424 protein-coding genes, 11 tRNA genes, 1 other RNA gene, 3 pseudogenes and 2 riboswitches (1 of these 441 running past the window's edge) are annotated in these 449057 nt (G+C 69.8%); of the genes and pseudogenes, 187 read left to right on the top strand and 252 right to left on the bottom strand.

The features are described 5' to 3' along the window. From glgX to AC4D2E_RS13715, 6 genes are all read right to left on the bottom strand, one after another. Nucleotides 1-844 carry the beginning of a glycogen debranching protein GlgX gene (gene glgX / locus AC4D2E_RS13740; protein WP_490952958.1) on the bottom strand. 1259 nt of this gene lie to the left of the window's left edge, so 844 of the gene's 2103 nt are visible here — the first part of the coding sequence; its start codon is at nt 842-844; its stop codon lies off the left edge, out of view. A gap of 6 nt (nt 845-850) precedes the next feature. After that, nucleotides 851-1834 (bottom strand): 23S rRNA (guanosine(2251)-2'-O)-methyltransferase RlmB, encoded by a 984-nt coding sequence (gene rlmB / locus AC4D2E_RS13735; protein WP_104166864.1) that lies wholly within the window; start codon nt 1832-1834, stop codon nt 851-853. A 122-nt stretch (nt 1835-1956) separates the two neighbouring features. Further along, nucleotides 1957-3417: a cysteine--tRNA ligase gene (gene cysS / locus AC4D2E_RS13730; RefSeq protein ID WP_490952957.1), complete on the bottom strand. Its 1461-nt coding sequence runs from the start codon at nt 3415-3417 to the stop codon at nt 1957-1959. Nucleotides 3418-3443: 26 nt separating this feature from the next. Next, complete coding sequence (gene ispF / locus AC4D2E_RS13725) at nt 3444-3989, bottom strand: 2-C-methyl-D-erythritol 2,4-cyclodiphosphate synthase (protein WP_104166868.1); 546 nt, start codon at nt 3987-3989, stop codon at nt 3444-3446. After that, nucleotides 3976-4869, bottom strand: a complete 894-nt coding sequence (locus tag AC4D2E_RS13720) for an IspD/TarI family cytidylyltransferase (protein WP_490952970.1) — start codon at nt 4867-4869, stop codon at nt 3976-3978. The genes ispF and AC4D2E_RS13720 overlap by 14 nt, the downstream gene beginning before the upstream one ends. A 79-nt stretch (nt 4870-4948) precedes the next feature. Then, nucleotides 4949-5431 carry a CarD family transcriptional regulator gene (locus tag AC4D2E_RS13715; RefSeq protein ID WP_043443336.1) on the bottom strand — a complete coding sequence of 161 codons (483 nt, stop codon included), beginning with the start codon at nt 5429-5431 and terminating at the stop codon, nt 4949-4951. Nucleotides 5432-5687: 256 nt separating this feature from the next. Here AC4D2E_RS13715 and AC4D2E_RS13710 point away from each other — a divergent pair, with 256 nt between their 5' ends. After that, on the top strand, nt 5688-6236 hold the full coding sequence (locus tag AC4D2E_RS13710; protein WP_490952956.1) for a hypothetical protein: 549 nt from the start codon (nt 5688-5690) through the stop codon (nt 6234-6236). A 120-nt stretch (nt 6237-6356) separates the two neighbouring features. Here the strand turns inward: AC4D2E_RS13710 and AC4D2E_RS13705 are convergent, their stop codons facing one another. Together AC4D2E_RS13705 and AC4D2E_RS13700 are read right to left on the bottom strand one after the other, a co-directional pair. Further along, complete coding sequence (locus AC4D2E_RS13705; RefSeq protein WP_104166874.1) at nt 6357-7037, bottom strand: response regulator transcription factor; 681 nt, start codon at nt 7035-7037, stop codon at nt 6357-6359. Then, complete coding sequence (locus AC4D2E_RS13700) at nt 7034-8287, bottom strand: sensor histidine kinase (RefSeq protein WP_490952955.1); 1254 nt, start codon at nt 8285-8287, stop codon at nt 7034-7036. The genes AC4D2E_RS13705 and AC4D2E_RS13700 overlap by 4 nt, the downstream gene beginning before the upstream one ends. A 170-nt stretch (nt 8288-8457) precedes the next feature. On the opposite strand from AC4D2E_RS13700, the gene phoU reads away from it, so the two are divergent. Continuing rightward, nucleotides 8458-9117, top strand: a complete 660-nt coding sequence (gene phoU, locus AC4D2E_RS13695) for a phosphate signaling complex protein PhoU (protein ID WP_490911116.1) — start codon at nt 8458-8460, stop codon at nt 9115-9117. An 82-nt stretch (nt 9118-9199) separates the two neighbouring features. Here the strand turns inward: phoU and AC4D2E_RS13690 are convergent, their stop codons facing one another. Then, nucleotides 9200-9946, bottom strand: coding sequence for a phosphoglyceromutase (locus tag AC4D2E_RS13690; protein WP_490911117.1), 747 nt, complete (start codon nt 9944-9946; stop codon nt 9200-9202). Between the two features lie 170 nt (nt 9947-10116). Between AC4D2E_RS13690 and AC4D2E_RS13685 the strand changes: the two genes are divergently transcribed. Continuing rightward, nucleotides 10117-10917 carry a class I SAM-dependent methyltransferase gene (locus AC4D2E_RS13685; RefSeq protein ID WP_490911118.1) on the top strand — a complete coding sequence of 267 codons (801 nt, stop codon included), beginning with the start codon at nt 10117-10119 and terminating at the stop codon, nt 10915-10917. Nucleotides 10918-10923: 6 nt separating this feature from the next. Here the strand turns inward: AC4D2E_RS13685 and AC4D2E_RS13680 are convergent, their stop codons facing one another. From AC4D2E_RS13680 to AC4D2E_RS13670, 3 genes are all read right to left on the bottom strand, one after another. Continuing rightward, on the bottom strand, nt 10924-11253 hold the full coding sequence (locus tag AC4D2E_RS13680; RefSeq protein ID WP_490911119.1) for a DUF2516 family protein: 330 nt from the start codon (nt 11251-11253) through the stop codon (nt 10924-10926). 364 nt (nt 11254-11617) lie between these two features. Then, a complete protein-coding gene (locus AC4D2E_RS13675) occupies nt 11618-12859 on the bottom strand; it encodes a trans-sulfuration enzyme family protein (protein ID WP_490911120.1) in 1242 nt (413 codons plus the stop codon). Between the two features lie 99 nt (nt 12860-12958). After that, the gene (locus AC4D2E_RS13670; protein ID WP_490952954.1) at nt 12959-14737 is read right to left on the bottom strand and encodes a DUF222 domain-containing protein; all 1779 of its coding nucleotides are present in this window, start codon (nt 14735-14737) and stop codon (nt 12959-12961) included. Between the two features lie 148 nt (nt 14738-14885). On the opposite strand from AC4D2E_RS13670, the gene tmk reads away from it, so the two are divergent. The 3 genes from tmk to AC4D2E_RS13655 are packed head-to-tail and all read left to right on the top strand — an operon-like array spanning nt 14886 to nt 18336. Continuing rightward, the gene (gene tmk / locus AC4D2E_RS13665; protein WP_490952953.1) at nt 14886-15533 is read left to right on the top strand and encodes a dTMP kinase; all 648 of its coding nucleotides are present in this window, start codon (nt 14886-14888) and stop codon (nt 15531-15533) included. Then, a complete protein-coding gene (locus tag AC4D2E_RS13660; protein ID WP_490952952.1) occupies nt 15530-16723 on the top strand; it encodes a DNA polymerase III subunit delta' in 1194 nt (397 codons plus the stop codon). Before tmk ends, AC4D2E_RS13660 begins: the two co-directional genes overlap by 4 nt. Continuing rightward, complete coding sequence (locus tag AC4D2E_RS13655) at nt 16720-18336, top strand: alpha/beta hydrolase (RefSeq protein WP_490952951.1); 1617 nt, start codon at nt 16720-16722, stop codon at nt 18334-18336. Before AC4D2E_RS13660 ends, AC4D2E_RS13655 begins: the two co-directional genes overlap by 4 nt. Nucleotides 18337-18340: 4 nt before the next feature. Here the strand turns inward: AC4D2E_RS13655 and AC4D2E_RS13650 are convergent, their stop codons facing one another. Further along, nucleotides 18341-19150 (bottom strand): HAD-IA family hydrolase, encoded by an 810-nt coding sequence (locus tag AC4D2E_RS13650; RefSeq protein ID WP_490952950.1) that lies wholly within the window; start codon nt 19148-19150, stop codon nt 18341-18343. Between the two features lie 217 nt (nt 19151-19367). Between AC4D2E_RS13650 and AC4D2E_RS13645 the strand changes: the two genes are divergently transcribed. Continuing rightward, nucleotides 19368-19443: transfer RNA gene (locus AC4D2E_RS13645), tRNA-Thr, on the top strand. A 277-nt stretch (nt 19444-19720) separates the two neighbouring features. On the opposite strand, the gene csrA is transcribed toward AC4D2E_RS13645, so the two are convergent. From csrA to AC4D2E_RS13495, 30 genes are all read right to left on the bottom strand, one after another. Then, on the bottom strand, nt 19721-19996 hold the full coding sequence (csrA, locus tag AC4D2E_RS13640) for a carbon storage regulator CsrA (RefSeq protein WP_104166898.1): 276 nt from the start codon (nt 19994-19996) through the stop codon (nt 19721-19723). A 4-nt stretch (nt 19997-20000) separates the two neighbouring features. Beyond that, complete coding sequence (locus tag AC4D2E_RS13635) at nt 20001-21407, bottom strand: hypothetical protein (RefSeq protein WP_490952949.1); 1407 nt, start codon at nt 21405-21407, stop codon at nt 20001-20003. Next, complete coding sequence (locus AC4D2E_RS13630; protein ID WP_104166902.1) at nt 21382-23430, bottom strand: flagellar biosynthesis protein FlhA; 2049 nt, start codon at nt 23428-23430, stop codon at nt 21382-21384. The genes AC4D2E_RS13635 and AC4D2E_RS13630 overlap by 26 nt, the downstream gene beginning before the upstream one ends. Before the next feature lie 3 nt (nt 23431-23433). Beyond that, complete coding sequence (locus AC4D2E_RS13625) at nt 23434-24534, bottom strand: EscU/YscU/HrcU family type III secretion system export apparatus switch protein (protein ID WP_104166904.1); 1101 nt, start codon at nt 24532-24534, stop codon at nt 23434-23436. 2 nt (nt 24535-24536) lie between these two features. Continuing rightward, entirely contained in the window at nt 24537-25295 is a 759-nt protein-coding gene (gene fliR, locus AC4D2E_RS13620) for a flagellar biosynthetic protein FliR (protein ID WP_104166906.1), read from the bottom strand. 1 nt (nt 25296) lies between these two features. Next, a complete protein-coding gene (fliQ, locus tag AC4D2E_RS13615) occupies nt 25297-25572 on the bottom strand; it encodes a flagellar biosynthesis protein FliQ (protein ID WP_104166908.1) in 276 nt (91 codons plus the stop codon). Nucleotide 25573: 1 nt separating this feature from the next. Beyond that, the gene (gene fliP, locus AC4D2E_RS13610; protein WP_490952969.1) at nt 25574-26398 is read right to left on the bottom strand and encodes a flagellar type III secretion system pore protein FliP; all 825 of its coding nucleotides are present in this window, start codon (nt 26396-26398) and stop codon (nt 25574-25576) included. Nucleotides 26399-26541: 143 nt separating this feature from the next. Further along, nucleotides 26542-27084, bottom strand: coding sequence for a FliO/MopB family protein (locus AC4D2E_RS13605; RefSeq protein ID WP_490952948.1), 543 nt, complete (start codon nt 27082-27084; stop codon nt 26542-26544). After that, nucleotides 27084-27788: a flagellar motor switch protein FliN gene (fliN, locus tag AC4D2E_RS13600; RefSeq protein WP_104166912.1), complete on the bottom strand. Its 705-nt coding sequence runs from the start codon at nt 27786-27788 to the stop codon at nt 27084-27086. Before fliN ends, AC4D2E_RS13605 begins: the two co-directional genes overlap by 1 nt. After that, nucleotides 27785-28696, bottom strand: coding sequence for a flagellar motor switch protein FliM (locus AC4D2E_RS13595; RefSeq protein ID WP_490911129.1), 912 nt, complete (start codon nt 28694-28696; stop codon nt 27785-27787). Before AC4D2E_RS13595 ends, fliN begins: the two co-directional genes overlap by 4 nt. Before the next feature lie 40 nt (nt 28697-28736). Next, the gene (locus AC4D2E_RS13590; protein ID WP_490952947.1) at nt 28737-29714 is read right to left on the bottom strand and encodes a flagellar motor protein MotB; all 978 of its coding nucleotides are present in this window, start codon (nt 29712-29714) and stop codon (nt 28737-28739) included. Next, on the bottom strand, nt 29711-30541 hold the full coding sequence (locus AC4D2E_RS13585) for a motility protein A (protein ID WP_490952946.1): 831 nt from the start codon (nt 30539-30541) through the stop codon (nt 29711-29713). Before AC4D2E_RS13585 ends, AC4D2E_RS13590 begins: the two co-directional genes overlap by 4 nt. Continuing rightward, nucleotides 30541-30906, bottom strand: coding sequence for a flagellar FlbD family protein (locus AC4D2E_RS13580; protein WP_104166919.1), 366 nt, complete (start codon nt 30904-30906; stop codon nt 30541-30543). Before AC4D2E_RS13580 ends, AC4D2E_RS13585 begins: the two co-directional genes overlap by 1 nt. A gap of 229 nt (nt 30907-31135) precedes the next feature. Next, a complete protein-coding gene (locus AC4D2E_RS13575) occupies nt 31136-32332 on the bottom strand; it encodes an MFS transporter (RefSeq protein ID WP_490911611.1) in 1197 nt (398 codons plus the stop codon). 253 nt (nt 32333-32585) lie between these two features. Next, nucleotides 32586-33434 carry a flagellar hook-basal body complex protein gene (locus tag AC4D2E_RS13570; RefSeq protein WP_104166923.1) on the bottom strand — a complete coding sequence of 283 codons (849 nt, stop codon included), beginning with the start codon at nt 33432-33434 and terminating at the stop codon, nt 32586-32588. Between the two features lie 51 nt (nt 33435-33485). Next, a complete protein-coding gene (locus AC4D2E_RS13565; RefSeq protein WP_104166925.1) occupies nt 33486-33926 on the bottom strand; it encodes a flagellar hook assembly protein FlgD in 441 nt (146 codons plus the stop codon). Nucleotides 33927-33940: 14 nt separating this feature from the next. Next, nucleotides 33941-34606 (bottom strand): flagellar hook-length control protein FliK, encoded by a 666-nt coding sequence (locus AC4D2E_RS13560; RefSeq protein ID WP_490952945.1) that lies wholly within the window; start codon nt 34604-34606, stop codon nt 33941-33943. Nucleotides 34607-35667: 1061 nt separating this feature from the next. Continuing rightward, complete coding sequence (locus AC4D2E_RS13555; RefSeq protein WP_490952944.1) at nt 35668-36456, bottom strand: C40 family peptidase; 789 nt, start codon at nt 36454-36456, stop codon at nt 35668-35670. Next, on the bottom strand, nt 36453-36887 hold the full coding sequence (locus AC4D2E_RS13550) for a flagellar FliJ family protein (protein ID WP_490952943.1): 435 nt from the start codon (nt 36885-36887) through the stop codon (nt 36453-36455). Before AC4D2E_RS13550 ends, AC4D2E_RS13555 begins: the two co-directional genes overlap by 4 nt. After that, on the bottom strand, nt 36887-38215 hold the full coding sequence (locus tag AC4D2E_RS13545) for a FliI/YscN family ATPase (protein ID WP_490911138.1): 1329 nt from the start codon (nt 38213-38215) through the stop codon (nt 36887-36889). The genes AC4D2E_RS13550 and AC4D2E_RS13545 overlap by 1 nt, the downstream gene beginning before the upstream one ends. After that, on the bottom strand, nt 38212-38817 hold the full coding sequence (locus AC4D2E_RS13540) for a FliH/SctL family protein (protein WP_490952942.1): 606 nt from the start codon (nt 38815-38817) through the stop codon (nt 38212-38214). Before AC4D2E_RS13540 ends, AC4D2E_RS13545 begins: the two co-directional genes overlap by 4 nt. Continuing rightward, complete coding sequence (fliG, locus tag AC4D2E_RS13535) at nt 38807-39829, bottom strand: flagellar motor switch protein FliG (RefSeq protein ID WP_104166937.1); 1023 nt, start codon at nt 39827-39829, stop codon at nt 38807-38809. The genes AC4D2E_RS13540 and fliG overlap by 11 nt, the downstream gene beginning before the upstream one ends. Continuing rightward, entirely contained in the window at nt 39826-41466 is a 1641-nt protein-coding gene (fliF, locus tag AC4D2E_RS13530) for a flagellar basal-body MS-ring/collar protein FliF (protein WP_490952941.1), read from the bottom strand. The genes fliG and fliF overlap by 4 nt, the downstream gene beginning before the upstream one ends. Then, entirely contained in the window at nt 41466-41768 is a 303-nt protein-coding gene (fliE, locus tag AC4D2E_RS13525; RefSeq protein ID WP_490911142.1) for a flagellar hook-basal body complex protein FliE, read from the bottom strand. The genes fliF and fliE overlap by 1 nt, the downstream gene beginning before the upstream one ends. Beyond that, entirely contained in the window at nt 41768-42160 is a 393-nt protein-coding gene (locus tag AC4D2E_RS13520; RefSeq protein WP_490911144.1) for a flagellar basal body rod protein FlgC, read from the bottom strand. Before AC4D2E_RS13520 ends, fliE begins: the two co-directional genes overlap by 1 nt. Further along, a complete protein-coding gene (locus tag AC4D2E_RS13515) occupies nt 42160-42501 on the bottom strand; it encodes a flagellar basal body rod protein FlgB (RefSeq protein ID WP_104166945.1) in 342 nt (113 codons plus the stop codon). The genes AC4D2E_RS13520 and AC4D2E_RS13515 overlap by 1 nt, the downstream gene beginning before the upstream one ends. Before the next feature lie 123 nt (nt 42502-42624). Further along, entirely contained in the window at nt 42625-42969 is a 345-nt protein-coding gene (locus AC4D2E_RS13510; protein WP_490911146.1) for a hypothetical protein, read from the bottom strand. 13 nt (nt 42970-42982) lie between these two features. Then, on the bottom strand, nt 42983-43438 hold the full coding sequence (gene fliS / locus AC4D2E_RS13505) for a flagellar export chaperone FliS (protein ID WP_490952940.1): 456 nt from the start codon (nt 43436-43438) through the stop codon (nt 42983-42985). Nucleotides 43439-43447: 9 nt separating this feature from the next. Then, the gene (fliD, locus tag AC4D2E_RS13500; protein WP_490952939.1) at nt 43448-44824 is read right to left on the bottom strand and encodes a flagellar filament capping protein FliD; all 1377 of its coding nucleotides are present in this window, start codon (nt 44822-44824) and stop codon (nt 43448-43450) included. A 157-nt stretch (nt 44825-44981) separates the two neighbouring features. Continuing rightward, a complete protein-coding gene (locus AC4D2E_RS13495; RefSeq protein WP_490952938.1) occupies nt 44982-45818 on the bottom strand; it encodes a flagellin N-terminal helical domain-containing protein in 837 nt (278 codons plus the stop codon). 269 nt (nt 45819-46087) lie between these two features. Here AC4D2E_RS13495 and AC4D2E_RS13490 point away from each other — a divergent pair, with 269 nt between their 5' ends. From AC4D2E_RS13490 to AC4D2E_RS13470, 5 genes are all read left to right on the top strand, one after another. Next, nucleotides 46088-48346, top strand: a complete 2259-nt coding sequence (locus tag AC4D2E_RS13490; RefSeq protein ID WP_490952937.1) for a putative bifunctional diguanylate cyclase/phosphodiesterase — start codon at nt 46088-46090, stop codon at nt 48344-48346. Between the two features lie 116 nt (nt 48347-48462). After that, the gene (locus AC4D2E_RS13485; RefSeq protein ID WP_490911152.1) at nt 48463-48960 is read left to right on the top strand and encodes a flagellar protein FlgN; all 498 of its coding nucleotides are present in this window, start codon (nt 48463-48465) and stop codon (nt 48958-48960) included. A 7-nt stretch (nt 48961-48967) separates the two neighbouring features. Further along, the gene (gene flgK, locus AC4D2E_RS13480) at nt 48968-50353 is read left to right on the top strand and encodes a flagellar hook-associated protein FlgK (protein WP_490952936.1); all 1386 of its coding nucleotides are present in this window, start codon (nt 48968-48970) and stop codon (nt 50351-50353) included. 12 nt (nt 50354-50365) lie between these two features. Continuing rightward, a complete protein-coding gene (gene flgL, locus AC4D2E_RS13475; protein ID WP_490952935.1) occupies nt 50366-51241 on the top strand; it encodes a flagellar hook-associated protein FlgL in 876 nt (291 codons plus the stop codon). Beyond that, a complete protein-coding gene (locus tag AC4D2E_RS13470) occupies nt 51238-51609 on the top strand; it encodes a flagellar assembly protein FliW (protein WP_490952934.1) in 372 nt (123 codons plus the stop codon). Before flgL ends, AC4D2E_RS13470 begins: the two co-directional genes overlap by 4 nt. Nucleotides 51610-51744: 135 nt before the next feature. Here AC4D2E_RS13470 and AC4D2E_RS13465 read toward each other — a convergent pair whose 3' ends face one another. Further along, nucleotides 51745-52584: an aldo/keto reductase gene (locus AC4D2E_RS13465; protein ID WP_490952933.1), complete on the bottom strand. Its 840-nt coding sequence runs from the start codon at nt 52582-52584 to the stop codon at nt 51745-51747. 120 nt (nt 52585-52704) lie between these two features. Between AC4D2E_RS13465 and AC4D2E_RS13460 the strand changes: the two genes are divergently transcribed. Further along, nucleotides 52705-54372 (top strand): hypothetical protein, encoded by a 1668-nt coding sequence (locus AC4D2E_RS13460; protein ID WP_490952932.1) that lies wholly within the window; start codon nt 52705-52707, stop codon nt 54370-54372. Here AC4D2E_RS13460 and AC4D2E_RS13455 read toward each other — a convergent pair. Genes AC4D2E_RS13455 through AC4D2E_RS13440 form a run of 4 tightly spaced genes read right to left on the bottom strand, consistent with a single transcriptional unit; the run spans nt 54366 to nt 57434 of the window. Further along, nucleotides 54366-54821, bottom strand: a complete 456-nt coding sequence (locus tag AC4D2E_RS13455; RefSeq protein ID WP_104166968.1) for a hypothetical protein — start codon at nt 54819-54821, stop codon at nt 54366-54368. The genes AC4D2E_RS13460 and AC4D2E_RS13455 overlap by 7 nt on opposite strands. Before the next feature lie 7 nt (nt 54822-54828). Further along, on the bottom strand, nt 54829-55440 hold the full coding sequence (locus tag AC4D2E_RS13450; RefSeq protein ID WP_490952931.1) for a bacterial proteasome activator family protein: 612 nt from the start codon (nt 55438-55440) through the stop codon (nt 54829-54831). A gap of 36 nt (nt 55441-55476) precedes the next feature. Beyond that, nucleotides 55477-56079, bottom strand: a complete 603-nt coding sequence (locus tag AC4D2E_RS13445) for a response regulator transcription factor (protein ID WP_490911161.1) — start codon at nt 56077-56079, stop codon at nt 55477-55479. After that, the gene (locus AC4D2E_RS13440) at nt 56076-57434 is read right to left on the bottom strand and encodes a sensor histidine kinase (RefSeq protein ID WP_490952930.1); all 1359 of its coding nucleotides are present in this window, start codon (nt 57432-57434) and stop codon (nt 56076-56078) included. Before AC4D2E_RS13440 ends, AC4D2E_RS13445 begins: the two co-directional genes overlap by 4 nt. A 113-nt stretch (nt 57435-57547) precedes the next feature. Between AC4D2E_RS13440 and AC4D2E_RS13435 the strand changes: the two genes are divergently transcribed. Both AC4D2E_RS13435 and AC4D2E_RS13430 read left to right on the top strand, forming a co-directional pair. Continuing rightward, a complete protein-coding gene (locus AC4D2E_RS13435; protein WP_490911164.1) occupies nt 57548-58555 on the top strand; it encodes an ABC transporter ATP-binding protein in 1008 nt (335 codons plus the stop codon). A gap of 32 nt (nt 58556-58587) precedes the next feature. Then, the gene (locus AC4D2E_RS13430) at nt 58588-59361 is read left to right on the top strand and encodes a hypothetical protein (RefSeq protein ID WP_104166978.1); all 774 of its coding nucleotides are present in this window, start codon (nt 58588-58590) and stop codon (nt 59359-59361) included. A 68-nt stretch (nt 59362-59429) separates the two neighbouring features. On the opposite strand, the gene AC4D2E_RS13425 is transcribed toward AC4D2E_RS13430, so the two are convergent. From AC4D2E_RS13425 to AC4D2E_RS13415, 3 genes are all read right to left on the bottom strand, one after another. Next, the gene (locus tag AC4D2E_RS13425) at nt 59430-59639 is read right to left on the bottom strand and encodes a YbdD/YjiX family protein (protein ID WP_104166980.1); all 210 of its coding nucleotides are present in this window, start codon (nt 59637-59639) and stop codon (nt 59430-59432) included. Beyond that, on the bottom strand, nt 59639-61915 hold the full coding sequence (locus AC4D2E_RS13420) for a carbon starvation CstA family protein (protein ID WP_104166982.1): 2277 nt from the start codon (nt 61913-61915) through the stop codon (nt 59639-59641). Before AC4D2E_RS13420 ends, AC4D2E_RS13425 begins: the two co-directional genes overlap by 1 nt. 196 nt (nt 61916-62111) lie before the next feature. Beyond that, nucleotides 62112-63089 carry an NAD(P)H-quinone oxidoreductase gene (locus AC4D2E_RS13415; RefSeq protein WP_490952929.1) on the bottom strand — a complete coding sequence of 326 codons (978 nt, stop codon included), beginning with the start codon at nt 63087-63089 and terminating at the stop codon, nt 62112-62114. Nucleotides 63090-63152: 63 nt separating this feature from the next. Between AC4D2E_RS13415 and AC4D2E_RS13410 the strand changes: the two genes are divergently transcribed. Continuing rightward, nucleotides 63153-63240: transfer RNA gene (locus AC4D2E_RS13410), tRNA-Ser, on the top strand. A 107-nt stretch (nt 63241-63347) separates the two neighbouring features. Here AC4D2E_RS13410 and AC4D2E_RS13405 read toward each other — a convergent pair. Further along, nucleotides 63348-64781, bottom strand: a complete 1434-nt coding sequence (locus AC4D2E_RS13405; RefSeq protein ID WP_490952928.1) for a DUF2252 domain-containing protein — start codon at nt 64779-64781, stop codon at nt 63348-63350. Nucleotides 64782-65084: 303 nt separating this feature from the next. Between AC4D2E_RS13405 and AC4D2E_RS13400 the strand changes: the two genes are divergently transcribed. From AC4D2E_RS13400 to AC4D2E_RS13390, 3 genes are all read left to right on the top strand, one after another. Further along, nucleotides 65085-66680 (top strand): MFS transporter, encoded by a 1596-nt coding sequence (locus AC4D2E_RS13400; protein WP_490952927.1) that lies wholly within the window; start codon nt 65085-65087, stop codon nt 66678-66680. A 130-nt stretch (nt 66681-66810) separates the two neighbouring features. Beyond that, entirely contained in the window at nt 66811-67383 is a 573-nt protein-coding gene (locus AC4D2E_RS13395) for a septum formation family protein (RefSeq protein ID WP_490952926.1), read from the top strand. Between the two features lie 220 nt (nt 67384-67603). Further along, nucleotides 67604-72196 (top strand): ExeM/NucH family extracellular endonuclease, encoded by a 4593-nt coding sequence (locus AC4D2E_RS13390; protein ID WP_490952925.1) that lies wholly within the window; start codon nt 67604-67606, stop codon nt 72194-72196. A 145-nt stretch (nt 72197-72341) separates the two neighbouring features. Here the strand turns inward: AC4D2E_RS13390 and AC4D2E_RS13385 are convergent, their stop codons facing one another. Beyond that, on the bottom strand, nt 72342-74405 hold the full coding sequence (locus AC4D2E_RS13385; protein ID WP_490952924.1) for an FAD/NAD(P)-binding protein: 2064 nt from the start codon (nt 74403-74405) through the stop codon (nt 72342-72344). A gap of 89 nt (nt 74406-74494) precedes the next feature. Here AC4D2E_RS13385 and AC4D2E_RS13380 point away from each other — a divergent pair, with 89 nt between their 5' ends. The 3 genes from AC4D2E_RS13380 to AC4D2E_RS13370 all read left to right on the top strand — a co-directional run bounded on the left by AC4D2E_RS13380 (nt 74495) and on the right by AC4D2E_RS13370 (nt 77418). Next, nucleotides 74495-76582: a prolyl oligopeptidase family serine peptidase gene (locus AC4D2E_RS13380; protein WP_490952923.1), complete on the top strand. Its 2088-nt coding sequence runs from the start codon at nt 74495-74497 to the stop codon at nt 76580-76582. A gap of 106 nt (nt 76583-76688) precedes the next feature. After that, a tRNA-Ser gene (locus AC4D2E_RS13375) sits at nt 76689-76776 on the top strand. A gap of 129 nt (nt 76777-76905) precedes the next feature. Further along, nucleotides 76906-77418 (top strand): helix-turn-helix domain-containing protein, encoded by a 513-nt coding sequence (locus AC4D2E_RS13370; RefSeq protein WP_490911174.1) that lies wholly within the window; start codon nt 76906-76908, stop codon nt 77416-77418. Between the two features lie 42 nt (nt 77419-77460). Here AC4D2E_RS13370 and AC4D2E_RS13365 read toward each other — a convergent pair whose 3' ends face one another. Together AC4D2E_RS13365 and AC4D2E_RS13360 are read right to left on the bottom strand one after the other, a co-directional pair. Next, entirely contained in the window at nt 77461-78525 is a 1065-nt protein-coding gene (locus AC4D2E_RS13365) for a hypothetical protein (RefSeq protein ID WP_490952922.1), read from the bottom strand. Between the two features lie 288 nt (nt 78526-78813). After that, complete coding sequence (locus AC4D2E_RS13360; RefSeq protein WP_490952921.1) at nt 78814-80928, bottom strand: RecQ family ATP-dependent DNA helicase; 2115 nt, start codon at nt 80926-80928, stop codon at nt 78814-78816. A gap of 48 nt (nt 80929-80976) precedes the next feature. Between AC4D2E_RS13360 and AC4D2E_RS13355 the strand changes: the two genes are divergently transcribed. Then, a complete protein-coding gene (locus tag AC4D2E_RS13355; RefSeq protein WP_104166996.1) occupies nt 80977-82428 on the top strand; it encodes a phosphomannomutase/phosphoglucomutase in 1452 nt (483 codons plus the stop codon). 105 nt (nt 82429-82533) lie between these two features. On the opposite strand, the gene AC4D2E_RS13350 is transcribed toward AC4D2E_RS13355, so the two are convergent. Further along, complete coding sequence (locus AC4D2E_RS13350; protein ID WP_490952920.1) at nt 82534-84375, bottom strand: phosphoenolpyruvate carboxykinase (GTP); 1842 nt, start codon at nt 84373-84375, stop codon at nt 82534-82536. A 290-nt stretch (nt 84376-84665) separates the two neighbouring features. Between AC4D2E_RS13350 and AC4D2E_RS13345 the strand changes: the two genes are divergently transcribed. Further along, nucleotides 84666-84741 (top strand) — tRNA-Arg (locus tag AC4D2E_RS13345). A 91-nt stretch (nt 84742-84832) separates the two neighbouring features. Then, a complete protein-coding gene (locus tag AC4D2E_RS13340) occupies nt 84833-86251 on the top strand; it encodes a dihydrolipoyl dehydrogenase family protein (RefSeq protein ID WP_490952919.1) in 1419 nt (472 codons plus the stop codon). A gap of 13 nt (nt 86252-86264) precedes the next feature. On the opposite strand, the gene AC4D2E_RS13335 is transcribed toward AC4D2E_RS13340, so the two are convergent. The 3 genes from AC4D2E_RS13335 to upp all read right to left on the bottom strand — a co-directional run bounded on the left by AC4D2E_RS13335 (nt 86265) and on the right by upp (nt 88736). Beyond that, complete coding sequence (locus tag AC4D2E_RS13335) at nt 86265-86798, bottom strand: SixA phosphatase family protein (RefSeq protein WP_181033593.1); 534 nt, start codon at nt 86796-86798, stop codon at nt 86265-86267. A 37-nt stretch (nt 86799-86835) separates the two neighbouring features. Beyond that, nucleotides 86836-87648 carry a winged helix-turn-helix domain-containing protein gene (locus AC4D2E_RS13330; RefSeq protein WP_104167004.1) on the bottom strand — a complete coding sequence of 271 codons (813 nt, stop codon included), beginning with the start codon at nt 87646-87648 and terminating at the stop codon, nt 86836-86838. Nucleotides 87649-88100: 452 nt separating this feature from the next. Then, entirely contained in the window at nt 88101-88736 is a 636-nt protein-coding gene (upp, locus tag AC4D2E_RS13325; RefSeq protein ID WP_104167006.1) for a uracil phosphoribosyltransferase, read from the bottom strand. Between the two features lie 23 nt (nt 88737-88759). Between upp and tadA the strand changes: the two genes are divergently transcribed. From tadA to AC4D2E_RS13305, 4 genes are all read left to right on the top strand, one after another. Beyond that, nucleotides 88760-89254 carry a tRNA adenosine(34) deaminase TadA gene (gene tadA, locus AC4D2E_RS13320; protein WP_490952918.1) on the top strand — a complete coding sequence of 165 codons (495 nt, stop codon included), beginning with the start codon at nt 88760-88762 and terminating at the stop codon, nt 89252-89254. A 61-nt stretch (nt 89255-89315) separates the two neighbouring features. Next, nucleotides 89316-89804: a pyridoxamine 5'-phosphate oxidase family protein gene (locus tag AC4D2E_RS13315; protein WP_490911185.1), complete on the top strand. Its 489-nt coding sequence runs from the start codon at nt 89316-89318 to the stop codon at nt 89802-89804. 59 nt (nt 89805-89863) lie between these two features. Then, a tRNA-Ser gene (locus tag AC4D2E_RS13310) sits at nt 89864-89953 on the top strand. Between the two features lie 2163 nt (nt 89954-92116). Continuing rightward, complete coding sequence (locus AC4D2E_RS13305) at nt 92117-92569, top strand: hypothetical protein (RefSeq protein ID WP_490952917.1); 453 nt, start codon at nt 92117-92119, stop codon at nt 92567-92569. Between the two features lie 242 nt (nt 92570-92811). Here the strand turns inward: AC4D2E_RS13305 and AC4D2E_RS13300 are convergent, their stop codons facing one another. Continuing rightward, entirely contained in the window at nt 92812-93513 is a 702-nt protein-coding gene (locus AC4D2E_RS13300) for a hypothetical protein (RefSeq protein WP_490952916.1), read from the bottom strand. 231 nt (nt 93514-93744) lie between these two features. Further along, the gene (locus AC4D2E_RS13295; protein WP_490952915.1) at nt 93745-94164 is read right to left on the bottom strand and encodes a GNAT family N-acetyltransferase; all 420 of its coding nucleotides are present in this window, start codon (nt 94162-94164) and stop codon (nt 93745-93747) included. Between the two features lie 541 nt (nt 94165-94705). Here AC4D2E_RS13295 and AC4D2E_RS13290 point away from each other — a divergent pair. Beyond that, nucleotides 94706-95287 carry a hypothetical protein gene (locus AC4D2E_RS13290; RefSeq protein WP_490952914.1) on the top strand — a complete coding sequence of 194 codons (582 nt, stop codon included), beginning with the start codon at nt 94706-94708 and terminating at the stop codon, nt 95285-95287. Between the two features lie 76 nt (nt 95288-95363). Here the strand turns inward: AC4D2E_RS13290 and AC4D2E_RS13285 are convergent, their stop codons facing one another. Continuing rightward, nucleotides 95364-95633 carry a hypothetical protein gene (locus tag AC4D2E_RS13285; RefSeq protein ID WP_490952913.1) on the bottom strand — a complete coding sequence of 90 codons (270 nt, stop codon included), beginning with the start codon at nt 95631-95633 and terminating at the stop codon, nt 95364-95366. Nucleotides 95634-95750: 117 nt separating this feature from the next. Between AC4D2E_RS13285 and AC4D2E_RS13280 the strand changes: the two genes are divergently transcribed. From AC4D2E_RS13280 to AC4D2E_RS13265, 4 genes are all read left to right on the top strand, one after another. Further along, nucleotides 95751-96158: a RidA family protein gene (locus tag AC4D2E_RS13280; RefSeq protein ID WP_490952912.1), complete on the top strand. Its 408-nt coding sequence runs from the start codon at nt 95751-95753 to the stop codon at nt 96156-96158. 451 nt (nt 96159-96609) lie between these two features. Next, nucleotides 96610-97296 (top strand): DNA/RNA non-specific endonuclease, encoded by a 687-nt coding sequence (locus AC4D2E_RS13275; RefSeq protein WP_490952911.1) that lies wholly within the window; start codon nt 96610-96612, stop codon nt 97294-97296. Further along, complete coding sequence (locus AC4D2E_RS13270) at nt 97200-97553, top strand: DNA/RNA non-specific endonuclease (protein WP_490952910.1); 354 nt, start codon at nt 97200-97202, stop codon at nt 97551-97553. The genes AC4D2E_RS13275 and AC4D2E_RS13270 overlap by 97 nt, the downstream gene beginning before the upstream one ends. A 110-nt stretch (nt 97554-97663) precedes the next feature. After that, nucleotides 97664-98401: a flavodoxin family protein gene (locus AC4D2E_RS13265; protein WP_490952968.1), complete on the top strand. Its 738-nt coding sequence runs from the start codon at nt 97664-97666 to the stop codon at nt 98399-98401. A gap of 541 nt (nt 98402-98942) precedes the next feature. Here the strand turns inward: AC4D2E_RS13265 and glsA are convergent. The 3 genes from glsA to AC4D2E_RS13250 form a co-directional block, all read right to left on the bottom strand. Continuing rightward, complete coding sequence (gene glsA / locus AC4D2E_RS13260; RefSeq protein WP_490952909.1) at nt 98943-99911, bottom strand: glutaminase A; 969 nt, start codon at nt 99909-99911, stop codon at nt 98943-98945. 474 nt (nt 99912-100385) lie between these two features. Next, nucleotides 100386-101030: a response regulator gene (locus AC4D2E_RS13255; protein WP_490952908.1), complete on the bottom strand. Its 645-nt coding sequence runs from the start codon at nt 101028-101030 to the stop codon at nt 100386-100388. Between the two features lie 314 nt (nt 101031-101344). Then, the gene (locus AC4D2E_RS13250) at nt 101345-101569 is read right to left on the bottom strand and encodes a YegP family protein (RefSeq protein WP_490952907.1); all 225 of its coding nucleotides are present in this window, start codon (nt 101567-101569) and stop codon (nt 101345-101347) included. 317 nt (nt 101570-101886) lie between these two features. On the opposite strand from AC4D2E_RS13250, the gene AC4D2E_RS13245 reads away from it, so the two are divergent. Continuing rightward, nucleotides 101887-102195, top strand: coding sequence for an ANTAR domain-containing protein (locus AC4D2E_RS13245; protein WP_490952906.1), 309 nt, complete (start codon nt 101887-101889; stop codon nt 102193-102195). Between the two features lie 117 nt (nt 102196-102312). On the opposite strand, the gene AC4D2E_RS13240 is transcribed toward AC4D2E_RS13245, so the two are convergent. Continuing rightward, nucleotides 102313-103248, bottom strand: a complete 936-nt coding sequence (locus tag AC4D2E_RS13240; protein ID WP_490952905.1) for a tyrosine-type recombinase/integrase — start codon at nt 103246-103248, stop codon at nt 102313-102315. Nucleotides 103249-103470: 222 nt separating this feature from the next. On the opposite strand from AC4D2E_RS13240, the gene AC4D2E_RS13235 reads away from it, so the two are divergent. Beyond that, complete coding sequence (locus AC4D2E_RS13235; RefSeq protein ID WP_490952904.1) at nt 103471-103968, top strand: NYN domain-containing protein; 498 nt, start codon at nt 103471-103473, stop codon at nt 103966-103968. 26 nt (nt 103969-103994) lie between these two features. Further along, nucleotides 103995-104642, top strand: coding sequence for a nucleoside/nucleotide kinase family protein (locus AC4D2E_RS13230; protein ID WP_490952903.1), 648 nt, complete (start codon nt 103995-103997; stop codon nt 104640-104642). A 61-nt stretch (nt 104643-104703) separates the two neighbouring features. Here the strand turns inward: AC4D2E_RS13230 and AC4D2E_RS13225 are convergent, their stop codons facing one another. From AC4D2E_RS13225 to AC4D2E_RS13205, 5 genes are all read right to left on the bottom strand, one after another. Further along, a complete protein-coding gene (locus AC4D2E_RS13225; protein WP_490952902.1) occupies nt 104704-105588 on the bottom strand; it encodes a GNAT family N-acetyltransferase in 885 nt (294 codons plus the stop codon). A 40-nt stretch (nt 105589-105628) separates the two neighbouring features. Then, on the bottom strand, nt 105629-106192 hold the full coding sequence (locus AC4D2E_RS13220) for a hypothetical protein (protein ID WP_490952901.1): 564 nt from the start codon (nt 106190-106192) through the stop codon (nt 105629-105631). A gap of 224 nt (nt 106193-106416) precedes the next feature. Then, complete coding sequence (locus AC4D2E_RS13215; RefSeq protein WP_490952900.1) at nt 106417-107214, bottom strand: hypothetical protein; 798 nt, start codon at nt 107212-107214, stop codon at nt 106417-106419. A gap of 15 nt (nt 107215-107229) precedes the next feature. After that, complete coding sequence (locus AC4D2E_RS13210; protein WP_490952899.1) at nt 107230-112986, bottom strand: DUF6531 domain-containing protein; 5757 nt, start codon at nt 112984-112986, stop codon at nt 107230-107232. 285 nt (nt 112987-113271) lie between these two features. Next, complete coding sequence (locus tag AC4D2E_RS13205) at nt 113272-113553, bottom strand: pyrophosphorylase (protein ID WP_104167018.1); 282 nt, start codon at nt 113551-113553, stop codon at nt 113272-113274. 217 nt (nt 113554-113770) lie between these two features. Between AC4D2E_RS13205 and AC4D2E_RS13200 the strand changes: the two genes are divergently transcribed. The 4 genes from AC4D2E_RS13200 to AC4D2E_RS13185 all read left to right on the top strand — a co-directional run bounded on the left by AC4D2E_RS13200 (nt 113771) and on the right by AC4D2E_RS13185 (nt 124662). Continuing rightward, nucleotides 113771-116896 (top strand): hypothetical protein, encoded by a 3126-nt coding sequence (locus AC4D2E_RS13200; RefSeq protein ID WP_490952898.1) that lies wholly within the window; start codon nt 113771-113773, stop codon nt 116894-116896. Beyond that, nucleotides 116893-118242, top strand: coding sequence for a hypothetical protein (locus AC4D2E_RS13195; protein ID WP_490952897.1), 1350 nt, complete (start codon nt 116893-116895; stop codon nt 118240-118242). The genes AC4D2E_RS13200 and AC4D2E_RS13195 overlap by 4 nt, the downstream gene beginning before the upstream one ends. Before the next feature lie 58 nt (nt 118243-118300). Continuing rightward, entirely contained in the window at nt 118301-122596 is a 4296-nt protein-coding gene (locus AC4D2E_RS13190) for a type VII secretion EssC family protein (RefSeq protein ID WP_490952896.1), read from the top strand. Between the two features lie 83 nt (nt 122597-122679). Beyond that, nucleotides 122680-124662, top strand: a complete 1983-nt coding sequence (locus tag AC4D2E_RS13185; protein ID WP_490952895.1) for a serine/threonine-protein kinase — start codon at nt 122680-122682, stop codon at nt 124660-124662. A gap of 58 nt (nt 124663-124720) precedes the next feature. Here the strand turns inward: AC4D2E_RS13185 and AC4D2E_RS13180 are convergent, their stop codons facing one another. Then, the gene (locus AC4D2E_RS13180; protein WP_490952894.1) at nt 124721-125488 is read right to left on the bottom strand and encodes a type 1 glutamine amidotransferase domain-containing protein; all 768 of its coding nucleotides are present in this window, start codon (nt 125486-125488) and stop codon (nt 124721-124723) included. A 77-nt stretch (nt 125489-125565) separates the two neighbouring features. On the opposite strand from AC4D2E_RS13180, the gene AC4D2E_RS13175 reads away from it, so the two are divergent. The 7 genes from AC4D2E_RS13175 (at nt 125566) to AC4D2E_RS13145 (ending at nt 135814) form a co-directional block, all read left to right on the top strand. Next, on the top strand, nt 125566-126021 hold the full coding sequence (locus AC4D2E_RS13175; RefSeq protein WP_181033594.1) for a 23S rRNA (pseudouridine(1915)-N(3))-methyltransferase RlmH: 456 nt from the start codon (nt 125566-125568) through the stop codon (nt 126019-126021). Between the two features lie 75 nt (nt 126022-126096). Next, the gene (locus AC4D2E_RS13170) at nt 126097-126843 is read left to right on the top strand and encodes a DUF4232 domain-containing protein (RefSeq protein ID WP_490952893.1); all 747 of its coding nucleotides are present in this window, start codon (nt 126097-126099) and stop codon (nt 126841-126843) included. A gap of 59 nt (nt 126844-126902) precedes the next feature. Beyond that, nucleotides 126903-131900 carry an Lhr family helicase gene (locus AC4D2E_RS13165; RefSeq protein WP_490952892.1) on the top strand — a complete coding sequence of 1666 codons (4998 nt, stop codon included), beginning with the start codon at nt 126903-126905 and terminating at the stop codon, nt 131898-131900. Beyond that, a complete protein-coding gene (locus AC4D2E_RS13160; protein WP_490952891.1) occupies nt 131893-132711 on the top strand; it encodes an Fpg/Nei family DNA glycosylase in 819 nt (272 codons plus the stop codon). The genes AC4D2E_RS13165 and AC4D2E_RS13160 overlap by 8 nt, the downstream gene beginning before the upstream one ends. Before the next feature lie 39 nt (nt 132712-132750). Beyond that, nucleotides 132751-133659: an RluA family pseudouridine synthase gene (locus AC4D2E_RS13155; RefSeq protein WP_490952890.1), complete on the top strand. Its 909-nt coding sequence runs from the start codon at nt 132751-132753 to the stop codon at nt 133657-133659. Nucleotides 133660-133824: 165 nt separating this feature from the next. Beyond that, complete coding sequence (locus AC4D2E_RS13150; RefSeq protein ID WP_258069811.1) at nt 133825-134460, top strand: DedA family protein; 636 nt, start codon at nt 133825-133827, stop codon at nt 134458-134460. Then, nucleotides 134423-135814: a TspO/MBR family protein gene (locus tag AC4D2E_RS13145; protein WP_490952889.1), complete on the top strand. Its 1392-nt coding sequence runs from the start codon at nt 134423-134425 to the stop codon at nt 135812-135814. The genes AC4D2E_RS13150 and AC4D2E_RS13145 overlap by 38 nt, the downstream gene beginning before the upstream one ends. 39 nt (nt 135815-135853) lie before the next feature. Here the strand turns inward: AC4D2E_RS13145 and ppc are convergent, their stop codons facing one another. The 3 genes from ppc to AC4D2E_RS13130 form a co-directional block, all read right to left on the bottom strand. After that, nucleotides 135854-138679, bottom strand: a complete 2826-nt coding sequence (gene ppc / locus AC4D2E_RS13140) for a phosphoenolpyruvate carboxylase (protein ID WP_490952888.1) — start codon at nt 138677-138679, stop codon at nt 135854-135856. 170 nt (nt 138680-138849) lie between these two features. Then, nucleotides 138850-139203, bottom strand: coding sequence for a DUF202 domain-containing protein (locus AC4D2E_RS13135; protein WP_490952887.1), 354 nt, complete (start codon nt 139201-139203; stop codon nt 138850-138852). A 2-nt stretch (nt 139204-139205) separates the two neighbouring features. Then, nucleotides 139206-139592 carry a YidH family protein gene (locus AC4D2E_RS13130; RefSeq protein WP_258069912.1) on the bottom strand — a complete coding sequence of 129 codons (387 nt, stop codon included), beginning with the start codon at nt 139590-139592 and terminating at the stop codon, nt 139206-139208. Nucleotides 139593-139815: 223 nt separating this feature from the next. On the opposite strand from AC4D2E_RS13130, the gene AC4D2E_RS13125 reads away from it, so the two are divergent. Next, the gene (locus AC4D2E_RS13125; RefSeq protein WP_490952886.1) at nt 139816-141006 is read left to right on the top strand and encodes an ATP-grasp domain-containing protein; all 1191 of its coding nucleotides are present in this window, start codon (nt 139816-139818) and stop codon (nt 141004-141006) included. Between the two features lie 16 nt (nt 141007-141022). On the opposite strand, the gene murJ is transcribed toward AC4D2E_RS13125, so the two are convergent. The 3 genes from murJ to AC4D2E_RS13110 form a co-directional block, all read right to left on the bottom strand. After that, entirely contained in the window at nt 141023-142540 is a 1518-nt protein-coding gene (gene murJ / locus AC4D2E_RS13120) for a murein biosynthesis integral membrane protein MurJ (RefSeq protein ID WP_490952885.1), read from the bottom strand. A gap of 128 nt (nt 142541-142668) precedes the next feature. Beyond that, on the bottom strand, nt 142669-143829 hold the full coding sequence (locus AC4D2E_RS13115) for an acyl-CoA dehydrogenase family protein (protein ID WP_490952967.1): 1161 nt from the start codon (nt 143827-143829) through the stop codon (nt 142669-142671). Nucleotides 143830-143871: 42 nt separating this feature from the next. Beyond that, nucleotides 143872-144657: an SDR family NAD(P)-dependent oxidoreductase gene (locus tag AC4D2E_RS13110; protein ID WP_490952884.1), complete on the bottom strand. Its 786-nt coding sequence runs from the start codon at nt 144655-144657 to the stop codon at nt 143872-143874. A 145-nt stretch (nt 144658-144802) separates the two neighbouring features. On the opposite strand from AC4D2E_RS13110, the gene AC4D2E_RS13105 reads away from it, so the two are divergent. Both AC4D2E_RS13105 and AC4D2E_RS13100 read left to right on the top strand, forming a co-directional pair. Continuing rightward, nucleotides 144803-145828 carry a glycoside hydrolase family 76 protein gene (locus tag AC4D2E_RS13105; protein ID WP_490952883.1) on the top strand — a complete coding sequence of 342 codons (1026 nt, stop codon included), beginning with the start codon at nt 144803-144805 and terminating at the stop codon, nt 145826-145828. A gap of 12 nt (nt 145829-145840) precedes the next feature. Next, nucleotides 145841-147073: a saccharopine dehydrogenase family protein gene (locus tag AC4D2E_RS13100; protein WP_490952882.1), complete on the top strand. Its 1233-nt coding sequence runs from the start codon at nt 145841-145843 to the stop codon at nt 147071-147073. A gap of 6 nt (nt 147074-147079) precedes the next feature. On the opposite strand, the gene AC4D2E_RS13095 is transcribed toward AC4D2E_RS13100, so the two are convergent. After that, on the bottom strand, nt 147080-147682 hold the full coding sequence (locus AC4D2E_RS13095) for a YdeI/OmpD-associated family protein (protein WP_490911219.1): 603 nt from the start codon (nt 147680-147682) through the stop codon (nt 147080-147082). A 91-nt stretch (nt 147683-147773) separates the two neighbouring features. On the opposite strand from AC4D2E_RS13095, the gene AC4D2E_RS13090 reads away from it, so the two are divergent. Beyond that, nucleotides 147774-148487 (top strand): VOC family protein, encoded by a 714-nt coding sequence (locus AC4D2E_RS13090; protein WP_490952881.1) that lies wholly within the window; start codon nt 147774-147776, stop codon nt 148485-148487. 56 nt (nt 148488-148543) lie between these two features. Here AC4D2E_RS13090 and AC4D2E_RS13085 read toward each other — a convergent pair whose 3' ends face one another. The 3 genes and pseudogenes from AC4D2E_RS13085 to AC4D2E_RS13075 form a co-directional block, all read right to left on the bottom strand. Beyond that, nucleotides 148544-149335 (bottom strand): SGNH/GDSL hydrolase family protein, encoded by a 792-nt coding sequence (locus AC4D2E_RS13085; RefSeq protein ID WP_490952966.1) that lies wholly within the window; start codon nt 149333-149335, stop codon nt 148544-148546. Nucleotides 149336-149341: 6 nt separating this feature from the next. After that, nucleotides 149342-149395 (bottom strand): annotated as a pseudogene (locus AC4D2E_RS13080) (hypothetical protein); the annotation flags it as partial. A gap of 128 nt (nt 149396-149523) precedes the next feature. Continuing rightward, nucleotides 149524-150462, bottom strand: a pseudogene (locus AC4D2E_RS13075) (LGFP repeat-containing protein); the annotation flags it as partial. 317 nt (nt 150463-150779) lie between these two features. Between AC4D2E_RS13075 and AC4D2E_RS13070 the strand changes: the two are divergent. From AC4D2E_RS13070 to tgt, 3 genes are all read left to right on the top strand, one after another. Further along, complete coding sequence (locus AC4D2E_RS13070; protein WP_104167058.1) at nt 150780-151319, top strand: NUDIX hydrolase family protein; 540 nt, start codon at nt 150780-150782, stop codon at nt 151317-151319. A gap of 117 nt (nt 151320-151436) precedes the next feature. Continuing rightward, entirely contained in the window at nt 151437-152291 is an 855-nt protein-coding gene (locus tag AC4D2E_RS13065; RefSeq protein WP_490952880.1) for a DUF6707 family protein, read from the top strand. 39 nt (nt 152292-152330) lie between these two features. Next, nucleotides 152331-153593, top strand: coding sequence for a tRNA guanosine(34) transglycosylase Tgt (gene tgt, locus AC4D2E_RS13060; RefSeq protein WP_490952879.1), 1263 nt, complete (start codon nt 152331-152333; stop codon nt 153591-153593). Nucleotides 153594-153644: 51 nt separating this feature from the next. On the opposite strand, the gene AC4D2E_RS13055 is transcribed toward tgt, so the two are convergent. Continuing rightward, on the bottom strand, nt 153645-154181 hold the full coding sequence (locus AC4D2E_RS13055; protein ID WP_490952878.1) for a hypothetical protein: 537 nt from the start codon (nt 154179-154181) through the stop codon (nt 153645-153647). Nucleotides 154182-154259: 78 nt separating this feature from the next. Here AC4D2E_RS13055 and AC4D2E_RS13050 point away from each other — a divergent pair. The 7 genes and pseudogenes from AC4D2E_RS13050 to AC4D2E_RS13020 all read left to right on the top strand — a co-directional run. Beyond that, nucleotides 154260-155612, top strand: a pseudogene (locus AC4D2E_RS13050) (LGFP repeat-containing protein); the annotation flags it as partial. A gap of 3 nt (nt 155613-155615) precedes the next feature. Next, entirely contained in the window at nt 155616-156377 is a 762-nt protein-coding gene (locus AC4D2E_RS13045; RefSeq protein ID WP_490952965.1) for a L,D-transpeptidase family protein, read from the top strand. Nucleotides 156378-156551: 174 nt separating this feature from the next. Then, a complete protein-coding gene (locus AC4D2E_RS13040) occupies nt 156552-157217 on the top strand; it encodes a TetR/AcrR family transcriptional regulator (protein WP_490952877.1) in 666 nt (221 codons plus the stop codon). Continuing rightward, complete coding sequence (locus AC4D2E_RS13035) at nt 157214-157660, top strand: hypothetical protein (RefSeq protein WP_490952876.1); 447 nt, start codon at nt 157214-157216, stop codon at nt 157658-157660. The genes AC4D2E_RS13040 and AC4D2E_RS13035 overlap by 4 nt, the downstream gene beginning before the upstream one ends. Nucleotides 157661-157668: 8 nt before the next feature. Next, complete coding sequence (locus AC4D2E_RS13030; RefSeq protein ID WP_490952875.1) at nt 157669-158163, top strand: DUF1731 domain-containing protein; 495 nt, start codon at nt 157669-157671, stop codon at nt 158161-158163. A gap of 4 nt (nt 158164-158167) precedes the next feature. After that, entirely contained in the window at nt 158168-158995 is an 828-nt protein-coding gene (thiD, locus tag AC4D2E_RS13025) for a bifunctional hydroxymethylpyrimidine kinase/phosphomethylpyrimidine kinase (protein WP_490952874.1), read from the top strand. A gap of 10 nt (nt 158996-159005) precedes the next feature. Continuing rightward, a complete protein-coding gene (locus AC4D2E_RS13020; RefSeq protein ID WP_490952873.1) occupies nt 159006-159581 on the top strand; it encodes a DUF6328 family protein in 576 nt (191 codons plus the stop codon). A 34-nt stretch (nt 159582-159615) separates the two neighbouring features. Here the strand turns inward: AC4D2E_RS13020 and AC4D2E_RS13015 are convergent, their stop codons facing one another. After that, nucleotides 159616-161109 (bottom strand): helix-turn-helix domain-containing protein, encoded by a 1494-nt coding sequence (locus AC4D2E_RS13015; protein WP_490952872.1) that lies wholly within the window; start codon nt 161107-161109, stop codon nt 159616-159618. A gap of 124 nt (nt 161110-161233) precedes the next feature. On the opposite strand from AC4D2E_RS13015, the gene aceA reads away from it, so the two are divergent. Both aceA and aceB read left to right on the top strand, forming a co-directional pair. Beyond that, on the top strand, nt 161234-162568 hold the full coding sequence (gene aceA, locus AC4D2E_RS13010) for an isocitrate lyase (protein ID WP_490911241.1): 1335 nt from the start codon (nt 161234-161236) through the stop codon (nt 162566-162568). A gap of 42 nt (nt 162569-162610) precedes the next feature. Next, nucleotides 162611-164239: a malate synthase A gene (gene aceB / locus AC4D2E_RS13005; protein ID WP_490952871.1), complete on the top strand. Its 1629-nt coding sequence runs from the start codon at nt 162611-162613 to the stop codon at nt 164237-164239. 61 nt (nt 164240-164300) lie between these two features. Here aceB and AC4D2E_RS13000 read toward each other — a convergent pair whose 3' ends face one another. From AC4D2E_RS13000 to AC4D2E_RS12990, 3 genes are all read right to left on the bottom strand, one after another. Beyond that, nucleotides 164301-164975 carry a LytR C-terminal domain-containing protein gene (locus AC4D2E_RS13000; protein ID WP_181033596.1) on the bottom strand — a complete coding sequence of 225 codons (675 nt, stop codon included), beginning with the start codon at nt 164973-164975 and terminating at the stop codon, nt 164301-164303. Continuing rightward, nucleotides 164968-165267 (bottom strand): type II toxin-antitoxin system VapB family antitoxin, encoded by a 300-nt coding sequence (locus tag AC4D2E_RS12995; protein ID WP_104167080.1) that lies wholly within the window; start codon nt 165265-165267, stop codon nt 164968-164970. The genes AC4D2E_RS13000 and AC4D2E_RS12995 overlap by 8 nt, the downstream gene beginning before the upstream one ends. 74 nt (nt 165268-165341) lie before the next feature. Further along, nucleotides 165342-166268 (bottom strand): ribokinase, encoded by a 927-nt coding sequence (locus AC4D2E_RS12990; RefSeq protein ID WP_490911246.1) that lies wholly within the window; start codon nt 166266-166268, stop codon nt 165342-165344. Nucleotides 166269-166356: 88 nt separating this feature from the next. Here AC4D2E_RS12990 and AC4D2E_RS12985 point away from each other — a divergent pair, with 88 nt between their 5' ends. Continuing rightward, the gene (locus AC4D2E_RS12985) at nt 166357-167277 is read left to right on the top strand and encodes a Cof-type HAD-IIB family hydrolase (RefSeq protein WP_258069817.1); all 921 of its coding nucleotides are present in this window, start codon (nt 166357-166359) and stop codon (nt 167275-167277) included. A gap of 31 nt (nt 167278-167308) precedes the next feature. Here the strand turns inward: AC4D2E_RS12985 and AC4D2E_RS12980 are convergent, their stop codons facing one another. Then, a complete protein-coding gene (locus AC4D2E_RS12980) occupies nt 167309-167812 on the bottom strand; it encodes a glutathione peroxidase (RefSeq protein WP_104167094.1) in 504 nt (167 codons plus the stop codon). A gap of 154 nt (nt 167813-167966) precedes the next feature. Between AC4D2E_RS12980 and AC4D2E_RS12975 the strand changes: the two genes are divergently transcribed. Together AC4D2E_RS12975 and AC4D2E_RS12970 are read left to right on the top strand one after the other, a co-directional pair. Continuing rightward, nucleotides 167967-168869 (top strand): oxygenase MpaB family protein, encoded by a 903-nt coding sequence (locus tag AC4D2E_RS12975; RefSeq protein ID WP_490911248.1) that lies wholly within the window; start codon nt 167967-167969, stop codon nt 168867-168869. A 66-nt stretch (nt 168870-168935) separates the two neighbouring features. Further along, complete coding sequence (locus tag AC4D2E_RS12970) at nt 168936-170183, top strand: glycosyltransferase (RefSeq protein WP_490952870.1); 1248 nt, start codon at nt 168936-168938, stop codon at nt 170181-170183. A 139-nt stretch (nt 170184-170322) separates the two neighbouring features. On the opposite strand, the gene AC4D2E_RS12965 is transcribed toward AC4D2E_RS12970, so the two are convergent. Beyond that, nucleotides 170323-170407, bottom strand: a tRNA-Ser gene (locus AC4D2E_RS12965). A 136-nt stretch (nt 170408-170543) separates the two neighbouring features. Here AC4D2E_RS12965 and ffs point away from each other — a divergent pair. The 4 genes from ffs to recR all read left to right on the top strand — a co-directional run bounded on the left by ffs (nt 170544) and on the right by recR (nt 176346). Next, nucleotides 170544-170639: signal recognition particle sRNA small type (ffs, locus tag AC4D2E_RS12960), an RNA gene on the top strand. Between the two features lie 39 nt (nt 170640-170678). Beyond that, nucleotides 170679-171632 (top strand): tRNA glutamyl-Q(34) synthetase GluQRS, encoded by a 954-nt coding sequence (gluQRS, locus tag AC4D2E_RS12955; RefSeq protein ID WP_490952869.1) that lies wholly within the window; start codon nt 170679-170681, stop codon nt 171630-171632. Beyond that, nucleotides 171629-175555 carry a DNA polymerase III subunit gamma and tau gene (locus tag AC4D2E_RS12950; RefSeq protein ID WP_490952868.1) on the top strand — a complete coding sequence of 1309 codons (3927 nt, stop codon included), beginning with the start codon at nt 171629-171631 and terminating at the stop codon, nt 175553-175555. Before gluQRS ends, AC4D2E_RS12950 begins: the two co-directional genes overlap by 4 nt. Before the next feature lie 194 nt (nt 175556-175749). Then, nucleotides 175750-176346 carry a recombination mediator RecR gene (gene recR, locus AC4D2E_RS12945; RefSeq protein ID WP_104167104.1) on the top strand — a complete coding sequence of 199 codons (597 nt, stop codon included), beginning with the start codon at nt 175750-175752 and terminating at the stop codon, nt 176344-176346. 24 nt (nt 176347-176370) lie between these two features. Here the strand turns inward: recR and AC4D2E_RS12940 are convergent, their stop codons facing one another. Beyond that, nucleotides 176371-177510 (bottom strand): ABC transporter permease, encoded by a 1140-nt coding sequence (locus AC4D2E_RS12940; protein ID WP_490911256.1) that lies wholly within the window; start codon nt 177508-177510, stop codon nt 176371-176373. After that, nucleotides 177507-178439 (bottom strand): ABC transporter ATP-binding protein, encoded by a 933-nt coding sequence (locus AC4D2E_RS12935; protein ID WP_104167108.1) that lies wholly within the window; start codon nt 178437-178439, stop codon nt 177507-177509. The genes AC4D2E_RS12940 and AC4D2E_RS12935 overlap by 4 nt, the downstream gene beginning before the upstream one ends. Nucleotides 178440-178671: 232 nt before the next feature. On the opposite strand from AC4D2E_RS12935, the gene AC4D2E_RS12930 reads away from it, so the two are divergent. Next, nucleotides 178672-179961, top strand: coding sequence for an aspartate kinase (locus AC4D2E_RS12930; protein ID WP_104167110.1), 1290 nt, complete (start codon nt 178672-178674; stop codon nt 179959-179961). A gap of 188 nt (nt 179962-180149) precedes the next feature. Here the strand turns inward: AC4D2E_RS12930 and AC4D2E_RS12925 are convergent, their stop codons facing one another. Further along, entirely contained in the window at nt 180150-183215 is a 3066-nt protein-coding gene (locus AC4D2E_RS12925) for a S8 family peptidase (protein WP_490952867.1), read from the bottom strand. Nucleotides 183216-183434: 219 nt separating this feature from the next. On the opposite strand from AC4D2E_RS12925, the gene AC4D2E_RS12920 reads away from it, so the two are divergent. Further along, complete coding sequence (locus AC4D2E_RS12920; RefSeq protein WP_490952866.1) at nt 183435-184319, top strand: 3-methyladenine DNA glycosylase; 885 nt, start codon at nt 183435-183437, stop codon at nt 184317-184319. 84 nt (nt 184320-184403) lie between these two features. Then, a complete protein-coding gene (locus tag AC4D2E_RS12915; RefSeq protein ID WP_490952865.1) occupies nt 184404-185030 on the top strand; it encodes an SSI family serine proteinase inhibitor in 627 nt (208 codons plus the stop codon). A 49-nt stretch (nt 185031-185079) separates the two neighbouring features. On the opposite strand, the gene AC4D2E_RS12910 is transcribed toward AC4D2E_RS12915, so the two are convergent. Beyond that, nucleotides 185080-185574, bottom strand: a complete 495-nt coding sequence (locus tag AC4D2E_RS12910; protein ID WP_104167118.1) for a hypothetical protein — start codon at nt 185572-185574, stop codon at nt 185080-185082. Nucleotides 185575-185787: 213 nt separating this feature from the next. On the opposite strand from AC4D2E_RS12910, the gene purS reads away from it, so the two are divergent. Genes purS through purL form a run of 3 tightly spaced genes read left to right on the top strand, consistent with a single transcriptional unit; the run spans nt 185788 to nt 189131 of the window. Next, nucleotides 185788-186048 (top strand): phosphoribosylformylglycinamidine synthase subunit PurS, encoded by a 261-nt coding sequence (purS, locus tag AC4D2E_RS12905; RefSeq protein WP_490952864.1) that lies wholly within the window; start codon nt 185788-185790, stop codon nt 186046-186048. After that, nucleotides 186045-186830 (top strand): phosphoribosylformylglycinamidine synthase subunit PurQ, encoded by a 786-nt coding sequence (purQ, locus tag AC4D2E_RS12900; protein WP_490952863.1) that lies wholly within the window; start codon nt 186045-186047, stop codon nt 186828-186830. The genes purS and purQ overlap by 4 nt, the downstream gene beginning before the upstream one ends. Then, on the top strand, nt 186831-189131 hold the full coding sequence (purL, locus tag AC4D2E_RS12895) for a phosphoribosylformylglycinamidine synthase subunit PurL (protein WP_490911267.1): 2301 nt from the start codon (nt 186831-186833) through the stop codon (nt 189129-189131). 84 nt (nt 189132-189215) lie between these two features. On the opposite strand, the gene AC4D2E_RS12890 is transcribed toward purL, so the two are convergent. The 4 genes from AC4D2E_RS12890 to AC4D2E_RS12875 form a co-directional block, all read right to left on the bottom strand. Then, a complete protein-coding gene (locus AC4D2E_RS12890; protein ID WP_490952862.1) occupies nt 189216-189947 on the bottom strand; it encodes a class F sortase in 732 nt (243 codons plus the stop codon). A 96-nt stretch (nt 189948-190043) separates the two neighbouring features. After that, nucleotides 190044-190973 (bottom strand): hypothetical protein, encoded by a 930-nt coding sequence (locus AC4D2E_RS12885; RefSeq protein ID WP_490952861.1) that lies wholly within the window; start codon nt 190971-190973, stop codon nt 190044-190046. Between the two features lie 340 nt (nt 190974-191313). Further along, complete coding sequence (locus AC4D2E_RS12880; protein ID WP_490952860.1) at nt 191314-192717, bottom strand: acetamidase/formamidase family protein; 1404 nt, start codon at nt 192715-192717, stop codon at nt 191314-191316. 144 nt (nt 192718-192861) lie between these two features. Next, on the bottom strand, nt 192862-193425 hold the full coding sequence (locus AC4D2E_RS12875) for a DUF1990 domain-containing protein (protein ID WP_104167130.1): 564 nt from the start codon (nt 193423-193425) through the stop codon (nt 192862-192864). A gap of 113 nt (nt 193426-193538) precedes the next feature. Here AC4D2E_RS12875 and AC4D2E_RS12870 point away from each other — a divergent pair, with 113 nt between their 5' ends. Next, on the top strand, nt 193539-194453 hold the full coding sequence (locus tag AC4D2E_RS12870) for a DUF1206 domain-containing protein (RefSeq protein ID WP_490952859.1): 915 nt from the start codon (nt 193539-193541) through the stop codon (nt 194451-194453). Here the strand turns inward: AC4D2E_RS12870 and AC4D2E_RS12865 are convergent. Further along, a complete protein-coding gene (locus AC4D2E_RS12865) occupies nt 194408-194872 on the bottom strand; it encodes a CoA-binding protein (protein ID WP_490952858.1) in 465 nt (154 codons plus the stop codon). The genes AC4D2E_RS12870 and AC4D2E_RS12865 overlap by 46 nt on opposite strands. 257 nt (nt 194873-195129) lie before the next feature. Between AC4D2E_RS12865 and AC4D2E_RS12860 the strand changes: the two genes are divergently transcribed. The 4 genes from AC4D2E_RS12860 (at nt 195130) to acs (ending at nt 199892) form a co-directional block, all read left to right on the top strand. Beyond that, nucleotides 195130-195945, top strand: a complete 816-nt coding sequence (locus tag AC4D2E_RS12860) for an ABC transporter ATP-binding protein (RefSeq protein WP_490952857.1) — start codon at nt 195130-195132, stop codon at nt 195943-195945. 88 nt (nt 195946-196033) lie between these two features. Beyond that, nucleotides 196034-197071, top strand: coding sequence for an aliphatic sulfonate ABC transporter substrate-binding protein (locus tag AC4D2E_RS12855; protein WP_490911277.1), 1038 nt, complete (start codon nt 196034-196036; stop codon nt 197069-197071). Next, nucleotides 197068-197940 carry an ABC transporter permease gene (locus AC4D2E_RS12850; protein WP_490952856.1) on the top strand — a complete coding sequence of 291 codons (873 nt, stop codon included), beginning with the start codon at nt 197068-197070 and terminating at the stop codon, nt 197938-197940. The genes AC4D2E_RS12855 and AC4D2E_RS12850 overlap by 4 nt, the downstream gene beginning before the upstream one ends. A 5-nt stretch (nt 197941-197945) precedes the next feature. Next, nucleotides 197946-199892 carry an acetate--CoA ligase gene (gene acs / locus AC4D2E_RS12845; RefSeq protein WP_490952855.1) on the top strand — a complete coding sequence of 649 codons (1947 nt, stop codon included), beginning with the start codon at nt 197946-197948 and terminating at the stop codon, nt 199890-199892. Between the two features lie 89 nt (nt 199893-199981). Here the strand turns inward: acs and AC4D2E_RS12840 are convergent, their stop codons facing one another. Together AC4D2E_RS12840 and AC4D2E_RS12835 are read right to left on the bottom strand one after the other, a co-directional pair. Then, nucleotides 199982-200905, bottom strand: coding sequence for a C40 family peptidase (locus AC4D2E_RS12840; RefSeq protein WP_490952854.1), 924 nt, complete (start codon nt 200903-200905; stop codon nt 199982-199984). Nucleotides 200906-200910: 5 nt separating this feature from the next. Beyond that, nucleotides 200911-201091, bottom strand: a riboswitch (cyclic di-AMP (ydaO/yuaA leader). A gap of 120 nt (nt 201092-201211) precedes the next feature. Further along, complete coding sequence (locus AC4D2E_RS12835; protein ID WP_104167141.1) at nt 201212-201442, bottom strand: hypothetical protein; 231 nt, start codon at nt 201440-201442, stop codon at nt 201212-201214. An 84-nt stretch (nt 201443-201526) separates the two neighbouring features. After that, nucleotides 201527-201630, top strand: a riboswitch (SAM riboswitch). A 91-nt stretch (nt 201631-201721) separates the two neighbouring features. Here AC4D2E_RS12835 and AC4D2E_RS12830 point away from each other — a divergent pair. Together AC4D2E_RS12830 and AC4D2E_RS12825 are read left to right on the top strand one after the other, a co-directional pair. After that, entirely contained in the window at nt 201722-203101 is a 1380-nt protein-coding gene (locus AC4D2E_RS12830; protein ID WP_104167143.1) for an O-acetylhomoserine aminocarboxypropyltransferase/cysteine synthase family protein, read from the top strand. Then, nucleotides 203098-203610, top strand: a complete 513-nt coding sequence (locus AC4D2E_RS12825) for a CoA-binding protein (RefSeq protein ID WP_104167145.1) — start codon at nt 203098-203100, stop codon at nt 203608-203610. The genes AC4D2E_RS12830 and AC4D2E_RS12825 overlap by 4 nt, the downstream gene beginning before the upstream one ends. Here AC4D2E_RS12825 and AC4D2E_RS12820 read toward each other — a convergent pair. From AC4D2E_RS12820 to AC4D2E_RS12775, 10 genes are all read right to left on the bottom strand, one after another. Continuing rightward, nucleotides 203607-204851, bottom strand: a complete 1245-nt coding sequence (locus tag AC4D2E_RS12820; protein WP_490952853.1) for a hypothetical protein — start codon at nt 204849-204851, stop codon at nt 203607-203609. The genes AC4D2E_RS12825 and AC4D2E_RS12820 overlap by 4 nt on opposite strands. Next, on the bottom strand, nt 204848-205402 hold the full coding sequence (locus tag AC4D2E_RS12815; protein ID WP_104167149.1) for an RNA polymerase sigma factor: 555 nt from the start codon (nt 205400-205402) through the stop codon (nt 204848-204850). The genes AC4D2E_RS12820 and AC4D2E_RS12815 overlap by 4 nt, the downstream gene beginning before the upstream one ends. Nucleotides 205403-205615: 213 nt before the next feature. Next, nucleotides 205616-206851: a multiple monosaccharide ABC transporter permease gene (mmsB, locus tag AC4D2E_RS12810; protein WP_104167151.1), complete on the bottom strand. Its 1236-nt coding sequence runs from the start codon at nt 206849-206851 to the stop codon at nt 205616-205618. Between the two features lie 4 nt (nt 206852-206855). Beyond that, entirely contained in the window at nt 206856-208385 is a 1530-nt protein-coding gene (gene mmsA / locus AC4D2E_RS12805; protein ID WP_104167153.1) for a multiple monosaccharide ABC transporter ATP-binding protein, read from the bottom strand. Between the two features lie 110 nt (nt 208386-208495). Then, a complete protein-coding gene (gene chvE, locus AC4D2E_RS12800) occupies nt 208496-209617 on the bottom strand; it encodes a multiple monosaccharide ABC transporter substrate-binding protein (protein ID WP_104167155.1) in 1122 nt (373 codons plus the stop codon). Between the two features lie 57 nt (nt 209618-209674). Further along, nucleotides 209675-211189 carry an L-arabinose isomerase gene (araA, locus tag AC4D2E_RS12795; protein ID WP_490952852.1) on the bottom strand — a complete coding sequence of 505 codons (1515 nt, stop codon included), beginning with the start codon at nt 211187-211189 and terminating at the stop codon, nt 209675-209677. Next, on the bottom strand, nt 211186-211899 hold the full coding sequence (locus AC4D2E_RS12790) for an L-ribulose-5-phosphate 4-epimerase (protein WP_490952851.1): 714 nt from the start codon (nt 211897-211899) through the stop codon (nt 211186-211188). The genes araA and AC4D2E_RS12790 overlap by 4 nt, the downstream gene beginning before the upstream one ends. Continuing rightward, the gene (gene araB / locus AC4D2E_RS12785) at nt 211896-213614 is read right to left on the bottom strand and encodes a ribulokinase (protein ID WP_490952850.1); all 1719 of its coding nucleotides are present in this window, start codon (nt 213612-213614) and stop codon (nt 211896-211898) included. The genes AC4D2E_RS12790 and araB overlap by 4 nt, the downstream gene beginning before the upstream one ends. A gap of 163 nt (nt 213615-213777) precedes the next feature. Further along, nucleotides 213778-214875, bottom strand: coding sequence for a LacI family DNA-binding transcriptional regulator (locus tag AC4D2E_RS12780; protein WP_490952849.1), 1098 nt, complete (start codon nt 214873-214875; stop codon nt 213778-213780). Continuing rightward, nucleotides 214859-215665 (bottom strand): carbon-nitrogen hydrolase family protein, encoded by an 807-nt coding sequence (locus tag AC4D2E_RS12775; RefSeq protein ID WP_490911289.1) that lies wholly within the window; start codon nt 215663-215665, stop codon nt 214859-214861. Before AC4D2E_RS12775 ends, AC4D2E_RS12780 begins: the two co-directional genes overlap by 17 nt. A gap of 79 nt (nt 215666-215744) precedes the next feature. Between AC4D2E_RS12775 and AC4D2E_RS12770 the strand changes: the two genes are divergently transcribed. Both AC4D2E_RS12770 and AC4D2E_RS12765 read left to right on the top strand, forming a co-directional pair. Beyond that, a complete protein-coding gene (locus tag AC4D2E_RS12770) occupies nt 215745-216251 on the top strand; it encodes a DUF427 domain-containing protein (protein WP_490911290.1) in 507 nt (168 codons plus the stop codon). Between the two features lie 94 nt (nt 216252-216345). Further along, nucleotides 216346-217131, top strand: coding sequence for a SurA N-terminal domain-containing protein (locus AC4D2E_RS12765; RefSeq protein WP_490911291.1), 786 nt, complete (start codon nt 216346-216348; stop codon nt 217129-217131). Nucleotides 217132-217208: 77 nt separating this feature from the next. Here AC4D2E_RS12765 and AC4D2E_RS12760 read toward each other — a convergent pair whose 3' ends face one another. Next, on the bottom strand, nt 217209-218495 hold the full coding sequence (locus AC4D2E_RS12760) for an adenylosuccinate synthase (protein WP_104167169.1): 1287 nt from the start codon (nt 218493-218495) through the stop codon (nt 217209-217211). A gap of 258 nt (nt 218496-218753) precedes the next feature. Here AC4D2E_RS12760 and AC4D2E_RS12755 point away from each other — a divergent pair, with 258 nt between their 5' ends. Continuing rightward, entirely contained in the window at nt 218754-219356 is a 603-nt protein-coding gene (locus AC4D2E_RS12755) for a hypothetical protein (RefSeq protein ID WP_490952848.1), read from the top strand. A 10-nt stretch (nt 219357-219366) separates the two neighbouring features. Here AC4D2E_RS12755 and AC4D2E_RS12750 read toward each other — a convergent pair whose 3' ends face one another. From AC4D2E_RS12750 to AC4D2E_RS12730, 5 genes are all read right to left on the bottom strand, one after another. After that, on the bottom strand, nt 219367-220191 hold the full coding sequence (locus AC4D2E_RS12750; protein WP_490952847.1) for an oxygenase MpaB family protein: 825 nt from the start codon (nt 220189-220191) through the stop codon (nt 219367-219369). Between the two features lie 79 nt (nt 220192-220270). Next, nucleotides 220271-220480, bottom strand: a complete 210-nt coding sequence (locus AC4D2E_RS12745; protein ID WP_104168159.1) for a helix-turn-helix domain-containing protein — start codon at nt 220478-220480, stop codon at nt 220271-220273. 197 nt (nt 220481-220677) lie between these two features. After that, nucleotides 220678-221097: a DUF3151 domain-containing protein gene (locus AC4D2E_RS12740; RefSeq protein WP_490911294.1), complete on the bottom strand. Its 420-nt coding sequence runs from the start codon at nt 221095-221097 to the stop codon at nt 220678-220680. A gap of 4 nt (nt 221098-221101) precedes the next feature. Continuing rightward, nucleotides 221102-222121, bottom strand: a complete 1020-nt coding sequence (gene fbaA, locus AC4D2E_RS12735) for a class II fructose-bisphosphate aldolase (RefSeq protein ID WP_104167175.1) — start codon at nt 222119-222121, stop codon at nt 221102-221104. Between the two features lie 103 nt (nt 222122-222224). Further along, nucleotides 222225-222884 (bottom strand): TrmH family RNA methyltransferase, encoded by a 660-nt coding sequence (locus tag AC4D2E_RS12730; protein ID WP_490952964.1) that lies wholly within the window; start codon nt 222882-222884, stop codon nt 222225-222227. 87 nt (nt 222885-222971) lie between these two features. Between AC4D2E_RS12730 and AC4D2E_RS12725 the strand changes: the two genes are divergently transcribed. After that, nucleotides 222972-223751: an HAD-IIA family hydrolase gene (locus AC4D2E_RS12725; protein WP_104167177.1), complete on the top strand. Its 780-nt coding sequence runs from the start codon at nt 222972-222974 to the stop codon at nt 223749-223751. Between the two features lie 7 nt (nt 223752-223758). On the opposite strand, the gene AC4D2E_RS12720 is transcribed toward AC4D2E_RS12725, so the two are convergent. The 5 genes from AC4D2E_RS12720 to AC4D2E_RS12700 all read right to left on the bottom strand — a co-directional run bounded on the left by AC4D2E_RS12720 (nt 223759) and on the right by AC4D2E_RS12700 (nt 229279). Next, the gene (locus tag AC4D2E_RS12720) at nt 223759-224787 is read right to left on the bottom strand and encodes a thioesterase domain-containing protein (RefSeq protein WP_490952846.1); all 1029 of its coding nucleotides are present in this window, start codon (nt 224785-224787) and stop codon (nt 223759-223761) included. Nucleotides 224788-224798: 11 nt separating this feature from the next. After that, a complete protein-coding gene (pyrE, locus tag AC4D2E_RS12715; protein WP_104167179.1) occupies nt 224799-225371 on the bottom strand; it encodes an orotate phosphoribosyltransferase in 573 nt (190 codons plus the stop codon). A 66-nt stretch (nt 225372-225437) separates the two neighbouring features. Further along, entirely contained in the window at nt 225438-226646 is a 1209-nt protein-coding gene (locus AC4D2E_RS12710; protein ID WP_490911298.1) for an ROK family protein, read from the bottom strand. A gap of 54 nt (nt 226647-226700) precedes the next feature. Continuing rightward, the gene (locus tag AC4D2E_RS12705; protein ID WP_104167183.1) at nt 226701-227762 is read right to left on the bottom strand and encodes an ABC transporter permease; all 1062 of its coding nucleotides are present in this window, start codon (nt 227760-227762) and stop codon (nt 226701-226703) included. Then, nucleotides 227759-229279 (bottom strand): sugar ABC transporter ATP-binding protein, encoded by a 1521-nt coding sequence (locus AC4D2E_RS12700; protein WP_490952845.1) that lies wholly within the window; start codon nt 229277-229279, stop codon nt 227759-227761. Before AC4D2E_RS12700 ends, AC4D2E_RS12705 begins: the two co-directional genes overlap by 4 nt. Nucleotides 229280-229431: 152 nt before the next feature. On the opposite strand from AC4D2E_RS12700, the gene AC4D2E_RS12695 reads away from it, so the two are divergent. The 6 genes from AC4D2E_RS12695 (at nt 229432) to AC4D2E_RS12670 (ending at nt 235471) form a co-directional block, all read left to right on the top strand. Further along, nucleotides 229432-230475 carry a substrate-binding domain-containing protein gene (locus AC4D2E_RS12695; protein WP_490952844.1) on the top strand — a complete coding sequence of 348 codons (1044 nt, stop codon included), beginning with the start codon at nt 229432-229434 and terminating at the stop codon, nt 230473-230475. Nucleotides 230476-230560: 85 nt separating this feature from the next. Further along, nucleotides 230561-231733 carry a Gfo/Idh/MocA family protein gene (locus AC4D2E_RS12690; protein WP_490952843.1) on the top strand — a complete coding sequence of 391 codons (1173 nt, stop codon included), beginning with the start codon at nt 230561-230563 and terminating at the stop codon, nt 231731-231733. 86 nt (nt 231734-231819) lie between these two features. Next, the gene (locus AC4D2E_RS12685; RefSeq protein WP_490952842.1) at nt 231820-232818 is read left to right on the top strand and encodes a sugar phosphate isomerase/epimerase family protein; all 999 of its coding nucleotides are present in this window, start codon (nt 231820-231822) and stop codon (nt 232816-232818) included. Nucleotides 232819-232965: 147 nt separating this feature from the next. After that, nucleotides 232966-233790, top strand: a complete 825-nt coding sequence (nadE, locus tag AC4D2E_RS12680; protein ID WP_490911306.1) for an NAD(+) synthase — start codon at nt 232966-232968, stop codon at nt 233788-233790. A 26-nt stretch (nt 233791-233816) separates the two neighbouring features. Then, complete coding sequence (locus AC4D2E_RS12675) at nt 233817-234626, top strand: exodeoxyribonuclease III (RefSeq protein ID WP_104167193.1); 810 nt, start codon at nt 233817-233819, stop codon at nt 234624-234626. Between the two features lie 5 nt (nt 234627-234631). Next, nucleotides 234632-235471: a DUF8083 family protein gene (locus AC4D2E_RS12670; protein ID WP_104167195.1), complete on the top strand. Its 840-nt coding sequence runs from the start codon at nt 234632-234634 to the stop codon at nt 235469-235471. Between the two features lie 48 nt (nt 235472-235519). Here the strand turns inward: AC4D2E_RS12670 and AC4D2E_RS12665 are convergent, their stop codons facing one another. From AC4D2E_RS12665 to AC4D2E_RS12605, 13 genes are all read right to left on the bottom strand, one after another. Further along, nucleotides 235520-236530, bottom strand: coding sequence for a LacI family DNA-binding transcriptional regulator (locus tag AC4D2E_RS12665; protein ID WP_490952841.1), 1011 nt, complete (start codon nt 236528-236530; stop codon nt 235520-235522). A 3-nt stretch (nt 236531-236533) separates the two neighbouring features. Further along, nucleotides 236534-237496: a carbohydrate ABC transporter permease gene (locus AC4D2E_RS12660; protein WP_490911309.1), complete on the bottom strand. Its 963-nt coding sequence runs from the start codon at nt 237494-237496 to the stop codon at nt 236534-236536. After that, nucleotides 237493-238458, bottom strand: coding sequence for a carbohydrate ABC transporter permease (locus AC4D2E_RS12655; protein ID WP_258069822.1), 966 nt, complete (start codon nt 238456-238458; stop codon nt 237493-237495). The genes AC4D2E_RS12660 and AC4D2E_RS12655 overlap by 4 nt, the downstream gene beginning before the upstream one ends. Before the next feature lie 132 nt (nt 238459-238590). Next, on the bottom strand, nt 238591-239943 hold the full coding sequence (locus tag AC4D2E_RS12650) for an ABC transporter substrate-binding protein (protein ID WP_490952840.1): 1353 nt from the start codon (nt 239941-239943) through the stop codon (nt 238591-238593). A 180-nt stretch (nt 239944-240123) separates the two neighbouring features. Continuing rightward, on the bottom strand, nt 240124-240774 hold the full coding sequence (locus AC4D2E_RS12645; RefSeq protein ID WP_490952839.1) for a hypothetical protein: 651 nt from the start codon (nt 240772-240774) through the stop codon (nt 240124-240126). Further along, the gene (locus AC4D2E_RS12640) at nt 240771-241373 is read right to left on the bottom strand and encodes a DUF6286 domain-containing protein (protein ID WP_104167203.1); all 603 of its coding nucleotides are present in this window, start codon (nt 241371-241373) and stop codon (nt 240771-240773) included. Before AC4D2E_RS12640 ends, AC4D2E_RS12645 begins: the two co-directional genes overlap by 4 nt. Further along, entirely contained in the window at nt 241370-241798 is a 429-nt protein-coding gene (locus tag AC4D2E_RS12635) for a hypothetical protein (RefSeq protein ID WP_490952838.1), read from the bottom strand. Before AC4D2E_RS12635 ends, AC4D2E_RS12640 begins: the two co-directional genes overlap by 4 nt. Continuing rightward, complete coding sequence (locus AC4D2E_RS12630; RefSeq protein WP_104167205.1) at nt 241795-241986, bottom strand: DUF2273 domain-containing protein; 192 nt, start codon at nt 241984-241986, stop codon at nt 241795-241797. The genes AC4D2E_RS12635 and AC4D2E_RS12630 overlap by 4 nt, the downstream gene beginning before the upstream one ends. 7 nt (nt 241987-241993) lie before the next feature. Beyond that, the gene (locus AC4D2E_RS12625) at nt 241994-242452 is read right to left on the bottom strand and encodes an Asp23/Gls24 family envelope stress response protein (protein ID WP_104167207.1); all 459 of its coding nucleotides are present in this window, start codon (nt 242450-242452) and stop codon (nt 241994-241996) included. 69 nt (nt 242453-242521) lie between these two features. After that, nucleotides 242522-242965, bottom strand: a complete 444-nt coding sequence (locus AC4D2E_RS12620) for a hypothetical protein (RefSeq protein WP_490952837.1) — start codon at nt 242963-242965, stop codon at nt 242522-242524. Between the two features lie 258 nt (nt 242966-243223). After that, nucleotides 243224-243296, bottom strand: a tRNA-Phe gene (locus AC4D2E_RS12615). 71 nt (nt 243297-243367) lie between these two features. After that, nucleotides 243368-243441, bottom strand: a tRNA-Asp gene (locus AC4D2E_RS12610). A gap of 88 nt (nt 243442-243529) precedes the next feature. Then, nucleotides 243530-243602, bottom strand: a tRNA-Glu gene (locus tag AC4D2E_RS12605). Between the two features lie 146 nt (nt 243603-243748). Here AC4D2E_RS12605 and AC4D2E_RS12600 point away from each other — a divergent pair. Continuing rightward, nucleotides 243749-244120, top strand: coding sequence for a metallopeptidase family protein (locus AC4D2E_RS12600; protein WP_306738501.1), 372 nt, complete (start codon nt 243749-243751; stop codon nt 244118-244120). A 23-nt stretch (nt 244121-244143) separates the two neighbouring features. Here AC4D2E_RS12600 and AC4D2E_RS12595 read toward each other — a convergent pair whose 3' ends face one another. Further along, the gene (locus tag AC4D2E_RS12595) at nt 244144-245154 is read right to left on the bottom strand and encodes a universal stress protein (RefSeq protein WP_490952836.1); all 1011 of its coding nucleotides are present in this window, start codon (nt 245152-245154) and stop codon (nt 244144-244146) included. Between the two features lie 253 nt (nt 245155-245407). Here AC4D2E_RS12595 and AC4D2E_RS12590 point away from each other — a divergent pair, with 253 nt between their 5' ends. Further along, nucleotides 245408-246058 (top strand): FAD-dependent monooxygenase, encoded by a 651-nt coding sequence (locus tag AC4D2E_RS12590; RefSeq protein WP_258069823.1) that lies wholly within the window; start codon nt 245408-245410, stop codon nt 246056-246058. A gap of 46 nt (nt 246059-246104) precedes the next feature. Here AC4D2E_RS12590 and AC4D2E_RS12585 read toward each other — a convergent pair whose 3' ends face one another. Continuing rightward, nucleotides 246105-246728 carry a copper resistance CopC family protein gene (locus AC4D2E_RS12585; RefSeq protein ID WP_490911314.1) on the bottom strand — a complete coding sequence of 208 codons (624 nt, stop codon included), beginning with the start codon at nt 246726-246728 and terminating at the stop codon, nt 246105-246107. A gap of 133 nt (nt 246729-246861) precedes the next feature. On the opposite strand from AC4D2E_RS12585, the gene AC4D2E_RS12580 reads away from it, so the two are divergent. After that, nucleotides 246862-248313, top strand: a complete 1452-nt coding sequence (locus tag AC4D2E_RS12580) for an NCS2 family permease (protein WP_490911316.1) — start codon at nt 246862-246864, stop codon at nt 248311-248313. 51 nt (nt 248314-248364) lie between these two features. Here the strand turns inward: AC4D2E_RS12580 and AC4D2E_RS12575 are convergent, their stop codons facing one another. Continuing rightward, on the bottom strand, nt 248365-249150 hold the full coding sequence (locus AC4D2E_RS12575) for a 3-hydroxybutyrate dehydrogenase (RefSeq protein ID WP_490952835.1): 786 nt from the start codon (nt 249148-249150) through the stop codon (nt 248365-248367). Continuing rightward, the gene (locus AC4D2E_RS12570; RefSeq protein ID WP_104167219.1) at nt 249147-250553 is read right to left on the bottom strand and encodes an MFS transporter; all 1407 of its coding nucleotides are present in this window, start codon (nt 250551-250553) and stop codon (nt 249147-249149) included. Before AC4D2E_RS12570 ends, AC4D2E_RS12575 begins: the two co-directional genes overlap by 4 nt. Nucleotides 250554-250685: 132 nt before the next feature. Between AC4D2E_RS12570 and AC4D2E_RS12565 the strand changes: the two genes are divergently transcribed. Then, complete coding sequence (locus AC4D2E_RS12565) at nt 250686-251576, top strand: LysR family transcriptional regulator (protein WP_490952834.1); 891 nt, start codon at nt 250686-250688, stop codon at nt 251574-251576. A gap of 34 nt (nt 251577-251610) precedes the next feature. Here AC4D2E_RS12565 and AC4D2E_RS12560 read toward each other — a convergent pair whose 3' ends face one another. The 3 genes from AC4D2E_RS12560 to AC4D2E_RS12550 are packed head-to-tail and all read right to left on the bottom strand — an operon-like array spanning nt 251611 to nt 253362. After that, nucleotides 251611-252423, bottom strand: coding sequence for a spermidine synthase (locus tag AC4D2E_RS12560; RefSeq protein WP_490952833.1), 813 nt, complete (start codon nt 252421-252423; stop codon nt 251611-251613). Nucleotides 252424-252437: 14 nt separating this feature from the next. Continuing rightward, complete coding sequence (locus AC4D2E_RS12555) at nt 252438-252974, bottom strand: GNAT family N-acetyltransferase (protein WP_490952832.1); 537 nt, start codon at nt 252972-252974, stop codon at nt 252438-252440. Nucleotides 252975-253020: 46 nt separating this feature from the next. Continuing rightward, on the bottom strand, nt 253021-253362 hold the full coding sequence (locus tag AC4D2E_RS12550) for a thiamine-binding protein (RefSeq protein WP_490911323.1): 342 nt from the start codon (nt 253360-253362) through the stop codon (nt 253021-253023). Between the two features lie 245 nt (nt 253363-253607). Between AC4D2E_RS12550 and AC4D2E_RS12545 the strand changes: the two genes are divergently transcribed. The 5 genes from AC4D2E_RS12545 (at nt 253608) to AC4D2E_RS12525 (ending at nt 259364) form a co-directional block, all read left to right on the top strand. After that, nucleotides 253608-253883 carry a hypothetical protein gene (locus tag AC4D2E_RS12545; RefSeq protein WP_490952831.1) on the top strand — a complete coding sequence of 92 codons (276 nt, stop codon included), beginning with the start codon at nt 253608-253610 and terminating at the stop codon, nt 253881-253883. A gap of 175 nt (nt 253884-254058) precedes the next feature. Beyond that, nucleotides 254059-255282, top strand: a complete 1224-nt coding sequence (locus AC4D2E_RS12540; RefSeq protein WP_490952830.1) for an MFS transporter — start codon at nt 254059-254061, stop codon at nt 255280-255282. 326 nt (nt 255283-255608) lie between these two features. Next, entirely contained in the window at nt 255609-257234 is a 1626-nt protein-coding gene (locus AC4D2E_RS12535) for a BCCT family transporter (RefSeq protein ID WP_490952829.1), read from the top strand. A 52-nt stretch (nt 257235-257286) separates the two neighbouring features. Then, the gene (locus AC4D2E_RS12530) at nt 257287-258330 is read left to right on the top strand and encodes a zinc-dependent alcohol dehydrogenase family protein (RefSeq protein WP_490952828.1); all 1044 of its coding nucleotides are present in this window, start codon (nt 257287-257289) and stop codon (nt 258328-258330) included. 47 nt (nt 258331-258377) lie between these two features. Beyond that, complete coding sequence (locus AC4D2E_RS12525; RefSeq protein ID WP_490952827.1) at nt 258378-259364, top strand: acyl-CoA thioesterase; 987 nt, start codon at nt 258378-258380, stop codon at nt 259362-259364. A 50-nt stretch (nt 259365-259414) separates the two neighbouring features. Here the strand turns inward: AC4D2E_RS12525 and AC4D2E_RS12520 are convergent, their stop codons facing one another. Next, a complete protein-coding gene (locus AC4D2E_RS12520; protein WP_490952826.1) occupies nt 259415-259729 on the bottom strand; it encodes an MmcQ/YjbR family DNA-binding protein in 315 nt (104 codons plus the stop codon). 204 nt (nt 259730-259933) lie between these two features. Between AC4D2E_RS12520 and AC4D2E_RS12515 the strand changes: the two genes are divergently transcribed. Beyond that, the gene (locus AC4D2E_RS12515; RefSeq protein WP_490952825.1) at nt 259934-260713 is read left to right on the top strand and encodes a hypothetical protein; all 780 of its coding nucleotides are present in this window, start codon (nt 259934-259936) and stop codon (nt 260711-260713) included. 89 nt (nt 260714-260802) lie between these two features. Beyond that, a complete protein-coding gene (locus AC4D2E_RS12510; protein ID WP_490952824.1) occupies nt 260803-261441 on the top strand; it encodes a nucleoside/nucleotide kinase family protein in 639 nt (212 codons plus the stop codon). Between the two features lie 10 nt (nt 261442-261451). Here the strand turns inward: AC4D2E_RS12510 and AC4D2E_RS12505 are convergent, their stop codons facing one another. Together AC4D2E_RS12505 and AC4D2E_RS12500 are read right to left on the bottom strand one after the other, a co-directional pair. Next, complete coding sequence (locus AC4D2E_RS12505) at nt 261452-262204, bottom strand: ThuA domain-containing protein (protein WP_490952823.1); 753 nt, start codon at nt 262202-262204, stop codon at nt 261452-261454. Beyond that, complete coding sequence (locus tag AC4D2E_RS12500; RefSeq protein ID WP_490911334.1) at nt 262204-263289, bottom strand: Gfo/Idh/MocA family protein; 1086 nt, start codon at nt 263287-263289, stop codon at nt 262204-262206. The genes AC4D2E_RS12505 and AC4D2E_RS12500 overlap by 1 nt, the downstream gene beginning before the upstream one ends. A gap of 157 nt (nt 263290-263446) precedes the next feature. Here AC4D2E_RS12500 and soxR point away from each other — a divergent pair, with 157 nt between their 5' ends. The 4 genes from soxR to AC4D2E_RS12480 all read left to right on the top strand — a co-directional run bounded on the left by soxR (nt 263447) and on the right by AC4D2E_RS12480 (nt 265918). Further along, nucleotides 263447-263899: a redox-sensitive transcriptional activator SoxR gene (soxR, locus tag AC4D2E_RS12495; RefSeq protein WP_490952822.1), complete on the top strand. Its 453-nt coding sequence runs from the start codon at nt 263447-263449 to the stop codon at nt 263897-263899. Between the two features lie 34 nt (nt 263900-263933). Then, entirely contained in the window at nt 263934-264458 is a 525-nt protein-coding gene (locus AC4D2E_RS12490; RefSeq protein WP_104167253.1) for a flavin reductase family protein, read from the top strand. 99 nt (nt 264459-264557) lie between these two features. After that, nucleotides 264558-265022, top strand: coding sequence for a GtrA family protein (locus AC4D2E_RS12485; RefSeq protein ID WP_490952821.1), 465 nt, complete (start codon nt 264558-264560; stop codon nt 265020-265022). A gap of 140 nt (nt 265023-265162) precedes the next feature. Beyond that, a complete protein-coding gene (locus AC4D2E_RS12480; RefSeq protein ID WP_490952820.1) occupies nt 265163-265918 on the top strand; it encodes a hypothetical protein in 756 nt (251 codons plus the stop codon). Between the two features lie 163 nt (nt 265919-266081). Here AC4D2E_RS12480 and AC4D2E_RS12475 read toward each other — a convergent pair whose 3' ends face one another. The 4 genes from AC4D2E_RS12475 to AC4D2E_RS12460 form a co-directional block, all read right to left on the bottom strand. Next, nucleotides 266082-267911 (bottom strand): immune inhibitor A domain-containing protein, encoded by a 1830-nt coding sequence (locus AC4D2E_RS12475; RefSeq protein WP_490952819.1) that lies wholly within the window; start codon nt 267909-267911, stop codon nt 266082-266084. Between the two features lie 218 nt (nt 267912-268129). Next, entirely contained in the window at nt 268130-269263 is a 1134-nt protein-coding gene (locus AC4D2E_RS12470; RefSeq protein WP_490952818.1) for an aminotransferase class V-fold PLP-dependent enzyme, read from the bottom strand. Between the two features lie 89 nt (nt 269264-269352). Then, nucleotides 269353-270336 carry a PRC and DUF2382 domain-containing protein gene (locus AC4D2E_RS12465; RefSeq protein WP_490952817.1) on the bottom strand — a complete coding sequence of 328 codons (984 nt, stop codon included), beginning with the start codon at nt 270334-270336 and terminating at the stop codon, nt 269353-269355. A gap of 109 nt (nt 270337-270445) precedes the next feature. Beyond that, nucleotides 270446-271450 (bottom strand): MsnO8 family LLM class oxidoreductase, encoded by a 1005-nt coding sequence (locus tag AC4D2E_RS12460; RefSeq protein WP_490952816.1) that lies wholly within the window; start codon nt 271448-271450, stop codon nt 270446-270448. A 142-nt stretch (nt 271451-271592) separates the two neighbouring features. Here AC4D2E_RS12460 and AC4D2E_RS12455 point away from each other — a divergent pair, with 142 nt between their 5' ends. Then, nucleotides 271593-272438, top strand: a complete 846-nt coding sequence (locus tag AC4D2E_RS12455; protein WP_490952815.1) for a metal-dependent hydrolase — start codon at nt 271593-271595, stop codon at nt 272436-272438. A gap of 72 nt (nt 272439-272510) precedes the next feature. Continuing rightward, nucleotides 272511-272681, top strand: coding sequence for a hypothetical protein (locus AC4D2E_RS12450; protein ID WP_181033602.1), 171 nt, complete (start codon nt 272511-272513; stop codon nt 272679-272681). Between the two features lie 71 nt (nt 272682-272752). Here AC4D2E_RS12450 and AC4D2E_RS12445 read toward each other — a convergent pair whose 3' ends face one another. Next, the gene (locus AC4D2E_RS12445; protein WP_490952814.1) at nt 272753-273019 is read right to left on the bottom strand and encodes a hypothetical protein; all 267 of its coding nucleotides are present in this window, start codon (nt 273017-273019) and stop codon (nt 272753-272755) included. Between the two features lie 135 nt (nt 273020-273154). Here AC4D2E_RS12445 and AC4D2E_RS12440 point away from each other — a divergent pair, with 135 nt between their 5' ends. The 3 genes from AC4D2E_RS12440 (at nt 273155) to AC4D2E_RS12430 (ending at nt 275440) form a co-directional block, all read left to right on the top strand. Then, on the top strand, nt 273155-274618 hold the full coding sequence (locus tag AC4D2E_RS12440) for a protein adenylyltransferase SelO (protein WP_490911349.1): 1464 nt from the start codon (nt 273155-273157) through the stop codon (nt 274616-274618). 106 nt (nt 274619-274724) lie between these two features. Further along, complete coding sequence (locus AC4D2E_RS12435; RefSeq protein WP_490952813.1) at nt 274725-275027, top strand: hypothetical protein; 303 nt, start codon at nt 274725-274727, stop codon at nt 275025-275027. Between the two features lie 161 nt (nt 275028-275188). Next, complete coding sequence (locus AC4D2E_RS12430) at nt 275189-275440, top strand: hypothetical protein (protein ID WP_490911351.1); 252 nt, start codon at nt 275189-275191, stop codon at nt 275438-275440. Between the two features lie 222 nt (nt 275441-275662). Here AC4D2E_RS12430 and AC4D2E_RS12425 read toward each other — a convergent pair whose 3' ends face one another. Beyond that, nucleotides 275663-278095: a glycosyltransferase family 2 protein gene (locus AC4D2E_RS12425; RefSeq protein WP_490952812.1), complete on the bottom strand. Its 2433-nt coding sequence runs from the start codon at nt 278093-278095 to the stop codon at nt 275663-275665. Nucleotides 278096-278337: 242 nt separating this feature from the next. Between AC4D2E_RS12425 and AC4D2E_RS12420 the strand changes: the two genes are divergently transcribed. Then, nucleotides 278338-279858 carry a chitinase gene (locus AC4D2E_RS12420; protein ID WP_490952811.1) on the top strand — a complete coding sequence of 507 codons (1521 nt, stop codon included), beginning with the start codon at nt 278338-278340 and terminating at the stop codon, nt 279856-279858. Between the two features lie 57 nt (nt 279859-279915). Further along, complete coding sequence (locus AC4D2E_RS12415) at nt 279916-280380, top strand: GyrI-like domain-containing protein (RefSeq protein ID WP_490952810.1); 465 nt, start codon at nt 279916-279918, stop codon at nt 280378-280380. A gap of 26 nt (nt 280381-280406) precedes the next feature. Here the strand turns inward: AC4D2E_RS12415 and AC4D2E_RS12410 are convergent, their stop codons facing one another. Continuing rightward, nucleotides 280407-281210, bottom strand: a complete 804-nt coding sequence (locus AC4D2E_RS12410; protein ID WP_490952809.1) for a CPBP family intramembrane glutamic endopeptidase — start codon at nt 281208-281210, stop codon at nt 280407-280409. A 174-nt stretch (nt 281211-281384) separates the two neighbouring features. On the opposite strand from AC4D2E_RS12410, the gene AC4D2E_RS12405 reads away from it, so the two are divergent. From AC4D2E_RS12405 to AC4D2E_RS12390, 4 genes are all read left to right on the top strand, one after another. Further along, on the top strand, nt 281385-282653 hold the full coding sequence (locus AC4D2E_RS12405; RefSeq protein WP_490952808.1) for an LssY C-terminal domain-containing protein: 1269 nt from the start codon (nt 281385-281387) through the stop codon (nt 282651-282653). 186 nt (nt 282654-282839) lie between these two features. Further along, nucleotides 282840-283262 (top strand): hypothetical protein, encoded by a 423-nt coding sequence (locus tag AC4D2E_RS12400; protein WP_490952807.1) that lies wholly within the window; start codon nt 282840-282842, stop codon nt 283260-283262. A gap of 17 nt (nt 283263-283279) precedes the next feature. Further along, nucleotides 283280-284434 carry a glutamate--cysteine ligase gene (locus AC4D2E_RS12395; protein WP_490952806.1) on the top strand — a complete coding sequence of 385 codons (1155 nt, stop codon included), beginning with the start codon at nt 283280-283282 and terminating at the stop codon, nt 284432-284434. 66 nt (nt 284435-284500) lie between these two features. Then, nucleotides 284501-285718, top strand: coding sequence for a cation:proton antiporter domain-containing protein (locus AC4D2E_RS12390; protein ID WP_490952805.1), 1218 nt, complete (start codon nt 284501-284503; stop codon nt 285716-285718). A 28-nt stretch (nt 285719-285746) separates the two neighbouring features. Here AC4D2E_RS12390 and AC4D2E_RS12385 read toward each other — a convergent pair whose 3' ends face one another. From AC4D2E_RS12385 to AC4D2E_RS12345, 9 genes are all read right to left on the bottom strand, one after another. Next, nucleotides 285747-286631: an NAD-dependent epimerase/dehydratase family protein gene (locus AC4D2E_RS12385; protein ID WP_104167287.1), complete on the bottom strand. Its 885-nt coding sequence runs from the start codon at nt 286629-286631 to the stop codon at nt 285747-285749. A gap of 68 nt (nt 286632-286699) precedes the next feature. Beyond that, nucleotides 286700-287530 carry an oxidoreductase gene (locus tag AC4D2E_RS12380; RefSeq protein WP_104167289.1) on the bottom strand — a complete coding sequence of 277 codons (831 nt, stop codon included), beginning with the start codon at nt 287528-287530 and terminating at the stop codon, nt 286700-286702. 186 nt (nt 287531-287716) lie between these two features. Beyond that, entirely contained in the window at nt 287717-288850 is a 1134-nt protein-coding gene (locus AC4D2E_RS12375) for a Gfo/Idh/MocA family protein (protein ID WP_490952804.1), read from the bottom strand. Beyond that, nucleotides 288835-289530 (bottom strand): ThuA domain-containing protein, encoded by a 696-nt coding sequence (locus AC4D2E_RS12370; RefSeq protein WP_104167293.1) that lies wholly within the window; start codon nt 289528-289530, stop codon nt 288835-288837. The genes AC4D2E_RS12375 and AC4D2E_RS12370 overlap by 16 nt, the downstream gene beginning before the upstream one ends. Further along, nucleotides 289527-290600, bottom strand: coding sequence for a sugar phosphate isomerase/epimerase family protein (locus AC4D2E_RS12365; protein ID WP_490952803.1), 1074 nt, complete (start codon nt 290598-290600; stop codon nt 289527-289529). Before AC4D2E_RS12365 ends, AC4D2E_RS12370 begins: the two co-directional genes overlap by 4 nt. Continuing rightward, complete coding sequence (locus tag AC4D2E_RS12360) at nt 290593-291774, bottom strand: Gfo/Idh/MocA family protein (protein ID WP_490952802.1); 1182 nt, start codon at nt 291772-291774, stop codon at nt 290593-290595. The genes AC4D2E_RS12365 and AC4D2E_RS12360 overlap by 8 nt, the downstream gene beginning before the upstream one ends. Nucleotides 291775-291791: 17 nt before the next feature. Beyond that, nucleotides 291792-292682 (bottom strand): carbohydrate ABC transporter permease, encoded by an 891-nt coding sequence (locus AC4D2E_RS12355; RefSeq protein WP_104167299.1) that lies wholly within the window; start codon nt 292680-292682, stop codon nt 291792-291794. Nucleotides 292683-292685: 3 nt separating this feature from the next. Then, nucleotides 292686-293573: a carbohydrate ABC transporter permease gene (locus AC4D2E_RS12350; protein WP_104168172.1), complete on the bottom strand. Its 888-nt coding sequence runs from the start codon at nt 293571-293573 to the stop codon at nt 292686-292688. 26 nt (nt 293574-293599) lie between these two features. Beyond that, entirely contained in the window at nt 293600-294919 is a 1320-nt protein-coding gene (locus AC4D2E_RS12345; RefSeq protein WP_490952801.1) for an extracellular solute-binding protein, read from the bottom strand. A 278-nt stretch (nt 294920-295197) separates the two neighbouring features. On the opposite strand from AC4D2E_RS12345, the gene AC4D2E_RS12340 reads away from it, so the two are divergent. After that, nucleotides 295198-296229 (top strand): LacI family DNA-binding transcriptional regulator, encoded by a 1032-nt coding sequence (locus tag AC4D2E_RS12340; RefSeq protein ID WP_490952800.1) that lies wholly within the window; start codon nt 295198-295200, stop codon nt 296227-296229. Between the two features lie 26 nt (nt 296230-296255). Here AC4D2E_RS12340 and AC4D2E_RS12335 read toward each other — a convergent pair whose 3' ends face one another. Beyond that, the gene (locus AC4D2E_RS12335) at nt 296256-297197 is read right to left on the bottom strand and encodes a sugar phosphate isomerase/epimerase family protein (protein WP_104167305.1); all 942 of its coding nucleotides are present in this window, start codon (nt 297195-297197) and stop codon (nt 296256-296258) included. A gap of 85 nt (nt 297198-297282) precedes the next feature. Further along, nucleotides 297283-298707, bottom strand: coding sequence for a GntP family permease (locus AC4D2E_RS12330; protein ID WP_490952799.1), 1425 nt, complete (start codon nt 298705-298707; stop codon nt 297283-297285). Between the two features lie 231 nt (nt 298708-298938). Between AC4D2E_RS12330 and AC4D2E_RS12325 the strand changes: the two genes are divergently transcribed. The 5 genes from AC4D2E_RS12325 to AC4D2E_RS12305 all read left to right on the top strand — a co-directional run bounded on the left by AC4D2E_RS12325 (nt 298939) and on the right by AC4D2E_RS12305 (nt 303875). After that, nucleotides 298939-299652, top strand: coding sequence for a GntR family transcriptional regulator (locus AC4D2E_RS12325; RefSeq protein WP_490952798.1), 714 nt, complete (start codon nt 298939-298941; stop codon nt 299650-299652). A gap of 160 nt (nt 299653-299812) precedes the next feature. Then, complete coding sequence (locus AC4D2E_RS12320) at nt 299813-300778, top strand: 3-hydroxyacyl-CoA dehydrogenase family protein (protein WP_104168174.1); 966 nt, start codon at nt 299813-299815, stop codon at nt 300776-300778. Between the two features lie 94 nt (nt 300779-300872). Further along, the gene (locus tag AC4D2E_RS12315; RefSeq protein WP_490952797.1) at nt 300873-302615 is read left to right on the top strand and encodes a dihydroxyacetone kinase family protein; all 1743 of its coding nucleotides are present in this window, start codon (nt 300873-300875) and stop codon (nt 302613-302615) included. After that, entirely contained in the window at nt 302612-303361 is a 750-nt protein-coding gene (locus AC4D2E_RS12310) for a triose-phosphate isomerase (RefSeq protein ID WP_490911385.1), read from the top strand. The genes AC4D2E_RS12315 and AC4D2E_RS12310 overlap by 4 nt, the downstream gene beginning before the upstream one ends. A gap of 52 nt (nt 303362-303413) precedes the next feature. Continuing rightward, complete coding sequence (locus AC4D2E_RS12305; RefSeq protein WP_104167313.1) at nt 303414-303875, top strand: ribose-5-phosphate isomerase; 462 nt, start codon at nt 303414-303416, stop codon at nt 303873-303875. 77 nt (nt 303876-303952) lie between these two features. Here AC4D2E_RS12305 and AC4D2E_RS12300 read toward each other — a convergent pair whose 3' ends face one another. After that, nucleotides 303953-305035 carry a TerC family protein gene (locus AC4D2E_RS12300; RefSeq protein ID WP_104167315.1) on the bottom strand — a complete coding sequence of 361 codons (1083 nt, stop codon included), beginning with the start codon at nt 305033-305035 and terminating at the stop codon, nt 303953-303955. Between the two features lie 225 nt (nt 305036-305260). Between AC4D2E_RS12300 and AC4D2E_RS12295 the strand changes: the two genes are divergently transcribed. The 4 genes from AC4D2E_RS12295 (at nt 305261) to AC4D2E_RS12280 (ending at nt 307722) form a co-directional block, all read left to right on the top strand. Then, nucleotides 305261-305968 (top strand): histidine phosphatase family protein, encoded by a 708-nt coding sequence (locus tag AC4D2E_RS12295; RefSeq protein WP_490911389.1) that lies wholly within the window; start codon nt 305261-305263, stop codon nt 305966-305968. Nucleotides 305969-305977: 9 nt separating this feature from the next. Beyond that, nucleotides 305978-306523: a DUF3090 domain-containing protein gene (locus AC4D2E_RS12290; protein WP_104167319.1), complete on the top strand. Its 546-nt coding sequence runs from the start codon at nt 305978-305980 to the stop codon at nt 306521-306523. Beyond that, on the top strand, nt 306523-307290 hold the full coding sequence (locus AC4D2E_RS12285; RefSeq protein WP_490952796.1) for an SCO1664 family protein: 768 nt from the start codon (nt 306523-306525) through the stop codon (nt 307288-307290). Before AC4D2E_RS12290 ends, AC4D2E_RS12285 begins: the two co-directional genes overlap by 1 nt. Nucleotides 307291-307386: 96 nt before the next feature. Continuing rightward, nucleotides 307387-307722 (top strand): GYD domain-containing protein, encoded by a 336-nt coding sequence (locus tag AC4D2E_RS12280; RefSeq protein WP_490911394.1) that lies wholly within the window; start codon nt 307387-307389, stop codon nt 307720-307722. Between the two features lie 357 nt (nt 307723-308079). Here the strand turns inward: AC4D2E_RS12280 and AC4D2E_RS12275 are convergent, their stop codons facing one another. Further along, nucleotides 308080-309480 carry an AI-2E family transporter gene (locus tag AC4D2E_RS12275; protein WP_490911395.1) on the bottom strand — a complete coding sequence of 467 codons (1401 nt, stop codon included), beginning with the start codon at nt 309478-309480 and terminating at the stop codon, nt 308080-308082. A 257-nt stretch (nt 309481-309737) separates the two neighbouring features. Between AC4D2E_RS12275 and AC4D2E_RS12270 the strand changes: the two genes are divergently transcribed. The 3 genes from AC4D2E_RS12270 (at nt 309738) to AC4D2E_RS12260 (ending at nt 312816) form a co-directional block, all read left to right on the top strand. Further along, a complete protein-coding gene (locus AC4D2E_RS12270; protein ID WP_104167326.1) occupies nt 309738-309914 on the top strand; it encodes a CsbD family protein in 177 nt (58 codons plus the stop codon). Nucleotides 309915-310342: 428 nt separating this feature from the next. Further along, the gene (locus AC4D2E_RS12265) at nt 310343-311803 is read left to right on the top strand and encodes a hemolysin family protein (RefSeq protein ID WP_490911398.1); all 1461 of its coding nucleotides are present in this window, start codon (nt 310343-310345) and stop codon (nt 311801-311803) included. Next, complete coding sequence (locus AC4D2E_RS12260; protein ID WP_490911400.1) at nt 311800-312816, top strand: CNNM domain-containing protein; 1017 nt, start codon at nt 311800-311802, stop codon at nt 312814-312816. Before AC4D2E_RS12265 ends, AC4D2E_RS12260 begins: the two co-directional genes overlap by 4 nt. 84 nt (nt 312817-312900) lie before the next feature. Here AC4D2E_RS12260 and AC4D2E_RS12255 read toward each other — a convergent pair whose 3' ends face one another. The 3 genes from AC4D2E_RS12255 to AC4D2E_RS12245 form a co-directional block, all read right to left on the bottom strand. After that, nucleotides 312901-313395: an SRPBCC family protein gene (locus AC4D2E_RS12255; RefSeq protein WP_490911402.1), complete on the bottom strand. Its 495-nt coding sequence runs from the start codon at nt 313393-313395 to the stop codon at nt 312901-312903. A 136-nt stretch (nt 313396-313531) separates the two neighbouring features. Continuing rightward, the gene (locus tag AC4D2E_RS12250) at nt 313532-313687 is read right to left on the bottom strand and encodes a hypothetical protein (protein ID WP_490952795.1); all 156 of its coding nucleotides are present in this window, start codon (nt 313685-313687) and stop codon (nt 313532-313534) included. A gap of 144 nt (nt 313688-313831) precedes the next feature. Next, nucleotides 313832-314179, bottom strand: coding sequence for a cytoplasmic protein (locus tag AC4D2E_RS12245; protein WP_490952794.1), 348 nt, complete (start codon nt 314177-314179; stop codon nt 313832-313834). Nucleotides 314180-314257: 78 nt separating this feature from the next. Here AC4D2E_RS12245 and AC4D2E_RS12240 point away from each other — a divergent pair, with 78 nt between their 5' ends. The 6 genes from AC4D2E_RS12240 (at nt 314258) to AC4D2E_RS12215 (ending at nt 320000) form a co-directional block, all read left to right on the top strand. Further along, nucleotides 314258-315097 carry a sigma factor gene (locus AC4D2E_RS12240; RefSeq protein WP_490952793.1) on the top strand — a complete coding sequence of 280 codons (840 nt, stop codon included), beginning with the start codon at nt 314258-314260 and terminating at the stop codon, nt 315095-315097. Between the two features lie 94 nt (nt 315098-315191). Then, nucleotides 315192-315428 carry a hypothetical protein gene (locus AC4D2E_RS12235; RefSeq protein WP_490911410.1) on the top strand — a complete coding sequence of 79 codons (237 nt, stop codon included), beginning with the start codon at nt 315192-315194 and terminating at the stop codon, nt 315426-315428. Nucleotides 315429-315558: 130 nt separating this feature from the next. After that, nucleotides 315559-316392 (top strand): ABC transporter ATP-binding protein, encoded by an 834-nt coding sequence (locus AC4D2E_RS12230; protein ID WP_490911412.1) that lies wholly within the window; start codon nt 315559-315561, stop codon nt 316390-316392. A 46-nt stretch (nt 316393-316438) separates the two neighbouring features. Continuing rightward, nucleotides 316439-317431 (top strand): ABC transporter substrate-binding protein, encoded by a 993-nt coding sequence (locus AC4D2E_RS12225; RefSeq protein ID WP_490952792.1) that lies wholly within the window; start codon nt 316439-316441, stop codon nt 317429-317431. A 5-nt stretch (nt 317432-317436) separates the two neighbouring features. Then, nucleotides 317437-319530 (top strand): iron ABC transporter permease, encoded by a 2094-nt coding sequence (locus tag AC4D2E_RS12220; protein ID WP_490952791.1) that lies wholly within the window; start codon nt 317437-317439, stop codon nt 319528-319530. Between the two features lie 71 nt (nt 319531-319601). Further along, nucleotides 319602-320000, top strand: coding sequence for a VOC family protein (locus AC4D2E_RS12215; protein ID WP_490952790.1), 399 nt, complete (start codon nt 319602-319604; stop codon nt 319998-320000). An 80-nt stretch (nt 320001-320080) separates the two neighbouring features. Here AC4D2E_RS12215 and AC4D2E_RS12210 read toward each other — a convergent pair whose 3' ends face one another. Next, nucleotides 320081-320974 (bottom strand): YsnF/AvaK domain-containing protein, encoded by an 894-nt coding sequence (locus AC4D2E_RS12210; RefSeq protein ID WP_490911420.1) that lies wholly within the window; start codon nt 320972-320974, stop codon nt 320081-320083. Nucleotides 320975-321109: 135 nt separating this feature from the next. On the opposite strand from AC4D2E_RS12210, the gene AC4D2E_RS12205 reads away from it, so the two are divergent. Next, on the top strand, nt 321110-322321 hold the full coding sequence (locus AC4D2E_RS12205; protein ID WP_490952789.1) for a low temperature requirement protein A: 1212 nt from the start codon (nt 321110-321112) through the stop codon (nt 322319-322321). A gap of 15 nt (nt 322322-322336) precedes the next feature. On the opposite strand, the gene AC4D2E_RS12200 is transcribed toward AC4D2E_RS12205, so the two are convergent. After that, a complete protein-coding gene (locus AC4D2E_RS12200; protein ID WP_490911426.1) occupies nt 322337-322504 on the bottom strand; it encodes a hypothetical protein in 168 nt (55 codons plus the stop codon). A gap of 81 nt (nt 322505-322585) precedes the next feature. On the opposite strand from AC4D2E_RS12200, the gene AC4D2E_RS12195 reads away from it, so the two are divergent. After that, the gene (locus AC4D2E_RS12195; protein ID WP_490952788.1) at nt 322586-323605 is read left to right on the top strand and encodes a GlxA family transcriptional regulator; all 1020 of its coding nucleotides are present in this window, start codon (nt 322586-322588) and stop codon (nt 323603-323605) included. Here the strand turns inward: AC4D2E_RS12195 and AC4D2E_RS12190 are convergent. From AC4D2E_RS12190 to AC4D2E_RS12175, 4 genes are all read right to left on the bottom strand, one after another. Next, nucleotides 323595-324488: an AEC family transporter gene (locus AC4D2E_RS12190; protein WP_490952787.1), complete on the bottom strand. Its 894-nt coding sequence runs from the start codon at nt 324486-324488 to the stop codon at nt 323595-323597. The two genes, AC4D2E_RS12195 and AC4D2E_RS12190, sit on opposite strands and share 11 nt — an antisense overlap. A gap of 46 nt (nt 324489-324534) precedes the next feature. Beyond that, nucleotides 324535-325176: an alpha/beta hydrolase gene (locus tag AC4D2E_RS12185; RefSeq protein WP_490952786.1), complete on the bottom strand. Its 642-nt coding sequence runs from the start codon at nt 325174-325176 to the stop codon at nt 324535-324537. Between the two features lie 113 nt (nt 325177-325289). Continuing rightward, on the bottom strand, nt 325290-325595 hold the full coding sequence (locus tag AC4D2E_RS12180; protein ID WP_043442948.1) for a DUF4193 domain-containing protein: 306 nt from the start codon (nt 325593-325595) through the stop codon (nt 325290-325292). Between the two features lie 99 nt (nt 325596-325694). Beyond that, nucleotides 325695-326294 carry an SOUL family heme-binding protein gene (locus AC4D2E_RS12175; protein WP_490952785.1) on the bottom strand — a complete coding sequence of 200 codons (600 nt, stop codon included), beginning with the start codon at nt 326292-326294 and terminating at the stop codon, nt 325695-325697. 84 nt (nt 326295-326378) lie between these two features. Here AC4D2E_RS12175 and AC4D2E_RS12170 point away from each other — a divergent pair, with 84 nt between their 5' ends. Then, a complete protein-coding gene (locus AC4D2E_RS12170; protein WP_490952784.1) occupies nt 326379-326522 on the top strand; it encodes a hypothetical protein in 144 nt (47 codons plus the stop codon). After that, entirely contained in the window at nt 326519-327388 is an 870-nt protein-coding gene (locus AC4D2E_RS12165) for a DNA-3-methyladenine glycosylase family protein (protein WP_490952783.1), read from the top strand. Before AC4D2E_RS12170 ends, AC4D2E_RS12165 begins: the two co-directional genes overlap by 4 nt. Here the strand turns inward: AC4D2E_RS12165 and AC4D2E_RS12160 are convergent. Further along, nucleotides 327385-328593 (bottom strand): PucR family transcriptional regulator, encoded by a 1209-nt coding sequence (locus AC4D2E_RS12160; protein ID WP_104167360.1) that lies wholly within the window; start codon nt 328591-328593, stop codon nt 327385-327387. The genes AC4D2E_RS12165 and AC4D2E_RS12160 overlap by 4 nt on opposite strands. Nucleotides 328594-328691: 98 nt before the next feature. Between AC4D2E_RS12160 and AC4D2E_RS12155 the strand changes: the two genes are divergently transcribed. After that, nucleotides 328692-329804: a ferredoxin reductase gene (locus AC4D2E_RS12155; RefSeq protein WP_490911436.1), complete on the top strand. Its 1113-nt coding sequence runs from the start codon at nt 328692-328694 to the stop codon at nt 329802-329804. A 20-nt stretch (nt 329805-329824) separates the two neighbouring features. Then, nucleotides 329825-330970, top strand: coding sequence for a fatty acid desaturase family protein (locus tag AC4D2E_RS12150; protein WP_104167363.1), 1146 nt, complete (start codon nt 329825-329827; stop codon nt 330968-330970). Nucleotides 330971-331043: 73 nt separating this feature from the next. Here the strand turns inward: AC4D2E_RS12150 and AC4D2E_RS12145 are convergent, their stop codons facing one another. Both AC4D2E_RS12145 and AC4D2E_RS12140 read right to left on the bottom strand, forming a co-directional pair. Then, on the bottom strand, nt 331044-331544 hold the full coding sequence (locus AC4D2E_RS12145; RefSeq protein WP_490911437.1) for an SRPBCC family protein: 501 nt from the start codon (nt 331542-331544) through the stop codon (nt 331044-331046). A 12-nt stretch (nt 331545-331556) separates the two neighbouring features. Continuing rightward, entirely contained in the window at nt 331557-331901 is a 345-nt protein-coding gene (locus AC4D2E_RS12140) for an ArsR/SmtB family transcription factor (RefSeq protein ID WP_104167367.1), read from the bottom strand. A 116-nt stretch (nt 331902-332017) separates the two neighbouring features. Here AC4D2E_RS12140 and pta point away from each other — a divergent pair, with 116 nt between their 5' ends. From pta to AC4D2E_RS12125, 3 genes are all read left to right on the top strand, one after another. Further along, the gene (gene pta / locus AC4D2E_RS12135; RefSeq protein ID WP_104167369.1) at nt 332018-334099 is read left to right on the top strand and encodes a phosphate acetyltransferase; all 2082 of its coding nucleotides are present in this window, start codon (nt 332018-332020) and stop codon (nt 334097-334099) included. A 66-nt stretch (nt 334100-334165) separates the two neighbouring features. Next, nucleotides 334166-335281: an acetate/propionate family kinase gene (locus tag AC4D2E_RS12130; RefSeq protein ID WP_490952782.1), complete on the top strand. Its 1116-nt coding sequence runs from the start codon at nt 334166-334168 to the stop codon at nt 335279-335281. Nucleotides 335282-335312: 31 nt separating this feature from the next. After that, nucleotides 335313-335651, top strand: a complete 339-nt coding sequence (locus AC4D2E_RS12125; RefSeq protein WP_490952781.1) for a YnfA family protein — start codon at nt 335313-335315, stop codon at nt 335649-335651. Nucleotides 335652-335744: 93 nt separating this feature from the next. Here AC4D2E_RS12125 and AC4D2E_RS12120 read toward each other — a convergent pair whose 3' ends face one another. Both AC4D2E_RS12120 and AC4D2E_RS12115 read right to left on the bottom strand, forming a co-directional pair. Continuing rightward, on the bottom strand, nt 335745-336056 hold the full coding sequence (locus tag AC4D2E_RS12120) for an AzlD domain-containing protein (RefSeq protein WP_104167375.1): 312 nt from the start codon (nt 336054-336056) through the stop codon (nt 335745-335747). Next, on the bottom strand, nt 336053-336781 hold the full coding sequence (locus AC4D2E_RS12115) for an AzlC family ABC transporter permease (protein ID WP_104167376.1): 729 nt from the start codon (nt 336779-336781) through the stop codon (nt 336053-336055). The genes AC4D2E_RS12120 and AC4D2E_RS12115 overlap by 4 nt, the downstream gene beginning before the upstream one ends. Nucleotides 336782-336880: 99 nt before the next feature. Between AC4D2E_RS12115 and AC4D2E_RS12110 the strand changes: the two genes are divergently transcribed. Next, nucleotides 336881-338071, top strand: coding sequence for a zinc-dependent alcohol dehydrogenase (locus AC4D2E_RS12110; RefSeq protein ID WP_104167378.1), 1191 nt, complete (start codon nt 336881-336883; stop codon nt 338069-338071). 60 nt (nt 338072-338131) lie between these two features. Here AC4D2E_RS12110 and AC4D2E_RS12105 read toward each other — a convergent pair whose 3' ends face one another. Continuing rightward, nucleotides 338132-339970 (bottom strand): glycoside hydrolase family 15 protein, encoded by a 1839-nt coding sequence (locus AC4D2E_RS12105; RefSeq protein ID WP_490952780.1) that lies wholly within the window; start codon nt 339968-339970, stop codon nt 338132-338134. Between the two features lie 19 nt (nt 339971-339989). Next, the gene (locus AC4D2E_RS12100) at nt 339990-340856 is read right to left on the bottom strand and encodes a glycerophosphodiester phosphodiesterase (protein WP_490952779.1); all 867 of its coding nucleotides are present in this window, start codon (nt 340854-340856) and stop codon (nt 339990-339992) included. Nucleotides 340857-340985: 129 nt separating this feature from the next. Here AC4D2E_RS12100 and AC4D2E_RS12095 point away from each other — a divergent pair, with 129 nt between their 5' ends. Continuing rightward, nucleotides 340986-342233, top strand: a complete 1248-nt coding sequence (locus AC4D2E_RS12095; RefSeq protein WP_104167384.1) for a DUF445 domain-containing protein — start codon at nt 340986-340988, stop codon at nt 342231-342233. Here AC4D2E_RS12095 and AC4D2E_RS12090 read toward each other — a convergent pair. Both AC4D2E_RS12090 and AC4D2E_RS12085 read right to left on the bottom strand, forming a co-directional pair. Continuing rightward, nucleotides 342230-343015 (bottom strand): hypothetical protein, encoded by a 786-nt coding sequence (locus tag AC4D2E_RS12090; RefSeq protein ID WP_104167385.1) that lies wholly within the window; start codon nt 343013-343015, stop codon nt 342230-342232. The genes AC4D2E_RS12095 and AC4D2E_RS12090 overlap by 4 nt on opposite strands. Nucleotides 343016-343203: 188 nt before the next feature. Beyond that, a complete protein-coding gene (locus AC4D2E_RS12085; protein WP_459278455.1) occupies nt 343204-343473 on the bottom strand; it encodes a GlsB/YeaQ/YmgE family stress response membrane protein in 270 nt (89 codons plus the stop codon). Between the two features lie 339 nt (nt 343474-343812). Between AC4D2E_RS12085 and AC4D2E_RS12080 the strand changes: the two genes are divergently transcribed. From AC4D2E_RS12080 to AC4D2E_RS12060, 5 genes are all read left to right on the top strand, one after another. Beyond that, nucleotides 343813-344070, top strand: coding sequence for a DUF6458 family protein (locus tag AC4D2E_RS12080; protein ID WP_104167389.1), 258 nt, complete (start codon nt 343813-343815; stop codon nt 344068-344070). Nucleotides 344071-344268: 198 nt separating this feature from the next. Further along, on the top strand, nt 344269-345036 hold the full coding sequence (locus AC4D2E_RS12075; protein ID WP_104167391.1) for a DeoR/GlpR family DNA-binding transcription regulator: 768 nt from the start codon (nt 344269-344271) through the stop codon (nt 345034-345036). After that, nucleotides 345033-346052: a 1-phosphofructokinase family hexose kinase gene (locus AC4D2E_RS12070; protein ID WP_490952778.1), complete on the top strand. Its 1020-nt coding sequence runs from the start codon at nt 345033-345035 to the stop codon at nt 346050-346052. Before AC4D2E_RS12075 ends, AC4D2E_RS12070 begins: the two co-directional genes overlap by 4 nt. Beyond that, on the top strand, nt 346052-348145 hold the full coding sequence (locus AC4D2E_RS12065) for a PTS fructose transporter subunit IIABC (RefSeq protein WP_490952777.1): 2094 nt from the start codon (nt 346052-346054) through the stop codon (nt 348143-348145). The genes AC4D2E_RS12070 and AC4D2E_RS12065 overlap by 1 nt, the downstream gene beginning before the upstream one ends. 52 nt (nt 348146-348197) lie before the next feature. Continuing rightward, on the top strand, nt 348198-348476 hold the full coding sequence (locus AC4D2E_RS12060; RefSeq protein WP_104167397.1) for an HPr family phosphocarrier protein: 279 nt from the start codon (nt 348198-348200) through the stop codon (nt 348474-348476). 267 nt (nt 348477-348743) lie between these two features. On the opposite strand, the gene AC4D2E_RS12055 is transcribed toward AC4D2E_RS12060, so the two are convergent. The 6 genes from AC4D2E_RS12055 to AC4D2E_RS12030 all read right to left on the bottom strand — a co-directional run bounded on the left by AC4D2E_RS12055 (nt 348744) and on the right by AC4D2E_RS12030 (nt 353144). Further along, nucleotides 348744-349457 (bottom strand): hypothetical protein, encoded by a 714-nt coding sequence (locus AC4D2E_RS12055; protein ID WP_146067424.1) that lies wholly within the window; start codon nt 349455-349457, stop codon nt 348744-348746. A 5-nt stretch (nt 349458-349462) separates the two neighbouring features. After that, complete coding sequence (locus AC4D2E_RS12050) at nt 349463-350200, bottom strand: hypothetical protein (protein WP_490952776.1); 738 nt, start codon at nt 350198-350200, stop codon at nt 349463-349465. Between the two features lie 148 nt (nt 350201-350348). Then, entirely contained in the window at nt 350349-350582 is a 234-nt protein-coding gene (locus AC4D2E_RS12045) for a hypothetical protein (protein WP_104167401.1), read from the bottom strand. A gap of 246 nt (nt 350583-350828) precedes the next feature. Then, nucleotides 350829-352100, bottom strand: a complete 1272-nt coding sequence (locus AC4D2E_RS12040; RefSeq protein WP_490952775.1) for an endonuclease/exonuclease/phosphatase family protein — start codon at nt 352098-352100, stop codon at nt 350829-350831. Between the two features lie 123 nt (nt 352101-352223). Further along, nucleotides 352224-352844, bottom strand: a complete 621-nt coding sequence (locus AC4D2E_RS12035; protein ID WP_104167405.1) for a hypothetical protein — start codon at nt 352842-352844, stop codon at nt 352224-352226. Nucleotides 352845-353067: 223 nt separating this feature from the next. After that, a tRNA-Lys gene (locus AC4D2E_RS12030) sits at nt 353068-353144 on the bottom strand. A 141-nt stretch (nt 353145-353285) separates the two neighbouring features. Between AC4D2E_RS12030 and AC4D2E_RS12025 the strand changes: the two genes are divergently transcribed. From AC4D2E_RS12025 to AC4D2E_RS12015, 3 genes are all read left to right on the top strand, one after another. Continuing rightward, nucleotides 353286-353933, top strand: coding sequence for a hypothetical protein (locus AC4D2E_RS12025; RefSeq protein ID WP_104167407.1), 648 nt, complete (start codon nt 353286-353288; stop codon nt 353931-353933). A 214-nt stretch (nt 353934-354147) separates the two neighbouring features. Next, nucleotides 354148-354765, top strand: a complete 618-nt coding sequence (locus tag AC4D2E_RS12020) for a DUF47 domain-containing protein (RefSeq protein WP_104167409.1) — start codon at nt 354148-354150, stop codon at nt 354763-354765. Next, entirely contained in the window at nt 354766-355776 is a 1011-nt protein-coding gene (locus AC4D2E_RS12015) for an inorganic phosphate transporter (RefSeq protein ID WP_490952774.1), read from the top strand. A 152-nt stretch (nt 355777-355928) separates the two neighbouring features. On the opposite strand, the gene pstB is transcribed toward AC4D2E_RS12015, so the two are convergent. From pstB to pstS (AC4D2E_RS11995), 4 genes are all read right to left on the bottom strand, one after another. Further along, nucleotides 355929-356708 carry a phosphate ABC transporter ATP-binding protein PstB gene (pstB, locus tag AC4D2E_RS12010; RefSeq protein WP_104167413.1) on the bottom strand — a complete coding sequence of 260 codons (780 nt, stop codon included), beginning with the start codon at nt 356706-356708 and terminating at the stop codon, nt 355929-355931. Between the two features lie 78 nt (nt 356709-356786). After that, nucleotides 356787-357890, bottom strand: coding sequence for a phosphate ABC transporter permease PstA (pstA, locus tag AC4D2E_RS12005; protein WP_490952773.1), 1104 nt, complete (start codon nt 357888-357890; stop codon nt 356787-356789). A gap of 1 nt (nt 357891) precedes the next feature. Beyond that, nucleotides 357892-358824, bottom strand: coding sequence for a phosphate ABC transporter permease subunit PstC (gene pstC, locus AC4D2E_RS12000; RefSeq protein ID WP_490911457.1), 933 nt, complete (start codon nt 358822-358824; stop codon nt 357892-357894). A 156-nt stretch (nt 358825-358980) separates the two neighbouring features. After that, the gene (gene pstS, locus AC4D2E_RS11995) at nt 358981-360102 is read right to left on the bottom strand and encodes a phosphate ABC transporter substrate-binding protein PstS (RefSeq protein WP_490911460.1); all 1122 of its coding nucleotides are present in this window, start codon (nt 360100-360102) and stop codon (nt 358981-358983) included. 222 nt (nt 360103-360324) lie between these two features. Between pstS (AC4D2E_RS11995) and AC4D2E_RS11990 the strand changes: the two genes are divergently transcribed. From AC4D2E_RS11990 to disA, 3 genes are all read left to right on the top strand, one after another. Next, nucleotides 360325-361452: an FUSC family protein gene (locus AC4D2E_RS11990; protein WP_104167421.1), complete on the top strand. Its 1128-nt coding sequence runs from the start codon at nt 360325-360327 to the stop codon at nt 361450-361452. Between the two features lie 49 nt (nt 361453-361501). After that, nucleotides 361502-362887: a DNA repair protein RadA gene (gene radA / locus AC4D2E_RS11985; protein ID WP_104167423.1), complete on the top strand. Its 1386-nt coding sequence runs from the start codon at nt 361502-361504 to the stop codon at nt 362885-362887. A gap of 205 nt (nt 362888-363092) precedes the next feature. Further along, nucleotides 363093-364169, top strand: a complete 1077-nt coding sequence (gene disA / locus AC4D2E_RS11980) for a DNA integrity scanning diadenylate cyclase DisA (RefSeq protein WP_104167425.1) — start codon at nt 363093-363095, stop codon at nt 364167-364169. A gap of 35 nt (nt 364170-364204) precedes the next feature. Here the strand turns inward: disA and AC4D2E_RS11975 are convergent, their stop codons facing one another. Then, nucleotides 364205-364918, bottom strand: coding sequence for a hypothetical protein (locus AC4D2E_RS11975; protein WP_490952772.1), 714 nt, complete (start codon nt 364916-364918; stop codon nt 364205-364207). 82 nt (nt 364919-365000) lie between these two features. On the opposite strand from AC4D2E_RS11975, the gene AC4D2E_RS11970 reads away from it, so the two are divergent. Next, complete coding sequence (locus AC4D2E_RS11970) at nt 365001-366017, top strand: HhH-GPD family protein (protein WP_490911463.1); 1017 nt, start codon at nt 365001-365003, stop codon at nt 366015-366017. A gap of 70 nt (nt 366018-366087) precedes the next feature. Here AC4D2E_RS11970 and dhaM read toward each other — a convergent pair whose 3' ends face one another. The 25 genes from dhaM to dacB form a co-directional block, all read right to left on the bottom strand. Continuing rightward, on the bottom strand, nt 366088-366846 hold the full coding sequence (gene dhaM / locus AC4D2E_RS11965; protein ID WP_490952771.1) for a dihydroxyacetone kinase phosphoryl donor subunit DhaM: 759 nt from the start codon (nt 366844-366846) through the stop codon (nt 366088-366090). Then, the gene (gene dhaL, locus AC4D2E_RS11960; protein WP_490952770.1) at nt 366843-367493 is read right to left on the bottom strand and encodes a dihydroxyacetone kinase subunit DhaL; all 651 of its coding nucleotides are present in this window, start codon (nt 367491-367493) and stop codon (nt 366843-366845) included. The genes dhaM and dhaL overlap by 4 nt, the downstream gene beginning before the upstream one ends. Nucleotides 367494-367495: 2 nt before the next feature. Further along, nucleotides 367496-368497: a dihydroxyacetone kinase subunit DhaK gene (gene dhaK / locus AC4D2E_RS11955; RefSeq protein WP_490952769.1), complete on the bottom strand. Its 1002-nt coding sequence runs from the start codon at nt 368495-368497 to the stop codon at nt 367496-367498. A 194-nt stretch (nt 368498-368691) separates the two neighbouring features. Continuing rightward, the gene (locus AC4D2E_RS11950; protein WP_104121868.1) at nt 368692-368868 is read right to left on the bottom strand and encodes a CsbD family protein; all 177 of its coding nucleotides are present in this window, start codon (nt 368866-368868) and stop codon (nt 368692-368694) included. A 129-nt stretch (nt 368869-368997) separates the two neighbouring features. Next, nucleotides 368998-369507 carry an amino-acid N-acetyltransferase gene (locus tag AC4D2E_RS11945; RefSeq protein WP_490911471.1) on the bottom strand — a complete coding sequence of 170 codons (510 nt, stop codon included), beginning with the start codon at nt 369505-369507 and terminating at the stop codon, nt 368998-369000. An 84-nt stretch (nt 369508-369591) separates the two neighbouring features. Next, nucleotides 369592-370479 (bottom strand): bacteriorhodopsin-like, encoded by an 888-nt coding sequence (locus AC4D2E_RS11940; protein ID WP_490952768.1) that lies wholly within the window; start codon nt 370477-370479, stop codon nt 369592-369594. A 195-nt stretch (nt 370480-370674) separates the two neighbouring features. After that, nucleotides 370675-372693: a S9 family peptidase gene (locus tag AC4D2E_RS11935; protein ID WP_490952767.1), complete on the bottom strand. Its 2019-nt coding sequence runs from the start codon at nt 372691-372693 to the stop codon at nt 370675-370677. A gap of 161 nt (nt 372694-372854) precedes the next feature. Continuing rightward, complete coding sequence (locus AC4D2E_RS11930) at nt 372855-375362, bottom strand: ATP-dependent Clp protease ATP-binding subunit (RefSeq protein WP_104167443.1); 2508 nt, start codon at nt 375360-375362, stop codon at nt 372855-372857. A gap of 124 nt (nt 375363-375486) precedes the next feature. Then, on the bottom strand, nt 375487-375825 hold the full coding sequence (locus AC4D2E_RS11925; protein ID WP_490952766.1) for a histone-like nucleoid-structuring protein Lsr2: 339 nt from the start codon (nt 375823-375825) through the stop codon (nt 375487-375489). Between the two features lie 92 nt (nt 375826-375917). Further along, entirely contained in the window at nt 375918-376106 is a 189-nt protein-coding gene (locus tag AC4D2E_RS11920; protein ID WP_104167447.1) for a hypothetical protein, read from the bottom strand. A gap of 2 nt (nt 376107-376108) precedes the next feature. Continuing rightward, nucleotides 376109-377611 carry a lysine--tRNA ligase gene (gene lysS, locus AC4D2E_RS11915; protein ID WP_490911479.1) on the bottom strand — a complete coding sequence of 501 codons (1503 nt, stop codon included), beginning with the start codon at nt 377609-377611 and terminating at the stop codon, nt 376109-376111. A 48-nt stretch (nt 377612-377659) separates the two neighbouring features. After that, on the bottom strand, nt 377660-378586 hold the full coding sequence (gene panC, locus AC4D2E_RS11910) for a pantoate--beta-alanine ligase (RefSeq protein WP_258069835.1): 927 nt from the start codon (nt 378584-378586) through the stop codon (nt 377660-377662). Nucleotides 378587-378648: 62 nt separating this feature from the next. Then, the gene (locus tag AC4D2E_RS11905; RefSeq protein ID WP_490952765.1) at nt 378649-379611 is read right to left on the bottom strand and encodes a Rossmann-like and DUF2520 domain-containing protein; all 963 of its coding nucleotides are present in this window, start codon (nt 379609-379611) and stop codon (nt 378649-378651) included. Then, nucleotides 379598-381235 carry a PH domain-containing protein gene (locus AC4D2E_RS11900; protein WP_490952764.1) on the bottom strand — a complete coding sequence of 546 codons (1638 nt, stop codon included), beginning with the start codon at nt 381233-381235 and terminating at the stop codon, nt 379598-379600. Before AC4D2E_RS11900 ends, AC4D2E_RS11905 begins: the two co-directional genes overlap by 14 nt. After that, nucleotides 381232-381747 (bottom strand): PH domain-containing protein, encoded by a 516-nt coding sequence (locus AC4D2E_RS11895; RefSeq protein ID WP_104167453.1) that lies wholly within the window; start codon nt 381745-381747, stop codon nt 381232-381234. Before AC4D2E_RS11895 ends, AC4D2E_RS11900 begins: the two co-directional genes overlap by 4 nt. Beyond that, nucleotides 381740-382231, bottom strand: coding sequence for a DUF3180 domain-containing protein (locus AC4D2E_RS11890; RefSeq protein WP_490911486.1), 492 nt, complete (start codon nt 382229-382231; stop codon nt 381740-381742). The genes AC4D2E_RS11895 and AC4D2E_RS11890 overlap by 8 nt, the downstream gene beginning before the upstream one ends. Before the next feature lie 6 nt (nt 382232-382237). Further along, the gene (gene folK, locus AC4D2E_RS11885) at nt 382238-382732 is read right to left on the bottom strand and encodes a 2-amino-4-hydroxy-6-hydroxymethyldihydropteridine diphosphokinase (RefSeq protein WP_104167457.1); all 495 of its coding nucleotides are present in this window, start codon (nt 382730-382732) and stop codon (nt 382238-382240) included. After that, a complete protein-coding gene (gene folB, locus AC4D2E_RS11880; protein ID WP_490952763.1) occupies nt 382729-383136 on the bottom strand; it encodes a dihydroneopterin aldolase in 408 nt (135 codons plus the stop codon). Before folB ends, folK begins: the two co-directional genes overlap by 4 nt. Continuing rightward, nucleotides 383133-384041 (bottom strand): dihydropteroate synthase, encoded by a 909-nt coding sequence (gene folP, locus AC4D2E_RS11875; RefSeq protein WP_104167461.1) that lies wholly within the window; start codon nt 384039-384041, stop codon nt 383133-383135. The genes folB and folP overlap by 4 nt, the downstream gene beginning before the upstream one ends. Before the next feature lie 10 nt (nt 384042-384051). Continuing rightward, nucleotides 384052-384669 carry a GTP cyclohydrolase I FolE gene (gene folE / locus AC4D2E_RS11870; protein WP_052274024.1) on the bottom strand — a complete coding sequence of 206 codons (618 nt, stop codon included), beginning with the start codon at nt 384667-384669 and terminating at the stop codon, nt 384052-384054. A 76-nt stretch (nt 384670-384745) separates the two neighbouring features. Then, nucleotides 384746-386815 (bottom strand): ATP-dependent zinc metalloprotease FtsH, encoded by a 2070-nt coding sequence (ftsH, locus tag AC4D2E_RS11865; RefSeq protein WP_104167463.1) that lies wholly within the window; start codon nt 386813-386815, stop codon nt 384746-384748. A 178-nt stretch (nt 386816-386993) separates the two neighbouring features. Beyond that, nucleotides 386994-387545, bottom strand: coding sequence for a hypoxanthine phosphoribosyltransferase (gene hpt / locus AC4D2E_RS11860; protein WP_104167465.1), 552 nt, complete (start codon nt 387543-387545; stop codon nt 386994-386996). 3 nt (nt 387546-387548) lie between these two features. Further along, nucleotides 387549-388676, bottom strand: a complete 1128-nt coding sequence (gene tilS / locus AC4D2E_RS11855; protein WP_490952762.1) for a tRNA lysidine(34) synthetase TilS — start codon at nt 388674-388676, stop codon at nt 387549-387551. Then, nucleotides 388669-389826 (bottom strand): zinc-dependent metalloprotease, encoded by a 1158-nt coding sequence (locus AC4D2E_RS11850; protein WP_490911488.1) that lies wholly within the window; start codon nt 389824-389826, stop codon nt 388669-388671. The genes tilS and AC4D2E_RS11850 overlap by 8 nt, the downstream gene beginning before the upstream one ends. Nucleotides 389827-389900: 74 nt before the next feature. Beyond that, nucleotides 389901-391334, bottom strand: a complete 1434-nt coding sequence (gene dacB, locus AC4D2E_RS11845) for a D-alanyl-D-alanine carboxypeptidase/D-alanyl-D-alanine endopeptidase (RefSeq protein WP_490952761.1) — start codon at nt 391332-391334, stop codon at nt 389901-389903. A gap of 171 nt (nt 391335-391505) precedes the next feature. Here dacB and AC4D2E_RS11840 point away from each other — a divergent pair, with 171 nt between their 5' ends. Continuing rightward, nucleotides 391506-392072: an inorganic diphosphatase gene (locus AC4D2E_RS11840; protein WP_104167473.1), complete on the top strand. Its 567-nt coding sequence runs from the start codon at nt 391506-391508 to the stop codon at nt 392070-392072. A gap of 136 nt (nt 392073-392208) precedes the next feature. Then, nucleotides 392209-392838, top strand: coding sequence for a hypothetical protein (locus AC4D2E_RS11835; protein WP_490952760.1), 630 nt, complete (start codon nt 392209-392211; stop codon nt 392836-392838). A gap of 44 nt (nt 392839-392882) precedes the next feature. On the opposite strand, the gene AC4D2E_RS11830 is transcribed toward AC4D2E_RS11835, so the two are convergent. Together AC4D2E_RS11830 and serS are read right to left on the bottom strand one after the other, a co-directional pair. Then, entirely contained in the window at nt 392883-393719 is an 837-nt protein-coding gene (locus tag AC4D2E_RS11830) for an HAD family hydrolase (RefSeq protein ID WP_490952759.1), read from the bottom strand. Nucleotides 393720-393753: 34 nt separating this feature from the next. Then, the gene (gene serS, locus AC4D2E_RS11825) at nt 393754-395043 is read right to left on the bottom strand and encodes a serine--tRNA ligase (protein ID WP_490952758.1); all 1290 of its coding nucleotides are present in this window, start codon (nt 395041-395043) and stop codon (nt 393754-393756) included. 67 nt (nt 395044-395110) lie between these two features. Here serS and AC4D2E_RS11820 point away from each other — a divergent pair, with 67 nt between their 5' ends. Further along, entirely contained in the window at nt 395111-396259 is a 1149-nt protein-coding gene (locus AC4D2E_RS11820; protein ID WP_490952757.1) for a diacylglycerol/lipid kinase family protein, read from the top strand. On the opposite strand, the gene AC4D2E_RS11815 is transcribed toward AC4D2E_RS11820, so the two are convergent. From AC4D2E_RS11815 to AC4D2E_RS11800, 4 genes are all read right to left on the bottom strand, one after another. Continuing rightward, entirely contained in the window at nt 396256-396588 is a 333-nt protein-coding gene (locus tag AC4D2E_RS11815; protein WP_146067425.1) for a hypothetical protein, read from the bottom strand. The genes AC4D2E_RS11820 and AC4D2E_RS11815 overlap by 4 nt on opposite strands. Nucleotides 396589-396675: 87 nt before the next feature. Next, nucleotides 396676-397650, bottom strand: coding sequence for a DNA topoisomerase IB (locus AC4D2E_RS11810; protein WP_490952756.1), 975 nt, complete (start codon nt 397648-397650; stop codon nt 396676-396678). 44 nt (nt 397651-397694) lie between these two features. Further along, on the bottom strand, nt 397695-398675 hold the full coding sequence (pheA, locus tag AC4D2E_RS11805; protein ID WP_490952755.1) for a prephenate dehydratase: 981 nt from the start codon (nt 398673-398675) through the stop codon (nt 397695-397697). Continuing rightward, nucleotides 398672-398998, bottom strand: a complete 327-nt coding sequence (locus AC4D2E_RS11800; protein WP_490911496.1) for a rhodanese-like domain-containing protein — start codon at nt 398996-398998, stop codon at nt 398672-398674. Before AC4D2E_RS11800 ends, pheA begins: the two co-directional genes overlap by 4 nt. A gap of 83 nt (nt 398999-399081) precedes the next feature. Here AC4D2E_RS11800 and AC4D2E_RS11795 point away from each other — a divergent pair, with 83 nt between their 5' ends. The 3 genes from AC4D2E_RS11795 (at nt 399082) to AC4D2E_RS11785 (ending at nt 403666) form a co-directional block, all read left to right on the top strand. Then, nucleotides 399082-400476, top strand: coding sequence for an amidase (locus tag AC4D2E_RS11795; protein ID WP_490952754.1), 1395 nt, complete (start codon nt 399082-399084; stop codon nt 400474-400476). 46 nt (nt 400477-400522) lie between these two features. After that, nucleotides 400523-401986, top strand: coding sequence for a peptide MFS transporter (locus tag AC4D2E_RS11790; RefSeq protein ID WP_490952753.1), 1464 nt, complete (start codon nt 400523-400525; stop codon nt 401984-401986). A 156-nt stretch (nt 401987-402142) separates the two neighbouring features. After that, nucleotides 402143-403666: a long-chain-fatty-acid--CoA ligase gene (locus AC4D2E_RS11785; protein ID WP_490952752.1), complete on the top strand. Its 1524-nt coding sequence runs from the start codon at nt 402143-402145 to the stop codon at nt 403664-403666. Here the strand turns inward: AC4D2E_RS11785 and AC4D2E_RS11780 are convergent. Next, on the bottom strand, nt 403663-404856 hold the full coding sequence (locus AC4D2E_RS11780; protein WP_490952751.1) for a glycerate kinase: 1194 nt from the start codon (nt 404854-404856) through the stop codon (nt 403663-403665). The genes AC4D2E_RS11785 and AC4D2E_RS11780 overlap by 4 nt on opposite strands. Nucleotides 404857-404898: 42 nt before the next feature. Then, entirely contained in the window at nt 404899-405066 is a 168-nt protein-coding gene (locus tag AC4D2E_RS11775) for a hypothetical protein (protein WP_490952750.1), read from the bottom strand. A 158-nt stretch (nt 405067-405224) separates the two neighbouring features. Between AC4D2E_RS11775 and pgm the strand changes: the two genes are divergently transcribed. Further along, complete coding sequence (gene pgm / locus AC4D2E_RS11770; protein WP_490952749.1) at nt 405225-406856, top strand: phosphoglucomutase (alpha-D-glucose-1,6-bisphosphate-dependent); 1632 nt, start codon at nt 405225-405227, stop codon at nt 406854-406856. An 8-nt stretch (nt 406857-406864) separates the two neighbouring features. On the opposite strand, the gene AC4D2E_RS11765 is transcribed toward pgm, so the two are convergent. Then, nucleotides 406865-408253, bottom strand: coding sequence for an aldehyde dehydrogenase family protein (locus AC4D2E_RS11765; RefSeq protein ID WP_490911504.1), 1389 nt, complete (start codon nt 408251-408253; stop codon nt 406865-406867). Next, entirely contained in the window at nt 408250-409101 is an 852-nt protein-coding gene (locus AC4D2E_RS11760) for an SDR family NAD(P)-dependent oxidoreductase (RefSeq protein ID WP_490911505.1), read from the bottom strand. Before AC4D2E_RS11760 ends, AC4D2E_RS11765 begins: the two co-directional genes overlap by 4 nt. 96 nt (nt 409102-409197) lie before the next feature. Between AC4D2E_RS11760 and AC4D2E_RS11755 the strand changes: the two genes are divergently transcribed. Beyond that, the gene (locus AC4D2E_RS11755; protein WP_490952748.1) at nt 409198-410526 is read left to right on the top strand and encodes a uracil-xanthine permease family protein; all 1329 of its coding nucleotides are present in this window, start codon (nt 409198-409200) and stop codon (nt 410524-410526) included. Nucleotides 410527-410582: 56 nt separating this feature from the next. After that, the gene (locus tag AC4D2E_RS11750; protein ID WP_490952747.1) at nt 410583-411584 is read left to right on the top strand and encodes a phosphotransferase family protein; all 1002 of its coding nucleotides are present in this window, start codon (nt 410583-410585) and stop codon (nt 411582-411584) included. Between the two features lie 120 nt (nt 411585-411704). On the opposite strand, the gene AC4D2E_RS11745 is transcribed toward AC4D2E_RS11750, so the two are convergent. The 5 genes from AC4D2E_RS11745 to AC4D2E_RS11725 form a co-directional block, all read right to left on the bottom strand. After that, nucleotides 411705-412535, bottom strand: coding sequence for a glycerophosphodiester phosphodiesterase family protein (locus tag AC4D2E_RS11745; protein WP_490952746.1), 831 nt, complete (start codon nt 412533-412535; stop codon nt 411705-411707). After that, complete coding sequence (locus AC4D2E_RS11740; RefSeq protein ID WP_104168182.1) at nt 412513-413322, bottom strand: HAD family hydrolase; 810 nt, start codon at nt 413320-413322, stop codon at nt 412513-412515. Before AC4D2E_RS11740 ends, AC4D2E_RS11745 begins: the two co-directional genes overlap by 23 nt. Nucleotides 413323-413399: 77 nt before the next feature. After that, entirely contained in the window at nt 413400-413927 is a 528-nt protein-coding gene (locus AC4D2E_RS11735; RefSeq protein WP_490952745.1) for a YbhB/YbcL family Raf kinase inhibitor-like protein, read from the bottom strand. A gap of 31 nt (nt 413928-413958) precedes the next feature. After that, a complete protein-coding gene (locus tag AC4D2E_RS11730; protein ID WP_490952744.1) occupies nt 413959-414882 on the bottom strand; it encodes a carbohydrate kinase family protein in 924 nt (307 codons plus the stop codon). 51 nt (nt 414883-414933) lie between these two features. Continuing rightward, nucleotides 414934-415416, bottom strand: coding sequence for a PGPGW domain-containing protein (locus tag AC4D2E_RS11725; protein WP_104167493.1), 483 nt, complete (start codon nt 415414-415416; stop codon nt 414934-414936). Between the two features lie 158 nt (nt 415417-415574). On the opposite strand from AC4D2E_RS11725, the gene AC4D2E_RS11720 reads away from it, so the two are divergent. From AC4D2E_RS11720 to AC4D2E_RS11710, 3 genes are read left to right on the top strand one after another with little or no spacing between them, the layout of a single operon-like run. Next, nucleotides 415575-416564 (top strand): ring-cleaving dioxygenase, encoded by a 990-nt coding sequence (locus AC4D2E_RS11720; RefSeq protein ID WP_490952743.1) that lies wholly within the window; start codon nt 415575-415577, stop codon nt 416562-416564. Next, nucleotides 416561-417202: an alpha/beta hydrolase gene (locus AC4D2E_RS11715; RefSeq protein WP_490952742.1), complete on the top strand. Its 642-nt coding sequence runs from the start codon at nt 416561-416563 to the stop codon at nt 417200-417202. Before AC4D2E_RS11720 ends, AC4D2E_RS11715 begins: the two co-directional genes overlap by 4 nt. After that, on the top strand, nt 417195-417986 hold the full coding sequence (locus AC4D2E_RS11710; RefSeq protein WP_490952741.1) for an isocitrate lyase/PEP mutase family protein: 792 nt from the start codon (nt 417195-417197) through the stop codon (nt 417984-417986). Before AC4D2E_RS11715 ends, AC4D2E_RS11710 begins: the two co-directional genes overlap by 8 nt. Nucleotides 417987-418000: 14 nt before the next feature. On the opposite strand, the gene AC4D2E_RS11705 is transcribed toward AC4D2E_RS11710, so the two are convergent. Continuing rightward, nucleotides 418001-418807 carry an alpha/beta hydrolase gene (locus AC4D2E_RS11705; RefSeq protein ID WP_490952963.1) on the bottom strand — a complete coding sequence of 269 codons (807 nt, stop codon included), beginning with the start codon at nt 418805-418807 and terminating at the stop codon, nt 418001-418003. Nucleotides 418808-418964: 157 nt separating this feature from the next. Here AC4D2E_RS11705 and AC4D2E_RS11700 point away from each other — a divergent pair, with 157 nt between their 5' ends. Next, a complete protein-coding gene (locus AC4D2E_RS11700) occupies nt 418965-420074 on the top strand; it encodes a GTP pyrophosphokinase (protein WP_490911520.1) in 1110 nt (369 codons plus the stop codon). A 44-nt stretch (nt 420075-420118) separates the two neighbouring features. Here AC4D2E_RS11700 and AC4D2E_RS11695 read toward each other — a convergent pair whose 3' ends face one another. From AC4D2E_RS11695 to AC4D2E_RS11685, 3 genes are read right to left on the bottom strand one after another with little or no spacing between them, the layout of a single operon-like run. After that, entirely contained in the window at nt 420119-421660 is a 1542-nt protein-coding gene (locus AC4D2E_RS11695; protein WP_490952740.1) for a carboxyl transferase domain-containing protein, read from the bottom strand. Next, nucleotides 421627-422853, bottom strand: coding sequence for a CaiB/BaiF CoA transferase family protein (locus AC4D2E_RS11690; RefSeq protein ID WP_490952739.1), 1227 nt, complete (start codon nt 422851-422853; stop codon nt 421627-421629). The genes AC4D2E_RS11695 and AC4D2E_RS11690 overlap by 34 nt, the downstream gene beginning before the upstream one ends. Nucleotides 422854-422902: 49 nt before the next feature. Further along, entirely contained in the window at nt 422903-424267 is a 1365-nt protein-coding gene (locus tag AC4D2E_RS11685) for an SLC13 family permease (protein WP_490952738.1), read from the bottom strand. A 143-nt stretch (nt 424268-424410) separates the two neighbouring features. On the opposite strand from AC4D2E_RS11685, the gene AC4D2E_RS11680 reads away from it, so the two are divergent. Continuing rightward, nucleotides 424411-425112 (top strand): FadR/GntR family transcriptional regulator, encoded by a 702-nt coding sequence (locus AC4D2E_RS11680; RefSeq protein WP_104167501.1) that lies wholly within the window; start codon nt 424411-424413, stop codon nt 425110-425112. A gap of 77 nt (nt 425113-425189) precedes the next feature. Here the strand turns inward: AC4D2E_RS11680 and AC4D2E_RS11675 are convergent, their stop codons facing one another. The 4 genes from AC4D2E_RS11675 to AC4D2E_RS11660 form a co-directional block, all read right to left on the bottom strand. Then, nucleotides 425190-425654: an SRPBCC family protein gene (locus AC4D2E_RS11675; protein WP_104167502.1), complete on the bottom strand. Its 465-nt coding sequence runs from the start codon at nt 425652-425654 to the stop codon at nt 425190-425192. 34 nt (nt 425655-425688) lie between these two features. Further along, a complete protein-coding gene (locus tag AC4D2E_RS11670) occupies nt 425689-428073 on the bottom strand; it encodes a phosphoketolase family protein (protein ID WP_490952737.1) in 2385 nt (794 codons plus the stop codon). Nucleotides 428074-428113: 40 nt separating this feature from the next. Beyond that, entirely contained in the window at nt 428114-430603 is a 2490-nt protein-coding gene (locus tag AC4D2E_RS11665; protein WP_490952736.1) for an ATP-dependent DNA ligase, read from the bottom strand. A gap of 88 nt (nt 430604-430691) precedes the next feature. Beyond that, nucleotides 430692-431186: an SRPBCC domain-containing protein gene (locus AC4D2E_RS11660; protein ID WP_490952735.1), complete on the bottom strand. Its 495-nt coding sequence runs from the start codon at nt 431184-431186 to the stop codon at nt 430692-430694. A 69-nt stretch (nt 431187-431255) separates the two neighbouring features. Between AC4D2E_RS11660 and ku the strand changes: the two genes are divergently transcribed. Together ku and AC4D2E_RS11650 are read left to right on the top strand one after the other, a co-directional pair. Next, on the top strand, nt 431256-432095 hold the full coding sequence (gene ku / locus AC4D2E_RS11655; RefSeq protein ID WP_104167506.1) for a non-homologous end joining protein Ku: 840 nt from the start codon (nt 431256-431258) through the stop codon (nt 432093-432095). Further along, complete coding sequence (locus AC4D2E_RS11650; RefSeq protein WP_104167507.1) at nt 432095-432349, top strand: hypothetical protein; 255 nt, start codon at nt 432095-432097, stop codon at nt 432347-432349. The genes ku and AC4D2E_RS11650 overlap by 1 nt, the downstream gene beginning before the upstream one ends. A gap of 1 nt (nt 432350) precedes the next feature. On the opposite strand, the gene nhaA is transcribed toward AC4D2E_RS11650, so the two are convergent. The 5 genes from nhaA to AC4D2E_RS11625 form a co-directional block, all read right to left on the bottom strand. Beyond that, a complete protein-coding gene (nhaA, locus tag AC4D2E_RS11645; protein WP_490952734.1) occupies nt 432351-433769 on the bottom strand; it encodes a Na+/H+ antiporter NhaA in 1419 nt (472 codons plus the stop codon). A gap of 131 nt (nt 433770-433900) precedes the next feature. Continuing rightward, the gene (locus tag AC4D2E_RS11640; RefSeq protein WP_490952733.1) at nt 433901-434599 is read right to left on the bottom strand and encodes a potassium channel family protein; all 699 of its coding nucleotides are present in this window, start codon (nt 434597-434599) and stop codon (nt 433901-433903) included. Further along, complete coding sequence (locus AC4D2E_RS11635; protein WP_490952732.1) at nt 434592-436076, bottom strand: TrkH family potassium uptake protein; 1485 nt, start codon at nt 436074-436076, stop codon at nt 434592-434594. The genes AC4D2E_RS11640 and AC4D2E_RS11635 overlap by 8 nt, the downstream gene beginning before the upstream one ends. Before the next feature lie 101 nt (nt 436077-436177). Beyond that, complete coding sequence (locus AC4D2E_RS11630; protein WP_490952731.1) at nt 436178-436849, bottom strand: haloacid dehalogenase type II; 672 nt, start codon at nt 436847-436849, stop codon at nt 436178-436180. Then, nucleotides 436849-437100, bottom strand: a complete 252-nt coding sequence (locus AC4D2E_RS11625) for a DUF2630 family protein (protein WP_104167510.1) — start codon at nt 437098-437100, stop codon at nt 436849-436851. The genes AC4D2E_RS11630 and AC4D2E_RS11625 overlap by 1 nt, the downstream gene beginning before the upstream one ends. Nucleotides 437101-437294: 194 nt before the next feature. On the opposite strand from AC4D2E_RS11625, the gene AC4D2E_RS11620 reads away from it, so the two are divergent. From AC4D2E_RS11620 to pstS (AC4D2E_RS11600), 5 genes are all read left to right on the top strand, one after another. Then, nucleotides 437295-437368: transfer RNA gene (locus AC4D2E_RS11620), tRNA-Val, on the top strand. A 218-nt stretch (nt 437369-437586) separates the two neighbouring features. After that, nucleotides 437587-438042, top strand: a complete 456-nt coding sequence (locus AC4D2E_RS11615; RefSeq protein ID WP_490952962.1) for an Hsp20/alpha crystallin family protein — start codon at nt 437587-437589, stop codon at nt 438040-438042. A gap of 102 nt (nt 438043-438144) precedes the next feature. Further along, nucleotides 438145-438942, top strand: coding sequence for an SDR family oxidoreductase (locus AC4D2E_RS11610; RefSeq protein ID WP_490952730.1), 798 nt, complete (start codon nt 438145-438147; stop codon nt 438940-438942). 102 nt (nt 438943-439044) lie between these two features. Further along, nucleotides 439045-439263, top strand: a complete 219-nt coding sequence (locus AC4D2E_RS11605; protein WP_490952729.1) for a hypothetical protein — start codon at nt 439045-439047, stop codon at nt 439261-439263. Nucleotides 439264-439341: 78 nt separating this feature from the next. Continuing rightward, nucleotides 439342-440451 carry a phosphate ABC transporter substrate-binding protein PstS gene (pstS, locus tag AC4D2E_RS11600; RefSeq protein ID WP_490952728.1) on the top strand — a complete coding sequence of 370 codons (1110 nt, stop codon included), beginning with the start codon at nt 439342-439344 and terminating at the stop codon, nt 440449-440451. A 53-nt stretch (nt 440452-440504) separates the two neighbouring features. Here the strand turns inward: pstS (AC4D2E_RS11600) and AC4D2E_RS11595 are convergent, their stop codons facing one another. Continuing rightward, nucleotides 440505-441044, bottom strand: a complete 540-nt coding sequence (locus AC4D2E_RS11595; RefSeq protein ID WP_490952961.1) for an SRPBCC family protein — start codon at nt 441042-441044, stop codon at nt 440505-440507. Between the two features lie 216 nt (nt 441045-441260). Between AC4D2E_RS11595 and AC4D2E_RS11590 the strand changes: the two genes are divergently transcribed. Beyond that, entirely contained in the window at nt 441261-441755 is a 495-nt protein-coding gene (locus AC4D2E_RS11590) for a Dps family protein (RefSeq protein WP_490952727.1), read from the top strand. 992 nt (nt 441756-442747) lie between these two features. Here the strand turns inward: AC4D2E_RS11590 and AC4D2E_RS11585 are convergent. Continuing rightward, nucleotides 442748-443524 (bottom strand): GAF domain-containing protein, encoded by a 777-nt coding sequence (locus AC4D2E_RS11585; RefSeq protein WP_490952726.1) that lies wholly within the window; start codon nt 443522-443524, stop codon nt 442748-442750. A 323-nt stretch (nt 443525-443847) separates the two neighbouring features. Between AC4D2E_RS11585 and AC4D2E_RS11580 the strand changes: the two genes are divergently transcribed. Continuing rightward, nucleotides 443848-444594, top strand: coding sequence for a GAF and ANTAR domain-containing protein (locus AC4D2E_RS11580; RefSeq protein ID WP_490952725.1), 747 nt, complete (start codon nt 443848-443850; stop codon nt 444592-444594). A 98-nt stretch (nt 444595-444692) separates the two neighbouring features. After that, nucleotides 444693-445400: a class I SAM-dependent methyltransferase gene (locus AC4D2E_RS11575; RefSeq protein WP_490952724.1), complete on the top strand. Its 708-nt coding sequence runs from the start codon at nt 444693-444695 to the stop codon at nt 445398-445400. 60 nt (nt 445401-445460) lie between these two features. Here the strand turns inward: AC4D2E_RS11575 and AC4D2E_RS11570 are convergent, their stop codons facing one another. Then, on the bottom strand, nt 445461-445934 hold the full coding sequence (locus AC4D2E_RS11570; RefSeq protein ID WP_490952723.1) for a hypothetical protein: 474 nt from the start codon (nt 445932-445934) through the stop codon (nt 445461-445463). Nucleotides 445935-446074: 140 nt separating this feature from the next. On the opposite strand from AC4D2E_RS11570, the gene AC4D2E_RS11565 reads away from it, so the two are divergent. Beyond that, on the top strand, nt 446075-446731 hold the full coding sequence (locus AC4D2E_RS11565; RefSeq protein ID WP_490952722.1) for a hypothetical protein: 657 nt from the start codon (nt 446075-446077) through the stop codon (nt 446729-446731). Between the two features lie 45 nt (nt 446732-446776). On the opposite strand, the gene AC4D2E_RS11560 is transcribed toward AC4D2E_RS11565, so the two are convergent. The 3 genes from AC4D2E_RS11560 to AC4D2E_RS11550 all read right to left on the bottom strand — a co-directional run bounded on the left by AC4D2E_RS11560 (nt 446777) and on the right by AC4D2E_RS11550 (nt 448806). Continuing rightward, the gene (locus AC4D2E_RS11560; protein WP_490952721.1) at nt 446777-447451 is read right to left on the bottom strand and encodes a hypothetical protein; all 675 of its coding nucleotides are present in this window, start codon (nt 447449-447451) and stop codon (nt 446777-446779) included. A 599-nt stretch (nt 447452-448050) separates the two neighbouring features. Continuing rightward, complete coding sequence (locus AC4D2E_RS11555; protein WP_490952720.1) at nt 448051-448464, bottom strand: VOC family protein; 414 nt, start codon at nt 448462-448464, stop codon at nt 448051-448053. Between the two features lie 105 nt (nt 448465-448569). Next, on the bottom strand, nt 448570-448806 hold the full coding sequence (locus AC4D2E_RS11550; RefSeq protein ID WP_490952719.1) for a hypothetical protein: 237 nt from the start codon (nt 448804-448806) through the stop codon (nt 448570-448572). Nucleotides 448807-449057 lie beyond the last annotated feature (251 nt).

The raw sequence follows: 449057 nt of genomic DNA, 5'->3' as shown, positions 1-449057 counted from the left end.
AGCAGAGGGCCGGCCGATGCTGCTCACCCTCCGCCGTGTGGTTGTACACGACGTCGAGGATCACCTCGAGTCCGGCCTCGTGGAGCGCGCGGACCATGCCCTTGAACTCGTCGAGCACCGCGGCGGGGCCCGCGGCCCGTGCGGCCGCCGTCGCGTAGTCGGTGTGCGCCGAGAAGAACCCGAGGGTGTTGTACCCCCAGTAGTTGCTGAGGCCCAGCGGCTCGAGGTGCGGCTCGTCGAGGTGGAAGTGGATGGGCAGGAGCTCGACGGCGGTCACCCCGAGGTCGCGGAGATACCCGACCATGGCCGGATGCCCCAGCCCCGCGTACGTGCCCCGCAGCTCCTCGGGGATGTCCGGGTGGAGCTTCGTGAGCCCTTTGACGTGGGCTTCGTAGATGACGGTGTCCCGCCACGGGGTCTGGGGCCGTTCGCTCGTTCCCCAGTCGAAGGCGTGCTCGAGGAACACGGAGTAGTAGGAGCGCGACGTCGGCTCGTCCACCCCGGGCGGTGTGTCGACGACCTCGATCGCACGGGAGTAGGGATCGAGGAGCAGCTGCGCCTCGCCGACCGCACCCGGCAGCTCCTTGCCCGTGGGCCAGAAGGCGTAGAGCGAGCCCGGGGACACCGGGCCCACGACGCCGTGGTGGACGCCGCCGTCGAGCCCGACCAGCGTCTCCGACGTCCAGGACCCGTCAGCGCGGCGCCAGTGCACGTCGATGGACGGGATGGCCGGCGCCCATACCGCGGCGTTGGCATGCGCGTCCCGACCCCAGGCTCCGGCGATGGCCTGGAGTCCGAGCGGGAACTCGCGCGACGGATGGGGCGACGGCGCGGGATTCACCATCGACGGTCAGGCGGAGCGCTGGCGGGAGACCTCGTACAGCGTGATCCCCACCGCCATCGAGGCATTGAGCGATTCCATGGCGGAGTCGATCGGGATGGACACGATCTGGTCGCAGTTCTCACGTACCAGGCGGGAGAGGCCCTTGCCCTCCGAACCGACGACGATGCAGATGGGGTCACGGCCGAGGGACAGCTCCGGGAGGGAGACATCGCCGTCGCCGTCGAGCCCGAGGACGAAGATGCCCTTGGACTTGAGGGACTTCAACGCCGAGTTCAGGTTGCCGACGCGCGCCACGGGGACGCGTACGGCGGCGCCGGCGCTGGTCTTCCAGGCGGACGCCGTCACGCCGACCGCGCGTCGCTCGGGAACGATCACGCCGTGGCTGCTGAAGGCCGACGCCGAACGGATGATGGCGCCGAGGTTGCGGGGGTCCGTGATGCCGTCCAGGGCGACGAAGAGCGGCGCGTTGCCGATGTGCCCGCGCCGGAAACGCTCGATGGTCTCGTCGACGAGGTCGAGCGCGTCCGCATACTCGTAGGGCGGGATCTGCAGCATGAGGCCCTGGTGCACGGCGCCGTCGGTCATGCGGTCCAGCTCGGGCTTGCCGGTCTCCATGACGGGGATGCCGCGCTCGGCCGCCATCTTCAGGGACTCGCGGACGCGGTCGTCCATCTCGACACGGATGGCGACGTGCAGGGCCTTGGCCGGGATGCCCGCGCGAAGCGCCTCGACGACGGAGTTGCGGCCGGTGACGACCTCTTCGGCGGCCTTGCCCTTCGTGCGGCCGGTGCCGGCACTCTTGCCGCCGGCCCGCTTCGCCGCCGAACGTTCGGCCAGCTCCTTGTTCTTGAACGACTTGTGGTACGGGCGGTCCTCCGCCTTGGGAGTGGGGCCCTTGCCCTCGAGCGACTTGCGTCCGTGGCCGCCGGTGCCGATGGTGGGGCCCTTTTTCGTTTTGCGAACCGCGCCTGGACGTCCGTGACTGGCCATGGAAGAACACCTTTATATAGAAGAAGAATCGACTCCAGTTTACGCGGAGCGCGTCGACTGCCTCAGCACGCCTCGTCCCGGCGCCATCCGGGCGTCGACCGGCGCTGTCGGGGAGCCCCCGGTCAGTCCCCCGACAGCGACCAGGTGGCGCCGTCGGCGGAGTCCTCGAGCGTGATCCCAGCAGCTGCCAGGGTGTCGCGGATGCCGTCCGCCCTCGCCCAGTCCCGGGCACTGCGGGCGGCGCTGCGTTCGTCGATGCGGTCGACGACGAGAGCGTCGAGAGCCGCGGCTGCCGCCGTGTCCCCCGCCGTGACGGGGGCTCCGGCGTCGTCGAGCCCGAGCACACGGGTCATGGCGACGACGGCGGCGAGGGCGGCGCGCACGGCGTCGTCGTCACCCTCGGCGAGGCTGGTGTTGCCGGAGCGCACCGTGGTGTGGAGCACGGCGAGGGCCTGGGGGACGTTGAGGTCGTCGTCCATCGCGTCCGCGAAGGCCGCGGGGAGGTCGGCCGAGGAGAGTGCGTCACGGTCCGGGGCGCCGACGCGCGCGGACGCCTTCGAGATGAAGCCGTCGATGCGGGCCACGGCGGCTGCCGCCTCCTGCAGCGAGGTCTCCCGGTAGTCGAGCACCGAGCGGTAGTGTGCCTGGCCGAGGTAGTAGCGCACCACGCGGGGACCGGCGGCATCGATCATCTCCTGCGGGCTCACGGTGTTGCCGATCGACTTCGACATCTTCTCGCCGCCGTAGGTGACCATCCCGTTGTGCATCCAGAAGCGGGCGAAGGCGTGCCCCGCGGCCTGGGACTGGGCCATCTCGTTCTCGTGGTGCGGGAAGCGCAGGTCGAGTCCGCCGCCATGGATGTCGAACTCCGTGCCGAGGTACTTGGTCACCATGCTCGAGCATTCGAGATGCCAGCCGGGCCGGCCTGCACCCCATGGGCTCGACCACGACGCCGTCGGCGGGTCGGATTCCTTGGACCCCTTCCAGAGCGCGAAGTCGCGCGGATCCTTCTTGCCCCGGGGATCGGCGTCGGGGGCGGCCTGCATGTCGTCGATGTCCTGCCGCGTCAGGCTGCCGTAGGCGGGCCAGGAGCGGACGTCGAAGTAGACGTCACCGGAGCCGTCCGGTGCCGGGTAGGCGTGGCCGCGGTCGATGAGGAGCTGGATGAGGGCGTGCATCTCCGGGACGTGGCCCGTGGCCCGCGGCTCGTAGGTGGGGGGCCGGACGCCGAGAGCCGCATACGCCCGGTGGAACTCCTGCTCGAAGCGGAACGCGAGCGCCCACCACGGTTCCTCCGGCACCAGGGACGGGTCCTCGTCCGTCGCCCCGGGGCGGAAGGAGTCCTGGGACCGGGCGAGGATCTTGTCGTCGATGTCCGTGACGTTCCGGACCACGGTGACGCGCAGTCCCCGCGCCTCGAGCCAGCGCGTGAGCTGGTCGAAGGCGATGGCGGAGCGCACGTGCCCCACGTGGGGCATGCCCTGCACGGTGGCACCGCAGTAGTAGAGACTCGCCCTGCCCGGTTCGACGGGTTCGAAGGGGCGCACCTCGGCGCGGGCGGTGTCATAGAATCGCAGGCTCACCGGTCCAGATTACCCGCCGACGGGCTTCACTCTTGCGGAGCGGGAGGAGCCGCCCGGGCAGCGGACCGGACGACGACGGCGGTGGCGATGGCCGCGACGCCCTCCCCCCTGCCGGTGAGGCCGAGGCCGTCGGTGGTGGTCGCCGAGATGCTCACGGGTGCCTGCGCGGCGTCGGACAGCACGGCCTCGGCCTCGGCCCGGCGCGGTCCGAACTTCGGGCGGTTGCCGATCAGTTGCACCGCGATGTTGCCGATATCGAACCCCGCCGCGCGCACGATCCCCGCGGCGGCCGAGAGGAGGGTATGGCCCGAGGCGCCGGCGTACTCGGGGCGGTCCGTACCGAAGTGCGTCCCGAGATCGCCGACTCCGGCCGCCGAGAACAGGGCATCGGCTGCCGCGTGGGCCACCACGTCGCCGTCGGAATGTCCCGACAGTCCGCGCTCCCCCTCCCACAGCAGGCCTGCCAGCCAGAGCGGGGCGGCCGGCGTGCCGCCCGCGGGCTCGGCTGCGAAGGCGTGGACGTCGACGCCGATCCCGGTGCGGGGAAGGTGGAGGTGCTCACTCAGGTACACGGCTGCTCCTGCTGGTGGGGATGGCGCCCGGGGCCGGGTCGCTCGGGCCCCGGTCGGACCGCTGGGCGCTGCCGGCAGCCCTCTGTGCGAGGACTGCTTCGGCGATGACGAGATCGAGCGGGGTCGTGACCTTGAACGCCAGGGGGTCCCCCTCGACCACCCGTACCGCGTGGCCGAGTGCCTCCATGAGCATGGCGTCGTCCGTGATGCCGGGGCGCGCTGCGGCGTCGCCGGCATGGGCCGCCCGGAGAGCACCGGCGTCGAAGCCCTGGGGGGTCTGCACGGCCCGCAGTGCCGCGCGATCGGGTGTTGCCGTGACGAGGTCGCCGTCGACGACCTTGACGGTGTCGACCACCGGCAGGACCGGGATGACCGCCGTCGCACCCTCCGCGACGGCGGTGGCGACCCGCCGGAAGACGGCAGGAGGTGTGAGCGCCCGCGCGGCGTCGTGGACCAGCACGACGCCGACCGTCGGCGGCAGGGCGTCGAGCCCGGCACGCACGGACGCCGTCCGCGTGGATCCCCCCACCACTGCCGAGACGACGACCGGGGGATGCGTCAGTACGGCGCCCCCTGTGCTCCCGGCCGGATCCGGACTGTCCGTCGCCGCGCCGGAGGCGGTGTCGGCCGTGCGGGACGCTGCGCTGCGGGCGGCTGCCTCCGCGACGACGGCAGCCAGGACGTCGTCGCCCTCGGGAAGCACCACGACGACGGCGGTCGCAACGCCTGCCAGGAGCACGGCGTCCACCGCGTGGTCCAGGAGGGTGCGTCCGCCACAGAGGACGCGGGCCTTCGGGATGCCGTGGCCGAGGCGTTGTCCGGAGCCGGCGGCGACGATGACGACGCCGACCTCGGCCGGGGTGCGGTGCTGGGGATTCATCTCGGACACTCCGTCACCCTATGACAGCGCAACAAAAAAGAGGGACCCGGAGGTCCCTCTTTCGTGGTCGGCCCATCTCCTAGGAGGCGAGGACCTCGTCGAGAACGCTTGCGGCCTTCTCCTCGTCGGTCTTCTCGGCCAGTGCGAGCTCGGAGATCAGGATCTGCCGCGCCTTGGCGAGCATCCTCTTCTCGCCGGCCGACAGGCCGCGGTCGTGGTCGCGGCGCCAGAGGTCACGTACCACCTCGGCGACCTTGATGACATCGCCGGAGGCGAGCTTCTCGAGGTTCGCCTTGTAACGGCGTGACCAGTTGGTCGGCTCTTCGGTGAACTCGGCCCGCAGGACGTCGAACACATGCTCGAGGCCCTCCTTGCCCACCACGTCGCGAACCCCTACGAGGTCGACGTTCTCTGCTGGTACTTCAATCGTCAGATCGCCCTGGGCCACCTTGAGCTTGAGATACATCTTCTCTTCGCCCTTGACGACACGCATCTTGATCTCCTCGATCTTCGCTGCGCCGTGATGCGGGTAAACAACTGTTTCGCCGACCTCAAAAACCATGTGGACTTTCCCCTTTCCCGGGAATCAGTTTATCACGGCAACGACACGCCGATGAGCGCGTTTTCGCAGGTCAGGGGCTCGAATCAAGCGGAAGTGTCTATCATTCGCCTCTTGACGGACCGGGCATTAAGTGATCCGGGGCTCCTGCGCAGCCGAAACCGACACCACGATCGGACGGCGTTGCCGATAGTCTGTCCTGTAGGTCCCCTCCGGATTCCGTCCCTGTCCCACCTGTTCAACCCCAGGAGTTTGTGCTGTGAATTTCGCACCGAAGAACCGAGTGCAGCGGTCCGTGGCTGCCGGCGCCGTGCTGGTGATGCTGGGTGTCTCCGGCTGCACCTTCACCACCGAGCAGTCCACGACGACCCAGTACGCCGCCTCGGATGGCATCGTGAAGGATTTCGGACCCGTCCTGCTGCGCAACCTCCTGATCGTGGGCAGCGAGGACGAGGCCGCGGGGCGGATCGTCGGTACCGTGTTCAACACGACAGACCAGCCCGTGGACCTGTCCATCCGGGCAGATGGCATCGAAACCACCATCACCGTCGAGGGGGACGGGGAGTTCAGGTTCGAGGACGAGACCGAGGACGACGCCACGCTCGAAGGGCTGGAGAACAACCCCGGCTCGCTGGTCGACGTCGACTTCGAGGTCGACGGCGAAGAGGCCACCTTCCAGGTGCCCGTACTGGACGGGACCCTCGAGGAATACCGCGACTTCGTACCCGGCGGCTTCACGCCCCGGCCGAGTGAACCCGCGGCGACCGAGGAAGCAGCCGAGGGCGAGGAAGCAGCCGGGGGCGAGTAGCCCGCAGCACCGTGACTGCCCGCACCCGATCGATCGGGTGCGGGCAGTGCCATGTCGGCAGGCACTCACGCCTTTCGGCCGGCACCGGGGTCCAGGATCATCCTGGTCCGGGGGCCGGACTCAGGGCTCGAACTTGTAGCCGAGCCCCCGCACGGTGATGAGGTAGCGGGGATTCGAGGGATCGGGCTCCACCTTGCCACGCAGCCGCTTCACGTGGACGTCGAGGGTCTTGGTGTCCCCCACGTAGTCGGACCCCCAGACCCGATCGATCAGCTGGCCGCGGGTCAGCACCCTGCCCGAATTACGGAGCAGCATCTCGAGCAGCTCGAACTCCTTCAGCGGAAGTGCCACCTGGTCGCCGTCGACACTCACGACGTGCCGTTCGATGTCCATGCGGACCGGACCGGCCTGGATGGTGTTCGAGATCAGTTCCTCGGGTTCGCCCTGACGCCGAAGCACTGCTCGGATACGGGCCACGAGTTCACGGGAGGAGTAGGGCTTGGTGACGTAGTCGTCAGCCCCGAGCTCCAGTCCCACCACCTTGTCGATCTCGGCGTCCTTCGCGGTCAGCATGATGACCGGGACGCTGGAGCGCTGGCGGAGCTGCCGGCAGACCTCGGTACCGGGCAGTCCCGGCAGCTGGAGATCGAGCAGCACGAGGTCGGCGCCTGAGCGGTCGAACTCGGTGAGGGCGTCGAGGCCGTTGTCCACGACGGACACCTCGTACCCTTCCTTGCCGAGGAGATAGGACAGCGGGTCGCTGAACGACTCCTCGTCCTCAACGATCAGAATTCGGCTCAAGCCTTGACTCCCTGCTCATGGGCAGCACTGCTGCCCTTCTTTCCTGGCTTCCGCTCGACCGACGGGACGGCACCGTTGCCGACGTCGCCCGGGGCAGATTCGTCCGCTGCGGCGTCGTCGTCCACGGCGCCCTCCATCTCGGGCAACCGGACCGTGAAGGTACTGCCCTGTCCGGGCTGCGACCACACGGTGACCTCGCCGCCGTGATTGGACACCACATGCTTGACGATGCTGAGACCGAGGCCTGTGCCGCCGGTCTGGCGGGACCGGGCGGCGTCGATGCGGTAGAAGCGCTCGAAGATGCGTTCCTGTTCCTCGGGCGTGATGCCCGGGCCCTGGTCCGTGACCGACACCTGCACGAGGCCGTCACGGGACCGGAGTCCCACGCCCACCCGCGTCCCCTCGGGCGAATAGCGGATGGCGTTGTCGATGAGGTTGCGGAAGGCCGTCATGAGCAGGTCGCGGTCACCGTGTACGGGGGTGGAGACCGATCCGCCGACCACCATGTCGATCTGCTTGCTCTCGGCGGGAAGCTTGTTGCGGTCCACGGCTTCGGCGACGACGGAGTTGATGTCCACCGGCTTGCCGCGGCGGACGACGTCGGCCCCCTGGAGACGGGAGAGCTCGATGATGTCCTGCACCAGCGCGGACAGCCGACTGGATTCCTTGTGCATGCGCTGGGCGAAGCGTCGGACGGCCACCTCGTCCTCGGCGGCGTCGTCGATCGCCTCGGCGAGGAGGGAGATCGCACCCACGGGCGTCTTGAGTTCGTGGGAGACGTTCGCGACGAAGTCGTTGCGGATCTCCTCGGTGCGGGTGATCTCGGTGCGGTCGTCCGCCAGGATCAGGATGTACTCGGCGCCGAGGGCCGCTACACGGACCTGGACCACGATCGTCCCCTGGCCGAGGGGGCCACGCGGCAGTTCGAGTTGCTGCTGCTCGATCACGCCGTCGCGCCGCACGCGGGCCGTGAGCTCGAGGAGCTCGGAGTGCACCACGGTATGTCCCCTGACGAGGCCGAAGGCGTAGGCCGCGGGACTGGCGCGGACGACGCCGTCGATCGCGTCCACGATCACGTACGCCCTGCCGATGATGGAGAGGACCTCCGCGGCGCCGTCGGGCAGGGAGGGCTCGTCCTCGTAGTGGAGTCGGAGCCGTTGTACCTCGCTCGCGCGGAACGCCGCCATACCGGTCACGCCGAGGGCCAGGCCTACCAGCCCGGCCATGAGCGTCAGGAGAAGGGGGTCCACGGACCTAGCTTATGCGCTGGTATTTCGGGTCCGCCCCATCCGGTGGCGTTGGGCGAGGGGTTCAACTAACGTTCACACAATGCGGAGAAACAGTTCACCGCTGGCTGGAAGGGTCGTCGGCAGAACTGTGGGAACGGTTCGATTCGAAACTTCCAGGGAAGGACGCCTACGTGCGTAAGGTTTTTCAGGCCGAGCTTCATCAGATCGGCGAGGAGCTCATCGAGATCTCCCAACTGGTGACCGAGGCCATTCAGAAGGCCAACAGTGCTTTCCAGGGCGCCGACACCGAGCTTGCACAGGAAGTGATCGCGGCCGATGCGCGCATCGATTTCCTGCAGAACTCCCTCGACGAGCGGGCCATCGACATCCTCGCACTTCAAGGCCCGGTGGCGTCCGATCTCCGCATGATCGTGGGTGCGCTGCGCATGAGCGCGTCGCTGGAGCGGATGGGTGACCTCGCCCGTCACGTGGCCCAGCTCGCCCGTCTGCGTTTCCCCGCGAACGTGATCCCGGAAGGTATTCGCGGGACCTTCGACGAACTCGCCGAACTCGACGTGCAGATCGCAATGAAGGTCAAGGAGCTCCTCGAGACGCGCAACCTCGATCTGACCAACGAGATCAGTGCCGCCAATGCCCGTGTCAACGAGCTGCACGCCAGCGTCTTCAAGGCTGTCGCGGCCGACGACTGGTCCGAGAGCGCACCGACGACGGTGGACGTCACCCTCGCCAGCCGGTACTACGAGCGTTTCGCGGACCACGGCGTCTCGGTGGCCCGGAAGGTCACCTACCTCGTCACGGGAGAATGGCATCCTACCGCTCCGCTGAACTGACTCCTCCCCGGTACTGACACGACGACGGCGGCCCCGCAAGGGCCGCCGTCGTCGTGTTCGTGCGTGCGTCGAGGCGCTGGCGCTAGTGCTTGCCCTGGTTCGCGACGGCCTCGATCGCGGCGGCCGCGGCGTCGGCGTCGAGGTAGGTGCCGCCTGCCTTGACGGGCTTGAGGTCCTCGTCGAGCTCGTACACGAGGGGGATGCCCGTGGGGATGTTCAGCGAGGCGATGTCCTTGTCACTGATGCCGTCGAGGTGCTTGACGAGGGCCCGGAGCGAGTTGCCGTGGGCGGCGATGAGCACGGTCCTGCCGGCCTTGATGTCCACCGTGATGTCCGATTCCCAGTACGGCAGGAAGCGCTCGAGGACGTCCTTCAGGCATTCGGTGCGCGGCACGGCGTCGCCGAGATCGGTGTAGCGGGGGTCGGCGGCCTGCGAGTACTCGCTGGCGTCGTCGAGCGGCGGCGGCGGCGTGTCGTAGGACCGGCGCCATTCCATGAACTGCTGCTCGCCGTACTCCGCGAGGGTCTGGGCCTTGTCCTTGCCCTGCAGCGCTCCGTAGTGGCGTTCGTTGAGCCGCCAGTTCCTCTTGACGTCGATCCAGCTGCGGTCAGCGGCCTCGAGGGCGAGGTTGGCGGTGATGATGGCGCGCTTCTGCCGGGACGTGTACACGATGTCGGGAAGGATGCCGGCTTCGGTCAGGAGGTGGCCGCCGCGTGTTGCTTCCTCGCGTCCCTTCTCCGTGAGGGCGACATCCACCCAGCCGGTGAAGAGGTTCTTCTCGTTCCATTCGCTCTGGCCATGGCGCAGCAGGATCAGTGTGTAGGTCATGGGTCCTAGTCTGCCGCATCGTGTTGCGGCGGTCATGCTGCAGCGTCGTGTGACGATCGGGGGTGCAGACCCCGGGACGGTGCAGGGCGCTCTGCATGAATCCGGGGGAACGCGCACGGGCCCGGGGCTCCCGGCACGGCGGCACTCCTCCTGTGCCCTAGTGTTGATGGGTGCCTTCGCGTCTCCGTCCCCCCAAGCCCCTGGGGACCATCACCCGCGGCACCACCAACCCCAACCGGCTTCGCCGCGTCGATCGCTGGCTCGCCGGATCCCATGGCTCCCGGCTGCGCCGGACTGCCGACCCGCTCGTGGTCGACCTCGGCTACGGCGCCGCTCCCGTCACTGCCGTCGAGCTGTTCACCCGCCTTCGGTCCGTACGCGACGACGTCGAGGTGGTCGGCATCGAGATAGACCCGGCGCGCGTGGCGAGCGCCGAACCCCTCGCGCGCCCCGGCCTCAGCTTCCGACAGGGAGGCTTCGAGTTGCCGCTCGCCGGCCGGCGTCCCGTCGTCGTCCGTGCATTCAATGTGCTGCGGCAGTACGGCGAGGACCAGTACGGGGCCTACTGGGACGAGGTCCGAGGACGCCTGGCTCCCGATGGTCTGCTCATCGACGGGACGTGCGACGAGATAGGGCGCCGCTCCACCTGGGCGGCCATCGGGCCGTCGGGACCGGAGTCGCTGAGCATCTCCCTGCGGTTCGGTGCGTTTACGCTCCCGTCCGATGTCGCGGAAAGGCTGCCGAAGGCGCTGATCCACCGGAACGTGGAGGGCGAGCGGGTGCACGGATACCTGCAGGCGCTCGACCGGTCATGGCTCGACGCCGCGTCCCTCGCATCCTTCGGGAACCAGCAGCGGTGGATGGCGATGTGCGCAGCGATGAGGGCAGCGGGCTGGCCGCTGCGGGACGGGCCCTCGCGATGGCGTCTGGGCGAGGTCACCGTAGCCTGGGACGCGGTCGCTCCGGGGTAGGAACGGCTACCAGGGACCGTACGGGCCCTGATTGCCGCCGCGACCCGAGGTCTGGCTGACGGCCGGCTTGACGTCGGCGAGGTACACACAGGCCGCGATGATGGCGACCAGCTGGAAGAGGTTGAAGCCGCTCCCGCCACCGAGCACGGACAACAGGCCGACGACGACGGCGCCACCCGTGAGTGCCAGCCAGAACCCCTTGGTCCGCTTGAACGCGGCTTCGAAGGCGGTGCCGGGACGCCGCACGCAGTCCGAGAGGGCCCACATTTCGATGCCGAGGGCCACGACGCCCAGGGCGAGGTACAGGTAGGACTGGATTGCAAATACGAGGGCCACGGAATCAGCTTAGCTGGCTTGCCTCGGACGCGGTGCGGATGACACCGCAGCCGGGACTTCCACGTCGGATGCGGCGAGCCTGCGCCCCGCCGTCGTGCCCCCTGTCGCATCCGTCTGCACGTCCGTCGCCCTGTTCGTCCTCACGTCCACCGCCCTGTCTCTCGTAACGTCGGCCGTCAGGTCGGTGTGCACGTCCGCCGCCACATACGCCGTCACCTCCGCCGCCCTGTCGGCCGGCGCGCCTGCCGGCCCGTCTGCCGGCCCGTCTGCCGTCACGTCCGCCGGCGTGCCCGCCGCCCCTTCGCGCGGCTGCCGTTCCGTCCGCTGGCACGCCCGCCGTCTAGTCCGTCATCCAGTCCGTCATCTAGTCCGTCATCCAGTCCGTCAGCGTGCCCGTCTTGCCCGCCGTCGCGCTTGCAAGCTGATCGCCCGACGCCTGCCGGAGGGCCTGATCGAGGTCCGCCCACAAATCCTCGGGGTTCTCGATACCCACGGACAGGCGGACGAGTGCTTCGGGGACGGTCTTCGGCTCGGCAGGCTGTCGCCGACGACGTTCGATGAGTGACTCGACGCCGCCCAGCGAGGTCGCCGGAAGCCAGAGGCGCACGGCCGCGACGAGGGCATCCGCCGTCGCGACGTCGTCGAGCTCGATACTGACGATCCCGCCGAAACCTTTGAACTGGCGGGCCGCACGCTCGTGCCCGGGATCGGCGGGAAGGCCCGGATATCGCACGCGGCGGACGACAGGATGGTCCCCGAGGAGGTGCGCGAGGAAGGCCGCGGTGGCCTGACTCCGCTCCATGCGCAGTGCGAGAGTGCGCAGTCCGCGCAGTGCGAGCCAGACCTCGAAGGGCCCGGCGACAGCACCATGCAGGGTACGGTGCGCCAACAGTCGCTCACGGAGTGCCGAGTCGGAGGTGACCAGCGCGCCGAGGACGACGTCGGAATGCCCGGCCAGCCACTTCGTGACGGAGTGCAGCACGACGTCGACGCCGGACTCGAGGGGGCGGTGGACGATCGGCGTGTTGAACGTGTTGTCTGCGACGACGATCGCGCCGGTCGCATGGGCTGCGTCGGTCAGTACCGCCAGGTCGGCGACCTCGAGCATCGGATTGGTGGGACTCTCCAGCCACAGCATCACCTGACCTTCATCGAACCGCGCGGCGAGCGCGTCAAGCTCCGCGAGGACACCCGCCGTGTCGGCGACGTCGACGGTGTGCAGTTCGAACCTGCCCTGTGCTGCGAGATCGGCGGCGAGACTGATCGACCCGGCATAGGCATGCCGTGGCATCACCACCGCTCCCCCGGTCGGGACGAGGGACAAAGCGGCCGCTGCCGCACCGAGGCCGGAGCTGAAGACGAGGGCCGGGAGGCCTGCTGCCTCGAGTGCACCGAGCGCTTCCTCGAACGGATCCCAGGTGGGGTTGGAGCCACGGGCGTAGATACGGTCGCCCGGGACGGGGGCGCGCGTCTCGTGGTAGGTCGTCGAGAGCACGATCGGCACGTTGACCGGGGCATCGTGCTCGCGTGGGGGTCTGCCTGCCGCGACGGTGAGGGTGTCCGGGGCGAGCCCGGTGTGCGGCAGATCCTCGCGAGATGTCGTCATGGGGTCAGCGTAAATGGGGAGAGCGCGTGCCTGAAAAAGAGGGAGGTCACAATCGCCGGCCCCGTGCGGCCCCCCACCCGCCCGCCTGGATGACCGGCGTCACGGCGTCCCGCCAAGTGTGAGCTCGCGGTGCCGGTTCCGCCGCGGAGTGCGATCGGGGTCGATGTAGGGCGGTGGCGTGAACCAGGGGATGCCGTGCTTCATCTGGATACTCCAGTTGCCCCGCTCGACGAGCCGGTGGTGGAAGGAACACAGGAGGCATCCATTGGAGACGTCGGTTCTTCCGCCCTCGGCCCACGGTGCGATGTGGTGTGCCTCCGACCAGACGGCCGGGACAGTGCAACCGGGGAAGGCGCACCCCCTGTCCCTGGCGACCAGTGCTCGCCGCTGGGCCACGCCGAAGAACCTTCGGGCACGACCGACGTCGAGGACCTCCCCGTGCCCTCCCAGCACGACCGGGATGATGTCCGCGTCGCACGCGATCTTGCGAACGATCCGCGCGGTGACAGGACCACCGAAGACGCTGTAGCCACCTTCGGGATGCGTTCGTGAAGCGCCTGAGGGGTCGCTGAAGCCTGCGGGTCCCGTGTCGCGCTTCGGACGACCGTCCTGCGCCGACTGCCGGTCCTGCCAGGAGCGCACGACCCGCCCGAAGTCCCCACCCGACCCGTCCGGCCTGAAGTCCCCACCCGACCCGTCGTCCGATGAATCGACCGCACGCCCGTACGAGCCTCGTGCTCGCCGCCGGACCACTCCGCGGCTACGCAGGTCCTCGGTGAGAGCCCGGTAGTCGATGGTGACCATCACCTGCGGTCGATGGCCGCCGGTGGCAGGAAGTGTGTCCGTGGCGAGGGCGACCTGGCAGGCACCGACCAACCCGTCGAGGTGGCGTTGGGGCCGGGTCCGACGTTCCCACTTCGACGCGGAGTCGGCCGGCAGCGGGTCGTTCGACATCGCCCCACCTGGCACCGACGGCACCGGCCCCGCGGGAGCGCCGATGCCGTCGGTGCCACTGCCGTCAGGGTCGGGAACGCCGGCGCAGTCGTTCCCGGCTTCCGCCCGGGGCTCGCCCCCTCCTGGGCCACCGCGGTCCCGCGCGGTGCGCGGGTTGGTGGCGGTGTTCATGACGGTGAGGAGGTACTCGAACTGTTCGTCGTCCGCCGCGATCTCGAGCCGGTGCAGTCCGCGTCGCCTGCCCCGCAGGAACACGCCCTGCTGTGCCTTCAACAGCTCCTCGGTGGGCTCGGCCCCGTCAGGATCGAGGACGGATTCCCATCGTCGGATGACCACGTTCAACAGATCGGCATCCGATTCCGCGGCCTGTGCGGCCAGGTCCTCCTCCATGGCCTGCAGTTGCAGGGTCGAGGCACAGGGCCGGACGCGTTCCACCGCATCACTGATACGGGTTGCGGCGTAGGAACTGATCACACCGGCCCTGAACCCGTCCCCGACGGATTCGAGCATGGCAGGGCAAGGCTCACCGGTGGCCGTTCGTCGTGGAAGCACCGACTTCCCGAGGCGGATCCGCCGTTGCGCCTCCTGCCGCGTGATACCCAGGCGGGCACGGAGATATTCGGCAGTGTCCCTGAACTCGTGGCTGTCGCCAGGAACGGCCAGAGGACCGCTCCAGCCCAGGCCCTGCCGGGTCTCCCCGACCCTCGCGATCTCCTGCTGATCCGCCGCTGCCGCCCCCACCACCTGCAGGTACTCGACCAACCGGGCAAGGTGCTCCACAGCCCCCAGTGCCGCAGCAAGATCGGCCGTCGAGGCCAGACCGGCTTCGACCTCGAACTGCTCGGCGATATGTGCCAGGTGGGACTGCACCCCGCCGACGGCCTGCGCCGTCGTCGATTGCGCCTCTGCTACTGCTGTCGCCATGGGACAAGCGTATTAGTACGGAGATTCGAATAATCGGGAGTCGCTCCGTATGTGGACAACTCTCGCGAATCATCCCTGGGAAGGCACACGAAGCACGCAACGCCGATCGTGTGACCTCGATGTCACGGGCACTCGGTAGGCTGGGCGCGTGACCTTTCCCCTCCCGCACGGGCTTCCCGGGCTCTTCATCGCGCTCGAAGGCGGCGACGGCGCGGGCAAGTCCACGCAGGCCGCACTGCTCTGCGCGGCCGTCGAATCCGGTGGGCGCACCGTGATCCGCACACGTGAACCCGGGGGCACTGCCATCGGGGAGAAGCTGCGCTCCCTCGTCCTCGACCACGGCCACGGCCAGATCGACGCGCGCACCGAAGCCCTCATGTTCGCGGCCTCGCGGGCAGCCCACGTCCAGCAGGTGATCGTGCCCGCACTGGAACGCGGCGACGTCGTCGTCTGCGACCGTTTCATCGACTCCTCGGTCGCCTACCAGGGTGCCGGGCGCGGACTGGGTGCGCAGGCCGTCCTAGACGTGAACCTCTGGGCCACCGACGGGCTCCGCCCGGACCTCACCGTCCTGCTCGACGTCGAGCCCTCCGAAGGGCGGAGCCGCCGCACCACCGGCGCGGCCGCCGAGGACCGCCTCGAGTCGGAACCCGACGACTTCCACGCCCGGATCCGCGCCGCCTTCCTGGACCTCGCCCGCGCGGAACCCGAACGGTACCTCGTCCTGGCCGCGTCGGGGACGCCCGAGGACCTTCACCGCTCCATCCTCGGAGCCCTCCCCCGGGTCTCGGCATGAGCGCCGTGACGCACAGCCTCCCCGCATCCGGAGTGTGGGCGGACCTCCGCGGGCAGGAACAGGTGGTCGAGCAACTGCGCCGTGCCGCGGAATCCGGTTCACCGACGCACGCCTGGCTCTTCACCGGCCCGCCCGGCTCCGGCCGGTCCAATGCCGCCCGCGCTTTCGCCGCCGCCCTGCTCTGCGAGCGCGAGAATCTCGCCGAGCGTGGTTGCGGCACATGCAAGGCCTGCCACACCGTCCTCTCCGGGGCACACGCCGATCTGACCAACGTCACCACCGAGAAGGTGACCATCAGCATCGACGAGGCACGTGAACTGGTCCGCAAGGCACAGGACAAACCGTCTACCGGGCGCTGGCGGATCATCATCGTCGAGGACGCCGACCGCATGCAGGAGCGCAGCACCAACGTGCTGCTCAAGGCCATCGAGGAACCGCCGCCGCGGACCATCTGGCTGCTGTGCGCTCCGAGTCCCGGCGACGTGCTCGTCACCATCCGCTCCCGGTGCCGGTCCGTCGGCCTCCGCCTACCCCCCGTGCAGGACGTCGCCGATCTGCTCGTCTCCCGCGACGGGATCGATCCCGCGACGGCGGAAGCGGCCGCCCGCGCCGCCCAGAGCCACATCGGCATCGCGAAGAGGCTCGCCACGGACGACGGCGCCCGCGAGCGCCGCAACCAGATCGTCCGGCTCCCGCTGACACTGCGCTCGGTGGCCGGTGCCATGCGTGCTGCCGCGGACCTGGTGAAGCTCGCCGAGGCGGAGGCCCAGAGTTCCTTCGAGCAGCGCGACGCCGAGGAGAGGACAGCACTGCTCACCACCCTCGGCGCTCCCGAGACGGGCGTCCTGCCGCCGTCGATGCGCGCACAGGTCAAGCGGTTGGAGGACGATCAGACGCGACGGGCCAAGCGTTCCAAGAACGACTACTTCGACCGCGCGCTGACGGATCTCATCTCCTTCTACAGGGATGTGCTGATGCTCCAGGTCTCCAGCGGGCAGATGCTCGTCAACGAGCCCCTGCGGCCCGAACTCGAGGAGTTCGCCCGCCGGGAGAGCCCCGAAGACACCCTCCTCCGGCTCGAGTCCATCAACGAAGTGCGTTCCCGGCTCGTGAGCACCAACGTGTCGCCGCTGCTCGCGATCGAAGCGATGACGGTGAGCCTCCTGTCCCGGAAGGACCTCGACCGATGACCAGCGGACCGCTCCACCTCCCCGGCCGCGGCCCCCGCAGCATCCTCGACAGCAGCTCCCGTAGCCCTCTCGGCCGCGCCGCCGCGCTCCTCGCCGCATCCACCGCCGTCGTGCTGGGGCTTTCCGGATGCATGCTGCTGGCACCCGACGACGGGCCCGCCCCGCCTGCGGGCGGGCTCGAGACCGCCGACCCCGCGGCGATCGGCGATGTGGACGAGGGCCTCCGGACCTTCTACACGCAGGACGTGCGGTGGGAGAGCTGTGAGGGATCGTTCTCGTGCGCGACGATCGAGGTGCCCCTGGACTACACCGACCCAGGGCGGGACAGCATCGAGATCGCGGCGATCCGCGCCGATGCCTCGGGTGAGGCGCAGGGGACGATCCTCATCAACCCGGGCGGACCGGGCGGCTCGGGCTTCAACATCGTGAAGGACTCCCTCGACTACGTCACGAGCGACCGCCTACGGGAGGACTACGACGTCGTGGGCTTCGACCCCCGGGGGGTGAACAGGTCCAGCGCCGTGGAGTGCTACACCGACGCCGAGCAGGACGAGGCGCGGCAGGAGACCTACCCGGCCGAGGCCTCCCCCGATGAGCTCCTCGACCTCATGACGGCGGACGCGGAGGAGTTCGCGGACCTGTGCGCCGAACGCACGGGTGAACTGCTGGGCTTCGTGGACACCGAATCCGCCGCACGGGACATGGACATCCTGCGTGCCCTCGTGAGCGACGAGAAACTGAACTTCCTGGGCTTCTCCTACGGGTCGCAGCTCGGAGCGACCTACGCGGAACTGTTCCCGGAGCGGGCCGGGCGCCTCGTCCTCGACGGCGCGATCGACCCGTCGCTGAGCAGCGAGAACATCACCCTCGGCCAGGCCCGCGGCTTCGAGAACGCCCTGCGCGCCTACGTCGCCGACTGCCAGCAGGGCCCGGAGTGCCCCTACACCGGGACGGTGGACGACGGTATCCGGCAGATCCAGGACCTGTTCGCCGCTGTCGAGCGCGAACCGATGACGGCGGAGGACGGCCGCCTCGTGCCGATCTCCACCTTCGTCCAAGGCTTCATCCTGCCCCTGTACGACAACGGCAACTGGCCCACGCTCACCCAGGCCGTCTCCGACGCCCTCGACGGCGATGCGTCCACCATGCTCTACCTCGCGGATCTCGCCGCCGAACGTGGGCCGGACGGCACCTATGCAGGCAACTCGACCGCGGCGTTCCTCTCCGTCAACTGCCTCGACTACCCGATGACGAGCGATCCCCTCCAGATGCGCACCGACGAGAACGAACTCGTCTCGGCATCACCGACCTTCGGCCGGTTCCTCGCGTTCGGCGGCGTCACCTGCGCCCCCTGGAAGTACCCGCCGGCCCTCGGCCCCGCGCCTGTGGAGGCTGCCGGCGCCGATCCGATCGTCGTCATCGGCACCACCGGCGATCCGGCGACGCCGTACGAGTGGTCGACGGCACTGGCGGACCAGCTGGAGTCCGGCGTCCATGTGACGTGGGAAGGCGAGGGCCATACCGCGTACGGCCGCTCCAACGACTGCATCCTGGACCTGGTCGATGATTTCTTCATCGACGGGACGGTCCCGGAGGACGGCGTCCGCTGCTGAGGAGTCAGTTCCGCTGCGTGACGCCGAGGCCGTCCGGCGAGCCCGGCAGGTCGATGGATCGAGAAGCGGCCGCGGACGCATGGCGCGGCGCATCGCCGGCGGGAACACCGAGCGGCGCGGCGACGGCGGGCCCTGCCGCAAGCCATCGGGGCAGGTGGCACATGGAGGGCAGCACGACGTCGGCGCCCGCGAGCCGCAGCTCGGCCTCGGGGTGGGCGCCGGTCAGGACTCCGACGACGGCGCCCGCCCCCGCGCGCCGTCCCGCGACGACGTCCGACGTCGTGTCCCCCGCGACCAGCACGGAGCGCACGTCCTCGATGTCGAGCGCGAGGACCGCGGTGAGGATGATGTCGGGGTAGGGGCGGCCGCGTCCCGCGTCCGAGGGGCACAGGCTGAGATCCGCCAGCCCCATCCAGCCGAGGGACTCCAGGATCATGTTCTGGGTGTGCCGGCCGAACCCGGTGGCGAGGCAGATCCTGAGCCCGGCATTCCGCAGCTCCAGGATCGCTTCCTCGGCGCCGGGGATGGGCTCCACTCCGTGGCGTGCCAGCAGGTCGTCGTACGCCGTCTCGAAGGTCCGGTTGACCTGGGCCGCGACGGCGACGTCGGGAAACAGGCGCCGGAAGACGAGCTCCTTCGACGTCCCCATCTCCTGACGGGCGTACGCCGTCATCCGGTCGAAAGCGCGGGTGCCTTCCTGCACCCCGTGCGAGGTGAGGGTACGCGTCAGCGCTTCGTCCTGCAGTCGGCCCTCGTCCACGGTGGTTCCGGCCATGTCGATGACGGCGAGCGAGAACGAACGGTCCTGTGTCATGCGGCATCCCCCTTGGTGGCCGCCCCGCTCCGATGCGGGACAAGTCTGCTGGCCACACTCTCCGAGGGTGCTGACGCGTCACCGTCCGCAAGGCTGACGGCGCGTGAACTGTTGGCGAACTCCCGGGCAGGGACACCATTTTGACCGCGGGCCGACCCCTCCTATAAAGTTGTGCCTTGTGGATCGGCCCGGACGATGTTCCCGGTCAGGAAGCATTGCCTCCTTAGCTCAGTCGGTAGAGCGTCTCACTCGTAATGAGAAGGTCGCCAGTTCGACTCTGGCAGGAGGCTCCACGATCGCCCTGGTTGGTCCGCAACCGGGGCTTTTTCGTGTCCGGATACTTCTCCGCCTCCAGGGACGGCGAGCGCCGGGAACCATCGGTGCGGCGAGTGCCGGGAACCATCGGTGCGGTGAGCGCCGAGCGCACGCGTTACCGGGCCGGCCGACCCCGGCAGGCCTCGGCCCGGTGGCGTCGGACCGCAAGCGGCGGAGGTTCCGCGGCGACATCGGCCGGGTCGCCGTGGGTCCGCGGCATGGTGGAGGCGTGGGTCGGGCTCCTGGCAGCCCCCGTCAGGGATTCGGCTGGTCGGCGCCCGCGTCGTCGGCGGAGACCTTCGCCCCGGACTGCAGCAGGGCTTTCAAAGCATCGGCGCCGTCGGCCCCGGCCGACGCGGCCGCCAGGTTCGCCTCGGTGACCGCGCGGAGCACTTCCTCGCGCTGGATCTTGACGCCCCGAGGAGCGTCGATGCCGATGCGCACACCATCACCGCGGGAATCGAGCACGGTGATGACGATGTCGTCGCCGATCAGGATCTGCTCGCCGACCTTTCGCGTTAGTACAAGCACCGTGTCACTCTATCCCGGCCGGCTCCGCACGACGTCGACCGCCGCCCGGCCTGCGCGGCCCGGCAGGTGCAGAGGCCGAGGCCGGTGCAGAGGCCGAGACAGGTGGAGCCTCCCCTGCGGGGTGCCCCTCCAGCCATCCGATGGGGAGACCGAGCGCCTGCACGGTCTCCGGTGTCGCCGTGCCTGCCGACCCGACGACGGCGAGCCCCGCCGGAGCGAGCCCGGCACGCTCCATGCTGCGTCGTAACGCCCCGACCCACGCCGCGGTGTCCGCCTCCTTGCGCCCGGCGTCGACGGCGAGCCATACCTGGTCGGGCCTCAGCGCGAGCAGGGCGCGACCGTCCGCCACGGGATCCTCCGAGGACAGCGCGACGAAAACGGCGTGGCCGCCGTCGACCCCCGCCGCACGAGCGGCATTCGCCTCCCGGCTGTCATCGACGGATCGGGCCTCAGGACGTACCCAGTGCGGCGGTCCCGAGACCGCGACGGCCGTGGGCGCTCCCCTGCCCAGGACGGTGGCCATCGAGGAGGCAACCCCCCACGCTGTGGCGGGCGCTCCGATGACGACGACGAGATCGCCGGGTGCACGCAGCACCGAGGGCGCGGGCGGCGCGGCGGCGGGCGCACGGAGGACCTGGCCACGGACGTCGGGCAGATCGGTCGGGTCGCCTGCACCCTCCCGGAGGAACGCGGCTCCGGACTCGGATCCGGACCCGGGCCGGGACGGATCGGCGTCCGGCTTCTCGGCCACCACGTCCGGGTCCACGGCGAACGACCGCCGAGGTTCAGCGGTTCCAGTCCCGGAGGATCCTCCGGGAGGGTGCTCGGCCACCGCATCCGGCCCCACGGCGAACGACCGCCGCGACCCGGCCGCCCCGGCCCCGGAGGTGACCGGCGCGACCGGCGTCGAGGAGGATACCGGCGTTACCGGCGCGGGGTTCGTCGCGAACGTCAGCTCGTCCATGAGTGCCGCGAAGAGACCGGAATCCGTGGAGACCGCAGCCGGAAGCGAGTTGCCGCGCTCCTGGGTCCCGCCGCGGTCGGCGTCGGGCCCTCCCGCGATACGGACCTCGTCGAGTTCGGCCTGCTGGAGGAGAGCATCGAGGCCTGAGGGGGCCACGGCCGCGCTCCGGCGTCCGCGAGGCCGGCCGCTGGAGGCATCGCCCCGCCGCACGGCACCGGCACCACCGGAGGAACCGTCGCCCACGCCCTCGCGAGAACCACCGTCGCCGTCGGGCTCCGGCACCTCGACCACGATCTCGTAGTGCTTCCGCGCGAGGACGCCGCGGATCCCACCGACCGTCACGAGTTCCGCGGACACGATGAGGGCGCGCGGACCGTACAGCCCTGCGACCTTCGCCTTCAGCTCCTCGAGGGAGGGACCCTCAAGATGAAATAACTGCGGTGCCACGGACCACTCCTACTGTCTCGATCGCGACGTTGGCGCTCGTGACCTCCTGATAGGACAACACCGGCAGGTTCGCCGCCTGCGGTCCGACGAGCCGCCTGAGGGCCGGCCGCAGCGCAGGAGCACACACGAGCACGGCGGAGTTCCCGGCTGTCTCGATGTCGGCGACCGTCGAGCGGACGGAGGAGAGCACGGCGTCGGTCCGCGCAGGATCGAGCATGATCTGTGTGCCCTGATCGGACGGCCGGAGCCCCTCGAGCATCGACTGCTCGAGCAGGGGGTCGATCATGATCACCCGCAGCAGCGTGCCGTCGAGGTACTGCTGGGTGACCGCCGGCCCGAGGGCCAGCCGCGCCGCCTCGATGAGGCCCTCGGGCTCGGACGACGATTTGGCCTTGAGCGTCAGCGCCTCGTAGATGCGGGCGAGGTCGTTGATCGGCACCTGCTCGGACAGGAGTCCCTGCAGGACGCGCTGGACCTCGGCCAGGGACAGCAGCCCGGGGACGAGCTCCTCGACGGCCGATGGGTTCACCTGGCGGACGCCGTCGGTCAGCACCCGGACATCCTCGCGGGACAGCAGGCGCGCGGCGTTCGCGGTGATGACCGAGGACAGGTGCGTCACGAGCACGGATACGCGGTCGATCACCGTGGCGCCGGCCAGCTCCGCGTTGTGCCGGAGCTCGGCGGGCACCCACTTCCCGGCGAGTCCGAAGACCGGCTCGACGACGGCGGTGCCCGGCAGGTGCGCGAGGTGGTCGCCGAGAGCCAGGACCTTGCCGCGCGGAGCTTCACCACGCCCCGCCTCGACACCGGCGATCTTGATGACGTACGTGGCCGGAGGCAGCTCCACGCTGTCCCGCGTGCGCACCGGAGGCACCACGACGCCGAGTTCGAGGGCGATCTTGCGCCGTAGGGCGCGGACACGGCCGAGGAGGTCGTCCGGCGCCCCGGTGACGACGTCCACCAGGTCGGGCGCGAGCAGCACCTCCAGGGAGTGGACGCGCATCTGCTCCAGCAGGTCGTCGGTGTTGTCCGTCGACGGCCGGGCCGCCTCGGCCTCGAGCGCGGCGGCGGCCGTCCGGGCGTCGGCCTCGGACTTCCTGATGCTCTGCGCGATGACGATCAGGCCCGCGCCCACCACGATGAAGGGCAGCTTCGGCATCCCCGGGATCAGCGCCATGACGACCGCCGCCGCACCCGCGATGCGCAGGGCGTTCTGCGACTGGCCGAGCTGCTGGGCCGCGGTGGAACCCATGTCCGCCTCGGCGTTGGAGCGCGTGACGATCATGCCGGTGGACACGGCCATGAGCAGCGCAGGGATCTGGGTCACGAGGCCGTCGCCGATGGTGAGCAGGCCGTAGGTGGTGAGCGCCTCGGAGACGGGCAGGCCGTCCTGCAGCATCCCGATCGCGATGCCGCCAACGAGGTTGATGATGATGATGATGATGCCGGCGATCGCATCACCCTTCACGAACTTGGACGCACCGTCCATGGCCCCGTAGAAGTCGGCCTCCGCAGAGACCTCGGCGCGCCGCTCGCGGGCCTGCGTGTCCGTGATCAGCCCGGCGTTGAGATCGGCGTCGATGGCCATCTGCTTGCCCGGCATCGCATCGAGGGTGAAGCGGGCTCCCACCTCGGCCACGCGCTCGGCGCCCTTGGTGACCACCACGAACTGGATGACCACGAGGATGAGGAAGACCACGGCTCCGATGATGATCGATCCGCCGACCGCGACGTGCCCGAACGCGGCGATGACCTCCCCGGCGTAGCCTTCCCCGAGGACGAGACGGGTGGAGGCGACGTTGAGGCCCAGGCGGAACAGCGTGGCCACGAGCAGCAGGGACGGGAACACCGAGAAGTCCAGCGGCTTGCGGATGAACATGGTGTTGAGCAGGATCACCAGTGCGAGCAGGATGTTCACGATGATCAGCAGGTCCAGCAGTACCGAGGGCACGGGCACCACGAGGAGCAGGATGATGCCGACGACCCCGACGGGCACGAGGAACTTGGGGGCGGATGAGCGCATGGTCTAGAGGCCTCCGGCGGTTGCGGGTCGGACGGGCAGGGTGTGGACGCCGCGCGCGGCTCCCCTGGTCTTCAGGGACATGACGAACGCGAGGATGCGGGCCACCTGGTCGTAGTTCTCGAAGGGGATCTCCTGGCCGAGCTCGCACGCGGCGTGCAGCGCTCGGGCGAGCGGGATGTCGGAGACCATCGGGACGTTCTCCTTCTCCGCTTCCTCGCGGATTCTCGCGGCGATCACCCCGGCACCCTTCGCGACGACGCGCGGCGCGGAGCGTCCGGGTTCGTACTTCAGGGCGACGGCGACGTGCGTGGGGTTGACGAGGACGACGTCGGCCCCGCCCACGGCGGCGATCATGCGGTTCCTGCTCATGGCGAGCTGGCGTGAGCGCCGCTGGGACTTGATGAGGGGGTCGCCGTCGGAGTTCTTGTTCTCGTCCTTGACCTCCTTCTTGGTCATGCGGGTCTTCTTGCGGTTGCGGCGCTGCACCACCAGGACGTCCATCGCCGCGAGGGCGAGGCCTGCGACGACGGCGGCCTGCAGGAGTGCCGCCGTCCCCTCCCCCGCGGTGTTCAGGAGGGCAGCCACCGACAGCCCGCCGGCCGCCATGAGCACGGGCATCAGGTTCTGCACGACGACGACGAGCACCAGGCCGACCACGCCGGTCTTCAGGAGCGCCTTCGCGCCCTGCCAGAGGGCCTGCCCGCCCAGGATCCGCTTGAGGCCGGTGACCACGTTGAACTGCTCGAACTTGCCGGAGAACTTCTTGACGTGGATCCCGCCCTGCAGGGCCGCGGTCCCGAGGACGGCGACCAGCAGCACACCGAGGAAGGGGCCGAGGGTCCCGGCGAGCGAGGCGCCGCCGTCGGCCAGGGCGTCCAGGGCGGCCGCGGGGTCGGGGCTCGCAATGGTGTCGGTCACGCGGACGAGCTGCTCGGTGGCGGCGTCGGCCGATCGGGAGAGGAGGGAGGGCAGCATGAGGGCGGCCGCCCCGACGCCGATCCACGCCGTGAAGTCCTCGGACTTGGACAGCTGGCCCTTCGAGCGGACGTCCTTCATCCGCTTGTCGGTGGCCTGCTCGGTCTTCTCCCCGGAGTCCTCCGCCATCGTCAGCCCACCCCCATCAGGAGTTCGGCGGCGGTGTCCGCGAGGGTCGAGACCACCCGCGGGAGCGCGATGAACACCACGCCGCCGAGGCTGAGCGTGATGAAGATCTTGAGCGGGAAGCCCAGCGCGAACGCATTGAGCGCGGGGGCCACACGCGTGAGGAGCCCCAGGCCGACGTCGGCCAGGAAGAGGACGACGATGAGCGGCCCGGCGATCTGCACCGCGGCCAGGAACATCCCTGTCACGGCGCCGGTGAGTGCCTCCGCGGGCTCCGCGAGGTCCAGCCCGCCGCCGAGTGGCAGGGCGTCGAAGGTGCGCACGAGCCCGCCGATGATGAGCTGGTAGCCGTCCGAGGTGAAGAGCAGCGTCAGGGCGGTCAGCTGGAACAGGCGCGCGAACTGGGCGCCGTTGACCATGGACTGCGGGTCGAAGCCCTGGGCCAGCGAGAAGCCGCCGAAGAGGTCGATGAGGCTGCCGGCGGACTGGACCGCGGAGAACACGACCAGGACGAGGAAGCCGAGTGCGGCACCGACCACGAGTTCGAGGACCAGTGCGCCGATGTACTGGCCGGTCCCGCCGGTCTCGTACCCGGCCTCGACCGTCGGGGACACCGCGAGGGCGAGCCCGACGGCGAGCATCGCCTTCACGCGTGCGGGGATGCCCTTGTAGGAGAAGGGCGGCGCGATCACGAGGAACGCGACGATCCGCACACCCGCGAGCATGATCGCTTCGATGCGGGACTGGTCCAGGACGATCTCCATGTCAGCCGCCCCCGAGGAGCCCGGGGATGCGCTCGAACATCTCGTGCGTGAAGGAGATCATCTCGGAGATCATCCAGTGGCCGCAGACGAGCAGGGCCAGGCACACGGCGGCGGCCTTCGGGACGAAGGAGAGCGTGACCTCCTGGATCTGGGTGATGGACTGCAGCAGCGAGATCGCGAACCCGACCACGAGGGCCGTCAGGAGGACGGGCGCGGACAGCTTCGCGGCGACCCAGATCCCGGCGAGACCGATGTCGAGGACGGCGTTGGTATCCACGTCAACCGCCCTGGTAGCTGTTGATGAGGGCCGTGATGATGAGGCCCCACCCGTCCACGAGGACGAACAGCAGGATCTTGAAGGGCAGCGAGATCATGACCGGCGGCAGCATCATCATGCCCATGGACATCAGGGCCGCGGAGACCACGAGGTCGATCACGAGGAACGGCACGAAGATCACGAAGCCGATGATGAACGCGGCCCGCAGCTCGGAGATCATGAAGGCGGGGATCAGGGTGGTCAGCGGGACGCTCGCGGCGTCCTCGGGATTCGGTTGCCCGGCGGCCCGCGTCATGAGCGCCAGGTCCTCCTCGCGGGTGTGGGCCAGCATGAAGGTCTGGAGCGGTCCGGAGCCGTCCGTGAGTGCCTCCGTGAACGTCGTCGAGCCATCGAGGTAGGGCTGGACGGCGAGACTGTTGATCTCGGTGAGGACCGGCGCCATGATGAACAGCGACAGGAACAGGGCGAGCCCCGCGAGCACCTGGTTGGGCGGGATGGACGGCAGGGACAGGGCGTTCCGGGTCATGGCGAGCACCACGAAGATCTTCGTGAAGGACGTCATCATCAGCAGCAGGGCCGGCGCCACCGACAGCAGGGTGATGCCGATGAGGGTCAGGACCGCGGAGCTCGGTGCACCGTTGACGCCGTTGATCTCGACCGAGAGCCCGTCGTCGCTGCCCGGCGCCACAGGGGCGGTGGGGTCCGCGGGTGCGGACGGCGCCGTGGGTTCGGGGACACCCGGGTCCAGTTCGCCCGCATGGCCGGCGGCGGCACCGAGGAGGACGACGACGACGGCGAGCACGAGGGCCGCAAGCGCCGTGAGCACCGTCGGGAACGGCGCGCGGAAGGACCGGGCGGGGAAGCACCGGGCGGAGCGTGCACCCGCGTCAGAGCGCACGGCCACGCCCGGAGCGGGGTGAGGTACGCCGGCGAAGCGTGCCGGGCTGACCGACGGCAGGAACGCCGTCGTCACCCGACCCGTCCCTGGCGCAGGAAGGCTGCGGTCTGCTTCCAGGTGGCCGGCGCGAGGATCGAGCCGTGCAGTGGTGCCGTGGGGCGCACGGGCTCGACCGCCCGGGCAGCCCGGGCCGCACGGCGTGTGGCGGGCACCGGATCGTTCCCGGTCGCGGCGAGGCGCGGCGATGCGGCGAAGTCCGCGTCGGGTGCCGGGCCGGAGGAAGGATCCGCTCCGGAGTCTCCGGACGGGACCGCACGGGGCGGCAGGGCGACGGCGTCGGCCGCGGGAACGGCCTGCAGCGTCCGCGGGGCCGCAGCGGAGTGCAGTACCGACACCGCCTGCTCGGTGACGCCCAGGTAGAACCGGGTGCCCTCGGCGTCGACCACCACGAGGGAGGCCTTCGCGCCGAGGCCCTGGCGGGCGACGACGGACACGAGGCCCGCACCGGCCCGTGTGCCGTTGAGCTTCGAGACCTTGCGGTGCAGCACGAAGAGCAGCGCGAGGACGACGCCGAGGGACAGCAGCACCCGCAGCGCGAGGACCACGACGTCCACTAGAGGGCGCCGTCGGTGACGTCGAGGATCTGCGTGATGCGGACCGCGTAGTCCTGGTCGACCACCACGACCTCGCCGTGCGCGACGAGCCGGCCGTTGAGCAGGACGTCGGCAGGAGCACCGGCGGAGCGGTCGAGCTCGATGACGGCACCGGGTTCGAGGTCCAGGACGTCCCGGACGGACATGCGGGTGCGGCCGATCTCGACCGTCATGGCCATCTCCACGTTGCTGATGCGCCCGAGGTTGGCTGCGCCGGCGGACGCGGAGGAGCGGCGGGGGGCGGCGCCGGGTCGCGCGCCGCGCAGGCGCAGGGCGAACCATCCCACGGTGCCGGCGGGCCCGGCGAGCCGGAACACGGAGGTCTCGGCGTCGCGGAACAGCGGCAGGGCGTCCTGCACGGCGGGGGCGCCGAGCACGCCGTCGCCGAGGGACGAGGAGGCGGCCTCGAGCGCCGGCACGAGCACATCGGCTGGGGAGACGAGGGGTGACGACGTGCCGGCGGCCGCGGCCAGGGGCTGGGTGTCGATCAGGACGACGGCGAGGTCGGCGGAGGCCGCGCCCACGAAGGACGCGACGACGGCGGTCGACGCGCTGGCGGACGGCACCTCGGAGGCGTTGCAGGTCTGGGCCGTGAGCGGCCCGGGAAGGGGCAGACGCGCGGCGAGGGATGCGGCGGCGTCGAACTCGGCGGTGGTGGTGTTCATGGTGCGGGGTTCTCCTCGGTGGTCACTACTACGCAGGCAAGACGGGATCCGTTCTGGCCCAGGGCGGCCTCGCCGAGTCGCTGCCCGTTGACGGCGAGCTCGAAGGGCCGGTGCTGCGGATGCGGCAGCTTCAGGACGTCCCCGACGGCCAGGTCGAGGATGCGTGAGGGCAGGACGGGCAGCGCCGCGAGCTGTACGGCGACGTCGACGGGCACGTGCGCGACCTGCTGTTCGATCAGCTCGCGGGCGTCCTCGCCGGTCGCGGTCGGGTTCGTGTCCCCGAGCTGTGCGAGCAGGAGCTGCGCGGGGATGGCGACCGTCGCGGGGCAGGACCGCTCGCCGACGCGGATCTCGAAGGTGCCCACGATCATGAGCTCCGTGGTCGAGGCCGCCTGGGCGAACTGCGAGTTGTACTGGAGGGAGTCGATCCCGAGCTGGTGCGTCAGCACGGACCCGAGCGAGTAGTGGAGCCCCTCGAGGGCGTCGTCCATGAGCCGCCGGATCAGGGCCTGCTCGATCTGCGTGAACTTCCGTTCGCCCGGAGGCACCGTCCCGTGGCCGCCGAGCATGGAGTCCACCCAGAACAGGCCCGCGGAGGCGGGGAACTGGATCACGGCCTTGCTCGTATGGTCCGGGATGGTGCACAGGACCATCGCCGTGGTGGCGGGCAGCGACGCCGCATACTCGTTGTAGGTCTGCATGAGGACCTGCTCGCTCGTCACCTGCGAGATCACGCGGACCTTCGCGGTGAGCTGCGTGCCCCACTGGCGCGCGAAGGTCTCGAACGCGAGTTCGAGTACTCGAGAGTGCTCGCGGGCGAGCGTGGTGGGCCGGCGGAAGTCATAGACATCCACCGCCCTTGCGGGTGCCGAGGGCACGCCAAAGGAGAGTTGTTCCTGGACCGTCACGCCAACGACTATCGGACGAGGTCGGCCGGTCGTTAGCGGTTCAGGTGCCGCCGGTGATTCCCGGGATGAGAGCGCGCACGCTCTCGGGTTCGTCGGAGTGCACCACGATGTCCACGCGGCGGTTCAGTTCGAGCTCCGCCTCGGTGGTGCCGGGCGCCAGCGGCCGCGATTCGCCGTAGCCGATGGCCACCAGGCGGGGCGCGGGGACTCCGCCGGAGTCGATGAGGTTCCGCACCACGTTGACGGCCCGTTCGGTGGACAGTTCCCAGTCGAGCGGCCGCGGCACGGAGTCGGGCAGGCGCGCGGTGTGTCCCTCGACGCCCACCTCGTTGGGGATGGTCGCCAGGATCGGTCCCACGCTCTCGAGCACGCGCTGCGTCTGTTCGGTCAGCTGTGCGCTGTCCGGGAGGAAGAAGGTCTCGGAACCGACGAGTCGGATGGTGAGGCCACGCTCGTCGATCACGTAGCGGACGGCCGTCTCGAGGTCCCGCTCGCGCAGCCCGGCGTCGATCCGCTCCTGCAGTGCCCGGAGGTTCTCCACTTCCGCCGTCGCGCGCTCGCGGTCCGTCGTCGGCTCCGCAGCGTCCCCGCCGGCCGATGGTGAGGGCGACGGCGTCGGTGCGGTGGTCTCGGACGCTCCGCCGGCCGATGGCGACGGCGACGGCGTCGGGACGGCGACGTCCGCGGCGCCGGGTTCGTCCTTCGGTGTCTCCGGGGCGACGTCCGCGAGTGCGGCTCCCCCGGTGAAGGACTCCCCCTCGGCGTTGACGTTCTCCGCGGCGACGACGGTTCCCTCCGCCGTGTCCACGGTTGCGGTCTCGACCGTGCCGAAGCCCGTGGCGAGCGAGGCACGCAGCTGTTCGAACTTCTGCTGGTCCACACTGGACATCGCGTACAGGACGATGAACATGCACATCAGCACGGTGACCATGTCCATGTAGGACGCCATCCAGCGCTCGTCCGGATGTTCCTCGCCGTGCTCCTCGCTGCGCCGGCGGCGGTGCGGGCGTCTGCTCACGCCGCGGCCTTGCCCTGCGCGGCCGGCCCGTCGGCGGCGCCCTTCGCGCCCTTGCCGCGGTCCTTGCCACCCTTGCCCTGCGCATGCTGCGGCACCATGGCCTTCAACCGCTCGCCGAGCAGGCGGGGTTGGCTGCCGGCCTGCACCGCGAGGACTCCCTCCATCAGGAGCGTCATGCGCGCCGTCTCCATCTCACCCAGGCGCTTGATGCGGGTGCCGATGGGCAGCCACAGGAAGTTCGCCGAGAGCAGCCCCCAGAGCGTCGCGACGAAGGCGGCGGCGATCATGGGCCCCAGCTTGTCGGGGCTGGAGAGGTTCTCGAGCACGTGGGTCAGCGAGACGACGGTCCCGATGATGCCCACCGTCGGGGCGTAGCCGCCGAGGCTCGCGAAGAACTTCGAGGCCGTGCGGTGCGTCTGGGAGGCGGAGTCGATCTCGTCCTCGAGGATCTCGCGCAGCTCCTCTCCATCCGTCCCGTCCGCGATGTTCTGGAGAGCCCCGCGCAGGAAAGGGTCCCCTACGGTGTTGGCTTCCTCCTCGAGCGCGAGCAGACCCTCGCTGCGGGCCTTCTCCGCGAGGACCACCACGCTGTCGATCGTCTCCTGCGGCGGGACGGTCTTGCCCATCATGGCCGGCGGGACGGCCTTCACCGCGACCAGGAAGTCCTTGAAGGTGCCGCCGGCGATCCCGATGGCGATCGTGGCGCCGAACACGAGGATCATGGGCGCCGGCAGCAGGAGCGCCTCGACGCTCGCGTGCTCCAGGGTGATCATCGCGTACAGCGCGCCGAAGGCGACGAGGATACCGATGATTGTTGCGGGATCCATTACGTGGTCCTTGGTCTGAACTGGACGGGCTGGCCGGCACCCTCGGTGCCGGCCGACCCGCTCTGGCTGGTGTCGGTGGGGGCCGCGGTATCCGCATTTCGGACGAGGCCGAGCGGACGCTGGGCTGCCTGGTCCCTGCCCTCGGACGGGTCACCGAACGGGTCGCCGGGCATGAACCGCGCCAGCGAGATGATGCGCGCGCGGTACGCGGCGATGAGTTCGATCACCTCGATGAGGGACTCCGTGACGATGTACTTCGCGCCGTCGACCATCACGAGCGTGGTGTCCGGATTCTCGTGGATGCGCTCGATGAGGTCAGGGTTCACCGCGAACTGGCTCTCGTTGAGCCGGGTCACCACGATCATCGGACATCCTGGGGTCGGGACACCCCGGCGGGGTCTCTTCCTCCCACTGTCGGCACGGGCACCGGCTTCGTAAGGGCGGGCACCCCGCGGACGCCATGGTGGACCAGCGCGGGGTGGGAGACGAGCTTCTTCTCCCGGGTGTCGGGTCACCAGGCCGACACTGCGGTCCCCGGAGGCACGCCGGCACCGGGGAGTCGTGTCGCGGAGCAGCCGCCCGGCGGGCCGCCGATCAGGCGGGCGGGTGCTCGGGTGTGCGGGTGCGCGAAGCGGTGAGGACACCGATGGTGGCGAGTACGGCCATCACCAGAGCCATCTCCGGGTAGCCGCCGAGCACTGACGCGAGCGCGGGGCCCGCGGCGGGAGCCAGCGCTCCGACCACGGTCACCGGCGCCGCGAAGACGCCCTGCAGGGCGCCGAAATTCCGTGTTCCCCACCGGTCCGATACGGAAGTGGCCAGCAGGAGCGTGTTGCAGCCGCGCACCATCCCGGCGATCACCACCACGATGACGAGCAGTCCTGGTGGGCCCGGTATCAGCGCCAGGGCCCACACCGATGCGGCTCCGACGGCGGTGAGCACCACGGTCCGAGCCACGGCTGACGTGTTCGACGGCAGCGCCGAGTACACGATCCGGCCGATGACCTGCCCTACCCCGATCAGGCCGAAGGCCACTGCCGCACTCTGGTAACTCACGCCGCGCTCCAGGAACAGGGCTACCAGATTGAAGGTGACCGCGTAGAGGGCGAGCGTCGAGAGGGCCATGGTGGCCTGGAGCAGACGGAACGGCCGGCTTCGGGACACCATACGAGTGTCCTGCGGCGGCCCTGCCCCGGCAGGTGGAGCGGCAGTGGAAGACCAGTGGGCGTTGAGGAAGAACCAGTGCAGCGGGATCGTCACGACGGCCAGGATCCCCGCCAGGACGAGGTAGGCGGTGCGCCATCCCAGCCCGTCGATCAACGCCGCAGTGACAGGCGCGAAGATCGTCGACGCGAACCCCGCCACCAGGGTCAGAGCCGTCAGGGCCCGCACCCTGGACGGCCCGAACCAGCGGGTGATGACGACGAACGCCGGCTGGTAGAACACCGCAGCCTGCGCGAATCCCGCGACGATCCACGCGGCAGCGAACACCGGGAAGTTCGGGGCCAGACCCACCAGCACCAGCGCCACGACGCCTATGACACTTCCGATACTCATCAGAAGCCGTGGCCCCGTCCGGTCCAGCGCACGCCCTACCCGCACACCGGCGAACGCGGAGACGATCAGTCCAGCCGAGAACGCGGCCGTCATCGCCGGCACGGACCAGCCGGTGTCCTTGCTAATCGGGACGAGGGCCACCGGCAGCGAGTAGTAGAGCAGGCCCCAGCTCGTGGTCTGCGCGACACACAGCGCCGCCAGACCCCCACGCGGCCGATCCCGCTCGACACCCATCACCAGATAACCCTAAAGTCACCCGCGACCTCTTCTTGCTCATCCATTGCCCGTGGGACTGCTGCTGCCCGCCACGCCCAAGCCCCCGGCGCACGCTCCCCTCTACTGCAGCAGGCAGAGTCGGCGCTCACTCCAGGCCGACTCGGCCTGCTGCAATCATGCGACCTCTGGTGGAGGCAGCGTCCCCTGCAGCCTTAGACGGCAGCCCTTCGGGACCATCGGTGAGCCGGGGACGGCATGGAGTTCCGGATCATTACCTCTTGAGGTTCGTGAGCTCCTGAAGCACTTCGTCCGACGTCGTGATGATGCGCGCGTTCGCCTGGAAACCGCGCTGCGCCACGATGAGATTCGTGAACTCCTGGGAGAGGTCCACGTTGGACATCTCGAGCGATCCCGCGTCGAGCGATCCGAGGCCGTTGCTGTCGGCGGTGCCGATCTCCGCCGCACCCGAGTTCGCCGTCGCGCGGTAGGAGGAGCCGCCCGCCTTCTCCAGGCCCGCGGGGTTCGTGAAACCGGCAAGCGCCACGCGTCCGAGGGGCTGGCGGGAGCCGTCGCTGAACGCACCTATCAGGGTGCCGTCAGGGCCCACGGTGAAGGACTCGAGGGTACCGGCCGCGGAGACCTCGCCCTTCCGGGGCATCCGCAGATCGCTGACCGGGCCACCCTCCTGAAGGACGCCGTTGACAGCGGGCCATCCCTGGACGATGGAGCCGTCCGGCGTGACGAGCCTGCCGTCCGCGTCGGGAGTGAAGGCACCGGCACGGGTGTAGAGCGTCTCCGCGCCGTTGCGGGTGATGAAGAAGCCGTCGCCGGAGATCATCATGTCCGTGGCGCGGCCAGTTGCCTGGGTGGAGCCCTGCGAGAAGTTGGTGATGATGCCGGCCACCTGCGCGCCGAGGCCCACCTGGGCGGGGTTGGTGCCACCGAGGGCTTCCTGCGGAGCACCGGCCCCCTGCGTCAGCTGGGACAGCGTGTCCTGGAACTGGGTGGCGGAGGCCTTGTAGCCCGTGGTGTTGACGTTGGCGATGTTGTTGCCGGTGACATCGAGCATGGTCTGGTGGGAGCGGAGCCCCGAGATGCCGGAGTAGAGCGAGCGAAGCATGATGGTGCCTTTCGAAAGCGGAGCGGGCGGATCAGGAAGTGGGGTGCGGGATCAGGAAACGGGTGCGGGCGACGGCGCAGGGAGCACGCCCACGCCGGAGACGAGGTCGAGGGCGATGCTCTTGCCGCCGATCGTGACGGTGGGGACGGGACCGCTGTAGGAGACGGCCGTTGCCAGGCCGCGGGCCTCGACGCCGTCCGCCCCGGTGTAGGAGACCTCGTTGCCGATCAGCGCGGCCGCCGAGGAGCGCATCTGGAGGTGGAAGTTCTCCTCGCTGACGCCGGTCATCTGCGTGATCTTCTCCATCATGGCCAGCTGCGTGGTCTGCGCGATCATCTCGTTGGTGTCCATGGGAGCGCTGGGGTCCTGGTTGCGGAGTTGGCTGACGAGCAGGGACATGAACACCTCGGAGTCCATGGTCTGCTTCCGGGTTCCGGTGGCCGGGGCCTCGGTGGGGGCGAAGGTCGCGGACGCGACGGGGTCGATGGGCATGGTGTCCTTCCGGGTCAGGCGAACAGATCGAGGGTGGAGGAGCCCGCGGCGGGGCTCGGGGTCCAGGGGGTGCCCTGCACCGGGCGGTGGATCGCTGTGGCGGCATGGCCGGACGGCTCGTCGCGCCGCTCGTCCCTGCGGTCCTCGGGCGTGCCGGTCCCGAGATCGAGCGATGCGGACAGGCCCGACGACGACGCCTCGCGCCGCAGGTCCGGCATGGCCTGCTTGAGGGCCTCGCGCCCGACGTCCGTGGAGGAGAAGAACTCGAGCCGCGTGCCATCCGGGGCGAAGCTGGCGCGGATGGTGATGGGTCCGAGATCGTCGGGTGCGACGGTGACGGTGATGGTGCTCGTCCCGCCCGGAGCGTCGGCCGCGGACCGGGCGAGCGCGAACGCGTGGCCGCCCAGTTGCTGCGGCAGGGGTACCGTGGCCGGTCGGACCGGAGCCGCTGCTGCCGCATCACCGGCTCCGACGACGGCGGCCCCGGACACCGGCGGCAAGGGCACGGGCAGTTCGGCGCGTCCGGGTGCCGGCTGCGGGGCCGCCCCGGCCTGCTCGGTGATCCCGTCGGCGGCCGTTCCGTCACCGGCCTGGGTCGGCGTGCCGGAATCGGTGGTGTCCTGCATGCCGGCCACCGCTGCGGGGGCGGTCGCCTCAGGTATGGGGTCGGATGCAGGCACGACGCCGTCCGCCGGAACGGTAGAAGCAGTAGGAGCAGTAGGAGCAGCTGCGACGCCTGGGCCGGTTGGAGCAGGTGCGACGCCCGTACCAGTTGGAGCAGGTGCGGCGCCCGTACCGGCGGAACCCGCCGTGGCACGAGAAGCCGACGACGACGCCGGGACGGTGTCTGTGGCTGTGCCTGCGTCTGTGCCTGCGTCTGCGTCTGTATCTGCCGATGGCGCTCCGCTGTCCGTGCCCGACGTCGCCGCACCGGAAACGGCTGTTGCCCGCGGCGTCCCCGTTCCCGCGTCCATGACCGGCCTCGCCTCGCTGTTCTCCTCCGTCGGCACCGCGCCGGGGACCGTTCCCGGAATCGCCCGTGCAGGGGATACCGGGCCACCGGGTACGCCGGCATCACCGCTGGACGACGCTGCGGCTCCGGGGACGGTGGGGCCGGTGGTTGCCTCGACGGCAGGGGGGACCACGGGCCCCGGCGATGTCTGCGTGGCCGGTCCGCCCCCGTGCCCGGGCGCCGGGGCGGACCCTGCCGAGGCAGTGGTGACGCTCGACGTCATGGCTTCCGTGGATCCGGCACCTGAAACCACTGCTGCAATGACAGTGTCGGTTCCCTCCGCAGCGGAGGCTGCCGGCATCACCCGCGAGCCGGCGTCCGGGCCGTGGGGACGGCTCGTGGGAGGCACCGGGGGACGGACACCACCTGGGGCGTCGCGATCCGGGCGATTCGCTTCGGCATGCGCGGTCGGGCGAGCTCGGCTCACGGCCGGGCCCGAGCCGGGTCCGGCTGCCGTGCCCGCTACAGGACCCGAGACACTGCCAGGAACAGGGCCGGAGGTACGGCCGACACCCGGGGTGGCGGTGCGATCCGTCGCACGACCCGCGACGCCGCCCGCGACATCGCCACCACGGCCGATCCCGCGCTCGCCCGGGCGCTCCCCCGCATGCCTCCGGTACAGCTCGCCGAAGGACGACGCCGAGTGCGTGTCCCGGGCACCGGCACCCGGGCGCGACGGATCCGCTGCCGCGCGCGGAACGGCTGCCACGGGAAGCCCCTGCACGGGGGTCATCGCGCCATGCTCGCGAGGAAGGCCGCCTGGGCCGCGTAGGCCGGCTCGGCAGACTCCGGAGTTGCGGCAGCGCCGACCACCGGGGCCGCCACGGACGCGGCTCCGGCGGGAGCCGTCGGCAGGAGGCGGCGGATGGTGGTGATGTTCGCGTCGGTCTCCCACATGTCCCGGACCGCGACGGTCTTGCCGGGCTGCGGGGCGTCGATCGCCTTGCCTCCCCCGAGGTACATGGACACGTGGCCGCCCTCGAGGCTGAACAGCAGGTCGCCGGGCTGGGCCTCCGCGAGCGACGGGACGTGGGTCCCGGCGTTCATCTGGTCCCAGGTCACGCGCGGGATCTGGATGCCGATATCCGCGTATGCGCGCTGCACGAAGCCCGAACAGTCGAGGCCGGACGCGGGGTCGGTGCCTCCCCACACGTACGGGACGCCCTCGTAGGACCGCGCGGCCTCGATGAGCCGGGCCGCGTCCGCCGAGGCCGGAACGGGTACAGGTGCGGTGCCTGCTCCGGCGACGGGCGCCGGGGAACCGACAGCGGGTGCGACGGCGGGCGCCGGGTCGACGGCCTCGGCGGCTGCAGCACCACCGGAAGCACCGGAGACACCCGCGAGTGCGTCGGCGAACAGGTCCGCGGTGCTACTCGCCGGTGTTCTGGACGAACCTGCCGAGGTGCCGCCCGCCGCCGCCGCCGCCGGAGCGGCCTGCGCCCGCGCCGCCGGGGCGGAGAGCATGGTCAGGGTGGACTGGATCTGCTGGATGCGGCCTACCGCGTCGGTGATGGTCATGATCTCTCCTCTGCACTGCGCCGGGCACTGCTGACCGAGGCGAGTTCGTCGAGGACACGCTGCTCGGCACCGATCAGCGCCGTCGCCTCCGCGTCCCGGTGGCGGTCCTCGAGTTTCTCGAGGCCCATGGTCGCCGCTCGAGCGGCGCGGTACTGGTCCTGCGCGCGGCACTGCTCACCCTGCAGCTGCTGCTCGAGAGCGTGCAGGTCGGCGAGCATGCTGCGGGCCGACGCCCGGGCCGCGGCCACCGCGTACAGCGACGCCGAGCCGGCGGGGCTGATGTCCGTGCCGTCGAGGGCGTCGCTGAGGTCGTCGGTGCGGGTGCGCGAAGCCCGGAGGCGTTCGTTCGCTGCCGCCAGGGAACCCGCGGCCTCTTCCTCCCGCAACTGGCGCAGCCGGAGCAGGCCCGCGAGGGGGAACTGTCGTGCCATCAGGAGACTCCCATCGATGTCGTGAGGCCGGCCAGGCGGTTCCAGGCGTCGTCGAACGGGGTCTGCTCGTCCATCCGCTGCTGCAGGAAGGCGTTGATGCCGGCCTCGTGGTTCAGGGCGGCGTCTACGAGCGGGTTGGACCCGCGGGCGTACGCACCGACGTCGATGAGGTCCTGGGCGGCTTTCCGTGCGGCAAGGGTCCTGCGCAGCACGGCGGCCACCGCGGCCTGCTCGCGCGTGGTGACACGGGACGCCACCCGGGAGATGGAGGCCAGCGGGTCGATCGACGGGAAATGTCCTGCGACGGCGAGCTTGCGGTCGAGCACCACGTGCCCGTCGAGGATGGACCGCGCGGCGTCGGCGACGGGCTCGTTGTGGTCGTCGCCGTCCACGAGCACCGTGTACATGCCGGTCACGGAGCCTGCCGCGCCGGTCCCCGCCCGTTCGAGGAGCTGGGCGAGCAGCGAGAAGGTGGAGGGCGGGTAGCCGCGGGTGGCGGGGGGTTCGCCGACACTGAGGCCGATCTCGCGCTGGGCCATCGCCACCCGCGTGAGCGAGTCCATCATGAGCATGACGTCGGCGCCGCCGTCGCGGAACGCCTCGGCGATCCGCGTGGCCACGAACGCGGCGCGCAGGCGCAGGAGTGCCGGCTCGTCCGACGTCGAGACCACCACGATCGACCGGGCGAGGCCTTCGGCGCCGAGATCGTCCTCCAGGAAGTCCCTGACCTCGCGGCCGCGCTCGCCCACGAGGGCGATCACCGAGACGGCGGCGTCGGTGCCGCGGGCGATCATGGACAGCAGCGAGGACTTGCCGACCCCGGACCCGGCGAACAGGCCCATGCGCTGCCCACGGCCCACGGTGGTCAGGGTGTCCATCACCCGCACGCCCAGCTGGAGGGGTTCGGTGATGCGGGTGCGTTCCAGCGCCGGCGGCGGGGTGTTGTCCAGCGACACCCATGCGACGTCGGTGAGCGGGCCGCGCCCGTCGATGGGCCGGCCCACGCCGTCGAGCACGCGGCCCAGGAGGCCCGGTCCCACCGGCACCAGCAGCGGGCCTCCCTGGGCGCGCACGGGCGCTCCCGCCTGAATGCCCGAGAGGTGGGCGTACGGCATGCAGCGCAGCCCGGTGAGCGAGGCGGCGACGACCTCGGCGTCGACGGTCCCGGAGCCGGCTGCAGGATCGCCGATCGTGACGACGTCCCCGATGGCGCAGTCGAGGCCCACGACATCGACGCCGAGCCCCACGACGGAGGCGACCCTGCCGTACCGCTGCGGCGCGGCGGCGGCGAGTGCGTGCCCCACGGCGTCCTCGATAGCGAGGCTCATGCGGCACCCCCGGCGGTCAGGGCGGACCGCACACGGGCGAGCGCCGTACCGAGGCACGCGTCCACATGACCGTCCGGGCACTCCGCGACGGCGTCGCCGCGCTGGAGGGAGGCATCGGGCACGAGGCGCACGGCGGCCGGGGTGTCCCCCGGGGTGAGCACGGCCAGGTCCGCGGGATGCAGGCGCACGGCACGCACCTCCACACCCTCCGCTCCCCGGAGGGCACGCGCGACGGCGGCACGCGCCGAGGACGGCCCGTCCTCCAAGGCGCGGCCGAGCAGCGCCTCGGTGATGCCGACGGCGGCGTCGAGGATCCGGGTGCGTGCCTCGTCGATGACCGGGGCGGTCCGCGCGTCGAAGGCCCGCGCGGCCGTGTCCAGGACCCGCAGGCGCTGCGCGAGGACAATGTCCGCCTGCGCACGGGCGGCGGCGTGCTCGGCGTCGAGCCGCGCCCGGTGCTCGGCGAGTTCGGCGCGCGCGAGGGCCAGCCCGTCGGCGTACCCCGCCGCGTGGCCCTGGGCGACGGCGGCATGGTGCGCGGCCTGGCCCGAGCCGGGGCCGAGACGTGGGAAGGCGAAGGGTGCGAGGGCGTCAGTCGACATACTCGTCCTCGTCCCCGCGCTGGATGGTGATGGTGCCCTGCGCCTCGAGATCGCGGATGGCGCGCACCACCTCGGCGCGGGCCTCCTCGACCTGCGACATGCGGACGGGACCGACGGCGCGGATCTCGTCGTCGAGGATCTCCCGGTTGCGCTCGGAGACGTTGGAGCGGATCACGGTCACCACCGCCTCGGCGGCTCCCTTCATCGCGAGGGCGAGGACGGCCGAATCGATCCCGCGCAGGACCTGCTGGACGTCGCGGCGCTCGAGGTGGACGATGTCCGCGAAGGTCAGCATGCGCGCGCGGACCTCCTCGGCCAGCACCGGGTCGCGGAGCTCGAGGCCGTCGAGCAGCGCACGTTCGGTGCTGACGTCCGCCCGGTTGATGATGTCGACGAGGGGCTGGATGCCGCCGATCGCCGTCGTTCCCCGGCGCGGAGCCGCGACGGCGCCGGCCCTGATCTTGATGGTGTCGGCCACGATGGACACCGCCTCCGGTGTCGCGGAACCCATGGTCGCGATGCACTGGGCCACGTCGGTGCCGGTGTCCTGGTTCAGCCCGGTGAGAACGGTGGACGCGTGTTCGGGCCTGAGGTGCGCCAGGACCAGGGCGATGGTCTGCGGGAGCTCGCCCTCGAGGACCGTCTGGATCTGGCCGGGCTCCACGCTGTCGAGGAACTCGAACGACTTGCCGGCCGCCGTCGAGGCCAGGCGCCCCACCACGCCCGCCGCGCGCTCCGCGCCGAAGGAGGACTCGAGCAGCCCGATGGCCACGTCCATGCCGCCGCGCGTGCGGCGCAGGCCGCTGGTGGTGATCTCGTGGAACTCCGCGAGTGCCTCCTGCGCCGCGGCGGGTTCCACCCGGCGCAGGCGCACGATCTCGGCGACGATCTCCTCGGCCTCGGCCTCGGACATCTGCTTGAGGACCTCCGCCGCCCGGTGCTGGTCCAGCTGCATGAGCACCATGGCGGCCTTCTGGGTCCCGGTCACGGCGGCGCGGGCGAGGGTGCTCATACGCTCTGCCTGTCATCCATCATGCTGCGCAGGAACTCGGCCGTCTTCGCGGGGTCCTGGGACGCGAGGGCCTCGACCTCCGCACGCATGCGCTCGAGGTCGGATTCCGCCGCCCCTGCCTGCAGAGCGGCCTGCACCGCGGCGACGTCGATCGTGGTGGTGCTCGGGGCCGGCTCCAGGGGGGTGAGCAGAGCGGGCACGGGATCGATCGCGGGGGTGCTGGGCGCGGGGATCGCCGGGTAGACGCCCTGCAGCTCCCCGAGGTCGAGCGGTTCACGTCGCTGGCGGCGCGAGCGGCGTGCGTAGATGATGAGCGCCACGATGGCGACGAACAGGATGGCCGCCACGATGGACAGCGTCCGGATGAGGTCCGCCCGCTGCTGTGCCGCGGCGGCGGCCTCGGCCTCCGCCAGCGCATCCGCGGCGGCGTTGGCCCCGGCGTCGCTGAACGGCAGTTCCTCGACCGTCACCACGTCGCCGCGGGCTGCGTCCACGCCGGCGGCGCTGGAGACGACCGCAGTGAGCGCGGCGACGTCCATGTTGGCCGTGGCACCCCGGTTCACGGCGACGGAGATGGTCTGGCGGTTGATGCCGCCGGCGGGCACCGTGGTGGACTCCGTGGTCTTGTTCACGGCGTTGTTGCGTGTACTCGTCTCGGAGTTGAAGGTGCCGTCGCCGTCGGCGCCGTCCTCCGGCACAGCGATGTTGTCCGGGCCGAGGACGCCGGCCCGGGCGCCTCCGGCGCCCTCGTATTCCTCGGTGGAGGTGGACTCGTTGAGGGCGGGAGCGTTCTCGGGCGTCGTGAAGGTCTCCTCGACACGCTCGGCGCTCTCGCGCTGCATGTCCGCAGCAACGGCGACGGTCGCGTTGCCGACCCCGACCACGCGGTCGAGCATGGCCTGCACGGAGGCCTGGATGCGCTGCTCGTAGTCCGAGGCCTGCTGGTCGCTGCCGCCGGTGGCGCCGACGCCGACCGCGGACAGCACCCGGCCCTCGGAGTCGATCACGGCGACGTCGGCGGCGTCCATGCGGTCGATCGAGGCCGAGGTGAGGTGCGTGATCGCCTGCACCTGGTCGCTCGAAAGGGTGGCGCCCGGGTTCGTCTGCACGAACACCGACGCCGTCGGCTTGCCCTGCTCGGCCACGAAGACGGTGTCCTCGGGGACGGCGAGGCGGACGGTCGCGGCCTTGACGCCGTCGATCGCGGAGACGGTCGCGGCGAGCTCTCCCTCGAGCGCCCGCTTGTAGGTGGTGGACTGCTGGAACTCGGAGGACGTGACCCCCATGTCGTCGAGCAGCGAGTAGCCGCCGGTGGAGGACGACGGCAGCCCCGCGGAGGCCGCCTTGATCCGCTGGTCGTAGACGGCGGTCTCGGGGACGAGGATGGTGCCGCCGCCCTGGGTCAGCTCGTACGGCACGCCGTCGGTCTGCAGCTGGTCCACGATGGTGCTGGCGTCCTCGCCGCTCAGCCCCGAGAACAGCGGGGTGTAGGAGGGCTTCGAGAGCCAGGACGTGAGCGCGATCCCGCCGAGCACCAGCACGGCGACGCCGATGATGGCGATGGTGCGCTGGGCGATGGTGAAACTCTTCACGGCGTCACCCAGGCGGGTGGCGGCGGTGGACAGGGGCGTGGGCATCAGGCCTGCATCCTCATGATCTCGTTGAAGGCGTCAACGCCCTTGTTCCGGACGGCCGCGACGAGCTCCAGCGTCACCTGGGCGCGCGTGGAGGCGAGGGTGGCGTTGTGGATGTCGGTGAGGTCACCGGTGACGGCCTGCACCGAGAGCGCGTTCGACGCCGACTGCAGGCCCTGGATGTTGTCCACGGCGGAGGTGAGGGAGGTTGCGAACCCCTCGCCGCCGGTGTCGGACACGGCGCCGGCGGACGGCAGGTAGGAGGTGGCAACGGGCTGGACGGCGCCGATGGCGGGGACGGGCATCAGGAGCGTCCGATCTGGAGGGCGGCTTCGTAGGTGGCTTTGGCGCGGTCGACGACGGCGGCGTTGGCCTGGTAGCCGCGCTGCGCCATGATGAGCTGCCCCATCTGGGCGCTCATGTCGATGTCGGGGTAGCGGACGTAGCCGTCCGCGTCCGCGAGGGGGTGGGTGGGTTCGTGGACCAGACGGCCCTCGGCACTGCCGAACTCGGTCCCGGCGACGTACGCGCCCTGCCCGTTCCCGTCGGCGCTCGCCGTGATGTAGCGCTGCTGGAAGGCGGCGCCGTCGGTCGAGGTGACCGTGTTGGCGTTGGCCATGTTGTCCGCGACGGCGTCGAGCCACTTGCGGTGCAGGGTGAGCCCCGTGCCGGAGATGCCGATGGCGTCGAAGGTCATCAGTTGGTCCTCAGTGCGGTGCGGATGCTGGTGAAGGGGCCCTCGACGGCGCGGGCCGCGAACTGGAAGCGCAGCACGGTGTCGATGTTGGAGAGGGTCTCCGTGTCCATGTTGACGTTGCTGCCGTTGAGCCGGGTGGGTTCGAGGGAGGTGTCGGTGGTGGCCTGCACGCTGCCGTTGCCCATCGACACCGACCGCGCGAGGGCGTCCTCGAAGCTGACTCGCTGCGCGTGGAAGCCGGGAGTGTTGACGTTGGCGATGTTGTTCGCTGTGACACGCTGGCGCAGGGCGAGCCCGTCGAGGGCACTGCGCAGAGCGAGCGAGGACACGGAATCGAGCACGGCGGCAGAACCTCTTCTTGCAAGGCTGAGCGGCCGATCCATGGCCTGGGGGTGAGCGATCCATGCTCACCGGGAACTATCGGTCGTGCCCGTACCTGCCGTTAGGTACTCGCCGGTGGAACTTCAGCCCGTGACGTCGAGGTAGACGGCGGACTCCTGTGCGACTGTCGCTGCACGGACTGATCCGACGGCGCTGCGGTGGCGCCGCAGGGTCTCGGCGTCGGCGGTCAGGCGGGTGAGCACGGCCTGCTGGCGTTCGCTGATGCGCTGCGCACGCGGAAGGAGCTCGGCGGGGATGGGACCGTCGACCTGTGGCGGTATCCAGCCGGCGAGGACGGCGGTCTGACGCATGAGGTCGCCGGCCGCGGGGTTCCCCGCGTCGTCGAGCACCGAATCGGGCGCGGCCTCCAGCGCGGTTTCGAGCGCGTCGAGAACAGTGGTCCAGGCCGTGAGAGCTGCGGTAGTCATCGGACTGTCGGGATCAGCCGACACCGAGCACTCCGAGGGAGCGGGGCGCGTCCTGGCCCTGCTGGAACGCGGGAGTCTGGCCGGTTGGCTGCGTGTGACCGGTGCGGGCCGCCTCGTGCCACGCCTGACGCAGAGGCTCGAGGATCTCGGCGCACTCCGCGGTCTTCGCGCGGTCCCGCCGGGTGTTGGCCTCGACCAGGGTCTGCCGTACATAGGTATAGAGGGACATAAGGCCTGCCGCGCCGTCCCAGACGTCCGTGCGCAGCGAGGACATCAACTCGCCCACGATGTCCTGCGCGTGCAGCAGGTTCTCCGAGGCTTGCGTCCACTCCGCCGCCTCCTGGGCGGCACCGGCCCGCGCGAGGTCGAGCAGCAGGCGGTCGTAGAGCATGGTCAGCAGCCCGGCGGGGGTGGCCGAGAGGACGGCGTCCTGCACGTACTGCGACCGCTTGGCCTGGTATCCGTTCATCTGCAGCATCTAGAGCCCGCTTCCGGTCGGGAGGCCTGCCAGCTGGGATGACAGCCAGTCCCCCTGTGATTGGAGTTGTGAGAGCTGGACCTCGAGTGCCGAGTAGGTGCGTTCGAGGGTCGCCCGGCGCTTCTCGAGCCGGGTGTCCCAGCCGGACACCTGATCGTTGAGGTTCCGGACCGTCGATTCCTGGCTCTGGATCCGGCGCGTGAGTTCGCCGTCGAACCTGTCCGAGGCGGCATTGCCCGCGTCGGCGACGCGCGTCGAGAGCTGGGTGAGGGCGTCCTTCACGACGGCCGGGTCCTTCGCGAGCGCGGCGGCGAACTTCTCGGCGTCGAACTCCACTGTCCCGGAGCGGGTCAGCGTGATGCCGAGCTCCGACGTCGACCTGCCATTGATGGGCGCCGTCGCCGCCGTGAGCATCGACTGGGTGATCCCCCGGACGGCGCTGTCGCCCGTGAACCGGCCCGACGTCGGCGCTGCACTGGCTGTCGCACCCGGGGTGACCTTGGTGTTCGTCTCCACGAAGGAGAACACGCCCCGCAGCGCGTCCACGAGCTCCTTCGCCTTCGTGGAGGTGGCCTCGGCATCACGGGAGACGGTCACGGACACCGGTTCGGTGGTGGTCTTGGCGACGGTGACGGAGACGCCGGGGAGGATGTCCGTGAACGTGTTCGACGACGACGTGACGGTCTGCTCGGCCGCGGTGCCGCCCCAGAGGAGCACCTCGGCGTCCTGCGCTGTGCGGACGGTGGCCGCGCCGGTCTCGGTGAAGAGGTCGGTCGCGGTGCCGGCGGAGACGTCCGCTGCGGTGCCGCGGAAGACTTCGAAGCCGTGCTCGGCGCCGGGTTCCTGCGCGGTGAACTGGAGGCGGTACTGCTGCACGCCGGCGGCGTCCTTGCCGGCGCTGACCTTCGTGGCGGTGATGCCCACGTCGGCATTGTTCACCTGGGCGACGACGTCGTCGAGCGTTCCGGTGGTGGCGAGCTCGGTGGTGGTGCCGTCCTGTGCTCGCAGGGTGAGCGTGGAGGCCTGCGCGGAGAAGGCCGTCATAGCCGCCGTGACGGAGGACTGGGACTGGGCGAGCTGCCTGACGGTGAAGTCAAGGGTGCCGGCGCCGGCGGAGGACGTCGCGGTGGCGGTGGCGGCGTCGGAGCTGCTGGTGACCTTGTAGAGGTCGAGCGCTGCGGGCTTGGCGGTCTTGGTAGCGAGCTCCGTCAGGGAGCCGAGCTGCTTGTTCAGCTGCTGCAGGGCGGTGACGAAGCCCTGCGTCGAGGTGGCCTTCGCCCTGAGGAGCGTCTGCGGGCGGGCTTCCAGCTGCATGAGCTGGTTGATCATATTCGTGGTGTCCAGCCCGCTGGCGATGCCGTCGATGGAGAACGCCATGGGTCTACCTCTCGGATGGGGCTGGAAGGTGCTGCTGATTCGACTGCAGGTTCATCTGCGAATTCCTCGGGGCGTTTCGCGGCGAATGCACGGTGGCGGGACCTCTCGGTCCAGGATCGGTCCCGCTACCGTGCACCTTCGCCTACGAGCTCACCGTCTAGCGGAGGAGCTGAAGGACACCCTGGTTCATCTGGTTGGCCTGCGCGAGCATCGCGGTACCGGCCTGCGAGAGGATGTTCGAACGGGTGAAGTCCGCCATCTCCTTCGCCATGTCGGTGTCGGTGATGCGGGACTTGGCCGCCGAGAGGTTCTCCTGCGAGACGTTGATGCTGTTGATCGCGGACTCGAAGCGGTTCTGCACGGCGCCGAGCTTCGAGCGTTCCGTCGAAACAGTCTCGATCTGGGTGTCGAGCGCCGCGATGGAGGTTAGTGCGGTGTCCGCGCCAGTGAAGGTCAATGCCTTCACAGCGGTGGCGACTGCCTCAATATCCGTCCGTGCGACCGTGATCTGGTCGTTCGCCGCATCGGAACCCGCGCCGACCTGGAACGTCAAAGCGCCCTCAGTCGCGCCGGCCGCGCTCAGCAGATCCGTCCCGTTGAAGTTCGTGGACTTCGCGATCCTCGTGAGTTCTTCGCCAAGCGCGTCGACTTCGGTCTTGATAGCCTCGCGCGCCTTATCGTTGTTCGAGTCGTTGCCCGACTGCACGGCCAGGTCACGGACGCGCTGCAGGATGCTGTGGACCTCGGACAGCGCACCTTCAGCGGTCTGGACCACGCTGATGCCGTCCTGGGCGTTGCGGGCTGCAACTCCCAGGCCACCGATCTGCGAGCGCAGGCCCTCGGAGATCGCCAGGCCGGCGGCGTCGTCGGCTGCACGGTTGATGCGGAGACCGCTGGACAGCTTCTCGAGCGACTTGGACATATCGCCCTGAGTGCTGGAGAGGTTGCGGTATGCGGTGTTGGCCGCGGTGTTGGTGTTGATCTGGAAACCCATGATGTATTCCTCCGTGAAAGGGTTGCTATCGCAGGCCCATCCATGGGCCTGCAACCGTAGCTATCGGAAGCGGTCCCACGGAGTGTTAGGAATCCGTCGAACTTTTTTTCCGTGCACGTGACGCGGCGTGGTCAAACTCAAGGAAGCCCCAGTTTTCGCCGTGGGTTGGGCCGGAACAGGCCCGATCGGGGATCGGGCCCGGGGGGCGGCCGTAAGCTCGCTGTTCGGTCAGGTGCCTGATCCTGATCCTGAACGGAAGGAAGTACCGGATGCATGCTGATGCCCGTGTATCCGATGGCGGCAGTGCTACGCAGCCGCAGATCTCCCGGATCCCGGTGATCGTGCTGGTCACCATCTCGGCGCTGTATGTCGTCGCCCTGCTGCTCGGCGACCTGGTGCGGTTCGACGTCCTCGGCGTGTGGCTCGGCGTCATCGCCGAGCTCTCCGCCGTCGCCGTGTGCATTGCCGCGGTCCTGAGGACCCGCCTGTCGCGATGGCAGGTGGTGCTCGGAGCCGCGGCCGTGACCGCCTACACCGCAGGCGATGTCTACTACCTGTCGACACTCAACGGGCAGCAGGCCCACGACGTCGTCTCGGCCGCGGACGTCGCCTACCTCGCCTTCTACCCCCTGATGCTCGGCGCCCTCGTCGTGACCGTGCGGAAGCTGAAAGGCGCGGCGTGGCCCCTGCTGCTGGACAGCCTGGTGGGAGCACTGGCCGCCGCATCCCTCATGGCCCTGATCCTCGCGCCGGTCCTGCGGTCCGGCGCCGGCGGCGGCACGACGTTCGGGATGGTCGTCGTCGTCATCTACCCGCTGCTCGATCTCCTGCTGATCACAGCCGTCGGCGGCCTGCTGGCCTCCCGCGGGCTCGATCTCGGGCCGCGCTGGCTGGTGCTCGTCGCCGGCCTGATCCTCTTCGCCGCTGCGGACATCGGCTTCGCGCTGGGCGCGCAGGAGTACGCCGTCGGCTCGATCATCGACAGCGGGTGGATCCTGGGTATCGTCGCCATCGCCCTGTGGATCGACGGCGTCGCCCGGGCCGGGACGGCCTTCCGCCACCACGACCGTGGACTGCCCGCCTTCACCACGCTGATGGTGTCCACGACCTCGGCCCTCGCAGTCCTGATCATCGGGTGCCAGATGCCCATCTCGCCCCTCGCCCAGGTCCTCGCCGCCCTGACCCTTCTCCTCGCCGCGGCACCCCTCCTGTTCAGGAACCGGCTGCTGGTCACCCTCGCGACCACGGACGACCTCACGGGACTGCCGAACCGCCGGGGATTCGTCACGGACCTTCACGGACGCCTGGGCAAGCATCGACCCGGCGCCCTGTTCTTCCTGGACCTCGACCGCTTCAAGGACGTCAACGACGCCCTGGGGCACAACGTCGGGGACGCCCTCCTCGTCCAGGTCAGCGAGCGCTTCGCCGGGGCGCTGAGGCATGACGATCTCCTCGCACGCCTCGGCGGCGACGAGTTCGCGGTGTTCCTCGACGGCCTGTCCCAGAAGGAAGCCCTGATCGTTGCGCGACGACTGGAAGCAGAACTCGCGGAACCCATCCGGGTCGGGACGGCCTCCCTGAAGATCAGCGTCAGCATCGGTATCGCCCTCACGCCCGAGAACGGCTCGGACATCAGCCTCCTGATGCGGAAGGCGGACATCGCCATGTTCCGGGCGAAGGCCACCCGCAGCGGACACCACCTCTACAGTTCGATGGACGACGACGGCGGCGCCCGGAAGCTCAGGACCCTGCAGGAGCTCCGCACGGCTCTGGTCGAGCGGCAGTTCGAACTGCACTACCAGCCCAAGGTGCACCTCTCCGACCACGCCGTGACCAGCGTCGAGGCCCTGGTCCGGTGGAACCACCCTGTTCTCGGCCAGCTGCCGCCGACGTCGTTCCTCCCCCTGGCGGAGGAAGCCGGCCTCATGCCCCAGCTCTCCGAGCTCGTGCTCGAGGCCGCAGTGGACCAAGTCTCGCGATGGCATGCCGACGGGCTGGCGATCAGCGTTGCCGTGAACCTGTCCGGGTCCTGCATCCAGCAGTATCTGCCCCGGCAGATCCTCACCCTCCTCGAGCAGCACAACACGCCGCCGGAGTGCCTCATGCTCGAGATCACCGAGGACATGCTGATGGCCGACCCCGCCCATTCCGCGAAGATCCTCGCACGCCTTCGCAGCGCCGGTATCCAGATCTCGATCGACGACTTCGGGACCGGTTACAGCTCCCTGGCGTACCTGCGCGACCTTCCCGCCGACGAGCTGAAGCTGGACCGCTCCTTCATCACCGCGATGCGCACCGACCCACGCGCCGGCGGGCTCGTGGGTTCCATCATCGACCTCGCACACAGCCTCGACCTGCGGGTGGTCGCCGAAGGAGTCGACAACGCGGAGACCCTCGTGGAACTGCGTGCGCTGGGGTGCGATCTGGCCCAGGGCTTCCACTTCGCCAAGCCGCTGCCGGCCGCGAAGGTGGTCCCCTGGCTCACCAGGCACGCCCGGCCCGCAACGGCCACGAGCGTTCTCGGATGAGCGCCTGCTGGTGGGTTGTCGGCGACGCACCTGACGACAATCCCTTACATCGCTGCAGGCACCGCCGATAGTTCTCCCGGTTCCACCGTTCGTGGCACCGGGGAGGAGGTAGAACCGTGAGCGCCCAGAATCTGTCGGCACTGCTCTGGCAGGAGCGTGAACTGCTCGAGCTCCTCGTCTTCAAACTCGAGGAGGAACAGCTCCTCCTCACCTCCGGCAGGACCCGCTGGCTCCACCACGCCACCCGTGAGGTGGAACAGGTGCTCGAGCGGCTCCGCGACACAGGCCTCGCCCGTGCCGTGCACGCCTCCGGTGTCGCGAAGGACTGGGGCATCGATGGCACCGCCACCCTCCGTGAGCTGGCCGCAGCAGCCCCCGACGAACCCTGGGGTGAACTGCTGACCGCGCACCTCCAGGCGATGACGGTCCTCGTGGCGCAGATCGGCGCGCTGCGCGACAGCAACCAGCACTTCCTGAAAGCGGCCAGCCGATCCGCCCAGGAGACCCTCGCGGGGATCGGCACCGGCGCAGGCACATACGCCGCGGACGGCGCTGCGGCCCGCGGTCACCGCCAGGGCCACGCACAACCCACCCTCCTCGACAAGGACATGTAGCGCGACGATGAGCACATTCAGCGGACTCACCACGGCGTACTCCGGACTGGCCGCAGCGCGCGCAGGCCTCGACGTCACCGGGCAGAACATCGCCAATGCGACCACGCAGGGGTACACGCGGCAGCGGCTCGAGACCGCTTCCGCCGCCCCGGCCCGGCCCTCGCTCTTCACCACCGGCATCCGTCCCGGCGAAGGCGTCCTCACCACGGGCATCGCCCGACTCGGAGACGCCCACCTCGAGGCACGCGTCCGGATCACGGCCGGCGCCGCCGGCTACACCGCTGTCCGCGCGCAGGCCTTCGCCACACTCGAGGACGGGCTGCGGGAGCCCGGCGCCCACGGCGTCTCGGCGTCCCTCCAGGACTTCTGGGCCGGCTGGCAGGAGGTCTCCAACGCACCCGAGAAGGGCGCCCCGGCGTCGACGCTGCTCGCAGCCGCAGGGCAGCTCACCTCCCGCATCGCCGCGGGCTACCGCGAGGTCGAGACCCAGTGGGCAACCTCACGCTCCTCGGCCACCTCCCTCGCCACCGAGGTCAACGACGCCGCCGCGCTGGTCGCCGACCTCAACCGGCAGATCCGCTCCGCCGTCAACGCCGGTACCTCCGCCAATGAACTCATGGACCGCCGCACCACGCTGACGGCGACTCTCGCAGGGCTGACCGGTGCCACGGTCCGCGACAACGCGGACGGCACGACCGACGTCCTCGTGGCCGGCAACCCCCTCGTCTCCGGCACCACGGCCCTCACGCTGCAGGTCACCGGACCGGCTGGGCTCGGCGGCGCCGGGACCGTACAGGTCGAGTGGTCGCACCGCCCGGGGACTCCGGCCGGCGTCGAGAGCGGAGAGCTCGCCGCGACGCTCTCCCTCCTCGCCCCCGCCGGCGACGGCGGTCCCCTCGCCCAGGCAGCGGCCGGGTACAACGCATTCGCGACGACGCTCGCCGACCAGGTGAACACACTCCACAGCGACGCAGGCAAGGGTCCGTTCTTCGCGTACCAGCCGGACCGCGCCGCCGCCTCCCTCGACGTGCTGCCGACCCGCCGCGAGGACCTCGCGACCGGCGCACCGGGAGCGGGCGGCCTCGACGGCTCCGTGGCCGACAGCATCTCGGCGCTCGGCACGGGCAGCGGATCGCCCGACGCCGCATGGTCGGCGTTCGTCGTCGATCTCGGTGCCGTAGCGCGCACCGAGCGGCAGGCCTACTCCCTCGCGGAGGTCTCCGCCACCAGCGCCCTGCAGCAGCAGCTGAGCGCCACTTCGGTCAGCATGGACGAGGAACAGGTCAACCTGCTGCAGTACCAGCACGCCTACCAGGGCGCCGCGCGCGTGATGACGGCCGTCGACGAGATGCTCGATGTCCTCATCAACCGCATGGGAATCGTCGGACGCTAGGGAAAGGCCACCATGATCACGCGCGTCACCAACCACACCATGATGCAGGGAGCCCAGCGCTCACTGCAGCACAACCTCGCGCGGCTCGCCGAGCTGCAGGAGAAGGCGTCCAGCCAGAAGGCGATCAGCCGCCCGTCCGACGATCCGGCCGCCGCAGGGGAGGCGTTGCGCGTCCGCGCCGAGATCCGCGCGAACGAGCAGTACGCCCGGAACATCTCCAACGGCGAGGGCTGGCTCTCGCAGCTCGACAACGCGATGACGACGTCGAAGCGTGCGCTCGACCGCGTCAACGACCTCACGCTGCAGGGCTCGAACTCCGCCCTCCCCCCGGCCGCCCGGGAAGCCCTCGCACTCGACGTCAAATCCCTGCGCAGTGAACTCGCTGCCCAGGCCAACGCGACCTACGCCGGCCGGTTCCTGTTCGCCGGGAACACCGACGCCGACGATGCCCTCCGTGCGGATCTCACGTTCGAGCCCGGCGGGACGGTGGAGCGCAGGGTCGGCCCCGACCAGAACATCCGCGTCGATGCGGACGGCACGGCCGTCTTCGGCAGCGGCGCCGGCTCGGTCTTCGCCCTGCTGGACGCCATCGCCGCGGACCTGGACGCCGGCAAGGACGTCTCGGTGCACCTCGCGCCGCTCCAGCAGCGCATCCAGGCCCTCACCACCGAGCACAGCGAGATCGGCACCCGCCACGCGCGCCTGCTCGAAGCCAAGGACGCCGTCGCCGATGCCTCGCTGACCCTCGAAGGAGAACGCGCCACAATGGAAGACGTCGACCTCGCCTCCGTCATCCTGGACCTCAAGCTCCAGGAGACCGCCTACCAGAGCGCGCTCGCCGTCTCGGCCCGCGTGCTGCAGCCCTCCCTGATGGACTTCCTGCGATGAGGGCCGCGTTCGTCACCCCTCCCCCGGGGCTCGCGCCGCTCACGGACTTCCACCTCGAGCAGGTGCAGGGCGCGGACGGGCTGTTCACGCTCACCGCGGCGCAGGACACCGGCGTGCGCCTGTTTCTCCTCGACGCCGCCACGTACGTCCCGCAGTACAGCCCCCGCTTCTCGGACGCGCAGCGCGACGTCCTCGGAGCGGACGTCCCGGAGGCCCACCTGTTCGTCGTCGCCAATCCCGGTCCCAGCGGTACCACCGTCAACCTGGCCGCGCCGATCATCCTGGATCCGACCACGGGACGCTGCGCTCAACTGATCCTCGAGGGAACCGACTACCCGCTCCGGGCGTCCCTGGCCCAGGCCGCCTGACAACGGGTCGGAGACGGAAAGAGCCGCCCGGCGATGCCGGGCGGCTCTTGTCATCTCACGTCGTCGTGCAGGTGTGGCGGGTCACGCTGTCGCGCACCCACCACAGCTGCTCAACGAGCGGACGGTGCGCGGAGGCTACGCGAAGTCGGCCGTCGCGGGATCGGCGCCGATGCGGCCGGCCGCGCCCTTGTCGAGCCCGTTGATGGCCTCGATGTCCTCGTCCTCGAGCTTCACATCGAGGGACTCCCAGTTCTCGATGATGCGCGACTCCGTGACGGACTTCGGGATGACCACGTTGCCGAGCGCGAGGTGCCAGGCGAGCACGACCTGCGCAGGGGTGGCGTCGCGCTTCTGCGCGATGTCCTGCAGCACGGCGTCGTCGAGCAGTCCCTTGCCGGAACCGAGGGGCGACCACGACTGGTGGAGGATGCCCTTCTCGGCCTCGAACGCGCGGAGCTCGGCCTGGTTCAGGAAGGGGTGCGTCTCCACCTGGTTGATGGCCGGGACGACGCCGGTGGCGTCGATGATCTCGTTGAGGGCCTCGATGGTGAAGTTCGAGACGCCGATGCTCTTCACGCGTCCCTGCTTCTGCAGCTCGATGAGGGCCTTCCAGGTGTCCAGGTACTTGCCCTGCTTGGGCTGCAGCCAGTGGATGAGGTAGAGGTCGAGGGTCTCGAGGCCGAGACGCTCCATCGACTCCTCGAACGCCTTGAGCGTGCTCTCGTAGCCCTGGTCGGCGTTCCACAGCTTGGTGGTGATGAACATTTCGTCGTGGCTCAGGCCGGACGACGCGATGGCACGGCCCACGCCGGCTTCGTTCCCGTAGATCTTGGCGGTGTCGATGTGGCGGTAGCCGACCTTGAAGGCCTTGCCGACGACGTCCTCGGCAACGTTGTCCTCGACCTGCCACACACCGTAACCGAGCTGCGGGATCGTGTGGCCGTCGTTGAACGTAAGATTCGGTGATGTAGTCATATAGGCGGGAACCAACGATGCAGCCCGTTTATTTCTGTTCCCACCGACAACTATCAGCCAGCGTGCTTTCGGACCGGCTCTGGCGGCCGCGCCGGTCGGCCCGCGGGACGGGGGTGGGACATGCTCGACGACGACCAGGCAGCCCTGCATGACGCCGCCTACCGGTATGCCTTCCGCCGATCGCTCTCGGCACGGCTCGCGTCCTCCGCCGCCCGCGAGGCCATCGAGTCGCTGGACGCCGGTCCCGTCACCGGACCTCCCGATCCGGGCGACGACGGATTCTCCGCCCCCGAGGCCGGCCCGGACCGCGACGCCGTCCTGCGGGCGACCAGGGCCGTCCTGGAGCGTTACCTTCCCTCGACGCTGCCACCGCGCGCCGGCGGCGATGCGTCCCTGCAGACGGCGCTTTCCGACCTCTCCCCCGCCGACCGCGAGCTCCTCCTCCTGCACCATTGGGACGGTCTCACGGCCGAGGACGCCGCGCGGGTGGCCGGGGGCGAGCCGGGACGCCTCCCCGCCGTCGAGGCCGCCTGCGCCCATCCTGCCCTGCGCGGGAGTGGGACGGCCGGCGAGGTGCCGTCCGGCGCGGCGCTCTCCGCCGCACTGGCCGCCGCCGACCCCGCCGCCGTGATCACCTCCGAGGACCTCGCCCGCAGCCGCCGCGGTCTTCCCGGCATCGGAGTCGCGCCGTCGACCGATGAGCGGCGTGCCTCCCCTCCGACGAGCGAGCGGCGTGCCGCCGCCACCCCAGGCACCCCAAACACCCGGGTCACCCCGGCAGCACCCGCCACCGCTGCGGCGGAGCATGCCCCGGCGGTGCGGGAGGACCACCCCCGACTCCTCGCCCGCGCCGGGATGCCCCGCGGGCGGGTCCAGGCGGTCCTCGGGACCCTCCTCCTGCTCGTCGTCGTCGCGGGTCTGGCCACGGCCCTCATCCCGCGCGCCGCCCCCGGCCCTGCGGGCGACGTCGAACGGCTGTTCGCCCTCGCCGACGTCGTCGCCGTCGTGTCCGTCGCAGCTGTCGAACCCACGACGGTCGACGGCGAACTGCGGATGCTGCAGGCCTCCTCCGTGGTGCAGATCGTGAAGGGGGACGCCGACGGAACCACCCTGACCGTCGACGTCACCGGGCGGAGCACTCTCGAGCGCCCCTACGGCCGGGAACTCTTCCCACCGGACCGACTCGTGTTCCTGGTGCGTGACGGCGACGGCGTCCTCTCGCCGATCGAGGGGGAGGGGTCCGTCCTGACGCTGATCGACCGCCGGTCCCCGGAGGCGGCGACGATCGGCGGAGACCCGGCGCCGCTGCCGGACGAGCTCCGCGACGCCATCCGTGCCCTACCCGCGGAGGAGCTCACGCTGGACACGAACGGGAGGGCACCGGGGTCGCTGCCTGCCGAGTCCGTCGTAGGCACCCGCCCGGCCGAGGGCCGCGACGTCCAGAACCTGCCCGCGGACCGGCTCGGCACGTTCCGCGTCCTGCCCGCGGGGGACGGCCGGGCGTGCGTGGTCTTCGAGTACACCGGGCGGTCGGTCCTCCTCCGCTGGCCCGAGGGCTTCTCCGCCTACGAGCGCATCGAGGTCCTGTCCTATCCGAACGGGGACCCCCGGCGCGGTCGGCAGGTGCTGACGGTCCTGAACGACCGCGGCTACCCGTACGTGGACGAGCAGCGGCAGGCCCCGTTCATCGGCGGCGTGCCGACCGGCGAACAGGGCGAGTGCGGCGGACAGGAACTCGAGGTCTGGGACATCGCCGTGGAACCCGGGACCACGCTGCTGTCCTACTGACCGCCGGGCATCGCCCGCTCGGCCTCCTCGACGTCCTCCGCGACGAGCTGGGCGCGGCGGCGTACGTTGTCGAGGCCCGAGGACGCGACCCCCCACCGTTCGCCGTCGAGCCTCGTCATCGCAGCGGCCTCCGCGGTGGTCGCGAGGGTGTTCCCGGCCCGGGACAGCGCCCGGTGCACCTGCAGGAGGGCGCCGGGGATGTCGAGGCCCGTACTCGGGGACGAGGCCTGGGCGCTCACGCAGATGGCCCGCACACGCGGCAGCATCGCGCCGAGCTCGTCGGCGACCGCCACGAGCTCGTTGTAGACGTCGTCGTCCTCGATGCCTTCGAGGATCTGGTGATAGCGGTCGAGGCCCCGGCGGAAGCGGTCGTGCGCGCGGCGCCACACCCCGGTTCCGAGCTCGGCGTCGTCCCTGCGACCCTGCCGCGCCGCTGCGAAGAATGCCACCTGGCTGTTACAGGTACTGGCCGGGGCCGTGGCCCTCGGCCTGGTTCGAGGCGGCCTGCCGGCCGGGCAGGGTGCGTTTCGGTTCGCCGTCCTCGCCGATGACCACACCGGGGGCTATCACGGTGCCGGGAGGAAGCTGGCGGAGCTGGAGGCGGGCCGCCAGCTGCTGGTTGGCCATCTGCTGCGCCGCGAGCGCCGTCTGGATGCCGTGGAAGAGGCCCTCGAGCCAGCCCACGAGTTGCGCCTGTGCCACGCGCAGCTCTGCGTCGGTGGGAACCACGCCCTCGTCGAAGGGCAGGTTGATACGATGCAGCTCCTCGACCAGCTCCGGGGCGAGTCCGTCCTCGAGCTCCCGCACCGAGCGCTCGTGGATGGAGGCGAGCCGGGTGCGGCCGGCGTCGTCGAGCGGCGCGCTGCGGACCTCCTCCAGCAGCTGCCTGAGCATGGTACCGATCCGCATGACCTTGGCCGGTTCGTCGACGAGGTCCGTGAGCGACGCCGTGCGCCCCTCGGCGGGCACGGGGAGGCTCTCGCCCTCGGCGGGCACGGGGAGGCTCTCGCCCTCGGCGGGTGCCGCGGGCGCCGGGTCGGACGGACTGGCAGGCTGCTGTTCAGTCATCCCGCTATGCTCCCACAACCGTCCGGGGCCGATACGTCAGATCCAGCCCTGCTCCCAGGCGAGCGTCGCGGCCTCGTAGCGCGACGGCGCGTCCAGCTTGGTCATCGCGGAGGACACGTAGTTCCGTACCGTGCCCGGCGCCAGGTGGAGCTCGCGGGCGATCGTCTGCAGGCTTGCCCCCTGCCGGCTGTGCCGCAGGACGTCGAGTTCGCGGGCGGTGAGCGGACACGATTCGCCGGTGAGGGCGCTGGCCGCGATGTCCGGATCCACGTAGCGGCGGCCCGCGGCGACATCCCGGATGACGTCCGCCAGCTTGTCGGCGGGGGTCGACTTCGGGACGAACCCGGACACCCTGCTCGCCAGGGCACGGCGCAGCACGCCGGGCCGGGCATGCCGGGTGACGATCACAACCCGCGTCGCCACCGTCCGGAGGATCTCCTCCGCGGCGTAGATGCCGTCGGTCGGCGGCATCTCGAGGTCCAGGACGCACACGTCGGGGGTGTGCTCCTTCGCGAGGCGCGTCGCGTCCGTCCCGTTGTCCGTGCTCGCCACCACCTCGAGGTCCGGTTCCAGTCCCAGCAGTGCCTCGAGCGCACCACGGATGAGATGCTCGTCGTCGGCGAGGACCACCCGGATCACGTCCGGTCCCCTCGGGCACCGGTGGTCCCGGCGAGGGCGGAGGCAGCTGAGGAGACCACGGCCGTCTCCGTCGGTGCAGCCGGCACGGAGACCGGGCCAGGGGTGGCGCGGCTTGCACCCGAAGCCCCGAGGGCGGTGCCCGGGAGCCCGGGTGTGGTGGCCGTGAGCACGAAGAGCCCGTCCTCCTGCCGGACCTCGATCCCTCCCCCTACGGCTTCGAACCGCCGTCGGAGCCCGTCGATGCCTGATCCGCCGGGGCGGGCGTCGGCGCCGACGCCGTCGTTGATCACGGTCAGGACGGATCCGGTCCCGGTCCGGGCGAGGCGCAGCGTGACCGCGATCGCCTCGCTGTGACGGAGGATGTTGGTCGTGGCCTCGCGGATCACGAGGCCGAACAGGGTCCTCTCCTCCGCGGGCAGCGCAGCGGCGTCGACGTCCACCGAGCATTCGATGCCCGCGGCGCGGAGGACCTCGGCGGCATTCGCGGCCTCGGCGGAAAGGGACACCGTCCGATACCCGTGAACGAGGGCCCGGGTGTCCTCCAGCGCGGTCCGGGCCAGCTGCTGGGCCTCCGTGATCTGGACACGTGCCGCTTCGGGATCGGCGTCGAGCAGTCGGCCGGCGAGCTCCGTCTTGAGCGCGATGACCTGGAGGTGGTGACCCTGGATGTCGTGCAGGTCCGCTGCGAAGCGCAGCCGCTCCTTGGCCACTGCGAGCTCCCCGGAGGTGCGGCGGCTGTCGTCGAGGCGCAGCACGATGTCCCACCACCAGATACTCGCCACGAAGAGCATGGGAGTCATCAGGGCCCAGACGGCGAGGGAGGCCACGGCGCCGCCCTCCCAGGACGGACCGCCGACCGTGTGGCCGAGCAGGAGTCCGAGCGGCCCGTGCACGAGGAGCACAACCAGCCCGACACCGAGGATCCACCACCGGGGGCGCCGCCCGACGACGACGGCCAGTGCGTTGCAGGCCAGCCAGAGCGGGACGGCCCCCACCCACAGGGTGTGCGGCTGTCCGAGGCCGATGAACCAGAGGGCGCCGCCCGGCAGCAGCAGCCACAGGGTGTAGTGGCGCGCAGGCAGTCCGCCGCCCAGGCCTCTCCTGAAGAACCAGCAGTAGCGGACCAGCGATGCAGCGGAAGCCAGCGCGAGCACGAGGATCACGAGGTCGGGCAACTGCATGCCGTACTCGCCGCCACCGAGCATCACCAGGGTCGAGACCGCCGTTACGAAGAGTCCGTAGGCTGCGATCGTCCCGACCGTGTAGCGCCAGGTCGCCCTGACTCCGCGCCCGGGCTCCGGCTGCTCCGTCGTCTCCCCGTTCCGGGTGCTGCGTCGAGCAGTGAAAAGCGCCATGGTCACCATGGTAGGACCATGACATTTGTCATGGTCCCGGTGTGGAGACCATCAGGTGAGGTCATGACGGACGGCCACTGACACGTGCCGGCGCGGCTGGCGAGGATTGACCCATGACCACATCACCCAGCACCCAGGCATCCCCGTCCAGGCAGGGCCGGCGGGCCGCGTCCGAGGCACCCGCCGACACCATCGCGGTCTCGGCCGAGGGCCTGCGCTGCGCCTACGGCTCATTCGAGGCCGTGCGCGGCATCGACCTGTCCATCAGGAACGGGGAGTTCTTCGCGCTTCTCGGCACCAACGGCGCAGGCAAGACCACCACCATGGAGACACTCGAGGGGCACCGCCGTGCCTCCTCCGGCAGCGTGTCGGTCCTGGGTGGCGACCCCTACAGCGACAGGGCCTCGATCCGCCCCCGCCTCGGCATCATGCTGCAGGAAGCCGGGTTCGCCGACGACCTCACGGTCGAGGAGACCTGCCGCCTCTGGCTCCGGCTTTCGTCGGCCCATCCGCGGACCGGGAGCCAGGCGGAGGTGATCGCGAGCGGACTGGAGGTCCTCGACCTCGCGGCGAAGGCGACCACCCGGGTCAAGATGCTCTCGGGCGGTCAGCGGCGGCGCCTCGACCTCCTCCTCGCGACGGCGAACGAACCGGACCTCCTGTTCCTCGACGAACCCACCACGGGCCTCGACCCGGAATCCCGGGAACGGACGTGGGAGCTCGTCCGGGGCCTGAACGACGCCGGGACCACGGTGGTCCTCACGACCCACTACCTCGAGGAGGCCGAGAGCTACGCGGACCGGCTCGCCATCATGCACGACGGTCGGATCGCCGTGGAGGGCACCCTTCCGGAGGTGCTGCGGCGCGAGCCGTCGGTCATCTCCTTCGAGGTGGATGCGTCCGTCGACGTCCTGCAGCTCGGCGGCCTCGGGCTGTCCCCCGACTTCACCCCTACCCCTGCCCGGACCCGGGTGACCGTGCCGTCCCTGGACCTCCAGCAGGACCTCTGGAGGGTCCTGTCGTGGGCGGAGGGGGACGGCGTCCGCCTCGACCGCCTGTCCGCGTCGGAGGCCTCCCTCGCCGCGGTCTTCCGCCGGGTCAGCCTCGGCGACACCGCCTAGCTCCCGATCCAACAGTCCGACAGGAGAAAACCATGACCACCCTCGCAGAGGCCCACTCGACGCCCCGCGGTCCTTCCGCCGCCGGCCGCATCACGTCCATCGCACTCATGGAGCTGCGCATCATCTTCCGCAACAAGACGGTGCTCCTCGGCGCCGTCCTCATGCCGATCGCCATGGCCGTGTACTTCTTCTACTTCGGTGCGGAGCAGATGGTCGGGCCCTCGGCCACCGCCGTCATGGCGGGATTGACCCTCATGATCGTCGCCCTGCTCGGCGTCTACCTGACCGCGACGACGACGATCGCGACGCGGCGCGAGGAGCTCTTCCTGAAGCGGCTGCGCAGCGGTGAGTCCTCCGACACCGTCATCTGGCTCGGCATGCTGGCACCGATCGTCGCCCTCGTCGCCGGGCAGCTCGCGATCATCGCCGTCGGCTTCGGGGTGGCGGGGATGGACGCCCCGGCACGGCCGCTCGTGGTGCTCGGCGCCGTACTCGGGTTCCTCGCCCTCTGTGCGACCGCCGGCATGCTGACCAGCATCTACACGCCCTCCGCGGCGGCCGCCCAGATCACCACCCTCCCCTTCCTCGCGGTCGTCATCGGCACCTTCTTCTGGACCGCCTTCGACGACGGTTTCGAGGCCGTGTCCCGGCTGACCCCGGGCGGCGCGCTGCAGAACCTGCTGATGGCGGGGTGGGGCGCCACCGAGCTGGACCTGACGGTGGCCGGTGCCGCCGCCGCCCTCCTGGCATGGATCGCGCTTCCCTACCTGGCCGCCGCGAAGCGCTTCCGGTGGGAGAAGCGCTGACCTCCCGGGGACGACGAAGCCCGACGCCGATCCTCCGGCGTCGGGCTTCTTCGTGCATGAGGTGCCGACTAGCAGCAGCGACCCTCCGGGTTGGCGTCCTGGCGGTCCGTCTTGTCCCGCCAGAACTCCCGCTCGGTCATGGGTCGGCCACCGGCGTGCGTGCGCTCGTGGTGGTCGAGGTACGCCTGGTAGGCGTTCTCCCCCATGATGCCCTTGAACAGCCAGGCCAGCTCCCGTGCGGTGTCGCGCACCCGGGTGAGGCTGTGCGGCACGGTCATCAGTGGCCCGTCCTCGCCGGACGCTTGCCGGGTTCGAGGGCCGCCCACTGGGCCTCCAGGTCCTTCTCGGCGGGGGTGGCGATCAGGCCGGCCGGCGCGAAGACACGCGAGGCCACGGGAGCATCCTCGGCATCCGCCCCGCCACCGTGCCGGTAGGCCTTGATGGTGGCGATGATCGAGGTGGTGATGACGATGATGGCCAGCACCACGAAGACGATCGACAGTGTGCCCTGGATGAAGGTGTTGCGGACCACAGCCTCCATGGCTGCGACGGTCTGCGCTGCGCCGAAGCTCTCCTCCCCCGCCGCGAGCGCGTCGCGGAACGCCCTGTGCTGTGCCCAGTAGCCGATGGCCGGGACCGGCGAGAAGATCTTCAGGAACGACGCCGTGATGGTCACCACGGCGGCGAACGCCAGCGGCAGGGCGGGGATCCACAGGAACTTGAAGTACCCGCGCTTCGCGCAGATCGCCATGCAGACCGCGAGCGCGATCGCCGCCAGGAGCTGGTTCGCGATGCCGAACAGCGGGAACAGCGTGTTGATGCCGCCCAGCGGGTCCGTGACGCCCATGATGAGGATCGCCCCCCAGCCGGCCACCATGATCGCGGTGCAGATCCACGCCCCGGTACGCCAGGAGGTGTCGCGGAAGCGGGGCACGAAGTTGCCGATGCTGTCCTGCAGCATGAACCGCGCCACGCGGGTACCGGCGTCGACCGCCGTGAGGATGAACAGGGCCTCGAACATGATCGCGAAGTGGTACCAGAACGCCATCATCCCCGCGCCGCCGAAGACGCCCTGCATGATCTGGGCGATGCCGACGGCCAGGGTCGGGGCGCCACCCGTGCGGGAGACGATCGACTCCTCACCGACGTTGGAGGCCATGGTGCTGAGCGCCTCGGGAGTCAGGCTGACGCCGGTCAGGCCGAGGCCGTTGACGAACGCGACCGCACCCTCGATGGTGCCGCCCGTCGCTGCCGCCGAGGAGTTCATGGCGAAGTAGATGCCGCGGTCGATCGACAGCGCCGCGACGAGGGCCATGATCGCCACGAAGGACTCCATGAGCATGCCGCCGTAGCCGATGAAGCGCGTCTGGCGCTCCTTCTCGATCATCTTCGGCGTGGTACCGGAGGCGATCAGGGCGTGGAACCCGGAGAGAGCACCGCAGGCGATGGTGACGAAGAGGAACGGGAACAGCGTGCCCGCGACGACCGGGCCCTGCCCCGAGCTCGCGTACTCGGTGACCGCGGGGACACTGATCTCGGGACGCGTGACGACGATCGCGACCGCGAGCATGATGATCGTGCCGATCTTCATGAAGGTGGAGAGGTAGTCGCGCGGGGCGAGCAGGAGCCAGACCGGCAGGACGGCGGCGATGAAGCCGTAGATGATGATGCCCCAGGCGATGGTGATGCGGTCGAGCGTGAAGAGCTCGACGCCCCACGCCGTCTCGGAGATCCAGCCACCGCCGATGATGGCGAGCAGCAGCAGCACGAACCCGATCACGGACACCTCGGTGACCTTGCCGGGCCGGAGGTAGCGCAGGTAGACGCCCATGAACAGGGCGATCGGGATGGTCATCGAGACGGAGAAGACGCCCCACGGGCTCTCGCCCAGGGCGTTCACGACGACGAGGGCGAGGATCGCGACGATGATGATCATGATCGCGAGGGTGGCGATGAGCGCCGCCGTGCCGCCGATGATGCCGAGTTCCTCGCGCGCCATCTGGCCGAGCGAGCGGCCGCCCCGGCGCATGGAGAAGAACATCACGAGGTAGTCCTGCACCGCGCCCGCGAAGATCACGCCGATGATGATCCACAGGGTCCCGGGAAGGTAGCCCATCTGCGCGGCGAGCACCGGGCCCACGAGGGGGCCGGCTCCGGCGATGGCGGCGAAGTGGTGGCCGTAGAGGACGCGGCGGTCGGTGGCGGCGTAGTCCTTGCCGTCGGCCTTGTACTCGGCGGGGGTCGCACGACGGTCGTCCGGCTTCAGCAGGTTCCGCTCGATGAACTTCGAGTAGAACCGGTAGGCGATCAGATACGTGCAGACCGCCGCGAAGACGAACCAGATGGCGTTGACGGTCTCTCCGCGGACGATCGCGAGGATGGTCCAGGAAACACCGCCGAGGAGGGCGATGCCCACCCACAGGGCGATCTTCGCCGGCGTCCACCGGCGGTCTTCTGCTTCAGCCCGCTGCGGGTCGACGGCGACCGGCGGCAGGTTCGGGTCCGTCACCAGCACGTCGGCGTGCCGGTGGGACCCGTTCTGCTTCTTACTCATGTTGCTCCTCGAAGGCGAGAGTGTGATGCACACGAAGGTAGCAACTTAGTGAGGCGTACATCACAGCGCAAGCCCTTCGAGCCGTGGGTTGCGCCGAACGCGCCCGGACCTGCGGCGAGTGGGCGGCGCTTCCCGCCACTTCCCGGCGCTTCCAGCCGCCTCCGGTGCCGAACCCGGCCCGTGGGAACCAGCGATCCTAGGTCATGGTCATGGTCAGCAGGACCTTGCCGGTGTGCTCCCCGGAGTCGAAGTAGGTGTGCGCGTCCGCGACCTCCGCGAGCGGGAAGCTCCGGTCCACGAAGGGCCGCACCGCTCCGGACGCCACGAGCGGCCAGACGTGCTCCTGCACAGCGCGCATGATCGCGGCCTTCTCCGCGACGGGACGGGACCGCAGCGTGGTGCCGGCCACGCTCGCACGCTTGCCCATCAGCGCCGCGAGGTCGAGTTCCGCCTTCGCCCCGCCCTGCAGCCCGATCACCACGAGCCGCCCGCCCGTGGCGAGCGCATCGATGTTGCGCGGCAGGTATCCCGCGCCGACGACGTCGAGGATGACGTCCACGCCCCGACCGTCCGTTGCCGCCCGGACCTCCGCGACGAAGTCCTGGTCCCGGTAGTTGATCAGGGATCCCACGCCCAGGGACCGGGCGACGTCGAGCTTGGCGGCCGATCCCGCCGTGACGTGCGGGACCGCACCGAGGGCGAGGACCACCTGGATCGCCATCAGGCCGATCCCGCCGGACGCCCCGTGGATCAGGACGTGGTCACCGGCCTCGAGTCCGGCCTGCACGAGATTGGACCAGACGGTCGCGGCGGTCTCGGGGAGCGCGGCGGCCTCCACGAGGCCCACGCCCGCCGGCGCCAGGATCACCTGCCCCGCCGGCACGGCGACCTGGTCGGCGTATCCGCCGCCGGCCAGCAGTGCGACGACGGCGTCCCCGACCGCGAAGCCGGACTCGCCCGGGTCCGCCACGTGCCCCGAGACCTCCAGCCCCGGGACGGCGGACGCCCCGGCGGGCGGAGGGTAGAAGCCGCGCCGCTGCTGCACATCGGCGCGGTTGAGGCCCGCGGCGAGGACGTCGATGAGCACCTCGCCGGCGGCCCGCACCGGTGCGGAGACCTCCTGCACCGAGAGCACCTCCGGCCCACCAGCCCCCTCGATCACGACTGCGCGCACACCGACCTCCACTCTCTCCCGGGTATTTGGGCGTCACCTGCCCCGCATGAAACACTAACGGCGGGAAGGTTGTCCGAGCGGCCGAAGGAGCTGGTCTTGAAAACCAGTGGGCGGTTACCCCGTCTCAAGGGTTCGAATCCCTTACCTTCCGCGAGAGCGCCGCACCTGCGCTGACACGAGGCCGGTCGGGCCGATCGAAGGATCGGCTCGATCGGCCTCTGTCGTTGCGCAGGCCTTCTCGCGGGCCGGACGGTATGCCTATACGGCGTCGGATGCCTCCAGGCGGCCCGAACGGACCGCCTTCGCGAAGGCCTCGTAGTCGCGCTCGTTCTGATCGGCGTAGCGCTGTGAGAAGTCGGTGATGGAGCGGTCGAATTTGTCGCTCTTCCCGAGGTAGGCGGAGATCGCGATCGGGTCGCCGGAGCGGGCGTGCGCCCGGGCCAGGGTCCAGCCGCAGGCGTCGGCGTAGAAGGTCAGGGCGAGCGGTCTCATCTCCTCGACGACGGCCGAGCCCTTCATGTCGCGCAGTTGGCGCCAGTACAGGTACCGGTTGTCCTGTACACCCTTGGTCCATCCCAGGAAGATGTCGCTCGCGGCCTGCATCATCCGCTGCCCCTGCACCACGCGCTCGCCCGGCTGCTTGAACCGGCTCTTCGGCAAGTGGTCCTCGAGCACCGACCTCGTGGCCTCCTTGACCTGCAGGAACAGGGGATCCTGCTGGTCGCGGCCCTGCAGCAGGGCGATGAACGCCCGCGTGCCGACGCTGCCGACCCCCACGACCTTCCGGGCGACGTCGACGACCTCGAAGCGTTCCAGCAGCTGGCGCCGGTCGGCGGGCAGGGTGGCACGGTAGGACCGCAACTGCTTACGGATGGCGGGTCCCACCTCGTCGGGCGACATACCGTACACCTCGCCCAGCTCCCGCACCGGGATGACGATCGGTGGCTGACTGACGATCCGGTACTTCCCGTCCACGAGCTCGGCAAGTTTGGACAGTGCGTGCAGGCTGTCCCGGGCGCGGGCCTTGTCGACGTTCCGTCGAGCCGCCTTCGCCCCGCTCTCAGCCTTCTTCAGGGCCTTGCCCTTCTGGGTACCCACGGCCAGGTCCATGGCTTCCATCAGCCGCTCCTCGGAGAAACGGGCGTACCAGATGTCCAGCGTGCGCATCTGCGCGAACCCCGCCATCGCCTCGCGGTAGGCCCGCACGGCCGTGAGCGTCACGTCGCGCACCTCCTCCGCGGTGAACGCGTTGTTCCGTGCCGCGATCGTGAAACTCGCGGCCATGCGCTTGACGTCGTACTCGAACGGTCCCGGAAGGGTCTCGTCGAAGTCGTTCAGGTCGAACAGCAGGTTCCGCTCCGGCGAGGCGAAGACGCCGAAGTTGGACAGGTGGGCGTCACCGCACAGCTGGGAGACCAGGCCCGCCCGCGGAGTGTCCTTCAGGTCGGCGGCCATGATCCTGGCCGCACCCCGGTAGAACGTGAACGGTGAGCCCATCATCCGCCCGTGCCGCACCGGCAGGAGATCCTGGTCGCGGGTGAGGTTCTGTTCCTCGAGCAGCGCTACCGGATCCGGGCGGTCGGACGAGGGGACCCATCCCTTGTGGCCGGAAACCGGCGACTTCTCCCGGCATGCCTTGCCCCTCGCAGCACGTTCCTCGGCACTCCTGTGCTTGACCTTGGTCTCGGCCATGATCGGTGGCCTCCCTCTTCCGTCAGGGAACCGGCACCGGGGGTCCGGGGGGCGGTCCGTGCTCAGCGCGCGAACGCGCCCTGTCTTGGTGTTCCACGGCGAACCCGGCGGAATGACGAGTGCGCCGCCGGTCACGGTAGTGCTCACGATCGTCGTGTACCTCCTCCGCAGGGGGTGACCACGCGGACCGCTCGGCCATCGCCGTCGGGTGGGGCTTTGTCCTCTGGCCGGACCGCCCGGAGGGCGGAAGACTTGTCCGGGCCCCTACGCCATCCCGAATCCCGCGAGTCGAGCAGGTACCTGATGAGCCTTCCGAGCAGAGGCGGCGTCCAGACGGCGCCGTTCAACCAGCGACTCGCCCTGCTGCTGGCGACGGCGATGTTCGTCCTGGTCGTCGACACGTCGATCATGAACGTCTCGATCTCCGCGGTGGTGGACGACATCGGAGCGACCGTCAGCGGGCTGCAGTCGACGATCGCCCTCGAGGCACTGGTCTCGGCGGCCTTCATCCTGATCGGCGGCAAGATCGGCGACCTGATCGGCCGGAAGCGCGCCTACGTGATCGGGCTGTGCTGCTACGCCATCGGCGCCGTGGCAATGACCCTGGCCCAGAGCCTCCTCCCGATCATCATCTTCTGGGCCCTGATCGGCGGCCTGGGTGCCTCGCTCCTCCTCCCCGCCATGCAGTCCCTCATCCATGGCAACTTCGAAGGAGACGCCCAGAAGCGGGTCTACGCCCTGGTCGGCGCCTCGGCAGCGATCGCCGCCGCCGTCGGGCCTCTGCTCGGCGGCTTCATCACCACGTTCCTGTCCTGGCGCGTCGCCTTCCTGCTCGAGGCCCTCCTCATCGTGGTCGTCCTCTCGGGGATCAGGCTGGTCCGCGACGTCCCGTACACGGGTCCCCGGGAACTGGATGTCGTCGGATCGATCCTGTCCATCGTGGGCATGGGCGGAGTGGTACTCGGCATCCTGGTGTGGCAGGAGGGCGGCGAATCGGTGGGAGCGCTCCTGACGGTGGGCGTCGTGGGACTGGGCAGCCTGGTCTACTGGCTCGTCCAGCGCAAACGCCACAGCAAGCCGACGCTGCTGGACCCGGACCTGTTCCAGGCGAAGACCTTCCGCTTCGGCGCCACCGGCCAGATGCTCCAGCAGATCGCCCTGGGGGGCACGATGATCGTGCTGCCCATCTACCTGCAGATGGTGCTCGGCTACAACGCGATGGAGTCAGGGCTGTCGATCGCCCCGCTCTCCCTCACCATGTTCGCCGTCGCCCTGCTGGTCGGGAAGAAATCCGGCGCGCGACGCCCGGCGGGTCTCATACGGTGGGGCTTCCTGCTGCTGCTCGTGGGTCTGGCACTGCTGGTCCCGGTCGTGCCGCGCGCGGACTCCGGCTGGTGGCTCCTGATCCCGCTGGTCATCGCCGGTGGCGGGCTCGGACTGCTGGTGTCCCAGCTCAACAACTACACCCTGTCCCCCATTTCGGACGAGCGGGTCAGTGAGGCCGCCAGCGTGAATTCGGCCGCGGGATCCTTCGGTCTGTCGTTCGGGCTCGCCTTCGCCGGCGGGATCATGCTGGCGTCGCTCTCCACCATCTTCATCGGCATGGCGACCTCCAGCACCGTCCTCCCGTCCGCCGAGCAGCAGCAGGTGGCGACGGCCCTCGAAGAGGACGCCCAGGTGGTGAGCAACACCCAGCTCGAGGAGATCCTCGTGGGCCAGCCGGAGGAGATCCAGGACGAGATCATCCGCATCAACACGGAGGCACGGCCCCTTGCCCTCCAGATCGCCCTGTTCGTCCCTATCCTCGCCGGGCTCGCAGGGCTCGTCACATCCTTCCGTATGATGCGGATCCCCGACCCCAAGCCTGCCGGTACCGGCGGGGGGAGCGTCCTGGGCTGAGTCCCCGACCGCCGGGTCGGGCCGTCGCGCCTCGACAGCGGCCTCCGCCGTGGTGCCCCGCGCCGTCGTGCGGTACTGTCCCGAGGAGCAGCAGCCGCGCCACGAATGCGTGGCCTGGGACAGGGGTTCTATGGGTAGCCGGCAGGGCGGACGGGCGTCGCGGCGCCGTCGGGGTGCAGCGGTGTCGGTCCTGGCGTCGGTCGCGACGACCGCCCTGATCGCAGGGTGCAGCGTCTTCGGGTCGGAGGAGCCGGAGCGCCGACCCGGCTCCACCGGGACGGCCGAGACCCCCACGACGGAGCCGGAGCGCCGCGCGGGCTCCGCCGGGACGGCCGAGACCCCCACGGCGACCTCCCCGATCGCCGTGGGTGATTGCATCGATGATCCCGGCATGGAGGACCACTCGGACATCGCCGTGATCCCGTGCGATGAACAGCACGTGTTCGAGGCCTTCGCCACCACGCAGATGCCCGAGGGCGAGTATCCCGGCCAGGGCGGGGCCAACACCGCGGCCACCGACTTCTGCGCCGAGGAGTTCAAGAGCTTCATCGGCGTGGACTACGACACCTCCGTCCTCGAACTGCTCTATTTCTATCCCGTCGAGGAGAGCTGGGACGCCGAGGGCGACCGGGAGATCCTGTGCTTCGTCGCGGAACAGGAGGAGACGCCGGTGACAGGAACGCTGCGAGATGCGGGTCGATAGCACCATTCGTCCATGGATGACGGCCAGAGGCCCCGGATCTTCCGGGGCCTCTGGTGTTTTAGTAACCCGTTGTTAACGATCTTCTGGTTGGCTACTCCTGGGGATAGGAATGTCACCTGCGTCACATACGGTGCACATGCCAACACGTCCACCCACCACGGGTCGGCGGGCTTCACTCGCGGCCGCTGTCGCGGCCATCGTCAAGGAGAAGAAAGAACGAATGGCTAATTCGTCATGGAAGGGAGCGCTCTGTGCGGCGCTGTCGGTAGGGCTCATGGCCTCACCGATGATCGCACTGCCGGCCAACGCGGTCGAGACACCCCCGGGTACGGCGTCCGTCACAGGAGACGGCGTCATCATCAACGAGGCGTATCTCACGGGCGGTTCTTCGGGAACACCCCTCAGCAACAAGTATGTGGAGCTCTACAACCCGACCGACGCTCCGGTGAGCCTCGACGGCTGGTCGCTGCAGTACCGCGCACCGGGCTCCACCGCCACACCCGGTGCCACCGTGCTCCGCGGCACCATCCCGGCCAAGGGCTACTTCCTGATCCAGGGCGGCAGCAACGGTGCGAACGGCGCGGCCCTGCCCGCCCCTGACCTCACCAGCGGCTTCAATCCCGGCGCGCCGGGCGGCGTGATCATCCTGGCGAACCAGACCACCAGTGTCGGGGTCCTGCCGCTGGGCAGCATCGTGGGCACGCCCGGCGTCGTCGACGCCCTGGGTTACGGCACGGCGAACGCCTTCGAGGGCACCGCCGCCGCCACACCGGGCGCGGGCAGCACGAAGTCCGCCAACCGCACCGGATTCGTGGACACGGACAACAACGGCGCCGACTTCACGCTGCAGGACACCACGCCGATGAACGCGACCGGCCAGGCCGGCACGCCCACCCCGACGCCGACCCCGACGCCGACGCCGACGCCGACCGACCCCCCGGTGCCGGGCGTCGTCACCCCCATCCGTGACATCCAGGGCTCCGGCTCCGCCACACCCCTGGCCGGACAGACCGTCACCACGCGCGGGAAGGTCACCGCGGCCTACCCGACGGGCGGCTTCGCGGGCTTCTACCTCCAGGCCGCCGGCAGCTCGGCAGCCGCCGACCAGACCGCCTCGGACGCCATCTTCGTCTACTCCCCCGCAACCGTCGGCTCCGTCGCCGTGGGCGACTACGTAGAGGTCACCGGCATCGCCGGCGAGTTCTTCAACCTGACGCAGCTCACCGTCGCCGCAGGCGGCACGGTCAAGCTCACCGAGCCCGCCGAGGAAGCGAAGGCCTCCGCCATCGCGCTCCCCGCCACGGATGCCGCGCGTGAAGCCGTGGAGGGCATGCTCTTCCAGCCCTCCGAGGCCTTCACCGTGGCCGACAACTACGCCCTGAACCAGTACGGCGAAGTCACCCTCGCGGCCGGGGCCGAGCGCCTCCGCCAGCCGACCGACGTCGCACGCCCCGGCACGCCCGAGAACGCTGCGGTCATCGCCGACAACGCCGCCCGGAGCATCAGGCTCGACGACGGTGCGTCCACCAACTTCTTCACCCAGGTCAACCGCGGCGAGGTGCTGCCGTACCTCACGCCGTCGCAGCCCGTCCGCGTCGGCTACAGCGCGCAGTTCACCTCCCCGGTGGTCCTCGACTACCGCAACAGCGCCTGGAAGTTCCAGCCGCTGGCCGAACTCGACGGCGCCCGCCCGGACGGCGTCCAGCCCGTGCAGTTCGCCGGCGAGCGCCCTGCCGCCCCCGAGGAGGTCGGCGGGAACGTCAAGATCGCCTCGTTCAACGTGCTGAACTACTTCGCGACCACCGGTGAGCAGCTCACGGGCTGCACCTACAACACGGACCGCGCGGGGAACCCCATCACGGTGAGAGGCGGATGCGACGCCCGCGGCGCCGCGAACCAGGAGAGCTTCGAGCGCCAGGAGGCGAAGATCGTCTCGGCGATCAACGCACTCGACGCCGACGTCGTCACCCTCATGGAGATCGAGAACTCGGCGAAGTTCGGCAAGGATCGCGACTTCGCCCTCAAGGCCCTCACCGACGCGCTCAACGAGCAGGCGCCGGGCACCTGGGACTACGTCCGCTCCCCCGCGGCCCTGCCGGCGCTGGAGAACGAGGACGTCATCCGCACGGCCCTGATCTACAAGCCGGCCACAGCCGAGCCCGTGGGCGAGTCCGTCATCCTCGACGACAACGTGGTGTTCACCAACGCGCGCAAGCCCCTGGCGCAGGCCTTCAAGCCCGTCGGCGGGACCGAGGACGAGACCTTCCTCGCCATCGTCAACCACTTCAAGTCCAAGGGATCCGGTCCGAGCTCGGGCACCAACGCCGACACCGGTGACGGCCAGGGCGCCTGGAACGCCGCGCGCGTGGACCAGGCCCGGGCCCTCGTCGCATTCGCCGATTCCATGAAGACGACGGCGAAGACGGACAAGGTCTTCCTGACCGGCGACTTCAACTCCTACACGCAGGAGGACCCCATGCAGGTCCTCTACGAGGCGGGATACGTCAACCAGGCCGAGAAGGACGACAGCTTCTCCTACGTCTTCTCGGGCCTCAGCGGCTCCCTCGACCACATCCTGGCGTCGCCGACGGCGGACGCCACGGTGTCCGGGGTGGACACGTGGAACATCAACTCCGTCGAGTCGGTGGCCCTCGAGTACAGCCGGTACAACAACAACGTCACCGACTACTACCAGGCGGATCCGTACCGCGCCAGCGACCACGACCCCGTGGTGGTCGGCCTGAACCTCGCACCGGCCGATACCACCGCGGAACTCAACCTGCTGAACATCAACGACTTCCACGGTCGCATCGACTCCAACACGGTGCGCTTCGCCGGGACCGTCGAGAAGCTCCGTGCCGAGTTCGGCGATGAGAAGACGGCCTTCCTCTCGGCCGGTGACAACATCGGCGCGTCCCTGTTCGCTTCGGCGCTGCAGGACGACCAGCCGACGATCGACGTCCTGAACACCCTGGAACTCCGCGCATCCGCCGTGGGCAACCACGAGTTCGACAAGGGCTTCGGCGATCTGACCGGCCGTGTCGCCGATGCCGCGGACTTCCCGTACCTGGGCGCCAACGTGTACACCAAGGGCACCACCGAGCCCGCCCTCGACGAGTACTCGATCATCACCGTCGACGGCGTCGACATCGCGGTGATCGGTGTGGTCACCGAGGAGACCGCGTCACTCGTCAGCCCCGGCGGCATCGCGACCGTCGACTTCGGGGATCCTGTCGAGGCGGTCAACCGCGTCGCGCAGGAGATCGAAGCACAGGACCTCGCCGACGTCATCGTCGCCGAGTACCACGAGGGTGCCGGGGACGGCGCCGTCGAGGGTGCAACCCTGGAGCAGGAAGTCGCAGCAGGTGGCGTGTTCGCCGAGATCGTCACGGAGACGACGCCCCTCGTGGACGCCATCTTCACCGGCCACACGCACAAGCAGTACGCGTGGGACGCCCCCGTCCCCGGCGCCGCAGGCGAGACCCGGCCCATCCTCCAGACCGGGTCCTACGGCGAGTTCGTCGGCCAGATCACGCTGACCGTCGACACCACGACGGGCGACGTCGCGTCCTACACGGCCCGCAACGTCGCACGCTCCACCGAGACGGATGCAGCCCTCGTCGCGGCCTACCCGCGCGTCGCCGCGGTGAAGACCATCGTCGATGCGGCCCTCGCGCAGGCGAAGGTCATCGGCGACCAGCCGGTCGGTGCGGTCACCGGGGACATCACCACGGCCTTCACGGGTGCAACCCGTGACGACCGCGCCAACGAGTCCACGCTGGGCAACCTCGTCGCCGACTCCCTGCGGGCCAGCCTCGCACCGGCCGAACGCGGCGGTGCGCAGATCGGCGTCGTCAACCCGGGCGGGCTCCGCAACGAGCTCTACTACGCTCCGGACGGCGCCGTGACGTTCGCCGAGGCGAATGCGGTCCTGCCGTTCGTCAACGACCTCTGGACCACCACCCTGACCGGTGCGCAGTTCAAGGCCATGCTCGAGCAGCAGTGGCAGCCGGACGGCAACACGCGGTCCTTCCTGGCCCTCGGCCTGTCGGACAACGTGAGTGTCACCTACGACCCGGCCCTCGCCCGGGGTTCGAGGATCACCTCGGTGACGATCGACGGAGCACCGCTCGATCCGGCCAAGGACTACCGGATCGGCACGTTCAGCTTCCTGGCGCAGGGTGGCGACAACTTCACCGTCTTCCGTGAGGGCACCGACACCCGCGAATCGGGACTCGTGGACCGTGACGCGTGGATCGACTACGTGCGCGCCAACAGCCCGCTGTCGCCGTCGTTCGACCGCCGCAGCGTGCAGGTGCAGGGTGCCCCGACCACGGTGAAGGCCGGTGACGCCGTCTCCTTCACGGTGTCGAAGCTGGATCTCACCTCACTCGGCAGCCCGACCAACACCACGCTGGCCGCGAGCTTCGTGGCTGCGGACGGCACGGTCACCGAGCTGGGCAGTGTCCCGGTCACGGCCGGCAGCGCCACGGTGAACCTCACCGTTCCCGCAACGGCAAGCGGACAGGGGCGCATCGTCCTGACGGCCGCTCCGAGCGCGACGACCGTGACCCTGCCGGTCACCGTCGAGGCCGTCACCCCGACGGAACCGCCCGTGCCGCCCGCACCGGAGAAGCCGGAGAAGCCGGTCAAGCCCGTCAAGCCGGAGAAGCCCGTCAAGCCCGTCAAGCCGATCAAGCCCGGCAAGCCGGCCTGCTCCGAACCGACGGCACCGGCCGAGGGCGCGAACAACGGCAGCTGGGTCAGCTACCGCGCGCACCTGGCGAACTACGACCGCTGCCTCAAGGGCTAGGTCGGCCGCCGGTCGCCCGCGACCGGTCGGAGATGACAGAGGGACCCCCGCCGGTTCGATACGGGCGGGGTCCCTCTGTCGTTCGACGTGCCGGGTGCGGACTCCGTTGTCCGTCCGGCCTTCCGCCCCTGATCGGAGGCGGGCGTCAGCCCGCCGCCGACGCGTCAGCTGGGGTCCAGGCCTCGTTCAGCTCGGCCCCGGAGCGCCGCTCGCCCGACGACGGAACCACACGCGGTGTCCGCGTCGACGCCCGGTCCAAGACGGCGCCCGCGATCGTGTCGGCGTCGAGCAGGGTCCTGCTGCCCGCCTCCAGCGCCGCGCCGGCGTGGGCGGCGATCGCCGTGCCCCACTGCACGGACGTGAGCTGGAGGCCGATGACGAAGAGGGATTCCTGCTCCCGGCCGGATCGGTCGACGGCCCGGTACGGCGGCGGGGTGACATCCAGCCCGTCGGAGGTGACGGGGGTTCCGGTCTCCCCCATGAACGTCGCCGGCCGGACGATCCCCTGCTGCAGCATCTGGCGCATCAGCGGGGAGAGGCTCGTGGACACCCGGTTCGCCGGCATCATCGCCTCGACGAGATAGTGCGCCGTGAACGAGTCCCCCGAGACCCACGGTGAGGCAGCCCGGAACAGACCGGCCTCCGGGTCGAAACCGAATCCGGGGTTGGGCCCGACGAAACGGACGATCCCGGCCCGGACGAGCGCCGCGAGCTGTGCGATGCGCAGCGGGGGCGGGCCGCTCGCAAGGCCCTCGACCAGCGGCTCGAACCACCCGCGCAGCTCCGCGTTCCAGGACGAGACGGAGATCCCGCCGTCCGCCACGGCCTGCTTGATCACCGTGCGCCCGGCATTCAGGGCACCGATCGCCATCTTGAGCGGGTCGTCCTCGCCCTTCGCCGACCCCGCGGCATCCGCGTCGAGGTAGGCGAGCACCGTCGCGGTGAAGGCTGCACCGTCCGCGAAGCGACGTCCGGCGAAGGGGTGGGCGAGGGCTTCGACGTCGAGCCTCAGCTCCACCGGCACGGCCCGCGCGACGGCCTCCCCGGCGGCGGCCTCCCAGCCCGGTCCGTCGCTCACGAGGGCAGCATCGAGTCCGGCGAGGAACGTATCGGGCGGCGTGAGGAGCGCAGCAGGCGCGGTGCGGCTGAGGGTCGAGTAGTAGGTCCAGAGCACGTCGCGGTGCAGGAGGGGCCAGAGGTCGTGGTCGAATCCCGGCTGGACGCCGGACGCCCGGAACGCGAGGGCGTGTTCGGGGGTGCAGAAACGCAGCACGACGCTGCGCGGGAAGTACGAGTCGAGGGACGCCTTCGCACGGTAGGGGACGCCGCGTCTCGACCCGGCCACGAGGCGGGGCTCCTTCCCGGACGGCGCGTAGACGAGCCGACCGTCGTCCTCGCTGGAGAACCGGCCGCCGCGACCCTCCGTCAGCTGGATCATGGCGTCGAAGAAGTTGAGCCCGAGTCCGCGGACCAGGACGGTCTTCCCCGCCGGAAGGCGGTTCCAGGCGACGTCGGCCGGGACTGCGGGCGGCCAGTACTGCAGTCCGTGCCGCGCCGCGGCGTCCTGGAGCCGGCCCTGGTCCGGGGTCAGGGTCGCCGCGAGATGGCCGAGTGCCAGGACGACGTCGTCGGCATCGAACTGCGACCCGTCGTCGAGGGTGATCCGCCACTCCCGGCCACCGCGTCCGGCGGAAGCGTCGCGGTGTCGAGCCGCCGCGCTGTGGTCGAGGCCGACCGCCTCGTTGCGGTGATGGACCACTGCGACACCCGGCGGCGCCGTCCGAACCACCTCGGTGAACACCCAGGCGAGGTACCGGCCGTAGAGCGCCCTGCTCGGGAAGTCCCGCGAGGCGAGTCCCCTGCATTCCGCCACGTCGTCGCCGTCGAGCCCCTGGACGAGGCCGGCGACCACACGCTCGCGCCACGCGTCGAAGGACAGCCCCACGGACGACTCCGGGATGCTCGCGGCCGGCGCCCCGACCGGCACCACCGTCGGATACAGGCAGGGCGTGTTCATCAGGAAGAGCCGTGACTGGTCCGGGCGCCAGACGTGCCCCGGTCCGGGGTCGTGCGGTTCGACGACGCGGATGACCAGCGCGGGAGCGGACGCCCCGAGGGCCCGATGTCCGGCGATCAGCCGCTCGACCACGGAGGTGCCGCGAGGGCCACCACCGATGACGGCCACCTGTCGTGCGTCCTGATTCTCCACCTTGCAAGAGTATCCAACGTGGCGCCTGCGCCGGTCCGCCGGGATGCCGGGCTTGGTGACGCTTCCAGGTCCCTGCATAGGATGGGCGCATGACGCTGCACACGGATGACCCCGCCATGACGGACGACCCCTTCCTCTGGCTGGAGGACATCTACGGCGAGCGCCAGCTCGACTGGGTGCGCGCCGAGAATGCCCTGACGGAGGATGCGCTGGTCACCCCGGACTTCGGGGTCCGCGAGCGCGGGATCCTCGAAGTGCTCGACTCCACCGACCGCATCCCGATGGTGGGCAAGCACGGCGACTTCTACTACAACTTCTGGCGCGACGCCGCGCACCGGCAGGGCATCTGGCGTCGCACGACCTGGGAGAGCTATGCCTCAGACGACCCGCAGTGGGAGCTCCTCCTCGACGTCGATGCCCTGAGTGCCGCCGAGGGCACGGACTGGGTCTGGGGTGGCGCGCTCTTCCTGCGCCCCGCGGACGGCGAACCCCACGGGCGGGTCCTCGTGGTGCTCTCCCCCGACGGAGGCGACGCCGCACGGTACCGCGAGTTCGACCTCGACACCCTGGCCTTCGTGGACGGCGGGTTCGACATCCCGGCGGCCAAGAGCCGCATCACGTGGGCGGGGCCGGACACCCTGTATGTCGGCACCGACTTCGGGCCCGGCTCCATGACATCGAGTTCCTACCCCCGGACCGTCCGCACCCTGCAGCGCGGCGGCAGCCTGGACGACGCCGACGAGTACTTCGGCGTGGACGAGGACCACATGATGGCCCTCGTCCTGCACGATTCCACTCCCGGCTTCGTGCGCGATGTCGCCGTCGACACCATCGACTTCTACACGCGCCGCACCTACCTCCGGCGGGACGGGTCGTGGCGGCTGATCGAGGTGCCGGAGGACGCGAGTATCTCCCTGCACCGCGAATGGCTGATCGTGCGCCCCCGCACGGACTGGACCGTCGACGGCAGCACGCACGCCGCCGGGTCGCTGCTCGTCATCGGGTTCGAGGCGTTCCTCGCCGGCGGGCGCTCCTTCGCCACCGTGTTCGCCCCTGACGCGTCGACGTCCCTGCAGTCCTGGAGCTGGACCCGGGACTACCTGCTGTTGAACCTGCTGCGCGACGTCTCCTCAGAGATCCGCATCCTCGACCCCGCGCAGGGCTGGGCGGCGGAACTCCTCGACGCCTGCCCGCCGCTGCACTCCGTGGACGCCTACGCCGTCGACGACGAGGACGACGACGCCGGCAACGACTACTGGCTGATCGCCACCGGCTTCCTCACACCCTCGACGCTCTACCGCGGGACCATCGGCGGGGACCACACCGCCGTCAAGTCGTCGCCGTCGTACTTCGACGAGGACCGCTACGCGGTCGAGCAGCACTTCGCGGTCTCCGACGACGGCACGCGGGTCCCGTACTTCCAGATTGCCGCGAAGAACCTGGTGCTCGACGGCGGGAACCCCACCCTGCTCTCCGGGTACGGCGGCTTCGAGCACTCCATGACGCCCGCCTACAGCGGCGTGATCGGCCGCGGCTGGCTGGACCGCGTCACCGACGACGGCCGCGCCGGTGTCTACGTGCTGGCGAACATCCGCGGCGGCGGCGAGTACGGACCCGCGTGGCACCGCGCAGCCCTGCACGCCGATCGGCACCGCGCGTACGAGGACTTCGCGGCGATCGCCGAGGACCTGGTGCAGCGCGGCGTGACGGCGCCGGCCCTGCTGGGCTGCACCGGTCGGAGCAACGGCGGCCTCCTCGTGGGCAACATGCTCACCGCCTACCCGCACCTGTTCGGCGCCGTCTCCTGCGGTGTCCCGCTGCTGGACATGCGCCGGTACACGAAGCTCTCCGCCGGGTACTCGTGGATCGCCGAGTACGGCGACCCGGACAAGCCCGAGGAGTGGGAGTACGTCCGGACGTTCTCGCCCTACCACCTGCTGCGCGACGACGTGGCCTACCCGAAGACCCTGATCTGGACGGCGACGAGCGATGACCGCGTGGGGCCTGTCCAGGCCCGCAAGATGGCCGCGAGGATGAAGGACCTCGGCGTCGGGAACGTCTGGTTCCACGAGGCGCTCGAGGGCGGGCATGCGGGTGCGGCGGACAACCGGCAGGCCGCAAGGATGCACGCCATGAGCTTCGAGTTCCTCTGGCGGGCCCTGACCGGCTCCCTCTGACCGGCGGCGATCCGCCCGCCCCGCTTCCTGCCCACCCGGGCCTGGGCGCCTGTTTTGCTTGTGCCGACACCTTCCGGGTAGCCTTGGGACGCTAGCGATAGCCGATGGAGACGTGCCAGAGCGGCCGAATGGGCTTCACTGCTAATGAAGTGTGGGCCTAAAGCCTACCGGGGGTTCAAATCCCCCCGTCTCCGCTGGAAGAGCCCCTAGAAATAGGGGCTCTTTTTTGTGACCTTCCCGTAGGATCGAAAATCCTTCCCGTGGCGCTCGGATTAGTGCGCAAACCCCGTAGACAAGCTTCACTACCGGGGTAATGTCAGGGAATGACAACGAAGAAGGAAACGATCAGACACCTGGGTCGACTGATTAGTCAGGGTCTGCAAGACGCGGGACTCACACAGGCTATGGCAGCGGAGAAGTTGGGGACGTCGAGGCGTTCAGTGAGCAACTGGGCTGCGGGTGACTCGTGGCCGACCGCGAAAGTCCGAGCACAGCTTGAGCAGATCCTGGGGTGGAAGGAGCACTCGTTGCAGGAGGCGTTGGCCTCGTCCCTTGGTGAGCATGGGATTCCGTTGACGACGTTCACTGACGCTCATATGAGGGGTAAGGGTGCGTCCGAGACGTGGCCGCAGGCGAGTACGGAGGCGTTGGTGTCTGAGCTGTTGCGCCGCTTTCACCGGCAGGAGGACAGGATTACGAAGTTGCAGCGTGAGTTGGCGTTGGTAAAGGAGGAGGTGCTCGCTCAGCCTGACTCTTCATTGGCCGCGCATCGCACGGGGCCGTCGATGATCGCCCTGTGGCGGGCGGAGGCCGAGGGTGAGAGCCGTACCGTCTAGGAATTGCCGCCGGGGTGACGCGGGCCCGTCGGCGTCCGGACCCTACGGTGCTGGCCGGGGACGGAGCGCGCCGACGGTTGTCCCGTTCTCCGGTCGGACGGCGTCCCGTGTCCGGGGGCCCGCCAGCAGGAGCACCAGGGCCACGAGGTAGGCCACCAGGATGGGTGGCTCGTTGGGGTCAGCGGCTGTGGCACCCGGGATGCCGGCTCGGGACTGGAAGGCGAGTTGAGCCATATAGCTGAGCTGCTGCAGCGTGCCGGAGGCCAGGAGGGTCCCGCCCAGGAGGTAGCCCCACGGTTGCTGCCGCCACAGCTGGACCGCAGCGAGCAGGTAGGCCGGCACGATCAGGACGAGGTCTGCGGCGTAGGACAGGTGCAGGCCGGAGGCAGGCTGGACGAGAAGGCCCTCCGACGGGACTGTCTCCGTCAGGGCGAACCGGGACGCGTAGTACGTCCAGATGCCACCCAGCCCCAGGCCCAGCAGACCCAGGACGATCGCGGCTGCCCGGGCGGGGAGGCGGTGCCGGAACCGCCGGGCCAACTCCTCCTGGTCCGCGCTGCCCAGGGCGAGGGCGAGGGCGTAGACGGCCATGGCCAGGACGGCCGCATGGAGCAGGAAGGAGGCGGTGAATCCCAGACCGAACACGAACAGCGTGTAGGTGTAGAGGGTATAGGCCAACGCCCCGGTCCAGAGGATCCAGCCCCGCAATGATCCCCGGGTGGCCAGCCACAACGATCCCACAAGCGCCGGCACGGCCACGGTGAGGGTCACAGCGTCCATGCCGCGGAACATCGCCACCACCGACGGCGGCTCCTGATACAGGCCACGCACCGTCAGACCCATCAGGCTGGACGCCAGCAACAGAGCGGCGATGGCAGCGGTCAGCAACCGAGGAATCCGCCCGGGGCGGACAGGCACGATGCTGTGTGGCTGGTCGGCAGAGGCCGGTGCCCGTCCGCGGTCACGGCCGGTGTCGTCGCTCGCATGCACCGGCCGGGCACGCGAGCGAGCCCGCCGCGCGAACGCAGCCGCCTTGGCGGCCGCCCTGCGGCACAGGGCGATCACGCGTCGTGCCAGGGATTCTTCGGCGAGGGGAGGAACGCTCATGCGGATCAGACTCCTGATGCAGGCAACGGCACGACGAGCGCGAGGTCCACGGTGATGGACCGGCGGGGCAGACACCAGCATCACCGGCGTCCGCCGCGCCGGGCAGGGCCCAATGTCCCGAACCGCACCCGACACCCCGGATGCCCCCGGCGCTACACCCAGCCCAGCCGACACCTCAGCGCCAACAGCAGCGCCCGGGATGCCCCGCAGCAGCCCTGAGTGTCAACGCTCCCCCGGCCCCGCCGACGCCCAAGGGCTGCTGCATCCAGCCCCGCCGACACCCCGGAGCTACGCCTTGAGCGCCAGTGCGAACGGCAGCACCCCGGACGCCCCGGCAGCGCGCAGCGCCCGCCCGGCCTCCGTGATGGTCCACCGGCTGTCCGCGAAGTCGTCGACGAGCAGCACCGGCCCGGGGTTCGCCGCGAACCATGCGGCGCCCTCGTCAGGGACGGCGAAGTGATCCCACACGGAGGCGAGCCGGAACGCGCTGTTGCCGCCGGGCTGCCCCTGCGGAAACCCGTGCGGCGTGGTCAGCTGCCCGAGATAGGGGATGCGGCCCACACCGGCGAGCGCCTGCGCCAGGGACCCGACGAGCTGGGGACGCCGCCGGGAGGGGATGCTGACGACGGCCACGGGCCGCTCCTCCCAACCCCACTGGGCCAGCACGCGCACGACGGCTTCGACGACCGCCGGATCGAGCGGGGCGTCGGGTGTCGCGTCCGCCAGGAGTTCGCGGAGCCTGTTGCCCCAGCCGAGGTCGGTGAGGCGTGCGAGGGCGCAACCCGGAAGGCTGACCTCGCCCGGTTTCAGCTTCCCCTTGAGTGGCACACCGAGCTTGTCCATGCCGGAGGGCCACTGGCCGCGGGGCTCGAGCTCCACGCCGACCCTGCTGAGGGCCTGGTTCGCGGAGTCGGATGCCTCGCGGGCCACCTCGTCCGAGTACCAGGGGCCGGCGCAGTTGTCGCAGCGGCCGCAGGGGGTGGCGGCGGGGTCGTCGAGGGACCGCGAGAGGAACTCCATGCGGCAGGCCGTGGTGTTCTCGTAGTCGAGCATCGCCTTCTGTTCCACGACGCGCGCCTCGCTGATGCGGCGGTACCGCTCGGCGTCGTATTCCCAGGTCGCCCCGGTGCCCTCCCACCCGCCGGTGACCTTGCGGACCGCGCCGTCGACGTCGAGCACCTTGAGCAGCAGCTCGAGCGGCGAGCGCTTCAGGTTCACCCGGGTCTCGAGTGCGGGAGTGGACAGGACGACACCGGGCTGGAGGGCGTCGATCACCCGGAGCGCGGCGTCCTGGGACGGCATCGAGGCGGTGGCGAAGTACTCCCAGATGTCGCGGTCCTCTGCGCCGGGCAGCAGCAGGACGTCCGCGTTCGGCGTCCCGCGCCCGGCGCGGCCGACCTGCTGGTAGTAGGCGACCGGGGACGAGGGCGCCCCGAGGTGCACCACGAACCCGAGGTCGGGCTTGTCGAAGCCCATACCCAGGGCGCTCGTGGCCACCAGGGCCTTCACCTCGTTGTTCTTGAGGGCTGCCTCGGCGGCCTCGCGGTCGGCCGGATCCGTGCGCCCGGTATAGGCCCGGACCGCGTGACCGTTCTCCCGGAGGAGACGCGCGGTGTCCTCGGCGGCGGAGACCGTGAGGGCGTAGATGATGCCGCTCCCCGGCAGGTCCGAGAGGTGGGTGAGAAGCCAGGCGAGACGCGATCGCGGACTCGGCAGGCGCAGCACCCCGAGCCGCAGGGACTTCCGGGCGAGCTCCCCGCGCAGCGTGAAGACGTCGGTGCCGCCCGCTCCCAGCTGCTCCTCGACATCCTTCACCACGCGCGAGTTGGCGGTCGCGGTCGTGGCGAGCACGGGCACCCCGGCGGGCAGCCCCATGATCAGCTCACGCAGGCGCCGGTAATCCGGCCGGAAGTCGTGCCCCCAGTCGGAGATGCAGTGGGCCTCGTCGATCACGAGCAGGCCCGTCCGCCGCATGAGTTCCGGCAGGTGCTGCTCGCGGAAGGACGGGTTGTTGAGGCGCTCGGGGGAGACGAGGAGGACATCCACCTCGTCGGCCTGCAGCTTCGCGGTGATGTCCTGCCACTCGGTCTGGTTGGCCGAGTTGATGGCCTGCGCCCGGACACCGGCCCTGGCCGCGGCCGCGACCTGGTCCCGCATGAGCGCGAGGAGCGGCGAGACGATCAGGGTGGGCCCCGCGCCGCGCGCACGCAGGAGCAGGCTCGCGACGAAGTACACCGCCGACTTGCCCCACCCGGTGCGCTGGACCACCAGCGCGCGTCGGCCGCCCTCCACGAGGGCCTCGATGGCCTCGAACTGTCCGTCGTGGAACCGTGCGTCCGGCGACCCGACGAGGGTAGTCAGGATATCGGTGGCTTGCTCGTTCAGCGTGGTGGTCGGCGACATCTCCCCAGTATCCCAGCCGCCTCCCCCACTCCCCGCGGTGCAACCGCTATGTGTACAGCTGTCGCTCCGGCACCAGCCGATACACTTCCAGACGTGACTACAACCTTCGATCTCTCTGCATCCTTCAAGGCCTACGACGTCCGCGGCATCGTCGGTGAGACCATCACCGCCGACTCGGTCCGGGCGGTCGGAGCAGCCTTCGTCGACTCGCTCGAGCTGTCCGGTGAGACCATCCTCGTCGGCGGAGACATGCGGCCGTCGTCGCCCGAGTTCTCGAAGGCGTTCGCCGAGGGTGCCACCCGCCGCGGGGCGAACGTGGTCTACCTCGACCTCATCTCCACCGACGAGCTCTACTACGCCAGCGGTACCCTGAATGCGGCCGGTGTGACGTTCACCGCCAGCCACAACCCGGCCCAGTACAACGGGATGAAGATGACGCGCCCCGGTGCCGTCCCCGTGTCCTCGGAGACGGGCCTCAACGACGTCCAGGAGCGTGCCGAACGCTACCTCGCAGACGGCTCGATCCCCGCCGCCGCGGTGCAGGGCACCACCGGCGTGCGCGACGTCCTCGAGGAGTACTCGCGGTTCCTGCGCACCCAGGTGGACCTCTCGTCGTCGCGCCCGCTCAAGCTGGTGGTGGACGCCGGCAACGGCATGGCGGGCCTGACCACCCCCGCCGTCCTCGGCGACAAGATCCTGCCCGCCCTGCCGTTCGAGATCGTGCCCCTCTACTTCGAGCTCGACGGCTCCTTCCCCAACCACCCGGCCAACCCGCTCGAGCCGGAGAACCTCCGCGACCTGCAGGCCGCCGTCGTCGAGCACGGCGCGGACATCGGGATCGCGTTCGACGGCGACGCCGACCGCTGCTTCATCATCGACGAGCTCGGCCAGCCCGTCTCACCCAGCGCCATCACCGCGATGGTCGCCCGCCGCGAGATCGCCCGTGCGCAGGCCGCCGGCGAGGCCGAACCCGTGATCATCCACAACCTCATCACCTCCCGCGCGGTGCCGGAACTGATCAGGCACGACGGCGGCCGTCCGGTCCGCACGCGCGTGGGCCACTCCTTCATCAAGGCCGTCATGGCGAAGGAGGGCGCCGTGTTCGGCGGCGAGCACTCCGCCCACTACTACTTCCGGGACTTCTGGAACGCGGACACAGGGATGCTCGCCGCGATGCACGTCCTCGCGGCCCTGGGCGAGCAGGACGGACCGCTCTCGGAGCTGGGCCGCGAATACGAGCCCTACTTCTCCTCGGGCGAAGTCAACTCTAAGGTCGAGGACCTCACGGCGTCCATCGCCCGGGCGCGCGCCGAGTTCGAGCAGGACGGCGTCGTCGTCGACGACCTCGACGGACTGACCTTCACCCCGGACCACGGGAACTGGTGGTTCAACCTGCGCCCCTCGAACACCGAGCCGTACCTCCGGCTCAACGCCGAGGCCGTGGATCCCCGGACGCTCCAGGACCTCGTGCAGCGCGTCCTCGGGGTCATTCGCGACTGACCCTCCGCGCGGTACCGGCCGGGAGCGCACGTATGGCGGGTCCCATCACTCAGGACCCGCCACAGGTGCGCACTCACCGAGGACCGGCGTCGTCGGCCCCTGATGTCAGGAGACGCTGAACCGTCCCTTCAGTTCGTGGAGCTGGCCCCGGAGCTCGTCGGGCAGGGACTCACCGAAGCGGTCGTACCACTGCTCGATGCCCCGGAGTTCCTCGGCCCATTCGGCGGCGTCGACATGCACGGCGGCCTCCACGTCGGCCGGCGTCATGTCCAGTCCCGTGAGATCGAGCGCTTCCCCTGTGGGGACGAAGCCGATGGGGGTCTCGACGGCGTCCGCTGTGCCCTCCAGCCGTTCGATGACCCACTTGAGTACCCGCGAATTGTCGCCGAAGCCGGGCCAGGCGAAGCCTCCGGACGCAGTGCGGCGGAACCAGTTGACGAGGAAGATCTTCGGCAGGCGTGCCTGGTCCGCGCCGGCGCTGAGGGTGAGCCAGTGCCGGAGGTAGTCGCCGGCGTCGTAGCCGATGAAGGGCAGCATGGCCATGGGGTCACGGCGCACGCGGCCCACCTCGCCGGCAGCGGCCGCCGTGGTCTCCGACGACAGCGTCGATCCCATGAAGATGCCGTTCGCCCAGTTGCGCGACTGCGTGACGAGAGGGACCGTCGTCTTGCGGCGTCCGCCGAAGAGGATGGCCGAGAGCTCGACGCCGTCGGGCCGGTTGAACTCCTCGGCGAGCATGTCGATCTGGTCGATCGGGGTGCAGAACCGGGCGTTCGGGTGCGCGGCGGTGTGATCCATGTCCGGCGTCCAGTCGCGGCCCTGCCAGTCCGTGAGGTGGGCCGGCACCTCCTCCGTCATGCCCTCCCACCAGACGCCGCCGTCGTCGGTGAGGGCCACGTTCGTGAAGACCGAGTTGCCCTTGGCGATGGCGCGCATCGCGTTCGGGTTCGTGTGCCAGCCGGTGCCCGGGGCGACGCCGAACAGGCCTGCCTCGGGGTTGACGGCCCGCAGCTCGCCCTCCTTGCCGAAGCGCATCCAGGTGATGTCATCGCCCAGGGTCTCGACCTTCCAGCCGTCGATCGTGGGGTCGAGCAAGGCGAGGTTCGTCTTGCCGCATGCCGAGGGGAACGCCGCGGAGAGGTAGTAGGTCTTGTCCTGGGGTGAGGTGAGCTTGAGGATCAGCATGTGCTCGGCCAGCCAGCCCTCGTCGCGGGCCATGACGGATGCGATCCGCAGCGCGTAGCACTTCTTGCCGAGCAGGGCGTTGCCGCCGTAGCCGGAACCGTAGGACCAGATGGAGCGCTCCTCGGGGAAGTGGACGATCCACTTGTCCTCGTTGCAGGGCCATGGGACATCGGCCTCACCCTCGGCCAGGGGTGCTCCGAGCGAGTGGAGGGCAGGCACGAACGCGGCGTCGAGTTCGGTCATGCGGTCCAGGACGGGGGTGCCGATCGTCGCCATGATGCGCATGGACGTGACCACGTAGGCGCTGTCGGTGATCTCGACGCCGAACTTGGGGTCCTCGGCGTCGAGGTGGCCCATGACGAACGGGATGACGTACATGGTGCGCCCGCGCATGGCCCCGGTGAACAGGCCGGTGAGCTTCGCCTTCATCTCGGCCGGATCCATCCAGTTGTTCGTGAAGCCCGCTTCCCGCTCATCCTTCGAGCAGATGAAGGTCTGCTCCTCCACCCGGGCCACGTCCCTGGGGTCCGAGAACGCCGCGAAGGAGTTGGGGAAGGTCTCCGGGTTGAGCCGGATGAAGGTGCCGCTCTCGACCAGACCATCCGCGAGACGCCGGTTCTCGGCCTCCGACCCGTCCACCCAGACGACGTCGGCGGGCTGCGTCAGCTGCCGCACCTCCTCCACCCACGCGAGCAGGGCCCGGTGGGTGGTCGGCGCAGTGGGGGGTGTGTCGACCGTGAGCTGCCGTACGGGATCGCCCATTACTCTTCCCTTCGTTGGTGCCTGGTGTGTACCGATGCTAGGGGCGGGATATTTCATGTGAGGGTCCGATCGGCGGAGCATGCACCCTGGACCTGGGGTGTTCCGCGTCACTGCGCCGATGTCCAGCGCTTACGTTACGCCTTGCTGTGATGAAGGTCACGTAGACCGGTCTACCCGGCACTGGAGGGGTACGCTGATTAGGCGCCGCAGCCAATCCACGCTAGAGTGATTCACGGCCAAACGGCCGGTTTGTGGGACTCATCCGCCCGGCGGATCGACGAACTGCGAATGCGTGCGTAGCTCAACGGATAGAGCATCTGACTACGGATCAGAAGGTTGGGGGTTCGAATCCCTTCGCGCGCACCACGGTCGAATCAGACCACGAAAGGCCCCGACTCCGGTCGGGGCCTTTCGCATGTGGGTTGCTCCCGGGTGGGGCGGATGGAAGGCTCTGCCTATGAGCGAACCCCAGAGCATCGATGTCATCGTGATCGGCGCCGGCGCAGTCGGCGAGAACGTGGCGGGCCGGGTGGTCGAGCGGGGACTCTCTGCGGTGCTCGTCGAGGCCGATCTCGTCGGGGGTGAATGCTCCTACTGGGCCTGCATGCCGTCCAAGGCCCTCCTCCGCCCGGGCACCGTCCTCAACGCGGCCCGCGGCGTGGCCGGCGCACGGGAAGCTGTGACGGGTGTACTCGACGCGCAGCAGGTGCTCGAGCGCCGCACCTCCTTCACTTCCGACTGGGACGACTCCTCACAGGAGGAATGGGTGACCTCGACGGGCATCACCCTGGAACGCGGCTGGGCGAAACTCACCGGTGAGCGCGAGGTCGTCATCGGCCACGGCGACGGATCCGAGACCAGCTACCGCGCGAACCACGCCGTCGTGCTCGCCACGGGCTCCACGCCGACGGTCCCGCCCGTCGACGGGCTCGCCGACCTCAACTACTGGACCACCCGTGACGCGACCTCCGCGAAAACGATCCCCGCAAGCCTCGCCGTCCTCGGCGGCGGCGTGGCCGGCGTCGAACTGGCCCAGGCCTATGCTCGACTCGGCGCGGAGGTCACCGTCATCGCCCGCAGCGGGATCCTCGGCAATTACCCGAAGGAAGCCTCGGACCTCGTCGTCGACGCCCTCCGCGGTGAAGGGCTCACCATCCTGACGGACACGGCGACGAACGCGGTGCGCCAGGCGGACGGCGGCTTCGTACTCGACGTCGGCGACGGCCGGACCGTCACGGCGGAGAAACTCCTCGTCTCGACCGGGCGGCACCCGCACACCTCCGGACTCGGGCTCGAGAGTATCGGCCTGGACCCGAAGACGCTGACCCGGGACGCCACCGGACGCGTCCCCGACGCCGGCGGCTGGCTGTACGCGGTCGGCGACGTGGGCGGCGTGGTCCAGCTGACGCACCAGGGGAAGTACGAGGCGCGCGTGACCGGTGACGCCATCGCGGCCCGCGCCCGGGGCACCCTCGGCGATGCCGCCGAGGACTGGAGCGCCTACGCCTCGACGGCGGACCGGACCGCTGTCCCCCAGGTGGTGTTCACCGACCCGGAGATCGCCATGGTGGGGCGCACCCTCGAGCAGGCGCGGAAGGACGGCGTCAACGCCTCCGAGACGTCCCTCGAGATCGCCGTCGCCGGGTCCGCCCTGCACTCCGACGGGTACAAGGGCTGGGCGCAGATGGTCGTCGACGAGGACCGGAAGGTGCTCGTGGGCGTCACCTTCGCCGGGCCCGAGGTGTCCGAGATGCTCCACGCCGCCACGATCGCCATCGTCGGGGAGGTGCCCCTCGACCGCCTGTGGCATGCCGTGCCCTCCTACCCCACCGTGAGCGAGGTGTGGCTGCGGCTGCTCGAGAAATACGGGCTGTAGCGGACCGGACCCGTCAGCGGAGAGTCGATGCCCGGCGGACCACGAAGTCCGTGACGTCGGCATCGCGCCCGTCGAGCTCCGCCCAGGGACCGTCGAACGCCATGACGGTGAGGCCCGACGTCGGGTAGTCCGTCGCGAGATCCATGACCGCGCGTTCGCTGGAGCGGACGGAAGCCAGGCGCATCGCCAGGTCCTGGACGCCGGGATTGTGCGCGATGACGAGCAGGCTCGTCACGGTCTGCGGCACGTGGTTGATGAGGGCGAGCATCTCGGAGGGACGGGCCGCGTAGAGCTCGTCCTCCAGCTTGGGCGTGGGCGCTTTGTCCCCCAGCTCCTTGCAGACCCAGGTGCAGGTCTGGCGGGTGCGCAGGGCAGTGGAGACGAGGATGAAGTCGGGGACGGCATCGTGTTCCAGCATCCAGCGCCCCACGAGCGGGGCGTCGGCGTGGCCGCGCGAACTCAGCGACCGCTCGTGGTCGGGGATGCCCTCCTGGAACTCGGCCTTCGCGTGGCGCAGCAGCATGAGTCGTTTCAGGTGGGAGGCCATCCTCGCAGTCTAGGGCTTCCCCGGCGTTCCCAGCAGCCTAGATGGAGTACTCGGGCGCCGCCCAGACCACTACTTCGGGGTGGTCGTAGAAGCGGTAGCCCTGGCCGCGGACGGTGCGGACGGTGTTCGCCAGGCGGCCCAGCTTCGAGCGCAGGCGGCGGATGTGCACGTCGATGGTGCGCTCGTTCGGCACCTCGTCGGCGTTCCGCCACAGGCCGCTGAGGAGTTCCTCCCGGCCCACGGTGCGGGTCGCGTTCTCCACGAGGTAGTTCAGGAGTTCGAACTCCTTGAACGTGAGGTTCAGGGTCTCGCCGTCCAGGTGGACCTCGCGCCGCGACAGGTCGATGAGCACTCCCGTGGGGCGGGACTGCTGCGCCCGGGACGGCGCGGGCACGGCCTCGGGGCGGGCACGGCGGGCGACGGTCGGATCGCCGAGCGCAGCGCGGACGACGTCGATGTCCGACCCAGGAGCATCCGCCGGGGCGAGGGCGACGGCCGCGTGGCTCTCGGCGGTCGGCACGAGGGAGCGCACATAGGCCCGCACGTCCTGCGCAAGTTTGGCGAAGGTGGTGCCCGCAGCCGCGGCGGTGGCCTCGTCGAGGGCGACGTAGAGCACGAAGCCCCGCGCGGTCGTGTCGCCGGTGACCGCCTGGGGGCCCGGCACGCCGTTGGGCGCGACGACGGGGACGGGCGCCGTCATGGCCGGCGCGATGTCCCCGCCGGGGACGGCCTGCAGGCGGGACTGGGGGCCTTGGGGCTGCTGCGCGTGACCGTGCCCGAAGGACGGGCGTGCCTGGCGGTTCTGGGGCGAGCGGAGGGAGATATGGACGTAACCCGGATTAACTGACATTGAACCAACCTCGTGAAGTGTGCCGTCATCGCGGCTCGAATGCGGGATGTGCCCGGTCGGGATGAAGAGGATCGCCCGCCGTTGGGCCTGAAAGTGCGTAAAAGGGTTGGGGTGTAACCGTTACGCGTGCATTCGAAGACAGCAGCGGCCTGCTCCGGACGGGACGCCCGGGGAGGAGACTGCGGCTGCACATGCGAGTGAAAGGGTGTTCACGTGACGAATTATTGCATGTAACAATTGGCTACGCGCAAGTAACAAAGGTCGATAGTCCAGCATGCGGACGCCTTGCGCGGAAGACGGAACGCGCGTCGACGCGAGCCGGTCCCTCTGAAATGGCGCAGTACGTCCACGCTCTGCGCCGATCAGGATCGATTCGTCCGATTGCAAGCCCTCGGGAGGGCCGACGGCCGAGCACGCCGAGCCGTCACGAGACGAAGCGGCCGGCGGAAGTCCTAGCCGACGACGCCGTAGAGGCGGTCTCCGGCGTCGCCGAGACCCGGGACGATGTACGACTTCTCATTGAGCCGCTCGTCGATCGAGGCCAGGACGATCGTGACGTTGCGGCCTTCGAGCTCCTCCTGCAGCGTGGCGAGTCCCTCGGGCGCGGCGAGCAGGCAGATGCAGGTGATGTCCGCGGCTCCCCGGGCGAAGAGGAACTTGATGGCCTCGCGGAGGGTGCCTCCCGTGGCGAGCATCGGGTCGAGCACGAACACCTGGCGCCCGGTGAGGTCGTCCGGCAGTCGCTCGGCGTACGTGATGGCCTCGAGGGTCTCCTCGTTGCGGGCCATGCCGAGGAAGCCCACCTCGGCGGTCGGCACGAGGCGCGTCATGCCCTCGAGCATCCCCAGGCCGGCGCGCAGGATGGGGACCACGAGGGGGGTGGGCTTCACGAGTCCGACGCCTTCGGTCCTCGTGACGGGCGTCTCGATGGACACGGTCTCCACGCGGACGTCACGCGTGGCCTCATAGGCCAGCAGGGTGACGAGCTCCTCGGTGAGGAGCCGGAACACCGGCGACGACGTGTCCTTGTCCCGGAGAACCGTGAGTTTGTGGGCTACCAGGGGGTGGTCGACTACCAGTACACGCATGCCTCAAAAGTACCATTGGAGCCATGTCCCCCTCCCTCCTCCCTGTCCTCCCCGAGCACCGGGCGTGGATGGGGCTGGCCCTGGAGGCGGCCGCACTGACCCGCGCGAGCGCCGACGTGCCGATCGGCGCGGTCGTCGTCGGGCCCGACGGTGAGGTGCTCGGCACGGGCTGGAACCAGCGCGAGGAGCTCGGGGACCCGACGGCGCACGCCGAGGTGCAGGCCATCCGCGTCGCCTCCGCCCGCCTCGGCGCGTGGCGGCTCGAGGGCTGCACCCTGGTGGTGACGCTCGAACCGTGTGCCATGTGCGCCGGCGCCTCCGTCCTGGCGCGCATCCCCCGCGTGGTGTTCGGGGCCTGGGACGAGAAGGCAGGAGCGTCGGGTTCCGTGTTCGACGTGCTGCGCGAGCGTCGGCTGAACCACTGGACCGAGGTCTTCGCGGGGGTCCGCGAGGACGAGTGCGCCCAGCTGCTCACGGAGTTCTTCGCCGCCCAGCGGTCCGGCTCCGGCCCGGGGTGATGACCGGGGGCATAGTGCGTAGGCTGAGGAAATCCGCAGCATCCCCTTCGAAGGAGTAGACGTGGCAGATCAGCAGGACGGCTTGAAAGAAGTACAGGACATCCTCGGCAAGACCGACATCGCGATCCTCACCACCGTGAGCCTCGACGGCCAGCTCGTGAGCAGGCCCCTCGCGCTCCAAGCCAAGGACTTCGACGGCGACCTCTGGTTCTTCACGGAGGACCCTTCCCCCAAGGCCGACGAGATCCGCGCCAACCCGCAGGTCAACGTCTCGGCGAGCACCGGCAAGGGGTACGTCTCGATCGCGGGCACGGCGACCCTGACGAAGGACCAGGCGAAGATCGACGAGCTGTGGGGGCCGTCGGTGTCCGCGTGGTTCGAGAACGGGCGCGAGGATCCCGCCGTCGCCCTCATCCACGTCGACGCCGACACCGCCGAGTATTGGTCCATGGACGCGCCGCGCGTCGTCTCGGCCGTGAAGATGGTCAAGGGCCTCGTGACGGGCACCAAGCCCGACGTCGGCAAGAACGACGTGGTCGAACTCCCCTAGGGCTTCCCCCGCGCCCCGTTTTGGGTCTGGGGCGCTGCACCCGGTAACGTAGTGGCGTTGGTGACGTGTCCGAGCGGCCGAAGGTGCAACACTCGAAATGTTGTTTGGTGTAAAAGCCAACGTGGGTTCAAATCCCACCGTCACCGCCACCGGAAAGGCCCCTGCATCCCTTTGTCCATAAGGGAAGCAGGGGCCTTCGCTGTGCTTCGGACGGAGCCATTGGCAAGAAATTGGCAAACATCCCCTACGACGCCGAAGCCGAAGCGAGGATGGCCACACGTGGATGAGGCTCGCAGAGTACTTCGAAACATCACGCCAACCCGCCGGAAATCACTCCGCTGACTCGACCTGAGCAGACCAAGTCCGACACAGTACGGAGTGCTCGGCACAGGGCCGCCAAGGGTCGCTACCTACCGGCGCAGGGACCGGCACGCTGGGTGAACTGACCCGACGTCCACGGCACGATCATCGCCCCTGAAGGCTCAGCACCACCGAGCCATACGCAGGACGCTACCTCTGGACTGCATTCCGGGATCCTGGCGAGGTAAGCCACGATCTCGTAAGCATCCTCGGGTGCAGCATCGACATGGATGCTCCATTCTTCCCGGTCTAGGGTCTGCATCAGATCTCCTCCTTGCAGGTGCACCCTTGTCACGGGAACGGTGTGCCAGCAAGGATCGCTCCGACCGTTCGGGGAGTCAATCCCTTCATGTCCCCTATGACCAGACGGAAATGTGGCCGCACGGCGATGCCCCCAGCTACTTCTACGCCACAGAAGAACCCGGGCCGCCCACCACCGGATCGCTCCGTGGCACCACCACTGCGACCCGGTGACAGCCGCAGCACCATCGCCCCGAGTTCGGTGCAAGTTCGGATTACTTGCCTCCGGCCTCGGTCCGTATCAGGATGTCTCCTTCGCGCTGATCCTGGGGTAGCGGTACATGGTGGCGCGACTGGCGCCGAATGATCTCCCGATGTCCACCGGGGCGAACCCCTGAGCCTTCAACTCGTGGTCCCGCTGACCTTCACATGGGCGGCTGTGACTTCACGCCGGCCAGCCTTCCTGCCGTATACCGCGGCTGCCGACATGCCCACCCTGGTTCGCTTGGAGAATTGGTCGCGCTCGATTTGGCATAAGCGGACATGAGGGTGAGCATGGGCCCCACCCATCGATCCGGTCGTGCTGAAGTCTTCGGGTGTAGCCAAGAAACCTCATTCCAGCAGGCTGCCTCACAAAGTACCGGCGACACGACTGCCGAGACGCTTCATGGCAAGACAACTTTCCAGGACAGCCGAGATCCCCGGATCGCGGAGAGGTCCTTAGGCCTCGGTCTCTACTGCCCGGTGTCTCTTCAAGCTGTAGTTTCCCAAAATACGTCGAACACTCGTTTAGCCAGAACCAGCGTTCCACTTGAGGTAGCTTTGCACCCGTTCTCATCGTCCCGGCTAAACGTCCCTCCCCCGGCCTGGCGGGGTCGGCAGGTCCGGAACCCCTGCGTGGTGTCAGTGGACGACCCCCCTACGGGATTGGATAGTTGGCCTTGAAGTGTTGCGTGCAGTCCCATTCATAGGTTGTACTTCCGACGCTTACGTTGTGTCTGCCCGGGTCATTGCTGATTGTGGTGGCCCGCCGGGGAGGAGGAGGGCGGTTGTGTTCGCGGTGACGATGAGGACTATCCCAGCCCATTCGTCGACACCGAGTTCCTCGTGAAGCAGTATCGCTCCAATCAGGGCGGCCAGGACCCGGTTGACGCTCATGAGGATCGCCATCCGGTACGGCTTGTTGGAGTCACACAAGAAGCTCTGAAGCTAGCGGTTACGTCGGATATGACGGCGGGTCCTTGCCATCGGTGCATAGCACCACCCCCTGTCGCCGCCTACCGGTTGGGTCACAATGCGACGCGATGGACTGCCTGGAGGCGCCGCGAATAACGATTTGCACACCTCGCCCTCGCGCTATACCCGGAGTGATCACTCGGAGGTAATGTCTGCCTCGGGGGATGAAGCAGGGCAGGGTTCTTGTCGGGCGATTCCTCGTCGTCCACGCCACCTCGTCTCAAGGAATTGCGTCCGTGACCAAGCTGCCCTCCCTTCTCGCCCTCGCTGCGATCACCGCTCTTCTCGCAGGCTGTTCCAGCCCTGCCGACGAGCCTGCCGCGGCTCCTGACGCTGCTGCCACGACTGGTTCGGCATCGCCCAGCGCCACCGTGAAACCATCCGTAGCACCGTCCGCCTCACCCTCAGCAACAGCGTCTGCCGCGCCGTCGACCGAGTCGGCTCCGCCAGCAGAGGAGGCAGGGCCCGAAGTTCCCGTGGCACCGCCGGCCGTCGAGGCGCCTGCCATGCCGCCGCTGGCTCCGCCTGTAGCACCATCGATCGAGCCGGCGCCCGCGCCCGACGTTCCCGTGGCACCGCCGGCCGTCGAGCCCGAGGTGCCCACTACCACCGTGGTGACGCCTCAGCGCGAGTGGGGCGCGGTGCGCGCCACCGTCACCCAGGGGTCCTCGTTCACGATCATCGGCAGCGGTTACCGGCCAGGACAGCAGATCATCATCAACATGGGCATCTACCAGTCCGACGGCATGGTGATGGATGAGCAGGTGGCGATCGCCGACGCCGCGGGGAATTACAGCTTCACGATCTCGGTCGGGGCCGATCTTCCTCCGCGGGCCTATGGCGTCCTGACCTATCACGCGGATGCACCGGGCGGTCCCGAACGTGAGGCGTCGAAGACCAAGGCCATCATCGATGTCGTCGCACCCTAACGGGGAGTAAGTCCCCACGTCATCGGCACATTGGCGCCCGGCCGCACACATCATTCGGCAAGCCAGATCAGATGTCACCTATCCGTACAGCAGACCCAAGTATGTTCCACCGTCGTGTCTCGCTTTCATGATGTAGCCAGCGCCGACTCGTCTAGCGGGCGCGCAAGCAGAGCTGTGGGTCCTCGGAAGGATCAATTATCTGAAGCGCCCGCAAGCGGATCGTCCATGACGAGTCTGTCCGATCAGGGCGCGGGTGCTCGTAGGAGCTGTGCCGCCATGTCAGCAAGCTCATCCTGCAGGACCCCGTCGGGCTCGACATCGCCTACGGACTGCACGGAGGCGATGAGGCCGTTGCCTTGAGCGTTGACTGAGAGCGTGTACTGGAAGTTCTCGGGCCCCAGTTCTTGCGTGATGAGAACGGCGTATGCCTCATCTCCGATCAGATCCTGATCAAGCTCATCGATGGTGGCCGTGGACTCTTTGGATGAGTTGAAGGAAGTGCAACGCTTCAACTGCTCCCGGGTGCCGGTGAAGTCGCCTGCCGTCGTCGTCGCGGTGGAGATCTCCAGTAGTCCTGCTGAGAGGACTGATCCCCAGGGATCGGCCACGCCGGTTCCGATCGCGCCCTCGCCTGCGAATTGGTTGCCGGAGCCCATGTTCCGTGCGGCAATGCCTTCACACTCTGCAGGCTGAACGCCTCCATCGGCCACGACCGCCGAAGCCGCATCGAAACCCGCGCGAGTCAGCTCTGGTGGGGCGAGGTGCAGGGCGTTGCCGTCCGTGTCTTTCAGCTCGGCGACGCGGCGTTCGACCTCCGACCGGTCCTCGTTCTGAGGCTTCTCGGGTGCGTTGGAGGTCCCGCTTGGAGATTCATTCGGATTTTCGGTTATGTCCTCGATTGGACCGTCTGCGGCAGTGCTGGTGCAACCTGTGAGAAGTGCCAAAGCCAGAACAGTGCATGGCATGACGAATGACGCTTTGATGTTGGGTCCCCTTCGACCGCGAAGCCCTTCACGGATGTTGTCAGCGTAGTGGTCAATCCGCCAGACGCGCATTGAACGACCAGCTCACAGCACCGTGAGACTTAGCCCCACGAGCGTCCGGTGTGGATTCTCTCGCCGTGCTCGGAACGTAGGACCTTCAGAAGTCCTAAGAACGACCGATGGTGATACGCGTTATGCGATCGTGTATTTGAATCCGCGGTGGGATCCGACGAAACCCAAGCACTCGTAGAAGCGGTGAGCGTCCAGGCGTGCCTCGTCGGAGGTGAGCTGCACGAGGGACGCCTCCAGGGCTGGGGCTGCAGTTCCAGTGACCCAGCGCATCATGGCTGATCCCATGCCTGCTGCTCGGAGATCGCTCCGCACACGGACGGCCTCGATGAGAAGCCGCGTCGATCCGCGGCGGGCCAAGCCAGGTATCCGGGTGAGCTGCATCGTCGCCAGCGGCTCATCCGCTTCGCTCACGGCCACGAGTACGTCGTTGGAGGGGTCCACAACGATTGCAGCCAGCGCCGAAACGTAGGAGGCGTCGTCAGCTTCGTCTGCTGTGTCGCCCCTTGACGCGCTGATGGGGTCGTCGGCGAGAAGGCGCATCAGTGCTCCGAGGTCATCCTCGGTGGCCCGACGAAGGGCGAACTGCTGAGTCGGAGTGCTGAGGGTGACGGGCAAGTGCAGAGTACGAATCACTCCCGCAGTCTCCCATCGATCGTCCCGCACAACGTCCCGTCGAGGATCCCGTTGCGGACGCACGCCAGGACGGCGTTGCGTGATGTTTAGGCCCTCGAACGTTCCTGTTGCGGGAGTCTCAGAAGGACCCTAGAGCAACACGATTCGGCCCGATCTGCACTGTTGCGTTGGGTGATCTGGAAGAGGCTGCCATGGGGCAGGTCGGCTTCTACCTCGTGGGAGATCTGGTCCTCCAAGAGCGCTGCCTCAGCTGATTCGAGCGTCGGTAAAGGACGGCATCCCAGCCGAGTGCGGCCGGTGCGATCGCCAGGGCGTTGTCCGCATCGAGCACGATGTCTTTGGCGGTGAGGTTGAGGTAGGCAGTGAGGTTCATGACAAATATATGTGCGGCGCCGGCACTCGGCGTCCCCCGGGAAGACCGACGTCGGCTGCCGCACACGTGAGGCCCATGCGAATTCTTGCCCTCGAATCCAAATCCACCCACCGGTCTGACGTTGCCTTCCGCGACGTTGCCTCCCGCTTCGACACCCCGGACGAGATCCGTTTCGCCTGGAAGTACATCATCGAGAACGACTGGATTGTCGACTTCTTGTACAGGTCCAAGTCCGAAGGTGCAACGACGATCGAGCGTTCGTCGGGAGCTACCTGGCCCGGTATCGTCGGACGCTGGTCTTCGAAGAGATCGAGCCAACGGTCTTCGAACGCCTCGTCCGCGGATTCTTCGGCGCGGACCTCTTCCAGAAAATCATCGACGTCATCGAGCCTGCCTGAGCACCGGCGGCAACGAATCACTTCCGGGGCGACTCGGATCCACCGACAAGAGAACCAGGCCATGATCACCAAACCCGGCGAGTACCACGACGCCAACTCGGCGGTGCCCGTCCCGCAGTCACGCCGCGTCCTCGATCTGATCGCACGCGGCCGGCTGATGCCTCCCTTGCCCCTCCAGGTCGCGCTGCGCCAGAGCATGACCGCCCAGGTCGTCGTCCTGCCCGCGCTCCTGCCTGCAACCGACGCTGAAGCGGCGTAGCGAGTCCTCCGCCCGTGGTGAGCAGCGCGGGCCTCTCCATACACACGAGCCTCATGATCGCTGCACCCACTACGGCCTACGACCGCCTCATCCCCTCCGGGCACGACGTCCACCTCGACAACGGCGAGTCCACGAGGCGACACCGGAGGACCTCGCGAAGTTCGGGCTTGAAGCCGCGGGCATGATGCGTGCCGCTAAGCGCGAAGTGCAACAGGAACATCTCCAGAGGACCGAGTACGTCCTCGGGGTGGAGGTGTGGGGTGTTGAGACGCACGGGATCCACGACTACCGGGGGCAGCGCGTCGACCTCACCGCGCGTCGACCTCATCGACAGCGGCTTCACCATGTACTGGTACCGAGCAACCGTTGCCGAGCACCCACCGACCAGGCCCCCACCTAACCGGTCAATGACCCGGGACGAAGTGGGAGGCTTGGGGCTTATCAACACGAGAAGGTGAGCTCGATGGCTTCCGCTGTGACTCTGATCCGCTCTACCGCCCTTGCTGGCACGGTGCAGTACGCCTATGCGGCGACTGCGCCGGCCGATGCACGGCTGGTGTTCCTCGCAGGATCGTGTCCCCTTGACGAGGCTGGAGCCACGGCGGGCGTGGGTGACTATGCGGTGCAGGCAGCGAAGTGCATCGACAACATGCTGGTCGCGCTCGGTGAAGCGGGCGCGACCCTGAAGGACGTGATCAGTACACGTGTCCTGGTGGCGTCCACCGATCGGGCTGACCTCGTGAGGGCATGGGATGTTGTGCGGGCAGTGTTCGGTGCACATGACGTACCAAGCACCCTGTTAGGGGTGACGGTTCTTGGTTACGAGAACCAGCTCGTGGAAATCGAGGCTGTCGCTGCTGTCCGCGACTGACGCACAGCGGCGTTTCGTCTACGGATCTGCTTTCGCTCCAGGGGAAGATACCTGCGCACCCGCCTGATCTGTTGGTCCGGCCCGGAGGCGGGGAAGGGTCGGGGGCGAGGAGCGGGGCAGGAGTCGGAGTGATCCACCAAACGATCCCGACTCCTGCCCGAGAGGCCTAAGCTCTGGCCGGCTTCTTGACCAACTAGTAAGCCTACTGACTAGTTGATCATGGGTGGGGCGGGGAAGGTCAAGGGAAAAGGCAAAACTGCTCAGTCCCCTTGGCGGGAATAGAGACGCTACGTCGGCGTCGATCTACTTGGGCGTCAGGTCCTGCGGGGCGGTGTTCGGTGCAGTGACGCTTCTTGGTCGGAGGTGGCGCCTGACGAGCAACGGCATGGGCTCCTGGTGGTTACGTTCATCCGTTCATCCGCTTATCACTTACCGCTGGTACCGTCGGCCGATGGACGCCACCGTGCCCGAACCCCGCATCATCACCACTGCAGCTGCCGCTAGAGCTACCGTTGCAACGATCGGGGGCCTGTCGGACCGTGAAGGCTTCGACGAACAGTTCCTCGGCCCTCAGGTGCCGATCCCAGCCCTGAAGGATGTCGATACCGCCCTGTTGCCCTACACCCACTTCTCGATCCTGATGCGTCCCGACAAGCGCCTCGCCGCGGTCACCGCACTCGGCATCGACGGCAAGAAGCTCATGGACCTGGACCGCTCCGGCATCGCTTGGCGACTGGACCCGCGCCTTCCGGAGGACCAGCAGACCGGGGAGCGGGTCTACGCCCGCAACGACATCGACCGCGGGCATCTCGTCCGGCGAGCCTCGGCGGTCTGGGGTGACACCCGCGCCGAGGCAGCCCAGACCAACGAGGACACCTTCCACTACACGAACGCCGCACCGCAGTCGGCAAAGTTCAACCAAGGCCTCGAGCTCTGGCTCAGGTTGGAGACATACCTGCTGGAGAACGCCGCCGACAACGGCCGGCGCCTGATCGTGTTCACCGGCCCGATCTTCAGTGACCAGGATCCTGTGTACCGGGGGTGGAGATCCCGCTGCGGTTCTTCAAGGTCGCCGTGTCCCTCCAGAGCGGGTCCCTCGCCGCGACGGGCTACGTCGTGGACCAGACACCGCAGCTGAAGGACCTGCCGGACGTGCCGCGGCCGGGAGCAATAGGCGAGGGAAATGACGGGGACGCTCCCCCACTGGGCCCGTTCCGAACCTTCCAGGTCCCGATCCGGGACATCGCGACGCTAACCGGCCTCGATATGGCACAGCTGACCGCCGTCGACCGGATGCCCATTGCCACAACGCTGCCCGCCGCCCGGATCACCTCGACGTGGCGGGAACTCACCAGTCGAGAGAGCCTCGACCTAGACTTCGACCTCAAGAACTAGAGGCGCCATCCGCACCAGCGCCCCGACAAGCTGGCCGTTGGGCCGACAGGCAGGACTGTGGCAGGTCGACATGAGCCTGGAAGAGCGCCATCAAGATAGGAGCTATGGATATGTCCGAACATGGGAAGCCCGGCAGCAAAGTCGACAATTTCACGGGGCTCCGTGCGATCTTCCTCAACTGCACCCTGAAACGCAGCCCTGAGTTGAGCCACACCTCGGGCCTGATCGACCTCAGCGCTGAACTGATGCGAAACAACGGCGTCGAAGTTGAGGTTGTGCGGCCCATCGATCATCCGGTAGCGACGGGGGTGTACCCGGACATGACCGAGCACGGGTGGGACGAGGATGCCTGGCCGACCATCTTTGAGAAGATCGACCACGCCGACATCATCGTTCTCGCCGGGCCTATCTGGCTCGGAGACAACAGTTCGGTCATGAAGCAAATCATCGAGCGTCTCTATGCCATGTCGAGCATGACGAACTCCCGCGGACAGTACATCTACTACGGCAAAGTCGGGGGCGCCTTGGTGACGGGAAACGAAGACGGCGTCAAGCATTGCGCCATGAACATCCTGTACAGCCTGCAGCACATCGGAGTGACCATCCCCCCGGCGGCGGACGCAGGCTGGATCGGGGAAGCGGGCCCGGGACCGAGCTACCTCGATGAAGGATCGGGCGGCCCCGAGAATGATTTCACTAACCGCAACACAGCTTTCATGACCTGGAATCTCCTTCACATGGCGCGCATCCTGAAAGATGCAGGAGGGATCCCGGCATGGGGAAACACCCCCGAGGCCTGGAGCAACGGCGACAGGCCAGGCCATGAACCCAATCCGGAGTATCGGTGAGATGACAGAGGATCAATCGGCCCCTACGGCGAGGATCACCTCGACCTGGCGGGAACTTGCCAGCCCCGAATGCCTCGACCTCGACTTCGACCTCGGCTGAAGCGCGTAGTTGAGGAGGGCGGCGTCAGAGCGCGGCGTTTCCGGGAGTGTGACTGGTAATGAGCAGCTGCCCGAGGGCCCTGATCCTTTGGGGCGATGTGTAGCCGGTGCCCATGGCGGCGACGACGGATCACTGGAGGAGGATCATCCAGCATTCCGCGAAATCATCTGGGTCAGTGAGCTCTATCGCTGCGGCGGCGCCGACTTCCTCACGCATGTCCCGCAAGTGCTGTGCGCTGGCCGCGCCCACTTCATCGCCCGCGCCCATCTCCACCAGTGTCCGGATGTAAGGGCAGCCGGCGAAGTCCTCGGTCTGGAACCACTCGTCGAAGATGTCGAAGATCGCCAGAAGCTGATCCCGCGGAGAGTCCCTCCGCTTCCGGGATTCGGCTCCCAGGTAGCCAACGGTGAACCAGGGTCGACGTGGCGATGCTCGACGAGGTCACTGCTCGGTGCGGGACGCGCGTTCCCCGCGGTCGACGCCGGTCGCGGAGCCGAAGGAGTGCAGATCGAGCTCGACGCTCAGAAGGTCGGAGGCGACTCGCCCGCGCACGCTCGTCCCCTGCTCGTCGAGAGGCGGGCTTATGACCGCGGCACCGAGCCGCCCGGGGGCGGAGAGCACGATCGCCCCGGAAACGCTGGACTTCGCGGGGATGCCGATTCCACGCATCCAACGGCCTGAGCCGTCATACACACCGCAGGTCGCCATGACCGAGACGACGTCGCGAGCCACGCCCGGCGAAACGACGCGCTTCTCCGTCACCGGGTTGACTCCGCCGCAGGCGAGGGTCGCCCCCATCACCGCGAGTGCCTTCACGTCGACCAGGACGGCGCAGGCGCGAGCGTAGACGGCGACGGCATCGTCGGCACCGACGTGCAGGGTTCCCTCCGCCCGCATGAGGTGTGCGAGGGCGTGGTTGCGGTCGCCGAGGAGGTGCTCGTTGCGGGCGACGCCTTCATCCACTTCGAGCCGACGCCCGGCGAAGGCGGAGAGGCCTCGGAGGATCCGCTCGTTACGCTCGTCGACATCGCTGCCGTCGACGAGCGATGCCGTGAGCAGCGCTCCGGCGTTGACCATCGGGTTGGGTGGGCGGCCGGAGCCGCTCTCGAGCTTGATCGCGTCGAAGGCTTCGCCGGTCGGTTCGATTCCGATGAGGTCCAGGGCGTCGCCGTCCGTGTCCAGCAGGGCCAGGGCGAACAGGAACGGTTTGACCGCCGACTGCACGCTAAACGGCGACTCCGCCTGCGTAGTGCCGCGCACCGTCCCGTCGGGCAGGGCCAGGGCCAGCGCGCATTGGTCGGCGTCCGCGGCGGCGAGTTCGGGGATGCTGTCGTCCACCGATCCGCCGTTCTTTTGCATGACCCGCGCCCGCAGATCCTCGAGGTCATAGGTTCCTGCGTCCGGTGTCATCCGTCTACATTGACACAGGTCGTGCTGAATGAAGGCAGTAACGGGTGCGATCGACTGCGTGCAGGGCAATGGCCTGCGACGACAGGAGTGACTTTCGGCCAACTCGACTATGCCCTGCCATCGAACGGGCCTGTTCTAGGCATCTGGATGCCATGCCGAATCCGCGACAGCGTCTCCGTAACACTCCGCTTCGACCCGTCCGGCTAACCATCCCCTACGGACTGAGCACCCCCCTCGTTGCACGAGGTCTAGACCCTCGCACGTCTCTGTTGCGCAAGCCGCAGAAGGACCCTGAAGCAACACGATCAGACCGATCTGCACTGCGGCGTTTGGGTGTACTCGACGCACCATGCTCAGTCACGTCAAGCGGTCCTGATCGCACGCGTCGCCGAGCGGAACGCTGCGGTGGCACCCTGTCGATCTTGGGTACTCTCGGTCGGGGACCGGGGCCGTGCTCGCGATTTCCCTGCGGAATTAGCGGGGCGAGGGATCGACCGACGTAGAGATGTAGACGGCAGCCTGGGTCCGCCGCTGGAAGCCCAGTTTCGCCAGGATCGAGGACACACGGTTCTTGATGGTTTTCTCGGCCAGGAACAGTTCGCCGGCGATTTCCCGGTTGGACAGCCCCTTCCCGATCAGGGTCAGGACCTTCCGCTCCTGTGCCGTGAGGCCGGCAAGGCGGGCATCTTCCTCCGGTGCGTCGTGCAGCCCGGCAATGATGCGCTCCTTCATGCCGGGCTCGAACAAAGACTCACCCGCAGCGGCCCGGAGGACTTTCCCGACCAGATCCGAGCCGAGAATCTCCTTCAGGATGTACCCCGCGGCACCGGCGAGTACCGCCCCGCGCACGGCCTGGCGATCGTCGTCACTGGTCAGAATGACACAGGACAGCGACGGGTCGATGGAGTGCACATCCCGGCACACCTCCATCCCCGTGCCATCCGGCAGCCTCACATCCAGGATCGAGACGTCCGGTGCCAGGGCCGGGATCCGGCGCGTAGCTTCCTCGGCGGACCCGGTTTCCCCAACAATCACACACCCCTCGGTCTCCAACAGTTCCCGTAATCCCCGCCGCACCAGTTCGTGATCATCGAGGAGGAATACCGTGGCGCCCTTCACCTGCTGACCCTCATTGTCCGCATCCGGCACCTTCCCCTTTCATCCGCCTGACTCGTCACGAATCCCCCCTTGACTTCTGCATGAACCCTTTTTCATCATCAGTAGTTCGCTCGGGCCGGGTGTGCGCTGCTCAGTCCTGCTCCAGGTCACCGCAACTCCTAAGGTGCTCAGGTAGGGCGGCGATCGGCGGAACTCCCTGTCGCAGTGATAGCCGCGCAGATCGACATTCTTCAGGGGCGGTAGCAACGAAGGTCTGTGCCTGAATGGGTAGCGAATCATCGACCGGTCGGCCGATGCTGTCCGACGGGAAGATCTCAGGAGGTACCCGACTTCTCCATCACTGCTTCAGGAAGAATCGGTGGGCAAAGATCCGCGATGAGACCCGTTCCGGCGCACTCACGGACGACACGGATCCCCTCGACGGCGGAGGCCTTATTGGAGAACGGCCTTGATACGGCGACGACTTCCCCCTTGGGCCCCGTCAATCTGAACGCGAAGGATGTGTCTTCGTCGTGAAAAAGCTCGAACGTTCCGGTCATGGCTGCCTCCTGTAATCACCTGAGCAGAAGGACCGCTCGGGCTCGTCATTTCATCCAAGGCGCGCAGTCCCATACCAGTCGATACGGCAACGAAACAAGCCCTAAATATGACCCCAGCCACACATGAAGCATGGTAGGGACCATCGTCTCGTACTCGCAAGTAACCGCTACGGAGCAGCACCCCGTCACCAGCGCGGGAAATCGACGACGCTATCCTGCATCGGCGTCTGCGTCTTGACACTCGTGTGACACTGAGGAGACTTTGTTGATTTGGAGGCAGCGCCCGACGGGAAGATGCCGAAGGGAAGGGCCGATCTGTGGGGGATTTCGACGACTGCATGAACACCAGGGACGACAGGGTGTCGCTGGAGCACATCGTGCAGCGCCTTTGGCAGCTGAACGAAACGCTCAGTGAAATGGCTGACGTGGCGCAGCGCCGGAATGTCATCGGGCAGGCAACAGGCATTCTGATGGAGCGGTACGCGATCGGGGAGGAGGAAGCCCACACGTTGCTTGTAACGGCCAGCAACCGCAGCCACTCCACGTTGGGGCACGTCGCGGCGACGCTGGTGACCAGCGGGCAGCTCCGCGGCCCCGATGGACGACAAACGGGGCCCGCAGGCTGAGTTGACGAGGTCAGTGATTTCCAATCGAACCCGTCTTGCCGATCCGGGTTAGTACTGTTTCACCCACTCGGGGTGAAGATGGACGCCCACCTGCGCTGAATGTGTCTAAGGTGGCCGTCAGGCTAGCGCGCGTGCCACGTCGTAGCCGGCCGATTTCGTGAGGTCGCTTCGCGGGCGGTCATCGCGCCGCGTGGTGGGTGGATCGGCATGTCCCATCGAGTCTTGGACGTCGTGCAGGGTGGCGCCCGCCTCCAGCGCGATGGTCGCAAACGTGTGCCGGAGACTGTGGGGATTGATCTCTCCCTTGATGCCCGCCACGTGAGCCAACCGCTGCACCGTGCGGAAAGCCTCCGACGCCGCCCATCGCTTGCCCGTGATCGTCGTGAAGATCGGCTGACCGGCGCCGGTCGCTGTCACGAACTCCGGCCCGGTGGTCCCCAGATAGGCATCGAGAGCTTCGGCGGCGGGGGCCGGCACCGCCACCGTGACGAGGTGGCCGCCCTTGCGTTGCACTGTCAGGATGCGGTGCCCACTCTCGCGCCCGTAGTCCGTGGTGTCCGCATTGAGGGCTTCACTGAGACGTAGGCCGGTGAACAGGAGCAAACTCACCAGGGCGTGGGATCGGGGTCCATTGGCTCGTGCCGCTCCGAGCAGGGCGCGTGCCTTGGCTTTGCTGAGGCCTTGCGTGCTGGAGTGAGCCGCAGACACCTTGGGACGCTCCACCAGCTCGGCAGGGTTGGTGATAATCGCCCCGTAGGACACCGCATACCGGTAGAAATTCGATACGGCGGCGATCCTCTGGGCCGCGGGGACCGATGCCGCGGTGACCGGAGCCCCGGTCACCTCATGCCGCCACCGCTCCACCTGCCCCCGCTGGACAGTGAGCAGATCGAACCCATGATCGTCCAGCCATCCACAGAACTGACTGAGGTTGCGCCGGTACGCCCGGAGCGTGCGCTCCGGCCCCGGGAGCGACAGCTCCCACGCGGCGAGGATGTGCCGGTGGCGAGTCACGTTGTCAGTGGTACCGGACGACAGCGTGCCGAGATTCATGAGCACATGATACTGACACCATTGTGTGGATTAGCGTGTTCTGCATCCTGAACACGAACGAAAACCGTCTCCTGAATTCGCTGTTGCGCATTTTGTATGGGCCGATTAACACCTGCCCGGTGGAAATTCCTCACCGTTTGTCGAGTGGTGATGCTTAGGAGAAGCGACAACTAGACCACCCGACCGGTTGACCGCGTCCACCTATGTCTGCATCCTCAACAAGTGAACCCTGAAGAAAAACGCATAGCCCTGCTCATCGATGCCGACAACGCGCCGGCGTCCAAGGTCGACGTCGTCCTTGCTGAAGTGGCGCGGTACGGCATTGCGAATGTGCGGCCATCTTACGGTGACTGGAAGAGCCATCATCTGCAGCAATGGGAAGCAACACTTCATCCATACGCGATACGACCCATCCATCAGTTCGCCTACGGCACCGGCAAGAACGCCTCCGACATGGCCATGGTGATCGACGCCATGGACTTGCTCCAAGCAGGCTCAGTTGACGCGTTCGCCCTGGTCTCCAGCGACGCCGACTTCACGCCCCGGGTAATGCGCATCCTCGCGGACGGCCTGAAAGTCTACGGATTCGGCCAAAGAAAAACCCCGGAACCATTCGTCAACGCATGCTCGCTGTTCACGTATGTCGGTCGCCGGCCGGTTTCAGAGCTGGCTGATGAAATTCAACGTCTCGTCGTCGCCACGCCCGATGGCAGACCGTGAAAGAGGATGGGCCCAAGCGGGAATTCATGTGCTCACTGGCCGATGACCTTCTCGCCTCCCTCGGGCCCACGGGCCGGCTCGTGGCCATCGATGGCGTCGATGGCAGCGGCAAGACGACCTTCGCCGGGAACCTGGCGGCCGAAATCCGGCACCGTCCCGTGATCGTCATCCACGTCGATGACTTCCTGAACCCCTCACCCATCCGGCATGCCCAGGGCCGCCACTCCCCCGGAGGCTTCTGGAAAGACACCTACAACTACGCCGCCCTGCGCGAGTCCGTGCTCGCCCCGCTCGGACCCAACGGAGACGGCCGGTACTCGCCGGCCTCCTACAACCCGCTGACCGACCAGACAGCACTCGCGAAGTCACTCCAGGCTCCGCTGGATGCACTGGTCCTGGTGGAAGGCATGTTCCTGCACCGCGACGAGCTCCGCGCATTCTGGGACGCCTCGGTGTTCCTCGACGTCCCCTTCACCGAGACCGCAGCACGAATGGCAATCCGGAACGGCAGCAATCCTGACCCCGAACACCCGACGATCCGCCGATACGTGCACGGCCAACGCCTCTACTTCGACGTCGCCCGGCCCTGGGAACGAGCCACTTTCGTCATCGACAACCGCGACTTCACCTCACCCACGACGATTCCACCCGACAGGGCCTCACCACTCCGTTGAAGGATGGCGTTCCGGGCAGCTTGTGATGGTCCGGTGTTAGATGGCGCGCACCGTCGAGGCATCACGCGTCGCGACGCCAGTCGGTGACCTCGGGGTGGGCGGAGAATCCGGCTGCCAGGTAGGTGGACACGGCGCCGGCGTTGGAGCTCTCTGCGCAGACTGTGGCGCTGGATGAGCCCATCTCGCGAAGCGCCGCCGCGGCTGCGCGCGTCATCATGGTGCCGTACCCGCGACCGCGGTGCTCTTGATGCACCCCCATCGGCTCGATGAGACCGGGACGCCCCGCGCCGGCAGACCATACCGCGGCGACGGCGACTGCATCGCTGTCGTTGTAGAGCGCCAGGATGCGCGCGGCGTCAAGGAATGGTCCCTCCGCGGCTGCCCGCCATCCATTGACGAAGTTGCGACGCCGCTCCTCCGGCATGGGCGTTCCTCGGAAGGCCGACCAGTGCACGGACACCCACTCATCGGTGCGATCTGGTTCGATGGTCTCGATTCGGAGGCCCGCAGCCTCGACGGGCGCTGGCAGATCACGGTGGAGCGGCGTCCACGGCTCGTCGGGCAACCACCCCTCCTTCGCGAGGTGCACGGCAAGTGCCGACGCGCCGCGCGCCTCGATGGTCGCGCTTCCTGCATCGAGGACACCCGTCGCCGGCTCGCCGACATCCGCGACGATGCGACGGGCGAGAGACTCGTCCTGGCGTCGCGCGGGGTCCATCGCGAACCGCAGCAGCTGGGGGCCGTCGATGAGTGCGATCGCCAGGGTTGTGTCACCAGAGGACCACACCCGCGTCGCGGCGGCAGTGGCAGCGGCTCCACGGAGCGAGTACCAGCCCAGATCGCCCGGATGCAGATGCAGTGGTCCCTGGTCGTACTGCCACTGCTCCAACACACGAAGTATCTGATCGAGCTCGTCGACGTCCGGCGTTCTCACGTTGACATCCATGACCCCTAGCCTCCCATTCCAGCAGGGCCAGACCACGCCATCACCATCGCGTCGATCCGGTTTCGGCGGTGCGATGGCAAATGAAGCCCGGGTGTACCGCACCGGCCACCTCGAACCGCGCGTCCCGCCGCTCGACGGACAGACGCCCACCCTTCGTGCCGTTCAGGGCATGCAGGGCAGCACCAGCCGCTTTCCGCGCCTCCGCGACGGTGCTCATGCCTCGACCGTCCACTGTCCAGGCAGCAATCGCGGGCGCCGGCTTCCCGTTCTTCGCAGCGATCCGCCAGGCAACGCCCAGATGCGTCCCGGCGACGAAGCCTCCTATCCAGGCGATGCCCGCGGCGCCAGCCACGTCGGTGCGGGCGAAAAGCACCAGACCGACCGCCAGAGCGCCGAGCAGGCACAGCAACGCCAGCCAGGCGTGACGCACCCCGAACCTGAACAGACAGAGGCCCAGCAAGACGCCCGCAGCGAGAGCTGCGAACGCGGGCCAGGACGCCTCGAGTTGCCCGAAGACGATCAGCGCGACAGTACCGCAGGCAATGACGGCGCCGAGGACAAGGTATCCCAACCCCGATTCACGTTTACGCGCTGGTCGTTTCATATTCCTGTTCATCGTTCCTGACTTACCGTGCCGACACCTTCTCACCGCGTCTCCGCCCCTGGTCGTATCGGACCAGGACGATGTGTCGGTCGCGTAGATCTTCATGACATCGCCGTTCGGCCATCATTCGAGGGCTGGGGACCGCTGGCTCCGGACTCCAGGCATCGACAGGACCATCGATGCGAACGGGATAGCAATCGGTGCCGGCGTATACGGGCCGTCGCCTAGGAGAAACGAAGGTCCTGGGCTTGAGCGCCGCTCTCCCAAGCCCAGCCGGTCAGGTCCTTGGCTCCCTGGGTCTCGAAGAATCCGTTGAGGGCCTGCTCCGCCACTTCGGTGGGAACTTTCACTCCCTGCGGCACCCTGCCCGTCAGACCATGTGTATCCAGGCGGATCGATACTTCGTCGTTCTGGTGGGGAATATGAGTGAGCACTGACAACGTCTCAAGGTCTCGACCGTCCGAAGCGATGTGTACAACGAATCCTTCCGCTGCAGCGCCCCAGGCCTCGAAGCGACGGTGACCGAGAACGACGACGAACCGACCGTCCTCGAGACTCTCCCAGCGCCCCAGTCGGGACAGCGCCCGTTGTTTGGCTTCCGCGACACTGTCGATCGCTTCTCCGGCCACGACCCATGTGGACGGTGAAGCCTGGTGACGACGGTTGTATCCGAAGAAGGCGAGTTCCTTCCCGATGACGTATCCGATGGCGGACACCGGAACGGACAGGAGGGCAAACCCCCGCCAGGGGGCAGGCGCGAGGAGCAACAGAGCCAGTCCAGCAAGAATTACACCGTAGATGAGCCAGGCCGGCCCGCGGATGCCCGTACGAACACCTACAGCGCCACTGATCAGTAGCCCCGCTCCCACTACTACGATCGCCGGCACGAGCGCCTCGCGCGGCACATAGCCGACCAGCAGAAACAACAACAGGACCAGAAGTATCGCGGGAATCAGCAGTCGGAGCCGGAATTCACGTGACTCACCTGAACCACGCAATCGAGCAGATTTACGGTTGTCCATCAATTTCTCCGCGTCTCAGTTTCCAGCAACGAAAAATTTGGCAACATCCAGTCCCGATCCCGTCGTCGTTCCATAGAGCGAGGAACGTACCAACGCCATCGAGTTCGGGCCGCCACTCGCGAGCCCCGACAACGTACTGACGTTCGTTCGTGCCGCTTGCTGGAGTGTACTGGATGAGCTGGGTCCGCCAGGTAGGTGGGTGAGCGCACCGCCGGTGACCCCCGACCACCCTACGTCGGCCCATGTGACTGCTTCCCCGGAGATGAACTTGTCAGTCACGGTACCCGCGATCGCACCACCACTTCCAAGCGCAGTGGTTGCTGCCGCAGCCTGAAGTGTAGGCCTGGCGCCTGCGGCAGTGAGCGTATATGCGCCATGACCGCCTGCACGAGCCAGGGTCCCGCCAGCAGGTCCCGCCAGCCCGCCCACAGCGCCGCTCAAAGTACCGCCGGCTACGGATCCAGCGAAGGACCGCCAGTTATCGACTCTGCCCCCGTTCTTGATCAGATGAGTCGCAGCGCCACCAACAGCACCCGCTACCCCATTGACACCCGCATTCACGGCGACGTAGCTGCCGAGTCTCGAAACCGATGACGCCGTAGCAGCGGCGGCCCGCCCGGCAGTCAGCGCCCCACCTCCGAGCAGCCCGACAGCCCCCATCGCAGCAGATTGCGCCCAATTGACATCGCCGGTGGTGGCCTTCTGGATGACGACGTCGGCGCCGAAGCTCATCAATCCCATACCTGCGATTTGCCCGCCCGGGACGAACATCAATGCTGCGCCAGCCACGACGGCCAAGCCGCCGACGAGATACGCATTATCGTCCGCCCACTTCTCGACCGCGGCGACGGCTCCGCCTGCAGAGCCGTCGTAGGCCTTGAGGTCCTCGTCGGTGAGGGGCCGTAGCCCCGTGGGGTCGGTGACGTTCAGCGGGTTGTTGCCGGCGTAGGCGTAGGGGTTACCGTCCCAGCCCGCTCCGAGGACGGGTGCGAGCGGGTCAGTGGACAGGAAACCCCTCGCCCTCGGATCGTACGCGCGTGCTCCGAGCCACTCCAGGCCCGCAATGTCCACCCCGCCGTGACGGGTCAGGCTGACACCCACCGGCAGTCCACCGACCATCCCGGTCGAGGTGCTTCCGGGTGCGGGGTCGGGGATCGCGGGGGCACCCAGGACCGCCCACGGGTCGGCCTCATCGGTGGGGCGGGCGGCCCGCCAGCCCGACGCCGTCCATGCCTCCCCGATTCCCGTCACACCGCCGGGCAGGGACAACACCTGTCCACCAGCGACACCTGCGAGGCCGCTGGTGGGAGTAAGGCCAGTGCCGCCGGAGGTCGTCGGGGTGATACCCGTGAGGGTGGGTATGGGGTTGGCGGTGTCCCACCACAGCCGGGCGCCGTCGACGCCGGCGAGCTCGCCGAGGGCATCGACCCACAGCTCGTGCCGGGACGTGACCTCGCCGTCGGGGGTGCGGTCGCACGTGCTCTTCAGGTAACCGGTGGGGCCCCATGCGTATTCGGTCCAGGACCCCTCTGGGCGGATGAGCCGGGTGCGCCGGCCGAGTCCGTCGTGGACGAATTCCGTCCGTGACCCGTCGGCGCCGGTGATGGCCAGGAGTTGTCCTGCGGCGTCGTAGTCGAATACCCGTGACCCTGCCGGGGTGGCCTCGCGGACCAGTCGTCCACCGGCGTCGTACTCCCACTCCGACGTCGACTCCGCCTGCGGTGCCGGTGCTTCCGAGCCACCGATCGCGGAGGTGGTGGCGGTGATGAGCTGCCCGGCTCCGTCGTACCCGTACCGTGTGACCGCCCCGGCGCGGGTCAGCGCGGTGATGCGGCCGTCGTCGTCCCGACCGATGAGCGTCACGTCCGTGCCGTCTGTGCGGGCGGAGGAGGTTGTGCGGCTGTGCTCCGACAGGTTCCCGCCCCGGTAGGCCCATTCCTGGGCGAGGTTCCCGGCGGTGACACCGGTGAGGCGCCCGGACGCATCGTGGGTGAACAGCGCGTCCCCGAGCAGCGGGTTGGTGACGGTGGTGATGCGTCCGGCACCGTCGCGGGTGTAGGTGGTGGTCGTACCCCGGGTGTCGGTGAAGGAGATCCGGTTCCCGTCTGCGTCGTACGCCCACGACAAACCCTGCCCGCCGCGGGTGCGGGAGGTGAGCTGCCCGCGCCGGTCGACGGCGAGTTCGTGCTCCACGACCAGCCCGTCGGCGTCCCCGCCCGCGCCCACGTTGCCGGTGTGGTCGGTGATGACCACCCGCCGGTTCATGACATCGCGCTCGATCGAAGCCACCAGTCGTCCGTCGACACTGGTGGTGGCCTCCTGGCCGGCGGCGTCGTACGTCCAGGTGGTGGTGTGACCGTCGGGGTCGGTCTGGGACAGTTGCCTGCCGGCCGGGTCGTAGGTCGCGGTGGTGACCCGACCCAGCGGATCGGTGACGGAATCGACCTGATCGGTCTGGGTGTGGGTGCGGGTGGTCACCCCGCCGAGGGAATCGGTGATCCGGATCAGGCGACCGCGGGTGTCGTACTCGAAGCGTGTCTTTCCGCCGACCCCGTTGGTGGTCGAGACGAGTTCTCCGGCGGTGTTGTAGGCGAAGCGGCGGGTCCCGTACCAGGTGTCCTGGGAGTAGGTGAGCCGCCCGCACGCGTCGTACCCGTACCGGGCTGTGCCACTGCCCGGGGTGCGGCGCAGGACGAGCCGCCCACACGGATCGTAGGTGAAGGTCTCGACCTCACCCGTGGGCAGGGTCCGGGAGGCCACGCGCTGGTCGGCGTCGTAGGTGAGTTCGGTGACCGCCCCGGTCGGGTCGGTGGTCCGCCATGGGCGACCGCAGACGTCGTACTCGTACCGGGTGATTGCTCCGGTAGGACTGGTGATGGAGGTGATCTTTCCCGCGACATCCCGGCCCAGGACCGTCAGCCCGCCCTCGCCGTCGAGGAGTTCGACCGGATTCCCGGCTGCGTCATAGGTGGTGAGCTCCGCCGTACCGTCCGCGCCCTGGACTTTCGTGGGGCGCCCGTACTGATCGAAGCTGTAGGTCGTGGTCGCGAACGCGTCGGCGAGGGTCGCCGTCCCGGCGGTCCGGTCCGTGGTGGTGTCGGTGCGGACCCCGGTCGGGTCCACGACGGCGGTCAGGGCGCCGACCCGGTCGTATTCGCGGACCCAGTCGTGTCCGGCCGGGTCGGTGATGCCGACCAGCCGGGACAGGGTGTCGTGGGTGAAACCCCAGCGGGCGCCGTCGGACAGGACCGCCCCGGTGACGTTCCCGAGCTCGTCGACCACCCGAGAGATGGTCCGGCCGAGGGGGTCGGTGGTGCGGACCAGGTCCCCCGTCGGCCCGTACTCCAGGCTCGTCCGTCCCCCGTCGGGGGCGATCGACGCCGTGAGGCGCCCCGGCGGGTCGTGCTCGAACGCCCACACCGCCCCGTCCGGGTCGACCTGGCGGACCAGCAGACCCTTGCTGTCGTACACGAACCGGGTCTGCGCCCCCGACGGGCTGATCGCCGCCACAGGGCGGCCCGCCTGATCCCGGACGATCCGGGCGACATCGCCGACGGCGTTGCGGGTGGCGATCAGGTCCCCGAACCCGTCGTACTCGAACCCGACACTCACCCCGACCGGGTCCGTCACCCGACGAAGCTGCCCGTCCTTCCAGTGGAGTTCGGTCCGCCCGCCCAGGGCGTCGTCCACCACGCAGGGATCCCGGGTAATGCCGCCGGCACCCTCGTCGGCGTACTCGTACGTGATGACGGACCCGGTCGCAGTGACCAGGGTGATCAGGCGATCGTGCTCGTCCCACCCGTAGGTCAGATCCGCGCCCTCCGGGGTCACCGTCCGGGTCCTTCGGCCCCGGTCATCGTAGCCGTGGACCGTAACGGAGCCGTCGCGCTCGGTCAACGACACCAGGTTCCCGTGCACGTCGTAGGCCATGGACTGGCGCCTGTCCTCCGAATCCAGGACACCCACCAGGCGTCCCTTGGCATCCGCGACCCACGAATTCGACCGGGACCCGTCCTCGTCCGAGACGACCGTGACCCGGCCCGGCAGATACGCGAACCGGACCCGCCGCCCGTGCTGGGTGAGTTGCAGGACCACCCTGCCTTGCTCGTCATAGGAGTTCTCCGCCTCCACAACCCCCGCGGCGGACACCACCGCGTCGATCAGACCGGCCTCGTTCCACCGGTACGTGCGCGTCCCGGTTTCGGTGCTGACCGTCACCAGCCGGCCGGCGTCGTCGTACCCGTACTCCACCCGACGCCCATCCGAAGCCCGCACGACGGCTGCCCGCCCGTCCACGTACTCGACGTCCAGGAACCGCCTCCGCACATGCGCCAACCGGCTGATCAGCCCCGCAACCTCGGAAGCACCATCGGCGGGCGTACTTGCTTCGGAGAAGCCGGCATCAGAGTCGGCTGCGTCGACCGGCGCCTCCCTGTGAACGGAGACCGTGCGGCCGGGACCGGACCCGGCACCCAGCCACACGCCGGAAACGCTGAACACCCACCAGGCACCCCGGTTGTCCCGGACCACCAGGACCTCGGAGGAACCCTCCGGCACCGAGTCCAGTTCCCCGAGGTGCGCAGCGGTGGCGGGTTCCCGGGTGAGCCAGTAGTTCTCGCCCACGGCCCGACCCCAGGCGTCCCCGGTGCGGGGGAAGTCGACGGCCCGGCCGTCGGCCATGACCCAGCGGGCACCCTCGTCCGAAAGGCTCAGGTGCTGGTCCAGGACCGAGGCCCAGCCCGGACCGAACACCCCCGCCGTCTCCAGGCCCGAAGCGAGCGAGTTGTACATGCGCGAGAGCACCAGGCTCGAGGCGGCCCCCGTGAACCCCAGGTCGGTCTCCGGTTCGATGAAGTTCCCGGTGGCGGTGTTCACCGGATCGTTCGCGTACCCGCTGGTCGGCATCGCGCCCGCCGCCGCGGGCGGGTCGATCGTCAGGGCGGACCGGGACGCGCTCACCCCGGCCGCCGCCAACGCCTCGTTCAGCGCCGCGTCCGAGACGGTCGAGACGTTCCCCTCGCCCCCGGCGGCCGCGAACGCATCGGCGATCGTGACCGCCCACGCCGCGTCGTTCTCGTTGGCGGTCAGGAACGCCCGGTACGCGGCCAGGACTCCCGAGGCCTCCAGGGACCCCCACGAGCAACTGGACGCGAAATCGGAGAGGTGCCCTTCCAGGGAACCCGGCGCCGACGCCAACCCGTCATCCAACCCGCGGGAGTTGGTGGCGAAGGTGCGCAGGTGCTCCGGGCGCGCCGACGACGTCCCGCCCCCACCGCCCCCGGACCCGCCACCAGGCCCCGGGGTCTCACGGGATCCCGTGGACGCCGACGCAGGGGCGAACGACGGCGCCTTCCCCGGGTCCGCGTTCGGCCGTTCCTCCTCACCGACAAGCCAGTCCCAGCCCTTCTCGAGCGCGTTGCGTTCGTTGTGCTCGCGCACCCACTCGTTGTTCTCCCGGCGCCGGGCGTCCTCCTCGTGCGCGGCGTCGATCATCTGCCCCACATAGCCGGCCACGGTCCGCAGGGCCGATGCCAATGCGCTTGCGTCACTGGCCGCGGTAGAGCCATTGGTCTGGAAGAGCTCGGAGAAATGTCCCTTGAAATCCTCTTTCGCCGCCGTGACATAGGAGGTCCGGGTCCCGGACTGGTTCTCGAGCCGGGTCGCGGCCGACTCGAAAGCCCGCCGCACCGACCCGGCCACCCCGTAACTGAACCGGCCACCATTGGACGCATTCGACTCCGGCAACAACGGCATCTCAACGAATTCGGTCACAACGAACGCCCCCCCAAGGAACAAGAACAACAGCAAGAAGAAACCATCGACCATGCCGGCAGGCACCCGCACGGGAAAAGCACGAAGAATAGAGACCTACAAAGAAAGAGACCTACACCGGACAAGGCCGGCGCGGAGGACGCCCCGCACACGGCAGGACAACCCAAAAAAACCCGGTCCGGGAGAACCCAGCGCCGGGGAGACCACTTTCCGTGACGGACGGGCTGACCGCACCACGCAGACGCGTGGAGCGGTCAGCCCGACCTCACAGCCGCGACGACGTGCTCAGGCTCCGCCGCCCGCGGAGAAGATGTCCTGGGAGATCTTCTGCAGTTGCGTCCGCAGCTCCTCGAGCTCCTGCTTGGCCTTGTCCAGGGCGGCCTTCGTCTCCGGCCACGTCGACCCACGGAACTGCTGAGCCAGCGGCCCGTCCCAGATATTCGGATCGGACAGGATCTTTCCCTGCGAATCCAATGCCGAGATCTGATCGGTGAAACCACCATTGATGATCGACTGCACCTGACCGATAGCAGCCTTCGCCTGCTCGGTCGACAACACACGCGACATGAAAAATATCCTCCCCAAGAGACAACCGCTTCAATGCCGGACGAACAACCACCGGCGAGCGGACGCACGCGACGCTACCAACACCGGTCCATAAAAGCCACCACAGCCACAAACACCATTTCGGGACACCAGGAAAAGCCCTTCGAGAGCGCCGAACAATGAATATGTTCGCGCGTGAGTATGATGCTCGAGGCACCGAACGGAATTGGGGACGATCATGGCCACACGGTCTCGCATGCACCAGCACAACTCGAGACGCCGTAGCGCGCCGGGACGGGGGCTGGGCGCCGTCGTCATCGCCGCAGGACTGATCGCCACGACATCCTGTACGCCGACTCCCGAGCCGGAGCCGGTGTCCGATCCCGTCAAGCTCCTGCAGCACGTCCGGGTGGGCCTCTCCCCCGCCGCCGGCATCGAGACGATCGAAGGAACCACCATCTCGGTGAGCGCCACCGGTGCGTCCTCCACGGAGAACACGGAGTACAGCACGGCCGACACGGTGGGCGAACTGCCGGTGCGGGTGAGCCTGCAGTACCGGGCCGGGGGGAAGTCCGGTTCCGACCTCGCCGAGCTGCAGGGCCATACCGGTCCGGTGGAGATCGACCTGACGCTCGAGAATCTCACCGTCGAGCCACGGACCATCGAGTACGACGCCGCGGGCCAGACCCGCTCCGCCACCGCCCTCGTAGGCGCCCCCCTGACGATCGCCGCGTCGACGAAGCTCGAGGGCGTCCGGACCGACGACGTCACCCCGGGCTCCGCCGATGGCACGGCCGGCACCAATGGCGTGCTGAGCAGCACCGAGGACGGCGCCGCCGTCGTGCAGTGGGCGACGGTGCTGGCGCCGCCCCGCTCCGGAGCGAGCACCACGCTGCGCCTCGTGGCCGACGTCGAGGACTTCCAGGTTCCCGCTTTCGATCTGGCGGTGCAGCCGGGCCTCAACACCGACCTCAGCGCGGACGGCGTGATCACCGACGCGTTCTCCTCAGGGACCGGTTCCGAACTCGACCTGCAACGCCGCACCATCGCCCTCGTCGCAGATGTCAACATCGTGCTGACCAAGGCAGGGGCCACCATCACGGACGTCCGGCAGAACCTGGAGACGACCTCCGAGACCCTGGGGGTCGAGACCGCCGGTGAGCTGCGCGACAACTCCCAGGCCCTGGCCGGCACCATGCAGGACCTGAAGGACCAGCTGCAGTCGCTCGGCTCGGATCTGGAAGCCGCGACGAGCACGACGCAGTCCACCACCCTGTCGCAGCTGCAGCAGACCGTGTCCGCGGTGGACTCGATGCTGGGGGACACCTCGGCTGCACCCACGACGGTCCCCGTCAACGGCGACGGCTGCACCGCCGAGGTGCCCAGGCCCGGGCAGACGGCCACCGTGTACTCGAGCATCCTGACCATGGCGGCCCAGCTCGATGCCTACGCGAAGGTCAGTGCTGACTGCCGGGACATGGTGGCGGACTCCCTCAGGACCACCGTGGGCCCCGAGAACCCGACACCGGAGGAGTGCGCCGCACAGGGCTCGGTGACCTGCTCCCTCCGCGGCTCCGCCGTCACCGTCACCGCCGCGCTGGTGGGACTGGTCGCGAAGAGCGACGCTCTCGTCGCGAGCCTGGACTTGACGTCGCTTCCGCGAGCGCTCAAGAATCAGGAGGCATCAGAAGGCTCGCTGGCGGAGGTGAGCGAGGTCCTCGAGGCGCTGCTCGAGACCACCGCGGCCGACGACGACTACACGGCGGCCCTCGCTACCGTGGAGGACGCGATCGAGTCCGCGCGCGACTCCGTCACCGCGACCCGCGACGCATCCGCAGCAGCCCGCGACAGCATCGACGAGCTACGGGACAGGCTGGAGGTCATCGGCGGGACGGCGACGGCTGCCAGAAGCGAGTTGGCCGACGGCACGCTGCTGGACGGGTCGATGATGCAGCAGAGCCAGCGGCTCGCCGACGAGCTGTGCCGACTGGCCGACGGCAACTTCCCGCGCAATGGCCGGCTGTCCACCCGGGACGCGGAGCAGCTGCGCTCCTACCTGACGTCCACGCCGTGCGAGCCGACCGAGCCCACCCCTTCACCCGAGCCCACTGAGCCCGTGCCTTCACCCGAGCCCCCTGCGCCCACGCCCACCGGATCCGCGCCGGGCACCCCAACACCCGAGCCCACGGACTCCACGCCCAGCAACCCCACACCTGCGCCCACGGACTCCGCGCCGACCGTGCCCGCACCCCCGGTGCCCACCCCGGACGGGTCCGCGACGGACGACCCCGCGCCCGGCGTGTCCGCGACGGACGGAGCCTCGGCGGGCGCCACGATGGACAGGGTCATGCAGGTCGAGCTGCTACCTCCGCTGGACGTGATCCCGCCGCTCGGCTTCGACGACCCGCTGGATGTCCGGCTACGCGACCAGGCCACCGCCTGGGACTCCGTCCTCGCCGCCGTCGACACCACCGACCCCGACCAGGAGATCGCCCAGGCGTTCGACGCCCTGGACACCACGATCGACGACACCGAGGCCGGGCTGGACGCGGTCGAGGACGCCGTGGAGGCGCTCGACGAGACCGCCACCGCGGATGTCACGAGCATCGAACGCGAACTCGAGGACCTGAAGGACTTGCTGGGCACAGCGATCGTGTCCTCCGAAGGGATTGGGGCAACCCTCACGGAGCTGAAGGCACAGCAGGACGGGCTCGGAGCCGAGATCACGAAGTCCCTCGGCAAAGTATCGGCCGACACGAAAGCCGAGATCGACAAGACTGTGGGTAACCAGGTGCGCGAGGTCGCCGAGATCGGAGACGCGGGCTCCGCGTCCGTGATCACGGCGTTCGACCGCTCCATCTCCGGCCTGAAGGTCACCTCGGACGAGGTCGTGACCGACGCCGGGGGGACCGTGGACAAGCAGCGGATCGACCTGAACCAGCGGGGTGCCGCCCTGGCCGCGAGCCTGGACGAGAGCACGCAGGCCTCGCTCGCGAACATCGCCTCCAGCACGTCCGGCTCCACCCGCGATGTCGAGGGTGCCGGTGCCCTGCTGGCCTCGAGCCTCAACAACGTGATGCTCGATCTCGGCGACCGCTCCGTGAACGGCTCCGGCCTCCTCGGCTCCATGGCCACGAGCGCCGCCAAGGCGGACACCGCCGATTTCCAGCTGGCCCTCGCCTCCCAGAACGCCGAGGGGTACACGAACATCCGTTCCCGGGACGTCGCCGGGCTGCTGCTGCGCCAGGCACAGTTCAAGGCCTCCCTCGCCGCCGTCGAGGAACTGCCGCCCTTCCATCTCAAGGTGCCGGAGGGCGCGACCTCGCAGACCCTCTACACGCTGACGATCGACGCCGGCGCATGAGCCCGCGCACCGGGCTTATGACGCTGGTCGTCGCCGGGGCGGCCGTCCTCGTCGCAGCCGTGATCGCCGTGACGGTGATGCTGAACCGCCCCGCGGAGGCCATCCGGCCCGATCCGGTGGCCGCGACGGTCCCCGTCGCCCTGGACGCCGACGGTTTGCCCGAGGACGTGTCGATCGGCGTCGTCGTGACGTTGGGCCAGTCCGGCGAGCCCGGCTCCGAGTACAACCGGGCGGCCCAGGGCGCGGTCGTCGCCGGCCAGCGCTTCGCCCAGGGAGGCGCCGCGGTCGCCCTCCCCACCGAGAACGACCGCGGCACGGAGGACGGCGCACGCGCCGCCGTCCAGACGCTCGCGGAGCAGGGCGTGTCCGGCATCGTCGTGGCGAGCTCGGGCCCGCAGGCCCAGGCGGCGGCCCGTACCGCCGCGGACCTCGGCCTCCCGGCCATCCTGCCGTACGCGCAACCGTCGGAGCCCGCGCCGTCCGTCTGGACCACGATGCCGTCCGGCAGCTCCGTGGAGGTGGCCCTCCGGACCGCGGTGAACGGCAGGAGCAGCGTGCTGCTCGTCGTCGACGGCGGTCCCACCCCGACGTCGGTGCCGACCGCGCAGACCCTCGACCTCCAGGATTTCGACGACGTGACGGGCCTGGCGCAGGAGGCCGCGATCCTCACCGGCGACCAGCAGCGCGCACCGGACGCCCCCGCGGGCACCGGGTCCGCAGGCGTCGCCGGTCCCGCGGACGCCGTGGTCGTCTCGGCCGCCACACCGCAGCGGCTGGCCCGCCTGGTTCAGGCCCTGCAGTCCCGTGACGTCTCCGTACCCCTGATCCTCCCGGACGGCGCGACAGCCCCGGCCTTCGCCTCCGCGCTCTCCGAGCTCGACGGGACCGCTTCCGGGCAGCTGGTCGGCATCGCATCGTCCGCCGGCGACAGCGCCGCCCTGCAGCAGGATGCCCAGGGGCGCGGGATGTCCGCCTTCCTGTCCGCCGTGCGCCTCGCGGCGGGAGACGCGGACATCAAGAACCTGACGGGTGACGCCCCGTTCTCCGCCGATGCGTGGGCGGCGGACCCGGCCAGCCACGACGCCGTCGTCGCCCTGGTACGGGCGACCGCCCTGGCCGGCAGCGCCGACCCGGCGGAGATCGGCGAAGCCCTCCGCGCCGTCTCGCTGGGCCCCGGCGAGGGCCTTGCCGGGCCGCCGCTGGACTTCTCGCGCCCCGAGGCGCTCACCGCCAAGGCCATGCCGGTCTACGCGTCCCCCCAGGATCTGGGCCTGCGGCCGGCGGACGAGAACGCGCCGCGCCTCGTCTGGGTGCCGGCACCGGCCCCCACGCCGACGAGCCCCTGACCGATCTCCCCCGGTCCGCCCTCAGCGGACGGGCCCCACCGACAGAAGGAACGCCACCGTGCGTGTGCTGATCGATCTGGACGAGCGTCGCTTCGAGTGCGAGGTGGCGCACGCCGCGCCGGCCACCACGCTGGCCGACCTGGTGGAGACCGCCGGCGGGCCACGCCTCGCACCCGACGAGTCCGTGTTCGTCGACGAGACCGAGGTCCGCGGTTCCACCCCCGTGTCGGAGCTCGTCCTCCTGGAGGGCAGCCGCGTCGCCCGGGCGCCGTGGCAGGTACCCGCGCGCATCCACGGCTGGAGTGTGACCCTCGCCGGCGGGCAGCACGCCGGCAGGGTGGTCGACGTCCCGCAGGGGCGCGAGATGCTCATCGGCCGGTCCCCGCACGCGGACCTCACCCTGCCTGCCGAGAGCGCATCGTGGGAACATTGCCGCCTGCGCCGGGAGGACGACGGCGTGCGGGTGCTGGACAGCGGATCGACGAACGGCACCCTCGTGGACGGTGAGAAGGTGGGGGACGACGGCGTCCTGGTCCCCGAGATCGCCACGATCACCGCGGGCGGGACGGTGCTCCTGCTGCGCCGGTCCCTCGACGAGACACCGGCCCCCGCGCCGGGCAGCCTGCACAACCTGACGCCCGCAGCGACGGCGCCCTTCAACCGGCCGCCCCGTCCCGGGAAGGCTCCGGCGGCCGACGCGCTGGTCCCTCCGAACCCCAAGGACGTCCCGCCGGCCAGCAAGTTCAGCTACATCAGCGTGCTCGCCCCCCTCGTGATGGCCGTGGCCATGGTCATCATCCTGCGGGACCTCCGCTTCGCGATGTTCGCCATGCTCAGCCCAGTGATGGCCGTGGGCATGTGGTTCGAACAGAAACGCCGTCATGCCCTCGGCCTCAAGGACGAGGACGCCCGCTTCACCGGGGCGATCGAGGAGTTCGAGCAGCAGATCCGTACGGCGGCCGAGACCGAGACCGCCCTGCGCCATCGGCTGATCCCCGACCCCGCGACCGTCGTGCGGCGTGCGGCCCTCCCCGCCACCTCCCTGTGGCAGCGCCGCGCCGACGCGGACGACTTCCTGGCCCTGCACGCCGGTACCGGCGACGTCCCGTGGAAGCCCCCGGTGGAGCGGGCAGCGGGCCCGCGGCTGCACGAGAAGGTCAAGGACTCCCTCATGGCCGCGCGCCTGCAGGCCGCCCCCGTGCTGGTGGACCTGACCGACGCCGGCGTGGTGGGCATGGTCGGACCGCGGGAGGGGACCCTGGCGCTCGCCCGGTCCCTCCTCGCCCAGGCCACGGTGCACGTGGGACCGGCGGACCTCACCGTCGGCGTCTTCTGCGACGCCGGGCGCGCCGACGAGTGGGAGTGGGCCTCCTGGCTCCCGCACACGCGCCAGGCCGGCAGCAGCACGGGCCAGCGGTGGATGTCCGCGCACCGCGAGACGAGCCTCGCGACGCTGCGCACGCTCAAGGACACGGTCACCGACCTGCCCACGCCGGCCCTGCTGGTGGTCCTGGACTCCGAGGTCCTCACCGAGGGCCGGGACGCCCCGGCCCGCGCACTGCTCGGCATGGGCCGCTCCATGCCCGGGGCCTCCCTGACGGCGCACCAGCGCACGTCCCGGGTGGCGGGCATCGTCATCGCCACCTCGGAGGAGCAACTGCCGGCAGCCTGCACCACCATCATCAGGGTGGGTGCGGACGCGGCGGCCACCGTGGAGCAGCCGGAGGACCTGACCCGCGTGGACGACGTCATCCTCGCCGGTCTTGACGAGGAGGAGGCCCTGCGCTGCGCCATGCGCCTCGCCCGCTTCGACGACCCGGAGCTCAGCGTGCCCGGGGCCTCGCTGCCCGCCCTCGTGCGGCTCCCCCGGCTCCTGGGCTACGAGCGCCCGGACCCGGCGACCATCCGCCGCATGTGGGAGGCATCCCCGGGAGTGTCCACGCCGATTGGCACGGACGAGAACGGGACCCTCACGCTGGACCTCGTCAAGGACGGCCCGCACGGCCTGGTGGGCGGCACCACCGGCTCCGGCAAGTCCGAGTTCCTGCGCTCGCTCGTGGCCGGCCTCGCAGCCCGCAACGATCCCACGCGCCTGAACTTCATCCTCGTCGACTTCAAGGGTGGTGCCGCCTTCAAGGCCTGCGAGCGCCTTCCGCACACCATCGGCACCATCTCCAACCTGGACGAGCAACTGGCCGACCGGGCCCTCCTGGCCCTGGAAGCGGAGATGGAGCGGCGCCAGCGGGTCTTCGCGGCGGCCGGCGAGGGCATCGACAACCTGAATGCCTACCTCGCCACGAATCCGGCCGAGCCCATGCCGAGGCTGCTCCTCGTGATCGACGAGTTCGCCATGCTGGCCAAGGATTTCCCGGACGTGCTGAAGGCGCTCGTCAGCGTGGGAGCCGTGGGCCGGACACTGGGCGTACACATGATCCTGGCCACGCAGCGCCCCGCCGGCGTCGTGAGCGAGGACATCCTCGCGAACACGAACCTCCGCGTGGCGCTGCGGGTGCAGAGCCGCGAAGACTCCAGCAACGTCATCGGCGTGCCCGCGGCCTCGGCGATCGGCCGGGCCCAGATGGGCCGGGCCTTCGTGAAGCTGGGGCAGGACGAGATCACCCCCGTGCAGACGGCCCTCGTCACGGGACGCGTACAGGTGGGCGGCGGCGCGGCAGTGGATGTCCGGGAGGTGCGCCGGTTCGGTGTCCCCGTGGCCCCGGCGGCGCCGTCGGCACCCGCGACGTCGGACGAGAACGACCTCGACCTCCTCATCGACGCCGTGGTCGGGGCCAACGCCGACGCCGGCTATGCGCCGCCGCGTCAGGTATGGCCGGAGGCCCTCGGCGAGCGCGTGGAGCTCGACGGTTTCCTCGCTGAAGGGGACGACGACGGCTCGGCCGACCCGGATCCCCTCCGCCTCCCGCGAGTGGGCGGCGTCCGCGGCTCCTCCGTGCTGGTGACCCTCATGGACGAGCCGGAGCTGCAACGCCAGTCCCCGGCGGGCTGGGACCTGTCCGCCGGGAACCTGATGCTGATGGGCGTGGCCGGTTCCGGCACCACCACCACGCTGGCGTCCATTGCGCTGTCCCTCGCCCGGGACACCGATCCGGCCGACCTGGACCTGATGGTGCTCGACCTGGGCTCGCGGGCGCTCGAGGCCCTGGAAGGCCTGCCACACACCGTGGCCTACGTGGGGTCCGGTGCCGGAGCCAAGGAGCAGCAGGCCCGCTTCCTACGGCACCTGCACGCCGAACTGGAGCGGCGCCGCGCGGAGCCGGGCACCCACCGCCGCACCGTGGTGCTGCTGGACGGCCTGGCATCGCTGCGGGACGAGCTGCAGGACTACGAGGGGCAGCAACTGCTGGACCTGCTGTACCGTGCGTACGCCGACGGCCCGGCGCTCGGACTCTCCTTCGCGGTGTCCACCACCCGCGCCAAGGCGGTGCCCTCGGCCATGAACGAGGTGACCCTGCAGCGGTGGCTGTTCCGCCTGGCGGACACCTACGACTACTCCTCCCTCGGCGTCCGGGGCAAGCAGATCCCCGCGGCACTCCCCGGCCGCTGTGTGGACCCCCGCAGCACGCTCCAGATGCATGTGGCGACGCCCGGCATCGGCATCGAGGCGGCGGTGGAACGGGTACGGCAGAACTGGGCCCATGCCCCCGCGAAGTCCCGGGCGATCAGGCGCCTGCCCGCGGACGTCACCCTGCAGGATCTGGGGGTGGAACCGCAGTTGGACGCCGAGCCGTGGCGCATCCCGATCGGGCTCCAGGAGGCGGACCTCTCCCCGGCGTTCCTGGAGGTCTACGAGGGCGAGCACGCGCTCATCGCCGGGCCCGCCCGGTCCGGGAAGTCCACCCTGCTCATGGCTCTCGCCGCAGCCCTGCAGGGGACGGCCACACCCCAGGGGGTGGCCCAGGTCTGGGGCATCTGCGACCGCCGTTCTCCCCTGGCCTCCGCCGCCCTCGACCGGACGGCCGTCGGCGCGGACGAGGTGCCGGCGTTGCTGGCCTCCCTGCGGCTCGAGCGCGGCCCGGTGTTCCTCCTGATCGACGACGCGGAGCGCTTCGAGGACCCTGACCAGTCCATCGCGGGCATCGTGGCCTCCGGGCAGGCGGGCCTGTGCGTCGTCGCTGCAGGACGGGCGGCGGACCTGCGCGGACTGTACGGCCACTGGACCAAGACGGTCCGCAAGTCCCGCCTGGGCGTGCTGCTGCAGCCGGACGTGGACTACGACGGCGAACTGCTGGGCACGGCACTCCCCCGGAAGGCGCCGGTGGCGATGACTCCCGGACGCGGATATCTCGGCGTGGGCGGGCAGGTGGCCCTCGTCCAGTCGATCAGCCCCGGCTGACCGGCACCTACGATGACAGGGGCGCCGACGCGGGTGTCCACGGCAGAGCAGACCGACGGCGTTGGAGAGATCGAGGGAACGGTATGCAACTCGCACAGACGGGCCAGGCACTCGGGGCGTCCTACCGCTTCGGCGAACGGGTGGGCTCCGGTGCGGTCGGCGAGGTATGGACCGTCACCGCGACCGACGACCGCATCCTCGCCGCGAAGGTCCTGCGCCCGGAGCACGCCGACGACCCCTCGCTCGTGGAGCGGTTCGTCCGTGAACGGTCCGTCCTGCTCGGACTGCAGGACCCCTCCATCGTCACGGTGCGCGACATGGTGGTGGAGGGTGCCCGGTTGGCCATCATCATGGACTACGTCGCGGGCGGCTCGCTGCGGGGCGTGGTGCGGGAGGCCGGTACGCTGCGGCCCGCAGACGCGCTGGAGGTCACCGCCGAGGTACTCGACGCGCTGGCGTTCGCCCACGCGCGGGGCGTGACGCACCGCGACATCAAACCGGACAACGTGCTCCTCGCCCAGCCCTGGCCCGAGTGGACCCCGGGCGACGTACGGGTCTCCGACTTCGGCATCTCCGACGTCGTGGGCGAGAGGGTCCGCCAGACGACCGGCCTCATCGGCACCCCGCAGTACATGCCGCCCGAGCTCATCAGCCAGGGCCGCTCAGGCCCTCCGGGCGACATCTATTCCACGGGGGTCCTGCTCTACGAGCTCCTCGCCGGGCGCACCCCCTTCGCCGGCCCGGGCACGGATTTCAGCGTCGCGTACCGCCATGTCTCCTCACGCCCGCCGAGGATCCCCGTGGACGACGCCCTCTGGGACGTCCTGGCCGGGCTGCTGTCCAAGGACCCCGCGGAGCGGCCCTCCGCCCCCGAGGCGGCAGCGACGCTCCGGCGTCTCGCGGCCCGCCTCGCCTCCAGCGCGCCCCTCACGCGCGGGGAGGCCCCGGCGGACTTCGACGACGTCGACCGCCCCGCCACGGTGGTCCGGGGCGCCTTCACGGACGCGGACCTCGCCGCCCTGGCGTCCGCCCCGCCCGTGCACGAGGACACGGAGGTCCCGAGCCTCGGGGACGCGGGCAGCGCGACCATCGCCCGCCCCATGCCGCGCCGCGACGTGCGGCCCCTGGCCGAGGCCCGGCCCGAGCCCGAGGAGGCGCCCCCGTTCTGGCGCACGCGCACGGCCCTCCTCCTCGCGGGGACCGCGGTGCTCCTCCTCGTGGGGATGGTCGTCGGGTTCGTGGTCCTCAGCCCTGGAGAGCAGCAGGCCGCCTCGGGCGGCTCCGGCGATCCACTGACCGCCCAGACGCAGGACACCGCTTTGCCCACCGGGCTGACGATCTCGCGGGCTGCCGCCTACGAGCCCTCCTCCGGGCGGGTCCGTCTGACGCTCACCTACGCGGCCCAGAAGGCGCCGCTGTCCGGGGAGTTCCTCGAGGTGGTCCCCGCGATGGCGGAGGGTGAGGCGTGCCCCGCCGTCACCTGGGAGGGTGCCTCCGTGAAGCGCAACCAGGCCTCGATCACCGGGCTCGACGTGGCCTGCGGCTGGACGCTGTCGGACCTGCAGGTCCCGGCGGGCGGGTCCGTCCAGGTGACCGCCTCGGTGCCGGCGCAACCTGCCGACCAGCAGGCACTCGACGCGTGGGTGCGCGGCGGCTCCGAAGCGACGTCGGCCGCGACGCAGGACCCGACCGTCACAGGCACCGCCTACCCCGTCCAGCGCCTGACGGGCGTGGAGGTCCGCACCCCGGCGCGGGTGGTGACGCCGAGCCCCCTGAGAATCACCCTCATCCCGGTGTGGGCCGGGGGCCCGGACGAGCTGAACCCGCTCTACGTCAGTCCGGCAGCCGGCACGCCGTCACAGATGCTCACCGCCGTCACCGGCGGCGAGCAGGGGATGCGGTTCGCCGACGGCTGCGGCGGTGCACTCGCCGTCGACAGTTCTGGGCTCACCGTCACGGCCCTGCAGATCACGCCCGAGTGCACCGTGCGCGCCAGCGTCGGGAACTTCACCGAGTTGCAGTCGCCCGCCTTCGACATCACGTCTCGGGAGGACGCTGCCAGGTGACGGCAGCAGGGGTTCGCACCTCACCCGGAGCCGGCCGGCTCCGGGTGAGGTGGCGGGGTCAGCTCTCGTCCTCCGCCGCAGCGGCCTTGAGCGCGTCCTTCTCGGCGCGCAGCGCCTCCGTCTCGTGATGCTCCTCGGCCTTCTCCTGGTGGATGACCTCGGCCAGGAGCTTCTCCATCTCCTTGGCCACGCCCGCGGCCGACGCCGGGTTCTGCCCGGTCACCAGTCGCTCGTCGACGACGACCTTCTCCTCGAAGGCATCGGCGGAGACGTGGGTGGCGCCCTGCTCCTCGAGCCGGTCCGCCAGGAAGAACGGGATGACCTTGTCCTTCCCCACAGCGACCTCTTCGTCATTGGTGAAGGCAGCCACCCTCCGGCCCTCGACCAGGCGGAGACCGTTGTCCAGTTCGACGTCCAGCAGGCCCGCTGGTCCGTGGCAGACCGCACCCACCAGGCCCCCCGCGTTGTAGATGCCGGCGACGAGCTTCCGCAGGCCGTCGCTGTCCGGGAAGTCCCACATGGTGCCGTGGCCGCCCACCAGGTAGACGGCGTCGTACTGGCCGGGATCGACGACGTCGACACGAGCCGTGTTGTAGAGGCCCGCCCGCGTGGTCTCGTCCTCGGTGAAGGCCACCTGGATGGGGTCCTTCGTGTCCACCTCGTCGCGCGGTGGCTGGCCGCCCTGGATCGAGGCGAAGTCCACGAAGTGCCCGGAATCCTTGAACACCTTCCAGGGGTGCGCGGCCTCGGCCACGTTGTAGCCGGTCTTCTCCCCCGTGTCGCCGAGCTCGGAAACGCTGGTCAGAACCATGAGAATTTTCTTCATGTAGTGCTCCTTTCGTCCGCTTTCCACCCTACGGGGCTGGTTCTCGCAAGGCGTCACCCGGGCGATAACCTGAACGAATGGCAATCCGGGTGCTCGCAGTGGGCCGCAAGCATGAGAGCTGGGTGTCCGAGGGAATCGAGCGGTACTCCAGGCGGCTGAAGAAGCCCTTCGATCTCTCCTGGCAGCTCATCGCCCATTCGGCACGGGAACACGATGCAGCGCGCAAGGAGGAATCGGAGCGGCTCCTCGCCAGGCTCGGGACCGACTACGTGATCCTCCTCGACGAACGCGGCAGGGCCATCGACTCGCCTGCCCTCTCCCGGACCCTGCTGAAACCGCTCGAGGCCTCACGCAGCGTCACGGTGATCATCGGAGGCGCATACGGCGTGGACCAGCAGGTGCACCAGCGGGCCGATTTCACCTGGTCCCTGTCTCCCCTGGTCTTCCCGCACCAGCTCGTACGACTCATCCTCGCCGAGCAGGTGTACCGGGCGCAGGAGATCGCGGGCGGGCGCTCGTACCATCACGAATAAGCCGCCGAGGTAACGATCTCGGTACGACGTGTCGGACCTCTGTGGCGTCGGGGGCCGCGGCCGTAGGGTGAGCCCATGACTACACTGCTGGGGAGCAAGCGTTGGATCGCGGCCATTGCGGCTGCTGGAGCACTCGTCGCCGTGAGCGGCTGCGCGGCGTCGGATCCGGGGGCCGGAGAACCGGCGGCATCGACGTCCGAGACCGCGACCGAAGCACCGACGCCGTCCGGATCACCGTCCACGGAACCGTCCTCGGAGTCGACGGCGCCAGCCACGACACCCGCGCCGGAACCGTCGGCCACGGCCTCGCCGTCCACCGCACCCACGACCGCACCCGCGGACGCTGCGGTCCCCGCGCCGAGCGCGTCGCCGTCACCCGAGGCGTCCACGCCGGCCGCGGCAGGCACCTGCACTGCCGCCCAGCTGACGGGGTCCATCCAGGACCAGGCGGGCGGCGGTGCCGCCGGGAGCGTGTACCGCACACTCGTGCTGACCAACGCCTCGGATCAGGGGTGCACGGTCGCGGGGTACCCGGGAGTCTCCTCCGTCGACGGTTCGGGCAACCAAATCGGCGCCCCCGCGGACCGGGACGGGACGGCTTCTGCGCCGGTGCTCCTCGCCCCGGGCGGCTCAGCCACGGCCACCCTGAGGCAGACCAACGCCCAGAACTACGGCGCGGACTGCGGCCTCACGCCCGCGACCGGCCTTCGCGTCTACCCGCCCGGCGCCACCGACTCGCTCGTCCTGCCCCAGGCGCTTCCGGCCTGTTCGGCCGCATCGATCGTGCTGATGACGATCAGTCCCCTGCAGCCCGCCGCCTAGTCCTTTCCTGCAGGTCGGCGTCCTGACCGAGTGTCGGTGCGCTGGGGCATGATGAGGGAGTGACGCAGGTACTGACGAGGTTCACCCCCGCAACCCATGAGTGGTTCGCGGGAGCCTTTTCCGAACCCACTCCCGCCCAGGAGGGCGCCTGGTCCGCCATCTCCGCGGGCTCGAACGCGCTCGTCGTCGCACCCACCGGCTCGGGCAAGACCCTCGCCGCGTTCCTCTGGGCGCTGGACCGGCTGATCGCCTCCGGCGAGGGCAGCGGCGACGTCGAACCCGAGTCAGCGACCCCCGCCAAGGGCCGGAAGGCCCCGGCGAAGCCGAAGCGCAGCACGCGCGTCCTCTACATCTCGCCCCTGAAGGCGCTCGGCGTCGACGTCGAGCGGAACCTGCGGGCCCCGCTGATCGGCATCACGCAGACGGCGAAGCGCCTCGGCCTGCCCGCGCCCAGCATCACCGTCGGCGTCCGCTCGGGCGACACCCCGCAGGCCGAACGCCGGGCCATGCTGACGCGGCCGCCGGACATCCTCATCACCACGCCCGAGTCCCTGTTCCTCATGCTGACCTCGAAGGCACGCGAGACGCTCCTGGAGGTGGACACCGTCATCATCGACGAGGTCCATGCCGTCGCGGGTACCAAACGGGGCGCGCACCTGGCGGTGTCGCTGGCCCGCCTCGACGCCCTGCTCGAGAAACCCGTGCAGCGCATCGGGCTCTCCGCCACGGTGGAGCCGAAGGAGACGGTGGCCCGCTTCCTCTCGGGCAACGCCCCCGTGGAGATCGTCGCCCCGCCGTCGAAGAAGCAGTGGGACCTGACCGTCACCGTGCCGGTGGAGGACATGACGGAGCTCGGCGGTGCGGCGGCGAACACCGAGGACGACGGCGACGCCGTGCCCCAGGCGAGCATCTGGCCGCACGTCGAGGAGAAGATCGTCGACCTGATCGAGCAGAACCGGTCCACGATCGTCTTCGCCAACTCACGCCGCCTCGCCGAGCGCCTCACCGCGCGGCTCAACGAGATCCACGCGGAACGCCGCGAGCGCGACGCCGCATGGGCGGCGGGCGGTGACCCGGCCGCCGTCGAGCCCGCACCCGCCCCCCCGTTCGCGCACACCACCACGACGCCGGCGCAGATGATGGCCCAGGCGGGGCAGACCACCGGCGCCGAGGCGCTCCTCGCCCGCGCCCACCACGGATCGGTCTCCAAGGACCAGCGCGCCCTGATCGAGGACGACCTCAAATCGGGACGACTCCGCTGCGTGGTCGCCACCAGTTCACTGGAGCTCGGCATCGACATGGGCGCCGTGGACCTCGTGGTGCAGGTCGAGTCGCCACACTCCGTGGCGAGCGGCCTGCAGCGCGTGGGACGCGCGGGCCACCAGGTGGGCGAGGTGTCGCAGGGCGTGCTCTTCCCCAAGCACCGCGGAGACCTCATCAACACCACCGTCACGGTGGAGCGCATGCTCGCCGGGCAGATCGAACCCCTCTACATCCCCACCAACCCGCTCGACATCCTCGCGCAGCAGACCGTCGCGGCCGTGGCGCTCGGCACCATCGACGTCGAGGAGTGGTTCGACGTCGTCAGGACCTCCGCGCCGTTCGCCACCCTGCCCCGCTCCGCCTTCGACGCGACCCTCGACCTGCTCGCCGGACGCTACCCGTCCGACGAGTTCGCCGAACTGCGCCCGCGCATCATCTGGGACCGCGTGGAGGGCACCATCACCGGACGGCCCGGAGCGCAGCGCCTTGCCGTCACCTCGGGCGGCACCATCCCCGACCGCGGACTGTTCGGCGTGTTCCTCGTCGGCTCGGAGGGCGAGGGCCCGCGCGCCGGCGGCCGCCGCGTGGGCGAGCTGGACGAGGAGATGGTCTACGAGTCACGCGTGGGCGACGTCTTCGCCCTCGGCGCCACGAGCTGGCGCATCGAGGAGATCACACACGACCGCGTGCTGGTCTCCCCCGCCTTCGGCCAGCCCGGCAAGCTCCCGTTCTGGAAGGGCGACTCCCTCGGTCGGCCCGTCGAACTGGGGCGTGCCCTCGGCGCCTTCCGACGAGAGATGTCCGGCGCCACACCGGAGAAGGCGCAGGAGCGGTGCGAGAGGATCGGGCTCGACACCTGGGCGTCGGGGAACCTCATCACCTATCTCAGCGAGCAGCGCGAGGCCACCGAAGTGGTGCCGAACGACAGGACGCTCGTGGTCGAACGGTTCCACGACGAGCTCGGCGACTGGCGCGTGGTCCTGCACAGCCCCTTCGGCATGCCCGTGCACGCACCCTGGGCGCTCGCCGTGGGCGCACGGCTCGAGCAGCGCTACGGCATGGACGGATCGGCGATGGCCTCGGACGACGGCATCGTGCTGCGCGTCCCGCTCATGGACGACGAGCCGCCCGGCGCCGACCTGTTCCTGTTCGACGCCGAGGAGCTCGACGGCATCGTGACGGCCGAGGTGGGCGGGTCCGCGCTCTTCGCGTCCCGTTTCCGCGAGTGCGCGGCCCGCGCCCTGCTGCTGCCCCGCCAGAATCCGAGCAAGCGGACCCCGCTGTGGCAGCAGCGGCAGCGGTCGGCGCAGCTGCTCGACGTCGCCAAGAAGTACCCGACGTTCCCGATCGTCCTCGAGACCGTGCGCGAGGTCCTGCAGGACGTCTACGACCTCCCCGCCCTGAAGGATCTCGCGGCCTCGCTCGAACGCCGGGAACTGCGAATCGTCGAGGTCACCACGCAGCAGCCCTCCCCGTTCGCGCGCTCCATGCTGTTCGGCTACGTGGCGTCCTTCCTGTACGAGGGCGACTCCCCGCTGGCCGAGCGCCGGGCCGCCGCGCTCTCGCTCGACCCGACCCTCCTCAACGAGCTGCTCGGCCGGGCCGAACTGCGGGAGCTGCTCGATGCCCGGGTCATCGCCGACACGGAACTCGAGCTGCAGCGCCTCAAGCAGGACCGCCTCGCCCGGGGGCTCGAGGGCGTCGCCGACCTGCTGCGCCTGCTCGGACCCCTGACCGTCGAGGAGATCGCCGAGCGCCTCGCGGCACCCGCCGACGAGCAGGCCGCCGCCTCCGCCCTCGTCGACAGCGCCCCGCCGTCAGGCGCGACCCTCCGGGCTGTCGGCGACGGCGCGGACGACGAGGCGTCCCCGTCCGACGATCCCTCGGACGAGGAGCTGCTCGCCGCGGACGTTCCCGCCACCCCGAATCCTGTGAGGGCCTCACCGGACGTGGTCCGCGGGCACGTGGCCGCCCTCGTGAAGGCCAACCGCGCACTGACCGTCCACATCGGCGGCGTGGAGCGCATCTCGGCCGTCGAGGATGCCGCCCGCCTGCGGGACGCCCTCGGTGTCCCCCTGCCCATGGGCATCCCCCTGGCCTTCATCGAGCCCGTCGACGATCCGCTCGGGGACCTCGTGGGGCGCTACGCGCGGACGCACGGTCCCTTCACGGCCGCCGAAGCGGCATCCCGCCTGGGCCTCGGCGTCGCCGTCGTCGCCGGATCGCTGCAGCGCCTCGCCGGCGCCGGCCGCGTGGTCGAGGGCGAGTTCCGCCCCGCCGAGTCGGTGCCCGTGCTCGACATCTCGGCGGCGTCCGGCGCCGAGCCCGGCACCATCACCGTGCACGCGCCGGCCGCCAGCGAGTGGTGCGACGCCGAGGTCCTCCGGCGCCTGCGCCGCCGGTCGCTGGCCGCCCTCCGCCAGGAGGTCGAGCCGGTGGACCCCGCCGCCTACGGGCGGTTCCTGCCCGCCTGGCAGCACATCGGCTCCGGCCTGCGCGGCCTGGACGGCGTGGTCACCGTCATCGACCAGCTCTCCGGCGTCCCCATCCCCGCCTCGGCGTGGGAGCCGCTGATCCTCGCCCAGCGCGTGGCGAACTACGCGCCTGCCATGCTCGACGAGCTGACGGCCACCGGCGAGGTGCTGTGGTCCGGCGCCGGGTCACTGGCCGGCAACGACGGCTGGATCGCCCTGCACCTGGCCGAGAACGCCCCCCTGACCCTCCGCCCCGACCCCACCTTCGAGCCGACGGCCCTCCACACCGGGCTGCTCGAGCTCCTCGCCGGCGGCGGCGGGTACTTCCTGCGACAGCTCACCAACCAGCTCGACGTGCAGGAGGCGACGTCGGACACCGCCGTCGTCACCGCGCTGTGGGACCTGGTGTGGGTGGGCAGGATCAGCAACGACACGTTCTCCCCGGTGCGCGCCCTCCTCGCGAACGGCAAGACGGCCCACAAGCAACGGCCGGTCCCCGCCCGCGCGCGGACCTCGCGGGCCGGGCGGCTGGGCCGTGCCCCCGGCAAGTCGTTGACCGGGGCCTCGATGCGCCTGAGCGTCGCGGGCGACGACGCCGCTACCGGCGGCTACCAGCGGGCCACCCCTCCCCTGGCCGCCGGCCGCTGGAACATGCTGCCCGCGGTCGAGGCGGAGACGACCCTGCACGCCCACGCGCAGGCCGAACTGCTCCTCGACCGCTACGGCGTCGTCACGCGCGGGGCCGTCGGCAACGAGGGCATCCCCGGAGGGTTCGGCCTCATGTACAAGGTGCTGGCGCGGCTCGAGGAGATGGGACGGTGCCGGCGCGGCTACTTCATCGAGCACCTCGGCGCCGCGCAGTTCGCCGTGCCCGCCACGGTGGACCGCCTGCGCTCCTTCAGCGCCGACAACCAACTGCCCACCGCCCAGGACGTCCTCGGCGGGGAGGCTCCACCCCTGAAGGCGGTGGCCCTCGCGGCCACGGACCCGGCCAACCCCTACGGCGCGGCGCTGAGCTGGCCGCAGGCCGACGGCGGTCACCGCGCCGGGCGGAAGGCCGGGGCGCTCGTCGTGCTCGTGGACGGAGCGCTCGCACTGTACGTGGAGCGGGGCGGCAAGACGCTGCTGGCTTTCACCGAGGACGTCGACGTCCTGCGGGCGGCTGCGCTGGCGCTGGTCACCATCATCCGCCGGGGGGCCGCGGACAAGATGGCCCTCGAGAAGGTCAACGGCGGCGAGATCCTGGACACGGACATCGGGCGAGCGCTCGCCGACGCCGGCTTCTACACGACACCGAGGGGACTGAGGATCCGTGCCTGAGGGGGATACCGTGTGGCGCGCCGCCCGCGAACTGCACCGCGCCCTCGCCGGGAAGACATTGACACGCTGCGACATCCGCGTGCCCCGCTTCGCCACCGTGGACTTCACGGGTGACACCGTGCAGGAGGCGGTGTCCCGCGGGAAGCACCTGCTGATCCGGGGCGGGGGCGACGACGGCTGGGACATCCACTCGCACCTCAAGATGGAGGGCCTCTGGCACGTCTACGCCCGCGGGGAGAAGTGGCGGAGGCCGGCGTTCAAGGCGCGCTGCATCCTGGAGACCGAGGACGCCGTCGTCGTCGGTTTCGAACTCGGCTTCCTGCGGGTGATCCCCCGCGCCGAGGAGGACGACGCCGTCGGATACCTGGGACCCGACCTGCTCGGCCCCGACTGGGATGCGGAGGAGGCGTTGCGGCGGCTGAGGGAGCAGCCGGAGCGGCCCATCGGCCTCGCCCTGCTCGACCAGCGGAACCTCGCGGGCATCGGCAACGTCTATCGGTGCGAGCTGTGCTTCCTCGCCGGCGTCCATCCGCTCACCCCGGTGGGCGAGGTGCCGAACCTGCCGCGCATGGTCGAGCTGTCCAAGAAGCTCCTCGAGGTGAACAAGGAGCGCAGCACCCGGGCGACGACAGGACAGCTCCGCGGCAACACGCTCTGGGTGTACGGGCGGTCCCGACGGGGCTGCCTGCGCTGCGGCACGCCCGTCGCGCTCGAACAGCTCGGGGACAAGGAGACCGAACTGCGCGAGCTCTACTACTGTCCGCACTGCCAGCCGCGATTGGATGCCCCTGCCGGCGCGGCATTACCCTGACCAGGTGGACGGATTCGGACGGGTGATGCGCTGATGGCGATGAGATCACCCCTGCCCGTACGCAACGGCGTCAACGCGACACGGCTCCGCCTGCCGGTGGAGGGTCCGTGGGAGACCGCCCTCGACTACATCCTCGACCGTTTCGACCACGTGGATCCCGAGGGCATCGGCGAGCGCTTCGACCGCGGCGAGGTCGTCGCGCTGGGCGGCGAGGTCCTGACACGGTCCACACCACTCGGTGAGCACACCTTCGTCTGGTACTACCGTGAGCTGCCGGTCGAGGAGCGGCTGCCCGTGGAGCTCTCCATCCTGCATCAGGACGATCACCTGCTCGTCGTCGACAAGCCGCACTTCCTGCCGACCACGCCGGGCGGCATGTACGTGGCGGAGTCCGCCCTCGTGCGGCTGCGCGTGGAACTCGGCATCCCGGACCTGATCCCCATGCACCGGCTGGACCGAATGACGGCCGGCATCCTCATGTTCTCCGTCGATCCGGACACCCGCGGCGCCTACCAGCTGCTCTTCGAGAACAGGCGCATCAGCAAGGAGTACCGGGCCGTGGCGCCCGTCCGGCCGGAGCTGCGGCTCGACGACGAGCCGCAGGACGTGCGCAGCAGGATCGTGAAGTCCCGGACCTATCTGCTGGCCCAGGAGGTCGAGGGACCGGCGAACACCCACACCACGGTGAGCCTGCTGGATCAGCGCGCGGACCGCGGCCTGTACCGGCTGCAGCCGCACACCGGGAAGACCCACCAGCTCCGGCTGCACATGGCATCCCTCGGGCTCGGCATCGTCAACGACCCGTTCTACCCGGTGCTGCACCCGCAGGCGCCCGACGACTACACCCGGCCGCTGCAACTCCTCGCCCACAGCATCGCGTTCACGGACCCGGTGGACGGCACCGAGCGGAGCTTCGAGTCCGGCCTCACCCTGGCCTGCTTCGCCTGACCCTGCCCTGATCCGTACCGACTCCCGACCCGGTTCTCCACGGGTTCTCCACGGGTTCTCCACCGGGTGCTGGACCGTTTTCTCGACCATGTTCGTCCCCTGGCCCGGACCGGTTTCCTCCCGGGGCCCCGGCGGTGCCCCGGGTCCGGACGGTACATTTGCGGAGTGGACCTGCCCGGAACGGACATCCCCGACCCGCTCTACCTCCTCGTCATGTTCGCCGTCGTCGTCGCCGATGTGGTGCTCCCCGTCGTGCCCTCCGAACTGCTCGTGATCGGCGCCGGCACCATGGCCGCCGACGGCATGCTCCTGCTGCCCGTCGCGGGCCTCGTCGCATGGGCCGGCAGCTGGCTCGGGGATGTGGCCCTGTTCCTCCTGTTCCGGCGTCGGCTCACGCATGTCCTCGACCGCTTCCGCTGGGGGCGCCGGGTCCACCGGGGGCTGCGTGAGGCCATCGCGAAGGCGGGCTCGTCGCCCACCTACGCCGCCGTCGTCGCCGTGCGCTTCCTGCCCGGCGGGCGCACCGCGAGCGTCTCCGCGGCAGGCATCGCCGAACTGCCCCTCCGCCCCTTCATGCTCGCGGCGGGCACCGGAGGGGCGCTGTGGACGGCGTGGCTGGTCGGCCTCGGCTTCGTCGCGGGCGCTTCGACCGGGCTGCCCGCCTGGATGGGCGCGCTGCTCGGAATGGTGGTCGGTACGCTGGTGGGAGCCATCACGGCAGCAATCATCGCCCTGAAGAGACACCGGAAGGCCAAGAACGCGCATGAGCACCCCGAAGAACCCGGGTCCGAGGCTCCCTGACAAGCCGGTCAGGCCTCCGACCGTCGCACAGGAAGCTCCCGCCGCCCCGCGCTCCTCCGAGTCGACGGGTGTCCTCGAACGCCTCAAGGCCGCGCAGCCACGGGGTGCCGGTGCTGCCGACCACGACGGGCCCGACCGCCCGGCCGCTGCGACCACGGCGGCGAGCGAAGGAAGGTCCGGCGGCGTGGGGTACGGCGCCTCACGCGCGGACGGCCACGACCGGTCCGATGCCTCGCGCGGCCCGGGTGCCGCCGGCAGCAGGAACGACCCCAGCGGCGGCACCCGCACCCTCGATGCGCCCACCGGGGCCGAGGGCAGCAAGGAGATCCCGAGCCGCCAGGGCAGCGACGACGGCGGCGCGGCTGCCGCCGAGCGGCTCCGGGTCGCGGCCGTCCGGGCGAGGGCAGCGGCCGTTCGCGCGAGGGAAGCGGCCGGAGTGACCGGCCGGGCCATCCACCACGGCAGCAGCGCGACGGCCCGGCAGGTCTCCTCCTGGGACCGGGACGTGGTCCGGCAGGTGGTCGTGACGGTATGCGCCCTCGCCTGCATCCTCGGGTCGGCGGCGGGTGTCGGCGCCTTCGGCGGCCCGTCGATCCGGGACGCCGCCGGCGGCCTGTTCGCCCCGGACGCGACGCTGCTGGCGCCGTCGTCGGCGGCCTTCTCCATCTGGAGCGTGATCTACGTGGGCCTGGTGGCGTACACGGTGTTCCAGTGGCTGCCGTCGCAGCGGAGGACAGACCGCCAGCGGGGCCTCGGCTGGACCGTGGCGGCCTCCATGCTCCTCAACCTCGCATGGATATTGAGCGCACAGGCCGGCCTGCTGACCTTGAGCCTCGTGGTCATCATGCTGCTCTTCTTCGCACTCCTGTCCGCCGTCCGGACCATGAACGACCACCCCAACGAGACGCGGCTCGAGGGTGCGCTCGTGGATACGCCGATCGGTCTCTACCTGGGCTGGGTGCTCCTGGCGGCGGCCGCGAACTGGGCGGCGTTCCTCACGGCGACGGGCGCGGACCTCTTCGGCTGGTCCGGTGTCGCGTGGTCCATCCTCGGGATCACGGCCGTCCTCGTGACGGCCGCCATCATCTGCTCGACGGACCGCGGACGCCTTGCCGTGGCCGTGGCGACCTCGTGGGGGCTGCTGTGGATCGCCGTCGAACGGGTGCTGGGCGAGCCGTTCGCGATGAACCTGGCGTTCTTCGCCGTCCTGGCGATCTTCCTGCTGCTCATCACGGCAGGCTCGCGCCGCCACCGGGTGGACCACGAGTATCGGCACTGGCTGCGGGCGCAGCAGGACGCCCGGCGCGAGCCCGTCCACCTGGGGGGCGGCGACTACGAGGACTCGCGCTACTAGCCCGGGTGGGCGGGCGCGGGGCTGAGCCCAGCGCCGGGCTCAGCCCGTGTTGCGCATCCCCGCGGCGACGCCGTTGATGGTGATCAGCATCGCGCGCTGGAGCGGCCCGTCGGGCTGCCCGCCGTCGGCCTCGGACCGCACACGGCGCAGCAGTTCCACCTGGAGGTAGGAGATCGGGTCGAGGTACTGGTCGCGCACCGCGAGGGAGCGCTTGAGGACCGGCTGGTTGTCGAGCAGTTCGTGTTCACCCGTCAGCTGCCTGATCTCGGCGAGCGTGAGTTCGTACTCCTCCCGGATGACCCCGAACAGGTGCTGCAGGTCGTCCGGCACGAGGGCCTCGACGTAGTGCGCGGCGATCTCCAGGTCCGTCTTCGCGAGGGTCATCTCCACGTTCGACACCACGGTGCGGAAGAAGTGCCAGCGCTCCAGCATCTCCGCGAGCAGTCCCTCATGGCCTGCCTCCCGCGCAGCGCGCAGTCCGGAGCCGACGCCGAACCAGCCGGGGACGATCTGCCGGGACTGCGTCCAGCCGAAGACCCACGGGATGGCGCGGAGCCCACCGAGGCCGCTGCCCGAATCCGGCCGCTTGGCGGGACGCGAGCCGATGTTGAGCGAGCCGAGCTGCTCCACGGGCGTGGAGGCGAGGAAGTACGCCGGAAGGTCCTCGTGGTCGATCAGCGAGCGGTAGCGGGCGAACGCGGCGTCCGACACCGTCTCCATCACCTCCGCCCAGCGATCCCGCTCGTCGTCCGACGAGCGGGGTGTGCGGTGCAGTGCGGAACCCTGCATGACCGCGGCCAGGGACAGCTCGAGGTTCTCCCGGGCGAGGGCGGGCAGCGAGTACTTGTCACTGATGACCTCGCCCTGCTCGGTGAACTTGATCTCGCCCTCGAGGACGCCGTTGGGCTGGGCGACGATGGCGTCGTACGTCGGTCCGCCACCCCGGCCCACGGAACCGCCGCGGCCGTGGAACAGGCGAAGCCCCACCCCGTGCTTCGCGGCGACGTCGCGGAGGAGCCGCTGCGTCTTGTGGATCTCCCAGAGGCTCGTGAGCACGCCCGATTCCTTGTTGGAATCCGAATAACCGAGCATCACCTCCTGCACGTCACCGCGCAGGCGCACCACCTCCCGGTACGTGGGATCGCACAGGAGCGTGTCCACGATCCGGGCGGAGACCCGCAGCTCGTCGACCGTCTCCAGGAGCGGCGCGAAGCCGATCTTCGCGAACGCGCCGGAGTCGGCGCCCCCGGAGCCGTTCCCGACGACGTCGACCAGTCCGGCCTCGCGGGCCAGCACCACCGGGGCGAGCACGTCATCCGCGCCGCGCGTCATGGAGACGATGTAGGTCTCGATGACGTCGGGGCCGTAGGTCTCGAGTGCGGAGGCGATCTCGCGGAAGACGTCGAACGTGCGGCGTGCGGCGTCGTCGAGGGGAGGGTTCGCCGTCGCCAGCGGACGCCGGGAGGCCAGTTCGTCCGACAGCGTGCGGAGGCGGTCGGCCCGGGACAGCTCGAGGTAGGGGACCTCCAGCTCGCCGAGCCGGTCGGTCAGCTGGGCGATCACGTCGTGGTGCATGTCGGCGTGTTCGCGGATGTCGAGGGTCGCGAGGTGCAGCCCGAAGGACGAGATGACGCGCGACGCGGTGGCCAGGGCGCCGTCCGCGGCGAGGCCCGCCGCGTGCTCCCGGAGGGAGTTCCCGACGAGCTCGAGATCCGCCAGCACCTGTGCGGTGTCGTTGTAGTCCCGGCCGGGCTCGTGCGCCGAATGGTTCTGCACCCGCGCGGCGGTGTTGAGGAGCTTGGCCTTCACACAGGTCAGCTTGAGCCGGTAGGGCTCCTGGGCGTTGAGCTCGAGGATCCGCTTGTCCAGCCGGGGGAGGTTCGCCAGGTCGCGCTGGATGGATGCCGTCAGCTCCTCGGACGCCGCGACGATCGCGGTCGAGGACGAGAGCGAGGAGATGAGCCGGTCGATGAAATGGATCGCGATGCGGACGGCCTGCTGGTTCTGGATCTGCAGGATCTCGCGGGTCACGGCCGCGGTGACGTTCGGATTGCCGTCACGGTCGCCGCCGATCCACGAGCCGAACCGGAGCGGGGCCCCCTCGGCGGGCAGCGCCACGCCGTGCTCGGCGAGGAGGTCGGAGAGATCCTCGAGCAGTTCGGGCATGGACGTGGTGAGGATGCCGCCGAGATAGTAGATGGCGTTCCGGGCCTCGTCGATCGGCGTGGGCCGGACCTGCCGCAGTTCGTCCGTCTGCCAGATCAGGTCGATGACCTCGGCGAGCCGCCGGTCCTGACGGCGTCGGCGCTGGGAGCCCTCCGGCGTGGCCTCGGCGAGGATGTCCGACAGGAGGCGGAGCTTGTCCAGGACCGACCGCCGCGACGCCTCGGTGGGGTGCGCCGTGAAGACGGGGCGCACGTCGAGGGAGGCGACGACGACGGCGAGCGCGCCGGGACCGGCGTCGGACGCGATGCGGGAGACGGTCTGCGCGAGCCAGCCGTCCTCCTCGGGCCGTGCGCGCAGGCCGCGCACGCGGTGGACCTGCTCCGCGGCGTTGGCCAGGTGGAAGTAGGCGGCGAAGGCCCGCACCAGGTCCGTCGCCTGGTCGATGGGCAGGTCCGCGAGCAGCTCGCGCACGCGACCGGCCAGCTCCGCGCGCTCACCGGCGTCGCTGACGCTGCCCGATTCCTTGGACTGCTTCGTGAGCAGGCGGACGCGTTCCACGAGGTCCAGCAGCTCCTGCCCGTGCTGCCGCACGAGGGATTCGCCCAGCAGGGTGCTGACACGCCGCACGTCGGCCCGGAGTTCGGCACTGACGTCTCCTCCCGCATCTCCGAGCCGGTCGCCGGCGGGTGGGGCTGTCACTTCGAGGGGCACTGTCACAACGGCCTGCTTTCAGGTCACGGAAAACGGGCGTATACGGCACTGGATACGACGGATGATGGTCGGATTTTACCCGGCGATGTGGCGCCGACCTCACCCGGTCCGTCATGTGAAGCGGCCCCAGCCGGTGCACCCTGCCTCATGCCCGGCGATCAGCGCAGGGGCAGGGCGACGACGACGACGAGTGCCAGCGCACCGAGCAGCGCCACGGCGGCCGCGGTCCCCAGGACGCCGACGACGTCGGCCTCGATCCGCCCGACGCGGATCCCGCGGGCGCTGCGCCGGTAGCGACGGGCCTGCCCGGCGGTGATGGCCAGGGCCGTCGCGGCGGTCAGCAGGGTCAGCCCGAGGGGGAACCAGCCGTAGCGGGGCACCCAGCGGAGCAGGAGGACGCCGGCGACGACCAGCGCGAGCATGGTGCGGTTCCAGGCCAGCGTCGTCCGTTCGGGCTGCAGCCCGGGATCGGCGTGCGGTCTCGGGACCGGGTCCTCCTGCGGCGTGTGCACGGTCAGGCGTTGCCCAGGACCACGACGAGGAACGCTGCGGCGACGAGGGCGCCCCCACCGGCGAGGACGGGGACGAGGATCGACAGGGGCAGCGGGGCCTGCCGGCGCATGGCCCGTTCGACGGCGAGCCAGCGGACGCCGGCCGCGACGGCCAGGACCATCGCGAGCAGCAGGAGCACGACGGCGAGCGCGGTCCGGACCGGGCTCGCGAACGTGTCCGAGGTGAAGGCCTCGACGGCGACGCCCCCGGCGAGGAGCGCGAGCGCCGTCCGGATCCACGCGAGGAACGTCCGCTCATTGGCGAGGGTGAACCGGGGGTCCGGCTCGGTCCCGCCACCGAGGATCCGCGCGGACCAGCCCCGGCGGCCGGGGGGCGAGGCGCCTTCGATCGCGGGTGCGCCGGCTGCCTCCGGGGCGTGTTCGGACGGTTCGTCCCTCGATGACCTCACGGCCCCATGGTAGGGCCGGCCGACGGCGGCGGGGTGTCCTGCCGTGCCGGTGGACCTCCATCCGCCTGCGCCGGTGGTCCTGGACGCAGGGACGTTTTGCCTTTTCACGCCATAGTACGGTTGGCTGGGAAGCCGCCGATCGCCCCCCACCGTCGAGGTCCACATGCATCAGCCGCAGGAAGGTCCGACCACCCGGTCGGGCCGAATTCCCGCGACACCCCAGGCCCGACGTCGCGTCCTGATCGTCGCCACGGGCCGGGATCGCGGCGCACTCGCGGCCGCCCGCGCCTTCCGGCGCGCGGGCTGGTACGTCGGCGTGGGAACCCCCGAGGGTGGGGGATCGCTCGGCGCGTCGGCTGCCTGCGACACCACGTTCCACGTGCCGCGTCCCCGTGACGGGAGCTCCGGCTTCATCGAGGGTGTCCGTGGAGCGGCGGAAGCAGGGGCCTTCGACGTGGTCTTCGGCGGAGGGGACGACTGGATGGCAGCCCTCGCCGCCTACCGGTCGCAGATCCCCGTCCCGGTGGCGCACCCGGACTTCGCCGTCGTCGCGACGGTCCTGGACAAGCTCAGGCTCGCTCAGTTCGCCGGGAAGGCCGGGCTGGCGTCGCCTCACACGGAACTCGCCACGGACGAGGCCCTTGCGGGCTGGTCCGGGCCGGTGGTCGTGAAATGCAAGGAACACTGGGCGCCCCAGCAGACCCATCCGCTGCGCATCGAGGCCAAGCTGTTCGGCACCCCCGCCGCCGCACGACCCCAGGTCGAGAGGATCCGGGCAGCCGGGGCGCAGGCGATCCTGCAGGAGCCGGTCGAGGGGACGCTCGGAGCGCTGATCGGCGTCTTCCACGGAGGCAGGCTGCTCGGCCGCACCCAGCAGGTGTCGACGCACCTGTGGCCCACCCCCAACGGCGCCTCGGCCCGGGCGTCCACCGTCACCGTCGACGAGGTGCTGGTCGGGAAGGTCGAGTCGATGCTCCTCGACATCGGCTGGCACGGCCTCGTCGAACTCCAGTTCCTCACCGGCGACGACGGTGTCCCCCACCTGATCGACTTCAACGGACGGTTCTACGGCTCGCTCGCGCTGGCCGAGTCCGCGCGGCCCGGCCTGGTGCACAACTGGGCGCTGGCCGCGATCGGCGCGGAGCCGTCGTCCCTCGCCGACGCGACACCCGGGAAGCGCTACTCGTGGCTCACCGGCGACCTGCGGCGCGCCCGCATCGAACGGCGTCATGGTCTCCTCCGCGATCTCGCCGACAGCATCCTCTGGTCGACGCGCGCACGCCACAGCATCTGGGATCCCCGCGATATCGGCCCCTCGGTGAGCCTGGCGCTCCGGCGGTTCCGCCGCCCCTGAGGATCGGCCGGAGCCGTCACCGCCGGCGCGCGGCCCTCACCATCTCGAGCGGCACGAGCCGCTCGGGCGCACGCGCGAGGACCAGGCCTGCCACGTACACGCCGAGGATCACGGTTCCGACCAGCGTGCCCTGGACGAGCGGGGAGGCGCCGTCGGTCGCCGCCAGGACCGCTGCTCCACCCAGGGCGGCAGCAGTACCGATCGCCGCGGCGCGCGCCACGAGGGCGAGGGCAGGCCGGACCTCCACCGCCGCGTGCCGGCGCGCGAGGAGCCAGGCGTTCGCGACGGCGGCGAAGACGAGTGAGACCGTCGTCGCCAGTGCGATGCCGGCCACGCCCATCACCGGTGCGAGGAGGATGTCACCGGCGACGTTGATGACCATGGCGGCGAGCGACACGAGGACCGGCGCGCGTGAATCACCGAGCGCATAGGACGTGCTGACCATCACCTGCCGGACCCCCATCGCGACGAGGGCGGGTGCGTACCAGAGGACCGCGACGGCGGTGGTGCCGGCGTCGTCGGCCGTGAACTCCCCGCGTCCGTAGGCGACGAGCGAGAGCGGCAGCGCCGCCACCATCAGCACGATAGTCAGCGGTACCAGGATCGTGACGGTGACGGACAGCCCGCGGGACACGAGGCGCCTGACCTCCTGCACGTTGCCGGCGGCCGCCCCGAGCGCCGGATAGAGCGGCACGAGAAGGGAGGCGATGAGCAGGGTCTCCGGCAGGTTGACGAGGCGCCAGCCGTAGGACAGGGCCGTGATGGCGCCGTCGCCCAGGGTCGATCCGACCGCCCGGTCGACCAGCGAATTCACGTTGGCGATCGCACTTCCCACCAGCAGCGGCGGCATGAGCCGCGCGATCTCCACGAACCCCGGGTGCCGTACCTCCCACCGGGGCCGGACGCGCAGACCGAGAGCGTGCAGGGGCGGCAGCTGCAGCGCCAGTCGCGCAGCGGATCCGATCACGAAGCCGACGGCGAGCGCCTGGATCCCGTACTGCGGGCCGAACAGTCCGGCCGCCCCGATCATGATGATGTTGAACGGCACCCCCTGCAGCGAGGACCAGACCACCCTGCCGTGGGCCTGAGCGACGGCAGCCAGGAGGTCGGTGCCGGCGATCAGGACGGTCGCCAGCAGTACGATCCTGGTCAGGGTGACGGTGAGTTCTGCCTGTTCGCCCTCGAACCCGGGCGCCAGCACCGCCGTCACGGGGGCCGCGAGGATCCCCACGACGACGGCACCCAGCCCGAGAACCACCATGGTCACGGTGATGGCGGTGTCGAAGCTGCGGTGCCCGCGGCAGCGCGGACCCTCGGCAGCGACCTCGCGCGCGATGACGGGGGTGACGGAGCGGGCCATGGCGTAGGCCACCAGACCCAGCACGACGTTCATGAGTCCCTGCGCCACCAGGTAGGAGTCGAGGGACGGCCCCGCGCCGTAGACCGCGGCGATGACGACGTCGCGCACGAAACCGAAGACCGTGGAGACGGCCGTCAGGGCGGTCACCACGACGGCGGCACGCGAGACGCTCACCCGACCGCCTCCCGATGTCATGCCCAGCCAGAACCTCGATCATTCAAGCATGACGGCCGTCTGGAGGGCGAAACGGGTGATCCCCGACCCCGCCATCGATCAGGTGCGGGCACAGAGTCGGCTGCGGGTCAGGCGAAAGCGGAGATGCCCGTCAGCGCCCTGCCCACGATCAGGCTGTTGATCTCGTAGGACCCCTCGTAGGTGTAGACGGCCTCCGCGTCGGCGAAGATCTTCGCCATGGAGAAGTCCGTCACGATCCCGTTCCCGCCGAGGATTCCCCGCCCGAGTGCCACCGTCTCGCGCATCCGGGCCGTCGTGAAGGACTTGGCGAAGGCGGCCTGCGGCATGTCGGACGCGCCCTGCTCCTGCAGCTGGGCGATGCGGGTCATGACCCCGAGGCTCGCCGTCGTGTTGCCCATCATCGTGACGAGCTGGTCCTGGACGAGCTGGAAACCCGCGATCGGCCGGCCGAACTGGTGCCGCTCCACGGCGTACTGCCGGGCGACGTCGAACGCGGCCAGTTGCTGGCCGACGGCCTGCCAGCCGACGAGGATCCGGGACCCCAGCAGGAGCTGCCGCGTGTCGTCGAAGGACGCGATGCCGGCGAAACGGTCGGCCTCGTCGACGCGCACGTCGGTCAGCGTGATGTCCGCGTTCTGGACCGTCCGGAGCGCGGTCTTGTTCGCGATGACGGTGCGCGTCACCCCGGGCAGCGTCGCGTCGAGGATGAAGCCCCGCACGCCCCCCGTCTCCGTATCCCGCGCCCACAGGAGCATGTAGTCGCAGAACGTCCCGTTGCCGATCCATCGCTTGGCACCGTTGAGCACCCAGGTGTCGCCGTCGCGCGTGGCGGTGGTCGCCATGCCGCCGGCGACGTCGGAGCCGTGCAGCGGCTCGGTGAGCGCGAACGCCCCCGTGATCGTCAGGTCCATGGCGTCCTGCAGGAGCCGCGCCTTCTGCTCCGCGCTGCCGAACAGGTGCAGGGCCTCGACGAAGAGGTCGTGGTGGACCATGAAGAACGTCGCGATCGAGGTGTCCGCCCGGGTCATCTCCGCGATCACGAGGCCGCTGAACAGAGGGCTGTAGCCCTGCTGCACCGGCGTGCTGAGCTGCAGGTCCGCGAGCTTCGGCAGGAGCTCGTGCGGGAACTCGGCCCGGTTCCACCAGTCGACGGCGCGCGGAGAGACCTCCTTGTCCAGGAAGTCCCGCACGTCCTGCAGTTTCGAGCGCTCGCGGGCGGGGAGGAGGGATTCGAAGCCGAGGAAATCGGCGGTGGGCAGCTGGCTCATCATCGAGCCGTCCTTTCGATCGAGCTGAGACCGGGAGCGGCGCTACCTCGGCGCCATGCGGATGGCACCGTCGAGGCGGATCGTCTCACCGTTGAGCATCTGGTTCCCGACGATGTGTGCGGCGAGCGCCGCGTACTCGACGGGCTTGCCGAGCCGGGACGGGTGCGGTACCTGGGCGCCGAGGGAATCCTGGGCCTCCTGCGGCAACCCGGCCATCATGGGCGTCTCGAAGATCCCGGGGGCGATGGTGACCACGCGGATCAGGGACCGCGCGAGTTCACGCGCGAGGGGCAGCGTCATCGCCGCGACCCCGCCCTTCGACGCGGCGTAGGCCGGCTGTCCGATCTGGCCGTCGAACGCCGCGACGGACGCGGTGTTGATGATGACGCCGCGCTCGTCCGAGCCCCCGAGGCCCCGGACGGTGGGGGTGGCGGCCATGGCTTCGGCGGCGAGCCGGACGACGTTGAAGGTGCCCACGAGGTTGACGGTGATGACCCGGGTGAACTGTTCGAGCGGTAGGACGCCGTCGCGCCCGAGGACCTTGCCGGGTGTGGCGATCCCGGCGCAGTTGACCACGATCCGCAGCGGGCCGAGGCCTGCGGTGGCGTCCACGGCGGCCTGGACCTGGGCGGGATCGGCGACGTCGGCGGCGACGAAGCGCACGCGCTCGCCGCTCGGGTCCAGCTCCGCGGCAGCGTCGGCGCCGGCGGACTGCGGCAGATCCACGAGGACCACCGCCGCGCCGTCGTCGACCAGCCGGCGGGCCGTGGCGAGCCCGAGCCCGGAGGCGCCACCGGTGACGAGGGCCACTGCTCCCCTGATGTCCATGCCTGGTCCTTCCGCATTCGATGGACCGCCGTTGGTCCATCCACGCGCCCAGCGTACTGTGACGTGGCCCACTGCGCACCCGGCGGAGGATCTGCTGCGCATCCTGCCCAATCCGGCAGTACTCCGACGTGACTAGGGTGGTCACATGCCCATTCCCGACCACGCGGCCGCCGCCGCTGCCCGAAGCGTCCGGCACCTGTTCGCCCGGCGGAGCCTGCGGGTGCCGGGGACGCGCCTCGCGGCGGTCGCCTTCCCGGCACCGACCAGTCCCCGGAGCCACTGGCACTACTGGTGGCAGGCGCACTACCTCGACTGCCTGCTGGACGAGCACCAGCGCGATGCCGGGTCGGGCGCGCTGCTCGAGGCCCGGAAGCTGGCCCGCGGCATCTGGCTGAGGAACGGCGGCCGGTGGCGCAACGCCTACTACGACGACATGGCCTGGCTCGCGCTCGCCCTGCAGCGCCTGGACGCGCTGGACGGACGGCGCCGTCCGCGGCGCGGCGTGCGGGTGCTGGGTGACGCGCTCCGTTCGGCGCACACCCCGGACCTCGGCGGCGGCGTCTACTGGAACACCACGCGCGACTACAAGAACACGCCGAGCACGGCCCCCGCGGCCCTCTTCTTCGCACGGGCAGGAGAGACCGGGCGGGCGCAGGAGCTGCTCGACTGGCTGAGGGATCGCCTGTTCGACGCCACGAGCGGCCTCTACCTCGACGGCGTCAAGGCCGACGGCCGGGTGGAGCGCTCGCTGCACACGTACAACCAGGGCACGGTGCTCGGCGCGCTGGTCGCCGTCGGCGGACCGGCCGGGCTGCGGCACGCGGCGGACCTCGCCGCAGCGGTGGCCAGGGAGGTCGCCGACGGCGACGGCGTGCTGCCGCTGGCGGGCACGGGCGACGCCGGTCTGTTCACCGGGATCCTGGCGCGCTACCTCGCACAGGCCGCCGCGGCGGAGATCGGCGCGGCGCCGGCCACGGAGGCCCGGGCCGTGCTCGCCGCGACGGCGGAGCATGTCTGGTCCGGCCGCCGCACGGACGCTTCCGGGATGCTCGTCTTCCCGCCGCGGCAGGACGGACCGGTCAGCCTGTCCTCCCAGCTCCAGGCCTGGATGATCCTCGAGGCAGCGAGCACGAGCCGCGCACAGGAGGGGCAGGCCCATCGCCCCGGGTGACAGACTGCTCGCATGGAGAACCCACCCCGCGACCACGACCTCGTCATCTACGGAGCGACCGGTTTCGTCGGCGAGTTGATCGCCGCCTACCTCGCGACGCACGCCCCGGCCGGCCTGCGGATCGGGCTTGCGGGCCGGTCGACGGCCAGGCTCGAAGCGGTCCGCTCGCGGCTGCCGGCCGCGGCGCACGCATGGCCCCTCATCGAAGCGGACTCAGGGGACACGGGTTCGATCACCGCCCTGGCCGAGGGCACCCGGGTGCTCTTCACCACCGTCGGCCCCTACGCGAAGTACGGGCTGCCGGTCGTCGAGGCCTGCGCGCGGGCGGGCACCCACTACGGCGACCTGACGGGCGAGGTCTCCTTCGTCCGGGAGGCGATCGACCACTGCGACGCCCTGGCCCGGTCGAGCGGCGCCCGGATCGTGCACTCGTGCGGCTATGACTCCGTGCCGTCCGATCTGGCGGTACTGCTGCTCCATCAGGCGGCAGAGGCCGACGGCGCCGGCGCCCTGACCGAGGTCCAGCTCGTCGCGACGGCCAAGGGCGGCATCAGCGGAGGCACCCTCGACTCGATGCGCGTGCAACTCGACGGGATGCGGTCGAGCGCCGCGCTGCGGTCCCTCATCGCCGACCCCTATGCCCTCAGCCCGGACCGCGTGCGGGAGCCCGCGACGCCGCAGCCGGCGGACGCCGGTCCGGTGAGCCGCTCCGGCGACGGCCTGTGGACCGCGCCCTTCGTCATGGCCGCCGCGAACACCCGGATCGTGCGCCGCAGCAACGCCCTGCAGGACTGGGCCTACGGCCGCTCCCTGCGGTACGGCGAGGTGATGGGCGTGGCCCGTGGCCCGGCGGGGGCGGTCATCGCCGGGGCGACGGCGCTCGGACTCGGCGCGTTCGCCGGTGCGATGACGTTCCCGGTGACCCGCCGCCTGCTCGACCGCGTGCTGCCGGCCCCGGGGACGGGCCCGAGTGCCGGCACACGGCGCAAGGGGTGGTTCCGCTCCCAGGTGACCGCCCTCACCGAGGGCGGTCACCGGTACCGGGCGGTCGCTGCCGGTCCCGGCGATCCGGGCTACGCCGCCACCGCCGTCATGGCGGGTGAGACGGCGCTGGCCCTGGCACTGGACGGCGACCGGCTCCCCCGGGTGAGCGGATCACTGACGCCGGCCACCGCGCTCGGCGATGTGCTCGTGCAGCGGCTCCGTGCAGCCGGCCACACCTACGAGGTGGCCAGGCTGGCCTGACCGACGTCAGTCGCCGGTCGTCGAGCCCTTCCCCTGCGGGTAGAGCGCCTCCCCGCGCGCCAGCATGGCGACGAACTTCGTGATGTTGCGTTCCTTCGCCGCGTCCGTCCTCAACTGGGACAGCCGGAAGATCATGGCGTAGCGGTTCTGCGAGGACAGGGTGCGGAAGGTGGCGAGCGCGGCGTCGTCGGCCTCGATCGCGGCGAGGAGTTCGGGCGGCATCTCGGCGTTCGCCGGTCCCGAGTAGGCCCGCTCCCACCGTCCGTCGGCCTGCGCGGCCGCCACCGCCCGCTCGCCCGCCTCCCGCATGCGGCCCTCGGCGCGGAGCCGCTCGATGTGACCCTGGTTGCGGACGGACCAGATGCTCCGCGGACCGCGTGGCGTGAAGCGCTGGAAGTAGCTGTGCTCGTCCCGGGACTTCGCCTGCCCGTCGATCCACCCGAAGCACAGCGCCTCGTCGAGCGCCTGCGCGTAGGTGAGCCGGGTCGTCGTCCCGCCCTTCTTGTGCTCGATGAGCCAGACCCCGGGCGAGGAGGCGTGGTTCTCCTCCAGCCAGGCCCGCCATGCGGGCGCGTCGGGCAGGAGGAGCTCGGGCAGTTCGGCCTTCATGCGATCACCCTAGGACGACTCCGGTCATTGCGGAACCGGGTGCTGGCATGCTGGACAGACCCGGACCTCACCCCGACCCGAAGGAGGACCGATGCTCCGCGTCCGCCCCCTCGTCCATACGCCGGACCTTCCCGGTGCGGCCCGCTTCCTGCGGACACTCGGTCTCGCTCCGGCGCAGCACCCCGTGCCGACTGCCTCCTGCGCCGTGTTCGACGCCGGGAGCGGCCGCTTGGCCCTCCACGCCTGCACGCCGGGCAGTGAGGAGGACGGCACCGTGACCCTCGCCTTCGACGTCTCCGACGTACGGGAGTTCGCGCGCCGGACCGCGGAGGCGGGCACCGCCGTCGGGCTCTCCGACGAGGGCCACGGCCTCGCCGCCCGCGTCACCGCGCCGGACGGGCTGTCCTTCCTCGCCGGCGTCGGGCCGCGCGAGACGGGTGCGCCGCCGTCGCCGCTGGCGGTCCTCGCGCTCTGGCACACGCCCGACGTCGGACCGGCCGCGAAGGTGCTGGGAGACATCGGGGGGAAGCCCAGGACCAGCTCCGGTGCCGGCACCTGGCACGACTTCCGGGCGAAGAACGGAGGCCTCGTCGCCGTGAGCGCCGGGCCGCGCACCGCTGTCGACCTGGCCTTCGAGTACGACGGCGATGTGCGGGAGATCCTCGCCGGCCTCGCCGCGGGTGGCCCCGAGGCCGTCGTCGTCGAGGGTGCGGACGGACGGTCGCTGCGCGTCCGCGCCCCCTGGGGTGCGGAGGTCCGGATCACCGAGTGGCAGCGGGATTCATCCGGCCGCACCGTGCACTGACCGGGCGCCCGCGGCGCATCACGAACGAGGGGTCACGTCCGCCGCGGTGAGCCCGCCTACCGCCCGAGTGCGGCCCCGAGCTGCGCGGTGTACAGCGTGGCGACCGCATTGTGCCCGTCCTGCGACAAGTGCACATCGTCCAGGTACTCGGCGTTGGCTGCGCTGGCGAGGCCCGCGACCGAGATGAAGGTGACGCCGTGCTGCGCGGCGTTCAGCGCCAGCACCTCGTCGATGTGACGGCGCTGGACGTGCGAATCATCGCTGCGGGACATGACCCCGTTGATCACGATCCTGCTGTTCGGGTACATCAGCTTCAACTTGGCCCAGAGGGCCGTGCTGTCGGCGATGACCTGTGCGTCCGACTTCCACGATGTCGCGTCGTTGCCGCCCATGGAGACCAGCACTAGGCCCGGGGTGCCGCCAGGGAACGGCATCAAGCCGTTCCGGACCGCGGTCCAGCCGGTTCCACCGGCCCCGACACTGGCGGTCGAATAACCCATCCCCCCGAAGGCGAGGTGCGAGGCCTGATCGGAGAAGCCCATGGCGCGGGCACCCTGCTCGCTCCAGGAGTCACCGTCGAGCTGTGAATCGCCGTAGAGCACCACCGACGTCGCGGTGGCCTCGACGGAGGTGAAGGGGTAGACGGAGGACCCCGGGGGCGCGGCTGGCGGGGCGACTGCCGGCGCGCCCGTCGTGATGATGCCTTTCTGGAACTGGGTGTAGGTCCCTGCCTCGTCCTTCCAGGTATCGCTCGTCGGCCAGCCGTACCTGCCGAAGTTGCTCTCCAGCGTGGTGAAGTGCCCGGTGTCGATGCTCTTCGCACCGGTTGTCGGGCCCCACACGATCATGCCCCCCTGGAAGCGTTGGTAGTACCCACCCTGCCAGGCGGTCTTGTTGCCGGTCGGCAGGCCGAGGAAGGATTGGGCGCCGCCCTTCTGCTCGTAGTAGGTCTGGATGCCACCGTTGGTGGTGGCGAAGACCTGGCCGCGGGACCAGANCCGGTCGGCAGGCCGAGGAAGGAGTGGGCGCCGCCCTTCTGCTCGTAGTAGGTCTGGATGCCACCGTTGGTGGTGGCGAAGACCTGGCCGCGGGACCAGAAGACCTTGCCGCCCTCGAAGTCCTGCCGCACGCCGTTCGGGACGGCGACCTCTCCGGACGTGGGATAGCCCAGGAAGCCGCGCTCGTACCGGTTGGCGGCGTAGTAGCTCCTGATGCCGCCGATGACGGCACGGGCTCCGGTCGCAGGCGACCAGTTCACGTAGCCGTTCTGGAAGCTCTGGGAGTACCCACCCTGCCAGCCGGTCTTGTTGCCGGTCGGCAGGCCGAGGAAGGAGTGGGCGCCGCCCTTCTGCTCGTAGTAGGTCTGGATGCCACCGTTGGTGGTGGCGAAGACCTGGCCGCGGGACCAGAAGACCTTGCCGCCCTCGAAGTCCTGCCGCACGCCGTTCGGGACGGCGACCTCTCCGGACGTGGGATAGCCCAGGAAGCCGCGCTCGTACCGGTTGGCGGCGTAGTAGCTCCTGATGCCGCCGAAGACGGTCTGGGCTCCGGTCGCAGGCGACCAGTAGATGAACCCGTTCTGGAAGTGCTGGAGTCGGCCGCCACGTACGGAGAGCCCGCCGGCGTCGCCGGTGGGGAAGCCCAGGAAACCCCTGGTCCACCCGGTGGCCGAGTACCGGGCACCGATGGCGTCGTCGAGCACGATCTGCGCGCCGGTGCTTCGGGTCCAGAGGACATGGCCTTTCTGGAAGCGCTGGGAGCAACTGATCCCGTCACAGCTCTTGTAGCCGAGGGGGTCGCCGAGCACGGCGCGGTTGGCGTTCCATTTGAGGTACGTCTGGCCATCGACGGTGTAGCCCGCGACCCGGAGCAGGGGTGGGGGTTGCGGCGGGACGGCCGCCTGCGCGGGGGGTGCAAGAGCCCCCGCCCCCGACCACAGAACAAAGGTTGCTACAGCAACGGCGCCGAGCCTCATCATCCTGGACATCAAGACCCCATAACTCGCGAAAGCGTTACTGAGACCCTGATGCGTCAATACGGAACGATCACCCCGCCTGCCTGTTTCGTTCCGTGTTTCGGTGACTATACGGGCGTATCGCGCTCTTGTGACCACCAATCGGGCAGGGAATTCTTCGACAGCGGCTTTCCGTCCGAACCCGGAGACCGCGTCGGCCTGCCTTTATCGGGCGAGGAGTTCCTCGACCGCTCCTGCACCTCCGGGCGGATTCAGCCGCTGGCCGAAGAACCGCGCGCCGCCTGCCCCGGGCGGAGGCACTGCGATAGAACTGGGGTATGAACGTTCGTACCCCTGACCCCAATCCGGGTTGGCTCTCCGAAGATGACCTGTACGAGGCCCGCCGCCGCCTGCCGATGGTGTACGTGGAGGCGATTCCCGTGCGGTGCGACGCCCTCGGGTACGTGAACGAGGTGGGACTGCTGCTGCAGGCCAGCGAGCAGGGCGAGATGGTGCGCACCTTCGTCTCAGGACGCGTCATGTACCGGGAGACCATCCGGGCCGCACTGCTGCGACACCTCGAGAAGGACCTGGGGCCGCTGGCCCTGCCCCAGCTGCCGCCGTCGCCCGTGCCGTTCACGATCGCCGAGTACTTCCCCTCCCCCTCGGAGACGGGACTGACCGACGACCGCCAGCACGCCGTCGCCCTCGCGTACCTGATCCCCGTCACCGGGGAGTGCAACCCGCGCCAGGATGCGCTGGAACTGTCCTGGCTGACGCCGTCCGAAGCGCTGAGCCCGTCGATCCAGGCCGAGTTCTCGGGAGGACGCGCGGACCTGCTGCGCCAGGCACTCGCCCACGCCGGCTGGGGACGCTGAGCCGACGGCACCTGCCGGCTCCTCGTTCCCGTATCGTCGTATGGGCGCGCTGGGGCGCCGGGAACATCCAGGGGGCTAGAGGCAGAGGTTGGCACGACGTACATGATGGTTAACAGGGTGGACAGGACAGGACTGCGCGCGGTCCCGGCGGAGATGCTGGCGGCCGGTGATGTGCTGGCGCTCCCCGACGGCGGGGACACGGCCGAGGTCACGGCGATCGGGATCGAGAACGACGACTTCGGGGTGCCCGCACTCGTCGTCGCGACGGTCGCCGGAGACCACCGCATCACGATCGCCACGGGCTCGATGGTCTATGTGGAACCCGCGGACGCCGAGATCGGGGTCTCCCCCGTGGCCGCCGACCACGGATCCCCCGAAGCGCTCGTCGCCCAGGTGGCCCAGGCGCACCCGGACAGCACGGACATCCAGGACGTCGCCGGGCGGTTGGCCCGCGGCATCAACCTCAAGTCCGGCAGCAACCTCCAGGACCTGCACCAGCTCGCGCTGGCCCTGTTCGTCGACGAGGGCGACGCCGCAGCGGCCCTGGGCATCGCCGACCTCCTGGCGGAGCTGCCGTTCGACGGCAACTTCGGCCGCTGGAAGTGGATCGAGGGCGGCCTCGCGATCGCCGCCTACCTCACCCGGCACGACGAGGAGCGCTCCCTCCGCTACTCCGCCGCGATCCGCGCGGCCGACGACGCCGAGACGGACCCGCTGCGCGCCAAGACCAGCGCCATGTACCGGCAGCGGCAGCTCAACGAACCCAATGTCTACGACCCCGAGATCCTCCGTGCCTCAACCGCCGGACGGATCGACGTCGAACGCGACTGGCGCGTGCTCCGCATCGGCGTCCTGCTCTACCTGCGCGCCCACGGCGGCTCCGAGACACTGAGCCGGGACGTGCTGGAGCGGCGCATCGCCGCGGAGCTCGCCGCCGTCGCCGCCCTCAACGCGCAGCTCGCCGACCGGTAGCGGTCCGGCCGACCGCCGTCGGGCTGGCAAAATGGGGTGGTGCATCCACAGTCCCAGCAGTCCTCGTTCGCCTTCTCCGTCCGTCACCGCCTCGAGGACACGACGCCGGGAGCCGGGAGCGGCGGGCCGCGGCACGGGCGCACCGGGACGATCACCACCCCGCACGGCGAGATCCGCACGCCCGCCTTCATCCCGGTGGGCACCAAGGCGACCGTGAAGGCCGTGCTGCCCGCGGCGATGGCCGAGCTCGGCGCCCAGGCACTGCTCGCCAACGCCTACCACCTGTACCTGCAGCCGGGCGCGGACATCCTCGACGAGGCCGGCGGGCTCGGTGCGTTCATGAACTGGCCCGGCCCCACCTTCACCGACTCCGGCGGCTTCCAGGTCATGAGCCTCGGATCGGGCTTCAAGAAGGTGATCACCATGGACGTCCCGGTGGACTCGGACAAGGCGGGCGCCGACGACCGCGTCGCCGTCGGCAAGGAGCGCCTCGCGCACATCGACGACGACGGCGTCTGGTTCAAGAGCCACCTCAACGGCGACCGCCACCGCTTCACGCCGGAGATCTCCATGCAGGTGCAGCACCAGCTCGGTGCGGACATCATGTTCGCCTTCGACGAGCTGACCACCCTCATGAATTCGCGCGGCTACCAGGAGGAGTCCCTCGAACGGACCCGGCTCTGGGCCCAGCGGTGCATCGGCGAACACCAGCGGCTCACCGAGGAGCGCAGCCACCGCCCCTACCAGGCCCTGTTCGGGGTCATCCAGGGCGCGCAGTACGAGGACCTCCGAAGGAAGGCGTCCGCCGATCTCGGGGCCATGGACTTCGACGGGTTCGGCATCGGCGGTGCCCTCGAGAAGGAGAATCTCGGGACGATCCTCGGCTGGTGCAGCGACGAGCTGCCCGAGGACAAGCCGCGCCATCTGCTCGGCATCTCGGAGCCCGACGACCTCTTCACCGCGATCGAGAACGGCGCCGACACCTTCGACTGCGTCTCGCCCACCCGGGTGGCCCGCAATTCCGCGTTCTACACCCCCCACGGCCGCTGGAATCTCTCCAACGCACGGTTCAAGCGGGATTTCACGCCCCTCGTCGACGGATGCGACTGCTACACCTGCGGGAACTATTCACGCGCCTACATCCATCACCTGTTCAAGGCGAAGGAAATGGTGTCCGCGACCCTCATCTCGATCCATAACGAACGATTCGTCGTGCGCATGGTCGATGACGCCCGCGAGGCCATCGACAACGGGACGTTCCACGAATTGAAAGCCGAAGTGCTGGGGTCCTACTACCGGTAGAACTCGTTCCTGACAGGAAGCTGCGGAATTCTTGTCGAATTGCGGGCCGGATCACGGGAGATCGCTGATAATCTCCGACTGTACGATATTCCCGGTCAGAAGCCCCTGGTTCCCGAACGTGGAGTTCACGGCAGGAAATGGGGGAACAATGCGGAGTCCCACGCCGCTCTTCTTGTGGACGGCCGCGGGCGTCCTCGCCCTTTCCGGCTGCACTTCGCCGCCCGCCGATGCGCCGGGCGCACCGGCATCAGGACCGTCGGCCCCGGGATCGACGACGGCGCCCGAACCGTCCGTCCCGGCGACGACGTCGGGGGCTACGGCGACGGTACCGGTTCCGGTTCCGCCGGCAACGGTCGCCCCGGATCCGGGACCGAGTGTCGAGGCAACCCTCGAAACCGGCATGGAGTCCGTGCCCGCGAGTCCCACCGCCATCGCCAATGAGGCCCTCGGCGATGTGGTGTGCGCGGCGGATGCAGCGGGCGTCTGGTCCTTCTCCGGGACGCTGACGAACACGGCCGACACCGAGGTGACGTTCTCCGTCGTCGTCGCGGTCGGCAGCACCAGCAGCGTGGCCGGCCGCGCGCGCATCGAACGAACAGTACCAGCCGGCGGCACGGCTGAAGTCCGCGCTGACGCCTTCGCCGATGGGGCCCCAGCATCTTCCACATGTCAGGCGGTTGTCTCCCGGTGAACCATTCATCCACGTCCCTTCCGGCGCGCGCGCTCGCTGTAGTCTCGCTGGCCGCGCTCCTCCTCTCCGGACTCGCTCCGGGTGCGGCCGCGGCGCCCGCGCCCGCGCCCTCCGTCACGAGCACGGAGCAGAGCCCTCCCGCAACCACACCCCCGGCGACGGCCGATCCGGGCACGACTCCCCCTGCTGCCGGGCTGCGGACACCCGCGCCCGAGAGCCCGGAAGCAGTTCCGGAGCCGTCGACCTCCGGGACGGTCCCGTCCGAGCGTCCAGCGACAACGGCGCCTGTGGTCCCGGACCCGGCTGAACCGTCGGACCAGGCGCCGGTCGCCCCGGCCGGCCCGGGACGTGACGTCCCACCTGAGGGAACCGCACCGGAGGGAACCGCACCGGCGGTGCCCGAAGTGAAGGAACCGACGCCCCCGACGGGATCATCGAAGCCCGAGGCCGGCGTCGCTGCCACAGGCCCCTTTATCCCCGTCAGGGGCATCGCCGCCAAGTGGAGGGAACTCGGTGGTGCTGCTGGCCCGCTGGGTGAACCAACCTCTAATGAATCCTGCGATGCGGCAGCACACTGTGTAGAAACCTTCGTCGGTGGAGAACTCCATTACACCCCCTCGACGGGAACGCGCGCAGTGCTGTTCACCTCCGGCAAGACCGGTCCTCGATGGGCGGCTACCGGGGGCCTACGCACTCTCGGCTACCCGGTCACCGACGAACAGTGCACCACAGGTGGCTGCTCGCAGCGGTTCTCCAGTGGGATCGACCTCACGTGGAGCACGACGGCCGGGCACCAGAAGGTGTGGACCCGGGGCGCCATCGGCGGAGCGCTACACAAGCTGTATGGCGGCTACGCTGGTGCTGGTTACCCGTCGTCGGCCGAGGTCTGCGGCAAGCGTGACAACGGCTGCGTCCAGGACTTCGGTCGATTCCGGATCATGTGGTCCGCCCCGACCGGAGCCTACGGGGTGTGGACTCCCGGAGCCATCGGTGGTGTCTACTCACGGACCGGGGCAGAGAACGGCTGGCTCGGTTATCCGAGGTCCAGGGAAACCTGCGGGCTACGGTCGGCCGGCTGCAAGCAGACCTACCAGCGCGGGGTGATCTCTTGGTCACCGGCCACAGGCGCTCGCATCAGCCGTGGCGGCATACTCACCGCCTGGGCAGCCCGCAGCGCCGAGAGCGGTGCACTCGGCTACCCCCTTGAGAACGAGGTTTGCGGACAACGGGATGGTGGCTGCTACCAACGGTTCCAGGGAGGCGTGATCCTTTGGTCACCCGCCACCGGGTCCCAGCCAGTGCGCGGAGGAATCAGAACCAAGTACGAATCAATGGGTGGGAACCTGAGCTACCTCGGCTACCCCCAGACACCGGAGCGCTGCGAAGTCGACAAATGCGTCCAGACCTTCCAGGGCGGGTACATCTCCTGGAGTGCCTCTGGCGGTCGGGATCACCGGCACACCGAATGCACCTCGCTGAACAATGGGCGTTCCAAGTACCCGACGGGCGGCGCGAAGAGGGTCCTGCTCACCATCGCCGGCGGTTACGGCCAGAGTTCCGCCAAGGCCGTGTACTGCCAGCGGGTGGCGGGAACCTATGTCACCGACTGGCAGACGGACGCGACGGTAGGAGCCAGCGGCTTCAAGCGGCCGGGAGTCCCCTCCGGGCCGACCCGCTTCAACTACTCCCCCACCGGGTCCTACTCCGTGACCGAGGCCTTCGGCCTGGGCAACCCCGGCACCGCGCTGCCCTACCGCACGCTCAACCCCCGCTCTCGCTGGGGCGGCAACCCCTACACGAGCACCTACAACAAGTACTTCGAGTCCTCCACCTGGGTGGGCTACGACGAGGACATGTGGTACTTCGCGACACGGGCGACCCACGACTACCGTCAGGGCGCCGTGATCAACTACAACCGGCCGCCGGACTCACCCATCGTCCAGGATGCAGGCTTCGCCATCTTCCTGCACCAGAACAAGGTTCCGACGGCCGGGTGCATCGCGCTCGACGACTGGGCCGTCGTGGACTACCTGAGGAAGTCGACGCCCGGGGACCGCATCATCATGGGCGTCGCATCGGACCTGTTCCGGTAGCAGCACTCCTGCCGCACCGAGAGGACCCCCGACGGGAGACCGGCGGGGGTTCTCCCGTTCCGGGGGCCTTCCCGCCTGCTCCGGACGAACGGGAACCCTCTGCAACGGCCAGGATTCGAACGTGTTCAGTTCTGGTCTACACTCAGAATTGAACACGTTCGAAAAAGGAGACCGATGCCCTCGCCGACGGCCAAAAGCGAAGCGACCCGGGAGTTGCTGGTCTCCACCGCGCTCCGGCTGTTCCGTGAGCACGGCTACGAGAAGACGACCATGCGGGCCATCGCCGCCGCCGCGGATGTCTCCACCGGGAGCGCCTACTACTACTTCGCCTCGAAGGACGACCTCGTCCACGAGCTGTACCGCAGCCTCCAGGAGGAACACCGCTCCCTGGCCCTCCCCCGTCTCCGCGAGGGCCAGAATCTCGGCGAACTCCTGCGGATCGTCCTGAACACGGGGGTGGGCGTGATGGGTCCGTACCACGACTTCGGTTCGAACTTCATCAACATCGCCATCAAGCCGTCCGCGACGACGAGCCCGTTCGGCAGCGAGTCCGCCGTGGCCCGGGCCCGCGCCATCTCGCTCTTCCGGCAGGCCGTGGCGATGTCGCGGCCGCAGCCGCCCCTGGCCATCCGGGACGACCTCCCCGAACTCCTCTGGTACGCCTACATGGGCATCATCCTCTTCTGGGTCTACGACTCCTCCCCCGACCAGATCCGGACGCGCCGACTCATCGACCAGGCCGCGCCGCTCCTCTCGAAGCTCGTGATCCTCTCCCGGCTTCCCGTGGTGCGGAAGATCGTCGAGGACATCGTGCAGCTGATCCGGGGGACCCGGCAATGACGGAGGACCCGGCAGGAACGGCCGACGCCGGGCGGCGCGCACCAAACCCCCGCCATCGGGTGACGTTCGGGATCGGCGCCGTCGCCGTCGGGTTCCTCGTGGGACTCTCCACCCTCGCGCTGGCCTTCGCCCTCTCCTGGGGGCCCGACGCCCCGGGCGTCTTCCTCCTGGCACTCTGGTACGGCGTCGGCGTCGGCGTGATCACCGGCCTGCCCCTCGGCATTGTGCTCGGGCTCCTGCTGCGCCCCGTCGCCAACCAGTGGGTGCACATCGGGGTCTTCTTCGCCGGCTTCACCCTGGTGTCCTTCGTCATCATCACCCTGCTGTCCCCCTCCCGGGTGCTCCTCGAGAGCCTCCCCATCGCCCTGATCATCGGAGGTGCGGGCGCCCTGGCCCGTGCCAGCGTCTGGAAGCTGGTCCACGTGCACGGAACCGAGCAATGAACCCTGCGATGCATGACGACACGATCATCCGAACGGTGGTCATCGCCGGAGCCTCGGGATTCATCGGGGCCCACCTGGTCCGGCCGCTGGTCATGCTGGCGAGGACCGGGCTCGGCGGCCCGATGGGTCCGGGGGCGCAGAAGTTCAGCTGGATCCACCTCGACGACGTCTTCCGTGCCATCGTGTTCATCGCCGGGACGCCCTCGCTGAACGGGCCGGTGAACGCGGCGGCCCCCGACGTCGTCACCAACGCCGAGCTCATGGCCGCCCTCCGCACACGCCTCCGTATCCCGGTCGGGCTCCCCACCCCGGCATGGCTCCTCGAGCTGGGCGGCAGGATCATCCGGACGGAAGCAGAGCTGGTCCTCAAGAGCCGGTGGGTGGCCCCGCGCAAGCTCGTCGACGCCGGCTTCACCTTCGACCATCCGACGCTGGGACCGGCGCTCGACGACATCCTCACCCCGGACCGGGTGGCCGCCGTGGAGCCGAGTCGGGCAGACTAGGACGATGTCCGAACTCCAGCCCTCCGCAGCCCCCGCCGTCACCCTCACCATCGCCGGTTCCGAGGCCACGGGCGGCGCAGGAGCCCAGGCGGATCTCAAGACGTTCCAGGAGCTCGGCGTCTACGGCGTCGTGGCCCTCACCTGCATCGTCTCCTTCGACCCGAAGAACGAGTGGCAGCACCGCTTCGTCCCGGTGGACCAGCAGGTCATCGCGGACCAGCTCGAGGCCATCCAGTCCTGCTACCCCCTGCGCACCGTCAAGCTGGGCATGCTCGGCACCCCGGCGACCATCGACACCGTGGCCTCCGCACTGACGAGCCAGGAGTGGGACAACGTGGTCCTGGATCCGGTGCTCATCTGCAAGGGGCAGGAGCCCGGCGCCGCGCTCGACACCGACGAGGCACTCAAGGCGAACATCCTGCCGCTGGCGACCTTCGTCACCCCGAACCACTTCGAGGCGGAGTCGCTCTCCGGCATCAGCATCGGGTCACTCGAGGACCTGGAGGAGGCTGCCCGGATCATCCACAGCCGGAGCGGTGCCGTGGTCCTCGCCAAGGGCGGCGTGCGCATCGACGGCCCGGACGCCGTCGACGTCTACTTCGACGGCGAGACGCTCGAGGTCCTGTCCTCCCCGAAGGTGGGCGAGGTCGCCGTCAGCGGCGCCGGCTGTACCCTCGCAGCGGCGATCACCGCGGAACTCGCGAAGGGCTCGACGCCGCTGGACGCCGCCCGCACGGCCAAGGCCTTCGTGACCGAGGGTATCCGCAACCGCATCGCCTCCAACGCCCCGTTCGATGCCGTCTGGCAGGGCGGCGCGGGGTCCGCCCGGTAGCCGGCACGCGATGGGCGCCGCCGCGGGGCAGGAGAGCGCCGGAGCAGGGGCCACCCCGGCTCCGGCCGGCGCCGCCGGCGGGCGGGGATCTTCGGCGCGGCGTCCCGTGCACGACGACCGACGCGGCGAGAGCGGGAACCAGCGCCTGGACCGCAACTGGCAGGAGATGCTGCAGGAGCTGCGCGTGATGCAGGCCGGCATCCAGATCCTGGCAGGGTTCCTGCTGGTCCTGCCCTTCCAGCGCCGCTTCGAGGAGCTCGACGACCTCCAGGTGGCCGTCTACCTGTGCCTGCTGTGCATGTCCGTGCTGATCCAGGCACTGTTGCTGTCCACCGTGAACCTGCACCGGGCGCTGTTCCGCCTCCATGTCAAGGGGACGCTGGTCAGGCACACCTCCGCGATCATCCCGGTGGCCACGGCGCTCGTGGGACTCGTCCTCGCGGGGACCCTGTGGCTGGTCTTCGACCTCGTGCTGGGCCGGACTGCCGGCCTCGTCGTGGCAGGAGCGCTCCTGCTCGTGGAGGCGGTCCTCTGGATCGCCTACCCCCTGGCCCTCCGCCGTCGCGCGCTCACGAAGCGCCGCTGATCCGCCGCCGAGGGCGGCCGGCAAGCGCCCCGCGTCAGCGCGAGTGCGCCGCGAGGAACGCGTACACCTCGGTCTCGTCGACGCCCGGGAACGCCCCCGGCGGCATCGCCGCGAGCAGGTGCGAGTGGGCTCGCGCGCTCGGCCAGGCATGCCCGGCCCACTCCCGCGCGAGATCCGCGGGCGGCCGGCGGCAGCATGACTCGTCGGGGCAGAAGGACTTCTCGCGGATGTCCGTATCCCGTCCGCGGAACCATTTCACGTGCGCGTACGGCACCCCGATGCTGAGTGAGAACTCGCCGCTCGCCGCCCGCTCGGTCCGCGCCGTGCACCAGTAGGTGCCGCTCGGGGTGTCCGTGTACTGGTTGTACGCGCGGAACTTGTCCTGGACGTCGAACACCACGCGTGAGGTCCAGCGGCGGCACGACGGCTGACCCTCGATGGCGCCGGTGTGGTCCTGGGGGAAGGTCACGCCGTCGTTCTCGTAGGCCTTGTAGATGATGCCGCTCTTGTGCGTCTTCTGGAAGTGCGTGGGGATGTCGAGGTGCTCGGTGGCGAGGTTCGTGAAGCGGTGCGCGGCCGTCTCGTAGGACACCGCGAAGTTGTCGCGGATGTCCTCCACGGAGATCTCCTTCGCCGCCTTCGCCCGCTTCAGGAACTCGACGGTGGGCCGCTCCGGGAGCAGGAGCGCCGCGGCGAAGTAGTTGGTGGCGACCCGTTGGCGCAGGAATTCGCCGTAGTTCTCGGGTGTCCGGTGCTCCAGGACGTAGTGCCCGAGCGCCTGCAGCAGCACCGAGCGGGGGTCGTGATCGGTCCGCTGCGACTGCGTGAGGTAGATGCGCCGGTTCTTGAGGTCCGTGACGGACCGGGTGGAATGCGGGAGGTCGCCCACGTGGTGCAGGGAGAAGCCGAGATGCGCGGCGATGTCCGCGATCAGGTGCTGGGACACGGGCCCCGTGCTGTACCCGACGGCGTCGAGCACGGTCTGCGCCTGGACCTCGATCTCCTGGAAGTAGTTGTTCCGCTCCCGCATGACGGCACGCAGTTCGGCGTTGGCCCGCCGCGCCTCCTCCGGCGTGGCCACCTGCTCGTTCAACCGGCGCTCGAGCTCTCCCTGCAGGCCCACGAGTGATTCCAGCACCTCCACCGGCAGCCTCGACGAGATGCGGACCTTCGGCAACCCCAGCGACTCGTAGAGGGGGCCGCGCTGCGCGCGCTCCAGCGCGATCTCCAGGGCGGCCCGGCGCGACGGCGGCTCCGCGCCGAGCAGTTCGTCGATCGTCACCCCGAGCGCCGCCGCGAGCCGCTGGAGCATGCCGAGCTTGGGCTCCCGCTTGCCGTTCTCCACGAGGGACAGCTGCGACGCGACCGCGCCGACGGCGGCGCCCAGGTCATCGAGGGTCAGGTCCTTGGCCTTGCGGAGGTGCCGCACACGCCGCCCCAGGCTGATGAGGTCCAGGGCCTCGCCCCCGACGCCCGGCGGGGTTGCGGAGGTCCCGGAGGCGGGCTGGGTCCAGGCGGAAGTCGTCATTTCTTGACGATAGGCGAAGAAGTGCGTTTCTTGCCAGAGCCGGAGGGTAGGAACGTCGGCAGAAGTGGCGAATTGTTGATTCCACACCCGCCGGGGCAGCCGGCCACCCACGAAGGAGACAGCAATGACGCAGGAACCCTCCCCCTCGAATCCCTCCACCGGGCTGCAGGGCCCGGCAGCGGACGCCGCCCGGGAACTGGACCTCGAGTGGTCGGCCGATGCGCGCTGGGAAGGCGTACGGCGCGACTACTCGGCAGCCGACGTCGTCCGCCTGCGCGGCACCGTCCAGGAGGAACACACGCTCGCGCGGCGCGGCGCCGAGAAGCTGTGGCGCCAGCTCACCGACGAGGCCCGCACCGGCGGGTACACCAACGCCCTCGGCGCCCTCACCGGCAACCAGGCCGTGCAGCAGGTCAAGGCCGGACTGCGCGCCATCTACCTCTCCGGCTGGCAGGTGGCTGCGGACGCCAACAACGCCGGGCAGACCTACCCGGACCAGTCGCTGTACCCGGCGAACTCCGTGCCCACCGTCGTCCGCCGCATCAACAACGCGCTGCTCCGCGCCGACCAGATCGAATGGGCCGAGGGCACCTCGACCGTCGAGGACTGGCTCGTGCCGATCGTCGCCGATGCCGAGGCCGGCTTCGGCGGGCCGCTCAACGCCTACGAACTCATGAAGTCGATGATCCAGGCCGGTGCCGCCGGCATCCACTGGGAGGACCAGCTCGCGTCGGAGAAGAAGTGCGGGCACCTCGGCGGCAAGGTCCTGATCCCCACCCAGCAGCACGTGCGGACCCTGAACGCGGCGAGGCTCGCAGCCGACGTCGCGGGGACGCCGTCGGTCATCGTCGCCCGCACCGACGCCGAGGCCGCCACGCTCATCACGTCCGACGTCGACGAGCGGGACCAGCCGTTCGTCACCGGCGAGCGCACGCCCGAGGGCTTCTACCACGTGCGCAACGGCCTCGAGGCGTGCATCGCCCGCGGCCGGGCCTACGCGCCGTACGCGGACCTGCTCTGGATGGAGACCGGCACCCCGGACCTCGACCTGGCGCGGCGCTTCGCCGAAGGGATCAAGGCGGAGTTCCCGGACCAGATGCTCGCCTACAACTGCTCGCCGTCGTTCAACTGGCGCAAGCACCTCGACGACGCCACGATCGCCACGTTCCAGCGCGAACTCGGCGCCATGGGGTTCACGTTCCAGTTCATCACCCTCGCGGGCTTCCACGCCCTCAACTACTCGATGTTCGACCTCGCCCACGGCTACGCCCGCAACGGCATGAGCGCCTACGTGGACCTGCAGGAGCGCGAGTTCGCCGCCGAGTCCCGCGGCTACACCGCCACCCGTCATCAGCGCGAGGTCGGCACCGGCTACTTCGACCAGGTGGCCACGGCTCTCAACCCCGGTGGCAGCACGCTCGCGCTCGCCGGCTCCACCGAGACGCAGCAGTTCCACTGACCCTCCCCGCAGCATCGGCATCCGACCTCCCAGGAGCACACCATGAACGACCCCTACACCCTGAACGGCATCACCCTCACCGCGCCGCCCATCCGGCGCCAGGGCGAGATCCTGACCCGCGAGGCACTGGACTTCGTCAAGGCGCTGCACCGGGCCACCCACAAGCGCCGCGAGGAGCTCCTCGACCACCGGTGCCGTCAGCGCAAGGCCGTGGCGGCCGGCGCCGACCCGCACTTCCTGCCCGAGACCCGGCACATCCGTGAGGACGCGTCGTGGCGGGTCGCCCCGACGGCCCCGGGACTCGAGGACCGCCGCGTGGAGATCACCGGCCCGGTGGACCGCAAGATGACCATCAACGCCCTCAACTCCGGCGCGAAGGTCTGGCTCGCCGACATGGAGGACTCCTCGACGCCGTCGTGGTCCAACGTGATCAACGGCCAGCTGAACCTCCGGGACGCCCTCGCGGGACGGATCGGGTTCACCTCGCCCGAGGGCAAGGAGTACCGGGTCGAGGGCCCGGCGGACGCGCTGCCCACGATCGTCGTCCGGCCCCGCGGCTGGCACCTGCCCGAGAAGCACGTCCTCATCCAGGACGTCGCCGTGGCGGGGGGCCTGTTCGACTTCGCCCTCTACTTCTTCCACAACGCCCGCACCCTGATCGACCAGGGACGCGGACCCTACTTCTACCTCCCGAAGATCGAGAACCACCTCGAGGCGCGGCTGTGGAACGACATCTTCGTCCAGGCACAGCAGCTGCTCGGCATCCCGCAGGGCACCATCCGCGCCACCGTGCTGATCGAGACCATCACGGCGGCATTCGAGATGGAGGAGATCCTGTACGAACTGCGGGATCACGCGGCGGGCCTCAACGCCGGCCGGTGGGACTACATCTTCTCCGTCATCAAGAACTTTCGCACCCGCGGCCCGCGCTTCGTCCTGCCGGACCGCAACGCCGTCACCATGACGGCACCGTTCATGCGCGCCTACACCGAGCAGCTCGTCCGTGCCTGCCACCGTCGTGGCGCCCACGCGATCGGCGGCATGGCGGCGTTCATCCCGAACCGGCGCGACGAGCAGGCCAACGCCCTCGCCCTGGAGAAGGTGCGGGCGGACAAGACCCGCGAGGCCGACGACGGCTTCGACGGATCGTGGGTGGCGCACCCCGACCTCGTGCCCGTGGCGATGGAGGTCTTCGACGCGGCCTTCGGTGACCGCCCGAACCAGCTTCACCGCCTGCGCGACGACGTCCGCCCGGACGACGTCGCGCTGCTCGACATCGCCGCGACGCCGGGCACCATCACGGAGCGCGGCGTCCGCGAGAACCTCGAGGTCGGGGTGCGGTACATCGAGTCCTGGCTGCGGGGCAACGGCGCGGCCGCCATCAACAACCTGATGGAGGACGCGGCGACGGCCGAGATCTCGCGGTCGCAGATCTGGCAGTGGATCTACACGAGCGCGCTCACGGACGACGGCGAGGTGATCACCCGGGAGCGGGTCACCGATCTGCTCGACGAGGAGTTCGCGGCCCTGACGCGGTTCGACGGCGACCGGTTCGACGAGGCCCGCGAGGTCTTCGAGGAGGTGGCCCTCGGCACGCAGTTCCCCGCCTTCCTGACCGTGACCGCGTACTCGAAGTACCTGCGGGACGAGCGGGCGCTCGCCGCCGCGTGACCCCTTGCAGGGAACAGGGAGGGACGGCGTCCAGGCGCCGTCCCTTCGTCCGCGATCAGGCCTACGGGGCCGTGGGTGCGGCCGTGGGGCCTTCTTCCGGGGCACAGGACAGCCCGGCCGGCGTGACGTCGATCCGCTCGGGCGGGACGACTCCCGCGTAGCCGGAACCGAGGACGACGTCGACCGTCCGGTCCTCGCGCTCGTCGGCCACGTAGATCGAGTCGGGGATGGTGCGCTGCAGGGTGAAGGCGTTGGCGCGGCCGGCCTCGCCCGAGACGATGATCGCCGTCATCCCGGTGCGGTCGACCGGCCTGTTGGCGATGTCCCGCACCGCGAAGGAGCGGCCGCGGAGCTGTTCCGCGGCGATGCCGGCGAGTCCGTCGATGCTCGTGCTGTTGTAGACGTTGACGGTGATGGCGCTCGGGTCCTGGTAGTCGAACGGACCGGCGGGGCACGTCGATGTCGGTTCGGGAACCGCTTCGGGCGCGCCGGTGCCGATGTCTCCGCGCGCAACACCCAGGGCGACGTACACGGCGGCGATAACGAGCCCCAGGAGGAGCACGAGGACGACGCCATGGAGGATCCTGCGCATCGACACCCGCCGCCGGCGATCGGCGTCGTCCTCCGGGAACACGGCGCCGAGATCCGTCTCGGTCACGATCCGCTGGCCGTGCCACTCGGTCGGGTCGCGTCTGGCCTGCGCCCGCTGGTGGCGCGGCGAGCCCTGCTCACTCATCGAGCACGAGGACTCTCGCATGCAGGATGGTCCGCTGGTGCAGGGCCGTCCGGACGGCCCGGTGCAGGCCGTCCTCGAGGTACATCGTCTCGTTCCACTGCACCACGTGCGGGAAGAGATCACCGAAGAACGTCGAGTCCTCGGCGAGCAGTGCCCCGAGGTCGAGCGTGGTCTTGGTGGTCACCAGTTCATCGAGCCGCACCTGCCGGGGAGGCACTTCCGCCCAGTCCTTGGGGGTCACGCATCCGTGGTCCGGGTATGGCCGGCCGTCACTCACTGCTTTGAAGATCACATCTCTAGGGTAAGTAATTGCTTCGGCCAATGGAACGCGCGTGTCGGGCAGGCGATCGTCCCGTGGTTCGACGGTCACGCCGCCGGACCCGCCGGCAGTGCGGGAAGCTCGTCGGTGGACGTCGGGTAGGAGGGCTGCGCGCCCGGGCGCCGGACCGAGGAGGAACCGACGCGCACGGCGAACCGGACGGCGTCGTCCAACGGTCCACCCGCCGCGAGCCGCGCCGCGAGCGCTCCGACGAAGGCGTCCCCGGCGCCCGTCGTGTCGACCGCGGCCACCTGCGGGGCGGGCACCCGGCGGAGGCCACCGCTGGTGGCGACGAGGGCCCCGGCGCCGCCGAGCGTCATCACCACCGACGCGAAGCCGAGGGCGAGGAGGGACCCGGCGACGGCTCCGTGATCCGCGGGCACCTGACGCCCGAAGCGCGCGAGGACCAGGGCCCCCTCGTGCTCGTTGACCACCAGGGGGTCCGCGCGGAGGAGCGTGGGACCGTCGACGGCGATGACCGGTGCCAGGTTGACGATCACACGTCCGGCGGCGAGACGGATGGCCGCAGCCGTGGCGTCCGCGGGCAATTCGCCCTGGACGATCACGACGCCGGCATCCCGGATGGCGTCGGCGGAGGCCTCGACGAGTTCGGGCGTCATGGCGGCGTTGGCTCCGGGCAGCACCACGATGGTGTTCTCGCCGTCGTCGGCCACCTGGATGACCGCGATGCCGGTGGCACCGCCGGTCCGCCGGACGGCCCACAGGTCGACGCCCGCCGTCGCGAGGACGGAGAGGGCGACATCCGCGTACGCGTCGTCCCCCACGGCGCCGATCATGGTGACCTCGGCGCCCAGCAGGGCGGCGGCGACCGCCTGGTTGGCGCCCTTGCCGCCGGGCAGCACCGTCATCGAACGGCCGGCCACGGTCTCGCCCGGCCGCGGGTGCCGGTCGGCGGCGACCACGAGGTCCGCGTTGATCGACCCGACGACGACGATTCCCGACCGAGTGCTCATGCCGCGAGTCTGTCACGCCGATCCCGTCCGGGCGCGCCCGGACCGGTCGCGGATGGAGGGACCGTGCGCGGCGGAACATAATGGACCCATGCCTACGGACGCCCCCCTCGACCTGCTGCCCGCCGCCCCCGCCCTGCCCTCCCCCGGCCGGGGACAGCCCGCCCAGGGGCTCCTGCTCGACGTCGACGGGCCCGTGGCCAGCCCTGTCACGCGGACCGTCCCCGCCGGGATCATCGCCGACCTGCTCACGCTCGCCGCGGCGGGCTGGCCCGTGGTGTTCAACACGGGCCGCTCGGACGCGTTCATCCGTGAGCAGGTGATGGAGCCGATGCTCGCCGCGGGTCTGCCGGCCGGGGTGACCTTCCACGCCGTCTGCGAGAAGGGTGCCACCTGGTTCTCGTTCACTGCCGACGGCGCCGGGGAGGTCTTCCTCGACCGCGGGCTCGCGCTGCCCACGAGCTTCGCCGACGACGTGCGGGACCTCGTCGAGGAGAAGTACTCCCACCTCATGTTCTTCGACGAGACGAAACTCGCCATGGTCTCGGTGGAGCAGTCCCTCGACGCGGCGAACGCCGACTACCTCGAGGGCCAGAGTTCCTTCGACGACGACGCCCTGGACATCATGCACAGCCACGACATGGGCGCCTGCAGGCTGGACCGGGAGGAACCGGACAGCCGGGGGGACATCGAGTACCGGGTCGACCCGACCATCATCTCGACCGACATCGAGTCCGTCCGCGTGGGCAAGGACCTCGGGGCCGAGCGAGCCCTCACCCTGGTCGCGCCGCTCATGGACCTGCCCCGCACGTGGCGGACGGTGGGCGATTCACGCACCGACTACGCCATGGCCGACTACCTCCACGAGCAGGGGTACGACGTCGCGCACCTCGACGTCCGCCCGGCCGACGGCGTGCCCCCGAAGCCCTACGAGGTCCTGACCGAGGGCTCACTCATCCACGAGGAGGCGGGCGCCGCCTTCCTCGCGCGCTGCGTCGCCTCCCTCGGCTAGGGCCCGGCGCCGACCCCGGGGAAGCCCGGGGTCAGGCGGCGGGTCGTGCCAGGGCGTCCTCGATCGCGGCAATCACCTCGGGCGCGTCCGGCTCGACCGTCGGGGCGAACCGCGCGAGGATCTCGCCGTCGCGACCCACCAGGAACTTCTCGAAGTTCCACTTCACGAGGCCGGGCAGGAGCCCGGTCCCGAACCTCGTCAGCTGTCCGTAGAGCGGGTGCTGGTCCTTCCCGCGGACGTCGCCCTTGGCCATCAGCGGGAACGTGACGCCGAAGGTCCTCGAGCAGAACTCGGCGATCTCGCCGTCGTTCCCGGGTTCCTGTCCCATGAACTGGTTGCAGGGCATGCCGAGCACCACGAGGCCCTCGGCCGCGTAGCGGCCGTACAGCGCCTCGAGGCCCGCGTACTGGGGGGTGAAGCCGCACTTCGACGCGACGTTGACCACCAGGACGGGGTGGCCGCGGAAATCCCCGAAGGACTTCGTGCTGCCGTCGTTCATGGTGAGGTCGATGCCGTACAGGCCGGACGAGGACATGATTGCTCCCAGGGGACTCGGTGGTGCTGGTGCTTCGTATCGTCGCACGCGACGGATGGCCCACCGTGCGGACGGAGCAAATCGGCCCGTGGGTACGTTGGAAGGAACGGCGGCCCGGAGGCCGCCGCAGGACACCGACAGAACGGGTCACCCGATGGGAATCATCGACACGTGGAAGACGCAGCTCCGAACGACCTTCACGGACGGTGATCCGGCCATCCCGCAGTGGCAGTTCGAGTTCGAGAAGGGCGACGACGTCGGGTATTTCCCGATCGGCTCCGCCGTGTGGACGGTGCACAGTTCGATGACACCGACGGTGGCGGGCATCCGGGCGCTCCTCCTGCAGACACTGCACCCGGGCGCGATGGCCGGCGTGCACGCCCACTCGAGCTTCCGGGAGGAGCCGCTCGGGAGACTGGCGAACACCATCCGCTGGATCTTCACGGTGACGTACGGTTCGAAGGTCGCAGCCCGGGAGGGATCGGCGTTCGTCCAGCGCCTCCACACCCGGGTGTCCGGGACGTACACCGACAGCCGGGGCGTCGAGAAGCCGTATTCGGCGGCGGACCCGGACCTGATCCGATGGGTGCACCTCGCGTTCACCGACGCCTTCGTGGCGGCGCACTCCGAATACGGCGGGGCCATCCCGGGCGGCGTGGACCAGTACGTGGCGGAATGGGCACAGGCCGGGGAACTGATGGGCCTCGAGGACCCACCGCGGTCCGCCGCCGGGCTCAGGGCGCAGCTCGCCGCGTTCGACGGCGACCTCAGGAACAGCGAACAGGTGCAGGAGGCGCTCACCTACATCCGGCGTCCGCCCCTGCCCCGGTCCCAGCGCCTCGGGTACCAGATCCTGTTCGCGGGGGCGGTGGCGACGCTGGAGCCGCGCCACCGCGAGATGCTCGGCCTGCGGGCGCCGTCCCTCGGACCCGTCCCGCTGCCGATCCGGCCGGCGGTACGGCTGGTCCTCGGGATGATCCGGCTGGGGCTGGGGCCGGAGGGTCCCGCGGAGGCCGCCGCGAAGAACCGCATCCGCCGCGTGGCAGGAACCGTCTAGACAGCCTGGAGATGGAGCCGCCCGACGACCGTATACCCGGTCCGACGCGGGCGTTAGGCTCCAGGCATGCGAACGCTGCTCTTCGCTCCTGTGACCTTCAATCTTGCCGAGACGACCCGCATGATCATGATCGCGCGGGCACTCGGCCCCGCATGTCACGCCATGTTCCAGGTGTACGAATCCCCGTACGTGCACCTCGTGCGCTCGGCCGGTTTCGAGGTGCGCCACCTCGGCCCCGTCCTGTCGAGGCGCGAGCAGGGCCAGGTCCTGGCCCTCGACCAGGGGCGTTCGCTCCGCCATCCGTTCTCCCCCGGGCTCGTCCGCGCCCGGGTGGATGCCGAGCGTCGGCTCCTCCGTGAGACCGGCGCCGAGGCCGTGGTGATGGGGACGAACGTCACCTCGCTGATCTCGGCGCGCGCCGAGGAGGTGCCGCTGTTCTACGCCGTCCCTTTCGCGCTCACCCGACCTCACGTGGAGCAGACGCCGCGGCTCGGTCTCGTCACCGGGGCTGGTCGCCTCAGCGGAGTGGCCGACGGCCTCGCGTCGGCAGCCCTCCGCCTCGTCTACGGTCGGTTGCCGATCGCCCCGCGCGCCTTCCGCATCGTCGCCAGGGAGAACGGGGTGCGCCCCCTGCGCACCGGATTGGACCTGTTCGAGGGCGACGTCAACCTCCTGACGGTCATGGCCTCCGAACTCGAGGGGTACCACCTACCGGCGAACTACATCAGGGTGGGTCCGATCTTCGCTGAACTGCCGGGCGAGGTTCCCCAGCTGGTGCATGAGCTCGCCCATTTGGACCGGCCACTCGTCTATCTGGCGCTCGGATCCTCGGGCAACCGGAGGACAGCGCTGCGTGCAGCCCACACCCTGGGCGCACTGGGGATCAACGTCGTCGCCCCCATCCGCCACTTCCTCACGCCCGGCGATGTGGCCGGGTTGCCGACGAACGTGCACGTCGTCGACCTGCTACCCGCACACCGACTCGGGGGGCTCATCGACGCGGCGGTACTCCACGGCGGACAGGGCACGGTGCAGACTGCGTGCGCGACGGGAGTACCGTTCGTCGGCATCGGCATGCAGCCGGAGCAGGCCTGGAACGTCGCGGTGTGCGTGCGGCAGGGCAACGCGATCGCGGTGTCGCCCCGGGATGCAGGCACCGAGCACCTCGCCGGCGCCGTGCGGCGGTTGCTCACCGACGGGTCCTTCCGCGCTGCGGCCGAACGGGAACGCCTGCTCCATGCGGACGAGGACGGGCCCGCCGCTGCCGCGCGGGCCGTCCAGGGACACCTGGGACCCGCGCGCTCGAGCGTTTGAGCCGGTTCGGCACGATACCGGTAGGACCGCGGCAGCCCGCCGGTGCGGGGTGGTCCGTGGCCTCCGTTCGCGACCACCCACCCAGACAAAAAGGAACACCCCGGTCCGAAGACCGGGGTGTTCCTTGTCGAGCCACAAGCGGAGGATGGGGGATTTGAACCCCCGAGGGCGTGAACCCAACACGCGTTCCAGGCGTGCGCCATAGGCCGCTAGGCGAATCCTCCTCCTTTGGAGCAGATACCAGAATACCCATACAACCGGCTCACGCCGAATCGCCGGGATATCGCGGGGCGACGGCGGCGCTTCTCCCGCCCTGCTCCGCGGATTCGAACGCCACGCGATCCACTGTGTAGACTATTTCCCGGCCCCTCATGTGGTGTCATCCTGTGAACTCCCCCAGGACCGGAAGGTAGCAAGGGTAAGCGGGCTCTGGCAGGTGCATGGGGGGTCTTCACTTTAAGGACTTTAGGGACGCGGGCAGCGGGAGGTTCCACGGTGGCAGACACGGGCGCCGGCCGCTTCGCCCCGAGCCCTTCCGGCCGCCTCCACGTCGGCAACCTCCGCACGGCCGTCCTCGCATGGCTCTTCGCCCGCTCCACCGGACGCCGGTTCCTGATCCGGGTGGAGGACTTGGACCGCGTCCGCGCCGGCGCCGAGGCGGAGCAGCTCGCCGAACTGGCGGCGCTGGGCCTCGCATCCGACGAGCCGGTCCTCCGTCAGAGCGGGCGCCTCGCCCGGTACACCGCGGCGCTGGAGCAGCTCATCGCCCGGGACCTCGCCTACGAGTGCTTCTGCACGCGGCGCGACGTCGCCGAAGCAGCGAGCGCCCCACACGGCCGGCCCGGCTTCTACCCCGGCACGTGCCGCGCTCTCAGCGAGGACGAGCGGGCCCGACGGCGCCTCGGCCGCCGCCCGGCGCTGCGGCTGCGCTCCGCCGTCGACAGCGGGACCGTCGAGGACCTGCTGGCCGGGCGCATCACGGCTCCGGTGGACGACGTCGTACTGCGGAGGAACGACGGCGTGATCGCCTACAACCTCGCCGTCGTCGTCGACGACGCCGACCAGGGCATCGACCAGGTGGTGCGGGGCGAGGACCTCCTCGAATCGGCCCCGCGGCAGGCCTACCTCGCCTCCCTGCTCGGCCTCCCGATACCCACCTACGCGCACGTGCCCCTGGCGGTGGCGTCCGGGGGCCGCCGCTTGGCAAAGCGCGACGGCGCTGTGACACTGGAGGACCTCGCCCTGCAGGGCTGGTCCGCGGCCGAGGTCCTGGAGACGATCCTGGCCTCCCTCGGTCTTCCCGGCGGGAGTCCGGACGCGGCCCTCGCCGTGTTCGATCCGGGGCGGCTGCCGCGCCACCCGTGGGTGGTCGACCCCGCCGTCCTGTTCCCCGCCGCCGCCGGACCGGCATGCAAACCGTCAGCACCAACCGATAAGGTTCATCCGTGAGTACAGCCCTCTACCGCCGCTACCGTCCCGAGACCTTCGCGGACGTCATCGGCCAGGAGCATGTCACCGAACCCCTGATGGCGGCCATCGACAAGGACCGCATCAACCACGCCTACCTGTTCTCCGGGCCCCGTGGATGCGGCAAGACCACCTCGGCGCGGATCCTCGCCCGCTGCCTGAACTGTGCGCAGGGCCCTACCTCCACACCGTGCGGTGTCTGCGACAGCTGCGTCGAACTCGCCCGGAACGGCTCGGGCAGCCTGGACGTCATCGAGATCGACGCCGCGAGCCACGGTGGCGTCGACGACGCACGCGATCTCCGCGAGCGCGCCACCTTCGCCCCCGTCCGTGACCGGTTCAAGATCTTCATCATCGACGAGGCCCACATGGTCACGTCGGCGGGCTTCAACGCACTGCTGAAGATCGTGGAGGAGCCGCCGGAGCACATCCTCTTCATCTTCGCGACCACCGAGCCGGACAAGGTGATCGGCACCATCCGTTCGCGGACGCACCACTACCCCTTCCGGCTCGTCCCGCCCGAACCCCTCATGGCCTACCTCGAGCTGCTGTGCCGTCAGGAGAACGTGCCGGTGGCGCCGGGAGTCCTCTCGCTCGTGGTCCGTGCCGGCGGCGGCTCCGTCCGCGACTCCCTGTCCGTGCTCGACCAGCTCATGGCCGGCGCGAGCGAGTCCGGGCTGGACTACGAGCTCGCCGTCTCGCTCCTCGGCTACACGCATGCGACCCTGCTCGACGACGTCGTCGACTCCGTGGCGGCCGGCGACGCCGCGACGGTGTTCAACGCCGTGGACCGCGTGATCCAGACCGGGCACGACCCCCGGCGATTCGTGGAGGACCTGCTGGAGCGGTTCCGCGACCTGATCGTCATCAACGCGGTCCCCGAGGGTGCCGCGTCCGTCCTGCGCGGTGTCCCCGACGACCAGCTGAACCGCATGCGCACGCAGGCGAACCAGCTCGGTGCCGGCGAGCTGTCCCGCGCCGCCGACGTCACCAATGCGGCCCTGAACGAGATGACCGGCGCCACGTCGCCGCGGCTGCACCTCGAACTGCTGTGCGCACGCCTGCTGCTCCCCGCGGCGGATGCCTCGGTCCGCGGTACGCTCGCCCGGGTGGACCGTATCGAGCGTCGCCTCGAGTACGCCGCCGGGACGCCCGCTGCCGACGGCGGCAGCGAACCCGCTGCTGAACCCACTCCGGTCGCTGCGGCCGAGCCGACGAGACCACCGCGTCCACGGCTCGACGGCGTCCCCCGGACGGCCGAGGAGGCCGCAGCCCGCTGGTCGCTGCCGGTCGCCGATCCTTCCGCTCCTGCAGTGCCCGCCGCCGCTCCCGGCGCGCAGTCTCCCGCGATCCCGGCCGCCGCACGTGACCAGCAGGCGAAATCGCCGGCAGCGGACTCCTCGCCCGACTGGGGCGGCAACTGGGGCGTCTCCACCGACTCCGCCTTCGCCGACCCGGGCTCCGATGCGAAGACGCCGGCGCGTCCCGTGGCGGGCGCCCCCGGCGAGTCAGGCGCACCCGGCGCACCAGGCACACCAGGCGCTCCGACCACCGCAGGCATGCGGGAGGCCGCAGGCTCTCCGGACGCGGCCGGCGCAGCAGGAACCACCGGCGCGACCCCGCCTCCAGGGGTCACGACGGCGGACACCTCGGCGACGGCCCCCTCGGCGCTGGACCCCTCGGTGAGCGCCGACGACCGCGAGGAGCACCCGACAGCCGACGAGCGCAGGCCCGACCCACGGGGCGCCACATCGGGGGCGGTCCCCGCGGAGCAGGCCTCCTCCGTCGAAGACGGTTCGCGGAGCCCTGCCGCTCAGGGCCCGCAAACGTCCGGCCACGAGAGCCGGCAGCCGAGCGCCGATTCCGGTCGGCAGTCCCATGCGGCACGGGAGCAGACCCCGTCCCCGGGTCAGCCGGCACAGACTCCGGGCGGTCCGGCACAGCCGCAGCAGGGATCCCGGCAGCCCGAACCGGGCCAGCAGGGGCAGCCCGCCGGGTCCGGCAGCAATGTCGAGATGATCCGACGGGCCTGGCCCGAGATCATGGACGAGGTCGCGCACATCAAACGCGCCACCTGGCTCATCGTGAACGTCTCGGCCAAGCCGCGGTCGTTCGAGGGCAACCAGCTGGTCCTCGCCTTCGTGAACCAGGGCAACGCCATCGGGTTCCAGCGTGGACCCCACATGGACAACGTGAAGCAGGCGATCCACAAGGTCCTCGGCCTCACCTGCTCCATCGAAGCCGTCCACGACGCCGGCGGGTCGGGTGAGTCGGGCCCAAAAGTACCGGCCCGCACGGCGGGCCCGGGTAGCAGCCCGGGCCCTGCTTCCTCGGCGTCGGCGCGCGAAAGCGACCCGACGGCCCCCCGGGATGACGCTCGACCGTCTCCGGACGCAGGGTCCGCCCAGCACGCGGACCCGGGAGCTTCGTCATCGCCCGCCGGCCCTGTGCCGCGGGCCGGAGCCGGCGTTGCTGCGCCGGGTGACGCCGGAGTCGGCGATGCTGCGCTGTCGTCGTCCACGAGCCCCGGACCGCGGGACGGCGGGACCGCCGAGGCCACGCCCCCGCGGCCATCGGGCGATGCGGCGCATGATCTCCCGGCCGGCACCCCCGACGAGGCGGGCCACCCGGACGCGGGATCAGTCGGCACCCAGGCATCACCGAGCCCTGACGATCCCTCCTCCGTCCCGGCGGCGACCGCCACCCGTCCGGCGCCCACCGCGACCGCTGCCGGTGACGCACACCGGACCGGCACCCCCGCACCCCCGCCCGTCACGGGCGATGCGCCCACTCCGAACCGCGCGAACACCGCGGGAGTGACCGCGGACGCCGAAGGTGCCGTCCACCCGGAACGGGACCTTGCACCGGCCGCGCCGCAGGCCCGGCAGTCCTCCGACACCCGCCCGGCACCCGCTGCGGAGCCCGACCGCTCCAGCACCGCGACGTCCGCTGCCGCACCTGCAACGCGCCGGGCCTCCGGTGACGCCACGATGCCGGCCCGCCCGAGGGGTCCGGTGCCGGACGCGGGCGCCGACCGTGGCACCCGCCCGGCCGAACGCGCAGCGTCCGCTCCGGCCGGCGCGGAGACCGTCGGTGCCTGGGACCCGTCCATGTCGGACGATTCCTGGGCCCTCGTCGAACCTCCCGAGGACGCGTACGATCCCGGTCCGGGCTGGGATTCCGTCCCGGAGGATCCCTCCGACCGTCGTACCGCAGGACCGCGCGGAGCCGGAGGCGTTCAGCTGCCTACTCCCCCCGCACCCGACACCCCGGGCGGCCGAGGTCCGGCCCCCCAGCGCTCCCAGCGTGCCCCGATGTCCCAGAACCCAAACGCCTCCGGCTCCCGCGCCGCACCGGAAGGAGCGGCCGCGAGTCCGGCCCCGGGGCCCACGGCATCCCGATCCGTCATCTGGAGCCCCCCGGGCGCAGGGGCGCCACCGGCTGCCGGAGGTGACGGGACGCCGTCGCCCGGCACGGGAGGCACCGCAGCGGGGACGGCACACCAGCCACCCGGCGCACGCATCACGGCTCCCACTCAGCCCAGGACGCCGGTCGTGCCCAGATTCGCGGCGCCCGCCCCCGCTGCCGCCGCCCCGACGCCGTCGTCCGCACCCGACACGGCGGCACCGGGCACGTCGTCTGTGCCCGGTGGGCCCGGACCGGTCGCAGCCGGCGACGTCCGGCAGAAGCCGGTCAGCCGCTACCAGCAGCTGCTCGACGAAGCAGAACGCAAGCGCGCCGAGGAGGCAGCTGCCACACGGGGCGCGGTCGATCTCCGCTTCGTGGAGGACGAGCCAAGCGCGGACGACGAGACCATCGAGGAATCGGGACTCGTGGGACGGACCGCGATCGAGCGCATCCTCAACGGGCGCCTCATCGAGGAACGCAGCATCGACGGACAGTAGGCCGCGCCCGGCAGCAGGACCGCCCGCGCCCACGCTCAGGGCGTAACACCGCCGCCTCCCCGCGGGCGCTCCATACCCACGGCAGGGCGGACAATGAAGGGTGCGCTTCTTCCCGCCGACGCAGCGGGGAGGGCGCACCACGCCCCTGGTACCGGAACACCGGCACCATCACCACAGGCAGAAGAGGACACACCGTGTACGAAGGCGCAGTGCAGGAGCTTATCGACGAGCTCGGACGCCTGCCCGGGGTGGGCCCGAAGTCGGCCCAGCGCCTCGCGTTCCACATCCTGGAAGCGGACGGCGAGGACATGCAGCGCCTGGTCACGGCGATCACCACGGTCAAGGAACGCGTGAAGTTCTGCACCATCTGCGGCAATGTCGCCGAGCAGGAACAGTGCGCCATCTGCCGTGATCCGCGCCGGGACGCGACGATGATCTGCGTCGTCGAGGAATCGAAGGACGTGATCGCCGTCGAACGCACGCGCTCGTTCCGCGGCAGGTACCACGTGCTGGGGGGCGCCATCAATCCCATCGCGGGCGTCGGGCCCGACCAGCTGCGCATCCGCGAACTCCTCGCCCGCCTGTCGGACGCGCAGATCCAGGAGATCATCATCGCCACCGATCCGAACCTGGAGGGGGAAGCGACGGCGACCTACCTGGTGCGGATGCTCAAGACCATCGGCATCCCCGTCACGCGCCTCGCGTCCGGCCTCCCGGTCGGCGGCGATCTCGAGTACGCGGACGAGGTGACCCTCGGCCGGGCCTTCGAGGGCCGCCGCGTCATGTCCTGACGCGAGCGGCCCTGCAGGACCCACCTAGGCGATGCGAGTCCCCCGCGCGAGGCGCCCGGCCGGCATCGTCAGCTTCCGGCGGGCGGCCAGCAGGAGCCCGGTCGCCAGGACCAGCTGGATCCCCAGCCCCAGAGGCCAGATCGGTGTCTCCTGCGGGAGCGGGCGAAGAGCCTGGCTTGCCTCCTCGCAGGTCTGGTCGGTGTCGGGTCCGGCCTGCGCCGACCGCACCCCCTGGCTGATCGTCTCCATGACGCCCGGCGTGTAGTACGGGCCGTCGGCGGGACCGTAGGGATTCGGCGTGCCCTGCTCCGGCAGGTCCTCGACGCTGTAGGGCACGGCGTCGGCCACCACCACGAACGGGTTCGCGGCTAGGATCCAGGTGATGTACTGCGTGTTGGGTACCTCCGACCGGTAGGTCTGCGTCACGCACTCCAGCTCGGCGCCCGGATCGGGGACGCCCATGCTGTCGAGGCTTGCCTCCGGGTAGTTGTAGTAGGACGACGTCATCGTCCGCTCCTCCATCACCAGCATGGTGCTCAGCCCGAAGACGATCACCGTGCCGACGGCCAGCAGCGCCACCAGCATGTACGTACTGACGATGGAGAAGAGGGGCCGGTTGGCAAGCGCCGAGACGCCCACGCCGATCGCGCAGACCACGCCGAGCTGCACGGCGAGCATCAGGAGCGAGACCACGGCCTCCTGGCCGTTGACGCCGCCGAGCGTCAGCGCCCAGAAGATGAAAGGGCTGCTGAGGACGAGGAACGCGAGGGACCCCACCCAGGAGGCCAGCCATTTCCCCGCAAGCAGCTGCCCCGGCGTGAGCAGCGTGACCTGGAGGATCGCGAGGGTGCCGCCCGCGCGGTCACCGTTGATGGCGTTCGCCGAGAGGCCCGGGGAGACGAGGAGCCCGAAGAAGAGGACGAAGCCGACGATCAGGTCGAAGAGGATCCCGCCCTCGTTGTCGGTGGCCCCGATCACCCCGAGGGCGAGGACGAAGATGAAGCCGATCACCACGAACCAGGTGCCGAGCATCCAGTACCAGCCCCTGCCCCGGAGTCGCTGCTTCATCTCGAGGGTGAACACCGTGCGGACCGCTGTCCGGAACGGCAGGGAGGTGGAGGAACGGACGGGGTGGGGGGTCGAGGGTTCGGTCGCTGTGCTCATCGTCTGTCCGTATCGAGGCTCATGTAGGTTTCTTCGAGCGCACCGCCGGCGGGTGCGAAGGCGGTGACGACGACGTCGGCCATCACCAGGGTGCGCAGCAGCCAGGAGGCCTCTGCGGTGCTGCCGAGCTGGACGAGGAACTCCTCGCGCCGCGAGTCGCGGCGCGTCTCGAAGCGCACGCCGTGGCTCTCCAGGGCTGCGGCGAGGGCTGTCATCGGCTCGGCCTGAATGTAGTAGCGGCGGATCTGGCCGCCGGCCTCGTCGAGCGTCTGGCTCTTCACCGACTGCCCCCGGCTCACGAAGACGGCACGGTCGGCGATCTCGTCGAGTTCCGACAGGACGTGGCTCGAGACCACGACGGTCCTGCCCTCGGCGGCGAGCGAGCGCAGGAGCGACCGCAGGTCCACCCGCGAGCCGGGATCGAGGCCCGACGCCGGCTCGTCCAGCAGCAGGACCTGCGGGTCGTGGATCAGGGCGCGGGCCAGACTGAGCCGCTGCTGCTGACCGCGGGAGAGGACACGGGCCGGCTGGTGGCCGAAGTCGGTGAGCTTCACAGCCGCCAGCAGTTCGTCGGCCCGCCGCGTCCGGTCCGCGGAGCTCATCCGGTAAAGCGCGCCGATCGTCGTCAGCACCTCGTGGGCGGTCAGCGATTCCCACGCGCCCAGGGTGTCCGGCATCCAGCCGACCCTGCTCCGCACCTCCCTGGGCTGCGTGACGGGGTCGAAGCCCGCCACCCGGATGGTGCCGAGATCGGGAGCCAGCAGGCTCGCCATCATCAGCAGCAGGGTCGTCTTGCCGGAGCCGTTGGGACCGATCAGAGCGGTCACTTCCCCGGGCGGAGCCTCGAAATCGATATCGCGGACGGCCTGCACCGAGCCGAAGCTCCGTGCCACCCCCTCGACGACGATTCCCCCAGATTCGTTGGTCATGCTCCGAGATTAGGCGACGCGCGAGCATTTGGGCCGGAGTTCGGCAAGGGAATCGTGGGGCGCCCGCAGGTTCTTATTCGGACCCCGACTTTGAGCGGACGATTCCCCCGCCGCTACACTGGCACGGGCGTAGGATCCCGATCCCCCGCTCCCTCAGGCGCCGACGCTGCCGCCCGTCACAGCAAGCACGGCCGGCTGACGCCGCCGTCCTCCTTCGTCAGTGAGCGAGTGCATGAGCCTCATAGTCCAGAAATTCGGCGGATCGTCGGTGGCCGACGCCGAAGGCATCAAGCGCGTCGCGCGGCGGGTCGTCGACACCCAGGCAGCAGGCCATGAGGTGGTCGTCGTCGTCTCCGCGATGGGCGACAGCACGGACGAACTGCTGGACCTCGCCGGGCAGGTGAGCCCGACGGCGTCGGACGCCCGGGAGATGGACATGCTCCTGAGCGCGGGCGAGCGCATCTCCATGGCCCTCCTGGCGATGGCGATCCACGCGGCCGGCGCCTCCGCGCAGTCCTTCACCGGCAGCCAGGCGGGCATGATCACGGACGCCATCCACGGCAAGGCGCGGATCATCGACGTCTCCCCGCACCGCATCCGGACGGCCATCGAGAAAGGCGATATCGCCATCGTCGCCGGTTTCCAGGGCATGAGCCGCGACAGCAACGACATCACGACCCTCGGCCGTGGCGGATCGGACACCACCGCCGTCGCCCTCGCCGCCGCGCTGGGCGCGGACGTCTGCGAGATCTACACCGACGTCGACGGCGTCTACACCGCCGACCCCCGGGTGGTCGCCTCGGCGCAGAAGATCGACACGATCTCGAGCGAGGAGATGCTCGAGATGGCGGCGTCAGGAGCGAAGATCCTGCACCTGCGCTGCGTCGAGTACGCGCGCCGCTTCGGCGTCCCCCTGCACGTCCGCTCCTCCTTCAGCCACAACGAGGGCACCTGGGTGCTGCCCAGCCCCGATGACCAGATCAAGATTCAAGAGGGAGAACCCTTGGAACAGCCCATCATCTCCGGCGTCGCGCACGACCGCTCCGAAGCGAAGGTCACGGTCGTCGGCGTACCCGACATCCCCGGCAAGGCAGCCGAGATCTTCGGGATCGTCGCCGGCGCCAACACGAACATCGACATGATCGTGCAGAACGTCTCGACGCACGGGTCCGGCCGCACGGACATCTCCTTCACGCTCCCGATCGTCGACGGCGCCGAGGCGCTCGCCGCGCTCGGCGCCGCGCAGGACCGCGTCGGCTTCGAATCGGTGGACTACAACGAGAAGATCGGGAAGCTCTCGCTGATCGGCGCGGGCATGCGTTCGAACCCCGGCGTCTCCTACCGTTTCTTCCGCGCCCTGTCCGACGCCGGCGTGAACATCGACATGATCTCGACGTCGGAGATCCGCATCTCGGTGGTCACGGGCGCGGACCTGCTCGATACCGCGGTACGTGCCGTGCACGCCGCGTTCGAGCTCGACGGCGATGCCACCGCGACGGTGTACGCGGGGACGGGCCGCTAGCCGCTTCGTCGGGGCCCCTGCGTCACCTGACGACCTTCGTCCCATCGGCCGCGGCCGTGAAGCGGGACTGTTCGAACCCTCCCACCCCGCGGTCCCGTGGAGTGGGATGACGACGACCGGACACGGACATGGAGAAGGCCGGTGGATCAGGGATCCACCGGCCTTCTGCCTGTCATTCAGCTGGGGTGTTACTTCACGACGACCGTCACGTAGGTCACCGCCGAGGATCCGGCGTAGGTCACGCGGCCCACGTAGGAGCCGGCGGCGAGGCCGGTCCAGGTGAGCGTGACGGCACCCGTGCTGCCGTTCGCCAGGGCGAGCGGGTTCGGGGTCAGCGTCGCATTGTTCTCCGTGCCGCTGAGGACCGCCGCATCGATGGTGCCTGCGGTCGGCCGGTTGTCCGTGCTGCCGTACAGGTTGGCGATGATCCGGTACTTGCCGGGTGCCGGCTTCTCGAGCGTGATCGTCTCGCTGGCATCCGCGGTCGCCACCTGGGTGACGGTGCCTGCCGGCGTGATCAGGAACATGTCGAAGTCGGCGCTCGGGTCACTCGAGAGGACCGAGAACCTCGCGATCGGGGCGCCTGCGGGGACGGTGACGTCCTTGACGGCGTTTGAGGCGTTGTTCGCGTTGGCCAGGCCACCGGGGACCAGGTTGATCGCCGTCGAGTCCGCCTTGGCGAGGCCCTGGAGCGTCATCTGGATCGGGGTGTTGGTGCCCGAGGTGACGTCGAAGGTGCCGCTGCCGTCAGGACCCGCGGAGGTGAAGGCTGCCTCGGCCGGAGCCTTGACGGCCTGCGGGCGGACGGCCACCGGGGAGGTGACGGTCTTGCCCTGGCCGGACCAGGTCAGGGACCCGGCTGCGAACTTGCCGAACGGCGCGCTCTCGTTCTCGAAGGTGACCTTGAAGGTGCGCTTCTCGCCGGGTGCACTGAAGTTCAGGACCGACGGCGTGACGGTGACCTTGACTCCGGGGACGTTCGCGGTCGCACGGTAGAGGCCGGGGGTGACGGCCGTGACCGTGCGGGTGACCTCGATGCGTCCCGTCAGGTTGCCGAGCCCGAAGGACGGCACGTTGGTGTCCTTCGTGGCGACCGGCTTGACACCGGTTATGCCGAGCTCGACGCCGGTGCCCGCGATGAAGCTGAGGTAGTCCTCCACGGTCTGGTCGTAGACCAGTCCGGGGCTGAGTACGGTTGCCGGGTTGATGTGGCCGGCGCCCACCGCGAGGACGTCGGTCTCGACGCCGCCCGTGGCGGTCTTCAGTGGGTAGGCGGTGGTCATCATCGCCGACTTCACGGTGGCCGGGGACCAGGCGGGGTTCTTGCCGAGGACCAGCGCGGCGAAGCCCGCGACGTGAGGCGAGGCCATCGAGGTTCCGGAGAGGAACCCGAACTGCGCCCCCTTGGAACCGACCGTGGAGACGCCCGCGAGGACGGCGACGCCCGGAGCCGTGATGTCCGGCTTCAGCAGGTCGGACCCGGTGGCCAGCAGGGGGCCGCGCGAGGAGAAGCCTGCGATCTGCGGTGTGGGAGGCAGGGGCTTGCCCGTGGTGTCCGTGGGCTGCAGGGCGACGGTGATCGACGGGTTGGCCGCGACCTTCGCCTTGAGCTCGAGGGCCTCGGGCGCGTTGACGTGGACCGTCGGCACCACGTGCTGATCGGTGTCCGTCGAGGAATCGACGAGGTTGACGAGGATCATGCCCACGCCTCCGGTACGGAGCACCTCGGCACTCTTCGCGGTGCGGTCGACGACGCCGCGGTCACAGACCACGATCTTGCCGGCGACCTTCGCCGGGTCCAGGGTGTTGGGGCCGCACAGGTTAGGGCTCGCCGCGCCTGCCGCCGCCGCGTTCACCGCGAGGACGACCGGGGTGGCGGGCACACCGGCGCGCATGATCGACGCGCCGCGGTACTTGGTGCCGTCCGAGAATTCGGCGGTGCCCTGCAGCTCGTAGTTGAAGGTGCTCGCGGCGACCGTGGTCATCCACGGGGCGCCGTGGTTCACGGTGCTGGCGGTGGGGCCGGAGTTGCCGGCGGACGCGGCGACGAAGATGCCCGCCGAGGTGGCCGAGAGGAAGGCGAGGGACACGGGGTCCGTCGTCGTCGTCGTGCTGCCCGAGATCGAGTAGTTCAGCACGTCCACGCCGTCGAGGATGGCCTGGTTGATGGCGTCGACCGATGCCGAGGAGTAGCAGCCGCCCGTGTTGGGGTCGGTGTCCTCCCAGCAGGTCTTGTAGACGGAGATCTTCGCCTCGGGGGCGACCCCGGAGGAGACACCGAAGTTCCGGCCGTCGACGGTCTGGGTGACGCCTGCGTTGCCCGCGGCGGTGCTCGCCGTGTGCGTGCCGTGGTTGTCGATGTCCACCGGGGAGAGGACTTCCTCGGGCGCGCGGTTCGCGGCGGGCACGCTCGCGATGAAGGCCTCGTCGAAGTACTGCGCGGAGACGACCTTCGAGTTGCAGAGGCTGCCGTCGAAGCCCTGGCCGACCTCGCAGTCACCGACGAACGTGCTCCCGTCGGCCTTCAGCATGGCGATCCTGCCGTCGGCGTCGCGGTAGGGCTCACCCACCTTGGGCTTGGAGTTGCCGGGGAGCGGCTTGACGGGCTTACCGGCGAAGAAGGGGTTGTCGGGGGCGTAGCCGGTGTCGATGACGCCGACGACCGTTCCCTTGCCCGCGTTCTTCTCGCCGCCGAACTGGGTCTTCCAGGCTCCCTTGTTGCCGTTGAGACCGAGGAAGTCGATGGTGGAGTAGTCCGGGGCGTTCTCCACGTCCGGTGCGACCATGAGGACCTTGTCGCTCTTGGCGAGCTCGATGGCCTGGTCGGCGCTGAGATCCGCCGCGAAGCCGTTGATGGCCGCCGTGTAGGTGCGGTCGATCTCGACGCTCTCCGCGGTGGCGACCTCCTGCTGCTTGGTCTCGAGGAACTTCGAGTACTGCTGGACGTTCGGCGCCTGGGCGTCGAGCTTCTTGCCCGGCTGCGGCTTCGTCGGGGCGATGCCCTGCACGCCGCCCGTGTAGGTGGCGATCGGCTTGTCGGCGAGTACCACGATGTACTTGCCGGCCGGGTACTGCGCCGGATCCAGATTCTTGGCGGGCGCCTTCTGCGGCGTCACTGACGTCGCCGGAGCCGGCGCTGCGAAGGCAGCCGGCGCCACCGCCGTTGATGAGACCAGTAGCGGCAGACCCAGAACGATCGTCGCGGCGGCGCGCATGCTGGTGCGCCCCTGCCCGGCTATTCTCCGTTGTGTCATAGGAAGGTAGTGCCTCTCGTGAAAGTACGGGCCGGCCGAAGCCGTTCCCCCGATGCCGTGGTCTCCCGTATGGGACCCCACCCCTGTGATGACGCTCACAGACGCCACAGCGAGCACAAACTTACCCGAGGCAACACACCCTGAACAGTGACCTTCGGCCGTGTTTCCCAGAATTCACACAGGATATTTACCAGGAGGCGAACAGGTGATAATAGGAGAATGCCCGCTGACCTCCTGACCCGTCTCGCGCAGGCGGAATGGCAGGACCGCGAACGGCGGCACCACGAGCGGGTGGCCCGCTTCGCGGAGCCCTACCTGGAGCGGCGGTCGCGTGGGGCGAAACATCCGGTGGAGGACTTCCTCTTCACCTACTACACGCAGAAGCCGGGCCAGCTCATGCGCTGGCACCCGGGGGCCGCCGTCGTGCTGGCGGGACCGGCCGCTGCGGAGCGCACCGGCTGGAAGTACTACGCCGCCGTCGACGACGGGGTCCGGGTCGACGCGCAGCGCTTCGCGGTCGAGCGGCGCGACGCCGTCGACTTCGCCCGGTTGATCCTCGCCCGGACCGCGGCGCGGCCCGCGCAGTTCGGCTGCTTCGGGCTCCACGAGTGGGCGATGGCATACCGGTCTGCGGTCAACGGCGTCCGCCACGACTATCTGCAACTGCGCCTCGGAGCGGACGGCACCGACGGCGTCGTCGACTCCGCGCGGATCCGCTGCACCCACTTCGACGCCTTCCGTTTCTACACCCCGGAGGCGGTGCCCCTGAACGAGCTCACGCCCACGCGCCGGACGCAGCGGGACCTCGAACAACCGGGCTGCCTCCACGCCAACATGGACCTGTACAAATGGGCGTACAAGCTCACCCCGCTGCTGCCCAGCGAGATCGTCATGGACTGCTTCGAACTGTCCTGGCGGATCCGGACCATGGACATGCGGGCCTCCCCGTACGACCTCGCGGACTGGGGCTACACGCCGATCGCGATCGAGACGGCCGAGGGCAAGGCGGAGTACGTCCGGCTGCAGCGCAGCTTCGCCGAGGAGTCGCAGGCGCTCCGGGCGCGGCTCCTCGGGCTGCTCGATGACGCGCTGGATGCTCCCTAGCCGCGCCGCCCGGGACGCCTCGCCGTCGTCCCGCGTTGTTCTATCGCCAGCCGTTACGCTGGGGAGCCAGCCGAAGGGGACGCCATGACCAGCACCGATCCGAGGCCTGCAGCGGGCCGTGCACGCAGGGCCGCCCGGCGTGCCCTGGTTCCGCTCGTGGCGCTCGCCCTCGCCCTCTCCGCCTGCAGCGAGAGTGGCCCGCCAGACGAACCCGATGAACAGGAGACCTCCGTGCAGTCCCCCACCCCCTCGCCCGCGCCGGACGACAACGCCACCCCCGGCCCGGCGCCCTCCGGCGCGGGCTCCGCTCCACCGGCGTCCGCTCCACCGGTGTCCGCTCCACCGGCGCCGGCGACTCCGCCGGCGGCCTCGACGAACGCCCTGCTGACCATCTCCGTCCGGCAGGATGCCTCCTCGGACCCCGTCCAGTACGTGCTCGAGTGCGTCGACGGCGTCCCCGGGCCGGCCTCCACCCATCCCAACGCCGACGCCGCGTGCGCGACCCTCACGCGGATCGGCGCCGCGTTCTTCACGGCTCGCCCGAACAAGGACGTGCTCTGCACCCAGCAGTACGCGGGTCCGCAGACGGCGAGCATCACCGGGGAGATCGACGGGACCCCGGTGGTGGGATCCTTCGCGTTGACGGACGGCTGCGAAATCTCGCGCTGGAACAGTCTGACGGATCTCCTGGGCGCGCCCGGGGCGCAGTAGAGCCGGCGGACGCTGCGACGGGATCGGCCGCCCGCCGGACCGGGCAACCTCAGCGCAGCACCTCGACGAGGGCGACCCAGGAGAACAGGATGCCTCCGACGATCGCGAGGACGCATCCGGCAGCGAGCCAGGCGAGACCGGTCGCGGGCGCGCCGAGGAGCAGGAGGACGGCGCCGACCGCGAAGGGGCCGAGGGGAAGCGCCCCTGCAACGATCTTTCCGGCGCGCTCCGAAGGCTTCCGGCCGCTCTCGGCGGCGACGAGGCGGACGGCGTGCACCTCGAGAGCGAGCACGACCACCAGTGCGGCGAGGACCTCGAGGCCGTGGGCCCAGGCGGTCTGACCGGGAACGAGTCCGATCGCGCCGACCACGATCGCAAGAGTGAGGGTGCCGATCGAGGCGGCGGCGCGGGCCGGCAGTGCCGGCGACGCCACGATCGCGGAGATGTTGACCGACATCGCCACGATCAGCAGGCCGGCGAGCGCCGCGGTCGCCCCGACCATGGCGACGTTGAAGTCGGTCCACGCCTCGAGGGACTCCGCCATGACGGGCATCCTACGGGACCGGAGCTGGGGGCCGAACAGGCGCGCACCGAAAGCCGGCGCCGGACGGGGGCTCAGGGAATGCCCGGTAGACTTGGACCGCAAGCTCGCGGAGCGCCGGTATCAACCCTGATGCGGCGTGAGACGGCACTTCCGGGCTACTGCATTTAATGCTGGAACCCCCAGCACTTGCCGCTCACGCACAGGAGTTGCCGGATGCCCCGGATCGTTGTCGACGTCATGCCCAAGCCCGAGATCCTCGACCCCCAGGGTAAGGCGATCGCCGGAGCACTCCCCCGGATCGGGCTCACCGGCTTCGCCGGTGTTCGCCAGGGCAAGCGCTTCGAACTGACCGTGGACGGTGACGTCACGGAGGAGGTCCTCGAGCAGGCCCGCCATGCCGCCGCCACGCTGCTGTCCAACCCGGTCATCGAGGACGTCACCCGCGTGGAGGTCATCCAGGAGGACGGCCAGTGACCCTCGAGACCCCGCTCATCGGCGGCCCCCAGCCCGTCGCCGGCCGCGAGGACAGGGCGCTCGACGGCGTGAGGGTCGGCGTCGTCACGTTCCCCGGCTCGCTCGACGACCGCGACGCCGTCCGCGCCGTCCGCCTCGCCGGCGGCAGCGCCACCCAGCTGTGGCACGGCGACCACGACCTGCAGGGCGTCGACGCCGTCATCATCCCCGGCGGCTTCTCCTACGGCGACTACCTCCGTGCCGGCGCCATCTCCCGCTTCGCGCCGCTCATGGAGCAGATCACCGCGGCGGCCTCGGGCGGGGCGGATGCCCTCCCCGTGCTCGGCATCTGCAACGGCTTCCAGGTCCTGACCGAGGCGCACCTGCTGCCCGGGTCAATGATCAAGAACAACTCCCTGCACTTCATCTGCCGCGACCAGCGCCTGCGCGTCGAGAACGCCGGCACCTCCTGGACCTCGGACTACGCGGACGGTGAGGAGATCGTCATCCCGCTCAAGAACCAGGACGGGCAATTCGTCGCCGACAACCGCACCCTGGACGAGCTCGAGGGCGAGGGTCGTGTGGTCTTCCGCTACGTCGACGGCAACCCCAATGGCTCTCGCCGCGACATCGCCGGCATCTCGAACAGCGCGGGTAACGTCGTCGGGCTCATGCCGCACCCCGAGCACGCCGTCGAGGCGGGCTTCGGCCCGGACTCCTCGGCCCGCGGCGCCGTCGAGGTCCGCGGTGGAACCGACGGGCTCGGCATCTTCACCTCGGTACTCAAGAAACTGGTGGGCTAAGTGACTGCAGGAACAACGTCCCGTGCGTTCAACATCGACACCGTCGCGAATGCGGAGGCCACCCCCGGCCAGGCGCTCCCCTGGGCGGAGCTCGGGCTCAAGGAGAACGAGTACCGGCGCGTCGAGGAGATCCTCGGGCGCAGGCCCACCGGCGCCGAGCTCGCCATGTACTCGGTGATGTGGAGCGAGCACTGCTCCTACAAGTCCTCCAAGGTGCACCTGCGCCAGTTCGGCGAGAAGGTCACCGACGCCATGAAGAAGCACCTCCTCGTCGGGATCGGTGAGAACGCCGGCGTCGTCGACATCGGGGACGGCTGGGCCGTGACCTTCAAGGTGGAGAGCCACAACCACCCGTCCTTCGTGGAGCCCTACCAGGGCGCGGCCACCGGTGTGGGCGGGATCGTCCGCGACATCATCTCCATGGGCGCCCGCCCGGTCGCCGTCATGGACCCGCTGCGCTTCGGGGCGATCGACCACCCGGACACCGCCCGCCTCGTGCACGGGATCGTCGCGGGCATCGGTGGCTACGGGAACTCCCTCGGGCTGCCGAACATCGGCGGTGAGGTGGTCTTCGACGCCGTCTACCAGGGCAACCCGCTGGTCAACGCCCTCGCGGTCGGCGTGCTGCGGCACGAGGACATCCGCCTCGCCAACGCGTCCGGCGCGGGCAACAGGGTGGTCCTCTTCGGTGCCCGCACCGGCGGCGACGGCATCGGCGGTGCCTCCGTGCTGGCCTCCGAGTCCTTCGACTCCTCGAAGCCGTCCAAGCGTCCCGCCGTCCAGGTGGGCGACCCGTTCGCCGAGAAGGTGCTCATCGAGTGCTGCCTAGAGCTGTTCAAGGCGTCCGTGGTCGAGGGCATCCAGGACCTCGGCGCGGCGGGCATCTCCTGCGCGACGTCGGAACTCGCGTCCAACGGCGACGGCGGCATGCACGTGGAACTCACCAACGTGCTGCTCCGCGACCCCTCGCTCACGCCCGGCGAGATCCTGATGTCGGAGTCGCAGGAACGCATGATGGCGGTCGTGACGCCCGCGAACGTGGAGGCGTTCGAGGCCATCATGGACAAGTGGGCCGTGGAGTACTCCTGGCTGGGCGAGGTCACCGACACCGGCCGGCTCATCATCGAATGGGACGGCGAGAAGATCGTCGACGTCGACCCCCGCACCGTCGCCCATGAGGGCCCCGTCTACGAGCGCCCGTACCACCGGCCCGAATGGCTCGACGGCGTCCAGGCCGATGCCTTCACCGCCTCCGCTGCCGCCGAACGGCCCGCCGACCTGCGCGAGGCCGTCCTGGAGCTCATGGCCTCACCCAACATGTGTGCGAAGAACTGGGTCACCGACCAGTTCGACCGCTACGTCCAGGGCAACACGGCGCTGGCCATGCCCGACGACGCCGGCGTGGTCCGGGTCGACGAGGAGACCGGCCTCGGCGTCGCCATCTCCACCGATGCGAACGGCCGCTACTCCTACCTCGACCCCTACGAGGGGGCGCGCCTGGCGCTCGCCGAGGCGTACCGGAACGTGGCGACGTCGGGTGCCGAGCCCCTCGCCGTCACCGACTGCCTGAACTTCGGCTCCCCCGAGGACCCCGAGGTCATGTGGCAGTTCGCCGAGACCGTCCGCGGCCTCGCCGACGCCTGCCAGGAGCTCGGCGTGCCCGTGACCGGCGGCAATGTCTCGCTGTACAACCAGACCGGCGGCGTCGCCATCCACCCCACCCCTGTGGTGGGCGTGCTCGGCGTGTTCGACGACGTCGCGCGGCGCACGCCGTCGGGCTGGCGGGAGGACGGGCAGGCCATCTACCTGCTGGGGACGACGGCGGACGAGCTGGACGGCTCCGAGTGGGCCAACCTGCGCGGGCACCTCGGCGGGCAGCCGCCGGCACTGGACCTCGCGGCCGAGAAGACGCTCGCGGCGATCCTCGTCAACTGCTCGCGGGACGGCATGATCGACGGCGCCCACGACCTCTCCGAGGGGGGCCTCGCGGCCGGGCTGAGCGAGATGGCGCTGCGCTTCGGCGTCGGCGCGCGGATCGGGCTCGACGAGCTGTGCGAACGCGACGGCATCGACGCATTCACCGCGCTGTTCAGCGAGAGCCAGGCCCGCGCCGTCGTCAGCGTCCCACGCTCCGAGGAGGTCCGCTTCAACGACATGTGCACGGCGCGGAACTTCCCCACCATCCGGATCGGCGTGGTGGACACGGAGAACCGGGCGTTGGACGTGCAGGGCTACTTCACCCTGCCGCTGGACCGGCTGCGCGAAGCCCACGAGGGGACGCTGCCGAGGCACTTCGGCTGACCCCGGCTCCGACGGGACCCGGTGTCCCGCCGGCGGGGTTCCTCGACCGGACGCAGATGCGGGAGTCGCAGCCCGCGGTGGACGTCAGGCGGTCTTCGGCATCGCCGTGACGACGACGTTCTTCCCCCAGGGGTTCTCGGTGTAACAGCTGATGAGGACCACGCGGTTCGGGACGATGTTCCAGATGTCGCTGTCCTTCAGCGTGTCCTTGTCATGGGTCGTCACCGAGTCGACGACGTAGGTGAGGTCGCCCGTCCCGACGGTGAGCGTGAACTCGGCACCCACCAGGGTTTCGTCGCTCAACGCGTTGAACGGTGCGTCCCTGCCGTCCCAGCTGTGGCCTGCGATGTAGGTGGTGTTGACCGATCCGGCGCCGGGGATCCCGTAGGACGTCAACCAGTAGGCGTCGATGGTGAGCGGAGGGACGAGGGTCTGCGCGGCGAGGTCCGCCTCGCTCGGCGTGAGCGGCAGGACCGCCATGTCGACCCCCGCGGCGGGGAAGGACAGTCCGATGGGCTCGGCTGCGGCCGGGCCGGGCGCCGGGGTGGACGCCGCGGATGCGGGGGCAGCCGCTGCTGCGGACGGCGAGGACGACGACACGGGGGTCGCGACGGCCGACGGCGTGCTCGACGACGTCGGGGCTCCCGACGACGCCGGGGGCATGACCGAGACGGCGATGGCGAGCCCTGCGGCAGCGACGAGGGGCAGCGCCGCCCAGCGCTTCGCAAGCGAGCGGCGCGGCTGCGGCTGTGGGGTCGTCTGCGCGGGAGCACCCGGCCGGTCCGGGGCTTCGTCGGGCATCCGGGGCTGGTCCATGGCTGCGCTGTCCTGAGCTCGAAATGGATGATGCGCCGGTCCGGCCCCGGGGCAACGGTCCTTCGACCACTACCCCGGGGCCGGATCGGCCGGCCTCTAGCGCTGTGCGCGCTCGAGACGACGCATGCGGGCGGCGGTGGCCGCCGGAACCGCGACCCCCACGGCCAGCAGCGCCGCGATGAGGGCCACGGCGGCGCTGTTGTCCTCCGTCGCGACGGCGGTCTGGACGTTCAGGCCCTTGTTCGTACCGGTCGGTGCGGGGACGACGGCGCTGGGAGCGGCGGGAGGAGCCGGCACTGCGACCGGGGCCGCCGGCACGGCGACCGGAGCCGGACCCACCGGAGTGATCCCCGGGCCGGCCGGATCGACGCCGATCGCTTCGGCGTCACACGCCGCGAGGAACGCCTCGAACAGGGCGAGGATCTCCTTCGCGAGGGCCTCATCCACGTTGAGCTGGTCGAGGAGGTCGGATGCTGCGCCGTCTGCCGCCTCCAACGCCGCCGAAGCGGTCAGGACCTCGGGGGTGATCAGCGCGGCATCGTAGACAGCGATCGCTGCATCGTATGCCGACGACGCTTCCTTCTCACCGTCCTGCGCAGCCAGAAGCGCCTGCTGTGCCTCGATGACGACCGGGTCCGTATTCGGATCCTCGGCGGTCGATTCCTCAATGGCCGTGGCGAGTGCCGTGGTGGCGTCCGCAGTGACCAGGGCCGCGGCGTCGATTGCTCCTTCGGCAGTGACGACCTGAGCCTCGGCGGCGATTGCTGCCTCCGACATCAGCGCAGCCTGCGCGACTGCCTCGAGGTTCGCCGCAGCGTCCACGACCGCCGCCGTCGCCAGCTCGAACTGGCTGACGAAGCGGAGATCGACACCGGCGAGACCGAGAGCCGCGTTGAACTGCGCAGAAGCCTGCAGGCACGCCGCGTCACCGGGTGCGGCCGCCGCCATCGGAGCTCCGAAGAACAGGCCACCGGCGAGGAGGGTGGCCGTCGAACCGGCGGCAACCCACGTATTGGTACTCATCATGTCTGTGCGTCTCCTGGACACGTAGTTTCCCCCGGGCCATCCCCGACGGCGCAGCTTGCGGCCCCACACGCAAGCAGCGCCCTCGGAGAGGGCGCTGCGAACAAGATCGCCATGATCCGCTGATCGTTTCGGGGCAGGAGCCCCAGCATCCTGTGAATTACCCGAACGATCGCTGTATGCCTCAACCTAGAGCTGTTGTGTGACGTAAGCAATGAGATGAGGCCATCAAGCAGGGTCACGCTTTGGCATCGATCAGCGTGTTCGACGGAGGCATGGCGTTGTGCGGCTTCGCAGGCAGGGCCGCTGCGGCGGATGCCGGGCCCGGGGCGGCATCCCCCGCTCAGGCGAAGTGCGCCTTCGCGATCAGCCCGTGCACACCGACCGTCCGGTCGACGACCTGCGACACCGCGAAATCCGCCGCCGCGGAGAGGTACGCGTAGGCCACCGCGCGGTCCATGCCCCGATCATGCTGCAGGAAGTCGAGCGCGTTGATGATGGCACGGCGCATGGCGACGTTCAGGTCGCCCGAGACGCCCCCACCGGCCAGCCCGTCCGGATCGGACAGGCCGATCGGGATCCAGGCTTCCTTCGTCTCGGCGAACGGGTAGGAGTACGCGACCGAGGGAGCGTCGCCGGAGCCGGGTTTGCACACCGTCAGCCGGAACGTCCCGCGCAGCGAGCCCTCCATCGCAGTGAGCGCCACCTCGCCGTCGCCCATGCCCATGTGCGGATCGCCGACGTAGAAGAGGGCTCCCGGGGCCTTCACCGGGAGGTAGAAGGTGGATCCCGCGCCGAGGTGACGGATGTCGATGTTCCCTCCGCCGAGCGTCGGCGGCACGGAGTTCGCCTCGGGCGACGTGAGGCCGTCGGCCTCCGCGAAGGCGACGCCCATCATCCCCATGAACGGCCGCAGCGGGAATCGCACCGTCAGGTCACCGCTGGTCATCACGCCCTTGCCCTTCTCGATCCGCGTGAACACCGAGACGTTGCCGTAGTCCGACGGGATGCCCGATGCGCGGTTGTCCGTGGCCACCGGCGGCATGACCTCGTCGAGGGTGATCCCGGCCGGGGGCATGGGCCCCGGCTGCACCGCGAGGCCGCCCTTCCCGTGCCGGCTGGAGACCACGCCGTAGGGGACGCGGGGAACCACCTCGAGCGTCTCGATCTTGAGCACATCGCCCGGTTCGGCGCCCTCGACGGCGATGGGGCCGGTGACGACGTGCGGGCCGTCGACGTCGAAGCGGCGTTCCGTCCGACGGTAACCGGCGGCGATGTCGACGGCGTCCTCCAGGACCGACGACCGGCCGACGCCGAGCGCACCGAAGTACTCCACCGGGTCGCGCCCCTGGTCCTCGAGGATCCCCTCGTGCGAGAGGGCGTCGATTGTGACCGTCCGGCCGGACCGCATCGTCATGACGGGTGCCGCGTTCACCGTGGGCACATAGCCCCAGAGGACCTCGTCGGGTGTGGAGGAGAGGTAATGGTCGCCGCGCATCCGTCCGCGTCCCGGCTGCAGGATGTCGAGGGGCGCCTTCCCCGCGGATCCCTTGCCCGGCGCGTAAGGGGCCTTGCCCTGTGCCCCCGCGTCGTGCCCGGCTCCGGGGCCGGTGGCGATCGCAGCCGGCGCTCCGGCCACCGATGCGGCCGAGAGCGCGCCCAGGGCAGCGACCACTCCCATGAAATTCCGCCTGCCCAATCCATCCGTCAACACCTCGGCAGCTTCCTGCCCTCCTACGTCAGCCATGCTGGATCCTCCCGGGTCGTGGAGTTTCCCAAGCTAGCGTCGGGGCGTTACGGGCCCGTTTCGGATCCGATACGGCAGGAAGTCCGTTGCAGCAGGCACACGACGGACGAAGGCGAGGGACCGACGTCGGGGCGCGCCGGGTGGCTAGGAACCCGCGAGCCCGTGAGCTGCCTTCACGTACCGCGACAGGACGTACCGCTGGGTCAGCCTGGTCACCGGCGCAGCGAGCCGGTAGACGAGGCTCGCCGGCACGCTGTAGGCGGAGCAGATGAAGAGCAGCCGGTTGTCGGCTGTCAGCTCCGCGTAGAACCCCTCCTCGCCGCGCACCGGGTGGCCGGGCAGCGTCCCGTAGCCGAACCCGCCGCGCTGGCCCGGGACCGCCCTGCCCGCGCCGTCGAGCTGCGGCGCCCGCGACCAGATGACCCTGCACGGGGCCTTGATCCGTGCGGGGCCGACGCCGAATCCGGAGACGACGCGGGCGCCGGGAACGGCCCGCACGGCGTCGGACTCCATGGTGAGACCGGCTCCGCGGTGCAGCTCCCAGGCCAGGATGCCCTCGGTGAGGGCGATGAAGGCGGCCGAAGGATCCCCGGTCTCGATCTCGTGGGTTTCCACCATCACGGTGTAGCCGCCGGGCCAGCCGCCCTCGAGGGACTCGGGGAACGGCCTGTCCGTCGCGCCGCGCTCCTCGTACGTGAACTGTTCCATGCGTGCCTCTTCCCTCGATGCCTCGCCGCCAGGGCTCCCTGGTGAACGGGTCCGGTCCCAACCTAGTGGACCGGAAACGGACCGGCGGGCGCAGATGGACGAGCAATGGCAGGATGGAGGTCCAGACCGGCCCGGACGCGCCTGTGACGTCCGCCCCGCCGATCGACAAGGGAGGCGGGAGCACCATGACACCAGGGACGGGCACACCAGGCAGGGACGCGGCGGACAAGGCGTCCGACGCCGCGGAGGACGCCGCGAACTCCAAGGGCTTCGAGGTCGCGGCCCGTGCGGGCTACGTGGCCGCCGGGATCCTCCACATCCTGATCGGCCTCATAGCCCTCGGCCTGGCGCGCGGCGGCTCCGGGGAGGCCGACCAGAGCGGAGCGATCGGGCAGCTGGCCGGCAGCCCCGGCGGCACGGCCCTCCTGTGGTTCTGCTTCATCGGATGCATCGCCCTCGCCCTGTTCCAGTTCAGCGAGGTGTTCTTCGGCGCGAAGGGACGCCAGGGCAAGGACAAGCTCAAGGTGCAGGCCAAGAGCGGCGGACAGGCCGTGGTGTACGCGGCGATCGGCGTCACCTTCGGCCGGTACGCGCTCGGCGGCTCCAGCGACAGCAGCAGCAGTGCGAGTTCGCTGAGCGCCACCCTCATGTCCAATCCGGTCGGGGCCGCGCTCCTGCTCGCGGTCGGCATCGGCATCCTCGCCGTCGGCGGGTACTTCGTCTACAGCGGGGCCACCCAACACTTCCGCAAGAACCTCACCGGCCTCCCCCCGGGACGCGCCGGCACCGCCGTCGTCGTCCTCGGCGTCGTGGGGTACATCGCCAAGGGCTTCGCCCTCGGGGTCCTCGGCGTCCTCGTCATCGTCGCCACCCTCACGAACAACCCCGAGCAGTCCACCGGGCTCGACGGCGCCCTGAAGTCCCTGCGGGACCAGCCCTTCGGCGTCTGGCTGCTCGGCGCCGTGGCCCTGGGCCTCGTGGCCTACGGCGTCTTCATGGGGGTGCGGTCGAAGTACCAGCGCATGTAGGCGTCAGAGGCCGAGCGCCGGGGCCTCCATCGCGGGCACGTGTCCATGACGACGTCGAGCCCGGCCTCCGCCGCACGGCGGGCGGCGTCCTCGTCGATCACGCCCAGCTGCAGCCACACCGCCTTCGCGCCCACGGCGATCGCCTGGTCCACGACGGCTCCCACCCGGGACGAGTTCACGAAACAGTCGACGACGTCGATCGGGCCGGGGATGTCCGCCAGACGCGTGTATCCCTGCTGGCCGTGGACGTCGTCGCCCTTGAGACTCACGGGGATGATCTCCATCCCCAGGCCGTCCTTGAGGAACTGCGACACCCCGACGGCGACGCGCCGCGGGTTGTTCGACAGGCCCACCACCGCCCACCGGCCGTGCTCGGTCAGGAGCCTCCTGATGACCTGCGGATCGTTCTGGTGTGCCACGACGCCTCCCGGGGGTGTCCTGCGATTGTTACCTCGTTTGTTACACGCCCCATTTTGCTCCCACGGGACCCCGGGCGTTTCATAGGAGTGACCATCCCGAGCGGCTGAGAGACCTGGATCAGTGAAGCCGCAGCAACCCTGGTCGTCCGCATCCCCCTGATGCCGGACGATATCGAGGTCCGAGCCACGGGAACCACCGGAGACGGTGGCGAAGGCTCGGTCCGTAGGGTGCTACCGCCAGGACCGATGGAGACACCATGACCGCAGTTCTGGCACCCGGCAGCACCCAGTCCCACCGCAAACAGGCCCTCGGCGTCCGCTTCGCCGGGCTCGGGCGTAGTTTCGGCCCGTCCGCGAACCGCCGCACCGTCCTCCGGGACGTCACCGTGGACGTGGAACCCGGCGAGATCCTCGCCATCCTCGGCACGAGCGGCTGCGGCAAGTCCACCCTCCTGCGTGCCGCCGCCGGACTCGACATCCCCGACAGCGGGCAGGTCCTGATCGATGGCACCCCCGTGACGGGCATCGACGAGCGCTGCGCCGTCGCCTTCCAGGAACCCCGGCTGCTGCCGTGGCACACCCTGCAGGCCAACGTGGCGATCGGGCTCCCGAAGTCCTCCAGTGCCAGTGCCGGCAAGGCGAAGGTCCTCGAGCTGCTGAAGCTCGTGGGACTCGACACCTTCGCCAAGCACCGCCCGCGCGAGGTCTCGGGAGGCATGGCCCAGCGGACGTCGCTCGCACGCGCCCTGGCCCGCAACCCCGGCGTCCTCCTCCTCGACGAGCCCTTCGGCGCACTCGACGCCCTCACCCGCATCCGCATGCAGGACCTCCTGCTGGACATCCACCGCGCGCAGCCCACCACGGTGCTGCTGGTCACGCACGACGTCGACGAGGCCCTCCAGCTCGCCGACCGGATCCTCGTGCTCGGCCGCGGGGACGGGAACGGGCCTGAGGGTTCCACCGTCGCCGAACTCGTCACCGTGCCCGGTGACCGACCGCGGGACCGGAATTCAGCGGACCTCGGGGCACTGCGCAGCACCCTGCTGTCGATGCTCGGCGTCACCGGGCACTGAGCCCGCCTTCCCGCCCTCCCCGCAGCGCCGTCGTACCGCGCTGCCTCCCTGCCTACCCACTTTCCATACCCTCCACCGAAGGACCACCATGAACCGCCGCGCCCTCCTGCCGACCCTCGCCCTCGCCACCGCCCTCTCGCTCAGCCTCAGCGGCTGCCTGGCGGGAGAGAACGCCTCCGACACGCAGGCCGCCGACGGCGGAGCCACCCAGGGCGGTGAGCTCAACATCGACTTCGCCACCTATAACCCGCTGAGCCTCGTCATCAAGGAGCAGGGCTGGCTCGAGGAGGAACTCGCCGCCCAGGACATCACCGTCAACTGGGTGCAGTCCGCCGGGTCGAACAAGGCCAACGAGGCACTGCGCGCCGGGGCGATCGACGTCGGCTCCACCGCCGGGTCCGCCGCCCTGCTCGCCCGCTCCAACGGCTCCCCGATCAAGGCCATCGACATCTACTCTCAGCCCGAGTGGGCGGCCCTCGTCACGCTCCCCGACTCCGGTATCACGAGCGTCGAGGACCTGCGCGGCAAGTCCATCGCGGCGACCCGCGGGACGGACCCGTACTTCTTCCTCCTGCAGGCGCTCGAGGCCGCGGGCGTGGACCAGTCCGAGGTCACGATCGAGAACCTGCAGCACGCCGACGGCCGGGCTGCGCTCGCCAGCGGCGCCGTGGACGCCTGGTCCGGCCTGGACCCGATCATGGCCGCCGCCGAGCAGGACGGCGCGGAGCTCTTCTTCCGCGACATCGACTTCAACACCTACGGCTTCCTCAACGCCACCGAGGACTTCCTCACGGAGAAGCCGGACGTCGCCCAGACCGTGGTGGACGCCTACGAGAAGGCACGGGAATGGGCGAAGGAGAATCCCGAGGAGACGGCCGCCATCCTCGCCGAGGTCGCCGCGATCGACCCGACGATCGCCGAGTCGGTCATCATCGACCGCACGAACCTCGACGTCGATCCCGCCCCGGGCGACGCCCAGCGCAGCGTCCTGGAGAAGATCGGCCCCGTCTTCGTGGAGACCGGTGACGTGCAGAGCCAGGAGCAGATCGATGAAGCACTCGACTCCCTGTTCGACGCCTCGCTCGTCGAGAACGCCGATCCGGCATCCGTCGGCTCTGATTCATGAGTGCCGACTATCTGACCGGGGGCAGCGCGGTTCCCATCATCAGGGACGGATTCTCCGCGGCGGGATCACCGCTGGGAGGCCCCGAGGCACAGAACGACGCGGGGCGGGGCAGGGCGGTCCGGCGTACCGGCGTCATCCTGCTCGGGCTCATCGTCCCGGCACTGATCCTGCTGGCCTGGCACCTCAGCACGGCGTCGGGTTTCTTCCGCCCGTCGCAGCTCCCCTCGCCGGCGTCGGTCCTCGCGGCCGCCGTCGACCTCATCGAGCGCGGCCAGCTCGCCACCCACATCCTGATCTCCACCCAGCGCGTGGTCCTCGGCTTCGTCATCGGATCCCTGCTCGGCGTGGTGGCCGGCGCCCTCCTGGGCCTCTCCCGCCTCGCCGACGTCCTGCTCACCCCGACCGTGGGAGCCCTGCGCGCCGTCCCGTCCCTGGCGTGGGTCCCGCTGCTCGTGCTGTGGATCGGCATCAACGAGGACTCGAAGGTCACGTTGATCAGCATCGGCGCCTTCTTCCCCGTCTTCACCACGCTCTACCTCGGCCTGCGGCACGTCGACCGCAACCTCGTCGAGGCCGCCCGGGCGTTCGGGCTCAACGGCATCCGCCTGCTCACGACGGTACAGTTGCCCGCCGTCGTGCCCGCCCTGTTCTCGGGCCTCCGGCTGGCGCTCGCGCAGTCCTGGCTGTTCCTCGTGGCCGCCGAACTCATCGCTTCGTCCATGGGCCTGGGCTTCCTGCTCACGGACTCCCAGCAGACGGGCCGGGTGGACCGCATCATCCTCGCGATCATCCTGCTGGCCGTGATCGGCAAGACGACGGACGCGCTCCTCGGCGTCGCCGAACGCTGGGCGGTGCGTCGGTGGGCGTGAGCACGGTGAGTGCAGGCACGGCAGGCACAGGCACGGCGACGGGGGCGGGCGCCACCGCGCAGGAGGAGGCCGAGCGCCTCGCGTTCTGGGCGGAGCAGGCAGCCAGGCTCGAGTGGGAGGCACCGTGGCACACCGTGCACTCCTTCGAACGGGCGGAGCCGCAGAGGGACGGGACGCTGAGCATCCCCGCCATCGAGTGGTTCGCCGGCGGCACCCTGAACGTCGCCGTGAACTGCGTGGACCGGCATGTCCGGGCCGGCCGCGGCGATCGTGTGGCCCTCCACTTCGAGGGTGAGCCCGGGGACCGCCGCGCCGTGACCTATGCGGACCTGCAGGACGAGGTGTCGCGGGCCGCGAATGCGCTGCTGGCACTGGGCATCGGACCGGGTGACCGGGTGGTCGTCTACCTGCCGGTCCTCGTCGAGACGGTGGTCGTCACGCTCGCCTGCGCGCGGATCGGCGCCGTGCACTCGCTGGTCTTCGGCGGGTTCTCCGCGGAGGCGCTCCGCTTCCGCGTGGAGGACACGGGCGCCAAGCTCCTGGTCACCACCGACGGCCAGTTCCGGCGGGGCGTCGCCGTGTCCGTGAAGGACAACGCCGACGCCGCGGTGGCCGGGGACAACAGCATCGAGCACGTCCTGGTGGTCCGCCGCACGGGGTCGGACATCAGCTGGACGGAGGGCCGCGACGTGTGGTGGCACGACGTCGTCGACACCGCCTCACAGCACCACGAGCCGGAGGCGTTCGACGCCGAGACGCCGCTGTTCATCATGTACACGTCCGGGACCACAGGAAAGCCCAAAGGCCTGGTGCACACCTCGGGCGGGTACCTCACGCAGGCGTCCTGGAGTTTCGAGCACCTCTTCAGCAACCCCGACCCGGCCCTGCGGGAGCGGGACGTCCACTGGTGCACCGCCGATCTCGCGTGGGTCACCGCGCACACCTACGAGCTGTACGGGCCGCTCTCCAACGGCGCCACGCAGGTCCTCTACGAGGGCACGCCGAACACGCCCCATCCGGGACGCCACCTCGAGGTCATCGAACGCTACGGCGTCACGAGCTACTACACGGCGCCCACCCTGGTCCGCTCGCTCATGGGGTGGTTCCCGGACGGCGTCCCCGCCTCCCACGACCTCTCGAGCATCCGCGTGCTGGGCACGGTCGGCGAGGCGGTCAACCCCGAGGCGTGGCGCTGGTTCCGCCGGAACCTCGGCCGCGACGAGGTGCCCGTCGTCGACACCTGGTGGCAGTCCGAGACCGGCGCCACGGTGCTCTCCCCCAGCCCCACCGACGCGGACTTCAAGCCGGGCTGCGCTGCCCGCGCACTGCCCGGGGTCAGCACGCGCATCGTCGACGAGGAGGGCCACCCCGTCCCGCCGGGCGTGCATGGCCTGATCGTGGTGGACCGCCACGGCCCGGCCATGGCGCGCACCGTCTGGGGAGACCCGCAGCGGTATCTCGACTCCTACTGGCGGAGGTTCGCAGCGCAGGGCTGGTTCCTGGCCGGCGACGGCGCCCGGTACGACGACGACGGTGACACCTGGATCCTGGGCCGCGTGGACGACGTCATCAACGTCTCGGGTCATCGCCTGTCCACGATCGAGATCGAATCGGCGCTCGTGGCCCATCCCCTCGTCACCGAAGCCGGCGCATGCCCCGTGCCCGATCCCCTGACGGGCCATGCCATTGCGGCCTTCGTGGTCCTCGCCGCGGGTACGGATCCGGACACGGACGTCACCTCGACGCTCCGCGCCCACGTCGCGGCGGCGATCGGACCGATCGCGCGGCCGTCCGCCGTCGTCGTCGTGCCCGATGTGCCGAAGACGCGCTCCGGCAAGATCATGCGCCGTCTGCTCACACAGCTCTACGAGGGCTCGCCGCTCGGGGACACCACGTCCCTGCAGAACGAGGGGTGCATCGCGGGGATCCAGGACGTGCTGTCCCGCCGCTGACGCACCGTCCGGGAGCGGTCATTAAAAGAAGGAAGCGGCAGGGCCCCGTCCAAGCACCTGCCGCTTCCCGCGCGTGGTTCGTTCCGGTGTCAGCCAGCAACCCGGACGAAGGAGGCTCCCGGGAGGTCGGAGAGGGAGTGCTGCATGGTGAGGTTCGCCCCGTTCATGCCGCTGCTGATGACCTGGCCGCCGCCGGCGTAGATCGCGACGTGGCCGCCGGTGACGACGAGGTCACCCGGGGCAGGGGATGCCACCCTGGAGCCGAACTGCAGGAACTGCGAGGGGCCGAGGTCGCCGACGGGGATTCCTGCGGCGCGCAGTGCCTTCTCCGCGAGGATGGTGCAGTCCTGGACGGCACCGGAGGCGAGCTGGGACCGGGCGGAGGCCAGAAGGGTGCCGGCGGTACCACCGGAGGCTGCGACCGGGGTGATCTTGGCGGAGGCCAGGTACACGCCGGAGCCGGGAGCCGTGGAGGCGGGAGCCGGGGCGAAGGCCGCGGCCTGCTGGACAGGCGCAGCAGGAGCCACGACGGCCGCGGGCGCAGCCTGGGGAGCGGCCACGGGCACCGAGACCGTCCGGGCCGGGGCCGCAGCGGCGCCGCCCGTCGGGATGGTGATGGTGTCGCCCGGGAAGATGATCGATGCGACGGACAGGCCGTTCGCCGTGAGGACCGCGGTCAGGTCCACGCCGTAGCGTGCCGAGACGGCGCCCAGCGTGTCACCCGGGACGACGGTGTGCGTCGTCGGGGAGGCGACCGCTGTCTGCGCGGCGGGGGCAGCCTGTGCTGCGGGGGCTGCAACGACCGCGGGGGTCGTCGTCGCGCCCTGCTCGGTGTACTCACCGGCATGGGCGGTGCCCACGGCGCCGAGCGCGAGGCCCGAGGTGACGGCGGCGATGGCGACGGGGCGGCCTACGGCGGTGGTGTGGGCCCTGGCGGCGCGGGACAGGCCCTGCAGCGCGAGACTGCCGTCGACGTCGGCACGGTGGCGCGCTGAAGAAATGTTTCGTGACATGGTTCTATACCTCTCCCATGCCTGCGGGGTGAGCTGTCGGGTTCGGATGGGAGTCACCCGGCCGCGAACATCACCCGTGGGTGATGTGGTGCGACTTAACCCCGAGGGCGCCTGCAGGGTCTCCTGCGCGCCCGGTGGAACTAGTGGTTCCCCCGTCCCTGCCTTTCGTGGTTGCGAACGAGTCCGGGACGACGGCAGGGCTCGGCATTCCGTCCAGGAGCGCCCCACGGTCGCGGAAGCACATGTTGACCATACCCAACAGCAGTCACTTCTGTCACATTAGAGTAACGGGGGGTGAAGTGCTCCTCAGCCGCGCAGCGCCCGCCAGCGACGGAGGGCGAAGACCGTCCCGGCTGCACTGAGCGAGAGCAGCACCGCCTGCTGGATGTAGAACCAGTCCGTGGCCGCCGTTCCAAGGCCGCCCAGGGCCACAAGGATGCTGCTGGCCAGCGTGAGCGTCAGCGCGGCTCCGACGTACCAGAGCGTCTGCCACAGCTTGCGGTCCTGCGCCCGGCTTGCCGATCTCCATTCCTCCATCCCTCCAGCCTAGGTCGCCGCAACCCCTGCCTCACACGGGGACACATGGTTTGGTTCTGCACCGGCCCGGTGTCAGACTCGATCCGACCATCCCGAGCGGCTGAGAGATCTGGCTCACTGACGCCGCAGCAACCCTGGCCTCCGCGTTGCGCGGCGGCATGAGGGTGCTACTGCCAGAACGATGGAGGAACCCATGAGTGCAGCCACGGCAGCCTTCGGCATCGACGTCGCCCCCGAAATCCCCCTCGCAGCATCCGAACCCAGCAAGGCAGGTGCCTGATGGCAGAACGTTCCTTCGGTTTCCGCACGCGTGCACTCCACGCCGGCGGCACTCCCGACGCCACCCACGGGGCCCGGGCCGTCCCCATCTACCAGACGACCTCGTTCGTGTTCAAGGACACCAACGACGCCGCGAACCTCTTCGCCCTGCAGAAGTACGGCAACATCTACTCGCGGATCGGCAATCCGACGGTCGCGGCGTTCGAGGAGCGCATCGCCTCCCTCGAGGGCGGGATCGGGGCCGTGGCGACGGCGTCGGGCATGAGCGCGGAGTTCATCACCTTCGCGGCGCTCTGCCAGGCCGGGGACCACATCGTCGCCGCCTCCCAGCTGTACGGCGGCACGGTCACCCAGCTCGACGTCACCCTGCGCCGGTTCGGCATCGAGACCACCTTCGTCCCCGGGACGGACCCCGCGGACTACGCGGCCGCCCTCCGGGACAACACCAAGGCGGTCTACGCCGAGGTGATCGCGAACCCCTCCGGCGAGATCGCCGACCTCGCAGGCCTCGCGAAGGTCGCCCACGACGCCGGCATCCCGTTCATCGTCGACTCCACGCTGAGCACGCCCTACCTGGTGCGCCCCATCGAGCACGGCGCGGACATCGTCATCCATTCGGCCACCAAATTCATCGGCGGGCACGGCACCACGCTCGGCGGCGTGATCGTGGAGAGCGGCCGCTTCGACTGGGGCAACGGCAAATTCCCCATGATGACCGAACCCGTGCCCTCCTATGGCAACATCCAGTGGTGGGCGAACTTCGGGGAATACGGGTTCCTGACCAAGCTGCGCACCGAGCAGCTCCGCGACATCGGGCCCTCCCTCTCGCCGATGTCCGCGTTCCAGCTCCTCCAGGGGGTCGAGACCCTCGCGCAGCGCCTGGACGAACACCTCGAGAACGCCCTGGCCGTCGCGGAGTGGCTGCAGGCCGACCCGCGGGTGGAGTACGTCAACTACGCCGGGCTCCCCACCCACGCGCATCATGAGCGGGCGAAGACCTACCTTCCGCAGGGCCCCGGCTCCGTGTTCAGCTTCGGCATCAGGGGCGGGCGCAAGGCGGGACAGAAGTTCATCGAGTCCCTGCAGCTCGCCTCGCACCTCGCGAACGTGGGCGACTCCCGCACCCTCGTGATCCATCCGGGCTCGACGACGCACCAGCAGCTCTCGGCCGAGCAGCTCGCAGCGGCGGGCGTCCCCGAGGACCTCGTGCGCATCTCCGTGGGCCTGGAGGACCTCGAGGACATCCTCTGGGACCTGGACCAGGCCCTGGACATCGCGGTGAACGCCGCCGACGCCTCCTTCGAGGACCTGCCGCAGGAAGCGGCCGGAGAGAACGACGACGACGCATCGGCGACGCGGGCAGTGGGAGTGGGAGCATGAGCGGCGGCACCGGCAACGCGACACCTGGACGGACCTGGGAAGGGCCGACGGCGCCCGAACGGCTGAACCTGCTGAGGCACGCTCGGTCGGTCGCGATCGTCGGGGCCTCGGACAAGCCCTCGCGGGCGTCCTACTTCGTGGCGACCTACCTGCAGTCCTCCTCCCCCTACCGCCTGTACTTCGTCAACCCGGTGGCGAAGGAGATCCTCGGCCGGCCGGCCTATGCATCGCTGAAGGACCTGCCCGAGGTGCCCGACGTCGTCGATGTGTTCCGCAAGCACGACGACCTGCCCTCGGTGCTGCAGGAGACGCTCGACGTCGGCGCGAAGACGCTCTGGCTGCAGCTGGGATCGTGGCACGAGGACGTCGCACGCGAGGCCGAAGCGGCCGGCCTGGACGTGGTGATGGACCGGTGCCTCAAGATCGAGCACGCGCGCTTCCACGGCGGGCTCAACCTCGCCGGCTTCAACACCGGCGTCATCTCCTCGAAGCGGCAGATCACCTCCTAGCGGAGGGCCGGGACCTCCGGCGGATCCGTCCGGTCGGGCTGCCCGGCAGCGGGCTCATCCGCGGCGGGGTGCACTGCGGGGTGCACTGCTGCGGCCACATCCGTGGCGGACTCGGACGCCCACGGCTCCGCGACGGGTTCCACCGCCGCTCCGGAGGTCCCCGCGGACGGGACATGCCCAGGACCGCCGCCGGGCGCGAGGAGCCAGGCCCTGCTGGGCGGCGCGGAGATCGCCCGTGCCTCTGCGGACGAGCCGACCTCAGCCTGCGGATCGGCCCCAGGACCGACCGGAGTCTCCACCCGCGCCTGCCGCGGCTGCCGGATCTCGTTACCCTGACCGTTCGCCGTTCCATTCCCGGAGACCTGGCCGTCCGCCGTCCCGGTCCCGGGCACCGGATCGCCCGACGTCCCGTTCCCGAGGACCGGGGTCCCCGGACCGTGGCCTCCCCCACCGTGACTTCGGGGCACCGCGCGGCGCTCGGGCCCGGGCGCGGATCCGGTCGGTGCCACGGGTGACGCCGCAGGGGGTGGGACAGCGGCAGGGGGAGCCGCACCGGGGGGCGCCTGACGGGCAGGAGGGACTGCCGCGGGTGGGACCGCGGCAGGTGTCGGAACGGCAGCAGCCGGCACAGCCCGTACGGGAACGGACGGCGCGGCCCCCACCGGGACGGACGGCGCCGTGTCCACCGGAACGAGCGGCGCGGCCTCCGCCACGGACGGACCGGCGCCTGCCGCGGAGGAACCGGTATCGGCCGCCCTGTCCGCCTCTCCTGCAGCCGACGGCGCTGGGACCAACTCCACGAGCGAGCGGGCCGGGGTGCCCGTGGACGGGGCCACGACGCCGTGACCCCCGCCGTCGTCCTGCCCCGCCCGTGCGTCGGGAAGGAGGTCCGCCCGGTCGGCACTCTCCCGGATGCTGAAGCGCGCTACCGACTCCACGGCCTCGGTGAGGCCGTCCGCGAGGTGGAAGGTGCCGGCCGCGACGCCGGACATGCCGACGCCCATGGACACGGCCAGCGCACCGCCGATGAAGGTGATGCGCCGCTTGGTGCGGCGGTCCGACGGAGCCTTGCCGCCGTCGGCCATCAGCTGGGCGAGCTCGGCGGCGACCTCCGGCGCGGGGCCCGCGCCGAGCTCCCCGATGGCCTCCAGGGCACGCACGAGGGCGGGCTCCTCGGCGATGCCGGCCTCGTCGAGGAGATGCAGCACGACGTCCGGCGACGGCGTCTCACGTCCAGTCATAGCGCTTCCGATTCATTGGGTCGAACAAGTTCCTTCAGCTTGAGCAGCCCCCGCCGCTGCAGCTGCTTGACCGATCCTGTCGACCTCCCGAGGATTTCCGCGACCTGGTCGATCGGCAGCTCGGCGACGATGCGCAGGAGGATGACGTCGCGCTGTTCGGCGCTGAGCTGCTCGAGCAATTCCCCTGCACCGCCGGCGTCGAGGGTGCCGAGCACCACCGCCTCCGCGGAGTCGGTGGTCCGGGTGTCGCCGTCGGCCTCGTAACCCACCAGGACCGGCGCCCGTGTCCTCTTCCGCACCTCGTCCACATGGCGCGCATGGGCGACGGAGAAGGTGAACGTTCGCAGCCCCGGCAGCCCTCCGGTGACCGAGTCCAGCCTGGAGAAGACCGCGAGGAAGACTTCCTGGGTGAGGGCCTCCGGGTCCTCCGACCTGCGCCCCACGAAGTACCCTAGGACAGCTGGGCCCAGCGCCTGATAGATCAGCGACAGCGCCGCCGGCTCCCCCGCCTGCGCGCGGCTCAGCGCATCATCAGGCAGCGTTGAGACCACGTTTCATCGAGTCCTTGTTCGGGTGGGACGGCGTCACCATCGTAACCGTCGCCTCCCGGCCGGGGCGGAGCCCCTTCGTCCACGTGCACAAAAGGCCGCACCGAGGCCCGTTGGGGGATAAGCCTCGGTGAGGCACTTCCATTGGGGTAATCGACCGGGGGGCGGGGAAAGTTACGCCCGTCCCGTTCTTTTCCCGGATTCCTGTCCGAGGCCCTATTTCAGGGCGTTCGAGGCGCGCCGCTTGTTGAACACGTCGAACCCGACGGCGAGCAGGAGCACCATGCCCTTGATGAACTGCTGGACGTCGATCCCCACCCCGAGCAGGGACATGCCGTTGTTCAGCACACCCATGATCAGGCCGCCGGTGATGGCCCCGATGACCGTTCCCACGCCGCCCGTCACGGCGGCGCCGCCGATGAACGCCGCCGCGATGGCGTCGAGCTCGAACAGGTTGCCCGCACCCGGGCCGGCCGAGTTGAGGCGGCCGGTGAAGATGAGCCCGGCCAGTGCAGCCAGCACGCCCATGTTGACGAACAGCATGAGATCGATCCGCTTGGTGTCGACACCGGACAACTGCGCGGCCTGGAGGTTGCCGCCCCGGGCGTAGATGTGGCGGCCGAAGACACTGTTGTTCATCACGGCGCTGTACGCGACGATCAGCACGCCGAGCACCACGAGGACGATCGGCGTCCCGCTGCGCGAACCGGCCAGCAGGTAGGTCAGTCCGAGGATCATGACCGCGATGAACGCGAGCTTGGTGAAGAACCACGCCGCCGGCTCGTCCTCGAGCTTGAGCCGGGCACGGGTGGCCCGGCCGCGCAGCTGCGTGACGACGAGGAGCATCGTGGCGATGAGGCCGAGGCCGACGGTCGTCCAGTCCAGGAGGTTGGTTTCCGGCGGGAACAGTCCCGGGAACAGGAAGCCGCCGCCCAGCTGGCGGTACTCCTCAGGGAAGCCGGTGATGCGCTGGTTCCCGAGGACGATCTGCGTGAGCCCGCGGAACATGAGCATGCCGGCGAGGGTGACGATGAACGCCGGGATCCCGACGTAGGCCACCCAGAAGCCCTGCCAGGCGCCCACGAGACCGCCGATGATCAGCGATGCGAGGAAGGCGGCCCACCAGGGGAAGCTCCAGTCCTGCACCATGATGCCGGACATCGCGCCGACGAAGGCCGCCACGGAGCCGACGGACAGGTCGATGTGCCCGGCGACGATGATCATGACCATGCCGATGGCCAGCAGGAGGATGTAGCTGTTCTGCACGATGATGTTCGAGACGTTGTCCGGCTGCAGGAGGGCGCCGCCGGTCAGCACCTGGAAGAGGGTGACGATCACCAGCAGGGCGACGAAGATGCCGATCTGCCGCAGCCTGCTCGTCAGGAAGGAGATCCCGTGCTTGACGGGAGGCGGTGGCGCCGCGACGGCGGTGTCCTTGACGGTGGTAGCCATGGAGTCAGTCCTTTTCCTTGGTCATGTGTTGCATGAGGAGTTCCGGGGTGGCCTGTGCAATGGGCACCTCGGCGGTGATGCGGCCCTCGGCCAGGGTGTAGATGCGGTCGCAGATGCCGAGGAGCTCGGGGAGCTCGGAGGAGATGACGATGATCGCCTTCCCCTCGGCGGCCAGGCGGTTGATGAGCGTGTAGATCTCGTACTTCGCGCCGACGTCGATCCCGCGGGTGGGCTCGTCGAGGATGAGGACGTCGGGGTCCGAGAACATCCACTTGGAGAGCACCACCTTCTGCTGATTGCCGCCGGAGAGCTTGCCGGTGATGGCTGTGACGGACGGCGCCTTGATGTTCATGGACTTCCGGTAGTCGCCGGCGACGACGGCCTCCCGGCCGCTGTCCACCCACCCGCGCTTCGCGAGCTTGCCGAGGGCGGCGCCGGAGATGTTGCGCTTGATGTCGTCGATCAGGTTCAGGCCGTAGCGCTTCCGGTCCTCCGTCGCATACGCGATGCCGTGCCGGATCGCCTCCCCGACCGTGCGCGCGGTGATCGGCGAACCGTTCTTGTAGAGCGTGCCCGTGATGTGGGAGCCGTAGCTGCGGCCGAAGATGCTCATGGCGAGCTCTGTGCGCCCGGCACCCATGAGTCCGGCGATGCCGACCACCTCGCCCGCCCGGACGGAGAGGTTCACTGCGTCGACCATCACGCGGGAGCTCTCCTGGGGGTGGCGCACCGTCCAGTCCTCGACGCGGAGCACCTCCTCGCCGATGACCGGCGTGCGGTCCGGGTAGCGGCTCTCCATGTCGCGCCCCACCATGCCCTTGATGATGCGCTCCTCCGTGACCGAACCGTCGTGGAGGCTGAGCGTCTCGATGGTGCGGCCGTCGCGCAGGATCGTGACGGAGTCGGCGATCTCGCGGATCTCGTTGAGCTTGTGGCTGATGATGATGCAGGTGATGCCCTCCTCCCGGAGTCCCTTCACGAGACCGAGGAGGTGCGCGGAGTCCTCGTCGTTCAGGGCGGCTGTGGGCTCGTCGAGGATCAGTAGCTTCACGTTCTTCGAGAGTGCCTTCGCGATCTCCACGAGCTGCTGCTTGCCGACACCGATGTCACCGGCGCGAACCACCGGGCTGAGGTTCAGGCCCACGCGGCGCATGAGCTTGGCCGCCTCCACGTTGGTCTCGTTCCAGTTGATGAATCCGCGCTTCTCGCGCTCGTTGCCCAGGAAGATGTTCTCCGCGACGGACAGGAAGGGGGAGAGGGCGAGTTCCTGGTGGATGATGACGACGCCGGCGCGTTCGCTGTCGCGGATGTCCTTGAACTCCACGACGGTGTCCTCGAACTCGATGTCGCCGTCGTACGTGCCGTGCGGGTAGACCCCGGACAGTACTTTCATGAGGGTCGATTTCCCGGCCCCGTTCTCCCCGCAGATCGCGTGGACTTCTCCGCGCGCGACGTCCAGGCTGACGTCCTGCAGTGCCTTCACGCCCGGGAAGGTCTTGGTGATGCGGTGCATCCGAAGGATGTTCTCCGCCATGGTCAGGCCTCACTCACTCGTATGGAAGTCCCGGCAACGGCCGGGCGAGGAACCCGTGGCTCCGGACCAGGACGGTCCGGAGCCACGGGGTCAGGCATACTGCGGGACGCCTACTTGAGCTCGTCCTCGGTGTAGTAGCCGGTCTCCACGAGGGCGGCCTCGTAGTTGTCCACCGTGACGATCTCGGACTCGAGCAGGTAGGAGGGGACCACCTTGACGCCGTTGTCGTACGTCTCGGTGTCGTTCACCTCGGGCTCCTCACCCTTCATGAGGGCGTCCACCATCGTCACGGCCTGCTTGCCGAGCTCGCGGACGTCTTTGAAGATCGTCGAGTACTGCTCGCCGGCGATGATGGACTTCATCGAGCCGACCTCGGCGTCCTGGCCCGTGACGACGGGCAGCTCGTCGGCCGAGTAACCGCCGGAGGTCAGGGCCGAGATGATGCCGATCGACAGGCCGTCGTACGGCGACAGGACGCCCTCGAGGCGCTCGCCGCCGCCGACCGTGAGGAGGTCCTCCATGCGGTCCTGTGCCGTGTCGGGGAGCCAGCGGAGGATCGCCGCCTGCTCGAAGTCGGTCTGGCCGCTGGGCACGCGCAGCACGCCGCTGTCCAGGTAGGGCTGCAGGGTCTTCATGGCGCCGTTCCAGAAGAACGTGGCGTTGTTGTCGTCCGGGCTCCCGGCGAAGAGCTCGACGTCGAAGGGGCCCTCCTCGCCCGTCTCGTTGCCCTCGGCGTCGAGGACGCCGAGGCCGGTGAGCAGCGACGTGGCCTGCTGGACGCCGACCTCCTCGTTGTCGAAGGTCGTGTAGTAGTCCACGGTTTCGGATTCGTTGATGAGCCGGTCGTAGGCGATGACCGGGATGTCCTGGGACTCGGCCTGGTCGAGGACGCTCGTGAGGGTGGTGCCGTCGATCGAGGCGATGACGAGGGCCTTCACGCCGCCGTTGATCATGTTCTCGATCTGCGAGACCTGCGTGGGGATGTCGTCGTTGGCGAACTGGAGGTCCACCTCGTAGCCCAGTTCCTCGAGCTGGCTCTTGACGTTCTCGCCGTCGGCGATCCAGCGCTCGGACTGCTGCGTGGGCATGGCGACGCCGATCTTGGCGCCCTCGTTGGACCCGCCCTCGCCCTCGGCAGCGGCGTCGCCGCCGCCCCTGCTGCCACCGCACGCGGTGAGGCTGAGCGTCAGGATGCTGGCGGCCGCGATGCCGGCCAGGTATTTCCGATTCATGGTGGATCTTTCTTGTGAGTGGTTTCCGGCGGCGTTGCCGGCTTGTGGTGGAGGGTCCTAGAGTTTCTGCGCCAGCCGGTAGTAGGCGGCGTTCCAGCGCAGTTCACGCTGGAAGTCCCGCAGGGTGGTGTCGGCGTCGATCCGCAGCAGTTCCACCTCGGCGATGTCCGCGAAGTCCTCGAACACCTCGAGGCCCACCGCGGTGCTGAGGACGGTGTGGTGGGCGGCACCGGCACTGAGCCACGCCGCGGCGGAGGTCGCCAGGCTCGGCTCCGGCTTCCACACCGCGCGGGCCACCGGCAGGTTGGGCAGCGGGGCATCGGGCAGCACCACCTCGACGGCGTTCGCGGTGAGGCGGAAGCGGTCCCGCATGTCCGACATCGCGACGACGACGCCCGCGCCGGGGTCGGTGTCGAACACGAGGCGCACGGGGTCCTCCTTGCCGCCGATCCCCAGCGGGTGCACCTCGAGGGACGGCTTCGCGGTGGTCAGGGTGGGGCAGATCTCGAGCATGTGCGCGCCGAGGATCTTCTCCTCCCCCGGCACCAGGTGGTACGTGTAGTCCTCCATGAGGGAGGCGCCGCCCGGGAGCCCCGCGCCCATGACCTTGGCGGCCCGGACGAGGACGGCGGTCTTCCAGTCGCCCTCGGCGCCGAAACCGTAGCCGCGGGCCATGAGGCGCTGGACGGCGAGGCCGGGCAGCTGGCGGAGTGCGCCGAGGTCCTCGAAGCTGGTGGTGAAGGCCCCGAAGCCGCCCTCCTCGAGGAAGGAGAGCAGACCGAGTTCCTGCCGGGCGCCGTAGCGCAGCGACTCGTGCCGGTCCCCGCCGCGGCGGAGCTCCGGGACCACGTCGTACGTCTCCTCGTACTCGGCGACGAGCGCGTCGACGTCGGATTCCGACTGCGCCTCGACGGCGACGACGAGGTCGTTGACGCCCCACGTGTTGATCGAGACGCCGAACCGCAGCTCGGCCTCGGTCTTGTCCCCCTCGGTCACGGCGACGTTCCGCATGTTGTCGCCGAAGCGGGCCACCCTGAGGTCGTGGACGGCGGCCCAGCCGGCGGCGGCCCGCTGCCATGATGCGATCCTCGCGCAGACGTCGGGACTGGACACGTGCCCGACGACGGTCTTGCGCGGCACCCCGAGGCGCGACTGGATGTAGCCGAACTCGCGGTCGCCGTGCGCGGCCTGGTTGAGGTTCATGAAGTCGAAGTCGATCTCGCCCCACGGCAGTGCCACGTTGATCTGCGTGTGCAGGTGCAGCAGCGGCTTGCGGAGGGCGTCGAGCCCCGCGATCCACATCTTCGCGGGGCTGAAGGTGTGCATCCAGGCGATCACCCCAATCGCGTGGTCCGCGGCGTTGGCCTCCAGCGCCATGCGCCGGATCGAGGCGGAATCCTTCAGCGTGGGCTTCCAGACCACCTTCACGGGCAGGCCGGACTCCTCGAGCAGGCGGACGATCTCCTGCGACTGCTCGGCGACCTGCTGCAGTGTCTCCTCGCCGTAGAGCTCCTGGCTGCCGGTGAGGAACCAGACTTCGTAGGCGTCGAGGGTGGTGCTGAGGCGGCTCATGCAAGGGCTCCTGGGGTCGATGACTGACCGTACACGTTCTGGTACCGGTCGAAAAGGGAGTCGACGTGTTCGGGCTCGATGGGCACGGGGGCGCCGAGCTGGCGGGAGACGTGGACGGTCCGGGCGACGTCCTCGAGCATGACGGCGGCCTTGACGGCGTCCTTCGCGTCCCTGCCGATGGTGAAGGGCCCGTGGTTCTTCATGAGCACGCCGCGCGAGCGGTGGCCGGTGAGGGTCTCCACGATGCCGCGGCCGATCGAGTCGTCACCGATGACCGCGAACGGACCGACGGGGATCTCGCCACCGAACTCGTCCGCCATCGCGGTGATCACGCACGGGATCGGTTCGCCGCGCGCGGCCCAGGCGACCGCGTAGGTGGAGTGCGTATGCACCACGCCGCCGACGTCGGGCATGTGCCGGTAGACATAGGCGTGGGCCGCGGTATCGCTCGACGGGGAGCGCTCGGACCCGGCGGTGCCCGCTATGACGTTGCCGTCGAGGTCGCAGAGGATCTGGTTCTCCGGCGTCAGGTCGTCGTAGCCGACCCCGGAGGGCTTGATGACGAACAGATCTGCGCCGGGCACGCGGCCCGAGACGTTGCCGCCGGTCCAGACCACGAGTCCGTAGCGGACGAGTTCGGCGTGCAGGGCGGCGACGTCCTGGCGGACCGCCGCGACGGCGGCCTCGACGTCGGGGGTGAACCGGCTCATGCGGTCACCGCCTGATGCATGCGGGCCGCGCGGCGGAGGGCCTTGAGCCGGTGCATGACATCGTTGGTGCCGCGCCCGAAGTAGTCATGGAGCTCGGTGTACTCGCGATACAGGGCGTCGTACGCCGCGGCGCGTTCCGCGTCGGGGGTGTACGCGGCGCGGTCCGAATGGCCCATCGCGGCGGCCGCCGCATGGATGTCCTCGTACGCTCCGGCGGCGACGGCGGCGTGGATCGCCGACCCGAGGGCCGGCCCCTGGGAGCTGCCGATCACGGAGATGGGCATGTTCAGCACATCGGCATAGACCTGCATGAGGAACGGGTTGCGGATGAGCCCGCCAGCGGCCACGAACTCGGTCACGGGGACGCCCGAGGCGTTGAAGGTCTCCACGATCGTCCGGGTGCCGAACGCCGTCGACTCCAGGAGTGCGCGGTAGACCTCGTGCGGCTTCGTGGCGAGCGTCAGCCCCACGATGGTGCCGGACAGTTCGTGGTCCACGAGCACGGAGCGGTTGCCGGAGTGCCAGTCGAGGGCCACGAGCCCATGCGCCCCGACAGGCTCCGCCCTGGCCTGCTCGGTGAGGTACTCGTGCACGCTGAGCCCCTGGGCCGTCGCGGCGTCGCGGATCTCGCCGGGCACCTGGTTCGCGACGAACCACGCGAAGATGTCGCCGACGCCGGACTGCCCGGCCTCGTAGCCGTAGAAGCCCTCGACGATCCCGCCGTCCACCACGCCGCACATGCCGGGCACCTCGGCGAGGCGGTCGGAGTTCATGACGTGGCACGTCGAGGTGCCCATGATGGCGACCATCTGGCCCGGGTCGGTGGCCTGCGCGGCGGGAGACGTGACGTGCGCGTCCACGTTCCCGACGGCGACGGCGATGCCCGCGGGGAGGCCGGTCCAGCCGGCGGCCTCCTCCGACAGGGAACCGGCCCTCGACGCGAGGGCGCCGATGGTGTGCTCCACCTTGTCGCGGGCGAATCCGGCGAAGTCCGGGTTGAGCGCCGCGAGGAACTCCTCGGAGGGGTAGGCGCCGTCCTGGTAGATGCCCTTGTACCCGGCGGTGCAGGCGTTGCGCACGTACTCGCCGGTGAGCTGCCAGACGATCCAGTCGGCGGCCTCCACCCAGTGGTCCATGAGGCCGTACAGCTCGGGGTCCTCCTCGAGCAGCTGCAAGCCCTTCGCGAACTCCCACTCGCTCGAGATCAGTCCGCCGTAGCGCGGCAGCCAGGCCTCGCCGCGTTCTGCCGCGAGGTCGTTGATGCGGTTGGCCTGGCCCTGGGCGGCATGGTGCTTCCAGAGCTTCACGTAGGCGTGGGGGCGGCCCTCGTAGCCGTGGACCTCGTTGAGGGGCGTGCCGTCGGCGAGCGTGGGCACCATGGTGCACGCCGTGAAATCCGTGGCGATCCCGATGACGTCCTGCGGGTCGATGCCCGCCTCCCGCACGGCGGCCGGGACGGCCGTGCGGAGGACGTCGACGTAGTCGGAGGGTACCTGCAGGGCCCATTCGGGCGGGAGTGGCTCGCCCGTCGCGGCGAGCGTCGAGTCCATGACGGCGTGCGGGTACGCGAGCGTCGAGGCACCGAGTTCTGCGCCGTCAGCGACGCGGACGACGACGGCGCGCCCGGACAGGGTGCCATAGTCGACGCCGATGACGTAGGCGGGCCTGCCGACGTCCTCGGTCGGCGCGGATGCGCCCAGGGTGGAGTCACTCAAGGGAAGGACCTCTTTGTTCTTCTCGGGACTGCAGGCAGTGCCCTGATGGATCGTGGTGGCGGTGCATCCGGTTAATGTGACCGTTCACATCCGCGGTCACCAGTGTGTGCCCTGCCCGCGGGCTGTGTCAATGCGTGGGGAGGAGGCCCGGGGCGCAGAAGCGTCAGCCCGGGAGGCGGGCCGTGGACTCGCGCAGGATGAACTCGGGACGCACATCGGCGGTCGATCCCACCGGTGCGGTGACGGCAGCAGATGCCGGCACGCCGATCAGCCCGAGCAGCCGTGCGACGCAACGCCGGCCGAGTTCCGGGAAGTCCTGCCGCACCGTGGTGAGCGGGGGCCAGTAGTGGGCGGCCTCGGGGACGTCGTCGAAGCCCACCACGCTGATGTCCTCGGGCACCCGCAGCCCGTGCTCGCGGAAGGCGTGCATCAGGCCGAGCGCCATCTGGTCGTTCGAGGAGAAGACAGCAGTGATCCCGGGGTCCTGGATCAGTGCGAGCCCGGCCCGGTACCCGGAGTCCGCCGTCCACGTCCCGGAGAGGAGGGGCTCGGGTGCCAGGCCCCACGCCTCCATCTCACCGCGGTACCCGCGGATGCGGGCGTCCGTCTCGAACCAGCCCTCCGGACCGGCCACGTGCGCGATGCGCCGATGGCCCAGCTCGAGCAGGTGGCGGGTCGCGAGGACGGCCCCGCCGGACTGGTCCACGGACAGCCGGTGGTCGTCGTGGGCCCGGGCGGAGTGCACCGTCACGAAGGGCAGGGTGATGGACAGCCGCTCGATCTCCTCGAGCGTCTGCGCCTGCGGCGCCAGGATGATGAGCCCGTCCACGCCGTGGGCCAGCAACCGGTCCAGGGCCGAGCGGATCGAACCGCCGTCGACCTCGTCGAGGTGCGCGACGTCCACGGCGTACCCGGCGCGGCGTGCTGCGCTGTCGATGGCCTGCAGGCTCGCCGCGGGCCCGTACTCGAAGCCCTTGCCGACGAGCACGCCGATGGTGGTGGACCGGCTGGTCACGAGCGCGCGGGCCGCACGGTTGGGCCGGAAGCTGAGCTCGTCCATGGCGACCAGGACGCGGTCACGCGTCTCCGGGCGGAGGCTCGGATGGCCGTTGATCACCCGGGACACGGTCTGGTGCGAGACCCCTGCCCGCCGGGCCACGTCCCGGATGTTGGCGGCACGTCCCTCCGGGGGCCGCACCCCCTCCGCGAGGCGGGACGGCTCGGCCGGACGGGAGGACTCCGCGTCAGTGGGCGTCGACAATGGACTCGTTCCGCGCGAAGCGCCTGTTCCGCAGGACGGGCAGGAACTCGCGGACGTCGTCGACCCTGCGCCGTGTCACCTCGGTGGTGACCACGCCGCGCTCCTCGTCCCCCAGGTGCGCCTGCGGCACCCCCATGGGGTCGATCATGGCGGAGTGGCCGATCGTATGGCTGCTGGAGGTCCCGGCCGCCGCCACCCACACGGTGTTCTCGATGGCCCGCGCCTTCAGCAGGGTCTCCCAGTGCTCGATCTTGTGCTCACCCCTGAACCACGCGGCCGGCACGCAGATGAGGTCCGCCCCGGCGTCGGCGAGCGCCCGCGCCTGCTCGGGGAACCGGAGGTCGTAGCAGGTCATGAGCCCCACCCCGAGGCCGCCCAGCCGGGCCACCGTGATGCCGCCGTCGCCCGGCTTGATGCGCGTGGACTCCTGGTAGCTGAAGGCGTCGTAGAGGTGCAGCTTCCGGTACGTGTCCATGATCCGGCCGGTCCCGTCCACGAGGACGAGCGTGTTGAAGGGCCGTTCCTCGCCGCTGGGCTCGTAGCCCCCGGCGACGACGGCGATGGAATGCGCGGCTGCGATGAACGACAGCTGCTGGACGAAGGAGGTCCAGGTGGCCTCGACGGCCTGGCGGAGGGAGCCCTCCACCCGGCCGACCGTGAACATGGACTCCTCGGGGAAGACGATGAGTTCCGAGCCCTCGGCGGCGGCCTGCTCCGCGAGGTCCCGCATCACGGCGAGATTCGCCGCGGCGTCCCCGCCGGGCCTGAACTGACCAACGCTGACCAACATGTTCCCGCCCTCACGTGTGGATGACACCTCCCGTCCAGCGTACAGACCCCGTCCAGCGCGCCGGAGTAGCCTTCGTCCCATGAGGAACCCGGTGACGAGACAGCGTGTGCAACCCGGCCCCGGCCAGGAATCCGTGTGGGACTACCCGAGGCCGCCGCGGGTGGAGCCGACGACGGCGAGGATCGAGGTGCGGTTCGGCGACCGGCTCGTCATCAGCACGGACAACGCCGTCCGGGTCCTGGAGACGAGCCATCCGCCGGTCTACTACCTGCCGATCGATGCGTTCGCACCCGGGGTCCTGGTGCCCGTCGACGGCACCACGCACTGCGAGTTCAAGGGTGCCGCGAGCTATTTCGACGTCGTCGCCGGGACCGCCCGCAGCCCGCGCGGTGCCTGGACCTACCCCGCTCCGGTGCGCGGGTACGAGGACCTGGCCACGCGCGCGGCGCTCTACCCCTCGCGGATGGACGAGTGCACCGTGGACGGCGAGCGGGTGCAGGCCCAGGAGGGCGATTTCTACGGCGGCTGGATCACCTCGGCGATCGTCGGCCCGTTCAAGGGCGGCGCGGGGACCTGGGGCTGGTAGCAGCCCGGCTCGGAGGGCACGTCCAGCGGACGTTCAGGTGGCACCGCTATCGTCGCAGGCTGACCATCGCACGCGACGCAAGGACAGGCTCAGCATGACCATCAAGGGAACAATCCTGGGCCGGCGCCTGATCGCAGCCGCGTTCGTCGGCTCCATCGCGGTCCTCGGTGGCTGCGGTGCCGCGGGTGACGAGCCCGAGGGCGCAGCGGCATCGAGCACGGCGCCCGCACCGGACGAGTCGGCCGCCGCCGGGGACGCCGCCCAGCCGGAGCCGGACGTCGAGGGCCTCCCCGATGTCGTCGCGGTGGTCAATGGCACCGAGATCACGCGGGAGGAGTTCACCGCGGCCTACGAGGGCCAGTTCCCGCAGGCGGCCGCCCAGGCGCAGGCCGGCGGCCAGGAGGTGGACCAGGACCTGCTGAAGACGACCGTCGCGGACAATCTCGTGAGCACCGAGCTGCTGCGCCAGGAGGCGGACGAACGCGGCATCGAGGCCACGCCCGAGGCCCGGGCCGCCGCGATCGAGAACCTGCTGGAGACCAGCGGACTGGGCTCCGAGGAGGAGCTGCGTGCCGCTTTCTCCGAGCAGGGGCTCGACGACGCCGAGTTCGACTCCCAGCTCACCGACCAGGTGAAGCTCGACGCGCTGCTCGCCGAGGAGGCCGGCGACACGACGCCCAGCGACCAGGAGGTCCAGGACGCCTACGACGCCGCAGCAGCCCAGCAGGAGGCCAGCGGTGCCACCGCGACGCCGCTGCCCCCGATCGACGAGGTGCGGGGCGAGATCGAGGAGCAGCTCAAGGGCGGCAAGACGTCCGAGGCCGCCCAGGCCCTCATCGCGCAGCTGCGCGAGGGCGCGGACATCACCGTCAACCTGTAACCCCGGACCGGCACGAGCCCGGACGACGGCGGCCCCCTTCGCAGGACGAAGGGGGCCGCTGTCGCGTGGTCGACCGCCTAGTTGATGAGGTCGTTGACCACGATGGTCTGGTCCCGGTCCGGGCCGACGCCGATGGCCGAGAACCGGGTGCCGGAGAGCTTCTCGAGGGCCCGCACGTAGTTCTGCGCGTTGTCGGGCAGGTCCTCGATGGTCCGGGCGCCCGTTATGTCCTCGGTCCAGCCGTCGAAGTACTCGAAGACCGGCTTGGCGTGGTGGAACTCGGTCTGCGTCATGGGCATCTCGTCGTGCCGCACGCCGTCGACGTCGTACGCGACGCACACCGGGATGCTCTCGATCCCCGTGAGGACATCGAGCTTCGTCACGAAGTAGTCCGTGAAGCCGTTGACGCGCGAGGCGTGGCGCGCCAGGACGGCGTCGTACCAGCCGCACCGGCGCGGCCGGCCGGTGTTGACGCCGAATTCGCCGCCCGTCTTCTGGAGGTACAGGCCCATCTCGTCGAAGAGTTCCGTGGGGAAGGGGCCCGCGCCCACACGGGTGGTGTACGCCTTGATGATGCCGATCGAGCGGGAGATGCGCGTGGGGCCGATGCCCGAGCCGACGGACGCGCCGCCGGCGGTGGGGTTCGACGACGTCACGAACGGGTAGGTGCCGTGGTCCACGTCGAGGAAGGTCGCCTGGCCGCCCTCCATGAGGACCACCTTGCCGGCGTCGAGCGCCTCGTTGAGCACGAACGTGGAGTCGATGACGAGGGGCCGCAGCCGTTCGGCGAAGGACAGGAAGTAGGAGACGACCTCCTCCACCTCGACGTCGCGGCGGTTGTAGACCTTGACCAGCAGCTCGTTCTTCTGCTTGAGGGAGCCCTCGACCTTCTGCCGCAGGATCGACTCGTCGAAGACGTCCTGGACGCGGAGGCCCAGACGGGCCACCTTGTCCATGTAGGCCGGGCCGATGCCGCGGCCCGTGGTGCCGATCGCACGCTTGCCGAGGAAGCGCTCGGTGACCTTGTCGAGAACCTGGTGGTAGGGCGCCACGAGGTGGGCGTTGGCGGAGACACGCAGCTTCGAGGTGTCCGCGCCGCGGGCCTCGAGCCCGTCGATCTCCTCGAAGAGCGCCTCGAGGTTGATGACGCAGCCGTTGCCGATGATCGGCACGGCGTTCGGGCTGAGGATGCCGGCGGGAAGGAGCTTCAGCTCGTACTTCTCGCCGTTGACGACCACGGTATGCCCGGCGTTGTTGCCGCCGTTCGGCTTCACGACGTAGTCGACCCGGCCACCCAGCAGGTCGGTGGCCTTGCCCTTACCCTCGTCGCCCCACTGGGCTCCGACGATGACGATTGCTGGCATGGGATCCTCCCCCATTCGGTACGGGTCCCCCCGCGCGACCGCGGAAAGTACGCCGTGCATCAGAACGCCCCAACCGGTCGCACGCAGGGTGCGGCCACTGGGGCTCTTACCGTCCGAGTTTAGCCGAGGGGCCCGGGGAACGCCGCAAAAGCCTCGTCCGTGATGGTTGCGGTTCCGTTGCGGCTGCCCCTCCCGGTGCCGTCGGGACGTCCCGGACCCACGCGGGCACACGCGGGCACACGCGGGCACAATGGGGGCATGGACCGCTTCGAAGGACACATCGCCGGTATCGGCACCACCTCGGGGACGCGCCTCGTGATCGGCCGGTGGGACACCTCGCCCTTCGGCTCCTTCACCGACGTCATGATGGAGGACGCCGCGGGCCGGCGGACGCTGCTCGCGCCCGCCGCCGCGATCGCGGACTACGTCGGTGCGACGTACACGTTCGACGACGTCGTGATCATCCCCATCTCCTCGGCCCTCGCGGGCGGCCGGCTCGTCGTCGAGGCCGGGGACCTGCGGGTCCACGCCGAGCTCGGCGGCGTGACACTGCTCGGGCGGCTCCTCGGCCTGGTCCCACGGCGCCTGGCCACGCACCCGCGGTGGCTGGCGCTGATCAACCCGGTGGCCTCGCTGCTCGTGAAGGGCGTCGCAACGGCGGGCTCCGCGGGGCAGGGCCGCACCGAGTACTACGGCGCCACCTCGGCGCGGGCCGTCCGCGCCGCGACCGCGACCTGGAACGGCGCGGACCTCGGCGCCCTGACCACCCTGAGCCCGCCCGTCCGGTTCGGCTTCAGCTCGGCGCCACCCCGCCCCCAGGTGGTGACGGTGACGACGACGATCCGCCGGCCCGAGGGGTGACCGGTCCGGTTCAGCGCTCCGGGCGCATCCGATCCCGTGCCACCCGGTAGTGCGGCCAGTAGCGTGCCCTCCCGGGGAGCAGAGGCACCACCAGCCGGGTGGTGCGCCGGAGGACGGCGAACACCAGCCGCTCACGACGCCGCCACGGGAGACCGTACTGCTCCCGCAGCCGCACGGGCAGGATGCCCGCCGCCAGGATGGCGGGCAGCGGGCGGAGCGGCCGCGGGATGATCGGCGGGTCCGGCGCGAGGATCCGGCGGGCGATCAGGCGCGCCGTGGGACCGGCGTCGAGCGTTCCCCGGAACTGCTCGGCGACGTAGCGTTCGAGGCCGCGGTAGTCCTGTGGCAGCACGGCGTCCGTCACCCCGAAGAGGTGGGCCAGCTGCCTCATGTCCCGGTAATAGGCGTCGCGTTCCTCCGCCGACGTCGGGCGCAGGAAGCGGTCCGTGACCTGGAGCGCCGTCCAGACGAGCGTCGCGAACACCCAGAGGGCGAGCCCGGGGTCGGTGGCGCTGTAGGGGGTTCCGGCGGGCACCGACGCACTGGGGCGGGGCAACGTCCCCGTGACCGGGCGGTGCTTCCGCGCCACATGTCCGGCGGCCGCGCGGACCTGCGCCCGGTCCCCGAACGTGACCGTGAGGACGGCGTCGAGCGTTCCACGCAGTCGCCGGAGGGGATCGGTGGCGAAGTCGCTGTGGGCCCGCACGCCCTCGCCGACCAGCGGGTGCGCCACCTGCAGCAGGAGCGCCGCCGGCCCGCCCGCCATGATCAGCCGCTCGCGCGCGAGGCGCCACACCGTCGAGCCCGGGTCGAAGAGACCTGCGTCTCCGGCCATCCCGGGAGCGGGCGCGGGAGGGAAGAACCGGGCCGGGCCCCTCATTCCGGCCCGTCCGCCGCGAACCCGATGGAGCGGATCAAATGGAGTAGTCGGACCCGGAGTTCGTCGAGGCGATGTACTCCCGCACCGCGCTCTGCGGTACCCGGTAGGAGCGCCCGAACCTGATGCTGTGGATCGTCCCGGCCTGCACCAGGCGGTAGACCGTCATCTTCGACACCCGCATCATGGCAGCGACCTCCGCCACCGTGTACAGCTCACTGGTACTCACATTCGTAGCCATGCTCACCACTGCTCCCGTCCGCCTCACCACGTTCCGTGGAGCTTTTAACAGTGGTCGCGTTGGTAACAGCGGCACAAGGATCAGCACTACTCGTTTATGGCTCGCGGGTCCGAGTAGGGCTACGCTGCCTGCCGGTCCGGGACGGCGGAGAAGACGGGCCCGCCGCAGCGGAGCCCGTCGTCCGAGCCATCCCGTCCGGGGTGTCAGCCGGCGAGCTGCGCGCTGGCCTCCGGGTCCGATTCCCTGAGGAACGCCGCGATCCGCTCGGCCTCCTCGATCTCGCCGATGGAGGCGGCGGCCCTGCCCAGGGCGAAGAGGGCCCGGAGGAAGCCCCGGTTCGGCTCGTGCGAGTACGGGATGGGCCCCGCCCCGCGCCAGCCGCTGCGCCGGAGCGCGTCGAGGCCGCGGTGGTAGCCGGTGCGCGCGTAGGCGTAGGACTCGATGGTCCGCCCCTCCGCGTACGCCTCGTCGGCGAGGATGGCCCACACCAGCGACGACGTCGGGTGCGCAGCGGCCAGGTCCACGGCCTCGTCGCCCGCGGCGAGGCGCCCGACGACGTCGGGCTCCTCGGGCAGGAGGGTGGGCTCCGGGCCCAACAGGTTCTTGCGGAACTCATCCGACATGGCGCTAGAGCTTCTTGCCGGCCGAGCCGAGGGCGGCGGCGGCTTCGACGACGCGCGCGGCGAGACCCGCCTCGGCCGCGGCACCCCAGACGCGGGGGTCGTAGGTCTTCTTGTTGCCGACCTCGCCGTCGACCTTCAGGACGCCGTCGTAGTTGCGGAGCATGTGGTCAGCGACCGGACGCGTGAACGCGTACTGGGTGTCCGTGTCGATGTTCATCTTGATGACGCCGTAGGAGACGGCGTCAGCGATCTCCTGGTCCGAGGAGCCGGAGCCGCCGTGGAAGACGAGGTCGAACGGCTTGTCCTTGCCGAGCTTCTGGCCCACCTTGTCCTGGATCTCCTTGAGGATCTCGGGGCGCAGCTTCACGCCGCCGGGCTTGTACACGCCGTGCACGTTCCCGAAGGTCAGGGCGGTGATGTAGCGGCCGTGCTCACCGGCGCCGAGGGCGTCGATGGTCGCGAGGGCGTCCTCGACCGTGGTGTAGAGCTTGTCGTTGATGGCGTTCTCGACGCCGTCCTCCTCGCCGCCGACGGTGCCGATCTCGACCTCGAGGATGATCTTCGCGGCCGCGGCGCGGGGCAGGATCTCGCGGGCGATCCTGAGGTTCTCCTCGAGGGTCTCCGCCGAGCCGTCCCACATGTGCGAGTTGAAGACGGGGTCGCGGCCGTTCTTCACGGCCTCCTCGGACGCGGCGAGCAGGGGCAGCACGAAGTCGTCGAGCTTGTCCTTCGGGCAGTGGTCGGTGTGGAGGGCGATGTTGACGTCGTAGTTCCTGGCGACCTCCTTGGCGAAGGCGGCGAAGCCGAGCGAACCGGCGACCATGTCCTTGACGCTCGCACCGGACCAGTACGCAGCGCCGCCCGTGGAGACCTGCACGATGCCGTCGGAACCCGCCTCGGCGAAACCGCGCATCGCTGCGTTGAGGGTCTGCGAGGAGGTCACGTTCACGGCCGGGAACGCGAAGCCGCCCGTCTTGGCGCGGTCGATCATCTCGGCGTAGACGTCAGGGGTTGCAATAGGCATGCTGAGGACTCCTTCGTGGTGGTGAGTGCTTCGCCTCATCCTAGCGAGCGGACCTGCCGGGCGCTGCGGCCGCAGGCAGGATGACGCCACGGACGACGTCAGGTCAGACGGGCTGGCCGAACACGTGCCGGCGCACCCAGCCGTGCATGGCGATCGCAGCGGCCGCTGACGCGTTGATGGACCGGGTGGACCCGAACTGGGCGATCGAGAGGGTCGCCTCGGCCGCCTCGTGGACCTCGGGGGTGAGGCCCGGGCCCTCCTGCCCGAACACGAGCACGCACTTCTCGGGGAGGTCGTAGGTCTCCAGCGGCACGGAGTCCGGGAAGTTGTCGATGCCGATCACGGCCAGCCCCTCGGACGCCGCCCAGGCGGTGAAATCCGCGACCGTGGGGTGGTGGCGGACGTGCTGGTAGCGGTCGGTGACCATCGCGCCGCGCCGGTTCCACCGGCGTCGTCCGATGATGTGGACCTCCCGGGCGAGGAAGGCGTTCGCGGTCCGCACCACGGAGCCGATGTTGAGGTCGTGCTGCCAGTTCTCGATGGCCACGTGGAAGCCGTGCCGCCGCTCGTCGAGGTCCGCCACGATCGCCTCGTGGGTCCAGTACCGGTACGCGTCGACGACGTTACGGGTGTCGCCGGCGGCCAGCAGGTCGCGGTCCCAGTGGTCGCCGTCGGGCGCCTCGCCCTCCCACGGGCCCACGCCGACGGCCGGGCCGGGGGTCTCGTGCGCAGGATCGTCGATGCGGTCGGGAGTCTCCGGCAGGGGTTCATTCACCGTTCAAGCGTAGACGGCACCGGAGGTGGGAGACTGGCAGCGGCAGCTCCCCGTACACCCTGGAAAGGAAGTCCCATGCGCGAGAACGAACACATCGAGTGCTGGCTCACGGACATGGACGGCGTCCTGGTGCACGAGAACCAGGCCATCCCCGGCGCGGCCGAGTTGATCGAACGGTGGGTGGCCACCTCGAGGCGCTTCCTCGTCCTGACGAACAACTCGATCTACACGCCGCGTGACCTCGCCGCGCGCCTCAAGGCGTCCGGGCTCGAGATCCCGGAGGAGAACCTGTGGACGTCGGCGCTGGCGACGGCCCAGTTCCTGCGGGACCAGCTACCGGGCGGGCGTGCCTACGTGATCGGCGAGGCGGGGCTGACGACGGCGCTGCACGAGGCCGGCTTCGTCCTCACCGACACGAACCCCGACTACGTGGTGCTCGGCGAGACCCGCACCTACTCGTTCGAGGCGATCACCAAGGCCGTCCGCCTCATCCTCGACGGCGCGCGGTTCATCGCCACCAACCCGGACGTCACCGGTCCGTCGAAGGAGGGCCCGCTGCCCGCGACAGGCGCCATCGCGGCCATGATCACGGCCGCGACGAGCCGCGACCCGTACATCGTGGGCAAGCCCAACCCGATGATGTTCCGCTCCGCGATGAACCGGATCGACGCCCACTCCGAGACGACGGCGATGATCGGCGACCGCATGGACACCGACATCATCGCCGGCATGGAGGCGGGACTGCACACGGTCCTCGTGCTCAGCGGCATCACCCAGCCGGCGGACATCGACGCCTACCCCTTCCGGCCGGCGCAGATCTGCAGCTCGGTGGCCGACCTGATCGACCAGGTCTAGTCCCGGCTCAGAAGAAGCTCTTCCAGCCGCCGCCCCGCGGCACCGGCACGTACTCGCGCTGCACGGCCGAGACGACGTCCTGGTAGATCACGGGGTTCCACTGCGGGCTGGCGTGCGCGGGGAGGGCGCCGTCCGTCCGGTGGTCGACCGAGACCACGTTGTCCGGCAGCGAGCGCGCCCAGCCGGCGCGGGCCATCGCGTAGTCGACGACGCCGTCCTTCGGGTTGCCGGCGAAGACCACCTTCGTGTCGCCGAGGGAGAGCCGGAACCGCGAGACGTCGAAGTGGTAGATGTACGAGGACTCGGTCTGGATCAGCTCGCTGCTGGGTGCGAGCGGCGAGAGCTGCTCGAGCGTCTGGTTCACGATCTGGCTCCAGGTGCGCTCGTTCTTGTGGACGATCCGCTCCCCGAGCTCGTACGTGCCGCGCAGGCTGATCGGCACGCGCACCCCGGCCTCGTAGAGGCGCACGACGCCGTCGAACATGCGGGCGTCGCGGACGTCGTAGCGGCTGGACGGCGACGAGTCGAGGAAGATCAGCTCCACCGGGATGCCGCGGTCACGCAGACGCGCCGCGACCTCCACCGCCACCATGCCCCCGAAGCTGTGGCCGTAGAAGTAGAGCTTCTCGAGCCGGAAGTTGTCCACGTAGCGGTTCATGGTGGCCACGACGTTGTTGATGTCCAGGCCGCGGTTGGAGTAGCCCATGACGGCCATCTGCGCCCGCCGGGACAGGGCCGGGCGCAGCGAGTTGAGGATCCAGAGCCCCTCCTCCCAGCTCGTCTTGTAGCCGGGGAACAGCACCCAGCGGTCGTTGGGGAAGCGCGCCCGGGCGTCCTCGTCGTCGAGCGGGAGGATGCGCGTCTGGTCCCGCTGGGACTGGATGACACGCGTGGCGACGAGATCGGCCGCCACCACGGTGGCCGCGGCGGATCCGATGAGGAAGGAGCGGCGCGAGGACTCACGGAAATCACGCGCCTGCCGGAGCGCCCTGCCGTCGTCGTCCTGCTCGTGGATCACCGGATCGTGCTCGTGCACGGGCGTCCCGGTCAGGCGAGACCCAGCTCGTCCTTGCCGAAGGCGAAGAGGTACGGAACCCCGGCCTCGGACTCGATGCGCTCCTTCGACCCGGTGTCACGGTCCACGATCACGGCGACGGCGCGCACGTCGCCCTTCGCCCGGCGGACGCCTTCCACTGCGGTGAGGGCGGATCCGCCGGTGGTCGAGGTGTCCTCGAGCACGACGACGGGGCGACCGGACACGTCCGGCCCCTCCACCTGCCGGGCCATCCCGTGGGTCTTCTGCGTCTTGCGGACCACGAAGGCGTCGATCGGGCGGCCCGCCCGGGCGGCGGCGTGCATCACGGCGGTGCCGACCGGATCGGCGCCCATCGTCAGGCCGCCGGCCGCCTCGAACGCGATGCCGGCGTCGTCGAGCAGCTGCAGCATGACCCGGCCCACGAGCACGGAGGCCTCATGGTGCAGCGTGATACGGCGGAGGTCGATGTAGTAGTCGGCCTCGACCCCGCTCGAGAGCGTGACGCGCTCGTGGACCACGGCGAGTTCCCTGATGAGCTCCAGGAGGCGGGAGCGGTCGGCGGTCGGGGTGGTCTCGGCGGTCATGGGCCAAGTCTATCGACGCCGGACGATCCCGCCGGTCGGCAGGAGCCCGCGCCGCGCGGAAGGCGCCTAGCCGGCCACCGATTCGGTCAGGCCCAGGACCATCGCGTCGATTCGCTGGGGAGACATCGCGTGATGGATCGCCAAAATGCTGGCGCCGAGAACCCCGGCGTCGAGCCCCGAACTGGACTGAGCGATCTGGAGATGCTGGGTGGCGAGCGGGATGGTCCGCGAGTACACCACCTCACGGATACCGGCGATGAAGTGCTCTCCGGTCAGCGCCATGGAGCCGCCGATGACGATCACCGAGGGATTGACGAGGCTGATGCAGGCGGAGAGCACCTCGCCCACGTCACGGCCCGCCTGGCGTACGGCGTGAATGGCATCCCTGTTGCCCGACTCGACCAGCCGGACCACGTCCTCGCCGTTACTCGCATCGAGCCCGCGAGTGCGGAGCTTGGCGGCGACGGCCGGTCCCGACGCAACAGCTTCCAGGCAGTCGAAGTTGCCGCAGCGGCAGGGCGTCTGGGCGCCGCTGTGGACGCGGATGTGGCCGATGTCGCCGGCGACGCCGTCCGCGCCTCGCTGCAGCCGTCCACTCGACACGATCCCCGCGCCGATCCCGGTCGCCACCTTGACGAAGATGAGATCGTCCACGTGCTGCCAGGCGGCATTCCGCTCGCCGAGGGCCATGATGTTGACGTCGTTGTCCACCAGGACGGGAACATTGAAGTGTCCCTCCAGGTGGCCGGGGACGTCGTACCCGTTCCAGCCCGGCATGATCGGTGGGTTGATCGGCCTGCCGGTCCGGTGCTCCACGGGGCCCGGCACCCCGACCCCGATGGCCAGCAGGTCGGTCGCCGAGCGGCCGGATTCCCGCAGAAGCTCGGTCCCGAGTTCGACGACCGCGCTCAGCACCGCCGCCGGACCCCGGGTGATCTCCATGGCTCGCGTCGAGCGGTGAAGTCCGTGGCCCGTGAGATCGGTGACCGCGACCCTGAGGTGGGATGCCCCGATATCGACACCGAGCACCACTTTGCTGCCGGACTTCAGGGCGATCCTCGATGAAGGCCGCCCTCCGGTGGAGACCACTTCGTCCACGAAACCCACGAGACCCAGTTCCCTGAGGGCCTCGATCCGCAGCGTCACCGTCGACCGAGCCAGACCCAGCAGGTCCGCGAGCTCGGTCCGCGTCCGGGGACGCCCGTCGCGCAGGACCTGGAAGAGTTCGCTCGCGCCCGACGCCGCAAGGCCCCCGAAGCTGGTTATGTCGCTCATCGATCAATTACAGCATGTAGTCGACGGAAGAATGGCCCGCCCTCGGGGACCCGGTCACACCTTGACCGGCTTCGCTCCACGGACATCGCGAGCGGCGAAACGCTGCTGCAGCAGGACTGCGATGACCAGGATCAGGCCCCTGGCCAGCGCCTGCACGGAGGTGTCCAGGTTGTTCTGGGTGAACACGTTGGTCAGGGTGCTGAAGATCAGCACGCCGAGGACGGTACCCATGATGGTGCCGCGCCCGCCGACGAGCAGGGTTCCACCGACGACGACGGCGGCGATCACGTCCAGTTCGAGGAGCAGCCCATGGGTGGAGGTACCGGCCGTGGTGCGACCGAGGAACATGATGCCGCCGATGCCCGCCGTGAGGCCGGTGAGGACGTACAGGTAGACGAGGTGCCGCTTCACCTTGATGCCCGCCAGTCGCGATGCCTCGAGGTTTCCGCCGATGGCAACGGTCCGGCGGCCGAACGTGGTGCGGTTCAGGAGGAACCATCCGGCGGCTGCGACAACGACGAAGATCCAGATGAGGGTGGGGACCCCCAGGAAATCAGAGCGCATGACCTGCAGGAATTCGCGGTTGCTGACGATCTGGGTGCTGCGGCCGGAGATGAGTTCCGCAAGACCGCGCGCGCCGACGAGCATGGCGAGGGTGGCGATGAAGGCGACCACGTTCCCGTAGGCGATGATCACTCCGTTGATCAGTCCGGCGCCGGCTCCGACTGCGAGCGCCACGAGCACGATGAGGATCCAGGACGACTGGGTCGCTGCCAGTTGCACGCTGGTGAGACTGGCGACCACCGTCGTCAGGCCGAGGACCGAACCGACGGAGAGGTCGATGCCGCCCGCCGTGATGACGAAGGTGACGCCGATGCTCACCACACCGATGATCGAGGCGTAGCGGAGGATCGTGAGCATGTTCTCGACGTTGAGGAACCGCTCCCCGCTGGTGACCGCCCCTACGACCAGGAGCAGTGCGAGCGCGATGACCAGCCCCAGATTCCGGCCCGCAGAGCCCCGCAGGAAGTTCCGGACGGCGCTTCCCTTGGGCGCACCGCCGTCGTCTGCCGCTGCAGGACGCTGTGCCGCCTCCTTCGTGTTCTGCTCGCTCACGCGGCACTTCCCTTCATGACGAGATCGAGCACGGCGTGCTCGTCGAGATCGCTTGCTATGGATTGAGTGAGTACCCTGCCGTCGTCGATCACGAGCACGGTGTCGGCGAGGCCGAGGACCTCCTCGATCTCGCTCGAGACCACGATGATGGCCGTGCCGTCCGCAGCGAGTCGACGGATGAGCGCGTAGATCTCCGACCGCGCGCCGACGTCGACGCCGCGCGTGGGTTCGTCCAGCAACAGCACGGGGGTGCCGTGGACCAGCCAGCGGGCCAGCAGGATCTTCTGCTGGTTCCCGCCGGAAAGGGTCCTGGCCGCACGGTCCGGGTCAGCCGGACGAAGCTCGAGCGCGGCGATCTGCTGCCGGGCGGCGTCACGTTCGGCCCGCTCGTCGAGGTACCCGGCACGGGCGAACCGTTCGAAGGTCGAGAGGGTCACGTTCTTGAAGATCGGTTCGTCGAGGATGAGCCCCTGGGCCTTGCGCTCCTCCGGGGAGAGGCCGATCCCCGCATCGACGGCAGAGCTGACGGACCCCGCCCTGAGGGGACTGCCATGGACCGAGACCGTTCCGGAGGATGCCTTCCGCGCCCCGTAGATGGTCTCCAGGATCTCGGACCGCTTTGACCCCACGAGCCCGGCGAAGCCGAGGATCTCCCCCGCTCGAACGGTGAAGTTCACCTTCTCGAAGTGCCCGTACAGCTCCAGATCCTCGACCTGGAGGACGACGGGGGAATCAGCGGGAATGGGCGTGCGCTCCGGGAAGACGTTCTCGATGTCCCTGCCCGTCATGAGCCGGATGATCTCCGCCTTCGGGGTGTCCATCGCACTCAATCCGCTGGCCGTACTGCGGCCGTCCTTGATCACCGAGATCCGGTCGCCGATCTGTCGGATCTCTTCGAGCCGGTGGGAGATGTACACGACCGCGATGCCCTGCGCCGTGAGTTCACGCACCACCCGGAAGAGGTTGGAGACTTCTCCCGAGTCGAGGATGGCGCTCGGCTCATCCATGATGATGAGCTTGGTGTCCCGCGACAACGCGCGGGCCATGCTGACGATCTGCTTGTTGGCCGCGGAGAGCGAGCCCACCTCGGTCGTCGGCGACAGCTTGCCGTGTCCGAGCCGCTCGAGGAGCGTACGGGCCACGGCGTTGGATTTCTTCACGTGGAGCACGCCACCCGTCGAGCGCTCATGTCCGAGGAAGATGTTCTCGGCCACGGACAGCCCGTCTACGACGTCGAGCTCCTGGTACATGGTCGCGATGCCGAGATCGAGGGCATCGGTCGGCCCGCTGATCGTGATCTCCCTGCCCTCCCAGCGGATGGTTCCGCTGTCGGGCTGATGGACGCCGGAGAGCGTCTTGATGAGCGTCGATTTCCCGGCGCCGTTCTGCCCCATGACGCAGTGGACTTCCCCCGGGACGACGTGCAGGTCGACCCCCTTCAGCGCCTGCACACCGGCGAACTGCTTGGTGATTCCGCGCACCTCGAGCAACGGCTCTGCATGATCATCCTCGAACATGTGACGAACGTAACACATTATGTCGTTGTTCGATATAAAGCCGTCGATTTTCCGGTCACTTCTGTTACTGTGACTCATGTCACGCACCGTAGCTGGCACGAGAAGAGCATGCTGCACCACGCGGAGACGCACCAACTCAATGAGGAGATCCCATGCTTACAGTTCGAACGGGCCGGAAAACGCTCGTTACCGTCGGTGCCTTTCTTGCTGTCGGAGCCCTTGCTACCGGGTGTACACCGGAAGCGGAGAACTCCAACGCCCAGCCGACCAACGCTTCCGTCGAGGGCAATCAGGCCGAGGGGGACACCGTCGTCATCGGCTTCTCCGGGCCGGCAGCCGACCACGGCTGGCTCGGTGCCATCAACTCCGCCGCCACTGCGGAGGCGGAGAAGTACGGCGATATCGACCTCCGTGTCGCGGAGGGCACCAACGACGCGAACCTCCAGATCAGCCAGGTCGAGCAGTTCATCAATGACCGGGTCGACGCCATCGTCCTGCTGCCCACCGACGGCGCGGCCCTGACACCCGTCGCCATCCAGGCCATGGAGGCCGGCATCCCGGTCATCAATGTGGACCGCGAATTCTCCAGCCCCGCCGCGGCGCGCGCCACCGTCCTGGGTGACAACTACGGGATGGGCGTCAGCGCCGGCAACTACATCTGCGAGGAGCTCGCCGGTGACGAGGGCGCGGTCGTGGCCGAGATCGCCGGCATCGATTCCCTGCCGCTGACCCAGGACCGGAGCCGTGGCTTCGCCGATGCGCTGGAGACGTGCGGACTCGACGTCGATAATCGGGTCGCTGCCGACTTCACCGTTCAGGGCGGCGAGGCAGCGACGTCCCAGCTCCTGTCGGCCGCCCCCGAGATCGACGCCGTGTGGAACCACGACGACGACCAGGGCGTCGGCGTCCTGGCTGCCATCGACAATGCGGGACGCGACGAGTTCTTCATGGTCGGCGGGGCCGGGTCGGCCAATGCCATGCGTGAGATCGAGTCCGGCGAAAGCGTCCTCAAGGCGACGGTCATCTACCCGTCGACCCAGGCGGCCGACGGCATCCGGCTCGCTCGCCTCATCGTCCAGGACAAGGCCATGAGCGACCTCGTCGAGGTGGAGGTTCCCACGCGCATCGTCCTGAATGCGCCGGTCGTGACCGCAGACAACGTCGATCAGTACCTGCCGTCGGCTTTCGAGTCCTAGCAGGGACGGAGGTGGGTGCCCGTCGTGGACGCGGCACCCACGGATCCGCCAGTCTTCCCCCACTGCCGCCGGAACAAGAGGAAACATGCCCAACGACGTACCACCCCTGAAGATCGCCATGGTCGGCCATGGCTTCATGGGCGCCGCCCATTCCCAAGGATGGCGGGTCGCACCGCGGTTCTTCGATCTGCCCGCACGACCGGAGATGGCCCTGCTCGTGGGGCGCAACTCGACCGGGGTCGAGGCCGCAGCCCGGAAGTGGGGCTGGCAGGACACCGCGACCGACTGGCGGGCCGCAGTGGACCGCGACGACATCGACGTCGTCGACATCGTCACGCCCGGGGGTTCGCACGCCGAGATCGCCATCGCTGCGCTGGAAGCGGGCAAGCACGTCCTGTGCGAGAAGCCGCTGGCCAATACCCTCGACGAGGCCGTCGCGATGGCCGAGGCGGCTGGACGCGCCGGCAAGGACGTCTTCGCAATGGTCGGCTTCACCTACCGCCGTGTCCCTGCGGCCGCCTTCGCCCGTGACCTCGTCCTGTCCGGGGCCGTCGGCGAGGTGCGCCAGGTCCGGGCAACCTACCTGCAGGACTGGCTCGTCGATTCCGACGCACCCTTGACCTGGCGCCTGCAGAAGGACCTCGCCGGATCCGGTGCGCTCGGCGACCTCGGCGCCCACGCGGTCGATCTCGCCCAGTTCATCACCGGCCAGAGAGTGACCGGCGTGAGTGGATTGCTGAACACCTTCGTCCACGAGCGCCCCCTGCTCGGAGAAGCGGCCGGGCTGGCGGGTACCGCCACCCAGGAGAGGGGCCTCGTGACGGTGGACGACGTCTCCCTGTTCACCAGCCGTTTCGACGGCGGGGCCATCGGGTCCTTCGAGGCGACCCGCATGTCCACCGGTCGCAAGAACGCGCTCCGCGTCGAGGTGTCGGGTTCCGCGGGGGCGGTCTCCTTCGATCTCGAGAAGATGAACTCCCTCGGCTTCTACGATGCGACGGCCCCGGACACCCGCCGGGGCTTCACCGACATCATGGTGACCGAACCCGCCCACCCCTACCTGTCCGCGTGGTGGCCGCCCGGCCATTCCCTCGGCTACGAACACGGCTTCGTGCATCAGGCAAAGGACTTCGTCGAAGCCGTCATGGAAGAACGCCAGCCCGAGCCCTCCTTCGCCGACGGCCTGCAGGTCCAGAAGGTACTCGACGGCGTCGAGCGCAGCGCCGCCGCGGACAGCATCTGGACCAAGACGATCTAGCCCCGCCGCCCGGTCGCGCGCCCGTTCGCAGGGCGCGCCGCCGGGCCCGGGAACTGCAGACCGGCCACCCCACCCGAGGAGACCGCATGACCCGCAACTACACCCTGTTCACCGGCCAGTGGGCCGACCTCCCCTTCGAGAAGGTCGCCGAGCTCGCCGGCCAGTGGGGCTACGACGGCCTCGAGATCGCCGTCTCCGGCGACCACCTCGACGCGTGGCGATGGGACGACGACGCCTACATCCAGGACCGGCTCGACATCCTCGAGCGCAACGGCCTCAAGGTGTGGACCATCTCGAACCACCTCAAGGGCCAGGCCGTCTGCGACAACCCGATCGACTTCCGCCACCAGGCGATCGTCGGCCCGAAGGTCTGGGGCGACGGCGACCCCGAGGGCGTGCGCCGGCGTGCGGCGGAGGAGATGAAGCTGACCGCGCGCCTCGCGAAGAAGCTCGGCGTGGACACCGTCGTCGGCTTCACCGGTTCCTCCATCTGGCAGTACGTGGCCATGTTCCCACCGGTACCCGCCGACGTGATCGACGCCGGGTACCAGGACTTCGCGGACCGCTGGAACCCCATCCTGGACGTCTTCGACGAGTGCGGGGTCCGCTTCGCGCACGAGGTCCACCCCTCGGAGATCGCCTATGACCACTGGTCCACGCAGCGCACCCTCGAGGCCATCGGCCACCGCCCGGCCTTCGGCCTCAACTGGGACCCGAGCCACTTCATGTGGCAGCAGATCGACCCGGTGGCCTTCATCTCGGACTTCAAGGACCGCATCTACCACGTGGACTGCAAGGACACGAAGATGCGCATGGGCGGGGGCCGGAACGGCATCCTGTCCTCCCACCTGCCCTGGGGAGACCCGCGGCGCGGCTGGGACTTCGTCTCCACGGGTCGCGGCGACGTGCCCTGGGAGGACAGCTTCCGGGCGCTGACGGCCATCGGCTACACCGGTCCCATCTCCGTGGAGTGGGAGGACGCCGGCATGGACCGGCTGCAGGGGGCGCCCGAGGCCCTCGCCTTCCTCAAGCGCTTCGACTTCGCGCCGTCGGAAACGTCCTTCGATGCGGCGTTCAGCCAGTAGGAGTCCCACGGCGCCCCTCCTCACCGGGTCCCACGCGGCGCCGGCCGGCCCACGGCGGCCCGCCCGGACACCGGGTGCGCCGCCCCGCGGTGTGATTCCGCTCATTTCGTAACCTCGTAGAAATGCAGGCGGAGTAGCCTTGGAGCCATGCATGAACTCCAGGCACGGATCATCGAGGAAATGGGCGTCAAGCCCGTCATCGACCCGGCGGCGGAAGTCCGCAGCAGGGTCGGCTTCCTGAAGGACTACGCCAGGTCCACGGGCACACGCGGATTCGTCCTCGGCATCAGCGGCGGGCTGGACTCCACGCTGGCCGGCAAGCTCGCCCAGCTCGCCGTCGACGAACTGCGATCCGAGGGGGCCGATACCGATTTCATCGCCATGCGCCTGCCCTACAACGTCCAGCAGGACGAGGAGGACGCCCAGGCGGCCCTCGCCTTCATCCAGCCGCGCACCTCGAGGGTGTTCAACGTGGCTCCCGCGGTAGACGGCATCCAGCAGGAGTACGCGGAGTCCACGGGCGAGCGTATCGCGGACTTCACCAAGGGCAACACCAAGGCCCGTGCCCGCATGATGGCGCAGTACGCCGTGGCCGGGCAGCACAACCTGCTCGTGATCGGCACGGACCACGGCGCCGAATCGGTCACGGGATTCTTCACCAAGTTCGGGGACGGCGGAGCCGACGTGCTGCCGCTCTTCGGGCTCAACAAGCGCCAGAACCGCGCCCTCCTGAAGGAGCTCGGAGCACCGGCCGCGCTCTACGACAAGATCCCGACGGCGGACCTGCTGGACGAGGTGCCAGGCCGCGCCGACGAGCACGAGCTCGGCCTCACGTACGAGCAGATCGACGACTACCTCGAGGGCCGCGAGGTCGACGCCGATGCCGCGAAGGCGATCGAGCACCGGTACTGGACCACACGGCACAAGCGCGCGGTGCCGGTCAGCATGTTCGACTCGTGGTGGCGGGAGTAAACAGCTCCGTTGGTAACGTAGGGGGCGTGAAGATCGCCACCTGGAACGTCAATTCCCTCCGTGCCCGCGCCGACCGCGTCGAAGCCTGGCTGAACAGGTCCGACGTCGATGTCCTGGCCATCCAGGAGACGAAGTGCAAGGACGACAATTTCCCCTGGGAACTGTTCGAGAACAGCGGCTTCGAGGTGGCGCACTTCGGCCTCAGCCAGTGGAACGGCGTCGCCATCGCCTCACGCGTGGGGCTCGACGACGTCGAGCGGACCTTCCCCGGCCAGCCCCCCTTCGGCAAGCCGGGTGCGGACGAGGTGCAGGAGGCGCGGGCCATCGCGGCGACGTGCGGCGGGGTGCGGGTCTGGAGCCTGTACGTCCCGAACGGGCGGGCGCTCGACGACCCGCACATGCCGTACAAGATCAACTGGCTGGACACCCTCCGCGGTCACGCCCGGCAGTGGATCACCGACGACCCGGAGGCGCAGATCGCCCTGATGGGCGACTGGAACATCGCACCGCAGGACGACGACGTCTGGGACATCGACCTGTTCGTCGACGGCGGCTACACGCATGTCAGCCCGGCCGAGCGTGCGGCGTTCCAGGCCTTCCTCGACGCCGGCTTCGCGGATCTCGCGCGCCCCTTCACCCCCGGCCCCGGCCTGTACACCTACTGGGACTACAAACAGCTCCGCTTCCCGAAGAAGGAGGGCATGCGCATCGACTTCGTCCTCGGCTCGCCCGCCCTGGCCGCCCGCGCGACCGACGCCTTCGTGGACCGGGAGGAGCGCAAAGGCAAGGGCGCCTCGGACCACGCCCCCGTCGTCGTGGAACTCAGCGGGCCGTGAGTCGGATGGGCGGCGTCATCCGACCGTTCCCGTACGTCTCCTACCTCCGCGTCTACGAGCCCCTCGACGCCTTCTCCGACGCCCAGCAGCTGGCGATCCTCGAACAGCGTGCCCGCGAACGGGAACTGACCGAGGAGATGGAGCACGAGCAGTCGCTGCGCCGCATCCTGCGCACCGTCTCGGACCCCTTCCCGCACCACGAATCCGACCTCGTGCGGGTCACCCACTTCCCCAGCCTGAACGGCACGACGACGCCCTACTACTGCCCCAACCAGCTCGCCGTCCGCACCACGCTCGCGGCCGAGTCCCTGGACCAGAGCCTGCGCGGACCCCTGATCGACGTCCTCGTGCCGGAGATCGCCCGTGAGGCGCACCAGGCCCGGCTGGACCCGGACACCTTCGCCGACTCGGTCGCGAAGCTCTACACGCGGTCGGCGACCTGGGGGGTGCCCTTCGCCTGGTTCGCCCTGATCCACGAGGACGATCTCACGGAGGTCGTCGAGGACGACGGGCGGGTCAGCACCGTCCGGATCACGGCACGCATCGGCGACTGCATCGACCGCGGGCGCCGCTCGATCGCCCAGTTGGCCGTCGGCGCCCCGGAGATGGACCTGCTGGACGAACTCACGGAGATCGTCGAGTGGCTGGAGATCTTCCGGCGGGACGCCGTCGTCGAGGTGGACTACGGGCCCGTCGCGGACCGCGTCTTCCCGGACGACTCACCGATGGATGTGCGCCTCGGGATCGAGAGCCTGGCCGAGGCCGACATGATGGGTGCGGCCGCCTCCTACCGGCGCCTCGCGTCCCGGTGGATCCCGATCCGCCAATTGGCCCGCGCCTCGTGATCCGCACGGGATCGCGGCACCCGGCCCGCAGGCGGGCGACGGCGGTCCTCAGGCCCTGACCGGCCCGGTCGTCTTCCGCTCCACGAGCGTGTGGGGTCGCGACGGCGGGTAGTCCGCCGGCTCGTTGCGCAGCAGCTCCCCGAGCAGGAGGTCCGCCGCGTAGGCGCCCTGGTCCTCGGGATCCTGCCGGATGGTCGTCAGGCCCATGGGCTCGGAGAACTCGTGGTCGTCGATGCCGATCACGGACAGCTCACCCGGGACGGCGACGCCGAGCTCCGCGGCGGCCTTCAGCACGCCGAATGCCATCTCGTCCGACGAGCAGAACACCGCCGTCGGCCGGTCCGCCGGATCGGCGAGCAGTTCCACTGCCGACCGGCGGGAGGTGGCGAAGCGGAAGTCCCCGAACGCGGACCAGTCCTCGCGCACCGTCAGCCCGTGGTCCGTCATGGTCTGCTGGAAGGCCTGCTCCCGGAGGCGCGGCACTTCGAAGTCGATGTCGAAGGACCCGCCGCCCCGCATGTGCGCGATCCGCGTATGGCCGAGACCGATCAGGTACTCCACCGCGTCCCGTACCGCGCGGGCGTCGTCGATCCCGACGTGCCGGACCCCCTCGACCGCACCGCCCACCATGATGTTCGGGTAGTCCAGCTGCTGGACGGCTGTCCGCTCCTCCTCGGTGAGGTGCATGCACATGACCAGCAGCGCGTCGATCCGCTTGCGGAGGATGGAACGATGGAACACCCGGTCGCGGTTCACGCCCGCGCCCCCGAGGCTGAACAGGATGAGGTCGTACCCGGCCGCGCGCAACTGGCGATCCACGCCCTCCAGCACGGCGGAGAAGTACCAGCGGTCGATCACCGGGACGAGCACGCCCATGGCCATGGTGCGGCCCGATGCGAGGCCGGAGGCAGCCGACGACGGGACATAGCCGAGCCTCTTCGCCTCCGCGGTGACCCGCGCCCGCGTGTCCTCGGCGACGCCCGGCAGCCCGCGCAGCGCCCGGGACACCGTGGCCGTCGATACCCCGAGGGACGCCGCGACGTCGTCGATGCTCGTCACCGGTCAGCCCTTCAGGCCACCGGCCAGCAGGCCCCGCACGAAGTACCGCTGGAGCCCGAAGAACACGGCGAGCGGGATGACCATGGAGACGAAGGCCCCCGCGGTCAACCGCTGCCACTCACCGCCGCGTGAGCCCTGGAGCTCGGCGAGCCGCTGGGTGATGGGCGCGACGTCGGCTCCGCCGCCCGAGAACACGAGGGCCACCAGCAGGTCGTTCCACAGCCACAGGAACTGGAAGATCCCGACCGAGGCCAGGGCGGGCGTGGCGAGCGGGACGACGATGCGCCAGAAGATGGTGCTGTGGCCGGCCCCGTCCACCCGCGCCGCCTCGATCACCTCTCCCGGGATCTCGGAGATGAAATTGTGCAGGAGGAAGATCACTAGGGGCAGCCCGAAGATCGTGTGCGCGACCCACAGCTGGGCGTAGGTGCCGCTGGGCAGGAGCTGGAACTCGCCGATCGTCAGGACCTTCGTGAACAGCTGCAGGAGCGGGATGAGCGCCATCTGCAGGGGCACGATCTGCAGGGCGAAGACGAAGATGAAAAGCCCGTCCTTGCCGCGGAAGCGCCCCCACGCGAACATGTAGGCCGCCATCGCGCCGAGGACCAGCGTGAAGATGGTCCCGGGGATCACAATCGCCAGGGAGTTGACGAAGTAGGACAGCAGGTTCGGCGACTGGCTGCCGCCGGGGCTGAGGACGTCCGCGTAGTTCTCCAGCGTCAGCTCGCGGTCCGTGAACACGTTCCACCAGCCGTTGCCCTTGATGTTGTCCTCGGGCCGGAAGGACGAGATGAACATGCCGAAGGTCGGGATGGTCCAGAGGACGGCGACGAAGATGGCAGCGGCCGTGGCACCCCGGGACGTCAGCCTCTGCTTGACGCGCTTCTGCAGGGTGGGGCGGCCCCTGGTGGCGTCGTCCTCGACGTCCGGCAGGAGGTCCTTGTTCTCGAGGGGGACGGTGCTCATCGGATTTCCTTCTGCTTGCGGAGAAGCCGGGCGTTGTACACGACCACCGGCATCACCATCAGGAAGAGGACCAGGGCCAGCGCTGCGCCGCGGCCCGGCTCACCTGCCCGGAAGGCCTGGGTGTACATCTCGTTGGCGACCACGGACGTCTCGTACTGTCCTGCGGTCATGGTCCGGACGATGTCGAAGACCTTCAGCGTCCCGATCGTGATGGTCGTGACGACGACGATCAGCGAGCCGCGGATGGTGGGGATGGTGACGTTGCGGAACTGCTGCCACGCACTGGCGCCGTCGAGCCGTGCGGCTTCCACGATCTCGGTCGGGATGCCCTTGATGGCGGCCGAGAGCACCACCATGGCGAAACCGGTCTGGATCCAGATCATGACGGCGATCAGGAAGAACGTGTTCTCGGGGGCGTCGAGGAGGAACTGCTTGGGTTCCTGGCCGAACCAGACGAGGACCTGGTTCATCAGGCCGATCTGGTCCTGTTCGGGGCCCTTGTAGGCGTACATGAAGCGCCAGATGACACCGGCGCCGACGAAGGAGATCGCCATGGGCATGAACACCAGCGACTTGAGCACCTTCTCCCCGCGCGCCCGGTCGATGAAGACCGCGTAGGCCAGACCGATCGAGGACGCCAGCAGCGGGACGATGACGACCCAGATCACGGTGTTGCGCAGAGTGACCAGCGCCTCGGGCTGCGTGAACATCCAGACGAAGTTGTCGAGCCCCACGAATTCGCCGTTGCGGCCGGTCAGGGAGAGGTACGAGGTCTGCAGCGCGGGGAACACGAGCCCGACGGCGAGGAGGATCAGGGCCGGCGCGAGAAAGCCCGCGATCTGGACCTTCTCCCGCCCGGTCTTGGGGGCCCGGTCCACCACCAGCATGATGAGCCCGATGATGGCGGCGAAGACGGCGAGCCCCACCACCACCTGTAAACCTTTGTCTGCAATTTCTTCCACAGCCCAGCCTCCTGGCGTGCTCTTGGAACGTGAATGGGGAGGCGGTGGAGCGGGGAGGGCCGCGAGGCACGGTCCTCCCCGCTCCACCGAAGGTCCGCGGGCACCCCGGCGGGGGTGCCCGCTGCTACCGGGCTAGGACGCGGGCCAGCTGTCCTCGACGCTCTGGGTGACTTCCTCGGTCGAGGAGCCGTTGATCCAGTTGACGATGCCGCTCCAGAAGGAGTTCGCGCCGACGGCACCCGGCATCAGGTCGGATCCGTCGAAACGGAAGACCGTGTTCGGGTCCTGCAGCAACTCGATGGACTGGCGGTCCAGGTCGGACTCCGCGAGCTCGGGGTCCAGTCCCTTATTCGCGCTGATCGCACCACCCTGGGAGACGCGGGCGTTGGCGAACTCGGCGGTCGCCAGGTACGCCTGCAGCGCCTGGACCTCGGGACGGTCCGCGTACGCACCGATCAGTTCCCCGCCGCCGGTGATCGCCGTGCCCTGGGACGCGTCGATCGGCGGGGTCATGAAGGCCCAGACGTCGCCGTCCTCGGCGACGTTGGTGCCCTCGGGCCAGTTCACGGCCTGGAAGGACGCCTGGTGGTGCATGGCGCACTGGCTGTCCAGGACGGGCTGGCCGGCCTCCGCGAACGGCGTCGAGAGGATCGACCGGACGTCGCCGAAGCCGCCGTTGACGAACTCGTCGTTCTTCAGGATGTCGCCGACGCGGTCGAAGGAGTCGACGATCCTGGGATCGTCGAACGGGATCTCGTGCGTGACCCACTGGTCGTACACCTCGGGGCCGTGCTCGCGCAGGACGGCGTCCTCCACCCAGTCGGTGCCCGGCCATCCGGTGGCTTCACCCGACTCGAAGCCGGCGCACCAGGGCTTCATGTCGCCCTCGCCGGCGATCTTCTCGGTCAGCTCGGTCATCTCGTCCCAGGTGGTGGGAACGTCCCAGCCCTTCTCCTCGAACGTGGCCGGTACGTACCAGACGTAGCCCTTCACGTTGGCGAGCATCGGGGCTGCGTAGAACGTTCCGTCGACGGTGCCGTAGTTCTTCCAGTCCTCCGACCACCCCTCGTCCACGAGATCGGAGACCTCCTGGGGTGCCGGCTTGAGGAACCCGGCCTGCGCCTGGGCTGCGAGCAGTCCGGGCTGCGGGAAGATCGCGAGGTCCGGCGCCGTGCCGCCCTGGGCCCGGACACCGATCTGCGTCTCGAACTCCTTGGAGCCCTCGTAGGCCACCTCGATGCCGGTGCACTCGGAGAAGTCCGCCCAGGAGTTCTCGAGCCGCTCGGCCTCGATGTCGACGATCGTCGAGTAGACGCTGACCTCGGCGCCGTCGAAGGTGCCGTAGGACTCGTAGGCGGCGCAGTCCGCGTCGCCCGATCCTCCCGCGCTGTCCGAGCCTTCCGAACCACAGCCGGCGAGTGCGAGAAGGGAAACACTGAGTGCTGCAACGGGCAGCACGAATTTCCGTGAGCGAATATTCGCCATTGAAACAGACTCCTTTGTCTGGCGGTACGTCTACGTACGGGCGTGCGCCTGGACGCGCCAGGACCCGGGGAAGTTCCGCCTCACTGATTGGTATCGCAACAGTAAGCGCTTACATAATGCGTCACAAGCATCCCGGACGCCTGAGCGCTTTCGATACCGAAATGTGATCCACTGCACTACTCAGGCGACGCGGTCGGCCCGCGAGAACCGGACCCGCGCGCCGGATCTGATACTGATCAGCACCGGCGTGCGGTAGCCGGTGACCCGGTCCAGGGCCTCGACGAGACGCGAGACGTCAGCGGCGACCGCGTACGCGGGCACGCCCTTGCGGGGGAACACCTGGACACGCAGGCCCGGCACGCCCCGGACCCGCCAGGTGCTGACGGAGGCGGCGGCGAGATCGGGCCGTTCCAGGAGCGCGGCCTTGAGCGCCTGCTCGGCGGCGGCGGCCGTGATCGTCACCGTCCCGACGGCATCGGCGCCGGCAGGACCACCCGGATCACCGACCGCGGGGGTGCGGGGGTCCTCCGTGGACGCGAAGATGCCTGTCCGCCCCCTCCCCTGGGCCGTGATCCAGAGGACGAGCAGCACGATCAGCAGCAGCAGGACCGCCGCCAGCGCCAGCCACAACCAGGTGTCCTCCTGGCCGTCGGGGGTGGTCCGCGTCCGGGCGCCGTCGAGGGCCTCACCGACCCGCGGCGCCGCGGCGGCCCACCGGGAGGCGACGGCCGGCACGGTCAGGAGCGCGAGTCCCGCGGCCCCCGCCGCCAGCGCGAGGAGCCCGATGACGGCGAGCACCCACCGGTTGAGTCCCCGTGGTGTCGTGTTCACTGGCCGATCACCCCCGAGTCCGCCACGACGACGGCGATCCGCGGTTCGGGGTCGACACTCGATCGGCGGAGGTCGTCCGCGACCGCCGCCCGGACGGCCTCCGCGTCGACCGGGATCCCGGACGTCGGCCGGACCTGCACCCTGACCAGGGTGCGTCCCACCGTGACGAGGACCTGCTCCGGCCCCACCCCTGCGGCGATCCGCGCCCTGCGGGCGAGCGACGACGCCACGACCTCGGCGTCGACGACGACCGCCGCACGCCCGTTCGGGATGGCGTAGCGGGCCTGCCTGCCCGGGAGGACGGCGAGCAGGACCAGCAGCAAACCGATGACGAGCAGCAGGACGGAACCCGCTCCGAGCAGGGACGCGGGCACGCCGTCGGGCAGGGCGCCGAGCCACGCCGCCGCGGCGTCCAGGTCGAGCAGGAACGGCTCGTCCCCCACGGCCTGCAGGACGGCCTCGAACAGCAGGACGAGGCAACCCACGATCAGCAGTGCCGCGGTCACCACAGAGGCCGCGGCGCGGGAGGAGTGCAGTTCGCGCCGCACGAGGCGCGCGGTACTGGACGGCGTCGACCGATCGGGCAGATCCGTAGTCATCGGACCCTCACCCCCCTGGTGACGGTGCTGCCGATGATGCGGATGTCGACCCGGCTGAGCCGCGCCCCCGTGAGCTGCTCGACCCGCTCGAGGATCGGGGACCGCGCAGCGTCCGCCCGAGCCCACAACGGGCCGCCGAACGTCCCGACGACGTCGGGTTCCCGCACCACGCGGGCCAGCGGCGGCACGGGCAGTGGCAGCGAGAGCAGGAGCGCGAGGAGACCGTGGTCGTCGGAAAAAGCCGCACGGACCTGGTCGGGCGGAACGCCGAGCACGTCCGCGGCAACCGCCCGCGCGGTGCTGGAGAGCGCCTGCGTGGTGATGCGGTTGTGGCCGGCGAGGGACGGTCCGGGAGGACGCCCGGGGACAGCCGCCATCGGCTGGATGTGCTGCGGGAGGCGCGCCGGGACGGGCTCGGTGGTCACGACGACGAGCGGCGGCCGGACAGGGCGTCGAAGACGCCGCGCAGGTCGAGCTTGCCCTCGATGATGCGCCCCACGACGGCCCCGCAGAGCACCAGGAGGAACGTCAGGAGAAAGCCCCAGAAGCCGAAGATGAGCGCCGCGAAGGCGAGGACCGCTCCGGCGGCCATGCCGACGATGGTGGGGTTCATGGGTGCCTCACTCGATCTGTCGCTGGAGCTGGGTGGAGCCCGTCGCAGGGGCGCGCTCCGCGGTTCTCGGTTCGGCCGGAGGCGGGAGGTGGACGTCGAGGATCTCGACATTCACCTCGACGACCTCGAGGCCGACGAGCTCCGTCAGTGCCTCGTACACGGCCGCGCGGACGGCGTCGGCGAGCGCGTTCAGCGCGAACCCGTAGGAGGCGACGAGGCTGATGTCCACGGCGAGTTGGGTCTGACCGACTTCGACCTTGACGCCGTGGGAGAGGTCGTTGGCACCGACGGCGTCGCGGATGGCACCCAGGGCGCGCCCGCTGCCGGGGCCCAGCGCGTGGACGCCCGGAACGGCCCGGGCCGCGATGGCGGCGATCTTCACCGCCGCGGCGTCGCCGATCACGGTCCTTCCGTCCGCCGCATTCCGGGGAACGGGCAGCTGCCGGCCCGTGGGTTGGTCGATCATCGGATAACGCCCCTTTCGCTTGTGCCCAAGCGTAAGCCACGGCCCGTCCGGCCTGCCGCGGGCGCCGTGTCAGGACTCCGTGCAGTGCCGCCCGAGCCAGTCCTGGACCGGGACCATGGCGTGCCGGAACGCCTCCTCGTCGAACGTGCCCGATCCCTCGGGTGGTGCTTCGACGGAGAGCGCGAGTGTGGTGAAGTCGTCGTGCAGGTCTTCCGGCACCTTCTCACGGAGGTCGAGGATCTGCTGCTGCAGGGCCAGCAACTCGTCGGGGTCCGAGCCGGAGAGCAGTGTCAGGGGCGCGAGCATGGCGGTGGTCATGCCGCCGGCGACGATGACACAGTGGTCGGAGGTCTCGGGGGCCGCCGTCGGGCTCTCCGCCCCGGCCATGCTGTCCGGTGATGGCGCCGCCGTGCTGGGCTGCGGGGACGGGCTGGCCGGCATCGTCAGCATCGTCTCGGCGGGCGCCGAGTCGCCCTGCCCGCATCCGGCCAGGGCGAGCGCGAGGATGCACAACCCTGTAGCGGAAGGCAGGAGTCTCACTGGTGCCCTTTCGTCTCGGTGCGGTGCCGGGGGTCCAACGCGCGGTGACCGTGCAACTATCCCGGGAAGTTCCCCGCGGCGACCTGGTACGGCGAGGACGACAGCACGCTGCGGACCCTGCACGACGGGCGCGGCCCCGCTGCAATGCTACGGGCGGAACCCCGGGGTTGGCTGGGAGGAGGGCAGACGAGAAAACCCCGCGTTCCGTGGGGAACTGCGGGGTTTCAGCGGTGGCTCCGACCGGCGTCGATCCGGTGACCTTTCGATTTTCAGTCGAACGCTCTACCAACTGAGCTACAGAGCCTTGCAACCATCTTGCGGATGATCACCGTATCCAGCCCGGCCGGCTTCCCCGGGGGGATCCGGCCGCCTGAGCGACCCTGACGGGACTTGAACCCGCGACCTCCGCCGTGACAGGGCGGCGCGCTAACCAACTGCGCTACAGGGCCTTGCTAACTTCACTTGCTGTTTTTGCAAGAGTTCCAGCCTACCAGCACTTTTCGCTCCGGTTGACCGCCCGTGAGGGCGCCTCGTGCGTACCCCCAACGGGATTCGAACCCGTGTCGCCGCCGTGAAAGGGCGGTGTCCTAGGCCACTAGACGATGGGGGCCAGAACCACAGTCCGGGCTCCTGCGACCTTCCGGAGGACGAGCATTTCCGGCGGATCATTCCCTGTCGTGGACCTATAGAACTATAGAGGCACATCGCCGTTTACACAAAATCACCGTCCACGGCCGGAGTGGATACGATCGGGGCGTGCCGTTCGAGATCTCGCGTGAGGAATTCGAGGACGCCGTCGACGACGCGATCGACCGCATCCCCGACGATCTCGCGCGCGCCATGACCAACGTGGCGATCTTCGTGGTGGAGGAGTACGAGCCACCCCCGGGCGAAGCCGCGGACACGGAACTGCTCGGCCTGTACGAGGGCACGCCCCTCACCGAACGGGACTCCTGGTGGGACGCGGGGTCGCTGCCCGATCGCATCAGCATCTTCCGGGGACCCCTCATGCGCCTGTGCGACTCCCGCGAGGAGCTCGTCGAGGAGATCCTGGTGACCGTGGTCCACGAGATCGCACACCACTTCGGCATCGACGACGAGCGGCTCCACCAGCTCGGGTGGGGCTGACGCGGCCCGCGGTGACGGGCCGGTCAGCCGGCCTGGGGAACCATCGGGCCGAACGAACTCCGGTCCTCGAGCCGCGGGTCCGCCCGGTCGGGGACGATCAGCACCGGTCCGCGGGCGTGGTGCAGGACGCCCTGGCTCGTCGATCCCAGGAGCATGCCGGCGAACCCCCCGCGCCCGCGCGTCCCCACGACCAGCAGCTCCGACGTGGCCGAGGCCTCGATGAGCACCTCGGCGGGCGGTCCGTCCACGAGGTCCACCGTGATGTCGACGTCGGGGTAATGGCTCTGCAGCCAGTCGCGGCCGGCGGCCAGCTGGACCGCGAGGTCCGCGTGCAGCGCCTTCCGGTCCACCGGCGCCGGAACCCAGGCGAGCGACCCGTTGAACGGCGCCACGGAACAGATGACACGCAGGGGCAATCCCCTGGAGCGGGCTTCCTCGGCTGCGGCGAGCGAGGCCGTGCGTGCCTGCTCCGACCCGTCGACACCGACCACCACGACGGGCTCCACGGGCGCGTCCCTGTCCTTCCCCTGCTTCCTGCCGAGCTCCGGGTGGCCGAGCCGGACACCGGTGCAGACGGGGATGACCGCCGTCGGGCACTTGGCATGGGCGGGCAGGGCGCTGCTCACGGAGCCGAGCAGCCGGCCGACGAACCCGCCCCGGCCACGCGATCCCACCACCATCAGCTCGGCTTCCTCGGAGAGATCGAGGAGCACCCCGGCGGCGTCGCCCGTCTCGATCCGCGGATGGATCTCCAGCGCCATGCCCTCCAGACGGGACACGGCCTCGTCGAGGACGGCCTGTGCGCTCTCCCGGATGACCTCGTCGTCCACGGTGGCGTAGCCGGCGTCCATGCTCGACGCCGCGAAGACCGGCACCGTGTAGGCGGTCACCACGTAGAGCGGAGCGCTGCGGCGCCCGGCCTCACGCGCGGCCCACAGCAGCGCGCAGATGCTCTGGTCGGAACCGTCCACGCCGACGACTATCCCGTGCTGAACCAGCCCCTGCGGCAAGCCCTCGGTGTTCTCGCTGCTCACGGCAGGCCTCCCTCGGTGGTACCCCGGACCGCCGAAAGCGGCCGGTCCACCATTTGTAGCGCACCGGGGATGATCGGTCTATCCACGGTCCCAAATGTTATATAGGCTGCAGGAACCCGTCGCGGGGCCCTGCCTGGCAGGTGGAGAACCCCGCACGCAGTGCTCCTGGTCGACCGTTCGCACCCAGGAGTCCGTACGGCCCGGAAGAGGCGCCGGGCCGTACGGAATTCATGCTTCGTGTGGAGGTAACCCGGTGGATTCCTTGCCGCTTGATCCCGTCCGTTCTGCGTCTGCGTCTGCGCCCGCCGCGGCCGAGCAGACGAGCACCGTGGTCATCGGCTCCGGGCTGTCGGGCCTCGCCGTCGCCAGCGAGCTCAGCCGCCGCGGCATCGACGCGATCGTCGTCGAGAGCGTCGAGTGCTTCGACTCCGGGCCCCTGCGCACCGTCATGACGGACTCCGTCTCCCTCTCGGAACGCACCGAACTGATGCGGCTCCTGCGCGGCTACGCGACCGCCCACCAGATCGACGTCCGCCAGACCACCGTGGCCGAACAGCTCTGCATCATCGGCCACCCCCAACTCATCAAGGCTCCTGTGGAGCGCAAGAAGTGGGCGGTCCAGACGGCGGACGGGGTGCTCCTCGCCGACCACGTGGTCCTCACGAAGTTCCCGCAGAACGAGCTGCGCAGGTTCCTCCGCTCGATGGACATCGCGATCGGCCGCGACGTCAAGGACACCCTGCGCGCGATCGGGCTCTACCTCGTGGGCGTCGGCGAACTCCTGACGCCCACCACGCGCGAGATCATCCGCCAGGCGAAGCTGGTCAGCGACGCCATCGTGGAGCAGGGGCCCTCCGCCCTGAACCGCATCGTGCCACCCCGCGCGGCGATCTCGCCCCTGTAGGCCGGGTGCTGCGGGCGCCTGTCCATCCGCGCCTACGTGCCGGCGCCTACCTGCCGGCGCCGAGCCGCTTCCGTGCCGTGACCGCGAGCACGACGGCGATGGCCACGAGTGCCGCGATCATGAGGACGATGCTCCAGGGGAAGTCGCCGACGCCGGCCTGCTGGGTCTCCTCCGCCTGATCGTCCTGGACGTCCATGGGACCGGGCGTGCTCGCGGTGTCCGGCGCCGTCGTCCCGCCCTCCTGCGTGGTGAAGGCGAAGGAACCCTCGATGGGGTGGGAGTCGGCGCTGACCACACGCCAGTTGACGGTGTACTCGCCCGCGGGAGCGCCCGGGCGCAGGGGCTGGGTGGCCGAGCGGTCGACGATCGCCGCAGGACCGTCCGCCCAGTCCGCCCCGGATGCGTCCAGGACCTGGATCTGCGCTCCGATCCCGGACGGGACGCTGGAGAAGCTCAGTTCCAGGCTCGGCGGCAGCACGTCCACCACGGCGCCCTCTGCGGGATTGCTCCCGGTCAGCTCGTCGTGGGCGGTCGCGGCCCCACCGGCGCCCAGGAGGACCGCGAGCGCGAGCAGGACGGCGGGGAGGAGCGCCGCGAGGACCCGGTCAGCACGACGGCGGCGCGGGCGGTCGAATGTCGCGGACCGGGAGGGCAGGAGGAAGGCAGCCATGCTTCCACCCTACGTGGCGTCCCTGATGGCGTGCTGGGACACCGGGCTCCCGCCGAGGTCCGTCACGAACGGGGCCACAGCGGACCACCGGGATAGAATTTCCCCGACCCGCCCCTTCCCCCTAGGACCTCCCATGCTCAAAACCGGTTCCGCGCTGGATCGCTACTTCCACATCACCCAGCGGGGGTCGTCCGTCTCCCGCGAGATCCGGGGCGGACTCGCCACCTTCTTCGCCATGAGCTACATCGTGGTGCTCAACCCGCTCATCCTTGCCGGCGCCGATTCCTCGGGCACCGAGCTCGGGTTCGAACGCGTCGCCGCGGTGACCGCGCTCGTGGCCGGCATCCTGACCATCGTCATGGGCGCCTGGGCCAAGTACCCCTTCGCCCTCGCCACCGGACTCGGCGTCAACGCGTTCGTGGCGATCACCGTCGCGACGAACCCCGGCCTGACCTGGCCGGACATCATGGGCCTGGTCATGCTCGCGGGCCTCACCATGCTGGTGCTGGTCCTGACCGGGTTCCGTACGGCCGTCTTCAACGCCGTCCCTGAGAGCCTGAAGACGGCGATCGTGGTGGGCATCGGCCTGTTCATCGCGCTGATCGGCCTGGTCAATGCGGGCTTCGTGCGCCGCGTCCCCGACGTCGCCAACACCACCGTGCCCGTGGGCCTCGGCTTCGGCGGCGTCCTCATCGGGTGGCCCACCCTGGTGTTCGTCTTCGGCCTGATCCTGACGATCGCCCTGGTGGTCCGCAGGGTGCGCGGGGCGATCCTCATCGGCGTGCTCGCCGCGACGGTGCTCGCCGTCGTCCTCGAGGCCGTCTTCGATATCGGTGCCAGCTTCACGCCGGGCGAGGAGCCGAACCCGGCAGGGTGGTCGCTCGTGGTCCCGGAGCTCCCGTCCGGCTCGTGGGTCGGTGTCCCCGACCTCAGCCTCATCGGCAACGTGAGCCTCTTCGGGGCCTTCGGGCATCTCGGCGGGACCGCGGCGGTGCTGCTGACCTTCACGATCCTGCTGAGCATCTTCTTCGACGCCATGGGCACCATGGTGGGGCTCGCGAACGAGGCGAAGCTCGTCGACGCCAAGGGCAACATCCCCGGCGTGAACCGCGTCCTCGTGATCGACGCCCTCGGGGCCGTGGCAGGCGGCGCGGGATCCGTCTCGTCCAACCAGATCTACGTCGAGTCCGGGGCGGGCATCGGCGAGGGAGCCCGGACGGGCCTCGCCAACGTGGTGACGGGCATGCTGTTCCTCCTGGCGATGTTCTTCACACCGCTCATCAGCCTGGTGCCGTTCGAGGCCGTTGCTCCGGCCCTCGTGGTGGTGGGCTTCATGATGGTGGCGCAGGTGGGGCGCATCGACTTCGACGACTGGGGCATCGCCATCCCGGCGTTCCTCACCTTCACCCTCATGCCGTTCACCTACTCGATCGCGAACGGCCTCGGCGCGGGCTTCATCGCCTTCGTCCTGATCCGCGCCATCCAGGGCCGCGGCCGCGAGGTGCACCCGCTGATGTGGGCCGTGGCCGCCGCGTTCGTGGTGTTCTTCGGCATCGGGCCGATCGAGGAGATCCTCGGCGTCTGATCCGCGGCCGACGACGGCGGTCCGGGGACCGCCGTCGCCTCTCCTCCGTGATCAGCGGGCGGACCAGCCGCCGTCCATGACGTAGGAGGAGCCGGTGACCATCCCGGCGTCGTCGCCCGCCAGCCATGCGACGAGCGAGGCGACCTCCTCCGGTTCCACGAGCCGCTTGATGGCGGCCTCGGTGAGCATGATCTGTCCGAGGACCTCCTCCTCGCTGATCCCGTGCACGCGGGCCTGATCGGCCAGCTGGTGCTCCACCAGCGGCGTCCGGACGTAGCCCGGGTTGACGCAGTTGCTCGTGACGCCGTGGGCGCCGCCCTCGAGGGCCGTGACCTTGGAGAGACCCTCGAGGCCGTGCTTGGCCGCGACGTAGGCGGCCTTGAACGGCGAGGCACGCAGCCCGTGGACCGACGAGATGTTGATGATCCGGCCGAAGCCCCGCGCGTACATGCCCGGGAGTGCGGCGCGGATGAGGAGGAACGGCGCCTCGACCATCAGCCGCTGGATGCGGCGGAAGTCCTCGGGGTCGAACTCCTCGAGGGGGCTGACGGTCTGGATCCCGGCGTTGTTCACGAGGATGTCCGTCTCGAGTGTCAGCGTCTCGAGCGCCCGCGTGTCGAGGAGGTCCACCGCCCACGCGTCGCCGCCGAGGTCGGCCGCCAGGTCTCCGGCGCCGGCTTCGTCCCGGTCCGCGACCACGACGTGCGCTCCGCGTCCAGCGAGCGCTCGGGCGCAGGCTGCTCCGATGCCGCTCGCACCGCCCGTGACCAGTGCCCGCCGGCCGGACAGGGGCCCGGCGGTCGGAGCGGTCACCGGTTGGGACGCCGTCGTGCTCATGGCTTGGCCTGTCCTGCGACCGGCTCGTCCAGTCCGTGGCGGCGCGCATCCTCGGCGTCGACCTCGCGCAGGGAGGCTCCGCGGGTCTCCTTCAGGGTCAGCACCGCGACGAGGGTGATCCCGCAGGCGATCACGAGATAGATGGCCACGGGCACCCAGCTGCTGTATTCCTGCAGGAGGGCCGTCGCGATGATCGGCGCGAGGGATCCCGCGAGGATCGAGGTCACCTGGTAGCCCAGGGAGACGCCGGAGTAGCGCATGCGCGTGGGGAACATCTCCGACATGATGGCCGGCTGGCCCGCGTACATGAGGGCGTGGAAGACGAGGCCGATGGTGACCGCCAGGATGATCAGGAAGGGGTTCAGGGTGTCGAACATCGGGAAGGCGAAGAACGCCCACGTGGCACCGAGGACCACTCCGGCGAGATAGACCGGCTTGCGGCCGAAGGCGTCCGAGAGCCTGCCCACCTGCGGGATCACGAGGAAGTGGACGACGTGGGCGATCAGCAGGGCCAGGAGGAGCTGCGAGGTGTCGTACTGGTGCACGGTCTTGAGGTAGACGATCGTGAAGCTGACGATGATGTAGTAGAGGATGTTCTCGGCGAACCGCAGGCCCATGGCCCCGAGGACCCCCTTGGGGTACCGCTTGACCACTTCGAAGACGCCGTAGCTGACAGCCTTCTCGGATTCGATCTTCTCGCGTGCCTCGAGGAAGATCGGCGCCTCGCTGACGTGGGTCCGGATGTAGTAGCCGATCACCACGATGATCGCGGAGGCCCAGAAGGCCACGCGCCAGCCCCAGCTGAGGAATTCGTCCTGCGGCAGGATCCAGCTCATGCCCAGCAGGACGAGCGTGGCCAGGAGGTTGCCCACCGGGACGGCCGCCTGCGGCCAGCTGGACCAGAACCCGCGGGACCGGTTGGGGCTGTGCTCGGCGACGAGGAGCACGGCGCCGCCCCACTCCCCGCCGACGGCGAAGCCCTGGACGAAGCGCAGGACCACCAGCAGCGCCGGAGCCCAGTAGCCGATCGAGTTGAAGCCGGGGAGGCATCCCATGAGGAAGGTGGCGACGCCCACGAGGATGATCGTGATCTGGAGCGTGTGCTTCCGTCCGAGCTTGTCGCCGATCTGCCCGAAGACGATCCCGCCGAGCGGCCGGGCCACGAAGCCGACGGCGTACGTGAGGAAGGCCGCGATGATGCCGTCGAGTTCGGAACCTGCGTTGGGGAAGAACAACGTCCCGAAGACCAGGCTCGCCGCCGTGGCGTACAGGAAGAACTCGTACCACTCGACGATCGTCCCGACCATGGCGGCTCCGACGATCCGCTTGAGGCCCGATGTCTCTTCCGGCGCGTCACCGCCCTTCCGGCTACCGGGGGTACTCGCCCGCTGATTGACGCTCATGGGATCTCCTTGGTCGACGCTGACAGGGGTGCCGGCCCGCAGGGGGCCGCGGCTGGTTCTGTTCGAGTATCCCTGCGACCCTCCGGTCCGCCAATGACCAGATCGGCACCAGCGCTCTGCAATACTGCAGATATGTCCGCGCCCAATGCCCAGGATCTCGTGGTGCTGCTCGCCGTCGCACAGAGCGGGCGATTCACCACGGCCGGTGAGTCGCTGGGGCTGAACCACACCACGGTGTCCCGGCGGATCGCGGCCCTGGAGAAGGCGCTCGGCGGGCGGGTCCTCTCCCGTGGCAGCGGCGGGTGGGAGCTGACGGACCTGGGCCGACGGGCGGTGGACGCGGCAGCCGTCGTCGCGGAGGCGGTCGCCCGGCTGGGTGATGGTGACGGCGCGCTCTCGGGCGTGGTGCGGATGAGTGCCACCGACGGCTTCAGCGCCTTCATCGCGGCCCCCGCCTTCGCCCGGCTCCGGGCCGCGAACCCCCTGCTGCGCATCGAGATCGTCAGTACGACCCGCCGGGCCTCGCAGACCCGGACGGGCCTCGACTTCGAGGTGGTGGTCGGCGAACCGCAGGTGCACCGGGCGGAGGCGGAGCGGCTGGGCTCCTACGTCCTCGGGCTGTACGCGTCCGAGGAGTACCTCGCGGCACACGGGGCGCCGGCGACGCTCGTGGAGGCCATGGATCATCAGCTCGTGTACTTCATCGACGCGATGCTGCAGGTGGACAGCCTCGATGCCCCCCGGCGGCTCCTTCCCGCCATGCGTGACGCCCTGAGTTCGACCAACGTCTTCGTCCACGTCGAAGCCACCCGGGCGGGCGCCGGGCTCGGCCTGCTGCCCTGCTTCATGGCCGATCGGCACGCCGACCTCGTCCGGCTCCTCCCCGACGACGTCGCCGAGGAACTCGACTACTGGCTCGTGGTGCGGGCGGACGCGCTGCGCCAGCCGGCGATCGCCGCCGTCGTCGACGCCCTGAGGCACTCGACCGCGGCCATGGAGCCGCAGCTCCTGGGCCTCGGCTGACGGTCCGGGAGCGGGCGCCGGCCGGTGCGCTCCCTCAGTCCGCGAGGAGCCGGGCGTTCGCGGCGAACGTCCGGACCCGGGCGTCCTGCCAGAGGTGTGCCGGCACTCCCCCGCCGAGCAGTTCGCGCGCCAGTCCCGGATCCTCGCCGAGGGGGGCGTCGCTGCCGGCGATGATCACGTTGCCGTAGCGCCGGCCCTTCAGCATCGCGGGGTCGGCGACGATCGCGGTGTGCGCGAACTCCGCGGCGATGGTCGCGGCCTCCCGCCGTGCCATCGCCAGGTTCGGGGTGTCGCCGCAGTTGACGAGGTAGACGCCGTCGGCCGCGAGCACGCGCCTGGCCGCCCGGGTGAACTCCGTCGTCGTCAGGGATGCGGGCGTGACCGCCCCGGCGAAGACGTCCCGGATGACGAGGTCGCGGCTGTCCTCGCTGAGGGACTCCGTCACGGCGCGGGCCTCCCCGACCCGGATGCGCACGAGGGGTGCGCGCGGCAGGTCGAACCACGTGCGGACCAGCTCCGCGAGCCGCCCGTCGAGTTCGACGACGACCTGGCGGGCCTGGGGGTGGCTCGCGGCGAAGCGGCGCGCGAGCGAGCACGCCCCTCCCCCGAGATGCAGCACCCGCAGCCGCTCCGACGGCGCCCACCGGGAGTCGACGAGGGAGGCGATCCAGTGCATGTACTCGAAGTCCAGGTGCAGCGGATCGTCCAGGTCGATATGGGAGCTGGGGACGCCGTTGACGCGCAGCACCCAGCCGTTCGGGCTGTACGGATCGGGCTCGAGCTCGCACGTCCCGGTGTCGATCGGGAACTCGCCGATCTCGGGGCGGGGCCCTGCCGGTTTCGCCATCGTCGGAAGCCTTCTCATTCTCGGTCGGGGCGGTGCATGCGGAACATGGGCCGGTGGTGCCAGGTGGGTCCGCAGAGCATGGACGTGCCGTCCGGTGCGAAGCCGTTGCGGACGTAGAAGCGCTCGGCCCGCGGATTGCCGTTCAGGATCCAGAGGTACGCTGCCCGGGCGCCGATCGCCGTGTCCAGCAGGCGTTGTCCGAGACCCGAGCCGTGCGTGGACCGCAGCGTGTAGATGTGGTGCAGCTCGAAGTCGGGGCGGTCCTCGTCCCGGCCCGGGCCGGAGGTCGCGATGGCGACCGGCCCGCCGTCGTCGTCGAACGCCAGCCAGCTCCGTGCGCTGCCGGGGGTCCGCGCCGCCTCCTCGAACGCCGCACGACGGCGCGCGATCAGGTGGGGCAGCTCGGCGTCGTAGTACGCGTGGTACTCCGGGGGCATGATGTGCTCGTACGTCTCGTGCAGGCCGGCGACGTGGGTGCGGACGTACGCCTCCGCGTCGTCGGCGGTGGCCGGCCGGATCACGTAGGGCAGTGTCAGCAGGGGCTGTGTCACCGTGTCAGCTTAGTGGCCCGGGGCTACCGCCCCGGTCCGGGCGGTCCTAGGAGTGGCCCTCGAACTGTTCCTGTTCGGCGAGCGCCGCCTCGAGCCGCTCGACCTTGCCGGTCAGCTCCCCCGTCCTGCCGGGGCGGATGTCCGCCTTCAGCACGAGGGACACGCGGCTCCCGTAGCGGCCAGCGGCCTCCGTGGCGTGCTTGACCACGGCCATCACCTCGTCCCACTCGCCCTCGATGGTGGTGAACATCGAATCGGTGGAGTTCGGGAGGCCCGATTCCCGGACGACGGCGACCGCGGCGGCGACGGCGTCGTGCACCGAGCCGTCGGGATCCTCGCCGGAGAGGGCGGAGGTTCCGGACGGGGCGACACTGAAGGCTACGAGCATGGTCCCAGTCTGGCATGCCACCGTCCCCGGGGTCAGCCCCAGTCGGTCAAGGCGCCGAGGGTGCGCAGGCCCGGACCTGGTGCGCCGGCGGCGCTGCGGGTCCGGGCACCCGGCGCGGCGGCCCGCCCCACCGCGACTCGCTCCGGGCCCCGGCGATCGCTAAGCCAACTGCTTGTTGCCACCCTCTGCCGGCCGTTAAGATTCAGACGGTCGCCGTGCGGTCCACGGCCAGCAGATTGGATGCCATGAAGAGCAGGATCTCCCCCGATGAGCCGTTCCCCGAGGACCTGGGTGATTTGAAGGACCAGGACGTCGAAGTCCTCAACAGCAAGGTCCACCGGGAGGTCGACCACGAGTTCGCGACGGAGGGGGAGGTCGACCCCGAGACGGCGGCACGCAGGGACGAAGTCGCAGGTGAGCTCGACGACCGGGACGCCGGCCCCGGCCTCAGACTGGTGCCCCGGCACGACGAGGACGACGAGGACGAGGGCAACGCCGTCCGGGCCGACGGCGGGCGCTAGGCGGAACTGCCGCACACCGGCCTGACGTCACGGGAGCACTTCGGGGAATGCTCCGTGCGGCATGTGCGTTGCCGCAGGAGTCGCGCCACTCAGAGGGCCCGACCTCTGTAAGCCTCCCGGTCTTCAACGGTGCGACCGGGGCGACGACCGCCGGACATCCCACGATTGGTACCCCTTGTCTGTTTCCTCCGCGAAGGTGACCACCACCGCGCCGTTCCCCTATATCGGGCTGCTGTCCCTTGCCGGAGCGATCTTCGTCTCCGTCACGAGCGAATTCCTGCCCACCGGCCTCCTGCCGGCCATGGCACGGGACCTCGGCGTCGGCATCTCGACCGCCGGCTATCTCGTGACCATCTTCGCCGGAACCGTCGTCGTCGCCACCACGCCCCTGGCCGCCGTGACGCAGCGGTTCTCCCGCAAGTCCCTGATCGTCGTCGTCCTCCTGGTGATCGCGGTCTCGAACGTGCTCGCGGCGATCGCCCCCACCTACGGTGTGCTCGTGGCCGCGCGCATCCTCGGCGGACTGGCGCACGGCCTGTTCTGGGCCGTGGTCGCCGCCTACTCCGCGCACCTCGTCCCGGCGCACCAGCTCGGCAAGGCGGTTGCCATCACCGCGGGCGGCGGCACGGCCGCATTCGTGCTGGGTGTCCCCGTGGGCACCGCGATCGGGAACGCGCTCGGCTGGCGTGCAGCGTTCACGATCATCGGCGTGGTCGTCGCCCTGCTCGCCCTGGTGATCGTGAAGTTCCTGCCGCCCGTCGACCACCACGTGGAGCGGAAGGCGGGCGAGGTGCGCGTCCCGCTGCGCCGCGACCCGAGCTTCCGCGCGGTCATCCTGCTGTGCACCGTCATCCTGATCCTGCTGACCGGCCAGAACACCTTCTACACGTACATCGCGGCATGGCTGACCGACGTCTCGGCCTTCGAACCCGGGTCCGTCGCCCTCGTCCTGTTCCTCTACGGCGGCGCGGGCATCATCGGCCTTGTCGGCGCCGGCTACGCCGCGGACCGCTTCCCCCGGAAGGCGTTCGTCGGTGTGGTCCTGATGGTCATGGCCGCCGTCCTCACCCTCGCCCTCGCGACCTCCAACACCGTGGTGGTGCTCGTCGGCGTCATCGTCTGGGGTGCCGCGTTCGGCGGGATCCCGGCCCTGCTGCAGACGCGCATGCTCCGCACCGCCTCCTTCCGCACGCGTGACCTCTCGGCTGCCCTGCAGACGACGGCGTTCAACATCGGCATCGGCGGCGGCGCCCTCCTCGGCGGGCTCCTGCTCGACGGCATCGGCCTCGACATCCTCCCGTTCACGATGATCGCGATCGTCGCCGCCGGCCTTGCCCTGAGCCTCGCGACCGACACCGTCAAGGACCGGCGGGAACGGCGCCGGCTCCGCGCCGACTGACCAGGGACGGCGCATTCCTGCGCGCGGACGGGCGCCGGGAATAGGGCATTCATCACAGTCGGGGGTTTCCGCAACTCCTCGAGGAGGCTCTTCCCGGGCGCCGTCCGTAGCCGGCGTACGGGATGGCCCGCCGCCCGGACGGTCCGCGACCCGCCGTCGAGGATCGCCGCAGCCACAGGGAAGCAGGGCTCATCCGGTCAATCCCGGAGCAGGTTCCGACGGGCGGATCCCCGGTGCATCATCCACCGCCGACGGGCTCCTGCAAGCGGGTTCTCGCGCAGGATCCGCCCGGAGCAGGCCGCCACCGCACGCGTACGGTCGGGAGTATGTCTAATTCCACCCAGCCCATCCAAGGATCACCGCCCAGCGAGGACACACCCTTCGAGGTCCCTCCCGGACAGGCTCCCACGAAGGCTGCGCTGGACAAGCCCGTCCTCTTCGTCTCCCTCTCGATCGTCATCCTGCTGATGCTCGCGGCAGTCCTCTCCCCCACCCGTTTCTCGGACTTCACCACCTCCGTCCTCACCGGACTCGTGGCGAACTTCGGGTGGGCCTTCGTCCTCACTGCCACCGGCTTCGTGGTGTTCGCCCTGTTCCTGGCGTTCAGCAAGTACGGCCGGATCACCCTCGGGCAGGACGGCGAGAAGCCCGAGCATTCGCGGCTGTCCTGGATCGCCATGATGTTCAGCGCCGGCATGGGCATCGGGCTCATGTTCTACGGCGTCACCGAGCCCATCTCCCATTACACCGCGCCGCCCGTCGAGGGTATCGAGCCCGGCAGTTCGGAAGCCGCCCGGCAGGCCATGAACTACACGCTCTTCCACTGGGCCATCCACCCCTGGGCCATCTACGCCGTCGTCGGCCTGGCCCTCGCCTACTCGGCCTTCCGGAGGGGTCGCGGCGTCGGCTTCAGTGGCGCATTCACGGCCCTGTTCCGCGGCCGCCCCGCACCCCGGGCCCTGCGCGCCATCGACGTGTTCGCGATCTTCGCGACCCTCTTCGGATCGGCCACCTCCCTGGGCCTCGGCGTCCTGCAGATCAACGGCGGTCTCTCCGAGGTCTTCGGCACGGGCAGCAGCCTGGCCCTGCAGATCGGCATCATCGCCGTGCTCACCGTCTGCTTCGTCATCTCCGCCGTCAGCGGCGTGAGCCGCGGCATCAAGTGGCTCTCCAACGGCAACATGATCCTGGCCCTGGCCCTGCTGTTCTTCCTGTTCGTCGTGGGCCCCACGGTCTTCATCCTCGAACTGATCCCGGCCTCGGCAGGCAGCTACCTCGTCAGCCTGCCGCAGATGGCGTCCCGCACGGGCGCGTTCGGCGGCCACGAGTGGCTCGCCGCATGGACCATCTTCTACTGGGCGTGGTGGGTCTCGTGGACGCCCTTCGTCGGTTCCTTCCTGGCGAAGATCTCGCGCGGACGCACCATCCGGGAGTTCGTGATCGGCGTCGTCGCCGTCCCCAGCGTCATCAGCGTGATCTGGTTCGGTGTCTGGGGCGGCTCGGCGCTCAACCTGCAGGACAACGGGGTCGACATCGCGGCCGCCACCGCCGAGAGCCAGGAGTCCGCGATGTTCGCGCTCCTCGCCCAGTACCCGCTGGCTGCGGTGACCTCGATCCTCGTGGTGATCCTCGTGGCAGTCTTCTTCATCTCGGGTGCGGACGCCTCCTCGATCGTGCTCGGGTCACTCTCCTCCTTCGGCGCAGCCGTCCCCCGCAAGTGGCTGACCATCCTGTGGGGCACACTGACCGGCGCGGTCGCCGCCGTCCTGCTCTCGGTCGGAAGCCTCGAGGCCCTGCAGACGCTGACCATCATCGCCGCCGCCCCGTTCCTGCTCGTCATGATCGGGCTGTGCGTGGCCCTCATGATGGATCTGTCGAAGGACCCGCTCATCACCGGCGCCCGCCGCACCGGCTCGCGGGCCGCGCGGAGGATCACCACCCCACAGCCCTGACGCGCCCGGGGGCGATGCGCCGGGCGGAGACCCCGCGGGGCAGAATGGTGCGATGCGCGCCGTCTGCTTCGATGAGTTCTCCGCCCGTCCCGTCCTCCGGGACGTGCCCGGACCCGTGCCGTCGCCGCGCGGCGTCGTCGTCCGCGTCGAGGCCACCGGGCTGTGCCGCAGCGACGTGCACGGCTGGCTGGGGCACGACGACGGCATCACCCTCCCGCACGTGCCGGGCCACGAACTCGTGGGCACCATCGCGGCGGTGGGCGAGGACGTCCGGCGCTTCTCGGTCGGCGAGCGCGTCACGACGCCGTTCGTCTGCGCCTGCGGTCACTGCCCCGAATGCATGTCCGGCAACGGCCAGGTGTGCCGTAACCAGACGCAGCCGGGCTTCACGCACTGGGGCTCCTTCGCGGACCTCGTGGCCCTGCACGACGCCGACACGAACCTCATCGCTGTCCCCGAGTCCCTCGACGCCGGCGCCGCCGCCCTCCTCGGTTGCCGCTTCGCGACGTCGTACCGCGGCCTCGTGCACCAGGCGCGGCTGGCTGCCGGCGACACCCTCCTCGTGGTCGGTTGCGGCGGCGTGGGGCTGAGCGCCGTCATGATCGGCGTGGCGCTGGGGGCCCGCGTGATCGGCGTCGACGTCGACGGGGACGCCCTGGCGCGCGCCGCCCGCTTCGGCGCCGCGGACACCGTCCAGTCGGCGGGACACTCCCGCGCCGCCGTGCTCGACGCCGTGCGGGACGCCGCGCCCTCGGGCATCGACGTGTCCGTCGATGCGCTGGGCCGCGAGGAGACCGCCGCGATCGGCATCCTGTCCCTGCGGCCGAGGGGCCGGCACGTGCAGATCGGCCTGTTCCCCGCGGACCCGGTGATCCCGATGGGCGCCGTCATCGGGAAGGAGCTCGCCGTCCTCGGCAGCCACGGCATGCCCGCGCACGACTACCCGGGGCTGCTGGACCTCGTGGCCGCCGGCCGGCTGCGCCCGCAGGACCTCATCGAACGCAGGATCGCCCTCGATGCCGTGCCCGACGCCCTGGTCGCGATGGCCGGCGACACGTCCGCGGGCGGGGTGACCGTCGTCGACCTCGGAGTGTGACGCGGACCGCGCTACCGATGGCGCTTCGCATACGGAGATACTGGGGCATGGAACCCATGCCGCGCCCCGCTGATCCGCCGTCGAACGCGGTCACCCTCCGATTCCTCGCCTCGCCCACCGATCTCGGGCACAGCGGCTCGGTGGACGCCGGCACCGTGCTCGAGTGGGTGGACAAGGCCGCCTACGCGGCCGCCGTCGGCTGGGCGAAGACCTACTGCGTGACCGCGTACGTCGGGAACATCCACTTCGCGGATCCCGTGATGGTCGGCGACCTCGTGGAGGTGGAGGCCACGATCGTCCACACCGGCACGTCCTCCATGCACATCCGCACCATCGTCTCCTCCGGATCCGTGACCGGGGACGACGGCGGGAAGCGCAGCGAGTGCCTCGTCATCTTCGTCGCCGTGGGGCCGGACGGCAAACCCGTCCCGGTGCCGCCCTTCGAACCGCGGACGGAGGCCGAGCGCGTGGAGAGTGATCATGCGATCGCGCGCATCGAGGTCCGCAAGGAAATCGTCGAAGAGATGCGCCGGCAGGAATACACCGACGGCAGCACCGCGGAGCGGACGGTCCTCCGGTTCCTCGCCGCACCCACCGACGTCAACTGGGGTGGGAAGGTGCACGGCGGCACGGTGATGGACTGGATCGACGAGGCCGCCTACGTCTGCTCCACGCGGTACTGCGGGCTGGACACCGTGGCCGTGTTCTCCGGCGGCGTCCGCTTCCTGAAGCCCCTGCACATCGGTGACGTCGTCGAGGTGGAGGCGCGACTCGTCTATACGGGCAACAAGGGCATGCACATCGCAGTGCACGTCCGCTCCGGGAGCCCGAGGTCCCGCGACATGGAGCTCACCACCACGTGCCTCACGGTCATGGTGGCACGCGACGAGGAAGGGACGGCGGTGCCGGTGCCACCCTGGGTGCCGAGGTCGGAGGAGGACCGACGGCTCCACGACCACGCCCGGAACCTGCTGCTGATCCGCAGCCGTGCCCCGGGCAGCGTCCTGCCGACGCATCTGCAGCAGGCCGGCTGAGGGTCGTCAGCGGATCGTCGCCGACCGCGCCGGTGAGGAGGGCGACGGCCCTAGTGCCTCGCCGCGGTGCTGTTGGCGATCCGGTAGGACTCCTCGATGAGTTCGGCCAGCTCCTCGTGATCGATCCGGCCGAGCCGTACGAGCACCAGTGACTCGTACTGGTCGTGGTGGGGATGGATGAAGAAGGCGCCTGGCTGGGTCGCGAGCAGCGCATCCCGTTCCTCGGTCTTGATCGTCAGGACGGTGTCATCCCACATGCGGGCGAAAAGCGTCTGGGCGAACCAGGCGGGTCGGTTCCAGCTCATCCGCTCCGAGGTCCCGGGCAGGGCGAGGCAGGCTGATCGCACATCGTCTTCGCTGACCATGGACCAACCATGGCACCGGCGGTGCGGCCGGTCCAGTGCTTGCTCGAGGCGATCCCGTGAATTCCCCGGCCGCCGCCGCATCACGATACGCATACGGATCGGCAACGATCCCGCAAACCTCATAACGATCCGGGCAGGGCGCTGACCGGGTATCCCTGACAGCACCATCATGGAGCGATCCACCCGCGCTACGAAGGAGTAACCATGGGTCGCCCAGGTACCGTGCTGCTGTCCTCCGGGGCTGTGTGCCTCGCCCTTCTTCTCACCTCCTGCGCTCCTCCCGAGGCCGACGCCGGTGCCGATACCGCGCAGACCCGGGAGGCCCAGGACGTCCCGTCAGTGACCGGCACCCCACCCGCCGGCACCCCGGCGTCGGACCCGCCGTCCGAGGCCCCGGCGTCGGAGGCCCCGCCGTCCGAGGCCCCGACCGGCGACGGCGACGGCGACCCGGGATGGGCCACCTACACGACCCCGGACGGAGACCTGTCCTTCGACCACCCCGGGGACTGGACCGTCGTCGCGTCCACCCCGGCCCCGCCGGAGGGCGTGGCCGTCGCCGTCGAGGATGACGCCGGCCGACGGCTCGCGTCCCTGCAGACGAACCTGGTCACGGGGGCCGTGTGCCCGGCGGAGGTGCCGTACTCGCTCCTGGACTCCGAGCCGCTGCCGGCCCTGGCCCAGGATCCGGGCATCCCGACCTTCGTCTTCGAAGGCCGTACGGACCCCTCGGTGGCCGACCCGGTCGCGGCGTCCATCCTCGCCTACGGCATCACCTCCGGGCCCCTTCCGGAGGGGCCGACCGCCTGCCCCATCGCCCATTTCTTCACATGGCCACCTTCCGGGGCGGCGTTCGGCGGCATCTACGACCCGTACGAGATCTACCCCGGTAAGCCGATGCACATCGACACACCGCAGGCCTACATGGAGACGGAGGAGTACCAGCAGATCAGGACGATGCTCACGTCCCTGCGCCCCGCCGGTTAGGAGAGAGCCCGGGCGGGCGCAGGAGCGGCATGATGGACGCAGGGACGTGAGCCGGCCGAGCGGCCGACGCAGGAGGAGGATCCGCGGCGATGAGGAGTGTTCGTACCATCGAGGAACTCGGGGCCCTCCTGCCCTCCCCCGTCCCCGGCAGGAGGACCCTGCTCGGAATCGCGGGACCGCCGGGTGCAGGGAAGTCCACCGTCGCCGAGGCCATCACCGCGGCCGACCCCGAGCACCATGCCCTGGTCCCCATGGACGGATTCCATCTGGCGGATCAGGCCCTGGCCACCCTCGGCCTGCTGGACCGCAAGGGCGCCCCCGAGACCTTCGACGCCCACGGTTATGCCGCCCTGCTGGCACGTCTGGCGGGCCATCCCTGCCATACCGTGTACGCGCCGGCGTTCGAGCGTCGGCTCGAGCAGCCGCTCGCCAACGCCCTGCCGGTGGCACCCTCGTGCTCCCTGCTCATCACCGACGGCAACTACCTGCTCCTCGACGCACCGGGCTGGCGGGACGCCAGGAGCCACCTCGACCAGGTGTGGTTCGTCGACGTCGAGCCCGGGCTGCGCCGGCGCCGCCTCGTCGCGCGGCACATCCACTTCGGCAAGACACCCGCGGAAGCCGAGGACTGGGTCCGCCGGGTGGACGAACCCAACGCGGCGCGCGTGGCCGCCACCCGGGACAGGGCCGACCGCGTCCTCGACCTGTCCGAGTGGCGCGTCGGCTGACCGAGGCGCCTCAGTCCGTCAGGAACCAGTCGCGCGCCGGATTCGCCACCTCCGGCGGGGTGCGGCCGACCCCCGGCTGCGCCACCCAGTCGACACTGTTGGCGAGCACACGCCGGATCTGCGGGTGGTGGTAGACCGGGTACTCCTGGTCGCCGGGGCTGAAGTAGAAGATCCGCCCCTTTCCGCGAGAGAACGTCACACCGGAGCGGAACACCTCGCCACCCTCGAAGGAGCTGATGAAGATGAGGTCGTCCGGTTCGGGAATGTCGAAGAGTTCGCCGTACATCTCCTGCTCGGGGATCACGATCGGGCTCTCGATGCCGGCGGCGATCGGGTGCGAGGGCTTGACCGTCCAGACCAGTTCGCGCTCGCCGTCGTTGCGCCACTTCAACGAGCACGTGGTGCCGAGGAGCCGCGTGAGGATCTTCGAGAAGTGGCCGGAATGCAGCACCACCAGTCCCATGCCGGCGAGGACATGCCGGTGCACGCGATCGACGACGTCGTCCGCCACCTCGCCGTGTGCGATGTGCCCCCACCACAGCAGGACGTCGGTGCCGGCGAGGATCTCCTCGCTGAGGCCGTGCTCGGGGTCGGCGAGGGTCGCCGTCGTGATGTCCGAGCCGGGGAAGTAAGCGGCGAGGGATTCCGCGATGGCGCCGTGGATGCCCCGCGGGTACATCTCGCCGATGGTCGCGGGCTCGTTGCGGGCCTCGTGGACGCCCTCGTTCCAGACGACGATCGTGGGCTTGCTGTCGAAGACCATCAGAGCTCCACCTCGCGACGCCCGGCCGCGGATGCGTAGCACGCGTCGATGATGCGGGCCCGCGTGAGCGCCAGGGACCCGTCGTGCCGCCCCCACTCGGTCTGGCCCGCGCGGATCGCGGCGAGGAAGTCGTCGATGACGCCCTGGTGCCCGGCCGAGGAGCCGACCTCGGGCTCGTAGTCGCCGTCCTCGCGGAACACGCGCAGGCTCTCGACGGCGTCGGACGGCGAGCCGACGCGGCTCAGTTCGGCGCCGCCGTCGGTCCCGTAGATCCGGAAGTCCATGAGGTCCGCCGTCGGTCGGTACGCCGCCCATCCCGCCTCGACCAGGAGGGTCACCCCGCCCTCGAGCCGGAGAAACGCGGTCGCGAAATCCTCCACCTCGAACGCGGAACCGGCGGCCTGCGCGCCGTAGGCTCCGCCGCCGCGACCCTGCGGGCCGAGTTCCGAGTAGGTGGACGCCGAGACCGAGAGCACCTTCGGCTCACCGAGCAGGTGCAGCGCGTAGTCGATCACATGGACGCCGATGTCCGAGAGCGGGCCGCCTCCGGCCATCTCCCGGTTGGTGAACCAGCTGCCCAGCGACGGGATGCCCGAGCGGCGCAGCCAAACCGCTTTCGCGTAATAGGGGCGCCCGATTCCGCCGTCGTCGATCACGCGCTTCAGGGCCGCGATGTCGCCGCGTCGCCGGTGGTTGAAGGCGACATCGAGCACCCGCCCTGCCCGGCGTGCGGCGTCGACCATGAGCCGGCCCTCGTCGCCGTCGCGGGCGATCGGTTTCTCGCTGAGCACGTGGAGGCCGCGGTCCAGGGCTGCGACGGCGATGGGGGCGTGGAGGAACGTGGGGACGGCGACGCTCACGGCGTCGAGCCCTTCGAGGGCGATCAGGTCCTCCCACCGCTCGACCGCGTGGGGGATCCGGTACTCGGCCCGGAGTTCGGCGAGCAGGTCCGGTTCCATGCCCGCCAGCCCGATGATCTCGACGTCCTCGCTGTTCGCGTAGGCCGCGAGGTGCTGGCGACCGGCCCAGCCGATGCCGACTACACCTACTCTCAGGCGTCGTCCGTGCGGTGCGTGCTCGTCCAAGGAGGCTGTCCTTTGCTGTCGGGTGCGGCGGCTGCGTGGCGAGCCCCTCCAGCAGTCCTACCGTCTCGCCGTGGGCGCTGTCCATGGGACCGGTAGCCGCCCGCCGGCACGGTTACGCTGGTTCGACGCCCGCCGCCGCACCGGGAAGGAGCCGCGCGTGACCACCGACCAGGACCTCTCCGTCGGCCAGCTCGCCGCACGCAGCGGCATGAGCGTCTCCGCGCTGCACTTCTACGAACGCCGGGGCCTGATCACCAGCCGGCGCACCAGCGGCAACCAGCGTCGGTACGACCGCTCGGTCCTCCGCCGGGTCGCCGTCATCGGCGCCGCCCAGCGCGCGGGAATCCCCCTCGCCACCGTAGCCCGCGCCTTCGCCGAGCTACCGACCGACGGCGTCCCGGACCAGGCGGACTGGCAGCGGCTCTCCGCCGCCTGGCAGCAGGAGATCGACAAGCGGATCTCCCAGCTCGAGCACCTGCGGGACCGGTTGGACGGCTGCATCGGCTGCGGCTGCCTGTCCCTCGCCGCCTGCGGTTTCGTCAACCCCGACGACGCCGCCGGTTCCAGGGGCATCCGGTCCACCCTGCTGGACGCCGACCCGCCGATTTGACCTCAACCTCTGTTGAGGTTCTAGCGTTGACGGCATGACGACTCCCACCGGCCACGCGATCGCCACGGCCGAGCTCTTCAAGGACGCGTTCCGCGCGCACCCGGCCGGCATCGCCGTCATCACCGCTCAGGGAGTGGACGGGCCGGTCGGCCTGACGGCGTCGTCCGTGTCCTCCGTCTCCGCCGAGCCGCCCGTCCTCGCCTTCTCGGTCTCGACGGCGTCGTCGTCGGCGGCCGCCCTCATCGCGGCGGAGACGCTGGTGGTCCACCTGCTCGGCACCGATCAGGTCGGCATCGCGCAGCTCTTCGCGACCCGCGGCGCCGACCGTTTCGGCGGCGCGGTGGACTGGCGGCCGCTCCCCACGGGCGAGCCGCTCCTGACGGAGGCACCGTGGGCCCTGCGGTGTCGCATCCTGCACCGCCTGCCCGTCGGGGGGTCGATGATCCTCGCCGCGGAGGTCGTGGCCATCGAGCAGGGCGACGACGGCGCCGCCGGGGCGCCGCTGGTCTACCACAACCGCTCCTACCACCGGCTGGGCGACCACTCACTGCTGTACTGAGCGGTCTGGGCCGGCCGCCGGCGGACCCTCGGCGAGCCATTGGTTGCCTCTGCGATCGAAAGCCTAGAATGAACCGTCATCGACAGAGGGGACCGGTTCGTGCGCGACGCCTGGAAGCGGCTGGGGTCCTTCACCGCCGTCGGGGCCGTGGCCTTCATCGTCGACATCTCGGTGTTCAACATCCTCTCCTCGGGGCTGGGGGTGGGCCCCATCTCGTCGAAGGTCTCCTCGGTCGCCCTGGCGACCGGCGTCTCCTGGTTGGGCAGCAGGCACTTCACGTTCCGCGAGTTCAGGGGCCGCGCGAAACGCCAGGAGGCACTGCTCTTCGGGCTGACCAACCTGGTGGGCCTCGGTATCGCGACGGCCTGCCTCTTCGTCTCGCACTACCTCCTGGGCTTCAGGAGCCCGCTGGCGGACAACGTCTCAGGGAACGTCATCGGCGTCCTCCTCGGCAACGTGTTCCGCTACCTTGCGTACCGCTTCGTGGTGTTCCAGCCCCCGCACCGTGTCTCCGCCGGCTGGTCGGGTGGGGTGGACCGGGCTCCGGGCAACGGCCCGGAATGAGTCCGACGCCACCTGTCCAACGGAAGATTCCGGTGGGATGGCCGACGCCCGCCGCGTAATGTTGAAGGTGTAGTCAGCCTGCTTGCAAAGCTGACGGGCCGTCCCGCCACCATGCACCACCGTTCTTGGAAGTCCCCGCCATGCGCGCCCCCTCGATCCTCCCCACCCTGGCCATCAGCATCGGACTGCTGCTGTCCGGGCCCGCGGCCGCCGACGCATCCCCGGCTCCGGCACCCCAGTCCTCCGATCAGGTGTCTCCGTCCGCACCGCCTGCACCGTCCGCTTCACCCCTGCCGGCCATGACCGGCACGACGCCGGCTGTGCCGCCGATCGAGCAGTCCCCGAGCGAGCCGGCGGTTCCGCCCACCGGCCCTCCGGCGGACGCGCCACCTCCCGTCGAGGATGTGATCGCCACCGCTCTCGGCACCTCGGATCCCGAGCCCGCCGTCGAGACTCCCTCGACGGGTCCGGAACCGGCCCCGGACGCGTCGTCGGTCCCTCCCACCTCGGATGCTCCGACGCCGCCCTCGTCCCCCGCCGCCGAAGCGACGCCCGAGGAGACGGACCCGGCCGTGGAAGCGGACGAAACCCCGGTCCTTCCGGGAGACGGGCAGCAGCCGGGCGCGGGCGAAGCCGTCGTCGACCGGTCGGCGCCACGAGCGCCGCAGCCCGTGCCCGCCGGGAACGGCGCGGCGCCCTCCCGGGTGCCGACCCCGGTCGAGGAGGTGCGGATCGACAAGGTGGAACAGGCGGAACAGGCCGAAGGCTTCCAGCCGCCCGTCGAAGGCACGTCGCTCCGGTACACGGTCGCCGGGATCCTGAGCATCGTCGCCCTGCTCCTCGCCCTCGCGATCGCCTTCGTGGCGCACCCGCGGCGGCCGCGCGGCACCCACTGAACCGAACGGCAGTCCTGAGCCGGCACTGACCCGCCGGCGCCGCTGAACCCCGGCCCCCCCCCCCCCCCCCCGTGCCCGTCGATGCCTCTGCGCACCTCCGGGGCCACATACAGCAGGAGCCGGGAGTGACCTCCCGGCTCCTGCTGTCCTGCATCCCTCGGGACTAGCGGACCTGGAGGGTCAGCATGCCCGTCGAGTTGGACTGGACGACCTCGATCTTCGTCCCCGTGCCGGCGACGACGACGGACCCCTGGGGGTTCGTGGCGTCGTAGTAGGCGTTCGGGTCGGTGTCGTCGAAGACGGCGACACCGGGCTGCGACGGAACGGTGAGCGTGGTCATGCCCGCCGCCGTCTCGCGGTGCAGGCTGAGCGCATCAGTGGCCTGCTTGCCGAACGTGGCGTCGAAGCTCTGGATGCGGTTGCGGACGATCGTGCCGTCGGACCACCTCAGCGCCTTCGGGTGGGCGTCCACGGGCAGGGCGAGACCTGCGCCCGGGTGCTGGCGTGTGTTGTTGTTGCTCTGCGCGGTGTTCCAGTAGGTGATGCTCAGACCGTCCTGGTAGGCGTAGTGCTCCACGGTGTCCGGCGCGGTGACACCCCAGCCGAAGTTGTACGGACCGGTGGCGAGCGTCGCGTCGTAGCCCGCGTAGACGCGGTTCTCGGCGATGTAGAAGCGGTTCTTGCCGGCGGCGTCCTTCGGCAGGTTCACGACGACGGCCTGCGGGGCCTTCGTGGCGTGGAACGAGGGGCCGATCTTATGGGTGGACTTCTCACCCGCCGTGGCGACGTCGTAGTCGAGCCACCCGAGCTGCAGCTTCTCCCACGCACCCATGTGGTTCGGGGTGGTGCCGATCGAACCGTCGCCGTGTCCGAGCCACGAGCCGGAGCTCATGAGGCTCCAGAAGCCGGTGCCGTTCTCGCCGCCGCTGGTGTCGTACAGGTCCGGCAGGCCGAGGTCGTGGGCGTACTCGTGGGCGAAGACACCCAGGCCGCCGTTCTCGGGCTCCGTGGTGTAGTCGCGGATCCAGACGTCGGACTTGCCGATCTTGATGCCACCGAAGGGGTTCGCGGACGGGCCGGTAGTCCCGCGGCCCGCCTGGCCGACGGCCCAGCGGTGGGACCAGATGGCCGACGACGCCGCCCCGGCCTCCTCGCCCTCTCCGGCGTGGATGGCCTGGAAGTGGTCGATGTAGCCGTCGGCCTCGTTGAAATCGCCGTCCTTGTCGAAGTCGTAACGGTCCCACTGGTCGAACGTCGCGAGGTACGCGTCGATCTCGGCGGGGGTCTTCCCCGCCGCGATCTGCGCGTCGTACCAGGCATTCGCGGTGTCCTGCACGAAGCGGGTCATGTCCGCCTGGCTCTCGGTCTCGCCGTAGCTTGCCGAGTTGTAGGGGACGGTCACCCAGTCGCTCACGTCGCCGTCGACCGTGTACCGGCCGCTGGACAACTCCCCGAAGACGCTCTTGAGGGACTCGCCCTCCTCGCTGAAGAACATGTCGAGGTAGTGCTGGCGGTCGAAGGAATCGGTCCAGTAGGTGGAGTTGTCCACGGCGCGGTCCGGTTCCTTGATGGCGCCGCTCGCGGGTCCGGGGGTCGATGCGGGGAAGCGGGGATCCACCTTGGTGCCGAAGTCGACGAGGAAGGACAGGATCTGGTCGCTGTCCTGCAGGCCGTACTGCGCCCACTGGCCGGGAGCCATCCTGACGGCCTTCGAACCGTTCCGGTCCTCGACCATCGCTTCTCCGGCGAGGACCCTGCCGAGGGCCTGCTGGTTGAGGTCGCGACGCGCTTCGTCCGCGGGGTCCGAGCGGTCGTCGAGCCTCTCTGCTGCGCCGTCGGCGCCGGGTGAGGACGTGAAGGACGACGGCGGGGTCGGTGAGTCGGCCGCGGGACCGGGTGCGGCCTGCGCGGTCACGGGGGCAAGGACGACGGCGCCGGTCACGGCGAGCGCCAACGCGCACCGCAGTCCCCGGGTACGGGTGATGGAAATCAAGGGTTCTCCTAAGTGAAATGTCCCAGCTGGTGCAGAACACCGATGAAGCCGGTGCCTGCGGTGATGAACATGTTGCCTGAGTCACACGTTCTGGAGGGACCGTAGCACCGGCGTCGGACACTTCGACGATTGGTTGCGGGGTGTGAACCACTTTCCTCCCGCACTCTGGCGCTGACGGGTAGGCGGTCGTATAGTGCAGCGCCGCCAGGCGGGTGACCTCAGACGAACGGCGCCAGAACCGCCGCGGCCTCGCCGAACACCTCGGAACGGGTGGTCGCGTGCACGGAGAAGCGGATGCGATCCTCCCCGTGGAGTGTGGCAGTGACGCCGGCGGCCGCGAGGGCCGCGTGGGCTCGGGCCGCGCGCCCGGCAACGCCGGCCACCACGATCCCTGCACCCGATCGGTCCCGCGGCGAGAGCACGGGCACCCCGGCGGCGTCGAGTTGCGCGATGAGCGCCTGGGCGTGGGCGGCCACGATACCCTCGATCGCCGGCACCCCCACCGTCTCGATCAGGGCGAGGGCCTCGGCGAAGGCGCCGGTCGCATAGGGCGAGAGGTTCGAGACGGAGAAGCGCTGCGCTCCGGGCAGTGGAGGGTGCTCGTCGCCGTCGTACCTGCGGGAGTCGAGGACGCCCGTCCACCCGGTCAGCAGCGGCTCGATCCGCTCCAGGCCCTGCGGCGACAGCGCGAGGGCGGCCGCCCCCCACCCGGCGCGGATCCACTTCTGCGCACCGGCGATCAGGACGTCGGCCTGCGTCCACTCGAGATCCGCGACGCCGAACGCCTGGATGCCGTCGACCACGAGCAGCCGATCGGGACCGATCACCGCGCGGAGGCCCGCGAGGTCGGCGCGATAGCCGGTGCGGAAGTCGACGGCGCTGACACTCACCGCGACGGTGTCCGAGGTCAGGGCGTGGGCGACGACGTCGGGCGTCATGCGGGTGCCGGGGCCGCCGATGAGCTCGACGCGCGCCCGTCCCGCGGCGCTGGTACGGAGCCACGGGTACCTGTTGGCGGGGAACTCGCCGGCGCTGACGAGCACCGAGCCGCCGGTCAGTCCGAACGCCACCTGGAACAGGCCGAGCGAGGTACTGCCGGTCAGCCCCACGTTCTCGAGGGGGAAGCCGCTGAGCCGCGCGAAGGATTGCCGCGCGCGGAGGTCCTCCCCCGACAGGGTGCCGTCGATCCCGGGACCGCCGTCGCCGGCGAGCTCCAGGAGGTGCACCACCCGGTCACGGACCGCCCGCGACGGCGGCCCGTAACTCGCGAAGTTGAGGAACCCGCACGCCTCCGTGAAGGACGCCCGGTAGGACGCAAACGCGGCGTCGCCGTGCTGCGCAGGACTGCTCATGGTCTTCCTCGCTGTCGGCCCGGGCCGGGCTCTCGCCGCCCCGATCGCAAGCTATCAGCCTGAAGGCGGCGTGCGGCTGAGGCCGCCCCTCAGCGCCGCTTGTTCTTGCCCTTGAGCAGCGGGTTGGGGCTGTTGGTGACGATCCTGCCCGACTGGTCATCGGCCTGTGCGGTCGTGCCGCGGCCTGCGGCACCCACGGCCCTGCCGCGGGTGCGGCCGCCGGATCGGCGGGAGCGGGCGTCGGTGTCGGTGTCGGTGTCGAGACCGGCATCGGAACCGGCCATCGTCACGCCGTCGACGCTCATGACGATGCGCTCCTTCCGCACCTGTTCCCTCACCGTGGCCCTGCCCGCGACGGTGGTCCTGGCCAACCGGACGCGCTCGACGGGCACGGTCTCCCGGCCCAGGATCACGGCCTGCTCCTCGTGGCCCACGAGTTCGACGACCTCCTCGCGGAAGAGCGACTCGTTCCCCGGCGCGTTGCGCGCGGTGATCGGCTCCCGCTCGACCCGCAGCTCCTCCTTCAGCAGCGGCACCGTCCGGCTGGCCTCCTCCGTGACCACATATTTCCGCAGCCGGACGCGGGCAGCCTCATGCGCTTCGGTCCCGACACGGAGCCGCTCCTCCGAGCGGATCATCCAGGGTCCGCGGTCGCCGTCGCGCCGCTCACGGGTGATGGTGCCCTCACCCGCCGCCCCCTCATCCGCCGCTCCCTCACCTGCCGCGTCGTCGCCGGCTGTCGCCGTCGCCGTCGTCTCGTCCAGGCCGTAGTGCGCGTACAGCACGCTTTTGTCCTCCGGGCTCAGGTGGCCGTCCCGCTCGATCGACGGCGCGTGCCGGATGAGGTCCCGCGGATATGCGACGACGAGCCGGTCGTCCTGCACGGTCGCACCTGCGAGCGGCACGAAGGACTCCTTCGTGCCGAACAGGCCCGTATGGACGGTGACCCAGGTCGGCATCTCGGTGGCGTCGTTCAGGTACACCTGGCCGATCGAACCCACCTTGTCCCCCTGGTCCGTGACGACCGCCGTGCGGTGGCCGAGAAGGGGATCGAGATCGTGCATCGTGAGCATGGTGTTCCTGTCGTCGGTGGCACCCGCGTGAAGGGGCGCATTGACGACAGAATAAGGCGTTCCGACCCCAGATAACAAGCACACTTACTATCTCGGTCCGGTGGGCCCGTCAGCCGGCAGTGGCCGCCGTGGGCAGGAGTCGGGGCCGGGCGAGCGCGGCCAGCAGCTCGTCGGAGATCGCCTGCGCGTGGAGGTCGTACGCGCCACCGCTGACCATCAGCTCGTCGGCACCCGTGCGTGCGTGCAGTTCGACGAGCTGCTGTTCCACCTCGTCCGCCGTGCCGTACACGGCCGCGGCGAGGGACTCCCGCACCAGCCCCTCCTGCCGTTCCGTCAGCGGAGCGGTGTCGTCGTCCAGGGGCGGGAAGGATCCTTTCGTCCGGGAGGCGGCGAGCGCGCGGGCCTCGGGCAGGAGCAGCTGCCGCGCCGCCGCCGTCGTGCCTGCCACCGCCACGTTGAGCGAGACCGTGACGTGCGGGGCGTCCCACCACCGCGACGGGCGGAAGGACTCCCGGTAGCGCTCGAGCCCGGGGTCGGCGGCGCGGGACAGGGCCGGTCCGCCGAGAACGACGGCGAGGCCCGCTCGCGCCGCGATGTCGATGCCCTGGCCCGTGGCCAGGACGAAGACGGGCGTCCCACCACCGTCCGCGGGACGGGCGGTGATCGGAGCGGTGCCGCCGAGGAAGGCGAGGAGATCCGTGACGTCCTGCGCGAAGCGGCCGGCGTCCTCCCCGTCCGCCCGGAGCGCGGCCCGCACCGCGGAGGTGAATCCGAGGGACCGGCCGACGCCGAGATCGAACCGGCCGCCCGTCAGCGCGTTCAGCGTCGCGGCCTGCTCGGCGACCACCAGGGGCTGGTGGTTCGGCAGCATGATGCCCCCCGTCCCGATCCTGATAGACGTCGTCGCGGAGGCCACCGCAGCCGCGAGGACGGCGGGAACGGACCCCGCGATACCGGGTACTCCGTGATGCTCCGCGACCCAGAACCTCCGGTAACCGAGCAGTTCCGCCCGCTGCGCCCGCGCGATCACGTGCTGCAGGGCCTCGGCCTCGGAGGAGCCGGTCCGGGACTGGGCGCGGTCGAGGATCGAGACACCGGCGAAGGGAAGGGGCATATGGAGGGAACCCGTGGCCCGCCGGTGTCATTCCGCGTGCGGGACCGGTTTCGGGAAATGGGGGTGGCACGCGTCAGGATGGGCTCTCATCGCCGGCCGCCCCTGCAGCGCGGCGTGGTCTCAACCGGAAGGACTCCCCGCCATGATGGGCGCCCACCATGCTGCCTGCGGCGCTGCCGCCTGGGTCGCCGCCACCACCCAGGTCGAGGTGCAGGCGGGCCGATGGCTGCCCGTCCTGCCCGAATCGGTCACCCTCGGCCTGGGGTTCCTCGACGTCAGCCCCGTCGGCGTCGTCACCGGGGCCCTGGTGACGGCGGGGGCGGCGCTCCTGCCGGACGCCGATCACCACAGCGCCACGATCGCGCATTCCCTGCCGCCGCTGTCCAATCTGTTCTGCGCCGGCGTCGGGGCCATCGCGGGCGGACACCGGCGCGGCACGCATTCGCTGCTCGGGGTCGCGGCGTTCGTCGCCGTCGCCTTCGTCGCCGGGCTGTGGACCGTCGAGACCGTCGATTTCGGAACCGTCTATCCCGGCGCGGGACTGTTGACGGTGCTGCTGGTCTCCTTCGCGGCGAAGGCCCTGAAGATCATCCCGGACCGCATGCGGAAATCACCGTGGGCGGTGGGCCTCACCGTCGGCGCGTTCATCACCGCGTTCGCGCCCGAGGAGCAGTTCTGGTTCCCGCTCGCCGTGGGCATCGGCGTGGTCGTGCACATCCTCGGCGACATGCTGACCACCGGCGGCTGCAACCCGGTGTATCCGTTCCGCCTCAGGAGACCACGCAGCCTGGCGAGGACGCCCGTCATCGCGCAGGTCTGGCGACCCAACGGCAACATCGCCGTGCCCGTCCTCGGTAACGCCGGATCGCTGCGCGAGTGGTGCCTGCTCGTGCCCGTCTCCCTCTACGCTCTCGGCGGGATCGGCTGGGCCATCATGAACATCGACGACGGCGGAATGGTGGTCGCGCGCCTCTCCGGCGGCGGATGAGCAGTGGCGCGAAAGATGTTCGAAACATGGGCGCACTAGGGTCGGGGCAGACCCGACCCGCGAAAGGATCGCATGCACGGCGACCACTTGTTCTTCGACCCCCTCGATACGGAGGCGGGTGTTGATGCACCGGAACCCGAGCGGGACCATGGTCCTGGTGCGGACGATCTCCAGGCCCAGCGCCGACGCGAACTGGCACGCGTGCAGGAGGAGCTGAGGAGGATGGCGCAGGGGCGTTCCTGACGACCGAACGCCCGGGCCCCGGTCCCGAAGGACCAGGGCCCGGGCCTCGCTGTCAGCAGCGGTCCGGGCTGCTAGCGGCGGTTCAGCAGGCCGCGGAGGATTCCGCCGGCCTTGCCCGCGGGGACGGGCGTGCCGCGCTTGCCGGCAACTCCACCGGCAGGCTTGCCGGTGGTGCGGGTGCCCTTGTTGCCGAGGTAACGGCCCGCAGCGTTTTTGAGCGTGTTGCTGATTCCCAAGATGATCTCCTTCGGTTGCGCGTCTGCACCCAAGAACATCAGGTGGTTTATGAGTTTATCCCGCGCTCCCCACTTGTGGGGCATCGGAATCTCGTCGGCCACACGGCGGTTCTCCGTCGTCGCGCGTCCCGTCGCGGTCCGGCGCGGGCCGACCGGCCCGGTATGACCGATGAACCCTCGTTCTGCAACCCCTCCACCGGGGCGCGGCACCCCAGGACCCCGGCGTACGGTGGAGGGATGAGCGTGCCGACGGATTCCAGGGTCACCTTCGATGGGCGCTTCGCGCGGGACCTGCCCGAGATGGCGGTCGCGTGGCAGGCGGCGGCCGCACCACAGCCCGCCCTCCTCGTCCTGAACGAGCCGGTCGCCGCGGAACTCGGGCTGGATCCCGCGTTCCTCCGCTCCCCCGAGGGGCTGTCACTGCTGGTCGGCACGGCCGCGCCTGACGGTGCGACGCCGGTGGCCCAGGCCTACGCGGGCCACCAGTTCGGCAGCTTCAACCCGGGGCTCGGTGACGGCCGTGCCCTGCTGCTGGGAGAGGTCACCGCCGTCGACGGCCGCCTCCTCGACGTCCACCTCAAGGGGTCCGGGCGCACACCCTTCGCGCGCGGCGGTGACGGTTTCGCCGCCGTCGGGCCCATGCTGCGCGAGTTCATCGTGAGCGAGGCCATGCAGGGGCTCGGCATCCCGACGACGCGCTCCCTCGCCGTCGTCGCCACGGGCCGCGACGTGCGACGGGAGACGATGCTGCCCGGCGCCGTCCTGGCTCGCGTGGCGAGCAGCCACCTGCGGGTGGGCAGCTTCCAGTACGCCGCCGCCACGGGCAACCCCGACCTCCTCAAGCGCCTCGCCGACCACGCGATCAGCCGTCACCACCCGGCCGCCGCGGCAGCCGAACGCCCCTACCTGGCACTGTTCGAGGCCGTCGTGTCCGCGCAGGCCTCGCTCGTGGCGCGATGGATGCTCGCCGGATTCGTGCACGGCGTCATGAACACGGACAACATGACCATCTCGGGCGAGACCATCGATTACGGACCGTGCGCCTTCATGGACGTCTTCGACTATGCCGCCCTCTACAGCTCCATCGACCGTGACGGTCGCTACGCCTACGCGAACCAGCCGCTCATCGCCGAGTGGAACCTCGCGCGGCTCGCCGAGACCCTGCTCCCGCTCATCGACGACGACCAGGAGCAGGCGGTCCCCCTGGCCGTGGCCGCACTCGAGGCGTTCCGCCCCCGGTACAGCGCCGCCTGGCTGGCCGGGATGAAGGCCAAGCTGGGACTGCCCGCCGACGCCGACGACGACGTCGCGTCGGCACTGGCCAACGACGTCCTCACCCTGCTGCAGGACAACCACGTGGACTACACCTCCTTCTTCCGGGGTCTCGGCTCCGTGGTCCGCGGCGACGCCCGGCCGGCGCGGGACAAGGTGCTCGACGTCGCCGCCTTCGACGCCTGGGCCGCCCGCTGGCTCGCCGTCGCGCCCGACGCGGACGCGATGGACCGCGTGAACCCCGTGTACATCCCGCGCAACCACCTCGTCGAAGAGGCCCTGGACGCCGCGACCGCCGGCGACCTGGACCCGCTCGGCCGGCTGCTCGAGGCCCTCACGAAGCCCTTCGAGGAGCGGCCCGGCCTGGAACGCTACGCCGCCGGGGCACCTGACGATTTCGGCGCGTACACGACGTACTGCGGTACGTGACGGGCGCGAGGCATCCGATGGCCGCTCGGCGAGCCGGTGAGGAGCGGCTTGTCCACCGGAAAGTGGTTCCCCGGTGCCGCCGGTCGAACCGCGTAGCGTTACGACCATGAGTGCATCCTTCGACATCACCTGGGTCAGCGACCACGAATATCGAGTGCGGACCGAGGCGGAAGGACAGTCCGTGGAATCGCTGTTCCGGATGAACCCCGATCTGCAGGGCCGTCTCGGGACCGGGGACGCCGAGGAGGTGGCGGTCGTCGAGGCGACCGCGCAGTTCCTGTCCCGCCACCAGTCGGTCATCGACTTCCCTCCGATGATCGACCTCGAGGACATCCTGGCGACCTACGACGACGCCCCCGAGCAGATCCGGCGACTCCTCGCGGAAGGGCCCTCGGCGCCGGAGGCATAGGGCCTGGGTGCGCCGCGGATCGGACAGCCGGTGACCGGCGTCAGCAGAGGACACCACATCCCGCTCCGCAGCGCACGTTCTTTCGTCCGACTGCTCGGACTTCCGGAGGAGACGGCCGCGGCCCACTCTTGGACGTACCACCCATCGCACAGGAGGTCCGCATGAGTTCTCGACATCTCGACCGGGTCCAGGCCGCAGGACGCCAGGGCGCGGGCTCCATCAGTTCCATGCTTCCGGAGGGCCTCGACGCGAGGACGGACCTCCAGGACGCCGTGGCGGACGCCCTGATCAGCGGCGAACCCCTCATGACGGTGGCGATCCTCGCCGATCTGTCCCCGCTGGCTGCCCTCGACGCGCTGGAGCAGCGCACCGGCGCACGGGCCGGTTCCCTGAAGACGCTTCCGGGCGCCTGACCGCCCCGTCCCGGACCAGGGACTCCTGCGCCTGCCTATGAGCTTGCCGATGCGTGCCTGCATATGCAGGAAAACACTGTTCCACCGGTGAACCGCCCAAGGCCATCGACGGTCGGATCCTGCTCGGCGGCTGCATGGCCTGACGGCCAGGGCACCGAACCGAGGAAGCCCTGGGACCGGACGTCCCAGGGCTTCCTCGTGTCCACTGCCGTTCCAGGGGCCCTACCGCACCCCGGCCCGACGACGGCGGTCGTTGCCCGAACGCAGGTCCCGGTTGAGCCGGCGGTCGCCGTGGTACAGGATGGACTCCCAGTCCGCCTCCTCCGGCGCCTTCTCGATGACCTTCGACTCCTCGACCTTCTTCACCCGGGGTGCCACGTACAGCCAGTTCAGGACGCCCAGCCCCATGTCCACGGCCGAGTTCTTGATCCCGATGTACGCGCGGATGGCGCCGGCCGCCAGCACGGCGTTCAGCCCGGCGAACAGCGCATTGCCCCAGTTCTGCTCCAGGACGTCCCGGGCGAGGGTCAGCAGGGAGAAGGCCACGATCGCATACGGGATGACGACGTACAGGCCGGGCGCCGCGGTGCGGTCCTTGACCTTCGGGGTGCGGACGAACGGGATCTTCTCCCCCGTGAAGGCCTGCTGGATGGACTTCAGGACGCCGGCGAGGTTGACCGGCAGCAGCACCAGGTTGAACCCGTAGATCCGGAAGATGTCCGAGAAGCGGTGCCCGCAGTCGCGGAGGTCGCTGCCCATCGCGAGGAAGTACGGGGCGGCGGCGAGGAACACGACGGGACTCAGGAGCCGGCTGTCGTACGGGTAGGCGAGGAGGAACAGCAGCCCGAAGCTCGCCCACGCGATTGACGCCATGTAGTTGACCCGCAGCAGCACCTCCCGGAAGAGGACCTGCTCGCGGAGGTGCCGGCGCCGTCGCAGCTGGTCCCACAGCTTCGGCAGGATCAGCAGCCCGCCGTTGGCCCACCGGCGCCGCTGCACCACCAGCGAGCCGAAATCCGGCGGCGTGGCGCTGTAGCTGAGACGCTCGGGGTAGTTCATCAGCGTCCACCCGTGGCTGCCGAGGTCCACGCTGGACTCGGTGTCCTCGATGACGGTGCGGTCCTGGATGTAGGTCTTGATCTCGAAGCCACCGACGTTCTCGACCTCGACGATGTCCTCGACCGCGCGCTTGCGGATCACGGCGTTCGCGCCCACCCAGAACGTCGCCCCGTAGTAGGACATGCCCTGATGCAGGATGTGCTGGATGTCCGTCGACGCGCCGGCCACCCGCTCGATCCGCGTCGGCGCACCCCGGAAGGAGGAGTACGGCGTCTGGGTGACGGCGATGCGCTCATTGCCGGGGGACTCGAGCAGGTGCACGAGCCGCACGCAGTAGTCGCGCAGCAGGAGGGAATCGGCGTCGAGGGTCAGCAGGTAGGTGGAATCCGGGACGTCCAGGACGTCGTCGTCCTCCGCTCCCTCCCCCTCCGCCAGCGGGCGCAGCACCGTGCCGGTGGCGACGTGCTCCTTGCGCCAGCGCTGGCCCATCAGGGAGATGTAGGCGTTGAGGTTCATGGCCTTGTTCGCCTCGTGGGACAGCGAGGCGTAGGCCTTGCGTTCGAAGGTCTCCAGCCGTGTGTTGAAGATCCGCACGAGGCGCACGTACAGCTCGCGGATGCGGACCGGCTCAGGGCACTGCTCCTGCGCCAGCGCGGCGTTGAGGGCGTACACGGTCAGCCGCAGCTCGCGGGCAAGGCCCATGACCACGAGATCCACGAAGAACTCGTCCACGTGGTCCTCCACCGTCTCGGCGTCGGCCATGTCCTCGAGCCACACGGCGGCGTCCTCGTACGCCGTGATGAGCGGGGGCAGGTCATCGAACGACGACGGCGCGTCCGCGTCGCGGGCGGCCAGGGCGGCCTCGAACGCGGCCAGCGCGGAACCGGCCCGCGTGGAGGGCTCGAGGAGCGCGGACTCGATCTCGAACGTGAGCGCCCGTGTGGCATCGAGGCGCTGCCGGATCGCCGGGTCGGTGGGGTGCGGCGGGTCGTCGAGGAGCAGGACCACGCGGATGTTGGGGAACTCCTGCAGGGCGGCGGACCACAGGGTGGCCCTGACGACGGCGGGTTCCTCCGCGTAGGAGGGCACGAGGACGGTGATGCCCTCCTGGTGGTCGGCGAAGTGGCGGTCCAGCTCGCCCCGCGGCACGCGCCGGTGATCGCGGAACCGGTACAGCGCACCCTGACGGGCCAGCAGGTACATGAGCGCCGAGAAGGTCAGGAACGTGACGACGATCAGGTACGACGTCGCCTCGACCTGGAACCGGAAGCCTGCGTCGGGATTGTTGGCGAACTGCCGCAGGATCGTCGTGACGACGTACGTCAGCCACGCCAGCACGGTGACCACGATGCCGAGGCGGCCCAGGGCGATCTTCCGCGAGGACGGCGTCGGGTGCACGATGGACAGCGGCTCCGAGCGCCGCTCCGAGCCCCACTGCCGGCGTCGCCCGGCGACGGGCGGGGGCGCCTTCTCGAGGACCGAGGCGGAGGCTGCGCCCGGCGACGGGACGGCCGTCACGCCCGCCATCCCGTCGGGTGCGGCATCGGCGCGCACTCGGGGAACCGGTGACTCGGTGGCATCGCTGGATCTGGACATGGCTACCTCGGCAGTTGGCGGGCAGGGGGATGCACGACGTCGCCCCGCGACATGCAGCGTCACTCTCCACCATCGGCCCGTCCGCCGTGAGCGTTAGCCGAAACAATGACGGGGGCCGAAATTTCCCATACGCTTCAAGCGTCTCGCGCACCTCGGGTGCGCACTCCCGCCTCCTGTCGAGGCCGTCATCTGGGGTTCCTGTGTCTGCACGTTTTCCTGGCCGGAGGCTGTCTTTCCTCCGCATGCTGATCCTGTCCGTCGTCGTCGCCGCCGTGACCGTGGGTGGCCTCACGGGGTGGCACCGTTGGGAGGACGCCAAGGCCGCCGAGAGTGCGGGCGCCTTCTTCGCCGGTTACGTCGACGTGACGGCGACGCCCTCCTACGCGTTCGAGGACCCCGCCGGGGAGAACGGCGGCAGCGCGGTGCTGTCCTTCGTCGTGGCGTCGGAGGAGGATCCGTGCACCCCGTCCTGGGGCACCTACTACGGCCTGGACGAGGCCGAGGCAGCACTCGACCTCGACCGCCGCGTGGCCAGGCTCGTGCAGGACGGCGGTGAGGTCATCGTGTCCTTCGGCGGACTCCTGAACGACGAGCTCGCGACCGCCTGCACGGATCCCGAGGACCTGGTGGACGCCTACGCCGCCGTCATCGATCGCTACACGCTGGCGACCGTGGACCTGGACATCGAGGGCGAGAACCTCAAGGATGTCGCTGCCGGCGAGCGCCGCGCCGAAGCCATGGCCGCGCTCCAGGCCGAGCGGGCCGGCACGGACACGCCGCTCAACGTGTGGCTGACCCTGCCGGTCGCCCCGACCGGGCTGACCGCGGACGGCACGGCCGCCGTCGCGCAGTTCCTGGAGGCAGGCGTCGACCTCGCCGGGGTGAATGTCATGACCATGGACTACGGCGGCAGCCGGCCCGCGGGCACGAGCATGCTCACCGCCTCGCAGAACGCCGCGGACGCCACGCACCGCCAGCTCCAGGTGCTCTACGAGCGGGCGGGCATCGAGATCGGCCCGCAGGCCGCCTGGCGGAAGATCGGGCTGACGCCGATGATCGGGCAGAACGACGTCAAGGGCGAGATCTTCACGCTCGACGACGCCAAGGCCTTCAATGCGTTCGCCGCCGAACGCGGCGTGGGCCGCATGTCGATGTGGTCCCTGAACCGCGACGCCACCTGCAGCGAGAACTACGCCGACACCACGGTGGTCTCGGATTCCTGCAGCGGCATCGACCAGCAGGGGCTCCTGTTCGCACCGATCCTCGGAGCGGACTTCGAGGGCCGCGCCGCCACGCTCGCGGATGAGCCAGTCACCGAGGAGAGCCCCGAGGCCCTGGTCGAGGACGATCCCGAGACGAGCCCGTACCCCATCTGGTCCGACGTCGGCACCTACCGCGAGGACGACCGCGTGGTCTGGCAGGGCAACGTGTACGTGGCGAAGTACTGGACGCAGGGCGACGTCCCGAACGATCCGGTACTGCAGGCGGAGGAGACCCCCTGGACGCTGCTCGGCCCGGTGCTGCCCGACGAACGGCCCGTGCCCGCCGTCACGGCCCCGGCCGATCTCTACCCGGAGTGGGATCCGAAGCAGGTGTACGAGCGCGGCGACCGGATCCTCGTCGACGGGCGCGTGTACGAGGCGAAGTGGTGGAGCCAGAGCGACAGCCCCGAGGCCGCAGTGCAGGGCTCGGACGCCTCACCCTGGCAGAAGCTCGACGACGCCACCCTCCTGAAGATCCTCGAGGAACCCGCGACGTCCTGAGGTGTCGGGGACCTTCGGCACTGTGCGGTGGACGCCGGCACAACGAGGGTTGCTCCCATGGCGACGATCCAGGTCAGCGAGCACGACGAGCAACTCACGGCGGGTGTCCGGGAGAAGGTGCCGATGATCGAGCTCACCGAGTTCTTCCCCCGCGCCTTCACGGACACGATGGCGGCGCTGCAGGCCCAGGGCGTGCATCCCACCGGGGCCCCCTTCGGGAAGTACTACGGCCCGCCCGGTGCCGTCGCCGATGTCGAAGCGGGCTTCCCGGTCTCCGCGGTCATCGCTCCGGCGGGGAACGTGGTGCCCGGGTCCCTGCCGGCCGGGCGCGTGGTCGCAGCGACCCACGTCGGCTCCTACGACACGATGACCGACACGTATTCCGAGCTGGAGCGCTATTTCGCGGACGCGTCACTGACGCCGGGCCCGGTGATGTGGGAGACCTACCTCAGCGATCCGGAGGAGGAGCCGGATCCCGCGGGGTGGCGGACCGAGATCTGCTGGCCCGTGCACCGGGGCTGACGAGCCTCGGAGCGGATTGCCCGACCTCAGGCCTCCGACGGGGCGCGGCGGTCCGTGACGGCGACCGCGACGAGGGCGACGAGGCCGAGCACCGGGATGACGACCACCAGGGCGAGGCCGATCAGCGACGACGACCGGGTGGGGTCCGCCGGGGGCAGGAAGAGCGAGATGTCCCACAGTCCATGGGCGATCATCGCCGGAAGCAGGAGACCGCCGATCCTCCGGAACGAGTAGAGGATGGCCCCGGTCAGCGTCGCGAGGAGCACCTGGTTCAGGACCGCGGGGACGGGCGAGCCGGTGACCAGGTTGGTCAGGTGGAAGACGCCGAAGGCCACCGATGTACCGACGGCGACCGTCAGCTCGGTGCGCCGGTCGGTCCTCAGGCCCCTGAGGAGGATGCCGCGGAACAGGGTCTCCTCGGCGAAACCGACCAGGAGCCCGACGATGACGATCGGGATCAGGAGGTCCATGCCCAGGCCGGACCAGTCCACGAAGACGAGGTGGAGGACGATGCCGATGACGAAGGCGGCGACCGCGATCCGGAGCATGACCGGGACCTGCAGCCGTTCCTTGTCGCGGAAGATGCTGTCCCAGCGGGACCACCACACGAAGGCGACGAGGACGATCGTTGCGACCACCAAGGGCAGGACCGCGGTACGCCAGACGTTCGCAGGGGTGTCGAACCACTCCGTGGAGGGGATGCCCGACGTCACCGCGGTGATGCTGAAGACCGCGGCATACGCCACGACCATCAGCAGCGCCGGCCCTGTGGACGGTCTGATCCGGGGAGAGCGCTCGAGGGCAGCGGATGAGGTGTTGGATTCCGCCATGGTCGACGCCTCCGGACAGGTCCGCCGGTGCAAAGGTGTTCAACGAGACCGTAGGCCGCCGATCATCCGACGGGAATCCTCCCGTTCGGGTGATCGGCGGGACCCACGGACGAACCGGGCGGGCCGTGCCCCCCGCCCTTCTACAGCCGGGAACGGGGCGGTACTGTTCTCCGCATGACCGCCCAGCCCGGTGTTGTTCTGCCGGCCCAGGATGGTGCCGGCGCCCGTGACACCGTCATCGATCGTGCCCTGTTCGCGTTCAGCGGTCTTGCCGCTGTCTGGTTCGCCGTCATCCTCCTCGAGGAGACGCTGCAGTGGGGGCAGCTGTGGTTCGGCTTCGTCTTCTGGGTGGTCCTGGCCTACCTGGTCCTCCCCCGGGTGCACCGCATCCTGACGCGCATCTACCTTCCCGACTACTTCATCGGCCGCGCGCGGACGAGCGACGGGCTGCTCGGGGACCCGGTCAACGTCGCACTGCTCGGCAGCGCCCAGCAGCTCCACACGGCGATGCGCCGAGCCGGATGGATCCTCGCGGACGCCGTCGATCTCCGCAGCAGCCGGCGGATCGTCACCGCCACGCTCCGCCGCCGCAGCTACGACCAGGCTCCGGTCAGTCCCCTGTTCCTCTTCGGGCGCCAGCAGGACCTCGCCTACCAGCAGGAGGTGGACAACAGTCCCGGCAAGCGGCACCACATCCGGTTCTGGCCGTGCCCGCCCGGCTGGGTGCTGCCGGGCGGGACGGCTGTCGACTGGCTGGCGGCGGGTACGTACGACCGCTCCGTCGGGCTGTCGCTGTTCACCCTCCAGATCACGCACAAGATCGAGGCGGACACGGACCGGGAGCGGGACTTCGTCCTGGCGTCGCTCCAGGCATCGGACCCCGGCATCGGTGTGAGGGTCATCGAGGACTTCTCCACGGGATACCACTCCCGCAACGGGGGCGGGGACACCATCTCGACGGACGGCAACCTGCCCGTCGTGGACCTCACGGGCGTGGAACCGGACCCGGAGGCACCCCTGCCGCCGGTGGACCAGCGACGAACGACGCCGGCCCCCACCGTGGTCGGCGCGATCCTCGTCGGGTTGCGCGGGCTGGCCGCCCTGGCGCTCGGCCTGGCCCTCCTGGGCGGGTCGGCGGACGCCCTCGTCGCTGCCGGATCGAACGCCCGCGTGCTCCCCGCCGTCGCCGTCGTCCTCCACGCGTTCGGGTTCTTCGAACTGATCCTCGCCCGCTTCGTGCTGCGCGGCGGGAACAGGGCCCGCATCACCGCGATGATCCTCAGTGCGGTCGCCATCACGAGCCAGGCCGTGGTCGCTTTCGGGACCGGTGCGCCCGTGACGTTCGAGACCACGCTCTTGGGGCTCTCGCTCGACATCCTGCTCATCATCGCCCTGTCGAGTCAGCGCTCACGCGAGTTCGCGCATCGGCACCGCCCGGGGTGATCCTGCCCCGGCGGGCGTCGGCACGTCGGGCCGGCCACGCCGTCGGGACCGCGGCGAAGGACCTCCCTCGGAGCGAGCAACATCCTTTGCGGGTGAGGACATGGACGGCTGTGGCGGCCAACAATGGCGGGACCAACGGCGACCGGCACAGCCGCACCACCGCCGCGCTCCAGAGAGGAACCCTCCATGTCGACGACGAAACCCGTTCTGGCCGGATTGATCATGTGTGGGACGGCCGCCGCCCTGATGGTCGGCTGCAGTGCGGCCACCCCGAGCGAGAACACGGACCAGGCCTGCACTTCCGCCGACGCCTTCAGGACCGCGGTGAACGATTTCACGGACACGCTCCGTCCGGGCGCGACCGCCGATGAGGTCCAGGCGGCGCGGGCGGAGGTCCGGCGGACCTTCGACGATCTGATGGAGGAGGGCGGGGACGTGGTCGAGGACAAGAGGGAGGCCCTGAACGAGGCGGTCGGGGAGTTCCAGACGGCGGTCGACGAGGTCCCCGATGGCGCAACCCTGTCCGAGGGCGTCACCGCCCTGCGGGAGGAGGCCGCCAAGGTCGATCTCACGCGCGACGAGTACGTGGCTGAACTCGGGTGCGGCTGACCGGTGAAGGGCGCACCATGAACGCCGAAGGAGTGCGGACGTTCGGCGTGGAGGAGGAACTCCTTCTCGTCGACGGCGGCAGCGGCCTGCCGCTCCCGGCGTCCTGGGCTCTGCTCGAGGAGTACGCGGACGCCGAGGACGGCACCGGGCCGAAGCTCGAGGCCGAGCTGCAGCAGGAGATGATCGAGGTGGTCTCCTCCGCGCCCCGCACGCTGGTGCAGCTGGTGTCCGACGTCGTCCTCGGCCGTGCCGTCGCGGACCGGGCGGCCCGTGTGGTCGGGGCACGGGCGGCCGCCCTGGCCACGTCCCCCCTGCCCGGGCGCCCGCACGTCCACCCGACCGAGCGGTTCGGCAGGATGGTCGACCGGTACGGCGTCCTCGCCCGGGAGAACCTGACGTGCGGCATGCACGTCCACGTCTTCGTGACGTCCCCCCAGGAGGGCGTGGGGGTCCTCGACCGCATCCGCAACTGGCTGCCGGTGCTGGTGGCCCTGAGCGCGAACTCCCCCTTCGTCAACGGACAGGACACCGGTTTCGCCAGCTACCGCTCGCAGGTCTGGCAGGGGTGGCCCTCGGCCGGGCCCTCACCGGTGTACGGGTCGGTGGGCGCCTACCGCGCCCGGGAAGAGGAGCTGATGGCCACCGGGGTCCTCCTGGACCGCAAGATGCTCTACTTCGATGCACGGCTGTCCCAGACGTATCCGACCGTGGAGATCCGGGTGGCCGACGTGTGCCTGTTCGCCGAGGACGCCGGATTGATCGCCGCCCTGGCCCGCGGTCTCGTGGAGACAGCGGCGCGGGACTGGCGCGCCCGCGTGCCTCCGACGAAGATCTCCTCGCCCGCGCTGCGCCTCGCCGGCTGGCAGGCGAGGCTGTCCGGGCTGGGCGCGGACCTCGTGCATCCGCTGACGGGACGCCCGGCACCGGCGTGGGATGTGGTGGCATCCCTGCTGAATCATGTCCTTCCGGCCCTGACCGACGCCGGGGACACCGAGGCCGTGATGGACGGGTTCGTCCGACTGATCGATCGGGGCACCGGCGCCGACCGGCAGCGCGCCGTCCTGCACCGCACCGGCCGCCTGGCGGACGTGGTCACCGATGCCCTGGAGGTCACTCACGCCTTCAACAGGAACGGGACCACGGCGGACGCCGTGGACCCCGGGGTCGGCTGACCCGATGAGGGCCGGTGGTCTTCCCGGGCACCGGACGCAAGTGCACCGAGGAGCCAGGAGGCCCCCATGAACGAGCTGACCATCGTCCTCATCACCGCGGCCCTCTTCGGATGGGCGTTGGTCTCGGCGCGCCTCCAACGGGCCGATCTGACACCGCCGATCGTGTTCCTCGCCCTCGGAGGAGCCCTGGCGGGGCTCGGCCTGGTCGACGGCTCCGCGACTCCGGAGAGGTTCGCCCCCCTCGTCGAGGTCACCCTGGTGTGGGTGCTCTTCTCCGACGCCGCCCGCCTCCGGGCGCAGCAGCTGCGCGGTGACGCGGGCCTGCTCCTGCGGCTCCTGGGCCTCGGTCTGCCGCTGACCATCGTGGTCGGGTGGGCGCTGGCCGCCTGGCTGTTCCCGCAGCAGGGACTGTGGCTGGCCTTCGTGGTGGCTGCCGCGCTGGCCCCGACGGATGCTGCATTGGGGCTTCCCGTGGTGACGAACCCGGCCGTGCCGTCGCGGATCCGCAGGCTGCTCACCGTGGAGAGCGGCCTGAATGACGGCATCACCACTCCCGTCGTCCTGCTGGCCATCGCAGGAGCGGCCGCCGCCGCCGGCGTGGAGGACGCCGAGGGTGCCGGGCCGGCGGTGATCACGCTGCTCATCGGTGTGGTGGTGGGTGCGGTGATCGGAGGCACCGGCGGATGGCTGCTGCGGCGGGCCCGGCAGCACGGGAGTGCCGCGGAGGAGTTCGCGGGCATCGGCGTCCTGGCCCTGGCCCTGCTGGCGTACGCCGGTGCCGTCGAGGTGGGCGGCAACGGATTCGTCGCGGCCTTCTGCGCCGGGTTGGCGTTCGGCATGTTCGCCGGCCCCCGCGCGGAGGGCGAACTAGCCTTCCTCGACCAGACGGGCAGCCTGGTGTCGATGCTCGTGTGGTCGGTCTTCGGGGCCGTCGCCGTCTCCGTCGTCCTGGAACGCATCACCGTGCTGACCGTCGTCTACGCGGTGCTCAGCCTGACGGTGGTGCGCATGGTCCCCGTGGCCCTGTCCCTGATCGGCACCGGCCTCGACCGCCCCACCGTGCTGTTCGTGGGCTGGTTCGGTCCACGCGGGCTGGCGTCCATCGTGTTCGCCCTGCTCGCGCTGGAGGCGCTCGGCCACGAGGCCGACGACGCCGTGGCGGTCATCGCCGTCACCATCCTTCTCAGCGTCCTGGCGCACGGGCTCAGCGCCGCGCCGCTGGCCGCACTGTACGGGCGGGTGTCAGCGGCGTCGACGTCGGCTCCTCCCGCGTCGCGGCCGTGATGGCGGACAGCATCAGCGCCGTCGGGGTCTACTTCGGGAGGCTTCTCCCGTCGGCATCGAGGTAATCGCGCCAGGATCGCCTGGGTGCCCACCCGAGCAGCTGGTGGGCCTTCCTGCTGGAGATGCCCGAAGCGTCCGTACGGTCCAGTGCGCGCAGTTCGATCTGGTCGCCGTAGTACTTCGAGAGGATCTCGGCGAAGTCGTAGCCGCCCACGTTGTCGGGGGATGCGATGTAGAAGACCTCGTGCCCCGGCAGGTCCGACCCGGTGGCGAGGACGATCGCGTCGGCCAGGTCGTAGACGTCGATGTAGCTCCACAGGTTGGGGCTCAGGTTCGAGGCGTCGCGGATCTGCGGCCCGAGGTTGTGCTCGTAGTTGCCCTCGAACTGGACCCAGCTCGGTCGGATGGAGATGCACCGGATGTCCGCCCGGGCCACCGCGGCGTCCATGAGCTGCTCGCCGAAATGCTTGGACAGGGCGTAGGGGTCCTGCGGGCGGATCGGGTGCTCTTCGTCCACGGGTGCGTAGTCGGGCAGGAAGTCACGCTCGGGGAAGAAGAACCCGGGCACGGTCTCGCTCGAGATGTAGACGAAGCGTTCGACGCCGAAGCGGATGGCCGCTTCGAGGACGTTGAACGTTGCCATCAGGTTGGTCTGGAACACGACGTGGGGCGGGTTGCCTGTCGGCTCGGGGATCGCGGCGATGTGCACGACGGCGTCCGCGCCGTGGACGACGGCATAGGCCTGCCCGGCGTCGGTGAGGTCCGCCATCGTGTACCGGGGTGCGTCGTCGGCCTTCCGTTCGAAGCCGGGCCGCGTGAGGTCGGTGGCGTGTACTTCGTGTCCGGCGTCGATCATCGCCTGCGTCGTGGCGCGACCGACCTTTCCATGGGCGCCGGTGATCAGGACTTTCATGGTGTCTCCTCGGGTTGATGCATGTCGATCGGGTCGGTCGGGTCGGTCGGATGTCCGGACGGGGCCGGCTACTCGTCGACCCCGGTGCTCTCGCTGACGTCCCGCCAGGTCTCGAGCGAGGCGAGCTGGGCCCGGAGGACGTCGGCGTGGGCGGTGGTCGCATCGGCCCCGAGGACGAGCACTTCGGGAGGGTCGGCTGAACCCACGGCGGTGATGATGGCCGCTGCCGCTTTGACAGGGTCCCCGGGCTGCGTTCCGTGGGTGGTGTCGTTCTCCTTGCGGCGCTTGCCCGCGGTGTCGGCGTAGTCGTCGATCGCTCCCGCGGACTGCTGGAGGGACCGGCCGGAGAAGTCCGTCCTGAATCCGCCGGGTTCGACGACCATCGCCGTGATACCCAGGGGTTGCAGTTCCTTGCGCAGCGACCCGGTGAGCCCTTCGATCGCGGATTTCACGGCGGCGTAGTAGCCGGAACCCGCCGGGGTGATCCTCGCGCCGATCGAGGACAGGTTCACGATGGTGCCCTCGCGGCGGGACCGCATCTGGGGCAGGACGGCTTTGATCATGTCCACGGCGCCGAAGAAGTGCGTGTCGAACAGGGTGCGCACATCGTCGTCGTCGCCCTCCTCCACGGCGGCGCGGTATCCGTAGCCGGCGTTGTTGACCAGCACGTCGATCCCGCCGAACGTCTCGGTGCCCCGCGTGACGGCCGCCTGTACCTGGCCGCTGTCCGTCACATCGAGGGGAAGGGCGAGCGCCGTGTCAGGGTAGTCCGCCGTGAGGTCCTCGACCTTCGAGGCATCGCGGGCCGTGGCCACCACGTTGTCGCCGCGCTGGAGCGCGGCCTCCGCGAGGGCGCGTCCGAGTCCTGTGGAGCAGCCGGTGATCAGCCAGGTCGTCATAAGGTCTCCTTCGTAGTGCCGGCGCTCCACCGGCGATGCAACCAGTCGATGTCCCGGTCGGGATCGTCACACGGTCCGTGACGAATCAACTCCCGACCGGCGGCCCGGAACGGGGTCCGTCAGCCTCCGTGCCCGAGGACAGGATGATGCCCTCGGGCACGGAGGGTGACGACGGGCGCCTGGAGGTCAGGCGGTGACGGAGACCTCCGCCGGCTCCGTCAGCGGTGCCAGGGGGACCTCGGCCGGCCGGTCCGCGGTACTCCGGACCGGAACCGAGGCGCCGTCCGCCGCCGATTTCAGGAGCGACTCCATGACATCGAGGACGTGGTACGCAAGCTCACCGTTGGCGCGGTGCTGCTCGCCGGCCGGCGTCAGTGCCATGTCGGCGAGTCCGTAGCCCCTGCCGGCGTCGAGGTAGCCTGCGCTGACGGGAAGGACGTCCCACCCGATCTCCCTGTCGTTCTCCCTGTTCGCGAGATCGCAGACTGACACTTCCCCGTCGAAGTAGTTCGGGTCGGGGACCGTCATGCTGGCCTGTTCGCCGTGGATCTCGATGTTGGAGGACCGCGTCTGCACGGCGTCGAAACTCATCACGAGGGTGGAGAGGGCCCCCGATTCATGCACGAGCACACCGGTCACATGCGTGTCGATGGACACGGGCACCGTCTGGCCCGCCCGGGGGCCGCCTCCGATGGTCCGCTCCGAGCGGGTGTGGCTGGCGGCGCCGATCACGGAGGTGACCGGACCCAGCAGGGTGACCAGCGCGGTGACGTAGTACGGGCCCATGTCCAGCAGGGGACCTCCCCCGGGCACGTAGTAGAAGTCCGGATTGGGGTGCCACCGCTCGTGACCGGGGGTGACCATGGTGGCGGTCGCGGAGATGGGCCGGCCGATCAGGCCGCTGTCGATGGCATGGCGGGCCGTCTGGATGCCGGTCCCGAGGACCGTGTCCGGCGCGCACCCCACCCGGACGCCTGCCTCCGCGGCGAGCGCGAGGACCTTCCTGGCCTCGTCCGTGTTCGCTGCCAGGGGTTTCTCGCCGTACACATGCTTCCCGGCGGCGATCGCACGGGTGGCGATCTCCGCGTGCGCTGCGGGGATCGTGAGGTTCAGGACGGTGTCGATCCGGGGGTCGGCCAGCAGTTCGTCCACGGTCAGCGCCCGCACCCCGTCCTGGGACGCCGCCACGGCCTCGGCGCGGCCGAAGTCCAGATCGGCGACGGCCAGGAGGTTCACGGATGGAAGCGATGGCAGGGTCTTCAGGTACTGGGCTACGATCGCTCCGCAGCCGATGATTCCGACGTTCAGCGGCTCGCCCACAGCAAACCCCTTTCGATGATGGTGCGGACGTTCGGGTCGTCGAGGATCTCGACGCGGTGGCCGGGGGTCGAGACGAAGATGCGGCCCTTGCCCCACTGGCGGGTCCAGATGGCGGGAGACGTCACCGGGCGGTGCCAGGGGTCCCATTCGCGGACGGCCTGGGTCGTCGTCGCGAGCACGTCGATGTAGTCGTCGGCCAGCACCCAGTACTGCTCCGTGACGAGGTCGAAGTCCCCGATCCCGCGGGTGATGGGGTGGTCCGCGGCGGCCGGGAGCATGGTGACCCGGTACGGCACGTAGTTGTCGGACTGCTCGCCGATCCTCTCCTCCGGGTGCTTGCCGGGGTGGCACGCGAACTGCCCGCCGATCAGGTGGAGGTAGTCGGACTCGTTGCGGTACGAGTCGGCGATCCCGCCGTGCCAGCCCGCCAGTCCCGTTCCCGCTTCGACCGCCGTCCGGAGACCGGCGAACTCGTCCTTCTCGATGGTGTTCATCGTGTTGCACTGCAGGATCAGGTCCACTGTCGACATGTAGTCCGCGTCGGCGTAGATCTTCGGGGACTCCTCGATCCGCACGGCGAAACCATGCTCCCGGAGGAACGGGATGAATCGATCCGTGGCTTCGACGGGCTGGTGCCCGTCCCATCCCCCGCGGACGACGAGAGCTTCCTTGCTGGTCATGGTGCCTCTTTCGTGATCGGTCGCTCACGGCCCTGCGCCGGAGCTGAGAATGCTGCGTCGAAGGACGCGGCCGACGGGGCTATCGTCGCCAGGTCCCGCACGAGGGCGAGTGCCTGCGGGGCGCCGACGAGCCGGTCCATGCCGGCGTCCTCCCATTCGATGCTGGTCGGCCCCTGGTAGCCGATCGAGTTGAGCATGCGGAAGATCGGATTCCACGGGACGTCGCCGTGGCCTGCCGTGACGAAGTCCCACCCCCTGCGCGGGTCGCCCCAGGCCAGATGCGAGCCGAGCCGGCCGTTGCGGCCGTTCAACTGTCGGACGGATTCCTTCACGTGGACGTGGAAGATGTGCGGCGCGAAGTCCTGGAGGAACATCACCGGGTCGAGGTCCTGCCAGATGAAGTGCGAGGGGTCGAAGTTGAGACCGAATCCGGGCCTGTCGCTCATGATGTCCAGGGTCCGTCGGGCGGTCCAGTAGTCGTAGGCGATCTCGGACGGGTGGACCTCGAGGGCGAAACGGACCCCTTCGGCGTCGAACACGTCCATGATGGGGTTCCATCGGGCGGCGAAGTCCTCGTAGCCCCGGGTGATCATCTGTTCGGATGCGGGCGGGAACATCGCCACGTACTTCCAGATCGACGAGCCGGTGAAACCGGTCACCAGGGATGCTCCGAGGCGTGCTGCTGCTCGTGCGGTGTCCTGCAGGACACCCGCGGCCCGCTGCCGGACGCCCTCGGCATCCCCGTCTCCCCAGACGTCGGGGGCGAGGATGGCGCGGTGGCGTTCATCGATCGGGTCGTCGCAGACGGCCTGCCCGGTGAGGTGGTTCGCGATCGCATGGACGGTGAGGTTGTTCTTCTCCAGGACGCGGAGCTTGGACTGGACGTAGGCGTCGTCGTGCGCTGCCCGCACGGGGTCGAGGTGATCTCCCCAGCAGGCGATCTCCAGGCCGTCGAACCCCCACTCGCCGGCGAGACGCGCCACCTCCTCGAACGGCAGGTCCGCCCATTGCCCCGTGAACAGCGTCACGGGGCGCGGCGGCGTGCCCGCGGCCGGGACGGCGTCAGACATGCTGCCACCCCGAATCGCTCGAGGCGGACTGCTCGACGGCGTGCAGGACCCTCTGCACCCGCAGCGCCTCGTCGAACGACGGCGACGGCGTCCGACCGTCCGCGATGGCGTGCACGAGGTCCACCACCTGGTGCGTGAACCCGTGCTCATACCCGAGACCGTGCCCGGCGGGCCACCAGTTGCCGGTGTACGGGTGGTCGGGCTCCGTGACGTTGATGGTGCTGAAGCCTGCGGTCTCCGCCGGCACCGTTCCGTCGTAGAACTCGAGGGAGTTCATGTTCTCGAAGTCGAAGGCCAGCGAGCCGAGGGTTCCGTTCACCTCCAGTCGCATCGAGTTCTTCCGGCCGAGCGCGAAGCGGGTGGCCTCGAAGACGCCGATCGCTCCCCCGTCGAAGCGCGCACTGAAGATCGCCGCGTCGTCCACGGTGACCTGGCCGGTCCCGCCGTCGTCCGCACCCGATCCACCGAGGCCCACGCGCGTCCCGCTGAGGGGGCGCTCGTGCACGAAGGTGTTCAGGAGCGCCGAGACGCCCGAGATCTCCAGCCCGGTCACGTACTGGGCAGCATCGATGCTGTGCGCTCCGATGTCGCCGAGGGCCCCCGACCCCGACTTGGTCCTGTCCAGGCGCCACGTCATCGGCGCCTTCGCGTCCGACAGCCAGTCCTGGAGGTATTGCGCCCGGACGTGCCGGACCGTTCCCAGCCTCCCCTGCTCGACGAGCCGGCGGGCAAGGGTCAGCGCGGGCGTCCGGCGGTAGGAGAATCCGCACATCGCGAAGACGCCCTTCTCCGCGGCGTCCCGTGCCGCGACCGCCATCCGCTCGGCTTCCTGCACGGAGTTGGCGAGGGGCTTCTCGCAGAGCACGTGCTTTCCCGCCTCGAGCGCTGCGATCGCGATCTCGGCGTGCGTGTCGCCCGGCGTGCAGATGTCGATCAGGTCGACGTCGTCCCGCTCCACGAGCGACCGCCAGTCCGTTTCCGTGTCCTGCCACCCCATCGTGTCGGCGGCGGCTTTGACGGCCGTCGCGTCACGCCCGGCGAGGACCGCGAGTTCGGGGTGGAGGGGGAGGTCGAAGAAGCGCGGCGCCGTTCGCCAGGCGTGGGAATGCATCGCTCCCATGAAGGCGTAGCCGACCATACCGACCCTCAGGTCAGGTCTCAGTGTGGGTGCCATAGGGCTGCGGTTCCTTTCTACTTGTTGAAACCGGCGGTCAGTCCGCTGACGAGCTGGCGGCGGGCCAGCGCGTAGAGGACCACCAGGGGAAGGGTGGAGAGCACGACGGCCGCGAGCACCGCAGGGATGTTCACCGTGAACTCGTCCTGGAAGGCCCAGAGGGAGAGCGGCAGGACCCGCTTGTCGGGGCTCTGCGTGAGGATCAGCGGGAAGAGGAAGCCGTTCCACACGTGCAGGGCGTTGTAGATGGCGATCGTGACCACCGCGGGGCGGACCAGCGGTAGGGCGAGGCGCCACATCATGGTGAACTCCGAGCACCCGTCGAGCCGCATGGACTCGAAGAGCTCGCGGGGTACGTCCCGGAGGAAGTTCGAGAGGATCAGTACGGAGATCGGGATGGCGAAGGCGATCGACGGCAGGATCAGGGCAAGCAGGGTGTCGTAGAGGTTCGCCCTCGTGATCATGAAGTAGATCGGGATGATCGTCGCCTGCAGCGGGATGGCCAGCCCCATCAGGAAGAGCGTGTTCGCGGACGCGATGATGCGCCCGTGTCCCCTCACCATCGCGTAGGCGGCCATGAAGGAGACCGCGGTGGCCGGGATGACACTTCCCAGCGTCACGATCACGCTGTTGGCGAAGTATCGGACGAAGTCGGCCTCCAGAACCGTCCGGTAGTTGGCCAGTGTCGGCTCGGTGGGCGGCGCCAGGGGATTCGACCCGAAGAAGCCTGCCTGATTCTTGAGGCTCGTGATGACCACGTAGTAGATGGGCAGGATGATCAGCGCGAGCCATACCCACCCCCCGAGGCCTCCGAGGAAATTGGGCGTACGCCGACCCAGCCGCTTCCGCTGACCGCGCTCATCCGATTGCGCCGGGGCACCAGGTGCCGCATCGGTGACTATTGCCATGGCCTACGCTCCTTCCAATTGGCTTGCGCTGCGGTTTTTGCCGCCGATCCGCTGCAGGACGAGCGCGAGGACCAGGCCGACGACGACGAGGATCACACCCAGGGCGCTGGCCGCGCCCATGTCGTTCGCCCTGAACCCGGTGAGGTACATGTGCAGCGGGAGGAGACGGGTTGCGTACCCCGGGCCGCCGGCCGTCAGGATGAAGATGAGATCGAAGTACGCCAGCGATCCCAGCACCATCAGGGTGGACGAGGTGATGATGGTGTACTTCAGCTGCGGCAGCGTGATGTGGATGAACTGCTGCACGCGGCCCGCCCCGTCGATCTGGGCGGCCTCGTAGAAGGAGGCCGGGATCTGCCGCACCCCACCCTGGTAGATCAGGGTGTGGAAGGGCACGAACTGCCACGCGATGACGAAGATGACCACGAAGAGCACCAGATCTTCGTTGCCGAGCCAGTTCTGCGCCAGCGCAGGTATCCCCAGTCCCGGCCCCATCCCGAAGTTCGGATCCAGCAGTGCCTTGAAGGCGATGGCCACCGCTGCCGATGACAGCAGGAGCGGGACGAAGTACAGGACGGCCAGCAGCGCCCTGTACCGCTGGTTGCCGGCGGTGAACACGCCCAGGAGGAGACTGATGGGGACCTGCACCACGAGGGAGTAGACCATGATCTTCGCCGTGACGACGAGAGCGTTGAGGGTCACCGAATCCGTGAGGGCCGTCTGCCAGCTGTCCAGTCCCGCCCACGAGATCGCACCGAGTCCGTTCCAGCTGGTGAAGCTGAGGAACACCACCCCGAGCAGGGGGACGACGGCGAAGGTCAGAAAGAAGACCAGCGCCGGGACCACCATCCACGCCGAGGGACCCTCGGTCCGGGGACCCCGGACCGCCATCCCGGGCTTGGGCTTCAGGATGGTGCTCATTTACCGAGCGTTGCGTTCATGTTCTCGGCGAACTGCTCCGGCGTGATCTGACCGATGAAGATCTGGTCCAGATTCGCGAGCATGGCGTCTCCCTGGGCAGGGCTGAGCGCCTGGTCCCACGAGAGCTGGAAGCTCGGCGCGTCCTGCGCGAGACCGTAGACGAACTCGACGAAGTCCTTGTCCTCGGACTGTGCCAGCTGGTCCTCGATGCCGTTGACGGCGGGAACGGCGCCGGAATCGATCATCGCCTGGGTGTACTCCTCGCTGAACAGCTCGTCCTTGAGGTAGGCCAGCGCGTCGTCCTTCTGCTCGTCGGACGCCGTGGACGAGAGGGACCACATGTTGGCAGGATTCCCCACCACGTTGGCCGGATCGCCCGCTCCGCCCTCGACCGCGGGGAAGGGGACGAAACCGACCTCACCCGATTCGACGAACTCCGGAGCATCGTTCTTCAGGTTCTGGTAGACCCAGCCGCCATGCACCATCATGGCGGCGCGGTCCGTGTAGAGGAGGGCGCTGTCCGCTCCGGCGTCAGCCGCGATGGAGGAGAAGCCGTTGACGAAACCGTCCGCGTCGACCAGTTCCTGGATCTTGGTCAGCGCTTCGATGACCGCGGGGTCGGACCAGGCGCCCTCTTCACCGTCCAGGATCGACTGGAAGACCTCGGGCCCACCGATCCGGTCCACCAGATAGGACAGCCACATCAGGTTCGGCCACTTGGACTGGCCGGCCAGGGCGAAGGGGGCGATTCCCGCGTCGTTGAACTTGGGGACCAGCGCCATCAGCTCGTCCCACGTCTCGGGGGGCTCGGCGCCGATCTGCTCGAACACCTGCTTGTTGTAGTAGAGGACGACGGGCTGCATGTTGTTGTTGGGCAGGGCGTACGTCTTGCCGTCGATCACCCCGTTCTCGAGGACGGAGGGGATGTAGCGATCCTTGACGTCGGGGTTCTCGGCGAGGAACTCGTCGAGTTCGTCGACGTGCCCGGCGTCCACGTAGGACTTGAGGACGCCTCCGCCCCAGCCGTAGATGAAACTGGGCCCCTCACCCGCTCCCACCGCCGTGCGCACCTTGGTCTTGTAGGCGTCGTTGGCGAAGAATTCCTGGTTGATCGACTTGTCCGGGTTCTCCTCGTTCCAGCGCTCGACCGACGAGCGGAAGATGTCCTCACTGCTACCCGTGAGGGCCCACATGGTGGGAGAACTGGAATCAGCGGCAGGATCCGCCGGGCCGCTGGATCCGCAGGCGGTGAGGCCGAGGGCGAGCGCGAGGGCCGAGGCCGTGGCGGTCAGGGTCTTGGTAGTTCGCATGTTCATCAGTTCTTCCGTAGTCGACTCGGCGTCATGGGTGACGTCTGGCGGGAATAGGCAGGTCAGTTCCACGGGGACGCGGTCGCTGACCGCCACGCTGCGGAACGGAATTCGAAATGTTTTCGATAACAACAAACTTACAAGGTAAAGTAACTCACATCACATCGGTGAGGTCAATGGCCTTCCAGTCGGCGTTTTTCGGCGGGTCCCACCAGCGCTTCACAGGGGCGCAGCAGTGTGGAAGCCTTGCCCGTGACGTCGCATACGAGGAGAAAGTCGAAACATTGTCGGAACTCGAAGTCAGGACGAGAGCCACGCTGGGGTCGGTCGCGGCACTCGCGGGAGTGTCGATCCCTACCGTGTCCAAGGTCATCAACGCCCGGGAGGACGTCGCCCCGGCCACGAGGAAGCGGGTCCTGGAGGCCCTCCGCACCGCCGAGTACCGACCACCCGGGCAGCGCCATGCGCTGGCTCCGCCGACGTCGACGCTCATCGACGTCGCGGTGGACAGCGTGACGACGGCGTACTACGCGGAGGTGATGGACGGGATCCTGGAATGCGCCGAGAGCCACGGCCTCGAGATCGTGCTGTCGACGACGGGCCGACCGCATCGCGAACCCCGCGACCTGGCCGAGAACATGCAGTCCCAGGGCCGCCGCGGCCTGGTCCTCGTGACATCCCGATGGTCTCCGAAGGAGATCAGGGAGGTGAAGAAGCGGGGGATCGCCGTCGTGGTCATCGACCCCATCAACCCACCGGGCACGGGCGTGGCCAGCGTCGGAGCGACGAACTGGGCAGGAGGCAAGGCGGCCACCGAGCATCTCCTCGGTCTCGGCCATTCCCGCATCGCGTTCATCGGCGGACCGACGAGCGCGGAGTGCAGCCAGGACCGCGAGCACGGCTATGCCGCGGCCCTGCTCGAGCGCGGGATCCCCCTCTCCGAGGACTACGTGCTGGCGGGGACCTTCGACCCGGCGACAGGACGCCGCAGTGCTGCCCGCCTCCTCGCCCTTGACGAGCCGCCGCAGGCCATCTTCGCCGCGTCGGACAGCATCGCCCTGGGCGTGCTCACCGAAGCCCATGCCCGAGGTGTCTCCGTACCGGGAGAGTTGAGCGTCATCGGCTTCGACGGGACCTATCTCAGCGAACAGACCTCTCCCCAACTCACCACCGTCGCCCAGCCCCTGCGGGAGATGGGAAGGACCGCCGTCCGCGCCCTGATCCGGGAGATGGAGGGCGAGAAACCCGATCTGACGCGGGTCGAGCTGGCGACCCAGCTCATCGTCCGGTCCTCGACGGCTCCGCCACCCTCCTGACCCGGGTCCTGTCCCCGGCCGCCGCATCAGCCCTCGGGCAGCTTCGCCTTCAGGATGTCCCGGATGTAGTCCCGGTTCATGGCCGTGACGCTGAGGCCGTCGCCACCGTAGTGCTCCACGCACATGGGTCCGTCGAAGCCGGCCTCGAGAGCCATCCCGATGGCTTCGCGATAGTTGATGAATCCGAGGGCCAGCGGCGCCGGCGCGGAGGCATAGGCGCCGGTGGCGGGGTCGTAGTCCCGGAAGTAGTTCTTGAGCTGCCAGTAGTTGGTGTACGGCAGCATCTTGGTCAGCATCTCCCGCCAGTCCTCCACCTCGCGATGCAGGCGCACGATGTTCCCGATGTCGGGGCAGAGCCCCACGGTGGGCAGGTCCACGGCGGTGACCAGCTGGACCGAACTGTCGGCCGTGCCGAGGAAGGTCCCCTCGTACATCTCGAGGGAGATGCTGACACCCCGCGCGGCGCCGTACTCGCCGAGTTCCCGGAACCGCGCCGCCGCCTTGTCCCGGTTGTCCTGCGTGTCCTCGTCCTCGACCCCGGGCGCCAGCCAGAACCAGGTCGCTGCCTTCTGGGCCTCCGTGAACGGGTCGTGCAGGCCCAGGCACACCATGGGTACCTCCAGGTCCGCGGCAGCGTCGATGGTCCGCTTCACGTAGGCGATGTTCTGTTGCGCCTGGTCCTCGTCGGGCGTGATCACGCTCTTGCGCGTCACCGCGATGTCGCTGAAGGCCAGATCGTAGGCGCGGGCCGTCTTCAGCAGCTGCCTCCTGCCTTCGGTATCGAGGTCGCCGGGGCGGACCCAGGAGTCGGTGAGGTCCACGTGGTCGAAGCCGGCGGCGCGGACCTCACGGAGCGTCTGCCGCCACGCCTCCGGCCCCGCCGCGGTGCGGTCACGGCCGTCCGCGGTGGTTCCGGTGAAGTTGAGCAGGGCAGCGCCGATTGGCCAGGTCTCGGGCGTAGGGGTCATGGTGTTCTCCTTGGTTTCGGGGATGGGCGGACGGACGGGTGGACGCATGGGACGGGGCTGGACGTCCGACGACGGGCACTCTGCCTCAGGCGGCGATGACGTAGACGACGCAGGCGAGGGCGAAGGCCATGAAGCCGATCGCGGTGCCGACGACGGTCCAGGTCTTCAGGGTGGTGACCGTGTCGAAGCCGCAGAACTTGCCGATCAGCCAGAAGCCGGAGTCGTTGACGTGGGAGAACGTGATCGACCCGGCGCAGATCGCCACCACGATCGCGGCCAGCGCGACGCCGGACAACCCCAGTTCCGCGACTGCGGGAGCCATGATGGAACCGGCCGTGGTGGCGGCGACGGTGGCCGATCCCTGTGCCACGCGGAAGGCCACCGCGACGAGGAATCCCGCGAGGATCACCGGGAGGCCCATGGCATCGAGGCCGTCGGCGATGGTGGTGCCGATGCCGGTCTCCGTGAGCACACGGCCGAAGGCGCCGCCGGCGCCGGTGATGAGGATGATCGAGCATACGGGGGCCAGGGCGTTGTCGACGAGGTCCTCGAGGGCGCCGCCCACGCGTCCACGGCCGCGGCGCGGCCGCATGTAGAGCAGGTACATCGCGGACAGGGCGGCGATGAGCAGGGCCACGGGCGTGTTGCCGATCAGCCTCGAGAGCTGGAAGAGCGTGTTGTCCTCGCCGACCGCGCCACTCGCCTCGAGGGTCGAGAACAGGGTGTTGAAGAAGATCAACACCAGGGGCAGCAGGAGCACGAAGATGATGGTCCAGAAGCCGGGACGGGGGATGTCGTCGTCGAGGTCCGCCTCCCCCAGCAGGTTGGGGACGGGCATGTTCGGGTAACGCCTGGCGATGATGAGGCTCAGCCTGTACCCGGCGAGATACCAGGTGGGCAGGCCCACGAGGAGGGCGATCAGCACCACCATGCCCACGTCCGCTCCCATGACGGTGGCAGCGGCGGTGGGGCCGGGATGCGGCGGAGTCAAGGCGTGCATCATCAGGAAGGCGCCGATGGAGGGCAGGACGTACAGCATGAACGAGCCGCCGAGCCGGCGGGCGACCGTGTAGATGATGGGCAGCATCACGATGAAGCCGGCATCGAGGAAGATCGGGAAGGCGTAGAAGAGCGAAGCGACCGCGAGGGCCAGGGGTGCCCTCTTCTCGCCGAACCGGCGGAGCATCGCGTCGGCGAGCACCTGCGCACCACCCGAGATCTCGACCAGCCGGCCGAGGACCGCGCCGAAGCCCACGAGCAGGGCGACAGTGCCGACGGTGGTGCTGAACCCGGCGATCACCACGGTCATGACATCGGCGACACCGATACCGGCCGCCAGCGCGGTGAGCACACTGATGATGATCAGTGCGAAGAAGGCATGGAGGCGCACCTTGATGATGAGCAGCAGGAGGGCCACGATGGCCGCGACGGCGATGACCATGAGCGCCCAGGAGGGCCTCTCGGCCAGGACCAGGGCGTCGTCGACGGCGGCTGGAAGGAGGATTGGCATGACGGGAGCACCTTTGATCGCATCGGTTGAGCCGTCGGGACCACATGTGTGCTGGAGCACACCCCGACTCTGATTGGGCACCACCCTATAGGATATTTTCAGATCGGGCGCACCTGATGGTTCGTCCCGAATCCGCTCACCGCAGTGTCAGCTGCTGTCGAGGTGAGCGGCTCCCCGCCGCGGGGCTCGTGGGAGAATTCAGGACATGACAGCAGGAAGCAGGACAGAGCCGTGAGTGAGGGCCGTGCGGGTGGATCCTGGGTGGAGCGCAGCGTCCTCGCCGACCAGGTGTACAAGCAGGTCCTCTCCCGCCTGATGGACGGCAAGCTCTCCTCCGGGGACCCGCTCAGCATCGACGGCACGGCGCGCGAGCTCGGGGTGTCGCCGACCCCGGTGCGGGAGGCGCTGGCCCGCCTCGAGTCGACGGGGCTGGTGACCCGCGCCGCACTGCGGGGATACCGGGTGGCCCCCATGCTCAGCCACGTGGAACTGTCCGACCTGATGGACGCGCGCCTGCTGCTGGAGCCGCACAACGCCGAAGTGGCGTGCCACCGCGCGGATGCAGCCTTCCTGGAGGCCCTCCGGCAATCGATCGATGATCTGCGGGTGGCTCCGAACGGCCCGCACTTCTCCGACTACCGGTCCTACTGGGAGGCGGATGAGCGCTTCCACCGACTGATCGTGGAGCAGACCGCCAACAAATTCCTGCTGAGCGCCTACGACTCCCTCGGCGGACACGTGCACCGGTTCCGGTTGTTCAGCGGTGTCGGCGTGCGTGATGCCGAAAGCGCCATCGACGAGCACACGAGGATCCTCACCGCGATGCGGCGGGGCGATGCGGGGGCCGCGCGCGTCGCCATGGCCAGCCACATCTACGGCGTGAGCGAGCGCGCGATCCACGAGTACGAGGCCTCGGACGAGACCACGCCGGACAGGTCCGCGTAGGGCTGCACCCACGGGCGTGACGGTTGACACCATCCGGGACCGCGTGGATCCTATAGGAACACGATCCGCGCCCCCACCGGCCCTGATTCCTCGCCGGGACACGGCCGGTGTGGTGGCGCGTCAACGCGCAGTACCGTGCACATCAGAGGAGATGCGGCTCATGGCTCAACGTTCAGTGGCAGTTGTCGGTTCGGGTTATATGGGCGGAGGCATCGCGCAGGTCCTGGCTCTCGGCGGGGCGAAGGTGGCGCTCGCCGACGTATCCCAGGAGATCGCCGAGAAGAACCTCGAACGCCTGATCGGTGAAGCCGAACGGTTCGTCACGGACGGCCTCTTCCCCGCGGATGCCGTCCAGCGCCTGCGGGACCAGCTGTGGGCCGCCCCGAGCATCGAGGAGGCCGTCGCGGATGCCTCCTACATCGAGGAGGCCGTCCCGGAGATCCTCGACATCAAACACGGCACCCTCCGCCGGATCAGCGACGCCGCACCCGCGGACGCGGTGATCGGCTCGAACACGTCCACCATCCTGATCGCCAAGCTCGCCGAGGCGGTCGAGAACCCCGGCCGGTTCCTCGGCGTCCATTTCTCGAACCCGGCACCCTTCATCCCGGGCGTCGAGGTCATCCCCCACGCGGGGACGACGCCGGAGACGGTCGAGGTCGCCCGGGAGATCGTCGCACTGACCGGCAAGAAGGCGGCCGTCGTGAAGGACGTGACCGGTTTCGTCCTCAACCGCCTCCAGTACGCGCTGTTCCATGAGGCTGCCCAGGTCGTGGAGCAGGGCATCGCATCGGCGGAGGACGTGGACACCCTCGTCCGGACCACGTTCGGGTTCCGGTTGCCGTTCTTCGGCCCCTTCGCCATCGCCGACATGGCCGGCCTCGACGTCTACTCCTTCTGCTACGCCTCCCTGCAGACCTCCTTCCCCGAGCGCTTCGCCACACCCGCGATCCTCCAGGACCTCGTGGACGCGGGAAAGCTCGGGACGAAGTCCGGCGCCGGGTTCCTGGACATCCCGGCCGAACGGACGGACGACCTGGTCGCGTACCGCAACAAGGCCTACGTGGCCATGGCCGGACTGCTGAACGAGCTCGGCCCGAGCCCTGCCGAAGAGTCCGCGAAGTAGCAGCGCAGCGGAACCCTGCCCACCCCGGGCCATCGGCGGCGCGACGCAATGCGTGGCGCCGCCGACGGCCTTTCGAGACAACCGAGGTTGAACAATGACGTACCTTGTGAACGATCCCGAACACTTCGCTGCCGACGCCCTGCGCGGTTACGCGGCGGCACATCCTCAGCACGTGATGCTGGCGCACGGCGGGGTGGTCCGCTCGACCGACACTCCCCAGGGCCAGCCGGCACTGGTCATCGGTGGGGGGTCGGGGCACTACCCCGCCTTCGCAGGCTGGATCGGACCGGGCATGGGCCACGGCGCGCCGTGCGGCAACATCTTCTCCTCGCCGTCCGCGTCCCAGGTGTACTCGGTGTCGCGGTCGGCCGAGAACGGAGGCGGCGTCATCCTCGGCTTCGGCAACTACGCCGGCGACGTCCTGCACTTCGGGCAGGCCGCGGAGAAGCTGCGCGCCGAGGGCGTGGACGTGCGGATCATACGGGTGTCCGACGACATCGCGTCCGGGCCGGCCGCGGAGCACCGGGACCGCCGCGGCATCGCGGGCGACCTCGTGGTCTTCAAGATCGCCGGTGCGGCCATCGAGTCCGGGGCCGACATCGACGAGGCCGAGCGGGTCGCCTGGAAGGCCAACGACGCAACGCGGTCCTTCGGCGTGGCGTTCGAGGGCTGCACCCTCCCCGGGGCCGACGGCGCACTGTTCCACGTGCCCGAGGGCGAGATGGCGATCGGTCTCGGCATCCACGGAGAACCCGGCATCCGGGAGGTCCCCCTGGGCACTGCCGCGGAAGTCGCCGACCTCCTTCTCGACGGTGTCCTGGAGGAGGAGCCGGAGCGCTCCGCCGGCGGCTACCAGGGGCGCGTCGCCGTCGTCCTCAATGGCCTCGGAAGCGTGAAGTACGAGGAACTCTTCACCGTCTACGGGCGCCTGGCCGAGCGGTTCGCCGAGAAGGGGCTCACCGTCGTGGCCCCGGAAGTGGGCGAGCACGTCACCAGCCTCGACATGGCCGGGCTGTCCCTGACGGTCGTCTTCCTCGACGACGAACTCGAGGAGTACTGGCTGGCCCCGGCCGACACCCCCGCCTTCCGCAGGGGCGCGCCGGACTCGTCCGCCAGGGCGGGACGGACCCGGGTCCACACCCCCGGCGAGGAAGCAATCCCCGAGGCCTCCCCCGAGTCACGTGAGGTCGCGGCGTCGATCGTGAAGGCCCTGGAGGTGCTGCGCGCCACCGCGTCCGAGCACCAGGAGTACTTCGGCCGGCTCGACGCCGTCGCCGGCGACGGCGACCACGGCCAGGGCATGGCCTACGGCTCGCGGGGCGCGGCAGAGGCCGGACGGGCCGCCGTCGAGAAGGGCGCCGGCGCCCGGACCGTCCTGCTCCACGCCGGCGACGCCTGGGCCGAGGAAGCAGGCGGCACATCGGGGGCCCTGTGGGGCGCGGCGCTGATCGCAGCGGGAAGCGTGTTCGACGACGCGGAGGGCGCCACGCCCGCCCACGTCGTCCGGGCCCTGATGACCGGGAGCGACGCCATCAGCCGCCTCGGCGGGGCGGAGCCCGGAGACAAGACGATGGTCGACGCCATCGTCCCGTTCCGGGAATCGCTGGCCGCCGAGTTCGAGGCGTCGGCCGATCTGGCGGCCTCGACCAGGAAGGCAGCCGCCGTCGCCCGTGAGGCAGCCGACGCCACCTCGGGTATCGCCGCCCGCCGCGGACGGTCACGCGTCCTCGGGGAGAAGAGCGTGGGCACCCCGGATCCCGGCGCCATCTCCTTCTCCATCCTCATGGACGCCCTCGCGGAGCTCTTCGGATCGGCCACCGTGGAGAACCGACCGTGACGGTATGGGTCGGCACGAGCTGGAAGATGAACAAGTCCCTCGCCGAGTCCCGGGACTATGCGAGAGGCCTGCTCGCGGGTCTGGCGACGCGGGAAGCAGGCATGGTGCAGCCCTTCGTGATCCCTCCCGCGACGGCGATCGCCGCCGTGGCGGAGATCCTCGCAGAGGACGGCCGCGTCCTGCTCGGTGCGCAGAACGCGCACTGGGAGGACTCCGGGGCCTGGACCGGTGAGCTCTCCGTGCCGCAGGTCGCCGATGCCGGGGCACGGATGGTCGAGATCGGTCACTCGGAGCGGCGTGAGCACTTCGGTGAAACCGACGAGACCGCCCGCCGGAAGGTGGCTGCGACCCTCCGGCACGATCTGATCCCGCTGCTCTGCATCGGCGAGCCCACGGGCGTGAAGGACGCCGGTGGATCCACAGACTTCATCCTCGAGCAAGCTGCCCGGGCACTCGACGGGCTCGGCGAAGAGCAGCTGGCACGCGTCATGATTGCTTATGAGCCGATCTGGGCGATCGGCGACCATGGACGTCCCGCCACGGTCGACGAACTCGAGAAACCGTTCGCCGCACTCGGGCAGGAGTACGGAGGCCGCATCGCCGGCCTGCTCTACGGCGGTTCGGTCGGGCTCGACAATGCTGCGGCCCTCCTGGGCATCCAGCACGTGGACGGGCTGTTCGTCGGCCGCACGGCATGGGACCTGAAGGGCTACCTGCGCCTGATCGACATCGCTGCGGGACGGTGACGGCCACGTCCGCGACCACCAGTTCCATGATCTACAGGAAGAGGAACCAACTATGAGTCAGAAACTACGCATCGTCATCGGAAGCGACGAGGCCGGACTGGACTACAAGGAGGTCCTGCGCAAGGACCTCGAGGCCGATGACCGCGTCGAGAGCGTGGTGGATGTCGGAATCTCCCGCTCCGAGAACGTCGACTACCCCCATGTCGCGGTGGATGCAGCCCGCAAGGTGGAAAGCGGCGAGGCGGACCGCGCCCTGCTGATCTGCGGTACCGGTCTGGGTGTGGCGATCTCGGCCAACAAGGTCTCCGGCATCCGGGCCGTCACCGCCCATGACTCCTATTCGGTGGAACGCTCGGTCCTGAGCAACAACGCCCAGGTGCTCTGCATGGGCCAGCGGGTGATCGGCGTGGAGCTGGCACGGCGCCTGGCCAAGGAGTGGCTCGGCTACGTGTTCGATCCCTCGAGCGCGTCCGCCGCGAAGGTGGATGCCATCAGCGGCTACGAACAGCGCTGATCGTCGCTCCTGCCTGACACACCGACGGCCACCGGTTCCCGCCTTCGCGGAGCCGGTGGCCGTCGTCCGTGCGGTGGTTACTTCCTCGCGCCCGCGGCGGTGCTGGCGTCGTCGTCGGACTGGGGATCCGTGTCGTTGTCGTCCGAAGCGGCGGTGACCACCGGCTCGTCCCGCACCCGGTCGCGGTCGTTCCTGGCGTCGTCGCCCCGGGTCTTGAGCAGGCTCGCGACGGTCGCGACGGTGATGGTGGCACCGATGAACAGCAGCGAGAACCAGATGGGGATCTCGGGGACCCAGAGGAGCGGCTGCCCGCCGTTGATGAAGGACAGCTCGTTGACGTGCAGGGCGTGGAACACGAGCTTCACGCCGATGAAGGCGAGGATGACGGCGAGTCCCTGGGCGAGGTAGACCAGGCGCTCGAGCAGTCCCCCGATGAGGAAGAACAGCTGGCGCAGGCCCATCAGGGCGAAGGCGTTGGCGGTGAAGACGATGTACGCCTCGTTGGTCAGGCCGTAGATCGCGGGGATGGAGTCGACGGCGAAGATGAGGTCCACGAAGCCGATCGCGATGATGGTGAGCAGCATCGGGGTGACGAAGCGCGTGCCGTCCTTCTTCACGGTCAGTTTGTCCCCGTGGTACTCGTCGGTGACGGGCAGGACGCGGCGGACGAGCTGCATGAACTTGCCGTCGGCCGGGTTGGTGTCGTGGCTGCCGAACGCCTGCTTGTAGGCCAGGAAGAGCAGCAGGGCGCCGAAGATGTAGAAGATCCAGGAGAAGTTCTCGATCAGTCCGGCGCCGATGGCGATGAACCCGCCGCGGAGGATCAGGGCGATGATGATGCCGATCATCAGCACCTTCTGCTGGTACTTCTTCGGGACCGCGAAGCCCGTCATCACGATGAGGAAGACGAAGAGGTTGTCGATCGACAGGGCCTTCTCCGTGAGATAGCCGGCGAAGTACTCGCCGCCGAACGTCCAGCCCGACACCACGCCGATCCCGACACCGAACAGCAGGGCCAGGCCGATGTAGAACGCCGACCAGCGCGCCGATTCGCCGATGGTCGGTTCGTGGGGTGTGCGCACGTGCGCGAAGAATTCGTAGACGAAGAAGAGGATCGTCACGGCGATCGTGATCAACCAGATGGTGGGGGTGACCTGCATCAGGGGTACTCCAAAGGGTAGGCGTCGGACATAGGCGCCAAGGTCTCCTCCGCCCGGCCGGAACCGGAACCGATGGGCCCGGGATGCTTCAGTGCATCCGTATTGACGGGCCGATCACAGACGGGAGTACTCCCCTTGATAGGAAAAGCCTAACGCACGCCTGCCCGTCCCGATTTCTGTGGCGCGAGCGGGCGACGCCGTCGACCGGGTGGCTAGGCTGGGTGGATGGCGACAGTGATCCTCGTGCGGCACGGCCGCACCACAGCGAATGCCACCGGGCTGCTGGCCGGTCGGACCGTCGGCGTCGGCCTGGACGAGATCGGGCGGGACCAGGCGGCCCTGACCGGTGACCGGCTCGCCGCCGTGCCCGTCGTCGGCGTGGTCTCGAGCCCCCTCGAGCGGTGTCGGCAGACCGCCCGGTTCATCCTCGATCGCCAGACCGGCACCCCGCATGCGCCGATCGATCCCGATCTCACCGAGTGCGATTACGGCCAGTGGCAGGGCCGCCTGCTCAGTGACCTCGCGACGGAACCCCTGTGGCCGGTGGTGCAGTCGCAGCCGTCCGCCGTCACCTTTCCCGGTGGCGAATCCATGGCCGCGATGCAGGCGCGGTCGGTGGCGGCGATCCGACGCCATGATGCGGCCTTCGAAGCCGAATTCGGGCCCGGCGCCGTATGGGTGGCGGTGAGCCACGGAGACATCATCAAGTCCATCCTCGCGGACGCGCTCGGCATGCACCTCGACCTGTTCCAGCGCATCAACGTCGGCCCCGCCTCGGTGTCGATCGTGCAGTACGGCACCAGCCGGCCGAGCGTCTACGCGACCAACACCGACGCCGGGGATCTGTCGTGGTTGGCGAAGAGCGCCCTGTCCGACGATGCGGCGGTGGGCGGCGGGGCAGGGCCGACGGCGACACGCACCTCGTCGGCCTAAAATACTTCTATGCCTACAACTGTTCACGAGTTCGCCTGGCCTGACCGGGTTGTCGTCGGCACCATCGGCCTCCCGGGGGCGCGTACGTTCTACCTGCAGGTGCGCTCGGGGTCCCAGCTCGTGAGTATCGCGCTGGAGAAGCAGCAGTCGGCCCTGCTCGCCGAGAAGATCGACGAGATCCTCGACGAGCTCAGCACCCTCGACGGCAACCCCTTCAGCGTTCCCACGAGTACGCCCATCGAACTCGTCGACAACGACCAGCTCGAGACCGTCGAGGAGCAGTTCCGCACCGGCGCGATGAGCCTGGGGTGGGATCCCGCGACGGCGCAGGTGGTCATCGAGGCCTACCCGCTGCCCGATACCGACGACGACGCCGCGTTGCTCGACGACGAGGTAGAGGCGGCCGAGATGCTGCTGGTGCGCATGCCGGTCGGGACCGCCCGCGCCTTCACCAAGCGCACGCGGGAGGTCGTGGGCGCAGGGCGTCCGATCTGCGTGATCTGCGGCCAGCCCATCGACGCCGACGGGCACATCTGCGCCGTGCCCGAGGTCTGATGCCGGCGCCCGACCTCGTGACCGCCGAGCTGACGCTCACCGGGCGCATCACGACGGCGTCGAACGCCACGTTCCTGGGCAGCATCGGCGACACCGCGGTCGTGTACAAACCGATCCGGGGCGAGAAGCCGCTGTGGGATTTCCCCGACGGCTTCCTGGCCCACAGGGAGGTGGCCGCGTACCTGGTCTCGGAGCTCCTCGGCTGGAACATCGTGCCCCGCACCTGGCTGCGCGACGGCCCGTTCGGCGAGGGCATGGTGCAGCTCTGGCAGGAGACGGACCCCGACCGGAGCGCCGTCGACCTCGTTGCGGCGGCCCTCGTGCCGGAGACCGGGTGGAAGCAGGTCCTCGAGGGTCAGGACGAGAAGGGGCGGATGGTCGCCCTGATTCATGAGGACACGCCTGCGCTGCGCCGTATGGCGGTGTTCGACGCGGTCGTCAACAATGCCGACCGCAAGGGCGATCACATCCTCGAGATGGTGGACGGACACCGGTTCGGTGTGGACCACGGGCTCACGTTCCACAGTGACCACAAGCTGCGCACGGTGCTGTGGGGGTGGCTGGGCGACGAGCTGACCGCCGAGGAACTCGACGGTATCGATCGTGTCAGCGACGGACTGGACGGTGAGCTGGGGCGGGAGCTGACGGATCTGCTCACCGCCGAGGAGATCGCTGCGCTCGCTGCACGCTGCGCTGCGTTGCGCTCGGCGGGGCGGTTTCCGGCTCCGAGCGGTGAGATGTCGGCGGTGCCCTGGCCGCTGTTCTGAAGGGGCACCCGCTACAGCGCACTCGTTGCTGCCCCCTGTGCAAGCTGCCATTCTTGGTGAACCCGCACTTCTGACAGTGAACGAAGGGAAAAGACGATGCCGCTCTATCTGTCGAAGTTCAGCTATACATCAGAGACCTGGGCAAGGCTGATCCACACTCCCGAGGACCGCGGGAAAGCCGCCCGAGCGTACATCGAATCCGTCGGAGGGAAACTTCATGGGTTCTGGTACGCGTTCGGCGCCCACGACGGCTACACCTTGTGGGAGGCACCCGACAACGTCTCGATGGCCGCGGTTGCGTTAGCGATCAGCGGAGGCGGCGCCATGAACTCGCTCGAAACGACAGTGCTCCTGACCGTCGACGAAACGATGGAAGCCCTGCGCAATGCGGAGCAGATCGGGTACCAGCCTCCCGGCACCCACCATGCTTGACGACCTTCCATGACGACGAGGCTCCTTCTGCAACACCCCTGCATCGCCTCCCGGGTCGCTGCCGATCCTTTCGCCGACCCTTTCCACTGATCGGCCCATCTCGGCGTGACGGCGCGTCAGCCGGAGCCGAACCGGACGCGAACCTGATCAACGGTGTTCCGGTGCTGCGCGGCGCCGGCGGGGACGAACTCCTGCCCCTGCTGCGGGACGCACTGGATCAGAGCCCTTCCACCAGCTCGTAACACTGGAAGCCCTTCACCACGACGCCGCCGCACACCCGGTCGTTCCACTTCTTCAAGGCTTCTGTGGGGCTGTTCCCGGACTGCCGCCAAGGCGTCCGACGGGCCGTGTGCGAGGTCACCGGCCCGGCTCGGCGCCTGGATCGGAGTCACGGTCGGTGTCTGCGTCTGCGGCATCCAATGTCTCCTGGCGAGAATCGACGGGGATCCTGTCCCCGAGGTCGGAGGTGTGCGCGCTGACCCGGGCATGCTCCGCCTGGCCCTTCCCGTCGTCCTGCTGCTCGTCCTTGCCGGAGTCCTGCCCTGAACGCCGTCGGGAATCCTGGCGGGGATTCTCTTCGGCCGGCTTGCTGGTAGGGGTGTTGCGGGGTCCGTGGCCCTGTTCGTCCATGAGGGTGTGTGTCTCGGCCTGGGTGATGGCCTTGTCGGTGATGTCTTCGTCGCGGTCGGCGTTCCATGCTTTGATGCCGGCCCAGGCGACGGCGGTGAGGGGGACGGAGAGGATCGCGCCGATGATCCCTGCCAGGACGGTCCCCGCGGTGAGGGCGACCAGGATCACGAGTGGGTGGACGCTGAGGGTATGGCCCATGACGACCGGTTGCAGGAAGTTGCCTTCGAGCTGGTTGACGAGGATGACGACGCCGAGCACGATCAGTGCGGTGACGGGCCCGTTGGTGACCAGTGCGACGAGGGTCGCCACGGCGCCCGCCAGGGTCGCGCCGACCAGTGGGATGAACGCTCCGATGAAGACGATCGCGGCCAGCGGCAGGGCGAGGGGCACCCCGAGGATGACCAGGGCCAGTCCGATGAAGAACGCGTCGACGGCCGCGACGATCGCGGTCCCGCGGACGTATCCACCGAGTACGGCGACGCTCTGGTCTCCGACGTTCCGGGCTCTGACCAGGCGGGTGCCTTTGAAGGCCCTCAGGGTGAAGGCCCAGATCTTCTCACCGTCCTTGAGGAAGAAGAAGAGGATGACGATCATCAGCACCAATCCGGTGAGGAAGTTCGTCGCAGCGCTCAGTCCCGCCAGGGCCGTGGTGCCGGCGGCGCTACTGGTGGCGAAGTCCGCGGCCGCGTCACGGGCCGCCTGGAGTTGCCCGTCATCGACGGGTATGGGCCCGTTCTCCACGAAATCGATCAGTTGATCGACGCCCTGAACGGCGCTGCTGGTGAGGGTGTCGGTCTGGCCCATGATCGCGAACACGACTCCCGCGAGCAGGCCGCCGATGAGCGCGAGAAGGATGGCGAAGGACGCTGCGGTCGCGAGGGAACTCGACCATCCTCGGCGTCGCAGCCAGGACACGAAGGGTCCGATCGCCGAGGCGAGGATCAGGGCCAGCAGGAGCGGGATGATCACCAGGCGTACCTGGATCAGGGCATAGACGACCACGGTGAACAGTGCCAGCAGGAGCAGGACCTGAGTTGCTCTGTGCGCCGCACGGCCGAGCGGCCCGGCCCAGGGGTCCTGGTGATCGGTCTGGCGTGGAAGCGCTCGTGGTGAGGTGGAGGAGCTCATGGGGTGTGGCCTTTCGGTAGCTCTGCCGGGTGCCGGTGTCGAACACGATTCTGCCCGCCGCGCGTCGTGACCACGCTGTCGGATTCTGACGGCAACAAGAGAGCCGAAATCCTGCAATGGCAGGTAAATGCGGTCGGGTCGGCGGCAAGGGGGCGTGTGCAGCGTCCCCATGACCCGGGGCGACTGTGCATAGACTGGAACGGCCGGTGCAAGAAGCCGGTGGTACCACCAATGACGTCAACCGTAGGGAGAACATCATGGGACTGGACGACAAGATCGGCAACACCGCGGACAAGCTCGGCGGTAAAGGCAAGGAAGCTGCCGGTGACGCCACGGGCGACGACAGCCTCAAAGCCGAAGGCAAGGGCGATCAGGCCAAGGGTGATCTGAAGCAGGCCGGCGAGAAGGTCAAGGACGCCTTCAAGAAGAACTGACGCTCCTGCCGTCCTGCACCGCGCCGGGACTCCAGGCAGCGAGATAGAAGAGGCGAAGGGGAGTGCACATCAACAGGGTGCACTCCCTTTCTCTGTGCTTTTCGCCTCTGCCCCCGGCATACCACTGCCATGACAGCCGGATGCGGGCCACATCTTTATCAGGAAACCGCAGTGTGGGCAGGAGGGGGCAGACACGCGGCGGACGCTGCCGCAAGAGGCCCATTGCCTATGAAGATGAGAGCCGCTCTCATCTTGCTTCAGTATCGTTGTGGTCAGTCATTTGTTGCCTATTGAGGGATGCTGGTTCTACTGAGCGCGCGGCACGGGTCCATCGACGACCCCGATCATGGGTGTACTTCCTGTTTGGGATCTGACGCCGAAGGCGTGCCTGGTGGAGCGACACAGGCTTCGCGCCGAGGACCACGCCGGTGATTGCAGCCGTCCTCACACTTCTCCTCGGCATCGTCGTGATCCTGGCGATCATCGCCGCCAACGGATACTTCGTGGCACAGGAGTTCGCCTACATGTCCGTGGACCGCACGCGACTTGCCGCACGCGCTCAAGCCGGTGACGTCGCCGCGAAACGCGCCTTGAAAGTGACACGCCGTACCTCGTTCATGCTCTCCGGAGCACAACTGGGCATCACCGTCACCGGCCTGATGATCGGTTACGTCGCCGAGCCGCTGGTCGGGGAATCCTTGGGAGTACTGCTCGGAGGCGCCGGCATTCCTGCTGCCCTGAGCATCTCGATCGGCACCATCCTGGCACTGGTCCTCGCCACCGTGGTGCAGATGATCTTCGGCGAGCTGTATCCGAAGAACCTCGCGATCGCGAACCCCGAACCACTGGCCCGTGGGCTCGCACGCTCCACCACCATCTACCTCACGGTCTTCGGGTGGCTGATCACCGTCTTCGACCACGCCGCGAACGCGCTGCTGCGCCTGCTGAAGGTCGAGCCCGTCCACGACGTCGATACCACGGCGACCGCGAAGGATCTCGACCGGATCGTCGCTGACTCCCGGGAGAGCGGCGACTTGCCCGAGGACCTGTCGATGCTCATCGACCGCATCCTCGACTTCCCGGACCGCGACATCGAGCACGCGATGATTCCCCGGTCGCAGGTCGGCACCGTTACGCCGGCTTCTTCCATCGATGAGGTGCGCACCCGGATGGCCGAAGCGCACACCCGGTATCCGGTGGTCTCCGATACCGAGGAACCCCTTGGCGTGGCCCACCTGTCAGATCTCCTGGGTCCGGACGTCGACGGGAACGCTGCGGTCACCACCATCATGCGCCCGGCCGTGGTCCTCCCCGCCCTGATGTCCCTGCCCGACGCGCTGGACCGTCTGATGCAGTCCCGGAACCAGCTCGCCTGCGTCATCGATGAATACGGCGGCTTCACCGGTGTCATCACCGTCGAAGACCTCGCAGAAGAACTCCTCGGCGAACTCATCGACGAGCACGACGACGACACCCCACCCTTCATCGAAACAGGGGACGGAGCGTCCTGGCGCATGAGCGGCAGCATCCACGCCGACGAGGTGGAACGGGCCGTGGGGCACAGCCTTCCCGACGGTGACTACGAAACGCTCGCCGGGCTCCTCATCGCCACGCGAGGCGAACTGCCCGCGATAGGCGAGAGCGTCTCGGTGGAACTTCCCGACGACGCGCGGGATTACGTCCTGGACGAGCCCGTCCGCCGGATCCTCGAGGTCCAGGTGCTCGAGATCGAACGCCATGTGCCCAGCGTGCTCGACGTTCGGTTGCGGCAGCTCACCCGCGACGAAGTCGACACCGGGCGCCCCGGAGACGCCGCAGTAGGTACTGACGGCGGAGCCGAAGCAGCCGACCACAAGCAGGTCGCACCGCAGCAGGAGGAGGACCGATGACGGATCCGCTGATCGTCACCCTCGTCACGACCCTGTTGATCGTCCTCAGCGCGTTCTTCGTGGTGATCGAGTTCGCGTTGCTCGGTGCCCGCAGCCACCGTCTCGAACCGGAGGCTGCGACCAACCGCTCCGCCCGCGCGGCGCTGCGTGGCATCAACGAGCTGACCCTCATGCTCGCAGGAGCGCAGCTGGGCATCACAGCGTGCACGTTCGCCCTCGGTGCAATCACCAAGCCCGCGGTCGATGCGTGGCTCGGCCCTGTCCTCACCTCCTGGGGCGTGCCCGAAGGTATTGCAGGTGGAGCAGCATTCGGCTTGTCGCTGCTGTTCGTGACCTTCCTGCACCTCGTCGTCGGTGAGATGGCCCCGAAGTCCTGGGCCATCGCTCATCCCGAACGGTCGGCGAAACTCGTCGGCATCCCGTCGAGGATCTACATATGGCCTCTGCGCCCCCTGCTGAAGTGGGTCAACGCCGTGGCGAACCGATTGGTCGCCGCCAGCGGTGTCACCCCCGTGGAACGAGCCGCCGTCGGCGGTCAGGATGCCGACACCATCCGCCACCTCGTGGAACACTCCGCGTCCGTCGGCGCGCTCGATGCCTCTTTCCAGACCCAGCTCTCCGGGGTCCTGCACCTCGAGAAGCTGACCGTCCGGGAACTGGTCTCCCCCGGCCTACCGACTTCCGTGCCATCCACTGCGACGATCGCCGACGTCCAGGCCGCGGCCGCGCGCACCGAGCATCTGCGTATCCTGGTCGACGAGACGACGACAGCGGGCCCGGGGGTGGTCCACGTACGCGATACCCTCCTCGAACCTGCTGATCGGCCCGTCAGCGACCTCAGCCGACCCGCTTTCCAGCTCGACGCCGGCACCCCGGTGTACGAGGCGCTCACCCAGCTGCGGGGCGCGAGAGAACAGCTGGCCGTGGTCATGGAGGACGAGCGCCTCGTCGGCGTGATCACCCTGTCCGACGTCCTGGCACATGTGCTGCCCCCATCAGCTCACCACGCCTGAGAAGGACGCCGATGAGAGCAGTGACGATTCACGAAGCCACGGCGTCGCAGTCGATCAGGCTGCAGGATCACACGAGAGCGGCCGTCAGAGGGTGGGTGCTCCGGTCTGTGCCTGTTCTGCGATGGTGCGGAGCCGGTGAAGACTCTCCTCGATGCCGTCGTGCAGGGTCTTGCGGCGGTTCCTATCACGCCCGAAGCCGCTTACGATGATCCATCCGGCTCGGGTGATGGGCCGCACTACTTCGTACGATTCGGTGACGCGGGTTCCCCCGTGCTCGGGTTCGAACCTGTAACGCCAGTGCACGGTGCCACAGAGGGGTTCGGTGCGGGCGAAGGCGAACTCCCGACCCTGCAGCACCGCCGTGACGATCGGCTTGTTGCTCCATCGGGACTTCCCGATCCTGTTCTGTGCTTTGAAGCGGGCACCCAGCGCGGGCCCGGCAGCACCACCGAGCCACACGCAGGATGCCACCTCGGGGCTGTATTCAGGCGTCCTGGTCACGTCGGCCACGATCTCGTAGACGTCCTCGGGCGGAGCATCGATGTGGATACTCAATTCATCCCGGTCCAGAGTCTGCATCAGAATGCCTCCCAACAGGACACTTCTCCCACCGAAGCGGTGTGGGTGTACAGGATCACCCCGATGCCCTACCGAGTCAATCCCCGGCGTCCACGGACGATCAGTAGCAACTCCCCCTGGCGAACGGTCGGCGGAGTCAGCTGTTCTTGGTGCGGACGGGGCTGTCCTCGATCTCCTCGAGGGGCGAGTCCTCGTCGTCGTCCTTCGACAGCTTGTCGTGCCCCTCGAGGGACTCGGACAGCTCTTCGTCGGCCGACTCGTCGTGCTGGGGCTGTTGGTTCTGGCTGCTCATGGGGAGTCCTTCCGATGGGATCCTGCTGGCCGTGCGACGCGCTGCGAGGGTGCGGGGTAGGACCGCCACGGTGGGGTGTTCGACGTCGTCCTTCCAGCCTACGCGAATCATCAGCCTGCTTGGTATCTATCGCCATCGGGTGGATCAGAGCTTGGTCGGTCCCAGATGCAGGCCATCCGTGTCGGGATTCGGATCCGCCTCCTTCAGTTCCACGAAGAAAGCGTGCGACGGCGTCGTCCCCGAGTTCTCGCCGTAGTGGTCCTGGGCGGGCAGCCAACGGACCTCCCCGTCCTGGAGTTCCACGTCGATGCTCCTCCCATGGGCATGCAACCGCCGACGGAACGAACCGGCGGTGATCATGACGCTGTCGGGGTGCTGGTGCTCTGTGCTGATATCGCCGGGCTCGTCCGTGTACTCGAGGACGCGAACGCGGTGGTTCTCGAACACCACCCGATAATGCCGAGGATTGGTCTGAACCGGATCAAGTGCCATGGGCGGACTGTACGCCCGCGGGCAACTGTCGGCCAGAGTCCTCCTGCCGCCCTTCCCGGGACGGTTTAGGGTGTGCGGATGGACCTGACGGAGCAGTTCGAAGCCGAACGCCCACGCCTCGTGCGCATCGCGGCCGGCGTCCTCGATGACCGGGCCGAGGGCGAGGACATGGTGCAGCAGGCCTGGCTGCGCCTCCACGCCACCGACACCGTGATCGAGAACGTGCCGGGCTGGCTGACGGTCGTGACGACACGCCTCTGCCTCGATCGCCTGCGGTCCAGGGTGCCGGAGCCGACGGACACCGTCCCGGAAACCGACGCCGGCGCCGTCACCGACCCGGCCGAACAGCTGATCGAGGCCGCCAGCGTGGGCGTCGCCCTCCAGGTGGTGCTGCAACGCCTGTCACCGTCCGAACGGGTGGCGTTCATCCTGCATGACACCTTCGGCGTGGACTTCCGCACCATCGCAACCGTCCTCGCGGTCTCACCGGAGGCCGCCCGCAAGCTGGCGTCGAGGGCCCGGTCCCGGGTCTCGGCCCTCGCCCCGGACGGGACACCCGCCGACTGGGAGGTCGTCGACGCCTTCCTCGCTGCGTCCCGGGGCGGCAGCTTCGCGCGCCTGGTACACCTGCTCGCACCCGATGTCGTCGTCAGCGCCGATACCGAGGCGATCGAGGCCGGCACCCCGGCACGGCTGGAGGGTCGCGCGACGGTGGCGGCGATGTTCGACGGCGCCGCGACCACCGCCTTCCCGGTCTTCGTCGACGGGCGGCCCGGCGCCGCGTGGTTCCACCGCGGCGAGGCTCGGGTGGCGTTCGACTTCACGATCACCGACGGCGTCGTCAGCGCGATCACGTTCCGCGCACGGCCGGACGTCCTGAGCGCCCTCGTCCGGCGCGCGGCTGCGGAACGCACATGAGCTCACCGGTCACACTTCCGATGCCTGATTCGTCATCAGTACGAGGGCGGCGGACGCCGATCTCGTACACCGCACCCAGCGAAAGGGAACTCCCATGAAAACCATGACCTGCAGGCAGCTCGGCGGCCCCTGCGACCTGGCGCTCCACGGCGACTCCGCGGACGACGTCATCAAGGCCCAGGACCAGCACCTGAAGGACGCCACCACGGCCGGTGACACGCAGCACCAGGCGGCCCACGACGCGATGAAGGGCCGGTGGAAGAACCCGATCAAGGGTCTGGGCTGGTACAACGACACCAAGAAGGCCTTCGCCGCGCTGCCGGAGACCTGATCAGAAGCGCCGCTGCAACGCCACCGCCGCGTCGGTCACCTGCCGCCGGAGTGAGCCGGCCACGCATTAGCGCATGCTGATGTGACGTTATTTCTTGCACTTTGACGTTAGGACAACCTAACCTAAGCTCGTGCCCCTCAACGAGTCCGCCGTTCCCCCGTCCCTCGCCGTCGCGGGCCTCGGCGTCTCCTACGGCAGCCGGCAGGTCATCGAGTCCGTCTCCTTCGGCCTCGCGCCGGGCACGATCACTGCGCTCATCGGCCCCAACGGCAGCGGCAAGTCCACGCTCCTGCGCAGCATCGCGCGCCTCCACGCACCCGACGCCGGATCGGTCACGCTCGACGGCGGCGTGGACGTCCTCGGCCTCTCCCCCAGGGACTTCGCCCGTGCGATCACCCTCCTGGCGCAGAGCCGGCCGGTCCCCGGCGGCCTCACCGTCCGCGAGGTCGTCACCTTCGGCCGCCACCCGCACCGCAGCCGCTGGACGGGCCAGGACGGCGAGGGCCCCGCTGCCGTCGGACGTGCGCTGGAGCTGACGCGCACCACCGACCTCGCGGATCGCCCGGTCGCCGCGCTCTCCGGCGGACAGGTGCAGCGCGTCTGGCTCGCCAGCTGTCTGGCGCAGGACACCGGCGTGCTGCTGCTCGACGAACCCACCACGTACCTCGACCTCCGCTACCAGGTGGAGATCCTCGACGTCGTCCGCGATCTCGCCACCCACCACGGCGTGACCGTCGGCGTCGTCCTGCATGACCTCGACCAGGCTGCCGCCATCGCCGACCACGTGGTCCTGCTGGAGGACGGCGCCGTCATGGCCCAGGGCGCACCCCTGGAGGTCCTGACCTCCGAGAACCTGTCCCGCGCCTACGGCGTCCGCGTCGACGTCACCGTCACGGACGGCACCGTCCACACCCGCGCCGTCGGGCGCCATAATGCACCCCGCGAAGCCGTCCCGGCCCCCTGATCCGCTCCATCCCCGCGCCGTCCGCGCACGAACAGAAACGAACCCGATGACACAACCGAAGATCCTCGCTGCCCTCGCCGCGGCGGCCCTGCTCTCCCTCACCGCGTGCGGCACCACGGAGGAGGCCGCCGGGAGCCCCTCGCCCGAGGAGACCACGGCCGGCGAGAGCATCACCGTCACCGATGCACGCGGCAAGGAGGTCACGCTGGACGGACCCGCCGACCGCGTGGTGGCCACCGAGTGGAACGCCGTCGAGAACCTCGTGGCCCTCGGCGTGATGCCGGTGGGTGCCGCCGACGTGGAGGGCTACGCCCAGTGGGTGAGCGCCGAGCCGCTCGACGACTCCGTCACCGACGTCGGCGTGCGGGGCGAGCCGAGCATCGACACCCTCGTGTCCCTCACGCCCGACGTCGTCATCGTCACCGACCAGCTCGTCGAGGGTGCGATCGAGCAGATTGAGAAGACCGTGCCCGTCGTCGTCGTCCCCGGCGGCGACGCGACGGACAACCTCGGCCAGATGTACGAGAACCTCGACCTGATCGCCACCCTCACGGGCACCGAGGACCAGGCCGCGGACCTCAGGTCCGGTCTCGAGGCGCAGATCACCGAGGGCAAGGCCGCCATCGAGGCGGCGGGCGCCGCGGGCGCCCCGGTCGCGTTCTCCGACGCCTATGTCGACGCCGGCAGTGTGTCGATCCGCCCGTTCACCGAAGGCTCGCTCGTCGGGAACGTCCTCGCCCAGCTGGGCCTCACCGACGCCTGGGAGGTCGAGGGCGATCCCGCCTACGGCCTCGGCCAGACCGACGTCGAGGGCCTCACCGCGCTGCCCGAGGACACCCGCTTCTGGTACATCGCCAACGACGCCTTCGGCGATCCGTACCAGGACCGACTCGAGGACAACGCCGTGTGGAAGGGACTGCCGTTCGTCGAGTCCGGCGATGTGACGCGCTTCCCCGACGCCCTGTGGACGTTCGGCGGACCCAGTTCCATGGGACAGATCGTGGACGCGGCCGTCGAGGCCGCGCAGGCCGGACAGTAGCCGCCGTGCCGCCGGCAACCCTCACCCGGTCCGCTCCCGCACGGGCCGGGGCCCCCGCCGCCCGTCCGGCAGCGCGACTGGCCCTTGCCGGCGGCGTCCTCGCGGCAGCCACCGCGGTCCTCGCCCTCGTCCACCTCACCCAGGGCACCTCCAGCGTCGACGCCGCGGACATCCTCGGCCTGCTGGCCGGGAACGACGACGGCACCACCGGTGCCGTCGTCGCCGCGAGCCGCATCCCCCGGCTGGCTGCAGGGATCCTCGTCGGCGCCGCCCTGGGGGCGGCCGGCGCCGTCATGCAGTCGGTGTCGCGGAACGCCCTCGCATCCCCCGACACCCTGGCGGTGAACGCGGGCGCCCATCTCGCCGTCGTCGCCGTCGCGGCCCTCGGCCTGCAGGTGCCACTGCTCGGCGCGGTGGGAGTGGCGTTCCTCGGCGGCCTCGCCGCGGCAGTCCTCGTCCTCGCGCTCTCCGGAGCCGGGCAGTCCTCGAGCGTGCGCCTGGTCCTCGCCGGCTCGGCCATCGCGCTGGCGTTCGGCGCCCTCACCAGCGCCCTCCTGCTGCTGTTCTCGCAGGAGACCCGGGGGCTGTTCGCGTGGGGGGCCGGCTCCCTCGGGCAGAGCGGACTGGAGAAGGTCACGCTGCTGGCGCCGCTGGTCGGCGCGACGCTGCTCATCCTGCTCGTGAAGTCGCGGTCCCTGGACCTGCTCACCCTCGGTGACGATCAGGCGCGTGTCCTCGGGATCAACGTCCGCGGGACCCAGGTCCTCGCCATCGTGCTCGCCGTGCTCCTGTCCGCCGCGGCCGTCACCGTCGCCGGGCCGATCGGCTTCGTCGGGCTCGCGGCGCCCGCCGTCGTGCGCCTCGCCGCGCCCCGCATCGCCGGCCTGCACCGCCATTTCGCGCTGATTCCCGCCGCCGCGCTGATGGGCGTGTTCCTCGTGCTCGGCGCGGACGTCCTGCTGCGGGGTGCGATCGGCGCCGAGAGCGCGGTCGAGGTACCGACGGGCGTCGTCACCACGGTGTTCGGGGCCGTCTTCCTCGTGGCGCTCGCGCACCGGATGCGCTCGGACGGCCCCACCCGGGACGCCGCGCCCGTCTCGCTGCGCAGGGTCGGCGCCACCCGGAGCACCGCCGTGCTCGTGGCCCTGACCGTACTGCTCGCCGCAGCGACCGTCGCCGGCCTGCTGCTCGGCGACGCGAAGCTCCTCCTCGGGGATCTGGCCAACTGGGTGTCAGGCCAGGCCGGACCCGTGGTCTCGAGCGTGCTGGACGCCAGGGCTCCGCGCGTCGGAGCGGCCCTGCTCGCCGGCGCATCGCTCGGGCTGGCCGGGACCGCCATCCAGGCCGTGACCCGGAATCCCCTCGCCGAACCCGCGATCATCGGGGTCTCCGGGGGCGCGGGCGTGGGGGCGGTCATCGTCATCACGATCGTGCCGCTCGCCGGTTTCTGGACCGTCAGCGCGGCGGCCGGCGCCGGCGCCGCCGTGGTCTCGCTCGTGGTGTTCGGGCTGTCCTTCCGCGGCGGGATGCAGACGGACCGGCTGGTCCTGATCGGGATCGGCGTCTCTGCGGCGGCGACCGCCGTGATCACGCTGCTGATCGTCCTCACCGATCCGTGGAACGAATCGAAGGCCCTGACCTGGCTGTCGGGCTCGACCTACGGCAGGTCGCTGCAGCACCTCGTACCCATGACCGTCGCCCTGCTCGTGACCGTGCCGGTCGTCGCGTCCCTCCACCGGACGCAGGACCTCCTGGCCCTGGACGAGGACACGCCCCGCCTGCTCGGCATCCGGGTTCCACGCGCACGGCTCGTCCTGCTCACGGCCGCGGTCCTGCTCACGGCATCCTCCGTCGCGGGCATCGGTGTCGTCGGCTTCGTGGGTCTCGTGGCGCCCCACGCCGCACGGGCCCTCGTGGGCGCGTCACATCGGCTCATCCTGCCCGCCGCCATGCTGCTGGGGGCCGTCCTCGTCTGCCTCGGCGACCTCATCGGCCGGGCGGCGATCGCGCCGGCCCAGCTCCCGGCGGGCCTGCTCACGGCACTGCTCGGCACCCCCTACTTCGTCTACCTGCTGTTCAGGAGCCGACTCAGCCGCTGACCGACGGCAATGCGGACCGGATCTGTCCGGCTCCGGGCGACCCGGCGCCGCCCTCGCGGCACAATCAGCACATGACTCTTCGCTGGTACTCCACCGTCATCGAATCCACCGATCATCGCGCCCTGGCGCACTGGTGGTCCGCCGCACTGGGCTGGGAGGTGATCTTCGAGGACGACGACGAGGCCGCGGTGGTACCGCCGTGGGCCCGCGAACTGGATCCCACGCTGTCCTTCGAGCAGGTCCCTCCCGGCCTCGTGTTCGTCCCCGTGGAGCACGAGAAGCAGGGGAAGAACCGCCTGCACCTCGACTTCGCGCCCCATGCCGGCGAGGACCGCGACGCCGAGATCGAGCGTCTGATCACCCTCGGGGCACGTCGCGTCGACATCGGCCAGGGGCCCGACGTCACGTGGGAGGTCCTGGCGGACCCGGACGGCAACGAGTTCTGCGTGCTGTCCTCACGGGAGCACTAGGACGAACGCCGAGAGGACAGGAACGACCGCCGAAAGCTGGTTTCGGCGGTCGTTCCCGGCGTTGCGGGAGGGCGGCGGGCCTACAGCTCGATGCGCTCCGTCTCGATGACTTCCTTCCGCACCTGGCCGCTGACGACCTCGTCATGCGTGTGGGCCTCGCGGCTGATCCGGACGCGCTCGATGGGCACCACGTCCACCTCGATGCGCGGCTTCTCCTCGTAGAGGACCATCTCGACCACGTCGCCGTTGAAGGCGGTCTCCACCGCCGAGTACAGGCGCTCACGCTCGGCCTTGCTGAACGTGCCTGCACCGTCGTCGTACAGCGGCGCACCATTCTGGACCGGCACGCGCTCGACGACGAGCTCCTCCCGCCGGATCTGCACGGTCATGGTGACGTCCTCCGTGACCACGCGCTTGACGAGGCGCACGCGCTCCGTCTCCCGGAGTTCGGTGCCGACGCGGAGCTGCTCCTCGGAGCGCGTCATGGACACCTCGTCGTCATCGGCCGCGCCGCCCACGAAGCCGGCGGAACGATCGGAGCGGTCGAAGCCGTCGGAGTGGCCGGACCGATCGGAGCGGTCGGCGAAGGCGTCGGCACGCGAGGAGCGGTCACCGGACGGTGCGGTCGCCATGCCGTCGTCGTCCGTTGCAGCCGCCATGAGACCGTAGTAGCGGAGCAGGTGCTGCTCCTCCTCGGGGCTGAGGTGACCGTCCTGCGACATCTTGGGGGAGTCGTAGACCGTGCTGTGCGGGTACGGCAGGCGCACGTCCTGGCCGTCGAGGGTGGCGTCGCGGAGGGGCGCGAAGGATTCCGGGTTGCCCGCCGTGTGGGTGGCGACGGTGACCCAGCTGGGGTCCCCGGTCGCGTCGTCGACGTAGAGCTGGCCCATGCGGCCCAGGACGGCTCCATCCTCGCTCAGCACGTTCGCGCCGGCATTCATGGCATCCTTCATCTGTTCAAGCGTGATCATCATGATCCTTTCGAGCGGTTGCTTCCCTTCACCGTAGGTCCCACCCGAGGTGATAGCAAGCATGCTTAGCACTCGGGGTGTACTTCATAATCCCCGGACCCCTCGGTGACCGGCGCACGCAGTCCTAGACTGTGCCGCATGCACCTGAGGCGGAGATCCCTTCGGGCGGCGCGCGTCTCGGACGAGTCGCACCGCGTCACCACCTTCGAGCTCTTCTTCGACCTGGTCTTCGTGTTCGCCTTCACGCAGGTCACCGGCTTCATGGCCCACGAGCACTCGTTCCTCGGAGTACTGCAGGGCATGATCATCCTGAGCCTGCTCTGGTGGTCCTGGGTGGCCTTCTCCTGGCTCGGCAACCAGACGCACGTGGACGAGGGCATCATGCGCCTCGGCCTGGCCGTCGTCATGGTCGCCATGTTCATCGCAGCACTCGCCATCCCCGAGGCGTTCCACGACCTCGAGGGCGGCCTCAGCGGCCCCCTCGTCCTCGCGCTTGCCTACTTCGTGGTGCGCGTGATGCACCTGCTGCTCTACCTGTATGCGGCGATGGACGACAAACCGCTCCAGCGCCAGGTCCTCACCCTGTCCGTGGCGATGCTCCCGGGCTCTGCCCTCATCCTCGTGGGCGCACTGATCGGCGGGACGGCGCAGACCTGGTTGTGGGCGGCCGGACTGGCGCTGGACATCACCCTGACCTACCTCACCTCCACGGGCGGGAACTGGCGGCTGCCGTCGGCGGCACACTGGACCGAGCGTCATGGCCTGGTGGTCATCCTCGCGCTCGGCGAGTCGATCGTGGCCATCGGCGTCGGCGCGTCACGCGAGCCCGTGAGCATCCCGATCCTCCTCGGCGCGGTATTCGGGATCGCCCTCTCCGTGTGCCTGTGGTGGCTGCACTTCGACGTCACCGCGATCGCCGCCGAGCACCGGTTCGCGGCGCTACGCGGCTCGGAACGCATCTCGGCCGCCGTCGATGCCTACAGCTACCTGCACCTGCCCCTCGTGGCGGGGATCATCCTCTCCGCGTTCGGGGTGGAGGACGTTCTGGCGCACGTCTACGCCACGGAGGACTTCGGCCTGCTCGGCTCCTTCGCGCTCTTCGGCGGGTCCGCCCTGTTCCTGCTCGGCAGCTCCGCCTTCTGGCGCCGCATGGCCGGCTCCTGGAAGAAGCTGCGGCTGGTCGGCACCGCAGGCCTGCTCCTGCTCATCCCCGTCGCCGCCCCGCTCGCGCCGCTCGCGGCCCTCGCCCTGGCGTCCGTGATGGCCGCCGCGCTGGTGGGTGCGGAGAGCGTGCTGGACGCCGGCGCGAGGGGGAGGATCAGGGAGCAGGACGCGGACGGCGAGCACTGAGCCGGGGCGGCGCTTCTAGGCGTCGTGCCGCAGACCGTAGGCGGAGCTCGGCAGGGAGCCGACGCTCCAGTCGGCGTGTGACGCCGGATGATCCGACGGCACATCCGCGCCGACGGTCCGCAGGAGGTAGCGCACCAGGAGTGCGGTGAGGACGATGACCAGGAGAATCAGCAAGATGTTCATGCATCGATGGTGATCCCGTCGGCGGAAGAAAAAGAGTGGCAGAAACGACCCACAACGCTCAAAAGCTGCCAAACTTGAACCATGCTCACCAGGGTCGCCGTCATCGTTCTTCCAGGCCTCGCCGTCTTCGAGTTCGGCGTGGTCTGCGAGGTGTTCGGCGTGGACCGTTCGGCCCTCGGCGTAGGCCTTCCCGCCTTCGACCTCCGTGTCTGCACGCCCGTACCCGGGTTGATCCGGACGGCGTCGGGCGTGTCCGTGCAGGTCGACGACGACCTCACCCGCGCCGACGACGCCGACCTCGTCATCATGGCTCCCTTCCCGGACGGCACAGCAGTGCCCGGCGCCGTCCTGGACACCCTCCGGTCAGCGGACCGCCGGGGTGCTCGCATCTTCTCGGTCTGCTCGGGGGCGTTCGCCCTCGCCGAGGCCGGGCTCCTGGAGGGCCGGTCGGCGACGACGCACTGGAAGTACACGAGGAGCCTGGCGCAGGCCTACCCGGGCACCCACGTGGACGAGAACGTGCTCTACGTCGAGGACGGCAACCTCCTCACGAGCGCCGGCACGGCCTCGGGGATCGACGCGAGCCTGCATCTCATCCGGAAGGAGTTCGGCCCGAAGGCGGCGACGGCGATCGCCCGCGGCATGGTGGTGCCCCCGCACCGCGACGGCGGCCAGGCCCAGTTCATCGAGCGGCCCATCCCCACCGAATGCGGCGCATCCATGGAGGAACTGCTGGTGTGGCTCGGGGACCACCTGGACCAGGACGTCTCCGTGGCGACCCTCGCCCAACGCCTGCACATGAGCGAGCGGACCTTCGCCCGGCGCTTCCGCGCGGAGACGGGCACGACGCCGGCCGCGTGGCTCACCGGGCAGCGCCTGCTGCGCGCCCAGTCGCTGCTGGAGGAGACGCGCCTGACCGTCGACGCCGTCGCCCGCGCGGCAGGCTTCGGCCAGGCGGTACTGCTGCGCCACCACTTCCAGAAGGCCCTGGGCGTCAGCCCCGCCGCGTACCGCCGCACCTTCCGGGGATCCGACAAGGGCTGCGACCTCGACCTGCACGAACTCGAGGAGGAGTTCGGCGGGCGGGTCCTCAGCCGGTGACGCCCCGGATGACGAGGAACACCACCGGTAGATAGGCCACGCCGGCGAGGGTCTGCAGGGTGATCGTCGAGGCCATGAGGCGCGAGTCCCCACCGAGGGCCCGGGCCATCACGTAGGCGGAGGACGCCGTGGGCAAGGACAGGAAGAGGATCACCGTGGCGGCCGGCTCTCCCGTCAGCCCGAGCAGAAGGCAGCCGGCGACACCGAGTCCCGGGAGCACCGCGAACTTGACGAAGGTGGAGAGCGCAACCGCGCCGAGGTTCCTGCCCATGCTGCGGAGCTCGAGCGCCGCGCCGACGCAGAGCAGGCCGAGCGGCAGCGACGCCGTGCCGAGGGCCCGCACGAAATCGTCGAGGCCGGGCGGCAGGCCGACGCCGGTGACGTTCAGCAGGATCCCGATGAGGCAGCCGAGGATCAGCGGGTTCGTGGCGATGCTGCGGACAGTGCCGCCGACGGTCAGCCGCTCGGCTCCGTAGCGTGCGAAGGCGAGCGTGCAGAGGATGTTCACGAGCGGCACGAGGACGGTGTTGGCGATGGCGGCGAGCGCCACGCCGTCGGCCCCGAACAGGGCGAGGGCGATGGAGAGCCCCAGGTAGTTGTTGAACCGGATGCTGCCCTGGAGCACGGAGGTGAAGGCGGGGCCGTCGAGGTCGAGGCGGCGCTGCGCGAGGACCAGTCCGAGCGCCGTGAGGAGCACCGACCCGGCGAGGATCGGCGCCATCAGGGCGATCGGCAGCCCGGCGAGATCCGCCGTCGCGGTGCCGTTGATGAACAGCGCGGGCAGCAGGACGAAGTAGCAGAGCCGTTCGGCGGGTGGCCAGAATGCGGGTGCGAGGAAGGCGCGGGCCCGCAGGCCGTAACCGAGGGCGATCAGGCCGATCACGGGGCCGAGCGTAGTGAGGGTCTGGGCGATCACCGGGCCGGGGCGGTCACCAGCCCCGCGCCTGGAGCCATGCGGCGGCCAGGCCGCTCCACTGCTCGGCGGTACCCTGTCCCTCCGCGAGTCCTAGGCCGTGCTCACCCTCCTCGAAGACGTGGAGGGCGTGCGGCACGGCCTGGGTGGTGAGTGCCAGGCCGAGCCGGTAGGCATGCTCCACAGGGACGGCCTCGTCCGCGGCGGTGTGCCAGACGAAGAACGGCGGCGCGTCCCCGGTGACCAGTCGGTCCAGTGAGGTCGCGGCGCGGAGCGTCCCGTCCGCCTCGGACCCGAGCAGTTCGTCCTGCGATCCGCGGTGCGTCGCGAGTTCCATGGACACCACCGGATAGCCGAGCACGGCGGCATCCACGCGTTCGTCGTCGCGCGCCCCCGGGGCGAGCGCCGTGTGTCCGGCGAGATGCCCGCCGGCGGAGAAGCCGAGCAGCGCCACGCGGTCGACGCCGGCGGCGCGGACCCGGCGGATCTCGGCACGGACGGCGTCGAGCGGTCCGGGATGGCGGGTCTGGACGGGGTAGGCGAAGACGTCCGCGGACAGGCCGAAGGAGCGCAGCCGGTCGGCGACCACTTCACCCTCGTTGTCGGACAGCATGGTATAGCCGCCTCCGGGCAGGACGATGACGTGGGAAGACTTCATCCCCTTACCGTACTGCGGCTGCGGCCAGTAGGGCGCGACCGGTCACCTAACCGGTTAATGAAGGGAGCCCCCGGCCGGAGGGCCAGGGGCTCGACGCGCATCCGGAGGAGCTGTCAGCCCTCACACTCGGCGCAGTACTTGTCGCCGTTCTTCTCGCGCGCCAGCTGGCTGCGGTGGTGCACCAGGAAACAGGACATGCAGGTGAACTCGTCCTCCTGCTGGGGGATGACCTGGATCAGGAGTTCCTCGTGCGAGAGGTCGGCGCCCGGAAGGTCGATGCCTTCGGCGGTCTCACCGTCCTCGACGTCGATCAGCGCGGTCTGCGTGGTTGCGCTGCGCTGAGCCTGAATTGCCTCCAACGACTCGTTGGCCGGCTGGTCTTCCGGACGAACGCGCGGCTCGTCGTAGTCGGTTGCCATTACGGTTGATCTCCTTCTATGGGCGGGAATGACGCCCAGATGCCACTCTCAACCTCGGCAGAGGCGGAAGTATTCCATATACCGGCTGCAATATACCGGTTACGGATGGGACTTTTCTCCATGCATCCCCACCACGTCGATCTGAACTTCGTTGTGACGGAAGACCCCGGGCGTGATAGGCGGATCGAAGCGCGCGTACCGGGGTTCACCCCGCGGCACGAAGGCTGCCTTCTCCGCGGCCGCCAGCAGTCCCTCGAGGTGCCGTTCGAAGGACGCCCGGCCTCCGCGACCGGAGAAGGACACGACGGCGGCCGTGGCTGCCGGCTTCTCCACCACGCGGATGCGAGGGTCGTCGGGGACCGGCGCGGTGGCGAGGGAGACGTCGGCGGGCAGCACGAACGCCACGGTGTGACCGGTCGGCGCCCTCTGCCGGGTCACCGGGGCCGTCGTCGCCGGCTGCTCGGATCTCCCCTCCCCGTGCGGACCGGCCACCTGCTGTGTCACGGGCGCTGTCATGGCGAGCTGCCGCCCTGCGGTGTTCGCACCGAAGATGTACGAGGCGAGCATCCGGAACGCCGCGGTGCCGGCGTCGTCGAACGCGGCCTCGACGTCCACCTCGGCGACGACGTGCGCCGGGTAGGCCCGCAGTTCGAACCCCGGATAGGTGTCGATCAGGGTGTAGGGCTGCTGCTCGGTCATGCCGGGGATGGTACGCCCCGATCCTGACCGTCGGCCGTCGTAGGGTGGGACCCGGCCCCCTTCCCGAACCCTCCAGGAGCTCTTATGGCATCGGCACCCGATCTCAGCGGCAGGACGGGCCCCGCAGCCACGGGTGCGCCCCTGGGGGTCGACGGTCGCAGCACCCGCAGCATCGCGCGCGCCCCGGACGTCGGCCGCAGGGACATGCCGGACGCCATCCTCCCGTGAGCCGCACCGCGGTCCTCACCCCGAACGGGCCCCTCGCGGCGGGTCCGATGGCAGCGATCCTCGCGAACCACGCCATCCCGGGGTGTGAGGTCACCGGTACGGGCACCAGCGGCCGCTCCCACACCAGGCTGCTGCCGACGCCGGGCGGCCCGCGCCGCATCACGGTCACCATCCGGCCCGACGCCGTCGAACTCACCGCGGACACGGACGACGACGCCGAGTTCGCGCACCTCACGCGCACCACGCGCCGCTGGCTGGACCTCGACACGGACACCACCGCCGTCGAGCGCGCATTCGACGCCGACCCGCTCCTCGGCCCGCTGGTCCGCCGACGTCCCGGGCTGCGCGCCGTCGGCTACCCGGACGCCTTCGAGGCCGCCGTCATGACGGTCCTCGGCCAGCAGGTCTCCGTCGCTGCGGGCGGCACCTTCGGCGGCAGGCTCGCGGCGGCCTACGGGGAGCCGTCGGCGTCGGGCCTGACCCTGTTCCCGACAGCCCGATCCATCGCCGACGCACCGCACGAGGAGTTGCGCGCCGCGGTGGGCGTCACCCGCACGCGCGCCGCGACCGTCCAGAACGTGGCGCGCGCCGTCGTCGGCGGCCTGACGCTCGATCCCGACGCCGATCACGCGCTGCAGCGCAGGGAGCTGCTCGCCATCCCCGGGATCGGCCCCTGGTCCGCCGACTACCTCGCGGTGCGGGTCCTCCGCGATCCGGACGCGTTCACGCCCGGCGACCTCGTGGCACGCCGCGCGCTGGGGAACCCGAGCATCCGCGACGCCGAGAGGCTGTCGGAGGCCTGGCGCCCCTACCGCGCGTACGCCCTGTTCCATCTCTGGACGGCCGCCACCTACAGCGGACCCTAGGAGTACTGGGCCGGGGCCTTCCGGTCGCTGCGCAGCGCGATCTCCAGTTCGAAGCGCACCTTCGGGTCCTTCAGGTCGTCGCCGAACAGCTCCCGCAGCTGCTGCACGCGGTAGCCGACCGTCTGCCCGTGGATGCCCAGCTCCTCGGCGATCGGCGCACGCTGCCCCCAGTGCCGCAGCCAGGCCAGCAGGGTCTCCTCGAGCTTGATGCGCTGGACGTCCGGCAGGACGGCCAGCGGGGCGAGCCTCCTGCGGGCCAGCTCCCCGACGGCCGAGGGTTCGGCTGCGAGGACCACCTCGGTCATGTGTTCGTCCGCCCAGACGGGCGGCTCCTCCGCGCCCTCGCGCGGTGGCAGCATGGAGGCCGCCAGCACGGCCAGCCGCAGCGACTGCGCCACCTGGTCGAGGCCTCCCGCGGGCCCGATGGCCGCGCTCCGCCCGGTGAGCACGCGGTTCAGCTCGGCCCGCTGCCACACCCCCCGTTCGGGCACCAGGGCGACGGCGTCGGTCTCGCGTTCGACGACGATCGCCCCCGTCCCGAGCCGCTGCCGGATCCCCCGGGCACGATCCAGCGGCAGCGTCACCACGGCCACCTGCGCGGGAACGGCCCAGTCCGCGAGGGACGCCGCCTGCCGGAGCGCGGTCTCGTCCGCCTGCCCGAGCAGCAGCAGCTCCAGCAGTTCGGCCCGGCGTCGGTCCACGGCCCCCGCCCGCTCCGACTGCTCGAAGGCGTAGGCCTCTGCGCTCACGGCGGAGAGTTCGTCGATGTACGCCATGATCGATTCCCCGAGGTCCACCACCACGGCGGGGCCGAGGCCCTCCTCCATGGAGCGGCGCGACATCTCCCGGAACGTGACGCGGGCGCCCATCCGGTAGGCACCGAGCAACGAATCCATGCTGCGACCCTGCCGGAACTCGCCGCGGCCCAGACCCGCCACCAGCTGACGGCTCTGATCGGACAGCGCGGGCAGCCCGGTGCCCGGCAGTTCGAGGAACCGCTCGAGCGCCGCGGCCACGCCCCTGCGCAGGCCGCGACCGAAGTTCCCCTCGATGGGTCGGGCATACGCCGGGACCAGCTGCGGGACCGCCTGGATGATGGCCTCGACGAGGTCCGGCGTGAGAGGCCTCAGCCGGTCACTGACCTCCGGCGGGAGGCCGAGCCAGGGCGGCGCCGGAGGAGCGGTCTCCAGCGTGTCAGAACTCAAAGGAACAACTCCGATCTGTTTCGTCAAGACAATTCTTCTCCCTCAACTCTATGCCACCAGTGCAGAGGTTTAGCGGGCGAGGCTATATTGTTGGTTCAATGATCCGGTTTCGTAAGTTGGCGCGGGCAACGGCCGCGCTGACCACCCCCCTCACGGCTGAAGACTTCCTGGCGCTCTTCAACCCCGTCTACTCCTCGCGCCAGCTCCGTGGCATCGTGACGCGTGTGGAGCACGAGACCGAGGACTCCGCCACCATCTACTTCCGCCCCGGGCACGGCTGGCATGCACACCAGGCCGGCCAGTGGGCGCGCATCGGCGTCGAGCTGAACGGGGTGCGCCAGTGGCGCTCCTACTCCCTGAGCAACGCCGCGGGCCATGACCCCGCCATCACCGTCACCGACGCCGGCTCGGTGTCCCACGTCCTGGTGCGCGACACCAAGCCGGGCGACGTCCTGTTCCTGGCCCCGCCGCAGGGCGACTTCGTCCTCCCCGAGCACCCCCGCTCCCTGCTCATGCTCACGGCGGGCAGCGGCATCACGCCGGTCATGTCGATGATCCGGACGCTCGTCCCGCGCCGGCCGGACGCCAACGTGGTGCTCATCAACTCCAACAGCACCCCGGAGAAGAGCCTGTTCCGTGAGGAGCTGGACGAGCTGGCGGACCAGTTCCCGAACCTCACGGTCCGCCACTGGTTCACCAGCGCCCGCGGCCGACTGCAGTTCACCGCCCAGACCATCGCCGACCTCTGCCCGGACTGGCGTACCCGTGCGGCCTATGCCTGCGGGCCCGAAGGGTTCCTCGACGATGCCGAGGAGCTCTGGGAGCGGGAGGCGGCCCTCGAGCAGTCCCGGACCGTCCCGGACGTCACCACCGGAGCCGAGACACAGGGCGTGCGGACCGGCACGCTGACGATCGAGCGGTTCAGCACCGACCTCACGGCCGGCGCCGGGCACGACGGCGGCCTCGTCACCTTCGAGCAGTCCGACCGCGAGGTGCAGGCCGACGGCGACACCCCGCTGCTGGACATCGGCGAGGATGCCGGCGTCCTCATGCCGAGCGGCTGCCGGATGGGCATCTGCCACAGCTGCCTCATCCCGCTCCGTGCCGGCCAGGTGCGCGACCTGCGCTCCGGCGAACTGCACAACACCCCCGGCCAGCTCATCCAGACCTGCGTCTCGGCAGCCGCCGGGCCCGTGAACCTCGACCTGTAACCCCCAACGGAGGAGTCCTCATGACCACCACAGCGACCCGCCCGGGCGCCCTCGCGGCGTCCGGCCACCCCCTGGTCCGCCCCGATGCCGCCAAGCACCTGACCGATGAGCAGGTCGAGGAGCTCGGCCGCGAACTCGACGCCGTCCGCGACGAGGTCCTCGCCAAGCGCGGGGCCACCGACGCGGCCTACATCCGCCGCGTCATCAAGCTCCAGCGGTCCCTCGAGTTCGCCGGCCGCGGCACCCTCCTGTTCGCCAAGTACAAGCCCGCCTTCTTCGCCGGCACGGCCATGCTGAGCCTCGCCAAGATCATGGAGAACATGGAGATCGGGCACAACGTGCTGCACGGCCAGTGGGACTGGATGCGCGATCCGGACATCCACTCCACCACCTGGGAGTGGGACTTCGTCACCCCGGCGCGCTCCTGGCAGCACACCCACAATGACCTGCACCACCGCTGGACCAACGTCATCGGCAAGGACAGGGACATCGGATACAACCTCCTCCGCATGGACCCGGACCAGCCGTGGAAGCCGTTCAACCTGGGCAACCCGCTGTACAACGCCATCCTGGCGCCGGTCTTCGAGTGGGGCATCGCCCTGTACGACCTCGAGATCCCGGAGTACAAGGAAGGGCTCAAGTCCAAGGAGGACATGAACCGGGACCTGAAGGCCGTGGGCGTCAAGGTGGTCAAGCAGTTCTCCAAGGACTACGCCGCCACCCCCGCCGTCGCCATGCTGACCGGTTCCGGCAAGCAGGCCCTCTACGGGACGCTCGCCGCCAATGCCATCCGCAACTTCTGGGCGCACGCCGTCATCTTCTGCGGCCACTTCCCCGACGGCACGGACACGTTCACGGAGGAGGAGGTGGACGGCGAGACCCGCGGCGACTGGTACGTCCGCCAGATGATCGGTTCGGCGAACATCTCCGGCTCGAAGCTCATGCACTTCATGACGGGCAACCTCTCCCACCAGATCGAGCACCACTGCTTCCCCGACCTGCCGTCCAACCGGTACGCCGAGGTGGCCGTGAAGGTCCGCGAGATCTGCAATCGCTACGGGCTGCCCTACACCACGGGTCCGCTGCCCAAGCAGGTTGGTTCCACATGGGCGAAGATCTTCAAGCTCGCCCTGCCGCCGCGCAAGGCGAAGGCAGCAACGGCGTAGCGCGCACGAGGCACACAAGCGCCGTCGCCCCTTGCGGGGCGGCGGCGCTTTCGCGTGTCGTCTGCAACTCGGGTCAGACCGCGGCGTCCTCCTCCGCGAGGAGGGCGTCCACCTGCCCGAGGGCACCCTTCAGCCCCTCCTCCATGCCCATCTCCACCATCTGGTCAAGCTGCTCGAGCGACTCGAACCCCGTGACCAGCGTCATGCGCGTGCGGCCACCGAGGTCCTCGAGCGTGACGACGGCGTGGGTCCGGCCGAGCTCGTCCATGGGCTCGCGCTGCTCGTTCGCGAAGCCGTCGTCGAACGTGAGGCGCGTGGGTGCATCGATGCCGGTGATGATCCACCAGCCGTGTGCCTTCTCGCCGTCCGGCCCCGTCATGAAGTACTCCGCGCGACCGCCGACCGCGAAATCGTAGGTGTCGAACGTCGCGGGCCATGTGGGCGGACCCCACCACCGCTCGAGTTGCCGGGGATCCTCCCAGATGCGCCAGACCCGCTTCACGTCTGCGTCGAACTCGGCGACGAGCCGGAAGTTGAGTTCCTGCGTGTCCTTCTCTGCGCTGATGACCGTCATGATGCTGCCTTCCTAGGTTCGATCCTCGTCTTCGGCGAGGATGTCCTCGATCCTGCTCACGCGCTGCCGCCAGATCCTCTCGTACTCGTCGAGCAGGCGCCGCGCCTCCTGCACGCCGTCGAGCTCTCCGCGCACGATCTGCTCCCGTCCGCGCTTCTCCTTGGAGACGAGTGAGGCCCTCTCGAGCACCGCCACGTGCTTCTGTACTGCCGCGAAGCTCATGTCGTACTGCTCGGCCAAACCGGATACCGAATACTCGGCCACCAGGACGCGCGCCACGATGTCCCTCCGTGTCGCGTCGGCGAGTGCCTGGAACAGGCGGTCCACCGCGTCCTGCCTCGACGTTTCTACAACCATGTGGTTGTACGTTAGTCGCTGGAATCGGTCCAGTCAAGGGTTGGGGACCCGCTGCTGCCGTCGCCGAGGTGACACCCGTTATGGCGGGCACCCGGGGAGCCTGCAAGACTGACCCGATGACCCGCGGAATTTATGTGAGCGCCATGACCAACGGCTCCGGCAAGTCCCTGATCTCCCTGGGCCTCGCCGACATGCTGCACCGGCACGCCGACCGCGTGGGCTTCTTCCGGCCCATCGTCGAGGGAGGCGATCCCACCGCGGATCCCATGGTCCGCCTCATGCAGCGCTCGTTCGACCTCCCCGAGAGCCGCGCCCGCGGCGGCCTCACCCGCGCCGAGGCCCGTGCCCTGCTCGTGACCGGGGACCGCGCGGAGATCGACGCCCGCTGCGTGGCCATCTACAGCGAGATCGCCGCCGAGTGCGACGTCGTCATCGTCGAGGGCACCGATCTCTCCGGGAACGACGCCGCCGTGGAGTTCGACCTCAACGCGCGCCTGGCCAACAATCTCGGCGCCATGGTCCTCGCGGTGGTCAGCGCCAAGGACATGTCCGTCGAGGAGGCGGCCGACGCCGTCGACGTCGCGCGCCGTGAACTGGACGCCGCCAAGGTGTCCCTCCTCGCGATGATGGTCAACCGCGCAGCCGACGACGCCGTCACCGCGATCAGCGAGCAGGTCCGCCCCGGCCGCTCGGGCCGGCCGGTCTACGTGGTCCCGGAACTGGCCGAGATCTCCCAGCCCACCGTCTCCGAGGTGGCCACGGACCTCGGCGCCCGCCAGATCGCCGGGAACTCGAACCTCGAGCGGGACGTCACGAGCGTCCGCGTCGCCGCGATGAACGTCGGCAACTTCCTGCACCTGCTCACGGACGGCGCCCTCGTGATCGTGCCGGGGGACCGCGCGGACGTCCTCGTGGCGACCCTGGCGTCCTCGTTCTCGCCCGAGTTCCCGGTGCCGTCGGCCCTGTTCCTGACCGGCGGTCTCGCCCCCGATCCGAACATCCTGGCCCTCCTCGCGCAGGCGCCGTTCCCCGTCTTCGCGCTCGACGACGACACCTACACCGTGGCGCGCCACGTCAGCGAGGTGCGCGGGGAGATCGCGAGCGGACTGCGCCGCAAGGCCGCGTCCGCGCTGGGTGCCTGGTCCCGGCAGGTGGACGAGAACGAACTGCTGGAACGCCTCGAACTGCCCCGCCCCGTCAGCATGACGCCGCTGCGCTTCCTGCACGAACTGATCCAGCGCGCCAGGGCGGAGCGCAAGCGCATCGTCCTCCCCGAGGGCGAGGACCTGCGCGTCCTGAAGGCCGCCGAGATCCTGCACCGCCGGGACGTCTGCGACCTCACGATCCTCGGGCCCGAGGCGCAGGTCCGGGAGCTCGCCGCCGGCCAGGGCATCGACCTCAGCGGCCTCACGCTCATCGACCCTGCGACGTCGGACCTGCGGGAGGAGTTCGCGGCCGAGTACGTGCGTCTCCGCGCCCACAAGAACGTCTCGATGAAGGAAGCCCGCGAGCGCATGCTCGAAGGCGCATACTTCGGGACGATGATGGTGCAGCTCGGCAGGGTGGACGGCATGGTGTCCGGCGCGGCGCACACCACGGCGAACACCATCCGGCCGGCACTCGAGTTCGTGAAGACCAAGGACGGCGTGAAGATCGTCTCCTCGGTATTCCTGATGCTGCTGCAGGACCGCGTGCTGGTGTACGGCGACTGCGCGGTCAACCCCGAGCCCAACGAGGAGCAGCTCGCGGACATCGCCGTGGCCTCGGCGGAGACGGCCGAGCAGTTCGGCGTGGAGCCGCGCATCGCGATGCTCTCCTACTCGACGGGCGAGTCGGGCTCCGGCGGTGCGGTGGACGAGGTCCGGCGCGCCACGGAACTCGTCCGCACGCAGCGCCCCGACCTCGCCGTCGAGGGGCCCATCCAGTACGACGCCGCCGTCGACGCCTCGGTCGCGGCCTCCAAGCTCCCCGAATCCTCCGTGGCCGGCCAGGCCACGGTGTTCATCTTCCCGGACCTGAACACGGGCAACAACACCTACAAGGCCGTCCAGCAGTCGGCCGGCGCCGTCGCCGTCGGGCCGGTCCTGCAGGGCCTGCGCAAGCCGGTCAACGATCTCTCCCGCGGCTGCACCGTGGAGGACATCGTCAACACCGTGGCCATCACGGCGGTGCAGGCCCAGCAGCCCGCCGCCTCCTGACCTCGTCCGCCTCCTGACCCCGTCCGCCTGCACCCCTTCCGTCTGCACCCCACAGAACAGGACCCCATGATCATCCTCGTCATCAACTCCGGCTCGTCCTCGCTCAAGTACCAGGTCCGGGAGGGCGAGGACGTCCTCGCGGAAGGCCTCGTCGAGCGGATCGGCGAGGCCGAGGTCCCCGACCACGCGGCGGCGCTCGACCGCGTGGACGGGGAGGTGTCCGCGGCCCTCGGCGACCGCGGGATCGACGCCGTCGGGCACCGCGTGGTCCACGGCGGCGAGCGTTTCAGCGAGCCGGTGCTCATCGACAACGAGATCACCCGGGCCATCGAGCGGCTCAACCCGCTGGCTCCCCTGCACAATCCCGCAGCCGTCACCGGCATCCGCGCCATCACCCACAAGTGGCCGGACATGCCGCAGGTGGCGGTGTTCGACACCGCCTTCCACCGCACGCTCCCGGAGCACGCCTGGCGCTACGCGGTCCCGGACGAGCTGTACCGGAGGTTCGGCATCCGGCGGTACGGCTTCCACGGCACCTCGCACGCCTTCGTGGCGCGCGGTGCCGCGGAGCTGCTCGGCACGGACACGTTCACGGGCGTGATCGCACACCTCGGCAACGGCGCCTCCGTCACCGCCGTGCGCGACGGCGAGAGCGTCGACACGTCGATGGGCTTCACCCCCCTCGAGGGTCTGGTGATGGGGACGCGGTCGGGCGACATCGACCCGTCCATCCTGCTGTTCCTCCTGCGCGAGGGATACACCGAACAGGACCTCGACACCCTCCTGAACCGCGACAGCGGGCTCAAGGGCCTCGCGGGCACGAACGACATGCGCTCCGTGGCGGAGGCCGCGGACGCCGGCGACCACCGGGCCAGGGTGGCGATCGAGGTGGCCTCCTACCGGCTCGCGAAGTACGTGGGCGGATACCACGTGGCCGTCGGCGGGGCGCAGGCACTCGTGTTCACAGCGGGCATCGGCGAGAACGCGTCCGCGTTCCGCGCCGCCGTCGTCGCCCGGCTGGGTGCGCTCGGACTGGAACTCGACGAGGAGAAGAACGGCGAGCGCAGCAGGGACGCGCGCATCATCAGCACCGAGGCGTCGGCGTTCCCCGTGCTCGTGGTGCCGACCGACGAGGAGGCGGCGATCGCGGAGGCGACGGCCGCCGTCGTCAGCGGGTCCTAGAAGCGGTCCGCCGCTCCGGCAGACTGGAGCCATGACGACCCTGCGCATCACCTTCCTGTTCGTGCTGGCCGCCCTCGCGGAGATCGGCGGGGCGTGGCTCGTCTGGCAGGCGGTGCGCGAGGGCAGACCGTGGTGGTGGGCCGGACTCGGCGTCATGGCGCTCGGCGCCTACGGCTTCGTGGCGACCCTGCAGCCGGACGCGAACTTCGGGCGGGTCCTCGCCGCGTACGGCGGCGTGTTCGTGGCCGGGTCGCTCACGTGGGGCATGCTCGTGGACGGCTTCCGGCCCGACCGGTGGGACGTCCTCGGCTCGGCGGTGTGCCTGGTCGGCGTGGCGCTGATCATGTTCATGCCGCGCTCGACGCCCTAGCCGGCAGCGATCCGAACACCAGCGGGACGAAGGTTGCCGCCCCCTCGGTCCAGCCGACCGCACGGACCGCCCGCCCATGGACCCTGAACGCGCCTACGCGGCCCCCAGCAGCCGCGCCAGGCCCGCGGCGAGCGCCCCGACCGCGACCACCACGAGGAACGGCGCGCGCAGCCAGAGCGTGACGGCGGCCGCCACCAGCGCCACGACCCGCGCGTCGACGACGAGCGCCTGACCGGATGCGAAGGTGTTCGTCGCCGTCAGGGCGGCGAGCAGGCCGATCGTCAGCGACCCGGCGACCCGCAGCATCCGCGGGTTGTCGAGCAGCCGCGCGGGCACGAGGAAGCCGAGGAACTTCGTGGCGATCGACACCGCGCACGCGAGCAGGACCCAACCCCAGAGGCTCATCGGGTGCCTCCGGCAGGGCTGGAGGGGTAGGGCTCGACGTCGGGCTCGAGGCCCTCCGTCGCCGGCCCGAGGCCCGAAAGACCGAGGACGGCCGCCACGACGGCCGCGAGCAGGATCGGCACGCCCGGCGGCACGAGCGGCACGGCGATGAGCGTGACGACGGCACAGACGACGGCGATCGCCGCGGGCTCGCGCGAGCGGATGCGCGGCCAGAGCAGACCGAGGAACGCGGCGACGGCAGCGCCGTCGAGCCCCCACCGGGCCGGGTCGCCCATCGCGTTCCCTGCGAGCGCCCCGACGAGCGTGAAGAGGTTCCACAGGACGAAGACGCCGATCCCGGCGGCCCAGAACCCGCGGCGCTGCTCGTCCGGATCGGTCTGGCCCGTCGCCGTGGCCACCGACTCGTCGATCGTGAGGTGCGCGGCCGGCAGCTTCCGCCAGCGGGACGGCCGGAGCAGCACGTTGACCTGCATGCCGTAGACGCCGTTGCGGATCCCCAGGAGCGCCGCGGCGGACATCGCGGAGACGCCACTCCCTCCCCCGGCGATGACGCCGATGAACGCGAACTGCGAACCACCGCTGAACAGCAGGAGACTCAGCGCCATGGTTTGGAGCAGGGTCAGCCCGGCAGCCACGGAGAGGGCACCGAAGGACAGCCCGTACAGACCGGTCGCGATCGCGACGGACAGGGCCACGCGGACGGCCGGAGATCGAAGAAGCACCACCCGACAAGGCTAGGCGACGGCGAGCTTCGACTTCCCATTCGCGGCGAAGGGGTGAATAGTGGGAAAGGAAAGCCTACTTACTACCCGGAGGAGCACCACATGAAGGCAGTGACATGGCAGGGCAAGCGCAACGTCAGCGTGGAGAACGTACCCGACCCCACGATCCAGGAACCCACGGACGCCATCGTCCGCATCACCTCGACCGCCATCTGCGGCTCGGACCTGCACCTGTACGAGGTTCTCGGCCCCTACATGCACAAGGGTGACATCCTCGGCCACGAGCCGATGGGCATCGTCGAGGAGGTCGGTGCCGGTATCACCAACCTCAAGGTCGGCGACCGCGTCGTCATCCCGTTCAACATCTCCTGCGGCTACTGCTTCATGTGCACGCGCGGCCTGCAGTCGCAGTGCGAGACCACCCAGGTGCACGCGAAGGGCTCGGGCGCTTCCCTGTTCGGTTTCTCCGAGCTGTACGGCTCCGTCCCCGGCGGCCAGGCGGAGTTCCTGCGCGTCCCCTTCGCCGACTACGGTGCGGTCAAGGTCGGCTTCGAGCTGCCCGACGAACGCTACCTCTACCTCTCGGACATCCTGCCCACCGCCTGGCAGGGCGTGCAGTACGCGGACGTACCCAAGGACGGCGTCCTCACGGTGTACGGCCTCGGACCGGTCGGACAGTTCGCCGCACGCATCGGCAGGCACCTGGGCCACCGCGTGATCGCCGTCGAGCCGGTCCCCGAACGCCGTGAGATGGCCAAGCGCCACGGCATCGAGACCATCGACTTCACGAAGGACACCGCGGAGGAACTGCGCAGCATGACGGACGGGCGCGGCCCGGACGCGATCGTCGACGCCGTCGGCATGGAGGCCCACGGGTCACCCGTGGGCGCCTTCGCGCAGAACGCCGTGGGCATCCTGCCGGACAAGCTGGCGCAGAAGGTCATGGAGACCGGCGGCAGCGACCGCACGAGCGTCCTGCACTCGGCGATGGACGCCGTCCGCCGCGGCGGGACCGTGTCCCTCAGCGGCGTCTACGGCGGCACGGCCACCCCCATGCCGCTGCTGACCATGTTCGACAAGCAGGTCCAGTTCCGCATGGGCCAGTGCAACGTGCGCCGCTGGACGGACGAGCTCCTCCCGATCGTCGAGGATCCCTCGGACCCGCTGGGCGTCACGGACCTCATGACCCACGAGGTCTCGATCGACGAGGCGCCGGCCGCCTACAAGAACTTCCAGAAGAAGACGGACGGCACCATCAAGGTGGTCCTGAAGCCGCAGGGCGTCACGCTCTAGCAGCGGCGACAGGACGACGGCGGGAGCCCGGCCGGGTGGCCTGGCTCCCGGCGTCGCTGTCTACTGCAGCTGGTCCCGGGCCATCGCCTCGTAGGGCCCGGCCTTCCCGTCCGCCATCTGCAACGCGTCCGCGGCGCGGACCAGGGCGAGGTGCGAGAACGCCTGCGGGAAGTTGCCCGCCATGCGTCCGCCGACGGGATCGTACTCCTCGGCCAGCAGGCCGAGTTCGTTCGAGTAGCCCACGAGCTGATCCATGAGCCGTACGGCGTCGTCGGACCTGCCGCCGTGCGCGTACTGCTCCACGAGCCAGAAGGAGCACGCGAGGAACGGGTGCTCCCCGGGCTCGAGGCCGTCGTCCGAGTTGCCGGTGCGGTAGCGCAGCAGCAGCCCGTGGGCGTCCAGGAGATCCTGTTCGATCCGCTCCACGGTGCCCAGCATCAGCGGATCGTCGAAGTCGAGGAAGCCGACCTGCGGCAGCTGGAGCAGGGAGGCGTCCACCTCGGTCCCGCCGTACACCTGGGTGAACGAACCCAGGTCGGGGTTGAAGCCGTGTTCCAGGATCTCCTCCCGCAGGCCGTCCCGGATCTCCGTCCAGCGCTGCTGCGGCCCGGGCAGTCCGTGATCCCGCACCGCGCGGACCGCGCAGTCGAAGGCCGCCCACATCATCACGCGCGAATGGGTGAAGTGCTGGGGGTCCCCGCGCATCTCCCAGATCCCGTGGTCCCGGTCATGGAGGTGCTTCTCCGCGAACCCCAGGAGGGCCCGCTGGAGCGGCCACGAGAAACTGTCCTCGGTGACGCCGTGGATGCGCAGCTTCTCGAGCGCCACCATCACCTCGCCCACGACGTCGGCCTGGTACTGGTCGACGGCGCCGTTGCCCACGCGCACGGGCGTCGAGCCGGCGTAGCCGGGCAGATGCCCGAGCTCACGTTCGGGCAGGTGCCGTTCCCCGGCCAGCCCGTACATGATCTGCAGGTCCTCGGGATCGCCGGCGACCGCCCGCAGCAGCCAGTTGCGCCACTCCAGCGCCTCCTCGGAGAAGCCGTGCGTCATCATGGCCTCGAGCGTCAGGGCGGCGTCGCGGAGCCAGCAGAAGCGGTAGTCCCAGTTGCGGGAGCCACCGAACTGCTCGGGCAGCGACGTCGTGGGGGCGGCGACGATCCCGCCCGTGTCCTCGTGCGTCAGGGCGCGCAGGACGAGCAGGGAGCGCCGGACGACGTCGGAGTAGTCGCCCTCGATCCGGCAGCTGGCGCCCCATGCCCGCCAGTAGCTGATGGCGCTGTCGAGCGCCTCGTCGACGTCGAGCGCATCCGGCTTCTCACGGTGCGAGGGATACCACACGAGTTCCAGGTCGACGACGTCGCCTTCGGCCACCACGAACGTCCCCTCGTGGCGATGGTCCGTCGCCTTCAGACGCGGCCCCCGCAGGAGCAGCGCATCGGGTCCGGCGATGGCGAGGAGTACCGGACCGCCGTCGTGTGTGCCCTGCGTGACCCACGGCGTGATGTCGCCGTAGCCGAAACGTATCTCCAGCTCCTGCCGCATGGTGACGGCGCCCCGGAGCCCCTGGACGCGCCGCACCACGTTGGCGCGACGGTCCGTCACCGGCATGAAGTCGGTGACCAGCACCTCACCCTCGCTGGTCCTCCAGCGGGTCTGGAGCACGAAGGTGGAGTCGATGTAGCTCCGCTCCACCACGTCGGCGTCCGACGACGGCTCCACGAGCCAGCGGCCGTGCTCCGGCGTACCGAGCATCGCGGCGAAGACCGACTCGGAGTCGAACCGGGGGAAGCTGAGCCAGTCGACGCTGCCGCTCCGGGAGACGAGCGCACCGGTGTGCAGGTCGGACAGGAGCGCGTAGTCCTCGATCGGGGATTGCATCCTGCAACTCAACCACATGCTCCGCAGGAGAGCCCGGTCAGCCGCGCTCGCCCTCCAGGGCGGCCCGGATCCGCGCCGGGTAGTCCGTCGTCATCTCCTGCACCCCGAGCTCCGCGAGGTACAGCGCGTCCTCGGCCGAGTTCACGGTCCACACGCGGACCCGCACCCCGTCGCGGACCCAGCGTCGCACACGGCCACGATGGGTGCGGGTGTACCGCATGCCCGGGCCCACCATGCCCACCTGATGACGGTTCACGAGCTGCTCGCCCTCCTTCAGGGCGCGTCGCATGACCGTGATCAGGGCGCCCTCGGTGAGCGGGCCGAAGCGCAGCGCGGCGCGCACCTCCTGCGGCTTCATGTCCGACACCAGCTGGCACAGCATGTGGGACGGCGCCGATTCGGCCAGCTGCCGCATCGAATCAGGATTGAAGCTCATGAAACTCACCTCGATGGTGCCGAGCATCGAGGACTCCGGGTCCCATCCCTCGTCCATGAGGAAGGCGATGAGCGCGTCCTCCAGCCGCAGGCCGAACGGGCTCGGGTGCTTCAGCTCGATCGCCAGCCGGACCGGGCGCCCCGCGCGGCGCAGCAGCAGGATCAGGTCCGCGAGCGTGAGGAACTGCTCGGACGGACCGCCGTAGTCGGCCGGGATGCTCGCGCCCTTCCAGGAACAGACGTCGAGCCCACGCAGCTCCTCCAGCGTGTGGTCGGCCACCCGGCCCGACCCGCTGGTGGTGCGGTCCACGGTGGTGTCGTGGATGCACACGAGCTGTTCGTCCCGGGTCAGGTGGACGTCGCACTCGACGCCGTCGGCGCCGTCCGCGAGGGCCTGGAGGTAGGCGGCGCGGGTGTGCTCGGCGTAGGTGCCGCTGCTGCCGCGATGGGCGAAGATCACAGGAGGCACGGGGCATCCCCTCACGTGGTGATTGATGTCCCTCCCACGGTACGCGACCGGCCGATCCGGGCACCACGGGCGGCCGGTCCGCCCCGGGCGTGAGGCCACCCTCGTAGACTCGGGAGGGTGAACGCGCAGATGACCGACACCGACGCCGAGCGGGCAGCCGCCCTGGGCCGCATGAAGATGCTCGCGACCGGGCTGCTGGCCCTCATGGCGGTGATCTTCGTGGTGGCTTTCGCCCTGCAGGACACCTATCCCTGGCTCCAGTACGTCCGGGCGGCCGCAGAGGGCGGCATGGTCGGCGCGCTCGCCGACTGGTTCGCCGTCACGGCCCTCTTCAAGCATCCGATGGGCCTCAACATCCCGCACACCGCCATCATCCCCCGCAAGAAGGACCAGATCGGGGAGTCGCTCGGCCAGTTCGTGGAGGAGAACTTCCTCTCCGAGGACGTGGTGCGGGCCAAGCTGGACTCGGCGCGCATCGCCCAGAAGGCCGGGGCCTGGCTCTCGAAGCCGGAGAGCGCCGACCGGGTGGCAGCGGAGGGAGCAGCGCTGATCCGGGGGATGTTCACGGTCCTGAATGACGACGCCGTGCAGGCCGTGATCGAATCGATGGTCCGGAAGCACCTGCTGGATCCACCCTGGGGCCCGCCGATCGGCAGTATCGCCGAGCGCGTCTTCGCGGACGGACACCACCACCGGCTCGTGGACCTGCTGGTGGACCGCGCCGCCGACTGGGTGGACGCCAATTACGCCGTCGTGACGCGGGTCGTCGCGCAGCGGTCCCCCACCTGGGTTCCCCGCCTCGTCGACGGCGTCGTCGGTGACCGCGTGCACGCGGAACTGTCGAAATTCATCCGCGCGATCCAGGACGATCAGCAGCACGACGTCCGGATCGCCATCGACAAGTACCTCAGGGACCTGGCGCGGGACCTGCAGCACAAGCCCGAGACGATCGCCAAGGCCGAGGAGATCAAGGGACAGCTGCTCGACGACCCCCGGGTCCGCGACCTCACCGCGCGCACCTGGTCGACCATCAAGAACGCCCTCCTGGAGGCCGTCAATGACCCGGACAGCGAACTGACCTCGAAGTTCAAGGCGGCCATCCGCGACTTCGGCTCACGCCTGACGAGCGACGCCGACCTCGCCCACCGCGTGAACCTGTGGATCGCCGACGGCGCCTCCTACGCCGTACGCACCTACCGCAGCGAGATCGCCGGGGTCATCTCCGAGACGGTGGGCCGCTGGGACGCCGAGGAGACGTCACGCAAGATCGAACTGCAGGTCGGCAAGGACCTGCAGTTCATCCGCATCAACGGCACCGTGGTCGGCTCGCTGGCCGGCCTGCTGATCTTCGCCGTCGCCCACGCGATCTTCGGTTAGGCCCGCTTCTTCCGCGAGTCCGGATCGGGAAGCTGCAGCACCTCGGCCAGCTCGCCGGGGATGGTCCGCGGCAGCGGACCGAAGGCCTCGCGCGTGGTGCGGATGACGGCCTTGCCCATGAGGTGGTTACCGGTTCCGCCGATTACGGCGCCCACCCCGAACGGCAGTGCGCGCCCGAGCATGAAGCCGCCCTGCTTGGCGAGGAACTTCTTCAGGAACCGTTTCTGGATGGACCCGGTCAGGGTCTTCACCAGTGACGCCGGAGCGGACTTGTCGACCAGCTGGCCCCAGTACTGGGGTGCTCCCTGCCCGGCGGAGGAACCCAGGATGGAGCGGACGAGCGCGGTGCCCTCCTCGCCCATGAGGATGGCCATCACCATGGCGCGCGACCGCTCGGGGTCATCCGTGCGGACGCCGTGCAGTTCGGCGACCGACTCGGCGTAGAGCGCGGTCGCCTCGAGGAACCCGACCGTCGCAGCGCCGGACAGTCCGAGCGCGGCGAGTGTGCCGACGGCGGGGAGGGCGGCAGTCGCGCCGACCGCTGCTCCGGCGACCGTCGTGGCGCGCAGGTAGTCGCGTTCCAGCAGTAGCGTCAGCTCCGCGGGAGACGCCTCCGGGTTGCGGCCACGGAGGCGGTCGATGTTGGCGATGATCAGGGGCCGCTGGATGTCCAGGGCGCGCTCGATCCCCCGGAGGATGGCGGGTTTCGGGTTGCCGTCCTTGTCGAACAGTGTCTTGTTCGCAGCCTTCGCGGCTGGGTTCTCCTTGTTACGGCCAAACATCGTGGTCCTTCCGCCGGTGATCGATGTGCTGCTGCTAATGATTCTAGGTGGGGCGTGTGCTGCCGGGCCGGGGTTCTGCTGCAGGCAGAGGGCCGCCCGTCAGGCTCCGGCAACAGGAGAGGGCGCCCCCGGTAGCCGGTGACGCCCTCTCGATAACTGCTCCCCCACGGTGCAGCCGGTACTGCTGACTAGACGCGCGAGCCCTTGCGGCCGGTGACGGCGCCGTAGATGGCGAGCACGATCAGCGCGCCGATGACGGCGAACAGGATGGACATGAGCGAGAACGTGCCGCCCAGGTCGACGCCCAGGAGGCTGCCGCCGATGAAGCCGCCGAGGAATGCGCCGACGACGCCCAGCAGCATGGTGATGATGATGCCGCCACCCTGCTTACCGGGGAGGATCAGCTTGGCGAGGGCGCCGGCGATGAGGCCGAGGATGAGAAAACCGATGAAACTCATGTGATGCTCCTTTGAGTGATTCCAGCAGAGCGCCCGAGGACGGCCCACTGCCTGATGGTGCGATGCACCGGAGTGCAACTTTCCCTAAGTGTACTTCATCAGCCTGCTTAGGGTGCAATCCCTCCACCATGCTAATCCTGCCTAATTTCGCGCGGCAGAGGAATTTCCGTTCGTCCTGTCGGTGCGCAGGTTCGGCGCGCCGACACGCCTCCAAGAAGCGCGACACGCCGTATGATGACGGCAGGCGGGCCCGCCTCGGGAGTGGGTGGCACTGGAAGCGAAACCGCTGGGGAATTGTTATAAAACTCCCATCGAGCCCTCACTGAAGGAGTATTGCTAATGCGAATCGGTTCTTCGATCTTCCTTATTGCACTCGGTGCAATTCTTGCTTTTGCCATTCAGGCAGACGTCGTCAGCATCGTCGACATCAACCTGGTCGGCTACATCCTCATGGCGGTGGGAGTGATCGGCCTGATCGCCTCCCTCCTCCTCGCGGCTCCGCGCAGGCAGAACCGCGTGTCGGAGTCGCGATCCGTCGTCGATCCCCACACCGGCGAGACCATCACGCGCAACGAGACCCGCGATTCGGGGCTCTGACCTCCAGTAGCACCAGAAAGGCCGGGACCATGTCCCGGCCTTTCTTTGTCTGCGTTTACGGCCGGATGTGTCGCCTCCTTCCGATTTCAGGGCACGAAAGTGCTTGACGTCACACCCAAAGCAAAGATAGAGTCACTCAAACACAGATGAAGCCACATGCCGTCGGCCCCGACCGACGGCCACGACGATGGAGTCCCCATGTTCGCGGAAGAGCGGTACCGCCAGATCAGCAGCCTGGTCTCCGCCGACGGCCGCGTCACCGTCGCTGGGCTCTCCTCGCGCTTCGGCATCACCAAGGAGACCGTCAGGAGGGACCTCGCCCTCCTCGAGAACGACGGCGTCCTGCGGCGTGTCCACGGCGGCGCCGTCGCCGGAAGCGGCGCGACAACGAATGAACCGAGCCTGACCAGCCGATCTGCGCAGCGCTCCCCGGAGAAGCGGCGCATCGCAGAGGCAGCCCTCGCGCTCACCCCCGTGACCGGCGCCGTCGTGCTCGATGCCGGGAGTACCACCGGAGCCCTCGCCGACCTGCTCGTCGAGGAGGGCCGCACAGGCCTGTCCGTCATCACCCATTCCGTCCCGATCGCCGCGCTGATCTCGGGTGCCGGGCTGAGCGTGGAACTCGTGGGCGGCCGGGTCCGGGCACTGACGAGTGCCGCCGTCGGCAGCAGCACCGTGACCCATTTCTCCCGCCTTCGCGCGGACATCGCCTTCATCGGCGCCAACGGGCTCGCGGCCGGCTTCGGCCTCAGCACGCCCGACGTCGACGAGGCGGCCGTGAAGACCGCCCTCGTCCGCTCCGCCCGGCGCGTGGTGCTCCTGGCGGACTCGTCGAAGTTCGACGAGGAAACCCTGACCAGCTTCGCCTACCTGGAGGATATCGATGCCCTCATCACCGACCGAGCACCCCGGGGACCCCTCGCGGAGGCCCTCACCGACGCCGACGTGGAGGTGATCGTCGCGTGATCGTCACCCTCACCGCCAATCCGAGTATCGACCGCACCGTGGAGCTGAACACGCCCCTGGTACGCGGAGCCGTCCAGCGTGCCGTCCGCGTGGTGCAGGAGGCGGGAGGCAAGGGCGTGAACGTGAGCCGCGCCCTCGCGATGTCCGGCATCCGGACCCTCGCGATCGTGCCCGGCGACGACGACGACGCCGTCCTCGCGGGGCTGCGGAGCATCTCCCTCCCGTTCCGCAACCTGCCGATCGGCGCCGGGCTCCGTATCAACACGGCCATCACCGAGCCGGACGGCACGACGACGAAGATCAACGAGCCCGGCCCCGAACTCTCCCCCGCCGGCCTCGAGGAACTCCTCGCGGTCGTGGTCGCCGAGAGCGACGGCGCGGACTGGCTGGTCCTCGCCGGGTCGCTGCCCCCGGGGGTCCCGTCCACCTTCTACACGACGGTCACCGCTGCCGTGCGGAAGGCGTACGGGCCGGAGGCGCCCCTCGTCGCGATCGATTCCAGCGGCGGGCCGCTCATCGCGGCCGCCGCCGGCATCCCGGCTCCGGACCTGCTGAAGCCCAACGCCGAGGAGCTCAGCGAGTTGAGCGGTATCGGCACGGGTGACGAGCTCGAGCAGGACCATGAACTGGCCGCGAGGGCCTGCGCGGTGCTCATCGCCGCGGGGGTCGGAGCGGTACTGGCGACCCTTGGATCCAAGGGCGCCCTGCTCGTGACGGACGCAGGGGCATGGCATGCCGTGCACCCACCCGTCACGGCACGCTCCACGGTCGGCGCCGGCGATTCCGCGCTGGCCGGCTACCTGCTGGCGCACTCTGCAGGAGAACGTCCGGAGAACTGCCTGCGCCAGGCCGTCGCCCACGGATCGGCGGCCGCTGCCCTTCCCGGTTCCACAGTTCCATCGCTCGACCAGACCACGCCGGACATCGTCGTGGTCACACCCCTCGAGGTCACGCTGCCCGTGATCGAACCAAGCGCAATCGGGTCCACCGCAGGGCCCCAACAGGAGGAATTCTGATGTCCGACATCATCACTCCGGAGCTCGTGGCTCTGGACATGGACCTGGGGAACGATCGTCCCTCGGTCATCCGCCACCTCGCGGAACGGGTTGCCGCCCAGGGCCGCTCCACGGAGGTGGACGGCCTGTATGCCGACGCACTCGCCCGGGAGGAGAAGACCTCGACCGGCATCCCCGGTGGCATCGCGATCCCGCACTGCCGGTCCACAGCCGTCTCGGAAGCGACCCTCGTCATGGCACGCCTGTCCCCACCCGTGGACTTCGGGGCCAAGGACGGCCCGGCGGACCTCGTGTTCTTCATCGCCGCCCCCGACGGGGCGGACCAGGAGCATCTGAAACTGCTGTCCAAGCTCGCCCGGTCGCTGATCAAGAAGGACTTCACCGCCTCGCTGCGCGCCGCGCAGTCCCCGGCCGACGTCGTCGCCCTCGTCAACGGTGCACTCGGCCTCGGCGACGCGCCGTCAGCTGCCCCGGCCGCCGGAGCCCATTCCGCCGGGTCCGCCGCCGGTTCCCGCACGAGTGAGGCCGCGGCCACGCTCGGCACCTCGCCCGCCGGGACCGACACCACGGGGCCCGCCGTCGACCGGACCCGGTCGACCGACACCCGGGCGCGACGCCTCGTAGCCGTGACCGCGTGCCCCACCGGCATCGCCCACACTTACATGGCGGCCGACTCCCTGGTCGCGGCGGCCAAGGAGCGCGGGATCGACCTCCAGGTCGAGACACAGGGCTCTTCCGGCGCCACGCCGCTGGACCCGTCGGTCATCGCCGCGGCCGATGCCGTGATCTTCGCCGTCGACGTCGACGTCCGCGACAAGCAGCGCTTCGCCGGCCTCCCCGTCATCAGCTCGCCCGTCAAGCGTGGCATCGACGAGCCGGGCGAGATGGTGGAGGAAGCCCTCGCCGCGGCCGGGAACCCCAATGCGCGCAGGGTCGCCGGCACCGCCGGTGACCAGCAGGCGGATGACGACGGTGGCCGGGACAGCGTGGGCAGCACGCTCAAGCGCGCACTGCTCACCGGCGTCAGCTACATGATCCCGTTCGTGGCCGGCGGTGGCCTGCTCATCGCCCTCGGCTTCCTCCTGGGCGGGTACCTCATCACGGAGACCGCGGACGCCGTGGTCCTCGAGAACAGCCTGGTGGATCTGCCGGCCGGAGGGCTCGGCGAGTACCTCGGGGCCGTGGCCTTCAAGATCGGCCAGTTGTCGCTCGGATTCCTCGTCCCCGCCCTCGCCGGTTACATCGCGTACGCACTGGCGGACCGCCCCGGCATCGCTCCCGGCTTCGTCGCCGGTGCGGTGGCCGGCTTCATGGGCGCAGGCTTCCTCGGAGGGATCGTCGGCGGCCTGCTCGCCGGGTACGCGGCCATGATGATCGGCCGCCTGTCCGTGCCCCGCTGGCTGCGGAGCCTCATGCCGGTGGTGATCATCCCGCTCGTGGCGTCCATCGTGGCGTCCGGCCTGATGTTCCTCCTGCTCGGCGGACCGATCGCCGCACTCACCGTGGGCCTCAACAACTGGCTGTCCGGGCTGACCGGTACGGCCGCCATCGGGCTCGGCGTCATCCTCGGCCTCATGATGGCCATCGACCTCGGCGGCCCGGTCAACAAGGTCGCCTACTCCTTCGCCGTCGCCGGCCTCGGGGCCGCGTCGCTCGACAACGTGGCACCCCTGCAGATCATGGCGGCCGTCATGGCCGCCGGCATGGTCCCGCCGCTCGCCATGGCCCTGGCCACCCTGATCGACCGCAACCGCTTCACCGAGCCGGAGCGGGAGAACGGGAAGGCCGCCTGGCTGCTGGGTGCCAGCTTCATCTCCGAGGGCGCCATCCCGTTCGCGGCCGCCGATCCGCTGCGCGTGATCCCTGCATCCCTGCTGGGTTCCGCGGTCACCGGCGCCATCATCATGGGCACCGGCGTCACCTCGCAGGCCCCGCACGGCGGCCTGTTCGTCTTCTTCGCGATCGGGAATTTCGCGATGTTCGTGGTTGCGATCCTGGTCGGAATGGTCATCTCGGCACTCGCGGTGATCGCCCTGAAGCGCTATGCGACCCGCAAGACGGAGAGGCCCGCGTCCGAGCCGGTTGCAGCCTGACCTCCAGTCGGCTTGGCTGTACTGGAACCCATTCACGACAAAGGAGCACATCATGGCAGAACGCAAGGCAACCGTCGCGAGCCGCGTGGGGCTGCACGCCCGCCCGGCATCGATCTTCGCAGAGGCTGCGGGAGAGCTTCCCCTCGAGATCACGATCGCGATGGACGGCGAGCCCGCCGAGGAAGCCATGGACGCGTCGAGCATCCTGTCGCTCATGAGCCTCGGAGCCTCGCACGGTGACGTCGTCGTCCTGCGCGCCGAGGGTGACGGCGCCGAGAGCGCGCTCGAGGCCCTGGCCCGCATCATCGAGACGGACCACGACGCCGCGTAGTCCGCACCGACACAGAGGGCACCATCCGCCGTGCATACGTGGCGGGTGGTGCCCTTCGTGCGTCCCCAGCATGAGACCAACAGGTGAGTCCACCCGATACGACGGGCGTACCTGCCTGCCGGGTAACGATCCGCTGACCCCCCACGGAAAGCGGCAGTTACATAATCATAATTTTCGCACACCATGATGGAAACGTGAACAGCAGGAGGACACAAACGCGTCACTATTCCTGCACGCCGTGCAGTCGGCGTCGATTCGCCCGGCCGTCTAGGCGAGCCTGTTCGCGGCGGAGGCGCTTCTCCTGCCGATGACGTGGCTCGCCCGGATCAGGCAGAGGCCCAGGACGGTCAGCAGGATGGCCGAGAACGGCAGGAGGACGTCCCAGTACATCAGGTCCAGGGCCGTCAGCCTCAGCAGCACGAACACCACCACGAGCGAGTAGCCGGAGGCCACGAGGGCGCATGCGACGCGGTGGATGATCCGCGCATGCCGGTCGAAGGCCGCCAGCGCCGCCGGGATCACGAGGCAGGCTGCGACATACCCCGGATAGAGCCGACCGACCGCGGCGTACTGCTGCACCGTGTCCTGGCCCGCGAAGGCGTGCAGGCCGGTCGAGCTTCCCTCGAGCTCACTGGACACGAAGAAGTGGAGTGTCGCCGCGACCGTCAGGGCCAGGATGGACAGGCCGAAGGGTCCTGCGATCAGACGCCGGGCGCGCATGGAACCGAAGGCGGCCGCCATCCGGATCCCGAACAGCAGGAAGACGGCGTACAGGGCCATCCGCAGCAGGAGGTTCGCGACGTTGACACCGCCGAGGACCGCGTCCATCGCCCGGTAGAGCGGATCGATCGACAGACCGACGGCAAAGGTGAGGAGCACGAGCGCCAGGAACATGGTGCGCCCACGAGCGTCCCGCAGGCCCGGGATGCGGATCGCGGAGCCGGCGGCGCACAGGCCGAGTGCCGCCCATTGGATCGTCATCGCGTTCATCCGAGGTTCTCCCACATGGCCCGGTCCTTGCCGTCGTCGAGCTCGGCCCGCCGGATCTGCTTGCCGAGGACGTCGAGGCGGTCGCGGGCGAGGAAGACGAGCTCGAGGTCACCCAGGGCACAGAGGGCACGGGCCCGCCCGTCCGCCGGCCAGCCTCCCTCGTCCGGTGTCAGCAGCCCGGTGACCACGAGCCCGCTCGTGAGGGAGACCCCGGCGATCCGGGCGGCCTCGACGGCGATCTCGGGCGCGAGCCGACCCGCCGTGAGCTGAGCGGACAGGTTCTGGCGGGCCACACCGGTGCTGGCCGCCAACTGCTGGCGGATGTCACCGGGGTCGATCGCCTCGATCCAGGCCCTGACCGAGTTCCGATGGGGGAAGGGTGCAAGATTCAGTTGCAGGTCGGTCCCCGTGCACTCCCGGTCCTCGCTGCGGGCCACGAGCAACCGAAGGATGTCGATGTGAGAGACCTGGCTGACGAGTTCCGCGTCGGTCGGCATCCGGATGCCGGCCTGGAGGTCGCCGTAGCCCTCGAACTCGGCGAGGGCTTCCACGGGCGGGAGCCCGTAGCCGCGGGCGATGGCCACGATGGTCGGCACCGAGACCTTGCCCCGGACGAGCTGCTGGGCAAGGGTGGAGCGCTTGATGCCCGCGACCCTGCAGAGGTCGGTCACCGTGTCCTCGGGTGCAATCCGGGAACGCCACAGCTGGAACGCCTTGGCTGTGACGGCCATCATCACCTTTCGATTGGACTTTCCGGTCTCCCGTCGAAGTATACTGAGATCGCTGGCTCCGAGTTCTGCGATTCCCCCATACGCAGAACTCGGAGCCAGCTCCAGTTAAGCGGCCTGCCTCGTCAGGACGGCACAGGCCGCCCCACGGTGCCTACCAGCGGACCTTCTTCTCCTTCTTCCCCTGCTTGCTGCTCTCGTGCGCGGCCTTGGCGTGGCCGGCGCCGGTCGCAGCGGCGGGACTGGCGGCATGGTTCTTCTTCGCCAGTGCGAGCTGCGCCCTGGGGTCGTCCTGCAGCTTCCGGGCGCCGGCCCCCACAGGGGTCCCGCCGGTATCGGTTGCTGACGCGTCGTCCTGGGGCTGTTGGTTCTGGGGCGTGCTGGTCATGGTGTTCCTTTCGGCTACGGACGCCCGCGGAACGTGTCTGGGCGGGTCAGTGCGGGGCGCGAGAAACCCGCGACGCGCGTGCTGGGAGGACCGGACAGATTCAGTGAGCGCCCTTGGAGGGTGTCATCGACAAGTGGCGTGGAACGCGGCCGAAGCCGGCTCACCTACTGGAAAAGAAGTGTCCTCATGCCCATGACCGTACACCCGGCCGGAGCGGCGGGACAAGAGCGCCGGGGTACGGCGGTCCTAGCGCTCACGGACCCCGTGCAGCGTGACATCGACGAAGACCAGGCGGTGGTCACTGGTGGGAAAGGGGAAGATCCCGGTCAGTTCCGAGCCCGGCGTACCCGCCCGCGGCCAGAAGACCCCTGCCGCCGCGACCCGCAGCGTGCGGGACGGGAGTACGTAGTCGGCCCGGATGTTGCCGGCGGTGAGATCCTCGAAATCCGCGGTGTCGTAACGGGGATCACTTCGATGGTCGGCATTCGCGCCGCCCTGGAACGCGGAGGCTTCGGTGGCTCCGCTCGACGACGGCAGTGGGTCCTGCACCAGCTTGTTGCCCAGAAGCTGACCGATCGACCCGTCCAGTGAGTCGCCGTCGAGCGGGTCACTGTTCTGGTCCCCCATCACGACGAAGCGTTCACCGCGCTGCAGGCCCCCGGACGTCCCGGCGTCGTCGTAGATGTAGGAGGCGTCGGATCCACCGGTGACGTAATCCGACCAGAAGCGGATCTCGTCGCTGTTGCGCCTGCCGTTGCGGTCCTCCACGCCGTCGAAGACGGGAGGCGTGGGGTGGCTCGCCAGGACATGGACGGTCTTCCCGCCCACGCTCACCGGCACGTCCCAGTGGGACTTGCTGGACAACGGGAGCACGGCGAGCTCACTCGCGGAATACCAGTCCCCCGGGGTATCCGTGACGGGGTTGTCGGGAAGGAGCGCGCCGGGCATGTCCTTCCACAGGAAGTCCTGGAAGGTCCGCACGGACTCCGTGAGGATCGGGTACCTGGAGTAGATGACCATGCCGTACTGGCCCTCGAACGCGCCGAAGCCCAGCGCATCGTCCGCACCACCCACCGAACCGTCGTTGTTGAGATCGAACCGGCTGGGAACACCGGTGTTCGACGGCGCCGTGTACACGTAGGGGTAGTCGAGCGGGGCTTTGCCGTTCTGACCGATCGACAGGTAGTTCTGGTGGAACAGGTCTGCAGCCCGGCCTCCCGGGACGTAGTCGAACTCGTTGAGGAGCACCACGTCGGGGCGGTTGGTCTGGAGGACCTCGGCGATCGCCCTCGCCTGCGCGTTGCCCGGCGTGCCCAGGTCCCGGACCAGCTCGCCTGCCGAGGACCGGTTCAAGCTCGCGTTGTACGTGGCGAAGCGGACCTCCTGCCGGGCGCCCTGGTTGCTGTGCGGAAGCACTGCCCGCGTCTCGTCCGCAGGCTTGGCGACGGCGAGGGGAGCGGGTACCACGAGGAGCGAGACGGCCAGCAGGCCGGTGACGCAGCGCGCTAGGACTCGCATTGCTTCCCTCCTCGGGTCATGGAGATGACGCCGCCCCATGGCCGCGCCCTGCCCAAGCAGTTCGCTCGGGTAACTTGAGCCTAACGGCGAAAGGCGTCCCGCAGCCGGCGCGAAGGTAACGATTCAAGGTCGACCCGGGGTGGCCCGATGCCGTCCCGGGCGTCGCGCCTCGAGGGCTCCGAGGTCCCGCTCGGCTGCTTCGAAGGTCTGCTCGAGGCGGGCCACTGCAACGGCGTACCTCGCCTTCCCGGTCTCGTCGTCCGGGGAGGCCGTGACGGCGTCGCGAGCCGAGCCTGCAGCACGGACGGCCTGCACCACCGGGCGTACGGCGGGGTTCCCGGGTTCGTGCATGCCCGGGTAATGGATGGCCTTGCCCGGATCGACCTCATAGTCCGCCCAACGCCGCAGCACGTCGTCGTGGCGGCGCTGCAGATCCTCCCTCACCGCTGCCCGCGACGCCTCCTCGGCACGGCGGCGCCGCTGCTCATGGCGGCCCACGGTCCAGGCGACGGCGGCCGCGGAGGAGGTGATGCCCACCGCGAGCGCCAGCCATGCCGCGCCCAGGGCTCCGGCGACGACGCCGGCACCGACGACGACCACCACCCCGCCGAACGCCAGCCAGAAGGAGTCGTCCGCATCACCACCGCGCCGGGAGGCGGCGTCGACGCGCCATGCGGTCAGTGCCGCGGCACCGACCATGGCGGCACAGGCGGCCAGGCTACCCATCAGGGCGACGGCGTCCATGAATTCCCTCTCCGCTGCGGCTCGGGGGCCTCTCGGCGCACCTGCCGTACACCAGTTCCTACCAGTTCAAACGAGCAGGGGTCTCCAGTCAATCCCCGATCGCGGAGGGTCTTCCGTCGATCGGGGGCGCTTCTCGTCGGTCCCGGCATGGCGGGGAGGGGACGGCGCCTCCTCCGACCGGGCAGCAGAAAGGGCCCCGGCCAGGCCGGGACCCTCGTGTTGCTGGTGGGCCCTGTGGGGCTCGAACCCACGACCCACGGATTAAAAGTCCGTTGCTCTAGCCAACTGAGCTAAGGGCCCGCGCCATGCACCCGGACGTCGCATCATGGAGATCGTCGTCGGGCGCCGACCCGCCTACTTTATCGCAATCGCCCTCGCCGCGAGGACTGCCCCGGGACTCCCGCCTTCCTGCCTGAAATCGCCCAGGAGTATCCTCATTTCATGGACGGCGAATATACGAACAACAGCCCGCGGCCCCACAAGCCGAAGCCATTCGCCCCCGCGGACTTCGAGGTATTCGCGGGGGGAATCGACCCGTCGAGGGTGTCGGAGGCGGCCCACATGGCCGCCCATGCCCTCGTCCATCACGGGCGAGACTCCGACGATCCGGACGTGACGCGCCGGCTCGTCGAACTCGCCGACCAGCAGGGCCTCGACGCCATCGCGGAGATGTGGGCCGCAAGCCCGCCGCGGTCCCTGCCCGGCGCCCTGTGGCGCCTCTACGCGCTCCGCTCGGCCACCCAGCAGAACCCCGATCGCATGGCCGCGTACTTCGCCTCGGGCAAGGAAGCCGCCCAGGTCTCGAAGGTCGTCGCCGGCGTCGCCGAACCACCGGGCGCCGCGGAGATGGAGGCGATGGCCGACACCATCCTGTCCGGAGCGTTCGAGGGGGAGTTCGACGTCGCACTCGAACGCTTCGCCGCGTTCTGCCGCGTGGTCGCGCTCGGGCAGGCCCACCACGCCGACGACGCCGAGGTCGCCAACGGCCCCCACGCCACGAAACTCACCCGCAACTCGCATCAGCTCATCAAGACGGCCGAGGATCTCGAGCACGCAGCGGCATCCTGGCGGCGCGGGGAGCTCGACTGAACCCCTCGCCGGGGCCGATGTTGACAGGGGCTCCGGCGAGGGCAAGACTTAAGTCGGCGTCGGACCGTGGAACCCCCGGGCTTCAACACTCAGCCGCTTCGAGCGGCCTTCCGCCGAGAGGCGCTCCCGGTTCGACGCCACTACTCTGCCCTCCAGCATCCAGCGTGGCCACCGTCGGCGTGCTGGCAGTCCCTGTCCCTTTGAGGAAGACTCCGTGAAACTACGCCTCTTCCCGCAGGAGAACACCGGACTGGAACTCCTGTCCCGCATGGCCCGGCAACTCGTGCTCGGCGTGGGGACCATGTCGGCCATCCTCGGGGCCTCGACGCAGGAGTACGACCGCCTGTCGGAGGAGCTCCACCAGCACGAGTCCGCCTCGACGGACCTGCACTTCGCCCTCCTGACCTCCATGCGGACCTCCTTCATCAACCCGCTGCCCCGCGAGGACCTGTACGCCCTGTCCCGCCTGCTCAACGAGGCGATCGAGAAGCTCGACGGCGCCGGGGAGCTGATCGCCCTGTACAAGCTGAGCAAGCTCAGCCACCGGGCCGCCGATCAGCTCGAGGTGATCAACCGGCAGGCCGAACTGACCGCGGTGGCCATGCAGCACCTGAATTCGATGGACGAGCTCGAGGAATACTGGATCGAGATCCTGCGGTTGGCCCGGCGGGCCGAACGCACGCACCGCAGCTGGTGCGCCGAACTGCTCAACGACCACAAGCCGCTCGTCTATGCCCGGCACCGTGACGTCGCCAACCAGCTCGTCGACGTCACGAGGGACATCCGGCGGGTGGCGACCCAGGTGGGCAGCATCCTCGTCAAGGAATCGTAGGTGGAGCCGCTCCTCCTCGGCGCGGTGGTCACGGCCGCAGGCGGATTCGCTTTCCTCAACGGCTTCCACGACGTGTCCAACTCCGTGGCCGCCGCCGTGCGCACCCGCGCGCTCACGCCCACGGTCGCCGTCCTGCTCGCGGCCCTCTTCAACTTCATCGGAGCGCTGCTCAGCACCACGCTGGCGCTGTTCTTCGCCGAAGCCGCCATCGGCCTCCCTTCCGGGCCCACCGGGCTCGGAGTCCTCATGGCCGCACTGCTCGCCGCGTGCATCTGGGGCGTGATCACCTGGTATCGAGGCATCCCGTCGTCGTCGACCCATGCGCTCCTCGGGGGCATCCTGGGCGCGGGAGGCGCATCGCAACTGGCGAACGGGCTCTCGATGAGCGGTGCGGGCGAGACACTGCTGCTGCAGATCGCGGTGCCCCTCGTGCTCTCGCCGATCGTCGCCTACCTCCTCGCCTATGCGGCGGTCTTCCCCGCTACCTGGTTGCTGCGCCACGGGTCCCCGGCGAAGGTGAACCGCGGGAACCGCATGGCGCAATCCGTCCTGGCCGGCACGTTCGCGTTGGGCCACGGGCTCCAGGACGGGCAACGGACCATGGCGGTGATCCTGCTGGCCCTGGTCGGCTCGGGCTACGCGGCGGGCTCCGAGATGCCCCTGTGGGTCCAGCTCTTCGCCGCCGCACTCCTGGCCACGGGCTCGCTCTTCGGCGGGTGGCGCATCACCCATACCCTCGGCAACCGCCTGGTGCACATCGATCCGCTGCGCGGTATGACGGCGCAGGGCGTGAGCTCGGCGATGCTGTTCGTCGGCGCCATCTCCCTGCACATGCCGCTGTCCAGCACGCACACCATGGCGGCCGCGATCGTCGGTGGCGGCGCGAACCAGCGATTCGCCTCCGTCCAGCGCCCCCGGGTGATCAGGATCCTCGGTGTCTGGCTCGCGACGGCCCCGGCCACCGCGCTCCTGGGGGCCGTCTTCTTCCTGGCGCTCAGCCCGCTCCTGTGAGGCGGGCCGCACCTCCACCCCCTCCCGGGGCGGGCCGCGGCACCCGAGCCAGCCCTCAGGCCCGACGAAGGCCTGCCGCGTGCGATCTCCGGATACGACGACGGCGGCCCCCCCCTGGGAGCCGCCGTCGTCGTATCCCTCGCGGGATACGCCTACCCGAAGCGGCCGGAGACGTAGTCCTCGGTGGCCTTCACGGCAGGGTTGTTGAAGATTGTGGTGGTCTCCCCGTACTCGATGAGCTTGCCCGGCTTGCCCGTTCCGGCGATGTTGAAGAACGCCGTCTTGTCGGACACGCGCGCGGCCTGCTGCATGTTGTGCGTGACGATCACCACGGTGTACTCGGCCTTGAGCTCGTTGATGAGGTCCTCGATGGCGAGCGTGGAAATGGGGTCCAGTGCCGAGCAGGGCTCGTCCATCAGGATCACCTGGGGTGAGACCGCGATGGCCCGGGCGATGCACAGGCGCTGCTGCTGTCCGCCGGAGAGGCCCGACCCGGGACGCGCCAGGCGGTCCTTGACCTCGTTCCACAGGTTGGCGCCGCGCAGCGACTTCTCGACGAGGGAGTCGGCGTCGGACTTGCTGATGCGCTTGTTGTTGAGTTTCACGCCCGCCAACACGTTGTCGCGGATGGACATCGTGGGGAACGGATTGGGCCGCTGGAAGACCATGCCGATCCGTCCGCGCACGGTCACCGGGTCCACCGCGGAGTCGTACAGGTTGTCCCCGTCGAGCAGCACCTCACCTTCGACGCGGGCGCCGGGGATGACCTCGTGCATGCGGTTGAGGGTGCGGAGGAAGGTGGACTTGCCGCAGCCCGAGGGGCCGATGAACGCCGTCACCGAACGGGCCTCGATGTTGATGTTGACGTCCTCCACGGCAAGGAACTTGCTGTAGTAGACGTTCAAGTCCTTGACGTCGATGCGATTGGACATTGCTTCCTTATCGGTAGTAACCGCGTGCTGACAGCAGCCGGTCGTGGGAGAGGTGGGTGTTCGAGCCGCAGTGCCGGGTCATCGACTGGTCTTCGGAGCGAAGGCACGGGCGATGAGACGGGCGGCCAGATTGAGGAGCATGACCATCACGATCAGGGTCAAGGCCGCCGCCCAGGCGCGCTGGGTACTGGCATCGATGTTGGTGGGGGACGTCGGCGTGAGGATCTGATAGTAGATGAACGTCGGGAGGGTGCTCATCCAGCCACTGAACACGTTCGTGTTGATCGAACTCACGAAGCCGGCCGTGACGAGGATGGGCGCGGTCTCGCCGATGACCCGCGCGATGGCGAGCGTCACTCCGGAGGCGATGCCCGAGATGGCGGTCGGTACCACGACCTTCACGATCGTCCGCCACTTGCGGACCCCCAGCGCATAGGCGGCTTCACGGAGTTCGTTCGGGACGATCTTCAGCATCTCCTCGGTGGAGCGGACCACCACGGGGATCATCAGGACGGACAGCGCTACGGCCGCCACGAAACCTGTCCGGGTCCCCGGGCCGAACAGCAGTCCGAAGAGGGCCGCAGCAAACAGGCCGGCGACGATCGACGGAATGCCGGTCATCACGTCGACGAAGAACGTGATGGCGCGGTCGAGCCGTCCGCCGGTCCCGTATTCGACCAGGTAGACGGCCGCCATCAGCCCGATCGGGACGGAGATGAGCGTGGCCCAGAGTGTGATCTGGAGGGTCCCGATGATGGCGTGGTACGCGCCGCCCAGGACGGGCGACCCGTTCTCCGCCGAGGCATTGTCGGTGGCTCCCGTGACGCCGTTCATCGACGTGAAGAAGAAGTCGTAGGACAACCCCGGCAGACCCCGCTCGAGGACGGTCCAGATGACCGACAGGAGAGGGAGCAGGGCGATGATGAAGCAGCCGTAGACGAGGTACGTCATCAGGGAGTCTGAGGCCTTGCGGGTGCCGCCGAAGGCCGCCGTGATCATGGTGGCTCCGGCGACGAAGAAGACCGCGGTCAGGATGGCCCAGACGATGATGTTGAATCCGATGAGGGCGGAGACCGCTGCGCCCAGTACGACCGCCGCGGCCAGTACCACCCAGATGACGTACCCGGGCATCCTGCCCTTCGTCAGCTGCGAGCGCCGCTTCTCGAGTGTTGAGCTGCTCATGTCAGTTTGCCCCTGAGAATTCCTTGTGGCGGCTGATGATCCAGCGCGCGATGATGTTGACTGCCAAGGTGATGACGAAGAGCACCAGGCCTGCAGCGATGAGCTCACTCAGCCTCAACCCGAACGCTTCGGGGAAGTTGAGGGCGATCTCGGCCGCGATCGTCTGGTTGCCCGACTGGATGAGGCTTGCCGTGAGCGCCCCTCCGGACAGGACGAGCGCGACGGCCATCGTCTCTCCGAGTGCCCGCCCGAGGCCCAGCATCGCCGCGCTGACGATGCCCGCCCGCGCGAAGGGAAGGACGGCCATGCGGATCATCTCGAGCCTCGTGGCCCCCATGGCCAGCGCCGCCTCCTCGTGGAGTGTCGGCGTCTGCAGGAAGATCTCCCGGCTGAGGGAGGTGATGATGGGCAGAACCATGACCGCCAGGACGATGCCGGCCGTGAGGATGGTACGCCCGGTCTGGCTCGCCGGACCTTCGAAGATGGGCAGCCAGCCGAGGTTCTCCGCCAGCCAGCCGTAACCGATGGCGAGCTGCGGTGCGAGGACCGCGTATCCCCAGGCCCCGTAGACGACGGAGGGGATCGCCGCGAGGAGGTCGACGAGGTAGCCGAAGCCCTGGGCGAGGCGCCGCGGCGCGTAGTGCGAGATGAAGAGCGCGACGCCGATCCCGAGAGGGGTCGCGATCAGCAGCGCGATCGAGGCGGCGATGATCGTCCCGATGACGATCGGGAAGATGTAGGACCCGAAGCCCTCACCCCCGGTGATGTCAGCGGGGTCTGCGCTGAAAGTGGGTAATGCCTGAATGACGAGGAAGGCGGCAACGCCGAAAAGGACTGCCAGAATGAGGCATCCTGCGGCGAGGGTGGCGCCGGAGAAGATCTTGTCTCCGGACTTCCCTCCCACTTCACTTCTGGTCAGGGTGTTGGTCGACACGGGGAATCCTTCATGGCGAGTGGTGGTGGGCGCTGCGCGCTCAGAACAGTTTCACGGTACGGGAGTCTCGAGCACGCGTCCCCTTCGAGCAGGACCCCGGACAGTGGACAGCCCCGTCCGGTTCCCAGGGGAAACCGGACGGGGCATCGGCATCAGCTAGGAGGCTACCGTGATGGATTCGATAGCGGCCTCGGCATCCATGCGGATGTTGTCGGAGATCGGAGCGCTCCCTGCGGAACCCTCGGCGGTCTGCTGACCCTCCTCGCTGACCACGTAGGACTCGAAGGCCTTGACGAGGTCGGCGGTCTCCTGATCCTCGTAGGTGCTGCAGACGATGTGGTACGAGACGAGGACGACCGGGTAGGCGCCCGACTCGGTGGTGTCGCGCTCGAGCTCGAGGGACATGTCGACGTCCGAACGGCCTTCGACGGGTGTGGCGGATTCGACGGCCAGCGCGGCGGCCTCGGGGCTGAACGGCACGTACTCCTCGCCCACCTTCACGCTGACCTGGCCCAGATCGCCGACGGCCGACGCATCGGCGTAGGTGATGGCGCCGTCGGTGCTGGTGGTCGTCGAGACGACGCCATTGGTGCCCTGGGCGTTCTCTGCGACGTAGGCGGCCGGCCAGGCGCCGTCGGCCTCGTCGGTCCAGACGTCGGGAGCGGCGGCGGCGAGGTACTCGGTGAAGTTCTCGGTGGTGCCCGAGTCGTCGGAGCGGTGCACGACGGTGATCGGCGTGCTGGGAAGCTCGGCGTCCGGGTTCTGCGAGGCGATGGCCTCGGCGTCCCAGGTGGCGACCTCGCCGCGGAAGATCGACGCGATGGTGGCGGCGTCGAGGTTCAGGGTGTCGATGCCCTCGAGGTTGAAGGCGACGGCGATCGGGGAGACGTAGACGGGGATGTTGATCGCGCCGTCCGGACCGCAGAACTCCTTCGAGGCCTCGTACTCCTCATCGTCCAGGAAGGCATCGGAGCCCGCGAACTGGACAGCCTGCCCGAGGAAGGCCTCACGGCCCGCGCCGGAACCGTCGGGAGAGTACTGCACGGTGGCGCCGCTGTTGGCAGCGGAGAACCCTTCCTGCCAGGCCGTCATCGCCGCGTTCTGGGCTGAAGAACCTGCACCCGTCAGGGTGCCGCTGACGGCAGCTGCGCCTTCGGACGCGTTGCCACCCTCGGATGCGGGGGTCTCGCCCGTGGCATTGTCGGAACCACATGCGGTCAGCGCCAACGCGGCTACCGAGATGACTGCCGCAGCGCGGCCAAAGCGAAGAACCTTCACTAGATTTTGCCCCTTCCAGGGATCAATTCATCGATGCGCGGACGGCGCTCGAGAGATGTACGCGTTCCTGTACTCCATCGAAGCTAGGCAGCGCAGGTGAAGAGACTGACCAAGGAACCTTAACGGAAGGTTAACAGCGCTGGTCCATTGTCCTGTGAGGCTGCTGCGTCCTGGATGAAGGGGCGGCCTCCCGGCCCAGGACGCACCTCCTAGACTGGGTCCATGCCGCCGCGCCAGGGAATGTCCGCCACACTGGCCTTCCTGCGCAAGCGCTCCCGGATCGGGTTCAGGCGCAGTGCCAACTCCGTGGTCACCGCCCTGCAGATGACCGTGTGCGCGGTGGGCGCCTATGCCTTCGCGGAGCAGGTCCTGGGCCACAACGGACCGCTGTTCGCGGCGACGTCCTCGATGATCTCGCTGGGCTTCTCCCGGGACCCCCGGGTGCGGCGCGTCCTGGAGGTGGCGATCGGCTGCACCCTCGGGATCGCGGTGGGTGATCTCCTGCTCGCCCTGTTCGGCACCGGCCTGTGGCAGGCCGCCCTCGTGCTGTTCGTCTCGATCCTGCTGGCCCGGTTCCTGGACAGCGGGACGATCTTCACGACGCAGCTCGGGCTGCAGTCGCTGCTGGTGGTGCTGCTCCCGGCGCCCGAGGGCGGGCCGTTCACGCGGAGTGCCGATGCGATCGTGGGTGGCCTGTTCGCGCTGGTGATCACCGTGTTCCTGCCCCGCGACCCGCGCCGCGAGCCCAAGACGAACGTGCGCGGACTCCTGGACGAGCTCTCCGGCGTGCTCCGCGAGGGCGCCTCGGCCCTCCGGAAGAGCGATTCGACGCTGGCCTGGCACGCGCTGGTCCGTGCGCGGAACTGCCAGTCCCAGTTGGACAGCCTGACGGGCAGCATGAAGGCCGCCCAGGAGGTGGCACGCATCTCCCCCGCGTACCGCCGTCACCGCGAGGAACTCGGCTCGCTGGGGGACGCGATCGACTCGATCGACCTCGCCATCCGCAACAGCCGCGTGTTCTCCCGCCGCCTGACCTCCGTCATCAACCACGCGGCGCTCACCGACGAGGCGATCGAGGCCCTGAGCCAGTCCCTCGAGGACACGGCCGACGCCGTCGACGTGCTGAGCCGTGCCCTGTCGGTCAGCGATTCCGCCGAGCGGCGCCTCAACCTGCGGCAGGCACGCAACGAACTGGCGGCCATTGCCACGGACCTCCACCCCAAGACCCTCCACATCAGCCGGCTCGAGGGTGAGGGCCTCGTCCTGCTCCTCCGGCCGCTCATCGTGGACCTGCTCAGCGCCACGGGCCTCTCGCACGAGGACGCCGCCGACTACCTGCCGCGGCTCTGAGGGCCACGGCGTGGCCGTGGCTGTCGGTGGCCGCCGGTAGCCTGAAAGCATGGCCACGAAGACTTCCCCCGCCGCACGCGCGGGCCGCAACAACACCCCGGGTTACCGCTGCGCCGAATGCGGGTGGACCACCGCGAAGTGGGTGGGTCGCTGTGGGGAGTGCCAGGCGTGGGGCACCGTCGAGGAGACCGGGCAGGTCGTCGCGCGCACCACTGCCGCCACGGCGGTCACGACGCCGGCCCGGCGGATCGCCGACGTCGACGCGACACTCTCCGGATACCAGCCCACCCGGATCGACGAGCTCGACCGCGTCCTCGGCGGCGGGCTGGTGCCCGGCGCCGTGATCCTCCTCGCCGGTGAACCGGGCGTCGGCAAGTCGACCCTCCTCCTCGACGTCGCCGCGCGGGTCGCACGGCTCGGCAAGAACGTCCTCTACGTGACGGGGGAGGAATCGGCGGCCCAGGTGAAGCTGCGGGCCGACCGGATCGACGCCGTCGCCGATTCCCTCTACCTGAGTGCGGAGACGGACCTGGGCCAGGCCCTCGGCCAGGTCGAGAAGGTGGACCCCGCACTGCTCATCGTCGACTCCGTGCAGACGCTCAGCAGCGCCGCGGTGGACGGCAGCGCCGGCGGGGTGACGCAGGTGCGGGAAGTCGCGGCGTCACTCATCGGGGCGGCGAAGGCGAGGGGAATGACCACGCTGCTCGTCGGGCACGTCACCAAGGACGGCTCCATCGCCGGACCGAGGCTCCTCGAGCACCTCGTCGACGTCGTGTGCCAGTTCGAGGGCGAGCGCCATTCCCGTCTGCGCCTCCTGCGCGCGGTCAAGAACCGGTACGGGCCCACGGACGAGGTGGGATGCTTCGACCTCACGGACAGCGGTATCGAGGGCTTGGCCGACCCCAGCGGCCTCTTCGTGTCCCGCACCAAGGACCCGGTGTCGGGGACATGCATCACCGTGACGCTCGAAGGCCGGCGCCCCCTTCTCGCGGAAGTCCAGGCCCTGCTCGCGGAGTCACCCAACTCCCAGCCGCGGCGCGCCACCAGCGGACTCGACAGTTCCCGCGTCGCGATGCTGCTGGCCGTACTGCAGAGCCGCGCGTCTGTCAGCCTGCACAAGGACGACAGTTACGTCGCGACGGTCGGCGGGGTCCGCCTGACCGAGCCCGCCACCGATCTCGCCGTCGCGCTGGCGATCGCCTCCGCGAAGACGGACCAGCCACTGGCCGCGCGGCTCGTGGCGTTCGGGGAAGTGGGCCTCGCCGGCGAGGTGCGCCCGGTCCCGGGCATCGGCCGGCGCATCCAGGAGGCGCAGCGCCTCGGGTTCACGCATGCGATCGTTCCCGCCTCGCCCGCCGGAACGGGGCCGGTGCCCAAGGGCTTCTCCGTACGGGAGGTCTCCACGCTCGCGGAGGCTCTTGCACTGCTGTTCTGACGGCACCGCTCCGGGCCCTGCCGCGGGACGGGGAGGCGCATGACGGTTCTGCGACCCCTGCGGGTACGGAGGAATTTGTGCGCGCCAGTAGTATTAGGTGCGGCCCTGGCGTTACGCCGGGGCCGCTGCCCGCCGTCCGGGGTTCGACGGCGGCCGCCCGACTGCGCCGGGCCTTCAAGAGCGCGGGCGGTGAAAGGATGGGGCCATGGTTCGGAGTCCGGAGGACGCGCTCAAAGCCACCCTCGCCAGAGTAGCCCCGGGCACGCATCTGCGCGACGGTCTTGAGCGAATCCTGAGGGGGCGGACCGGTGCGCTGATCGTTCTCGGCTTCGACCGCACGGTCGATTCCATCTGTTCCGGCGGGTTCGACATCGGGATCGAGTTCTCTCCCACGCGACTTCGGGAACTCGCGAAGATGGACGGCGCGATCGTCTGCGACAAGGACGCGAGCAAGATCCTCCGCGCCGCGGTGCAACTGGTACCCGACCACACCATCGAGACGCAGGAGTCCGGGACGCGCCACCGCACCGCCGAGCGCGTCGCGAAGCAGACCGGACTCCCCGTGATCAGCGTCAGCCAGTCCATGCAGATCATCGCCCTGTACATCGACGGCCTCCGCCACGTCCTCGAGGGCTCCGAGCCGGTGCTCGCCCGAGCCAACCAGGCGCTGGCAACCCTCGAGCGGTACCGCGCACGGCTCGACCAGGTCACCAACTCGCTGTCCGCCCTCGAGATCGAGGCGATGGTCACGGTGCGCGACGTCGCCGTCACCCTGCAGCGCCAGGAGATGGTGCGCAGGATCTCCGAGGAGATCTCGCAGTACGTGCTGGAACTCGGCGTCGACGGGCGCCTGCTCTCCCTGCAGGTGGAGGAGCTCACCACGGGCCTGGGTCCCGGCAGCGAGATGGTGCTGCGCGACTACATGGACCTCGGCAGCAGCACGGCCCCGGTCGAGGAGCGCGTGGCGACGCTGCAGGGCTTCAGTTCGACGGACCTCATCGACCTGGGCACCATCGCCAGCGTGCTGGGCTTCAACCCCTCCCTCGACTCGCTGGAGGCGGTCATCCAGCCGAAGGGCTACCGGCTGCTGTCCGGCATCAAGGCCATGCCGCCCGCCGTGGCGAACCGCCTGGTGGAGCACTTCGACGGACTGCAGAATCTCATGGCCGCCAACATCGAGGACCTCATGGCGGTCGACGGCATCGGCGAGCAGCGCGCACGGACCGTCCGCGAGGGGTTGTCGCGCATCGCCGAGACGAGCCTCCTCGACCGGTTCATGTAGGCCTGCCGCGCCCCTCGACGCGGCGGCCTGCCGGCCTACTGCAGCGTGAACGTCACCGGGGCGCTGCTCCTCGCGCCCAGCCGCGTGGTCAGGGTGTAACTGCCCTCCGCCGGCTCCTCCTCCACCACGGTGCACCCGGGTACCGTGCGGTTGCGCGCCCACTCGAACGTCGCCCGCTCCTCGCCGCCCGGTTCGATGACGCGGTCGAGATCCTCCGAGGACTCCTGGCAGTCGATCGACGAGAACACACGTTCGGCGCCTCGGGTGAGGACGAACTCCATCTGCGACGTACCCACGTTCACTGCGCACGCAGTGGTCCCCCCGTTGCGGATGACCAGGGACAGGACCGGTTTCTCCTCCGGGGAGTAGGTGCGCTCGTCGGTCTCGGCAACGACCACCACGGCGGCGGGATCGCACCGGCCCGCCGACGGACTCCCGCTCGGAGTGGCACCGGGAGAAGCAGGCGCCGACGACGAGCCCGCGCTCGGCGCTGCACTCGGAGGCGTCCGGCTCGCCGAATAGGCAGGGCCTGTCGGGGAGGACGTCGACCCGGGCGCGGAGGACGGATCGCCCGCATCGTCCTGCCGCCCGAAGAGCCCTGCCAGGGCAGCACCCCCGACGGCGAGCGCCAGCACGACGAGGACCACCAGGATGGCCACCACCAGGCGGCGCCGCCTGTACACGCCGGGGCCGGGGCGGCGACCGCCACCGCCTGTCGGTCCGCCCGTGCCGTGATCCGTGGATGCCATCCATCAAGGCTAGGGGGTCCCCCGTTCCTCCGGGCACCGCACCGGTCGATAGAGTGGTGGGGACAAGAATCCAGGAGCACCCATGAACCCCGGTACCGCGGCGTCCACCGGTCCCGCCCGACCGACGGATGCGGCCGGCGCCGCAGCGCCCCTGCCCGCACTGCACGGCCGGCTGACCGACTGGTTCGCCGGTTCGGCCCGTGACCTCCCGTGGCGGGACGCCCGCTGCTCGCCCTGGGGCATCCTCGTCAGCGAGGTGATGCTGCAGCAGACGCCCGTGGTCCGGGTGCTCCCGGTCTGGCAGGAGTGGCTCGACCGCTGGCCCACCCCCGCGGACCTCGCCGCGGAACCCTCCGGCAGCGCCGTCCGGCACTGGGGACGCCTCGGCTACCCCCGGCGCGCCCTGCGCCTCCACGGGGCCGCCACCGCCATGGTCGAGCGCCACGGCGGCTCCGTCCCCTCGACCTACGAGGGCCTCCTGGCTCTGCCCGGGGTGGGCACCTATACCGCGGCCGCCGTCGCGGCGTTCGCCTTCGGACGGCGCGAGACCGTCGTCGACACGAACATCCGCCGGGTCCATGCGCGCCTCTTCGGGGGCAGCGCGCTACCCGCCCCGGCGCTGACGGCCGCCGAGACGAAGCGCGCCGCGGACCTCCTGCCGCACGACGACGCGCTGTCCGTCCGGTGGAACGCCGCGGTGATGGAACTCGGTGCCGTCATCTGCACGGCCCGGGCCCCGCAGTGCCACGCCTGTCCCGTGCTGGACGCCTGCGCGTGGGTGGCCGCGGGACGGCCCGCGCCGGACTACGTCCCGAAGGGCCAGGCCTGGGCCGGGACGGACCGGCAGGTGCGGGGCGCCATGGTCGCGGTGCTGCGTCACACCGACGCACCGATCCCGCGCTCCCTCCTCCTGGAAGCACCCGCCGACCTCGGCATGGGCTCGTCCGACGGCGCCACCGCGGGCGTCGTCCTGCCGGAGGCCCTGGCGGCCCTGCATGGCCTGCGGGCGCCGGCCGAGCAGCTCGAGCGCGCCCTCGCCGGTCTCCTCGCGGACGGCCTCGCCGAGGAACTGGGCGAAGGGGTCCGGCTGCCGGGCTAGGCGTGTCCTCCCTCGAGCGCCAGGCCGGCACCGGGACGCGCGGGACGGGCCGGAGGCGCAGGCGACTGCCTCAGGTCGGCTCGCCGAAGCCCGCCTCGACCTCCCGTCCCACGAAGTCCACCGCTGCCTGGGCGTCGGGGCCGACGGCCTCGACCGAGACCGTCCGGCCCTGGCCGAGCCCGAGGCTCATGAGGAGCATCACCGACTTGCCGTCGACACCGTTCACGGTGATCTCCGCGTCGAGGTCCGTGAGCCCGGTGGCGAGCGTGGCCGCCGGGCGGGCATGCAGGCCCATCTGGTTCGGCAGCGTCCACGAGCCGCGGGCGGTCCGCTCCCCCTCCGGTGGCGGACCGTCCGACGGCGGCGGGGCGGACGGCCCTACCCCCGGCGCCGCCGCGGCATGGGACACGAAAGGCTCGAACTCCTCCGGCCGGATGGAGACGACCGCGCCCTCGGCTGCCCGCAGCACGTCGTCCACCGGGGATCCGCCCTGCGCCTGCACCGCGGCGGCGACGGCCCCCTCCACGAGGGCCGCGTGTGCGAGACGGACCTTCTCCCGCGCCGCGGGGTCGAGGAACTCGAGCACCATCTCGGCCGTCATGACGGCGGACCCGAGATCGGTGAGGATGACGACGCCGTCACCGCCGTCCGCCTGCTCGATCGCGGCCTGCACCCGGTCGAAACTCGTGCCGATCCGCGCCGGACCGGCGCCGTCGCCCGTGCCCCCCGCGGCCGCGAGGACGACGTCGGGCGCCATCTGCGCCGCGAGGTCGACGACCCCCTCCGCGATCTTCTCGCTGTGCGACACGATGACGAGGCCTACGCTCATGCGGTCTGCCCTCCGGCCGTCTCCGCAGCGACCTGCAGGATGAGGGCCGTCGAGACCGCTCCGGGGTCCCGATGCCCCGCACTGCGTTCGCCGAGGTAGCTGGCCCTGCCCTTCCGGGCGATCAGCGGTTCGGTCGCGATGGCTCCGGCGTGTGCAGCCGCAGCCGCCGCCGCCAGGACGTCGGACGCACCCGCCCCTCCCTCGGCCGCGGTCCGGGCCGCATCGGCGGCGGGGGTCCAGGCGTCCACCATGGTCTTGTCCCCGACCTCCGCCTTCCCGCGCGCGACGATGCCGTCGCGTGCGGCCCGGATCATCGCGGCGGCCGCCGCGGCGTCGATCTCCTCGGCGTCACCCAGGGAGGTCGCGGCACGCAGGAACGCTGTCCCGTACAGGGGCCCGGCGGCTCCGCCGACAGTGGACATCAGCGTCATGGCGACCTGCTTGAGCACCGCCGCCGGCGTGCCGGGAACCTCCCCCGCATCGAGCTTGGCGACGACGGCGCTGAATCCCCGGTCCATGTTCTCCCCGTGGTCGGCGTCACCGATGGCCCTGTCGAGTTCGATCAGGAGTGTGCGGTTCTCGGCGACGACGCGCGCGGCCTCATGGATCCACAGGACGGCCCACCGGGGGTCCAGGGGCTTGGTCATCCTCACGCCCCCCAGCGCAGTGCGGCAGTATGGACGGGTGCGTCCCAGAGTTCGAGCATCTCGTCGTCGGCCCGCAGGATGGTCAGGGACGCCCCCTGCATCTCGAGCGCCGTGATGTAGTTGCCGACCAGGGAGCGGTCGATGGTCACGCCGAGCCCTTCGAGCAGCTGCGCGACCTTCCGGAACACGATGTACAGCTCGCTGGCGGGTGTCCCGCCCATGCCGTTCACCATCACGATCGTGCGGTCCCCGGACGCGAGGGACAGGTCCGCGGCGATGGGATCCAGGAGCCGCTGCGTGATGCCGTCGGCGTTCTCCATGGCGATCTTGTGCCGCCCCGGCTCCCCGTGGATGCCGATCCCGATCTCGATCTCCTCGTCGGAGAGGTCGAAGCTCGGCACGCCGGCGTGCGGCACGGTGCAGGCCGCGAGGGCCACACCCATGGAACGGACGTTGTCGACGACGCGCTGCGCCACCGCGGTCACGCCGTCGAGATCGTCCCCGCGCTCCGCGGCCGCACCGGCGATCCGCTCCACGAGGACCGTCCCTCCGACGCCGCGCCGGCCCGCCGTGTACAGCGAATCCTCGACGGCGACGTCGTCGTTCACGAGGACGGACCGCACGGTGACGCCCTCCGCTTCGGCCATCTCGGCCGCGGTCTCGAAGTTCAGGACGTCCCCGGTGTAGTTCTTCACGATGTGCAGGACGCCCGCACCGCCGTCGACCGCCGTGGTCGCCGGGATGATCTGGTCCGGTGTGGGAGAGGTGAAGACGGCACCCGGGACGGCGGCGTCGAGCATCCCGCGGCCCACGAAGCCCGCGTGGAGCGGTTCGTGGCCGCTGCCACCCCCGGAGACGAGGCCGACCTTGCCCTGGACGGGGGCATCCTTGCGGGTGATGAACAGGGGCTCGGGGTGGACGGTCACGAGGTCGGCGTGCGCGATGCCGAATCCTTCGACCGACTCGTTGACCACGGCCTTGGGGTCATTGATGAGCTTCTTCATGGCGCTGCTCCTTGACTGCGAACGGACATTTGACAGCCTGCAGCCCGCCTCACATGGACCACCCTGGCCACTGTGAACGTTACCGCCCGTCCGGGGCCCCTGCCTATAGGCCCGTCACACAGCTGAGGGAGGGGCCCGGACGGGCGCCCTCCCTCAGGTGGCCGGTCCGCCCCGTGGGGGCGGACCGTGATGCATCAGTCGCGCTTGAACGCGTCCTTGACGTTCTCGCCGGCATCCTTGAGGCTCGAGCTGGCCTGGTCCTTGTGGCCTTCGGCTTCCATGTTCTCGTTGCCGGTGGCCTTGCCCAGGCCTTCCTTGACCTTGCCGCCGAGATCCTGGCCCTTGTTCCCGATCTTGTCATCCAGTCCCATGATTCGGACCTCCTTCAACTCGGTGTACGGCCACCGGTTCCGGTGGCCTGCCGGCATCCCCTGAGGAACGCTAAGCAGTCTTACCATATCCTTGAGCCTGGGTGGAGGGCCAGCGCAGCGCCCGGCGGGTCACAGCTCCCGGATCATGCGGGTGTTGCCGAGGGTGTTCGGCTTGACCCGTGCGAGGTCGAGGAACTCGGCGACGCCCTCGTCGTGCGACCTGAGGAGTTCGGAGTAGACGCGGGGGTCCACGGCGGACTGGTCGGCCATGACCTCGAACCCGTGGCGACGGAAGAAACCGACCTCGAACGTCAGGCAGAAGACCCGGCCGACGCCGAAAGCCCGGGCCTCCTCCAGCAGCTGCTCCACCAGGGCGTGCCCCACACCGCGGCCGCGGGCGGCGGGCGAGGTCGCCAGCGTGCGCACCTCCGCCAGGTCCTCCCACATGATGTGCAGCGCGCCGCACCCGAGCACCTCGCCGTCGTCGGATTCTGCGATCCGGAATTCGGGCAGACCCTCGTAGTACGCCACCGTCTCCTTCGCCATCAGGATGCGCTCCTCGGCGAGCGGCTCGACGAGCGCCTTGATGGCGGGGACGTCCGAGGTGCGGGCGGGGCGGATGGTGAAGGACGCGGTCATTGACCCCATTCTACTGAGCGACCGTCACGCGGCAGACCCGACCGGGAACTCCCGGTCGGGCCGTCGAGCCGATGGATGCTGCGGTCAGGCTGCCTCCTCCGCATTGCGGCGCGGACCCTGCGCCGATTCTGCTGCAGCGCTGCGGCGCCCTGGCCGTACGCCGTCGTCCCCCTCTCCGTCGCCTCCTCCTTCGATCGCGGCGAAGACGGGATCGTCCGCGTAGGACTTCAGCTTCGCGAGCCGGTAGATGATGAGTCCGTAGACCGCCTTCGCAGCGATGTCGGCGAGGGAGTAGCCGCCCTGCTTGAGGACCCATGCGTCCGCGCCGGAGATCCCCAGCAGGGGCAGGGCGTAGGCCACCGGGTAGACCAGCCAGCTGACCAGGAGCAGCATCCGCAGCCGGCTGATCAGGGACTTCACACCCGGGGGCTGCCGGTCGAGGGACTTCGTCAGCTCGACGAACAGCACGTACAGGATGAACAGGAACGGGATGGTCGACAGCACACCCCACAGCACGCGGGCGCCGTCGGTCGAACTGATCTCCCCGGGGTACCCGAGGAGGATCATCAGGGTCGCCGCGGGGATGAGCTGCCGCAGCAGCCGTGCCTGCACCGCGCGGGCCAGGGCGAGCACGGCGATGAGTTCCACGAGCAGGAGCGGCACCGTCAGCAGCCAGTCGACGTAGCGGTACCCCTCGTTGAACGAGGATCCCGCCGCCTGGGAATAGGTCCCACGGCCGCCGACGGCCTCGGTGACGAAGGCCTCCCTGAACGAGTCGAAGATACGGAAGTAGTGGTAGGCCGCGATACCGCAGACCACCGCTGCGATGATCAGCGCCTGCCGGTACCGGGGAAGCACCCGCTGGAGCGCGAGTACCAGGAAGAGTGCGGTGAACAACTGTGCTGCGATGACGAGCGACAGGAAGTTGTAGACCGTATCGTATTGGCCCTGCGTCAGGGCGTCAGGAATCATGGACATGCTCCTTCGGACGGAATCAGTGGCATCGAACCCTGCACGCCGGTGGCGTCAGGACGATGGCCTGTTCCCCTCCGGGCGTGCGAGAATTCTACGCTCTGTAGAAAACTTGTCAAGAGGCAGCGCGTCACGATTCCACGACCCCGGCCGCGGGTCGGGGAGAGCCCGGGCTCCTCCCCGACCGCGCGGCTCCTACAGTCCGAGTTCCGGCGGCAGGTCGCGCTCCTCGCCCAGGAGATGGGTGGCGAGGAACGACTCGACGACCCCGTACCAGATCCTGGCGTGCTGGGGTTTGAGGATCCAGTGGTTCTCGTCGGGGAAGTAGAGGAATCGATGGGGCGTCTCGCCGCCCTCGCCGGCCGCCAGCTTCGACTTCGACAGCAGCTCGTACCAGAGCCGGAGGCCCTCGCCGATGGGGACGCGGTAGTCCTTGTCCCCGTGGATGACCAGCATCGGCGTGCCGATGTTCCCCACGTGGTGGTGCGGGGAGTTCTCCTCCCTGGCCTCCGGCGTCATCTCCCGCTCCCAGTAGAAGGCGGCATCCGTGGTGGGACCGAACTGGTCGAGGGCCCAGAGGCTCGCATGCGTGACGATCGCCGCGAACCGGTCGGTGTGACCCGCCACCCAGTTCGCCATGTAGCCGCCGAAGCTGCCGCCCATCGCGGCGACCCGTGTCTCGTCGATGTCGTCGCGCGCCACGAGGGTGTCCGTGGCGGCCATCAGGTCCGTGTAGGGAGCACGGCCCCACTGCCCCCACCCCCGGTCCACCATGTGCTGGCCGTACCCCGTGGAGAGCGCGGGATCGGGCAGCAGGACGGCGTAGCCGCGGGCCGCCATGATCCAGGGCGACCAGCGCCAGGTCCAGGCGTTCCACGAGCCGATCGGCCCGCCGTGGATCCACAGCAGGGCCGGCGCGGGACGGTCGGCGGAGACTCCGTCCGGAAGCACCAGCCAGGACCTGACGGGCTGGCCGTCCTCGCCCACGGACTCGATCCGCTCCAGCGAGCCGGGCAGCTCGGGGCGCTCCGCCGGGTTGTTCAGGCGCTCCGTGCGGCCGGTCGCGAGGTCGATGCGGACCGCTTCCGCCGGGAACAGGTAGGAGCTGCGCAGGGCATAGGCCGTGGCACCGTCCGGGGACACGCGGACGTCCGTGTAGGCGGCGGCGTCCTCCGTCACCCGGCGCACCGCGCCGGAGGCGACGTCGATGATGAAGACCGGCGCGCCGCCGTCGTCGTCGGCCGTGACGACGACGGCCGAACCGTCGGGCAGCCAGCCCGCGGGGGACGGCCAGCGGTCCCAGTCCTCCGCCAGCGCCGTCGGCTTCCCGCCGTCCAGCGGGAGCAGCAGCAGGGTGGTCCGCGGCGCGACATCCGCGGTGGTGCGGCGGTCCCTGACGACCACGAGGAAGCGTCCGTCGGGGCTGACGGGCCCCGGCGTGTAGTCGTTGTCGCGGTCGTCGAGCAGGACGCTCAGTTCCTTCGTGGCCAGCTCCACGCGGACGAGCACGGAGCGCTGGGATCCACGCTCCTCGGGCAGGGTGAGGGAGGAGAACAGGGCGGTCCCGTCGGGGTTCAGGACGGGATGGGCGTCCCTGAGACCGCCGCGCGCGGACGGGACGAGGTCGTCGGGCGATCCCTCGCCGTCGAGGTCCTTCAGCCCGAAGTAGCGGGGCTCGTCGGGTCCGAGGTCCGCGTCCCAGTAGCGGACGGGGTACCCGGAATGCAGGATGGCGGCGACGCCCGCCTCCTTGCGGGACTTCCGGCGCGCGGCGTCGTCCTCCTCGTTCGCCGATCCCGCGAGCGCACTGCCCGTCAGGACGACGACGTCGGCGGACTCCGCCGTCGCCACCCCTGCCACCCCGCCCGCACGGGTCAGCACCAGCGACGCCTCGCCGCCCGTGGCCGGAAGGCGCCACAGTGCCGGGCGCTCCTCGCCGTCGGCGTCGTCCGGGTCCGGCCGCGACGAGGTGAACAGGAGGTCGCCGCCCGCGAGGAACGCCGCCCCGGATTCTCCGGCGGAACTGCGGGTGAGCCGCCGTGCAGGCTGCTCCCCGGTGGGATCGACCTCCCAGAGCGCCGTCTGGTAGGCGGTCTTCTTGGGGTCGAGGGTCGCCACGGAGGTCACGAGCCGCGTGCCCTCCCGGTTGAGGACGAGCCCGCTCAGGCGGGGCAGGGCGACGAAGTCGTCGAGTGATGAGAAGGGGGTGGTCATGATCCATCTCTACCACCGCCTGTGGTCGCGGTCACAGGCGTTCACTCAGGGACGAATTCCGTTGCTGGGGGCACTCATCCCAGGCGGAAGGGCCCCGAGACGCAGCGAACCCGCCCTGGCGGACCAGGGCGGGTTCGGATGCTGGCGTCGGGGCGCCGGTCCTACTCGGGGACGGTCGCCTCGAGGGCTGCCGGTGCGTCCTCGATCTCCTTAGGAGCGCCGTGCCCGATGAAGGTGAAGCGTGCATCCGCACCCTCGCCCTCCACGTCGATGTCGATCCGCTCGCCCGACTTGATCTCACCGAAGAGGATCTTCTCGGAGAGCTGGTCCTCGATCTCGCGCTGGATGGTGCGGCGCAGCGGCCGGGCACCCATCGCGGGATCGTAGCCGCGGGTGGCGAGGAGCACCTTCGCCGCGGGGGTGAGTTCGATCGTCATGCCCTTGTCGGCCATACGGCCGCTCAGGCGCTCGAGGAACAGGTCGACGATCTGGACGATCTCGTCCTGGGTGAGCTGCGGGAACACCACGGTGTCGTCGACCCGGTTGAGGAACTCCGGACGGAAGTGCTGCTTGAGCTCCTCCGTGACCTTCGCCTTCATCCGGTTGTAACTCGTGCTGGTGTCGGTGCCGGACTGGAAGCCCGTCATGACGCCCTTCGAGATGTCCCGCGTACCGAGGTTGGTGGTCATGATGATCACCGTGTTCTTGAAGTCCACCATGCGGCCCTGGCTGTCCGTCAGGCGGCCGTCCTCGAGGATCTGGAGGAGCGAGTTGAAGAGGTCGGCGTGCGCCTTCTCCACCTCGTCGAAGAGCACCACGGAGAACGGCTTCCGGCGGACCTTCTCGGTCAGCTGGCCGCCCTCCTCGTAGCCCACGTAGCCCGGAGGGGCACCGAAGAGGCGGGAGACGGTGTGCTTCTCGGAGTACTCGGACATGTCCAGCGTGATGAGGGCGTCCTCCTCGCCGAAGAGGAACTCGGCGAGCGCCTTGGCGAGCTCCGTCTTACCCACACCGGTGGGACCGGCGAAGATGAAGGAACCGCCCGGACGCTTCGGGTCCTTCAGACCGGCCCGCGTGCGGCGGATGGCCTGGGAGATGGCCTTGATGGCCTCGTTCTGCCCGATGACCCGCTTGTGCAGCTCGGCCTCCATGTTCAGCAGTCGCGAGGATTCGGCCTCGGTCAGCTTGAACACAGGGATGCCGGTGGAGTTGGCGAGCACCTCGGCGATGAGTTCCTCATCCACCTCGGCGATGTCGTCCAGTCCGCCGGACTTCCAGCGACGCTCCTTGTCGCTGCGCTCGTCGTGGAGCTTCTGCTCCTTGTCGCGCAGCGCCGCAGCGCCCTCGAAGTCCTGGGAATCGATGGCCGATTCCTTCTCCCGCTTGACGTTCGCGATGCGCTCGTCGATCTCCTTGAGCTCGGGCGGCGCAGTCATCCGGCGGATGCGCAGGCGCGCCCCCGCCTCGTCGATGAGGTCGATCGCCTTGTCCGGCAGGAAACGGTCCGAGATGTAGCGCTCGGCCAGCGTCGCCGCGCTGGTCAGCGCGCCGTCGGTGATCGAGACGCGGTGATGCGCCTCGTAGCGGTCGCGGAGGCCCTTGAGGATCTCGATCGCGTGCGCCACGGAGGGCTCGGCGACCTGGATGGGCTGGAAGCGGCGCTCGAGGGCGGCGTCCTTCTCGATGTGCTTGCGGTACTCGTCGAGGGTGGTCGCGCCGATCGTCTGGAGCTCCCCACGAGCGAGCATGGGCTTCAGGATCGATGCGGCATCGATGGCGCCCTCCGCCGCCCCTGCCCCGACGAGGGTGTGGATCTCGTCGATGAACAGGATGATGTCGCCGCGGGTGCGGATCTCCTTGAGGACCTTCTTCAGGCGCTCCTCGAAGTCACCGCGGTACCGCGACCCGGCCACGAGGGACCCGAGGTCGAGCGTGTACAGCTGCTTGTCCTTGATGGTCTCCGGAACGTCGCCGCGCACGATCGCCTGAGCGAGGCCTTCGACGACGGCGGTCTTGCCGACACCCGGCTCGCCGATCAGGACGGGATTGTTCTTGGTGCGGCGGGAGAGGACCTGCATGACGCGTTCCATCTCCTGCTCGCGCCCGATTACGGGGTCGAGTTTGGATTCGCGGGCCGCCTGGGTCAGGTTTCGGCCGAACTGGTCCAGCACCACCGATCCGGCAGGGGTTCCCTCTTGCTGGGGGCCGCCCGCCGCTGCGGGTTCCTTGCCCTGGTATCCGGACAGCAGCTGGATGACCTGCTGACGGACACGGTTCAGGTCCGCCCCGAGCTTGACGAGGACCTGTGCGGCGACACCCTCACCCTCGCGGATGAGACCGAGCAGGATGTGCTCGGTGCCGATGTAGTTGTGGCCGAGCTGGAGTGCCTCCCGCAGGGAGAGCTCCAGGACCTTCTTGGCACGGGGGGTGAAGGGGATGTGACCGGACGGGGCCTGCTGACCCTGGCCGATGATCTCCTGGACCTGCTCCCGTACGGCGCCCAGCGAGATGCTGAGCGACTCCAGCGCCTTGGCGGCGACACCCTCACCCTCGTGGATCAGGCCAAGCAGGATGTGCTCGGTGCCGATGTAATTGTGGTTGAGCATGCGGGCCTCTTCCTGGGCCAGCACAACAACACGACGGGCACGATCTGTAAATCTCTCAAACATCAGACACACACTCCTAGCTAACGCGTAATTCGATGCTACGGGTACGGGGTGTGCTTTGGGTGCGTGTTCGCCACAGGCGAGATAACGCCGGAGGGCCACCGCTCCGGCGCCTCCTGGGGGTGGGTCAGTGCTGGGCCGCCCGGTACGCCTCGACGATCTCGCCGTTCACACGGCCGCGGGCGGAGACGTTGTAGCCGTTCTCCTTCGCCCACTCACGGATCCGGGCGGCCTCCTGGTTGCGGGAGGACGACGACGACGCGCCCGGGGTGCTCGAGCGCTGCTTGGACTGGCTCCCGCGGCGGGCAGCACCGACGTAGTCGGACAATGCCGACCTCAGTTCCGAGGCATGCGCCTCGGAGAGGTCGATCTCGTACGCCACGCCGTCGAGCCCGAACCGCACGGTTTCGTCGGCTTCTCCGCCGTCGATGTCATCGATGAGAATAATCTTTACCTTCTGCGCCACGGTGATCTCCTGGAATTCCTCGATGTGAATGTCTCATAAACAATTATGCTGCACCGTCAGATCGAGGTCAAAAAATAGCATTCCTATGTGGATCAGCTTTCCTGTTCGCCCTTTTCCTCTGCTGCCGTCTCCCGGTTCCGCGCGTCCTCGGCGTCCTGCAATTCCTCCGCGCGCGCCATGGCCTCGCGTTCGGCGCGGTCGGCGTTGAATATGGCCTTGATCACGAAGTAGAAAAGTACTGCCAAGCAGGCCGAGGGCAGGAGGACCGCCACATATTCCATGACTAGTGGCCGCCTTCCGGCTTGAGAATGGGGAAGAGGATCGACTCGCGAATTCCGACGTTCGTGAAAAGCATCACGAGCCGGTCGATTCCGAGTCCGATGCCGCCCATGGGCGGGGCGCCGTATTCGAGCGCCCGGAGGAAGTCCTCGTCGAGCTGCATGGCCTCGTCGTCGCCGGCCGCGGCCTGACGGGACTGCTCCGTGAGCCGTTCCCGCTGGACGACCGGGTCGATGAGCTCGGAGAAGGCCGTTCCGCGTTCCATCCCGCCGATAATCAGGTCCCACGCCTCGATCAGCCGCGGGTCGTCGCGGTGGGTGCGGGCGAGCGGCTGGGCCGACGGCGGGTAGTCGTAGACGAAGGTGGGCTGGATGAGGGTGGGCTCCACGATCTCCGAGAACAGCTCGAGCACCACCTTCTCGGCGCCCCACGCCGGGTCGAGGGAGACCTCGTGCCGCTCGGCGATCGCGCGCAGGTCCTCCACCGGGGTGTCCGGCGTGAGTTCCCGGCCCACGGCCGAGGACAGGCCCGGGTAGACGCCGAGCCAGGCCCACTCACCGTCCAGGTCGATCGTGCCCTTCGCCGTCTCGATGGTGCGCGACCCGAGCAGGTCGGCGCAGGCGAGGACGATCTCCTTCATGCGGTCCGCCATGACGAACTGGTCCGCGTAGGCCTCGTAGCATTCGAGCATGGTGAATTCCGGGCTGTGCGTGGAGTCCACGCCCTCGTTGCGGAAGATGCGTCCGATCTCGTAGACGCGGTCGATGCCGCCGACGACCGCGCGCTTCAGGTACAGCTCGAGGGCGATCCGCAGCGTCATCTTCTGGTCGAACGCGTTGAGGTGTGTGTCGAAGGGGCGGGCCGTGGCGCCGCCGTGGACGAGCTGGAGGACGGGCGTCTCCACCTCGATGTAGTCGTGGCGGTGGAGGGTCTCCCGGACGGTCCGCGTGATGGCGGCACGCGTGCGCACCATCTGGCGGGCTTCCTCGCGCACCATGAGGTCCACGTAGCGCTGACGCACGCGCGTCTCCTCGTTGACGCCGGCGTGCAGCGTGGGCAACGGGCGGAGGGCCTTCGAGGCCATGGTCCACGAATCGGCCATGACGGACAGTTCACCGCGGCGGGAGCTGATGACCTCGCCGTGCACCTGCACGTGGTCGCCGAGGTCCACGAGGGCCTTCCACTCGGCGAGGCTGTCGGCGCCGATCTCGGCGAGGCTCAGCATGACCTGGAGTCGCGTGCCGTCGCCCTCCTGGAGGGTCGCGAAGCACAGCTTGCCCGAGTTCCGGATGAAGACCACGCGGCCGACGACGGCGGCGTGCTTCCCGCTCGACTCCCCCGTGTCGAGTCCGGCGAACTGCTCCCGGACCTCCCCCAGGGAATGCGTACGCTCCGGCCGGACCGGGTAGGGCTGCGTGCCGGCGTCGAGCAGGGCTGCACGCTTCTGCAGCCGGAAGCGCATCTGCTCGTTGAGGTCGTCCGCGGGGAGGGTGTCGTCGTGGGTCACGGTAGACAAGTTTACGGCTCCCGTCCGGGCGTCCGGTGCCGGGGCGGGTCAGTGCGGGGCCGGCAGGGCCATGTTGTCGATCAGCCGGACGGCGCCCACCCGGGCGGCGACGACGGCGAGGGCCGTGTGCGGCTCCGGGCCGGGGTCCGCCCTCGGGACGAACGAGGCGGGGTCGACGACGTCGAGGTAGTCCAGGTCCACGCCCTCCTCGGCGGTGATCCGTGCGCGGGCGGCGGCGAGGTCGAGCGGTTCTCCGCGCGCTGCCCGTTCGCGCAGCGCGGCCAGCGTCCGGGACAGGACGAGGGCGGCGGAGCGCTCGTCGTCGGTCAGGAACCGGTTGCGGCTCGACAGCGCCAGGCCGTCGGCGTCGCGCACGATCGGCACGCCCTCGATGTGCACCGGCAGGTTGAGGTCGAGGACCATGCGGCGGATGAGGGCCAGCTGCTGGGCGTCCTTCTCGCCGAAGTACGCCCGGTACCGGGCGCGGGTGGCGGGCTGCGCCAGGTTGAGCAGCTTCGCGACGACCGTCAGCATGCCGTCGAAGTGGCCCGGCCGCGCGGCCCCCTCGAAGACCTCGCCCGTCGGGCCGGCACTCACCCGGACCAGCGGCTCCCCGCCGGGGTACATGTCCTCGACGGCCGGGGCGAACACGAGGTCGGCGCCCTGGGCCCCGAGCAGCCGCAGGTCCTCGTCGAGCGTGCGCGGATATCGCTCGAGGTCGGCCTGGTCGCCGAACTGCAGGGGATTCACGAAGACGGACACGACGACGACGTCGTCGGCCGTGCGCGCGGCGCGGGCGAGCGCGGCGTGGCCGGCGTGCAGGCCCCCCATGGTGGGGACGAGACCGAGCGAGGGCCGGCCGTCCGCCGCCCGGGACCGGGCGGCGTCCAGCAGGGTGGCCGTGGCCGCACGGAGATCCGCGGGAGTGGAGACCAGGAGGGGGAGGGACGGGCTGTCGAGGCCGGTCGGGATCACGGGGGGTCCTTCGGGAGGTGGGGTGGCCGACGCACGGTTGCGGTCCGCCGGTGCGGGAGGAGTCAGGAAGGACGGCCGTCGGGAGCGTCGGGGCCGGGAGCGTCGGGTGAGGACGGTCCGTCCTCGTCGGGGCCGTCCGCGAGGATCGCGAGGATCGCCTCGCCCCGGGCGGGCGAGAGGACTCCCCGTTCGAGGGCGCGCAGGGCCGTGGCACGTGCCATGCCGAGGTAGGCCTGGCGGGTGTCCGCCGCGTCGTGCGCCTCGAGCGCCGCCCGGTGGGCCCGGACCGTCCCCGCGTCGCCGCGCGCCACCGGGCCCGTGAGGGCGCCCTCACCCGAGGACAGCGCGTTCTCGAGGGAGGCCTTCATGAGCGGGCCGAGCAGGCGGTCCGGCTGCTGGACGCCGAGGTCCGCGAGGAGCTGCGCGGACTGGGCGGCGATCGTGACGAGGTGGTTCGAGGCGTGGGCCAGGGCCGCGTGGTACAGCGCACGCGACTCCTCCTCGATGACCACCGGCTCGGCACCCATCTCGACGACGAGCGCCTGGGCGATCGGCAGCACGGCGGACGGGGCCGTGACGCCGAACATGCTGTCCGGGAGGCGCCCGAGATCGAGCGACAGCCCGGTGAAGGTCATCGCCGGGTGGATCGCCAGCGGGATGGCACCGGCCGCGCGGGCCGGGCCCAGCACGGAGGTGCCGTAGCGCCCGGAGGTGTGGACCACGAGCTGCCCGGCCTGCCAGGCGCCGAGCCTGGCGAGTCCCTCGACCAGCTCCGGCAGGGCGTCGTCGGGCACCGCGAGCAGCACGAGCTCGGCCCGCTCGATGATGTCCGGGATCTCGAGCACCGGTACCCCGGGCAGGAGGTTCTCGGCCCGCTCGCGGCTCGCCTCGGAGACGGCGGAGACCCCGACGACGGCGTGACCGGCCGAGCGCAGGGCGGCACCCAGCACGGAGCCGACCCTGCCCGCGCCCACGATGCCGACGCCGAGCCGCCCCGGGCGCCGGGATGCGTCAGCGCCGACCATCGGGAACCTCCTCGGGGTCCCGGGACACCGGCGTGTAGCGCGGAGCGACGGGCATCACCTGCCGGGGAGCCACGGGCGCCTGACCGGGCTGCTGCGGGGCGCCGTCGACGGCAGATCCGTCCTCCGTGAGCGGCACCGCGGCCGGCTCGACGGCGTCGGGCCGCATCCACTGTTCGGGGCCGCTGCGGCGCCGCGCCTCGGCGGCACGCGCCGCCTGGCCGTGGAACAGCGCCCACGCCGTCGGGGCGTCCGCGAGGCTCACGCGCGGGCTGACCGGTCCGGGCGTCGTATGCAGGATCAGCTGTGCCACGCGGAAGCGGCGGTCCACGGGGCCCTGCTCGATCGCCAGCGACTGGGTCCGCTCGTGCGGGACCACGGCGAGCCGCCGCCACAGGACGCCGGAGCGCAGGAGCAGGGCGGTCCCGGTCACGGCGAACCCGGTACGCCGCCATGCCAGCGGCGCGAGCCACCGTGCGCGGCGGGGCGTGGTGACGAACCCCTCCCCGCCGTCGCGGCCCGCCATCCCGGCGGCGAAGAGCTCGACGGGCCGGTCCGTGCCGGGGTCGGGCAGGACGAGGGCGAGGATCTGCAGCACCTCATCGCGCGTGCCGACGGGCAGGAGGGTGGCGCGCGCCTGCCCCTCGTTCGACGCCGACGCACCGTACCCTGCCACGTTCGCGGTCACGCGGTACCACCCCTTGAGCCGCCACAGCGGCGACTGCACGATCCCCAGCGCCTGCACGCGCCCGGGAGGCACGGTCTGTGCGCGGGTGTCCAGCAGTCCGTACCGGATCCGGAGGCCGTCGGGGGAGGTGGCCGCCCGGAAGTTGTACCCCGTGCTCAGGGCCGACCAGTAGGATCCGGCCACGCCGATCAGGATCGGGATGAAGGACGTCGCGACGATCGGGGTCCTGAACACCACGCCCAGGGTGACGATGACGATGGTCGCCACCACGAGGGCGATGCTCGTCCCGGACAGGACCGCCGATCCGACGACCCGGCCGGCCGGGACCACCACCACCTCGCGCTCGGGCGCCTCGACGATCTCCTCGGGATGCTCCGGATCGGGGTCCACCCCCGCGGCCCGGGCGAGGATCATGGCGCGCAGCCGGCGGGCGTCGTCGAGCTTCAGGAAGGCGAGCCGGACCGCCGACTCCCCGGCGTCGGCCACCTCGAACTTGAGTTCGGCGAGTCCGAAGATGCGGGCGAGGAACGGCTGCACGATGTCGATGGCCTGGACCCTGTCGAGCCTCGCCTGCCGCTGCTGACGGAAGACGATGCCGGAGTGCACGCGGACGTGGTCACGCGTGACCTGGTAACGGGTGCAGTACCAGGACAGCAGGAACGCGGCGGCGATGATGACGACGATGCCCAGCAGGATCCCGACGGCCGCGAGCACCCCGAACCCCTCGGGGAGCGGGGAGCGCCCGCGCGGCCCCGGGCCGAACAGCCCCTCGAACCAGTCCCGGCCCACGATGAACAGGATGGCGACGAGGGCGATCCAGCCGCGCACGAGGGGCGAGATGACGTGTACGCGCAGCCACCGCTCGGCGGGGTCAGCCTGCGTGGCGGTGTCGCCCACCGCGGGCCGCGGCTCGAGCGGCGGTTGCTGCGGGTGCGTCACAGCCCTGCCAGCCGGGCTTGTCCGCGCGCCGAGAGCTGCTCGCGCAGCCTGGCGCCCTCGTCCGTCGGCAGCCCGGGGATCTCGGCGTTCGTGGCGGGAGACGCGGTATGGAGCTTGAGGGTGCAGATCCCGAAGGCCCGCTCGAGGGGACCGACGGCGACGTCGACGTACTGCATCCGGCCGTACGGCACCACCATGGTGCGCTGGAAGATCACGCCCTGGCGGACGAGGAGGTCGTCGTCGCGCTCGGCGTAGCCGATGGCCGCCACCTGGCGCGGAAGGAGCAGCCCCCGCCACGCCGCGCCGACGAGGACGGCGGCGGGCAGCCCCCAGGCCAGCCAGAGGGGAGGGAAGGTCTCCCAGACGCCGGTGAGGCGCAGGACGAGCGGGACGCAGGCCAGCACGAGCCACACCAGTGATCCGATGAGCCAGCCGAACACCCGGACCCGCAGGTACTTCGGCGACACCCTGGACCACTCGAGCCCCGACGGGTCGATCGGTTCCCTACGCATACTCCCCCTCGCTCTCCCCGCCCGGTGCACCTGTGCCGTCGTCGTCGTCGGACGGGAGCCTGCAGAAGTCCTCGACCACCAATCCCACCATAATCATCACGATTCCGCCCGCCATGAGGGCCACCGACCCCCAGAGGGGCGCCACGGTGGAACGGACGGACAGGAGCGCCACCTGGTCGACGAAGATCCCCGCATGCCAGCCGAGGCTCACGGCGCCGGCGTAGGCGCAGGCCTGGGCGAGGACGAGGGTGCGGGTGGCGAGGATCGGGTCGAGCGGCCGGTCACGCTTGCCGCTGCGCCAGCGCAGCACGCGCCGGCCGAACACCAGGGTGATCGCGATGATCGCCGCCGTGGTGACGAGGGACGTCAGCGGGAGGGCCGGCGTGCCGTAGCCGTTGCGGGTGGCGAACCAGTTGACCAGCCAGCCGGCGAGTCCGGCCGCCAGCCCCACGAGGGCCAGCCAGCGGAACCGAAGAGTGCTCACGGGGTCCTAGACTCCCTCGAACGGCACCAGGCCCGCAAGGTCCCCGGCTTCCGCGGCGAGTTCGGCCACGGGCCGTCCCCCGAGCCGGGCGCCCGCATCCATCCACGCCCAGGGCTGCAGGACGAAGGCGCGGGTGGCTGCGCGGGGGTGCGGGACGGTGAGGGTCTCGTCGTCGGAGACCCAGGTCCCGTAGGTGATGATGTCCACGTCGAGCGTCCTCGGACCCCAGCGGACGGTGCGCGTGCGGTGATGCCGTTCCTCGACGGCCTGGCAGTGGGCGAGCAGCTCGTACGGGCCCAGGTCCGTCTCGATCTCGATCACCATGTTGAGGTAGTCGGGCTGCTCCGGCCCGCCGACGGGCTTGGTGCGCACCACGGGCGACACCGCGTGCAGGCGGACGTCGTCCGACCCCACGAGGTCGGCGACGGCGCGCACCAGGGTGTCGCTGCTCGCCCCGAGGTTGCTGCCGAGGGCCAGCACGGACCGCACGGTGCTGCTCACGCCCGGCTCCTGCGCAGTGTCACGGCCACATCGCCGAACGGTACGGCGATGGGGGCCTTCGGTTTGTGGACGGTGACGTCGACGGCCGCCACGGGGAACGCCGCGAGGATCGCCGCGGCGATCGTCTCCGCGAGGGCCTCGATGAGGTCGAACGGAGCCCCCTGGATGATGCCGTGCACCAGTTCGGCGACCTCGCCGTAGTGCGCGGTCCGGGCGAGGTCGTCGCTCGTCCCCGCGGGCTGCAGGTCGAGGTGGAGCGTGAGGTCCACGGCGAAGGGCTGGCCGTCCCGACGCTCGTGCTCGAAGACGCCGTGGTGGCCCGTGGCCATGATGCCCGTGAGCTGGACCGTGTCGAGGTCCCCGGAGGGCGAGCCCGACCGGCCGGGGGCGGGCTGCACGGTCATGGTCGGCGGCCGGCGGCGGCGACCTTGACGGCGTCGAGCGTCGCGGCGGGGTCGTGCACGCGGACGCCCCACGCGCCGCCCGCGGCGGCCAGGGTCGCGACGGCGAGCGAGGCGTGGTCGCGCTCCACGGGTGCGGCCGTCTTCCCCGCGGCGGTGAGCAGGGTTCCGAGGAACCGCTTCCGGGACGCACCCACGAGGACGCGGTGCCCGAGCCCGGTGAAGGCGTCCAGGTTCTGCAGGATGGCCCAGTTCTGCTCGTCGGTCTTCGCGAAGCCCAGCCCGGGGTCGAGGATGATCTGCTCGGCGGCGACCCCCGCGGCGACGAAGCGGTCGCGCAGCGCGGTGAGCTCGCGCACCACGTCGGCGACGACGTCGTCGTACTCCGCCAGGCCGCCCATCGTCGCGGCGGTCCCGCGGCGGTGCGTGAGGATGTAGGGGACGTTGCGCTCGGCGACCAGCGCGGGCATCGCGTCCTCGTAGCCGGCACCGGAGATGTCGTTCACGATCGAGGCGCCGGCGTCGAGGGCCTGCCGGGCGGTCTCCGCGTGCATGGTGTCGATGCTCACCAGGGCTCCCGCCTTCACGAGCGCCGTGATGACGGGCAGGACGCGCGCCAGCTCCTCCTCGACCGGCACCTCGCGGGCGTTGGGGCGCGTGGACTCACCGCCGACGTCGATGATGTCCGCTCCCCCGTAGTGCATCCGCAGCCCGTGGCCGATGGCGTCGTCCGTCGAGGCGTACAGGCCGCCGTCGCTGAAGGAGTCGGGCGTGACGTTCAGGATGCCGAGGACGGCGGCGCGGTCCCCGGGGAGGTCCTGGACCGTCCTGGCGACGCGGACGGGCCGGATGACGGGCAGCGGCGAGGTCGCCGGTCCGGTTCCGGGCGTGGCGGCGAGTGAATCCATCGGGTCGGTCCTACCTTCCGAGTATGAGGCTCATGGCCTCGGCGCGCGTCGCCGTCTCACGGAGCTGGCCGCGGACGGCCGACGTGACGGTCTTGGCGCCGGGCTTCCGCACCCCGCGCATCGACATGCACATGTGCTCGCACTCGATGACGACGATGGCGCCCTTGGGTTTCAGGTGTTCCATCATTGCATCAACGATCTGGCTGGTCAGCCTCTCCTGGATCTGCGGGCGCCGGGCGTAGACCTCGACGAGCCGCGCGAGCTTGCTCAGGCCCGTGACGCGCCCGTCCGCCGAGGGGATGTAGCCGATGTGCGCCGTCCCGTGGAACGGCACCAGGTGGTGTTCGCAGGTGGAGTAGAAGGGGATGTCCTTCACCAGCACGAGCTCCTGGTGGTCGATGTCGAAGGACGTCGAGAGGACCTCGCCGGCGTCCTGGTGCAGCCCCGAGAACATCTCCGCGTAGGCCTTCGCCACGCGCTTGGGGGTCTCGAGCAGTCCGTCGCGCTCGGGGTCCTCCCCGATGGCCGCCAGGATCTCCCGGACCGCCCGCTGGATGCGGAGCTGGTCGACGGGTGATCCGGTGGCGGCCAGGGCTGCATCCACCACTTCGTCGTCGAAATCTGTCACGGGTTCTCCCCTCAGGTGTGGCACTCGTCGCCGTCGGCCCCATGGCCGAGGGCGTCCCTCTGCAGGACCGGCCGTCCTACCGGTCGGTGCTGTCCGTGCTGCTTCGCGACCCGTTCTCCGACGCCTCGGGCGAGGGCAGCTCCGACTCGTGGACGTCGAAGTCGTTCGGGAGGTTGGCGTGGGCGATCTGGTCCTGCGGTGCCACGGTCTCCGGGGCGGGCTGACCCCCCTCGAGGGCCTCGGCGCGTTCCTTGCGCGAGGTGACCGGCGGCAGCGAGTGCACGGGACGGGTCTGCTTGGACAGCCAGACCTCCCGCAGCTCGCGCTTGCGGACGTGGGTGAAGACCTCGGCGATCTCGGCCTGGTTGAGCGTCTCGCGCTCGAGCAGCTCCAGGGCGAGGCGGTCGAGCACGTCACGGTTCTCGGTGAGGATCTGGTAGGCCTCGTCGTGCGCGTTGTCGATGAGGCGGCGCACCTCCTCGTCGACCACGAGGGCGAGCTGGTCGGAGTAGTCGCGGTCGCTGCCCATGTCGCGTCCGAGGAACGGCTCGCCCGCGCCCTGGCCCAGTTTCACCGCGCCGATGCGCTCGCTCATCCCGTACTGGGTGACCATCTTGCGCGCCGTCCCCGTGGCCTTCTCGATGTCGTTCGAGGCACCCGTGGAGGGGTCGTGGAACACGATCTCCTCGGCGACCCGGCCGCCCATCGCATAGGCGAGCTGATCGAGGAGTTCGTTGCGCGTCACGGAGTACTTGTCGTCGCTCGGCATCACCATGGTGTACCCGAGGGCGCGTCCGCGCGGCAGGATGGTCACCTTGGTGACCGGGTCCGTGTTGCGGAGGGCCGCGGCCACGAGGGCGTGGCCCCCCTCGTGGTAGGCCGTGATCTTCCGCTCGAGCTCCTTCATCAGCCGGCTGCGCTTCTGCGGTCCGGCGATGACGCGGTCGATCGCCTCGTCGAGGGCGCGGTCGTCGATCAGCTGCGCGTTGGAGCGTGCCGTGAGGAGCGCCGCCTCGTTGAGGACGTTCGCGAGGTCGGCACCCGTGAAGCCCGGGGTCTTCTTGGCGACGCCCTTGAGGTCGACGCCGCGGGCCATCGGCTTGCCCTTGGAGTGCACGCTGAGGATGTGCTCGCGTCCCCTCATGTCCGGGGCCTCGACGCCGATCTGGCGGTCGAAGCGGCCCGGGCGCAGGAGGGCGGGGTCCAGGACGTCGGGGCGGTTGGTCGCGGCGATCAGGATCACGTTGGTGGTGGCGTCGAAGCCGTCCATCTCGACCAGCAGCTGGTTGAGGGTCTGCTCCCGCTCGTCGTTGCCGCCGCCCACGCCGGCACCGCGGTGGCGGCCGACGGCGTCGATCTCGTCGACGAAGATGATGGCGGGTGCGTTGTTCTTGGCCTGCTCGAACAGGTCCCTGACGCGGGATGCGCCGACGCCGACGAACATCTCCACGAAGTCGGAGCCCGAGATCGAGTAGAACGGCACGCCGGCCTCGCCGGCGACCGCGCGGGCGAGGAGGGTCTTGCCGGTCCCGGGAGGTCCGTAGAGGAGCACACCCTTGGGGATCTTGGCTCCGAGGGCCTGGAACTTCGCGGGCTCCTGGAGGAATTCCTTGATCTCGAGCAGTTCCTCGACCGCCTCGTCCGCGCCGGCGACGTCGTTGAACGTGACCTGGGGCATGTCCTTGGTGATGAGCTTGGCCTTGGACTTGCCGAACTGCATGACCTTGGAGCCGCCGCCCTGCATGCGGCTGAGGAGGAACCAGAAGATGACGCCGAGGATGAGGATCGGGAAGATCAGGCCGGCGAGGCTGAGGAGCCAGTTGCTCTCGGCCGGCTGGTCGGTGAAGCCGTCCGTGGCGGAGTCGTCGATCGCGGCGACCACGCCCTCCGCCCGCGCGGTGCTGTAGAAGAACTGGACGCTCTTGCCCATGTCCTCGTAGTCCTCGCGCAGGGTGAGGTCCACGCGCTGCTCGCCGTCGTAGATCTTGGCCTGGGAGACCTGGTCATCTTCGAGGAGCTGGAGCCCGATGTTCGTGTCGACGCGCGAGCTGCCCGTCCCGAACAGGCTGGGCAGGACCAGCAGGAGCGCCACGACGGCCAGGACGATCCAGAAGATGGGCCCCTTGAAGATGTTCTTGAATTTCATTCGTCTCAGGGCGGCAAGCCCTGTCCCTCCTGCTGATGCAAGTAAAAATGTGCGGGCGCGCTGCCATGCAGGTGCCCCCTGAGCACCTCAACATATACACCGTCCGAGATTGACCACGCGCGGATCAGGCCAATAGTTCCCTCTTGGCGTATCGGCGGCACGCGGCGGGGCGGGGGTCCTACTCGTAGACGTGCGGCGCCAGGGTGCCGATGAAATCGAGGTTGCGGTACTTCTCCGCGAAGTCGAGGCCGTAGCCGACGACGAACTCGTTGGGGATGTCGTAGCCGACGTACTTGACGTCGATCTCGACCTTCGCGGCCTCGGGCTTCCGCAGGAGGGTGCAGATCTCGACCGAGGCGGGACCGCGGGACAGGAGGTTGGCCTTGAGCCAGGAGAGCGTCAGGCCGGAGTCGATGATGTCCTCCGCGATCAGGACGTGCTTGCCCATGAGGTCGGTCTCGAGGTCCTTGAGGATCCGCACGACGCCGGAGGACTGCGTGCCCGACCCGTAGGAGGACACGGCCATCCAGTCCATCGTGATGTGGGAGTTCAGGGCCCGCGCGAGGTCCGCCATCACCATCACCGCACCTTTGAGCACGCCCACGAGGAGGATGTCCCGGCCCTGGTAGTCGGCGTCGATCTGGGCCGCGAGCTCGTTGATCCGCTGCTGGATCTCCTCCCGGGTATAGAGGACGTGCTTGAGGTCTGCCTGGACGTCGTTCGAATCCACCGATTACTCCTGGATTGGCCGGCGGAACTGCTTCCCGCCGGGACCGTTGTTGCTGCCATTGTTCCGTAGAACAAGACTGCCATAGCTTGGTTCTCCCCGGAGAACCGATCGCCCCCGCACCTGGCGGTGCACGCTGACCTTCCCGCCCAGCTGCACCGGACCCGCGGAGCCCTTCCTGTCCAGCAGCGACTCGGCGGCGCGGAGGCGCTCGAAGCTCGGCTGGTACGCGCCGAGATCGAGGGCCGCGAGCGCGAGGACGCGCTGCCGGAGCGCTGCGGGCAGCGCGCGCAGGCCCTCCTCCGGCAGGAGCACCGCACCGTCGTCGCCCCCGGTGCGCAGGGACGCGTACGCCTCGGCGCTCAGCTGCTCGAGGAGGTCGGCGTCCTGCCCGAGGATGCGCGCCGTCCGCGCCAGCGCCCGGGCGATACCCGGCCCCAGCTGGTCCTCGAGGAACGGCAGCACCTCGCCGCGGACGCGGGAGCGCGCGTAGGAGGGGTCGAGGTTGGTGGGGTCGTGCCACGGGTCGAGGCCGTAGAAGTCGCAGATCGCCTCGGTGTCGGCCCGGCGCAGCTCGAGGAACGGCCGGAGGTAGGATCCGCGGCGATCCGGCATGCCGGCCAGGGACCGGGTGCCGGAACCGCGGGCGAGGCCCAGCAGCACCTGCTCCGCCTGGTCGTCGAGGGTGTGACCGAGCAGCACGGCGTCGGCCCCGAGCCGGGAGGCGGCGTCGTCGAGCGCGGCATAGCGGGCACCGCGCGCGGCGGCCTCCGGGCCCATGCCGTCACGCTCCACGGTGACGCGACGCACCTCGACCGGGTCGAGTCCGAGGTCCCGGGCCGCGGCGGCGGCCTGCTCGGCCGTGCCGGCGCTCCCGGCCTGCAGTCCGTGGTCGACGACGACGGCGCCCACGCGGCACCGCCCGGTGTGCGCGAAGTGCGCCGCGACGGCGGCGAGGGCCAGCGAGTCGGGGCCGCCGCTGCAGGCCACGAGGACGAGCGGCAGGTGCGCGGGCTCCGGCGGCGTCCCGTCCCCTGCCGGTCGGACGGGCTCCGCCAGGAGTCCCTGGAGGCTCGCGGCGAGCAGGTTGCGTGCGGTGCCGACCGCCGGGAGCAGGCGCGGGCGCCTAGCCATGACGGCGCAGGCTCATCCTGTCGATCCACTCGTCGGGCGCGTGGATCTCCCGCTCGGTGGGGAGGTGCGACGCCGCTTCCCATACCGCGTTGAAGCCGTCCATCCCGGTCTGGCTGACGACCCTCCGCACGAACTTCGAGCCGTCGCTGTACTGGCGCATCTTCGCGTCCAGCCCCATCAGCTGCCGGATGATCTTCTCGAGGGGGCCGCGGGACTTGCCGCGGGCGTTGAAGCGCCGGCGGATGGTCTTGACGGACGGGACGATGCTGCCGTCCACACCGTCCATGACGACGTTCGCGTGGCCCTCGAGCAGGCTCATGACGGCGGTGAGGTGGGACAGGAGCGCCTTGTCCTCCGGGGCCTGCAGGAGGGAGAGCACGCCCGCGGGCCGTGGCGGCACACCCTCGGTCGCTGCACCCCCATCGCTCGGCACGGCCTCGCCGCGGGAGCGCGCCTTCGCCGCGGCGATGTTCCTGACGGCGGCGCCGAGCCGTTCGGAGAGCGTGTCCGCCTGTTCCATCAGGCCCGAGGTCAGCTGCCCGATGTTGCCGGTCATGTGGTCCTTGAGCCAGGGCGCTGCCGCGAACTGCACCCGGTGCGTCTGCTCGTGGAGGCAGACCCAGAGCCGGAAGTCGGACGGGTCCACGTTCAGCTCCCGCTCCACCGAGATGATGTTCGGCGCCACGAGCATGAGCCGGCCGCCGAGCCCGGTGCGCGGGGGGACGAACGGATCGTACTGGCCGAGGACCTTGCTGGAGAGGAACGCGAGGATCGCTCCGAGCTGCGCCCCCGTGACGGTCCCGCCGAGGGTCAGCGATGCGGACTTCAGGACCTCGGGGCGGGTTGCGGCGAGGTGGTCCAGTGCGGGTTCCATGAGGGCGCGGAAGCTCTGGGAATTGGCCCGGGACCAGGAGGCGCGGTCCACGATCAGCAGTTCGGAGTCCCGCAGGTCGCGGGCGGCGTCGAGCCGCGAGATCGTGTGGACGTGGTTCACGGACGCGCCCGCGAGGTGGCGCATGTTCTCCACGGCACGGTTGATGTCGGCCGGTGTCATGGTGGGTCCGGCGGGGGTCAGGGACGCGGCCGTGGAGGCTGCGACATCCCAGTTGACCAGCTGCGGGCGGGGCGTGGCTGACTCGTTCCTGGACATGCGCCTATTCGATCACATCCCGCCGACCGCGGCTCCCAGGGACGGATCGGCGCCCCGACCCGGCTCGGCCACCGCTAGTGGCAGCCGCACCCGGCGAGGATCGCGGCCGCACGGTCGGCGGCCGCCCGTGCCTCGACCGTGGTGCCGTCGAGCCCGGCCGCGAGGAAGGAGAACACGAGGAGGCGCCCGTCGGCGGTGACCACGTGGCCCGTGAGCCCGGTGACCGCGTTCAGCGTCCCCGTCTTGGCGCGGACGGTGCCCGCTCCGGCGGCGGCCGGCCCGTCCTCCGCCGTGAACCGGGTGGAGAGGGTCCCGGTGAGGCCTGCGATGGGCAGTGATCCGGCGATGGCCGCGACGCCCGGCCGTTCCGACGTGGTGATCCCGCGCATCAGTGCGGCGAGCTGGCCGGGTGAGAGGGCGTTCCGGGTGGACAGGCCGGCTGCGTCCCCGACCAGCAGTCCCTCGCCGGGGACGCCGGTCCTCACGGCGGCGGCCGCGATGGCCTCCGTGGCCCCACCGGACGAGGCCGGGCGTCCGCTCTCGCGTGCGGCGATGCGGGCCAGGGCCTCCGCGAGGTAGTTGTCGGAGATCTCCAGCATGCGCCGGACCTGGTCCTGCAGGGGTGCCGAGTCGACGGCCGCGAGCGGTTCGGCGTCCTCGGGCGCCACCCGGCGCTGCACGTCCGGGACCACGACGATCCCGCGGTCCGCGGCCGCCGCCACGAGGGCCGCGGAGAACACGCGGGCCGCGTCGAGTGCTGCGTCCTGCGAGCGCGGCCCTCCGCTGCGCCCCTCCTCGAGCCAGGCGGAATCGACGGCCAGGGAGTGGACCGGGGCGATCTCGCCGGCCGCCACGTCCCCCTCCGCCCAGGTGGGGTTGAGGGTCGCCCCGACGAACAGGGTGTCGTCGAGGTACACGGTGTAGGTCCCCGGACCGGGCAGGGCGGCGGCTGCCTCGGCGGCGAGGGTCCCGAGGCCGGCCCGCCCGACGACGGCGTCCGGATCCGACGTCCCGGAACCGAGGAGGACGTCACCGCCGCCGCGGAGATAGAGGGCCCCGGGCGTCGACTCCGCGGCGAGGACCGACGTCGTCAGGACCTGCCCCGGCTGCCCGAACGTCATGACGGCCACCGCGGTGAGGAGCTTGATGTTGGAGGCCGGCGCCTGGAGGCGCGCGGCGTCCCGGGCGTAGAGGACGCTCCCGTCGGTGGAGTCGAGGACGGTCCCGGCGAAGGTGCCCGTGCCCGGGATCCGGAGGGCCGCGTCGAGCTCCGGCCCCAGCACGGCGGGGTCGGGGGCCGGGGCCGACGGCGAGAGGGGGGTGACGACGTCGGGCACGGCCACGGCCGTCGGCGGGACCTGGGCCGCCGGCGTGACCGGCGGTGCCACCGGCGTCGGCGGGGCCACCGCGGCCAGCACGCCCGGCGTGAGGTGGGTGGCCACGGGCACTGCGATCGCTGCCATGGCCAGGACCAGGAGGAGGCCGGCCAGCAGGCGGAGCGGGCGCACAGGGTGTCCTTTCGCGCAGTGCCGGGAGGAGCACTGCAGGTACGGAGAATGCCCGGGTACCGGCGGACGACCGATATGTTAGGGCTGACGATCAAACAGTAGACCGCGGAGCCCCCTTTTCCCGAGGGCGCGGCCGCGGGACGACACCACCGACCTACCCCAGGAGTTGCCATGAAGCTCGACGTCACCATCGAGATCCCGAAGGGCTCGCGCGTCAAGTACGAGATCGACCACGACACCCACCGGCTGCGCCTCGACCGCGTCCTGTTCACGGCCATGCAGTACCCCACGCACTACGGCTACTTCGAGAACACGCTCGGCGAGGACGGCGATCCGCTGGACGCGCTGGTCATGCTGCAGGACTTCGACCTCATCCCGGGCGTCCTCGTGGAATCGCGTCCCATCGGCGTCTTCAACATGGTCGACGACGGCGGCGGGGACGCCAAGGTGCTCTGCGTCCCCGTGGACCCGCGCTTCGACCACATCCAGGACCTGTCCGACGTCTCGGACTTCCTGCTCGACGAGATCAAGCACTTCTTCACGAAGTACAAGGACCTCGAGCCGGGCAAGTGGGTCGAGGCCGCGGACTGGGCCGGGCGCGAGGAGGCCGAGGCCGAGGTCGAGGCATCCCTGCAGCGCTTCAAGGATCTCGGCGACGTGAGCGCGGAGGACGAGCCGCAGGGCCGCTCGGTCGACGTCGAGGCGAAGAACGCCACGGAGACGCCCGAGGGACGCTAGCCGGGGAGCCGCACGGGAGCCCCTGCCGTCGTCCCATCGGGAGGACGGCCGGGGCTCCCCTGTGTCCGGGGCCGGAACGCACGCGAAATCAACGCACTTGCGTTGATTCACATCCTCGGGACTCCATACTGATGCAATGCACTACGTCCTGACGATCAACCAGCGAGACTCGCGTGAGGCCGGGGACCTCACCGCCGACCTGCTGAGGTCCCTGCGCCACGTGCCCGCCGCGGTGCCGTTCCAGCGGTCCGTCGGCGACGAGGTGCAGGGTGTGACGGACTCGGCGACGGCGGCCGTCGAGGCGGCGCTCCGCGCCCTCCGCCACCGGCGCTGGCACGTGGGCGTCGGCGTCGGCGGCCTCACGCCCCCCGTGCCCGAACGCCTCGTGGACGCGGAGGGCTACGGCCTCGTGTACGCCCGCCGCGCGGTGGACAGGGCCCGGAGGACCGGCGAACGGATTCCGCTCGCGGTCGAGGGGCCGGACGGCGAGATCGCGGCCGAGGCGGAGGCCGTGCTGCGGCTGCTCGGCCAGATCGTCGCCACACGGACGGACGCCGAGTGGGCCGTCGTGGACCTCATGACGCCCGGGGCGCGGGGGCAGCAGAAGTACGTGGCGCAGGAACTCGGGATCACCACGCAGGCGGTCAGCCGGGCCGTCGTCCGGTCCCACTGGACGGAGGAGTGGGCCACGCGGCCCGCCGCGGCACGGCTGCTGGACCTCGCGCACGGTCCCGCGTCCCTCCCTGCAGCGGCCCTGGCCTACTGATCGGCAGGAGCGGCCGCTGGTCTCCGGGGGTCGGACGAGGGGGGTCAGACGAGGGAGCGGAGGACCTTCGCCGCGCCGTCGTCGTACACGCTGCCGGTGACCTCGGAGGCGACCGAGCGGACCTCGTCCGGCGCCTGCCCCATGGCGACGCCGCGCCCCGCCCACTGGAGCATCTCGATGTCGTTGCGGCCGTCGCCCACGGCGACCGTGTGCGCCCGGGAGGTGCCGAGGCGGTCCCTGAGGACCTCCAGGGCGCTGGCCTTCGTGACGCCCGCTGCGGCGATGTCGAGCCACGCGGTCCAGCCCACCGAGTAGGTGACGCCGTGCAGGCCGATGGCTGCGACGGCCTCGCCGAACTCCTCGGCCGAACTGTCGGTGCTGAAGACCACGACGCGCACGGCGCGGGACTCGAGCATCTCCTCGAATCCGACGCTCTCCGCTTCCGAGCCGAAGCTCGCATCCTGGAAGCTCTCGGTCGAGAGGAACCTGCCGCGGTCGTCCTCCAGGGCGTACTTGGCGGCCGGCAGGCGGTCCCGCAGCGCACTGAGGGCCGGCCTGGGGTCGAAGGTCACGCGGTCGATGACCTCGAACCCTCCGGGGAGGGCCGCGTCGATCCTCAGCGTGACGCCCCCGTTGGAGCACACGGCATAGCCCCGCGTGATGCCGAGGAGCCCGATCACGGGCAGGGTGGCACCGAGGGAGCGCCCCGTGGCGATGATGACGTCGTGCCCGGCTTCGATGACGGCCCGGGCGGCGTCGCGGACCTCGTCCGTCATGGCACCCTCGTGGTCCACGAGGGTGCCGTCGACGTCGAGGGCGACCAGATGCTGTGTGCGGTTGTCCTGCCGGTCATCGATGCCGGCGTTGGTCAGAGTAGTCATACCCCTTAGTGAAGCAGACGCCCCCGAGACGCGGCTAGCGTGGCGCCAGTACGGGAAGGATCTCCAGTCCGTTCAGGTACGGACGCAGGGCGGCGGGAACCGTCACCGAGCCGTCCGGGTTCTGGTGGTGCTCGAGGATCGCGACGATCCAGCGCGTGGTGGCGAGGGTCCCGTTGAGGGTCGCGACGGCGCGCGTGCCCTTCTGCCCCTCCCCGTCCGGGCGTTCGCGGATGTTCAGCCGGCGGGACTGGAAGGTGGTGCAGTTCGACGTCGAGGTCAGCTCGCGGTAGTCGCCCTGCGTGGGGACCCACGCCTCGCAGTCGAACTTGCGGGCGGCGGACATCCCGAGGTCGCCGGCCGCGGTGTCGATGACGCGGTAGGGCAGCTCCACCTTCGCGAGCATCTCCTCTTCCCAGGCCAGCATGCGCTCGTGCTCCGCGGGGGCGTCCTCCACCGTGGTGTAGGTGAACATCTCCACCTTGTTGAACTGGTGCACGCGGATGATCCCGCGGGTGTCCTTGCCGTGCGAGCCCGCCTCACGGCGGTAGCAGGACGACCAGCCCGCATAGCGGAGGGGACCCGCGCCGAGGTCGAGGATCTCGTCGGAGTGGTATCCGGCGAGGGCGACCTCGGAGGTGCCCACCAGGTAGAGGTCGTCCGCCTCGAGCCGGTAGATCTCGGCGTCGTGGGCGATGTCGAAGCCGGTGCCCTGCATGGTCTCGGGGCGGACGAGGGTGGGGGTGATCATGGGCGTGAACCCGGCCTCCATCGCCTGGTCCAGCGCCATCCGCAGCAGGGCCAGCTCCAGGCGCGCCCCCACGCCCTTCAGGAAGTAGAAGCGCGATCCGGAGACCTTGGCGCCCCGCTCCATGTCGATCGCCCCGATCAGCTCGCCGATCTCGAGGTGGTCGCGGGGCTCGAAACCCTCGGCCGCGAAGTCGCGGGGGGTCCCGACCTTCCTGACAACCGCGTAGTCGTCCTCGCCACCCTCCGGCACGCCCTCCTGCACGAGGTTGGGGAGCTTCCGCAGCAGGGTCTCCTGGTCCGCCTTGGCCTCCTCGGAGGCCGCTGCAGCGGCCTTCACGGCACCGGCGAGCTCCTTGACCTCGGCGAGCAGCGCCTGCTTCTCCTCGCCCCTGGCCTGGGCGACCCTCTTGCCGAAGGCGTTCTGCTCGGCGCGGAGCGTCTCGTAGGCCGTCACGGCCTCACGGCGGCGCGTGTCGGCGGCGAGGACGGCGTCGACCAGCGACTCGTCCGCCCGGCGGGCACGCTGTGATGCTCGGAACTGCTCGGGATTCAGGCGGAGGTCGTTGACGTCGATCACCCGCTAAGACTACCCAACCTCCGGTCCCCGCCCGGCCCGGCGGGACGGGCCGCTATTGTGGGTGATCATGCGCCGCAAACTGCTCGCCGGGACCGCTGCGGCGTCCGCCGCCGTCGCATCCATCCAGTCCTACTGGTCCGTGCGACGCCTCCAGCAGACCCGGACGCCCACGGCGTCCGTCCATGAACCCGTACCGGTGGGCAGCGGGCCACAGCGTGTGGCCCTCGTCCTGAATCCCACCAAGCTGCAGGCCCACGCCGCGCGGGCGCTCGTGGAACAGGCGTGCTCCGATGCCGGCTGGACCCCTCCGCTCATCCTCGAGACGACGATCGCGGACCCGGGCACGGGCCAGGCGGAGCAGGCCCTGGCGGCCGGGGCGGACCTCGTGATCGCCGCGGGCGGGGACGGGACGGTGCGCGCCGTCGCCCGGGCCCTCGCGCACCAGCCCGCGGCCCTCGGCCTGCTGCCGCTCGGGACCGGCAACCTGCTGGTGCGTAATCTCGGCCTGCCGTACAACGACGTCGCCGGGTGCCTCCGCCTCGCGCTGCACGGCTTCGAACGGCGCATCGACATGGGACGGATCACGCTCCGCAACGAGCACACGATGACGGTGTCGGAGTACCCCTTCCTCGTGATGGGCGGGATCGGCTTCGACGCGAGCGTCATGGCGGCCACCAAGGACGACCTCAAGGAGAAGTACGGCTGGCTCGCCTACAGCGAGGCCGGCATGCGGCACCTGCCCGGCAGGCGGCGGCGCATCTCGATCAGCCTGGACGGCCAGCCCCCGCAGACCCGGAAGGTGCGCAGCCTCCTCGTGGCCAACTGCGGGAAGCTGCCGGCCGGCGTGGACTTCGTGCCCGACGCGCGGATCGACGACGGCTACCTCGACGTCGTGGTGCTCAGTCCGCGGAGCCTGCTCGGCTGGACCTTCATGGCCGCGAAGATCCTCCTCCGGCACCGCGGCGGCATCCCCGTCATCAGCTACTACCGCGCCCGGGAGGTCACCGTGTGGTCCGGGGAACCGATCGCCACGCAGCTCGACGGCGACGCCTCGGGGACGGTCACGTCGATGACGGCCCGCGCGGATCCGGGTGCCCTGATGGTGCGGGTGCCGCCTCCGGTGCCCGGACCACCGGGGTCCGCTCCGGCCCTGTCGCTCCCGTCCCGGCGGCGACCGCCGCTCCCCTCAGGACAGGAGTCCCGCGGCCACTCCTAGCGGTCGCGGTCGGTGTATCCGCCCTCGCCCTCGGGCGTATCGACGAGCGGCTTGTCCTTGTCGGTGTACTCGCCCTCCTCGGCCGGGTTCTCGGCGGAGGTGTACCCGCCCGACCCGCCTGCGGGTTCGGCACTGGTGTAGTGGCCCTCGTCCTCGACGGCGTCCCCGGCCGACCCGCCCTCGGCCTGCTCGTTGATCAGCGCCTGCTCCTCCGCGAAGCGGAGATCGTTGCCCTGGTCGCCGGCGTCGCCGTGCCAGTTGGGATCCGACGTCGAGCCGTCACCCTTGTTGGGGTTCACGATGTGTCCTTCGTGCGAGTTCTCGGTCATGATGCTGCCTTTCATCGGAGGATGCGCTCCTCGTTGGGCGCCCGCTGCCAGCGTACTGAGGAACGGGATGGTTGGAAATGCTCGGTGTCAGTCGCGCAGCAGTTCCTGCACGGCCTTCTCCGAGGCCGAGTAGGAGGTGATGGGGATGACCTCGCCGCTCATGAAACGATCGACGAGCCGCGGGTCCACGTAGGAGCTCCTGGCCACCGTGGGCGTGTTGCCGAGGTGGTCGGCGACGGCCCGCATGGTGGCACTGACCGCCTTCTGGCGGGCCGTGCGGGTCGTGGCAGCGAGATCCTCCCTGGCGAGGGCCATGGCGGCGACGACGGTGGCCTGCCACGTCCGGAAGTCCTTGGCGGTGAACGGCCCGCCCGTGACCTGCCGCAGGAACTCGTTGAGCTGGGAGCCGTCCACGTGGTGCCATATGCCGTCCTCCGTCCGGTGGGCGAGGACGGTGTCGGGGTCCTCGCGCTCCAGCATCGGACGCAGCGCCTCGGCGAGGTCCTCGTCCTCCAGGCGGGTGTCCCACTGCTGGCCGCTCTTGCCGGGGAAGTCGAACAGGATGACGTCCCCCTGGACGGTGCAGTGCTCCACCAGCAGCGTCGTGACGCCGAAGGACCCGTTGGCCTCCGCGTACTGGGCCGACCCGATCCTCAGGGCACCGGCGTCGACGATCCGGAGCGCGGCCGCGAAGGCGCGCTCCCTGGGCACCCCGTCGCTGCGCAGGTGCTGGGTGATGGCACGGCGGGCACTCGGCAGTTTCGCGCCGAAGTCCAGGGCGCGGTCGAACTTCTCGCGGTCCTTCTGCTCCCGCCACGCCGGGTGGTACATGTACTGCCGCCGGCCGGCGTCGTCCGTCCCGATGGCCTGGACGTGGCCGTTGGGGTAGGGCGCGATCCACACGTCCTTCCACGCCGGCGGGATCACCAGGTCCCTGATGCGCTGCACCTCGTCGGGGTCCCGGAGCGGCGCGCCGTCCGGCGCACGGTAGCTGAAGCCCTTGCCGTGCCGGCGGCGGGTGATACCGGGCCTGCGCGTATTGCTGCGCCGCAAACGAGCCATCGTGGAACCAGCCTTCGGTGGGAGGAGGACCTTCGATACTAAGCCTACTGTGTTTCAGCTCCTCCTCGCTCGGCGCCCTCCCGGCCCCGGACGATGTCCTCCAGCCAGGCGTCGGCAGCCCCGAAGGCGTCGTCGGAGGTGTGGCGCTCCACGGCCGGGGAGCGCCGGTCGGCGCGGGCGTACGAGCCGAGGAACCGCAGGCCGGGGCTGATGCGGTGCAGGCCCTTGAGGGCGTCGGCCACCCGGGCGTCCTCGACGTGGCCGTCGGCGTCCACGCTGAAGAAGTAGTCGCCGAGGAACTGCCCCGTGGGCCGCGACTCGATACGGCTCAGATTCACGCCCCGGGCCGCGAACTGGTCGAGGATCTGCATGAGGGCGCCGGGGTGGTCCTCCGGCAGCGGGATCACGAGGGTGGTCTTGTCGGCTCCCGTGCGCGGGGGCAGGGCGTCCGGCCTGCCCACCAGGATGAAGCGGGTGACGGCGTCGGTGACGTCCCCGATGTCCTTGGCGAGCACGGCGAGGCCGAGGCGTTCGGCGACGAGGGGCGAGCAGATCGCCGCGTCGTAGCCGTGATCGTCGCCGGCGAGCCCGAAGGCGGCCGCCGCGGTCGACGACGACGGGAAGTACTCGGCCTCCCGCACGTGCGCGTCGACCCAGTTCCTGCACTGCGCCCAGGCGTGCCCGTGCGTCGCGATGCGCCGGACCGCGTCCAGCGCGGCGCCCGGCCGGGCGGCGAGGACGAAGGTGATGGGCACGAGCTCCTCGCGCAGGATGCGCAGCGGCTCCCCCACCGCGATGGCGTCCAGGGTCGCGCTCACCCCGCCCTCGACCGAGTTCTCGATGGGCACCATCGCGGCGTCGACGGAACGCGCACGGACGGCGTCGAGCGCCGCCCCCACCGTCACGGCAGGGACGCGGCGCGCGGCGTCGGCGCCCGGCACCTGGAGCAGGGCGGCCTCGGTGAAGGTCCCCTCGGGCCCCAGGTAGGCGTAGGAGGGACCGTCCGTCCGGGCGGGGCCGCTCACAGGACCGTGGGCTCGCCGCCCACCTCGGAGACCATCGGCTTCCCGGCCTCGAGCCAGGCGCCCATGCCCCCGCTCACGTTGACGGCCGTGTAGCCGTTCCCCTCCAGCCATTCGGCGGCGCGCTGCGACCTGCCCCCGCTGCGGCAGATCACGTGCAGGTCCTCGTCCGGATCCAGTTCCCCGAGCCGGGCGGGCAGCTCCCCGAGGGGGACGTGCAGCGCGCCGGCCACGTGCCCGGCCTCCCATTCGTACTGCTCGCGGACGTCGAGGATGCGCGCGTCGTCGGGTACTGCCGTCACCGGTACGTTCTGGATTTCGCTCATGCACCCACCTTTTCACGGGGCGGCGGGGCGTCGCCATTGCTACGGTCCGCCCCGCCCTGCGGCGGCTCCTATAGTGGTCCCTGATGAGCGAACTCCACGAACTCTCCGCACTCACCCTCCGGGACGCCCTGGCGCGCGGCGCCGCCGGCGCCCGGGAGGTCACCGAGCACTTCCTCCGCCGGATCGACGCCCTGGACCCCGAGCTCGGCTCGTTCGTCACGGTCACGCACGACGACGCCCTCCGCGCCGCCGACAACGCCGATCGCGTCCGCGCCTCGGGTGCGGCCCTCGGCCCCCTGCACGGCATGCCCCTCGCCCACAAGGACCTCACCGACGTCGCCGGCGTGCGGACCACGCTGGGTACGGCCGCCCTCGACCACGCCGTCGCCGGGCAGGACGCCCCGCTCGCCGCGGTGCTGCGCCGGGCCGGGGCCGTCAGCCTCGGCAAGACCCAGGTGCCCGAGTTCGGGCTGAGCTGCTACAGCGAGAACCGCATCGCCCCGCCGGCCCGCAACCCCCTCGACCGCCGGCTCAGCCCGGGCGGCTCCTCCGGCGGCAGCGCCGCGGCGGTGGCGGCGCGGTTGATCCCGTTCGCGCCCGGGACCGACGGCGGCGGATCCATCCGCATCCCCGCGGCCGCCACCGGCCTGGTGGGCCTCAAACCGAACCGGGGCCGGGTGCCGTCGGCATCCGGGCAGGCCGATCTCGGCCAGTTCGTCGTCGCCGGCCCCCTCGCCCACTCCGCGGTGGACGCCGGGCTGCTGCTCGACGCACTGGTGCAGGAACCGAACTACCGGCCCACGAGCGCGGCGTCCCGCTACCCGGGCTCCTTCACGGACGCGGCCCTGCGGGCCGAGGGGCGCTTCCGGATCGGCGTCAGCACGGCGTCGCCCTTCGCCGGGGCCATGGAGATCGGCCTCGACAGCGCCGCCACGGACGCGTTCACCGCCGGCATCGGGACGCTGCAGCGCGCCGGCCACGACCTCGTGGACGCCGACCTCACCTACGACCCGCGCTACCACGACGCCTTCCAGCTCGTCTGGACGGCCGGACTGGCCACGGCCCCGATCCCCGACGACCGCGAGGACCGCCTGACGGACATCACGCGGGTGCTGCGGCGTCGGGCCCTCGGACGCAGCGCGGCCGACCTCGCGGGCGCCGTCGACGTGCTGCGGCTGTTCGAGCACGACACCATCGAGCAGTACTCCCGCTACGACATGATCCTCACACCGGCGCTCGCCATGACCCCGCGGCCGATCGGCTGGTACACCGACGCCGACGGCGACACCGACTACGTGCGGCAGTGCCAGTACTCGCCCTACACCTCGATGGTGAACGTCTGCGGCCTGCCCGCCGTCACCGTCCCGACCCTGCGCCTGCCCGACGGCCTGTCGATGAGCGTGCAGCTCATCGGCAGGCCCGGGGAGGAGGCGCAACTGCTCGCCGCGGCGGCACACATCGAGGCACATCGGCAGTAGTTCCGCGACTTTGCATCCCCCGGTGCCGCGCGGCACCATGGAAAGAATGAGTACCACGCTGCCCGCCGTCGACACCGGCGAGAAGACATTCCTCGGCCACCCCCGCATGCTCGCCAACCTCTTCAGCGTCGAACTGTGGGAGCGGTTCTCGTTCTACGGGATGCAGGCGCTGCTCCTCTACTACATGACGTACTCCCTGGCCGAGGGCGGCCTCGGGTTCGACCCGGGACTGGCGGCCGGACTCGTGGGCGCGTACGGCGGCGGTGTCTACCTCTCGACGATCCTCGGCGCGTGGCTCGCCGACCGCGTGTTCGGCTCGGAGCGGGTGCTGTTCTCCTCGGCGATCGTCATCATGTGCGGGCACGTCGCCCTCGCCCTGCTGCCCGGCGTGACGGGCCTCGCGGCCGGCCTCGTGCTGGTCGGTGTCGGCTCGGGCGGGCTCAAGGCGAATGCCTCCTCGCTCGTCGGCACGCTCTACCGGTCCGGTGACGATCGACGCGATGCCGGCTTCTCCATCTTCTACATGGGCATCAACATCGGCGCCCTCGTGGGCCCGCTGCTGACGAACCTGGCCTGGGACGCCTACGGTTTCCATGTGGGCTTCGGACTGGCCGCGGTCGGCATGGCCGCAGGGCTGATCCAGTACTCCCTCGCCCGCAGGAATCTCCCGGCGGCAGCGCACGAGGTCGAGAATCCCCTGCCCCGCACCGAGTACCGGCGCTGGATCGGCATCGCCGCCGCCGCCGTCGCGCTCCTCGTCGTGGTCCTGGCCACCGGGCTGCTCAACGCCGGCAATCTGGCCGACGTCATGGCGTACACGGCGATCGCCGCGACCATCGCCTACTTCGCGGTGATCCTCTCGAGCAGCAAGGTCTCCGGCGTCGAGCGGCGCCGGGTGTACTCCTTCATGCCGCTCTTCGTGGCCAGCGCCGCATTCTGGTCCCTGTTCCAGCAGCAGTTCACCGTGGTGGCGCTCTACTCCGAGAGCCGCCTGGACCGGAACCTGTTCGGGTGGGAGATGCCCCCCGGCATGGTGCAGTCCATCAACCCCGTGTTCATCATCATCTTCGCCGGGGTCTTCGCCACCCTGTGGACGCGGCTCGGCAGCCGCCAGCCGTCCTCGCCCGTGAAGTTCTCCCTCGGCCTCATCGTCATGGGTATCGCCTTCCTCGCCTTCATCCCCTTCGCCGGTGGCGGGCCCAACAGCACGCCGCTGATGGGCCTCGCCGCGATCCTGCTGCTGTTCACCTTCGCGGAGCTGTTCATCTCCCCCATCGGCCTGTCCGTGACCACCAAGCTGGCGCCCGAGGCGTTCCGCACCCAGATGCTCGCCCTGTTCTTCCTCTCCATCTCGCTCGGCACCACGGTCTCCGGCCTGCTCGCCGGCCTCTACTCCGAGGAGACGGAGGTGCCGTACTTCGCGTTCAGCGGTGTCACGGCGATCATCCTGGGCGCGGCACTGCTCACGGGAGCCCCCACGATCCGGAAGGCCATGAGCGGCGTCCGGTAGCTCCGGCCCCTCCGCGACAGGACCCTCTCCGGCCGCCGGGGGGGGGTCCTGTTGCGTGGATGCCCCCGATCCCACAGACTTCTACCCACCGGTAACATCCGTACCGGCAGGTGCAGGTTTCCTGCAGGGAAGCGTTGAGAGATCAAAGGAGATCGCGTGTCGAACCTCGCCAACAACCTCGTGGCCACTGCGACGAGGAGCCCCGCGGCGGTGGCCATCAAGCTCGACGACGTCGAGGTCACCTTCGGCGCCCTCGAGGCGCTCAGCCAGAAGGTCGCCACGCTCCTCGCGGAGCACGGGGTGCAGCGCGGCGACCGCGTGGCCCTGATCATGCCGAATATTCCTCAGATGGCATTCGTCTACTACGGGGTCCTCCGGGCCGGCGCCGTCGTCGTCCCGCTGAACCCTCTCCTCAAGGGGCGCGAGGTCGCCTACCACCTCACCGACTCGGGCGCGAAGCTCGTGTTCGCCTGGGAGGGCATCATCGCCGAGGCGCAGGCAGGCGCCGAGGGCTCCGGTGCCGGGACGGGCGGGGACGTCGCCGTCGTGACGGTCGACGGCGGCGCCTTCATGCAGCGCGTCTCCGCGGCCGAGCCGACCCCGGGCGTCGTCGAACTCGACGGCGAGGACACCGCCGTGGTGCTGTACACCTCCGGGACCACCGGGCGGCCCAAGGGCGCCACGCTCTCCCACGCCAACCTCTCCCGGAACACGGAGATCTCCCGCGACCTCATGGGCACGAAGGAGGGCGAGGTCCTCTTCGGGGGGCTCCCGTTCTTCCACATCTTCGGGCAGACCTGCGCGCTGAACGCCGCGGTGCTCACGGGCGCCACCGTGACCCTGCTCCCCCGCTTCGAGCCGGGCAAGGCGCTCGAGATCATCCAGCGGGACCGCGTGACGATCTTCGAGGGCGTCCCCACCATGTACGTCGCGATGCTGCGCCACCCGAGCGTCACCGGCACGGACCTCTCCTCCGTCCGCGTGGCCGTGTCCGGCGGGTCCGCGCTGCCGGTCGAGGTGCTGCACGAGTTCGAGCGTGTGTTCGAGGCGGACCTGCTGGAGGGCTACGGCCTGTCCGAGACCTCGCCGATCGTGAGCTTCAACCGCGTGGGACAACTCCGCAAGCCCGGTTCCATCGGCACCCCGGTGGACGGCGTCGAGGTGAGGATGCTCGACCCGCAGGGCACCGAGGTGCCCCAGGGCGAGGTGGGGGAACTCGCCGTGCGCGGCCACTGCGTGATGAAGGGCTACTGGGAGAACGCGGACGCCACCGAGGCCGCCATCCCCGACGGCTGGTTCCGCACGGGGGACCTCGCGCGCGTGGACGAGGACGGCCTCCTCTTCATCGTGGACCGCAAGAAGGACGTGATCCTCCGCGGGGGTTACAACGTGTACCCGCGGGAGGTCGAGGAGGTCCTGTACGAGCACCCCGCGGTGGCGGAAGCCGCGGTGATCGGCGTGCCGGACGACCTGCACGGGGAGGAGATCGTCGCGGTCGTCGGCGTCCGGGCCGAGCACGCACCCGCCGACGACGCCGCCCGCGAGGCCCTCGCGGCGGAGATTACCGCCTTCGCGAAGGAGCGCGTGGCCGCCTACAAGTACCCGCGCCGCGTAGTGCTCGTCGAGGCGCTGCCCAAGGGACCCACGGGCAAGATCCTCAAGCGCGAGATCACGGTCTAGACCCGGCCCGCGCTGAAGACGCCGTAGACCTGCGCGGCGGCATCCTCCATCAGGGCCCCGGCCCCCTCGATCAGTTCGTCGAGGGCCATCGGTCCGGTCGCGAGGGAGAATGCCGCCGCCAGCCCGGCGTCGTGCACCCGGGCGGCCGGGAGCTGGACGCGCCCGGCGATCACCACGACGGCGCACGCCGCGGGGGCGTTCGCCACGACGGCGTGGACCACCTTCCCGCCGAGCGACTGGGCGTCGAAGGAGCCCTCGCCGGTGAGCACGAGATCCGCGTCGGCGAGCGCGCCGGCGAGTCCGACGGCGTCGGCCACGAGGGCGGAGCCGGGCACGATCTCGGCGCCGAGGAACGGGACGAGGACGGCGGGGAGTCCACCGGCCGCGCCCGCCCCCGGCACCTCGAGCATGTCGACGCCCGTCGACCCGGCGACCACCCGCGCCAGGCGGGAGAGCCCTGCTTCGAGGACGACGACGTCGTCCGGCGAGGCGCCCTTCTGCGGCCCGAAGACCGTCGCGGCGCCGCGCGGTCCGCACAGGGGGTTGTCGACGTCGACGGCGATGCGCCAGCGGACGTCACGGGCCCGGGGGTGGAGCTGCGACACGTCGATGGTCGCGAGGGCGCCCAGCGCGCCGCCGCCCGGGGTGAGCGGGTCGCCGTCGGCGTCGAGGAAGCGGGCCCCGAGGGCTGCCAGGAGGCCGGCACCGCCGTCGGTCGTCGCCGACCCGCCGATGCACAGCAGGATCTCGTCCGCGCCGTCGTCGAGGAGGCGGGCCGCGATCTCGCCCACGCCGTAGCTGGTGGCAGCGAGGGCGTCGAGGGGACGGTCGGCGACCAGGGGCAGGCCGTTGGCCTCCGCCGCCTCGAGGACCCCCCGGACCGGGGAGCCGGGCGCGCCGTGGTCCTCGGAGATGCCGTAACGCGCGGTCCGCGCCCGGCCGGCGGCGTCGTGGCAGGACGTGGTCCGCGCCTCGACGCGCCAGGCCGCGAGAAGGGCGTCCAGCGTCCCCTCACCGCCGTCGGCGAGGGGTACCAGGACGACGTCGGGCGCCGGATGGCCCAGGCGGGCGGCGGCCGCCGTCACACCCGCGGACATGGCGAGGGCAGCCTCCGCTGCCGGAAGGCTCCCCTTGAGGGAGTCGGGTGCGAGGACGATCCTGAGCGGGCGGCGAGGCGCGGACGTGGTCACGCGTCCACCCTAACGGGCGCCCCCCGGACGGTCAGGCGCCGGTCAGGCGCCGGTCTCGCCGCCGTTGTCCGCCTCGAAGCCGGGGGCCACCTCTTCCTCGATGCCGGGTCCGCCGTAGCCGCCGGCGTCCTGCTCCTTCGGTGTGCCGGCCTCATCGGCGCCCTGCTCCTCGGGATTGGCGGTGGGGGTGTCGTCGGGATTCTCGCTCATGGTGCTGCCTTCCGTGATGCGTCTGCTCCCTGGCCGGGCGCTGATACTCAGCTTACTGATGATCGGTCCGCGGGCAACCCGCCATCGCGCCCGCGGAACTCCCGCGTAACCCGCGCTGCACTGGTGTAATCGGGGCCGTTCTTTGACATGCTGGGGCCATGGCTAACCGAGCGGGCACAGTGGCCCTCCCCAGCGACCTCATCGACGTGACCAAACTGCTCGACGCGTACTTCGACGTCGAGCCCGATCTCTCCGATCCCGCCCAGCGGGTGGCGTTCGGCACGTCCGGCCACCGTGGCTCGTCCCTGAAGTCCTCCTTCAACGAGGGGCACATCGCGGCGATCACGCAGGCGATCGTCGAGTACCGCGCCGGTCAGGGCATCACGGGCCCCCTGTTCATGGGCAAGGACACCCACGCCCTGTCCGAGCCGGCGCAGAACACCGCCCTGGAGGTCCTCGCGGCCAACCGGGTGACCGTCCTGGTCGACGCCCGCGGCGCCTACACCCCCACCCCGGCCGTGTCCCACGCGATCCTCGCCCACAACGCGTCGCGCACCGAGCAGGCCGACGGCATCGTCATCACGCCCTCGCACAACCCTCCGGGTGACGGCGGCTTCAAGTACAACCCTCCGCACGGCGGCCCCGCCGACTCCGATGCCACCAACTGGATCGCCGACCGCGCCAACGCCCTGCTCGAGGACGGCCTGCGCGGGGTGAAGCGCCTGCCGATCGCCCAGGCCCGCACGGCGGACGGGATCGGCAGCTACGACTTCCTGCAGCACTACGTGGACGACCTCCCGTCCGTGCTGAACCTCGACGCCATCCGCTCGGCCGACGTGCACATCGGTGCGGACCCCATGGGTGGCGCCTCCGTGGACTACTGGGGCGCGATCGGGGAGCGCCACAACCTGAACCTGACGGTCGTGAACCCGACCGTGGACCCGCAGTGGGCGTTCATGACGCTGGACTGGGACGAGAAGATCCGGATGGACTGCTCCTCCCCGTTCGCGATGGCCTCCCTGATCACGCGGGCCACGGAGTTCGACATCGCCACCGGCAACGACGCCGACGCGGACCGCCACGGGATCGTCACACCCGACGGCGGCCTCATGAACCCGAACCACTACCTCGCCGTCGCCATCCAGTACCTGTACGCGAACCGGCCCGACTGGCGCGCGGACGCCGTGATCGGCAAGACCCTCGTCTCGTCGTCGATCATCGACCGCGTCGCGGCGGACCTCGGACGCGTGCTGCACGAGGTCCCCGTGGGCTTCAAGTGGTTCGTGCCCGGCCTGCTGAGCGGCGACCTGGCCTTCGGCGGTGAGGAGTCCGCCGGTGCGTCCTTCCTGCGCCTCGACGGCACGCCGTGGAGCACCGACAAGGACGGCCTCCTGCTGGCCCTGCTCGCCTCGGAGATCACCGCGGTGACCGGCAGGACCCCGTCCCAGCACTATGCCGGGCTGACCGACCGCTTCGGCGCACCGGTCTACGCGCGGATCGACGCCGCGGCCACGCGCGAGCAGAAGGCGGCGCTCGGCAAGCTCTCGCCGTCGGACGTCACCGCGACGAGCCTCGCCGGCGAGGAGATCACGGCCCGCCTGACGGAGGCCCCCGGCAACGGCGCGTCCGTGGGCGGCCTGAAGGTGACCACCGAGAACGCGTGGTTCGCGGCACGGCCGTCGGGCACCGAGGACGTCTACAAGATCTACGCCGAGTCCTTCAGGGGCGAGGAGCACCTGAAACAGGTACAGGCCGAGGCGAAGGCCCTGGTGGACGGCGTGATCAGCTGACCCTGGTGCTACAGCAGCAGGCTCAGCAGTTTCCGCTTGATCGGCCCGAAGGGTGGGTACGCGAGCCGTAGCGTATCCACCCCGGTGGGCTTGGAGAAGACCGGCTGCAGATGGCTGAAGGTCCGGAAGGACTGCCGCCCGTGGTAGCTGCCCGTCCCGCTCGCGCCGACGCCACCGAACGGCAGGCCGGGGACCGCGACCTGGATGGTGCAGACGTTGTGGGCGATCCCCCCGGCCTGGACGCGCTCCCTGAACGCGCGCAGGTGCTCGTCGCGGTCGCTGAACAGGTAGGCGGCGAGCGGGTGCGGGCGGGCGCCGATGAAGCGGATCGCGGCGTCGAGGTCCTCGACCTCGAGGATCGGCAGCAGCGGCCCGAAGATCTCCTCCTGCATGAGGGCGGACGAGGGGTCGACGTCGCGCAGGATGGTCGGCTCGATGTACCGCTCGGCGCGCTCGTGCCGTCCGCCCGAGACCACGGTGCCGTCCGCCAGCAGGCCCACGAGGCGGTCGAAGTGGTGCTCATTGATGATCCGCCCGTAGTCGCGGGACGTCAGCGGGTCGCTCCCGTAGAAGTCCCGGACGGTGTCCGCCAGCGCTGCGGCCAGTTCCGGTGCGGCGTCCGGCGTCGTCAGGATGTAGTCGGGGGCCACGCACGTCTGCCCCGCGTTCATGAACTTGCCGAGTGCGATCCTTCGGGCCGCGGCGCGGAGGTCCCCGCCCACGACGACGGCGGGCGACTTCCCGCCCAGCTCCAGGGTCACCGGCGTCAGGTGTTCGGCCGCGGCCCTCATGACGATCCTGCCGACGCGCTCACCCCCGGTGTAGAAGATGTGGTCGAACGGCTGTCCGAGCAGCGCCGTGCTGGCCTCGACGCCGCCCTCGACGACCGTGACGGCCTCCGGGTCCAGGTACTCCGGCACGAGGCGGGCGAGCGTGCGGGACGTCGCGCCGGCGAGTTCGCTGGGCTTGAGCACGGCGGCGTTGCCTGCGGCGAGCGCCCCGACGAGGGGCGCCAGCACGAGCTGGGCCGGGTAGTTCCACGGCCCGATGATCAGCACGACGCCGAGCGGTCGGGCCTGCGTCCATGCCCGGGCCGGGAGCAGCCCGGCGGGCACGCCGACCTTCTCGGGCACCATCCATCGGTCCAGGTGCTTCAGGGCGAAGTCGACCTCGGCTCGCACGGAGGCGACCTCGGCGAGGAACGCCTCCGTGCGGCTCTTGCCGAGGTCCTCCTCGAGGGCCGTCGTGAGGTCGTCCGCCCGCTCGGAGAGCAGCCGGCGCAGGGCGCTCAGCTGTCCACGGCGCCACGCCGCGGGGCGCGTGACGCCCGTGTCGAAGTATCGTCGCCGGTCCGCCAGCAGTCCCGCGGCGTCCGTCACGTGCGTGTCGGTGCTCATCGGGCGCCCTCCTGATCGGGGGCGGTGCTCGGGCGCCCGGTGAATCCGTCCATGGAGCTGTACACCCTGAAGACCCGGCCCGCCACGACGTCCCAGACCGGCTGCGGCAGGATATTGCGGAGGATCCCGGCGAGCTGCACCGTCCAGGGCAGCTGGACGCGGGCCCGGCCGGCCAGCGTGGCGCGCCATGCCTTGTCGACGACGTACTCCGGCTCCATCAGGGGTGTCATGAGCGGGCCGCGGGCGCCGTCGAACATGCCGGTCCTGATGTAGCTCGGGATGAGCGTGGTGACGCCGATGGGGTGGCCCGTGGAGACCAGTTCCAGGCGCAGCGAGTCGCTCCAGCCGATGACCGCCCACTTCGAGGCCGCGTAGACGCTCATGCGGGGCACGGCCAGCGTGCCGGAGGCGGAGGCGACGTTGAGGATCCGCGCGGGCGTGCCGCGTTCCATCATCGCGGGCAGGAACGCGCGCGTCACGTGCATGGGCCCGCCGGTGTTGATGCGCAGCGTGAGATCGATGTCCGCGTGGTGGTCGTGCTCCCAGAAGTACTTCCCGCGCACGATCCCGGCGTTGTTCACCAGGACGTCCGGCACGCCGACCTCGTCGAGGACGGCGCCCGCGGCCGCCTGGACGGACTCCACGGACGCCACGTCGACCACATAGCTGTGCACGGAGGCAGCGCTCGAGGCGAGGCCCGCGACCACGTCCTCGAGGGCGCGGCCGTCCACGTCCCACAGCACGACGGCGGCCGCACCCTCCCTCGCCGCGCGTTCGGCGTACAACCTGCCCATGCCCATGCCGGCACCCGTGACCAGGACGATGCGCCCCCGAACCGTGAATCCCATGCGTGCCTCTTCCTCCGGAACAAGCAACGTAACATCCCGGCCCCACGCTCCCGGTAAACTTTCCCGGAACCCCGACCCGCTTTGGAAGGCATACCCATGAGTGCACGAGGCATCGGCTGGACCCTCCACGGTGACGGGAAGAACGTCCGGCCGGGCGGATTCGTCGCTCCGGAGGAACGCCTGACCTGGCCCAGGACCATCGGCATCGGCGCCCAGCACGTCGTCGCGATGTTCGGCGCGACCTTCCTCGTCCCGCTCATCACCGGGTTCCCGCCGTCGACCACCCTGCTCTTCTCGGGGATCGGGACCATCCTGTTCCTGGTGATCACCGCCGGGCGGGTGCCGAGCTACCTGGGGTCGAGCTTCGCGTTCATCGCCCCGATCGCGGCGGCCCAGTCCCAGCACGGGGCAGCGGGCGCGCTCGGCGGCATCATCATGGCCGGTGCGGCCCTCGCGCTGATCGGCCTGGTCGTCCATACGGCGGGTACCCGGTGGATCCAGGTGGCCATGCCGCCCGTCGTCACGGGTGCCATCGTGGCGCTGATCGGGCTCAACCTCGCGCCGACCGCGAAGGCGAGCTTCGAGCAGGCGCCCCTGACCGCACTGGTCACGGTGATCTCGATCCTGCTCGTCACGGTGCTGTTCAAGGGCATCCTCGGGCGCCTGTCGATCCTCGTCGGCGTGCTCGCCGGGTACGCCGTCGCGATGGTCCGCGGCGAGGTGGACTTCGCCGCGATCGGCAGCGCCGCGTGGATCGGCCTCCCGGAGTTCGCCGCCCCGGAGTTCCACCTCTCCGTCGTCGGGCTCTTCATCCCCGTGGTCCTCGTGCTGGTCGCCGAGAACATCGGCCACGTGAAGTCGGTGGCCGCGATGACGGGGCGGGACCTCGACCCGTACACCGGACGGGCCCTCATGGCGGACGGCCTCGCGACCATGGTCGCCGGGTCCGCTGGCGGGTCGGGAACCACGACCTACGCCGAGAACATCGGCGTGATGGCGGCGTCCCGCGTCTACTCGACGGCCGCGTACTGGGTGGCCGGCATCGTCGCGATCCTCCTGAGCCTGTTCCCGAAGTTCGGCGCGCTCATCGCGACCGTCCCCGCCGGGGTACTCGGCGGAGCCGGCGTGGTCCTCTACGGCATGATCGGCATCCTCGGCGTCCGTATCTGGGTCCAGAACCAGGTCAACTTCTCCAACCCCATCAACCTGTCGACGGCCGGGGTGGCCCTGGTCATCGGCATCGCGGACTTCACCTGGGTGATCGGTGACCTGACCTTCGCGGGGATCGCCCTCGGTACAGCCGCCGCGCTCATCATCTTCCACGGCATGACGGCGATCGCGCGGGCGCGCGGGAGCGAGCACGTCGCCGGGCCGGAAGAGCTCGAATCGAGCGACCACGGAACACGGCCCTCGAAGCTGGGCTGACCCGTGACCGGTGCGAAGATGGGATCCATGCACCCCTCCACCGCCTCCTGCACCCGATGAACACTCCGCGCGAGGTGTGGGCCTCCCCCGCATGGCGGCAGCAGGCCGAACAGTGGATCGACCTGGTGCTGGAATCGTTCGGCGTGACCCGCACGGGTCCCACCGACCAGCCGCGCCTGCGCTTCTGGTCGACGCAGCTCACGGTCCCCACGGACCACGGCACGCTCTGGTTCAAGGAGAACAACCTGGGCCAGCTCGCGGAGGCCTCGATCCTGTCCCTGCTCGGCGAACTGGCGCCGGACCACGTCATGGCCCCGCTCGCGATCGAACCCTCCCGCGGATGGATGCTGACGGCGGACCACGGCGCGACGCTCGACAGCCTCGGATCGGACGACGCCGCGGCATGGGTCCGCATCACCACCGACTTCGCGGACCTGCAGCGGATCGCCGCCCCGCACGGCGAACGGCTCGCCGAGGCAGGCCTCGTCACCATGAATCCCGAGGTGGCGGCGAACTTCGTCGAGAACCAGCTGCTCCTGCACACGGGGCTGCCGGCCGAACACCCCATGTACCTGTCCGCGGAGGAGGCCGACGACGTCGTGCGCCGCCTGCCGGCCGTCCACCGCGCCGTCGACGCGCTGCGCGCCGTCCCGGTGCCGCTGTCCCTCGACCACAACGACCTGCACGCGCGGAACTGCTTCCTGCCCGGCACGAACGTCGAGCCGCTGCGGTTCTTCGACTTCGCGGACGCCTACTGGGCACACCCGTTCAGCGCCCTGCTCGTGCCCATCACGCAGATGCGGGAGCAGTGGAACACCACTCCGGAGGACCCGCGGATCCGGTCCGTCGTCACGGCCTACCTCGAACGCTGGACCGACCACGCGGCGTTGCCGGAGCTGCGGGCCGCCGTCGGACCCGCCCTGACGCTGGCGGGCATCCACCGGTACGGCTCCTGGCTGCGCCTGCTGGTCCATGCCGACGACGACGCCATGCGCGCGTACGCCCCCGCCGCACTGCACTACCTGAAGACGCTGACGGACCCGGTCCTCGAGCTCTAGCCGTGCACCGGGCACAGCCGCCTTCGATGCGCACGTACGGCGGGTGCCGAGCCGCGCCACCCACCACAGCTGCGCACCCGCGCCGACGCACGGGTCCCGCGGCATTCGACGCCGACCGGCTCAGTCCGGCGGGCGCCCCTGCGGCCAGACGGCCCTCTCGCCCATGCACTCGGCGAGGACGTCCGCGGCATCGGACACGATCCCGTGGACGCCGAGGTCCAGCAACCGGTCCATCCCGGCTCGCTCGTTGACCGTCCAGACGTGCACCTGCAGACCCGCGTCCTCGCAGCGCCGGACGAAGCCCCGCGTCACGACCCGCACGCCGCGGTACGTCTCGGGGAGCTGCAGCGCGTGGACCCGGGCCGCCCGGGCGACCGGTCCGGCCAGGCCCAGCGGCGCGGCGATCCTCAGGAGCGCGTTGACCGCCATCCCCGCCGACGACGCCGTCGGCCGGTCGAGCAGGCGCAGGACCGCCCGCCTCCGCCGGTCGGAGAAGGACGCGACGAGCACGCGGTCGTGGGCGGCGTGGCGGTTGATGAGGTCCGCGAAGGGCCGCACGCAGGTGTCGCTCTTCACGTCGACGTTGAGGCGCACCTCCGGCCAGCGCAGCAGGACGGCCTCGAGCGTCGGGATCCCCCCGCCCCCACCGACCGACAGCCGGCCCAGTTCCTGCGCGGTCCGCGCCGCGACCGGGCCGCGGTCCCCGGTGACGCGGTCGAGGACGTCGTCGTGGAAGACCATGACGACGCCGTCGCTCGAGGCATGGACGTCGATCTCGAGGTACCGGAAGCCCAGGGCGACGGCGCGTTCGAAGGCGTCCAGCGTGTTCTCCCCGCCGTCGGGGGCGAAGCCCCGGTGGGACAGCGCGATCGGCCGCGGCCGGGGAGGGGATCCCGCCGCGTTGTCGAGATAGGGATAGCGGCCCGTGTCAGGCCGTGCGGAGCGCCGCAAGCCGTTGCTCCAGGATCTGCGCCACGCCGTCCTCGTCGAACGCGGGGGCCACGAGGTTCGCGGCGGCGAGCGCGTCGGGGTGCCCGGAGGCCATCGCGTACCCGTGGCCCGCCCAGTCGAGCATCTGGACGTCGTTGGGCATGTCCCCGAAGGCGACGACGTCGGCGGCGTCGATCCCGCGTGCCGCCGCGTACTGCGCGAGGGTGACGGACTTGTTGATCTCCGGCAGGGCCATCTCGAGCAGGGCCATCGTGGGTGCGGAGTGGGTCGTGGAGACCAGGTGTGCGACGGCGGGCCGGACGACGGCCAGGAAGTGGTCGGGCGAGACGGCCCTCTCCCGTGCGAGGAACTTCACGATGTCCTCGCCGGGCAGGGACTCCTCGAAGGCCTGGGCCGTGAGGCCACCGAGCAGTTCGGCCGTGGAGGGGTCGGCGAAACCCGACTCCACCTTGAATCCCGACACGGTCTCGGCCGCGAAGGTCGCCGCCGGGAAGAGCTTCCGGATGATGTCGCGGGCGGCATAGATGTTCTCGGGTGCGAGGAGCTTCGCGTCGAGCACGCGCTCCGACTCGAGGTCGTACGTCAGGGCGCCGTTGGAGCAGATGACCGTCCCCGTATGCCCGAGCTGGTCACGGAGGGGCTGGAGCCAGCGTGGCGGACGGCCCGTGACGAAGACGACGTCCACCCCGGCCTCCACGCAGGCACGGAACGCACGGATGGTGCGCTCGCTCATCCTGCCGTCATGCCCGACGACGGTGCCGTCCATGTCGCTCGCCACGAGGCGCATCGTCCACTCCTTCAGGTTCGGGACCTCCACCCTACCGGCGCCGGACAGTCACCTGCAGGGGCTCGGCGGCGGGGCCGCTACTGCTCGTACGTGCCGGTCAGGCGGGCGCGGCCGAGGGTGTGGGAGAACAGGTTGAAACCGAGGTAGGCGGGGCTGGCGTCGGCGGAGATGTCCAGCGACTCGACATCCACGGCGTGGACCACCACGTGGTAGTGGTGCGGCCCATGCCCCTCGGGGGGCGCGGCGCCCACGAAACCGGGGAACCCGCCGTCGTTCCGCAGCTGCACGGCACCCTCCGGCAGCAGGCCGGAACCCTCCGTTCCCGCGCCGGAGGGCAGCCACGTGGTGCTCACGGGCAGGTTCGCGACCGCCCAGTGCCAGAAGCCGCTCGCGGTCGGCGCGTCCGGGTCGTAGACCGTGACCGCGAAGCTCCGGGTGCCCTCGGGGAAGCCGCTCCAGGCGAGCTGCGGCGACTCGTCCTTGCCGCCCGCCCCCATCATCCCGGATGCCTGCGCGGCGTCGAGGGGGGCGCGGTCAGTGACGGTCTCGCTGGTGAGTTCGAACTCGGGGACCTGCGGAAGGTCTGCGTACGGATCGCGGGTCATCGCGTGCTCCTCTGGTCGTCGGTCGGGGTCCTCACGCGGCGTGGACCATCTCGTCCCGCGTGGGCGGGTTCGCTCCCGGGCGGGACACCGTGATGGCCGCGGCGCGGGCCGCGTACTGCAGCATCCCGGTCAGCTGGTCACGGGTGATTCGGAGCAGCTCGTCGCGGTGATGGGCGCCGTCGAGCCCGGAATCCACGAGCGAGCCCAGGAGGGCCGCCATGAACGAGTCCCCGGCGCCGACGGTGTCCACCACGGACGTGGGCGGGGCGGGGACGGACACCTCGCCCGCACGGCAGACGCCCCACGGGCCCTTCGAGCCGCGTGTCACGACGACGACGGCGGGACCGGCGTCCAGCCAGGCACGCGCCGACTCCTCGGGCGTGCGGTCGGGGTAGAGCCACTGGAGGTCCTCGTCGGAGGCCTTGACGACGTCGGCGAGCGCCACGAACTTCTCGGCCTGCTGCCGGGCGAACACCGCGTCGCGGATGATGGTCGGCCGGCAGTTGGGATCGTAGGTGACGGTGACCAGGGGATGGGCGCTCGTCACGAGGGCCAGGACGTCGTCCGCCCCCGGGGCGAGCATGGTCGCGATGGAGCCGGTGTGCAGCAGGGTGGACCCGTCGAGGAGTGTGTCCTTCTGCCGGGCCAGTCCCGGGAGGTCCCAAACCAGTTGGAAGTCGTAGGACGCACCCCCCGCGGGGTCCAGGCGCGCGGTCGCGACGCTCGTGGGAGCGGCGTCCGGCCGGACGGGGAAGGGCACCGCGTTGTCGCGGAGGTGCTGCTGGATCATCCGCCCGTAGTCGTCGTCGCCGTACCGGCCGACGAACTGGGCGGGATGGCCGAGGCGCGCGAGGCCCACGGCCACGTTCATGGGACTGCCTCCCACGTGCGCGCGCATGGACGCGGTGTCGCTGACGACTTCGTCGATGAGGGTTTCCCCGATTACGGTGAGCACCCGTTCAACGTACCAGCCGCGGTCGCGGAGGGCCGGGGCTCTCCCGTCGTCCTACCTCGAGTGCCAGGGGAGGATCGACGGCCGCGGCGGTATCGGCCGGCCCCTGAAGCGCCGCACGCTGTAGACGATCAGGGCGAGCGCGATCATCGACGAGAGGATCAGGCTGATCCCCGTGCCCGTGCCGCCGAAGAGCCACCACTTGTCCGCGAGGAACCACCAGCCGGGCGTGGTGGGTTCCACGATCCAGACCACGCCGAGGGTCATGATCACGAACGAGCTCATGCAGCTCGCCGTGATCCGCGGAATCGTCTTCACCCCGAGGGCTGCGGCATGGAAGGCGTTCTCCTTCAGCGGCTTCAGGTACCGCCGTGCCCAGTGGTAGTGCCGTGAGAGGACGGCGAGGCCCGCGGCGAGCATCAGGAGCCCGGGGCCGGGCAGGACGAGGGCGGCGATCCCCACCACCACGAGGGTCCACCCGATCACCTCGGCGGCGGTACGGTGAACCCACCCCGGGAACCGCTCTTTCGCTGCCATGCTCACAGGATGCCACAGCCTCCCGAGTGCGCACGACGCCCGGCAGGGGGACCGGGGGCCCGGGCGGGGACCACGAGGGCCGGAACAAATAGTCCGATACATGTGTTTGCATGGACAAGCCGGTGGATGGAAGGCCGGTCCGAACCCAGGAGGACAGCGTGACCGCACGAACCGAAGGTCTCCACCACGTCACCGCGATCGCGGGTGACCCGCAGAAGAACATCGACTTCTACATCAGGGGCCTGGGACTGCGCCTGGTCAAGAAGACGGTGAACTTCGACGATCCGGGGACGTACCACCTCTACTACGGCGACGAGGCCGGCCGCCCCGGCTCCCTCCTCACCTTCTTCCCTTGGCAGGGCATCCGCAGCGGCCGCGTGGGCAGCGGGCAGTCCACCACCACCGCGTTCTCCGTGCCGCAGGGCACCCTCGGCTGGTGGCAGGAACACTTCAAGGCGATCGGCGTCGAGTCGACCATCGCCCGCGCCTCGTCCGAGGAGGAGCGCCTGTCCCTCCGCGACCCCGACGGCCTGCAGATCGACCTCGTGGCCTCCTCCGTCTCCGACCCCCGCGACCCGTGGGACTCCGCCTCCGTCCCGGCCGAGTACGCCGTGCGAGGCCAGCACTCCTCGGTCCTCACGGTCCAGGACCCCGCCCGTACGCTCGAGACCTTCACACGTGATCTCGGCATGACGGTCCTCGCCGAGAAGGACGGCCGCTACCGTCTCAGCACCCATGCCGGGGAGCCCGGTACCGTCGTCGACGTCGTCACCGACTCCCGCGGCGAGCGCGGTCTCGTGGCCGGGGGGACGGTGCACCACATCGCCTTCCGCGTTCCCGACCGGCAGACCCAGGAGGTGTGGCGCCAGGAACTCGCCGAGCGCGGGTACGCGGTGACGGCCATCCTCGATCGCCAGTACTTCACCTCGATCTATTTCCGCGAACCCGGCGGAACCCTGCTGGAGATCGCAACGGACACCCCCGGCTTCGACATCGACGAACCCCTGCTGGAACTGGGCCGCTCCCTCAAGCTGCCGCCGTGGCTCGAGCCGAACCGCGAGGCCATCTCCCACGCGGTCGCGACGATCGACCTGCCGGAGGAGAACAACCCCGCCGTCCAGGCCTTCTTCAGGAAGGCGGGCTCATGACCACCCCGCAGACGTGGCCGCACCTGTTCGAGGCAGGAGCAGCGGACGCCCCCGTCCTGCTGCTCCTGCACGGCACCGGCGGCACCGAACAGGACCTCCTGCCGCTCGCCGCCCGCCTGGCGCCCGGGGCGGGCTATCTCGCGCCGCGGGGCCCGGTGCAGGAGCACGGCCTCAACCGGTGGTTCCGCCGGTTCGGCGAGGGCGTGTTCGACGTCGACGACGTCGTCCGCCGCGCGGGCGAGCTCGCCGCGTTCCTCGGCTGGGCGCGGGACCACTACGGCATCGCCGACCGCCCGCTCGTCGCCGTCGGGTTCTCGAACGGGGCGAACATCGCCCTCGCCGCCGTGCTGCTCCACCCGGACGCCGTCTCCTCCGCGGTCGCCTTCTCGGGGATGTACCCCCTCGACGGGCGCACCATCGACGCGGACCTGACCGGGACGCACGTCGCCCTGTTCAACGGGGCGTCCGACGCCATGGCCCCCATCGACAGCGTGACCCGCCTCGGTGCGATCCTGGAGAGCCGCGGCGCCGAAGTACAGCGGAACGTCCGCGAGGGCGGGCACGGAATCCACCCCACGGAGGTCGACGGCGCCGCCGCCTGGATCGCCTCCCGTACCCGGAAGGTCCCCCATGACTGAATCACCCACCACCGGGCTCGCAGCACGGGCCACCACCCTCTCCCGGCTCCACGCCGCCCCCGAGATCCTGCAGGTCGTCAACGTCTGGGACGTCATCAGCGCCAGGACCATCGCCGACATCCCCGGCACCACGGCCCTCGCCACGGCGAGCCACTCGATCGCCGCGTCGCTCGGGTACGAGGACGGCGAGAACATCCCCCTGGAGGAGATGATCGCGGCGGTCGGGCGGATCGCCGCGGCCACCACGCTCCCCGTGTCCGCCGACCTCGAATCCGGTTACGGCAATCCCGGGGACACCGTGCGCCGGGCGATCGGCGTGGGGATCGTCGGGGCGAACATCGAGGACCAGATGCGCCCGCTCGCCGACGCCGTGGCGCAGATGGAGGCAGCCGTGAAGGCCGGGCAGGCCGAGGGCATCGACTTCGTGCTGAACGCCCGCACGGACGCCTTCGTGAAGGCGGGCGACCGCGATCCGGCGGACGTCCTGGCCGAGGCCGTCGAGCGCGGCAAGGCGTTCCTCGCCGTCGGCGCGACCAACGTGTTCGTCCCCGGCCTGCTCGACGAGCACGCCGTGACCGCTCTCGTGGAAGCCTTCGGTCCGCAGCGGCTCAGCGTGATCAACGTGCCCGGCAGCCTGGCACCCGCACGCCTGCAGGAACTCGGCGTCGCCCGGATCTCCTACGGCCCGTGGACGCAGCGCGTCGCCCTGACCGCGCTGGCGGACTCGGCGCGCGAGCTGCTCGCCGGCGGGGCCCTGCCCGAAGGGACGCTCCCCCTGAACTAGGGACCCGGCCCCGGTCAGCCCGAGGCGGGCAGGCCGGCTGCCTCCTCGAGGCGGTCAAGGATCGTCTCCCACGCCGGCGACCCGGGCGTGATGACGGCGAAGTGGTCGCCCGGGACGCGGACGAGTTCCGCCGTCGCACCCGCCGCCGTGGCCGCGGCCGCGTACGCCTCCGACTGGCTGGGCGGCACCGTGGTGTCCTCGGTGCCGTGCACCGCGTACACGGGGACCTCGAGGGGGAGCACGGTCATCGGGTCGGCGAGCGCATAACGCTCCGGGTCCCCGGGCGCGCCGAGCAGGTTCTCCACGGCGTTGCCGCTCAGGCCGAGCGCCCGGGCCTCCGCGAGGTCCAGCACCCCGGCCTGGCTGACGACGGCGGTGAGCGGCACCACCGGCGTGCCGGCGCCCGGGGCACCCGATGGGAGCGCGAACCGCCCCGCCGCCCACACCGCGAGGTGGCCGCCCGCGGAGTGGCCGAGCGCCGTCGTCGAGCGCAGGTCCAGTCCGTGGTCGTCGGCCGCGACGGCGAGGTGGTCGATGCCCGCGGCGACGTCGTCGAACGTGGCGGGCCAGCCGCCCCCGTTGCCCGCCCGCCGGTACTCGAGGTTCCAGCACGCGTAGCCGCGCGGGGCGAGGTCCCGTGCGAGGGGTTCGCCGAGCTCCGCGCCGTAGGTGGAGCGCCAGTAGCCGCCGTGGATGATCACCACGACGCCGCGCACCGCGGTCTCCCCGCCGGGCAGGTAGAGATCCGCGAACTGGCTCGGATCGTCGCCGTAGCGGTAGCGCTGCGGCGCCGCGGCGCCGGACCCGGTCCCCTGGCGGATCCCGCAGGCGGCGAGGAGGGCAGCCCCGGCGGCGGCCGGCAGGGCCAGGACGGAGCGGCGTCCCGGCGGACGCACGGTCTTCTCGCGATGCACAGGGGAAGCGTAACGGTCGCCGGGGTTGGATACGATGAAGACTCTCCTCGGAAAGGCTGGATGCATGGGCGCGTGGGACGATCTCGACGAGCGGCTGCGCCCTGCCGTCGAGGCGCATACGCGGGAGTTCGCCCGGGTCCGGCCCGCCCTGGACCGCGTCACCGAGGCCATGCGGTCCAGCATCGCCGCCATCTTCGAGGGTGCGGACTTGAGGCCCCTGTTCGTCACGGCACGCACCAAGACCGTCGAGTCCTTCCGCGACAAGGCGTCCCGCACGCTGCCGGCCGTGGACCCTGCGGACCCGCCCGCCCTCGTCTTCCCGGACCCGATGCGGAACCTGACGGATCTGGTGGGGGTCCGCATCATCACCACGCTGCCCCACGAGGTGGACCTCGCCGCAAACCTCCTCAAGCGGCAACGCCAGGAGTTCGACTGCCGGGGTGACCGGGAGAAGGACATCGGGTCCATCGAGTCCGGCACGTACGGCTATTCGAGCCGCCACCTCATCATGCGCACCATCCACAACGACGTGGTGCGCGGCTTCCAGCAGGCCGTGGACCCGGAGACGAGAGCCGCGGGGAGCTATCTCTTCGAGGTGCAGGTGCGCACCGTCCTGGCGCACGCCTGGTCGGAGATCGAGCACGACATCCGCTTCAAGGCGTCCAACCCGAAGGCCTGGAGCCCCTACTTCGACCGCCAGTTCACGGGCACGGCGGCCATGCTGGAAACCGTGGAATCGGCCTTCGCCGAACTGCACGAGCGGTACGAGACCGTCACCGGGTTCTGGGACGAGGACGGCGAGGGCAGCGCCCCACTGACACCCAACCGCATCCGCGACGTCTGGCAGACGCTCCTGCCCCACGTGGACCGGAAATCGGACGACAACTGGGGGTGGGCCGCCGAGCTCCTCGCAGCGCACGGGCGGAAGACCACGCTGGAACTCGTCGACCTGCTGCAGGCGGACACCATCACCACGGTCCGCAAGGCCCTCGACCACCGGTACTCCCCCGGCCCGGACCGGCTCCTCGACGACATGCTGCTGTGGCACTACGGCGAGCGCCACATCGACCTGACGGCCGAGGCGCCGGATGCCGAGAGCACGTCCCGCCGGGACAGCCTGCAGCGCCGGCACCGCCAGATGGAGATCTACCGGGCGCAGCACCCCGGCACCTGACATCGCAGGCTCCGCACCTCACCGTCCCGGCGAGCGCGCTCCGGTCAGGGTGTGCCCGCCCGGTACTTCCCGGCCCGGCGCTCCAGCCGGTCATCGGCCGGCAGGCGCTTGACGCGTGCCAGTTCGTACTCGATGGCCGAGGCCATCCGCTCGCAGAACGCCCGTCCCTCCTCGGCGGCGTCCGGCCGCTCGTCCACCACATGGTCCACGACGCCCCGGTCCACGAGCGCGGCGACCTTCACCCCCTGGGCCTCCGCCATCCCGGGCGCCCTGTCCACCGTGCGGTGGACGATCGCACTGGCCCCCTCGGGCGGGAGCGGCGAGAGCCAGGCGTGCTCGGCGGCGATGGTGCTGTCCGCGGGCAGCAGGGCGAGCGCGCCTCCCCCCGCCCCCTGGCCCAGCAGCACGGAGACCGACGGCGAGGCGAGCCCGATGAGGTCGTGCAGGGACCGGGCGATCTCCCCGGCGAGTCCGCCCTCCTCGGCCTCCCGGGACAGGTCCGCGCCGGCGGTGTCGATGACGGTCAGCAGCGGGAGGCCCAGTTCCTCGGCGAGCTTCATGCCGCGCCGCGCCTCCCGGAGCGACGCCGGGCCCATCACCGCGTCCTCGGGGCGCCGCGGCCGCTGGTGGCCGAGCACGATGCACGGTTGCTCCCCGAACCGGGCCAGGGCGAGCAGCAACCCGGGGTCCTTCTCGCCCTGCCCGGTCCCGTTGAGCGGCAGGACGTCGCGGGCTCCGGCGGCGAGCAGGCGCCGGAGGTCGGGGCGCCGCCGGTTGCGCGAGACGAGGATGGACGTCCAGGCGTCGCCGTCGCCGGGGGTGACGGCGGTGGTCGGGGGCGGCGGGGGCAGGCGGGCCGGGTCCGCGAGCAGCACGGAGAGTGCCGTGTCGACGATCGCCGCCAGCTGGCCGGGCGGGACGACGGCGTCGATGAGTCCCTTGTCGAACAGGTTCTCGGCCGTCTGGACACCGGACGGGAAGGCTTCCCCGTAGAGCGCCTCGTAGACGCGCGGCCCCAGGAAGCCGAGCAGCGCGCCGGGTTCGGCGACCGTGACATGGCCGAGGGATCCCCAGGACGCCATGACGCCGCCGGTGGTGGGGTGCCGGAGATAGACGAGGTAGGGCAGCCCGGCCTGCCGGTGGGCCCGCACGGCGCCGGTGATGTCCACCATGGAGAGGAACGCGGGCGTGCCTTCCTGCATGCGGGTGCCGCCCGATGCCGGACCGGCCAGGAGGGGCAGCCCCTCCGCCGTCGCCCTGCGGACCGCGGCCGTGATCCGGTGCGCGGCCGCACGGCCGATCGAACCCGCGAGGAAGGTGAACTCCGAGACGATGACGGCCACCCGTCGGCCGTGGATGAGTCCCTCGCCGGTCAGCACCGACTCGTCCGCCCCGCTCTTCTCCCGTGCCCGCCGCAGCTCCTCCTCGTACGCTGCACTCGCACCGGCGTAGGGCGAGGGGACGGGACTGTCCCATGAGGTGAAGGACCCGGCGTCGAGGACGGCGTCGATGAGTTCGCGTGCGGTCAGGTGCCGGGCGCGGGCCTCACCGCTCACGAGCCGTCGCTGCCCGACGCGGCGAGCCATGCTCGGATCGCCGCGCCGTCGCCGTCGAGCAGCGGCGGCGCGCTGTGGCTGCGGGTGGTCGTCTCGGAGGCGCCGTCGAAGAAACGCAGGGGTGGGCCGGGCAGTGCGATGGTGCCGAGCACGGGGTGGTCGACGTCCAGGAGCAGGCCCTGGGAGTGCACCTGGTCCCAGGCGTACACCTCGTCGAGCGTCCGCACCTTGCCGGCGGGGATCCCCGCCTCGTTGAGCTTCGTGAGGAGCGGCTCGGACTCGTAGGCGGAGAACGCGTCCTCGACGGTCCGGATCAGCAGGTCCCGGTTCCGCACCCGGTCTGCGTTCGAGGCGAACTCGGGCCTGTCGGCGTCGAGCCCGAACGCCGCGGCGAAGGCGGCCCACAGCTTCTCGCTGCCCACACTGATCTGCACCTTGCCGCCCCGGCAGTTGAACAGTCCGTAGGGCGCGATCGAGGGATGGTGGTTGCCCTGCGCCTGCGGTACCTCGCCCGCCACGGTGGTCCGGGTGCCCTGGAACGCGTGGACGCCGATGATCGCGGCGAGCAGCGAGGTGCGTACCACCTGGCCCTTGCCCGTCCGTTCCCGCTCCAGCAGCGCGGCGACCGCCCCGTAGGCCCCGTACATCCCGGACAGGAGGTCGGCGATGGGGACGCCGACGCGCTGCGGGTTGTCGGGGTCCGGCCCGGTGACGGACATGAGGCCCGCCTCGCCCTGCACGATCTGGTCGTAGCCGCTGCGCTTCGCCTCGGGGCCGTCATGCCCGAACCCGGTGATGGAGAGGATGACCAGCCCGGGGTTCAGCTCCAGCATCGCGTCCGTGGAGAAGCCGAGCCGGTCCAGGACCCCCGGCCTGAAGTTCTCGACGACGACGTCCGCGCGGCGGAGCAGTTCGGTGAGGACCGCCCGTCCGTCCTCGCTCTTGAGGTCGAGGGCGATCGATTCCTTGTTCCTGTTGCAGGACAGGAAGTAGGTGGACTGGCGGTCCTCCTCCGGGCCGACGAAGGGCGGACCCCACCCGCGGGTGTCGTCCCCGGTGCCCGGAGTCTCCACCTTGATGACGCGCGCGCCGAGGTCGCCCAGCATCATCCCGGCGTGCGGTCCGGCGAGGGCCCTGCTGAGGTCGACGACGAGGCGGCCGGCGAGCGGTCCGCCGCGCTCCCCGCCGGCGGTCGGGTGCGGTGCGGTGGTCTCGGCGGTCATGGTTCCTCCGGTGGTCGTGCTGTCGGGCGGGGTGGTCGGGTGGGCCGGCTCAGAGCCAGCCGGGGACCACGAGGACGAGCCAGGCGATGAGCGGACCGGCGACGACGACGATCGCGCCGTAGCCGAGGATCTGCTTGTAGAAGCGGTCCTTGTCCGTTCCCTCCGGGGCGTTCGCGAGGACGAGAGCGCCGTTGGTGGAGAACGGCGAGACGTCCACGATCGTGGAGGACACGGCGAGCGCGCAGACCACGCCGACGGCGCCCACGGCCCCGGTCTCCAGGAACGGGATGGCCAGGGGGATCAGCGCCGCGAGGATGGCCGTCGAGGACGCGAACGCCGACACCACGGCACCGATGTAGCAGATCAGCAGCGCTGCGAGGAGCGGCATGCCGAGGCTGGCGACGCCGTCGGACACGTAGTCGATGGTGCCGGCGGCCTCGAGGACGCCCACGAACGTGAGCATGCCGCAGATGAGCAGGACGGTGGACCAGGCGATCTTGTTGACGGCTCCGCTCTGCGCCTTGGGGGAGATCAGGGCGAGGACGACGGCGACCGTGATGGCGACGAAGCCGACGTCGACGCTGAACCCGAGGGCGACGACCGCGAGGGCGATCAGGCCGAGGATGGTGGCGCCCTGGGACACGCGGTCCTCGCGGGTCCTGGTGGCGACGACGCCGTCGCCCGCCGGGTCGCGCGGACCGTAGGTGCCGCTGCCGGTCCCCTTGTAGGCGACGTCGGCCCGGCGGACCCCGGGGCTCACGTTCAGGCGTGCCTCGGCGGCCTCCTCCACGAAGTGGGAGACGCGCGAGGACATGAGGGTGCGGCCGCCGAGGACCACGAACAGCACGATCGCGATGAGCAGGTTGAAGATGAAGCTCGCCAGGAAGACAGCGAGCGGGCTGTACTCGAACCCGGACTCCCCCACGATGTCGTTGACGATCACGCCGTAGACCGCGATCGGTGAGAATCCGCCGGCCTGCGCGCCGTGGACCACCATCATGCCCATGAGCAGCGGGGAGATCTTGTGGCGGGCCGCGAAGCCGAGCGCCACGGGGGCCATGATGGCGACGGCGGCGGGGCCGAGAGCGCCGACGGCGGTGATGACCGCGGTGATCAGGAACATCACCCAGGGGATCAGTGCCACCCGGTTGCGCACGAGCTTCACGGCACCCTGCACGAGCAGGTCGATCGTCCCGTTGTTCTGGGCGATGGCGAAGAGATAGGTCACCCCGACCAGGGTGAGGAACAATCCGCCGGGGAATTCGGCGATGATGTCGTCGGTGTCCATGCCGAGGACGACGGCTCCCAGCAGGAAGGCGCCGACGAAGGCGAGCGCCCCCATGTTGATGGGCAGCAGGGTGGCTATCAGGAACATCGCCGCGAGGATGATGATCGATAGGAGTGGAGCGGACATCGTTATCCTCCAGCGGGCGATGGACAGGGGGCTGAGCTGTGACGTGTGTTACAGGCTCACTGGCCTAGCCTGTAGGAGAGTGGGTGTCCCTGTCAATCGACGAGCGATAGCATGAGCCCCACCACGACACGGGGGAGCCCAGGATGACCGACGACGCCAGCCCACCACCGCTCGGCCGCCTTGCGCGCCCGCGGCTCTACGAACAGCTCGTCGAGCAACTCCTCGGCTACATCGAGTCCGCGAAGCTCCGCCCCGGCGATCTCCTGCCCGCCGAACGTGATCTCGCCGAACGGCTCGGCGTCTCCCGGGCGACGCTGGCCCAGGCACTCGTGGCACTCGAGGTCCTCGGCGTGATCGACGTGCAGCACGGGACCGGAGCTGTGCTGCGTCACCGCGCCAGCGTGGCCAGCGTCATCAAGGGCCTGCGCGAGCATCGGAGCCGCCTCCCCGATATCGTCGAGGCCCGCAGCACGCTCGAGGTCAGGCTCGCCGCCCTCGCGGCGGAGCGCCGGACGGACGAGGACCTCGCGGCGATCGACCGGGCCCTCGAGGAGATGCGCGCGGAGATCGACGACGGCGGGCGCGGGGCGCGCGGCGACGAGCTCTTCCACCAGGCCGTCACGGCGGCCGCGCACTCCCCGGTGCTGGCACAGCTCATGGCCTTCATCGGCGAGATGGTGCTCGAGACCCGCCTCGAATCCCTGACCCAGCCCGGCCGGCCGGAGCAGTCCCTGGCATCGCACCGGAGCATCACCGAGGCCGTCCGGGCGCAGGACCCGGTCGCGGCGGCGGACGCCATGCAGCGCCACATCGAACTCGTCTCGGACGTCGCCCTGCTGGACTAGCCGTACCGGGCCGGGACGTACGGGGCGGCCGGCCCTCGGGACCGGCCGCCCCGTACGCGGCCCTGCGGCTCCGGGGATCAGGCCTCGGACACCTGCGCCGCGAGGTTCGCCAGCGTCGAGTCCAGGGCCTCCTGCGAGACCTCGGGGAAACTGAGCTGCTTGAGGATGGCCTTGTCCGTGACCGCCGACCAGTCGTAGGTCACGGAGACCTCGGTGGAGTCCGGGCCCGCGGGCTGCAGTTCCCACACCCACTCCCACCCCGGAGGCACTTCACCGGCGGGCGCCGTCTTCCAGGCCAGCAGCTTGTTCGGGTCGTAGCCCACCACGTGGTTGTCGGTCTGGTAGTCACCGCCCATCTTGTCCCACTTCTGGTTCATGGTGAACGTCTGCCCGACGCCCGTGATGCGGTCCGACTTGCTGTCCGACTGCACCATGCCCGAGCCGTCGAGGGCGGCGTGGTGCGCGGGGTTGGACAGCAGGTCGAAGATCGCACCGGCGGGTGCGTCGATGGTGCGGGTCGCGGTAATGCGGGACTCGGTCATGCGGAGTTCTCCTTCTGGTCGTGGACGACGGGTTTTACTTCGCGTCGTCCGGCGAAGATTCGTCGAGCGTCCAGCCGGTGATGGTCTCGAGGTCCTTCCCGGCGTCACGCGTGTACTGCCAGGCGCGCTGCCGCTGGTCCTGGAGATCCTGCCGGAAGCGGGCCTGGGTGGCACCGAGGGTCGGCACGCGGTCGATCACGTCCATGGCCAGTTGGAACCGGTCGATCTGGTTGAGCATCGCCATGTCGAACGGCGTCGTCGTGGTGCCCTCTTCTTTATACCCGCGTACGTGCAGGTTCGCGTGGTTGGTCCGCCGGTAGGTCAGGCGGTGGATGAGCCAGGGGTAGCCGTGATACGCGAAGACCACGGGCTTCCCGGTCGTGAACAGCGTGTCGAAGTCGCGTGCGGACAATCCGTGGGGGTGCTCCGAACTGTCCTGCAGGCGCATGAGGTCCACGACGTTGACCACGCGGATCCTGAGCCCCGGGATCGCCGCCTTGAGCAGCCCGGCCGCGGCCACGACCTCGAGGGTCGGCACGTCACCGGCACAGCCGAGGACGACGTCGGGCTCCACGCCCGGCTCCTCGGATCCCGCGAAGTCCAGGATGCCGATGCCCCGCTTCACGTGCAGGTGCGCGTCCTCCGGTCCGAACCAGGTGGGCGCGGGCTGCTTGCCGGTGACGATCACGTTGATGGTGTCGCGGGTCCGCAGGCAGTGCTCGGTGACCGCGAGCATCGTGTTCGCGTCCGGCGGCAGGTAGACCCGGATGATGTCCGCCTTCTTGTTGACCACGTGGTCGATGAAGCCCGGGTCCTGGTGGGAGAACCCGTTGTGGTCCTGCTGCCAGACGTGGCTGGAGAGCATGTAGTTGAAGGAGGCGATGGGCTGGCGCCAGGACAGCGCGCGGTGCACCTTGAGCCACTTCGCGAACTGGTTGAACATCGAGTCGACGATGTGCACGAACGCCTCGTAGCAGTTGAACACGCCGTGCCGGCCGGTGAGGAGGTAGCCCTCCAGCCAGCCCTGGCACAGGTGCTCGCTGAGCACCTCCATCACGCGGCCGGAGCGGGCGAGGTGCTCGTCGACGTCCTCGATGCGCGGCTGCCACGCCTTGTCCGTCACCTCGTACACGGTCGACAGCCGGTTCGACGCGGTCTCGTCGGGCCCGAACAGGCGGAAGTTGTGCGGGTTCTGCTCGATGACGTCCCGGAGGTAGCCGCCGACGGTCATCATCGGGCTGGCCTTCCCGACGCCCGGCCGGAGGACCTCGACGGCGTGCTCGGCGTAGGAGGGCAGCACGAGGTCGCGGAGGAGCCAGCCGCCGTTGGCGTAGGGCGTCGCACTCATGCGGAGGGGGCCCTCCGGGGCGAGCGCGGCGATCGCGGGCCGGAGTTCCCCGGTGTCCGTGAAGAGCGAGCCCGGATCGTAGGACCGCATCCACTCCTCGAGCTGGTGCAGGTGCTCCTCGTTCTCGTGGATCCCGGACAGCGGCACCTGGTGCGCGCGCCACGTGCCCTCCGAGGGCAGGCCGTCGACCACGGCCGGCCCGGTCCAGCCCTTCGGCGAGCGCAGCACGATCATGGGCCACCGGGGGGCGGGCGCCTCCGGTGGCGCCGGTGCGGTGCGGGCCGCCGCCTGGATGGCGTGGATGTCGTCGATGCAGGCGTCCAGGACGGCGGCGAAGTCCCGGTGCGCGGCCTCCGTGGCCGAGGGGTCGGACACCGTGACGAAGCGCGGGTCGTAGCCGTAGCCGTACATGAGCTGCCGCAGCTGCTCCTCGGGCATGCGGGAGAGCACGGTGGGATTGGCGATCTTGTAGCCGTTCAGGTGCAGGATCGGCAGGACGGCGCCGTCGACCGCCGGGTCCACGAAGCTGGTCGAGTGCCAGCTCGCGGCGAGCGGGCCGGTCTCGGCCTCGCCGTCGCCCACCACCGTGGCGGCGATGAGGTCGGGGTTGTCGAAGACGGCACCGTAGGCGTGGGCCAGCGCGTAGCCCAGCTCCCCGCCCTCGTGGATGGATCCCGGGGTCTCCGGCGCCGCATGGGACGGGATGCCGCCGGGGTAGCTGAACTGCCTGAAGAGGGCGTCGAGCCCCGACCCGTCCCTGCCGATGGTGCTGTACACCTCGGAGTACGTCCCCTCGAGCCAGGCGTTGGCCACGTTCGCGGGCCCGCCGTGGCCGGGACCCGTGACGAAGAGCATCTCCTGCCGTCGCTCCGAGACCACGCGGTTCAGGTGCGTGTAGACGAAGTTGAGCCCGGGCGTGGTGCCCCAGTGTCCGAGCAGCCGGGCCTTGACGTCCTCCGCGGCCAGCGGACGGGTCAGCAGGGCGTTGTCCCGCAGGTAGATCTGGCCCACCGAGATGTAGTTGGCCGCCCGCCACCAGGCGTCCAGTCCCCGGACATCGAGAGTGCTCATATCTGCCTCCTTGGGTGATGCGCTGTGGATTCGGGTCCGTTCAGAGTTCGACGACGACGTCGGACGGTGACTTGTCGGGACGCCAGCCGCGCCAGACGGGATGCCGGAGCCGCCCGGAGCCGGTCTGCTCGCTGTACTGGACCTCGCCCACCAGGGCCGGCCGGACCCAGTGGGCGTCGGATGCGTCGGCGCCCGGGACGTCGCCGAGCGGGGCGGTCTTGCGGGCCAGCTTCTTCAGGCGGGCGCCCACCTCCGCGAGATCGCGGTCCGTCAGCCCTGATCCCACACGGCCCACGTAGCGGAGGTCCACACCGTCGGGCACGGCGACGAGCAGGGACCCCACCTTCGCCGCGCGGTTGCCCCGCCCGGGGCGCCAGCCGACGACGACGACCTCCTGCGTCTGCAGGTGCTTGATCTTCACCCACGACGCCGAGCGCGCGCCGGGCTGGTAGTCGCTCGTGAGGCGCTTGGCCATGATGCCCTCCAGTCCGAGCTGCCGGCTCGCCTCGACCGCCTCCCGGAGTGTGGCGTCGAGTACCGGCGGGACCTGCACGTGTCCGTCCTCGGCGTCGTCGACGGCTTTCCCGAGCAGTTCCCGGCGCTGGCGGTACTCGAGGCCCGTGAGGTCGTTGCCGTCGAGCTCCAGGAGGTCGAAGAGCATGAGGCGCACCGGCGTGATGGCCTGCGCGGCCTCGATCTCGGCACGATAGGTCAGCTTCATGCGCGTCTGCAGGAGCCCGAAGTCGGGGCGGCCCCTGGCGTTCAACGCGACGATCTCGCCGTCGAGCACCGCACTGTCCGCGCTGAGGAGCCCGCCCAGGTCCCCGAGCTCCGGGTAGATGGGCGTGGTGTCCACCCCGTTGCGGCTGATCAGGCGGACCCCGCCGTCCCGGACGACCGCGATGCAGCGCACACCGTCCCACTTCATCTCGTACGCCCAGTCCTCCGGATCGGGGATGGCCTGCTCGGAGCCGAGGGTCGCCAGCATGGGCCGCACGGAGGTGGCATCCCCGGGCACGGCAGGGGTGGCACCCATGCCGGCGTCCGTAGAGGTACCCGGGTCCTGCTCCGCGGCCGTGCCCGGGTCCTGCTGCACCGTGACCGGCTGCTCCTTCATCAGGTGGATCAGCCAGTTGCTCCTGGCACCCGGCGCGCCGCCCGTGTTGATGAGCGCGTAGCGGCGGATCGCGGCGCCACCCCGCGCGAGGCCGCCGTCCGGCCTCCCGTGGAGCGTGCAGATGACTTCCTTGCCGTCCCTCCACTTCTCCAGCTCGTAGGTCCCCGCATCCCAGATGGTCACGTCTCCCGCACCGTATTCCCCCTTGGGAATAGTTCCTTCGAAGGAGCCGTAGTCGAGGGGGTGGTCCTCGGTCTGCACGGCCAGGTGATTCCTGTCCGGCGTCAGGGGAGGGCCCTTGGGGACGGCCCAGGAGACGAGTACACCCTCGCGTTCCAGCCGGAAGTCGTAGTGCAGCCGCCGCGCGTGGTGCTCCTGGATCACGAAGCTGTTGCCGCCCGCCGACCCCACGGCGTCGGGGATCGGTTCGGGTGTCTTCGACGCATCGCGCATCGACCGGTACGTCGAGAGCCGGTCCGAGGCGGCAGCTCCGCCGTCCTCCGCCGACGAGGGAGGGTGCGTCGCGGGAGCCAGGACATCCCCCAGTGCCTCGACCCGCTGCAGGACGTCGCGGTAGTCGAGATGGCGGAGCCCCGCGGAGCCGATCTCCTCCCAGGTGCGCGGGGCGGCGACGGTCGGCTCGAACCGCCCGCGCAGCGAGTAGGGGCTCACCGTCGTCTTGTTCGAGTTGTTCTGGCTCCAGTCCACGAGCACCTTGCCGGGGCGGAGGGCCTTTTTCATGTCGCTGACCGCGAGGTCCGGGTGGTCGGCCTCGAGGGCGCGCGCGAGTTCGTGGGCGACGGCGGACACCTGCCCGGAGGTCTGCCGGCCGTCGAGGGCGCAGTAGAGATGGATCCCCTTGGAGCCGCTGGTGACGGGGAACGGCTCGAGCCCCATGCCCTGCAGGATGGGCCGGGCGAGTTGGGCCACGGCGGCGCAGTCCGCCAGCCCCGCGCCGTCGCCGGGGTCGAGGTCGAGGACGAGGCGGTCGGGGTTCGCCGGGGTGCCGTCCGCCGCGAAGCGCCACTGGGGCACGTGGAGCTCGAGTGCCGAGATCTGCCCCAGCCAGGTGAGCGTGGCCAGGTCGTCGACCATCGGATAGACGTTGGTGTGGTCCTTGTGCTTGATCGCGTTCCGCGGGACCCAGGCAGGGGCGTTCTCGTCGATGTTCTTCTGGAAGAACACCTGGCCCGGGTCCTCGGGCGTGCCGACCCCGTGCACCCAGCGCTTGCGCGTCACCGGGCGGTGCGCTGCATGGCGGATCAGGTGGGGCGCCACGGCCGCGTAGTAGGCGAGGACGTCGGCCTTGGTGGTGCCGATGGCGGGATACAGCACCTTGTCCAGGCTGGAGAGGCGCAGCGTGCGCCCGTCGACGGTGACGGTCTGCTGCCCTGCGGAGCGGGGAGGGGCCATTCCCCCAGTCTTGACCGGATGCCCGCGGTATTCCAGTCCCAATCGGCGGTCCGGCCCCGGGGAGCCCCCGGAGGTTCCCCGCGGAGGCTCAGTCCCCGAACTGTTGACGGTACCGGGCCACGTAGGTGTCCCAGACCGCGGGATCCTGCCCGAGGCTGCGCTTGTTCAGGAAGTCGTCGAGGCCCGCGATGGTGAGGTGCCACCCGGCCGCCATGGTGGCCGAATGGCGGGGGCTGCCGGGGGTCAGGAACAGCACCAGCTGCGTGCCGTTCTCCGCGGTCCGCGCGAGCTCCCAGCGGAGGGTGTCCCGTTCCCAGGTGTAGGCGAGCACCGACGGCCTCTCGGCCTCCAGTACCGTCCCGCGCAGGGGCTTCTGGTCGGCGAAGCGGAACAGGATCTCCTCGTCCTTGCGCGGCTCGAACTCCATCTCGCACGGGAACCAGTACTTCAGCTTGTCGACCTCGGTGAGGTGCTTCCACAGCACGGTCGGCGGGAACGCGAACTGGAACTCCAGGCGCAGCACGGTCCCGCCGTCGTCGCTGGTGGTCTTGCTGACGATGGGCTCTACGGTCTCGGAAGTCACACCCCAAGTCTAGGGGTGGGCGGAGGGCATCCTCTGGCCCGGTAAGCCTGCTTGGTGTTCACTTGTGCCATGAGAGCCATCTGGAAGGGTGCCGTCGCGTTCGGCCTGGTCAACGTGCCGGTCAAGGTCTACAGCGCCACGGAGGACCACGACATCTCCCTGCACCAGGTGCACGACAAGGACGGCGGCCGCATCCGCTACCAGCGGCGCTGCGAGGTGTGCGGGGAGGTGGTCGACTTCAAGCACATCGACAAGGCGTTCGACGACGGCGAGCACACGGTGGTTCTGACGGACGAGGACCTCTCCGCCCTGCCGGTCGAGAGGAGCCGGGAGATCGAGGTGGTCGAGTTCGTCCCGAGCGACCAGATCGACCCCATCATGCTCGACCGCGCATACTTCCTGGAGCCCGACAGCACCTCGACCAAGGCCTATGTCCTGCTGCGACGCACGCTCGAGGAGACGGACCGCACGGCGATCGTGCAGTTCTCCCTCCGCCAGAAGAGCCGCCTCGCCGCCCTGCGCGTCCGGGGTGACGTCCTCATGCTCCAGACGCTCCTCTGGGACGACGAGGTGCGTGAGGCGTCCTTCCCGGCCCTCGAGGAGAAGGTGCGGATCTCGGCCAAGGAGAAGGAGATGTCGGCCGCCCTCGTGGACTCCTTCTCCACCGACTTCGATCCGGAGAACTTCACCGACGAGTACCAGGTGCAGCTGCGCACCCTGATCGACGCGAAGATCGAGAAGGGCGACACCCTCGACACCGAGGAGACATTCGGTGGCGCCAAGGACGAGGACGACGACGCCACCGTGCTGGACCTCATGGAGGCCCTGCGGCGCAGCGTCGAGAAGAACCGCGAGAAGAAGGCCGGGTCCGCGAAGGAGTCCGGCTCGTCCAGGAAGAAGGGTGCGTGATGGGTTTCTTCACCGACAGCCTCGGCCGCCAGACGGTCGCCCAGAAGCCGAACGCCCCGATCCTGGGGTGGGCGGTGCTCGGCGCGGCCTCCTTCCTGGCCCTCGACGAGGACAACCGCGAGCGCCTGCGCCGGGCCAGCGCCGTGTGCCTGGCCGTCTGGGCCGCCCTCGAGGTCGTCTCCGGGCGGAGCGGTTTCCGTCGCAGTGCTGGCGCACTGACCCTGTCCTGGCTCTGGCGGCGTGTGAACGCCTGACCTAGCGCTGCTCGAAGACGTCGGGGACGCCGTCGTTGTCCGCGTCGATCTTCTCCTGTTCCTCGATCTCGCGGTACCGCTTGTTCCGCCGGCGCAGCACCACGGCTGCGGCCAGCGCGGCGATCAGGGATCCGGCGAGGATGGCGACCTTCGCGTGGTCGTCCTCGGGCGTCCCCTGACCGAAGCCGAGTTCGCTGATGAGCAGCGACACCGTGAAGCCGACGCCCGCCAGCAGGGCGACGCCGACGATGTCCACCCAGGTGAGGTCGGGGTCCAGGCTCGCCTTGGTGGTCTTCGTGACGGCGAGGGTGGCCAGCAGGATGCCCACGGGCTTGCCGATGACGAGGGCCACCATGATGCCTACGGCGATGGGATCGGTGATGGCGCTCACGAGTCCCTCCAGGCCACCGATGGCTACTCCGGCGGAGAAGAAGGCGAAGACGGGGACGGCGAAGCCCGCGGACAGCGGGCGGATGCGGTGCTCGAGGGTGTCGGCCAGGCCGTCGGGCTGTACGTCGTGCGCCTTGGCCGGCCCGTCGGCCGGCTCGGTGTCGACGGGCTGCGCCGGGTCGTCGAGGTCGGACGCCTTCACGCCATGCGGGAGGACGGGGATGGCGAACCCGAGCAGGACACCGGCGACGGTGGCGTGCACCCCGGATTCGTGGACCAGGGCCCACACCACGAACCCTAGCGGGAGCAGGATCAGCCAGGGGGCCCAGGCCCGGCGCTGGAAGAAGGTCGGGAAGCGCTGCGCGAGGAAGGCGTAGACCACCAGCGGGACGATCGCGATCAGCAGTGGCGGGACGGAGATGTCCTCCGAGTAGAAGAACGCGATGATGCTGATCGCCAGGAGGTCGTCCACCACGGCGAGCGTCAGCAGGAAGATGCGCAGTGCGCTGGGGAGTGACGAGCCGACGACGGCGAGGACGGCCACCGCGAAGGCGATGTCGGTCGCGGTCGGGATCGCCCAGCCGCGCAATGCCTCGGGGCCGGCACTCAGCGTGATCGCGACATATACCAGTGCGGGAACGACGACTCCGCCGATCGCCGCTGCGACGGGCACGACCGCGCGGTCGAACTTGCGCAGGTCACCGGCGACGAACTCGCGCTTCAGCTCCAGGCCCGCGAGGAAGAAGAAGATGGCGAGCAGGCCGTCCGCGGCCCAGGCCCCGATACTCAGCTCGAGGTGCCAGGGCTCGTAGCCGAACCTGAAGTCACGGACCGCGAAGTAGGTGTCCGCCGCGGCGGTGTTCGCGAGGACGAGCGCCAGGACGGTGGCGAGGAGGAGCAGGCCTCCACCGACGGTCTCCTTGCGCAGGATGCCGGAGATGCGCAGGTGTTCCGGGTAGCTGCTGCGGCTGAAGACGGTGGCGCCGCGGGGTGGTCCGGGCGGACTGGACGGTGCGTGACTGGAGGTCATGGGTTCCTGGGATCGGGCTCGCTCGTATGAGCGCCGACCAGACTTCCCGGCTCACCAAGACCTCCAGCGTAGCGCGCGGGCGGAGCGGACCGTGAAAAAAGACGCCGCAGCAGGGGCCTTGCGCTGCCCGCTCAGACGAGGGAACTGAAGTGCTCGGCCTTGCCGGTCGGTCCCGCCACGATGATCTCGTCGTCGTCGTACAGGGTGGTTTGCGCTGTCGTGTAGTCCCATTCGCCGCCCTTGCGCTTGACGGCGACAACCGTGACGCCGTGTTTGGCGCGCAGGCCAGTCGTGCCGAGCTCGCGGTCCCAGTACTCCCGTGGCGGCCGGGTCTTGACCATGGCGAAGTTGTCCTCGAATTCGACGTAGTCGAGCATGGTGCCACGGACGAGGTGGGCGACGCGCTTGCCCATGTCGTGCTCGGGACGGATCACGCGCTCCACACCGAGCTGGGAGAGGATCTGGGCGTGCGGCTCGCTGACGGCCTTCGCCCAGATGGTGGGCCGATCGAAGCGTAGGAGGATCGACGTCGTCAGGATGCTCGCTTCCAGGTCGCTGCCGATGCCCACGACGACGCGGTCGAAGTCCGGCAGCGACAGCTGGCGCAGGGCCTCCTCCTTCGTGGTGTCGGCTCGCACCACGTGCGTGAGCAAGCCGTTGTAGGACTGGACGACATCCTCGTCGTCGTCGATCCCGAGGACTTCGGTCCCGGCGTTCTCGAGTTCGAGGGCCAAGGCACCTCCGAACCGGCCGAGGCCGATGACGGCGACGGAATCCGCGACGGTGGTCGCGGTGCCGGGCTTGGAGGAGAAGATGTGGTGCCTAGCCAATGAGGGGCCTTTCCTTCGGGTATTCGTAGTAGAGGGGTTTGGAGCGCAGCGCCAGCGCCGTGGCGAGAGTGACCGGGCCGAGGCGTCCGGCGAACATCACGAGGATCAGGACCACCTGGCCCGCGGACGGGATGCCGGCCGTGATGCCCGTGGAGAGGCCGACCGTCGCGAAGGCGGAGATCACCTCGAAGAGGATCCGGTCGAGGCCGAAGTCTGTGGTGAGCATGAGGAACATGGTTGCGGTGGTGACGAGCCCGACGGCGAGCAGGACGATCGAGATGGCCTGCCGCTGGGCGGAGCGGGGCAGGCGCTTGCCGAAGACGTTGACGGCGGCGCCTCCGCTGATCTCGGTGTAGAGGATGAAGAACAGCACGCCGAACGTGGTGATCTTCAGACCACCGGCTGTTCCGGCGGGGCCGCCTCCGATGAACATCAGCACGTCCATGACCAAGAGGGTCACCGGATCGAGGTGCGCGAAGTCGACGCTGTTGAAACCGGCCGTCCGTGTCATCACGGACTGGAAGAATCCCGCGAGGATCCGCTCCCGCGGCCGCATCGCCCCGAGGGTGGCGGGGTTGGACCACTCGACGAGGGTGATGCAGACAGTACCCAGGACCAGCAGGGCCACCGTGCCGCTCAGCACCAGTTTGGTGGTCATGTGCCACTTGCGGGGGTACCGGAAGTGGCGTCGGAGTTCGAAGAGGACCGGGAACCCCAGTCCGCCGATGATGACGGCGGCGCAGATCGGCAGGCAGATCCACGGGTCGCTCACGAATCCGATCAGGCTGTCGCTGAACAGCGCGAATCCGGCGTTGTTGAAGGCGGACACCGCGTGGAAGATCCCGAGCCACACCGCTTCCCCGAAGTCGTGGCCGTAGTGCAGCCGGAAGCGGGCGGCGAGCAGCACCGCCGTCACGGACTCCACGACCAGGGTGATCCGCAGGACGCCCAGGAGCACGGTGCGGACGTCGCCGAAACCCACGCTCTTGGTCTCCGCCGCCGTCGAGATGCGCGAGCGAAGGCCCATCCGGCGGGCCAAGAGGACACCCAGGAGGGAGGCGAAGGACATGATGCCGAAGCCGCCAACCTGAATCAGCCCCAGGATGATCACGTGGCCGGCACCGGTCCAGTAGACCGGCGTGTCGACGACGATCAGACCGGTGACGCAGACGGCGGAGGTGGCCGTGAAGAGCGCCTCGAGGAACGTGGCGCTTCCTGCTCCCACCTTCGAGCTCGGGAGCATCAGCAGCACCGTCCCGACGAGGATCGCCGCCCCGAAGCCCAGTACGATCACCTGGGCAGGATGGCGGGGACCGAGCCGTTCCAGCCGGACAGCGACGGTGTGTGCGGCCCGGTGCAGGCGGGCGGCCGCGGAACGGCGGAACTTCCGGACCGGTGCGGTGCGTGACGTGACGGGGATGCCCTCGACCTCCGGGGACGGTGCGACCGGTGCGGACGATCCGCACCGGTGGCTCATTCAACCCGACGACCGGTCGCGGACCTGGCGTCTTTACGCTTTCTTGATGCGCCCTGCGCCGTGAGGAGCCCTGCCTCCTGCAGCAGCTCGTTGGTCGAGCGTCAGGCCCGGACGAGGAGGTCCGGCAGATCGGCGATCGTCGGCACCTCGTGGTCCGGGCGTGTCATGACGGCCGGGTAGGGTCCCCCGGAGCGGTTGAGCCAGACCGTGCGGAGACCAGCCCGCGCTGCCCCGTCGACGTCCCACGGGTGGACCGCGACGAGCACGACGTCGTCCGCCGCCCGCTGTACCGCCCGGAGGGCGTAGGCATAGGACTCCGGGGCCGGCTTCCATCGCGGTGCGTCCTCGACGGACAGGACCGGGCCGACGTCGCCACGGACGCCTGCCCGCTCGAGGAGCACCTCCGCGGTCGCGGCAGCGCCGTTGGTGAGCGCTGCCAGCTCGAAGCCCCGGCCGGCCAGGGCCCGGAACCCCTCGACGACGTCCGGGTGGAGGGGCAGCCCCTGCAGGCTCGTCATCACGTGCGCGAGCGCATCGTCGACGTCCCGGTTGAGCGGCTGCCCCACGAGGACCGTGCGGAGGGCATCCTCGGCGACCTCGCCGAAGGGCACGTTGTCCCCTGCGGCCGTGAGGGCGAACCCGTCACGGAGCACCGAGGCGAACCACAGCGCGGCCAGCTGCGGAGGAGCACCGATCTCCTCGAAGTGCTGGGACATCCGCCCCATGTCCGAGAGGGTCTCGTTGACGTCGAACAGCACGAGGGGCAGGGCCACTACTGGCGGTACCCCTCCACCTGGCTGACGGGACGGGTGCCGGCATCGGCCGGGTTCTCTCCGGCGTCGGCCTTTGCCCGGCGCTGGCGCAGCAGGTCCCAGCACTGGTCGAGATCCTCCTCGACGCGCTTGAGGCGGGTGGCGTGGTCCTGCTGTTCGGCTCCCGCGCCGGCGTCCTGGGGCTGCTCACGGAGGTCGTGCTCTTCCTGGACGAGTGTCTGGATGCGCTGCAGGATGTCCTGGTTGTCCATGGTGCTGTCCCTTCGTGGGGTGGTGCCCGGCAGGCGTCCAAGACGCTCAGCAGGCTTTCCTTCAGGCTACTGAGGCAGCACAGCGATGACCAGCACGGCTATCGGCGGAAGTCCGGACGCGACCACACCCGCACTGCCGTACCGGGGGAATTTGGCGCGGCGCCCGGATGGCCTAAGCTATGGGAGAACCAGTTGCCTGTGTAGCTCAGTCTGGTAGAGCATCCGCTTCACACGCGGAAGGCCCGGGGATCGAGGCCCCGCGCAGGCACGAAAATCGGCTGGAGACAGCACCACGGAGAAGGTCCGTACCGATACGTCGGTACGGACCTTCTCCGCGTCCCGGGGTTTTCGTTCTGAGCGAACACCACCCCTTAGCACTCGCCGCGTCCGAGTGCTAACATTTTTCGTAGTTGAGCGGAGGACGCTCAACCCAGAAGAACCAACCACCTGCCGGTGGCATCAGCGAAGGAGTTGTTTCCCGTGGCCATGAAATTTGATCCTTTCCGCGAGCTGGACCGCGTGACCGGCGCCCTGCTGGAGGGCCGCTCCGGACTGCGCCTCATGCCGATGGACCTCTATCGGGAGAAGGACCACTACGTCCTCTCCGCGGACCTCCCGGGCATCGACCCGGGATCGGTCGACATCGACGTCGACGGCCAGCTCCTGACGATCCGCGCCGAGCGCACGCTGCGCAGTGCCGAGGGCGTCAAGTGGCTGACCCGCGAGCGTGAGAGCGGTTCGTTCCTGCGCCAGCTCAACCTCGGCCAAGGCGTCGACACGGAGGGTATCGCCGCCCGCTACGAGAACGGCGTCCTCAGCGTGACGATCCCCGTCATCGAGCGCGCGAGGCCCCGCAAGATCGAGGTGGTCAGCGGAGAGTCCGCCGAGCCGGTGCAGTCCTCCGTTTCCGGATCGACCCCCCAGGGCGCCGTCGACGCGTAGGACCGCCCACCCGAGTACTCCCGGACAACCGCCCGGGGGTACTCGGCGTCGATCCCCACGTTCCCCTTGCATGCTGCGCGGCCGGGTGCGGAGGATGGGGGCATGGACTTCACACCGAGCAGAGCAATCGTCACCGGTTCCGATTCCGGCATCGGCCGCGCAACGGCCATCGCCCTCGCCGCGGCGGGCTGCGACGTCGGCGTCACCTGGCACTCCGACCGGGAGGGAGCCGAGGAGACCGCGCGGCTCGTACGGGAGAAGGGAGTGCGGGCCGCCGTCGTACGGCTCGACACCACGGACGCGCCGGCCTGCGGCGACGTCGTCGACCAGCTCGCTCACGAACTCGGCGGACTCGACGTCTTCGTCAACAACGCCGGTGTCAACGGAGGCACCATGTTCATGGAGACGGACTGGGACACGTGGCGCGGCACCATGGGCGCGAACCTCGACGGTGCGTTCGTCTGTCTCCAGCGCGCGGCACGGCACATGATCGACGGCGGTCGGGGTGGACGCATCATCGCCGTGACCAGCGTGCACCAGGAGCAGCCCCGCGTGGGATCGGCGGCGTACGACGCCTCCAAGCACGGCCTCGGCGGTCTCATCCGGACCATCGCCCTCGAACTGGCGGACCGGGGCATCACCGCCAACGCCGTGCTGCCCGGCGAGATCAACACCCCCATGAACGACTCCGAGGAACAGGACCCCCACTCCATGGACCGTCCCGGCATCCCGCTCGGACGCCCCGGCGCGCCCGAGGAGATCGCGGACGTCGTGGCCTTCCTCGCCTCCGGTGCCTCCAGCTACGTCAACGGGGCCTCGTTCGTGGTCGACGGCGGCATGCTCCTCATGGGACCCCAGGCGGGGTCGCACCTGACGAGCGGGGACTGGCGAACCCTGTGACCTCGCCGCGACGAAAGCGGCCTCAACCTTCAGCAGCCATTCACGCCCCGTTCAGGAAGCGTGGCTAGCGTTGGAGTCCCGGAACCCTCCGAAAGGCCCACCATGAACGCTCTCCCTGCAGCCCCCGATGCCGAGGTCCAGGACTGGTCGCGCTTCAAGCGCGGCCAGCACGTCACCCTCCACCACGCCACGGGCCCCCAGCTCGGCGGTGTGCTGGACATGAGGACCGATGACGCCTCCGTGGTGTGGATCCTGCTGAACGACGGCGGCGGCCGGCGGCTCGTCCACCGGGCGGACGGCTACCGCCTCCGTCACGCCTGACCCGCCCCGCCCGCCGAGGGTCCGTCCACCTGCCGTCCACCTTGGGTTCACCGGACGGCCACCTGTAACGTGACCGGGGTGAGAATTCGTACCGCCCTGTCCCTGACGCTCGCCGTCACCCTCGGCCTGACCGCCTGCGGATCCGACTATCCCCTCGGGCCGGAGCAGGAAGCGGCGGCCAGGAACGGCGACATGGGACTCCAGGGCGCAGTGACGGCCTCCGGGTCCTCGGCTCAGGGACCGGCCATGGATGCGTGGCGCACGGGGTTCTCCGCCCTGTACCCCCGAGCGCAGGTGCAGTACTCGCCCGATGGTTCCGGTGCGGGACGCGGTGCGCTGCTCGCAGGCGCCGTGGGCTTCGCCGGCTCGGATGCCTACCTCAGCGACGAGGAACTCGCGGAGTCCACAGAGGCGTGCGGACCGGACGGCGCCTTCAACATCCCCGCCTACGTCTCGCCGATCAGCGTGGCGTTCAACCTGCCCGGGATATCGGCACTGAACCTTGACGCCGCCACCGTCGCCCGGATCTTCCGCGGTGAGATCACCAGGTGGGACGATCCCGCAATCACCGCGCAGAACGACGTCGACCTCCCCGCGCTGTCCATCGCGGCAGTGAGCCGCTCCGACGACTCGGGCACCACCGAGAACTTCACCGACTACCTCCACGCCGTGGTCCCAGAGACCTGGACCGAGGAGGCCGACGGGACGTGGCCGGCGGGGCTCGCCAACGAGAACGCCAAGGGAAACGCAGGCGTGGTCAGCACCGTGGCCGCCACCGTCGGCGCCGTGACGTATGCCGATGACTCCGCCGTCGGCGGTCCCCTCGGACGGGTGGCACTGAAGGTCGGCGGAGACTACGTGGACGTGAGCTCCGAGGCCGCCGCGGCCGCCGTCGACCTCGCGGGCCGCGTGCCCGGACGCAAGGACCACGACATCGCCCTGGACCTCGACCGGAGGACCAGCGAACCAGGGGTCTACCCGCTGGTCCTGGTGTCCTACCACGTGTACTGCTCGCGGTACGAGAACGAGGCGACCGCCGACATCGTGCGCGCATTCGGCACCTACGCCGTCAGCGAGGAGGGCCAGGTGGGAGCCGCGGAGGCCACGAAGAGTTCGCCCATCTCACCGGAACTGTCGCGCCAGGCCACCGAGGCGATCGCATCCATCGAGGTGGGAGACATCCCCTAGCACGCGGAAAGGCGGACCCCCGAGGGGATCCGCCTCCTGCGGCACCGGGCCGGTCAGCCGACGCGCGGGCCGCCCGAGTCGGGATCGTCCGCCGAGGTGTCCGGCAGCACGCTGTTGGCCGGCTCCGCCTCGGACGTGACACCCGAGGACGGTGCCGCGACGTCGCCGCGCCAGGCACCCGTCTCGCCGCCGCTCTTCTCGATGAACGCCTTGAAGCGCTTGAGGTCGCCCTTCACCTGGGAGGCATCAGCATTGACGACGGCCCCGACCTTCTCGATGAACGTCTCCGGGTGCCAGTCGATCTGCACCATGAGCCGCGTGGTGTTCTCGTCCAGGCGGTGGAAGGTGACCACGCCGGCATGGGATTCGCCGTCGGTGCTCTTCCAGGCCACCCGCTCGTCGGGGTGCTGCTCGGTGATCTCGGCATCGAACTCGCGATGCACTCCCCCGATGCTCGTCACCCAGTGGGTGGAGGTGTCCGAGGTCTGCGTGATCGAATCCACGCCGCCCATGAACTGGGGGAAGCTCTCGAACTGGGTCCACTGGTTGTAGGCGGTGCTGACCGGTACTGATACGTCGATGGATTCCTGCACTGAAGCCAAAACGGTTCCTCCTTGGTCGGACTCCGGCGCCGCCCGCACACCGTCGCAGGGCATGCGACACGGCGAAACCGTAAGTCCCCTTAGCGTAGGCAGATCGGCTGGAATTGACCAACGCGCAGGGCTAGGGTGAAAGGAGTCCCCCCGGCAGGAATCAGCGCCTCCGGCGCCCGGTCGGGAGGAGAAAATCTCTCTAGCACTGGAGGATCCATGAAGGCATCACCCACCCTCACAGACAACATGCAGGCCGTCCTCGTCGACCTCATCGAACTGCACCTGCAGGGCAAGCAGGCCCACTGGAACGTGGTCGGCAAGAACTTCCGTGACCTCCACCTGCAGCTGGACGAGATCATCGAGGACGCCCGCCTGTTCGCGGACGAGATGGCGGAGCGGATGCGCGCCCTGCACGCCGTGCCCGACGGCCGCAGCGTGGCCGTGGCCGAGGGCACCAAGATCGATCCGTTCCCGGCCGGCCTCGTCTCGACCAAGGACACCGTGGGCCTCGTGGTCCGGATGCTGAACGCCAGCGTCAAGACCATGCGCGACGTCCACGACCAGATCGACGAGGAGGACCCCACCACCGCGGACCTGCTGCACGGCTTCATCGCCAAGCTGGAGCAGTACGCGTGGATGGTGGACGCCGAGAACATGGAGCCCACGGCGGAGGTCGTCACCCCCGCCGGCACCGAGAAGGCCACCGTTTGACGATGTGACTTGATTCCCTGAGGTTCGGGAGGGGGACGCGCATCGGCGCCTCCCCCTCCCGTGTGTCCGGGGACTTTCCGACTACCCCCTGATCGGCTTGGATCAGGTGGGTCTCGTCCTGCGCCGATGCTGCCTCTGCAGGGGTGTGGATCTGCCTGTTCCTCTCTGCTGTCGGTGAGCGCGTCCGCCCATGGCGGTGCGCACCACTCGGCGGACGGACAGCGCCGAGCCGCGAGTCGTGCAGCCTGACCTGGGCCCGAAACCCTCGGCGGGAAGCGGGTCCAGCCTGGCACCAGTCCCGGTCGCCGACGTGGATGCCACGTCGCACAAAGTACCGGCGACACTCGTGCCAAGACACTTCATGGTGAGACGACTTTTCAAGACAGTCACAGCCCCGGAATCTCGGGGGAGCTTCTAAGTGCTGGCTCCTCGCGTCCCGTGTCTCGTAAACCTGTAGTTTTTCGAGACAACCTCGGCGAGCAGCCGACTAGGATCGGCGTTTCACTTAGGGTGCCTTCCCGCCCATCTTCATCGTCCCGGGTAAACGTCCGCTCCCCGACCTCACGGCACTGGCCAGCCCTCTGGGTCCCAGCAGGAGCGATGAACGACTGGCTTGCGAACAGTCCGAGTAGTGGCCTTGCCCGATCTGTGATCGAGGGTAGGTTCCTGATTAGAGCCTTGTCCTCGACTGTGCATAGATGATGCAGTGAAGCGATGCATTGGATCCTGCTGCGCGATGTAATCATCGACGCTCCGAACGAGGTGTTCGTAACGACTCGGGACTTCTGGTGGCTATCAGAGCTTGAGTGGAGACCACTTCCGCAGCCTGACTTGAGCCCACCAACCCCGCATGACGACTCGCCAGTGGGCTAACTGCATATCGGCCTACCCCTTCTTTCGGTGGTGGGCTCCGGCTGGTGTTGTGCGGTTCCGCTCAGGCTACGTCTTGTAGAGACGTTCGGAGTTGTTTGATGCCGTCGCGGATGCGGGTCTCAGGTGTTGATTTCCTGTTCGGCGCTCATGGCGAGTTCTCGCAAGGTCTGTTCATCCTCGGGTGAGAAGTCCCGAGGGTTCTGGTCGATAATGCACAACGTCCCAACTGTCCATCCGCGGAGTCCTTGCAGAGGATGGCCGGCGTAGAAGCGGATGTAGGGCTCGCCCAGGACCAGGGGGTTGGCTTTGAAGCGGGGATCGGTTCGGGCGTCATTGACGATGAGAGGTCCCGCGTTGCGGATCGTGGCGTTGCAGAACGAGATTTGCCGGGGCATGTTCTGAGACACGTTGCCCACCATGGATTTGAGGAACTGGCGGCGGTCATCGATCAGGGCGATGGTCGCTGTACTGACCTTGAAGTGATTTTTGGCTTGACGGGTGATCCGGTCGAATCGCTCCTCGCCGGGTGTATCCAGCAGGTGTGTGCGGGTGACAGCGTCCAGGCGTTCTGATTCCACTTCTGCCGCCGACAGCAGAAACGCGCCGGCGGCCCCGAGCATCCTCCGCCCGTCATCGTCAGGCATGACCGCTTGGCTTCCGGTGCTGTTTGGGACCTGCATGGCCGAGGAAGCATCCATGAGAAGTTCGTTGGCTGCTGCGGCCAGCACATCACGGTCGAACACGGGAATATCGAAATGGCCGCCAAGGTAAGCGTCAACCTCCAGCTGGGACATGTTCCCGCCGAGACCGAAGTAACTGATCCAGAGTTCCCCGACGGGCAGGCCGGTTTCGATGAGCGCGGCGCGCGTAGGATCCTGGTGCGCGTGTTGATCCACAATAAACGTCCCTGCTAATGAAGGCCGACCACGATGGTGTCGAAACCCCGAACCCACCACGGATCAGCATGCTAGTTATTTCACGGTACTGCGCGCCGCTGGAACCCACGAGGAATCCGAGAGGACGTTACTTGGGTGCGCTGTCGTGCAGGGTCGTGCATGGGACGCGCTGCAGACCCGCGGTTCTCCCGGTGTCATGGGATCAACGGTGAAAGGGACTCAAGTCAGGCTGCGAAGGTGGTACCCGGTTAAGCTCCCACGATCAGCGCGGGAGTCTTGCTGGCGCGGTCCGTTGTGGTGCAAGCTGGCGTACATTGGCGCTCATGCAGGACAACACGTGTCCCGAGCAGGAACCTACGCATTCTGATGCCACCGACCCGCAGGCCCTGATGCTCGAGGACCAGAACATCGCGGATTTCCTCGACCATCTAGCGGTGCTGGGGGAGCAACTTTTCGCTAATGGGGAGTCAGTGCCGTGCGGGCTGATGTCTCGACGCGGCAACCGGGATCTGAGTGTCCAGAGCAGCTCCGGGACGGCCGCGGCCCTGAATGAGATCCACCACGACGTCGGAGAAGGGCCCTCCTTCGTCGCGATGACCGCCAATAAGATTGTGGTCGTCGACGACGCCCGGCACGATGCGCGGTGGCCCCGGTATTTCAGTTCCTCGGCTGTTACCGGGTTCGCCTCAATGCTCAGCGTTCCGCTGGAGGTTGGGAACGAGGGAATCGCGGCGCTCAATTTTTACGCCCGACCGGCCGGGTACTTCACGAGCGAGAAGCAGCGCGTTGCTGCTGTGTTCGCGGCCCAGGCCGGCAAGGCCCTTGAGATGGCGATGCGGGTGGCCCGATATCAGGACGCGGCCTTTGACATGCGTACGGCGATGGAGGCGCGAACCAGTATCGACATGGCCGTCGGCATCATCATCGGCCAGAACAGATGCACTCAGGAGGAAGCATTCGAGATCCTCCGACGAGCGTCGAACACCCGGAACAAAAAACTCCGCGATATCGCCCAGGGCCTGGTTGTGCACGCCACTGGATCCGCCCCGCGCACCCACTTCACCAACTGACCCACACCTTCCCGCCAGCGGTGGTGGGCTCAAATCAGACTACGGAGCATGAACGGTCGACGATCCGCTTATGTGTCTTCCCATGAAAGGGTGGAGTTATGCTCACGGATTTCGTCAAAGCCTGGAACCAGGGACAAAACGTCGACCTCTACGAAATAGAGAACGACGCGATCGACCATGGGGAAACCCTATGGCGGGCACTTCGCGCTGCTGCACCGTGGGACGGCAAGGACCTTCTCGACCTGGGTTGCGGCACCGGCTACTGGCTACCGCGGTACGCCAAAACCACACGCGCACTGTACGGAGTAGAACCGGATACCGCCCTGCTCGAAGCGGCAGCACAACGGACGGCCGACGTTACAGTTCTGCACGGGTCCGCCGAACACATCCCCCTAGACGACTCTTCCGTCGACGTCGTCCACGCCCGCTTCGCTTACTTCTTCCCCTCACCCAGTAACGACTGCTCCGCAGGACTACGTGAAGCACTCCGAGTCCTCCGACCCGGCGGCTCACTGGTCGTCATCGACAATGACCAGAAGAACGGCGACTTCGCCGATCTGCTGCGGGCAGGTAACACCGAGGAGCATCAAGGCCCGGGCGATTTCATCCTGCGCTGGTGGCAGGGCCAAGGAGCCATCACCCAGCCAGTCATGAGTAGCTGGACCTTCAACTCCCCCGAGGACCTAGCAGAGGTCGTCGCCATGGAGTTCCCCAACAACACTGCCGTCAGCTGGCTCGATGCTCACGCACAAGAAAACACACTCTCGTACGGCTATCTCCTACATATCATCAGCAAGGCGGCCTGAAGCCAAAGGTGGTCTCCTTGCCCCGAGCGTCCGGTACGGGACCGGCTTCCGGCTAAGTCGTCATCCTGGTGAGGTCGGATTGGCACCGAAGACTTCTAGGTCCGTACAAGAATCTGGGTACGCTCCCTGCTCAACCAAGACGTCCATCGAGGTGAAGCCCCCACTCATCGCAATCGGGTCACCCAGGTTGTACTCGTCGTCGTAGATCCGCAGGACGAGGGGGTCGTTCTCGAGAACAACCGTTCCCGACGGGAACCTAACGGGCACAAAACCGACCTCGGACTGCAGAACGCCCACGCACTTACTTGGACCGATGTGAAGATTACCCTTTAGAAACGCCTCAGGGAATGCATCGCCTGACGGAGGCGAGCCTACGACGACATGCGCCCCTTGGCCCACCTCGATCAGTTCGTAGGTGGGATTCGACGCGCATCCGACAATTACGAAGGCGATCCCCAATACGCCCACGGAGCGCCCGTTTCGTTTCAACGCTTCCTCCCGGCTCTCATACCGTCGAGATACAAGCCTCACCATGACACGCGCTATAAGCCCCGCGCCTCTCGGCCACGTTGCACTTCAACAACGACCGAGGCCCAAGACACGACAGCCAACTAGGCCGATCTGCTCTATGTCCGGTCGAGGATGAGAATATGGCACCGAAGATAGGCCCCAAGATGATGCTCGCCGAGTGGCTCCTCGTCGAGACAGTGGCCGACGTCCGACGACGGAGCATGGATCCGGGCGGGCGGAGCCGCTACGAATTGCTTGGGATCGCGCCGCTCCTTCGCAAGCTTCTCATCGACGGCCGTCCTCTCCTCCACACTGTTCGGGCCGCTCGCCCGGAGGTGCGGACGGAATTCCGCATCCGGCAGTGGAGCGCTCCGGAGGACGGTGAGCACGGAGAAGATCTGCCGTACCTCCTCCGGCTCGGCGGTCCCGAGCTGGTCGGCGGGCTCAAGGACCCGGCGCTGCCCAACCTCAAGCACTTTATCGTCGCGAAGGTAGGGCTGGTTCAAGGGCGGCCTCTGACCGTCCTCGACGTGGTGAAGTATTACGCCCATGTGGAAGGCGGGGTTCATTTCGGCTCACCCGATGAAGGCCCCCAGCTCGTCCTGAGCGAGATGGCTCCAATGCTCCTGGGTCGGTCACCCGGACACATCGAGATTCTCGCCCACCTCGGCGCGATCGTCGTAGACGCACTAACTCCGCTGTGCGAGTCGATCCTCGCCTCGCCCCTAATCAACACGCGCATGCACCAGCTCAATGACCACGGCTTCTTCGACGGCCATTGGACCGAGGACCACTATGCGACAACCGGTCAAGAGCGGTAGCCGATCGCTTTGCGCGGCAGGCAAGAGTGGATTGCTCGTCACTCTTCACGTGTTGGCTTGCTGCTCGGACTCCGGCGCGGCTGGAACGATGCGCCCATCGGACAGGGTCAGGCTTTGTACGACGGTCCCGTCACTGAGCCGGACACCCTTTAGGCCCAGGGTCAGGGTGTTGCCCGTGAATCCACCGGGCTGGTCGTACGCGTAGGTCATGCCCTCCGGGAGCTCACCCAGATCAGCCTGCGGTGCGAAGCGGACATCGAACGGTGCACGGCGCGCGGATTCTTCGCAGATCTCGACGGAGCCGTCAGGGTGCAACAGGCCCACGGGGCTGGTGGTGTTCCCTAGGGCCATGACCCCGAACAAGCTGTACCCCGATGGGAGGCTGCTTGCCGGCGCCCTGCCGTCTTCGCCTGCGAGCATGGCGGCTTCATCCTGCTCGGCCTGTTCGACGGCCCGGCAGGCGCTGAGCGCCTCGATGGGAGGGCTGAGCTTGAGTTCCTGAGGAGGTGGGGTGTCGTTGATGGGCTGCAGAAGGGCGAGCCCACTGAATAGGCCGGTCACGACGAGCCCGCCCACAACGAATCGCCTACGTTTCGAGGGTGCGGGACGGCTGCTGGAATGAAAGGGATGTTCCTCCGGTACATCGGCACCAAGATCAACGATCTGAACACGACAACCTTGACGACTACCGTCATCCAAACCATCAACGTCATTCCCCATGATCCGACCCTAAGGCGCGTCGGACCCAGGCACCTTGGACCAGTCGTGCGTGTCTCTCCACCACCCGAATGACAACGTTTGGACGAGGATCCCTCACCGGCCATTCTGGTGCTACTCGGTAAGCCAAGATCCGAGCCGCTTACCCTGCTCCTCGGTCAACCAAAAAGAGATCGACTGCTCACCCTCCGAGGTCTCGAGTCCCACGTCGATAGAGAATCCAGACTCACTACCGATGGTCGGACTCAGGCCAAGCGATTGAACTAGTGGTTCAGTGGGAAGATCCTGCCCCATCAATATCGTGACGGGACCTGCATACGTTCCCGCTAGGAGGGCCCTCACTGGTGTATCCGAATTGGCCATCCACCGCGTCCCAGCATCCAACTGGTCCTTATGGCCCGAACAAACGGGCACCCCGTGTCCCGAATAAGGTGCCAACGTGAACGAACTCGTTGAAGGTTCGAGACAGCGCAGTACGGAGCAAGCATTCATGAGCGTGATCGTACCTCTAGGCAAGAACAAGCAGCCGGGCGCTTACTCGTGAACGAGAACAACGTTCGTAAGCCGACCTTTCATCGGACCCGCTGACTGTTCCTCGTCGCTCAGGCTACGAAGATACAGAACGGATGACCGGCTGGATCGGCGTAAACGTATAAGGGCTCGTCCGGGTCGTTCGTACGATCGAAGCGGACCTCTGCTCCTAATGCCAGCGCCCTGGAGTGGTGATGCTCGAGTGCTGCCCGGTCGGGAACGGTCAGATCGAGGTGCAGCTGCATCGGCACGTCAGGTGCGGGCCAGGTCGTCCGCTCCAGATTGTCGACGTGCTGAAAGGCGAGCTTGCGGTTGCCCTGTCCGTCAGTGAGAACGAGCCAGTCGACATCGTCAGGCATGCTTTCATCCGCGGGCTCGTCTCCTGGCCGGTACTGGAGTCCGAGCAGTTGGCGGTAGAACTCCGCTAGTCCTCTCACCTCAGTAGTGTCCAGAACAGTGTGCAGTATCTGAGGGAAGCCGGTCATGGGCCGAGACTAACCATCCTCGAGGTTTTCACGCTAGCGAATCCTGCCTTCTGTCTCGTATGCACGAAGGACCGTTAGGGCATCCCTGAGCGGGCGTTCTACTTTTCATTTGCGCTTGAGATCAACCAGTTCTTGATGTCGTATCCGCCGTCCACGGAACGCCAGGACAATCCAGTAGGTAGCGAGACCAGCGCCAACGATCAGGAAGAACCAATCCCATGTGGTCCCATCGCCGTACGCCAGGCGGATGATAATTGGGATAGTCAGTAGCACTGCACCGAGGAAGCCTGCGATCAAGCGCCCGTCGTTGTGTACAACGTCGTCGGTCTTCGTGTTCTTCATGTCCCCACACTGTCAGGGACCTAGGCCGGATAGAAGGGTAGGGGTGCATTGCGAATCTACTGCTGCCTGTCCGTCGGGCGACCCTCCACCGCACGGAGTTCAATGATCGGGTAGTCATGTCTCGGCGCCTCCTGAAGTGGAGCCAGGTATATCCGTCACACCGGGGCCACATTGGTTTGACACAATCACACTGCGCGGGTGGTGGGATGTCAGAATCCGCGCAGTATGACGACCGTTCTCGGGAAATGCTC

The organism is Arthrobacter sp. TJ-265 (assembly GCF_058269135.1).
This window is presented reverse-complemented; position numbering and strand designations above follow the sequence as displayed.

What these genes read in the sequence shown, in the direction of transcription:
- rlmB (WP_104166864.1), bottom strand. Translation starts at nt 1,834, where the DNA reads ATGGCCAGTCACGGACGTCCAGGCGCGGTTCGCAAAACGAAAAAGGGC.
- AC4D2E_RS13720 (WP_490952970.1), bottom strand. Translation starts at nt 4,869, where the DNA reads ATGAATCCCCAGCACCGCACCCCGGCCGAGGTCGGCGTCGTCATCGTC.
- AC4D2E_RS13715 (WP_043443336.1), bottom strand. Translation starts at nt 5,431, where the DNA reads ATGGTTTTTGAGGTCGGCGAAACAGTTGTTTACCCGCATCACGGCGCA.
- AC4D2E_RS13690 (WP_490911117.1), bottom strand. Translation starts at nt 9,946, where the DNA reads ATGACCTACACACTGATCCTGCTGCGCCATGGCCAGAGCGAATGGAAC.
- AC4D2E_RS13675 (WP_490911120.1), bottom strand. Translation starts at nt 12,859, where the DNA reads ATGACGACATCTCGCGAGGATCTGCCGCACACCGGGCTCGCCCCGGAC.
- AC4D2E_RS13670 (WP_490952954.1), bottom strand. Translation starts at nt 14,737, where the DNA reads ATGGCGACAGCAGTAGCAGAGGCGCAATCGACGACGGCGCAGGCCGTC.
- AC4D2E_RS13660 (WP_490952952.1), top strand. Translation starts at nt 15,530, where the DNA reads ATGAGCGCCGTGACGCACAGCCTCCCCGCATCCGGAGTGTGGGCGGAC.
- AC4D2E_RS13655 (WP_490952951.1), top strand. Translation starts at nt 16,720, where the DNA reads ATGACCAGCGGACCGCTCCACCTCCCCGGCCGCGGCCCCCGCAGCATC.
- AC4D2E_RS13650 (WP_490952950.1), bottom strand. Translation starts at nt 19,150, where the DNA reads ATGACACAGGACCGTTCGTTCTCGCTCGCCGTCATCGACATGGCCGGA.
- AC4D2E_RS13630 (WP_104166902.1), bottom strand. Translation starts at nt 23,430, where the DNA reads ATGCGCTCATCCGCCCCCAAGTTCCTCGTGCCCGTCGGGGTCGTCGGC.
- AC4D2E_RS13625 (WP_104166904.1), bottom strand. Translation starts at nt 24,534, where the DNA reads ATGGCGGAGGACTCCGGGGAGAAGACCGAGCAGGCCACCGACAAGCGG.
- fliR (WP_104166906.1), bottom strand. Translation starts at nt 25,295, where the DNA reads ATGGAGATCGTCCTGGACCAGTCCCGCATCGAAGCGATCATGCTCGCG.
- fliN (WP_104166912.1), bottom strand. Translation starts at nt 27,788, where the DNA reads ATGAACACCACCACCGCCGAGTTCGACGCCGCCGCATCCCTCGCCGCG.
- AC4D2E_RS13585 (WP_490952946.1), bottom strand. Translation starts at nt 30,541, where the DNA reads ATGGATCCCGCAACAATCATCGGTATCCTCGTCGCCTTCGGCGCGCTG.
- AC4D2E_RS13580 (WP_104166919.1), bottom strand. Translation starts at nt 30,906, where the DNA reads ATGATCGTGGTGACCCGGCTCAACGAGAGCCAGTTCGCGGTGAACCCT.
- AC4D2E_RS13575 (WP_490911611.1), bottom strand. Translation starts at nt 32,332, where the DNA reads ATGGGTGTCGAGCGGGATCGGCCGCGTGGGGGTCTGGCGGCGCTGTGT.
- AC4D2E_RS13570 (WP_104166923.1), bottom strand. Translation starts at nt 33,434, where the DNA reads ATGCTTCGCTCGCTCTACTCCGGCATCTCGGGGCTCCGCTCCCACCAG.
- AC4D2E_RS13565 (WP_104166925.1), bottom strand. Translation starts at nt 33,926, where the DNA reads ATGCCCATCGACCCCGTCGCGTCCGCGACCTTCGCCCCCACCGAGGCC.
- AC4D2E_RS13555 (WP_490952944.1), bottom strand. Translation starts at nt 36,456, where the DNA reads ATGACCATCACCGACGCGGTAGGCCGCATCCAGCAGATCCAGTCCACC.
- AC4D2E_RS13550 (WP_490952943.1), bottom strand. Translation starts at nt 36,887, where the DNA reads ATGGCACGACAGTTCCCCCTCGCGGGCCTGCTCCGGCTGCGCCAGTTG.
- AC4D2E_RS13545 (WP_490911138.1), bottom strand. Translation starts at nt 38,215, where the DNA reads ATGAGCCTCGCTATCGAGGACGCCGTGGGGCACGCACTCGCCGCCGCC.
- AC4D2E_RS13540 (WP_490952942.1), bottom strand. Translation starts at nt 38,817, where the DNA reads ATGTCGACTGACGCCCTCGCACCCTTCGCCTTCCCACGTCTCGGCCCC.
- fliG (WP_104166937.1), bottom strand. Translation starts at nt 39,829, where the DNA reads ATGAGCACCCTCGCCCGCGCCGCCGTGACCGGGACCCAGAAGGCCGCC.
- fliF (WP_490952941.1), bottom strand. Translation starts at nt 41,466, where the DNA reads ATGCCCACGCCCCTGTCCACCGCCGCCACCCGCCTGGGTGACGCCGTG.
- fliE (WP_490911142.1), bottom strand. Translation starts at nt 41,768, where the DNA reads ATGCCCGTCCCCGCCATCGGCGCCGTCCAGCCCGTTGCCACCTCCTAC.
- AC4D2E_RS13520 (WP_490911144.1), bottom strand. Translation starts at nt 42,160, where the DNA reads ATGACCTTCGACGCCATCGGCATCTCCGGCACGGGGCTCACCCTGCAC.
- AC4D2E_RS13510 (WP_490911146.1), bottom strand. Translation starts at nt 42,969, where the DNA reads ATGACTACCGCAGCTCTCACGGCCTGGACCACTGTTCTCGACGCGCTC.
- fliS (WP_490952940.1), bottom strand. Translation starts at nt 43,438, where the DNA reads ATGAACGGATACCAGGCCAAGCGGTCGCAGTACGTGCAGGACGCCGTC.
- fliD (WP_490952939.1), bottom strand. Translation starts at nt 44,824, where the DNA reads ATGGCGTTCTCCATCGACGGCATCGCCAGCGGGCTGGACACCACGAAT.
- AC4D2E_RS13495 (WP_490952938.1), bottom strand. Translation starts at nt 45,818, where the DNA reads ATGGGTTTCCAGATCAACACCAACACCGCGGCCAACACCGCATACCGC.
- AC4D2E_RS13490 (WP_490952937.1), top strand. Translation starts at nt 46,088, where the DNA reads ATGCATGCTGATGCCCGTGTATCCGATGGCGGCAGTGCTACGCAGCCG.
- flgK (WP_490952936.1), top strand. Translation starts at nt 48,968, where the DNA reads ATGAGCACATTCAGCGGACTCACCACGGCGTACTCCGGACTGGCCGCA.
- flgL (WP_490952935.1), top strand. Translation starts at nt 50,366, where the DNA reads ATGATCACGCGCGTCACCAACCACACCATGATGCAGGGAGCCCAGCGC.
- AC4D2E_RS13470 (WP_490952934.1), top strand. Translation starts at nt 51,238, where the DNA reads ATGAGGGCCGCGTTCGTCACCCCTCCCCCGGGGCTCGCGCCGCTCACG.
- AC4D2E_RS13465 (WP_490952933.1), bottom strand. Translation starts at nt 52,584, where the DNA reads ATGACTACATCACCGAATCTTACGTTCAACGACGGCCACACGATCCCG.
- AC4D2E_RS13460 (WP_490952932.1), top strand. Translation starts at nt 52,705, where the DNA reads ATGCTCGACGACGACCAGGCAGCCCTGCATGACGCCGCCTACCGGTAT.
- AC4D2E_RS13450 (WP_490952931.1), bottom strand. Translation starts at nt 55,440, where the DNA reads ATGACTGAACAGCAGCCTGCCAGTCCGTCCGACCCGGCGCCCGCGGCA.
- AC4D2E_RS13440 (WP_490952930.1), bottom strand. Translation starts at nt 57,434, where the DNA reads ATGGCGCTTTTCACTGCTCGACGCAGCACCCGGAACGGGGAGACGACG.
- AC4D2E_RS13435 (WP_490911164.1), top strand. Translation starts at nt 57,548, where the DNA reads ATGACCACATCACCCAGCACCCAGGCATCCCCGTCCAGGCAGGGCCGG.
- AC4D2E_RS13430 (WP_104166978.1), top strand. Translation starts at nt 58,588, where the DNA reads ATGACCACCCTCGCAGAGGCCCACTCGACGCCCCGCGGTCCTTCCGCC.
- AC4D2E_RS13425 (WP_104166980.1), bottom strand. Translation starts at nt 59,639, where the DNA reads ATGACCGTGCCGCACAGCCTCACCCGGGTGCGCGACACCGCACGGGAG.
- AC4D2E_RS13420 (WP_104166982.1), bottom strand. Translation starts at nt 61,915, where the DNA reads ATGAGTAAGAAGCAGAACGGGTCCCACCGGCACGCCGACGTGCTGGTG.
- AC4D2E_RS13405 (WP_490952928.1), bottom strand. Translation starts at nt 64,781, where the DNA reads ATGGCCGAGACCAAGGTCAAGCACAGGAGTGCCGAGGAACGTGCTGCG.
- AC4D2E_RS13400 (WP_490952927.1), top strand. Translation starts at nt 65,085, where the DNA reads ATGAGCCTTCCGAGCAGAGGCGGCGTCCAGACGGCGCCGTTCAACCAG.
- AC4D2E_RS13395 (WP_490952926.1), top strand. Translation starts at nt 66,811, where the DNA reads ATGGGTAGCCGGCAGGGCGGACGGGCGTCGCGGCGCCGTCGGGGTGCA.
- AC4D2E_RS13390 (WP_490952925.1), top strand. Translation starts at nt 67,604, where the DNA reads ATGGCTAATTCGTCATGGAAGGGAGCGCTCTGTGCGGCGCTGTCGGTA.
- AC4D2E_RS13380 (WP_490952923.1), top strand. Translation starts at nt 74,495, where the DNA reads ATGACGCTGCACACGGATGACCCCGCCATGACGGACGACCCCTTCCTC.
- AC4D2E_RS13370 (WP_490911174.1), top strand. Translation starts at nt 76,906, where the DNA reads ATGACAACGAAGAAGGAAACGATCAGACACCTGGGTCGACTGATTAGT.
- AC4D2E_RS13365 (WP_490952922.1), bottom strand. Translation starts at nt 78,525, where the DNA reads ATGAGCGTTCCTCCCCTCGCCGAAGAATCCCTGGCACGACGCGTGATC.
- AC4D2E_RS13360 (WP_490952921.1), bottom strand. Translation starts at nt 80,928, where the DNA reads ATGTCGCCGACCACCACGCTGAACGAGCAAGCCACCGATATCCTGACT.
- AC4D2E_RS13355 (WP_104166996.1), top strand. Translation starts at nt 80,977, where the DNA reads ATGTGTACAGCTGTCGCTCCGGCACCAGCCGATACACTTCCAGACGTG.
- AC4D2E_RS13350 (WP_490952920.1), bottom strand. Translation starts at nt 84,375, where the DNA reads ATGGGCGATCCCGTACGGCAGCTCACGGTCGACACACCCCCCACTGCG.
- AC4D2E_RS13340 (WP_490952919.1), top strand. Translation starts at nt 84,833, where the DNA reads ATGAGCGAACCCCAGAGCATCGATGTCATCGTGATCGGCGCCGGCGCA.
- AC4D2E_RS13335 (WP_181033593.1), bottom strand. Translation starts at nt 86,798, where the DNA reads ATGGCCTCCCACCTGAAACGACTCATGCTGCTGCGCCACGCGAAGGCC.
- AC4D2E_RS13330 (WP_104167004.1), bottom strand. Translation starts at nt 87,648, where the DNA reads ATGTCAGTTAATCCGGGTTACGTCCATATCTCCCTCCGCTCGCCCCAG.
- upp (WP_104167006.1), bottom strand. Translation starts at nt 88,736, where the DNA reads ATGCGTGTACTGGTAGTCGACCACCCCCTGGTAGCCCACAAACTCACG.
- tadA (WP_490952918.1), top strand. Translation starts at nt 88,760, where the DNA reads ATGTCCCCCTCCCTCCTCCCTGTCCTCCCCGAGCACCGGGCGTGGATG.
- AC4D2E_RS13295 (WP_490952915.1), bottom strand. Translation starts at nt 94,164, where the DNA reads ATGCGCCTTCTCGCCGACGACCCCATCAGCGCGTCAAGGGGCGACACA.
- AC4D2E_RS13290 (WP_490952914.1), top strand. Translation starts at nt 94,706, where the DNA reads ATGCGAATTCTTGCCCTCGAATCCAAATCCACCCACCGGTCTGACGTT.
- AC4D2E_RS13285 (WP_490952913.1), bottom strand. Translation starts at nt 95,633, where the DNA reads ATGGTGAAGCCGCTGTCGATGAGGTCGACGCGCGGTGAGGTCGACGCG.
- AC4D2E_RS13280 (WP_490952912.1), top strand. Translation starts at nt 95,751, where the DNA reads ATGGCTTCCGCTGTGACTCTGATCCGCTCTACCGCCCTTGCTGGCACG.
- AC4D2E_RS13275 (WP_490952911.1), top strand. Translation starts at nt 96,610, where the DNA reads ATGGACGCCACCGTGCCCGAACCCCGCATCATCACCACTGCAGCTGCC.
- AC4D2E_RS13265 (WP_490952968.1), top strand. Translation starts at nt 97,664, where the DNA reads ATGTCCGAACATGGGAAGCCCGGCAGCAAAGTCGACAATTTCACGGGG.
- glsA (WP_490952909.1), bottom strand. Translation starts at nt 99,911, where the DNA reads ATGACACCGGACGCAGGAACCTATGACCTCGAGGATCTGCGGGCGCGG.
- AC4D2E_RS13250 (WP_490952907.1), bottom strand. Translation starts at nt 101,569, where the DNA reads ATGACCGGAACGTTCGAGCTTTTTCACGACGAAGACACATCCTTCGCG.
- AC4D2E_RS13240 (WP_490952905.1), bottom strand. Translation starts at nt 103,248, where the DNA reads ATGAATCTCGGCACGCTGTCGTCCGGTACCACTGACAACGTGACTCGC.
- AC4D2E_RS13230 (WP_490952903.1), top strand. Translation starts at nt 103,995, where the DNA reads ATGTGCTCACTGGCCGATGACCTTCTCGCCTCCCTCGGGCCCACGGGC.
- AC4D2E_RS13225 (WP_490952902.1), bottom strand. Translation starts at nt 105,588, where the DNA reads ATGGATGTCAACGTGAGAACGCCGGACGTCGACGAGCTCGATCAGATA.
- AC4D2E_RS13220 (WP_490952901.1), bottom strand. Translation starts at nt 106,192, where the DNA reads ATGAAACGACCAGCGCGTAAACGTGAATCGGGGTTGGGATACCTTGTC.
- AC4D2E_RS13215 (WP_490952900.1), bottom strand. Translation starts at nt 107,214, where the DNA reads ATGGACAACCGTAAATCTGCTCGATTGCGTGGTTCAGGTGAGTCACGT.
- AC4D2E_RS13205 (WP_104167018.1), bottom strand. Translation starts at nt 113,553, where the DNA reads ATGTCGCGTGTGTTGTCGACCGAGCAGGCGAAGGCTGCTATCGGTCAG.
- AC4D2E_RS13200 (WP_490952898.1), top strand. Translation starts at nt 113,771, where the DNA reads ATGGCCACACGGTCTCGCATGCACCAGCACAACTCGAGACGCCGTAGC.
- AC4D2E_RS13195 (WP_490952897.1), top strand. Translation starts at nt 116,893, where the DNA reads ATGAGCCCGCGCACCGGGCTTATGACGCTGGTCGTCGCCGGGGCGGCC.
- AC4D2E_RS13185 (WP_490952895.1), top strand. Translation starts at nt 122,680, where the DNA reads ATGCAACTCGCACAGACGGGCCAGGCACTCGGGGCGTCCTACCGCTTC.
- AC4D2E_RS13180 (WP_490952894.1), bottom strand. Translation starts at nt 125,488, where the DNA reads ATGAAGAAAATTCTCATGGTTCTGACCAGCGTTTCCGAGCTCGGCGAC.
- AC4D2E_RS13175 (WP_181033594.1), top strand. Translation starts at nt 125,566, where the DNA reads ATGGCAATCCGGGTGCTCGCAGTGGGCCGCAAGCATGAGAGCTGGGTG.
- AC4D2E_RS13170 (WP_490952893.1), top strand. Translation starts at nt 126,097, where the DNA reads ATGACTACACTGCTGGGGAGCAAGCGTTGGATCGCGGCCATTGCGGCT.
- AC4D2E_RS13155 (WP_490952890.1), top strand. Translation starts at nt 132,751, where the DNA reads ATGAGATCACCCCTGCCCGTACGCAACGGCGTCAACGCGACACGGCTC.
- AC4D2E_RS13145 (WP_490952889.1), top strand. Translation starts at nt 134,423, where the DNA reads ATGAGCACCCCGAAGAACCCGGGTCCGAGGCTCCCTGACAAGCCGGTC.
- AC4D2E_RS13125 (WP_490952886.1), top strand. Translation starts at nt 139,816, where the DNA reads ATGCATCAGCCGCAGGAAGGTCCGACCACCCGGTCGGGCCGAATTCCC.
- AC4D2E_RS13115 (WP_490952967.1), bottom strand. Translation starts at nt 143,829, where the DNA reads ATGAGCCAGCTGCCCACCGCCGATTTCCTCGGCTTCGAATCCCTCCTC.
- AC4D2E_RS13110 (WP_490952884.1), bottom strand. Translation starts at nt 144,657, where the DNA reads ATGGACATCAGGGGAGCAGTGGCCCTCGTCACCGGTGGCGCCTCCGGG.
- AC4D2E_RS13105 (WP_490952883.1), top strand. Translation starts at nt 144,803, where the DNA reads ATGCCCATTCCCGACCACGCGGCCGCCGCCGCTGCCCGAAGCGTCCGG.
- AC4D2E_RS13100 (WP_490952882.1), top strand. Translation starts at nt 145,841, where the DNA reads ATGGAGAACCCACCCCGCGACCACGACCTCGTCATCTACGGAGCGACC.
- AC4D2E_RS13095 (WP_490911219.1), bottom strand. Translation starts at nt 147,682, where the DNA reads ATGAAGGCCGAACTGCCCGAGCTCCTCCTGCCCGACGCGCCCGCATGG.
- AC4D2E_RS13090 (WP_490952881.1), top strand. Translation starts at nt 147,774, where the DNA reads ATGCTCCGCGTCCGCCCCCTCGTCCATACGCCGGACCTTCCCGGTGCG.
- AC4D2E_RS13085 (WP_490952966.1), bottom strand. Translation starts at nt 149,335, where the DNA reads ATGATCGTGTGGGGCCCGACAACCGGTGCGAAGAGCATCGACACCGGG.
- AC4D2E_RS13070 (WP_104167058.1), top strand. Translation starts at nt 150,780, where the DNA reads ATGAACGTTCGTACCCCTGACCCCAATCCGGGTTGGCTCTCCGAAGAT.
- AC4D2E_RS13055 (WP_490952878.1), bottom strand. Translation starts at nt 154,181, where the DNA reads ATGCGCGCGCGGCCGGCCACGCTGCTGGTGCTGCCGACCGCGACGACG.
- AC4D2E_RS13045 (WP_490952965.1), top strand. Translation starts at nt 155,616, where the DNA reads ATGGGTGGGAACCTGAGCTACCTCGGCTACCCCCAGACACCGGAGCGC.
- AC4D2E_RS13040 (WP_490952877.1), top strand. Translation starts at nt 156,552, where the DNA reads ATGCCCTCGCCGACGGCCAAAAGCGAAGCGACCCGGGAGTTGCTGGTC.
- AC4D2E_RS13035 (WP_490952876.1), top strand. Translation starts at nt 157,214, where the DNA reads ATGACGGAGGACCCGGCAGGAACGGCCGACGCCGGGCGGCGCGCACCA.
- AC4D2E_RS13030 (WP_490952875.1), top strand. Translation starts at nt 157,669, where the DNA reads ATGCATGACGACACGATCATCCGAACGGTGGTCATCGCCGGAGCCTCG.
- thiD (WP_490952874.1), top strand. Translation starts at nt 158,168, where the DNA reads ATGTCCGAACTCCAGCCCTCCGCAGCCCCCGCCGTCACCCTCACCATC.
- AC4D2E_RS13020 (WP_490952873.1), top strand. Translation starts at nt 159,006, where the DNA reads ATGGGCGCCGCCGCGGGGCAGGAGAGCGCCGGAGCAGGGGCCACCCCG.
- AC4D2E_RS13015 (WP_490952872.1), bottom strand. Translation starts at nt 161,109, where the DNA reads ATGACGACTTCCGCCTGGACCCAGCCCGCCTCCGGGACCTCCGCAACC.
- aceA (WP_490911241.1), top strand. Translation starts at nt 161,234, where the DNA reads ATGACGCAGGAACCCTCCCCCTCGAATCCCTCCACCGGGCTGCAGGGC.
- aceB (WP_490952871.1), top strand. Translation starts at nt 162,611, where the DNA reads ATGAACGACCCCTACACCCTGAACGGCATCACCCTCACCGCGCCGCCC.
- AC4D2E_RS13000 (WP_181033596.1), bottom strand. Translation starts at nt 164,975, where the DNA reads ATGAGTGAGCAGGGCTCGCCGCGCCACCAGCGGGCGCAGGCCAGACGC.
- AC4D2E_RS12990 (WP_490911246.1), bottom strand. Translation starts at nt 166,268, where the DNA reads ATGAGCACTCGGTCGGGAATCGTCGTCGTCGGGTCGATCAACGCGGAC.
- AC4D2E_RS12985 (WP_258069817.1), top strand. Translation starts at nt 166,357, where the DNA reads ATGCCTACGGACGCCCCCCTCGACCTGCTGCCCGCCGCCCCCGCCCTG.
- AC4D2E_RS12980 (WP_104167094.1), bottom strand. Translation starts at nt 167,812, where the DNA reads ATGTCCTCGTCCGGCCTGTACGGCATCGACCTCACCATGAACGACGGC.
- AC4D2E_RS12975 (WP_490911248.1), top strand. Translation starts at nt 167,967, where the DNA reads ATGGGAATCATCGACACGTGGAAGACGCAGCTCCGAACGACCTTCACG.
- AC4D2E_RS12970 (WP_490952870.1), top strand. Translation starts at nt 168,936, where the DNA reads ATGCGAACGCTGCTCTTCGCTCCTGTGACCTTCAATCTTGCCGAGACG.
- AC4D2E_RS12940 (WP_490911256.1), bottom strand. Translation starts at nt 177,510, where the DNA reads ATGAGCACAGCGACCGAACCCTCGACCCCCCACCCCGTCCGTTCCTCC.
- AC4D2E_RS12935 (WP_104167108.1), bottom strand. Translation starts at nt 178,439, where the DNA reads ATGACCAACGAATCTGGGGGAATCGTCGTCGAGGGGGTGGCACGGAGC.
- AC4D2E_RS12930 (WP_104167110.1), top strand. Translation starts at nt 178,672, where the DNA reads ATGAGCCTCATAGTCCAGAAATTCGGCGGATCGTCGGTGGCCGACGCC.
- AC4D2E_RS12925 (WP_490952867.1), bottom strand. Translation starts at nt 183,215, where the DNA reads ATGACACAACGGAGAATAGCCGGGCAGGGGCGCACCAGCATGCGCGCC.
- AC4D2E_RS12920 (WP_490952866.1), top strand. Translation starts at nt 183,435, where the DNA reads ATGCCCGCTGACCTCCTGACCCGTCTCGCGCAGGCGGAATGGCAGGAC.
- AC4D2E_RS12915 (WP_490952865.1), top strand. Translation starts at nt 184,404, where the DNA reads ATGACCAGCACCGATCCGAGGCCTGCAGCGGGCCGTGCACGCAGGGCC.
- AC4D2E_RS12910 (WP_104167118.1), bottom strand. Translation starts at nt 185,574, where the DNA reads ATGGCGGAGTCCCTCGAGGCGTGGACCGACTTCAACGTCGCCATGGTC.
- purS (WP_490952864.1), top strand. Translation starts at nt 185,788, where the DNA reads ATGCCCCGGATCGTTGTCGACGTCATGCCCAAGCCCGAGATCCTCGAC.
- AC4D2E_RS12890 (WP_490952862.1), bottom strand. Translation starts at nt 189,947, where the DNA reads ATGGACCAGCCCCGGATGCCCGACGAAGCCCCGGACCGGCCGGGTGCT.
- AC4D2E_RS12885 (WP_490952861.1), bottom strand. Translation starts at nt 190,973, where the DNA reads ATGATGAGTACCAATACGTGGGTTGCCGCCGGTTCGACGGCCACCCTC.
- AC4D2E_RS12880 (WP_490952860.1), bottom strand. Translation starts at nt 192,717, where the DNA reads ATGGCTGACGTAGGAGGGCAGGAAGCTGCCGAGGTGTTGACGGATGGA.
- AC4D2E_RS12875 (WP_104167130.1), bottom strand. Translation starts at nt 193,425, where the DNA reads ATGGAACAGTTCACGTACGAGGAGCGCGGCGCGACGGACAGGCCGTTC.
- AC4D2E_RS12870 (WP_490952859.1), top strand. Translation starts at nt 193,539, where the DNA reads ATGGAGGTCCAGACCGGCCCGGACGCGCCTGTGACGTCCGCCCCGCCG.
- AC4D2E_RS12860 (WP_490952857.1), top strand. Translation starts at nt 195,130, where the DNA reads ATGACCGCAGTTCTGGCACCCGGCAGCACCCAGTCCCACCGCAAACAG.
- AC4D2E_RS12855 (WP_490911277.1), top strand. Translation starts at nt 196,034, where the DNA reads ATGAACCGCCGCGCCCTCCTGCCGACCCTCGCCCTCGCCACCGCCCTC.
- AC4D2E_RS12850 (WP_490952856.1), top strand. Translation starts at nt 197,068, where the DNA reads ATGAGTGCCGACTATCTGACCGGGGGCAGCGCGGTTCCCATCATCAGG.
- AC4D2E_RS12840 (WP_490952854.1), bottom strand. Translation starts at nt 200,905, where the DNA reads ATGTCACGAAACATTTCTTCAGCGCGCCACCGTGCCGACGTCGACGGC.
- AC4D2E_RS12835 (WP_104167141.1), bottom strand. Translation starts at nt 201,442, where the DNA reads ATGGAGGAATGGAGATCGGCAAGCCGGGCGCAGGACCGCAAGCTGTGG.
- AC4D2E_RS12830 (WP_104167143.1), top strand. Translation starts at nt 201,722, where the DNA reads ATGGCAGAACGTTCCTTCGGTTTCCGCACGCGTGCACTCCACGCCGGC.
- AC4D2E_RS12825 (WP_104167145.1), top strand. Translation starts at nt 203,098, where the DNA reads ATGAGCGGCGGCACCGGCAACGCGACACCTGGACGGACCTGGGAAGGG.
- AC4D2E_RS12820 (WP_490952853.1), bottom strand. Translation starts at nt 204,851, where the DNA reads ATGACTGGACGTGAGACGCCGTCGCCGGACGTCGTGCTGCATCTCCTC.
- mmsB (WP_104167151.1), bottom strand. Translation starts at nt 206,851, where the DNA reads ATGGCTACCACCGTCAAGGACACCGCCGTCGCGGCGCCACCGCCTCCC.
- mmsA (WP_104167153.1), bottom strand. Translation starts at nt 208,385, where the DNA reads ATGGCGGAGAACATCCTTCGGATGCACCGCATCACCAAGACCTTCCCG.
- chvE (WP_104167155.1), bottom strand. Translation starts at nt 209,617, where the DNA reads ATGAATCGGAAATACCTGGCCGGCATCGCGGCCGCCAGCATCCTGACG.
- araA (WP_490952852.1), bottom strand. Translation starts at nt 211,189, where the DNA reads ATGAGCCGCCTCAGCACCACCCTCGACGCCTACGAAGTCTGGTTCCTC.
- AC4D2E_RS12790 (WP_490952851.1), bottom strand. Translation starts at nt 211,899, where the DNA reads ATGAGCCGGTTCACCCCCGACGTCGAGGCCGCCGTCGCGGCGGTCCGC.
- AC4D2E_RS12775 (WP_490911289.1), bottom strand. Translation starts at nt 215,665, where the DNA reads ATGTTGGTCAGCGTTGGTCAGTTCAGGCCCGGCGGGGACGCCGCGGCG.
- AC4D2E_RS12770 (WP_490911290.1), top strand. Translation starts at nt 215,745, where the DNA reads ATGAGGAACCCGGTGACGAGACAGCGTGTGCAACCCGGCCCCGGCCAG.
- AC4D2E_RS12765 (WP_490911291.1), top strand. Translation starts at nt 216,346, where the DNA reads ATGACCATCAAGGGAACAATCCTGGGCCGGCGCCTGATCGCAGCCGCG.
- AC4D2E_RS12760 (WP_104167169.1), bottom strand. Translation starts at nt 218,495, where the DNA reads ATGCCAGCAATCGTCATCGTCGGAGCCCAGTGGGGCGACGAGGGTAAG.
- AC4D2E_RS12755 (WP_490952848.1), top strand. Translation starts at nt 218,754, where the DNA reads ATGGACCGCTTCGAAGGACACATCGCCGGTATCGGCACCACCTCGGGG.
- AC4D2E_RS12750 (WP_490952847.1), bottom strand. Translation starts at nt 220,191, where the DNA reads ATGGCCGGAGACGCAGGTCTCTTCGACCCGGGCTCGACGGTGTGGCGC.
- AC4D2E_RS12740 (WP_490911294.1), bottom strand. Translation starts at nt 221,097, where the DNA reads ATGTCGGATGAGTTCCGCAAGAACCTGTTGGGCCCGGAGCCCACCCTC.
- fbaA (WP_104167175.1), bottom strand. Translation starts at nt 222,121, where the DNA reads ATGCCTATTGCAACCCCTGACGTCTACGCCGAGATGATCGACCGCGCC.
- AC4D2E_RS12725 (WP_104167177.1), top strand. Translation starts at nt 222,972, where the DNA reads ATGCGCGAGAACGAACACATCGAGTGCTGGCTCACGGACATGGACGGC.
- pyrE (WP_104167179.1), bottom strand. Translation starts at nt 225,371, where the DNA reads ATGACCGCCGAGACCACCCCGACCGCCGACCGCTCCCGCCTCCTGGAG.
- AC4D2E_RS12710 (WP_490911298.1), bottom strand. Translation starts at nt 226,646, where the DNA reads ATGAGCGACATAACCAGCTTCGGGGGCCTTGCGGCGTCGGGCGCGAGC.
- AC4D2E_RS12700 (WP_490952845.1), bottom strand. Translation starts at nt 229,279, where the DNA reads ATGTTCGAGGATGATCATGCAGAGCCGTTGCTCGAGGTGCGCGGAATC.
- AC4D2E_RS12695 (WP_490952844.1), top strand. Translation starts at nt 229,432, where the DNA reads ATGCTTACAGTTCGAACGGGCCGGAAAACGCTCGTTACCGTCGGTGCC.
- AC4D2E_RS12690 (WP_490952843.1), top strand. Translation starts at nt 230,561, where the DNA reads ATGCCCAACGACGTACCACCCCTGAAGATCGCCATGGTCGGCCATGGC.
- AC4D2E_RS12685 (WP_490952842.1), top strand. Translation starts at nt 231,820, where the DNA reads ATGACCCGCAACTACACCCTGTTCACCGGCCAGTGGGCCGACCTCCCC.
- nadE (WP_490911306.1), top strand. Translation starts at nt 232,966, where the DNA reads ATGCATGAACTCCAGGCACGGATCATCGAGGAAATGGGCGTCAAGCCC.
- AC4D2E_RS12670 (WP_104167195.1), top strand. Translation starts at nt 234,632, where the DNA reads ATGGGCGGCGTCATCCGACCGTTCCCGTACGTCTCCTACCTCCGCGTC.
- AC4D2E_RS12660 (WP_490911309.1), bottom strand. Translation starts at nt 237,496, where the DNA reads ATGAGCACCGTCCCCCTCGAGAACAAGGACCTCCTGCCGGACGTCGAG.
- AC4D2E_RS12650 (WP_490952840.1), bottom strand. Translation starts at nt 239,943, where the DNA reads ATGGCGAATATTCGCTCACGGAAATTCGTGCTGCCCGTTGCAGCACTC.
- AC4D2E_RS12640 (WP_104167203.1), bottom strand. Translation starts at nt 241,373, where the DNA reads ATGACTACGGATCTGCCCGATCGGTCGACGCCGTCCAGTACCGCGCGC.
- AC4D2E_RS12630 (WP_104167205.1), bottom strand. Translation starts at nt 241,986, where the DNA reads ATGAACCCCACCATCGTCGGCATGGCCGCCGGAGCGGTCCTCGCCTTC.
- AC4D2E_RS12625 (WP_104167207.1), bottom strand. Translation starts at nt 242,452, where the DNA reads ATGATCGACCAACCCACGGGCCGGCAGCTGCCCGTTCCCCGGAATGCG.
- AC4D2E_RS12585 (WP_490911314.1), bottom strand. Translation starts at nt 246,728, where the DNA reads ATGGCTGCCTTCCTCCTGCCCTCCCGGTCCGCGACATTCGACCGCCCG.
- AC4D2E_RS12580 (WP_490911316.1), top strand. Translation starts at nt 246,862, where the DNA reads ATGCTCAAAACCGGTTCCGCGCTGGATCGCTACTTCCACATCACCCAG.
- AC4D2E_RS12575 (WP_490952835.1), bottom strand. Translation starts at nt 249,150, where the DNA reads ATGAGCACGACGGCGTCCCAACCGGTGACCGCTCCGACCGCCGGGCCC.
- AC4D2E_RS12570 (WP_104167219.1), bottom strand. Translation starts at nt 250,553, where the DNA reads ATGAGCGTCAATCAGCGGGCGAGTACCCCCGGTAGCCGGAAGGGCGGT.
- AC4D2E_RS12565 (WP_490952834.1), top strand. Translation starts at nt 250,686, where the DNA reads ATGTCCGCGCCCAATGCCCAGGATCTCGTGGTGCTGCTCGCCGTCGCA.
- AC4D2E_RS12560 (WP_490952833.1), bottom strand. Translation starts at nt 252,423, where the DNA reads ATGGCGAAACCGGCAGGGCCCCGCCCCGAGATCGGCGAGTTCCCGATC.
- AC4D2E_RS12550 (WP_490911323.1), bottom strand. Translation starts at nt 253,362, where the DNA reads ATGCTCGTAGCCTTCAGTGTCGCCCCGTCCGGAACCTCCGCCCTCTCC.
- AC4D2E_RS12545 (WP_490952831.1), top strand. Translation starts at nt 253,608, where the DNA reads ATGAAGAGCAGGATCTCCCCCGATGAGCCGTTCCCCGAGGACCTGGGT.
- AC4D2E_RS12535 (WP_490952829.1), top strand. Translation starts at nt 255,609, where the DNA reads ATGTCTAATTCCACCCAGCCCATCCAAGGATCACCGCCCAGCGAGGAC.
- AC4D2E_RS12530 (WP_490952828.1), top strand. Translation starts at nt 257,287, where the DNA reads ATGCGCGCCGTCTGCTTCGATGAGTTCTCCGCCCGTCCCGTCCTCCGG.
- AC4D2E_RS12525 (WP_490952827.1), top strand. Translation starts at nt 258,378, where the DNA reads ATGGAACCCATGCCGCGCCCCGCTGATCCGCCGTCGAACGCGGTCACC.
- AC4D2E_RS12520 (WP_490952826.1), bottom strand. Translation starts at nt 259,729, where the DNA reads ATGGTCAGCGAAGACGATGTGCGATCAGCCTGCCTCGCCCTGCCCGGG.
- AC4D2E_RS12515 (WP_490952825.1), top strand. Translation starts at nt 259,934, where the DNA reads ATGGGTCGCCCAGGTACCGTGCTGCTGTCCTCCGGGGCTGTGTGCCTC.
- AC4D2E_RS12510 (WP_490952824.1), top strand. Translation starts at nt 260,803, where the DNA reads ATGAGGAGTGTTCGTACCATCGAGGAACTCGGGGCCCTCCTGCCCTCC.
- AC4D2E_RS12505 (WP_490952823.1), bottom strand. Translation starts at nt 262,204, where the DNA reads ATGGTCTTCGACAGCAAGCCCACGATCGTCGTCTGGAACGAGGGCGTC.
- AC4D2E_RS12490 (WP_104167253.1), top strand. Translation starts at nt 263,934, where the DNA reads ATGACGACTCCCACCGGCCACGCGATCGCCACGGCCGAGCTCTTCAAG.
- AC4D2E_RS12480 (WP_490952820.1), top strand. Translation starts at nt 265,163, where the DNA reads ATGCGCGCCCCCTCGATCCTCCCCACCCTGGCCATCAGCATCGGACTG.
- AC4D2E_RS12470 (WP_490952818.1), bottom strand. Translation starts at nt 269,263, where the DNA reads ATGAGCAGTCCTGCGCAGCACGGCGACGCCGCGTTTGCGTCCTACCGG.
- AC4D2E_RS12465 (WP_490952817.1), bottom strand. Translation starts at nt 270,336, where the DNA reads ATGCTCACGATGCACGATCTCGATCCCCTTCTCGGCCACCGCACGGCG.
- AC4D2E_RS12460 (WP_490952816.1), bottom strand. Translation starts at nt 271,450, where the DNA reads ATGCCCCTTCCCTTCGCCGGTGTCTCGATCCTCGACCGCGCCCAGTCC.
- AC4D2E_RS12455 (WP_490952815.1), top strand. Translation starts at nt 271,593, where the DNA reads ATGATGGGCGCCCACCATGCTGCCTGCGGCGCTGCCGCCTGGGTCGCC.
- AC4D2E_RS12450 (WP_181033602.1), top strand. Translation starts at nt 272,511, where the DNA reads ATGCACGGCGACCACTTGTTCTTCGACCCCCTCGATACGGAGGCGGGT.
- AC4D2E_RS12440 (WP_490911349.1), top strand. Translation starts at nt 273,155, where the DNA reads ATGAGCGTGCCGACGGATTCCAGGGTCACCTTCGATGGGCGCTTCGCG.
- AC4D2E_RS12435 (WP_490952813.1), top strand. Translation starts at nt 274,725, where the DNA reads ATGAGTGCATCCTTCGACATCACCTGGGTCAGCGACCACGAATATCGA.
- AC4D2E_RS12430 (WP_490911351.1), top strand. Translation starts at nt 275,189, where the DNA reads ATGAGTTCTCGACATCTCGACCGGGTCCAGGCCGCAGGACGCCAGGGC.
- AC4D2E_RS12425 (WP_490952812.1), bottom strand. Translation starts at nt 278,095, where the DNA reads ATGTCCAGATCCAGCGATGCCACCGAGTCACCGGTTCCCCGAGTGCGC.
- AC4D2E_RS12420 (WP_490952811.1), top strand. Translation starts at nt 278,338, where the DNA reads ATGCTGATCCTGTCCGTCGTCGTCGCCGCCGTGACCGTGGGTGGCCTC.
- AC4D2E_RS12415 (WP_490952810.1), top strand. Translation starts at nt 279,916, where the DNA reads ATGGCGACGATCCAGGTCAGCGAGCACGACGAGCAACTCACGGCGGGT.
- AC4D2E_RS12410 (WP_490952809.1), bottom strand. Translation starts at nt 281,210, where the DNA reads ATGGCGGAATCCAACACCTCATCCGCTGCCCTCGAGCGCTCTCCCCGG.
- AC4D2E_RS12405 (WP_490952808.1), top strand. Translation starts at nt 281,385, where the DNA reads ATGACCGCCCAGCCCGGTGTTGTTCTGCCGGCCCAGGATGGTGCCGGC.
- AC4D2E_RS12400 (WP_490952807.1), top strand. Translation starts at nt 282,840, where the DNA reads ATGTCGACGACGAAACCCGTTCTGGCCGGATTGATCATGTGTGGGACG.
- AC4D2E_RS12395 (WP_490952806.1), top strand. Translation starts at nt 283,280, where the DNA reads ATGAACGCCGAAGGAGTGCGGACGTTCGGCGTGGAGGAGGAACTCCTT.
- AC4D2E_RS12390 (WP_490952805.1), top strand. Translation starts at nt 284,501, where the DNA reads ATGAACGAGCTGACCATCGTCCTCATCACCGCGGCCCTCTTCGGATGG.
- AC4D2E_RS12385 (WP_104167287.1), bottom strand. Translation starts at nt 286,631, where the DNA reads ATGAAAGTCCTGATCACCGGCGCCCATGGAAAGGTCGGTCGCGCCACG.
- AC4D2E_RS12380 (WP_104167289.1), bottom strand. Translation starts at nt 287,530, where the DNA reads ATGACGACCTGGCTGATCACCGGCTGCTCCACAGGACTCGGACGCGCC.
- AC4D2E_RS12370 (WP_104167293.1), bottom strand. Translation starts at nt 289,530, where the DNA reads ATGACCAGCAAGGAAGCTCTCGTCGTCCGCGGGGGATGGGACGGGCAC.
- AC4D2E_RS12365 (WP_490952803.1), bottom strand. Translation starts at nt 290,600, where the DNA reads ATGTCTGACGCCGTCCCGGCCGCGGGCACGCCGCCGCGCCCCGTGACG.
- AC4D2E_RS12360 (WP_490952802.1), bottom strand. Translation starts at nt 291,774, where the DNA reads ATGGCACCCACACTGAGACCTGACCTGAGGGTCGGTATGGTCGGCTAC.
- AC4D2E_RS12355 (WP_104167299.1), bottom strand. Translation starts at nt 292,682, where the DNA reads ATGGCAATAGTCACCGATGCGGCACCTGGTGCCCCGGCGCAATCGGAT.
- AC4D2E_RS12350 (WP_104168172.1), bottom strand. Translation starts at nt 293,573, where the DNA reads ATGGCGGTCCGGGGTCCCCGGACCGAGGGTCCCTCGGCGTGGATGGTG.
- AC4D2E_RS12345 (WP_490952801.1), bottom strand. Translation starts at nt 294,919, where the DNA reads ATGAACATGCGAACTACCAAGACCCTGACCGCCACGGCCTCGGCCCTC.
- AC4D2E_RS12335 (WP_104167305.1), bottom strand. Translation starts at nt 297,197, where the DNA reads ATGACCCCTACGCCCGAGACCTGGCCAATCGGCGCTGCCCTGCTCAAC.
- AC4D2E_RS12330 (WP_490952799.1), bottom strand. Translation starts at nt 298,707, where the DNA reads ATGCCAATCCTCCTTCCAGCCGCCGTCGACGACGCCCTGGTCCTGGCC.
- AC4D2E_RS12320 (WP_104168174.1), top strand. Translation starts at nt 299,813, where the DNA reads ATGGCTCAACGTTCAGTGGCAGTTGTCGGTTCGGGTTATATGGGCGGA.
- AC4D2E_RS12315 (WP_490952797.1), top strand. Translation starts at nt 300,873, where the DNA reads ATGACGTACCTTGTGAACGATCCCGAACACTTCGCTGCCGACGCCCTG.
- AC4D2E_RS12305 (WP_104167313.1), top strand. Translation starts at nt 303,414, where the DNA reads ATGAGTCAGAAACTACGCATCGTCATCGGAAGCGACGAGGCCGGACTG.
- AC4D2E_RS12300 (WP_104167315.1), bottom strand. Translation starts at nt 305,035, where the DNA reads ATGCAGGTCACCCCCACCATCTGGTTGATCACGATCGCCGTGACGATC.
- AC4D2E_RS12295 (WP_490911389.1), top strand. Translation starts at nt 305,261, where the DNA reads ATGGCGACAGTGATCCTCGTGCGGCACGGCCGCACCACAGCGAATGCC.
- AC4D2E_RS12290 (WP_104167319.1), top strand. Translation starts at nt 305,978, where the DNA reads ATGCCTACAACTGTTCACGAGTTCGCCTGGCCTGACCGGGTTGTCGTC.
- AC4D2E_RS12285 (WP_490952796.1), top strand. Translation starts at nt 306,523, where the DNA reads ATGCCGGCGCCCGACCTCGTGACCGCCGAGCTGACGCTCACCGGGCGC.
- AC4D2E_RS12280 (WP_490911394.1), top strand. Translation starts at nt 307,387, where the DNA reads ATGCCGCTCTATCTGTCGAAGTTCAGCTATACATCAGAGACCTGGGCA.
- AC4D2E_RS12275 (WP_490911395.1), bottom strand. Translation starts at nt 309,480, where the DNA reads ATGAGCTCCTCCACCTCACCACGAGCGCTTCCACGCCAGACCGATCAC.
- AC4D2E_RS12270 (WP_104167326.1), top strand. Translation starts at nt 309,738, where the DNA reads ATGGGACTGGACGACAAGATCGGCAACACCGCGGACAAGCTCGGCGGT.
- AC4D2E_RS12260 (WP_490911400.1), top strand. Translation starts at nt 311,800, where the DNA reads ATGACGGATCCGCTGATCGTCACCCTCGTCACGACCCTGTTGATCGTC.
- AC4D2E_RS12255 (WP_490911402.1), bottom strand. Translation starts at nt 313,395, where the DNA reads ATGCAGACTCTGGACCGGGATGAATTGAGTATCCACATCGATGCTCCG.
- AC4D2E_RS12250 (WP_490952795.1), bottom strand. Translation starts at nt 313,687, where the DNA reads ATGAGCAGCCAGAACCAACAGCCCCAGCACGACGAGTCGGCCGACGAA.
- AC4D2E_RS12245 (WP_490952794.1), bottom strand. Translation starts at nt 314,179, where the DNA reads ATGGCACTTGATCCGGTTCAGACCAATCCTCGGCATTATCGGGTGGTG.
- AC4D2E_RS12240 (WP_490952793.1), top strand. Translation starts at nt 314,258, where the DNA reads ATGGACCTGACGGAGCAGTTCGAAGCCGAACGCCCACGCCTCGTGCGC.
- AC4D2E_RS12235 (WP_490911410.1), top strand. Translation starts at nt 315,192, where the DNA reads ATGAAAACCATGACCTGCAGGCAGCTCGGCGGCCCCTGCGACCTGGCG.
- AC4D2E_RS12225 (WP_490952792.1), top strand. Translation starts at nt 316,439, where the DNA reads ATGACACAACCGAAGATCCTCGCTGCCCTCGCCGCGGCGGCCCTGCTC.
- AC4D2E_RS12215 (WP_490952790.1), top strand. Translation starts at nt 319,602, where the DNA reads ATGACTCTTCGCTGGTACTCCACCGTCATCGAATCCACCGATCATCGC.
- AC4D2E_RS12210 (WP_490911420.1), bottom strand. Translation starts at nt 320,974, where the DNA reads ATGATGATCACGCTTGAACAGATGAAGGATGCCATGAATGCCGGCGCG.
- AC4D2E_RS12205 (WP_490952789.1), top strand. Translation starts at nt 321,110, where the DNA reads ATGCACCTGAGGCGGAGATCCCTTCGGGCGGCGCGCGTCTCGGACGAG.
- AC4D2E_RS12200 (WP_490911426.1), bottom strand. Translation starts at nt 322,504, where the DNA reads ATGAACATCTTGCTGATTCTCCTGGTCATCGTCCTCACCGCACTCCTG.
- AC4D2E_RS12195 (WP_490952788.1), top strand. Translation starts at nt 322,586, where the DNA reads ATGCTCACCAGGGTCGCCGTCATCGTTCTTCCAGGCCTCGCCGTCTTC.
- AC4D2E_RS12185 (WP_490952786.1), bottom strand. Translation starts at nt 325,176, where the DNA reads ATGAAGTCTTCCCACGTCATCGTCCTGCCCGGAGGCGGCTATACCATG.
- AC4D2E_RS12180 (WP_043442948.1), bottom strand. Translation starts at nt 325,595, where the DNA reads ATGGCAACCGACTACGACGAGCCGCGCGTTCGTCCGGAAGACCAGCCG.
- AC4D2E_RS12175 (WP_490952785.1), bottom strand. Translation starts at nt 326,294, where the DNA reads ATGACCGAGCAGCAGCCCTACACCCTGATCGACACCTATCCGGGGTTC.
- AC4D2E_RS12170 (WP_490952784.1), top strand. Translation starts at nt 326,379, where the DNA reads ATGGCATCGGCACCCGATCTCAGCGGCAGGACGGGCCCCGCAGCCACG.
- AC4D2E_RS12155 (WP_490911436.1), top strand. Translation starts at nt 328,692, where the DNA reads ATGATCCGGTTTCGTAAGTTGGCGCGGGCAACGGCCGCGCTGACCACC.
- AC4D2E_RS12150 (WP_104167363.1), top strand. Translation starts at nt 329,825, where the DNA reads ATGACCACCACAGCGACCCGCCCGGGCGCCCTCGCGGCGTCCGGCCAC.
- AC4D2E_RS12145 (WP_490911437.1), bottom strand. Translation starts at nt 331,544, where the DNA reads ATGACGGTCATCAGCGCAGAGAAGGACACGCAGGAACTCAACTTCCGG.
- AC4D2E_RS12140 (WP_104167367.1), bottom strand. Translation starts at nt 331,901, where the DNA reads ATGGTTGTAGAAACGTCGAGGCAGGACGCGGTGGACCGCCTGTTCCAG.
- pta (WP_104167369.1), top strand. Translation starts at nt 332,018, where the DNA reads ATGACCCGCGGAATTTATGTGAGCGCCATGACCAACGGCTCCGGCAAG.
- AC4D2E_RS12130 (WP_490952782.1), top strand. Translation starts at nt 334,166, where the DNA reads ATGATCATCCTCGTCATCAACTCCGGCTCGTCCTCGCTCAAGTACCAG.
- AC4D2E_RS12125 (WP_490952781.1), top strand. Translation starts at nt 335,313, where the DNA reads ATGACGACCCTGCGCATCACCTTCCTGTTCGTGCTGGCCGCCCTCGCG.
- AC4D2E_RS12120 (WP_104167375.1), bottom strand. Translation starts at nt 336,056, where the DNA reads ATGAGCCTCTGGGGTTGGGTCCTGCTCGCGTGCGCGGTGTCGATCGCC.
- AC4D2E_RS12110 (WP_104167378.1), top strand. Translation starts at nt 336,881, where the DNA reads ATGAAGGCAGTGACATGGCAGGGCAAGCGCAACGTCAGCGTGGAGAAC.
- AC4D2E_RS12105 (WP_490952780.1), bottom strand. Translation starts at nt 339,970, where the DNA reads ATGTGGTTGAGTTGCAGGATGCAATCCCCGATCGAGGACTACGCGCTC.
- AC4D2E_RS12095 (WP_104167384.1), top strand. Translation starts at nt 340,986, where the DNA reads ATGACCGACACCGACGCCGAGCGGGCAGCCGCCCTGGGCCGCATGAAG.
- AC4D2E_RS12090 (WP_104167385.1), bottom strand. Translation starts at nt 343,015, where the DNA reads ATGTTTGGCCGTAACAAGGAGAACCCAGCCGCGAAGGCTGCGAACAAG.
- AC4D2E_RS12085 (WP_459278455.1), bottom strand. Translation starts at nt 343,473, where the DNA reads ATGAGTTTCATCGGTTTTCTCATCCTCGGCCTCATCGCCGGCGCCCTC.
- AC4D2E_RS12080 (WP_104167389.1), top strand. Translation starts at nt 343,813, where the DNA reads ATGCGAATCGGTTCTTCGATCTTCCTTATTGCACTCGGTGCAATTCTT.
- AC4D2E_RS12075 (WP_104167391.1), top strand. Translation starts at nt 344,269, where the DNA reads ATGTTCGCGGAAGAGCGGTACCGCCAGATCAGCAGCCTGGTCTCCGCC.
- AC4D2E_RS12065 (WP_490952777.1), top strand. Translation starts at nt 346,052, where the DNA reads ATGTCCGACATCATCACTCCGGAGCTCGTGGCTCTGGACATGGACCTG.
- AC4D2E_RS12060 (WP_104167397.1), top strand. Translation starts at nt 348,198, where the DNA reads ATGGCAGAACGCAAGGCAACCGTCGCGAGCCGCGTGGGGCTGCACGCC.
- AC4D2E_RS12055 (WP_146067424.1), bottom strand. Translation starts at nt 349,457, where the DNA reads ATGACGATCCAATGGGCGGCACTCGGCCTGTGCGCCGCCGGCTCCGCG.
- AC4D2E_RS12050 (WP_490952776.1), bottom strand. Translation starts at nt 350,200, where the DNA reads ATGATGGCCGTCACAGCCAAGGCGTTCCAGCTGTGGCGTTCCCGGATT.
- AC4D2E_RS12045 (WP_104167401.1), bottom strand. Translation starts at nt 350,582, where the DNA reads ATGACCAGCACGCCCCAGAACCAACAGCCCCAGGACGACGCGTCAGCA.
- AC4D2E_RS12040 (WP_490952775.1), bottom strand. Translation starts at nt 352,100, where the DNA reads ATGCGAGTCCTAGCGCGCTGCGTCACCGGCCTGCTGGCCGTCTCGCTC.
- AC4D2E_RS12035 (WP_104167405.1), bottom strand. Translation starts at nt 352,844, where the DNA reads ATGGACGCCGTCGCCCTGATGGGTAGCCTGGCCGCCTGTGCCGCCATG.
- AC4D2E_RS12025 (WP_104167407.1), top strand. Translation starts at nt 353,286, where the DNA reads ATGGACGGCGAATATACGAACAACAGCCCGCGGCCCCACAAGCCGAAG.
- pstB (WP_104167413.1), bottom strand. Translation starts at nt 356,708, where the DNA reads ATGTCCAATCGCATCGACGTCAAGGACTTGAACGTCTACTACAGCAAG.
- pstA (WP_490952773.1), bottom strand. Translation starts at nt 357,890, where the DNA reads ATGAGCAGCTCAACACTCGAGAAGCGGCGCTCGCAGCTGACGAAGGGC.
- AC4D2E_RS11990 (WP_104167421.1), top strand. Translation starts at nt 360,325, where the DNA reads ATGCCGCCGCGCCAGGGAATGTCCGCCACACTGGCCTTCCTGCGCAAG.
- radA (WP_104167423.1), top strand. Translation starts at nt 361,502, where the DNA reads ATGGCCACGAAGACTTCCCCCGCCGCACGCGCGGGCCGCAACAACACC.
- disA (WP_104167425.1), top strand. Translation starts at nt 363,093, where the DNA reads ATGGTTCGGAGTCCGGAGGACGCGCTCAAAGCCACCCTCGCCAGAGTA.
- AC4D2E_RS11975 (WP_490952772.1), bottom strand. Translation starts at nt 364,918, where the DNA reads ATGGCATCCACGGATCACGGCACGGGCGGACCGACAGGCGGTGGCGGT.
- AC4D2E_RS11970 (WP_490911463.1), top strand. Translation starts at nt 365,001, where the DNA reads ATGAACCCCGGTACCGCGGCGTCCACCGGTCCCGCCCGACCGACGGAT.
- dhaM (WP_490952771.1), bottom strand. Translation starts at nt 366,846, where the DNA reads ATGAGCGTAGGCCTCGTCATCGTGTCGCACAGCGAGAAGATCGCGGAG.
- dhaL (WP_490952770.1), bottom strand. Translation starts at nt 367,493, where the DNA reads ATGACCAAGCCCCTGGACCCCCGGTGGGCCGTCCTGTGGATCCATGAG.
- dhaK (WP_490952769.1), bottom strand. Translation starts at nt 368,497, where the DNA reads ATGAAGAAGCTCATCAATGACCCCAAGGCCGTGGTCAACGAGTCGGTC.
- AC4D2E_RS11950 (WP_104121868.1), bottom strand. Translation starts at nt 368,868, where the DNA reads ATGGGACTGGATGACAAGATCGGGAACAAGGGCCAGGATCTCGGCGGC.
- AC4D2E_RS11945 (WP_490911471.1), bottom strand. Translation starts at nt 369,507, where the DNA reads ATGACCGCGTCCTTCACCATCCGCCCCGCCCGCACCTCGGACGTCCCC.
- AC4D2E_RS11940 (WP_490952768.1), bottom strand. Translation starts at nt 370,479, where the DNA reads ATGATTCCTGACGCCCTGACGCAGGGCCAATACGATACGGTCTACAAC.
- AC4D2E_RS11935 (WP_490952767.1), bottom strand. Translation starts at nt 372,693, where the DNA reads ATGACCACCCCCTTCTCATCACTCGACGACTTCGTCGCCCTGCCCCGC.
- AC4D2E_RS11930 (WP_104167443.1), bottom strand. Translation starts at nt 375,362, where the DNA reads ATGTTTGAGAGATTTACAGATCGTGCCCGTCGTGTTGTTGTGCTGGCC.
- AC4D2E_RS11920 (WP_104167447.1), bottom strand. Translation starts at nt 376,106, where the DNA reads ATGGAATATGTGGCGGTCCTCCTGCCCTCGGCCTGCTTGGCAGTACTT.
- AC4D2E_RS11905 (WP_490952765.1), bottom strand. Translation starts at nt 379,611, where the DNA reads ATGGTCGGCGCTGACGCATCCCGGCGCCCGGGGCGGCTCGGCGTCGGC.
- AC4D2E_RS11895 (WP_104167453.1), bottom strand. Translation starts at nt 381,747, where the DNA reads ATGCGTAGGGAACCGATCGACCCGTCGGGGCTCGAGTGGTCCAGGGTG.
- folB (WP_490952763.1), bottom strand. Translation starts at nt 383,136, where the DNA reads ATGACCGTGCAGCCCGCCCCCGGCCGGTCGGGCTCGCCCTCCGGGGAC.
- folP (WP_104167461.1), bottom strand. Translation starts at nt 384,041, where the DNA reads ATGGATTCACTCGCCGCCACGCCCGGAACCGGACCGGCGACCTCGCCG.
- ftsH (WP_104167463.1), bottom strand. Translation starts at nt 386,815, where the DNA reads ATGAAATTCAAGAACATCTTCAAGGGGCCCATCTTCTGGATCGTCCTG.
- tilS (WP_490952762.1), bottom strand. Translation starts at nt 388,676, where the DNA reads ATGGCTAGGCGCCCGCGCCTGCTCCCGGCGGTCGGCACCGCACGCAAC.
- AC4D2E_RS11850 (WP_490911488.1), bottom strand. Translation starts at nt 389,826, where the DNA reads ATGTCCAGGAACGAGTCAGCCACGCCCCGCCCGCAGCTGGTCAACTGG.
- AC4D2E_RS11840 (WP_104167473.1), top strand. Translation starts at nt 391,506, where the DNA reads ATGAAGCTCGACGTCACCATCGAGATCCCGAAGGGCTCGCGCGTCAAG.
- AC4D2E_RS11835 (WP_490952760.1), top strand. Translation starts at nt 392,209, where the DNA reads ATGCACTACGTCCTGACGATCAACCAGCGAGACTCGCGTGAGGCCGGG.
- AC4D2E_RS11830 (WP_490952759.1), bottom strand. Translation starts at nt 393,719, where the DNA reads ATGACTACTCTGACCAACGCCGGCATCGATGACCGGCAGGACAACCGC.
- AC4D2E_RS11820 (WP_490952757.1), top strand. Translation starts at nt 395,111, where the DNA reads ATGCGCCGCAAACTGCTCGCCGGGACCGCTGCGGCGTCCGCCGCCGTC.
- AC4D2E_RS11815 (WP_146067425.1), bottom strand. Translation starts at nt 396,588, where the DNA reads ATGACCGAGAACTCGCACGAAGGACACATCGTGAACCCCAACAAGGGT.
- AC4D2E_RS11810 (WP_490952756.1), bottom strand. Translation starts at nt 397,650, where the DNA reads ATGGCTCGTTTGCGGCGCAGCAATACGCGCAGGCCCGGTATCACCCGC.
- AC4D2E_RS11800 (WP_490911496.1), bottom strand. Translation starts at nt 398,998, where the DNA reads ATGAGCGAAATCCAGAACGTACCGGTGACGGCAGTACCCGACGACGCG.
- AC4D2E_RS11795 (WP_490952754.1), top strand. Translation starts at nt 399,082, where the DNA reads ATGAGCGAACTCCACGAACTCTCCGCACTCACCCTCCGGGACGCCCTG.
- AC4D2E_RS11790 (WP_490952753.1), top strand. Translation starts at nt 400,523, where the DNA reads ATGAGTACCACGCTGCCCGCCGTCGACACCGGCGAGAAGACATTCCTC.
- AC4D2E_RS11775 (WP_490952750.1), bottom strand. Translation starts at nt 405,066, where the DNA reads ATGAGCGAGAATCCCGACGACACCCCCACCGCCAATCCCGAGGAGCAG.
- pgm (WP_490952749.1), top strand. Translation starts at nt 405,225, where the DNA reads ATGGCTAACCGAGCGGGCACAGTGGCCCTCCCCAGCGACCTCATCGAC.
- AC4D2E_RS11765 (WP_490911504.1), bottom strand. Translation starts at nt 408,253, where the DNA reads ATGAGCACCGACACGCACGTGACGGACGCCGCGGGACTGCTGGCGGAC.
- AC4D2E_RS11760 (WP_490911505.1), bottom strand. Translation starts at nt 409,101, where the DNA reads ATGGGATTCACGGTTCGGGGGCGCATCGTCCTGGTCACGGGTGCCGGC.
- AC4D2E_RS11755 (WP_490952748.1), top strand. Translation starts at nt 409,198, where the DNA reads ATGAGTGCACGAGGCATCGGCTGGACCCTCCACGGTGACGGGAAGAAC.
- AC4D2E_RS11750 (WP_490952747.1), top strand. Translation starts at nt 410,583, where the DNA reads ATGAACACTCCGCGCGAGGTGTGGGCCTCCCCCGCATGGCGGCAGCAG.
- AC4D2E_RS11740 (WP_104168182.1), bottom strand. Translation starts at nt 413,322, where the DNA reads ATGCGCCTCGTGGCGAGCGACATGGACGGCACCGTCGTCGGGCATGAC.
- AC4D2E_RS11735 (WP_490952745.1), bottom strand. Translation starts at nt 413,927, where the DNA reads ATGACCCGCGATCCGTACGCAGACCTTCCGCAGGTCCCCGAGTTCGAA.
- AC4D2E_RS11725 (WP_104167493.1), bottom strand. Translation starts at nt 415,416, where the DNA reads ATGGCAGCGAAAGAGCGGTTCCCGGGGTGGGTTCACCGTACCGCCGCC.
- AC4D2E_RS11715 (WP_490952742.1), top strand. Translation starts at nt 416,561, where the DNA reads ATGACCACCCCGCAGACGTGGCCGCACCTGTTCGAGGCAGGAGCAGCG.
- AC4D2E_RS11710 (WP_490952741.1), top strand. Translation starts at nt 417,195, where the DNA reads ATGACTGAATCACCCACCACCGGGCTCGCAGCACGGGCCACCACCCTC.
- AC4D2E_RS11700 (WP_490911520.1), top strand. Translation starts at nt 418,965, where the DNA reads ATGGGCGCGTGGGACGATCTCGACGAGCGGCTGCGCCCTGCCGTCGAG.
- AC4D2E_RS11695 (WP_490952740.1), bottom strand. Translation starts at nt 421,660, where the DNA reads ATGGCTCGCCGCGTCGGGCAGCGACGGCTCGTGAGCGGTGAGGCCCGC.
- AC4D2E_RS11690 (WP_490952739.1), bottom strand. Translation starts at nt 422,853, where the DNA reads ATGACCGCCGAGACCACCGCACCGCACCCGACCGCCGGCGGGGAGCGC.
- AC4D2E_RS11685 (WP_490952738.1), bottom strand. Translation starts at nt 424,267, where the DNA reads ATGTCCGCTCCACTCCTATCGATCATCATCCTCGCGGCGATGTTCCTG.
- AC4D2E_RS11680 (WP_104167501.1), top strand. Translation starts at nt 424,411, where the DNA reads ATGACCGACGACGCCAGCCCACCACCGCTCGGCCGCCTTGCGCGCCCG.
- AC4D2E_RS11675 (WP_104167502.1), bottom strand. Translation starts at nt 425,654, where the DNA reads ATGACCGAGTCCCGCATTACCGCGACCCGCACCATCGACGCACCCGCC.
- AC4D2E_RS11670 (WP_490952737.1), bottom strand. Translation starts at nt 428,073, where the DNA reads ATGAGCACTCTCGATGTCCGGGGACTGGACGCCTGGTGGCGGGCGGCC.
- AC4D2E_RS11665 (WP_490952736.1), bottom strand. Translation starts at nt 430,603, where the DNA reads ATGGCCCCTCCCCGCTCCGCAGGGCAGCAGACCGTCACCGTCGACGGG.
- ku (WP_104167506.1), top strand. Translation starts at nt 431,256, where the DNA reads ATGAGAGCCATCTGGAAGGGTGCCGTCGCGTTCGGCCTGGTCAACGTG.
- AC4D2E_RS11650 (WP_104167507.1), top strand. Translation starts at nt 432,095, where the DNA reads ATGGGTTTCTTCACCGACAGCCTCGGCCGCCAGACGGTCGCCCAGAAG.
- nhaA (WP_490952734.1), bottom strand. Translation starts at nt 433,769, where the DNA reads ATGACCTCCAGTCACGCACCGTCCAGTCCGCCCGGACCACCCCGCGGC.
- AC4D2E_RS11635 (WP_490952732.1), bottom strand. Translation starts at nt 436,076, where the DNA reads ATGAGCCACCGGTGCGGATCGTCCGCACCGGTCGCACCGTCCCCGGAG.
- AC4D2E_RS11625 (WP_104167510.1), bottom strand. Translation starts at nt 437,100, where the DNA reads ATGGACAACCAGGACATCCTGCAGCGCATCCAGACACTCGTCCAGGAA.
- AC4D2E_RS11615 (WP_490952962.1), top strand. Translation starts at nt 437,587, where the DNA reads ATGAAATTTGATCCTTTCCGCGAGCTGGACCGCGTGACCGGCGCCCTG.
- AC4D2E_RS11610 (WP_490952730.1), top strand. Translation starts at nt 438,145, where the DNA reads ATGGACTTCACACCGAGCAGAGCAATCGTCACCGGTTCCGATTCCGGC.
- AC4D2E_RS11605 (WP_490952729.1), top strand. Translation starts at nt 439,045, where the DNA reads ATGAACGCTCTCCCTGCAGCCCCCGATGCCGAGGTCCAGGACTGGTCG.
- AC4D2E_RS11590 (WP_490952727.1), top strand. Translation starts at nt 441,261, where the DNA reads ATGAAGGCATCACCCACCCTCACAGACAACATGCAGGCCGTCCTCGTC.
- AC4D2E_RS11580 (WP_490952725.1), top strand. Translation starts at nt 443,848, where the DNA reads ATGCAGGACAACACGTGTCCCGAGCAGGAACCTACGCATTCTGATGCC.
- AC4D2E_RS11575 (WP_490952724.1), top strand. Translation starts at nt 444,693, where the DNA reads ATGCTCACGGATTTCGTCAAAGCCTGGAACCAGGGACAAAACGTCGAC.
- AC4D2E_RS11570 (WP_490952723.1), bottom strand. Translation starts at nt 445,934, where the DNA reads ATGGTGAGGCTTGTATCTCGACGGTATGAGAGCCGGGAGGAAGCGTTG.
- AC4D2E_RS11565 (WP_490952722.1), top strand. Translation starts at nt 446,075, where the DNA reads ATGATGCTCGCCGAGTGGCTCCTCGTCGAGACAGTGGCCGACGTCCGA.
- AC4D2E_RS11560 (WP_490952721.1), bottom strand. Translation starts at nt 447,451, where the DNA reads ATGGGGAATGACGTTGATGGTTTGGATGACGGTAGTCGTCAAGGTTGT.
- AC4D2E_RS11555 (WP_490952720.1), bottom strand. Translation starts at nt 448,464, where the DNA reads ATGACCGGCTTCCCTCAGATACTGCACACTGTTCTGGACACTACTGAG.
- AC4D2E_RS11550 (WP_490952719.1), bottom strand. Translation starts at nt 448,806, where the DNA reads ATGAAGAACACGAAGACCGACGACGTTGTACACAACGACGGGCGCTTG.